This window comes from uncultured Polaribacter sp., from assembly GCF_947500975.1.
Taxonomy (GTDB): Bacteria; Bacteroidota; Bacteroidia; order Flavobacteriales; family Flavobacteriaceae; genus Polaribacter.
On the sequence record NZ_CANMUE010000001.1, the window covers coordinates 115,344 to 468,220 of the forward strand.

General features: G+C 28.0%; 315 protein-coding genes, 2 other RNA genes, 3 pseudogenes and 1 riboswitch (1 of these 321 only partly in view). Of the genes and pseudogenes, 166 read left to right on the forward strand and 154 right to left on the reverse strand.

What is annotated here, in order from left to right:
• The 7 genes in view from Q0733_RS00490 to Q0733_RS00520 are tightly spaced (at most 56 nt apart) and all read right to left on the reverse strand, a layout consistent with a single transcriptional unit that may run on beyond the window.
• Positions 1-574: the 5' portion of a UDP-3-O-(3-hydroxymyristoyl)glucosamine N-acyltransferase gene (locus Q0733_RS00490; RefSeq protein WP_298777626.1), read on the reverse strand. It extends 356 nt beyond the left edge of the window; the window shows 574 of its 930 coding nt (coding positions 1-574); its start codon is at positions 572-574; the stop codon falls past the left edge of the window.
• A 5-nt stretch (positions 575-579) separates the two neighbouring features.
• The gene (locus Q0733_RS00495; protein WP_298777628.1) at positions 580-1,161 is read right to left on the reverse strand and encodes a hypothetical protein; all 582 of its coding nucleotides are present in this window, start codon (positions 1,159-1,161) and stop codon (positions 580-582) included.
• 8 nt (positions 1,162-1,169) lie between these two features.
• Complete coding sequence (gene efp, locus Q0733_RS00500; protein WP_298777630.1) at positions 1,170-1,736, reverse strand: elongation factor P; 567 nt, start codon at positions 1,734-1,736, stop codon at positions 1,170-1,172.
• A gap of 56 nt (positions 1,737-1,792) precedes the next feature.
• Positions 1,793-2,578 (reverse strand): acyl-ACP--UDP-N-acetylglucosamine O-acyltransferase, encoded by a 786-nt coding sequence (gene lpxA / locus Q0733_RS00505; protein ID WP_298777632.1) that lies wholly within the window; start codon positions 2,576-2,578, stop codon positions 1,793-1,795.
• Between the two features lie 2 nt (positions 2,579-2,580).
• On the reverse strand, positions 2,581-3,972 hold the full coding sequence (locus tag Q0733_RS00510; RefSeq protein WP_298777634.1) for a bifunctional UDP-3-O-[3-hydroxymyristoyl] N-acetylglucosamine deacetylase/3-hydroxyacyl-ACP dehydratase: 1,392 nt from the start codon (positions 3,970-3,972) through the stop codon (positions 2,581-2,583).
• A 6-nt stretch (positions 3,973-3,978) separates the two neighbouring features.
• On the reverse strand, positions 3,979-5,007 hold the full coding sequence (gene lpxD, locus Q0733_RS00515) for a UDP-3-O-(3-hydroxymyristoyl)glucosamine N-acyltransferase (RefSeq protein ID WP_298777636.1): 1,029 nt from the start codon (positions 5,005-5,007) through the stop codon (positions 3,979-3,981).
• 45 nt (positions 5,008-5,052) lie between these two features.
• Positions 5,053-6,276, reverse strand: a complete 1,224-nt coding sequence (locus Q0733_RS00520) for an HD domain-containing protein (RefSeq protein ID WP_298777638.1) — start codon at positions 6,274-6,276, stop codon at positions 5,053-5,055.
• A 127-nt stretch (positions 6,277-6,403) separates the two neighbouring features.
• Here Q0733_RS00520 and Q0733_RS00525 point away from each other — a divergent pair, with 127 nt between their 5' ends.
• The 6 genes from Q0733_RS00525 (at position 6,404) to Q0733_RS00550 (ending at position 14,811) form a co-directional block, all read left to right on the forward strand.
• The gene (locus Q0733_RS00525) at positions 6,404-7,951 is read left to right on the forward strand and encodes a bifunctional response regulator/alkaline phosphatase family protein (protein ID WP_298777640.1); all 1,548 of its coding nucleotides are present in this window, start codon (positions 6,404-6,406) and stop codon (positions 7,949-7,951) included.
• A gap of 26 nt (positions 7,952-7,977) precedes the next feature.
• The gene (locus Q0733_RS00530; RefSeq protein WP_298777644.1) at positions 7,978-8,547 is read left to right on the forward strand and encodes a DUF1287 domain-containing protein; all 570 of its coding nucleotides are present in this window, start codon (positions 7,978-7,980) and stop codon (positions 8,545-8,547) included.
• Positions 8,548-8,569: 22 nt separating this feature from the next.
• Positions 8,570-8,980 carry a tRNA (adenosine(37)-N6)-threonylcarbamoyltransferase complex ATPase subunit type 1 TsaE gene (gene tsaE, locus Q0733_RS00535; protein WP_298777646.1) on the forward strand — a complete coding sequence of 137 codons (411 nt, stop codon included), beginning with the start codon at positions 8,570-8,572 and terminating at the stop codon, positions 8,978-8,980.
• 3 nt (positions 8,981-8,983) lie between these two features.
• Positions 8,984-10,180, forward strand: a complete 1,197-nt coding sequence (locus Q0733_RS00540; protein ID WP_298777648.1) for an alanine dehydrogenase — start codon at positions 8,984-8,986, stop codon at positions 10,178-10,180.
• A gap of 69 nt (positions 10,181-10,249) precedes the next feature.
• The gene (locus Q0733_RS00545) at positions 10,250-14,386 is read left to right on the forward strand and encodes a choice-of-anchor L domain-containing protein (protein ID WP_298777649.1); all 4,137 of its coding nucleotides are present in this window, start codon (positions 10,250-10,252) and stop codon (positions 14,384-14,386) included.
• A 56-nt stretch (positions 14,387-14,442) separates the two neighbouring features.
• Positions 14,443-14,811: a DUF4258 domain-containing protein gene (locus tag Q0733_RS00550; RefSeq protein WP_298777651.1), complete on the forward strand. Its 369-nt coding sequence runs from the start codon at positions 14,443-14,445 to the stop codon at positions 14,809-14,811.
• A gap of 116 nt (positions 14,812-14,927) precedes the next feature.
• On the opposite strand, the gene Q0733_RS00555 is transcribed toward Q0733_RS00550, so the two are convergent.
• The gene (locus Q0733_RS00555) at positions 14,928-15,593 is read right to left on the reverse strand and encodes an RNA methyltransferase (protein ID WP_298777653.1); all 666 of its coding nucleotides are present in this window, start codon (positions 15,591-15,593) and stop codon (positions 14,928-14,930) included.
• Between the two features lie 34 nt (positions 15,594-15,627).
• Between Q0733_RS00555 and Q0733_RS00560 the strand changes: the two genes are divergently transcribed.
• Positions 15,628-16,311, forward strand: a complete 684-nt coding sequence (locus tag Q0733_RS00560) for an NAD-dependent deacylase (RefSeq protein WP_298777655.1) — start codon at positions 15,628-15,630, stop codon at positions 16,309-16,311.
• A 35-nt stretch (positions 16,312-16,346) separates the two neighbouring features.
• Here Q0733_RS00560 and Q0733_RS00565 read toward each other — a convergent pair whose 3' ends face one another.
• The 9 genes from Q0733_RS00565 to rpsF all read right to left on the reverse strand — a co-directional run bounded on the left by Q0733_RS00565 (position 16,347) and on the right by rpsF (position 21,916).
• The gene (locus Q0733_RS00565; RefSeq protein ID WP_298777657.1) at positions 16,347-17,051 is read right to left on the reverse strand and encodes a LytTR family DNA-binding domain-containing protein; all 705 of its coding nucleotides are present in this window, start codon (positions 17,049-17,051) and stop codon (positions 16,347-16,349) included.
• A gap of 8 nt (positions 17,052-17,059) precedes the next feature.
• The gene (locus Q0733_RS00570) at positions 17,060-17,377 is read right to left on the reverse strand and encodes an Hpt domain-containing protein (protein ID WP_298777659.1); all 318 of its coding nucleotides are present in this window, start codon (positions 17,375-17,377) and stop codon (positions 17,060-17,062) included.
• The gene (locus Q0733_RS00575; protein ID WP_298777662.1) at positions 17,377-18,435 is read right to left on the reverse strand and encodes an ATP-binding protein; all 1,059 of its coding nucleotides are present in this window, start codon (positions 18,433-18,435) and stop codon (positions 17,377-17,379) included. Before Q0733_RS00575 ends, Q0733_RS00570 begins: the two co-directional genes overlap by 1 nt.
• Entirely contained in the window at positions 18,435-19,571 is a 1,137-nt protein-coding gene (locus tag Q0733_RS00580) for an FIST signal transduction protein (protein WP_298777664.1), read from the reverse strand. Before Q0733_RS00580 ends, Q0733_RS00575 begins: the two co-directional genes overlap by 1 nt.
• A gap of 143 nt (positions 19,572-19,714) precedes the next feature.
• The gene (locus Q0733_RS00585) at positions 19,715-20,128 is read right to left on the reverse strand and encodes a response regulator (protein ID WP_298777666.1); all 414 of its coding nucleotides are present in this window, start codon (positions 20,126-20,128) and stop codon (positions 19,715-19,717) included.
• A 154-nt stretch (positions 20,129-20,282) separates the two neighbouring features.
• Complete coding sequence (locus Q0733_RS00590) at positions 20,283-20,750, reverse strand: DUF6495 family protein (protein ID WP_298777668.1); 468 nt, start codon at positions 20,748-20,750, stop codon at positions 20,283-20,285.
• Between the two features lie 63 nt (positions 20,751-20,813).
• On the reverse strand, positions 20,814-21,260 hold the full coding sequence (rplI, locus tag Q0733_RS00595; RefSeq protein ID WP_298777670.1) for a 50S ribosomal protein L9: 447 nt from the start codon (positions 21,258-21,260) through the stop codon (positions 20,814-20,816).
• A gap of 14 nt (positions 21,261-21,274) precedes the next feature.
• Entirely contained in the window at positions 21,275-21,571 is a 297-nt protein-coding gene (gene rpsR / locus Q0733_RS00600; protein ID WP_105020220.1) for a 30S ribosomal protein S18, read from the reverse strand.
• Positions 21,572-21,574: 3 nt separating this feature from the next.
• Entirely contained in the window at positions 21,575-21,916 is a 342-nt protein-coding gene (rpsF, locus tag Q0733_RS00605) for a 30S ribosomal protein S6 (RefSeq protein ID WP_298777679.1), read from the reverse strand.
• A 445-nt stretch (positions 21,917-22,361) separates the two neighbouring features.
• Between rpsF and Q0733_RS13100 the strand changes: the two are divergent.
• Positions 22,362-22,754 (forward strand): annotated as a pseudogene (locus Q0733_RS13100) (sterol desaturase family protein).
• Between the two features lie 220 nt (positions 22,755-22,974).
• On the opposite strand, the gene ald reads toward Q0733_RS13100, so the two are convergent.
• From ald to Q0733_RS00635, 4 genes are all read right to left on the reverse strand, one after another.
• Positions 22,975-24,057: an alanine dehydrogenase gene (gene ald / locus Q0733_RS00620; RefSeq protein ID WP_298777685.1), complete on the reverse strand. Its 1,083-nt coding sequence runs from the start codon at positions 24,055-24,057 to the stop codon at positions 22,975-22,977.
• A gap of 217 nt (positions 24,058-24,274) precedes the next feature.
• A complete protein-coding gene (locus Q0733_RS00625) occupies positions 24,275-25,366 on the reverse strand; it encodes a hypothetical protein (protein ID WP_298777687.1) in 1,092 nt (363 codons plus the stop codon).
• Between the two features lie 116 nt (positions 25,367-25,482).
• On the reverse strand, positions 25,483-26,283 hold the full coding sequence (locus Q0733_RS00630; RefSeq protein WP_298777689.1) for a hypothetical protein: 801 nt from the start codon (positions 26,281-26,283) through the stop codon (positions 25,483-25,485).
• Positions 26,270-26,830, reverse strand: coding sequence for a sigma-70 family RNA polymerase sigma factor (locus Q0733_RS00635; RefSeq protein ID WP_298777691.1), 561 nt, complete (start codon positions 26,828-26,830; stop codon positions 26,270-26,272). Before Q0733_RS00635 ends, Q0733_RS00630 begins: the two co-directional genes overlap by 14 nt.
• Before the next feature lie 538 nt (positions 26,831-27,368).
• On the opposite strand from Q0733_RS00635, the gene Q0733_RS00640 reads away from it, so the two are divergent.
• Positions 27,369-28,766 (forward strand): aminotransferase class V-fold PLP-dependent enzyme, encoded by a 1,398-nt coding sequence (locus Q0733_RS00640; RefSeq protein WP_298777693.1) that lies wholly within the window; start codon positions 27,369-27,371, stop codon positions 28,764-28,766.
• Between the two features lie 173 nt (positions 28,767-28,939).
• Here Q0733_RS00640 and mqo read toward each other — a convergent pair whose 3' ends face one another.
• Complete coding sequence (mqo, locus tag Q0733_RS00645; RefSeq protein ID WP_298777696.1) at positions 28,940-30,412, reverse strand: malate dehydrogenase (quinone); 1,473 nt, start codon at positions 30,410-30,412, stop codon at positions 28,940-28,942.
• Positions 30,413-30,548: 136 nt separating this feature from the next.
• Positions 30,549-32,993 carry a primosomal protein N' gene (priA, locus tag Q0733_RS00650; protein WP_298778344.1) on the reverse strand — a complete coding sequence of 815 codons (2,445 nt, stop codon included), beginning with the start codon at positions 32,991-32,993 and terminating at the stop codon, positions 30,549-30,551.
• Between the two features lie 159 nt (positions 32,994-33,152).
• Here priA and Q0733_RS00655 point away from each other — a divergent pair, with 159 nt between their 5' ends.
• Positions 33,153-33,449: a hypothetical protein gene (locus Q0733_RS00655; protein ID WP_298777698.1), complete on the forward strand. Its 297-nt coding sequence runs from the start codon at positions 33,153-33,155 to the stop codon at positions 33,447-33,449.
• 32 nt (positions 33,450-33,481) lie between these two features.
• On the opposite strand, the gene Q0733_RS00660 is transcribed toward Q0733_RS00655, so the two are convergent.
• The gene (locus tag Q0733_RS00660; protein WP_298777701.1) at positions 33,482-34,651 is read right to left on the reverse strand and encodes a class I SAM-dependent RNA methyltransferase; all 1,170 of its coding nucleotides are present in this window, start codon (positions 34,649-34,651) and stop codon (positions 33,482-33,484) included.
• A gap of 202 nt (positions 34,652-34,853) precedes the next feature.
• Between Q0733_RS00660 and Q0733_RS00665 the strand changes: the two genes are divergently transcribed.
• Both Q0733_RS00665 and Q0733_RS00670 read left to right on the forward strand, forming a co-directional pair.
• Positions 34,854-35,579 (forward strand): methyltransferase domain-containing protein, encoded by a 726-nt coding sequence (locus Q0733_RS00665; protein WP_298777703.1) that lies wholly within the window; start codon positions 34,854-34,856, stop codon positions 35,577-35,579.
• On the forward strand, positions 35,576-36,253 hold the full coding sequence (locus tag Q0733_RS00670; protein WP_298777706.1) for a ZIP family metal transporter: 678 nt from the start codon (positions 35,576-35,578) through the stop codon (positions 36,251-36,253). Before Q0733_RS00665 ends, Q0733_RS00670 begins: the two co-directional genes overlap by 4 nt.
• A 4-nt stretch (positions 36,254-36,257) precedes the next feature.
• Here Q0733_RS00670 and Q0733_RS00675 read toward each other — a convergent pair whose 3' ends face one another.
• Positions 36,258-38,441 (reverse strand): ATP-dependent DNA helicase RecQ, encoded by a 2,184-nt coding sequence (locus tag Q0733_RS00675; protein ID WP_298777709.1) that lies wholly within the window; start codon positions 38,439-38,441, stop codon positions 36,258-36,260.
• A 138-nt stretch (positions 38,442-38,579) separates the two neighbouring features.
• Between Q0733_RS00675 and Q0733_RS00680 the strand changes: the two genes are divergently transcribed.
• From Q0733_RS00680 to lptB, 3 genes are all read left to right on the forward strand, one after another.
• Positions 38,580-39,548, forward strand: a complete 969-nt coding sequence (locus Q0733_RS00680) for an SIS domain-containing protein (protein WP_298777711.1) — start codon at positions 38,580-38,582, stop codon at positions 39,546-39,548.
• Positions 39,548-40,363, forward strand: coding sequence for a twin-arginine translocase subunit TatC (tatC, locus tag Q0733_RS00685; protein ID WP_298777713.1), 816 nt, complete (start codon positions 39,548-39,550; stop codon positions 40,361-40,363). Before Q0733_RS00680 ends, tatC begins: the two co-directional genes overlap by 1 nt.
• Before the next feature lie 111 nt (positions 40,364-40,474).
• On the forward strand, positions 40,475-41,212 hold the full coding sequence (gene lptB / locus Q0733_RS00690) for an LPS export ABC transporter ATP-binding protein (protein WP_298777714.1): 738 nt from the start codon (positions 40,475-40,477) through the stop codon (positions 41,210-41,212).
• Here lptB and Q0733_RS00695 read toward each other — a convergent pair.
• Positions 41,209-41,580, reverse strand: coding sequence for a glyoxalase (locus tag Q0733_RS00695; protein WP_298777716.1), 372 nt, complete (start codon positions 41,578-41,580; stop codon positions 41,209-41,211). The two genes, lptB and Q0733_RS00695, sit on opposite strands and share 4 nt — an antisense overlap.
• Positions 41,558-42,307: a CDP-alcohol phosphatidyltransferase family protein gene (locus Q0733_RS00700; protein ID WP_298777718.1), complete on the reverse strand. Its 750-nt coding sequence runs from the start codon at positions 42,305-42,307 to the stop codon at positions 41,558-41,560. Before Q0733_RS00700 ends, Q0733_RS00695 begins: the two co-directional genes overlap by 23 nt.
• A 95-nt stretch (positions 42,308-42,402) precedes the next feature.
• Between Q0733_RS00700 and Q0733_RS00705 the strand changes: the two genes are divergently transcribed.
• The 4 genes from Q0733_RS00705 (at position 42,403) to Q0733_RS00720 (ending at position 46,946) form a co-directional block, all read left to right on the forward strand.
• Positions 42,403-43,386 (forward strand): alpha/beta fold hydrolase, encoded by a 984-nt coding sequence (locus Q0733_RS00705; RefSeq protein ID WP_298777720.1) that lies wholly within the window; start codon positions 42,403-42,405, stop codon positions 43,384-43,386.
• Positions 43,387-43,456: 70 nt separating this feature from the next.
• Positions 43,457-44,527 carry a PorV/PorQ family protein gene (locus Q0733_RS00710; RefSeq protein ID WP_298777722.1) on the forward strand — a complete coding sequence of 357 codons (1,071 nt, stop codon included), beginning with the start codon at positions 43,457-43,459 and terminating at the stop codon, positions 44,525-44,527.
• Between the two features lie 5 nt (positions 44,528-44,532).
• On the forward strand, positions 44,533-45,702 hold the full coding sequence (locus Q0733_RS00715; protein WP_298777724.1) for a DUF4105 domain-containing protein: 1,170 nt from the start codon (positions 44,533-44,535) through the stop codon (positions 45,700-45,702).
• Between the two features lie 320 nt (positions 45,703-46,022).
• Entirely contained in the window at positions 46,023-46,946 is a 924-nt protein-coding gene (locus tag Q0733_RS00720; RefSeq protein ID WP_298777726.1) for a helix-turn-helix domain-containing GNAT family N-acetyltransferase, read from the forward strand.
• Positions 46,947-47,121: 175 nt separating this feature from the next.
• Here the strand turns inward: Q0733_RS00720 and Q0733_RS00725 are convergent, their stop codons facing one another.
• The 3 genes from Q0733_RS00725 to Q0733_RS00735 all read right to left on the reverse strand — a co-directional run bounded on the left by Q0733_RS00725 (position 47,122) and on the right by Q0733_RS00735 (position 48,789).
• Positions 47,122-47,775 carry a hypothetical protein gene (locus Q0733_RS00725; RefSeq protein WP_298777728.1) on the reverse strand — a complete coding sequence of 218 codons (654 nt, stop codon included), beginning with the start codon at positions 47,773-47,775 and terminating at the stop codon, positions 47,122-47,124.
• Positions 47,776-47,799: 24 nt separating this feature from the next.
• Entirely contained in the window at positions 47,800-48,213 is a 414-nt protein-coding gene (aroQ, locus tag Q0733_RS00730) for a type II 3-dehydroquinate dehydratase (RefSeq protein ID WP_298777730.1), read from the reverse strand.
• 75 nt (positions 48,214-48,288) lie between these two features.
• A complete protein-coding gene (locus tag Q0733_RS00735) occupies positions 48,289-48,789 on the reverse strand; it encodes an outer membrane beta-barrel protein (RefSeq protein WP_298777732.1) in 501 nt (166 codons plus the stop codon).
• 84 nt (positions 48,790-48,873) lie between these two features.
• Here Q0733_RS00735 and xerD point away from each other — a divergent pair, with 84 nt between their 5' ends.
• Positions 48,874-49,770, forward strand: coding sequence for a site-specific tyrosine recombinase XerD (gene xerD, locus Q0733_RS00740; protein WP_298777734.1), 897 nt, complete (start codon positions 48,874-48,876; stop codon positions 49,768-49,770).
• A 46-nt stretch (positions 49,771-49,816) separates the two neighbouring features.
• Here xerD and rny read toward each other — a convergent pair whose 3' ends face one another.
• From rny to Q0733_RS00755, 3 genes are all read right to left on the reverse strand, one after another.
• Positions 49,817-51,385: a ribonuclease Y gene (gene rny, locus Q0733_RS00745; protein WP_298777736.1), complete on the reverse strand. Its 1,569-nt coding sequence runs from the start codon at positions 51,383-51,385 to the stop codon at positions 49,817-49,819.
• Between the two features lie 230 nt (positions 51,386-51,615).
• The gene (locus tag Q0733_RS00750; RefSeq protein ID WP_298777739.1) at positions 51,616-51,906 is read right to left on the reverse strand and encodes a cell division protein ZapA; all 291 of its coding nucleotides are present in this window, start codon (positions 51,904-51,906) and stop codon (positions 51,616-51,618) included.
• Between the two features lie 13 nt (positions 51,907-51,919).
• Positions 51,920-52,210, reverse strand: a complete 291-nt coding sequence (locus Q0733_RS00755) for a hypothetical protein (RefSeq protein WP_298777740.1) — start codon at positions 52,208-52,210, stop codon at positions 51,920-51,922.
• 144 nt (positions 52,211-52,354) lie between these two features.
• Here Q0733_RS00755 and Q0733_RS00760 point away from each other — a divergent pair, with 144 nt between their 5' ends.
• On the forward strand, positions 52,355-54,064 hold the full coding sequence (locus tag Q0733_RS00760; RefSeq protein WP_298777742.1) for a M23 family metallopeptidase: 1,710 nt from the start codon (positions 52,355-52,357) through the stop codon (positions 54,062-54,064).
• 4 nt (positions 54,065-54,068) lie between these two features.
• Positions 54,069-56,516 (forward strand): carboxypeptidase-like regulatory domain-containing protein, encoded by a 2,448-nt coding sequence (locus Q0733_RS00765; protein WP_298777745.1) that lies wholly within the window; start codon positions 54,069-54,071, stop codon positions 56,514-56,516.
• 32 nt (positions 56,517-56,548) lie between these two features.
• Here Q0733_RS00765 and bcp read toward each other — a convergent pair whose 3' ends face one another.
• The gene (gene bcp, locus Q0733_RS00770) at positions 56,549-57,001 is read right to left on the reverse strand and encodes a thioredoxin-dependent thiol peroxidase (RefSeq protein WP_298777747.1); all 453 of its coding nucleotides are present in this window, start codon (positions 56,999-57,001) and stop codon (positions 56,549-56,551) included.
• Between the two features lie 218 nt (positions 57,002-57,219).
• Between bcp and Q0733_RS00775 the strand changes: the two genes are divergently transcribed.
• Both Q0733_RS00775 and nth read left to right on the forward strand, forming a co-directional pair.
• Positions 57,220-58,116: a M57 family metalloprotease gene (locus Q0733_RS00775; RefSeq protein WP_298777749.1), complete on the forward strand. Its 897-nt coding sequence runs from the start codon at positions 57,220-57,222 to the stop codon at positions 58,114-58,116.
• A 323-nt stretch (positions 58,117-58,439) separates the two neighbouring features.
• Positions 58,440-59,093 carry an endonuclease III gene (gene nth, locus Q0733_RS00780; RefSeq protein WP_298777752.1) on the forward strand — a complete coding sequence of 218 codons (654 nt, stop codon included), beginning with the start codon at positions 58,440-58,442 and terminating at the stop codon, positions 59,091-59,093.
• Positions 59,094-59,198: 105 nt separating this feature from the next.
• On the opposite strand, the gene Q0733_RS00785 is transcribed toward nth, so the two are convergent.
• Complete coding sequence (locus tag Q0733_RS00785; RefSeq protein ID WP_298778346.1) at positions 59,199-61,298, reverse strand: S9 family peptidase; 2,100 nt, start codon at positions 61,296-61,298, stop codon at positions 59,199-59,201.
• 137 nt (positions 61,299-61,435) lie between these two features.
• Between Q0733_RS00785 and Q0733_RS00790 the strand changes: the two genes are divergently transcribed.
• From Q0733_RS00790 to Q0733_RS00805, 4 genes are all read left to right on the forward strand, one after another.
• Positions 61,436-61,759 (forward strand): YbaB/EbfC family nucleoid-associated protein, encoded by a 324-nt coding sequence (locus Q0733_RS00790; protein ID WP_298777753.1) that lies wholly within the window; start codon positions 61,436-61,438, stop codon positions 61,757-61,759.
• Positions 61,760-61,787: 28 nt separating this feature from the next.
• Entirely contained in the window at positions 61,788-62,063 is a 276-nt protein-coding gene (locus Q0733_RS00795) for a DUF2752 domain-containing protein (protein WP_298778349.1), read from the forward strand.
• 13 nt (positions 62,064-62,076) lie between these two features.
• On the forward strand, positions 62,077-62,409 hold the full coding sequence (locus Q0733_RS00800; protein ID WP_298777756.1) for a CCC motif membrane protein: 333 nt from the start codon (positions 62,077-62,079) through the stop codon (positions 62,407-62,409).
• A gap of 150 nt (positions 62,410-62,559) precedes the next feature.
• Entirely contained in the window at positions 62,560-65,163 is a 2,604-nt protein-coding gene (locus Q0733_RS00805; protein ID WP_298777758.1) for an AsmA family protein, read from the forward strand.
• A gap of 66 nt (positions 65,164-65,229) precedes the next feature.
• Here the strand turns inward: Q0733_RS00805 and Q0733_RS00810 are convergent, their stop codons facing one another.
• Entirely contained in the window at positions 65,230-65,682 is a 453-nt protein-coding gene (locus tag Q0733_RS00810; RefSeq protein WP_298777761.1) for a DUF5362 family protein, read from the reverse strand.
• Positions 65,683-65,777: 95 nt separating this feature from the next.
• Entirely contained in the window at positions 65,778-67,022 is a 1,245-nt protein-coding gene (gene rocD, locus Q0733_RS00815; RefSeq protein ID WP_298777763.1) for an ornithine--oxo-acid transaminase, read from the reverse strand.
• A gap of 353 nt (positions 67,023-67,375) precedes the next feature.
• Here rocD and rlmD point away from each other — a divergent pair, with 353 nt between their 5' ends.
• From rlmD to Q0733_RS00875, 12 genes are all read left to right on the forward strand, one after another.
• Positions 67,376-68,830 (forward strand): 23S rRNA (uracil(1939)-C(5))-methyltransferase RlmD, encoded by a 1,455-nt coding sequence (gene rlmD / locus Q0733_RS00820; RefSeq protein ID WP_298778351.1) that lies wholly within the window; start codon positions 67,376-67,378, stop codon positions 68,828-68,830.
• Positions 68,831-68,914: 84 nt separating this feature from the next.
• The gene (locus tag Q0733_RS00825; RefSeq protein WP_298777765.1) at positions 68,915-69,205 is read left to right on the forward strand and encodes a 4a-hydroxytetrahydrobiopterin dehydratase; all 291 of its coding nucleotides are present in this window, start codon (positions 68,915-68,917) and stop codon (positions 69,203-69,205) included.
• 3 nt (positions 69,206-69,208) lie between these two features.
• Entirely contained in the window at positions 69,209-69,664 is a 456-nt protein-coding gene (locus Q0733_RS00830; RefSeq protein WP_298777767.1) for a DUF6452 family protein, read from the forward strand.
• Positions 69,645-70,364, forward strand: a complete 720-nt coding sequence (locus tag Q0733_RS00835; protein ID WP_298777770.1) for a DUF6048 family protein — start codon at positions 69,645-69,647, stop codon at positions 70,362-70,364. Before Q0733_RS00830 ends, Q0733_RS00835 begins: the two co-directional genes overlap by 20 nt.
• A gap of 54 nt (positions 70,365-70,418) precedes the next feature.
• The gene (locus Q0733_RS00840) at positions 70,419-71,366 is read left to right on the forward strand and encodes a 2-oxoglutarate and iron-dependent oxygenase domain-containing protein (RefSeq protein ID WP_298777772.1); all 948 of its coding nucleotides are present in this window, start codon (positions 70,419-70,421) and stop codon (positions 71,364-71,366) included.
• A gap of 1 nt (position 71,367) precedes the next feature.
• Positions 71,368-71,691: a translation initiation factor gene (locus Q0733_RS00845; protein WP_298777773.1), complete on the forward strand. Its 324-nt coding sequence runs from the start codon at positions 71,368-71,370 to the stop codon at positions 71,689-71,691.
• A gap of 50 nt (positions 71,692-71,741) precedes the next feature.
• Positions 71,742-72,683 (forward strand): DUF1835 domain-containing protein, encoded by a 942-nt coding sequence (locus tag Q0733_RS00850; protein ID WP_298777776.1) that lies wholly within the window; start codon positions 71,742-71,744, stop codon positions 72,681-72,683.
• Positions 72,684-73,553, forward strand: a complete 870-nt coding sequence (locus tag Q0733_RS00855; RefSeq protein WP_298777779.1) for a nucleoside phosphorylase — start codon at positions 72,684-72,686, stop codon at positions 73,551-73,553.
• Positions 73,554-74,408, forward strand: a complete 855-nt coding sequence (locus tag Q0733_RS00860) for a substrate-binding domain-containing protein (protein ID WP_298777781.1) — start codon at positions 73,554-73,556, stop codon at positions 74,406-74,408.
• 742 nt (positions 74,409-75,150) lie between these two features.
• Positions 75,151-76,038, forward strand: a complete 888-nt coding sequence (locus Q0733_RS00865; protein WP_298777784.1) for a hypothetical protein — start codon at positions 75,151-75,153, stop codon at positions 76,036-76,038.
• Positions 76,039-76,167: 129 nt separating this feature from the next.
• Positions 76,168-76,314: a hypothetical protein gene (locus Q0733_RS00870; protein WP_298777786.1), complete on the forward strand. Its 147-nt coding sequence runs from the start codon at positions 76,168-76,170 to the stop codon at positions 76,312-76,314.
• Between the two features lie 18 nt (positions 76,315-76,332).
• Positions 76,333-76,470 carry a hypothetical protein gene (locus Q0733_RS00875; protein ID WP_298777788.1) on the forward strand — a complete coding sequence of 46 codons (138 nt, stop codon included), beginning with the start codon at positions 76,333-76,335 and terminating at the stop codon, positions 76,468-76,470.
• Between the two features lie 161 nt (positions 76,471-76,631).
• Here Q0733_RS00875 and Q0733_RS00880 read toward each other — a convergent pair whose 3' ends face one another.
• Positions 76,632-77,294 carry a uracil-DNA glycosylase gene (locus Q0733_RS00880; RefSeq protein WP_298777790.1) on the reverse strand — a complete coding sequence of 221 codons (663 nt, stop codon included), beginning with the start codon at positions 77,292-77,294 and terminating at the stop codon, positions 76,632-76,634.
• Positions 77,295-77,331: 37 nt separating this feature from the next.
• Between Q0733_RS00880 and Q0733_RS00885 the strand changes: the two genes are divergently transcribed.
• The 3 genes from Q0733_RS00885 (at position 77,332) to Q0733_RS00895 (ending at position 81,223) form a co-directional block, all read left to right on the forward strand.
• Positions 77,332-79,539, forward strand: coding sequence for a DNA mismatch repair protein MutS (locus tag Q0733_RS00885; protein WP_298777792.1), 2,208 nt, complete (start codon positions 77,332-77,334; stop codon positions 79,537-79,539).
• Positions 79,540-79,552: 13 nt separating this feature from the next.
• Positions 79,553-80,731 (forward strand): nitrate/nitrite transporter, encoded by a 1,179-nt coding sequence (locus Q0733_RS00890; RefSeq protein ID WP_298777793.1) that lies wholly within the window; start codon positions 79,553-79,555, stop codon positions 80,729-80,731.
• Between the two features lie 147 nt (positions 80,732-80,878).
• Entirely contained in the window at positions 80,879-81,223 is a 345-nt protein-coding gene (locus tag Q0733_RS00895) for a hypothetical protein (RefSeq protein WP_298777794.1), read from the forward strand.
• A gap of 154 nt (positions 81,224-81,377) precedes the next feature.
• Here Q0733_RS00895 and Q0733_RS00900 read toward each other — a convergent pair.
• From Q0733_RS00900 to Q0733_RS00950, 11 genes and pseudogenes are all read right to left on the reverse strand, one after another.
• Positions 81,378-82,574: pseudogene (locus Q0733_RS00900) on the reverse strand (IS256 family transposase).
• Positions 82,575-82,740: 166 nt separating this feature from the next.
• Positions 82,741-83,637: an anti-sigma factor gene (locus Q0733_RS00905; protein ID WP_298777796.1), complete on the reverse strand. Its 897-nt coding sequence runs from the start codon at positions 83,635-83,637 to the stop codon at positions 82,741-82,743.
• A gap of 86 nt (positions 83,638-83,723) precedes the next feature.
• Positions 83,724-84,383 (reverse strand): Crp/Fnr family transcriptional regulator, encoded by a 660-nt coding sequence (locus tag Q0733_RS00910; protein WP_298777797.1) that lies wholly within the window; start codon positions 84,381-84,383, stop codon positions 83,724-83,726.
• Between the two features lie 197 nt (positions 84,384-84,580).
• A complete protein-coding gene (locus Q0733_RS00915) occupies positions 84,581-84,730 on the reverse strand; it encodes a hypothetical protein (protein ID WP_298777798.1) in 150 nt (49 codons plus the stop codon).
• Positions 84,731-84,795: 65 nt separating this feature from the next.
• Positions 84,796-87,573, reverse strand: coding sequence for a bifunctional aconitate hydratase 2/2-methylisocitrate dehydratase (locus Q0733_RS00920; RefSeq protein ID WP_298777801.1), 2,778 nt, complete (start codon positions 87,571-87,573; stop codon positions 84,796-84,798).
• A 230-nt stretch (positions 87,574-87,803) separates the two neighbouring features.
• An RNA gene (gene rnpB / locus Q0733_RS00925) (RNase P RNA component class A) lies at positions 87,804-88,108 on the reverse strand.
• An 82-nt stretch (positions 88,109-88,190) separates the two neighbouring features.
• Positions 88,191-89,312: a molecular chaperone DnaJ gene (gene dnaJ, locus Q0733_RS00930; protein ID WP_298777803.1), complete on the reverse strand. Its 1,122-nt coding sequence runs from the start codon at positions 89,310-89,312 to the stop codon at positions 88,191-88,193.
• A gap of 66 nt (positions 89,313-89,378) precedes the next feature.
• On the reverse strand, positions 89,379-89,927 hold the full coding sequence (locus Q0733_RS00935) for a nucleotide exchange factor GrpE (RefSeq protein WP_298777808.1): 549 nt from the start codon (positions 89,925-89,927) through the stop codon (positions 89,379-89,381).
• A 159-nt stretch (positions 89,928-90,086) separates the two neighbouring features.
• Positions 90,087-91,397: a UDP-N-acetylglucosamine 1-carboxyvinyltransferase gene (gene murA / locus Q0733_RS00940; protein WP_298777812.1), complete on the reverse strand. Its 1,311-nt coding sequence runs from the start codon at positions 91,395-91,397 to the stop codon at positions 90,087-90,089.
• 6 nt (positions 91,398-91,403) lie between these two features.
• Positions 91,404-92,054, reverse strand: a complete 651-nt coding sequence (locus tag Q0733_RS00945) for a DUF4290 domain-containing protein (RefSeq protein WP_298777814.1) — start codon at positions 92,052-92,054, stop codon at positions 91,404-91,406.
• A 137-nt stretch (positions 92,055-92,191) separates the two neighbouring features.
• Positions 92,192-94,513: an ATP-dependent helicase gene (locus Q0733_RS00950; RefSeq protein ID WP_298777817.1), complete on the reverse strand. Its 2,322-nt coding sequence runs from the start codon at positions 94,511-94,513 to the stop codon at positions 92,192-92,194.
• A gap of 271 nt (positions 94,514-94,784) precedes the next feature.
• Between Q0733_RS00950 and Q0733_RS00955 the strand changes: the two genes are divergently transcribed.
• From Q0733_RS00955 to Q0733_RS00965, 3 genes are read left to right on the forward strand one after another with little or no spacing between them, the layout of a single operon-like run.
• The gene (locus tag Q0733_RS00955) at positions 94,785-95,399 is read left to right on the forward strand and encodes a SatD family protein (protein WP_298777820.1); all 615 of its coding nucleotides are present in this window, start codon (positions 94,785-94,787) and stop codon (positions 95,397-95,399) included.
• 1 nt (position 95,400) lies between these two features.
• On the forward strand, positions 95,401-96,120 hold the full coding sequence (locus Q0733_RS00960) for a DUF3307 domain-containing protein (RefSeq protein WP_298777823.1): 720 nt from the start codon (positions 95,401-95,403) through the stop codon (positions 96,118-96,120).
• A gap of 1 nt (position 96,121) precedes the next feature.
• Positions 96,122-96,634, forward strand: a complete 513-nt coding sequence (locus Q0733_RS00965; protein ID WP_298777825.1) for a hypothetical protein — start codon at positions 96,122-96,124, stop codon at positions 96,632-96,634.
• 76 nt (positions 96,635-96,710) lie between these two features.
• On the opposite strand, the gene Q0733_RS00970 is transcribed toward Q0733_RS00965, so the two are convergent.
• Positions 96,711-98,657 carry a TonB-dependent siderophore receptor gene (locus Q0733_RS00970; RefSeq protein WP_298777827.1) on the reverse strand — a complete coding sequence of 649 codons (1,947 nt, stop codon included), beginning with the start codon at positions 98,655-98,657 and terminating at the stop codon, positions 96,711-96,713.
• Between the two features lie 78 nt (positions 98,658-98,735).
• A riboswitch (cobalamin riboswitch) is annotated at positions 98,736-98,933 on the reverse strand.
• 58 nt (positions 98,934-98,991) lie between these two features.
• Between Q0733_RS00970 and Q0733_RS00975 the strand changes: the two genes are divergently transcribed.
• Positions 98,992-100,131 carry an ABC transporter substrate-binding protein gene (locus Q0733_RS00975; protein WP_298777829.1) on the forward strand — a complete coding sequence of 380 codons (1,140 nt, stop codon included), beginning with the start codon at positions 98,992-98,994 and terminating at the stop codon, positions 100,129-100,131.
• A 257-nt stretch (positions 100,132-100,388) separates the two neighbouring features.
• Here the strand turns inward: Q0733_RS00975 and Q0733_RS00980 are convergent, their stop codons facing one another.
• From Q0733_RS00980 to Q0733_RS00995, 4 genes are all read right to left on the reverse strand, one after another.
• Positions 100,389-101,699 carry a LuxR C-terminal-related transcriptional regulator gene (locus Q0733_RS00980; protein WP_298777831.1) on the reverse strand — a complete coding sequence of 437 codons (1,311 nt, stop codon included), beginning with the start codon at positions 101,697-101,699 and terminating at the stop codon, positions 100,389-100,391.
• A gap of 78 nt (positions 101,700-101,777) precedes the next feature.
• On the reverse strand, positions 101,778-102,458 hold the full coding sequence (locus Q0733_RS00985; RefSeq protein WP_298777833.1) for an aspartate/glutamate racemase family protein: 681 nt from the start codon (positions 102,456-102,458) through the stop codon (positions 101,778-101,780).
• An 87-nt stretch (positions 102,459-102,545) separates the two neighbouring features.
• Entirely contained in the window at positions 102,546-105,257 is a 2,712-nt protein-coding gene (locus Q0733_RS00990; protein ID WP_298777835.1) for a DNA gyrase/topoisomerase IV subunit A, read from the reverse strand.
• Between the two features lie 3 nt (positions 105,258-105,260).
• On the reverse strand, positions 105,261-107,120 hold the full coding sequence (locus Q0733_RS00995; RefSeq protein WP_298777837.1) for a DNA topoisomerase IV subunit B: 1,860 nt from the start codon (positions 107,118-107,120) through the stop codon (positions 105,261-105,263).
• A gap of 224 nt (positions 107,121-107,344) precedes the next feature.
• Between Q0733_RS00995 and lysA the strand changes: the two genes are divergently transcribed.
• From lysA to Q0733_RS01030, 7 genes are all read left to right on the forward strand, one after another.
• Complete coding sequence (lysA, locus tag Q0733_RS01000; protein ID WP_298777839.1) at positions 107,345-108,586, forward strand: diaminopimelate decarboxylase; 1,242 nt, start codon at positions 107,345-107,347, stop codon at positions 108,584-108,586.
• Positions 108,587-108,681: 95 nt separating this feature from the next.
• Positions 108,682-109,296: a fumarylacetoacetate hydrolase family protein gene (locus tag Q0733_RS01005; protein ID WP_298777841.1), complete on the forward strand. Its 615-nt coding sequence runs from the start codon at positions 108,682-108,684 to the stop codon at positions 109,294-109,296.
• A gap of 12 nt (positions 109,297-109,308) precedes the next feature.
• Positions 109,309-109,824, forward strand: a complete 516-nt coding sequence (locus Q0733_RS01010; protein WP_298777843.1) for a GNAT family N-acetyltransferase — start codon at positions 109,309-109,311, stop codon at positions 109,822-109,824.
• A gap of 80 nt (positions 109,825-109,904) precedes the next feature.
• Entirely contained in the window at positions 109,905-112,028 is a 2,124-nt protein-coding gene (locus Q0733_RS01015) for a Tex family protein (protein WP_298777846.1), read from the forward strand.
• Positions 112,029-112,046: 18 nt separating this feature from the next.
• The gene (locus Q0733_RS01020) at positions 112,047-112,193 is read left to right on the forward strand and encodes a hypothetical protein (RefSeq protein WP_298777848.1); all 147 of its coding nucleotides are present in this window, start codon (positions 112,047-112,049) and stop codon (positions 112,191-112,193) included.
• Between the two features lie 6 nt (positions 112,194-112,199).
• Positions 112,200-114,575, forward strand: coding sequence for a restriction endonuclease (locus Q0733_RS01025; RefSeq protein ID WP_298777850.1), 2,376 nt, complete (start codon positions 112,200-112,202; stop codon positions 114,573-114,575).
• A gap of 59 nt (positions 114,576-114,634) precedes the next feature.
• Positions 114,635-117,052: a type IA DNA topoisomerase gene (locus tag Q0733_RS01030; RefSeq protein WP_298777853.1), complete on the forward strand. Its 2,418-nt coding sequence runs from the start codon at positions 114,635-114,637 to the stop codon at positions 117,050-117,052.
• Positions 117,053-117,116: 64 nt separating this feature from the next.
• Here the strand turns inward: Q0733_RS01030 and Q0733_RS01035 are convergent, their stop codons facing one another.
• The 3 genes from Q0733_RS01035 to Q0733_RS01045 form a co-directional block, all read right to left on the reverse strand.
• On the reverse strand, positions 117,117-117,905 hold the full coding sequence (locus Q0733_RS01035) for a PhzF family phenazine biosynthesis protein (protein ID WP_298777855.1): 789 nt from the start codon (positions 117,903-117,905) through the stop codon (positions 117,117-117,119).
• 133 nt (positions 117,906-118,038) lie between these two features.
• Positions 118,039-118,260 carry a VF530 family protein gene (locus tag Q0733_RS01040; RefSeq protein WP_298777857.1) on the reverse strand — a complete coding sequence of 74 codons (222 nt, stop codon included), beginning with the start codon at positions 118,258-118,260 and terminating at the stop codon, positions 118,039-118,041.
• Positions 118,261-119,886: an aminopeptidase P N-terminal domain-containing protein gene (locus Q0733_RS01045; RefSeq protein ID WP_298777859.1), complete on the reverse strand. Its 1,626-nt coding sequence runs from the start codon at positions 119,884-119,886 to the stop codon at positions 118,261-118,263.
• Positions 119,887-120,017: 131 nt separating this feature from the next.
• On the opposite strand from Q0733_RS01045, the gene gcvT reads away from it, so the two are divergent.
• Both gcvT and Q0733_RS01055 read left to right on the forward strand, forming a co-directional pair.
• On the forward strand, positions 120,018-121,103 hold the full coding sequence (gene gcvT, locus Q0733_RS01050) for a glycine cleavage system aminomethyltransferase GcvT (RefSeq protein WP_298777862.1): 1,086 nt from the start codon (positions 120,018-120,020) through the stop codon (positions 121,101-121,103).
• A 161-nt stretch (positions 121,104-121,264) separates the two neighbouring features.
• On the forward strand, positions 121,265-122,131 hold the full coding sequence (locus Q0733_RS01055) for a YkgJ family cysteine cluster protein (protein ID WP_298777865.1): 867 nt from the start codon (positions 121,265-121,267) through the stop codon (positions 122,129-122,131).
• 122 nt (positions 122,132-122,253) lie between these two features.
• On the opposite strand, the gene ychF is transcribed toward Q0733_RS01055, so the two are convergent.
• The gene (ychF, locus tag Q0733_RS01060) at positions 122,254-123,345 is read right to left on the reverse strand and encodes a redox-regulated ATPase YchF (RefSeq protein WP_298777868.1); all 1,092 of its coding nucleotides are present in this window, start codon (positions 123,343-123,345) and stop codon (positions 122,254-122,256) included.
• A gap of 154 nt (positions 123,346-123,499) precedes the next feature.
• Between ychF and Q0733_RS01065 the strand changes: the two genes are divergently transcribed.
• Positions 123,500-126,211, forward strand: a complete 2,712-nt coding sequence (locus Q0733_RS01065) for a TonB-dependent receptor (protein WP_298777872.1) — start codon at positions 123,500-123,502, stop codon at positions 126,209-126,211.
• A gap of 100 nt (positions 126,212-126,311) precedes the next feature.
• On the opposite strand, the gene Q0733_RS01070 is transcribed toward Q0733_RS01065, so the two are convergent.
• Entirely contained in the window at positions 126,312-126,659 is a 348-nt protein-coding gene (locus tag Q0733_RS01070; RefSeq protein ID WP_298777874.1) for a 4Fe-4S dicluster domain-containing protein, read from the reverse strand.
• A gap of 71 nt (positions 126,660-126,730) precedes the next feature.
• Here Q0733_RS01070 and Q0733_RS01075 point away from each other — a divergent pair, with 71 nt between their 5' ends.
• From Q0733_RS01075 to Q0733_RS01100, 6 genes are all read left to right on the forward strand, one after another.
• Positions 126,731-127,792: an acyl-CoA reductase gene (locus Q0733_RS01075; protein ID WP_298777876.1), complete on the forward strand. Its 1,062-nt coding sequence runs from the start codon at positions 126,731-126,733 to the stop codon at positions 127,790-127,792.
• A gap of 59 nt (positions 127,793-127,851) precedes the next feature.
• Positions 127,852-128,919 carry a 3-phosphoserine/phosphohydroxythreonine transaminase gene (serC, locus tag Q0733_RS01080; RefSeq protein ID WP_298777878.1) on the forward strand — a complete coding sequence of 356 codons (1,068 nt, stop codon included), beginning with the start codon at positions 127,852-127,854 and terminating at the stop codon, positions 128,917-128,919.
• A gap of 75 nt (positions 128,920-128,994) precedes the next feature.
• On the forward strand, positions 128,995-129,945 hold the full coding sequence (locus Q0733_RS01085; protein ID WP_298777879.1) for a D-2-hydroxyacid dehydrogenase: 951 nt from the start codon (positions 128,995-128,997) through the stop codon (positions 129,943-129,945).
• Positions 129,946-129,978: 33 nt separating this feature from the next.
• Positions 129,979-130,638, forward strand: coding sequence for a YggS family pyridoxal phosphate-dependent enzyme (locus Q0733_RS01090; RefSeq protein WP_298777882.1), 660 nt, complete (start codon positions 129,979-129,981; stop codon positions 130,636-130,638).
• A gap of 18 nt (positions 130,639-130,656) precedes the next feature.
• Positions 130,657-131,736, forward strand: coding sequence for an exonuclease domain-containing protein (locus Q0733_RS01095; RefSeq protein ID WP_298777886.1), 1,080 nt, complete (start codon positions 130,657-130,659; stop codon positions 131,734-131,736).
• A complete protein-coding gene (locus Q0733_RS01100; protein WP_298777888.1) occupies positions 131,737-133,689 on the forward strand; it encodes a hypothetical protein in 1,953 nt (650 codons plus the stop codon).
• A gap of 34 nt (positions 133,690-133,723) precedes the next feature.
• On the opposite strand, the gene Q0733_RS01105 is transcribed toward Q0733_RS01100, so the two are convergent.
• The 3 genes from Q0733_RS01105 to Q0733_RS01115 all read right to left on the reverse strand — a co-directional run bounded on the left by Q0733_RS01105 (position 133,724) and on the right by Q0733_RS01115 (position 143,011).
• Positions 133,724-136,006 carry a TonB-dependent receptor plug domain-containing protein gene (locus Q0733_RS01105; protein WP_298777890.1) on the reverse strand — a complete coding sequence of 761 codons (2,283 nt, stop codon included), beginning with the start codon at positions 136,004-136,006 and terminating at the stop codon, positions 133,724-133,726.
• An 864-nt stretch (positions 136,007-136,870) separates the two neighbouring features.
• Complete coding sequence (locus tag Q0733_RS01110; protein ID WP_298777893.1) at positions 136,871-139,588, reverse strand: S8 family serine peptidase; 2,718 nt, start codon at positions 139,586-139,588, stop codon at positions 136,871-136,873.
• A gap of 714 nt (positions 139,589-140,302) precedes the next feature.
• Complete coding sequence (locus Q0733_RS01115) at positions 140,303-143,011, reverse strand: S8 family serine peptidase (protein ID WP_298777896.1); 2,709 nt, start codon at positions 143,009-143,011, stop codon at positions 140,303-140,305.
• Positions 143,012-143,924: 913 nt separating this feature from the next.
• Between Q0733_RS01115 and Q0733_RS01120 the strand changes: the two genes are divergently transcribed.
• The 3 genes from Q0733_RS01120 to Q0733_RS01130 are packed head-to-tail and all read left to right on the forward strand — an operon-like array spanning position 143,925 to position 146,250.
• Entirely contained in the window at positions 143,925-144,752 is an 828-nt protein-coding gene (locus Q0733_RS01120) for an ion transporter (RefSeq protein ID WP_298777898.1), read from the forward strand.
• Complete coding sequence (miaA, locus tag Q0733_RS01125) at positions 144,749-145,672, forward strand: tRNA (adenosine(37)-N6)-dimethylallyltransferase MiaA (RefSeq protein ID WP_298777900.1); 924 nt, start codon at positions 144,749-144,751, stop codon at positions 145,670-145,672. Before Q0733_RS01120 ends, miaA begins: the two co-directional genes overlap by 4 nt.
• Before the next feature lie 59 nt (positions 145,673-145,731).
• Entirely contained in the window at positions 145,732-146,250 is a 519-nt protein-coding gene (locus Q0733_RS01130) for an OmpH family outer membrane protein (protein WP_298777902.1), read from the forward strand.
• Positions 146,251-146,411: 161 nt separating this feature from the next.
• Here the strand turns inward: Q0733_RS01130 and Q0733_RS01135 are convergent, their stop codons facing one another.
• The gene (locus tag Q0733_RS01135) at positions 146,412-146,636 is read right to left on the reverse strand and encodes a hypothetical protein (protein WP_298777905.1); all 225 of its coding nucleotides are present in this window, start codon (positions 146,634-146,636) and stop codon (positions 146,412-146,414) included.
• A 50-nt stretch (positions 146,637-146,686) separates the two neighbouring features.
• Positions 146,687-148,063, reverse strand: a complete 1,377-nt coding sequence (locus Q0733_RS01140; protein WP_298777907.1) for an MATE family efflux transporter — start codon at positions 148,061-148,063, stop codon at positions 146,687-146,689.
• A 180-nt stretch (positions 148,064-148,243) separates the two neighbouring features.
• Between Q0733_RS01140 and tpx the strand changes: the two genes are divergently transcribed.
• From tpx to ribB, 6 genes are all read left to right on the forward strand, one after another.
• Positions 148,244-148,741, forward strand: a complete 498-nt coding sequence (tpx, locus tag Q0733_RS01145) for a thiol peroxidase (RefSeq protein ID WP_298777909.1) — start codon at positions 148,244-148,246, stop codon at positions 148,739-148,741.
• A gap of 1 nt (position 148,742) precedes the next feature.
• Positions 148,743-149,123 carry a diacylglycerol kinase family protein gene (locus Q0733_RS01150; RefSeq protein WP_298777911.1) on the forward strand — a complete coding sequence of 127 codons (381 nt, stop codon included), beginning with the start codon at positions 148,743-148,745 and terminating at the stop codon, positions 149,121-149,123.
• A gap of 44 nt (positions 149,124-149,167) precedes the next feature.
• Complete coding sequence (locus Q0733_RS01155) at positions 149,168-151,624, forward strand: DNA translocase FtsK (RefSeq protein WP_298777913.1); 2,457 nt, start codon at positions 149,168-149,170, stop codon at positions 151,622-151,624.
• A 4-nt stretch (positions 151,625-151,628) separates the two neighbouring features.
• The gene (locus tag Q0733_RS01160; protein WP_298777915.1) at positions 151,629-152,285 is read left to right on the forward strand and encodes an outer membrane lipoprotein carrier protein LolA; all 657 of its coding nucleotides are present in this window, start codon (positions 151,629-151,631) and stop codon (positions 152,283-152,285) included.
• A gap of 64 nt (positions 152,286-152,349) precedes the next feature.
• The gene (locus Q0733_RS01165) at positions 152,350-153,789 is read left to right on the forward strand and encodes an LptF/LptG family permease (RefSeq protein WP_298777918.1); all 1,440 of its coding nucleotides are present in this window, start codon (positions 152,350-152,352) and stop codon (positions 153,787-153,789) included.
• Positions 153,790-153,792: 3 nt separating this feature from the next.
• Positions 153,793-154,938, forward strand: coding sequence for a 3,4-dihydroxy-2-butanone-4-phosphate synthase (gene ribB / locus Q0733_RS01170; protein WP_298777920.1), 1,146 nt, complete (start codon positions 153,793-153,795; stop codon positions 154,936-154,938).
• Positions 154,939-155,004: 66 nt separating this feature from the next.
• Here ribB and pepE read toward each other — a convergent pair whose 3' ends face one another.
• Positions 155,005-155,706, reverse strand: a complete 702-nt coding sequence (gene pepE, locus Q0733_RS01175; protein WP_298777922.1) for a dipeptidase PepE — start codon at positions 155,704-155,706, stop codon at positions 155,005-155,007.
• Positions 155,707-155,830: 124 nt separating this feature from the next.
• On the opposite strand from pepE, the gene Q0733_RS01180 reads away from it, so the two are divergent.
• The 5 genes from Q0733_RS01180 (at position 155,831) to Q0733_RS01200 (ending at position 162,535) form a co-directional block, all read left to right on the forward strand.
• Positions 155,831-156,625: a hypothetical protein gene (locus tag Q0733_RS01180; protein WP_298777924.1), complete on the forward strand. Its 795-nt coding sequence runs from the start codon at positions 155,831-155,833 to the stop codon at positions 156,623-156,625.
• A gap of 62 nt (positions 156,626-156,687) precedes the next feature.
• A complete protein-coding gene (locus Q0733_RS01185; RefSeq protein ID WP_298777926.1) occupies positions 156,688-157,491 on the forward strand; it encodes a hypothetical protein in 804 nt (267 codons plus the stop codon).
• A gap of 30 nt (positions 157,492-157,521) precedes the next feature.
• The gene (locus tag Q0733_RS01190) at positions 157,522-158,019 is read left to right on the forward strand and encodes a DUF6702 family protein (RefSeq protein WP_298777928.1); all 498 of its coding nucleotides are present in this window, start codon (positions 157,522-157,524) and stop codon (positions 158,017-158,019) included.
• A 28-nt stretch (positions 158,020-158,047) separates the two neighbouring features.
• Positions 158,048-160,177 carry a M1 family metallopeptidase gene (locus tag Q0733_RS01195; protein WP_298777931.1) on the forward strand — a complete coding sequence of 710 codons (2,130 nt, stop codon included), beginning with the start codon at positions 158,048-158,050 and terminating at the stop codon, positions 160,175-160,177.
• 144 nt (positions 160,178-160,321) lie between these two features.
• Positions 160,322-162,535: a M1 family metallopeptidase gene (locus Q0733_RS01200; RefSeq protein WP_298777933.1), complete on the forward strand. Its 2,214-nt coding sequence runs from the start codon at positions 160,322-160,324 to the stop codon at positions 162,533-162,535.
• Positions 162,536-162,604: 69 nt separating this feature from the next.
• Here the strand turns inward: Q0733_RS01200 and Q0733_RS01205 are convergent, their stop codons facing one another.
• Both Q0733_RS01205 and Q0733_RS01210 read right to left on the reverse strand, forming a co-directional pair.
• Positions 162,605-163,429 (reverse strand): 1-acyl-sn-glycerol-3-phosphate acyltransferase, encoded by an 825-nt coding sequence (locus tag Q0733_RS01205; protein WP_298777936.1) that lies wholly within the window; start codon positions 163,427-163,429, stop codon positions 162,605-162,607.
• Between the two features lie 52 nt (positions 163,430-163,481).
• Positions 163,482-164,108, reverse strand: coding sequence for a CoA pyrophosphatase (locus Q0733_RS01210; protein ID WP_298777939.1), 627 nt, complete (start codon positions 164,106-164,108; stop codon positions 163,482-163,484).
• Positions 164,109-164,202: 94 nt separating this feature from the next.
• On the opposite strand from Q0733_RS01210, the gene Q0733_RS01215 reads away from it, so the two are divergent.
• On the forward strand, positions 164,203-164,484 hold the full coding sequence (locus Q0733_RS01215) for a hypothetical protein (RefSeq protein ID WP_298777942.1): 282 nt from the start codon (positions 164,203-164,205) through the stop codon (positions 164,482-164,484).
• On the opposite strand, the gene Q0733_RS01220 is transcribed toward Q0733_RS01215, so the two are convergent.
• The 7 genes from Q0733_RS01220 to Q0733_RS01250 all read right to left on the reverse strand — a co-directional run bounded on the left by Q0733_RS01220 (position 164,481) and on the right by Q0733_RS01250 (position 170,066).
• Positions 164,481-164,792 carry a DUF6787 family protein gene (locus Q0733_RS01220; protein WP_298777944.1) on the reverse strand — a complete coding sequence of 104 codons (312 nt, stop codon included), beginning with the start codon at positions 164,790-164,792 and terminating at the stop codon, positions 164,481-164,483. The genes Q0733_RS01215 and Q0733_RS01220 overlap by 4 nt on opposite strands.
• A 4-nt stretch (positions 164,793-164,796) precedes the next feature.
• Entirely contained in the window at positions 164,797-165,651 is an 855-nt protein-coding gene (lgt, locus tag Q0733_RS01225; protein WP_298777946.1) for a prolipoprotein diacylglyceryl transferase, read from the reverse strand.
• Between the two features lie 91 nt (positions 165,652-165,742).
• Entirely contained in the window at positions 165,743-165,976 is a 234-nt protein-coding gene (gene yidD / locus Q0733_RS01230; RefSeq protein ID WP_298777948.1) for a membrane protein insertion efficiency factor YidD, read from the reverse strand.
• Between the two features lies 1 nt (position 165,977).
• Positions 165,978-167,456, reverse strand: a complete 1,479-nt coding sequence (gene cysS, locus Q0733_RS01235) for a cysteine--tRNA ligase (RefSeq protein ID WP_298777950.1) — start codon at positions 167,454-167,456, stop codon at positions 165,978-165,980.
• A gap of 112 nt (positions 167,457-167,568) precedes the next feature.
• Complete coding sequence (locus Q0733_RS01240; protein ID WP_298777952.1) at positions 167,569-168,981, reverse strand: hypothetical protein; 1,413 nt, start codon at positions 168,979-168,981, stop codon at positions 167,569-167,571.
• Positions 168,962-169,525, reverse strand: a complete 564-nt coding sequence (locus Q0733_RS01245; RefSeq protein ID WP_298777954.1) for a hypothetical protein — start codon at positions 169,523-169,525, stop codon at positions 168,962-168,964. Before Q0733_RS01245 ends, Q0733_RS01240 begins: the two co-directional genes overlap by 20 nt.
• Complete coding sequence (locus tag Q0733_RS01250; RefSeq protein ID WP_298777957.1) at positions 169,509-170,066, reverse strand: RNA polymerase sigma factor; 558 nt, start codon at positions 170,064-170,066, stop codon at positions 169,509-169,511. Before Q0733_RS01250 ends, Q0733_RS01245 begins: the two co-directional genes overlap by 17 nt.
• 93 nt (positions 170,067-170,159) lie before the next feature.
• On the opposite strand from Q0733_RS01250, the gene meaB reads away from it, so the two are divergent.
• Entirely contained in the window at positions 170,160-171,242 is a 1,083-nt protein-coding gene (meaB, locus tag Q0733_RS01255; RefSeq protein ID WP_298777959.1) for a methylmalonyl Co-A mutase-associated GTPase MeaB, read from the forward strand.
• 8 nt (positions 171,243-171,250) lie between these two features.
• Entirely contained in the window at positions 171,251-172,099 is an 849-nt protein-coding gene (locus tag Q0733_RS01260) for a Rieske (2Fe-2S) protein (protein ID WP_298777961.1), read from the forward strand.
• 45 nt (positions 172,100-172,144) lie between these two features.
• Here Q0733_RS01260 and recG read toward each other — a convergent pair whose 3' ends face one another.
• Positions 172,145-174,241, reverse strand: a complete 2,097-nt coding sequence (gene recG, locus Q0733_RS01265; protein ID WP_298777963.1) for an ATP-dependent DNA helicase RecG — start codon at positions 174,239-174,241, stop codon at positions 172,145-172,147.
• A gap of 76 nt (positions 174,242-174,317) precedes the next feature.
• Between recG and Q0733_RS01270 the strand changes: the two genes are divergently transcribed.
• From Q0733_RS01270 to Q0733_RS01295, 6 genes are all read left to right on the forward strand, one after another.
• Positions 174,318-175,529 carry an RsmB/NOP family class I SAM-dependent RNA methyltransferase gene (locus Q0733_RS01270; protein ID WP_298777965.1) on the forward strand — a complete coding sequence of 404 codons (1,212 nt, stop codon included), beginning with the start codon at positions 174,318-174,320 and terminating at the stop codon, positions 175,527-175,529.
• Positions 175,530-175,898: 369 nt separating this feature from the next.
• Positions 175,899-179,657, forward strand: a complete 3,759-nt coding sequence (purL, locus tag Q0733_RS01275) for a phosphoribosylformylglycinamidine synthase (RefSeq protein ID WP_298777967.1) — start codon at positions 175,899-175,901, stop codon at positions 179,655-179,657.
• 86 nt (positions 179,658-179,743) lie between these two features.
• Positions 179,744-180,955 (forward strand): threonine/serine exporter family protein, encoded by a 1,212-nt coding sequence (locus Q0733_RS01280; protein ID WP_298777969.1) that lies wholly within the window; start codon positions 179,744-179,746, stop codon positions 180,953-180,955.
• A 137-nt stretch (positions 180,956-181,092) separates the two neighbouring features.
• Positions 181,093-181,881 (forward strand): pentapeptide repeat-containing protein, encoded by a 789-nt coding sequence (locus tag Q0733_RS01285; RefSeq protein ID WP_298777971.1) that lies wholly within the window; start codon positions 181,093-181,095, stop codon positions 181,879-181,881.
• A 98-nt stretch (positions 181,882-181,979) separates the two neighbouring features.
• Complete coding sequence (locus tag Q0733_RS01290) at positions 181,980-183,743, forward strand: long-chain fatty acid--CoA ligase (RefSeq protein WP_298777974.1); 1,764 nt, start codon at positions 181,980-181,982, stop codon at positions 183,741-183,743.
• Positions 183,744-183,817: 74 nt separating this feature from the next.
• Entirely contained in the window at positions 183,818-185,596 is a 1,779-nt protein-coding gene (locus Q0733_RS01295) for a long-chain fatty acid--CoA ligase (RefSeq protein WP_298777977.1), read from the forward strand.
• A gap of 36 nt (positions 185,597-185,632) precedes the next feature.
• Here the strand turns inward: Q0733_RS01295 and holA are convergent, their stop codons facing one another.
• The gene (holA, locus tag Q0733_RS01300) at positions 185,633-186,634 is read right to left on the reverse strand and encodes a DNA polymerase III subunit delta (RefSeq protein WP_298777980.1); all 1,002 of its coding nucleotides are present in this window, start codon (positions 186,632-186,634) and stop codon (positions 185,633-185,635) included.
• Positions 186,635-186,651: 17 nt separating this feature from the next.
• Here holA and Q0733_RS01305 point away from each other — a divergent pair, with 17 nt between their 5' ends.
• Entirely contained in the window at positions 186,652-187,095 is a 444-nt protein-coding gene (locus Q0733_RS01305; RefSeq protein ID WP_298777983.1) for a type I restriction enzyme HsdR N-terminal domain-containing protein, read from the forward strand.
• Positions 187,096-187,163: 68 nt separating this feature from the next.
• Positions 187,164-188,162 (forward strand): glycosyltransferase family 2 protein, encoded by a 999-nt coding sequence (locus Q0733_RS01310; protein ID WP_298777985.1) that lies wholly within the window; start codon positions 187,164-187,166, stop codon positions 188,160-188,162.
• Between the two features lie 13 nt (positions 188,163-188,175).
• Here Q0733_RS01310 and Q0733_RS01315 read toward each other — a convergent pair whose 3' ends face one another.
• The 8 genes from Q0733_RS01315 to nusB form a co-directional block, all read right to left on the reverse strand.
• The gene (locus Q0733_RS01315; protein ID WP_298777987.1) at positions 188,176-188,796 is read right to left on the reverse strand and encodes an L-threonylcarbamoyladenylate synthase; all 621 of its coding nucleotides are present in this window, start codon (positions 188,794-188,796) and stop codon (positions 188,176-188,178) included.
• Between the two features lie 70 nt (positions 188,797-188,866).
• Positions 188,867-189,568: a response regulator transcription factor gene (locus Q0733_RS01320; RefSeq protein WP_298777990.1), complete on the reverse strand. Its 702-nt coding sequence runs from the start codon at positions 189,566-189,568 to the stop codon at positions 188,867-188,869.
• A gap of 24 nt (positions 189,569-189,592) precedes the next feature.
• Positions 189,593-191,149, reverse strand: a complete 1,557-nt coding sequence (locus Q0733_RS01325; RefSeq protein WP_298777991.1) for a sensor histidine kinase KdpD — start codon at positions 191,147-191,149, stop codon at positions 189,593-189,595.
• A 121-nt stretch (positions 191,150-191,270) separates the two neighbouring features.
• Positions 191,271-191,861, reverse strand: a complete 591-nt coding sequence (gene coaE, locus Q0733_RS01330; protein ID WP_298777993.1) for a dephospho-CoA kinase — start codon at positions 191,859-191,861, stop codon at positions 191,271-191,273.
• Between the two features lie 3 nt (positions 191,862-191,864).
• On the reverse strand, positions 191,865-192,803 hold the full coding sequence (locus Q0733_RS01335) for a hypothetical protein (RefSeq protein ID WP_298777995.1): 939 nt from the start codon (positions 192,801-192,803) through the stop codon (positions 191,865-191,867).
• Between the two features lie 99 nt (positions 192,804-192,902).
• On the reverse strand, positions 192,903-193,214 hold the full coding sequence (yajC, locus tag Q0733_RS01340; RefSeq protein ID WP_298777998.1) for a preprotein translocase subunit YajC: 312 nt from the start codon (positions 193,212-193,214) through the stop codon (positions 192,903-192,905).
• Positions 193,214-193,678, reverse strand: coding sequence for a DUF1573 domain-containing protein (locus Q0733_RS01345; RefSeq protein ID WP_298778000.1), 465 nt, complete (start codon positions 193,676-193,678; stop codon positions 193,214-193,216). Before Q0733_RS01345 ends, yajC begins: the two co-directional genes overlap by 1 nt.
• Positions 193,679-193,730: 52 nt before the next feature.
• Positions 193,731-194,669, reverse strand: coding sequence for a transcription antitermination factor NusB (nusB, locus tag Q0733_RS01350; RefSeq protein WP_298778003.1), 939 nt, complete (start codon positions 194,667-194,669; stop codon positions 193,731-193,733).
• 223 nt (positions 194,670-194,892) lie between these two features.
• Between nusB and Q0733_RS01355 the strand changes: the two genes are divergently transcribed.
• A complete protein-coding gene (locus Q0733_RS01355; RefSeq protein WP_298778004.1) occupies positions 194,893-196,647 on the forward strand; it encodes an ABC transporter ATP-binding protein in 1,755 nt (584 codons plus the stop codon).
• A gap of 78 nt (positions 196,648-196,725) precedes the next feature.
• Positions 196,726-197,094 carry a PUR family DNA/RNA-binding protein gene (locus Q0733_RS01360; protein WP_298778005.1) on the forward strand — a complete coding sequence of 123 codons (369 nt, stop codon included), beginning with the start codon at positions 196,726-196,728 and terminating at the stop codon, positions 197,092-197,094.
• Between the two features lie 61 nt (positions 197,095-197,155).
• On the opposite strand, the gene Q0733_RS01365 is transcribed toward Q0733_RS01360, so the two are convergent.
• The gene (locus tag Q0733_RS01365) at positions 197,156-198,214 is read right to left on the reverse strand and encodes a chorismate-binding protein (RefSeq protein ID WP_298778008.1); all 1,059 of its coding nucleotides are present in this window, start codon (positions 198,212-198,214) and stop codon (positions 197,156-197,158) included.
• A 3-nt stretch (positions 198,215-198,217) separates the two neighbouring features.
• Complete coding sequence (locus Q0733_RS01370) at positions 198,218-198,634, reverse strand: PaaI family thioesterase (protein ID WP_298778011.1); 417 nt, start codon at positions 198,632-198,634, stop codon at positions 198,218-198,220.
• Between the two features lie 71 nt (positions 198,635-198,705).
• Here Q0733_RS01370 and Q0733_RS01375 point away from each other — a divergent pair, with 71 nt between their 5' ends.
• The 6 genes from Q0733_RS01375 to Q0733_RS01400 all read left to right on the forward strand — a co-directional run bounded on the left by Q0733_RS01375 (position 198,706) and on the right by Q0733_RS01400 (position 208,505).
• Positions 198,706-199,206, forward strand: coding sequence for a hypothetical protein (locus Q0733_RS01375; RefSeq protein ID WP_298778014.1), 501 nt, complete (start codon positions 198,706-198,708; stop codon positions 199,204-199,206).
• Positions 199,207-199,424: 218 nt separating this feature from the next.
• A complete protein-coding gene (locus Q0733_RS01380) occupies positions 199,425-200,324 on the forward strand; it encodes an ABC transporter ATP-binding protein (protein ID WP_298778017.1) in 900 nt (299 codons plus the stop codon).
• 18 nt (positions 200,325-200,342) lie between these two features.
• A complete protein-coding gene (locus Q0733_RS01385) occupies positions 200,343-201,188 on the forward strand; it encodes an ABC transporter permease subunit (protein ID WP_298778020.1) in 846 nt (281 codons plus the stop codon).
• Between the two features lie 45 nt (positions 201,189-201,233).
• A complete protein-coding gene (locus Q0733_RS01390) occupies positions 201,234-205,658 on the forward strand; it encodes a T9SS type B sorting domain-containing protein (RefSeq protein WP_298778022.1) in 4,425 nt (1,474 codons plus the stop codon).
• A gap of 54 nt (positions 205,659-205,712) precedes the next feature.
• Positions 205,713-207,701 carry an excinuclease ABC subunit UvrB gene (gene uvrB / locus Q0733_RS01395; RefSeq protein WP_298778023.1) on the forward strand — a complete coding sequence of 663 codons (1,989 nt, stop codon included), beginning with the start codon at positions 205,713-205,715 and terminating at the stop codon, positions 207,699-207,701.
• 21 nt (positions 207,702-207,722) lie between these two features.
• On the forward strand, positions 207,723-208,505 hold the full coding sequence (locus tag Q0733_RS01400) for a hypothetical protein (RefSeq protein ID WP_298778025.1): 783 nt from the start codon (positions 207,723-207,725) through the stop codon (positions 208,503-208,505).
• A 34-nt stretch (positions 208,506-208,539) separates the two neighbouring features.
• Here Q0733_RS01400 and Q0733_RS01405 read toward each other — a convergent pair whose 3' ends face one another.
• The 3 genes from Q0733_RS01405 to sucC form a co-directional block, all read right to left on the reverse strand.
• Entirely contained in the window at positions 208,540-209,007 is a 468-nt protein-coding gene (locus Q0733_RS01405) for a hypothetical protein (protein ID WP_298778027.1), read from the reverse strand.
• A gap of 47 nt (positions 209,008-209,054) precedes the next feature.
• Entirely contained in the window at positions 209,055-209,618 is a 564-nt protein-coding gene (locus tag Q0733_RS01410; protein WP_298778029.1) for a hypothetical protein, read from the reverse strand.
• An 85-nt stretch (positions 209,619-209,703) separates the two neighbouring features.
• Positions 209,704-210,903, reverse strand: coding sequence for an ADP-forming succinate--CoA ligase subunit beta (gene sucC, locus Q0733_RS01415; protein ID WP_298778032.1), 1,200 nt, complete (start codon positions 210,901-210,903; stop codon positions 209,704-209,706).
• A gap of 336 nt (positions 210,904-211,239) precedes the next feature.
• On the opposite strand from sucC, the gene Q0733_RS01420 reads away from it, so the two are divergent.
• From Q0733_RS01420 to Q0733_RS01450, 7 genes are all read left to right on the forward strand, one after another.
• Positions 211,240-213,663: a DUF5916 domain-containing protein gene (locus Q0733_RS01420; protein ID WP_298778034.1), complete on the forward strand. Its 2,424-nt coding sequence runs from the start codon at positions 211,240-211,242 to the stop codon at positions 213,661-213,663.
• An 88-nt stretch (positions 213,664-213,751) separates the two neighbouring features.
• A complete protein-coding gene (locus tag Q0733_RS01425) occupies positions 213,752-214,411 on the forward strand; it encodes an ABC transporter ATP-binding protein (RefSeq protein WP_298778037.1) in 660 nt (219 codons plus the stop codon).
• A gap of 6 nt (positions 214,412-214,417) precedes the next feature.
• Positions 214,418-215,182: a TIGR02757 family protein gene (locus Q0733_RS01430; RefSeq protein WP_298778039.1), complete on the forward strand. Its 765-nt coding sequence runs from the start codon at positions 214,418-214,420 to the stop codon at positions 215,180-215,182.
• A gap of 76 nt (positions 215,183-215,258) precedes the next feature.
• Positions 215,259-217,211: a BatA domain-containing protein gene (locus Q0733_RS01435; protein WP_298778042.1), complete on the forward strand. Its 1,953-nt coding sequence runs from the start codon at positions 215,259-215,261 to the stop codon at positions 217,209-217,211.
• Entirely contained in the window at positions 217,208-218,464 is a 1,257-nt protein-coding gene (locus tag Q0733_RS01440) for a dihydroorotase family protein (RefSeq protein ID WP_298778044.1), read from the forward strand. The genes Q0733_RS01435 and Q0733_RS01440 overlap by 4 nt, the downstream gene beginning before the upstream one ends.
• Before the next feature lie 9 nt (positions 218,465-218,473).
• Positions 218,474-218,800: a hypothetical protein gene (locus Q0733_RS01445; RefSeq protein ID WP_298778047.1), complete on the forward strand. Its 327-nt coding sequence runs from the start codon at positions 218,474-218,476 to the stop codon at positions 218,798-218,800.
• A gap of 19 nt (positions 218,801-218,819) precedes the next feature.
• Positions 218,820-219,458, forward strand: coding sequence for an alpha/beta hydrolase (locus tag Q0733_RS01450; RefSeq protein WP_298778050.1), 639 nt, complete (start codon positions 218,820-218,822; stop codon positions 219,456-219,458).
• Positions 219,459-219,518: 60 nt separating this feature from the next.
• On the opposite strand, the gene Q0733_RS01455 is transcribed toward Q0733_RS01450, so the two are convergent.
• The 5 genes from Q0733_RS01455 to Q0733_RS01475 form a co-directional block, all read right to left on the reverse strand.
• Complete coding sequence (locus Q0733_RS01455; protein ID WP_298778053.1) at positions 219,519-221,042, reverse strand: ATP-binding protein; 1,524 nt, start codon at positions 221,040-221,042, stop codon at positions 219,519-219,521.
• A 3-nt stretch (positions 221,043-221,045) separates the two neighbouring features.
• Entirely contained in the window at positions 221,046-221,531 is a 486-nt protein-coding gene (locus Q0733_RS01460) for a Rab family GTPase (RefSeq protein WP_298778055.1), read from the reverse strand.
• Entirely contained in the window at positions 221,531-222,349 is an 819-nt protein-coding gene (locus tag Q0733_RS01465) for a cell envelope biogenesis protein OmpA (RefSeq protein WP_298778058.1), read from the reverse strand. The genes Q0733_RS01460 and Q0733_RS01465 overlap by 1 nt, the downstream gene beginning before the upstream one ends.
• Positions 222,350-222,706 carry a hypothetical protein gene (locus Q0733_RS01470; protein WP_298778060.1) on the reverse strand — a complete coding sequence of 119 codons (357 nt, stop codon included), beginning with the start codon at positions 222,704-222,706 and terminating at the stop codon, positions 222,350-222,352.
• Between the two features lie 103 nt (positions 222,707-222,809).
• Positions 222,810-223,586, reverse strand: coding sequence for an MBL fold metallo-hydrolase (locus Q0733_RS01475; protein ID WP_298778061.1), 777 nt, complete (start codon positions 223,584-223,586; stop codon positions 222,810-222,812).
• A 77-nt stretch (positions 223,587-223,663) separates the two neighbouring features.
• On the opposite strand from Q0733_RS01475, the gene Q0733_RS01480 reads away from it, so the two are divergent.
• The 4 genes from Q0733_RS01480 to Q0733_RS01495 all read left to right on the forward strand — a co-directional run bounded on the left by Q0733_RS01480 (position 223,664) and on the right by Q0733_RS01495 (position 226,759).
• On the forward strand, positions 223,664-225,112 hold the full coding sequence (locus Q0733_RS01480) for a TonB-dependent receptor (RefSeq protein ID WP_298778063.1): 1,449 nt from the start codon (positions 223,664-223,666) through the stop codon (positions 225,110-225,112).
• 62 nt (positions 225,113-225,174) lie between these two features.
• Positions 225,175-225,723: an RNA polymerase sigma factor gene (locus Q0733_RS01485; protein ID WP_298778065.1), complete on the forward strand. Its 549-nt coding sequence runs from the start codon at positions 225,175-225,177 to the stop codon at positions 225,721-225,723.
• A gap of 31 nt (positions 225,724-225,754) precedes the next feature.
• Positions 225,755-226,294, forward strand: coding sequence for a hypothetical protein (locus tag Q0733_RS01490; RefSeq protein ID WP_298778067.1), 540 nt, complete (start codon positions 225,755-225,757; stop codon positions 226,292-226,294).
• 12 nt (positions 226,295-226,306) lie between these two features.
• Positions 226,307-226,759, forward strand: a complete 453-nt coding sequence (locus Q0733_RS01495) for a sensor of ECF-type sigma factor (protein WP_298778069.1) — start codon at positions 226,307-226,309, stop codon at positions 226,757-226,759.
• Positions 226,760-226,799: 40 nt separating this feature from the next.
• Here Q0733_RS01495 and Q0733_RS01500 read toward each other — a convergent pair whose 3' ends face one another.
• From Q0733_RS01500 to idi, 7 genes are all read right to left on the reverse strand, one after another.
• The gene (locus tag Q0733_RS01500; RefSeq protein ID WP_298778074.1) at positions 226,800-226,997 is read right to left on the reverse strand and encodes a hypothetical protein; all 198 of its coding nucleotides are present in this window, start codon (positions 226,995-226,997) and stop codon (positions 226,800-226,802) included.
• A gap of 129 nt (positions 226,998-227,126) precedes the next feature.
• Entirely contained in the window at positions 227,127-227,387 is a 261-nt protein-coding gene (locus Q0733_RS01505) for a hypothetical protein (protein ID WP_298778077.1), read from the reverse strand.
• A gap of 37 nt (positions 227,388-227,424) precedes the next feature.
• A complete protein-coding gene (locus Q0733_RS01510; protein ID WP_298778079.1) occupies positions 227,425-228,120 on the reverse strand; it encodes an HAD family hydrolase in 696 nt (231 codons plus the stop codon).
• Positions 228,113-228,850: a 3-deoxy-manno-octulosonate cytidylyltransferase gene (kdsB, locus tag Q0733_RS01515; protein WP_298778080.1), complete on the reverse strand. Its 738-nt coding sequence runs from the start codon at positions 228,848-228,850 to the stop codon at positions 228,113-228,115. Before kdsB ends, Q0733_RS01510 begins: the two co-directional genes overlap by 8 nt.
• A gap of 4 nt (positions 228,851-228,854) precedes the next feature.
• A complete protein-coding gene (locus Q0733_RS01520; RefSeq protein WP_298778081.1) occupies positions 228,855-229,826 on the reverse strand; it encodes a type I phosphomannose isomerase catalytic subunit in 972 nt (323 codons plus the stop codon).
• Positions 229,827-229,986: 160 nt separating this feature from the next.
• Entirely contained in the window at positions 229,987-230,400 is a 414-nt protein-coding gene (locus tag Q0733_RS01525; protein WP_298778084.1) for a 6-carboxytetrahydropterin synthase, read from the reverse strand.
• Positions 230,393-230,911: an isopentenyl-diphosphate Delta-isomerase gene (gene idi, locus Q0733_RS01530; protein ID WP_298778086.1), complete on the reverse strand. Its 519-nt coding sequence runs from the start codon at positions 230,909-230,911 to the stop codon at positions 230,393-230,395. The genes Q0733_RS01525 and idi overlap by 8 nt, the downstream gene beginning before the upstream one ends.
• 123 nt (positions 230,912-231,034) lie before the next feature.
• Between idi and Q0733_RS01535 the strand changes: the two genes are divergently transcribed.
• The 6 genes from Q0733_RS01535 (at position 231,035) to Q0733_RS01560 (ending at position 239,661) form a co-directional block, all read left to right on the forward strand.
• On the forward strand, positions 231,035-231,733 hold the full coding sequence (locus Q0733_RS01535) for a peptidylprolyl isomerase (RefSeq protein ID WP_298778089.1): 699 nt from the start codon (positions 231,035-231,037) through the stop codon (positions 231,731-231,733).
• 128 nt (positions 231,734-231,861) lie between these two features.
• Positions 231,862-233,454 carry a peptide chain release factor 3 gene (locus tag Q0733_RS01540; protein WP_298778092.1) on the forward strand — a complete coding sequence of 531 codons (1,593 nt, stop codon included), beginning with the start codon at positions 231,862-231,864 and terminating at the stop codon, positions 233,452-233,454.
• Positions 233,455-233,459: 5 nt separating this feature from the next.
• Positions 233,460-235,025 (forward strand): hypothetical protein, encoded by a 1,566-nt coding sequence (locus Q0733_RS01545; RefSeq protein ID WP_298778094.1) that lies wholly within the window; start codon positions 233,460-233,462, stop codon positions 235,023-235,025.
• 117 nt (positions 235,026-235,142) lie between these two features.
• On the forward strand, positions 235,143-236,075 hold the full coding sequence (locus Q0733_RS01550) for a peptidylprolyl isomerase (protein WP_298778096.1): 933 nt from the start codon (positions 235,143-235,145) through the stop codon (positions 236,073-236,075).
• 192 nt (positions 236,076-236,267) lie between these two features.
• Positions 236,268-237,950, forward strand: a complete 1,683-nt coding sequence (locus Q0733_RS01555; protein WP_298778099.1) for a response regulator — start codon at positions 236,268-236,270, stop codon at positions 237,948-237,950.
• Between the two features lie 55 nt (positions 237,951-238,005).
• Positions 238,006-239,661: a response regulator gene (locus Q0733_RS01560; protein WP_298778101.1), complete on the forward strand. Its 1,656-nt coding sequence runs from the start codon at positions 238,006-238,008 to the stop codon at positions 239,659-239,661.
• A gap of 79 nt (positions 239,662-239,740) precedes the next feature.
• Here the strand turns inward: Q0733_RS01560 and leuB are convergent, their stop codons facing one another.
• The 4 genes from leuB to leuC form a co-directional block, all read right to left on the reverse strand.
• On the reverse strand, positions 239,741-240,796 hold the full coding sequence (leuB, locus tag Q0733_RS01565) for a 3-isopropylmalate dehydrogenase (RefSeq protein ID WP_298778103.1): 1,056 nt from the start codon (positions 240,794-240,796) through the stop codon (positions 239,741-239,743).
• A 230-nt stretch (positions 240,797-241,026) separates the two neighbouring features.
• Positions 241,027-242,547: an alpha-isopropylmalate synthase regulatory domain-containing protein gene (locus Q0733_RS01570; RefSeq protein ID WP_298778106.1), complete on the reverse strand. Its 1,521-nt coding sequence runs from the start codon at positions 242,545-242,547 to the stop codon at positions 241,027-241,029.
• A gap of 56 nt (positions 242,548-242,603) precedes the next feature.
• Positions 242,604-243,203, reverse strand: coding sequence for a 3-isopropylmalate dehydratase small subunit (leuD, locus tag Q0733_RS01575; RefSeq protein ID WP_298778110.1), 600 nt, complete (start codon positions 243,201-243,203; stop codon positions 242,604-242,606).
• Positions 243,204-243,282: 79 nt separating this feature from the next.
• On the reverse strand, positions 243,283-244,680 hold the full coding sequence (gene leuC, locus Q0733_RS01580) for a 3-isopropylmalate dehydratase large subunit (protein WP_298778112.1): 1,398 nt from the start codon (positions 244,678-244,680) through the stop codon (positions 243,283-243,285).
• Positions 244,681-245,120: 440 nt separating this feature from the next.
• Between leuC and Q0733_RS01585 the strand changes: the two genes are divergently transcribed.
• From Q0733_RS01585 to Q0733_RS01605, 5 genes are all read left to right on the forward strand, one after another.
• Entirely contained in the window at positions 245,121-245,801 is a 681-nt protein-coding gene (locus Q0733_RS01585) for a tetratricopeptide repeat protein (RefSeq protein ID WP_298778114.1), read from the forward strand.
• A 5-nt stretch (positions 245,802-245,806) separates the two neighbouring features.
• Positions 245,807-246,343, forward strand: coding sequence for a YfiT family bacillithiol transferase (locus tag Q0733_RS01590; protein WP_298778116.1), 537 nt, complete (start codon positions 245,807-245,809; stop codon positions 246,341-246,343).
• Between the two features lie 62 nt (positions 246,344-246,405).
• Positions 246,406-246,873: a DUF962 domain-containing protein gene (locus Q0733_RS01595; RefSeq protein WP_298778118.1), complete on the forward strand. Its 468-nt coding sequence runs from the start codon at positions 246,406-246,408 to the stop codon at positions 246,871-246,873.
• Positions 246,874-246,964: 91 nt separating this feature from the next.
• Positions 246,965-247,303 carry a tRNA-binding protein gene (locus tag Q0733_RS01600; RefSeq protein WP_298778120.1) on the forward strand — a complete coding sequence of 113 codons (339 nt, stop codon included), beginning with the start codon at positions 246,965-246,967 and terminating at the stop codon, positions 247,301-247,303.
• A 42-nt stretch (positions 247,304-247,345) separates the two neighbouring features.
• Positions 247,346-248,503, forward strand: a complete 1,158-nt coding sequence (locus tag Q0733_RS01605; protein WP_298778122.1) for a hypothetical protein — start codon at positions 247,346-247,348, stop codon at positions 248,501-248,503.
• A 2-nt stretch (positions 248,504-248,505) separates the two neighbouring features.
• Here the strand turns inward: Q0733_RS01605 and Q0733_RS01610 are convergent, their stop codons facing one another.
• Together Q0733_RS01610 and Q0733_RS01615 are read right to left on the reverse strand one after the other, a co-directional pair.
• Entirely contained in the window at positions 248,506-248,664 is a 159-nt protein-coding gene (locus Q0733_RS01610; protein ID WP_298778124.1) for a YqaE/Pmp3 family membrane protein, read from the reverse strand.
• A gap of 95 nt (positions 248,665-248,759) precedes the next feature.
• A complete protein-coding gene (locus Q0733_RS01615; protein WP_298778126.1) occupies positions 248,760-251,246 on the reverse strand; it encodes a M14 family zinc carboxypeptidase in 2,487 nt (828 codons plus the stop codon).
• A gap of 74 nt (positions 251,247-251,320) precedes the next feature.
• Here Q0733_RS01615 and Q0733_RS01620 point away from each other — a divergent pair, with 74 nt between their 5' ends.
• Both Q0733_RS01620 and Q0733_RS01625 read left to right on the forward strand, forming a co-directional pair.
• On the forward strand, positions 251,321-252,424 hold the full coding sequence (locus Q0733_RS01620; RefSeq protein ID WP_298778128.1) for a bestrophin family protein: 1,104 nt from the start codon (positions 251,321-251,323) through the stop codon (positions 252,422-252,424).
• A gap of 205 nt (positions 252,425-252,629) precedes the next feature.
• Positions 252,630-255,527, forward strand: a complete 2,898-nt coding sequence (locus tag Q0733_RS01625) for an FAD-binding and (Fe-S)-binding domain-containing protein (RefSeq protein ID WP_298778130.1) — start codon at positions 252,630-252,632, stop codon at positions 255,525-255,527.
• A 119-nt stretch (positions 255,528-255,646) separates the two neighbouring features.
• Here Q0733_RS01625 and Q0733_RS01630 read toward each other — a convergent pair whose 3' ends face one another.
• Together Q0733_RS01630 and Q0733_RS01635 are read right to left on the reverse strand one after the other, a co-directional pair.
• A complete protein-coding gene (locus tag Q0733_RS01630; protein WP_298778131.1) occupies positions 255,647-256,090 on the reverse strand; it encodes a hypothetical protein in 444 nt (147 codons plus the stop codon).
• Positions 256,091-256,143: 53 nt separating this feature from the next.
• Entirely contained in the window at positions 256,144-258,780 is a 2,637-nt protein-coding gene (locus Q0733_RS01635; RefSeq protein ID WP_298778134.1) for a valine--tRNA ligase, read from the reverse strand.
• 126 nt (positions 258,781-258,906) lie between these two features.
• Between Q0733_RS01635 and Q0733_RS01640 the strand changes: the two genes are divergently transcribed.
• Positions 258,907-259,311, forward strand: coding sequence for a DUF1573 domain-containing protein (locus Q0733_RS01640; protein ID WP_298778137.1), 405 nt, complete (start codon positions 258,907-258,909; stop codon positions 259,309-259,311).
• Positions 259,312-259,318: 7 nt separating this feature from the next.
• Here the strand turns inward: Q0733_RS01640 and Q0733_RS01645 are convergent, their stop codons facing one another.
• Positions 259,319-260,659, reverse strand: a complete 1,341-nt coding sequence (locus Q0733_RS01645) for an aspartyl protease family protein (protein ID WP_298778139.1) — start codon at positions 260,657-260,659, stop codon at positions 259,319-259,321.
• A 152-nt stretch (positions 260,660-260,811) separates the two neighbouring features.
• Here Q0733_RS01645 and Q0733_RS01650 point away from each other — a divergent pair, with 152 nt between their 5' ends.
• Both Q0733_RS01650 and murB read left to right on the forward strand, forming a co-directional pair.
• On the forward strand, positions 260,812-262,002 hold the full coding sequence (locus Q0733_RS01650; protein WP_298778141.1) for a pyridoxal phosphate-dependent aminotransferase: 1,191 nt from the start codon (positions 260,812-260,814) through the stop codon (positions 262,000-262,002).
• Entirely contained in the window at positions 262,003-263,013 is a 1,011-nt protein-coding gene (gene murB, locus Q0733_RS01655; RefSeq protein WP_298778142.1) for a UDP-N-acetylmuramate dehydrogenase, read from the forward strand.
• A 242-nt stretch (positions 263,014-263,255) separates the two neighbouring features.
• Here murB and Q0733_RS01660 read toward each other — a convergent pair whose 3' ends face one another.
• The 13 genes from Q0733_RS01660 to Q0733_RS01720 all read right to left on the reverse strand — a co-directional run bounded on the left by Q0733_RS01660 (position 263,256) and on the right by Q0733_RS01720 (position 272,941).
• Positions 263,256-263,960, reverse strand: coding sequence for a DUF2490 domain-containing protein (locus tag Q0733_RS01660; protein ID WP_298778145.1), 705 nt, complete (start codon positions 263,958-263,960; stop codon positions 263,256-263,258).
• A gap of 20 nt (positions 263,961-263,980) precedes the next feature.
• Positions 263,981-264,580, reverse strand: coding sequence for a DUF4956 domain-containing protein (locus tag Q0733_RS01665; protein ID WP_298778148.1), 600 nt, complete (start codon positions 264,578-264,580; stop codon positions 263,981-263,983).
• A gap of 2 nt (positions 264,581-264,582) precedes the next feature.
• Positions 264,583-265,332 carry a polyphosphate polymerase domain-containing protein gene (locus Q0733_RS01670; protein ID WP_298778150.1) on the reverse strand — a complete coding sequence of 250 codons (750 nt, stop codon included), beginning with the start codon at positions 265,330-265,332 and terminating at the stop codon, positions 264,583-264,585.
• A 142-nt stretch (positions 265,333-265,474) separates the two neighbouring features.
• Positions 265,475-266,170 carry an SCO family protein gene (locus tag Q0733_RS01675; protein ID WP_298778152.1) on the reverse strand — a complete coding sequence of 232 codons (696 nt, stop codon included), beginning with the start codon at positions 266,168-266,170 and terminating at the stop codon, positions 265,475-265,477.
• Positions 266,139-266,762: a hypothetical protein gene (locus Q0733_RS01680; RefSeq protein ID WP_298778154.1), complete on the reverse strand. Its 624-nt coding sequence runs from the start codon at positions 266,760-266,762 to the stop codon at positions 266,139-266,141. The genes Q0733_RS01675 and Q0733_RS01680 overlap by 32 nt, the downstream gene beginning before the upstream one ends.
• Positions 266,763-266,773: 11 nt before the next feature.
• Positions 266,774-267,559 carry a YHYH protein gene (locus tag Q0733_RS01685; RefSeq protein WP_298778156.1) on the reverse strand — a complete coding sequence of 262 codons (786 nt, stop codon included), beginning with the start codon at positions 267,557-267,559 and terminating at the stop codon, positions 266,774-266,776.
• A gap of 63 nt (positions 267,560-267,622) precedes the next feature.
• Positions 267,623-269,020 (reverse strand): CotH kinase family protein, encoded by a 1,398-nt coding sequence (locus Q0733_RS01690; RefSeq protein WP_298778158.1) that lies wholly within the window; start codon positions 269,018-269,020, stop codon positions 267,623-267,625.
• A 25-nt stretch (positions 269,021-269,045) separates the two neighbouring features.
• On the reverse strand, positions 269,046-269,318 hold the full coding sequence (locus tag Q0733_RS01695; RefSeq protein ID WP_298778160.1) for an EF-hand domain-containing protein: 273 nt from the start codon (positions 269,316-269,318) through the stop codon (positions 269,046-269,048).
• Positions 269,319-269,760: 442 nt separating this feature from the next.
• Positions 269,761-270,249 carry a hypothetical protein gene (locus tag Q0733_RS01700; protein ID WP_298778163.1) on the reverse strand — a complete coding sequence of 163 codons (489 nt, stop codon included), beginning with the start codon at positions 270,247-270,249 and terminating at the stop codon, positions 269,761-269,763.
• Positions 270,250-270,254: 5 nt separating this feature from the next.
• The gene (locus Q0733_RS01705; RefSeq protein WP_298778165.1) at positions 270,255-270,575 is read right to left on the reverse strand and encodes a hypothetical protein; all 321 of its coding nucleotides are present in this window, start codon (positions 270,573-270,575) and stop codon (positions 270,255-270,257) included.
• 71 nt (positions 270,576-270,646) lie between these two features.
• A complete protein-coding gene (locus tag Q0733_RS01710; RefSeq protein WP_298778168.1) occupies positions 270,647-271,228 on the reverse strand; it encodes an RNA polymerase sigma factor in 582 nt (193 codons plus the stop codon).
• 81 nt (positions 271,229-271,309) lie between these two features.
• Complete coding sequence (gene aqpZ, locus Q0733_RS01715) at positions 271,310-271,996, reverse strand: aquaporin Z (RefSeq protein WP_298778170.1); 687 nt, start codon at positions 271,994-271,996, stop codon at positions 271,310-271,312.
• 114 nt (positions 271,997-272,110) lie between these two features.
• Positions 272,111-272,941 (reverse strand): mechanosensitive ion channel domain-containing protein, encoded by an 831-nt coding sequence (locus Q0733_RS01720; RefSeq protein ID WP_298778172.1) that lies wholly within the window; start codon positions 272,939-272,941, stop codon positions 272,111-272,113.
• Between the two features lie 127 nt (positions 272,942-273,068).
• On the opposite strand from Q0733_RS01720, the gene Q0733_RS01725 reads away from it, so the two are divergent.
• From Q0733_RS01725 to lipA, 5 genes are all read left to right on the forward strand, one after another.
• Positions 273,069-273,272: a membrane or secreted protein gene (locus Q0733_RS01725; RefSeq protein ID WP_298778173.1), complete on the forward strand. Its 204-nt coding sequence runs from the start codon at positions 273,069-273,071 to the stop codon at positions 273,270-273,272.
• 13 nt (positions 273,273-273,285) lie between these two features.
• Positions 273,286-274,383 carry a glycosyltransferase gene (locus Q0733_RS01730; RefSeq protein WP_298778176.1) on the forward strand — a complete coding sequence of 366 codons (1,098 nt, stop codon included), beginning with the start codon at positions 273,286-273,288 and terminating at the stop codon, positions 274,381-274,383.
• Positions 274,380-274,943, forward strand: a complete 564-nt coding sequence (locus Q0733_RS01735; RefSeq protein ID WP_298778178.1) for a sigma-70 family RNA polymerase sigma factor — start codon at positions 274,380-274,382, stop codon at positions 274,941-274,943. Before Q0733_RS01730 ends, Q0733_RS01735 begins: the two co-directional genes overlap by 4 nt.
• Before the next feature lie 2 nt (positions 274,944-274,945).
• Positions 274,946-276,172, forward strand: a complete 1,227-nt coding sequence (locus Q0733_RS01740; RefSeq protein WP_298778181.1) for an Nramp family divalent metal transporter — start codon at positions 274,946-274,948, stop codon at positions 276,170-276,172.
• Positions 276,173-276,269: 97 nt separating this feature from the next.
• Positions 276,270-277,139 carry a lipoyl synthase gene (lipA, locus tag Q0733_RS01745; protein WP_298778182.1) on the forward strand — a complete coding sequence of 290 codons (870 nt, stop codon included), beginning with the start codon at positions 276,270-276,272 and terminating at the stop codon, positions 277,137-277,139.
• A 1,062-nt stretch (positions 277,140-278,201) separates the two neighbouring features.
• Here the strand turns inward: lipA and Q0733_RS01750 are convergent.
• Positions 278,202-279,437, reverse strand: coding sequence for an FtsX-like permease family protein (locus Q0733_RS01750; protein ID WP_298778184.1), 1,236 nt, complete (start codon positions 279,435-279,437; stop codon positions 278,202-278,204).
• Between the two features lie 4 nt (positions 279,438-279,441).
• Between Q0733_RS01750 and Q0733_RS01755 the strand changes: the two genes are divergently transcribed.
• Positions 279,442-280,713 (forward strand): DUF1343 domain-containing protein, encoded by a 1,272-nt coding sequence (locus Q0733_RS01755; RefSeq protein ID WP_298778186.1) that lies wholly within the window; start codon positions 279,442-279,444, stop codon positions 280,711-280,713.
• A 1-nt stretch (position 280,714) separates the two neighbouring features.
• On the opposite strand, the gene Q0733_RS01760 is transcribed toward Q0733_RS01755, so the two are convergent.
• Complete coding sequence (locus tag Q0733_RS01760; RefSeq protein ID WP_298778189.1) at positions 280,715-281,239, reverse strand: YkgJ family cysteine cluster protein; 525 nt, start codon at positions 281,237-281,239, stop codon at positions 280,715-280,717.
• Between the two features lie 76 nt (positions 281,240-281,315).
• Between Q0733_RS01760 and argS the strand changes: the two genes are divergently transcribed.
• Together argS and lpdA are read left to right on the forward strand one after the other, a co-directional pair.
• On the forward strand, positions 281,316-283,091 hold the full coding sequence (argS, locus tag Q0733_RS01765) for an arginine--tRNA ligase (protein WP_298778192.1): 1,776 nt from the start codon (positions 281,316-281,318) through the stop codon (positions 283,089-283,091).
• Positions 283,092-283,141: 50 nt separating this feature from the next.
• Positions 283,142-284,530, forward strand: coding sequence for a dihydrolipoyl dehydrogenase (gene lpdA / locus Q0733_RS01770; RefSeq protein ID WP_298778194.1), 1,389 nt, complete (start codon positions 283,142-283,144; stop codon positions 284,528-284,530).
• 84 nt (positions 284,531-284,614) lie between these two features.
• On the opposite strand, the gene Q0733_RS01775 is transcribed toward lpdA, so the two are convergent.
• The 5 genes from Q0733_RS01775 to Q0733_RS01795 form a co-directional block, all read right to left on the reverse strand.
• Positions 284,615-286,531, reverse strand: coding sequence for a DUF349 domain-containing protein (locus tag Q0733_RS01775; protein WP_298778197.1), 1,917 nt, complete (start codon positions 286,529-286,531; stop codon positions 284,615-284,617).
• A 112-nt stretch (positions 286,532-286,643) separates the two neighbouring features.
• Complete coding sequence (locus tag Q0733_RS01780; RefSeq protein ID WP_298778199.1) at positions 286,644-287,393, reverse strand: shikimate dehydrogenase; 750 nt, start codon at positions 287,391-287,393, stop codon at positions 286,644-286,646.
• Positions 287,371-288,381, reverse strand: coding sequence for a DUF368 domain-containing protein (locus tag Q0733_RS01785; protein WP_298778201.1), 1,011 nt, complete (start codon positions 288,379-288,381; stop codon positions 287,371-287,373). The genes Q0733_RS01780 and Q0733_RS01785 overlap by 23 nt, the downstream gene beginning before the upstream one ends.
• Positions 288,382-289,305, reverse strand: a complete 924-nt coding sequence (locus tag Q0733_RS01790; RefSeq protein ID WP_298778204.1) for a DUF368 domain-containing protein — start codon at positions 289,303-289,305, stop codon at positions 288,382-288,384.
• 100 nt (positions 289,306-289,405) lie between these two features.
• Positions 289,406-290,776: a tetratricopeptide repeat protein gene (locus tag Q0733_RS01795; RefSeq protein ID WP_298778207.1), complete on the reverse strand. Its 1,371-nt coding sequence runs from the start codon at positions 290,774-290,776 to the stop codon at positions 289,406-289,408.
• Positions 290,777-290,966: 190 nt separating this feature from the next.
• Here Q0733_RS01795 and pyrR point away from each other — a divergent pair, with 190 nt between their 5' ends.
• Genes pyrR through Q0733_RS01820 form a run of 5 tightly spaced genes read left to right on the forward strand, consistent with a single transcriptional unit; the run spans position 290,967 to position 294,022 of the window.
• Positions 290,967-291,506 carry a bifunctional pyr operon transcriptional regulator/uracil phosphoribosyltransferase PyrR gene (gene pyrR, locus Q0733_RS01800; protein WP_298778209.1) on the forward strand — a complete coding sequence of 180 codons (540 nt, stop codon included), beginning with the start codon at positions 290,967-290,969 and terminating at the stop codon, positions 291,504-291,506.
• A gap of 2 nt (positions 291,507-291,508) precedes the next feature.
• Positions 291,509-292,438 carry an aspartate carbamoyltransferase catalytic subunit gene (locus Q0733_RS01805; protein WP_298778211.1) on the forward strand — a complete coding sequence of 310 codons (930 nt, stop codon included), beginning with the start codon at positions 291,509-291,511 and terminating at the stop codon, positions 292,436-292,438.
• 3 nt (positions 292,439-292,441) lie between these two features.
• On the forward strand, positions 292,442-292,774 hold the full coding sequence (locus Q0733_RS01810; RefSeq protein ID WP_298778213.1) for a hypothetical protein: 333 nt from the start codon (positions 292,442-292,444) through the stop codon (positions 292,772-292,774).
• A gap of 13 nt (positions 292,775-292,787) precedes the next feature.
• Positions 292,788-293,108 (forward strand): T9SS type A sorting domain-containing protein, encoded by a 321-nt coding sequence (locus tag Q0733_RS01815; RefSeq protein ID WP_298778215.1) that lies wholly within the window; start codon positions 292,788-292,790, stop codon positions 293,106-293,108.
• Positions 293,105-294,022: a ribonuclease Z gene (locus tag Q0733_RS01820; RefSeq protein ID WP_298778217.1), complete on the forward strand. Its 918-nt coding sequence runs from the start codon at positions 293,105-293,107 to the stop codon at positions 294,020-294,022. The genes Q0733_RS01815 and Q0733_RS01820 overlap by 4 nt, the downstream gene beginning before the upstream one ends.
• On the opposite strand, the gene Q0733_RS01825 is transcribed toward Q0733_RS01820, so the two are convergent.
• Positions 294,009-294,371 (reverse strand): CoA-binding protein, encoded by a 363-nt coding sequence (locus Q0733_RS01825; protein WP_298778219.1) that lies wholly within the window; start codon positions 294,369-294,371, stop codon positions 294,009-294,011. The two genes, Q0733_RS01820 and Q0733_RS01825, sit on opposite strands and share 14 nt — an antisense overlap.
• 96 nt (positions 294,372-294,467) lie before the next feature.
• On the opposite strand from Q0733_RS01825, the gene Q0733_RS01830 reads away from it, so the two are divergent.
• The 3 genes and pseudogenes from Q0733_RS01830 (at position 294,468) to Q0733_RS13105 (ending at position 299,437) form a co-directional block, all read left to right on the forward strand.
• Positions 294,468-296,924, forward strand: a complete 2,457-nt coding sequence (locus tag Q0733_RS01830) for a TonB-dependent receptor (protein WP_298778222.1) — start codon at positions 294,468-294,470, stop codon at positions 296,922-296,924.
• Positions 296,925-297,355: 431 nt separating this feature from the next.
• Entirely contained in the window at positions 297,356-298,333 is a 978-nt protein-coding gene (locus tag Q0733_RS01835; protein WP_298778224.1) for an SMI1/KNR4 family protein, read from the forward strand.
• A 250-nt stretch (positions 298,334-298,583) separates the two neighbouring features.
• A pseudogene (locus Q0733_RS13105) lies at positions 298,584-299,437 on the forward strand (IS982 family transposase).
• Positions 299,438-299,585: 148 nt separating this feature from the next.
• Here the strand turns inward: Q0733_RS13105 and ftsY are convergent.
• The 8 genes from ftsY to Q0733_RS01880 all read right to left on the reverse strand — a co-directional run bounded on the left by ftsY (position 299,586) and on the right by Q0733_RS01880 (position 305,303).
• Positions 299,586-300,560 carry a signal recognition particle-docking protein FtsY gene (ftsY, locus tag Q0733_RS01845; RefSeq protein ID WP_298778226.1) on the reverse strand — a complete coding sequence of 325 codons (975 nt, stop codon included), beginning with the start codon at positions 300,558-300,560 and terminating at the stop codon, positions 299,586-299,588.
• Positions 300,561-300,818: 258 nt separating this feature from the next.
• Positions 300,819-300,971, reverse strand: coding sequence for a DUF4295 domain-containing protein (locus tag Q0733_RS01850; RefSeq protein WP_298778229.1), 153 nt, complete (start codon positions 300,969-300,971; stop codon positions 300,819-300,821).
• Positions 300,972-301,023: 52 nt separating this feature from the next.
• Complete coding sequence (gene rpmG, locus Q0733_RS01855) at positions 301,024-301,206, reverse strand: 50S ribosomal protein L33 (protein ID WP_298778231.1); 183 nt, start codon at positions 301,204-301,206, stop codon at positions 301,024-301,026.
• 24 nt (positions 301,207-301,230) lie between these two features.
• Positions 301,231-301,470, reverse strand: coding sequence for a 50S ribosomal protein L28 (rpmB, locus tag Q0733_RS01860; protein WP_298778233.1), 240 nt, complete (start codon positions 301,468-301,470; stop codon positions 301,231-301,233).
• Positions 301,471-301,550: 80 nt separating this feature from the next.
• Entirely contained in the window at positions 301,551-302,795 is a 1,245-nt protein-coding gene (locus Q0733_RS01865) for a competence/damage-inducible protein A (RefSeq protein ID WP_298778235.1), read from the reverse strand.
• A gap of 67 nt (positions 302,796-302,862) precedes the next feature.
• Entirely contained in the window at positions 302,863-303,471 is a 609-nt protein-coding gene (locus Q0733_RS01870) for a fumarylacetoacetate hydrolase family protein (protein ID WP_298778237.1), read from the reverse strand.
• Positions 303,472-303,528: 57 nt separating this feature from the next.
• Positions 303,529-304,398, reverse strand: a complete 870-nt coding sequence (gene purU / locus Q0733_RS01875; RefSeq protein ID WP_298778242.1) for a formyltetrahydrofolate deformylase — start codon at positions 304,396-304,398, stop codon at positions 303,529-303,531.
• Positions 304,399-304,463: 65 nt separating this feature from the next.
• Positions 304,464-305,303: a 1,4-dihydroxy-2-naphthoyl-CoA synthase gene (locus Q0733_RS01880; RefSeq protein WP_298778244.1), complete on the reverse strand. Its 840-nt coding sequence runs from the start codon at positions 305,301-305,303 to the stop codon at positions 304,464-304,466.
• A gap of 73 nt (positions 305,304-305,376) precedes the next feature.
• On the opposite strand from Q0733_RS01880, the gene Q0733_RS01885 reads away from it, so the two are divergent.
• Positions 305,377-306,534, forward strand: a complete 1,158-nt coding sequence (locus Q0733_RS01885) for an alpha/beta hydrolase-fold protein (protein WP_298778246.1) — start codon at positions 305,377-305,379, stop codon at positions 306,532-306,534.
• 36 nt (positions 306,535-306,570) lie between these two features.
• On the opposite strand, the gene Q0733_RS01890 is transcribed toward Q0733_RS01885, so the two are convergent.
• The 4 genes from Q0733_RS01890 to ffs form a co-directional block, all read right to left on the reverse strand.
• Positions 306,571-307,026 carry a DNA-binding protein gene (locus Q0733_RS01890; protein ID WP_298778249.1) on the reverse strand — a complete coding sequence of 152 codons (456 nt, stop codon included), beginning with the start codon at positions 307,024-307,026 and terminating at the stop codon, positions 306,571-306,573.
• The gene (gene menD, locus Q0733_RS01895) at positions 307,026-308,684 is read right to left on the reverse strand and encodes a 2-succinyl-5-enolpyruvyl-6-hydroxy-3-cyclohexene-1-carboxylic-acid synthase (protein ID WP_298778251.1); all 1,659 of its coding nucleotides are present in this window, start codon (positions 308,682-308,684) and stop codon (positions 307,026-307,028) included. Before menD ends, Q0733_RS01890 begins: the two co-directional genes overlap by 1 nt.
• Positions 308,685-308,780: 96 nt before the next feature.
• Positions 308,781-309,434: a fructose-6-phosphate aldolase gene (gene fsa, locus Q0733_RS01900; protein ID WP_298778254.1), complete on the reverse strand. Its 654-nt coding sequence runs from the start codon at positions 309,432-309,434 to the stop codon at positions 308,781-308,783.
• A gap of 260 nt (positions 309,435-309,694) precedes the next feature.
• An RNA gene (gene ffs / locus Q0733_RS01905) (signal recognition particle sRNA small type) lies at positions 309,695-309,793 on the reverse strand.
• Between the two features lie 174 nt (positions 309,794-309,967).
• On the opposite strand from ffs, the gene Q0733_RS01910 reads away from it, so the two are divergent.
• From Q0733_RS01910 to Q0733_RS01925, 4 genes are read left to right on the forward strand one after another with little or no spacing between them, the layout of a single operon-like run.
• A complete protein-coding gene (locus Q0733_RS01910; protein WP_298778257.1) occupies positions 309,968-310,486 on the forward strand; it encodes a DUF4199 domain-containing protein in 519 nt (172 codons plus the stop codon).
• A 36-nt stretch (positions 310,487-310,522) separates the two neighbouring features.
• The gene (locus Q0733_RS01915; protein ID WP_298778259.1) at positions 310,523-311,479 is read left to right on the forward strand and encodes a glycosyltransferase family 2 protein; all 957 of its coding nucleotides are present in this window, start codon (positions 310,523-310,525) and stop codon (positions 311,477-311,479) included.
• A 28-nt stretch (positions 311,480-311,507) separates the two neighbouring features.
• Positions 311,508-313,223 (forward strand): phospho-sugar mutase, encoded by a 1,716-nt coding sequence (locus Q0733_RS01920; protein WP_298778262.1) that lies wholly within the window; start codon positions 311,508-311,510, stop codon positions 313,221-313,223.
• Positions 313,223-315,052 (forward strand): ABC transporter ATP-binding protein, encoded by a 1,830-nt coding sequence (locus tag Q0733_RS01925; protein WP_298778265.1) that lies wholly within the window; start codon positions 313,223-313,225, stop codon positions 315,050-315,052. The genes Q0733_RS01920 and Q0733_RS01925 overlap by 1 nt, the downstream gene beginning before the upstream one ends.
• A 6-nt stretch (positions 315,053-315,058) precedes the next feature.
• Here Q0733_RS01925 and Q0733_RS01930 read toward each other — a convergent pair whose 3' ends face one another.
• Together Q0733_RS01930 and Q0733_RS01935 are read right to left on the reverse strand one after the other, a co-directional pair.
• Positions 315,059-315,856, reverse strand: coding sequence for a glycosyltransferase (locus Q0733_RS01930; protein ID WP_298778268.1), 798 nt, complete (start codon positions 315,854-315,856; stop codon positions 315,059-315,061).
• Between the two features lie 131 nt (positions 315,857-315,987).
• Positions 315,988-317,412 (reverse strand): HD domain-containing protein, encoded by a 1,425-nt coding sequence (locus Q0733_RS01935; RefSeq protein WP_298778270.1) that lies wholly within the window; start codon positions 317,410-317,412, stop codon positions 315,988-315,990.
• 570 nt (positions 317,413-317,982) lie between these two features.
• Here Q0733_RS01935 and Q0733_RS01940 point away from each other — a divergent pair.
• Positions 317,983-319,614 carry an LTA synthase family protein gene (locus tag Q0733_RS01940; protein ID WP_298778271.1) on the forward strand — a complete coding sequence of 544 codons (1,632 nt, stop codon included), beginning with the start codon at positions 317,983-317,985 and terminating at the stop codon, positions 319,612-319,614.
• 32 nt (positions 319,615-319,646) lie between these two features.
• Here the strand turns inward: Q0733_RS01940 and Q0733_RS01945 are convergent, their stop codons facing one another.
• The 3 genes from Q0733_RS01945 to Q0733_RS01955 are packed head-to-tail and all read right to left on the reverse strand — an operon-like array spanning position 319,647 to position 322,194.
• Positions 319,647-320,669, reverse strand: coding sequence for a Stealth CR1 domain-containing protein (locus tag Q0733_RS01945; protein ID WP_298778273.1), 1,023 nt, complete (start codon positions 320,667-320,669; stop codon positions 319,647-319,649).
• Positions 320,614-321,363, reverse strand: coding sequence for a glycosyltransferase family 2 protein (locus Q0733_RS01950; RefSeq protein WP_298778275.1), 750 nt, complete (start codon positions 321,361-321,363; stop codon positions 320,614-320,616). The genes Q0733_RS01945 and Q0733_RS01950 overlap by 56 nt, the downstream gene beginning before the upstream one ends.
• 15 nt (positions 321,364-321,378) lie before the next feature.
• Positions 321,379-322,194: a 2,3,4,5-tetrahydropyridine-2,6-dicarboxylate N-succinyltransferase gene (locus Q0733_RS01955; protein ID WP_298778276.1), complete on the reverse strand. Its 816-nt coding sequence runs from the start codon at positions 322,192-322,194 to the stop codon at positions 321,379-321,381.
• A gap of 173 nt (positions 322,195-322,367) precedes the next feature.
• Here Q0733_RS01955 and ruvX point away from each other — a divergent pair, with 173 nt between their 5' ends.
• From ruvX to mazG, 4 genes are all read left to right on the forward strand, one after another.
• A complete protein-coding gene (ruvX, locus tag Q0733_RS01960) occupies positions 322,368-322,778 on the forward strand; it encodes a Holliday junction resolvase RuvX (RefSeq protein WP_298778280.1) in 411 nt (136 codons plus the stop codon).
• Positions 322,779-322,829: 51 nt separating this feature from the next.
• The gene (gene def / locus Q0733_RS01965) at positions 322,830-323,417 is read left to right on the forward strand and encodes a peptide deformylase (protein ID WP_298778282.1); all 588 of its coding nucleotides are present in this window, start codon (positions 322,830-322,832) and stop codon (positions 323,415-323,417) included.
• Positions 323,418-323,447: 30 nt separating this feature from the next.
• Entirely contained in the window at positions 323,448-323,864 is a 417-nt protein-coding gene (locus Q0733_RS01970) for a DUF5606 domain-containing protein (protein WP_298778283.1), read from the forward strand.
• Between the two features lie 79 nt (positions 323,865-323,943).
• Positions 323,944-324,723 carry a nucleoside triphosphate pyrophosphohydrolase gene (mazG, locus tag Q0733_RS01975; RefSeq protein WP_298778284.1) on the forward strand — a complete coding sequence of 260 codons (780 nt, stop codon included), beginning with the start codon at positions 323,944-323,946 and terminating at the stop codon, positions 324,721-324,723.
• Positions 324,724-324,761: 38 nt separating this feature from the next.
• On the opposite strand, the gene Q0733_RS01980 is transcribed toward mazG, so the two are convergent.
• Both Q0733_RS01980 and Q0733_RS01985 read right to left on the reverse strand, forming a co-directional pair.
• Positions 324,762-326,645, reverse strand: a complete 1,884-nt coding sequence (locus Q0733_RS01980; protein WP_298778286.1) for a sodium:solute symporter — start codon at positions 326,643-326,645, stop codon at positions 324,762-324,764.
• Positions 326,646-327,018: 373 nt separating this feature from the next.
• Positions 327,019-329,538 (reverse strand): PIG-L family deacetylase, encoded by a 2,520-nt coding sequence (locus Q0733_RS01985; RefSeq protein ID WP_298778289.1) that lies wholly within the window; start codon positions 329,536-329,538, stop codon positions 327,019-327,021.
• A 178-nt stretch (positions 329,539-329,716) separates the two neighbouring features.
• Here Q0733_RS01985 and dnaN point away from each other — a divergent pair, with 178 nt between their 5' ends.
• The 5 genes from dnaN to Q0733_RS02010 all read left to right on the forward strand — a co-directional run bounded on the left by dnaN (position 329,717) and on the right by Q0733_RS02010 (position 334,550).
• On the forward strand, positions 329,717-330,835 hold the full coding sequence (dnaN, locus tag Q0733_RS01990) for a DNA polymerase III subunit beta (RefSeq protein WP_298778291.1): 1,119 nt from the start codon (positions 329,717-329,719) through the stop codon (positions 330,833-330,835).
• 89 nt (positions 330,836-330,924) lie between these two features.
• Positions 330,925-331,524, forward strand: a complete 600-nt coding sequence (locus Q0733_RS01995) for an acyl carrier protein phosphodiesterase (RefSeq protein ID WP_298778293.1) — start codon at positions 330,925-330,927, stop codon at positions 331,522-331,524.
• Positions 331,525-331,526: 2 nt separating this feature from the next.
• Positions 331,527-333,218, forward strand: coding sequence for a gamma-glutamyltransferase (ggt, locus tag Q0733_RS02000; RefSeq protein WP_298778295.1), 1,692 nt, complete (start codon positions 331,527-331,529; stop codon positions 333,216-333,218).
• A gap of 37 nt (positions 333,219-333,255) precedes the next feature.
• A complete protein-coding gene (locus Q0733_RS02005) occupies positions 333,256-333,672 on the forward strand; it encodes a VOC family protein (RefSeq protein ID WP_298778297.1) in 417 nt (138 codons plus the stop codon).
• Positions 333,672-334,550 carry an RluA family pseudouridine synthase gene (locus Q0733_RS02010; protein WP_298778300.1) on the forward strand — a complete coding sequence of 293 codons (879 nt, stop codon included), beginning with the start codon at positions 333,672-333,674 and terminating at the stop codon, positions 334,548-334,550. Before Q0733_RS02005 ends, Q0733_RS02010 begins: the two co-directional genes overlap by 1 nt.
• Before the next feature lie 8 nt (positions 334,551-334,558).
• On the opposite strand, the gene Q0733_RS02015 is transcribed toward Q0733_RS02010, so the two are convergent.
• Positions 334,559-336,046, reverse strand: a complete 1,488-nt coding sequence (locus Q0733_RS02015) for a PLP-dependent aminotransferase family protein (protein WP_298778302.1) — start codon at positions 336,044-336,046, stop codon at positions 334,559-334,561.
• A gap of 83 nt (positions 336,047-336,129) precedes the next feature.
• On the opposite strand from Q0733_RS02015, the gene Q0733_RS02020 reads away from it, so the two are divergent.
• The 11 genes from Q0733_RS02020 to Q0733_RS02070 all read left to right on the forward strand — a co-directional run bounded on the left by Q0733_RS02020 (position 336,130) and on the right by Q0733_RS02070 (position 347,753).
• Complete coding sequence (locus tag Q0733_RS02020; protein WP_298778305.1) at positions 336,130-336,648, forward strand: DinB family protein; 519 nt, start codon at positions 336,130-336,132, stop codon at positions 336,646-336,648.
• Positions 336,648-336,938, forward strand: a complete 291-nt coding sequence (locus Q0733_RS02025) for a DUF1272 domain-containing protein (RefSeq protein WP_298778307.1) — start codon at positions 336,648-336,650, stop codon at positions 336,936-336,938. Before Q0733_RS02020 ends, Q0733_RS02025 begins: the two co-directional genes overlap by 1 nt.
• A 2-nt stretch (positions 336,939-336,940) precedes the next feature.
• Complete coding sequence (locus tag Q0733_RS02030; RefSeq protein WP_298778310.1) at positions 336,941-337,456, forward strand: GNAT family N-acetyltransferase; 516 nt, start codon at positions 336,941-336,943, stop codon at positions 337,454-337,456.
• Between the two features lie 3 nt (positions 337,457-337,459).
• Positions 337,460-338,119, forward strand: a complete 660-nt coding sequence (locus Q0733_RS02035; RefSeq protein ID WP_298778312.1) for a pyridoxamine 5'-phosphate oxidase family protein — start codon at positions 337,460-337,462, stop codon at positions 338,117-338,119.
• Between the two features lie 49 nt (positions 338,120-338,168).
• The gene (locus Q0733_RS02040) at positions 338,169-338,861 is read left to right on the forward strand and encodes a hypothetical protein (protein WP_298778314.1); all 693 of its coding nucleotides are present in this window, start codon (positions 338,169-338,171) and stop codon (positions 338,859-338,861) included.
• Complete coding sequence (locus tag Q0733_RS02045; protein ID WP_298778317.1) at positions 338,861-339,943, forward strand: AI-2E family transporter; 1,083 nt, start codon at positions 338,861-338,863, stop codon at positions 339,941-339,943. The genes Q0733_RS02040 and Q0733_RS02045 overlap by 1 nt, the downstream gene beginning before the upstream one ends.
• A 6-nt stretch (positions 339,944-339,949) precedes the next feature.
• Complete coding sequence (locus Q0733_RS02050; RefSeq protein WP_298778321.1) at positions 339,950-341,125, forward strand: class I SAM-dependent methyltransferase; 1,176 nt, start codon at positions 339,950-339,952, stop codon at positions 341,123-341,125.
• A gap of 100 nt (positions 341,126-341,225) precedes the next feature.
• Entirely contained in the window at positions 341,226-342,032 is an 807-nt protein-coding gene (gene fdhD / locus Q0733_RS02055; protein WP_298778324.1) for a formate dehydrogenase accessory sulfurtransferase FdhD, read from the forward strand.
• Complete coding sequence (locus Q0733_RS02060; protein WP_298778325.1) at positions 342,025-344,316, forward strand: FdhF/YdeP family oxidoreductase; 2,292 nt, start codon at positions 342,025-342,027, stop codon at positions 344,314-344,316. Before fdhD ends, Q0733_RS02060 begins: the two co-directional genes overlap by 8 nt.
• Positions 344,317-345,858, forward strand: coding sequence for a hypothetical protein (locus Q0733_RS02065; RefSeq protein ID WP_298778328.1), 1,542 nt, complete (start codon positions 344,317-344,319; stop codon positions 345,856-345,858).
• A 95-nt stretch (positions 345,859-345,953) separates the two neighbouring features.
• A complete protein-coding gene (locus Q0733_RS02070; protein WP_298778330.1) occupies positions 345,954-347,753 on the forward strand; it encodes a sodium:solute symporter family protein in 1,800 nt (599 codons plus the stop codon).
• Positions 347,754-348,046: 293 nt separating this feature from the next.
• Here Q0733_RS02070 and rpsA read toward each other — a convergent pair whose 3' ends face one another.
• Entirely contained in the window at positions 348,047-349,888 is a 1,842-nt protein-coding gene (gene rpsA / locus Q0733_RS02075) for a 30S ribosomal protein S1 (protein ID WP_298778332.1), read from the reverse strand.
• A 245-nt stretch (positions 349,889-350,133) separates the two neighbouring features.
• On the opposite strand from rpsA, the gene Q0733_RS02080 reads away from it, so the two are divergent.
• Positions 350,134-350,763: a 7-carboxy-7-deazaguanine synthase QueE gene (locus Q0733_RS02080; protein ID WP_298778335.1), complete on the forward strand. Its 630-nt coding sequence runs from the start codon at positions 350,134-350,136 to the stop codon at positions 350,761-350,763.
• Positions 350,764-350,981: 218 nt separating this feature from the next.
• On the opposite strand, the gene cmk is transcribed toward Q0733_RS02080, so the two are convergent.
• Both cmk and porQ read right to left on the reverse strand, forming a co-directional pair.
• Positions 350,982-351,671: a (d)CMP kinase gene (gene cmk / locus Q0733_RS02085; RefSeq protein ID WP_298778337.1), complete on the reverse strand. Its 690-nt coding sequence runs from the start codon at positions 351,669-351,671 to the stop codon at positions 350,982-350,984.
• A 1-nt stretch (position 351,672) separates the two neighbouring features.
• Positions 351,673-352,689: a type IX secretion system protein PorQ gene (porQ, locus tag Q0733_RS02090; RefSeq protein ID WP_298778340.1), complete on the reverse strand. Its 1,017-nt coding sequence runs from the start codon at positions 352,687-352,689 to the stop codon at positions 351,673-351,675.
• Positions 352,690-352,877: the final 188 nt, after the last annotated feature.

Sequence of the window (352,877 nt, forward strand, 5' to 3'; positions counted from 1 at the left end):
ATGAAGCTCCCAAATCTACATTATCTTCTAAAACTACTCTACCTCCTGAAATTAATTTATCAAAACCGGTAGGTCTTTTTTTATAGTAAAATGCATCAGCTCCTAAAACTGTGTTTGCATGTATTGTAACATTATTACCTATTATACAATTATCATAAATAGTAACATTAGGGTGAATTAAACAATTCTTTCCTATCACTACATTATTTCCTATAAAAACATTGGGCTGAATAACAGTTCCTTCGCCAATTATTGCAGCATTAGAAATACTTTCTTTAGATGCAATAAAAGGATTAAAATGAAGTGTTAATTTATTAAAATCACGGAAAGGATCATCAGAAATTAATAATGATTTTCCAGGTGGACATTCTACTTTTTTATTTATTAAAATTGTAGTAGCTGCTGAATTTAATGCTTTATCATAATACTTTGGATGATCTACAAAAACAATATCTCCCTTTTTAACTACATGAATTTCATTGATTCCTGTTATTGGAAAATTTTCATCACCAATAAACTCACAACCAATTACTTGAGATATTTTTAATAAAGTTTGGGTATTTTTAAAATCCAATATTATTATATAAATTTAAATGATTTTTGAATCATTTTAAATGTGTTCTCGTATTTGTTAAACCTACTATCTAATGTCCAAGTCATAATCATAAACATTTTTTCATTTCCTTCAATAAAACCAATTAAATAACCAATATTTAATCCATCTATTTTACCATGTAATTCATAGTGTTTTGAAGAAATGTTTTTAATATTTATTTCTATATTTTTATGAGTAGCATTCTCTATTGATTCAATTAAACTTTTAATTTGATAATCTGAATAATTTTCTAATACAGACATTTCATCATTATAAATATCTAATTCTTTAAAAGTATCAACAAATTCTTGTTTACTTTCATCAATAACAATTGCATATGTTTCTTTATAAATATTTGCATATTCAAATGAAGCTTCATCGTGTAAAGTTTTCATTTCTTTCATATAATCAGGTGTACCTAACGAATATTCTTCATTAACCTTTATAGTCAAGAAATCTTCAACTTTTACTTCATCTTTTCCAAATGATGCTGTTGTGTCAATAATCTTTTTACAAGATATTGAAGTAAAAAGTATAAAAATATATAGAAAAACTTTTTTAAACATATTAAATATTACTCTTTAATACGTTCTTGATAATTACCTTTTGTGGTTTCTACTTTAATTTTATCACCCTCATTAATAAACAAAGGAACGTTTACAATAGCACCAGTTTCTACTGTTGCAGGTTTTGTTGCATTTGTTGCAGTATTACCTTTAACACCTGGTTCTGTATGAGTTACTTCTAAAATTACGCTTTGCGGCATTTCTACGGACAAAGGCATATCATCTTCAGAATTAATAATTATGGTTACAACTTCACCTTCTTTCATTAACCCTGGATTATCTAATGCATTTTTTTCTAATTGAATTTGAGAATAATCTTGTTGATTCATAAAGTGATACGTTAGTCCTTCATTATATAAATATTGAAACTTATGCGTTTCTACTCTAACATCATCAATCTTTCTACCAGCAGGAAAAGTATTATCTACTACTTTACCACTAGTTACACTTTTTAGTTTTGTTCTTACAAAAGCGGGACCTTTACCCGGTTTAACATGTAAAAATTCTATAATTTTATAAATATCATTATTATATCTAATACATAATCCGTTTCTAATATCTGAAGTAGTTGCCATTTCTATTTTTTCTTTATAAAACCTTAAAGGTCTTTTATGTTAAGTTATATTATTTTTTAATTAAAATTAAAATATCCTTTCATTATTCCTCTATGAGAATCTTTAATAAATTGGATAATTTCATCACGTTCAGGAGTTGCTTCCATTTCCGCTTCAATAATTTGAATTCCTTGAGTGTAATTATAGTTTTTTTGAAATAAAATTCTATAAATATTCTGAATTTCTCTTATTTTTTCTGTCGTGTATCCTCTTCTTCTTAATCCAACTGAATTAATACCAACATAGGATAAAGGTTCTCTTGCTGCTTTTACATATGGTGGTACATCTTTTCTTACTAAAGATCCACCAGTAACAAAAGCATGTTTTCCTACAGATGCAAATTGATGAACTGCAACCATACCTGCTAAAACAACATTATCTCCAATGGTTACATGACCTGCTAGGGTTGTATTGTTTGAAAAAATACAATTTTCACCAACATAACAATCATGAGCCACATGACAATAAGCCATTATTAAACAGTTATCACCAATTATAGTTTTCATTTTATCTTTGGTACCTCTATTAATCGTAACACATTCTCTTATAGTAACATTGTCACCAATTTCAACAGTAGATTCCTCATCATCAAATTTCAAATCTTGAGGAATTGCTGAAATTACTGAGCCTGGAAAAATTCTACAGTTTTTTCCAATTCTTGCTCCTTCCATTATAGTAACATTAGAACCGATCCAAGTTCCAGAACCAATAGTTACATTATTATTAATTGTTGTAAAAGGTTCTATTACAACATTTCTTGCAATTTTTGCCTGAGGATGAACATACGCTAAAGGTTGATTCATATTTATTTAATTTTTGAAATTTGCGCCATTAATTCAGCTTCAGCAACTAATTTTCCATTTGCATAAGCAAAAGCCTGCATATGGCAAATTCCTCTTCTAATTGGTGTAATTAATTCGCATTTAAAAATTAATGTATCCCCTGGTAAAACTTTTTGTTTAAACTTAACTTTATCCATTTTCATGAAATAAGTTAAATAATTTTCTGGATCAGAAACTGTACTTAAAACTAAAATACCACCACATTGTGCCATTGCTTCAACTTGTAAAACCCCTGGCATTACTGGCGAACCTGGAAAATGTCCAACAAAAAAATCTTCATTCATTGTTACATTTTTCATACCAACAACATGTTTATCAGAAAGTTCAATAACTCTATCTACTAATAAAAATGGTGGTCTATGTGGAAGAATATCCATAATTTGATGAATATCTAACAACGGTGGTAAATTTAAATCATATTGAGGTATATTGTTTCTTTTCTCAGCTTTAATAAGTTTTGCTAATTTATTAGCAAATTGAGTGTTTATTAAATGACCTGGCTTATTTGCAATTACCTTTCCTCTAATTCTTGTTCCAACTAAAGCTAAATCTCCAATAACATCTAATAATTTATGACGTGCAGCTTCATTTGCCCAATGTAAAGTTAAGTTGTCTAAAATTCCATTTGGTTTAACTGCAATATTTTCTTTATTAAAGGCTTTCTTTAATCTTTGCATCGTACTATCTGACAGTTCTTTATCAACATATACAATTGCATTGTTTAAGTCTCCTCCTTTAATTAAATCATTCTCAAGTAACATTTCAATTTCATGCAAAAAACTAAAAGTTCTTGCATCTGCAATTTCTTTTTTAAAGTCAGAAATTTTATTTAAAGTAGCATTTTGAGTCCCTAATATTTTAGTTCCAAAATCTACCATTGTAGTTACTTGGTATTCATCAGAAGGCATTAAAATTATTTCGCTTCCAGTAATATCGTCTTTATAAGAAATTATTTCTTTTACTATATATTCTTCAACATAAGCTTCTTGTTCTTTTATACCAGCTTTTTCCATCGCTTCTACAAAATACTTTGAAGAACCATCCATTATTGGTGGCTCAGAAGCATCAATTTCTATCAATAAATTATCAATTTCTAAACCAACTGCAGCTGCCAATACATGTTCAGAGGTTTGTATTTGAACTCCATTTTTTTCAATATTTGTTCCTCTCTGAGTGTTTACAACATATTCAGCTTTTGCTTCAATTGTAGGCCTACCTTCTAAATCTACTCTTACAAATGCAAAACCATGATTTATTGGCGCTGGTTTTAAGGTCATTGAAACTGTATTACCTGTATGTAAACCTACTCCTGATAAAGTAATTTCTGTTTCTATTGTTTTTTGTTTCTTACTCATTTCATTTTATTTTTGAGCATTCAACTCTTTTTCCATTTTATTAATTGAAGTAGCAATCTTTGGTAAATTTCTAAAATAAACATAAGATTTACTATAGTCATTATAATTCATTGCCGGTGTTCCTTGTACTTTTTCTCCGTCTTTTAGGTTTTTAGTAATCCCAGTTTGACCCTGAATTTTTACATTATTACCAACAATTAAGTGACCTGCAAAACCTACTTGCCCACCAATCATACAATTTTTCCCTATTTTGGTTGATCCTGCTATTCCTGTTTGTGCAGCAATTACAGTATTCATTCCTACTTCTACATTATGAGCGACCTGTATTTGATTATCTAGTTTTACACCTTTTCTAATTATTGTTGACCCTAAAGTTGCTCTATCTATAGTTGATCCAGCTCCAATATCTACATTACTCTCAATAATTACATTTCCAATTTGAGGTATTGCAGTATATTCTCCTTTTTCATTTGGAGCAAAACCAAATCCGTCTGAACCAATTATACAACCTGAATGTATTTTACATTGGTTACCAATTTCTGTTTCAGAATAAATTTTAACACCTGCAAAAATGGTACAATTATCACCAATAACAGTATTATCTCCAATATAACAATTAGGATAAATTTTAACATTATTACCAATTATTACATTTTCTCCAATATAACAGAAAGCGCCCAAATATTCATTAACTCCTATTTTTGCAGAATCTGATATAAAAAGCGGTGCTTCTCTACCTATTTTATTATTTTTTACTTCGTTATAAAATTCTAATAATTTTGAAAAAGATTTGTAAGCATCTTCAACTTTTATTAAAGTTGTTGAAATTTCTTTTTCTAACTTAAAACTACTATTTACTATAGCAATAGAAGCTTTAGTAGTATATAAAAAAGGGTTGTATTTAGGATTGGATAAAAAAGTTAAAGATCCTTTTTCTCCTTCTTCAATTTTAGATAATTTAGATACTTCTTCATTAGGGTTTCCTACAACTTCTCCTTCTAATATATCTGCTATTTGCTGTGCTGTAAATTTCATTAGTTGCAAAAGTATAAAAATTAAAGGTATTTGGCTAATATCATTTTACTTTGGATAACAAATAAAGTGTTTTACAACTGGTTTTGTGAGCGCCTGCAAGTTAAATTGATCAGAAGCTTTTGCAATATCTTTTAGTTTCCCTTTTTTATTTAATATTAAAATAGGTTTTTCAGAATTATAAGCCTGATTTTTAATTTTTTTTGTAAAAATAAAATATTGTATTTCTTTTTCTGAAATGTCAAATTTATTAGCAAATTTTTCCTGCTTTTTTAATATTTGTTCTTTTTCAAAAACATCTGTCTGAATTTCAACTTTTAAGAGTTTTCTATCTACAATCATTTTAGATAATAAAGACAACACTTTATCATTATGATTTACCCATTCTTTTATGGCTGATAAAATATCATAATCATCTAATTTAGAAAACATTTTTAATGTTTGTTCGGTAAAATTCTCAGAGTTAATTTGATTGTATAAAAAATATTTTAGAGATGTACTTGCAAATAACTCCTCTCCTTTTTCGGCTAATTCTTTTGCTCTTTTTAGTGCATTTACCAACATATGTTCGGCAACCAAACCTGTTTTATGTAAATAAACTTGCCAATACATTAACCTTCTAGCAATCAAAAATTTTTCAACAGAATAAATACCTTTTTGTTCAATTACTAATTCATCATCTTTAACATTCATCATAACAATTAATCTGTCTGATGAAATATTACCTTCAGTAACTCCTGTATAAAAGCTATCACGTTTTAAATAATCTAACCTATCTATATCTAACTGACTAGAAATTAATTGATATAAAAAATTACGATGATATTTTCCTTCAAAAATTTTAATAGCTAAAGATAGTTTTCCATCAAATTCATCATTTAATTTATGCATAAATTTCAATGAAATTTCTTCATGAGAAATTCCACTAACAATACTATGTTCTAATGCATGAGAAAATGCTCCATGACCAATATCGTGCAATAAAATTGCTACACATAAAGCTATTTCTTCATCTTTTGAAATTTCAACATCTTTAAATCGTAAAACTCTCACAGCTTTTTGCATTAAATGCATACAACCTATAGCATGATGAAAACGTGTGTGATTTGCTCCAGGATATACCAAATTAGAAAAACCCATTTGAGCAATTCTTCTTAATCGCTGAAAATAAGGATGTTCTATTATATCAAAAATTAAAGAATTTGGAATTTGAATAAATCCATAAATTGGATCATTTAAAATTTTAAGTTTGTTAGGTGTTTTTTGCTTCAAAAGATGAATTTTATCAATCAGACGCAAAATACGAACAATATTTTTTTTGGCAATATTTTATCATTTTAAACATTCAAAAAATATAACAAAACTGTACTTTTAACGTTATTAGACAAAACATATAACTATGAGCAGAATACAAATTCTTTGGGTTGATGATGAAATTGAGTTATTAAAACCCCACATTCTTTTTTTAGAGCGTAAAAATTACAAAGTAACCACTTGTACAAATGGTGCAGATGCTATTGATTTGGTTGATGAAAAAAATTTTGATATTGTTTTTTTAGATGAGAATATGCCTGGTTTAACTGGTTTGGATACACTTGCAGAAATCAAACAAAAACAGGCAAATTTACCTATAGTAATGATTACAAAAAGTGAAGAAGAATATATTATGGAAGAAGCAATTGGTTCTAAAATAGCCGATTATTTAATAAAACCTGTAAACCCAAGTCAAATTTTATTAAGTTTAAAAAAGAACTTAGACAATTCTCGTTTAGTTTCTGAAAAAACGACTTCTAATTATCAACAAGAATTTAGAAAAATTTCTATGGATTTATCGATGGTAAATTCTTATGAAGAGTGGATTGAACTTTATAAAAAATTAGTTCACTGGGAATTAGAACTAGAAAATATTAGTGACCCTGGAATGTTAGGTATTTTAGAAAGCCAAAAGGCTGAAGCAAATAATCAGTTTTTTAAGTTTATTAAAAAAAACTATGAAGACTTTTTAACCTCACATGACAAGCCTACTTTTTCTCACACATTATTTAAAGATTATGTAGCACCTCATTTAAATAAAGACCAAGGAGTTTTATGGATTATTATTGATAATTTACGTTATGACCAATACAGAATTTTAGAGCCTTTAATCAATAATTTTTATAAAAAAGATGTTGAGCATTCTTATTTTTCAATTTTACCAACAGCAACTCAATATGCTAGAAATGCAATTTTTTCTGGATTAATGCCTTCAGAAATGGAAAAACGTCATCCAAATTTTTGGAAAAACGATACAGATGAAGGTGGAATGAATCTATATGAAAACGAATTTTTATCTGCTCAAATCAAAAGGTTAAGCTTAGATATTAAACACGAATATTATAAAATTACCTCTCTTAAAAATGGAAAAGAATTAGCTGACAATTTTAACAGAACTAAACAAAACGATTTAACTGCTGTTGTTTACAATTTTGTTGATATGCTTTCTCATTCTAAAACAGAAATGGAAGTAATTAAGGAATTGGCTGGGGATGACAAGGCTTATAGAAGTCTGACACTGAGTTGGTTTAAAAATTCTCCTTTATTTGAAATTATTCAAAGAGCTCAAAAATTGGGACAAAAGTTAATTATCACTACAGACCATGGAACTATTAATTGTAAACATCCAACAAAAGTTATTGGAGATAAAAACATTAGTGCTAATTTACGATACAAAACAGGTAGAAGTCTTTCTTATGAAGAAAAAGATGTTTATGCTGTGAGAAACCCAAAAGATATTTTCTTACCAACAATAGCTATGAATAGCCCATTTATTTTTGCTAAAGAAGATCTGTTTTTTGCATACCCAAATAACTTTAATCACTTTGTAAAATATTATAAAAACACCTATCAACATGGAGGTATTTCTTTAGAAGAAGTAATTATTCCTTGCGTGGTTTATAGTCCAAAATAATAAATATTAAAGACACCCAGCATCTAATGAAGCATTTTTTACTACTTGGATTTTTATTTTTAAGTTTTGGTTCTTTTTCTCAAGAGGATAAACTATCTAATGCTGCTTTAGAATTAACAAAAGACAAAGTTATTTATGACCCAAGTTATTTTTCTATTGATTATCCAAATGGTGATATTCCTAAAGACAAAGGTGTTTGTACGGATGTTTTGATAAGAGCCTATCGAAAATTAGGGATAGATTTGCAAAAAGAAGTTCATTTAGATATGAAACAGAATTTTAATCTTTACCCAAAAAATTGGGGTTTAAAAAGAACTGATAAGAATATTGATCATAGAAGAGTTCCTAATTTAATGACTTTCTTTTCTAGAAAAGGGATAATAAAACAAATTACTAAAAATCCAATTGATTATATTCCAGGAGACATTATTTGTTGGAATTTAGGAGGAGCAATTACTCATACAGGTATTGTTGTAAATAAAAAATCTAAAGACAACAATCGTTATTTGATTGTACATAATATTGGAGCAGGACAAGTTTTAGAAGATTGTTTGTTTCGTTTTAAAATCATTGGACATTATAGATATAAAAACTAATTTCTTCACTATTTTTGTTTCTATGAACAAAAATTATTCTCTAGAAGATTTATCTAAAATTTCAAAAGAACTTATTTCATCCCTAAAAAACAAAACCTTATTGTTTTATGGACAAATGGGTGTTGGTAAAACAACTCTAATAAAAGAAACCTGTACACAATTAGGAGTTTTAGATAACATCTCCTCACCTACTTTTTCTTTGGTTAATGAATATCACACAGAAAATCAAGGTAAAGTCTTTCATTTTGATTTTTATAGAATTGAAGATGAAAACGAGGCTTTAGACATGGGAATTGAAGAATATTTTGAATCCGAAAATTGGTGCTTAATTGAATGGCCAGAAAATATTGAAAATTTACTACCTTTAGATGCTGTTGAAATTCATCTTACAATATTAGATGATAATAAACGTAACATTAATATAAAACAATAAAATATGAGTTCATTTTCTCCTTTTAGTAAAGAAGAGTTACTTCCTCAAGAAGAAATGTTGGAAATCAAAAAAAGAAAAGGAGAATTATTTATTGGTTTGCCTAAAGAAACATATTTAGGTGAAAAGCGTGTTTGTTTAACACCAGATGCGGTTTCAGCATTATGTGCTCATGGGCATAGAATTGTTTTAGAAACAGGTGCTGGAGATCATGCAAACTATACAGATAAAGAATACTCTGATGCAGGAGCAAAAATTTCTTATAATGTTGAAGAAGCTTTTAAATGCAATATTGTTTTAAAAGTTGCACCTCCAACAGAAGATGAAATCAAATATTTAAATCCCCAAACAACCTTAATTTCCTCTCTTCAATTAAAAACACAATCAAAAAGTTATTTTGAACATCTTACAAAAAAGAAAATAACAGCAGTTGCATTTGATTTTATAAAAGACGAGCATGATACATTCCCTATTGTAAAATCATTAAGCGAAATTGCTGGTACAGCTTCTGTATTAATTGCTGGAGAATTAATGAGTGGTGTAAATAAAGGAAATGGTTTATTATTTGGCAACATTGGTGGAGTACCTCCTACAAATGTTGTTATTTTTGGAGCAGGAACTGTTGGGGAATTTGCAGCCAGAAGCGCTATTGGTTTAGGTGCTAGAGTAAAGGTTTTTGACAACTCTATAACTAAACTTAGAAAACTACAGCATAATTTAAACTCACCTATTTACACATCTACTTTGCAACCAAAATCTGTAGCAAAAGCATTAATGCGTTGCGATGTTGCAATTGGTGCAATTAGAGGTAGAAACAGATCTCCAATTATAGCAACAGAAACTATGATTGAAAAAATGAAAGAAGGTGCTGTAATTGTAGATGTTAGTATTGATAGAGGTGGTTGTTTTGAAACCTCTAATGTTACAACCCATAAAACACCAACCTTTGTAAAACATGGTGTAATACACTATTGTGTACCAAATATACCTGCTAGATATGCAAGAACTGCATCAGTTTCTATTAGCAATATTTTTACTCCGTATTTATTAGATATTGCTGAAGAAGGTGGTTTTGAAAATGCAGCACGTTTTGATAAAAGCTTACGAAATGGTATGTATTTTTATCACGGAATTTTAACAAATAAAACGGTTGCAGATTGGTTTGAATTACCTTTTAGAGATATTAATTTATTAATATTATAAGTACTTTAAAATAAAATCTTTATCTTTATAGTATAATAATTTACTTTACACCCCAAAAAAATAATTCAAATGAACTTTGTTGTCCCCCCAACAAAAAAAGATTCTATTAATAAGTGTTATAAATTAATTTCACTCTTTTTATTGTTTTTTTATCTTACTATAAACACTACTAATTCGCAAACTGTTTTAGTAGATGACCTATCTTTTAATGCTAATAATTTGACAAACATCTTAGTCACAAGCAATTGTGTAATAACTTCTAATTATGATTTTAGCTCAAAAGAATCTGTAGCATATTTTAATAGTAATAATTCTAGTTTCCCTTTAAAGGAAGGTGTAATTTTAAGAAATGGTAAAGCTAAATTTACAGAAGGAGAGTATAAAGGCCAAAATTTATCAAGTAGTATAAATTCAAATTCAGATGTTGATTTAAAAGAAATTAGTGAGGTTTTTGGACAAACATCAACAATTACTGATGTTAGTTTTATAAGCTTCGATTTTATCTCACAATCTAATGAATTTGACTTTAATTTTGTTTTTGCCTCCAATGAATATGGTGAGTGGCAATGTGGTTATAGTGACATTGTAGGAATTATTTTAACAGATATTAGTACAAATGAAAAAATAAACTTAGCAGTTTTACCAGTAACTAACGATGTAATAACAGTAAAAAATATTAGAGACTCAGAATATAATAGTTCGTGCAACTCAGTAAACTCAAACTATTTTAGTAGATATAACACTATAGATACTTCTTCAACTAATATTAATATGAGAGGTTATACAAAGGTTTTAAATGCTTCTTCAAAAATTGAGGCTAATAAAAAATACAATTTAAAATTTGTGATTGGTGATTATGCAGACTCTAATTTTGATTCTGCTATTTTTATAGAGCCTGGAAATTTTAATATAGATTTTGATATTGGAGAAGATTTTAAAATGTGTGATAATGAACCCTTCACATTAGATACCAAAATTTCTGATAGTACAAATTTTATTTTTGAATGGTATAAAAATGATGTTAAAATTGAAAATGAAACATCATCAATATACAATGGTACCAAGTTAGGAACTTATAAAGTAATAGCAACAAATATTAATGGATGTATCATAACTGATGAAATAATAATCTCAGAATTAGAAATTAAAGTTCCCCCTGCGGATCTTTTTGAATGTGATAATGGAACAGAAGCAATATTTAATATAGGTATTTATGATTTAAATTATTTTAATTTAAATAATGAACGATATAGCCTTTCCTACTATAACTCAATAAATAATTTAAATTCAGATATTCCTATAGGTGTTAGTGATTTAGATAATTATTTAAGTACTGGTAATGAAACTATCTATATAAAAGTAAAAAGTAATTTAAATAATGAATTTTGTAATATTGTATTAGACTTTAAATTAAACATTGTTCAATTTCAGGCAAATAAACCTAATGATATTTTTGTTTGTGAATCATCTAATACAATTAATATCCCATACAATGTAAATAAACAAATTCTAGGTAGTTTAAATGAAGCTGATTACACTATTTCATTTTTTGAGAGTTTTGATAACGCACTAAATAATACCAATGCTATAACTGAAACTGAATCATATAATATAAGCTCACTTACCGCAAAGACTATTTATGCAAGAACTGTAAACAACTCAAATAGCAATTGTTATGATATCATAGATTTTAATATAAACGTAAATGAGTTACCTTTAGTAGATACAATTCAAAACGTTGTCGAATGTTCCAGTTACACTTTACCTCAAATTACAAACGGAAATTATTTTTCCATGCCATATGGTGGAGGAATTCAGTATTTTGCTGGTGATGTAATAACTGAAAATCAATCAATCTATATTTATAATATAAACGAAAATGGGTGTCAAAAACAAACACGATTTTCCATTACAATTATAGAAAACTATAAATTAAACAATATTTATTGTGATAACTTCACATCATTTAGACCTCTATATGGTAATTTTTACACCGCTCCTGGAGGTGAAAACGGTAGTGGTCAATTAATAGAACCAGGTACAGTTTTTACAGAAAATTTAACAATATATTATTACTCAACTATAGATACTGTTTTTTGTTCAGATGAACCAATGGACATAAATATAATTCCAAGTCCAGATGTAGATCAATTAAGTAACAAAGTAACTTGTTCTAGCTACAAATTACCGCCTTTAACAAATGGTAAATATTTTAAATTTAAAAATGGTATTGGTAGTGAAATAATTTCAGGAACAGAAATTACTGAATCTCAACAAATATATATTTATAATGAAAATAAAGGTTGCAGTAAAGAATCAACATTTGAAGTTTTTACAATTGATGTAAATGATTTTGTTGATGTAACTTCTTGTGGAAGTTATACACTACCAGATATAACTATTGGTGGTTATTTTACCGAATCAAACGGTATGGGAGAGTCCATTGAAGCTGGTACGATTATAACAGAATCCAAAAAAATTTTTTACTATGTAAAAACCGATGACGATGTAAATTGTACAAAAGATTTATCATTTCAAATTGATATTTTTCCAATACCTAAGGTAGATAAAATAGATGATGTTATTAGGTGTGTTAATGATCCTTATCAATTACCAGAACTTGTAGATGGTACATATTTTACTAAAACAAATGGTGAAGGGATCAACTTAAAACCTGGAGAATTAATAACTAACTCCACAACAATTTATATTTTTAATCAAAATGAAAACTGCTCCAATGAAACCAATTTTTCAATTGAAATAAGACAATTACCAAAAGCTGAAGTTTTTACAGACGTTTATACATGTGAACCTTTTGTTTTACCTGAACTAAATAACGGAAATTATTTTACTGAACCAAATGGTCAAGGTTTACAATTAAATTTTGGCGATCAAATAACAGAAACATCAACAATATACATTTATAGTGTTGATGAAAAATTAGAAGGATGCGTAAATGAAAATATTTTTTCAGTAATATTTTTAGGAGTAAGTGTTGATGAAATAGAAGATGTAAACTCTTGTGATTCATACATCTTACCTGAGCTATCAGTTGGCGAATACTATACTGAATCTAATGGAAAGGGAACAAAAATGAATGCAGGAGATGTAATAAATAATAATATTACACTTTATATTTATGCTGAAAATGGAAATAGATTTTTTTGTTCTGATGAAAAAACACTTTCGATTAATATTTCCAAAACGCCACAATTAAGTGGGTTTAACAATAAAGAAGCTTGTGGTTTTTTCCTTTTAGAAGATACAAACATTAACCCAGAAGTTAAATTAGAATATTATAGGAAACCTAATAAAGTAGATCTAATAGACTTAAATGAATACTATATCTCTGAAATTGGTACACACTTAATTTATGCTGTAACAAGTTCATTAAAAAATGAAAATTGTTATATTGAGGAGACTTTTACTTTAACAATAAACCCTTCATTAGATCTTAATATTGAAGATGTTTATTTATGTAAAAATGTTGATACTGAGCTCTTTTACAAACCAGTTGAAATAAAATCAGGTTTAGATCCAATTAAATATACAGCAAACTGGTATTATAATAAAGAGCTAGTTGGAACTGGAGTAAATTTTTATGCTACTATAGATGGGACCTACACAATAGAACCAATAGCACTAAATTCAGAAGAAGGAGATAGTAAAGATTGTTATTATAATATTGAAGAAGTAAATGTAATTTCATCGTCACCAAAAGCCAAAATAGTTTATTTAACTGATCCATTTTCTAACAAAACTTCTATAAGAGTTGATATCATAAATCAAAATTTTGGAGAATATGAATATCAATTAAATAAAGGAGATTTTCAAACAGATAATGTATTCACGGATATAGAAACTGGTATTCATTTAATTACTATTAAAGATACAAAAGACATATGCCCAAATATTGTAATTGAATTCACTGCACTAACTTATCCTAAATTTTTTACCCCCAATAATGATGGCAAAAATGATTTTTGGAATATTGATGATTTAAAAAAATATCCAGAAGCAATTATACAAGTATATAATAGAATGGGAGTTTTTATAACTCAATTTAAAGCTTCAGATTTAGGTTGGAACGGACTTAATAAAAATGGAGTAAATGCTATAGAAAACTCATATTGGTTTAGAGTCAATTTTATTTTTGAAGAGAAACCTGCAAAATTTGAAGCATATTTTTCCTTAAAAAGAAATTAGTTAATTTAATTTTTCATCTATAAAATTCAATTATTTTTGCAATTCAATATTTTACGATGTTATTAAAAAGAATAGGATATTTTTTAGTAGGTGTTTCAATTAGTTCTGTAGGAGTTTACTTTTTTTGGCAAAAGAAAAATGCAACTTTTGATTATGGAATGGATGCAAGAACTTTAAAAACTATTAGAATAAAAAAACGTTTTTTTTCTAAAAATGCTAAGAAAGTAATGCAAGAAAAAAATATTGATACAATAAAAATTTCAACAATATTATACAATGGTGATGTTAACTTTGGTAAAAGTACACCAAGAACAAAACCTTGTGCAAATTACTTTATTACAGGTAAAAGAGAATTAAAAAATGTGAGTTTACTTGTTAAACGTTGTGATTCTACTTCTACTATTGAAGAAATCATTGTTAATTAAACAAAAAAAATCTCAAGTTTTAAAATGACAATAATCATTCAAAACTAATTTTAAGTTCTTTATTTTACTTAACACTTAGTACTATTAATTAATATCAACTTTAATTTTTTATAACTTTAAGTCTTATAAAAATGTGCTTCAATTTTATCTACGTTTTTAATTGTCTTTTTTACCCAATTAAAATATAAAATTTCTTTTTCTTGTTTTGATAATTGCCAATTTTGATTAGATTTTTTAAGTTTTGTAGTAATATCTTGTAAAATTATAGCAGCAGCCACAGATATATTTAGACTCTCTGTAAAACCAACCATTGGTATTTTTAAAAACCCATCTGCATTTTCCATAACATAATCAGAAACTCCGTCTGCTTCTGCTCCAAAAACAAAGGCAGATTTTTTGGTGATATCAAAATCATGCAATAAACTTGAATTATGATGAGGTGTTGTTGCTATAATTTGATATCCTTTTTCTTTTAAATTGTCAAAACAAATTTTGGTATTATCACCATCAGATTTATATCGTTTAGATGTTATCCACTTTTGAGAACCTTTTGTTACATATTTAGAAACCCTATTTACATATTTATTTTCTATAACATGTAAATCTTGAATACCAAAAATATCGCAAGTTCTTACAACAGCACTTGCATTATGTGGTTGATAAATATCTTCTAAAACAACAGTAAAATGACGAGTTCTCTCTTCTAAAACTCTTTTAAAAAGGGCCTTTCTTTTATCGGTTAAATAACCTTCAAAATAGTTTAATAATTTTTCATCAATCATAAGTAACAAACTTAAAAATATTATTTTAGCTTTTATGAAAAAATTAGTTATTTTAACTGGCGCAGGAATTTCTGCTGAAAGTGGTATTAAAACTTTTAGAGATGCTGATGGACTTTGGGAAGGTCATGACATTATGCAAGTTGCCTCCCCTGAAGGTTTTGCTAAAAATCCACAATTGGTTTTAGATTTTTACAATCAACGTAGAAAGCAGTTATTAAAAGTAAATCCTAACAAGGCGCATTTTAATTTAGTCGATTTAGAAAAGTATTTTGATGTAGAGATTATTACTCAAAATGTAGATGATTTGCACGAAAGAGCTGGCAGTAAAAATGTAATGCATTTACACGGAGAGCTTTTAAAGGTTAGAAGTATAATAGATGAAACAGATGTACTTGAGTGGAAAAAAGATTTATTTTTAGGAGATTTGTGTTTTAAAAAAAGTCAATTAAGACCACATATTGTTTGGTTTGGTGAGATGGTGCCTTTGCTAGAAAAAGCAATTGAAATAACAAAAAAAGCCGATATTTTAGTAATTATTGGTACTTCTATGCAAGTATATCCTGCTGCAAGTTTAATTAATTATGTAAAACAAGAAATACCTATTTATTTTATTGATTTAAATCCTTCTATTTCAAACAATAATTTTACAAATCTTAAAATTATAAAAAACCCTGCTACTTTAGGTACAGAAAAATTAAAAGAATTACTGAATATTTAATTATTTTAAATAGCTAAATAAAATTTAAAATGATACTATAATAAATCTAACCTTTCCATTAATTCTGGCCTTTTAGAGCGACTAACAGGAACAACATCCTTTTCAATTAAAACACTATTATCCTCTATATCTATAATTTTTTTCAAATTAATTACGTAAGAACGATGAACTTTTAAGAATAAAGATTTTGGTAACTTTTCTTCTATCTTTTTTAAAGTAGAATGTACCACATAATTTTTTTCTTCTGTTTTAATATTGATATAATCTCCTTTAGCTTGGATAAGATAAATACTTTGTAAGTCGATTTTTATTAAACGTCTATCAATGTTAATATAAAAATCATTTTTTACAATCTCTTCATTACTTTGTTTGGCTATTGGTTTTGATATATTGAGTTTTTCTGCCTTTTTTATTGCTTTTTCAAAACGAGTAAACTCTATTGGCTTCAATAAATAATCCACAATAAAGTCATATTCAAAAGCTTCTATAGCAAATCTAGGATCAGATGTAGTACATATAATTTTAGGAGGATCTTTTAACGTTTTAATAAAATCAAAACCGCTAAAATTAGGCATATGAATATCTAAAAATATTAGATCTACATTGTTTTCATTTAAAAATTTTATTGCTTGTATTCCATCAGAAAACTCATCAATTATGTTTAATGACCCTATTTGATCACAAAGAGTTCTAATAATAACTCTTGCCATATTTTCATCATCAATAACAATACAATTCATAATAGCAATTAAATAGTTTCTAAATAATTTGTTATGATAATTAGAACTTTTTCAAACTCTTGTTGACCCTTTATTGATTTCTCTCTAAGGTTATGTTCAAAATCATTAGCTAATTTATAACTCTTTTCCAGCCCTAAAATACTAAATTTATGTTTAAGTCTATGAACATTTTCTTCAATTTTTTCAAAATTATTTTCTTTAACACTTTCGAAATAATCTTTTTTTTCTTGTGGAAATTCTGTTTTTATAACATCAATTAATGTTTTTTTAACAGATTCTTCACCTCTAGATAGTTGATCTATGTAAGATAAATTTGGTTTTGACATTACTTTTTTATTGTAAAGAAAAATGTAGTTTCTATTTTAGGTATAGATTCTAACCAAATTTCTCCATTAAAGGTTTCTACAATTTTTTTAACGATAGATAAACCAATTCCTGTTGATTTAAAATCGTCTTCTAATTTTTGAAATGCAATAAATATTTTATCAAAATACTTCTTTTCTATTCCATTTCCATTATCTTTTACAGAAAACTTCCAAAAATCATTTTGCTCTTCAAAATTAATTTCTACGATACCCTTTTCTTTGTTATTAAATTTTAAACCATTGTGTATTAAATTATAAAAAAGTAAACTTAATCTATGCTGATCTCCTTTAATTATTGGTAAAACTCCATTAACCTTTATTAATGTGTTCTTAGGATTATCTATTTTATCTATTAAATCTTTTATTAAAATATTTAAATCTAAATCGTATAATTTTTTTTCAATTTTACCAATTGTTGAGTATTCTAAAATACCATGAATCAAAGTATCCATTTTCTCTAAATTATTTTTAACTTGAGAAATAACTTCATTACCAGCTTCACCAATCACACTCTTATAATCATCTATAAACCAAGTTACTAATGTATCAATATTTTGGAGTGGTGATTTTAAATCGTGAGAAACCATATGAGCATAGTCATTTAATTCTTGATTTTGACTTTCTAAATCTGTTAGCAATTTATCTTTTAAATTATTTATTTTAATAATTTCTTTGGCTTGATTATCAATAAAATCTGCTAGTTTAAGTGGGTCTAATTCTTCTGATTTTTCATCAATAATATTTCTATTTTTATCAGCATCATAAATTTTTAAAGTATCAATTACACTCTTTAATTTATCGATTACTCTTTTTTGAGATTCTGTTTCTTCTTTTAATAATTTATTGGAAACAAAGAGTTCATCTGAACTAATAGTTGTTGCTCTATGAAGCATAGCAAACTGATCATCGTATGTTCTATATGATTTATCGATTGCTTCTAAAAATAATTCTAAATCTTTATTAGAATGATATTCTTTAGGTAGGTATTTTCTAATTTGTCTTTTTAAAAGAGAATTCATTATTCACTTATTAAAGTAATTGCCATTGTTTGATTGTGTAACTGACAGTTCATTTCTCCATCAAAAGGTGCTATTTCTCCGTAAGAATAAAAACCGCAAACTGTAGTATCTTTTCCAACTATTTCAACAACTTCCTCTACTTCTTCTTCTATTCTTTGGTCTAAAACTAATTTTCTACCAATACAACTAACTAAAATAGAGAGTTGTGGCTTATTTGTTCTTAAATCAATAGCATGTCTAGCTCCACTTTCCGCAGCACTAACAATATTATCTACATTAGTCATCATTAATTGTACAGTAGAGCCTTCTATGATATCACCAGCTAAAATCATTGAGTTATTTGCTTCATCAATATTTAAAATTGTCCTTACAATTGATTTCCTTTCATCTGTTGATTTTACTTTTAAAGGGTACAATAAAGCAGCTCCAGGTAATTCTTTTGATTTATCACCTAAATAAGTTTTATATAAATCTAATGCTGGTTTACCATCTAATTCAAACAACTCATTATTTTCAGACTTTGTTACAATTCTTTCTGGTCCAAAAGGTGTCCATCCGCCATTAGTACCAAATGTGACTTCTAATGAATCTCCATAAAAACCAACAGCAATAATTTCTGCTTCTTTAGGGTTTTCATTATAAGAAGCTAATGTTTTTTCAAACCTTGCGCCATCACCACATAGAGCTCCTGTAATTAAAATATTATCTTCAGTTGCAGAGTTCATTCCTTTAGTGAGTTGACTACCATTTACTATACTTCCTTCAGAAATTACAAAAACATATTTCAATCCTTCTGATGGTAATTGCTCTATTAACTTTTTTCCTGCAACTAAACTACATTTTTCTTTACTAATATCAAAAGTAGAAGTTTTTATTTGAAAACTACTTTTTTCAAATTCTACTGCTGTTATTATAATACAATCATCGTCTACAGAATCTGATGTAATATTCCCTGAAGTAGAACCAAATACGATATGTCCATCTTTAAATATTTCTCTTATTTCAGAGTAAATATTTTTATCTTCCAACATATATCTATTTCCGAACACTAAAACTAAAGGTTCTTTTAGTTCATTTTTTTCAGTAATATATTCAAATTTTTGGTTTTTTGTTTTTTTAAGCTGTACTGTTTGCATCTATAATTTTTTGGGGCGAAATAAAAATTCTGTGCTTTTTAATATTATATTTTCTAATTTAGAAATTATAATCTAAAAATAATTAGATTTTTTTGAAAAAAAAAATCGTGTTATAATTTATGACTATTTTAATAAAAACAGTGTTAAATTTTCTTTAATTCATTCATGCTCCAGTAAGATAAAACAGTTTCTATCTTTTTAACGTAGTCATCATATTTTAAAGGTTTTAAAATATAACCTGACATACCTGTTCTATAACATTCTAATAAATCTTTTTGATTGTTAGATGTTGTTAAAATAATTGTAGGTATATGCTTTAACTCATCATTAGCTTTTAAAATTCTAAGAAATTCAATACCATTTATCTTAGGCATATTTAAATCTAATAAAATAATATCTGGAATATTTGCTTTATTTTCTAAAATACTTAAAGCTTCTTCTCCATTCTTAGCTTCTTGAATAGTATGATTTAATTTTAATAATGAAATAGTTCTTTTCATCTTCATTATTTCAATCAAATTATCTTCTACTAATAAAATTTTTAAAACATTTTGCATTCTAAAATCTTGATACTATTTAATTTTAGGTGAAAAATAACATCATTATTATCATAATTTTTTATAAACAGGATAAAACGATAAAAGTATAAGTTAAAGTACAAAAAAGTATAGACGAATGGTTTTAAGAAAATTTATTTTTTTAGAAATAAATTTATACTATTAGATTGTGAAAAAACTCAAATATTTCTCCTTTAGAAATAGAACTTCCTTTTTCAATTAAGTCAAAAATATCTATATTTCTTTCTTTATCATAAGGCTTTGCCCCTTTAAAAATATCAATAGAATTATCCATTGGGTTATTCATTAACCACTCAAAACCTTCTTGAGTTAATAAATTTATATCCCAATCTATTTTAATAACAATTCTATGTATTTCATCTTTATCAAATTTAAATAAATTAACTGTTGTTTCAGAAAAATGTTCAACATAGTTTGTTTTAGTTAAAACATCTTCCCAAACAATATCAGAAAAAATATTTAACTCTTCTTCTGCAACGTTAGGTTTATCTTTTTTAATTCGATTCCATTCATTAACATCAATTTTTTGTGATGCTAAAAAAAGAGCAAATTCTTTATGTAAACTTTCTAATTGCTCTTTTGTAAGTTGTCTGTATTTCATATCCTAAAATTAAAAAAGCTCGTTATTTCTAACGAGCTTTTTATTTTACTTAAAAGTAAAGTATTATTCAGCAATTACCTCAAAAGTAATGTCTGCAACTACAGCTCTGTGTAAACGCACTGATGCTTGGTATTTACCTAATCTTTTAACAGAACCTCCAACAACTTTTATAAATTTCTTGTCTAATTCTGTTCCAGCTTTTGCTAATGCAGCAGCTAAATCTATGTTGTTTACAGAACCAAATAATTTGTCTCCTGATCCAACTTTAGAAGTTATTTTAATTTCATATCCTTTAATTGTATCTGCTAATACTGTAGCATCTTCAATTAATTTAGCTTCTTTGTAAGCACGTTGTTTTAAATTCTCTGCTAATACTTTCTTTGCAGAAGAAGTAGCTAAAACTGCTTGTCCTGTAGGAATTAAAAAGTTTCTACCATAACCGTTTTTCACAGATACAACATCATCTTTAAATCCTAAATTTTCTACGTCTTGTCTTAATATCAATTCCATGTTCTAGATCTTTATTATTTTAACATATCTCCAACGTAAGGCATTAACGCTAAATGACGCGCTCTTTTAATTGCTTGCGCAACTTTACGTTGATATTTTAATGATGTTCCTGTTAAACGTCTTGGTAAAATTTTACCTTGTTCATTTACTAAATACATTAAGAAATCTGCATCTTTATAATCAATATATTTGATACCTTTTTTCTTAAATCTACAGTATTTTGCTTCTTTTTTAGTGTCAATATCTAATGGTGTTAAATATCTAACATCAGCAGACTTACCTCCTTTTGCTTGTTGTTCTATTGTAGCCATTTCTTATTTTTTTGAAGATTTAACACGTTCTGTTCTAACTTTAGCCCAAGCTGCAGCATGTTTGTCTAGTTTTACAGAAAGATAACGCATAATACTATCATCTCTTCTAAACTCTAACTCAAATGCAGCGATTTCTTCACCGGCAATTTTGTACTCTAATAAGTGATAAAAACCACTTTTTTTCTTTTGAATTGGGTAAGCTAATTTTTTTAAGCCCCAATCTTCTTTTGAGATCATTTCAGCTCCTTTAGAAACTAAATAATCTTCGAACTTTTGTACTGTCTCCTTTATCTGAATATCAGATAAAACGGGATTCAAAATGAAAACAGTTTCGTAATGATTCATAAATTAAATATTTATTGTTTATTTTTAAGGCTGCAAATATACAAACTTTTTTGTTCTTATTTGCATCTTTTTTAATACAAAATTATCTTATTATTATAATATAAAAAACAAGCTAATTTTTAATATCGAATACCTGAAAATCCTAACTTAATTAATTAGCAATTCCTTTTTTTGAAATTACTGTTATTATTGAAATTGTTTTAGCAGTAAAAATAAAAATAGATAATTACGAATTTAAAGGGTCAGGCACTTCCATTATCATGAGATTAGGAAATGTTGTAATTGGTTTATTTACCAAAGGACTAATTTTAACTACTTATTATTTAATGTATAATTTTTATCATTTATTTGAAATCTCTTTTGTTTGCTAGGCTTGGATTCTAGTCCTATTTACAGAAGATTTTACTATTATTGGTTTCATAGAGTTAGTCATGAAAGTATTTTTTTGGGGGCAAGTCATCTAATACATCATTCATCTCTAAGGTATAATTTAAGTACAACAATAAGACAAACTTGGTCTGGTGGTTTTTATACATTTACATTTTGGTTACCATTAATTTTAATTGGGTTTCATCCAGTAATGGTTTTGGTACAAATGTCTATCAGTTTAATTTATTAATATTGGATTCATACAGAATTAATTGATAAAATGCCAAAGTGGTTTGAATATATTTTTAACACCCCTAATTATCATAGAATACAACATGCAAAAAAACCTCAGTATTTAGACAGAAATCATTCCAGTAATTTTATTATTTGGGATAGACTTTTTGACACTTTTAAGCAAGAAATAGAAAAACCAATATATGGTTTGGTAAAAAATATTTACACGTATTAATCCTAAAAAATTGTTTTTATTGAATAGTTAAATATGTTTTCTGACCTTTTTACATCAAAAACATCTATTATAAACAATTAAAACCTCCTGGTTGGAAACACGATGGAACAGGAGTTTTATCAAAAAAAATTAAGAAAAGTATGGACTAAAAATAAAAAGTAATAATTGCCACGAATTCACTTTTAAATTTATAACTGTGAATTCGTGACAAAGAATATTATTAATCAAAAATACCTTCTAATTCTTTATATACAATTCCTCCTTTTACAATATTTAATCCTTTTGCTAAAGATTCATCATTTGCACAGGCATTTTCCCATCCTAAATTAGCAAGTTTTAAAATATAAGAAAGTGTAACATTTGTTAATGCCATTGTAGAAGTATAAGGTACTGCACCTGGCATATTTGCTACACAATAATGCACTACATCATCTATAATATATGTTGGATCTTTATGTGTAGTTGCTTTTGTAGTTTCAAAACAGCCTCCTTGGTCTACAGCTACATCAACAACAACAGTTCCTGGGCGCATTTCTTTAAGCATATCTTTAGTTATTAATTTTGGAGCTTTACCTCCTTTTACTAAAACACCACCAATAATTAAATCATGCGTTTTTATATGCTGTCTAATACTATATTCACTAGAAAAGCCTGTTACTACATGATTTGGTAAAACATCATTTACATAACGTAAACGTTTCATATTAATATCTAAAATTGTAACGTGTGCACCTAAACCTGCAGCCATTTTTGCCGCTTGTACACCAACAACACCAGCACCTAAAACTAATACTTTACCAGGGGTAACACCAGGAACTCCACCTAATAAAATTCCACGTCCTTTAACTGGTTTTTCTAAATATTTTGCGCCTTGTTGAATAGACATTCGCCCAGCAACTTCAGACATTGGCGTTAATAATGGCAAAGTACCATCTTCATCTTCAACTGTTTCATATGCAATGCAAATTGCTTTACTTTTAATCATTGCTTTTGTAAGTGGCTCACTAGAAGCAAAATGGAAATATGTAAATACAATTTGATTTTCTTTAATTAAAGGGTACTCTAATGCTATTGGCTCTTTTACTTTAACAATCATATCACTTTGACTGTAAACATCTTCAATTGTTGGTAATATTGAAGCACCAACTCTAACATAATCTTTGTCAAAAAAACCACTTCCTTCTCCTGCTTTAGATTGAACATAAACAGTATGATTATTTTTTGTTAATGAAAAAACACCAGCAGGGGTCATACCCACTCTACTTTCATTATTTTTAATTTCTTTTGGAATCCCAATTTTCATTTTTGCTTAAATTTGATGTTTATAAGCGAGTAAATTTACTAGGTTTTACAATGAATTTAGAATAAAATTTATACTGTTTTAATTTTTATCAATCTTTAAAAAAAATTATAAAAAAATAACAAAATTCTCATCTTTAAAATTGAATTTTACACAATTAATAAAAGTCAACTTTTTAGGGTTGACTTTTGTTAAATTTCAATTATAATTTTAGATGTAATTAATTCAAATCTAATCGAACTCCTAGTGAAATGTTTCTAGTATCTGTGTTTTTAAATAATGGGTTTAAATCATATTTTACATAAAAACTGGCATCTCTGTAACCAATATAACTACTAAGTCCATAATTAAGAGTATTCATATTAAAGTTATTGTATTGCACTTCTTCTATTTCTACCCCATTTAAATCTGTATATTCTAAATATTGCCTTGTACCTAATTTAAAACCTATAAAACCTCCAACTCCAAAACGAACTGATCTGTTTGTTCTATCTTTTACAAAACCATTATCATATGTTTTATTTTTAGAGAAATCCCATTCTAAATGCACAGGGAAATTCATTTGCACATGACGTAATCTACTTTCTGTTAAAACTTCATCAATTCTTGTTTCTAAATTTGTTGTATTACCATCAAAAACATGTTGTTGATTATCTTTTAATCTTAAATTATTCCATAGAAAAGATACCCCATATTTAAAGTATAATTTTGAAGGTTCTTTTGTAAAACGTGTTTTCCATGTCCAACCTAATTCATAAAAATGAGATTGCCAAAACTTATATTTTGAGTTTTCTAAACTTGATAAATCATCATTATTAAGAACATTATTTAACCCCATTGCAAATACAAACTGAGAGGTTGTAACTCTATTACTTTTCTTTTTTCTTTTATCTTTTTCCTCTTCAGAACTTCCTTTGTTAATATTTAATCTAAATGTTTTATTACCTATTGTAAACGTATTTTCATCATCTTCAGTAGTAATCTCTTCATCAGCACTTGCAATTTTTCCATTGGTTTTGTCTTGCACTAAAATTTGTAAAAAAAGTTCTTGCTCTCCAACCAAATTCTCTATCTGTCTGGCGTGATAAGATGCAGCTGTTTTTTTCTGGTTTTCAGCATCTGATTTTGACACTTCTCCTTTTTCTAACTTTTTATCTATTGCTATAACTTTTAGCTTTAAAGAATCTTTTTGTTGCTTGGTAATTTCTTCAATTTTTTTTGATATTTTTCTTACTTCACTCTCAAAAGTTTTTACTTGAGATTGGGCAATAGTTGTACAAAACAACACTAATAATAGTAGTATTCTTTTCATTTTTATAGATTTTAAAGTTTTATTTATTTTATTTGTATTTATAAGAATTTTAAGACGAAGTAATCTATTTTTTTAAACTAAGATTACTTCAAATTTTGCAATGAGTTTTCAATTATTTAATCATTTCTACTTGCAATTACTGTAGCAATATCAGAGACTCTTCTTTTCAAAGTTTTCATGAAATTATTTTGAAAATCATCATCAATAATAGTGCGCTCTACTTCTGCTAAAATAGTTTCAGGATTTACCTTTAAATTCGATTTTTTGAGCTCACTTTTTATCGTATTTAAAACCTCAATTCTGTTTATATTATTTTTTGCATAATAGGTTTTTACTTCTTGTGGCGAATGTGTTACTGCGAATAACAGATCATCACTATTAATTTTAATTCTACTATTTGAGTTTTGCTGTAAAGCATTTTTTGATTTTTTTTCATCTAAAATCACATCTCTTTTAGCTACTTGTACAATTACTTTTTCTTTATTGTTAATTTCATCATTTTTTGCAATATTTACTTGTTTTTGCTTTGGATAAAATTCTTCTTTTATTAAAATAACAGTTGCATTATTTTTATCATTTTCTTCTACTTTATCAACTTTTACAATAGCTTCTTCTTTTGGAATTTCATTGATAAATTTATCTATACTTTTATCAATATTTTCAACATCTAATATTTCTTTTACAATTATGTTTTCTGGCATAATTTGATCATCATTCTTTGAGAAAATCTGAAATCCAACCATTATTAAAAGTAAAATACTTGCTGCTGCTCCTATATAAAAAAACCACCCTCTTTTCTTTTGCTTAGGTTGCTCATCTAGTTGAGCTGATAAACGCTCCCAAGCAGAAGCTGATGGTTGAAAAGTTCTGTTTTGCAACTTTTCTTTTATGTTATTATCTAAATTATTTTTTTGCATGTATTGTTTTGTTCATTTTATAATAATTCTCTTGCAATAATTTTCTTGCTTTAAACAATTGCGATTTTGATGTACTTTCAGAAACTCCTAATTTCTTTGCAATTTCTGAATGTTTATAACCTTCAATGGCGAATAAATTAAACACCATTTTGTAACCTTCTGGTAATTTATCAATCAGTTTTTGAATATCTTCTACAGAGGTGTTTTCTAAACTTTCTGTGGCAGAATCATTAAAAACATAATCTTCATCAGATAAATCTACAATGTTCTTTTTTCGCAAATAAGAGATGCACGTGTTCACCATAATTCTACGAATCCAACCTTCAAAACTACCCTCGTTTTTAAACTTGTCTAAGTTGATAAAAACTTTTAAAAAACCTTGCAACATTAAATCTTCTGCATGATGTAAATCTTTTACATACTGCCTGCAAACACCCAACATTTTAGGCGAATGCTGCTCAAACAATTGTTGTTGCGCTTCTCTATTATTGTGTATCGCTTTTTTAATGAGCGAAGTTTGGTTGTTATGCAATGATATAATTTTCAAGCCTCTTAGTTCGTTTTTAACTGCCTTACAAATATATAGACTACATAAGTTTTAAAAAGGTTGCTTGAGGGTAAAAAAAATGAAGTTTTTTATACCCACTCTTTATGGATTAACTTTTAGTTGGTATATTTATTAATATTATTTTTTTAGGTCTAAAAAAAGACAAATCGGAATTTATAGATTTGTTATATTTACATTAAGAATGTAAATAAAGCTTTATCAAATCAAGTTAGAGCTGACAACTTAAAATTGACTAAAAAAACCAGAAAATAATTTCCCTCCTCATTTAGAACTAGGTCATTTTGATTTTGGAGTTTGTCTCGTTTTTATTAAAAATAAAGCTAATTTATAACAATCACAATATCTAATATATGTCTCAATTACAAAAACCTGATCTTGTTACAGAGACAAGGTTAGGTAAATGAGTCTAATTTAAAAGAAATGAACAAAACATTAAAAAATACATTAATCAACTTAATAGCGAACTTTAAGTTTTATATATATAATTCGATAATTCTCTATTTATAAATTAATTAAAATGAAAAGCAAAATTCAACATAAAATGTTTCAAGAAATTAGAAACAAAGAAATATTTAAGCAATCACATCAGTATTCATTTGAATATTTAGAAAACATTTTTGACCGAAATGTTTACCCAACAGAAGAAGCTGTCAAAAACTTATCGATATTTAACGAAAAACTACCAACTGATTCTACTAATGCTAAAAGTGTTATAGAACAATTAAATAAATATGGAAGTCCAGCAACAACAGCAACATTAGGCGGGAGATATTTTGGATTTGTAACCGGAAGCGCTATCCCTGTTGGTTTGGCAGCCAAAAATTTAGGAACTTACTGGGATCAAGCACCAGCAATGAAAGTTTTATCACCAATAGGTAGTAAACTAGAATCGGTTGTTGAAAAATGGTTGGTGGATTTATTTAGTTTACCTCAAAATACATCCGCAGGGTTTGTAAGCGGAACATCAACAGCTAATTTATGTGGTTTGGCAGCTGCAAGATATCGCATTCTGCAAAGGAATAATTGGGATATAAATGAGAAAGGTCTTAGAAATTCACCCAAAATTAGAATTGTAACAGGAAAACAATCGCATTCAACAGTTCTAAAAGCAATAGGAATATTAGGCTTAGGAACAGAAAATATTGAATGGGTAAACGTAGACAATCAAGGCAGAATTATTCCTGATTTAATTCCTGAATTAGATGAAAATACAATTCTGATTTTACAAGCAGGTAATGTAAATAGTGGTGCATTTGATAACTTTGAAATTATTTGTAAGAAAGCAAATAAAGCTAATGCTTGGATTCATATTGATGGTGCATTCGGTTTGTGGGCTGAAGCAGTAAATGAATTAAAATATTTAACTAAAGGAATAGGAAATGCTACTTCTTGGGCTGTAGATGGACACAAAACATTAAACACGCCTTATGATTGTGGTATTATATTATGTTCTGACCAAGAGGCAATGACTTCTGCGCTTCATATGGCTGGAAGCTATATTATAGAAAGCACTGAAAGAGACGGAATGTTTTATACACCCGAAATGTCTCGAAGAGCTAGAATAATTGAATTATGGTCTATAATGAAGTATCTAGGGAAAAATGGAATTGATGAAATGATTCTAACGATGAATCGAAGAGCAAAACAATTTGCTGAAGAAATAGAAAAAATAGAAGGTTTTCACGTTGAAAATGACATTGTTTTTAATCAAGTAATTGTTAAATGTGATTCGGATAAAATTACCAAACAAGTATTAAGTAATATTCAAATGTTAAGAGAATGTTGGTTAGGTGGCTCAATGTGGTTAGGTAAAAAAGTTATGAGAGTGAGTATATGCTCTTGGGCAACTACTGAAAATGATATATCTAAATCTGTAAAATCATTTAAAAAAGCATTAAAATTAGCTAACAGATAAAGTGTATAAAAATAGCAGTTTAATTACTAAAATAAAAAAAGACTTTATAACAAATGTTAAGTTTATTTTGAATAAATGAATACTTAAAAATCTACCAATCTTCTTTTATAAAATATGAATATATATCCCTATAGAAAATAAAAAAATAAATTTAGACTGGTTTAAAAAAACTTTTACAACATTAATGTTTTTTTACTTTTAGTCAACTGTTCATCAAACAATTCTTTAGTAATTTCAGTTTTATAAAAAGGAACAATTTCTTTTAGTTTTTCTTTTCCATTTTTAGAATTTATCAATTCAGGAAATGCTTTTTCAATTACTTCTAACATAATTGAGGTTGCAGTAGAAGCTCCAGGAGAAGCACCTAACAAACAAGTTATACCACCATCTTTACTCGAAATAACTTCTGTACCAAATTGTAATTTTCCGCCTTCAAATTCATCCTTTTTAATAATTTGTACTCTTTGACCCGCTTTTACAACATCCCAATCTTTACTATCAGCATTTTTCATAAACTTACGTAAAGAAGCCATTCTGTCTTCTTTACTCATCATTACTTGTTCTACTAAATATTTAGTGAGTGGTAAATTGTGCCAAAAAGCACCTAACATAGAAGGGATATTATCAAATTTAATAGATTTAAACAAGTCTAAATTAGAACCTTCTTTTAAAAATTTAGGACTAAAACCTGCAAAAGGACCAAACATTAATTGACGTTTTCCGTCTATAAAACGCGTATCTAAATGCGGAGTTGACATTGGCGGATCTCCTAAACCAGCTTTACTATATACTTTTGCATTATGCTGTTTTATAATTTCTTCATTGTTACAAACTAACCATTCTCCACTTACAGGAAAACCTCCATATCCTTCTTTTTCTTCAATTTCAACTTTTTGCAATAAAAGTAAACTACCACCTCCTGCTCCAATAAATACATGTTCTGCTTCTAAATTATATTTCTCTTTGGTTTTTAAATTTTTAACTTCAACCGTCCAATCTAAATCTGTATCAGGGTCAATATCTTGTACCTCCATATGACAATGAACTGGTGTATTAAATTCGGTTTCTAAAATAGAAAAAAGCTTTTCAGTTAAAATACCATAATTCATTTCTGTACCTCTATCAATTCTAGAAGCGGCCATAATTTCTTCTTGGGTTCTATCATTTGCAATTAAAGGAAACCACTCTTTCATTTTACTGATATCTTTTGTAAACTCAATAGAATCAAACTTAAAATGATCTTTCATTTCATTGAATCTTCTTTCTAAATAATCTACATTTTCTTGCCCTAAAACCCAACTATGATGTTTTACTGATGTAATAAATTCATTCGGATTTTCTAGTAATCCTTTTTTTGTTAAATAAGACCAAAACTGTTTTGAAACTTCATATTGCGTACAAATATCAATTGCTTTTTTTATGGATACTTTTCCGTCCTCTTGCGGACAATAATTTAGTTCACACAAAGCAGAATGACCTGTACCAGCGTTATTCCAAGCAGCAGAACTTTCTTGTGCAACTTTATCTAAACGTTCTAAAATTAAAATATTTTTTTTAGGATCTAATAATTTGGTAATTAAAGCCAAAGTAGCACTCATAATTCCACCACCAACACATATTAAATCATATTCTTTTTTTGATTTCATAAATAAATTTTAGTTTGATAAATATATGTTTATTTTTTCTTCGAAAAAAGTTATGTTACAAAACTTCAATAAAAAATCGTAAAGAAAAACATAAGAGTAATTACTCAATTAGGAAAGATTAAAGTGAGCTAATTTGTTAATAAGCATCTACATCAATAATAAACCTAATAGGTCTAAAATCTTTAACAGCTTCAAATGTATTTTTAATTTTAAAAACCTGATTCTTAGTCATTTTTAAACTCTGTTTTGGTGGAATTTTAATTATCAAATTCTTAATATATTGATTTCTTATTCTTGATACTGCAGGTGCAGTAGGTCCTAAAACATGTTCTCCAAAAGAAGTATATAATGCTTTAAATAACCAATTAATTCCACTATCAACTTTGTTATAATCTTTGTGCTTTAAAGTAATTTTTATCAATCGATAATAAGGTGGATATTTATACTGCCAACGTTCTTGCAACTGCTCTTTATACATTTCTAAATAAGCTGTTGTTGAAACTTGTTGCAATATTTGATGATAAGAGTTATAGGTCTGAATTGCTACATTACCTTGTTTTTTACTTCTACCAGATCTACCAGAAACTTGTACCATCATTTGATAAGCACGTTCATGTGCTCTAAAATCTGGAAAATTTAACATACTATCTGCATTTAAAATACCAACCAAAGAAACATTATTAAAATCTAATCCTTTAGAGAGCATTTGTGTACCAACCAAAATGTCTATTTCTCTAGCTTCAAAAGCGCCAATGATTTTCTGATAACCAAATTTACCACGGGTAGTATCCAAATCCATTCTTCCTATTTTAAAATCTGGAAAAAGTTCTTTTAATTCCAACTCAATTTGCTCTGTTCCAAAACCTTTGGTATCTAGTGTATTACTTCCACAGGCTCCACAACTATTTGGCATAGCACGCTGATAATTACAATAGTGACATCGTAATTCATGCCTAAATTTATGGTAGGTTAAACTAACATCGCAATTAGGGCATTGAGGAGAAACCCCACAGGTTTTACACTCTACAACTGGCGAAAACCCTCTCCTATTTTGAAATAAAATAACTTGTTCTTTTAAATCTAAAGCCTCTTCAATTAACTTGAGCATTGTATCTGAGAAATGACCTTTCATTTCCTTTTTTCTATGCTTTTCTTTAACATCAATTAATTGAATTTTAGGCAGTTGCACATTTCCAAAACGTCTATTTAATTCAATAAAACCATACTTTTTTTGTTGTGCATTAAAATAACTTTCTAAAGATGGTGTAGCAGAACCTAGTAATATTTTTGCATTATGAAACTTTGCTAAAACAATAGCGGCATCACGTGCATTATATCTTGGTGAAGGCTCAAATTGTTTATAAGAAGTTTCGTGTTCTTCATCAACAATTATCAATCCTAGATTAGAAAATGGTAAAAATATTGAAGAACGAGCACCTAATATTATTTGTGCTTTTGGCTTGTTTTCAAGTACATTATTCCACACTTCTACTCTTTCATTCATAGAATATTTTGAGTGAAATACAGAAATTTTATTTCCAAAATATACTTGCAATCTCGTAATTATTTGTGTTGTTAAAGCTATTTCTGGCAATAAAAACAGCACTTGTTTCCCTGTATCTAAAATTTCTTGAATTAACTTTGTATATACTTCCGTTTTACCAGAACTTGTAATTCCGTGTAAAAGTGTTACATCTTTTTCTTTAAAAGATTCTTTGATATCACAAAATGCCTTTTCTTGAAATTCATTCAACTTTTTTAAATCATTTGTACCACCTTTAAAACTAATTCTATCAGTTTGAATATGATAAAACTCGAAAATATTTTTATCCACCAAAGATTTTAAAATTGAAGAAGAAACATTTACTTTTTTTTCTAAATCCTTTGCTTTAATTGGTTTTTTAGATGATGATAATTGAAAAAATCCTAAAACTGCTTCTCGTTGTTTTTTTGCTCTTGATAATTCTTCTAACAATTTATTTAAAGAATCATCACTTGAATAATCTGAATGCAAACGAACATACTTTACCAATTTTGGCTTGTATTGTTCATAAATTTCTTCCTTAATTGTAACTGCTGATTTTTTTATCAATTCGTTTACAATTGGCATTACTTTTTTCTTTCCTAAGATATCAACAACTTGATGAATTGTAAGCTGAGATTGATGTTGTAAAGCTTCGAAAATCAAAAACTCATCATCTGCTAAAATAGATTCTTCTGAGAATGTTTCATTTTTAAGAATAATAGTTTCACTTTCTAATAAAAAAGAAGAAGGTAATGAAGCTCTATAAACATCGCCTAAAGAACACATATAGTAATTTGCAGTCCATTGCCAATGTTGTAATTGCATCTCATTTACTAAAGGTACTTCATCTAAAATTTGATGAATTTCTTTTGCTTCATATAAAGTTGGTGACGTTTTATGAATATTAAAGACTAAACCCGTAAAAATTTTACTTTTACCAAAAGAAACAGCAACTCTCATTCCTTTTTTAAGAAAATTAAACTCCTCTTCTGTTACAGAATAAGTAAAGGTTTTAGGAATTGGAATGGGTAATATGAGGTCTATAAAATAAATAATTGTTTAACTTTAAAGTTCTAATATCAAAACTAAATAAAATATACTATATGTAAACATATTTATGTTATTAATACCTTAAAAGTATATTTACAAAAAACTAAAAATTAAAAGAATAATTATTAAATTAGTTGCTCATTATCTTATTAGATGATATAATAAATGAAAAATATTACACATCTTATAAATTACTATCTAACTACAAAAGAGGTATATTCTCTTGAACAAATTTTAAATGATTTAGTAATTTCTACCAATCAAGAAAATTATTTAGAAATAATTTCTAAATTAGAAGAACATCCATATTCTACTGAAGTAGAAACTAGTATTTATTTGACAGAAATTTCTAAAAAAAACTTAAAGGGCTTAAAAAGTATAATAAAAATCAAACAAAAAAATTACACAAACAAAACTGCTCTAGAGTATTTAGAAGAAGCATTGATAAATATAAAATCTTAATTTTCAGAATTAGTATCTGTTACAATTTCTTTTTATAAAGTCTCTTTTCTAGATTTTATTTTTCTTGTACCTTCATATAATTCGTATTTTACGTACTTACAGTTTAAATCACCATTTTTTAAATCGATTCTTCTAGAAGTTCGCAAACCAACATGTTTTAAAGCTTCAATATCTGAAGTAATAAACCAAGCTGTAGAACCCGGATAATTGTGTTTTAAAGTATCACCTATTTTCTTATAAAACTCTTTTGTATCAATATTTAAACGTTCTCCATATGGTGGATTAAATAAAATAGTAGTATTTCCAAAAACTTCTTTTGTTGAGTTAAAAAAGTTAACATGATGCACACCAATAAATTCATCTAAATTAGCATTCTCTATATTATCTTTTGCTTTTTGTACTGCTGATGGTGCTTTATCAAAGCCCATAATTTTATAATGAGAACTTCTAATTTTCTTTAATAAAGAATCTTGAATGGTAAAATATAAATCTTCATCATAATCTTTCCAGTTTTCGAAACCAAAATGTTTTCTGTTAATATTTGCAGGAATATTGTTTGCTATCATGGCTGCTTCAATTAAAATAGTACCAGAACCGCACATTGGGTCTATAAAATTTTCTTCGCCTGTATAACCAGACAACAAAATCATACCAGCCGCTAAAACTTCATTAATTGGTGCAATATTGGTAGCTGTTCTGTAACCACGCTTGTGCAAAGAGTCTCCAGAAGAATCTAGAGAAATTGTTAATAAATCTTTCTGAATATGAATGTGAATTTTTAAATCTGGATAATCTAAATCTACATTGGGTCTTTTGCCAAATTTATCTCTAAAATAATCTGCAATAGCATCTTTAGATTTTAAAGCAATATAATGTGAGTGATTGGTTAAGTTTTTAGAATTAGAAACAGCACCAATAGAAAAAGTACCATCAACATCTAAATATTTTTCCCATTTTATTTTTTTTACTGAATCATATAAATCTTCCTCATCATATATTTTAGTAACTTTTATTGGTTTTAGAATACGAATAGCTGTTCTTAAAGCAATATTTGCTTTGTACATAAAACCTGCATCTCCTTTAAAAGAAACACTTCTAACAGCTTCTGTTACATCTTTTGCTCCTAAATTTGTTAGCTCTTTTGCTAAAATGCTTTCTAAACCAAACATGGTAGTTGCCACCATTTTAAAATCGTCATTCATACTTGTAAAAATTGGCTACAAAAATACGTTTTAAAAATAGGTTTTATACTAATTAAGAAATTCATTTTAAGAAACGTAAGATTTGGTTACTTTTACAGACTCAATTATAAAAATTTTATAATTAGACTCTTGTTTTCGCAAGAACAACAATTTCAATGGTAACATTTAGAAAACTCTAAAGGAAGCTCTTTTTTGAGTATTTATGAAGAATAAAGATTGGTTTACAAATTGGTTCAACACATCGTATTATCATATTTTATATAAAGATAGAAATGATGAAGATGCTCAGTTATTTATGAAAAATATTACTGAGTTTTTAAAATTAGAAAAATCTACACATATTTTAGATCTACCTTGTGGAAAAGGACGTCATGCCGTTTTTTTAAATTCTTTAGGATATAAAGTTACTGGAGGAGATTTGGCAGAGAATAGTATTATTTATGCAAAGGATTTTGAGAACGATACCTTAAATTTTAAGGTGCACGATATGCGAGAACCTTTTAATAATAAATATGATTCAATTTTTAATTTGTTTACAAGTTTTGGTTATTTTGAAGATGATAAAGAAGATATCTTAATTTTAGAAAACATAAAAAACGGATTGAATAAAGGTGGTTATTTTGTATTCGATTTTTTAAATGCAGATTTAGTAAAAGCCAACTTGGTTGCCAAAGAAACTAAAATTGTTGATGATATTACTTTTAACATTACCAGAGAAATTACCAATGGTTTTATTATAAAAAATATTTCTTTTTTTGCTGATGGAAATAATCATAATTATACAGAAAGAGTAAAATATTTAGATGTACAAAAAATGAAATCTTATTTCGAAAAAGTTGGTTTTACAATTACAAATACCTTTGGAGATTATAATTTATCAAATTTTAATACTAAAACTTCTAACAGATTAATCTTAGTTGCAAAATGACATATATTATACTAGTTTTATCTGTACTCTTAGGTTCCTTATTGGTTTTTATTATTAAACCTAGTAATAAAATTGTACGTTTATTATTGGCTTTTAGCGGTGCTTATTTACTATCTGTAACAGTGTTACATTTGTTACCAGAAGTTTACACAATAAACTCTAATGACACTGTAGTTGGAATTTTTATTTTAATAGGTATTATTTTACAATCGGTTTTAGAGTCTTTTTCTAAAGGCGCTGAGCATGGTCATATTCATATTCATTCTGATGGAAAAAAATTTCCTACATTACTTTTTGTAAGTTTATGTTTACATGCTTTTTCTGAAGGGTTGCCAATACACAATGCTGATGATAATTTATTATGGGCAATTGTGGTACATAAAATACCAATTGCAATTGTATTAACCACATTTTTAATCAAAACAAAATACTCTAGTAAAATTGTTTTTGGTTTTCTATTTTTCTTTGGATTAATGAGTCCTTTAGGATTTTTAGTAGGAGATAAAATTCCTTTTTTCACAAACTATACTACTGAAATAACTGCTTTAATCATTGGTGTTTTCTTGCATATTTCAACTATTATTTTATTCGAAAGCTCTGAGAATCATAAATTTAATTTACAGAAGTTTATGGCAATTCTATTAGGTATTTTATTAACAATTTTTAGTTTATAAAATATTAATTACCAACTTCATTAATAAATTTAATTCTCATTAATCTTAATTCATCTTCATCATAATCACCATCAAACTCATCTAAAGCTTCCTGTATACTATCAGATTCCGCCTCCATAAAATACTCATGTATTTCTTCTTGTTGATCTTCGTCTAACAAGTCATCTAAAGCATAATCAATATTTAATTTTGTGCCAGAATAAATGATTGCTTCCATTTCTTTTATCAAATCATTCATGTCTTTACCTTTCGATTTTGCAATATCATCTAAAGGAAGTTTTCTATCTGTATTTTGAATGATATATAATTTTAATCCAGAATTAACACCTGTACTTTTTACAATTAAATCATCAGGTCTTAAAATATCATTTTCATCAACATAAGTAGAAATTAATTTTACAAAATCTTTACCAAATTTTCTAGCTTTACCTTCACCAACTCCGTGAACCTTAGACATTTCTTCTAAAGTTATAGGGTATTTTAAAGCCATATCATCTAAAGAAGGGTCTTGAAAAACTGCAAATGGAGGAACTCCTTGTTTTGTAGCTACTTTTTTACGTAAATCTTTTAATAATTTTACTAGTTTTTCATCTGCAGCACCACCTGAAGATTTAGCATTGGTGATGATAGAATTGTCATTTTCTTCTGAATAAGAATGATCTTCTGTCATCATAAAAGAAGTAGGATTTTGCATAAACTCCTCTCCTATTTTGGTTAATTTAATAACACCATACTGTTCTATTTCTTTTCTGATATAATTAACCACCAAAATTTGACGGATTAACGCCATCCAATAAAGTGCACTTTTATCTTTACCAATTCCAAAATGGGGTTGTAAATGTGTTTTATGCGATGTTAAAAGTGCATTTTCTTTACCAATAATGGTGTTTACAATTTCTTTAGATTTGTATTGTTGTAGCGTGTTTTTAATAACAGACAACAACTTTATAACATCTTCTTTAGCTTCATGTTTTTTCTTTGGATTTCTAGAATTATCATCCATATCAGCTCCTTCTCCATTTACATCATCAAATTCTTCACCAAAATAATGCAGCAAATATTTACGTCTATTCATAGAAGTTTCTGCATAACCCACAACTTCTTGTAACAAAGCATGCCCTATTTCTTGTTCCGCAACAGGTTTACTAGACATAAATTTTTCTAACTTCTCTATATCTTTATAGGCATAAAAGGCCAAACAATACCCTTCACCATCATCTCTACCGGCTCTTCCCGTTTCTTGATAATAACTTTCTAAACTCTTTGGAATATCATGATGAATTACAAAACGTACATCTGGTTTATCAATTCCCATTCCAAAAGCAATAGTTGCTACAACAACGTCACAATCTTCCATCAAAAACATATCTTGATGTTTTACTCTTGTTTTGGCATCTAAACCTGCATGATAAGGCACAGCTTTAATTCCGTTTACTTGTAAAACTTGAGCAACTTCTTCAACTTTTTTTCTACTTAAACAATAAATAATTCCAGATTTACCTTCCTGTTGTTTTACAAAACGGATAATATCTTTTTGAACATCTGCTGTTTTGGGTCTTACTTCATAAAATAAATTTGCTCTATTAAAAGATGCCTTAAATCTGTTTGCATCGGTAATACCAAGAGTTTTTATAATATCTTCTTGTACTTTTTCTGTAGCTGTTGCCGTTAAACAAATTACTGGCACATTATCAATTGCTCTAATAATATGTTTTAAATTTCTATATTCAGGTCTAAAATCATGCCCCCATTCAGAAATACAATGCGCTTCATCAATAGCTACAAAAGAAATTTTTTGAGTTCTTAAAAAAGCAACATACTCTTCTTTTATTAAAGATTCTGGCGCTACATACAAAAGTTTAGTAATTCCGTTAGTAATATCTGCTTTTACCTGAGCTACTTCTGTTTTATTCAACGACGAATTTAAAACATGTGCAACACCATTATGTTCAGATATACCCCTAATAGCATCAACTTGATTTTTCATTAAGGCAATTAAAGGAGATACAACAATTGCAGTTCCTTCAGCCATTAACGCTGGTAATTGGTAACATAAAGATTTTCCACCACCGGTTGGCATAATTACAAACGTGTTGTGATTGCCAACAATACTTTTTATAACTTCTTCTTGTAATCCTTTAAATTTATTAAATCCAAAAAACTTTTTAAGAGGACTATGTAAATCCATTCAATATAAATTTATGTTGAAAATTAAAAGACAAACCTTTAATTATATTATTTGTTGAAACTTATTTTTATAGTAAATTTGCCTTATTCATATATCTAAAGATATAACTTTTTTTTATTCTGATAAAATAGACAACACTTGAAAAATCAATCATCTATTATTGCCAATGCAAAAAAAACCATTTTAGCCGAAAGCAATGCTATAGCGAATTTAGCAAAATTAATTAATGTAGATTTTGAAAATGCTATTAAATGTATAATAAATTCTAATGGAAGGGTAATTGTAACAGGAATAGGAAAAAGTGCAAACATTGCCACTAAAATAGTTGCAACCCTTAATTCTACAGGTACACCAGCTATTTTTATGCATGCTGCAGATGCAATTCATGGGGATTTAGGAAATGTTTTAAAAGATGATATTGTAATTTGTATTTCTAAAAGTGGAAATACACCAGAAATTAAAGTACTAGTTCCATTTATTAAAAACTACGGAAATAAAATTATTGCAATTACAGGTAATGTAGATTCTTATTTAGGTAAAAATGCCGATTTTACTCTAAATACTTTTGTAGAAAAAGAAGCTTGCCCAAATAATTTAGCACCAACAACTAGCACAACAGCTCAATTAGTTATGGGTGATGCATTAGCTGTTTGTTTGTTAGAATTAAAAGGATTTACAAGTAACGATTTTGCTAAATATCATCCAGGAGGCGCATTAGGTAAACGTTTGTATTTACGCGTTTCTGACTTAATAAAGAATAATGACCTACCTCAGGTTTCTGAAAGTGAAACAATTGCAAAGGTAATTGTAGAAATTTCTGAAAAAAGATTAGGTGTTACTGCTGTTATAAAAAACAATAAAATTGTAGGTATAATTACAGATGGTGATATAAGAAGAATGTTAACTAAAACTACAAAAATAGACAGCTTTACCGCAAAAGACATTATGGGTAAAAACCCAAAAACGGTTCATAAAGATGATATGGCTATTGAAGCTTTAGACGCTTTAGAAAGCAATAGTATTACTCAAATTTTAGTTACTGATGACCATGGAAATTATTCAGGAGTAGTACATTTACATGATTTAATTAAAGAAGGTATTTTTTAATGGCAGAGCAACAAAAAGAAATGTCTTTTTTAGGACATTTAGAAGAATTAAGATGGCATTTAGTAAGAAGTGCAGCTGCAGTTTTTATCCTTTCAATTGTATTTTTTGTTTTTGCACAAGAGGTTTATGATCACTTTTTATTAGCTCATATTAAACCCGATTTTATAACTTATAAGGCATTTTGTAATTTTTTTAACCTATTTGGTATGGATAGTGCTTTTTGTCATATTAATTTTGCTGATAAAAAATTACAAAGTATAAAAGTAACATCACAATTAATGAACTCTATTTGGTCTTCATTAATACTGGGTGTAATTCTTTCTTTTCCATATTTATTATGGGAAATTTGGCGATTTATTTCTCCTGGTTTAACCAAAGAAGAAATCAAAAAATCTAGAGGATTTATCTTTATTGCTTCTTTTCTTTTTTTTATTGGAGTATTATTTAGTTTTTATGTAATTGCACCAATTTCTATTCAATTTTTATACAATTATCAAATTACAGATGCAATTCAAAATAGTTTTACACTAGAATCTCATATTGGATTGGTAACAAACATGTTATTAGGGGTTTCAGTTTTATTTGAATTACCTGTATTAATTTATTTTTTAACAAAAATTGGATTAATTACTCCAGAGTTTTTAAAGAAATATAGAAAACACGCTTTGGTTGTTGTTTTGGTTTTAGCAGCAATTATTACGCCTCCAGATGTTGCCAGTCAAATTATTGTTGCAATACCTGTTTTAATCCTTTATGAGATTAGTATTAAAGTATCAAGAAGAGTTTTAAAAAATCAAGAAAAACAAAATAATTAGTAAAATAGATTTATCAACATTAATTTATGAACTAATTAAGATTTAAAAATAATCTAATTAGTATTTTTACAATTCTCATTTTAAACACAAATAGTTTACACTTTTTAAAATATGATTTTAAGAGCAGACAACATTCAAAAAATATATGGTTCTAGAAAAGTTGTAAAAGGCATTTCTTTAGAAGTAAAACAAGGAGAAATTATAGGTCTTTTAGGACCAAATGGAGCTGGTAAAACAACTTCTTTTTATATGATTGTTGGCATGGTAAAACCAAATGAAGGTCATATTTATTTAAATGATGAAGAAATAACCAATGATGCCATGTATAAACGTGCACAAAAAGGAATCGGTTATTTGGCACAAGAAGCTTCTGTTTTTAGAAAATTATCTGTAGAAGATAACATAATGTCAGTTTTACAATTTACTGGTTTATCAAAAAAAGAGCAAAAAATTAAATTAGAGTCTTTAATAGAAGAATTTAATATTGGGCATGTACGTAAAAATAGAGGCGATTTACTTTCTGGTGGAGAAAGACGTAGAACCGAAATTGCTCGTTGTTTAGCTTCTGATCCTAATTTTATTTTATTAGATGAGCCTTTTGCTGGTGTAGATCCAATTGCTGTAGAAGATATTCAAAGTATTGTTGCTCAATTAAAAAATAAAAATATTGGTATCTTAATTACGGATCATGATGTACAAGCTACCCTAGCAATTACTGATAAAACCTATTTAATGTATGATGGCGGTATTTTAAAAGAAGGAACGCCCGAAGAATTAGCTGCTGATGAAATGGTAAGAAAAGTATATTTAGGTAAAGATTTTGAATTAAAGAAAAAGAAAATAATTTAATAAAAACAACCTATATGCCACAGAATTCCTGATGGATCATGTAAAAAAAATTCTTTACCCCAATCGTTTTCTACAATTTTTGATAATTTAACTTTTGGATACTTCTTAATTAATTGTTTTGTTTGTAATTTTGATAAATAATCTTCAATATTATCAACTTCTAAAAAAAGCATAGTATTTTCAACCCAATCTTTTACAAATGCTTTCTGTAAATAAAAACTCAATTTATCATTTACTTTAAAAACATTTAAGTTTTTTGATAAAATGGTTTCATTAAATCCTAAGTCTTTATAAAAATTACAAGATTCATTAAAATTTCTTGCCCCAATAAAAGGTCTTAAAGATTTAAACTGTTGCTTTTTTTCCATTATTAGAAATTATTGATAAAAAAACATAAATCATTATAATTAATGGTATAGATAAATAAATTAATGCAATTATCAATATTAAAGATAGCACTAAAAATAAATACTTTATGATATTATTTTTTAAAGAATAATCTTTAAATTTTAATGAAAACAAAGGCAGTTCTGCATTCATTAAATAAGTTAAAACTACAGTTATTGCAATTAAAAAATAGTGATTACTAATTAGATTAGTAGCAAATTCTATTTCAGAATGTTCTAAAATTAACGGTAAAGAAATTACAAACAAACTCATAGCTGGTGTAGGTAATCCAATAAAAGAATCTGATTGCCTTGTATCAATATTAAATTTTGCTAATCTGTAACATGCTCCTAAAGTTAATATTATCCCCAAAAAAGGCAATAATTCAATATTTAATTCTGAAAAAGAATTTATTTTTTCATCAAAAGAAGTAACAACATTATTCTTAGATAATAAATTAAACATTATTATACCTGGCACAACACCACTTGTAACCATGTCTGCTAAAGAATCTAATTGTTTTCCTAATTCTCCAGAAACATTTAATAAACGAGCTACAAAACCATCAAAAAAATCAAAAAAAATACCTATAACAACAAATAATGCAGCTAATTTAAAGTTTTCTTGAACGGCAAAAATTACAGCAATTGTGCCACAAAAAAGATTACCAAGGGTTAATAAATTAGGAATATGATTTTTGATATTCATTTATATTTATTTTAAAAAGCTAAAATAAGAAATACTATTTTGGTAGTTTTCAGAATCACTTATTTTTTGTCATATTTGTAGAAATTAGAATTAATATGCCAAATTTTAAATCAAATTTTTCACCTACAATCCCTTTTAGAAATTGTCACTTTAACACCATGTATAGGGCTCTTTTCATGAATGATACTGTAACTTATAATCGAAAAAGAGTTTTAACTTGGGATGATGATTTTGTAGATTTAGATTTTTCAACTATTGGTTCTAAAACTTTGGTTTTGTTAATTCATGGTTTAGAGGGCAGTTCGGAATCTAAATATATTATTGCAAATACGAACCACCTAAATAAAAAAGGAATGGATGTTGTTTGTTTTAATTTAAGAGGTTGTAGTGGAGAAGATAATTGGATTTTACAAACTTATCATAGTGGTAAAACAGAAGATTTGGACTTTGTTGTAAATCATCTTATAAAAAATTATGATTATGAAAACATTATAATTGTTGGCTTTAGTTTAGGGGGTAATTTAACTTTAAAATATTTAGGTGAAAAGAGTAAGAAAATATCTTCAAAAATAAAAGGAGCAATTGCTGTATCTGTTCCTATAGACATAGCCACTGCCGAAACTGAGATGGAAAAACTTAAAAATAAATTATATATGAAAGTTTTTTTTAAAACTATGAAAAATAAAATATTAGAAAAATCTTATAAGTTTCCAGAATATAAATTAGACAAAGACAAATTATTTAAAGCAACAAAATTTAAACATTTAGAACATTTATATACTGCACCAGTTTTTGGCTTTGAAAGTCCAGAAGATTATTGGGAAAAAGCAAGTTCAAAACCTTATTTATCTAAAATAAAAAAGCCTACATTATTAATAAATGCAAAAGATGATTCTTTTTTATCAAAAGAATGTTATCCATTTGAAATTGCTGATAAATCAGAATATTTTTTTTTAGAAACCCCAAAATACGGTGGTCATTGTGGATTCATGAGTTCATTTAAACAGCAAGAAAACAATTGGTTGGAGCTAAGAGTTGAACGTTTTATCAAGGAAAATATTCAAATTGAAATGACTTAAACAATATCTTAAAAAAACAACAGTTGTTTTAGTATGTTTTTAGATATTTGTTATCTATAATTTTAAACTTTTGAAATACAAATTAATCCTTATTTTCTGCACATTTTCATGGATAATAAATGGTCAAACATTTAGAAATTATTCTAATGAATTTTTATCTATTGGTGTAGATGCTGCTGCTTTAGGGATGAGTAAAACAGTGGTTGCAACCACAAATAATGTCAATTCAATTTACTGGAATCCTGCAGGTTTGGTTGGTATTGAAGATTACCAAGGTTCATTAATGCATGCATCTTATTTTGCAGGTATTGCCAATTATAATCACGCTGCTTTTGCCATGCCTATTGATAAAGAAAGTGCTATTGGTATTTCTGTAATTCGTTTTGGAGTAGATGATATTTTAAATACAACAGAATTAATTGACAGTCAAGGAAATATTGATTTTAATAGAATTAGTTTATTTTCTGCTGCTGATTATGCATTTAACTTTGCCTATGCTAGAAAACTCATTTTTAAAGATTTAACATTGGGTGTAAATGCTAAAATTGTTAGAAGAATTATTGGCGATTTTGCTTCTTCTTGGGGTTTTGGCTTTGATGCTGGTATTCAATTTAAAAGAAATAATTGGCAAATTGGTTTAATGATAAGAGATATTACTACCACTTTTAATAGTTGGAGTATAAATCAAGATGAATTTGATAAAATTAAAAATGCAATTCCTGGTGAAAATCAAGAATTACCAGAAACTACAGAAGTTACAAAACCAAAAATACAATTTGGAGTTGCAAAACAATGGAGAATTGGACGTTTTTTTAATTTACTTTCAGAATTCGATTTAAATATGCGTTTTGCAAAAACTAACGATATTTTTTCATCAGAAATTTTAAGCATTGATCCAGCAATAGGCTTTCAGGTAGATTATGACAATTTAGTTTTTGTAAGAGCAGGAGTAGGTAATTTTCAATACGTTCAACAATTTGATAATACCACTTCCCTATCAACACAACCCAATTTTGGTGTTGGTTTTAAATATAATGGCATTCAAATAGATTACGCTTTAACAAATATCGGAAGTGTTGGAAACGCAATGTATTCTAATATTTTTTCAATTACTTTTGATTATAGTTTTTTTAGAAATTAATATTGATGAGAAAAACAATTCTACTATTCTTATTTTTTTTTACATTTTTACAAAATGTAAAAGCTCAAATAAAACTTTCTGTATATTCAGAAATTAGTATTGTAACGGCAGGTCCGGGAACTGAGTTGTATGAAGCCTTTGGACATTCTGCAATTAGAGTTAAAGACCCTGTTTTAAATATTGATTTAATTTATAACTATGGAATGTTTGATTTTAACGCTCCTAATTTTGAAGCTAACTTTACCAAAGGAAAACTTTTATACAGTTTAAGTAGATATAAATTTAAATATTTTTTAGCAAGTTATAAAAAAGACAAGCGTTGGGTAAAACAGCAAGTTTTAAACCTAAATAAACAAGATAAACAAGCATTTTTCATGTATTTAGAAAACAATGCTGCACCAGAAAATGCTACCTATTATTATGACCCTTATTATAATAATTGTGCAACAAAACTAAGAGATATTGCAACAACTATTTTAGGTGATAAAATTGTTTTAAGTGATAAAGGCATTGAAAAAAATCAATCTTTTAGACAATTAATGAATAACGAAATTCATTGGAATACTTGGGGCAGTTTTGGTATTAATTTAGCTTTAGGTAGTAAATTAGATAAAAAAGCTGACTTTACAGAATATATGTATTTGCCTAAATATGGATTTACCATTTTTAAAAACAGTACTTTATTTATCAAAAATCAACCAGAAAAACTAATTAAAAAAGAAGAAACTCTTTTAGATTTTAAAGAGCTAGAACAAAAAATTAGTATGTTCAATCCGTTTTTAGTTTTTAGCACTTTCGCTTTGATTGGATTATTTTTCACTTTTTCTGACTACAAAAAAAACAAAATATCAAAATGGCTAGATTACATCACCCTTTTTACAACAGGAATTGTAGGTATTCTAATTATTTTTCTTTGGTTTTTTACCGATCACTCTACAACTCCAAACAACTTTAACTTTTTATGGGCTTTTGCGCCTAATCTAATTGTAGCTTTTTTAATGATAAAAAAACAACAACCTAATTGGTTTAATTATTACTTCAAATTTTTAGTCTTTTTACTTCTTGTCATTCCTATTCTTTGGATTTCAAAAGTTCAATTATTTCCAATTTCAGTAATTCCTTTGTTAATTTTTCTATTTGTTCGATATCTATTTTTATCAAAAAAACTGAATTAAGGATTTTTTTTTTTTTTGAATGAACTCTAAATTAATTACTGTTTTTGGTTGTTAAGGTACAAATGCGTTTAATAAAATTATTGACGGATTTAGAATGCAAAAAACAAATACTGTAAAACAAGAAATTAAAAAATAGCCATTTAAGATGCTACCAAGTATGCATTTAAAATTCCTTTTAAAGTGATGGTAACTTCTTACAAATCTATTAAAGTAATATTAGAAATGATGGAAATCATAAACTCTAAAATATAAATTTCTTCATAAATAATTTTAAAATAAAAATTATGCATATATTTACATAAGTGTTTATATAAATAATTATGGATAAATTTAAAGAGTTAGCATTTGGTTCTAGATTAAAAAGGTTAAGTGATTCTTTTATGCGTGATGGTAAAAGAGTATACAAAGACTTACATCTAGATTTTGAACCAACTTTAATGCCTGTATTTAAAACAATTTATGATGAAAAAGAGATCAGTATTGGAGAAATTGCAAAACAATTAGAAATCAGTCAACCAGCTGTAACTCAATTTGTAAATAATTTGTTGAAGAGAAAGTTATTAAAAGTTTTAGTTAACAAAAAAGATAAAAGAATAAAGAAAGTTGCACTAAATAATAAAGGATTTAAAACTATAGAAAAATTACAACCAATTTGGGTAATTTTTGAAGAACAACTCAAAGATATAACAACAAATAAAAATTTAAGTTTTTTGGAGCATCTTAGATTAATAGAAAAAAAACAAAAAAAATATTCAATTTATAATAGAGTTATGGATCGCCTAAAAAAGAACATAGAAATTATTTCTTATGAAGAAAAATATGCACACTATTTTTACAACCTAAATATTGAATGGTTAAAAAAATATTTTTATGTAGAAGATTATGATGAAAAGGTTTTAAGTAATCCTAAAAAATATGTTTTAGATCCTGGAGGTTTTATCTTTTTCGCAAAATATAATAATGAAATTGTTGGTGTAGTTTCACTAATTAACCAGAAAACATTTTTTGAACTGAGTAAAATGGCCGTTTCTCCAAAATATCAAGGATTAAAAATCGGTCAGAAATTAATGGATTATTCTATTGATTTTGCTAAAAAACAAGGCTGGAAAAGTATTACTTTATATTCTAGTAGAAAACTAATACCAGCAATTAACTTGTACAAAAAAATAGGGTTTAGAGAAATTCCTGTAGAAGAAAATTCTCATTATGAGCGCTCTGATATTAAAATGATTTTAGATTTATAATACACCCTAATGAAAATCAGTAAATCGTGTTTGTGTATTGAAAATTGCGTTGTTTTAAGCAATAAAGTTAGTAAATAAAACACAAACTAAGAAAAACCGCGAGGTTTTTCGCAAGTAAGCTTTTACCAGCAATTTTTTATACACTTTGATGCCATTAGTATTTTGTTTTCGTTTTTTAGAAATTCCAATTTATTATTGGTAGTTTACGTTTCTCATTAATATTCCAAAGTCCTAATTGAATCCCTTTTGTGTTATTACTTTTATTAAAAATTCCAATTTGTATTCCAATCATATTTTGTGAAACATTATTTTGAATTCCAATTTGAATTCCTTTCATATATTCTGAAATATTATTAACTATTGCAATTTGAATTCCATTATTATAACTTGATTTATTTAGGAATCCTCCAATTTGAATTCCATTTAATCTTTCCATTGCATTATATATTCCTGCAATTGCAACTCCATTAATTTCAGTTCCACTTTGTATAAATAAACCAAAAGTCAATCCATTATAGGAAACATTTCCAATCGTTCCGCTTGAAATGTTTAAACCATTTATTATCTCATCAGTTTCCTCATTAGTATCTACAATTCCATTTACTATAATTGCTCCAATTCCAAGTCCAGGGATTTCAAGTCTTATTCCATTTGTTCTTACAAATCTTTTTTTATTATTAAATTCTGGAAATGCTCCAAATGAAATTCCATTAATTGTAGTGTTCTGTGTGTGAAAAGTCCCAACTATATATCTTTTTTTTTCATTAAAATTCTGACTAAAAATTTTAATTGAAATAAAAAATAGAATAAGAATAACGTTTTTTTTCATATTAATGGCAACTATGCTTAAATATTATAGAAAACTTTTAATCGCTAATTCATAACCTTTTAATCCGAAGCCAAACAAAACGCCTTTTGCAGCAGCTGCTATATAACTATGATGTCTAAATTCTTCGCGAGCATGTACATTAGAAATATGTAGTTCTACAACTGGTGTATTAATTCCTTTTACAGCATCACCAATACCCACTGAAGTGTGTGTATAAGCAGCAGCATTTAAGATAACGCCATCATAATCAAAACCAACCTCATGTAATTTATCAATAATTTCTCCTTCAATATTGGATTGAAAATAAGATAATTCTACATTTTTAAATTTTAATTGCAAATCTTTAAAAAAATCTTCAAAGGTTTCAGAACCATAAATTTCTGGTTCTCTTTTACCTAAAAGATTTAAGTTTGGCCCATTTATAATAATAAGTTTCATATTGTAAATATATTAAATTTTGTGCATAAAAAAAGGAAGCAAAAACTGCTTCCTTTTAAAATAATGATTTATTTTTTATAATCCATACATAATACCAATTCCGAAATTAGAAACAGTTTCACCTTCTTTAGTCATGGCTGCAAAAGTAGCTTGTAACATTAAACTATCATTAATAGTATAACCAATCATAGGTCTGTAATAGAAAGCTCCTTCTAACTCTTCTGGGCTAATTGCAAAACCATACCCTAAATCAACTCCAAGAGTAAATTTATCTGAAGCTGCAAAACGTCCAGCAGCTGCTAATGGTAAAAAAGATGCATCTTCAGCATCAATTCCAGTTCCTAAAATATCGCTTTTTCCAAAATAATGAAGATAAGAAATAGAAGGTCCCACTTTAAATTCACTTGTAATGTCAAATAAATAATTTGCTTCTAAAGAAGCAGCAAAAGAAGTAGCATCACTTGCATCTCCAGTTGGTAACCCTAAATTTACACCTACATTAAATGCTCCTTCTTGCGCATTTAAATTTCCAAATCCTAATAATGCCATTACAGCAATAAATAATACTTTTTTCATAATTTTTGTATTTAATTTAATTTAAAATCAAAAATATATATATATTTTAAAATAAAGTTGATTATTTTGAATTATTTTTATCAGATGAAATGGAAAAACGCGATTAAAGATTATCAATTATACTTAAAAATAGAAAGAGGCTTGTCTCAAAACACTATTGATAGTTATTCTAGAGATTTAGAAAAACTAACACTTTTTCTTGTAGAAAATAAAATTAACTCTACCCCTATTTCTATTCATGAAGAAATAATTCAACAATTTATATATGATGTAGCAAAAAAAATTAACCCTAGAAGTCAAGCAAGAATAATTTCAGGTTTACGTAGTTTTTTTGACTATTTAGTTTTTGAAGATTACAGAGATTCTAATCCTACCGATTTATTAGAAGCACCTAAAATTGGAAGAAAATTACCAGACACATTATCTGAAGATGAAATTAACAAACTCATTTCTGCTGTAGATTTAAGTCATCCTCAAGGAGAAAGAAATAGAACAATTATTGAAACCATGTATAGTTGTGGTTTACGTGTTAGTGAATTAACAACTTTAAAAATATCTGATTTATTTTTTGACGAAGGGTTTATAAAAGTTACGGGTAAAGGAAATAAGGAACGTTATATACCTATTCATTTGAATGCTCAAAAATATATAACCATTTATATAAATGAAATTAGAAACCATATAAAACCCATTAAAGGTTTTGAAGATACTTTATTTTTAAACAGACGAGGAAAAGAGTTAACAAGACAAATGATTTTTACAATTTTAAAAGATTTGGCAACGAAAATTGATTTAAATAAAAAAATAAGTCCACACACTTTAAGGCATTCATTTGCAACTCATTTATTAAAAAATGGTGCAGATTTAAGAGCAATCCAACAAATGTTAGGTCATGAAAGTATAACAACTACAGAAGTTTATGTTCATTTAGATAAAAGTTATTTAAAAGAAGTTGTAGAAGCCTATCATCCTAGAAAATAAAAAATCCCACCAAAGTGGGATTTTAAAATTCATAAGTTGTAAAAGATTACTTAGCTACATTTACAGCTCTAGTTTCTCTAATTACAGTTACTTTTACCTGACCTGGATAAGTCATATCATTTTGTATCTTTTGAGAAATACTAAAAGATAACTCAGCAGCTTTAACATCATTTACTTTTGTACTTTCTACCATTACACGTAATTCACGCCCTGCTTGAATAGCATAAGCCTTTTGTACACCAGCAAAACCAAAAGCAATTGCTTCTAAATCTTTTAAACGTTGTATATAAGAATCTAAAACCTGCCTTCTTGCACCTGGTCTTGCACCTGAAATAGCATCACAAACTTGAACAATTGGAGATATTAAACTCTTCATTTCAATTTCATCATGGTGAGCCCCAATTGCGTTACAAACATCTGGTTTTTCTCCATATTTTTCAGCCCATTCCATTCCTAAAAGTGCATGAGGAAGTTCACTTTCAGCATCAGGTACTTTACCAATGTCATGTAATAAACCTGCACGTTTGGCAACCTTAGAATTTAACCCCATTTCTGCTGCCATAATTCCACAAAGGTTAGAAACTTCACGTGAATGTTGAAGAAGATTTTGTCCATAAGAAGAACGGTATTTCATTCGTCCAACAGCTTTAATTAATTCAGGATGTAACCCATGAATTCCTAAATCGATAACAGTTCTTTTACCTACTTCAATAATTTCTTGAGAAATTTGTTTTTCAGTTTTCTTTACAATTTCTTCAATTCTTGCAGGATGAATTCTACCATCGGTAACCAATTTATGCATTGATAATCGTGCAATTTCTCTACGAACAGGATCAAAACAAGAAAGGATAATTGCCTCTGGAGTATCATCAACTATAATTTCTACGCCTGTAGCTGCTTCTAAAGCTCTAATATTACGCCCTTCTCTACCAATAATTCTACCTTTTACATCATCAGATTCTAAGTTAAAAACAGATACACAATTTTCTACTGCTTGTTCTACTCCAACTCTTTGTATAGTACCTAAAACCACTTTTCTAGCTTCTTGTTCAGCTGTTAATTTTGCCTCTTCTATAGCAGTTTGTACAAAAGCCATTGCTTCAGTCTTAGCTTCGTCTTTTAAAGAAGTAATCAATTCTTTTTTAGCTTCATCTGCAGATAAGCCAGAAATTTGCTCAAGCATATCTACATGACGCTTATGCATTTTATCAAGCTCACTTTCTCTTTTATCTAAGAAATCTAATTTAAAGTCGTAATCTTTAACTTTTAATTCAATAGCTTTGTTCAGTTTTTTATTTTTATCTACTTCAGAAGCTACTTTAGACTCTCTATCTCTTATTCTTTTTTCAACATCTGATATTTTTTTCTCTCTGGATAAAATTACTTTCTCGTGTTCAGATTTAAGCTCAATAAATTTTTCTTTTGCTTGTAATATTTTTTCTTTCTTAATAGATTCAGCGTCTATTTTAGCCTCCTTTAAAATTGTAGCAGCTTCTTTCTTGGTACCGTCTATAACTTTCTTTCCTTTAGATTTTTCTAATGCTTTTGCAATTATAAAACCTACTACTACCCCTACTAAAACTCCTACAATAGCAGGAAGTATCATTTCATTCATAATTTAAATTTAATATATAAAAAAAGCCTACATTAGTGTGGTTTTTATAAACTCCATTATGGTATTTATAGGACTAACTAATTGATCAAGGATCCACCTGATTCTGAAACAAGTTCAGCATCTATGGCTTGCTTTTACAATTGAGACTCATCCTTCATAATAGATTAGTGTTGAGTTTATCAAACAAATTACTAACGTAGGCAGTGTGTTGTTAATGTATTTTAATGAACTTATTTTAAATGAGTATCTACTAAAGTAGTTAACTCATTTATTTTCTTTATTGCTTCTTTACTTGAGGAATCTTTTTCTAATGAATTAATTTCTAATTTTGATGCAAATTGCAACGCACACATAGATAAAACATCTTGTTTATCACTTACTGCATAATTTTGTTCATATCTAGAAATTAAATTATTTATTGCATTTGCCGCTTTACGCATACCTTCTTCTTCTTTTTCGTTATTAACGCTTAAAGGGTAAGTTCTACCAGCAATTACAATATTAATTTTTAGTTTTTCCACAATTTAAAGAACTTTATTCTTGTAACTGAATAATACACTTGTCAATTTCTCTAATAAGTGAATTAATTTTCAGTTTTGTATCTTTTGTATCTATATTACTGCCTTCAATAGTTTTTGCAATTTTTAATAAATCATATTCTTTTTTTTGATTTACTAATTGTTGCTCTTTTTCTAAAAGTTTATGCTGTAAATTAGTTGCATTTTGAAGTAAAATTTCATTTTCATTTTTCAAAAATTCATAATTAGAAAGAAGATTGTTTAATTTTTTCTCTAATATTTGAACCGCTTCTAATGTATTACTCATATTTTTTAGAACAAACTATCTCAACAAAGTTAACATTCTGTTTTAAATTTTACAACATTTTATTACTTTATTAATAATTTACTGATAATTAAGAGGTTATAAAAAGGATGATTTTTATTATTTTTACCAAAAATTACTTGCCTTTTGAAACAATTTACAATTACATTTATTTTAATTACTTCTTTATTTTGCAATGCTCAGAAAAAATATCCACAAAATTATTTTAGAAAACCTTTAAATATACCAATAATTTTATCTGGTTCTTTTGGTGAGTTAAGAAGCAATCATTTTCACTCTGGATTAGATATTAAAACTCAAGGAAAAGAAGGCTTAAGCATCTACTCTTCTGCCGATGGTTATGTTTCTAGAATTGTTGTTAAACAGTATGGTTTTGGTAAAGCAATATATATTACCCATCCAAATGGTTATACAACCGTGTATGGGCATTTAAGTAAATTTAATAAAGAGATTGAAGCGTATGTAAAATCTATTCAATATAAAAAAGAAAATTATACAACAGGTAATCTTTATTTTAAAGAGGATAAATTTCCTGTAAATAAAGGAGATGTCATTGCTTTTTCAGGAGATACTGGCGGTTCTGGAGGACCACATTTACATTATGAAATTAGAAGTACAAAAAATGAGACTAATAGAATTTTTAATCCTTTATTATTTGGATTAAAAGTAGAAGATACCACACAACCTGCAATTCAATCATTAAAAGTATATGCTTTAGATCATAATTCGAGAATTAATAAACAAAAAAAGAGTTTTATAATTCCTCTTAAAAAAAATAAAGAAGGAACTTTTCTAGCAGAAAGAATAACTGCAAATGGCAATATTGGTTTTGCTGTAAATGTTTTTGATCGATTTAACAAAGCTCCAAACAAAAATGGAATTTATAGTTTAGAAATGTTAGTAAATGGTAAAAGAACTTATTATCATGATGTAGAAACTTTTACATTTTCTGAAAGCAAATTCATCAACTTACATATTGATTATGAACACTATAAAACTTATAGAAAAAAATATCAGAAAACACATAAAGTTGCTGCAAACAAACTTTCTACATATAATGATTTGGTAAATGATGGAAGAATAAATGTAAAAAAAGGATTGAATTATTATGTAGAAATTATTGCAAGAGATTTTGCTGGAAATGCAAGTAGAATTAAAATTTCTGTTTCTGGAAAAGAAAACAATTCGATTTTTGATGCTCAAAAAGATACTACTGCATATAAAATTTTAGCTAATAAGTTTAATAAGTTTACACAAAATGATGTTACAATTGCTTTTCCAAAAAACACGTTTTATAAAGACGTTTATTTAGACTTTAAAGTTAAAAACGGAATTGCAAAAATTCATAAACCTATAATTCCTTTAGATAAAAAATTTACACTAACGTTTAACGTTTCTAAATATACCGAAAAAGAAAAAAAACAGCTCTATATTGCCAATGTTGAAAATAAAAAATATCCAAGATATCAACTAACAACAAAAAAAGATAGTACATTTTATACCACAACAAAAACCTTAGGTAAATATAGTTTATTGTCTGATAATAAAAAACCTACAATAAAAATATTATATTTTAAAGACAAACAAGACATATCTAAGTTAAAAACCTTAAAAGTTAAAATTGATGATATAGGTTCTGGTATTAAAAACTTCAGAGCAACTATAGATGGCGAATGGATTTTAATGGAATATAATCATAAAAAAAAGATACTTACTTATAATTTTAGTGATAAAAAATTGGTTGGTAACAAACATATCTTTAATCTTGTAGTATCTGATAATGTTGGAAATACCAAAGAGGTTACTACAACGTTCTTTAAGAAAGAAATAAACTAATTTTGTGAAAAAAATACTCTTCTATTTACTTCTAATCCCTAGCTTTATAGTTGCTCAAAAAACAACTATAATTAAAGGGACCATAAAAAACAACAAACAATTACCTGTAGAGAAAGTTTCTATAAAGTTTGGCAAAACTGGAACTATTAGCGATAAAAAAGGTAATTATCAGTTAAGAATTCCTGTTGATAAAGAAATTACTTTAATTTATAGTCATGTATCCTACAAAACAGTAACTAAAAAATTAACTGCAAAAAACAGAAATGGATTACGCTACTCTCCTATTCTATCACTAGAAACTGAAAAAATAGAAGAAGTTATTATAAAAAACAATAAAAAAAATGCACAAGGAATAAAGTCTATTGATGTAAAATTAGCTAAAAATATTATTGGCCCAAATGCAGGTGTTGAAAACGTTTTAATGACTTTACCAGGCGTTAGTAATAATAATGAATTAAGTACTCAGTATAACGTTAGAGGTGGTAATTTTGATGAAAACTTAGTGTATGTAAATGGAATTGAAGTATATAGACCTTTTTTAATTAGATCTGGTCAGCAAGAAGGATTGAGTTTTATCAACTCTAATATGGTACAAAACATTAATTTTTCTGCAGGAGGTTTTCAGGCTAAATACGGAGATAAACTATCATCTGTTTTAGACATTACTTACAAAAAACCAAAAGAAACTGCTGCTAGTGTTGATTTTAGCTTATTAGGTGCAAGTGCAACTCTTGAAAAACAATTTTTAAACAAAAAATTAAGCACAATTACTGGTATTAGATACAGAGACAATAGCTTATTTGTGAATAGCAAACAAATTGAAACTAATTTTAAACCAAAATTTACAGATTTTCAAACCTATTTATCTTATAATTTTTCTAAAAAATTTACATTAAACTTTTTAGGTAATTTTTCTTTAAACAACTACAATTATCAACCAGTTTCTAGAACAACACGTTTTGGAACTGTTACTGAACCTTTAGAATTAACTGTTTTTTATACTGGTGAAGAACAAGATAGTTATTTAACAATGTTTGGAGCCTTATCTGCAGATTTTAAAGTGAATGAAAATTTTACTCTAACAACAACTGCATCAAGATACAATACTCAAGAAGAAGAACATTTTGATATTTCTGCACAATACAGTTTAGGAGAAGTTGATGCCAATATTGGTTCAGAAAATTTTGGAGAAGTTCAATTTTCGCAAGGAATTGGATCACAATTAAACCATGCTCGTAACGATTTAGATGCTTTAATTACTAATTTACAAGTTAGAGGAAGTATAAAAAAAGACAACAAACAATTAGATTTTGGTGTTAAATATCAGAAAGAAAATATTAAAGACAGAATTAGAGAATGGGAAGTTATAGACTCTTTAGGTTTTTCAATTAGACCTCCAAATAGCGAAACTAATAATCAACCTTATGAGCCTTTTACTGCCGAAATAACACCGTATCAAAATATTAGAAAAGATAATACTGTTGATATCAATAAAATATCGGGATTTATACAGTTTAACCAACGTTCTTTTTGGAACGATCATGAAGTTTGGTACAACATAGGTGTTAGAGCTCATAATTGGTCTGTTACTGGAAACGGAATTTCATCAAAAAATCAATTTATATTTAGTCCTAGAGCGCAATTTGCAATCAAACCCGATTGGGAAAAAGACATGTTGTTTAGAATTTCTGGTGGTTGGTACTCTCAACCTCCATCATATAGAGAATTAAGAGATTTTAATGGTGATTTAAACGTAGATCTTAAGGCTCAAAAATCAATTCATATAGTTTCAGGTATGGATTATAGTTTTAATATGTGGAACAGACCTTTTAAATTAACTACAGAACTTTATTACAAAGATTTAACTGATGTAAATTCTTATTCAATAGATAATGTTAGAATACGTTACAGAGCAGATAACCTAACTGTAGCTTATGCTTATGGATTAGATATTAGATTAAACGGTGAGTTTGTTCCCGGAAGTGAAAGTTGGGTAAGTTTAGGATATTTAAAAACCGAAGAAAACATTGACAACAGAGGATATATTGCAAGACCATCTGACCAAAGAATTAAATTTGGAATTTTATTTCAGGATTATGTTCCAGATTTGCCAAACTTAAAAGCATATTTAAATTTAGTTTATAATACTGGGGTTCCTGGTGGTTCTCCTTCTTATTCTGATGTGTATAATTTTCAAAATCGATTACGAGATTATAAACGTGCAGATTTAGGTCTTTCTTATGTTTTTACAGATGCAAACAAACAATATAGTTCTGGTTGGTTATCAAAATTTAAAGAATTAACTGCAGGTTTAGAGCTTTTTAATATGTTTGATATTCAGAACTCTATTACAAATACTTGGGTTAGAGACGCCTATTCTAAAACTCAATATGGAATTCCTAATTACATGACAGGTAGAGTTTTAAACTTTAAAGTTGGAATGAAATTTTAATAAAAAAGAGATGTAAATTTTACATTTTTTTTCTATTTTAATATTTGAGCAGTATGTGCTTTTGTTTTTACTTTTAAAATAATATCCTCTATGATTCCGTTTTCATCAATTACAAAAGTAGTTCTGTGAATTCCGTCATACTCACGCCCCATAAACTTCTTTGGCCCCCAAACATTAAAAGCCTCAATAACTACTTTATCTTCATCTGCCAAAAGAGAAAAAGGTAACTGATGTTTATCAATCCAATTTTGTTGCCTCTTTGCAGAATCTGCACTAACACCTATAATATCATAACCTTTAGCTAAAAATGTTTGATAATTATCTCTTAAATCACATGCTTCAGCTGTGCAACCAGGCGTACTTGCTTTAGGGTAAAAGAAAACAACTAACTTTTTTCCTGCATAATCTGCTAATTTAATAGTATTTCCTTTTTCGTCTTTAGCTTCAAATTTTGGAGCCTTATCTCCTATTTTTAATGATGTCATTTTTTTATAATTTTAGAACTTAAAAATACAAAGTTAATATAGTCTATTTAAAGTTAATCATAAAAACGTTTATGTTGCAAACATAATTCATATAATAATAAAGTATTAAAAGATTAACAGAATAAAAATGTCTTTGAAATAAAATTATTGAATTCTTTTGTTTTTAACATTATTACTATATATTTGTCAAATACTTAACAATTAATCCCAATAAAAAAATGAAAAAATTCAAATTATTAACATTAGTAATGACAATTATACTAATGCAATCTTGTGAAAACAATGATGATCTAACTCTTAATGAAGAGAACTCTATTATTCCTAAAGAGATAGTAAATAAACTAATAGATTCAAATTTAATAATCTCTGATGATGATATTAGTTTAAATAACTTTACCACTCCTACAGGAGAAATCGTTAATGAATATTTAATTAACGGAGACATTGGTATATCTATTAACCAGGTAATGGATTTAAATGACTCCAATAATTTAAGCGCAAAGCATAGTAGTTCTAAGTATTTAGTGTCCACAAATAAACAAACTATTTATATAACAGCTTTAATTAATAGTTCTAATTATGGTTTAAGCTCTACAGCTAGAACAGCAACAAAATATACTGTAACTAATTTTAACAGGCTTGATTTAGAATTTAACTTTGTGTATAATGAGAGAGAATTAGGCGATCTTGCCAATAGTGATATTGTTGTTTACCAAGACAGATCTCTTACTCAAGATTCATCTGTTAGAGGATTGGCAGGTTTCCCTTATAGTAATGGGAATCCTTATAAATGGGCACGAATAAATACAACCGCAAATAATAAATCTAATACAACTTATAATCGAAATTTATTAGAAGGTTTAATCACACATGAAATAGGTCACTGTATGGGCTTAAGACATACTGATTGGGAAAATAAAGGTTCTTGTCGTTTAAATATAAAAGAAACTGGAACAGCAAATCATATTTCTGGAACACCAAGTGCAGTATATGGTAGCCGAAATTTTGATTATGAATCAATAATGCAAGCTTGCTTCCCTGTAAAATCAGGTACCAAAGCAGGAGAATTTAGTGCTTATGACAAAGTAGCCCTAAGAAGTTTATATCAAGAATAATGTTTTAATACATATAAATATAGATAAAAATAAAGGTAGTAATTTAAAGTTACTACCTTTATTTTTTTGGTAAATTAGCAAAGTAAAAATCATTTTCCAAAGAAATAATAAGCCCCTCTAAAAATATTTATTTCAATTACACATTTTACATATAAATTGGATAAACAAAGTTAAATTACATTATAAAGTTGTTTTTGAATAAATTTAGCACTTAAAAACACAATTTCACATATTATCTCATCAAAATTAATCATAAGAATAAACTTAAAATTAAGTGATTATACTTTCTGCTTTTTAACTTTGCAATTTTTAGAAAATATTTTATGACCAAACAAGAAAAAGTACAATTTGTAATAGATACACTTCAAGAATTCTATCCAGAAATTCCAATTCCGTTAGATCATAAAGATCCTTATACGCTATTAATTGCTGTATTATTATCTGCACAATGTACAGATGTTAGGGTAAATAAAATTACACCTTTGTTGTTTTCTAAAGCGGATAATCCTTTTGATATGGTTAAAATGACTGTAGAAGAAATTAAAGAAATTATTAGACCATGTGGATTATCTCCAATGAAAAGCAAAGGAATTTATGGTTTGTCTAAAATTTTAATTGAAAAATACAATGGAGAAGTTCCTGAATCTTTTGAAGGCTTAGAAGAATTACCTGCAGTAGGTCATAAAACTGCAAGTGTAGTTATGAGCCAGGCTTTTGGAGTACCTGCTTTTCCTGTTGACACACATATTCATAGATTAATGTGGCGTTGGAATTTAACCAATGGTAAAAATGTAGCTCAAACTGAAAAAGACGCAAAACGATTGTTTCCAAGAGAATTATGGAATGATTTACATTTACAAATTATTTGGTATGGAAGAGAATATTCGCCAGCACGTGGTTGGGATTTAGATAAAGACATCATTACAAAAACAATTGGCAGAAAAACTGTTTTAGATGAATATTATAAATCTAAATAAAACATAATTTTATTTTTCCTTTCATAAATAATAAAACCAAGTCCTTTTTAGAATTTGGTTTTATTATATCACTTATAAATATTTTTTTACCCTAAATTGATTTTACTATTTGTCTAATCTATTTTCTAAAGCTAATAAAAAAGTATATTCTTTTGCAGTTTCTTTTAAGGCATTAAAACGTCCAGAAGCTCCACCATGACCAGCTTCCATATTAGTATTTAACAATAATAAATTATTATCTGTTTTTAATTCTCTAAGTTTTGCAACCCATTTTGCTGGTTCCCAATATTGTACTTGAGAATCATGATAACCAGTTGTAACTAACATGTTTGGATATTCTTTTTCAGTTACTTGATCATAAGGTGAATAAGATTTTATGTAATCATAATATTCTTTTTCATTCGGATTACCCCATTCATCATATTCTCCAGTAGTTAAAGGAATACTATCATCTAACATTGTAGAAATTACATCAACAAAAGGAACTGCAGAAATAATACCATTGTACAATTCTGAGTTCATATTAATAATTGCTCCCATTAATAATCCTCCAGCAGAACCTCCCATTGCATATAAATGCTTGGCAGATGTATAATTATTATCTATTAAATATTTTGAGCAATCTATAAAATCTGTAAATGTATTTTTCTTATTCAACATTTTTCCGTCTTCATACCAATCACGCCCTAAATACTCACTACCTCTAACATGTGCAATTGCATAAACAAACCCCCTATCTAATAAACTTAAACGAGTTGTAGAAAATCCATCAGAAATTGTAGATCCATAGGATCCATAAGCATATTGTAACAATGGTGTGTTTTCATTTAAACTTGTATTTTTATGATACACCAAAGAAATGGCTACTTTTTTCCCATCTCTAGCGGTTGCCCAAACACGTTTACTGCTATAGTTTTCTTTGTTAAACGTACCTCCTAAAACTACTTGTTCTTTTTTAACATCTTTAGTTTTATCTTTCATATTAAAATCGATGACAGAACTTGGTGTGGTAAAAGAGTTATACCCATATCTAATAATATCTGTATCAAACTCTGGATTTCCATAAACCCCAGCAGAGTATGTTTCTTCATTAAAAGGTAAGTAGTAATCTTCTTTTTTATCCCAACGTTTTATACGAATTTTGTTCAATCCATCATTTCTTTCTTCTAAAACTAAATAGTCTTTAAAAATTGAAAAATCTTCTAATAAAGTGTCATCTCTATGAGGTATAACATCTGTCCAGTTTTCTTTAAAAGTTTTAGAAACTGGTGTTTTCATTAATTTAAAATTTGTTGCTTTATCTTTATTTGTTAGTAAATAAAAATGATCTTTATAATGTGCAACATTATATTCTAAACCTTTTTCTCTTGGCTGAATTATAGTAAACTCCCCAGTTGGATTATCTGCACTTAAAAATTGAGATTCTGTAGAAAGAGTGCTATAAGAACCAATAATAATATATTCTTTAGATTTTGATTTTGTTACATAGCAACCAAAAGTGTCATCTTTTTCATGATAAACTTCTACATCTTCAGAACTATGTGTTCCAAGAATGTGTCTAAAAATTTTTTCACTTCTTAAAGTCTCTGGATTTTTTTTGGTATAAAAAATAGTTTTATTATCATTTGCCCAAACTGATCCACCTGTTGTATTTTCTATTTTATCATTATAAATTTCACCCGTTTCAAGATTTTTAATTCTTAAAAAATATTGTCTTCTACTTACAGTGTCAGTTGCAAAAATGGCTAATTTATTATCAGGTGAAATACTTAAACCGCCTAATTGAAAATAATCATAACCTTTGGCCATTTCATTAACATTCACTATTATTTCTTCATCAGCATCTAAACTTCCTTTTTTACGACTATAGATAGGATATTGCATACCAATTTCATAACGTGTTATATAAAAATAACCATTACTTTTATAAGGTACAGAAGCATCATCTTCTTTTATTCTACCTTTCATTTCCTGAAAAAGATCTTCTTGAAAGCTTTTTGTATATGCTGTAACTCTATCATAATAAGTATTTTCAGCCTCTAAATAATCAACAACCTTTTGGGTTTGTTCATCTTTAATTTCAGCATTTTTTTGCTCATCTGAAAGACGCATCCAAAAATAATTATCAATTCTAACATCACCATGTTTTTCTAATTTTGTAGGTTGCTTCTCGGCTATTGGAAACTTTGCATCAATACTCTTCATTTCTTTTGAATTATTTTTACAAGAGACTGTAAAAATAAGACTTAATATTAACGAAACTCTAATTAATTTCTCCATTTTTAGTTTGTTTTAAATACATTGTTAATTTACTAAATTTGCTGATAATAAAAAATAAAATTATGTTTGGAGATATATCTGGAATGATGAGTAAAATAAAAGAAGCTCAGAAAAAAGTTGAAGAAACAAAAACAAGATTAAACTCTGTTTTAGTTGATGAAGCCTCTAATGACAATAAATTAAAAATTACTTTAACAGCAAATAGAACCATAAAAGCAATTTCTATTGATGAGTCTTTACTTTCTGATGCAGAAGAATTAGAAGATTATTTAATTATCACCTTAAATAAAGCGATAGAAAAAGCAAGTAAAATTAATGAATATGAAATGGCTATTGCTGCAAAAAGTGGTATGCCAAATATTCCTGGAATGGATTTGTTTAAATAAATTGTTTTTTTTGAAATTAGAAGATTACATGTTACCCTGCTTAAACAAAAAACTATTTGGTATAGATTGTTTAGGCTGTGGCTTTCAAAGAGCCGTAGTACATTTAATAAAAGGTAATTTTTCTGAAGCTTTTAACACTTACCCTGCAATTTATACATTGGTTTTACTGTTACTTTTTTTTCTAATAAATATAAAAATGAAATTTAAAAATGGAAAAAAAATAATTATTACTTTAGCCTTTATAAACCTTTTGATAATAATGATCAGTTATTTTATTAAAATGAAACCATTATTTATCAACTAATAAAAAAATTAAAATGGAAAGACAAAAATTACCAAATGCAACAACATCATTAGTTTTAGGAATTTTATCATTAGTAACCTGCATCTGTTATGGTGTTTTTGGTTTACCCTTAGGTATCATTGCATTTGTTTTAGGTAATAATGCTATGAAAGTGTACAACGAAAATCCTGATAATTATATTAGTTCTGGAAATGCTTCTGCTGGAAGAATAATTGGAATTATTGGCACGGTTATTAACTTAATCTTTATTCTAACTATTGTTTATGTTTTATATAAAATTGGGTTTGACGCTTTAAAAGATCCAGAATTAATGCAACAAAGAGTCAACGAGATTTTTGGGGCTTAATTAATTTATCAACTTTATAATTAAATGCAATTCAATATTTTGAGTTGCATTTTTTTGTGCTAAATATTAGATATTTAACGTTATATAAACATAAAAATCAATAAGGGTTATTGTATTTTTGCAACAACAAAAAATTGAAAATATTTCATCATGAATAAGAAAAAATCACCTTTAAAAAAAATATTAAAATGGCTATCTATTATAGTTTTAGTTTTAATTATCATATTAGTTTCAATACCTTATTTATTCAAAGATAAAATTGTAGAAATGGTGTCTAAGACCATTAATAACAATATAAATGCAACTGTTACTTTTAAAGATACAGATTTAAGTTTACTTAAAAACTTTCCATCTGCAAGTTTAACTATAAAAGATTTATCTGTAGCTAATAAAGCTCCATTTTTAGGTGATACTTTATTAGTAGCAAAAGAGTTAAGCTTAAGTATGAAAATTACTGAACTCTTTAAAAAAGCAGATGAAGTTTTAGAATTAAAAAGTATTTCTACCAAAGACGCACAAGTAAATATTATTTTAAATAAAGATAATATTGGAAATTATGATATTGCTATAGAACAAGATAATACAATTGAAAATCAAGAAACTAATAGTTCTTTTTCTTTTAACATTAATGAATATGAAGTAGAAAACATGAATTTTATGTATTTGGATAAAAGTTCAAATATGAAATTCGAATTAAAAGACATTCAACATTCAGGAAAAGGAAATTTTGCAAAAGAAGTTTTAGATTTAGATACAAAAACAACAGCAAACATATCATTAGATTTAGAAAATGTAAATTACATAAATAATGTTGCAATTACCTTAAATGCACTTATTGGCCTTGATTTAAAAAACTCAAAATATACTTTTAAACAAAATACTGCTTATATAAATCAATTACCCTTAGAATTTGATGGTTTTCTTCAATTAATTAAAGAAACTCAAGTTTATGACATAAGTTTTAAAACACCAACTTCAAGTTTTAAAAACCTTTTAGCTTTGTTACCAAAACAATATTCGGGTAATTTATCAAGCATAAAAACCGAAGGTAATTTTGATTTAAATGGTGTTATAAAAGGTACCTTATCAGAAAAAACAATACCTGCTTTTAACATTTCAATCGGGTCAAAAAATGCTATGTTTAAATATGATGATTTACCAAAAGCTGTACAAAATATAAACATTAATACTAAAGTAATTAATAAAACAGGTAACTTAAAAGATACTTATATTAACTTAAATCATTTAACTTTTAAAATAGATGATGATGTATTTGCTGCCAATGGAAACATTGCTAATATTACTACAAATCCTAAAATAAATATAGCTGCTAAAGGAACTATAAATTTAGCTAATATTGGTAAAGTTTACCCAGCCCCTATTGAAAAAGAATTAGCTGGAATTTTAAATGCAGATATCACAACAAGTTTTGATATGAATGCTATAGAAAAGGGCAATTATCAATATATAAAAAATGCAGGAGAAATATCTGTAAGTGATTTTAAATATGAGAGAAAAGATGTTGCAAATCCATTTTTAATTGATAAAACATCAATCACGTTTAATTCTAATTCGATAAAACTAAATGAGTTTAATGCCAAAACTGGTGATTCTGATATTGCAATTAATGGAAACTTAGATAATTTCTATGGTTTTCTTTTTAAAAATCAAGAATTAAAAGGGAATTTTAATTTAAGTTCTAATAATTTTAAAGTAGCTGATTTTTTATCTAAAGACGACGTTGAAACAGATTCTAAAACAGAAAATACTACTTTGAAAATTCCAGCTTTTTTAGATTGTAAATTTATTGCCAATGCAAAAAATGTAACTTATGATAATCTAATTTTAACTAATGTTTCTGGAGTCTTAATTGTTAAAGATGAAACAGTAAATCTACAAAATGTAAAGTCAAATATTTTTGGCGGAAATATTGGTTTTAACGGTAATGTTTCTACAAAAGAAACTACTTCTAAATTTGCCATGAATTTAAACTTAAAAGAACTAAAAATAGCAGATTCTTTTAGCACCTTAGACATGTTAAAATCAATTGCGCCAATAGCAGAAACAATTGAAGGTAAAATAAATTCTACAATAAACATTTCTGGAAATTTAAATGATGATATGACTCCTAATTTAAATACGATTACTGGTGATTTATTTGGAAAGTTATTAAACCCAAACCTTAATGGAAGTAACTCTAAAGTTTTAAGTTTATTAGGAGACAAAGTTTCTTTTTTAGACGCTAGTAAGTTAAATTTAGATGGAATTAACGCATATATGTCTTTTGAAAACGGTGAGGTAACCGTAAAACCAATTCCATTAAAATATAATGATATTGCTATAGAAATTGGTGGCAAACATAATTTTGACACTACAATGAGTTACGATATTGTATTTGATGTGCCTGTTAAGTATTTAGGAACTGAAGTTACAAGTATATTGTCTAAGTTATCACCAAAGGAAGCAGCAGAAATAAAAAGTATTCCTGTAAAAACAAATTTGTCTGGTAGTTTTACAAGTCCAAAGTTTACTTCAAACATGAAAGAAGCAACCAATAAACTAGTTACCGATTTAATTGAAAAACAAAAACAAAGTTTAATTAATAAAGGAAAAGACAAATTAACAGATATTGTTACTGGAGGAAAAAAAGATTCAACAAATGTTATCAATAAAATTATATCTACTGATAAAGTAAAAAATGTTTTAGGAAGCCTTTTTGGAAAAAAGAAAAAAGATACAGTTAAAAAAAATTAATAAATGATTTATCAATAAAAAAAGGAAATTAAAATTAGCTTCCTTTTTTATGAATAATATCTAATATTAAATTAATGAACCAGCAAATAAAGACGTTACAAATAAAAGCGTATATAATGAAAGGATAATAATTGTAAAAACACCTATAAATTTATAGTGCGATTTTAACATCTCAAAAGCATCTGCTAAACCGTCATCACTTTTTGATGCTAAAGCAACTTTCATTTTTCTAGAAAATTTAAATAAATATAAAACTGGAAAAATGTAAATAATTGCCATTACAATATAAAAAATACTCATAAACATTCCAATATTAAAGGGTAATGCTTGTTGCTTACCCACCATATCTAAAATTGGAGCATAAATTGTACCCATTAAAATACCTATTAATACCATAAGTGCAATTCCAACAAACCCAATAATAGAAAAAAAGAAAGTCCATTTAGAAATTTCTTTTAAAAAAGTTTTCGATCTAGAATTTAACGTTAATTGTTCTAATTGTGTAATAGGATTTACCATTTGTGTTTAATATTAAAATTCGTTATTAAAAAAAGAAGCCACTAATTTACAAATTTTAATTTGTGAATTAATGGCTAAATATAATGTGATAAAATTTATTTTTTAAACTCAGAAATTATTTTCTTAATAATAAAAATACAGTCTCTTAATTCTGCTTCTGTCATTACTAATGGTGGTGCAAAACGTATAATGTTACCATGAGTGGGTTTTGCTAACAAACCATTATCTCTTAATTTTATACAAATATCCCAAGCTGTAGAACTATCTTCTGTATCATTTATCAAAATTGCATTTAATAAACCTTTTCCTCTAACAGATTTTACTAATTCATTTTCTTTAACAAAATCACTTAATTCATTTCTAAAAATTTGTCCTAAAGCTTCAGCATTTTCAGCTAAATTTTCTTCTGCAACAACCTCTAAAGCTGCTATTGCAACAGCTGCTGCAATTGGGTTTCCACCAAAAGTAGAACCATGATTACCCGGTTTTATAACATTCATAATACTATCATTTGCCAAAACTGCAGAAACAGGATATGCTCCTCCACTTAAAGCTTTACCCAAAATTAAAATATCAGGTTTTACATTATCATGATCAACTGCTAACATTTTTCCGGTTCTAGCAATTCCGGTTTGTACTTCATCAGCAATAAATAAAACATTATGCTTTTCACATAAAGCTTTTGCTGCTGATAAATATCCTTCAGATGGTACATACACTCCTGCTTCACCTTGAATAGGTTCAACTAAAAATGCTGCAATATTTTTATTATCATCTAAAACTTTTTCTAAAGCTTTTAAGTTATTGTATTCAATTTTAATAAATCCATTTGTATAAGGTCCAAAATTTTTACGAGCCACAGGGTCATTAGAAAAAGAAATAATAGTAGTTGTTCTACCATGAAAATTATTTTCACAAACAACAATTTCAGCTTTATTTTCATCAATTCCTTTTACTTCATATGCCCATTTTCTTGCTAATTTTAAAGCAGTTTCAACAGCTTCAGCACCAGTATTCATTGGTAATAATTTGTCAAAACCAAAAAGTTCTGTAGCAAATTTTTCATATTTTCCAAGCATATCATTATAAAAAGCTCTTGAAGTTAAGCTTAATGTTTTTGCTTGATTTGTCATTGCATCTACAATTTTAGGATGACAATGCCCTTGATTTACAGCAGAATATGCTGATAAAAAATCATAATACTTTTTACCTTCTACATCCCAAACATACACCCCTTCTCCTCTACTCAAAACCACTGGAAGCGGATGATAATTGTGAGCACCATGTTTGTTTTCTAATTCGATTACTTCTTGCGAAGTCATTTTGTTTAAAACAGTCATTTTTTAACCTTTTAAATGTTTATAATAAATAACCATTCCTGTTCTACCTTTATCCTTTCAGCGAGAGCCGAAAATTCAGCGTGGGAAAGAAATCATCCCCGAAGTTTTACAAAAGTAATAAATATATTCATCAATTAAAATATATTTGGAGTTCTCAATAAGAACTCATTTTAATAATTTCTCATTTAAATGAAATGTTATTATTTTGAAAATCGAAGACACAAAATAAATCTGAAAAAAGTAAAAGTTTTATTTTTTTTCTAACTTCATAAATTATAAAGCAATTATAAAATTGTTTTTAAGTGATTAAAGCCATCATTTTTCCTAATTTTGCAAATCAAAAATCAAAGAAAATGCCACGTAGAGAACGTAATAAATTTGTAAAAAAGAATCAAGTTTTAGAATTAAAAATCGAAGATTATGCCTTTGGTGGTAAAGGAATTGCAAGAATACACTCTGAAGAAGGTAGTTTTGTGGTATTTGTACCTAATACCTTGCCTGGGCAATTGGTAAAAGCTCAAATAAAAAAATCTAGTAAAAAATACGCAGAAGCGAAGTTAATTGATGTTTTAGAACCTTCGGATGATGAAATTGAAGTTCCATATCAAGATATTCCTGGTGCTCCGTACATTCAACTACCAATCAATTTACAGCATAAATATAAAAAAGAAAGCACTTTATCTTTATTTAGAAGAATTGGTAAAGTAGAAAATATCGAAGATTTATTTGATGAATTTATAGCCTCACCAAACGTATTTCACTATAGAAATAAAATGGAGTACGGCTTTTCTGCAATTGGTTATGACAGAGTTAATAAAACCGATAAGGATGAGTTTACTTTAGGTTTTAAAAGACGTGGTGTTTGGTGGATGGGAGACAATTTAGAAAAAGATTCTGGTTTGTTTGACAAACAAATGGAAGACAATCTAAAAAATATAAGACAATATTGTATTGAAACTGATTTAGAGCCTTGGCATGGACCAAAAAAAGAAGGTTTTTTTAGGTATTTTGTAGTAAGAAAATCATTTAAAACAGATGAATTATTGTGTAATTTAGTAACCACTTCTGCTAATTTAGATAAGTTTGATTTACAAAAATTTGCTTCTTTCTTAAAAGGCATTTTTGGAGAACGTTTGGCTGGTTTATTACATACTATAAATGATGAAACGGGAGACAGAACAATTGCAACTTCGGGTAGTTTAGAGTTGGTTTACGGTAAAGAGAAAATTGTAGAAGAACTCTTAGGTTTAAACTTTGAAATTAGTATGAAAAGCTTTTTTCAAACCAATCCAAAATGTGCAGAAAAATTATATTCTAAAGTAGTAGAATATGTTTTAGAAGATAAATCTAAAGTAGACAATAATGTTGTAATGGATTTATTTTGTGGTACAGGAACCATTGGGCAAATTGTTGCTTCTAAAAGTGAGAACGCAAAAATTGTTGGTGTAGATATTGTAGCTTCTGCCATTAAAGATGCACAAAAAAATGCCAAAAGAAATAACATTGAAGGCTTAAAGTTTTATGCTGCAGATGTTGGTAAATTCTTAGCTGCGCATCCAGAATATCAAGATAAAATTAAGACCATTATTTTAGACCCTGCCAGAGCAGGAATTGCACCAAAAACATTACAAAAAATAATCAATTTAAATGCTGATAGAATGGTATATGTTTCTTGTAATCCTGCAACACAAGCTAGAGATACAGAGCTACTAAGAGAAGCTGGTTATCAAATTAAAAAAATAAGTTTGGTAGATCAATTTCCTCATACAAGTCATATAGAAACTGTGGTTTTGTTTGAAAAATGTTAAATCAAATCATAATTTATTTAGATTTAAACAATATTTACTTTAATCATTATATATTAGTCAAAGAAATTAAATAATCTTTTTCTTATGAAAAAACTTACAGAATTTGAAATCAATAAAAAACTAGAAGACCTTACAGATTGGGAATTTTATGACGATGCATTACATACAGATTTTGAGTTTGATAACTTTAAAGATTGTATGTCTGCAATGAATAGAATTGCTTTTGAATGTGAAGCATTAAATCATCATCCAGAATGGACAAATATTTATAACACCTTAGACATTTCTTTATCAACCCATGATGCGCAAGGTGTAACAGAATTAGATTTTAAATTAGCCGAAGCAATTAACAAAATTGTAGAAGTAGAAGAATAAAGTATGAAAAAAATAATCACAATTCTTTTTTTATCAATCATCATTATTTCTGCTTGTGAAAAAGATGATTTTTGTTTACAATATCCAGTTACACCTAATTTAGTTTTACGTTTTTATGACGCAGATGATAGAGAAACTACTAAAGAAGTTACTGATTTTTACATATGGGCAGAAGGCAAAGACAGTATTTATGCTAATATTAGTACAGATTCATTGGCAATTCCTTTAAATAGTTTAGCAACAGAAACAGTTTACAATTTTTCAACTGGAGATGTTGTAAATCAATTTACTATAAACTATACTACTGAAGACGAATATGTTTCTCGTTCTTGTGGTTTTAAAGTTATTTTTAACGATGTAACTTTTACATCAGATAATACTTGGATTACAGATTTTACACCAGAAACTTTAACAACTATAGACAATCAAGATGAAGCTCATGTACAAATATTTCATTAGTTTTTTATTCCTGTTTTTTATTATTGATGGGTTTTCTCAAAAGCAAAAAAAAGACACGCTAATTAATTCAAAAAAAGATACAATTATTTATAAAACTTCTTATGGAGTTCGATTAGGAGTAGATATAAGTAAACCAGTTTTGGGTATTTTTAATAGTAGCTATAGTGGGTTTGAAGTTGTTGGAGATTATAGAATATCTAAAAACTTTTATGCTGCTGCAGAAATTGGTTTTGAAGAAGAAACTACAAAAGAAGATTATACAAACTCAACATCAAAAGGAAGTTATATTAAATTAGGTTTTAACTACAATGCTTATGAAAATTGGTTAGACATGAATAACGAGATTTTTCTTGGTTATAGATATGGATTTAGCCTTTTTGAACAAACCTTAAATAGTTATACTCCTAATATTATTGACCCAGACAAAACCACTTATTTTACTACGAATGAAATAACAACACCAATAACAGCAACAAGTTTAAATGCTCATTGGTCTGAATTTGTATTAGGTTTTAAAGTAGAAACATTTAAAAACTTCTATATTTCTGCAAGTGTTTCTTATAAAGTTTTAATGGGCATAAAAGATCCTGAAAATTTTAAAACCCTCTACTCTCCCGGTTTTAATAGAGTTTTTGAAAGCAATACAGGATTTGGGTTTAACTACACATTAAGTTATTTAATTCCATTTACTAAAAAATAATGTAGCTAATTGCCATTTTTTTTTAACTTTAACACTTTTACTAAATTTAAAAAAATGAATAAGATACCAAGCGTAAATTTGTCAGATTTTTTATCAGAAGATAAAAGTCAAAAACAAAAATTTATTGACGAAATTGGTCACGCATACGAAAACATAGGTTTTGTTGCTTTAAAAGGTCATTTTTTAGATGATAAATTAGTTGATGATTTATATTCTGAAATTAAAAAGTTTTTTAGTTTACCAGAAGAAATAAAAGAAAAATATGAGATTCCTGGAATTGGAGGACAAAGAGGTTATGTTTCTTTTGGAAAAGAATCTGCAAAAGGGAAAAAAGAAGGAGATTTAAAAGAGTTTTGGCATTTTGGTCAATATGTAGATGATAACTCTAAATATGCAAATGAATATCCTAAAAATGTTAATGTAGAAGAATTACCAAAATTTAATGAAGTAGGTAAACAAACCTATAAAATGCTAGAAAAAACAGCCAAATATGTATTACGATCTTTGGCCTTACATTTAGATTTAGAAGAAACCTATTTTGATAACTATATCAAAAACGGAAATAGTATTTTAAGACCTATTCATTATCCGCCTATTAAAACAGAACCAAAAGGTGCTGAAAGAGCTGCTGCCCATGGAGATATCAATTTAATTACTCTTTTAATGGGGGCTCAAGGAAAAGGGTTACAAGTTCAAAATCATAAAGGAGATTGGATTGACGCTGTTGCAGAACCTGATGAATTAATGATAAATGTTGGAGATATGTTATCACGTCACAGTAATAATAAATTAAAATCTACGATTCATAGAGTAACAAATCCGCCAAAAGAAATGTGGGGAACCTCACGTTATTCTATTCCATTTTTTATGCATCCAATTTCTGATATGAAACTAGACGTATTAGAAAATTGTATTGATGAAAATAACCCAAAACAGTTTGATAATATTACAGCTGGTGAGTTTTTAGATGAACGATTAAAAGAATTAGGTTTAAAAAAATAAAATGGACTTCAGAGATCAATTAAAAAATTTATTTCCAGAACATAAAGAATCAGTAGAACCTGTAAAAGAAAAATCTAATATTTGGTTACAAGATGATCCAATAATTTGTAAGTACGAAAAAAGAAAAGGGAAACCAATTACTATTTTGGAAGGCTATTCTGGAGCTACATCAGACTTTAAAATTTTAGCAAAAGAAATAAAAACTAAATTATCTGTTGGTGGTAGTTTTAAAGACGATAAAATTATTATTCAAGGTGATTTTAGAGATAAAATTATGGCAATGTTAAAAGAAAAAGGATTTAATGTAAAAAGAGTTGGTGGCTAGTTATCAACACTTAAAAATAAAAAATTAAAATAAACGTTTGTTATTTTAATATGGCGAGGATATTACACATTACAAATGGAGATAGTACAACCAACTATCTTAACAAACTAAAGTTTTCCGGCGATTTTATTACTTGGAGAGAAATGCTTTGTGAAGGTAAAACTACCACAGATGTAGGTAGTGAAACCTTTTGGAAAAACAGATTTTATTTTTTTAAAACCTCTTACAATATAAGCAAACAAAAATTTATAGATTACACTTTAAAGGAATACAGAAATCTATGTAACCAAAAATCAAATGATGAAATTGTTTTATGGTTTGAACATGATTTGTTTTGCCAAATTAACATGTTAGCTGTAATTAGTTGGTTAAAGCGTTTCAGAAAAGGATATCACATTTCTTTAGTTTGTAGTGGAAATATAAAGGGCTCAGAAAGAAGAGTAGGTTTATCTGAATTAGATAACAATCAAATAAATGAGCACTTTAAAAACAGAGTTACTCTAACACAAGATGATATTGAATATGGAGATTATATATGGCAACTGTATTGTTCAAATACTCCACTTCGTTTAGAAACTGTCTATAATTTTAATCAAATATCGTCTTTTAAATATTTAGCAACTGCCATTGAAGCACATTTAAAAAGATTTCCTTCAATAAAAAATGGTTTAAGTTCAGTTGAAAATAACATTTTACAAACGGTAGAAAAACAACAACCAAAATCAAAGAATAAGCTAATAACAGAACTTTTAAAAACTGAAGAAGTTTATGGTTTTGGAGACCTACAATATGAAAATAAAATAAATAAACTTTCAAAATTATTTTCTTCATTTAATCCTATAAAATTAAATAAAATAGGAAAACAAGTCATAGAAAATCAAGTTAATTTTTATGGCCAATTAAGAAATGATAATTCATATCTTGGTGGTTCTAAAAAATATAGTTTTTTATATAATGATGATTCTAAAAAACTATTACAAATAACCTCTTAAATGCCAATAAAACAGTCTGAACTAATCTTAAATTCTGATGGAAGTATTTATCATTTGAATTTAAAACCAGAACATATTGCTACAACAATTATTTTTGTAGGTGATCAAGATAGAGTTGATAAAGTTACTGACTACTTTGATTCTATTGAATTTACAACTCAAAAGCGTGAATTTAAAACAACAACAGGTTTTTATAAAAACACTAGAATTTCAGTTATTTCTACGGGTATTGGACCAGATAATATAGACATCGTTTTAAATGAATTAGACGCTTTAGTAAATATCGATTTTGAAACTAGAAAAATAAAAGATAAATTAACAAAACTTAATATTATAAGAATTGGCACCTCAGGTTCTTTACAAAAAGACATCCCTGTAGATAATTTTTTATTGAGTTCTCATGCTTTAGACATTAATGGCATGCTTCATTCTTATAAAGTTGATACAATTTCACATCCAGAAATAGAAGATGCATTTGTAAAGCATACTAATTGGTGCTCTAAAAAAAGTTACCCTTTGATAATTTCTAATTCTGATAACTTATCAAACAAAATAGCTTCAGATAAAGTTTATCAAGGAATTACTGTAACTGCTGGAGGATTTTATGGCCCACAAGGTAGAGTTTTACGTTTAGCAATTCAAGATAAAGATTTAAATAAAAAAATTGATAGTTTTAATTTTAACGGAAATAAAATTACCAATTTAGAAATGGAAACTTCTGCTATATATGGTTTATCAAAACTTTTAGGACACAATGCAGTATCTATGAACGCCATAATTGCCAATAGAGCAAATGGTACTTTTAGTAAAAACCCTAAGAAAGTTGTAGCAGATTTAATTAAATATACATTAAAAAAATTAGTTAATTAAATGACAAATTTAAAAGTTGGAGGAGTTCCAGAGCATTTTAATTACCCTTGGTATCTTACACTAAAAAATAAAGAATATTCAAAACACAATATAAATCTTCGTTGGCAAGATTACCCTGGTGGAACAGGACAAATGTGCAAAGCATTAAGAGATGGATCAGTAGATATTGCCATTGTATTAACAGAAGGAATTATTAAAGATATTGCTGCAGGAAATCCATCTAAAATTGTACAAACATTTGTAAAAACCCCCTTAATTTGGGGAATTCATGTAGGCGCAAAATCAAAATTTAAGAAAATTGAAGATTTAAAACATGCAACAATTGCTATAAGTAGATTTGGTTCAGGATCACATTTAATGGCAATTGTAAATGCCTACAACCAAGGTTGGAATGTAAAAAACTTAAAATTTAAAGTAATTGACAATTTACAAGGTGGTATTGATGCACTTACAAACGGCGAAGCAGATTATTTTATGTGGGAACATTTTACCACAAAACCTTTAGTTGACAATGGTACATTTAGAAGAATTGACGATTGCCCTACTCCATGGCCATGTTTTGTTGTTGCTGTTAGAAACGAAGTTTTAGAAAATAATTTTAATGAAGTAAAAAAAGTTTTAGACATTATAAACACAGAAACTAAAGACTTTAAAAGCATAAATAATATTGATAAAATTCTTGCTGAAAGATACGTGCAGCAACTAGAAGACATTCAAGAATGGCTAAAAATTACCGAATGGAATGACGGAAAACCAATAACAAAAAATATAGTAACACGAATTCAAAATAAAATGATTGCTTTTAACGTTATTGATGAGAAGAAAAATTCAGGTAAATTCATAAAAAATATGTAATTCTGAGTTTTTTAGTGCTTACGTATTTAATTCATTAAAATACCACTTTAACTTTTCTACAAAAAAAAACAATTTTAACTAAACATTTTTATATTGATTAAGTTCCAAACTAAGTAAATAAACATACTGAATACAAATCTTTATCAATCTATAAGTTTGATTTAAATATTATAATACCCAAATTAAAACATTATCAATTTAACTTACAAAACAAGAGGAAGTGTGTATTTTATTATGTACTTCCTATTCAAGAAAAGGTAAATACTAATAGATTTAAATAAAGTTTAATATGAAGGTTTTTTTTTAAACAAATTGACACTTATAAATAACAAATTATAATACCTTCTTTAATTTTATATATTTTTCTACCTAAAAATCTATTTTATTAATATCTAATATGCTGCTTGAAAAACTATTTCATAAATAAAACAAGTATTATTTAATCTTTACTCTAACTATATCTGACATTATTAATATTTTTTTTTATAATTATAAAAAAATAAATATGTAATTGATTTCTTTTAATAAACTATAAATTAATAATAATAATTTAATAATTAATTAATATTTATATCTGATTATATTAATTTTTACTAAAATTAAAAACATAATTATTCATGTGTTTTTAGTTAAATATTTAAACATATCGTATTTTTTTTTTAAAAATATTGAAATATTAATAATTATATACTATATTTGAAACAGTAAATTAATAATTTTCCCTTTTTAAAATTCTTTAACAATGAAAAAATTTAAAATTTTATTTTTATTCCTATTAACAGTTTTTTTACAAAATTGTGACAACACAGACGAGTCTATTGATGCATTAGAAGATCCTACCACTCTTTCACCAAGTGAAGTCATTAGTGAAGGTGCAAATGCAACCCCTTATCAATTTGATTCAGATTGGGGGGCTAACTCTTATTGGGCCAGTACTATTGTAAGTACCTATTGGACTAACATATTAAAAGGACATCACGCAAATGCTGCAAGTACTTTTGGTATTAGTGAACCTAGATTATATTTAATAGGAGGTTCAGGTTCAAATAATGCTAAATCTTATCATGCTGGTTATGTACTATGGGGTGAACAGTTTTTAGATTTAGCTAACAACTATGGCACAACTGCCGTGGCTTATATAGCAGCTCATGAAGTTGGACACCAAGTACAATTTCAAAATAATTACCCTTCAAAAAGATACCAAACTAATACAATTGAATTACAAGCAGATTGCTTTGCAGGATATTATGTAAGACGTAAAGTAACAGCTAATTCAACTAATCATAGTAGAGCTGCTAACTTTGCTTATTCTATTGGTGAGAATATTACAAATGGTACACACGGTAGTAAAGGTCAAAGAAGAGCATCAACAAGAATTGGTCTATATTTAGGTAAGTGGAATTTAACTAATGCTCAAATAGATTACTATTTTGATAGATATTATGCTAACTTAATATATCCTGGTACATTCAATAACTATTATGGTAAGGATAGTCAATTAACAAAAGTAGAAAAAGAAATTTTTGATTTCTTTTCAACTAAAACAGAAGAACTTAGTCGTATTTATAACGAAGAAATGTCTGACGAAGAATACTTCAAAGATTTAAAACTTGATCCAATACAGTCTTAAACAAATAATTTAAACAAATAACTAAATAATATAAATTATTAATTTACTTTAAAAGCACTTCAAAAAAGAAGTGCTTTTTTATTTTTTATATTATCTTTCCTAAATTAATTGAAAAAAAAATTAGTATTTATGAATTTATATAAAATTTCTAAATGGAAAAACGGAAAACCAATAACAAAAAATATAGTAACACGAATTCAAAATAAAATGATTGCTTTTAACGTTATTGATGAGAAGAAAAATTCAGGTAAATTCATAAAAAATATGTACATTTAGATCATAAAATTAAAAATAATGAAAAAAGCAGTATTTATTGCAGTTTGTATATTAGGGATTATTTGTTTTTCATCATGTAGAAGCACTTCACAATCTTGTGGATTAGCAGATACTACAACCATCCAAACAACATTAAAACAAGTGGATTTAGTATAAATAAATTTGTTTCTTAATTTCAAATTCAATGAATCCGCTAATAAGCGGATTTTTTTTTGAAGCTATTTCCTGCTTTCATTACTCGCTTTTTTTCATTCTTCAAAAAGAGCTCAAACAAGCCATTCAATCAGGGCTAAACCAACTTATAAGCTTATCTATTTTCACCAATTAACTTCTTTTTTATGAATCGATTTCAAAAACGTATTTGTTTTAGAAAAATGCTTACTTCCAAACCAACCTCTCCAAGCACCTAAAGGAGATGGATGTGGAGCTGTAAAAATTATATGTCTATTTGTATCTATAAATTTAGATTTACTCTCAGCAAATTTTCCCCATAATAAAAAAACAACATTCTCTTTTTTATCAGAAATCAATTTAATTACAGCATCAGTTAAAACTTCCCAACCTTGCTTTTGATGACTTCCGGCCTCATGTGCTCTAACAGTTAAAGTTGCATTTAATAATAAAACACCTTGTTTTGCCCATTTTTCTAAATTTCCACTCTCTGGATAATCGCTACCTAAATCTTCAGATATCTCTTTAAAAATATTTTTTAATGAAGGTGGATGCTTAATTCCATCCTTTACAGAAAAACACAAACCATTTGCTTGATCTAAATTATGATAAGGGTCTTGCCCAATAATAACCACATTTAAATCATCAAAAGAACAAAAATTAAAGGCAGCAAAAATAGCAGACTCTTTAGGATAACATTCATGATTCTTATATTCTATATCTACAAAATCAATTAGTTTTTTAAAATATGGTTTTACAAATTCATTTTGTAAAATATTTTTCCAGCTATCAGCAATATTTACCTGCATAGTTTAGTATTTTTGTAGAGATTTCAAAGATAGTATTTTGACTAAAAACATATCAGAAAAAACATTACAAGATTTAGAGTTTTCAACAGTTTTACAACAAATTTCAGAATTTTGTATTTCTGGTTTGGGTAAAGAAAATGTACTTGAAATAAAACCAATTTCTAACAAAAAAAAGTTATTTAATGAGCTAAATTTAGTAAACGAATATCTTTCTTCTTTTCAGAGTGAAAACAGAATTCCTAATCATAGTTTTGATGATATTACAGAAAGTGTAAAACGTTTAGCTATTGAAAATAGTTTTATAGAAACACAAGCTTTTTTAAAAATTGCTACAACCTCTATAACAGTAAATGAATTAATTAAATTTTTTAAAAAATTTAAAATTCAGTTTCCTACTTTCTTTGAATTATCACAGCAAATTGAATTTACCACTTTTGTAGATGATGAAATTAAAAAAATAATTGATATTTCTGGAGAAGTTAAAAACAATGCATCACCAATTTTAAAACAAATTAGAAAAGATATTAATCTAGTACGAGGTAAAATTGGTGCCAGCTTTACATCTGCTTTAACAAAAGCAATTACATCTGGCTATTTAGATGATATTAAGGAAACTGTTGTAGATAATCAAAGAGTTTTAGCTGTTACTGCAATGCATAGAAGAAAAGTTGCTGGTAGTTTATTAGGAGCTTCTAAATCTGGTAATATTGTATATATTGCACCGCAAGCAACACTTTCTTATAGTAGAGAATATCAAAATTTAATTTTTGAAGAAAAGCAAGAAATTGTAAAAATTCTTAGAATTCTATCAGAAAAAATTAGACCATCTGTTTATTTGCTAAAAGAATACCTTACTTTTTTAATACATATAGATGCCATTGGAGCAAAAGCAAAATATGCGAATGAGATGAATGCTATTTTACCAAAAATATCTATGGATAAAAAGGTATTTTTTAAAAATGCATATCACCCTATTTTATGGAAAAAAAATAAAGAACAGAACTTAAACACAGTTTCTCAAACTTTAGAATTAAACGAAAAACAACAAATTATAGTTATTTCTGGCCCTAACGCTGGCGGTAAAAGTATTACTTTAAAAACCATTGGTTTATTGCAAGTTATGTTGCAAAGTGGTCTTTTAATCCCTGTTGATGAACGCAGTCAAACCTATATTTTTGATACGATTTTAACGGATATTGGAGACAACCAATCAATTGAAAATCAACTAAGTACTTATAGTTACCGTCTGAAAAATATGCGCTATTTTTTACGTAAGTGTAATGAAAATACCTTGTTTTTAATTGATGAATTTGGTACAGGTTCTGACCCTGAACTTGGAGGCGCTTTAGCTGAAATTTTCTTAGAAGAGTTTTATTATAAAAAAGCTTTCGGAATTATAACAACCCACTACTCTAATTTAAAAGTTTTAGCAAACGAATTAGAGAACGTTACAAATGCTAACATGCAATTTGATGAACGTTCTTTAGAACCATTATACAGATTGTTTATTGGGCAAGCGGGTAGTTCTTTTACTTTTGAAGTGGCTCAAAAAAACGGAATACCTTTCAGTTTAATTAACAAAGCAAAAAAACGAGTTGAAACTGAAAAAGTACGTTTAGATAAAACAATTTCTAAACTACAAAAAGAAAGAAATCGTTTACAAAAAAACTCAGATAATCTAGAAAAACAAAAAACTAAGGGACAAGAGCATCTAGATAATTTACAAGCTAAAGAACAACGCATTCAAGATAAGTTAGCTGGTTTTCAAGATTTATATGATAACAACCAAAAAATGCTTTCTTTAGGTAGAAGAACAAATGAACTTTTAAATAAATACTTTCAAACCAATAATAAAAAAGAGTTAAATGCTAATTTTAATAAATGGGTGGCTGATGAGAAAGTAAAACACTTAAAGAAAAGTCCTACTAAACCAAAAACAAAAGCTCAAAAACAAAAAGCTAAGGTTGTAGAAAAGAAAATGCAAGAAGTAATTAAAAAAGTAGAAAAAGAGGTTTTACAAAAAGTGGTTGAAGTTAGAAAAGAAAAGAAAATTGAAGCTATAAAAATTGCCAAAGAAAAATCTGAATATATTTTTAAATTAAATGATAGAGTAAGAATAATAGATTCTAATTCTGTTGGTACAATTGATAAAATTGATAAAAAAAGTGTAACTATTAACTATGGAATTTTTACAACCAAAACTTCTCCAGAGAAAATAGAACTGGTAGAAAAAGGAAAAAAGTAACTTTTATAAAAAAATGACTAGTAAAAAACACATTTTACCAATTATTGTTATCTCTCAATTTTGTTGTACAACCTTATGGTTTGCTAGTAATGGTATAATTACTGAACTTATTGAAAACTTTCACTTAAAAAACAATGCTTTAGGTCATTTAACCACTGCTGTTCAGTTTGGTTTTATTTTAGGAACATTAATTTTTGCAATATTTATGATTGCCGATAGGTTTTCTCCTTCAAAAGTATTTGCTGTAAGTGCTTTTTTAGGAGCTATTTTTAATATTTTACTAGTGTTGACAAATAATAGTTTAGAAAGTTTAATATTATTTAGATTTCTTACTGGCTTTTTTCTTGCTGGAATCTATCCTGTTGGAATGAAAATTGCTACAGACTACTATGAAAAAGGCCTAGGTAAATCACTTGGTTTTTTAGTTGGTGCATTAGTAATTGGTACCGCTTTTCCTCATTTAATGAAGGACATGTTACATCTTATTAGTTGGAAATATGTAATCTACACTACATCTACACTTGCGATTCTTGGTGGTGTTTTAATGTTTCTTTTAGTTACCGATGGCCCTTTTAGAAAATTTTCTAAAAATATAGATTTATCTACATGTTTTAAAATATTTAAAAATAAAGAATTAAGAACTGCTTCTTTTGGATACTTTGGGCACATGTGGGAACTGTATGCCTTTTGGACTTTTGTTCCTGTAATTTTAAAAACTTATGTTAATTTACACAAAAATGTGACTTTTAATATTCCTCTTTTATCGTTTTGTATTATTGCTTTAGGTGGTGTTTCTTGTGTTTTTAGTGGTTATTTTGGTGAACGTTTTCAAGTAAAAAGAACTGCATATATTGCCTTACTTTTATCTGGTATTTGTTGTTTAATATCACCCATAATGTTTTCTGTAAATAATGAATTCTTATTTATCTTCTTTCTTATTTTTTGGGGTGTTATGGTTATTGCAGATTCTCCTTTATTTTCTACACTGGTTTCTAAAAGTGTACCATTAGAAACAAGAGGTACAGCACTTACAATTGTTAATTGTATTGGTTTTTCTATCACTATTATAAGTATTCAACTAATAAGCAATTTATTAGAAATTACAAATTCTAGTCTTATTTATATGATTTTAGCCTTAGGTCCAATCTTAGGTTCATTCTTTTTAACTAAAAAAAGAGCTCTTAAAAGTTAAGAATTAGTACTACTATTTAATACAATATTTTGTTTTCTTAATTTCAGTTAAAGTGTGTTAAAAATATATTAAAGTGTGTTTTTATCTGAAACGTTTTTTAAAATAAGCCGTCTTTATCATATACACATTTAACTTAAAACATTTATTATGAGAAATTTAAAATCTATTATCGCAATTTTAGCAATTAGTTTATCAACAGTATTTTCTATAAACGCTACAGAAAAAAAACCTACGAAAATAACAAAAGAATTAAGATCTGAAATTATTTCTTTAATTGGAAAAAATATTCCTTTAGTTTTAAAAAGCACTTCATCAGCAGAAATTTCATTTATGGTTAATAATAAAAATGAGCTAATAGTTTTTTCAGTTGATTCAAAAGAAAAAGAATTTAACTCTTACATTAAAACTAAATTAAATTACAAAAAAGTAAATGTTAAGGGAACAAAAAAAGGAGAAATTTATAGAATGCCTGTAAAAATTAATATAAAATAAAACAACTGGTTGGTTAGTTGGTGCCCAATATTAATTTAGTATTATGTTGGGCATTTTTTTTAAATACTAAAAGCAAGAATAAAAATATTTATTCTTGCTTTTTTAGACACTTTCCCACAAAGTGTGTAAGTTAAAAATTACAGGATTAGATTTTTCATAATTTAATCCTGTTTTCAAATATAGCCAAAAATTGGTTTAAAATAATGCCCCAATTTCTAATGGGCATCGTCCATTTTTTTGTAGATTCTCTTAAAGCTAAAAATACAGATTTAATTACTGCGTCATCTGTAGGGTAAGAGAGTTTGTTTTTAGTGTATTTTCTAATTTTCCCATTTAGGTTTTCTATTAAATTAGTGGTGTAAATAATCGTTCTAATTTCTAGTGGAAAATCGAAGAAAACAGTGAGTTCATCCCAATTATTTTCCCAAGATTTAATAGCATAAGAATATTTAGAGTTCCATGTTTTTTTAAAATCTTTTAGAGCAGCTTTAGCAGCTTCTTTTGTTGGAGCTGTATAGATTTGCTTCATATCTTTTGTAAAAGCTTTTTTATCCTTCCAAACCACATATCTACAAGAATTTCTAATTTGATGCACTACACATATTTGAGTGGTCGAATTTGGAAAAACGGTTTTAATGGTATCTGTGAATCCGTTTAAATTATCAGTAGCAGTAATTAATATATCTTGTGTTCCTCTGGCTTTTATATCGGTTAAAACAGTCATCCAAAAAGAGGAAGATTCGTTTTTGCCTAACCAAAGTCCTAAAACTTCTTTTTTTCCATCAACTCTTAATCCAACAGCAATGTAAATGGTTTTGTTTATGACTTTGGAATTTTCTCTTACTTTAAAAACAATTCCGTCCATCCATACAATGAGATAGCAGGCTTCTAAAGGCCTATTTTTCCAAGCAATAATATCAGAAGTAACTTTATCTGTGATTCTAGAAATTGTTGAACTAGAGATGTTATAGTTATATAATTATCGTATTTGTTCTTCAATATCTGTGGTACTCATTCCTTTGGCATACAAAGAGATAATGATATTTTCAACACCATCTGCTGTACTCTCTCGCTTTTTAATTAGCATTGGATTGAATGTAGAATCTCTATCTCTTGGAACTTGAATTTGTGTTTCTCCTAAATGAGTCTTTATGGTCTTGGTTCCATAACCATTTCGTGAATTAGGATTGTTACTCTTTTGATGCTTATCGTACTCTAAATGAGCATCTAATTCACCTTCTAAAATTTTTTCTACTCCTCGCTTATGGAGTTGTTCTATAAAACTGGTAAGTTCTGAACCTGTTTTAAATTGTTTTAAAAAATCATCGTTTAATAAATCTTCTGGTTTCATAATAAAAGTGTGTTTATAAATTTAGTGATTATTTAATCGTAAAGTTATTTCCGTAATTTTTCCTCATGGAGCAATTTTAAGATTGCCCTAGAAAAATTACAGAATAACTGTACTTACACACTTTTTGGTTTAGTACCCTTTTTTAATTTTTATAAAGAGATAACATCTATCTAGTAACACTACCTGTTAATTCTGCTAGGGGTCCTGCGCCCATTGTAATAACTGTATGATTCATTGCTTCAGATGGTACAACATGTGCTAAAGGCTTTAATGTAAAAGGTGCATCACTATTATCTGGGCTAGGTTCTACAGAAATTACAATTGTTGCTCCTTTTAAATCTGTTGGAAAATCTACGCCAGCAGCCGAACCTATTAAATAATCTTCACCCGGAAAAGCTGGCCCATCACCTTCTGTTCCTTTATAAGGAGAAGTTGCTGCATTATCATCTGCTTCTTCTGGACTTGTAAAAGTTCCTGTACTTACAGGCGTTCCATCTAAAACTACCCAACCTTCATATTTCCATCCATCTGTTAAAGTTGGTAAACCTAATCCAGCTACAGCTCCTGCTGTATCAGAATTATCTAAAAACCAAACTCCACTTTCTTCATTTGTATCATCACTATCAGTTGGCGTTGCTAATATATATTTACCCCAAGATTCTCCTAAAGTATTAATTGTACTCGTTTCTGATACAACTATATTATCTGAACTTAATGTTGCAGAAGTTCCTGAAAATGCTCCTGATAAAATTTTTGTTGATGCTGGCGCTGGATCAGAATCTACTGCTGGTTCTATAGATAATACAAAATCTGTTGCTGAGTTTAAAGCATTAATATCAACTGAATATGTTTGAGGAAATACTACACTAGAAAAAGTACCTGTACTTACTGGTGCCCCATCAACAATTAACCATCCTTCGTATACAAATTCTGAACCTAATTCTTCTAAACCTGTTAAATCTATTGTTAAATTACTTGTTGTTGGTAAATTTTCACTGTCATTACATGAAGCAAAAAAAACAATTGTTGCACATAAATATGCTAATTTTAAAACTTTTTTCATCTTATTGTTGTTTATTATTATTTAACTACAAATTTAGATTGATAAAATATAACTAAATGTTAGCTAGCGAACACTTAAGATTTATTTTAAAGTAATCTTATTTCTTTTCTATTAAAATTGATAATATTTTCTTCTTTTAATTCGTTCATTAATACATTTAGGTTAGATCTAGATGTACCAATTAAAGAGGCTATGTCTTTTTGAGTATAAGGATGTTTAATTACTTTATCTCCAGTTTTTTCACAATCATAACCATACTCTTCACATAATTCTTTCATAAACTCTAAAAAACGTGTTCTAGTATCCTTAAATAGAATTAATTGCAACCTTCTTTCTAATTTTTTAAAACGTAAGCCTAAAAATTTATATATTTTTAAACTAAATGTTTTATTATCTCTCATTAAATCGTGTAATACATTAACTCCAATAGGACAGATAGATGTTGAATTGTCTAAGGATTGCGCAAATTCATTTCTCTTTTCTTCTCCTAAAATTGCTTTTTCTCCAAATAATTCGCCTTTAGAAAGAATAGCTTTCACAACTTCAGTACCATCCTCAGTATAGTAACCCAACTTTATTTTTCCTTTTTCTATTAAGAAAACTTTATTGGCTGCATCTTCTTCAAAGTATATATAATCACTTTTATTATATGAATCAAAAGCATGGCATTTTTTATAGTTTTTAAATTTATGTGGACATAAAAGGTTAAATAGATTTACATTATCAAAAAACCATAAATTTTTCATGATTAATAAAATTTAAACGATTATTACTTAAGTCTAAAATTTTAAATAATACTTACAAAAATAACTACTGAAATTCATCAGAAGTTAATATAAAATTATAAAGTTTATGAAGCATTTTTCTTTTTAATTAAATTTAAAGCAGAGCATTCATTATACCAATCAATCTTACTTTTATTATATATCAGATTTTCGCTAAATTAATCTTTAATACCATCTGTATGAACCGCTTCTATAATTAAAGTTTCACCTAGTGAAAACTCTATTAAATCTAAGAAATTAAAAATATCATCTGCTTTAATTAAATTATAATTTGCTTGATTAACAAAACATTTAAAAATTAAAATCAACTTTAATAAAAACAAAAAAACCCAAGTAAAAACTTGGGCTTTAGAATTATAATTTCAAACAAATATTAGCTTACTAACTTCTTTGTAGAAGGTTTGAATTTAGTTAATACAATACCTTTAACGGCAGCTTGATATTCTTCTATTGTTGGAGTTCTACCCAATATTGTAGACAATACTACAACTGGTGTAGAAGATAATAAAGATTCTCCTTTTTTCTCATCTGTATCTCTTACTACACGACCTTGGAATAAACGAGTAGAAGTTGCCATAACAGTATCTCCAGCTTCAGCTTTTTCTTGGTTACCCATACATAAATTACAACCTGGACGCTCTAAATATAACATGTTCTCATATTTAGTACGTGCTAAACCTTTTGGTGCGTTATCATCAAATTCGAAACCAGAATATTTAACTAATATTTCCCAATCTCCTTCTTCTTTTAACTCATCAACAATATTGTATGTTGGTGGTGCAACAACTAAAGGAGCTTTAAACTCTACTTTACCATGTTGCTCTTCAATGTTCTTTAACATTTGAGCTAAGATCTGCATATCTCCTTTATGGATCATACAAGAACCTATAAACCCTAAATCTACTTTCTTTGTTCCTCCGTAGAAAGATAATGGTTGTATATTATCATGTGTGTAACGCTTAGATACATCTTCATTATTTACATCTGGATCAGCAATCATAGGCTCAACAATCTTATCTAAATCAATAACAACATCTGCATAATACTTCGCATCTGCATCTGGTTTTAACGCCGATTTAGTTCCTGTTTTAATTTCTATGATACGACTATTAGCTTTATCAACTAATCCTTTAAGATCTTGCTTTGGGTTATCCATCCCTTTATCAATCATAATTTGAATACGATCTCTAGAGATTTCTAATGACTCTATTAAAGTTTCATCTTCAGAAATACAGATAGATGCTTTTGCTTTCATTTCAGCAGTCCAATCTGTAAATGTAAATGCTTGATCAGAAGTTAAAGTACCAATATGTACTTCAATAATTTTTCCTTGGAAAACATTTTCTCCATCAAATTGATTTAACATTTGTTCTTGAGTAGCATGAACCACATCACGGAAATCCATATATGGTTTCATTTCACCTTTAAAAGTAACCTTTACAGATTCTGGAATAGGCATCGTAGCTTCACCTGTTGCTAATGCTAAGGCGACAGTACCTGAATCGGCTCCAAAGGCAACTCCTTTTGCCATACGTGTATGCGAATCTCCACCTATAATTACATCCCAATCATCTACAGCTAAATCATTTAATACTTTATGAATTACATCTGTCATTGCATGATATTTTCCTTTAGGGTCACGTGCAGTAACTAATCCAAAGTCATTCATAAATTTCATTAATCTTGGAATGTTAGCTTTTGACTTATCATCCCATACAGACGCTGTATGACATCCTGATTGGTATCCACAATCAACAATTGGAGAAATTACTGTAGCAGCCATCATCTCTAATTCTTGAGAAGTCATTAATCCTGTAGTATCTTGAGAACCTACAATATTTACTTCTACTCTAACGTTAGAACCCGCATGTAAAATTTTACCAGGAGTTGTTCCTACTGCATTTCTATTAAAAATTTTCTCAACAGCAGTTAACCCCTGCCCTTCTATAGAAACTTCTTTTGAAGCTGCATATACTTGAGGAACATCTATTTCTAAAACTTTACAAGCAAATGTTTGTAATTTTTTACCAAAAACAACAGCATAAGAACCTCCAGCTTTAATAAACTCCATTTTTGGCGGTGTTAAAGCTGTAGAAATATCTTTTAACTCTTTGTCTCCTTTATATAATTTCTTTGTTTTTGTATTTATAGTAAGAATTGTACCCGTAGCTACAGAATACTCTTCTTTTAAGATTGCTTCTCCATCTTCATCAACAATCGTGTTACCGTCAGCATCTTTTTGCTTTACCCAGTTTTTTAAGTCGATACCAATACCACCCGTTACACCAACAGTTGTTAAGAAAATTGGTGCAATACCATTAGTACCGGCAATAACTGGTGCATAGTTAATAAATGGTACATATGGACTAAAAGGAACTCCTGTCCATAAAGCAACGTTATTTACACCGGACATTCTTGAAGAACCAACTCCCATTGTTCCTTTATCAGCAATTAACATAACACGCTTATCTGGGTGTTTTTCTTTTAAAGCCAATAATTCTTGTTGCATTTCTTTATTATGCTCAAACATAGACTGTCCATGCAACTCTCTATCGGAACGAGAATGAGCATCAGCTCCAGGAGATAATAAATCTGTAGAAATATCACCTACTCCTGCTACAAATGTTACAATTTCTATTTCTTCATCTACTTCTGGTAACTTTGTAAAGAACTCTGCTTTAGAATAGCTTTCTAATAATTCTTTGGCGATAGCATTACCAGCTTTAAATGCGTTTTCTAATTTTTCTGTATCAGCCTCATATAAAAATACTTGTGTTTTTAACACTTTAGCTGCTTCAATTGCAATAGTTTCATCATTTCCTAAAGCTAAATCTAACAATACTTCAATTGAAGGCCCACCTTTCATATGAGATAATTGCTCAAAAGCAAAAGTTGGAGTAATTTCTTTTACAACCGTTTCACCTAAAATGATTTCTTTTAAAAACTTTGCCTTAACAACAGCAGCACTAGTAGTACCTGGTAAAATGTTATAAATAAAGAAGTTAAGAGATTCTTCTCTATATTCGTTATCTATATCTTTAATTTGTTCAATTAAAGCACTTGTTAATTCAGCTCCATCAATTGGTTGTGGATGAAGACCATTTTCTTTTCGTTCTTCAATCTGCTTGATGTAATCTTTATAAGTATTCATAAAGGAAATTTTTATTACTGTTAAGTTTTTTGATTATTGCTAAAAGTAAAAAACAAAAAATATTTATTTTTATTAACTTTTGTTCTACAAAACTACATTTTTAATATCAATTTTAAAAGATAAATAATAGATTGGAGCAATTATTAAATAAATAAAAGTTATTTAGAAAAATACTGAAAAAAAAACAACAAAAAGGAACGTTTTAGAAGTTTTTATGAATATATCATAAATAAAAAAGCAGACTAATAAGCCGAATTCTGTAACTTAAAAAGTTCTTATCATTTATCTAGTTCTAAAATTACTCTTAGAATCTATCTGCCTACCCTTTAGAATCGAGCGAGTAGCCCTCAAACTCTAATTTACATGGCATTGCACCTCATAGAGTTTACCTGGTTTCACTACAGCCTAACTGTACATTCTTTCTGTTGCACTGGTCCTCAACTTACGCTGGACGGATGTTATCCGCTATGATTACTCTATGGTGTCCGGACTTTCCTACTTATTAAAAAATAAGTCGATAAGATAAGTCTGCTTTTAATTTTGCAAAAGTAAATCTTTATAAATAAAAAACCACTCAAATATAAATTTGAGTGGCAATATTTTTATAAAAAATATATTTAAGAAAACATATCTTTAACCTTTTCAAAAAAAGATTTATCTGAAGTATTCGGATTTGGCGAAAAATTATCATCCTCTGACATTTTCTCAAAAAATGCTTTTTGCTCTTTATTTAATTCTTGTGGTGTCCAAACATTAATATGGATTAAAAAATCTCCTGTTCCATAACGTTCTATACTTGGTAAACCTTTTCCTTTTAAACGTAAAATTTTACCTGATTGAGTACCAGCATCTATCTTAATTTTTACTTTACCTGTTACAGTTTCGACTTCTTTATTTGTTCCTAAAACTGCTTCAGAAAAATTAATATACAAGTCATAATGAATATTTGTACCTTCTCTTTTTAAAGTTTCATGTTGAATTTCTTCAATTAAAACTAGTAAATCTCCTGAAATTGAATTTTTACCTGGAGCATCATTTCCTTTACCTCCTACTTTTAATTGAACACCTTCAGTTACACCTGCAGGAATATTAATTGGCACAGTTTCTTCTTTTACAATTAAACCTTGCGCATCTGCTCCATTTGGTTTAGAACTAATAATTTCTCCTGCTCCAGAACAAGTACCACAAGTAGTTGCCGTTTGCATTCTACCTAAAATTGTATTTGTTACTCGCATTTGCTGACCAGAACCATTACAAGTTGTACAGGTTTTATATCTTACACCATCTGCTTGAACTTTTCTACGAACTTTTACTTTCTTCTCTACTCCTTTGGCTATTTCTTCTAAAGTTAATTTTACGCGAATACGCATATTACTTCCTTTTACTCTTGCTTGTCTTTGACCACCGCCACCAAAGCCGCCTCCAAAACCACCGCCAAAAATATCTCCAAATTGACTAAAGATATCATCCATGTTCATTCCGCCGCCGCCAAAACCACCGCCACCTTGTGGACCATCAAAAGCAGCATGACCATATTGATCATAACGTGCTTTTTTATTTTCGTCACCTAAAACCTCATATGCTTCAGCCGCTTTTTTAAAGTTTTCTTCAGCAGTTTTATCATCTGGATTTTTATCTGGATGATATTTAATTGCCATTTTTCTATACCCTTTTTTTATTTCAGCTTGTGAAGCAGATTTAGAAATGCCTAAAGTTTCGTAATAATCTTGTTTTGCCATTTTATTTCATTTGCAGTATTCAACTAGCAATTAAAACAGTTATTAATTGCTTACTGATTTACTTAATTATTGTCCGATTACCACTTTTGGGTAACGAATAATTTTATCTCCTAATTTGTATCCTTTTTCTACACAGTCAATTACTTTTCCTTTTAAATCTTCTGATGGAGCAGGAATTTGTGTTATTGCTTCATGTATTTCTGCATCAAAAGTATCTCCTGTATTTGTTTCAATTTTAGACAATCCTTTTTGCTCTAAAGTGTTGTAAAATTTCTGATAAATTAACAATACACCTTTTCTTAATTCTTCTGCTTCTTTGTCTTCTTCAATATGTGTCAAAGCGCGTTCAAAATCATCTACAACTGGCAGTAAAGATGTCATTAATTCTTGCCCTGCAGTTTTAAACAACTCAATTCTTTCTCTTGTTGTTCTTTTTTTATAGTTTTCGAACTCAGCAAATAAACGTAAAAACTTATCTTTTTCAGCCTGAATTAATTCTTCTGATGTTGGTTCTTCTTTTACAACTTCTACTTCAACTTCTTGATTTTCTTCAACTTGAGAAGTTTCTTGCTCTTTTATAATTTCTTCTTCTTTTATATCTTCTTTCTTACTCATTTCTTTGTAATCGTTAAATTGTGTACAATTTATTTGCAAAAATGTTGCCAACAAAAAAATAGTGTCAAACTGACACTATTTTTATATTTTATCAAGAAACCAAATGACAAAAAATTTATCTTCAATTTGTCTAATTTTCTTTAAATAAACTAATTTTTCTTATTCTACAATTCTTTCAATATGAGCTCCGATAGATTTTAATCTTGCTTCAATATCCTCATAACCTCTATCAATTTGCTCAATATTATTAATAATACTTGTTCCGTCTGCAGATAAAGCTGCAATTAATAATGAAATTCCTGCTCTAATATCTGGTGATGTCATTTTTGTTGCCTTTAATGGCGTTTTAAAGTCTTGTCCGATAACAGTAGCTCTATGAGGATCACACAAAATTACTTTTGCTCCCATATCAATTAATTTATCAACAAAAAATAAGCGACTTTCAAACATTTTTTGATGTATTAAAACTGTACCTTTTGCTTGAGTTGCTATTACTAAAATAATACTTAATAAATCTGGTGTAAAACCTGGCCAAGGTGCATCTGCAACTGTTAAAACAGAACCATCAATATAGTTTTGAATTTCATAAGATTCTTGTTCAGGAATATAAATATCATCTCCTCTTCTCTCGAACTGAATTCCTAATTTTTTAAATACGTTTGGAATTTGACCAAGGTTGTCATAACTAACATCTTTTATGGTTAATTCTGAACGTGTCATTACCGCAACACCAATCCAAGAGCCAATTTCAATCATATCTGGTAAAACTCTATGCGTACAACCACCAAGTGATTTTACACCTTCTATAATTAATAAATTAGATCCAACTCCAGATATATTTGCCCCCATTGAATTCAACATTTTACATAATTGCTGAATATATGGTTCGCAAGCAGCATTATAAATTTTTGTAGTTCCGGTTGCTAAAACTGATGCCATTAAAATATTTGCTGTACCTGTTACAGAAGCTTCATCTAACAACATTTCTACACCAAATAACTCATCTGCCTCTACTCCATAAAAGTGCTCTTCTTTATTATATCTAAACTTTGCACCAAGCCTTATAAACCCCTCAAAATGAGTGTCTAATCTTCTTCTACCTATTTTATCTCCTCCAGGTCTTGGAATATAGCCTCTTCCAAAACGAGCTAAAAGCGGCCCAACAATCATTATCGACCCACGTAATGAACTTCCGTCTTTTTTAAAATCATCTGATTCTAAATAATTTAGGTTTAAATCATCAGCCTGAAATGAGTAAGAATTTTTACTCAATTTTTCTATTTTAACTCCTAATTTTCCAAGAATAAAAATTAATTTATTTACATCAATAATATCAGGAACATTATTAACTATTACTTTTTCAGGAGTTAATAATACTGCACACAAAATTTGTAATACTTCATTTTTTGCTCCTTGTGGAGTTATTGTTCCATTTAACTTATGCCCTCCTTCTATTTTAAATGATGCCATTGACTTTTATCTTTTTCTATTTTTGTGTTGATTATTATGCTGCGATTTTTTATAATTTTTGCTATTGTTCTGGCCTTGAGAACTTCTTTTTCTTAAAAGATTTTTACTTTCAGAAAGCGCTTCTTCAGAATCTCTTAAATCTATTTTTCCATCAGAAAGATCATATAAATGTTTAAAAATTACTGCATCATCTACCGTATCTTTATTCCAATTTAAATAGCATTTTTTCATATGATTAGCTATTGTAAAAACTAATGCTTCTTTTTTATCACCTTCATCCCAACTTAAAGCAATATCTATCATGGTTTGAATATTGTTACCATAATAACGATATCTTGATGCTGATTTTGGGTATGCCAAAGGCTCTGGTTTTTCTTGCAATTCTTCTTTAGATGGCTGCGGATAAGGAGACTCTACATCTAACTTAAATTCCGACATAATATATAATTGATCCCACAATTTATGTTTAAAGTCTGGAACATCACGTAAATGTGGCTGTAAATTACCCATTACATCTACAATTGCTTTTGCCATTTTATCACGTTCTTCTTTTGTTTCAAGAGCAATACAATGATCTACTAATTTTTGAATATGTCTACCATATTCTGGTATAATCATTAATGTTCTTTCTGAATTGTATTCTAAATCGAATGTCATTTATTATATTTTAGTGAAGTATTCTTGAAAGTTTTAAGTATCAAGAATTAAACTATTTTCTTTGTAGTTATTTAACGTTGCAAAATAAATAATTATTACCAATAATGAATTATGAAACTTATTTAATTTTAAACGTTTTATCCAATCACTTTTAATTTAGCAAACTGAAGCAATAACTTTTTCTTACCAACAGTACCAAATTTAATTTCAGCTTTTTTATTGGGTCCATTCCCTTCTAAAGCAAGTACTTCTCCTCTACCAAATCTATTATGTTCTACAATATTACCAACTACAATATGCCCATCAAATAAATTGGTTTTTGAGGTTGCTTGAGAAACTTTTTTTAAGTTTTTAGGAATTATAATTTCTTTTTTCTTTGCTAAATCTCTCTCTATTTTTTTACGCTGAATTGGTTTTTGAAAACGAATTTTTTTGGGAGCATCACTAAAAATACTCTTGTCTAAAAAATTATTTACAGAAGGTTCTGGTTTTTTAGGTGTAATATAAAATAAATATTGATCATCTATTTCTTCTAAAAACCTACTTGGCTCAGCATCAACCAATTTACCCCATCTATAACGTGTTTGTGCGTAACTTAAATAGGCTACTTTTTCTGCTCTTGTAAGCGCAACATAAAATAGTCTACGTTCTTCTTCTAGCTCACTTCTGGTATTCATACTCATGGCAGAAGGGAATAAATTTTCTTCTAAACCAACAATATAAACGTAAGGATATTCTAACCCTTTAGATTGATGAATGGTCATTAAAGACACACTTGGTTTATCATCATCTTTTTTTGCATCAAAATCTGTAGCCAAAGCAACGTCTTCTAAAAATGTGGTTAATGATGCGTCTTCTCCTTCCTCAATTTTATCAGTAATAAAATCTTTAATTCCGTTCAACAATTCTTGTACATTTTCAACTTTACTTACCGCTTCTGGTGTTCCGTCTTTTTCTAAATCTTTAATTAATTGTGTTTGTTTCACCACAATTTCAGCAATTTCAAATGCATTTTTTGTTTGACTTTCTATTTGTAAACGTAAAATCATGTTTGAAAAATTCTGTAACTTATTTTTAGTTCCAGAATTTATTTTTAAATCGATTTTATCAATATATTTTATAATTTCAAAAATTGATTTTTTATAATGATTTGCAGCTATTGTTAACTTATCAATGGTTGTTGCTCCAATCCCTCTTGCTGGATAATTGATAATTCTTTTTAAAGCTTCTTCATCATTTGGATTGATTAAAATGCGTAAATAAGACAATATGTCTTTAATTTCTTTTCGTTGATAAAAGGAAATTCCTCCATAAATTTTATAATCAATTCCTTTTTTTCTTAAAGCATCTTCTATGGCTCTAGATTGAGAATTTGTTCTATATAAAATACAAAAATTATCAGAATCTAATTGATGATTCATCTGATTTTCCCAAATAGATTGTGCCACAAAACGCCCTTCTTCTCCATCTGAAATGGTACGCATGACGTTTATAGAATCTCCAGAATCGTTTGATGTCCAAACCTCTTTATCTAATTTGGTTTTATTTCTTGCAATAACAGAATTTGCAGCGTTTACAATATTTTTTGTTGAACGGTAATTCTGCTCTAATTTAAAGGTTTTTACATCAGGATAATCTTTCTGAAAATTTAAAATATTCTGAATATTTGCACCTCTAAAACTATAAATACTTTGAGAATCATCACCAACCACACAAATATTTCCAAATTTATCAGCCAAAGCGCGAACAATAATATATTGTGAATGATTTGTATCTTGATACTCATCTACCATAATATATTTAAAACGATCTTGGTATTTTGCCAAAGACTCTGGAAAACGAGCCAATAACTCATTTGTGCGCAACAACAAATCATCAAAATCCATGGCGCCAGATTTAAAACATCTGTCTACATACTCTTTATAAATATCACCTACTTTTGGTCTGCTTGCATGTAAGTCTGCCTCTTGTAAATCAGAGCTATTAAAATAGGCTCTTACTGTAATTAAACTATTTTTAAAAGATGAAATTCTACCTAAAATCTGCTTAGGCTTATATCTTTCTTTATCTAAATTCATTTCTTTAATAATTGCTGTAATTAAACGAACTGAATCTTGTGTATCGTAAATTGTAAAGTTTGATGGAAACCCTAATTTGTCTGCTTCTGAGCGCAAAATCCTTGCAAAAACTGAGTGAAATGTTCCCATCCACAGGTTTTTAGCTTCACTTGCACCTACAACTCCAGCAATTCTTGCTTTCATTTCTCTTGCAGCTTTGTTGGTAAAAGTTAAGGAAAGAATATTAAAAGCATCTACACCTTGTTGCATTAAATGTGCAATTCTATAGGTTAATACTCGTGTTTTTCCAGAGCCAGCACCTGCAATAATAATCATTGGCCCGTCTTTTTGAAGAACTGCTGCTTTTTGGGCCTCGTTTAAAGAATTTAAATAAGTATTCAATAGATTTTTTGTTGAAAGAATTTAAAGTGTGAAATTACTTAAACTACTTCATTTTTTACGTACAGATTTATATTTTTTATTCACAGAGTTATTAATGATATCACAAAATTTTAAAATCAACTAATACAAAATCATTTTTATTTATCTGCTCTCAGACAGATAAAATTAAATATCTGTCTATAGGCAGATAAATTAAATTATCTGTCCATAGACAGATAATTTTGATTATTTAATGAATAAATGATATATTTGTAATTAAATACAATTATTAATGACAAGTATTTTAACTGGCGATATTATAAACTCTAGAAAAAGCAAAGATGATTTATGGCTAAAAGCGCTAAAAGAAACATTAACATATTTTGGAGAATCTCCAAAATATTGGCAAATTTATAGAGGAGATAGTTTTCAATTAGAAATAAAAGATTGCCAAAACGCTTTCTTATCAGCTCTGAAGATAAAATCAATTATAAAAATGATAGATGGTGTTGATGTTAGAATTGGAATTGGAATTGGCAAAAAAGAATTTGATACTGACAAAATTACAGAATCTAATGGAGAAGCATTTATAAACTCTGGCTTTGCTTTTGATAATTACTTAAAAAAACAAAATTTAGCCATTAAAAGTCCTTGGCAAGAAATTGATAAAGAACTAAATATTGCTTTTGATTTAGCTTTACTAACCATGGATAATTGGACCGTAAATTCTGCTGAAGTTTTTAAAACATCTTTAGAAAATGAAACAGCTACACAAAAAGAAATTGCTGCTATTCTAGGTATTACACAAGGCAGAGTTAGTGAACGTCAAAAAAGAGCTGGTTTTGAACAAGTTATGAAGCTAGACAAGCATTTCAGAGAATTAATACAACTAAGAAAAGGACTATAAAATGTTATTATTTCTAAAATTTTTATTGGCACATGTTTTAGGAGATTTTGTTTTTCAATCAGAAAAATGGGTAAAAGACAAAGAACAAAAAAAAATTAAATCTCCTAAATTATACATACATATTGGCATTCACACTATTCTTCTCTTACTATTTATAAAATTTAATATTCAGCAATATTGGTTAGGTTTAATCATCATAACAACCTCTCATTATATAATTGATGTTTTAAAACTTACCTATCAAAAGAAAAAAAATAAAAGAAGCTGGTTTTTTATAGACCAAGTTTTGCATGTTTTAATGTTAGTTTTTACATCAATATTATATACCAAATCTAGCTTTTCTTTTGATACTTTTTTTACAGATAAAACTTTATTACTAATCATTTCAATTCTTCTAATTACAAGTGTTTCTCCAATTATTATAAAAGTTTTTATTACACAATGGAATCCTGAAAGTAAAAAAGAAAATGATGATTCTTTAGCTAAAGCAGGACGCTATATTGGTATTTTAGAACGTCTTTTTGTATTTGTTTTTGTTATTACTAATCATTGGGAAGCTATTGGTTTTTTATTAGCAGCAAAATCAGTTTTTAGATTTGGAGATTTAACAGAGTCTAAAGACAGAAAATTAACAGAATACATTTTAATTGGAACTTTATTAAGTTTTGGTTTGGCTATTTTAATTGGTATTTTATATTTACAACTCTCTAACCTACTTTAAAATGGAAGATAAAATCTTAGAAAGCATTGCATATATTTTACCTGCTGCAGTAACTGGTTTTGTTGCTTATTACATGTTTAACGGTTTTTTAAAACAGCAAAACTCAGAGAGAAAAATAGAACTTTTAGCTCAAAAAAAGAAAGATTCTTTACCTATAAAATTACAAGCTTATGAACGTATGTTGTTGTTTTGCGAGCGTATAAACCCTGTGAAAATGTTAATGAGAATTCCACCAATTTCTACAGATACAAAAGATTATTTAGATTTATTAATTGCAAATATAAATCAAGAGTTTGAGCATAATTTAGTACAGCAAATTTATATATCAGAAGATAGTTGGACAGCTATTTACGCTTCTAAAAATGCTGTAACTAATAAATTAAACCAAATAGCAGAAAAAGCTACTTCTGCCAATAATTTAAGAGAAGAAGTTTTAATTGAATATTCTAAAAAATTACCACCCACAGAAACTGCTATTGACGTTATTAAAAACGAAGTAAGAAAATTGTTATAATAAAAAAAACTCCGTTTGTAGAATTATTCTACAAACGGAGTTTTCTTCTTTTTCATTTTTTAGCATTCTTCCCTTACTAAAATTGTAATCTTACTCCTACTTTATAGTTTCTACCTCTTGTAGAATACCCAAATACATCATCATAATCTTCATTTAAAATATTAGTTACAGCAGCAAAAAATGTAACTGTATCTCCTAATACTTTATAATTTGTCATGAAATCTAATACTTGGTAGTTTTCTAGAATAACATCTTCTCCAGCAGTTCCAAAAGAACCATATCTATCAAAAATTGTTCTTTTACCAACGTTTCTATAAGTAAAATTAAAAAACGCATTATCAAAAGGTGTAATATCTAAACCTGCTACAAATTTATTTTTTGGAATGTAATCGTTAAAATCTTCAGTTTGATCTCTATCTACATAAGTAAAAGAAGCGTTAAGAGTTAAAAATGATGTTGGTATAACTTTAGTACTTAATTCAAATCCATTTGCATCTGAAGAACCATTACCATATTTATAGGTAGAATTATCATAAATAATAGCATCTGTTTCTTTTCTATTAAAATAAACAGCTTCAAACTGAACCCAGTCTTTATAATTTAAATCAAAACCTGCTTCAAAAGTTTCATTAGATTCTGGGTTTAAATCAATATTTCCAGAAAAACCATCATATAACTGGTATAAACTTGGTGCAATAAATGCTGTACTGTAAGAAGTTAATAATTTTATAGAAACATCATCATTCTTTAAAACTGAATATGCTAAGTTACCATCATAAACAAAATGATTTCCATATACATTGTGAATATTTAAACGTCCACCAATATTTACACTTAAACCATAATTAGAAACATAAACCACACTTGCATAAGGATCTACCGTATTAAAGTTAGCAATTCCTTTTTCTATACCACCAAAAGGTGTTACAGTATTATTACTATGTATTTGGTAATTTACACCAGTAATTAATTGAAGTTGATTAAAAAATTCATACTTATTAACCAAATCTACATTTACACTTCTACCTACAAACTCATAAGTATCTAAAGTACTAGAGAAAGAATTAAATTGTTTTAAATCTCTTTCTACAACATTTGCTGAAGCTAATAAATAAATCTGTCCTTTATTATACGTATATGTTGGTTTAAAACCTACTCTAAATTGCTCTTGACTTCCAGTATTTAGGTCATTATCAGAAAATGCACCCGCATCAAAATCATAATTAAATTCATCGTAATTTAAAAATGTCTCAATATTTAACTTGTCATTTACTTTGTAACCTAATTTTAATAATCCGTTTTTAGAATAAAAGGCATCATTATTAAAAGTAGTATTTGTTTTACTTTTTGCAGATGACATACCGTCTAAACCAGTTAAACTAAAAGAACCTAAAAAGTTAAGTTTTCCCAAAGTACCATTTAATGTTACATTTTGGTTTGTATCAGATAAACTACCTTCAGAAGAACTTGCATTATTATTTGTACCAACACTAGTTTCAAAAGAACCAGAAAACTTGTCTTCAGAAGCTTTTTTTAATGTAATACTAATAACAGCTGTTGCCGCACCAGAACCATATAAAGTTGAAGAAGCTCCTTTTAAAATCTCTATATTTTCAATTTGACTTACTGATAATAAACGTAAATCGAATTCTTGATTTATTGCAGATTGATCTGTTACAGGAACACCATCTATTAAAACCAAAACTTGCCTACTTCTACCACCTCTAACATTAATACTTCTAGGCTCTGAAGGGTTTGCGTTAACCCCTTTAATATCTATACCTGCAACAGTATTTAATATTTCAATAACTGTTTTACCTGCATTTTGCTGTAATTCTTTTTGTGTAATTACATGAATCACTTTACCCGAATTCTCTTTTTTTGATTTAAATTTTGTTGCAGTTACTACAACTTCTTTTAACGTTTCTACTTTTTCTTTTTGCGTTTCTTTTTTTTGTGCAAAAAGATTTGTGCTAACAATACTACATGCCAAAACACCAACAATTACTAATTGTTTTTTCATTTTTTAATAAATTTAATTTACAATAAATCAGGAAAAATAAGTACGTGTTTTTAGTACCAAAACTTTTATCCCGAAAGTTTTTATCTCATGATTATTGGCAGGTCTCCTGACTTGCGTCTTGTAACAAACCTTCCCATTAACAAAAACAGTGGTTAAAGAATTAGTTACAAGCTTTATAGCTTACAGTTGCGGGAACAGTTCTGGATTTTAACCAGATTCCCTTTTAATTTGATGCAAAATGATTTTTACATCAAAACCTAAAATCGATGCAAATGTAGTTTAAAAATTGTTCTTGATACAATTCTTTTGTAATCTTGTATAAATTATTTTTTAAATGAAAAAACTCAAGCTTAGTTCTTCTTATATAATGCTGTTTTTATTATTTTTTTCTTGTAAAAAAGAAATAACAAAAACCATAGAAACCAATAAAATTGAAAGTAGAATTAAATACGCTAAAGGTTTTGACATTATTGAAAAAAATGGTTTAAAAAAGTTAATTATAAAATCTGCTTATCAAAATTCTTATGATGTTTTTGAATATGATATTCAGAAAAAAATGCAAAATACAATTGTTGATTATACAAAAGAAACAATTGAAATTCCAATCAAGAAAATTGTTGTTACCTCAACAACTCATATTCCAATGATTGAATTATTAAATGAAGAAACTACTATTATTGGTTTTCCTTTTTCAAAATATGTATCTTCAGAAAAAACAAGAATATTGATTGATAATGGAAAAATTACAGAAATAGGAAAAGAGAATTCTTTAAATACTGAGATTCTATTGGATTTACAACCAGAATTAGTAGTTGGTTATAGTGTTTCATCTGCTGATAAATCTTTAACCACCATTAAAAAAGCAGGAATTTCTGTAATTTATAATGGAGATTGGCTAGAAGAGACTCCTTTAGGTAGAGCTGAATGGATTAAATTTTTTGGTGTTTTATTTGATAAAGAACAACAAGCTGATAGTATTTTTAAAATGATTGAAACTAATTATTTACAGGCCAAAAAAATCGCTTTAAAATCTAATAGAAAGCCAAGTATTTTATCTGGAGCAATTATGAGTAAAGATATTTGGAGTTTACCAGCTGGAGATAGCTTTGTTGCGCAATTTTTAAAAGATGCTAATTTGGATTATTTATGGAAAAACTCTAGTGGTAAAGGAAGTTTATCGCTTAGTTTTGAAAGCGTTTTTGATAAAGGTGCAAATGCTGATTATTGGATAGCTCCAGGTTATTTTTCATCTAAAGAGCAATTATTAAACAGTAACCAATTATACTCAAAATTTAAGGCTTTTAAAACAAATAAAATTTATACCCCTACAACAAAAAAAGGTAAAACTGGTGGCGTACTTTATTATGAGTTAGCAACTACAAGACCAGATTTGGTATTAAAAGATATTATTAAAATTACAAATACAGATTTATTACCTAATTATAACTTTACTTTTTTTGAAAAGATGAAATAAATTAGAGTTTATCTTATTTTTTGAGACTTGTACTTTTTAAATTTATATAACTTATAAATCACAAAAAATAAATGACAAAAAAATAACTCTAGAAAAAAATCTAGAGTTATATGAGTTGAGGGTATATAAAAAATTCATAACAATTTTTTTACAGTTACAAATTTAACAACAATAACAGTTTATTGAAGCTTTTTAAGGGGTAGTTTTCAGGTAGTTACTGGGTGGTTACCGAGTAGTTATAGGCAGTTAGCAACAAATTACGTTAAGTTTAACACTTCTTTTCTACTTTTTATATTTAATTTTTCATAAATATTTTTAACATGAAATTTTACAGTATTAATAGAAATATTTAATTCATCTGCAATTTCTTTATTACTTTTCCCTAAAACTAATAAGTCAAAAATTTCTCTTTCTCGATGACTTAAATCATATAAAGAAGGTTTATTTTTTTCTTTCGTATTTACGGAATGTTCGTTTACTTGTTTAGAAAAATTAACAATCTCACTCCTCATAAAATTATTTTCATGTTTTAAGGTATTCATTCTATATAAAACTGCAATAGACAAAATAATCATTTCAAAAAATGCACCAATTTTAATTGTTGTTGCATTCACATTCATTATAGATACCCCCCAATATTTTAAGACGTAAAAGTCGATTCCAGAAAACAATATAATAACATAGGCAAAAACTATCATTTTTATATATACATTTTTCTTAAACATGAAAACTGCAAATAGCCAATAAGTAAAAAACAAGGTAAATATTAAAATATTTAAAAGCAATAAATAAAGATATTCTCCTTGAAATAAGTAAAGAACTCCTAATACAACAACAGCAAATTCAATGACATAACTATACTTTTTAAATTTTGGAAAATATTGATTTAAAAACAAATAACTTTTAGCAAACTTAGAAGAAAAATAAGCTAAAAAAATGTAGTTTGCAATCAATAAGATATTACTAATTTTTGGACTTATATTATAAAAATTAAGCATACCATCCATATTAAAAATACCAAAACTAATATTTACTAAAAATAAAGCATAGTATAAAAAGGCATTATCCTTAAACAAAACATAATAAAATAAATTGTACAGAATAACAAGTAAAGTAAATCCATAATAAAAACCATTGATAAGCAGTTGATTTTTTTCTTTTAAAATTGATTCTTCTTCAACATTTAGCTCAACAGGAATATAGCCTTCTTGGCTTGGATTTATTTTAATATAAGTATCATGATCTCTAAAAAAAGAATAACTCAAATAACGTTCATTATTAAGTTTTTTTATTAATATTTTATTATAATAAGCTTCAGCAGAGTTGATTTTTGCTTGTGTAATTCTAAAAATGTATTTAGAATTTGTTTCTATTGCTGGTATTTTAAACCAATAATAATTATCAAAATATTTATCGGAAATTTCCTTTTCTAAAAGCTGAAAATTTGCTTTTTCTATATTGTCAATAGTAAAACTATGATTAGAATCTTTAAAAAAATAAATTTCTGTTTGCGAAAAAACAGAAAATTGGAATAGAAATGTTATTACTATAAAAAACTTAAACTTCATAATTAATTTTTTATTAAAATATTTATTACTAAATATAATTAGCAAATCAATATTAAAAAAGGGGCGTTATTATTTATATTATAAATTAAAAGCAGTTGTTGCGTGAATTGTTGTAGTATCAAAAACAGGCACAGTAACATCTTCTTGATGAATTAATAATGGAATTTCTGTACAACCTAAAATAATACCTTCAGCACCATTTTCTATTTGTTTATTTATAATATTAATATATTTTTCTTTAGATAAAGGATTTAACTCTCCTTTAGATAGTTCATTATAAATAATACTATGAATTTCGTTTCTATCTTTTTCATCAGGAATAATAGTTTCTATACCAAATGAAGTTAAGATTTCTTTAAAAAAATCTTTTTCCATTGTATATTTTGTACCTAATAAAGAAACTTTTTTTAATCCTTTTTGGGTAATTGCTTTTGCCGTTGCTTCTGCAATATGTATTACAGGTATATTAACCACTTTTCTAACTGCGTCTATACACAAATGCATTGTATTTGCGCAAATTAAAATACAAGTTGCCCCACCAGCTTCTAAACTTTTACCAGCTTCTGCCATTAATTGGTCTAACTTTTTCCAATTTCCCTCAGATTGTAAATTAGAAACCTGACCAAAGTCAAAAGAATTCATAATTATTTTTGCAGAATGTGAACCACCTAATTTTTCATTATTTAATTGATTTAAAATCCTATAATATAATATGGTAGATTCTGGAGTTATACCTCCTATAAGTCCTATTTTATTCATTTAATTATATTTTTTTATGAATCATTTACCTTCAGATATAAAAATATCAAAAAGACTTCAAAAACTTTACAATAAAGTAGCCTTTATCTAAAACAACTTCTGCTGAGTATCATCATCAGTTTTATCCTTCTTTTTCTGAATTGCTCTCTTTAAAAGTGCTTGTTTTTTATCTTCTTTTTCAGTAGTATCTAATACAACTGGTTTTTCTACTGCCGGAACCTCTAAAGGCAATTTCTCTTCAACAACCTCTTTTTCATTAATTTGCACTTCATCTACCATTACATCTTCTGGTTCCTCAAAAGGCAAAGATTCTAATAAGTTAACTTGTTTAATTTTTTCTGTAGTTAACTGATTACCTAAAGCTTTTATTCCTTTTACGGCAATAAACTCTTCTAAATTTACTTCTTCGTTTTCTAAACTTCGTTTAGAATAAACAACCTCTACAATTGGTCTATAATCTGTAGCAACAATTTCTAATTGAGATTTTGGATGTTCTGTTATAAAAATTTCTTCTTTATCTGTGTTTTCAATTAAAAAACGTTTAATGTAATAACGCTCTTTTTCACCATCAAAATAAATAGCAGAAATTGGTTTTTCTGAAACCCATTTTTCTAGTACAATCATATCATCTTCAAAATGCATTGCCAAATTAGGTTTTACTGCTTTTACCTTACCACTTTGGTTTATAATTAATAATTTGTCTTCTGCTTTAAACTCACCTAACAACTCACCTCTTTCATCAACATTTAAACGTTGTACCGCATCATCAAACCAAATTCTACGAGGCTTTAAAGTAGAAACACCCTCAGATTTAAAATCGACACTTTTTACAGAATATTTTGTAATTGTATTACCACGAACAGCTCTACCTTTAATGGCTAAATCTGCAAAATCTATATCCCATTTTAATTTTTTTACACTACCAACGGCTCTTAAATTAACAGTTACAACCTCTGCTTCTCCATTTAAATTTGCAGAAAAATATAGCACTTTAGAACTTTTATTTCCATTTGCTAAATTGTACTCTTTATCTCGTGTTACAGATGTTACATTAAAACGTTTCATATAACTTGCCCCTCTTGCGCCATCTCTGTACATAAAATTATACACCGTTCGTTTGTCTTTCTTTTTAAAAACTGCCACATGTATAATATCTTTCCCTACAAAAGTTTTAGTATCTACTTTTGTCACCATCATTCCACCATCTCTTCTAAAGACAATAATATCATCAATATCAGAACAATCTGTTACAAACTCATCTCTTTTTAAAGATGTACCAATAAAACCTTCTTCTCTATTTACATACAATTTTGCATTGTTCATAGCTACTTTTGAGGCAACAATATCATCAAAAATTCTAATTTCAGTTTTACGCTCTTTTCCTTTACCGTATTTGTCTTTTAAGTTTTTAAAATAGTCAATTGCAAAATCAATCAAATTATCTAAATGATGTTTTACACCTGCAATTTTATCTTCTAAACTTTCTATAAATTGTTTAGCTTTATCAATATCGAATTTTGATATTTTTTTAATTCTAATTTCTGTTAAACGAACAATATCTTCTTCAGTTACGGCACGTTTTAAATGTTTAATATGTGGTTTTAAACCTAAATCAATTGCTTTTATAACACCATCCCAAGTTTCTTCTTCCTCAATATCTCTATAAATTCTATTTTCTATAAAAATTCTTTCTAAAGATGAAAAATGCCATTGTTCTTCTAACTCGTTTAACTGAATTTCTAATTCTTTTTTTAACAACTCTACAGTTAAATCTGTTGAGTGTTTTAGCATTTGTGAAACACCAACAAAAACAGGTTTATTTTCTTCAATTGTACACGCTAAAGGTGAAATTGATGTTTCACAATTGGTAAATGCATACAAAGCATCTATACTTTTATCTGGTGATACATTTGGCGGTAAATGCACTAAAATTTCTACTTCCGCAGCTGTATTATCTTCAATTTTTTTAATCTTGATTTTTCCCTTTTCATTGGCTTTTAAAATACTATCAATTAATGAAGATGTGGTTGTAGAAAACGGAATTTCAGTAATAACCAACGTTTTTTTATCTAATTGAGAAATTTTTGCTCTTACACGAACTTTACCTCCACGTTTTCCATCATTATAGTGGGTAAAATCTGCAATTCCGCCTGTTAAAAAATCTGGAACAATTTTAAAACTTCTCCCTTTTAAATATTTAATGGATGCATCAATAAGTTCAATAAAATTATGTGGTAATATTTTTGTTGATAAACCAACTGCAATTCCTTCTGCTCCTTGTGCTAATAAAAGCGGAAATTTTACAGGTAAATCAATAGGTTCTTTTCTACGTCCATCATAAGACATTTTCCAATCCGTAGTTTTAGGATTAAAAACAACTTCTAAGGCAAATTTAGACAAACGTGCTTCAATATATCTTGATGCTGCAGCTCTATCTCCTGTTAAGATATTACCCCAGTTTCCTTGCATATCAATTAACAATTCCTTTTGACCAATTTGCACCATTGCATCAGCAATAGAAGCATCTCCATGTGGGTGATATTGCATGGTATGCCCCACAATATTGGCTACTTTATTGTAACGGCCATCGTCTAAATCTTTCATAGAATGCATAATTCTACGCTGTACAGGTTTTAAACCATCTTCTAAAGACGGAACTGCTCTTTCTAAAATTACATACGAAGCGTAATCTAGAAACCACTCTTTGTACATTCCTGTAACTTTAGTAATGGTTTCTTCTTGAGGAGTTTCTCCCTCAATATTTAATTCTTCTTCGTGATCGTTTATTTCTTCACTCATATTCTACACTTCCTCTTCTATAGTATCCAACTCAACTTTTAAATTCTCAATGATAAACTTCTGTCTATCTGGTGTGTTTTTACCCATATAAAATTGTAACATTTGCTCTATAGACATTTCTTTATCTAACATTACAGGATCCAATCTAATGTCATCACCAATAAAATGAACAAACTCATTTGGCGAAATTTCACCTAAACCTTTAAATCGAGTAATTTCTGGCTTGCCTCTTAAATTTTTAATAGCATCTCTTTTTTCTTCTTCAGAATAACAATAAAAAGTTTGCTTTTTATCGCGCACTCTAAATAAAGGAGTTTCTAAAATGTATAGATGTCCTTCTTTTATTAATTCTGGAAAAAACTGTAAGAAAAAAGTAATTAATAACAATCTGATGTGCATTCCATCTACATCGGCATCTGTTGCAATTACAATATTATTGTAACGCAAATCTTCTAAACCATCTTCTATATTTAAGGCAGCTTGTAATAAATTGAATTCTTCATTTTCGTACACAATTTTTTTACTTAAACCGAAAGAGTTTAAGGGCTTTCCTTTCAAACTAAAAACCGCTTGTGTATTTACATTTCTAGATTTTGTAATAGACCCAGAAGCTGAATCTCCCTCAGTAATAAACAAAGTGGTTTCTAAATAATTTTGCTTTTTAATGTCTCCTAAATGAATTCTACAATCACGTAATTTTTTATTGTGTAAGCTCGATTTTTTTGCTCTATCTCTTGCTAATTTTCTAATACCAGAAAGTTCTTTACGCTCCTTTTCTGCTTGCATAATTTTCTTCTGTAACTTTTCGGCTACTTCTGTATTTCTATGCAAAAAATTATCCAACTTTGTTTTTACAAAATCGTTTATGTAAGTTCTAACTGTAGGTAAATCTCCTCCCATTTCTGTAGAACCTAATTTTGTTTTTGTTTGGCTTTCAAAAACAGGTTCCATTACTTTTATTGCAATTGCAGAAATAATAGATTTACGTACATCTGAAGCTTCAAAGCTTTTACTGTAAAATTCACGAATGGTTTTTACAATCGCTTCTCTAAATGCGGATTGATGTGTACCTCCTTGCGTGGTATGTTGTCCGTTTACAAAAGAATGATATTCTTCTGAATATTGGGTTTTGCTATGTGTTATTGCAACTTCTATATCATCTCCTTTTAAATGAATTATTGGATACAACATATCTTCTTTATTATTGTTGTCTTCCAATAAATCTTTTAATCCATTTTCAGAAAAATATTTTTCACCATTAAAAATGATAGTTAAACCCGGATTTAAATACACATAGTTTTTGAGCATTTTTGCTACATACTCATTTCTAAACTTGTATTTTTTAAAAATAGTTTCATCTGGAATAAAAGAAACTTTTGTTCCCTTTCTTCTAGAAGTTTCCTCTAAAAACTCTTGATTTTCTAAATTTCCTTGGCTAAATTCTGCAGATGCAGATTTTCCTTCTCGGGTAGATTCAACTCTAAAAAACGACGAAAGTGCATTTACTGCTTTTGTACCAACACCATTTAATCCTACAGATTTTTTAAACGCTTTAGAGTCATATTTACCACCAGTATTCATTTTAGAAACTACGTCTACGACTTTACCTAAAGGAATTCCACGACCATAATCTCTTACGGTAACCTTACTACCATGAATAGAAATTTCAATGGTTTTACCTGCTCCCATCACATATTCATCAATAGAATTGTCCAATACTTCTTTAACCAAAATGTAAATTCCATCATCAGCAGAAGAACCATCACCTAACTTTCCAATATACATTCCTGGGCGCATTCTAATGTGTTCTTTCCAATCTAAAGATCTAATATTATCTTCTGTATATTTTGTTTCTTTACTCATGTAATCACTTATGGTTATTAAGTTTGCAGTACTTGCTAAATTAACCTTTAACAAGATGAAATAAAATGGCTTTGCTAATAAGTTATCAACAGGATTTCAACTAAAATTTAAAGTCGAAATCAATTAGAAAATCACAAAAAAAAACATTTTGTTGTATTTTTAAACAAATGATTTTTCAATACTGAATTTAACTACTTTTACAGTCTAAATAAATATTAAATATTGTGGATAGATTACAACTTTTAGAATTATCAAAAAAATATGGAAGCCCTTTGTATGTATATGATACAGAAAAAATAGCTTCTCAATATAATAGATTAACAAATGCTTTTAGTGCTGTTAAAAATTTAAAGTTGAATTATGCTGTAAAAGCACTTTCTAACATTAATATTCTTCAGTTTTTCGAAAACTTAGGTGCTGGTTTAGATACAGTTTCTATACAAGAAGTGCAGTTAAGTTTGTCTACTGGAATTGATCCTAAAAAAATAATTTACACACCAAATGGCGTTTCTTTACAAGAGATAGAAGAAGTTGCAAAATTAGGTGTTCAAATAAATATTGATAACCTTTCTATTTTAGAATTATTTGGTCAAAAACATCCAGAAATCCCTGTTTGTGTTCGTATCAACCCGCATATTATGGCTGGTGGAAATTCTAAAATTTCTGTAGGTCATATCGATTCTAAATTTGGTATTTCTATTCATCAAGTTCCACACATAAAACGTGTTGTAGAAAATACGGGTATGAATATTAACGGAATTCACATGCATACAGGGTCTGATATTTTAGATATTGACACTTTTTTACGTGCTTCAGAAATTTTATTTGATGTAGCAAAACAATTTAAGAATATTGATTTTATCGACTTTGGAAGTGGCTTTAAAGTACCTTATAAAGAAGGAGATATATCTACAGATATTGAACAATTAGGATTACAATTATCAGAAAGATTTAATAATTTTTGTACTGAATATGGTAAAGATATTACTTTAATGTTTGAACCTGGTAAATTTTTAGTTTCAGAAGCTGGTGTTTTTCTTGCAAAAGTAAATGTAGTAAAACAAACTACATCAACTGTTTTTGCGCATGTAGATTCTGGTTTTAACCATTTAGTTAGACCAATGATGTACGATTCTTATCATCATATTACAAATATTTCAAATCCTGAAGGAAGAGATCGTTATTACTCTGTTGTTGGGTATATTTGTGAAACTGATACTTTTGGGTCTAACAGAAGAATTGCAGAAATTTCTGAAGAGGATGTATTGTGTTTTCATAACGCAGGTGCTTATTGTTTTTCTATGGCATCTAACTATAACTCTAGATATTTACCTGCAGAAGTTATGTTGGTAGACGGTAAGGATTATTTAATTAGAAAAAGACAAACTTTACAAGATATTTTACAAAATCAAGAAATTGTAAATATCAAAAAAAAGACAAAAACTAAAGAAGTAGTTACTGCTTAGATTTGTAATATAAATAAAATTATTATCCACTAAAACTATTATTTTTTAGTGGATATTTTTTTACATTTACTTTTAAAATAAAAACAAATTTAAAAATGAAAATTTTAGGAATAGGTAGCAATTACGTTACCGATTTAAAAGATATTGAAGAAAAAAAGAAAGGTAAAAAATTCATCTTTTCTAAACCAGAATCTAGCTTAGCAGTAAACTGTAATGTTGAATACCCAAGCAATATTACAAACGAATTAATTTACGAAGTTGAATTAGTTGTTAAAATAGGAAAAGAAGGTAAAAACATTAAAAAGGAAGATGCAAATTCTTACATTTCAGAAATTGCAATTGGTATAGATTATACTGCAAAAGATATTTTAACTAATGCTAGAGAAACAAAACATCCTTGGGAATTTGCTAAAGGATTTGATGGTGCTGCACCAATTTCTAGTTTTAAATCTATTGATAATTACCCTAATTTAGCTGATATTAATTTCGATTTAAAAATTAATGGAGTTGAAAAACAAAAAAGTAATACAGCATTTATGGTTAACGATTTTGCTGATATTATTGTTTTTATTTCTGAATATATGACCTTACAACCTGGCGACTTAATTTTTACAGGAACACCAGCTTTAGGTAAAGGTGAAATTTTTAAAGGAGATCATTTACAATGTTCAATTAATGATGAATTGCTATTAGATTTTAAAATGATTTAATTTTTCTTGTTGATGAAAATTAGACATTCACTTATTAAAGATATTCCAAGAATTGTAGAAATAATTGAGGATGCAAAAGAACTTTTAGCTTCTTTAAAAATTGATCAATGGCAAAATGGATATCCTAATGCAGAACAAGTTGAACAAGATATTTTAAATGGTGAAAGTTATGTTGTTATCAATAATAAAAACCAAATTACGGCAACATCTATGTTTACTATAAATTCTGAACCCACATACAAAGTTATCGATGGTTCTTGGATTATTGATGAATCTAAAGTGTATGGTGTAATTCACAGATTGGCAATTGCTAAAGAATACAGAAAACAAGGTATTGCGCAATTTATTTTCACACAATTTCATCAGCAATTAAAAAGCAAAAATATACAAAGTTTAAAGATTGACACTCATCAAGACAATCTTGGTATGCAATCTTTCATTAAAAAATTGGGTTATAAATATTGTGGAATCATTTACACAAGTTATAATGCTAAAAGATTGGCTTTCGAAAAAGTAATTTCTGAATAAATCAATATTACAAGTATATTTACAACCTCATAAATTCTATTTTATGAGGTTTATTTTTTCTGATAAAATTCAAATAAAAAATGCAGTTACTTCAATATATAATTCAACAAACACAACTTTCTACAAAATCTATAGAGAATACCATTTTATTATTAAATGAAGATGCTACAATTCCTTTTATAAGTAGATATAGAAAGGAAATTACAGGTAATTTAGATGAAGTTCAAATTGGAGAAATTGTAAAATTTAAAGAACTTTTTAAAGCTTTAGAAAAACGCAAAAAAGCAATTTTAAAAGCTCTTGAAGAACAAAATGTTTTAACTGATGAATTAACTCAAAAAGTAACCAATTCTAGAGATTTAACCTCTTTAGAAGACTTGTATTTGCCTTTTAAGAAAAAGCGAAAAACCAAAGCAGAAACAGCACGTTTACAAGGTTTAGAACCCTTGGCAAAAATGATTATGAGCCAGCGTGTAAATGATTTAGAATACACCGCATCAAAATATACATCCAACAAAGTTGAAACTGTTGATGATGCTTTAGAAGGTGCTCGTTTTATCATTGCTGAATGGATAAATGAACGTACAGATATTAGGAATAATATTAGACGAGAACTGGAGCGCTATTCAACTATTTCATCAAAAGTTATTAAAACCAAAATTGATGATGAAAAAGCACAAAAATTTAAAGATTATTTTGATTGGAATGAATCTTTAAGTAGAATTCCTTCACACAGATTATTAGCCATTTTAAGAGCAGAAAATGAAGGCTTTATCTGTGTTAAAATTGAAATTGACAAAGAAAGAGCACTTCAAAAAATGGAAGATAGAATTATCCGTTCTCAAAACGAATGTGCAACACAAATTCAGTTAGCAATCAAAGACGCATATAAACGTTTGTTATTTCCATCCCTATCAAATGAAGCGCTATCAATTGCAAAACAAAAAGCAGATGAAAATGCAATTTTAGTTTTTGCCAAAAACCTGAAACAATTATTATTAGGTGCTCCTTTGGGTGAAAAAAGAGTGTTAGCAATAGATCCTGGTTTTAGGTCTGGTTGTAAAGTGGTTTGTTTAAATGAACAAGGAGATTTGCTACATAATGAGAATATTTATCCTCATGAACCTCAAAAACAAACCATTGAAGCAATTAAAAAAATTAGCTCTTTAGCTGATGCTTATAAAATTGAAGCCATTGCAATTGGAAACGGAACAGCATCTAGAGAAACAGAGCAACTAGTTAAAAAAAATCAGTTTAAAAATAAAATTGAAGTTTTTGTTGTGAGTGAAGCTGGCGCTTCTATATATTCTGCTTCTAAAATTGCTAGAGATGAGTTCCCTAATTATGATGTTACGGTTCGTGGTTCTGTTTCAATTGGTAGACGTTTACAAGATCCTTTGGCAGAATTAGTTAAAATTGATGCAAAATCAATTGGCGTTGGGCAATATCAACACGATGTAGATCAAACAAGTCTAAAAAAATCTTTAGAAACAACTGTAGAAAGTTGTGTAAATACTGTGGGGGTAAATATTAATACTGCAAGTGAGTCTTTATTAAGTTATGTGTCCGGAATTGGACCAAAAATTGCAGAAAACATTGTAAATCATAGAAACGAAAATGGTTCGTTTTCGTCAAGAACTGCTATAAAAAAAGTACCAAGATTAGGCGGAAAAGCTTTTGAACAAGCTGCAGGTTTTTTAAGAATTAAAAATGCTAAAAACCCATTAGATGATTCTGGTGTGCATCCAGAAAGCTATGCTTTGGTTGATAAAATAGCTAAAGACTATAACATAAAAGTTGTTGATTTAATTGGAAATAAAGAAATACTTAAAAAGATAAACTTAAAAAATTATATTTCTGAAACTATTGGGTTGCCAACTTTAGAAGATATTATAAAAGAGTTAGAAAAACCAGGAGTTGACCCAAGAGAAAAAGCAAAAGCATTTTCTTTTGATCAAAAAATAAAGTCAATAAACGATTTAAGAACTGGGCAATTATTACCCGGAATTGTAAATAACATTACAAATTTTGGATGCTTTGTAGATGTTGGCATTAAAGAAAGTGGCTTAATTCACGTTTCTAATTTATCAGATATTTTTGTAAAAGATGTAAACGCAATTGTTGCATTAAATCAGCAAATAATTGCAAAAGTTTTAGAGGTTGATGTAGTTAGAAAACGAATTCAATTGGCTTTGGTGAAGTAAATTTCTTATCTTTATAGAATGAAGAAGTATAAAGAAAAAAAGGATTTTTGGGATGAATTAACTCAATATAAAAAAGAAGAAATTGAACAAGGGATTAGAGATGTTGAAGAAGGTAGAAGTATTTCTTGGGGTGATTTTAAGAAAAAGTTAGAAAATTATAAATAGATAATTATGTATGATTTTTCAACTCTAAATTCATTTGAATTTGAAAAACTTGCTTGTGATTTATTAAATTCGCAGTCTAAAAACTCCAAAAATAGATTTCAAGTTTTTAAAGAGGGAAAGGATAAAGGAATTGATTTATTCTATGAGAGCTCTTATAATGATAATATTATTGTACAAGTAAAGCATTACATAAAAACTTCATTTTCTGGTTTAAAATACAATTTAAAAAATGAAGAACTACCTAAAGTCAGATTATTAAATCCAGAATCTTATTTTGTTGTTACCTCTACAGAATTAAGTCTTAAAGATAAATTAGAAATAAAAGATATTTTTAAACCTTTTATCAAATCTACGGATGATATTTATGGTCGAGAAGATTTAAATGCTTTATTAAGAGAAAATAAAGGCATTGAAGATTCACATTATAAATTATGGTTTTCGTCAACAGCAGCTTTAAGAAATATTCAAAAATATAAATTTGAAGGAAGAAGAAAACAATTTACAATAAATGTTTTAAAAAAGAAATTAAGATTGTTTGTACCAACATTTTCGTATTTCCATTCGTTAAACAAACTAAAAGAAAATAAATTTGTTATTATTACAGGTGAACCTGGAGTTGGGAAAACAACAATTTCTGATATGGTTATATATGACTTTATTAGAAGAGACTATGACATAAATATAATTTATGATTCAATTAGTGAAATTGAGGAATCTATTAATTTTGATAAAAGTAAACAGATTTTTTATTTTGATGATTTTCTTGGTCATACGCAAGCTGAAATTTCAAAATCAAAAGCTGCTGAAAATTACCTTCTAAAAATCATCAATTTAATTGAAGGAAATGAAAATAAATTTTTAATTCTTAACACAAGGAAATTTATTTTATCTTCTTTTCTCGAAGAATCTGAAAGATTAAATAAAACTGATATTTTAAGAAAAGAATCAAAAATAGAAGTTAAAGAATATAGTTATGGTGTTAAGAGAAGAATATTAGATCTCCACATTTTAGAATCTAATTTAGATATAAGCAATCTAAATATATTAAAAAATTATGCTACATATATTTGTTTACATCAAAATTTCTCACCAAGAATTATAGAATTCTTTACTTCTAATTTAAATAAAAATTTTAATCCTAATGAATTTGAAAAATTTATTGTTGAAAACTTAAATAATCCTAAAGAAATTTGGAAACACGCATATTTGAAACAAATTTCGGATTACGATAGATTTTTATTGAACACACTTTATTCTTCAAATGGAAATATTAAAAAAGATGAACTGGAAGTTCTATATAATTCAAGATTAAATTATGAAGTAAAAAATAATAACTACAAAAAACCAATTGATTCATTTAATAAATCATTAAGAATACTAAACGAAGGATTTTTATCTATAAATAATTTTTCAAATTATATAGAAATCTCTTTTATTAACCCTTCTCTTCAAGATTATCTCAACTACTTTATTGAAGATAATAGTTCCGAAAAAGAAAGAATTATAAAATCTGCTCATAATATCGAACAATGGCTATGGATTTTTTTTAAATATAATAAGTTTGAAAAACTTAATCCAAACTATTCCAAATTCTTTTTAGATAATAATAAAGAATATCATAAAAATGAAGAATCAATTTTTCTAAGTGCAATTTTTATTTATTTTTATATTGATAGTGAAAATCCAATTATATCTAAACTTCTAAAATCTATAACGGATTGGGAATTCATATTTGAAAGAAATAGTTATACTTTTTATCTTTTAGATCATTTTATGAAAGTTTCAAAAAGTAATGTCAAAATTAATAAAACCATTACTAGTTTAGATAATTCCCTTTTCTTGAATTATATTAACGATTATGAAACTCTTTATGATATAATAGACAGAACACAATTGTTAGAAAATCATTATGACTTTTCATTAAAAAAGTATATAAGAGAAAACATCGATAACATTGTTTATAGAGATTCTATTAAATATTTTTTAAAAAATCTTGAATCTTTATTTAAAGATTTATATGATGAAGAGTTTGAATATTTAATAAGGTTAAAAGAAAAAGAATCTTTTGAAGATTCAATTTTTCATTTAAAGAAAAATTACATTTTCATTCAAAAAAATATATTTGAAGATTTTTTCTTTAGTTTTTCTTCAATTGAAAATAGAGATTGGGATGAAATAATTAAAAATAATATAATTGAAGGTGTCACAGAAATCCCAAAAAAAATTAATGAAGATGAAGTAAATAGAATGTATGAAAATGAATATTTTAGTGAAGTTTATGATAATTATGAATATGATTTAGAAAGTTATTACAATGATAAAAAAACAATTATCAAACATAACCCAATAATATTTGATGAACCTGATGACTTACCTTTTTAATAAATTTGGCTAAAATCTTCTCAATTATTTCCTTATTTTCGACTTCACAAAAATAATCAATGAAAGTCTGTATTGCCGAGAAACCAAGTGTAGCAAGAGAAATTGCTAATATTCTAGGAGCCAAAACAAAACGTGATGGTTTCTATGAAGGAAATGGCTATGCAGTAACCTATACTTTTGGGCATTTATGCACACTTTTAGAACCTAAAGATTACAAACCGCATTGGAAAAGTTGGGATTTGAACAATTTACCAATGCTGCCAGAACGTTTTGATACAAAAGTTACTGGAGATTCTGGAATTAAAAAACAGTTTAATATTGTAAAATCTTTATTCGAAAAAGCAGATGTTGTTATCAATTGTGGGGATGCAGGAACTGAAGGAGAATTGATTCAAAGATGGGTCATAAATCAATGTAATTATAAAGGAAAAGTACTACGTTTATGGATTTCTTCTTTAACAGAAGAAGCCATAAAAGAAGGATTCAATAATTTAGAATCTTCAGAAAAATATGACAACTTGTATTATGCAGGTTATTCTAGAGCTATCGGAGATTGGTTATTAGGTTTAAATGCAACACGTTTATACACCATAAAATTTGGAGGTTACAAACAAGTTTTATCGGTTGGTAGAGTACAAACTCCTACCCTAGCTATGTTGGTAAATCGTTATTTTGAAATCAAAAATTTTAAACCAGAACCTTATTGGGAACTACAAACAACCTATAGAAATACACTTTTTAATTACGAAGATGGACGTTTTACCAAACAAGAAGATGGACAAGTTTTAGCTAATAAAGTTGCAGAAGCTGATTTTGAAATTGTTTCTGTTACCAAAAAGAAAGGAAAAGAATACGCACCAAAACTATTTGATTTAACAGGATTACAGGTGTATTGCAATAATAAATTCGGATTTTCAGCGGATGAAACCTTAAAAATGGTTCAGAAATTATATGAAATGAAAGTAGTTACCTACCCAAGAGTTGATACTACTTTTTTACCAAATGATGTATATCCTAAAATACATGGAATATTATCGAAACTAACAAATTATTCTGAGCTAACGCAACCACTTTTAGGACAAAAAATAAAGAAAACAAAACGTGTTTTTGATGATAAAAAAGTAACCGATCACCATGCAATAATTCCAACAGGAATTCAAGGTAACCTACAATACAATCAACAGCAAGTTTATGATATTATTACCAAAAGATTTATTGGGGTTTTTTATCCAGATTCTGATGTTTCAAATACTTCTGTAATTGGTAAAGCTGCAGACGTTCCATTTAAAACTACTGGAAAAGAAATCATTAATAAAGGCTGGAGAGTTGTTTTTGAGGATAAAAATGTCATTGCGAATGAAATGAAGCAATCTGAAAATGATAAAGAGATTACTTCGTCGAAAACTCCTCGTAATGACAAGGATGTTTTACCCTCTTTTGTAAAAGGAGAAAAAGGAAAACATGAACCTTCCTTTTTAGAAAAAGAAACAAAACCACCTAGAAATTTTACAGAAGCTAGTTTATTAAGAGCAATGGAAACTGCTGGAAAACAAGTAGATGATGATGAAATGCGAGAACTAATGAAAGAAAACGGCATTGGAAGACCATCAACCAGAGCAAGTATTATTGAAACTTTATTTAGAAGAAAATATATTGAACGTAAAAAGAAATTAGTTTTACCAACACAAACAGGAATCGATTTAATTAATATTATTGATAATGAATTATTAAAATCTGCAGAACTTACAGGACGTTGGGAAAAACGTTTAAAAGAAATTGAACGTGGAGAATTTAATGCAGGAACTTTCATCAACAATATGAAAAAAATGGTTGATGAATTGGTGTATGAAGTGCGGTCCAACAAAACTAAAAAAAGAATTTCTTCAAACGCTATTACTAACGAAGTGAAGCAATCCGTCAATTCAAAATCTAAAACAAAATCTAAAAAACAAGTACTTGGTAAAACCTGTCCAAAATGTAAAAAAGGAAAACTTCTAAAAGGTTCTTCTGCTTTTGGATGTTCTGAATATAAAAATAATTGCGATTTAAAAATTCCGTTTGAAATTTATGGTAAAAAGGTTTCTGAAAATCAGATTATAAGGTTGATTGATAAAGGCTGTACAACCAATTTAAAAGGTTTTAAAAGTGATATTGGTTCTGTAGAAGGTTTAATTAGGTTTGATGACAATTTTAATTTAAAACTAGAACCAAAAAAACAAGCTATCATTGCGAACAAAATAAAGCAATCTACTAGTAATAATGAGATTACTTCGTCGAATACTCCTCGTAATGACAGCGATAAAATTACTTGCCCAAAATGTAAAAAAGGAACTATTTTAAAAGGTAAAACAGCTTATGGCTGTTCTGCTTATAAAACTGGCTGCAATTTTGTTTTTACGTTTGAGAACATCAAAAAAATGGCTAACGGAAAACCTTTGACAAAAGAACTGGTTTTAGAAATTATGAATAGTCAATAAAACGTGTTTGTTTGATTATACATGGTTTAAGTACTAAAATCAGCAATTAATTTGGCCGTAATTTTTATTCTGTCCATAAGTTTCCAATTGAATATGTTTTTGCTTTTCCACTTATAATTACTCTATCTTTTTTGTTTTGGCAATGCAGTTTACCAATTCTATCTGAAATTTGTACTGCATCTAATTCATTTTTTTTAAGTCTTGATGACCAAAAAGGAATTAATGAACAATGTGCTGAACCAGTAACAGGATCTTCTAATATTGATGCTTGTGGTGTAAAAAATCTCGACACAAAATCACAATTCTCACCTTTAGATGTAACAATTACTCCGCCAGGATCAAGATTTATTTTGTCAAATATTTGTTTATCAACTTTAATTTTTTCGATTTCCTGTTCTGTATCATACACCAATAAATAATCTCTTGATTTATAAACTTCTCTCGGTTGTATATTTAAAGATTTTTTAATCGTTTCTGGTAGTTCTGAAGTAATAGGCATTCGTGATGGAAAGTCCAAATAGTATAAATCATTTTCCATTAAAACAATCAAATCACCACTTAAAGTTTCAAATATAAGTTTATCTTTAGGGTAATTTAAAATTGACTTCAAGCAATGAGCTGTTGCAAGTGTTGCATGACCGCACAAGTCCATTTCAATTTCTGATGTAAACCATCGTAAATGTATTTTGTCTCCTTTATCTACAAAAAATGCAGTTTCAGCAACCGCATTTTCTTTTGTAATTTTTAACAATAAATCATCAGGTAACCAGTATTTTAAAGGAACAACACATGCTGGATTGCCACCAAACATTTTATCTGTAAAAGCATCTATTTGATATAGTTCAAGTTTCATTTGTGTTCATTTTTTTTATAGTTTTTAAAATGGTTTTTGCGAGGAACGAAGCAATCTATTTCAAACTATTAGATTACCACAGTTTACAAAAAAGTAAACTTGCATTGACAAGTAAAATGATATCATAAAAAAATTAATCTAACATATTTTTCTCATAAAATCGTTCTACTTTTTCTCTAGCCCAAGGTGTAGTTCTTAAAAATTTTAAACTCGATTTATAAGTGGGTTTATTTCTAAATGCATTAATATTTAAAATATCTCCCAATTCTTCCCAACCATATTCTAAAAATAATTCTTCTAAAATTGTTGCCAACTTTATGCCATGCATTGGGTTATTTTTTTGTGTTCCGCTCATTTAATCGTCTAAATTTGGTAAAACAAAATCATCTAAAACAGATTTTTTTGCCATCATTTTTTCAATATCAGCTGTAGTTCTTGGAGCTTCAGCAGATAAATTAATTGGTGTTGTTTTAGTAACAAGAATACAATCTTCAATTCTAATACCAATTCCCCAATATTTTTTATCACATGGACTTCCATCTGGAATATAAATACCAGGCTCCATTGTTACAATCATATTTTCTTCGAAATTTCCATAATTTCCTGGATCATGCACATCTAAACCAATGTGGTGTGAAGTTCCATGAGGAAAATAATTATGCCTAGCATCAATAGATTTTATAATACCTAGATTAAATAAACCTTTATTAATAATAGCTCTGGCTGCTTGATTTGGTGCACTCATTTTTTCACCAACTTTATATAATGCGATTCCAGCTTCTTGAGCTTCATAAACCAAATCGTAAATCTCTTTTTGTTCTTTTGTAAACTTACCATTTGCAGGAATTGTACGAGTTACATCAGCAGTAAAACCTCTATACTCAGCACCTAAATCCATCAAAACCATATCATTATCAACTCTAGTTCTGTTATTTTCTATATAATGTAAAATACAACCATTGTTACCTGCACCAACAATTGAAGGATACCCTTCATATTCTGCACCATATTTTTTATATACAAATTCATGAATTCCTTGCAATTCAGTTTCTGACATGTGAGGCTTCATTGCTTTCATTACTTCTATTTGACCAATGGCAGAAATTCTTACAGCTTTTGTTAACAATTTAACTTCTTCAGCGGTTTTAATTTCTCGCATATCTGTTAAACTAGATGATAAAAACTGAACATCAATATTAGTCTTTGGTTGTAAAGCAAGGGTAATTTTTTGTTGAAATTCTTTTTTTATATCATCATTTGCAGCAGATTTATAACCATTAATCAAAGCGTCTTCTTTTAGATCTGGAAAACGAGGCGATAATCTATCAATAATACTAATTACGTTTGCGCTACTTTCAATTGGAGTTTCTGCAATATTATTATATATGTATTCCTTGGCTCTTGATAAATAAAGGCTTGGATCATAACCCGCATTTGTTTTAAATGCTTTTACTAAATCAAAAACATCTGCAGAGTCACTTAAATCTCTATAATCATCTTTAAATTTTTCAATAAAAACTTTATCAAACTTTTTAAAATTAATGTTTACTTCTAAAAATTCATCAGCATTCATTGCCTTTTCAAAGCCTAATTCTGTTTTTGCCCCTTCAACACCTAAACGGATTCCTGTCCATTGTTCTGCAGCAGGATCTTTTTTTTGAACATATAAAATTTCATTATAAGTATTTCCATCAGCATCAGTTTGATCTTCAGAAAATAATACTAAAACTCCATTTGGCTCTCTATAACCTGTTAAATAATAAAAATTTGGATCTTGATGAAAAACATAATCTACATCATTTGCTCTATTTCTAAGCGGATTTGAAAACACAACAGACACTGAATTTTTTGGCATTTTAGAACGTAAAACACTACGTCTTTCTTTATGAAACTCTTTAGGTAAAAAGTCTGTTGGTGCTTGAGAAAATGAATTGAAAGAAATTGTAAAGATTACAATAAATAATAATTTAAAAAATTTCATGATTTAGCTTTATAAATTGTTTCATCAAATATAATATTATTTCTTTTTTGATTCATAATATTTATAGGAATTAAGTAATTGTTTATTGCGAATTTTTCAATAATTTAGCACTAAATTAAAGAAATCTATAAATGAAAAACATAGCATTACATAAAATTCATGAAGCTCTTGGAGCAAAGATGGTTGGTTTTGCAGGTTATAATATGCCTGTACAATACGAAGGTGTAACAGCAGAACACCTTACTGTTAGAGAATCTGTTGGCGTTTTTGACGTAAGTCATATGGGAGAATTTTTGGTTGATGGAGAAAACGCTTTAGCATTGATACAAAAAGTTACTTCTAATGACGCTTCAAAACTTGCAATTGGAGATGCACAATACAGTTGCTTTCCTAATGAAGATAACGGAATTGTAGATGATTTAATATGCTACAGAATTAAAGAAAACACTTATTTACTAGTAGTAAATGCTTCTAATATTGAAAAAGATTGGAATTGGATTACTAAATATAATGAAGAGTTTGGTGCAAATTTAAAAGACATCTCTGAAGATTATTCTTTGCTAGCAATTCAAGGACCAAAAGCTGTTGAAGCTATGCAGTCTTTATCTTCTTTAGATTTAGCAGATATTCCTTTTTACAAATTCAAAGTTGGTGATTTTGCTGGTATTGAACATGTAATTATTTCTGCAACTGGTTATACTGGATCTGGAGGATTTGAAATTTATTGTAAAAACACAGAAGTTGAACAAATTTGGAATAAAGTATTTGAAGCTGGAGCAGATTATGGCATTAAACCAATTGGTTTGGCGGCAAGAGATACTTTACGTTTAGAAATGGGGTATTGTTTATATGGTAATGATATTGATGATACAACTTCACCAATTGAAGCAGGTTTAAGTTGGATTACAAAATTTACCAAAGACTTTGTAAATGCTGATGCTTTAGCAAAGCAAAAAGAACAAAAACCAGAAAGAAAATTGATTGCTTTTGAGTTGGATGAAAGAGGTATTCCTAGACAAGGCTATGATATTGTTGATGGTAATGGAAATATTATTGGTAACGTAACATCAGGAACTATGAGCCCTTGTTTAAGCAAAGGAATAGGAATGGGATATGTACCAACAATTTTTGCGAAATCTGGTACTCAAATTCATATTCAAGTTCGTAAAAAAGCAATACCAGCAACTATAGTAAAATTACCTTTTTATAAAGGGTAATTTTTAAAAATATTTTTTTTTATAAACCTCACTTTTTGTGAGGTTTTTTTTTGATTTAGTTTTTGAGCATTATCATCTTGAGTTTTTAAATTTAAAAATATAACTTCGCTTTTTGTGCTGAAATTAATTCAGCAACCACTTTTTAAATCGTAAAAAAATCAATGCTAACAACAAAACTCAATTCTAAAAGTATATTACCGCTAACATGTACACGTTCCGGAACCTGTTGTTTTGGCAAAGCTGTTATGCTAAATCCTTGGGAATTATTATGTTTTAGCAGAGAGAAAAAAAATACACCAAAAGAATTTAGAGACCTTTACACTGATTTTGGTGGTATTCAATTACGATTTGATGGGAAACAAGACAATAAAGGTCAAAATGCATGCAGTCAATATGTAGATAATTTTGGTTGTAGTGTTCATTTGGGTCGACCTTTAGCCTGTCGTTTATATCCTTTAGGACGTCAAATTCAATTTGAAAAAGTCCATTATATTTATGAGGGTAATCAATTTCCTTGTTTAAACGATTGCTCTAAAGTTTTAGAATTACCTAAATTGAGTGTTGAAGAATATTTGAGTGGACAAGAAGTAGATTTGTTTGAAAAAGCACAAGATGAATATTTAATTGTGATGCAAAACTTAGCTGATATTGCTTTTGAATTATTACTAGATTCCGGACTTTCAGAATCTGGAGATACAAAAACACTTGCTGCTTGGAGACAAATAGGAAACCTATCTCATGAATTGTCAGCAGAAAAAATTGGGCTGGAATGGTTAAACAATTTAATGATACCTAAAATAACTATTGATATTGAAAACCCTGTTTCTTTTATTCATAAACACAACGAACTATTATTGTTAAAAGCGCAAGAAGAATTTGGTACTATACAAAATTTACAAGGATTACATGAAGCTTCAGTTTTAATGATTAGTGTAGCTTTACACTTATCTAGAGGTTTAGGTGCAGACACCAAAGGCATATCTGAACATTGGATAGATATTGCTAAAAATAATGGAGCTAAAGAATAATTATTGAAAAAAATGAGGACTAACTTTTATATATAATTGGTTAGATTTTAAATCAATAAGAAAAATCAAAAATCCCAATGAAAACTTCATTAGGATTTTTGATAATTTATATTTTAGAGTAATTACACATTAAATCTAAAGTGCATAACATCACCATCTTTAACAACGTACTCTTTACCTTCTACCCTCATTTTACCAGCTTCTTTTACTTTAGATTCACTACCATAAGTAACATAATCTTCATAAGCAATAGTTTCTGCTCTAATAAAACCTTTTTCAAAATCAGTATGAATTACACCAGCTGCCTGAGGTGCAGTTGCTCCAATAGGAATTGTCCAAGCTCTTACTTCTTTTACACCTGCAGTAAAATAAGTTTGTAAGTTTAATAATTTATATGCTGAACGAATTAAACGTGATACACCTGCTTCTTCAAGGCCTATATCAGCCAAAAACATTTGTCTTTCTTCATAATCATCTAACTCAGTAATATCTGCTTCTGTACCAACTGCTAACACAATAACTTCTGCATTCTCGTCTTTTACAGCTTCTCTTATTTTTTCTACATAATCGTTACCTGAAACTGCTGAATTTTCATCAACATTACAAACATATAAAACTGGTTTTGAAGTAATGAATTGTAAAGGCTGTACAAATTCTAATTCTTTTTCAGAAAAATCTAAAGCTCTAACTGAGGTTCCTTTTAATAAAGTTTCTTCCACTTTTAGTAAAACAACCAATTCAGCTTGTGCTTCTTTGTTCCCTGTTTTTGCAGTTCTTTTTACTCTTTCAAGTCTTTTTTGTACCGTCTCTAAATCTTTTAATTGCAACTCAATATCAATTGTTTCTTTGTCTCTAACAGGATCAATAGAGTTATCAACATGTATCACATTATCATTATCAAAACAACGCACAACATGTAAAAGTGCATCTGTTTCTCTAATATTTGCTAAAAACTGATTTCCTAAACCTTCTCCTTTACTTGCTCCTTTTACAAGTCCTGCAATATCTACAATCTCCACTGTAGCTGGTAAAACTCTTTCAGGGTTTACCAATTCTTCTAATTTCTCAATTCTTGTATCTGGTACATTAACAACTCCTAAATTAGGTTCAATTGTACAAAAAGGAAAGTTGGCACTTTGCGCTTTTGCATTTGATAAACAATTAAATAAAGTTGATTTTCCTACGTTTGGTAATCCTACAATTCCAGCTTTCATTTATTTTATTTTTTGCAGTTGCAAATGTAATGTTTTTGTAAAATTTATATAGATAACATTAAAATATTATTCTTTTTTTTATTTATTAAGTTAATGTCTTCATAAATATATGTCTTATTTTTGCACAAATTTCAATTAATTTAAATATTTATTTATGAAAAAAATTATTTTATTATTTGGGTTTATTTTATCTTTTACAGGTATATTTTCTCAAAACAAAATTTCTGGTGTAATTACAGATTCATCAAAAACACCTATTCCTAATGTTAGTATTTTAGAAAAAGGTACTTCAAATGGAACAGTAACTGACTTTGATGGTAAATTTGATCTAACCGTAAAAGACAACGCCATTTTAGAAGTAAGCTATACAGGTTACGAAACTCAAAATGTATCTGTAAATGGTCGTACTACTATTAATATTGAATTAAAAGAGGGGCTACAACTAGATGAAATAATTATAGTAGGTTCTAGAAATTCAAAAAGAACTGCAGTAGATACTGCTGTTCCAGTAGACATTATTGATGTGCAAGAATTAGCTACAAAAAATGGTAAAGTAGAAGTAAATGATATTTTACAATTTGCTGCACCTTCTTTTAACGCAACAAAGCAATCTGGATCAGATGGAGCAGATCACATTGTACCAGCTTCATTAAGAGGTTTAGGGCCAGACCAAACTTTGGTTTTAATCAATGGTAAGAGAAGACACCAATCCTCTCTTGTAAATATTTTCGGTACAAGAGGTAGAGGTAATTCTGGTACAGATTTAAATGCTATACCGGCATCTGCTATAAAAAGAATTGAAGTTTTAAGAGATGGAGCTTCTGCACAATATGGTTCTGATGCAATTGCTGGGGTAATTAATATTGTTTTAAATGATAATACAGACGGTATTTCTGCTGGTATTACTTATGGTGCTTATAGTACTGCTGTTGGTAGTGATTTTGCGCAACAAATTTTTGACACTCAAGGTGGCTGGGAACCAGAACTTTATAATGTAGAAGGTGAAAATAGATTGGATGGTAAAAATAAAAATTTTGATGGAGAAACCGTTAAAATTGATTTAAACTATGGTGCTAAAATTAATGATTTAGGTGGTTTTATAAACTTCACTACTGAGTTTTTATCAAAAAGCAACACTTTAAGACCAGGCTTTTCTTGGCGTCAAGGTTATGGAAGCGCAGGTATAGATGGTTTTAATTTTATGGTTAACTCTATAGTTCCTATATCTGACAAAACTGAAGTTTATGCTTTTGGAGGAAGAAACTACAGAGATACTAATGCATATGCTTTTTCTAGAAGTAGTTTCGATGATGGTGATAACAGATCTGTACCAAGTATTTATCCTAATGGGTTTACACCTAGAATTACCTCTATTATTGTCGATAATTCAGTATCAGCTGGTTTAAAACATACTTTAGATAATGGATGGAGTGTAGATTTTAACAATACATTTGGTATGAATAAGTTTCACTATTTTATTAAAGACTCAAACAATGCTTCTTTAGGAGATGCTTCTCCTACTGATTTTGATGCTGGTGGTCATAGTTTATCACAAAACACAACAGGAATCGACTTTAGTAAATATTATGAAGATTATGCTGAAGGTATCAACTTTGCTTTTGGTGTAGAATACAGAACAGAAAACTTTAAAATCTTTGCTGGTGAAGAAGCTTCTTACGGACTATATGATACTAATGGAGTAATTATCACAAACCCTGCTCTACAAACTGTAGCAACAGATTCTAATGGAGATGTTTTATCAGGTGGTTCACAGGGTTTTCCTGGTTATAGTCCAGATAACGAAGTAGATAGAAGCAGAACTAATTTAGGTATGTATTTTGATACTGAAATTAACTTAAGCGAATCATTTTTAGTAAGTGCTGCTTTACGATATGAAGATTATAGCGATTTTGGTAATACATTCAATTATAAATTAGCCTCTAGATTTAAAGTAAATAATAATTTATCTTTTAGAGGTTCTGTTTCTTCAGGTTTTAGAGCTCCCTCATTAGCTCAAATTTATTACAACTTAAAGTTTACAAATATTGTTGCTGGTACATCTGTACCTTCTTTACTTTCTGCAAACAATAGTACTGTAACAAAAGCATTTGGAATTGGAGATTTACAAGAAGAAAAAGCAATTAATACAAGTATTGGTTTTACTTATAAAAAAAATGGCTTCACAGCAACTATAGACGCATATTCTATTTCTGTTGATGATAGAATTATTTTAACTGATAACTTTACTGACCAAAGTATATTAGGTCCTTTAAATGTAGATGCAGCCCAATTTTTTGCAAATGGAGTTGACACAAAAACTAAGGGTGTAGACATCGTTTTAAACTATAAAACAACTTTAGGCGATGGTCATAAAATTAATGTTGGTATAATTGGTAATTTAAATGATTTAGAAATTAAAGAAATTCATAATGGAGATTTAAATCCATTTACATTTTTTAGCGGATTTTCTCAAGCTTACCTAGAAGCTGCTGCTCCAGATTATAAATTTGGTTTAAACTTAGGATACTCTAAAAACAAATTCAATGCAAATGTTACCTTAACAAAGTTTAGCCAGGTTCAGTTACAAGATTTTCAATGGGTAGATACACCTCCAACTACTCAAGCAGAAGCTGACGCGTTATATGCAGTTGCTACAGATACCTATAACTCTTTAATAACAACAGATTTAAGTTTAGGATATAAAATATCTGATAAAGTGAATATCACTTTAGGTGCAAATAACCTTTTTAATATATACCCTACTCCTCAATTTGATGGTTGGACAGATCAAGGAGGATTTGCAGATTCTGTGCAAATGGGTTCAGATGGTGCTTATTACTTTACTAGAATTAATTTCAGTTTATAATTAATTTGTAAAAAATAATTCATAAAAAAACGCCAAAGTAATAATTTTACTTTGGCGTTTTTTGTGTATAAATTGTTTCTTTTAAAAAACTAAGGTTTTTTTATTGGTGCATAAAGCTTTGCTTTGCTAACAACTCCTCTTCAGTTTCTACATTGTCATCATCAGGTACACAACAATCAACAGGGCAAACAGCAGCACATTGAGGCTCATCATGAAAACCTTTACACTCTGTACATTTATCTACAACAATGTAATAAATTTCATCAGAAACTGGCTCTTGATCTTCATCTGCATTTACACTCTTACCATTTGGTAAAACTACATTTCCGGATAAATCAGTACCATCTTTATATTTCCATTCATCTGCACCTTCATAAATTGCAGTATTAGGACATTCTGGTTCACATGCCCCACAATTTATACATTCATCTGTTATTATAATTGCCATCGTTTTTTCTTTGAGTTTATGTAACTTTGCAGTTGCAAAAATAAAGCCAAAAAAATTTACATCCAAAATAAATGAGTAGTATTAAAAACAGAATTTTAGCTTTTTCAAAATTAAGTGATTTTTTAAGTCAGTTTTCTACTGCTGGTATTACAAAAAAAGAAAATATAGCACACAATGATTTATTTTTTGATGGTTTTAAACATCAATTAAAAATTGCCGAAGAAAATAACTCTTGGTTTACAAAAGAAAACTTATTACTCTCAATTAAAAATTGGTCTAACGCCTTAACTGAAAACAACTTAACTCATTGGGTTACTTCTGAAAACCTTAAAGAAGTTTCATCAAAAACAGTTGCAATTGTTATGGCTGGAAATTTACCTTTAGTTGGGTTTCATGATTTTTTATCAGTATTAATTTCGGGTCATTCAGTTATAGTAAAACAATCTTCTGGAGATAAACATTTACTACCCTATTTAGCTAAATATTTAGAGTATGTTGAACATTTTTTTAAAGGAAAAATTACTTTTACTGAGCAAAAATTAGAAAATTTTGACGCAGTAATTGCAACTGGAAGCAATAATACGGCTCGTTATTTTGAGTTTTATTTTAAAAACAAACCAAATATTATTAGAAAAAGTAGAAATTCTGTAGCAGTACTAACAGGAAAAGAAACTGAAAAACAAATGCAAAATTTAGCAGATGATGTATTTACCTATTTTGGTTTAGGGTGTAGATCTGTTTCAAAAATTTATGTGCCAAAAGGTTATAATTTTGATTCATTTTTTAACGGTATGTACACAAAAAAAGACATAATTAACAACGCAAAATATGCTAATAATTACGATTATAACAAAGCTGTGTATTTAATGAGTGAGTTCGATTTATTAGAAAACGGTTTTCTCATGATTAAAGAAGATGAAAGCTACTCCTCTCCTATTGCAACCGTTTTTTATGAATACTATGATAATTTAATTGATTTAAAAATTAAATTACACGAAGATAAAGATAAAATACAATGTATTGTAGGTAAAAATATTGTAGAAAATGAAATTGACTTTGGGCAAACTCAAAATCCAAAATTATGGGATTATGCTGATGGAGTTAACATTCTAGAGTTTTTAACCAACATTTAAATAAATTAACTTAAAAACTAGATATTTGTTTATTCAACAAAATCATAAAGACTATAATAATGAAAAAGCATAACTTTAGCGCAGGACCTTGTATTTTACCAGAAAGTGTCATTAAAAAAGCCTCTGAAGCTATAATCAATTTTAATAATGATAATTTATCGCTCATAGAAATTTCACACAGAAGTAAACCTTTTGTTGATGTTATAGAAAAAGCACAAAACCTAGCTTTAGAATTATTAGGTTTGCAAAACCAAGGCTATAAAGCCTTGTATTTACAAGGTGGAGCAAGCACTCAATTTTTAATGACTGCATACAATTTATTACACAAAAAAGCAGCGTATTTAAATACTGGAACTTGGTCAGATAAATCTATTAAAGAAGCAAAATTATTTGGTGAAGTTGTAGAAGTTGCCTCTTCTAAAGATAAAAATTTCAGCTATATTCCTAAAGGGTATTCAATTCCTATTGACGCTGATTATTTTCATTGCACAAGTAACAATACCATTTTTGGAACTCAAATGAAAGAATTTCCATCTTTTAATGGTGTTAATGTTTGTGATATGAGTTCTGATATTTTTTCTCGTCAATTAGATTTTTCTAAATTCGATTTAATATATGCAGGAGCTCAAAAAAATATGGGACCAGCAGGTGCAACCTTGGTTGTTATTAAAGAAGAAATATTAGGTAAAGTAGAACGTGCAATTCCGTCAATGCTAAGCTACAAAGTACATTTAGATAAAGACAGTATGTTTAATACACCTGCTGTTTTTGCTGTTTATGTATCTATGTTAACTTTAGAATGGTTAAAAGGTTTAGGAGGAATTTCTTTTATAGAAAAAGTAAATCAACAAAAAGCAGATTTACTATATAATGAAATTGACAGAAACCCATTATTTAAAGGTTTTGTAGCTAAAGAAGATAGAAGTAATATGAATGCTACTTTTAATTTAGTAGACGAATCTTTAAAAAGTACTTTTGACAATCTTTGGAAAGAAGCTGGCATAAATGGTTTAAATGGTCATAGAAGTGTTGGTGGTTATAGAGCAAGTATGTACAATGCTTTACCTTTATATAGTGTTCAAGCTTTGGTTGATGTAATGCAAGATTTAGAAAGAAAACAGAAATAAAAATATTTAGTACAAAAGAATCAAAAAAAGTTAAGGCTTAACTAATTTGGTTCTTTATAGCTTAAAAAATATAAAATGAAAATATTAGCAAACGATGGAATTTCACAAGATGGAATTGATATTTTAGAAAGTAATGGTTTTGAAGTTATTTCAACAAAAGTAGCACAAAATCAACTTGAAAATTATATTAACGAACATAATATTGATGTAATTTTAGTAAGAAATTCAACTCAAGTTAGGCAAGAATTAATGGATGCATGTCCAAGTATAAAACTAATTGGAAGTGCTGACATTGATATGGATAATATTGATATTCAATATGCAGAGGATAATGGTTTGCATGTAATTAATACCCCTTCTGCAACTTCTAACTCTGTTGCTGAACTAGTTTTTGCACATTTATTTGGAATGGTTAGATTTCTTCACTCATCAAACAGAGAAATGCCATTAGAAGGAGATTCTCGTTTTAAAGAATTAAAAAAAGCGTATTCTCAAGGAATAGAATTAAGAGGTAAAACCCTTGGTATTATTGGTTTTGGCAAAGTTGGTAAAGAAGTTGCAAAAATTGGTTTAGGGCTAGGAATGAATATTATTGCAACTGACAACTTAGTAAAAAATGCTACGATTACTGTAGATTTTTTTAATGGTCAAAAAATTGCTATTAATATTGATACAGTTTCTAAAAATGAACTTTTAAAAGAAGCCGATTTTATTACTTTACATGTTACTGCTCAAGAAGATTATATAATTAGTGCTAATGATATTGAAAAAATGAAAGATGGAGTTGGTATTATAAATGCTGCTAAAGGAGGAATTTTAAATGAAGTAGATTTAGTAAAAGCAATTGAAAGCGGAAAAGTGCAATTTGCTGGTTTAGATGTTTTTGAAACAGAACCAGAACCTGCGGTACAATTACTAATGAATCCAGAAATTTCATTAACTCCCCATATTGGTGCAGCTACAAAAGAAGCTCAAGTTAGAATTGGTGTAGAATTAGCAAATCAGATTATAGAATTATTAGGATAATTCTTACACAAAATTTGCTTAAAAAAAAAAGTAATGATTGCTAAAAATTTACAACACATAAAATCTACTTTACCCAAAAACGTAACTTTAGTTGCCGTTTCTAAAACAAAACCAATAGCAGATATACAAGAAGCTTATAATGCTAATCAGCGAATTTTTGGTGAAAACAAAGTACAAGAAATGGTTGAAAAATATGATGCTTTACCTAAAGACATTAAATGGCACATGATTGGACATTTACAAAGAAATAAGGTAAAATATATGGCTCATTTTGTAGATTTAATTCACGGTGTAGATAGCTTTAAAACTTTAAAAGAAATTAATAAACAAGCTGAAAAACATAACAGAATTATTAAATGTTTATTACAGGTTAGAATTGCTAAAGAAGAAACAAAGTTTGGTTTTACTTTTGAAGAAATAACTTCTATTTTATCATCAAAAGAAATAATTGAATTAAAGAATATTGCAATTGTTGGTTTTATGGGGATGGCTACTTTTACTGATGATAAACAACAACTAATAACTGAATTTTCATCTTTAAATAACTTTTTTAAAATACAGCAAAGTCATCATCAAAAACTATCAGTTCTATCAATGGGAATGAGTGGTGATTATAACGTTGCTATTGAAAACGGAAGTACGATGATTAGAGTTGGTAGTTTTATTTTTGGTAATCGTAATTATAATATATAATTTTATAAAAAAAAGAATTTGTATACAATTTTAGATATAGAAACTACAGGTGGAAAATTTAATGAAGAAGGAATTACTGAAATTGCAATCTACAAATTTGATGGCTATAATATTATAGATCAGTTTATTTCTTTAGTAAATCCTGAAATACCAATTCAAGAATTTGTTGTAAAACTTACTGGCATAAATAATAAAATGCTAAAAAATGCTCCCAAGTTTTACGAAATTGCAAAACGAATTATAGAAATTACAAAAGACTCTATTTTAGTAGCACATAATAGTGCATTTGATTACAGAATTTTAAGAACTGAATTTAAAAGGTTAGGCTTCAATTTTGAAAGAAATACACTTTGTACTGTAGAATTAAGTAAGCAATTAATAGAAGACCAACCATCTTATAGCCTAGGAAAACTTACAAAATCCTTAGGAATACCAATTACAGATAGGCATAGAGCCAATGGAGATGCTTTAGCAACTATTAAATTATTTAAACTTTTATTAGAAAAAGATACAGATAAATATATCATTCAAAATTCAATAAAATACTTTGATAGAAGGTTAGAAAAAGAAAAATTAAATAATCTAATTAATTCAATTCCGCCAATATTAGGTGTGTTTTATATTCATGATACAAATGGAAAAGTAATTTATATTGGTAAAGGGAAAAACATTAGAAATGAACTAAATAACTTATTTTTAAAAGTTACAAAAAGAGCATTAAAAATACAAGAAAGAGCTATCTCAGTTTCATATGATAAAACAGGAAACGAGTTATTTACTCGTTTAAAATACTTTTTAGAATTAGAGAATTTATCTCCAAAATTAAATATTAGAAAGAAGTTTAAATTAAAAAACGAAGATTTTAATAGCGATAATTTTATCGTACATCATAAAGGAAGAGAAGTTGAAGAAAATGCTATTATACTTATTGAAAACAATGAAGTTTTTGGTTATGGTTATACAAACTTATCAATTCAAGAAAATCAAATTGACATTTTAAAAACTGTAATAACAACAATTGAACATAAAAAAATTGCAAAAACAATTATTAAAAATTATTTAAAAAACAATAAAGTTCTAAAAATAGTTAGATTTTAAATGAAAAGAAAAATAGTATTAACAATTATACTTTTTTGTGGATTATTAATGCACTCACAAAAAGAAAAATCTACTCACTTAGGTTTAACAACTATAGAAGAACTTAAAATGAATGTTTATGAAAAAGATACCACTGCTAATGCTGTAGTTTTATATGAACATGCAAATCTATACATTGATAAAGAAAATGATTATAATACACGAATTGATTATTATTATAGAATTAAAATATTAGACAAAACTGCATTTAATTTAGCAAACATTGTTGTAAATCTTTACAAGAAAAAAAGAGCAGTTGATTTTAGAGGAATTACATACAATCTAAAAGAAGGTAATTTTATACAAAAAACCTCTTTATTACAAAAAAACATTTTTACCACAAAAGAGAATGAAAAATGGACTTCTACAAAATTTACACTTCCTAATATAAAAGAAGGTAGCGTAATTGAATATACTTACAGCGTTATAAATCCTTATTTAGGTATTCCTGATTGGGAGTTTCAATCTGATATACCTAAAATAAAAAGTGAATTTAACGCAGCTGTATTAGGAAATTATAAATATAAAATTAGAATTGTTGGTTTTCAAAAATTAGATAAAAATAATCCAACAATTAAAAAAGACTGTGTATATATTGATGGCCTAGGTTATGGTGATTGTGCAATTTTTTCTTATGGTATGAATAATATTCCTGCCTTTAAAGAAGAAAATTATATGCTTAGTAAAAAAAACTACATGTCTAGACTTGTATTTGATTTAGAATCCTATCATAGTCCAACTGGTGAGATTATAAAATATACTACAACTTGGAAAGAGGCTGATAAAAAATTAAAAAAACTTTTTTTAAATAATCAAACAACAAAGAAAAATTACTTTAAAAGAAGAATACCTGAAAGCATTTTAAGTATCAAAAACAATTTAGAAAAAGCAAAAAAAGTATATTCTTTTATACAAAACCATTATACTTGGAACAATGAATATTGGAACAGTGATGATGAACAAGTTAAAGATGCTTATAATAACAAAACTGGATCAGCTAGTGAAATCAATTTATCTTTATATAATAGCTTAAGAGCAGCAAAAATTGAAGCAAGTTTGATTATTTTATCAACAAGGAATAACGGAATTCCTACGGATCTTTACCCAGTAATTAATGATTTTAATTATGTAATTGTAAAAGCATTAATTAATAATAAACCTTATTATTTAGACGCAACAAATAAATATTTTCCTTTTGGTGAAGTACCAGAAAGGTGTTTAAATGGCAGAGCTAGAGAAATTAATTTTAAAGAAAAAAATGATTGGATTATTTTAAAACCAAAAACAAAAGCAACTAAAACTAGTAGCGTTAAGTTAGAATTAACGGAAAACGGGGAATTAATTGGAGATTTAACGGTTAGAAGTAACGGTTTTTTTGCTTATAAAATTAGAGAAAAATTAAATAATCTAAGTGAGGATGCTTATATTGAAACTATAAATGACAATAATTCTTTTTTTGAAATAGATGATTATAAAGTTTTTGATAAAGAAGAAACTGATAAACCTTTAAAAGAAGTTTATACTGTTACAATCCCTTCAAATAAAAATTTAAGTGATAAAATCAGGTTAAATCCTTTCTTTTTTGAAAGAATAGACGAAAACCCCTTTAAGCTAGATGAAAGACTTTATCCTGTTGATTTTGGATATGCAAGAAAAAATAATTACTTATTAAAATTACAAATTCCAGATAACTACAAAGTAACTTTATTACCAAAAGATGTTGCTTTTTCTTTACCAAATAAAGGAGGTTCTTTTATTATGAAAACTGAGAAAAAAGAAAACGTAATCTCAATGCATGTACGAATGAGCATAAATAAAAGAAAATATACCTCTGAAGAATACTACAACCTTAAAGAATTCTACAATCAAATTGTAATTACTGAAAACTCTTATATCATATTAGAAAAAAAGTAATTTAATATTAAAAAATACCCCAACATTTTTTTTACTACCGATTTAAATTTGATGCTAAAAATAGTTTTCTAATTTTATATAACATTATTAAAATTGATATGTGATGGTTGCTTTTGCAAAAAAAGGGTGTTCCTGGTGTAAAATGTATTTCTTCTACTGAATTTAATTCATTTTGTAATCTACTTTCTGTTGCAAATTGTGTTTCGTTCCAAGAAACATCAAAAATGTTTTCTACAGAAATACCAAAAACAACATCCTTCAATGTATAATTAATATTTAAATCGCTTACTAAATAACCTTCTGCAACAATAGTATTATATTGATTTGCAGGTCTATCCGCTAAATATCTATAACGAAATCCCCCTGAAAAATTTCCTAAATCAGAAAAAGATAATCCCCCAGAAATTGTAAAACTTGGAGCTAAAGGAATATAATTTTCACCTACAATGTTTTCTATACTTCTTGCCCTTGTAAGTGTAGCATCTGTATCAAAAAAAATATTATCAGAAAACTGATATCTTAATCCTAAATCTAATCCAAAACGTTCAGATTTCCCTGATGGTTCTACAATACCCGCATCACCAACATATACAAACTCTTCTTCAGAAAACAAGTACCAAGCTGTTGTATTTAAGACTAAATTCTTGGTTGGCTTCCATATACTTCCAAAATCTAAACCGTAAGCTCTTGGCAAAATTTTATTGGCATTTTGCTGTAAAACAACTCTTGCATCGTTGGAATGAAATCCAATTCCTGATTTTAAAAACCATTGTAAATCACCATTCTGGGTGTACAAAAAGTTCAACTTCGGATTTACAATTGCTTTTGTTTCTGATAAAGTTTCAAAAGTTGAACTTAAATTATCAGTATATAAAAACTTAAAATAATCTAAACGTAGAGCTGGTGAAATTTTAAATTTTCCTATTTTAAACTCTGAATTAAAAAAGGTATACAAATTGATTTGTTTTACATCACCAAACTGAATTATTTCTAATAATTCTAATCTATTTTTAGTTCTTGACAACTGATTATCAGCAATTAAATCGTAACGAAAGCCAATTCCTTTTGTATATTTAGCTTCAACATTTTTATACTTTTTAGTATTGATAATTTTTGCGTTTATTCCAAAAATATCTCTATCTTCAAACTGTCTTATTTGATCTCCATTTATTGCGTCTTCTAAAAAGAAAGTGAAATTAGAAAACAATTCAAAATCATATTTTGAATAAAAAACATTTGCTTTAAAAATAGATTCATCAATTAAAGTTTTGTTTAACTGAACATTCAAATTTGTTCTTGAAGTATAGCCCCCTTCGGTATCATCAATTGCTCCAAAACGAGTAATATTACCATTTTCTACTTCTCTAACAGGTATTTGTCCTGATGCATCCCAACTACTTGTAAAATGTGAAGCAGTAAATGTTAATCTATCTTTTCCATTTAAAAAAGTATTGTACTTTGCAAATACATTTAATCTATTAAAATTTTGAGGAGACTCAAAAGCGCCATCAGTTTCTATATATTCAACAGCAACATATGCATCGTCAAGTTTACTATTATCTAAAAGGTTAAATATACCAACCGCTCTTAAAGAATTAAAATCTCCATAACCAACTGAAATCAAATTTTTATTGATATTAGTTTTTGTTGAATAATTTACATAACCTGCAGTATTAAAATCACCTTGATTTACATAAAAAGGTCCTTTACCAAAATCAATTTTATTGATAGTTTCCGGTATTACAAAATGTAAATCTGAATATCCTTGACCATGTGCATGAGAAACCATGTTTATTGGCATACCATCTACAGAAAGTGTAATATCTGTTCCATGATCTATATCAAAACCTCTTAAAAAAATTTGCTCAGCCTTTCCTCCTCCTGCATGTTGCCCAATAAATAAACCTGGTACTTTTCTTAAAATTTCTTGAGAGTTATTTACAGGGTTTAATTGTAAATCTACTCTTGCAATCGTTTGCAATACATTTATTTCTTTATGTAAAACCAGTTCTTCTAATTGAAATACTTTGGTTTCAAGAGTAATTATTATACCATTATCTAAATGCTCTTTTGTTAATTTTATGGTCTTTTTTTCAAACCCTAAAATACTAACTTCAATTATATTGTTTACTGCTATTTTTTGTAGTGTAAAATGCCCATTTTCATTTGTATGAGTATTAGAATCTTTACTTATACTTACTATGTAAACATTAACCAAAGGTTCATTAAATTGATCTAAAACTCGTCCTTTTAAATCTTGCCCAAAAGTATTGATACCGAAAGTAAAAATAAAAAGCAATATGATTTTATGTTTCATCTTTTTACAATTTTTGCAAACTTAAATATTTTTTCATTTTATTTTCTGTTAAAAGAACATAAATTACAAATACTTATTTTTTTAATCTTTATTATTTCTAAATAGCTGTAAGGCAAAGCATTACATAAATAATTAATACGCACCAAAGTTACACCTCTTTACTTGTTTGTATTTTCCTGAAAAAGGTTGACTAAAAATTAAACAATTAATTATAGTCACTTATGAAAACACAAAAAGAGCCCTGGCGAAAAAAAACCTATGAAAAAGTAACTTTAGAGCTTAAATTATTCGTCGTTGACCAAATATTCAGCGGTCAGATTTCCAATAATCAAGTTTCAAAAAAATACTGAAATGAGTAAAAACGATGAAATAAAAAAGTTAAAAAAAAGATTGAAGAACTTGAGTTCTAAAAAGACTTTTAACAGGTTATTATCGCTGATATGAAACTCATTACAGGAGTGATATCTTAAAAAAAGTCATTACCCAAAACATTAGTAAAAGAGATAGAGTTAAAAAAGAAAAAAGTTTACAAGACTATGGTTTAAAACAAACAATTAAAACACTAACTAAATTAGCAAAGAAGATAGTCAAAAAAACTGTCAATATTTATAATAACCTTCAACCACATTTTAGCCTTTATTAAAAAAACACATTATATCAATTAAAAGCGTAAAATAAATTAAAACTATATGACTGAAGTACTAACAACTATAATGTAAAAACTTGTTTTTACACACTTTAAAACCTAAATTATAATACTAATACACCTTAACAACCAAACTTACAGCAATACTTTTTAACCAAAAAGAGGCTACCCTTTACAGATAGCCTCTTTTTTAATAATAAATCTTTTGATTTTTTAGATTAATTTTTTAGTATTTTATGTGCTTTACTTTCAAATTCATTTGAAACTTTAAGTATATATATACCTGATTTTAAATTAGACACGTCTATTTTATCAACTCCTGTACCACTGTATACAACTTGACCATTTACATTTAATAATATTAAGTTGGTTTTTGAGGTAATATTAGTTAACCTCAATATATTCACCACAGGATTTGGGTAAATTTTTATATCGGCTAAATTAGGTTCTGTAATTTCACTTGCACTAGCAGTTATTGTGCTAGTTGTAGTTACATCATCTATTGTAGCGTCTTGACTGGCAGAGTTCGTTCCTGTAGTACAACCACTTATTTCAACATCATCAATATATACCCAATCAGAGTTTCCAGAAGCGTCACATCTAAATCTAAATTTGGTGGTTGCTGAAAAATCTCCAGTTATTTCAACAGAATCAGAATAGAACGTATTGTTTACAAATTCATCTGTAAGATTCCACTCTTCAAGCGTAGTAAAAGTGGCACCACCATCATCAGAGATTTGTAACCAAAAATCTTCATTGGCATTATCCATACTTCTTGTATAATAAGAAAAACTTATATTGATCTCTTCAAATGAAGAAAGATTTAAATTATCTGTAGTCATTACAGAGGTTTCAGTATTATCTCTCAACCTAATTGAATAAGATCCATTTGAATATGGTGCATGTTTCACATTTCTTCTTGCATCAGATCCGCCATCGTTCCAAATACCCCAACCAGACTCAAAATCATCAGAAGCTATAACAACATTGCTACACCCTACAGGAGTATTGGTACCTGTAGTTACAGATAAATCATCAATAGCAATATCACTCCTCCATCCACTTCCTGTGGTACCTACAATTCTTATTTTAACGGTGTTTCCTATGTAGTCGTTTAAATTTACATTTATAGTATTCCATTGGTTACCTTGATCTCCTGTGTTGCTCCATAATTGAGACCAACTTTGACCTTCATTACTTGAAACTTGAACAACTAGTGTTCCTATGTTATCTCCATACATGTGGTTTTTAAACGAAAAAGTTGCTGAAGATTTATTAGAAAAGTTAAAGCAAGGGCTTTCTAATATTGCGGTAGCATTACTCCCTATTTCTCCAGTACTACCATTAGTAGAAGCTTCTAAGAAGTGGTAATATGATCCTTCGTCAGCAGATGTTGGTCCAGTATTTGCAGATGGTGTACTTCCAGAAGTTCTAGACCAATCTCCATCATCTGTAGATACTTGGGTCCAGCCAGTACCAGATTCAAAACCTTGGTTGTAAGGATAGCTGCTTATTGTAGTGCTACAACCTGTAGGTGTAGGTGTAGGTGTAGGTTCTGTAGTGCCTCCAGCAGCTCTTAAAGCTGCTGCTGCATCTAACCTTCCAAAACCAGTTTCATCATCATAACCACTACTTCCTATATCTACAGCAGTATTTCTCATGATAGTTCTAATTTGATCAACAGAAAGAGAAGGATTTAGTGATTTAATTAGTGAACCTATACCCGCTGCATTAGGGCATGCGGCTGATGTACCTCCATACCCAAGAAAATATTCGTCTAAACTATAGCCATTAGAACCTACAATATCTGTGGTAGCAATTCTGATTCCTGGAGCAAGAAAATCCATACTATCTTGTCCTCCACCATAACTGGACCCCCAATTAGTGTCACCTTCGCAAGAAGTTGGTGATGTTCTAGTATTACAAGGGCTAAGAGCTCCAACGGCGATTACTGTAGAGTAGGATGCTGGGTAACGAAGCGTTGTGTTATTGTTATTACCTCTTGATGCAAATATTAATACATCAGAATCATAAGCGTATTTAACTGCATCCTGTAAATGAGTAGAATTACCAGTTCCTAAGCTCATAGAAATAACATCAGCACCATTGTTTACGGCCCAAGAGATAGCTCCAGGAATATTACCTGCGCCACTTAGATCATCATAAAATACTTTTATAGGCATAATCTTAGCGCCCCAATTTACACCAGCAATACCAATGCCATTATTTCCTTGAGCAGCAATCAATCCAGCGCAAGCTGTTCCGTGTCCATTCACATCAGAAGGGTCGTCGTCGTTATAAGCAAAGTCATAACCAGGAACCATTCTGCCTCTGAATTCAGGGTGTGTTGCGTCTACTCCTGTATCTATAACAGCTACAGTTATTGAGTTATTTTCACCTGTGTGTATGTCCCAAGCTGCCTCTAAATTCATGTCAGAACCTGCTATACCAACTCGGCTACCATCAGATTTTATTATTGTATTTCCGATATTGTTTGCACCCCATTGTTTATCGTATAAAGGGTCGTTTGGAGCTATATCTAGTTCAGCAATATAGCTAAACTCTACCAATTCAACATTGTCAAGACTTTGATATTCTTTCATGATAGATTCAATATTAGAGTTTTCTGGAATGTTAACTGTAATATATCTATCTAAATTGTTTGCTTTGGCTTTTTTAGGGTATTTAAAATTTTGTTTAAAAGTGTGTTTTACTTCAGAAGCTTTGACTTTCTGACTGACTTTATCAAACTGTTCAAGTCCAATTAATTCTTTTGCTGATCGTTTTGAACTTAAATTTATTGTTTTACTAGCAATCGCTTCAGGTTTTAGTAAAACAATAATTTCATTTGTTTTGTAATTCTTTTCGGGGCTGGTTTGGGAAAAACCCAAAATACTTACGAGGAAAGTTAGTAATAGTAAATAATTTTTTTTCATGATTAGTTTAAGTTTTAATTAATATTAGTTGCATAATTATAAATATTTTATGATAAAATAAAACAATACATTAGAATTTTTACTAAAATTATTAGTAATAATAATTCAAAGAGTTAATTTAATATAAAAAATATAATATCTTTTTTTAATAGTTTCTTTAATATAGGTTGTATTAGACGAGAATCATGTTTTTTTTATTTATAGTAAGCTAATGTTTTTGTTTTAGTAAATAGTTTTGATAGTAAAAATTAAAATGATCTGCAGTTTTTTTTCGATCTTATATAGAATTAAAATAGTAATTATATAGATAAATTTGGGTTAGATGGTTATCATATGAATACTATTGATTGGTAAGTTTAATGAAGAATATAATTAAATATTTGAAAAAACTACGGAAAGCATTCCAAATAAAACACCTTTAATAATAATTGTATTTTGTGTTATTTTTATTAGAATCTTATTAGTAACTAAGAGAGTAATTTTTCCTTTTGTTAGTTTGTGTTTTTTATCACTTCTTTAGAAAACATATTCTTGTAGATTGGCTTTAGAGTTAATGTGTTGTTGTTTGTTAAATGTTAAAATTCCAATCAATTATTTAGTTGTTCTATTAATTTTTAAGTGTAATAATTTACACTACTAGTATATTTTTAAATCAAAAGAGGCTACCTGTACAGATAGCCTCTTTTTTAATAATAAATCTTTTGATTTTTTAGATTAATTTTTTAGTATTTTATGTGCTTTACTTTCAAATTCATTTGAAACTTTAAGTATATATATACCTGATTTTAAATTAGACACATCTATTTTATCAACTCCTGTACCACTGTATACAACTTGACCATTTACATTTAATAATATTAAGTTGGTTTTTGAGGTAATATTAGTTAACCTCAATATATTCACCACAGGATTTGGGTAAATTTTTATATCGGCTAAATTAGGTTCTGTAATTTCACTTGCTGTAGCAGTTATTGTGCTAGTTGTAGTTACATCATCTATTGTAGCGTCTTGACTGGCAGAGTTCGTTCCTGTAGTACAACCACTTATTTCAACATCATCAATATATACCCAATCAGAGTTTCCAGAAGCGTCACATCTAAATCTAAATTTGGTGGTTGCTGAAAAATCTCCAGTTATTTCAACAGAAAATGAATAGAACGTATTGTTTACAAATTCATCTGTAAGATTCCACTCTTCAAGCGTAGTAAAAGTAGCACCACCATCATCAGAGATTTGTAACCAAAAATCTTCATTGGCATTATCCATACTTCTTGTATAATAAGAGAAACTAACATTGATCTCTTCAAATGAAGAAAGATTTAAATTATCTGTAGTCATTACAGAGGTTTCAGTATTATCTCTCAACCTAATTGAATAAGATCCATTTGAATATGGTGCATCTTTCACATTTCTTCTTGCATCAGATCCGCCATCGTTCCAAATACCCCAACCAGACTCAAAATCATCAGAAGCTATAACAACATTGCTACACCCTACAGGAGTATTGGTACCTGTAGTTACAGATAAATCATCAATAGCAATATCACTCCTCCATCCACTTCCTGTGGTACCTACAATTCTTATTTTAACGGTGTTTCCTATGTAGTCGTTTAAATTTACATTTATAGTATTCCATTGGTTACCTTGATCTCCTGTGTTGCTCCATAATTGAGACCAACTTTGACCTTCATTACTTGAAACTTGAACAACTAGTGTTCCTATGTTATCTCCATACATGTGGTTTTTAAACGAAAAAGTTGCTGAAGATTTATTAGAAAGGTTAAAGCAAGGGCTTTCTAATATTGCGGTAGCATTACTCCCTATTTCTCCAGTGCTATCATTAGTAGAAGCTTCTAAAAAGTGGTAATATGATCCTTCAGCAGCTTCTGTTGGCCCTGTACTTGCCGATGGTGTACTTCCAGAAGTTCTAGACCAATCTCCATCGTCTGTAGATACTTGGGTCCAGCCAGTACCAGATTCAAAACCTTGGTTGTAAGGATAGCTGCTTATTGTAGTGCCACATGCTGTAGGTGTAGGTTCTGTAGTGCCTCCAACAGCTCTTAAGGCTGCTGCTGCATCTAATCTTCCAAAACCAGTTTCATCATCATAACCACTGCTTCCTATATCTACAGCAGTATTTCTCATAATAGTTCTAATTTCATCAATCGAAAGAGAGGGATCCATTGATTTCATTAATGATGCTATACCTGCTGCATAAGGAGTTGCAGCTGATGTACCATTATAATTAAATTTATATTGAGCTAAATCATTATCTTTTTGTAGGTAGGTTGTGTAGATTTTGACTCCAGGTGCTAGAAAATCCATAGCATCTGGCCCTCCACCATAATTAGACCCCCACCATTCTTCGCCATCACAAGAGGTTGGTGATTTTCTAGTATTACAAGGGCTAAGAGCTCCAACAGCGATTGTTCTAGGATTTGAGGCTGGATATCTAGCTTCCGTACTATTTTGATTACCTCTTGCTGCAAAAGCTGGTACATTAGCTTCATAAGCATATTCGATTGCATTTTTTGTTAGAGTTGATTGTATAGATGAACTTAAACTCATAGAAATAACATCAGCACCATTATCTACAGCAAACATTATACCATTAGCAGTAGAACCAGTCTTTCCTTTACCGTCATCACCTAGTACTTTAATGGGCATAATTTTAGCCCCCCAATTTACACCAGCTATACCAATACCATTATTACCATCAGCAGCAGCGATTCCAGCACATTGTGTTCCGTGCCCATGAAAATCAGTAGTATCGGTGTTACCTTCTATATAATTGTAGCCTTCAACCATTCTATCACTGAATTCAGGATGTGTTCCTTCTACTCCAGTATCTAAAATAGCTATAATTACAGGATTGTTGGTTTTTCCTGTATGAATGTCCCAAGCTTCCTCTAAGTTTAAATCAGCACCTGGAGTACCTACAGTAGTACCTTCATCTATTAATCTTGCGTTTCCAGTGTTATTTGCAGCCCATTGTCTATAATATAAAGGATCGTTTGGAGCTATTTCAGCTTTGGTAATGTAGTTAGGTTCTACTAGCTCAACATTATCAAGGCTTTGATATTCTTTCATAATAGATTCAATATCAGAATTCTCTGATATTTTAATTGTTACAAATCTATCAAGCCCAAGTTTTTTAGCTTTTTTAGGGTATTTAAAACTTTGTTTTAAAGTGTAATTAACTTCAGTAGCTTTGACTTTTTGACTGACTTTATCAAACTGTTCAAGTCCAATTAATTCTTTTGCTGATCGTTTTGAACTTAAATTTATTGTTTTATTAGCAAACGCTTCAGGTTTTAGTAAAACAATAATTTCATTTGTTTTGTAATTCTTTTCGGGGCTGGTTTGGGAAAAACCCAAAATACTTACGAGGAAAGTTAGTAATAGTAAATAATTTTTTTTCATGATTAGTTTAAGTTTTAATTAATATTAGTTGCATAATTATAAATATTTTATGACATAATGAAACAATACATTAAAATTTTAATAAATTAATTAAACAATAATATCCTTAATAGTTAATTTGGTTATAAAAATTTAAAATTGCACTTTTTCATATTAAAAAAATAACAACATTTTATTTATATGATTCATCCAAAAAAAACATTACTTAATTATAAACATAATACACAAAAAAACAACGTAATTAAAGAATATTCAGAACCTTTTAAACTCAAAACTTTAGAAGAACTTAGATGAGAAAAGCTAAACAAATCACCACTTAAAAAACTCTTCGAAATTAACCCAACTACTATTAAGCAGTGGATTAAAAAATACAACCAGAGAGGCCCTATATGTACTAGAATCAAAGAAGAAACTAAAATAGTAAAAAAAAAACGTAAATCGTTACCTAAAAAAGATGTAGCTAAACTTTAAAAAAACATTTACGCTAAGAGTTTACAAATACAAAAACAGTATTAAAGACCTAACTTGATATCGTACTTAAACAACAAAAACTCAAAAAAAAACATAATAAGTTTGACTATAGAAAATCATTGTTACAAAAATACTTTGGATGAATGTGTGAATGGAATATTGAAAAACGAATTTTAACCTCTTGTTATTTTAAATAATGCTAACTTTAATGTTGTTAAAATAAAATTGTTCATAAAATTTATTTTTTAATGATATCTTTTTTCTAATTAATATGCACCCGATAAATAAACATTTATTACACTAAGTAAAAAATATGATTTTAGAAAAAATAAAAAACTTTATTTTTTTTCATATATCCCTATAAATAAAGAGAAAAACAGTAGAAAAAAAATTATAAACTCGGTAAATATTTGTAGTATTGTATTAGAAATTTAATTTTAACGTGGAAAATTCACCTAAAAAACATTCTTGGAAACAACGGCTTCATGAAATTATTTATGAGGCAGATACTAAAGAAGGTAAACTTTTTGATGTAATCCTTTTAATTGCTATTATAGCAAGTATTATTTTAGTGATGTTAGAAAGTATTGAGAGTTTTGATAATAAATATCATACTTTTTTAAACATTTCTGAATGGATAATAACAATACTTTTTTCTATAGAATATATTTTAAGAATAATATCTATAAAAAAACCTTTAAAATATATTTTAAGTTTTTATGGTGTTATAGATCTACTTTCAACAATACCAAAATACCTATCATTTGTTTTTGTTGGCTCACATCATTTTGCTGCTTTAAGAGCACTAAGATTACTAAGGGTTTTCAGAATTTTAAAATTAGTAAGATATATTGGCGCTTCCAATAAATTAATATTAGCCTTAAAAGCAAGTAGAGCTAAAATTGCAGTATTTTTATTTTTTGTAATTATTGTTTGTATCATTTTAGGGACCATAATGTACATGGTAGAAGGTGAAGAAAATGGTTTTACAAATATTCCAAAAAGTATTTATTGGGCAATCGTTACGTTAACTACTGTTGGTTTTGGAGACATTATTCCGCAAACTCCATTAGGGCAATTAATTGCTAGTATTATTATGATTTTAGGTTATGGTATAATTGCAATTCCAACTGGTATTGTAAGTTCAGAAATTGCAAATACCAATTCTAAAACAGATACAAATACACAGTCTTGTCCAAATTGTTTAAAAGAAAATCACAAAGAAAAAGCAGAATTCTGTTATAATTGTGGTGCTACTTTAAATCCATGATAAAAGAAAATCAGAATATTTTAATAACCATTGTTGGTCCTACAGCAATTGGTAAAACGGCATTAAGTATTAAACTTGCTAATCATTTTAAAGCTGATATTATTTCTTGTGATTCAAGACAGTTTTATAAAGAAATGGCTATTGGAACTGCTGTGCCAGATGCAGATGAATTAGCAGCTGCTCAACATCATTTTATTCAAAATAGAAGTATTCATGAAGATTATAACGTTGGACAATTTGAAAGAGATGCATTAGCTAAATTAGATAAATTATTTAAAAAAAACGCTATACAAATTATGGTTGGAGGTTCTGGTTTGTATGTAGATGCAGTTTTAAAAGGTTTAGATTATTTTCCAGAAGTTGATGTTAAAATTAGAGAACAATTAATTAAAGAATTAGAAGAAAAAGGATTAGAGTATCTTCAAGAAAAATTAAAAGAATTAGACATAGAAACCTACAAAACAATTGCAATAGACAACCACAAAAGAGTAACTAGAGCCTTAGAAATTTGTATTGGAACGGGCATTCCCTACTCTACTTTTAAAAATAAACCAAAAACTCCTAGAAATTTTAAATCTATAAAAATTGGATTAAATGCTGATAGAGAAATTATTTACAATAGAATTAATAAACGTGTAGATTTAATGATTAAAAATGGTTTATTAGAAGAGGCCAAAAAGCTACATTCACATAAAAAATTAAATGCCCTACAAACTGTTGGTTATAGAGAGTTGTTTTCTTTCTTTGAGAACACTTTTACAAAAGAATTTGCAATTTCTGAAATCAAAAAAAACACTAGACGTTTTGCAAAAAGACAACTTACTTGGTTTAAAAAAGATACAGAGACTCTTTGGTTTGATTATCAAACAGATATTAATCAAATTATAATACAAATTTCTGATAAAATTAACGTAAATTAACAAATGTTAATTTTTGTAAATCAATCGCTTTTTTATCTTTGTAAAACTAAAACAAAAACATGAAATCAAAAATTACAATTCTTTTTATTACTTTTATCAGCACTATTTCAATTGCACAAACTAAGGTTGGTACTATTAATAACGATTATATTATTAATTTAATGCCTGAGGCAAAAACTGTTATTGAAAGAACTCAAAAATATGGCGCAAAATTAGACTCTTCTTTTTCAATTAAAATGAGTGAATTTCAAGCAAAAGTTGATGACTTTAAAAAGAAAGAAAAAGAAATGGGACCTTTACTTAAAAAAACAACCATTCAAGAGTTAACAGCCATGGAAAAAGATATACAACAATATCAAGAAAATGGTAACAAGTTAATGCAATTAAAACAAAATGAATTAATGAGACCATTATATAAAATGCTTAATGATGCTATTAGTTCTGTTGTAAAAGAAAATGGATATACACAAATACTTACAACTACCGGAAACGATTTTGCTTATATTGATGAAAAGTATGACATTACAAAACTAGTAATGACTAAATTAAACATTAAAGAACCAGCAGTAAAAAATTAATTTCTGTAAATACTACAAAAAAACCTCACTAAACGTGAGGTTTTTTTGTTTAAGAAATATGGAAGTTTTTTATGTGTAAAATTTACTTAAAAACACGAATTTTAAACTATTAAATCATATTTTATAATCATTTTCTTACATAAAAAAACATCTTATTTTACTTACTCATATTGTTTCATTTCTTCATCATAAAACTCACCTGCTTTATCCATTAAATCAGCCAATTCCGTAGCAATATCTTCTTCACTTTCTCCTGTTAAATCTTCAAACCATTCAATTTCATCATCTTTTAAATTAATCATAAAACGAGGAAATTCTGTGTGCAATACAAAAACATCTTTAGGAAAATTACTGTTATCTGCTAATAAAAACTTAGGTAAATTCATTTTGTTATTTTTTACAATAGGCTTCTACCTATTTTATTTTTTTATAATTATTATTGTTTTTCTCTAATCAGTTTTAAAGTTAATGAATTAAACCTGATAAATAATAAAACTGATGCTGTTGTTAAACCGGCAAGTAAACCTAACCAAATTCCAAAACTACCATACATATCTTCTTTTCCTAAAAAATAAGATACAGGAAAACCTACAACCCAATAAGAAATAAATGTTAATACAGTAGGAATTTTAACGTCTTGTAAGCCACGTAAAGCCCCTAATACCATTACCTGAATACTATCAGAAATTTGGAAAAACGCAGCTGCTAATAATAAATTTGAAGCAATAGAAACTACCTCAATATTATCTGTATAATTTTCAGTATCATTTAAGTCAACATAAATATTGGGTAGTATTTTATGAAAAATAAAAAATAAAGCTGCAAATATTGTGGCTAAAATTAATCCAAATAAAAATATTGAAAATGCTATTCTCCTTAATTCTTTAAAGCTTTGTAATCCTTTTTGATTTCCAACCCTTATCATAGACGCCACGCTTAATCCCATTGCAACCATAAATGTCATAGAAGATAGGTTTAAAGCTATTTGATTTGCTGCTTGAGGATTTTTACCCAACAAACCACTTAACCAAATTGCTGCCGTAAAAATAGCCACTTCAAAAAACATTTGCATCGAACTTAAAGACCCTAAATTAATGATCTTTTTTATCATTAAAACATCTAAATCAAAAAATTTAATGCTAGTTACAATTCTTTTAGATCGCTCTTTATTTTTTAACAATAACCATAAATAAATGACCATAATTATTCTAGAAATTAAGGTACCATAAGCGGCTCCAACTATACCCATTTCTGGAAAACCAAATTTTCCAAAAATTAAAATATAGTTTAAAATAACATTTACAATATTTGCTATTAAAGTTGCATACATTGGATATTTTGTCATAGACATACCATCACTAAACTGTTTAATTGCCTGAAAAATTACTAATGGAATTAAAGAAAAAGCAACCAAATCTAAATAAGGAATTGCTAATTCTACAACTTCTTCAGGCTGTTTCATTAAATACATTAAAGGTTTAGCAGCAAAAACCATTAAAAATAATAAAATACCCAAAGTTGAACATAAAAACAAACCGTTTTTATACGTAGATCTTGCTTGTTTTAAATTATCTGACGAATCTGCTTCAGCAATTAAAGGTGTTATTGCAGTAGAAAAACCAATACCAATAGACATCGCAATAAACATAAAACTATTCCCTAAAGAAACTGCTGCCAACTCTGCAGTTCCTAATTGTCCAACCATAATATTATCAATAAAACTAACAAAAGTATGCCCAAGCATACCTAACATTACGGGTGCTGCTAATTGCCAATTATATTTAAATTCTGATGTATATTGAGTAAGATTCACTTATCTAATTTAAAGCGACAAAAGTACAAATTAAGAATAGTAAAAAGCAGATTTCCTTTAACTTTAAAAATACTTTATTTACACAAAACAAAGTTTATTTTAAACTTAATAAAACTCTTTATTTTAGTATTTAGTTTTCTTTTTTTAGTTATTTTTGAATTTAAAATAAATTTAAAGAAAATGGCAAATATCACCCTAAAAGGAAATGCAATAAATACAATTGGTTCTTTACCACAAAATGGAGAAACAGCTCCTAATTTTACCTTAACAGCAGTAGATTTATCGCAAAAAAAATTATCAGATTTTACTGGTAAAAAAGTGATTTTAAATATTTTTCCTAGTGTAGATACTGGAACTTGCGCAACTTCTGTTAGAGAATTTAACAAAAAAGCTTCTTCATTAGAAAATACAGTTGTATTATGTATATCAAAAGATTTACCTTTTGCTCAAGCACGTTTTTGCGGTGCAGAAGGCATTGAAAATGTGGTAATGTTATCTGACTTTACAACGGGTAGTTTTGGAAAAGAATATCAATTAGAAATTACTGATGGGCCATTAGCGCACCTACACTCTAGAGCAATTGTTGTTATAAATGAAGATGGCAAAGTTGCATATACTGAACAAGTTTCTGAAATTGTTGATGAACCAAATTATGAGGCTGCTTTAAAAGCTATATAAAATGAAAAATCCAAATGATGGTTATTTAAGAGGTAGATTTAAAAGTATAAAATTTGCTCTTAAAGGAATGTGGATTTTAATGACTACTGAAGACAGTATTAAAGCACAAATGTTTTTTGGATTAATTGCTACAATTTTAGGATTCTATTTTAACATTTCTAACTCTGAATGGGCATTACAAACATTGGTAATTGGTTTAGTTTTAGTAGCTGAAGCTGCAAATACTGCTATTGAAGAAATTGCAGATTTTATTCATCCAGATTATCATGAAAAAATAGGTTTAATTAAAGATATAGCAGCAGGAATACCCAGTTTTGCTGCATTTACATCTTTAATAATTGCTAGTATTATTTATGTTCCTAAGATTGCAGTGTTATTTTAAGCAAATATGTATATTTACTTTTTTAAAAAGTATTCAAAATTTTAATGGCAAAAAAGATAATAAGCACCAATAAAACCTCAGATAAAAGCGAAAACAAAACTAATGTTTTTAGTTTTTTTAAAACTAGACAAGCAAAAACAATATTAGGAACTTTTTTAATATTGTTTTCTGTTTTTTTATGTATTGCTTTTCTTTCCTTTTTCTTTAGTTGGCAAGAAGACCAAAGTATACTTACCAAATTAACTGTTAAAACTGTAAAAAGTGAAAATTTATTAGGTAAAATTGGCGCAAGTTTAAGTAATTTTTTTATCTATAAAGGCTTTGGAATTGGCGCTTTTTTAATTTCGTTTCAAATACTTTTAACTGGAACTTATATTCTACTTCAAAAAAAACTATCTAAAATTATAGTTTCGTGGAACTGGAATTTACTTGCCATTTTATGGATATCAATTTCATTTGGTTTTCTTCACAAAAAATATGCATTATTATCAGGGATAATAGGTTTTGAAGTAAATGATTTTTTACAAGCATTTATAGGAAAAACTGGTTTAGTAATTCTTCTCATATTTTTACTTATAACCTATTTAGTTATACGTTATAAAGTTACTTTTGATACTTTTATAGAAAAAATAAAACAAAAAAGAATAAAAAGAAGAGAACAACTCTTAGAAGGTGAAGAACTTTCTGTTACTGAAAAAGCAGTTGCAAGTGCTGAAAATAAAGACGTTGATGAAAAACCTAAATCGATAACTTTAGATCAAAAAGAAAAATCTGAATTTGAATTATCTTTAGAAAATTTACAACCTACTATATCAAAACATTCTGATGTTAACAAAAAAGATGAAATTTCTTTAAAAGTTGAGCAAACACTTGAACCTGAATTAAAAGTTGAACAAGTTACTAAAGTTGAAGATATTGTTGAAATTGATGTTGAAAAAGTTGAAGAAGAAGAACATGCAACAGAAAATTTATCCGATAAAATTTTAAAAGATTTTGGTGAGTTTGACCCTACTCTAGAATTATCAAACTTTAAGTTTCCTACTTTTAATTTATTAAAACAATACAATGAAAGTATTTCTGTTGATCCTAATGAATTAGAACAAAATAAAGACAGAATTGTAGAAACGCTTAAAAATTATAAAATTGGTATTGCTGAAATAAAAGCAACTGTTGGACCAACAATTACTTTATATGAAATTGTGCCAGAAGCTGGAATTAGAATTTCTAAAATTAAAAATTTAGAAGATGATATTGCTCTTTCTTTATCAGCTCTAGGAATTAGAATTATTGCACCAATACCTGGTAAAGGTACTATTGGTATAGAGGTACCTAATAAAAAATCTACTATTGTTTCTATGCATTCTGCAATTTCATCAAAGAAATTTCAAGAATCTCAAATGGAATTGCCAATTGCTTTAGGTAAAACAATTTCTAATGAAACTTTTGTAGTTGATTTAGCAAAAATGCCCCACTTATTAATGGCAGGTGCAACCGGACAAGGAAAATCTGTTGGATTAAATGCAGTTTTAACATCACTTTTATATAAAAAACATCCAGCAGAAGTTAAGTTTGTTTTGGTAGATCCTAAAAAAGTAGAATTAACTTTATTTAATAAAATTGAACGTCATTATTTAGCAAAATTACCAGATGCTGAAGATGCTATAATTACAGATACTACAAAAGTAGTTCATACTTTAAATTCTTTATGTATAGAAATGGACAACAGATATGATTTGTTGAAAAATGCTATGGTTAGAAACATAAAAGAATATAATACAAAGTTTAAACAACGTAAATTAAACCCTAATGATGGGCATCAATTTTTACCTTATATTGTTTTGGTTATTGATGAATTTGCCGATTTAATTATGACTGCAGGTAAAGAAGTGGAAACACCTATAGCACGTTTAGCACAACTTGCAAGAGCAATAGGTATTCATTTAATTGTAGCAACACAAAGACCTTCTGTAAATGTAATTACAGGTATTATTAAGGCTAATTTTCCTGCAAGAATTGCATTTAGAGTAACATCTAAAATTGATTCGAGAACAATTTTAGATGCTGGTGGAGCAGATCAATTAATTGGACGTGGAGATTTATTATACACAAATGGAAATGAAATAAACAGAATTCAATGTGCGTTTGTGGATACACCAGAAGTAGAAAAAATTACTGATTTTATTGGATCTCAAAAAGCATATACAGATGCACATTTACTACCAGAATATGTAGATGATGAAAGTGGCACAAGTATTGATATTGATATATCAGATAGAGACAAATTATTTAAAGATGCTGCAGAAATTATTGTAGTAGCACAACAAGGTTCTGCATCTTTATTACAAAGAAAATTAAAATTAGGTTATAATAGAGCCGGTAGATTAATAGATCAACTAGAAGCTGCAGGTATAGTTGGCGGATTTGAAGGTAGCAAAGCAAGACAAGTATTAGTTACAGATTTAGTTGCTTTAGAACAATTATTAGAAAACGAAAAGAAATAATAAAATGAAAAAATTAACAATCTTATTTTTAGGTTTATTTATATCAACAATTACTTTTTCTCAAAGTTCAGAAAAAGCAAAATCTTTATTAGATGAAGTTTCAAGTAAAATGGGAGCTTATAAAAATATGTATATTGGTTTTAGCCAAACATTAAGTAATATTGAAGCTGGCATAAAAGAAGGCGATGAGCCACCTATTAGAGGGGAAATAAATTTGCAAGGAGAAAAATATAGTTTAAACTATTTAGGAAATAAATTTATTTACGATGGCAATAAACTATATGTTATTAATAACGATGAAAAAGAAATTTCTATAACAGATGGAGATTTAGAAGGCGATGATGGTTTTATTTATCCTTCAAAATTATTAACTTTTTATAAAGAAGGATATAATTTTGAAATGGGAAAATTGAAGAACTTAAATGGTAGAAAAATTCAATTTATAACATTAAATCCCATTAATAGTGAAACCGATATTGTTAAAGTTGAATTAGCGATTGATGCAAAAACAAAACATATTTACAAGTTGATTCAAACTGGTTCAAATGGTTCAAAAACTACTTTTACCATAACAACTTTTAAGAGTAATGAAGTTTTATCGGAAAACTTTTTTAAATTTGATAAGCAAAAATACTTAAGCCAAAATTACTCAATAGATTAAAAATATTCAATTAACATGAAATTAATAGCATCTTTATAATTAAGATGCTATTTTTGTTTTCAATATGAAAATTTTAGATAAATACATCTTAAAAAGTTTCTTAAAACCCTTTATAGCTACTTTTCTAATAGTACTATTTGTTTTGGTTATGCAGGGTTTATGGCAAGCTTTTGAAAATATAGCTGGTAAAGGTATTAGCCTTATTTTTATTTTAAAATTTTTATTTTACACTACTTTGATGATCATTCCTCAAGCACTTCCAATAGGAGTGTTATTATCATCAATAATGGCTTTAGGAAATTTAGGCGAAAACTACGAGTTTGCCGCTGCAAAATCTGCAGGAGTATCATTACAAAGGTTAATAAGACCAATTGGAATTTTAGCAATTCTACTAAGCGGAATAAATTTTCTTTTTTTAAATAATATTTATCCTTATGCTGTATATGAACAAGTAAATTTAAAAAATAATATAAAGAAAAAACAACCAGCAATGGCTCTAATTCCTGGAAGTTTTAATGCTGATATGCCTGGTTATCAAATTAAATTTGATGAAAAATATGGTGAGAATGACAATCTTTTAAAGAAAGTTTTAATTTACGATTTAACCAGTAGAAAAGGAAATCAAAAGGTTATTACAGCTGAAAGTGGTAAAATTGTTTCGGAAGAAGGTAGTAGATACATGACCTTAATTTTATATAATGGAAATTATTATGAAGAGCATGTAAAATCTGCAAGAACATTAGCCAAGAAAAAAAGAATGGCAGCATCAAATGCTACTTTTAAAGAATATGAATTTAATATTGATATTGGTGGTTTAGGTTCAGAAATTGACACTACAAAAACAAAAGGATATCCAATGATGTATACTTTAAAAGAAATTGGAGACACAATTCCTAAGTTAAAAACGGCTTATGATGAAAAACTAAGTATAAGAGCTAATAATATTTTTTTTAGTACTTCTGCCAAAACTTTATATGAATATTCAGATTCTTTAAAATTAAAAAATTTAGATAAAAATATTTTAGAGAACTTTGAATTGGATGAAAAAATATCCATTTTAAATGCGGCAGCTACTAAAACTGGTAGAACATTAACAACATTAAAAAATAATAGTACTTCTATAAAATGGAAAAGGAAAATATTAAACTTTTATGATACCGAATATTATAATAGAGTTGCTTTTTCTTTATCCTGTATTATCCTCTTTTTTATTGGAGCTCCTTTAGGTTCTATTATAAGAAAAGGAGGTTTTGGTTTGCCAATGATTTTAGCAATTGCAGTTTATGTACTCTATTTCTTTGCTAATACTTTTGGTAAAAACCTAGCAGAAGAAAGCACAATAAGCTCATTTTTAGGCTCTTGGATTTCTGCAATTATTATGACACCAGTGGCTATTTTATTAACAAGAAGAGCAACAAAAGATAAAGGAATTTTTAATTTTAATTCTTTTATACAGCCAGTTACAAATTTATTCAAAAAATTAATGCCCAAAAAAAGGCAGTAAGATATGACATCAATTTCTACAAAAAAACAATCACAATTAAACACAATAGAAGAAGCTATAAATGATATCAGAAATGGTAAAGTAATTATTGTTGTTGATGATGAAAATCGTGAAAATGAAGGCGATTTTTTAGCTGCCGCTGAAAAAGTAACTCCAGAAATGATCAATTTTATGGCAACCCATGGCCGTGGATTAATTTGTGCGCCATTAACAGAAAACCGTTGTAAAGAATTAGAATTAGGAATGATGGTTAACAACAACACAGATCCTATGGAAACTGCTTTTACAGTATCTGTAGATTTACGTGGTAAGGGTGTTACTACTGGTATTTCTGCATCTGATAGAGCTTTAACAATTAACGCTTTAATTGATAGTGAAACTAAACCTTTTGATTTGGCTAGACCAGGCCATATTTTTCCTTTAAAAGCGAAAGAAGGTGGAGTTTTAAGAAGAACTGGACATACTGAAGCTGCCATAGATTTTGCACGTTTAGCTGGTTTACAACCCGCTGGTGTAATTGTAGAAATTATGAATGATGATGGTACAATGGCTCGTTTACCACAACTTTTAAAAGTTGCTGAAAAATTCGATATAAAAATTGTTTCTATTGAAGATTTGGTTGCGTACAGAATGGAACATGATTCTTTAATAGAAAAGAAAGAAGATTTTGACTTAGATACTCGTTTTGGAACTTTTAGATTAAGAGCTTATCAACAAACAACAAATAATCAAGTACATATTGCTTTAACAAAAGGTTCTTGGACGCAAGATGAAGCTATTTTGACAAGAATAAACTCTACATTAGTAAATAATGATATTTTAGGAACTTTAACAAATAATGCTGACAAGAAACTAGATCAAATGTTTCAAGTGATAAATGAAAATGGTAAAGGAGCCATTTTATTTATCAATCAACAAAATCAATCTAAAAATTTATTAAGTAGATTGTCTGTTTTAAAAGAACAACAAGAAAAAGGAATTTTAAAAGCGCCACCAATAACAATGGATCAAAGAGATTTTGGAATTGGTGCTCAAATTTTACATGATTTAAACATTAGTAAATTAAACTTAATTACAAATACACAACAAACTAAAAGAGTTGGTATGATTGGTTATGGCTTAGAAATAGTAGATTATGTTACTTATTAATTGTTTTTAGTTTTTAGTTTTTAGTTTTTAGTAAAATGAAAACTTTACTATTTATAAACTTTGAAACTAAACAACTACTTCTCTCCCACTTTCTAGTTCTACAGCTATTTTATTTTGCTGAAATAATCTTGCAGATAGGTTTCCTTGCAATGTAATTTTATCACCTGCAACTTCTAACCAACTTCCTTCACGCAAACCTAAAACAGGAGTTTCATTAAAAACATGAAACTCTTTTATTCTGGTTTCTCGAGTTTCACCTTTATGAGTTGAACCAATTATAGGATCTAAATAATGAGCATTTATATTAAAAGGAATACTACCCAAAGTTTTAAAACTTGGCGGATACACAATTGGCATATCATTGGTATTCATCATATTAACTCCGCAAATATTACTACCTGCACTTGTGCCAAGATAATGCGTTCCGTTTTCTAAAGCTCGTTTTAAATCATCTAAAATATCATTTTTATATAATTGATTTACCAGTTCAAAAGTATTTCCTCCCCCAGTAAAAATAGCTTCGGCATTTTGTATAGCTTCTTTTGGGTTATCAAATTCATGAATTCCTTTTACATCAATATTAATTGATGCAAAAGCTTTTCTTGCAATTGAAGTATAATCATCATAAGATATTCCGCTTGCTCTAGCATAAGGAATAAATAAAATTGTTTTCATGCTAGAAAAAAATGTAGATAATGTTGGTAATAAATATTCTAAATAAACACTTCCGTGTATAGTAGATGTACTTGCAATAATTAGTCTTTTCATAATTCAAAAATAACTGATTTTTTACAAATAGGTTTTCATAAACTTATCATAAAAAAACTGTTTAACATAAATTTACAATTGTGTTAATATAGTTTTAAGAGCAACATCACTTTTCTTTGTGAACATGAAAAAACAACTAATTTTCTTCTTACTTTTTACTATACTTTCCTACAGTCAAGAAAAAAGAAAAATAATAAATGGTAAAGTAAAATCTGAAATAGGTTTTATTAGTGATATTCATATTTTAAATTTAAATACAAAAGTTGGTACAATAACAAATGATTCAGGGTGGTTTGAAATACCAGTTGTTAAAGGTGATAGTTTACAGTTTTCTCATATTAATTATAAAGAAAATACAATTATAATTACTAAAAAGATAATTTCTAAAAATATAATTGAAGTAGAACTAGAAGATAAAACATATCATTTAGAAGAAATTACTTATCAAAAACCAAAAACTATTTTTGAAACTTACAATGAGGTTAAAAGATATGAAGGTCCAAAAGTTAATGCAAAAAAATTAAGTTTGCCATACGCCAATACAAAAATAAAAAAAGATGAGGCTATTTTTAAATTTAGATCTGGCGGAGTTGTAAGTTTAGATAATTTATTAAATTCTTTAAATGGCAACAAAAAAAGAAACAAACATTTGGTTAAGTTAATAAATGAAGATGCTTTATTATCAAAAATAAGAAAACAATTTACAGATGACTTTTTTATTACTGATTTAAAAATTAAAAAAGAAAATATTAATACTTTTTTAAATTATTGTAAATGTAAAAATATTATTTATTTATTTAAAAAAGAAGAAAATATAAAACTCACCAAAGTATTAATTGCTGAAAGTAAAGGGTTTTCTCAAAAACCTGAATCCTACAATTTATTCATTACGAAAAAAAATGATTTAACAAAATTTTAGAATCATACTTTAAAGTAAGTATTAATAAAAAGTCGAAATTTGTGTGGAATGAAATTTATTTTATGCTAAAAAAAATACTTTTTATCTTTTTAACATTCATTTTTTTTAGCTCTTTTAGTCAAGAGAGAAAAAAATTAATTATTGGTAAAGTGTCAGATTCACTTTCCATTATTAAGAATGCAAATATCATAAACCTTAAAACAAAACAAGGAACTTTTTCTAATGATGATGGATTATTTAGAATTTTTGTATCAAAAGGTGATACATTAAACGTTTCTTCAGTTCAACATATTTCTAAGCAAATAATTATTTCAAAAAAAATAATTGAACAAAAAACAATTACCATTTCATTAAAATCAAACACATATGTTTTAGATGAATTTGAATTAAAAAGGCATAATTTAAGAGGAAGTTTAAGTATTGACACAAAATTTGTACCAACAAATAAAAAAGACTCTTTATTAAGAAATGTAATGGATTTCTCTAAAATAGACATGAATATTGTAGAAGCAGATGATTACATAGACAAAAGAGTAAGGCCACAAATTGTTTCTACAGACCCAAATTCTAAATTTGTTGGTGCAGGTGCAGCAATAAGCCTTCCATTTAAACACTCTGCACGTTTATGGGCATTACGTAAAGATTTAGCTTATAAAAAATCTTTTCCGTATAAAATTTTATCTGAATTAGGTGGCATTTTTTTTTTTGATGAACTAAAAATTCCTGTAGATAAATATTTTCATTTTTTAGAATATTGCAACCCTTTAGGAATTGAAAATTTACATAAAAAAGGAAAACTATTAGATGTCATAAAAATTTTACAAACTGAAAGCACATCTTACCTTAAAATCATAAAAAAAGAGTAATTTGGCTCAATAATTGTTTTTTATCCCAATATGAAAATAAAAAAAATATATCTACTACTTTTACTCATCCCTTTAATCTCTTTTACAGTTCATAAGTATTATTTGAGTTTAACTCAAATAAAATATAAAAGTGAAGCAAAATCTGTACAAATAATAACCAATGTTTTTATGGATGATATTGAAGAGGCATTAAATCAAAAATATTTTATCGACTTACAGATTTCTACAAAAAAAGAACTAGAAAATAATGACGTTTATTTTGAGAAATATTTAAAAGAAAACCTCTTTTTTAAAATTGATAATGTTCCAAGAGAATTCACATATTTAGGTAAAGAATATGAAGACGACTTAATATATTTTTATTTAGAAATAGAAAATGTAGAATCAGTTAATGATATAGAAATTACCAATAAAATATTAATCAATCATTTTCCTAAACAACAAAATTTAGTAAAATCTAAAGTAGGGAAAAAGAATAAAAGCTTTTTATTAACTAAAGAAAAATTTATAACAACTTTAAAACATTAACACAAACAATCTTTTAAATATTTTAAACATGAAAAAAATAGGACTACTAGTTTTCTCTATGGTTTTTATAGCTACTGCATCTTTTGCACAAAGCAAAACAAAACAAGGCCATACAAATCAAAATAAATTTAGACAATTAAAACAAGAACTACCTACACCTAATGCCCGAAGAACAGCTTCTGGAGCACCTGGTAAAGATTATACTCAACAAAAAGTTGATTATGTAATGGATATTGTTTTAGATGATGATAAAGCCAAAATTACAGGGTCAGAAACTATTACATATAAAAATAATTCTTCTGATAATTTAGAATATTTATGGGTTCAACTAGATCAAAATATGAGAGCTGCAGATTCTAAAACTCCAGATATTCAGCCAAATAAAATTTCTAAAAAGTTAAGTAAAAATAGATTTAACAGAAGCTTTCCGGAACAAGCTTTTGATGGTGGTTTTAATATTACAAGTGTAACTAATACAGATGGTAGTAAATTATCTCATACCATTAATCAAACTATGATGCGTATTAATTTACCTAAACCATTAGCTTCTGGAGCAACATTTAAATTTAATATAGAATGGTGGTATAACATTAATAATCATAGAACTCAAGGTGGTAGATCTGGTTACGAACATTTTACAGAAAACGGAAATAACAATTATGTAATTGCACAATTTTATCCAAGAATGTGTGTATATGATAATGTAGAAGGTTGGCAAAATGATCAATTTTGGGGAAGAAGTGAGTTTGCTTTAGAATTTGGAGATTTTAATGTAAATATAACTGTACCTGCAGATCATATGTTAGGTGCTACAGGAGTTTTACAAAACGAAAAAGAAGTTTTATCAAAAAAAGAACTTAAAAGACTAGCAACGGCAAGAAAAACGTATGATAACCCTGTTATTATTAGAACTCAAGAAGAAGCTACCAAAATTGAAAAAAGTCGTTCTAAGAAATCAAAAACATGGAAATTTATTGCTAAAAACGTAAGAGATTATGCTTTTGCTACATCAAGAAAATTTATATGGGATGCAATGGCCGTAGATATTAACGGTAAAAATGTAATGGCTTATTCTTTATACTCTAAAGAAGCAAATCCTTTATATGGAGATCATTCTACAAGAGCTGTTGCTCAAACCTTAAAAACATATTCTAAATACACTTTTGATTACCCTTATCACAAAGCAATTTCTGTTGATGGGCAAATGGGAATGGAATATCCTCAAATTTGTTTTAATCCAGGTAGACCAGATTTGCCAGATGGTGGTTATTCTGATAGAGTAAAATACAGAATGATAAAAGTTACAATTCATGAAGTTGGTCATAATTACTTTCCAATGATTGTAAATTCTGATGAAAGACAATGGACTTGGATGGATGAAGGTTTAAACTCTTATATGGAAATGTTAGCAGAATTAGATTATGATAAAGACTTTCCAATAACAAGAGGATATCCAAAAAATATAGTTAGATATATGGCAGGAGACCAATCTTTAATAGCACCTATAATGTCTAAAGGAGATCATGTTTATCAATTTGGAAATAATGCTTACGGTAAACCAGCAACTGCATTATGGATTTTAAGAGAAACCATAATGGGTAAAGAGTTATTTGATCATGCTTTTAAAACTTATTCTCAAAGATGGATGTTTAAACACCCAACACCAGCAGATTTTTTTAGAACTATGGAAGATGCTTCTGGTATGGACTTAGATTGGTTTTGGAGAGGATGGTTTTACACAACAGATGTTACCGATATTGGTATAAAAAATGTTAAAAAGTTTACAGCATCTAAAAATAATGATGGTTCTGTAAATTTTAAAGAGAACACTACAGAAGGACTAGGTTTTGGAACAAAAAAGGATAATGATTCTAAATATTATTATGAAATAACTTACAATAAACCAGGTGGATTAGTAATGCCAATTATTGTTGAATTTAGTTATAAAGATGGTACAAAAGAACGAAAAATGTATCCAGCAGAAATATGGAGATTTAATGACGATGAAATTACTAAAGTTTTTTCTTCAACAAAAGAAATAGAAAGCATTACATTAGATCCAGACTTAGAAACAGCAGATGTAGATACCTCTAACAACAGTTGGCCGCAAGAAAAAGCTGATAAGTTTGATAAATTCAAAAATAAAATTAAAAACTAAAAAATTTTATTATTTAACTTTTAAAAAGCAACATGAAATTCATGTTGCTTTTTTTAATGATAAACATTTGTTAAAATTTTAACAATCTTTAACATTATCAATCAGATATTATTAATTTAGTGCGCATTTAAATTCAAATCAATTATGAGAAAAATTATTTTATTTGTTTTTTCTTTATTCTTTGTAACTAGTGTATCATTTGCACAAAAAGAAAAAAAAGAAGAAAAGAAGACACAAAAAGGACACACAGACCAGAACAAATTCAGACAGATGAAAGATGTTATGGCAACACCAAATGATCAACACAATGCTGCTGGTGCCCCTGGTCATCAATACAGTCAACAAAAAGTTGATTATTTGATGGACATTCGTTTAGAAGAAAGTACCAACAAAATTTATGGTGATGAAAAAATAACGTACCATAATAACTCTAAAGATCATTTAGAATATTTATGGGTACAATTAGATCAAAACATGAGAGCAGATGATTCTCAAACTCCTTTAGCAAAATCAAATGGCGCTTCTGCATTTTTAACTCCTAATAAATTTAAGAGTACTTATATGAAAGAAGGAAAAGGTTTTGGTTTTAATATTGAAAAAGTTGAAAGTAACGGTGCTCCATTATCTCATACAATCAATAAAACAATGATGCGCATTAATTTGCCAAATGCTTTAGCTCCTGGTGAAATCTTTAATTTTAGAATTAAATGGAATTATAAAATTAATGACATTAATAAAGATGGTGGACGTTCTGGTTTAGAAACTTTTCCTGACGGGAACAACAACTATACAATTGCACAGTTTTATCCAAGATTAGCTGTTTACAATAATGTAGAAGGATGGCAAAATATGCAGTTCTGGGGACGTAGTGAATTTGCTTTAGAATTTGGAGATTTTGAAGTAAACCTAACTGTACCAGAAGATCATATTGTTGAAGCTACTGGTTCTTTACAAAATGAAAAAGAAGTGCTAACAAAAGAACAACGTAAGCGTTTTGAAAAAGCTAGAAAATCATTTGATAATCCAGTTATGATCGTTACTCAAGCTGAGGCTGAAAAAACAGAAAAAGGTCGTGCAACAGGTACAAAAACTTGGAAATTTAAAGCTAAAAATGTAAGAGATTATGCTTTTGCAACATCAAGAAAATACATTTGGGATGCAATGGCTGTAAATGTTAATGGAAATACTATAATGGCAACTTCATTATATCCAAAAGAAGGAAATCCTTTATGGGAAGAGCATTCTACAAGAGCAATTGCCACTACTTTAATTGAATATTCTAAATTAACTTTCGATTATCCTTATCCTAAAGCAGTTTCTGTACATTCTGAAAGACAAGGAATGGAATATCCAATGATTTGTTTCAATTTTGGTCGTCCTAATGCAGATGGAACTTATTCTGACAGAACTAAAAAAGGAATGATAGGGGTAATTATTCATGAAGTGGGACACAACTTTTTTCCAATGATAGTAAATTCTGATGAAAGACAATGGACTTGGATGGATGAAGGTTTAAACTCTTTTGTTGAAATTTTAGCCGAAGATGTTTATGATGCTGAATTATTTGCTTCTAATCCTGCAAAAGACATTACAAGATATATGGGAGGAAATCAAGATAATATTTCTCCAATAATGTCTCAAGGAGATTATGTTAAACAATTTGGACCAAACGCTTATTCTAAACCAGCAGCTGGTTTATATATTTTAAGAAAAACAATTATGGGACCAGAGTTATTTGATCATGCATTTAGAACGTATTCTAAACGTTGGATGTTTAAACACCCAACTCCTGAGGATTTCTTTAGATCTATGCAAGATGCATCTGGTATGGACTTAGATTGGTTTTTTAGAGGTTGGTTTTACACAACTGATGTTACAGATATAGGAATAAAAGAAGTAAAACCTTTGTATTTAACAGATAAGCAAGGTGAAAGAATAAAAAATATTATTAAAACTAATCCTAGAGCAAAAACTTATTTAGAAGGTTTAGGAGATTTAGTTTATATCACAGACAAAAAAGAAGATGCTAAACCTAGCGCTATGGATAAATATGTAAACGGAAAAGAAGTTCCTGCATATATCTATTCAGTTGAGTTTGAAAAGCCTGGAGGGTTAGTTATGCCATTAATAGTTGAATTAACTTATGCAGATGGTACAACAGAAAAACAAACTTTTCCTGCACAAATTTGGATGAAAGATGATACTACTGCAAAAAGAGTTTTTGCTTCTACTCAAGAAATCACAAAAATTACAGTAGACCCAGAGTTTGAAACTGCAGATGTTGATACATCTAATAATAGTTGGCCAAAACCTGAAACAGATAAATTTGATAAATTTAAAGAAAAAGTAAAAGAGTAATTTCTTTTTCTATTAGTATAAAAAAACCTCGAAAATTCGAGGTTTTTTTATACTATAAATTTTATATTTTTACTTAGTTGAATTCCAAAACTCTCTTTTTTTATTAAGAGCTTCTTCAGATTTAATATATTCTTCTGCTTCACTAGGAGAAAGAACTTTTAAAAATGATGGATGTTGTTCAATAGCAAATTCAATTTTAGTAACGATATCAGCAATTTCTTCATTTTCATAATCGATTTCTAATGGTTCTTTAATTACCATAGATTGCAAAACATTTTTCCTTTTAATACTTAAGCCTTTTTTATCAAAAGAACGCCTAAAACCATCAATTACAACTGGTACAACTACTGGTTTAAATGTTTTTATAATATGGGCAGTTCCTCTTCTAATAGGTTTGAAAGGAGTTGTAGTTCCTTGTGGGAAAGTAACAACCCAACCATCATTTATGGCTTTACCAATATTTGAAATATCAGAATTTTTAACTTGTCTATTTACATCCTTACCTTTGCTTCTCCATGTTCTATCAATAGAAACAGAACCTGCATAAGCAAATAGTTTTGGTAAAATTCCAGAACGCATTGTTTCACCAGCAGCAACAAAATAAAAATTTAATTTTGGTTGCCATATATATCCAATGTTTTTAATAGAATCATCTCTACCTTTTAATGATGCATTAAAAACATGAAACATTGCAGCAACATCTGCAAAGTAAGTTTGATGATTAGAAATAAATAATACATTTCTTTCAGGTAAATCTCTTAATATTTGAGAACCTTCTATTTGAAGGTTATTAAACTTACGATATCTACCGTGTGAAATAACACCAAACAAACGAATGATCCATTTTTTTATGAATAAATAATGTCCAAAAGGATTCCTTTTAAATAAAGGCATTTAGTTATTTTTATAGTTGAACTGCAAAATTACAAAACAAATTAAAAAGAAACTATTTTAATAGTTCCCTTATTTCTGATAACATCATAGCAGTTGCTCCCCAAACAATGTGCTCTTTAAACTTAAAACATGGTACATCTGTTTTATCCATGTATGAAGTTTTCATAGAAACCATTGCTAAACTAGTATCATTTAGTAATTCAGATAATTTAGTTTCTATAGCAATATCTACTTCGTTATTCAGTTTTAAAACTGGCGTTTGATCAATAAAACCTATAAAAGGCGTAACTAAAAAATTACTTGGCGGAATATAAACATCTGTTAGTTCTCTAATTATTTTTATTAGACTAGCTTCTACTCCAACTTCTTCTTCCGTTTCTCTTAAAGCAGTTTGTTTAAGGTCTAAATCAGAATTTTCTGATTTTCCACCAGGAAAACTAATTTGTGCAGAATGCGTGCCTTTGTAGCTTGCCCTTTTTGTTAATAAAAAACAAGTTTCATCATTTTTATTAGGATAAAATAACACTAAAACAGCGGCTTCTCTGGGATTATTTGCCATTATTTTATCAGCATCATATTTTAACCGAAGTTTAGGCGCCATTTTAAACTGCGCATCTAAACCTCCTAACTGCTGTTTTTTAAAAAAATTAATTTTTTGAATAAAGTCTTTAAAATTCATTTTTGAATAGTTACTTTTAACAAACATATGATTTTCTATACTAAAACTTTATTCTTTGGCAAGAATTTTGATTTTGTAGAAAGTAAATAAAATTATGAATAAAAAATATGTAAAATTAGGAATTAGTATTCTTCTAGACCTTTTAGGCTTTTTTACAATCATTCCTATTGATATAGTTTGGGCTCCAATATCTGGTTATATTATGACCAAAATGTATAAAGGAAATGAAGGTAAAATTGCAGGTGTTGTTAGTTTTTTAGAAGAAATTATTCCATTTTCTGATGTAATTCCTACTTTTACTATTATGTGGTTTTATACCTATGTATTTAGTAAAAAGGATAAACATGATAAGAAATCTACAACTATTAAAGTTTAGCTCTTTTCTTTAAATAAAAACCCTAAACCTATCCTACTTAAAAACTTTTTTTCGAAAGCCCAAAAGAATTTAAATTGCCCAAATAACCAGCCTACTATTGGTAAAGTTACTTGATAAATTGGAAAAATAATTAAAATTCTTAATGGCCAATATATCCATCCAGAAAGTGATTCTGGATATAATCCTAAAAAATTACATACAGGTTTTGCAACCCAAGCAGCAAAAGAACCATTAATTGCAAAAGCTATAAAGATTGCAATAACAGACCAATTATTTTCTATTCCCCAACGTTGTTTTAATTTTTCCATTATTTTACTCCGATTTTGATGTTTTTCTAAACATTAACCAAATACCTATTAAAACTAAAGGAATACTTAAAACTTGACCTGTATTTAAAGAGTTAAAAACCCAATCTTCTCTGCCATCAACTTGTGCTTCTTTTAAAAATTCTATGAAAAAACGTAAAGACCAAAGTACAGCCATAAACAAACCGAATAAAAACCCAGTTTGGTGTTTTTTATTGGTTTTCCAATATAAAAACCACATTATAAAAAACAAAATTAAATAACTAAATGCTTCAAATAATTGAGTTGGATACCTTGCAAAATCTTCACCATTATTTATAAAGATAACTCCAAAATCGCTTTTAGTAGGCTTACCAACAATTTCAGAATTCATAAAATTTCCTGTTCTTATAAAAAAACCGGCTAAAGCAACCATAATTGCTAATCTATCTAAAATAAACAACCAAGGCTTTTGTAAATGTTTTTTTGCATAAAAATACATTGCCAAAATAATTGATATTGCTGCTCCATGACTCGCAAAACCCGTATAACCAGTAAATTTCCAACCATCAATAAAACCAAATAAAGTGTCCTTTTCGCTTTCTTTTATTGGCAAAAATATTTCTATTATATGGTTTTGGTAATAATCCCAACTATAAAAGAACACATCTCCAAAACGCATTCCAATTAGCATAGATGCAAATGTGTACATAAATAATGTATCTAATTTTTCTTCAGGAATTTTATCTTCAATATATATTTTTTTCATTAAATATAGTCCCAACAAAAAAGCTAAAACAAACATTAAACTATACCAACGTACTATAAAAAAGCCTAAATCTATTCCTAATGAAGGATCCCACTCTATTGCTAAAAAACTCATATTTTATATCTTATTTTTTGTCATTTAAAATAATGAAGCAATCTCTTTTTTAAAACAGATTGTTTCGTCATTTTTTCTCATAATGACGTTTTTACTCTTTTTTTTCCGGAACTGGATCATAACCACTACCACCCCAAGGATGACAACTAAATATTCTCTTTAATGATAACCATCCACCTGTAAATAAACCATGTTTTTGCAAAGCTTCAATTGTGTAATGAGAACAAGTTGGGCTAAATCTACAAGTTGCTGGTGTAAATGGTGATATTGCAGTTTGATAAAAACGAACTAACAATATAAATGGATATGAAACTATTTTTTTCAATTTAATTCATTGAAAAAGTTGTGCCTTCTTTCCCGTCTTTTAATTGAATACCTAATTCAATTAATTCATCTCTAATTTGATCTGACAATGCCCAGTCTTTATTTTCTCTTGCTTCCTTTCTTAATTTAATTAACAACTCTACTACTCCATTTATTTTTTCTGAATTGTCTTGCGAATTTTCATTTATCAAACCTAAAACATCAAAAACAAAAGCGTTTATTGTTGCTTTAAATTCTGATAAATCTTCAGAAGTTAAACTCGCTTTTTGCTCTTTTATTAAGTTAATCACTTTTACAGCTTCAAATAAATGTGCAATTAAAATTGGTGTATTTAAATCATCATTCATTGCAGCATAACAATCTTTTTTCCAATTTTGAACATCAAATGTAGATGTTTTACTAGCTTCAATTTTATCTAAGAAGTTAAACGCTTCCATTAATTTAGCATGTCCTTTTTCTGAAGCTTCTAATGCTTCTCCTGAAAAATCTAAAATACTTCTATAATTGGCTTGCATATTAAAGAAACGAACAACACTTGCAGAAAATGCTTTTGGTAAAATTGTATTTTCTCCTGTTAAAATTTCGTTTGGTAAAATGTAGTTTCCTGTAGATTTTGCCATTCTTTGACCATTTAAAGAAAGCATATTGGTATGCATCCAATAATTTACAGGTGTAACACCACTACATGTTTTAGATTGTGCAATTTCACATTCATGATGAGGAAATTTTAAATCCATTCCACCTCCATGTATGTCAAAACTTTCGCCTAAATATTTTGTACTCATTACAGAACATTCTAAATGCCAACCAGGAAAACCATCACTCCAAGGAGAAGGCCAACGCATAATATGACGTTCATCTGCTTTTTTCCAAAGTGCAAAATCTTGTGGATTTTTCTTGTCTGATTGTCCGTCTAAAGTTCTTGTGTTATGTATTAAGTCTTCAACTTTTCTTCCAGAAAGAATTCCGTAATTTTCTTTTTTATTGTATTCGTGTACATCAAAATACACAGAACCATTTACTTCATAAGCAAAACCTTTTTCTATGATTTCTTTAATCATTTCTATTTGTTCAACAATATGACCTGTAGCTGTGGGCTCTATACTTGGTGGTAAAAAGTTGTAGTTTTTTAGTACTTCATGAAAATCTACAGTGTAACGTTGTACAACTTCCATTGGCTCAATTTGTTCTAAACGAGCTTTCTTGGCAATTTTATCTTCACCTTGTTCAGCATCGTTTTCTAAATGACCAGCATCTGTAATATTACGTACATAACGTACTTTATATCCCAAATGTAACAAATACCTGTACATAACATCAAAAAACATAAAAGTTCTTACATTCCCTAAATGTGCATTGCTATACACAGTTGGCCCACAAACATACATACCTACATATCCGTCTGTTATGGGTTTAAAATCCTCTTTCTGTTTGGTTAGAGAATTGTATATTTTAAGTTGATTTTCTTTGTATAATTCCATTAAAAAAGTAACTATTTACAGAGGCTAAATATAGGTACTTTAAAGAGAATAGCGAAATGGAATTTGTTAGAAGTTTGGTAAAAGATAAAAGTAGTTTTTTTATCAATAATTATTATTCTTTTAATGAAATTTGACTGTATTTACCTTCAATTATAAAGGTATCATCTTTAGTTTTTATAATATAATTACCATTGATGTCTTTTTTATTTGGATTTAAAATATCAAATTTTAAAGCTGCTTTATTTGAAAAAAGTGGAGATTTATCTCCAATATTGATAATCAAATCTTTTTTAACACCTGTTGTATTAACAAAAGCTTCTGTATAATCTAACATTAAGTTAAATGTTTGATAATTGGGTACAATATTTTGAATTGTTAACTCGCCAAATTTATTAGATAATTTTACATTTTCATTAATATTTATAATTTTTACTCCAGAAGAATTGTTAGTCATTTTCGTATTTGTAACTGATGCTATTTTAGCATCAGTTACATTGTTTAAAAATAATGTACATCCATTTAAATCGTTTATAGAAACTTTAGAATAATCTATTGTTAATTTTCCTCCATTTAAAAAACCAGCATTAAAACCACCATATTTTACATTACCAGAAGCAACTGTATTAGGCAATTTTACTTTACAATGACGTGTATTTAAATTAAAAGTAGCATTTTTGGGCACTCTTATTTCTAACCTTTTTGTTATTTTTATTTTCTTACCATTTATAATTATGTTGTTTGATTCTGAATTGTAATTCAACTTCATTTCCATAATATGTTTCTTGGCCTTTGCTAACTCTCTTTTTATTTTTTCTTTATCTATTTTTTTTATTCCTATTTTAGCTTTGGCAAGTTCTTTTTTCATTTTATCTCTAGAGAGTAAAAAGCTTTTTCTTGATTTAATTCTTTCAGACTTCATTTTCTCTCTAAGCTCTTTGTACTTTTTTGTTTTCTTAAAAGCTTCCCATTCTTTTTTAGATTTGATATCTATTTGATTCTCGCCATCATTCCATTGAAAAGAATATTTACTATTTTTTTCAATATTTTCATCAAAATCATCTAAATCTTCAAAAATATTTTCAAAATCGAAATCAAAATCCATTTCTGGTATTACAATTGTTTCTATATCTGGTAATTGAATATCATGAATTTGAATATCTGGAAAAGAAAAATCATTGTCATTAAAAAAAACAAAATCGTTTTTAAAATGGAAAGAATTATTCCCGTTAGAAGTTATTTTCACCTTCGTTTTATTGCCTAAAGCTTCAAAACTCCAGCTTTTAAAATACTTTTCTGCATCTTCTTTTGACACCCCTTCTACTTCTATAAAAGTATTTACTTCTACTTCATTTTTACTCCAAGTAGTAACATTAATATCAGTATTAGATGCGTTAATTTCTACTGCTACATCTTTATTTACCTTAAAACTTTCGGTAAATTTCTTATCGTACTTTTGGGCCGTTAATGTTCCTATAAAACATAACATTAAAAGCGAACATATATTTTTATATAATTTGAATTTCATTCTGTTTATTATTTAAATTTTTAATTTGTTTTAATTGCTTTTTCAAGCGTTTTAACAGCTGTAAGCGTAATTGCAAATTACTAATCAATGCATCTATGGTTGCATCATTAACACCTTTTGTATTGAGCTCTTTGGTTAATGATTTGTATTCTTTAGTGAGTTCTGCTATTTTTAATAAATAACCATCTACTATATCTTTATTTTCATCAGTCATTTCTAATTGACTAATTTCTATGTTAATACTATTTTTATAATATTTTTCTATAGTTTGAAATTCTGGTGAAATACTTCCTAAGCTTATTTCTTTTGATGTTGTTTTAGAATCTTCTTCTATAATAGTATTTGTTGGATAAAATTTGACTCCTAAACTAATTAATAATATTATTGAAGCAGCTATAGATAACCATTTAAAGTTTTTATTTTTAGTATTTTGAGGTTGAATTTCTTTTTGCAATAAATCTTCAAATTTATTTACATGATTAGATGATAATTCAACACTTTCATCTTTATAATTTTTCAACAATTCTTTAATATCCTTCTGCATAACTCGTATTTTTTAATTTTTCTTTTAATAATCTTTTTCCTCTTAACAAATGTGTCCTGGACGTTGTTTCTGTAATCTTTAAAATTTCTGATATTTCTTGATGATCATAACCTTCTAGTAAGTACAAGCTTAACACCAATCTATATTTTTCTTTTAAATTATTAATAATATTTACAATACCATCTATACTAATTTCTGTATCAACTTTCCAATCATCATTATTTGTTTTTGTTAAAATTTCATCATTTATAGAAACCAATTCTAGTTTATTTTTCTTTAATTGATCTATACTTTGATTTATTACAATGCGTTTTAACCATGCACCAAAAGCAACTTCATTTTTATATTTATCAATATTTTTAAAAGCTTTAATAAAAGCATCTTGCATTACATCTTCCGCAATAAACCTATCTTTTACATACCTAAAAGCTATTACGAGCATTGATTTACAATACAAATTATACAATTGCATTTGTGCTTTGCTATTGTTCTTTTTACATTGATCAATAATAGATTGATGTAATTGTTTGGTTGATCTCATTGAAACTTTCTTACTCTAAAGACGATACATTTTTCTTTACGTTGCAAAATTTATAACTTAATTATCTTTAAATTTACATAATAACTTACTATAATGAACAAAAAACCTTCTGCATTACATGAAAAAAAAGGTGTTTCTAAACCAGAAACAACCAGTAAAATGAGTGCCGAAAAAATTAAAATCAATAGGGCAAAACAAAATTCTGTTGATGAATTTGTTTCCAAAATTCTAGAAGGAAATATTACTTTTTTAAGTAGAGCAATTACGTTGGTTGAAAGTACAAATGCAAAACATCAACAAAAGGCAAATGCCATTTTAGAACGTTGTTTATCATATGCAAACAACTCTGTTAGAATAGGAATTACTGGAGTACCTGGAGTTGGTAAAAGTACATTTATTGAAACTTTTGGAAAACACCTAACTGCTCAAAATAAAAAAGTTGCAATTTTAGCCGTAGATCCAAGTAGTTCAGTTAATAAAGGTTCTATTTTAGGTGATAAAACAAGAATGGAGCAATTAGTTATCGATAAAAATGCTTATATTAGACCTTCCCCATCTGGAACTTCTCTAGGAGGAGTTTCTCAAAAAACAAGAGAAAGTATTATTCTTTGTGAAGCTGCTGGTTTTGATACAATTATTATTGAAACTGTTGGTGTAGGTCAATCCGAAACAATGGTGCATTCTATGGTTGATTTCTTTCTACTTTTAAAATTAGCAGGTGCAGGTGATGAATTACAAGGTATAAAACGAGGAATAATAGAAATGGCAGATGCAATTGTTATTAACAAAGCTGATGGTGAAAACGAGAAAAATGCAAAAATTGCTAAAGTTGAATTTAACAGAGCATTACATTTATATTCAATAAAAGAAAGTAATTGGCAACCAAAAGTTTTAACTGCAAGTGCTTTAAATAAAATAGGAATTAAAGAAATAGACACCATGATTACTGATTATATTTCTTTAACCAAAAAAAATAAATATTTTAATTATAAGCGAAATGAGCAAAATACATTTTGGCTTTTATCAACCATTAATAAACAATTAGAAGATAATTTTTACCAGCATCCAATTATTAAAAAATTGTTATCGCAAGAAATTAAAAATTTAGAAGATGGAAAAACAACTCCTTTTAGTGCCGCTAAAAAATTGTTACACCATTTTACAAACACAAAATAAATAAATAAATGGCTTTATTAACATTTTTATCAGATTTATCAAGGCAATTTCTTCCGTCATTTAGTAATAAAACTTCTTTAGTTACAACTTATACAAGAGAATTACCTATAAACTTGGAAAGAATGTACGAAAACGCACTAGATTATGAACATTTACCTTTTTTACATAGTTCTACATTTTCTAAATTAGAAATTTTAGATGCTGGTGATTGGGGATGGAAAGCGAAAGCATGCCTACAACCAAAATCGGTTTTCAATAAAATGACTCTTGAGTTAAAACTAGATACTGAAAAAAATAGATGGGTTACAAAAACACTTTCTGGGTTAGGAAAAGGAACAGAAGTTTGGACGCACGCTATACCAATAAGTGAAAATAAAATTAAAGTAATCGTAGATTTTTATGTTCCTAAATTACCGTTTTTTTTACGAAAAAAATACACAGAACTATATTCTGATTTATATGCACAATTATATGATGAAGATCTATGGATGATGTCTGACAGACAAAAAGAATTGGATAAATTAAAAAAAACAGATAATTTAATAAATGAAGAAAATAAAATATTAGGTACATTAGAAGAAATAAAACCTCAACTTCCTTATAACTTTGAATTTAATAATAAAAATTATAGATTAATAGAATTAAACAATAATTTAATTGCACATTCAACTATTTGCCCACATATGCTTGGACCTTTAAATGATGCTGATTTAAATAACGGAATTTTAGAATGTCCTTGGCACGGTTATAAATTTGATATAAACACAAGAAAATGCATTAGTGGTCAAAAATGTAGAATGGCACCTGCGCCAAAAATTATAATTGAGAATAAAATTATATCAGCAATAAAAAACTAATTACAGATAAAGCTTTTAAAATATTATTAGAAAAAAACTAATAAATTAACTAATATTACTCCAAATTTTAGAGTCTTTAGAGAGTTCTACAAAGGTATTTTTAATATTCAAATTTTCTGGTTTTGATAAACTAGAATCTTCTTGTAGCACAGCAATAGAGGTATTTCTGGCAGCAACTAAAATTTTAGAATCTTTTACAACATCAGCAATATTTAAATTTAAAACACCACTTTGTTGTGTTCCCATTAAATTTCCTGGACCACGTAATTTTAAATCTACTTCTGCAATTTTAAATCCGTCTGTAGTTTCTACCATTGTTTTTAAACGTGTTTTTGCTTCGGCAGATAATTTAAAACTAGACAATAAAATACAATAACTTTGGTCAGCTCCTCTACCAACTCTTCCTCGTAATTGATGCAATTGAGATAATCCAAAACGCTCTGAACTCTCAATAATCATTACACTTGCATTGGGTACATTTACACCAACTTCAATTACAGTAGTTGCTACCATAATTTGAGTTTCTCCATTTACAAAACGTTGCATTTCAAATTCTTTATCTGCAGGTTTCATTTTTCCATGCACAATACTAATCTGATATTTAGGACTTGGAAACTCACGAGAAACACTTTCGTAACCATCCATTAAATCTTTATAATCCATCGCTTCAGATTCTTGAATTAACGGATATACAATATATACCTGTCTACCTTTTTCAATTTCATCTCTCATAAATTTAAAAACAGAAAGACGGTTACTATCAAATCTATGAACCGTTTTTATCTCTTTCCTTCCCGGAGGTAATTCATCAATCACCGAAATATCTAAATCGCCATAAACAGACATTGCCAATGTTCTTGGAATTGGTGTTGCTGTCATTACTAAAATATGTGGAGGCATCTTATTTTTCATCCATAATTTAGAACGTTGAGCAACTCCAAATCTATGTTGTTCATCTATAATAGCGATTCCTAAATTGTTAAATTTTACTTTATCTTCTAACAAAGCATGAGTTCCTATCAATATGTGTAAAGTTCCGTCTTCTAAATTTTGATGAATTTCTCTTCGCTTTTTAGTTTTAACAGAACCTGTTAAAATATCAACATTTAAATTCATGTCTTTTACCAATTCAGAAATAGCATTAAAGTGTTGACTTGCTAGAATTTCTGTTGGCGCCATTATTGTGGCCTGAAAACCGTTATCAATAGCCAACAGCATTGTTAAAAAAGCAACAATAGTTTTACCTGACCCAACATCACCTTGCAGCAATCTATTCATGTGGGCTCCAGTTGCTACATCTTTTCTAACTTCTTTTATTACTCTTTTTTGAGCATTTGTTAACTGAAAAGGCAAATGATTTTGATAAAAGTCTGTAAAATTCTCTCCAACATTTTCAAATACAAAGCCTTTTATTTTTGTTTTGTTGATGAGTTTTTTTCTAATTAATTGCAACTGAATAAAAAATAACTCCTCAAATTTTAAACGGTATTCTGCTTTGGTTAAATTTTCTTGACTTTTAGGAAAATGTACATTTAACAAAGCATCTCTTTTAGGCATTAACTTATAATCATCAATAATTTCTTCCGATAAACTTTCTTGAATTTGATCATAAACCTGTTGCAATAAATATTGAATATAAGTTCTCATCAACTTATTTGAAACACCAGAATTTGTTAATTTTTCTGTTGATGGATATACAGGCTGCATTTTATTTTGCAACTTTTTTTTGTATTCTGTTACCAATTCCATTTCTGGATGAGGAATACTAAAATTTCCATTATAATGATTCAACTTACCATAAACTACGTAAGGTTCGCTAACTTTAAGTGAATCTTTAATCCATTTTTGTCCTTTAAACCAAACCAGTTCCATAGTACCTGTAGCGTCTTGAAAAGTAGCTACTAACCTACTTCCTCTTTTTTGTGCAACCGATTTTACTCTGGTAATTTTACCAACAATTTGTACTTCTGATGAATTTGGTTGTAAATCTTTAATTTGATAAAACTGAGTTTTATCAATATATCTAAATGGAAAAAAATTGAGTAAATCATTACAAGTTTTAATACCCAATTCTGTGTACAAAAGCGTTGCTCTTTGTACACTAACTCCTTTTATATACGTTATTGGGTAATTTAAATTCAAACTCAAAATATATGAATAACGAAAATACAAAAACCCTTTTATTTGACGTACCTTTGCACCCGATTATATTTATAAAATGAGATTACATAGAAACTTAACATTTGCTGTTATAGATAGCATTAGAGATATATTTAATGAAGGTGTTTATGCAGACAAAGCTGTAGAAAAAGCACTAAAAAGAGATAAACGTTGGGGCGCAAGAGATCGTAAATTTGTTGCGGAAACAATTTATGACATTGTTCGTTGGAACAGGTTATATGCAGAAATTGCTGAAGTAAAAGTTCCTTTTGATAGAGATAACATTTGGCGTTTATTTTCTGTTTGGTGTATTTTAAGAGGAATTGCTTTGCCAGATTGGAACCAAATTGGCGATGTACCTGAAAGAAGAATTAAAGGACGTTTTGCAGAATTATCTAGAACTAGAAAATATAGAGAATCTATTCCTGATTGGATGGATGAAATTTGTGTTGAAGAATTAGGTGAAGAAGTTTGGACCAAAGAAATTGCTGCTTTAAATAAACAAGCTAAAGTTATTTTAAGAACTAACACTTTAAATATTTCTAGAGAAGTTCTCCAGAAAAAATTAAGAACTGAAAATGTAATTACAGAGTTTGTGCCTAATCATCCAGATGCTTTAGTATTACCAGAAAGAGCAAACGTATTTAGAACAGAAGCTTTTCATAACGGTTTTTTTGAAGTACAAGATGCATCTTCACAATTAGTAGCTGCATATTTAGATGTAAAACCAGGAATGAGGGTTGTTGATACTTGTGCTGGCGCTGGTGGTAAAACCTTACATTTATCAGCATTAATGGAAAATAAAGGGCAAATTATTGCTATGGATATTTACGAAAGCAAACTTCGTAAATTAAAAGTAAGAGCCAAGAGAAATAAAGCACATAATATAGATTTACGTGTTATTGACTCTACAAAACCGATTAAAAAATTACATGGTAAAGCTGACAGAGTTTTAATTGATGCTCCTTGTTCTGGTTTAGGTGTAATCCGTAGAAACCCAGATTCTAAATGGAAATTACAACCAGAATTTATTGATAATATTAAAAAAGTACAACAACAAGTTTTACAAGATTATTCTAAAATGGTTAAACCTGGCGGAAAAATGGTCTATGCAACTTGTTCTGTTTTACCTTCAGAAAATCAAGATCAAGTTCACAAATTCTTAACATCAGAATCAGGAAAAGATTTTATCTTTGTAAAAGAAAATATTGTATTAGCTCATAAATCTGGTTTTGACGGATTTTATATGGCACTTTTAGAAAAAAAATAAATACATATATTTTATTGTTGATTCTCGAATTTTAATTATAGAGAATATGTTTCTCCTAAATCTCTTACAACTCTATTTTAGATACCAATATACTTTTCAACAACAAAAACAAACTATTTAGGAGCATAAAAGATCTAGAAAATCAGCTTTAAATAAGAAAAGTATAGGTAAAATAGTGTAGGAATTCTGATGATATTATAATAAAAACTAGTACATACAAAAATTAAAAATGCGACTCATTCGAGTCGTTTTTTTTTGGTTCATAAATAAGTGAATAACTAAGATAAGTTCTCTAAAATAATTCATCAAAATTAAGATGAAAAAAAGTAAATTTGCATTTTTACAACAACACGCAAACACAACACTATAATGATTCATTTCTTTGGAAATATAAACAGTAAAGTATTCGCTGTTCAAACAACAAAAGAATTAGACAAAACAACAATTTCTAAACTGACTTGGCTTTTTGCCGATCAGCCAAAAATAGAGCAAGCATCAATCGATGCTTTTTTTGTTGGACCAAGAGCAGCAATGATTACTCCTTGGAGTACAAATGCTGTAGAAATTACTCAAAATATGGGGATTTCTAGCATTATTAGAATTGAAGAATTTACTGCAGTTTCAAAAGATTTTTCTGATTTTGACCCAATGATTTCTGAAAAATTTAATGGTTTAACGCAAGCATCTTTTACTATTGATATTCAGCCTGAACCAATTTTAAATATTGATGATATTGCTGCTTATAACAACCTAGAAGGCTTATCTTTAAGTGATGAAGAAGTAGAATACTTAGAAGGTATTTCCACAAAAATCGGAAGAAAATTAACAGATTCTGAAGTATTTGGATTTAGCCAAGTAAACTCAGAACACTGTAGACATAAAATATTTAACGGAACTTTTGTAATTGATGGAGAAGAAATGCCTACTTCATTATTCAAGTTAATCAAAGAAACTTCTAAACAGTTTCCAAACGATATTGTTTCTGCTTATAAAGACAATGTAGCTTTTGTAAAAGGCCCTAAAGTGGAACAATTTGCTCCTAAATCAGCAGACAAACCAGATTTTTACGAATCAAAAGAATTTGAATCTGTAATTTCGTTAAAAGCAGAAACACACAATTTTCCTACTACAGTAGAGCCATTTAATGGTGCTGCAACGGGTTCTGGAGGGGAAATTAGAGATAGACTTGCAGGAGGGAAAGGTTCTTTACCTTTAGCAGGAACAGCTGTTTATATGACTTCTTATTCTCGTTTAGAAGCTTCTATAGACTCTGTAAAGAACACAAGATATTGGGAAAATAAATTTGAAGCAAGAGATTGGTTATACCAAACTCCTATGGATATTTTAATTAAAGCATCTAACGGAGCTTCAGATTTTGGAAACAAATTTGGACAACCATTAATCACCGGTTCTGTATTAACTTTTGAACACGAAGAAAATTCTTCTTCAAGTGAATCTAAACCTAGAAAACTAGGGTATGATAAAGTAATCATGCAAGCTGGAGGAATTGGTTACGGAAAAGCAAAACAAGCTTTAAAAGATACACCAAAAGAAGGTGATAAAATTGTAATTCTTGGTGGTGAAAATTACAGAATTGGAATGGGTGGAGCCGCAGTTTCATCTGCAGATACTGGAGAATTTGCATCAGGAATTGAGTTAAACGCAGTACAACGTTCTAATCCTGAAATGCAAAAACGAGCTGCAAATGCCGTTCGTGGTATGGTAGAAAGCGAAGAAAATTTTATTGTTTCTATTCACGATCATGGTGCTGGAGGGCATTTAAATTGTTTATCTGAATTAGTAGAAGATACAGGTGGTAAAATCAATTTAGATAAATTACCTGTTGGTGATCCTACTCTATCTGCAAAAGAAATTATTGGTAACGAATCTCAAGAAAGAATGGGATTAGTAATTGCTGAAAAACATATAGAAAATTTACAGAAAATTGCAGAACGTGAGCGTTCTCCTATTTACACTGTTGGTGAGGTTACTGGCGATCATCGCTTTACTTTTGAATCTAAAAATAAAGGTGACAAACCAATGGATTTAGCTTTAGAAGACATGTTTGGTTCATCTCCTAAAACTATTTTAACAGATAAAACAGTAAAAAGAAACTATAAGAATTCTAGATATAAAGTTAAGAATTTAAATAACTATTTAACGCAAGTATTACAATTAGAAGCTGTAGCTTGTAAAGATTGGTTAACAAATAAAGTAGACCGTTGTGTTGGTGGTAAAGTTGCCAAACAACAATGTGTTGGTCCATTACAACTGCCATTAAATAACGTTGGCGTAATGGCATTAGATTATAAAGGAAAAGAAGGTGTTGCCACTTCAATAGGACACTCTCCTATTTCTGGATTAATTGATTCTGCTGCAGGAAGTAGAAATGCAATTACAGAATCGTTAACCAACATTATTTGGGCTCCTTTAAAAGATAATTTAGATTCAATTTCATTATCAGCTAACTGGATGTGGCCTTGTAAAAATGAAGGTGAAGACGCTCGTTTATACAAAGCAGTAAAAGCGGTTTCTGAATTTTCTATTGATTTAGGAATCAATGTACCAACCGGAAAAGATTCTTTATCTATGAAGCAAAAATATGCTGATGATGAAGTAATTGCACCAGGAACAGTTATTATTTCTGCAGCAGCAAACTGTAATGAAATTAGCAAAGTTGTTGAACCTGTTTTAAAAATTGATGGAGGTAATATCTATTATATTAATATCTCTCAAGATGAATTTAAATTAGGAGGAAGCTCTTTTCACCAAGTTTTAAATACCATTGGAAATCAAGCTCCAGATATAAAAGATTCGGCATTTGTAAAGAATACTTTTAACACAATTCAAAACTTAATTAAAGCTGATAAAATTAATGCAGGACACGATGTTGCTTCTGGTGGTTTAATCACAACTTTATTAGAAATGTGTTTTGCTGATGTTAATTTAGGTGCAGATTTTAATATTTCTTCTTTAAATGAAGAAGACTCCATTAAAGTTTTATTTTCAGAAAACTCAGGAATTGTTTTTCAAGCAGATGCTTCTATAGAAACAATTTTATCAGAAAATAACATTGAGTTTTTCAATATAGGTACCGCAAACAATTCAGGGAAAGTAAATATTAAAAATAACGAAGATACTTTCTATTTTGATGTAAATGAAATGAGAGATGTTTGGTATAAAACTTCTTTCTTATTAGATCAAAAACAAACAGCTAATAATTTAGCTCAAGATCGTTTTGACAACTATAAAAAACAACCTTTAACGTATAAATTTCCAAAGAATTTTACAGGTAAACTAGAAGATGTCATTGCAAGTGGAACGAAGCAATCTGCTAATAATAAAGAGATTACTTCGTCAAAAACTCCTCGTAATGACGGAAATCGCCCAAAAGCTGCAATTATTCGTGAAAAAGGTTCTAACTCTGAGCGTGAAATGGCAAATGCAATGTATTTAGCTGGTTTTGACGTAAAAGATGTACACATGACAGATTTAATTTCTGGTCGTGAAACTCTAGAAAATATTCAATTTATAGGTGCAGTTGGAGGATTCTCTAACTCAGATGTTTTAGGTTCGGCAAAAGGTTGGGCTGGTGCATTTTTATATAACGAAAAAGCAAACAAAGCTTTAAAGAACTTCTTTAAAAGAGAAGATACTTTATCTGTTGGTATTTGTAACGGAGCACAATTATGGATGGAATTAGACTTAATTAATCCTGATCATAAAGTACATGGTAAATTAGTTCATAATGATTCTCAAAAACATGAAAGTTCATTTACTTCTGTAAAAATTCAAGAAAACAATTCTGTAATGTTATCTAGTTTAGCTGGAACAGAATTAGGTGTTTGGATTTCTCATGGAGAAGGAAAATTTAACTTACCAGAAGCTGAAGAAAACTATAATATTGTAGCAAAATATGGTTATGAAGGTTACCCGAATAACCCAAATGGATCTGATTTTAATACCGCTATGCTGTGTGATAAATCTGGGCGTCACTTAGTTACAATGCCACATATAGAGCGTTCAACTTTTCAATGGAATTGGGCTAATTACCCTGCTGGAAGAAAAGACGAAGTTTCTCCTTGGTTAGAAGCTTTTGTGAATGCTAAAAACTGGTTGACTAAATAATTTAGAAAAAATATTTTTAAGGGCTTTTTTTAAAGCCCTTTTTTTGTTTTAAAAACTAATTTAACAGACTTTTAAAATAAGTAAGAATGAAAGTACCAGAAAAATATCAATTTATAGTTGCCTTAGGAAAAGCATTACATGTTTATGGTATACCTTCATATAAAATTCAAGCTTATTTAACAGATGTAGCAAAAAATCAAGGTATAACTGGTAGCTTTATGGATTCTCCAACATGGATAAACTACGTTTTTTATGAAGGTGAACATTCTTATAGTTATGTTGAGTGTGTACTTCCAGGTTCTTTAAATTTAGGTGCTTTTTCTAGAATTGCTGAATTAACAAATAAAGTTATTGATTCTAAAATTGACAATAAAACAATAAACAAAGAACTAAACAGTATACATGCTAAAACTAAGAACATAAATCATCTTCATTTAACTTTAGCTTATGCTTTTTCTGCGGGTTCTTTTAGCATATTAATTGGTACTAATTTAGTTTCTTTTGCTTTTTCATTATTACTAGGAGCATTCGTTTACCTTTTAGTATATTTAACAACCAAATCAAAATATTTAGAAAACATATTTGAATCTTTAAGTGCTTTAATTGTAACAATAATTAGTTGTTTATTAGCATTAGTTTTTCCAAACTTAAATTTAGGTTTAACCATATTAGCTTCTATAATTATTTTTATTCCAGGATTAGCAATTACAACTGCTTTAGAAGAAATAACTTCTAAAAGTTTAGTTTCTGGTGGTGCAAAATTATTTGATGCTATTCTTTTATTATTTAAACAATTTTTTGGCGTTTTACTTGGTTTAGCAATAATGACTTCTTTAACTGATATAGATTTAACACATCATGTATCTGAAATGCCAAAATGGACCATATTTTTTGCCATTCCTATTTTATCAATTACTATTCTACCCATATTTCAGGTTAGAAAAAAAGATATGTTTTTTGGTGTACTTACAGGTGTTATTGCTTTTCTTATGACTGTTTTGTTTTCTGGTTACGGAGTATTAGTTAGCACTTTTATTGGAACTTTAGTAGTTGTTGGGGTTAGTCGTTTGTTTGGTATAATATCTAAAACTCCAAAAACAGTTTTTTTAATTCAGGGTATTGTGATGTTGGTTCCAGGTAGTAAATCTTTTATGGGATTAAGTAGTTCCTTTTTTAACCCTACCACCCCAACTTATTCTGAAAACTTATTTATACAAGTAGCTTATATTCTTATGGGAATTATTGGAGGTCTTCTTTTTGCAGGTACTTTTAGAGAAAAAAGTATTAAAACACAATAAAATATACCAGTTAAGAGTTTATCTAAACACTAAAAATTACATTTAAACTATTTTGTAGCTTTTCACTTTTTATACAAACTGTCACATTTTAAATTAACAATTGTCTTTACTTTAAACAAAATATAAAAACTCAAAAAATGAAACAAAAAAACACTCTATTAATAGCACTTCTTTTCTTAGTAACAACAACATATACTCAAAAAACAATTAAAGCCTCAAGTATTTTAAGCGACATAAAATCAGGTAAGTCTATTATGTATCAAAATGTAACTATTGTTGGTACTTTAGATTTTACTGATATGGATATTGCTCTACAAAAATTACCAAAAAAGAAGAAAAATAGTTGGTGGAGTAATGGTAATTCATCAAATTTAATTGAAAAACAGATAGACACAAAAATATCATTTACAAACTGTACCTTTAAAGATAATGTTTTAGCATATATACCTGACGATGAAAGTGGATATACTTTTATTGCAAATTTTGAAGACGATACTACTTTTAAGAACTGTAATTTTGAAAGTAAAGCTATGTTTAAATATTCAACTTTTGAAAAAAATTCTGACTTTTCTGGTACTACTTTTGATGATGATAGTACTTTTAAGTATGCTAAATTTGAAAGAAACATTAGCTTCACTAATACTAAATTTAGTGAAATAGCTACTTTTAAATATGCTAAATTTAATGAAAATGTAAGCTTTGAAAATTCAGTTTTTGAAGATTCAGCTATCTTTAAATATACAAAATTTAATAATGGGGTATCTTTCAGAAATACTAATTTTGAAGAAGACTTAAATATTAAATACATGAATGTTGATGGAGACTTTAATATTTCAAATATGAAAGTTGCTTATGATATAGACTCTAAATACACTAAAATTAATGGTAAAGGTTTTAGCAAATATTTATTAAGTAATAGAAATTAATTTCAAAAAAGAATAAACTAAAAAAGGTTGATAATTTTTATCAGCCTTTTTTTTATTTAAACAATTTAGTAACTTGTCAGAAATTAAGCTATTATTTTATGGATTTAACAATAACTAGAGTTTTTGACATTGCAGATTATCAATTAAAAAATTTTCCTCATAAAAAAGTTTTCAACTATAAAGAAAAAGATTCTTGGAAAAGTATTTCTACTCAAGAATATATTTCTGATGTTCAAAAAGTAAGTAGCTCTCTATTATCACTTGGTATAAAACCAAATGATAAGATTGCTGTTATAACAGCAAACAACAACCCAAATTGGTATATTTTAGATACTGGTATTTTGCAAATTGGTGCTCAAAATGTACCATTATATGCAACATTATCAGAAAAAGATTATAAATATATTTTAAATCATTCTGATGCAAAATATTGCTTTGTTTCTAATAATGATCTATATCAAAAAATTAAAGCTGTTGCAGACAAAACTCAGTTAAAAAATATTTTTTCTTTAGAGGAAATTGATTCAGATTATAGCTGGAATTCTTTTTTAAGAATTGGAGAAAAAGAAGATTACCAATTTAAAATACAAGAATTAAAAGATAATGTAAAACCTGAAGATTTAGCTACAATAATTTATACTTCAGGAACAACAGGAACTCCAAAAGGAGTTATGCTATCTCATAAAAATATTGTTTTTACAGTTTTTAAAACTGTTAAAGCTATCGATTTTAAAAAAGGAAACAGTAAAGTTGTTAGCTACTTACCTGTTTGTCACATATTTGAAAGAAGCGCATCTTACTTAAACCAATATTTAGGTATTGAAGTCTATTTTGCTGAAAGTATTGAAAAAATAGGTGAAACTATTAAAGAAGTTAAGCCTAGTTTTTTAGCTATTGTTCCTAGATTGCTAGAGAAAATATTCGATAAAATTGTAGAAAAAGGCAGCAATTTAAAAGGCTTAAAAAAGCAATTATTTTTTTGGTCTTTATCATTAGCAGAAAAATACGAGCCTTATAATAAAAATGGCTTTTGGTATCAAAAGAAATTAAACATAGCTCGTAAATTGGTTTTTTCTAAATGGCAAGAAGCTTTTGGCGGAGAATTACAATTTATGATTTCTGGAAGTGCTCCGTTACAGCCAAGATTGATAAGAATTTTTATGGCAGCAAGAATCAATGTTTTTGAGGGATATGGAATGACCGAATCATCACCAGCCGGTACTATAAACGATTTAAGAAATAATGGATTAAAAATAGGAACAGTTGGTAAACCTTTAGATGAAATAGAAATTAAAATTGCAGAAGATGGAGAGATTTTAATAAAAGGAGATAATGTTATGATGGGGTATTACAAAAATGATGAAATGACTCAAAAAACAATTATCGATAATTTTCTACATACAGGAGATATTGGTCAAATTGATTCAGAAGGTTTCTTAAAAATTACAGATCGAAAAAAGGAAATTTTCAAAACATCAGGAGGTAAATATATTGCTCCTGCTGCTTTAGAAAGTGAGTTTAAGCAATCTCGTTTTATAGAACAGATAATGGTAATTGGCGAAGGAGAAAAAATGCCAGCTGCACTTATTCAAGTAAATTTTGACTTTATTAAAGATTGGGCAAAACTGCATAAATTCGAGGTGAAAGACGTTACAAGTGATGAAAGACTAATAAAAAGAATTCAAGAAGAAATTGATTTATACAATCAAAAATTTGGGAAGTGGGAACAAATTAAAAAGTTTGAAATTACACCCGAAGAATGGACAATTGAGGCTGGGCACTTAACTCCCACCATGAAAATGAAAAGAAAAGTAATTAAAGAAAAACATAAAAAACTATATCAAAAAATATATAATTCTTAAAATTTCATATACTTATATATCCATTTGTTAAATTAAGGTAATTTTACTATTTTGCATATTACAAAATAGACAATATGCAAACAAAAATTACTAGATTATTTGATTTCCCTTACTACCAATTAGAAAAATATAATCTACAAAAATCATTTTCAACAAAATACAATGGAAAATGGGAGTCAATTTCTACACAAGAATATGTTGATAAGTCTAACCAATTTAGTAGAGGTTTGTTAAAATTAGGTATACAACCTAATGATAAAATTGCAATTATTTCTACAACAAATAGAACCGAATGGAATATTTGTGATATTGGGTCTTTACAAACAGGAGCTCAAACAGTTCCTATTTATCCTACAATTGGTAAAGACGATTATGAATATGTTTTAAATCATTCAGAAGCTACTTATTGTTTTGTTTCTGACATCACAATTATAAAAAAATTAAACCAAATTAAAGGAAACACAAAACTTAAAGACATTTTTACTTTTGATAATATTGATGGTGAAAAAAGTTGGAATGAAGTTTTAGAATTAGGAAAAGACAAAACTAATCAAGAAGAAGTTGAAGCCAGAAAAAAAGCTGTAAAACCAGAAGATTTAGCAACATTAATTTACACATCTGGAACTACAGGTAAACCTAAAGGTGTAATGTTATCGCATGGTAATATTGTTTCAAATGTCTTAACTAGTGAAGAAAGTGTTCCTCTAGAATTAGGTAAAGATAAAGCGTTAAGCTTCTTACCTGTTTGTCATGTCTTTGAAAGGATGATTTTGTATTTATATCAACTTTGTGGTACAGAAATTTATTTTGCTGAGTCTCTAGAAAAGTTGACCGAAAACGCTCAAGAAATTAAGCCTAATGTAATGACAGCTGTACCTCGTTTATATGAAAAGATTTTTGATAAAATTATATTAAAAGGTGAAGAATTATCTGGTATTAAAAAGAAATTATTTTTCTGGGCTGTAAATTTAGGATTAAAATACGAACCTTATGGTGCCAATGGTTGGTGGTATGAAAAAAAATTGGGTTTGGCACGTAAACTTATTTTCTCAAAATGGCAAGCTGCTTTAGGAGGAGAACTAAAAATAATGGTTTCTGGTGCTTCAGCTTTACAACCAAGGTTAACAAGAGTTTTTGCAGCAGCAGGAATGCCAATTATGGAAGGATATGGACTAACAGAAACATCTCCAGTAACATCTGTAAATTGTATAGAACTTAATGGTGAAAAATGCTTTAGAGTAGGTACTGTTGGTAAAGTTATTAGAGATGTAGAAGTGAAAATTGCAAAAAATGGAGAAATACTTGTAAAAGGTCCTAATGTGATGCAGGGGTATTATAAAGACCCTGAAAAAACAGCAACTGTAATTAAAAACGGCTATTTTCATACAGGCGATAAAGGAGAAATTGATGCTGATGGTTTTTTAAAAATTACAGGTAGAACAAAAGAAATGTTTAAAACCTCTGGTGGTAAATATATTGTACCTACTTTATTAGAAGGAGAATTAAAACAATCTTTATTTATTGAACAGGTAATGGTTATTGGTGAAAATCAAAAAATGCCTGCAGCAATTATTCAACCTAATTTTGAATACTTAAAAGATTGGGCAAAAGAAAAGAAAATAAATTTTACAACTAATCAAGAATTAATTAAAAACGAAAAAGTAATTTATAAAATAAATAAAGCTGTTCAAAAATGTAATACTAATTTTGGTAAATGGGAACAAATAAAAGTTTTTAAATTAACACCTGATGAGTGGTCTATTGATGGTGGCCATTTAACACCAACAATGAAAATGAGAAGAGAAGTTATTCTTAAACTCTATAAAAATTTATATGATGAAATTTACAATTAACTAAAAAAACTCCCAATTAATTGGGAGTTTTTTTAGTTAATGTAATATTTTAAATAATAACTCTTTTAAAATATCTATTTGAGATTGATTTGCTCCAACACCTTTACTCTTAACATCGGCATCTCTTAAAAAAGCGATTACTTGCGCAACTTTTCTCATTGGATAATTTCTAGCAGCTAAATAGTATTCATCTATAAAATAAGTACTAACACCCAAAGATTTAGCTACAGAGCTTTTAGATTTATCTTTTAAGCCATGAAACAATAACAATTGAGTAAAAAAACTATTCAGCAAAGAAATAGTCATTACTGTTGGGTTATTTTTAGGGTTTTCAGAAAAATAATTAATAATCCTATTAGCTTTTACAGAGTTCTTCTCTCCTACTGCTTTACGCAATTCAAAATTATTAAAGTCTTTAGAAATACCTATATTTTCCTCAATATGAATATCATTAATAATAGTTTCTTTAGGAAGAATTATCATTAATTTGTTTAATTCATTTGATATCTTACTTAAATCAGTACCTAAAAACTCCACTAACATTTGAGATGCTTTTGGCTCAATTTGGTAACCTTTACCACTTAAAACTCTTCGAATCCAATCAGAAACTTGGTTTTCATACATTTTTTTACTTTCGTAAATCAAACCCGATTTTGCAATTGCTTTAAGGAGTTTTTTACGTTTATCTAGTTTTTTATATTTATAGTTAAATACTAAAACTGTTGTTGCTTGAGGGTTTTCTGCATATGAAACTAGTTTTTCAATATTTCTACTTAAGTCTTGTGCTTCTTTTACAATAATAACCTGATATTCAGCCATCATTGGATAACGTTTAGCAGCAGAAACAATATCCTCTATAGATACATCTCTTCCGTACATAATTTGCTGATTAAAACCTTTTTCAGCCTCATCTAAAACGTTTTTTTCAATAAAATTAGAAATCTCATCAATATAATAAGGTTCATCACCCATTAAAAAATAAATAGGCTTTAGGTTTCCTTTTTTAATATCTGAAACAATAGTTCTTATTTCGTTCATTTTATTACTTTTGATTGATGCAAAGACTCAATCTACCAACTTATAATTTTAAGCTCAAAAATAGCGAAAATAAGACGCTTATTTTTGATAAATTAAGAAAAAAATACTTGGTATTAACGCCAGAAGAATGGGTACGTCAGCATTATGTTTCTTTTTTAATTGATAAAAAAAAATATCCGCCAACATTAATTGCTTTGGAAAAGCAGTTAACAATTAATAATAGAAAAAAAAGAACTGATATTTTAGTTTTTAATTCTGATGGTAAGCATGAAATTATTGTTGAATGTAAAGCTCCTTCAATAAAAATAACACAAGATACTTTTGATCAAATTGCACGTTATAATTTAAAACTAAAGGCAAACTATTTAATTGTAACTAATGGTTTAGAACACTTTTATTGTAAATTAGATGTAGAAAACGAAACATATATTTTTTTGAAAGATATACCTGATTACAAATAATCTCATCCAACATTTTAATTAAGAAAACTTTAATTGAAAACTAGTTTTTAAAATGTAAATTCGCAAACTTGAAAACAGCAATTGTTATATTAAACTGGAATGGAAAAAAATTGTTAGAGCAATTTTTACCTTCAATTGTAAATTTTAGCTCAAATAAAGCTGAAATTTATGTGGCTGATAATGCTTCAAAAGATACTTCCATTTCTTATATTAAAGCTAATTTCCCTACAGTAAAAACTGTTACAAATACAGAAAATGGTGGTTATGCAAAAGGATATAATGATGCTTTACAAAATATTGATGCTGATATTTATTGTTTGATAAATTCAGATGTTGAAGTTACTCAAAATTGGCTAACTCCTATTCTAGATGTTTTTAAAAATGACCCAAATACAGCTATCGTTCAACCTAAAATTTTAGATTATAAAGAAAAATCAAAGTTTGAATATGCGGGTGCAGGTGGTGGTTTTATAGATTTATTTGGCTATCCTTATTGCAGAGGTCGTGTTTTTAATCACTTAGAAAAAGATAAAAATCAGTATAATGATACTGAAGATATATTTTGGGCTTCTGGAGCTTGTTTATTTATTAGAAGTAATGTGTATCATGAACTGCAAGGTTTTGATGAAGATTACTTTGCTCATCAAGAAGAAATAGATTTGTGTTGGAGAACTCAAAATATAGGTTACAAAATTAAATTTGTTGGTACATCAACAGTTTACCATGTTGGTGGGGCAACCTTACAAGAAACAAACCCTCATAAAACGTATTTAAACTTTAGGAATAGTTTATTAAACGTAGTTAAAAATGTTCCAAAAAAATGGTTTTTAATTGTTGTCTTTTCTCGTTTAATTTTAGATGGAATTGCTGGAATAAAATTTATATTAGAATTTAGACCTATTCATACTTGGGCAATAATAAAAGCTCATTTTAGTTTTTATAAAAACTTTCTTAAGTTTTTAAAAAAGAGAAAAGCACTTCAAAAAAAACAAAATTATAATCTACATACTAGTATCGTTTGGCAATATTTTGTTTTAGGGAGAAAAAAATTTAAAGATTTAAAATAGTACAAATTTAAGGCTAGAGTATATCTAAACTTCCTTTTCCTTCTCTAATCACTTCTGGTTCAGAAGTTGTTAAATCTATAACGGTAGAGGCATAATTATCTCCATAACCTCCATCAATTACAACATCTACCAAATTACTCCATTTTTCAAAAATCAATTCAGGATCTGTAGTATACTCTAAAATATCATCATCATCTCGTATAGATGTTGAAACAATTGGGTTTCCTAAATTTTCAACTATTGCTCTTATAATATTATTATCAGGAATTCTAATTCCTACTGTTTTTCTTTTTTTAAATGCTTTAGGTAAATTATTACTACCAGGTAAAATAAAAGTATAAGGACCAGGTAATGCTCTTTTTAAAAGTTTAAAAGTTGGACTATCTATTTGTTTTACATAGTCTGAAAGATGACTTAAATCGTTGCAAATAAAAGAAAAATTAGCTTTTTCTAACTTAACTCCTTTCATTTTAGCAATTTTTTCTACTGCTTTTGTGTTGGTAATATCGCAACCCAAACCATAAACTGTATCTGTTGGATAAATAATCAATCCTCCATTTTTGAGGATTTTAACCACCTTATCAATCTCTTTTTGATTTGGGTTTTCTTCGTAAATTTTTACAAATTCTGACATAAAAATAAAAATACAAAAAAACTCAACAAGAAAATCTAGTTGAGTTTAAAATCTTTTAAGAAGTTTTCTTTTAAGTTTTATCTACTAATCTAAATCCTTCTCCATGAATATTTAAAATCTCAACATTTTCATCAACTTTTAAATATTTTCTAAGTTTAGCGATATATACGTCCATACTTCTAGAAGTAAAATAATTATCATCTCTCCAAATTTTAGTTAAAGCTAACTCACGAGGCATTAAATCATTTTTATGAATAGCTAACATGCGTAATAATTTACTCTCTTTTGGAGATAATTTTACAGGTTCATTATTTTCTCCAATAGATAAATGACGTAATTTAGAGTTGAAGAAAAATGACCCAATTGTAAATTCAAATTGCTCAGATTCTGTTGTTTTATCAGAATCTTTACGTTGTAAAATTACTTTAATTTTATGTAATAAAACTTCTGAATCAAAAGGCTTGTTTAAATAATCATCCGCACCAACTGAATATCCTTTTAAAACATCTTCTTTTAACGTTTTTGCAGTTAAGAAAATAATTGGTACTTCTTTATTAGTAGATCTTATATCCTGCGCTAATGAAAAACCATCTTTTCTTGGCATCATAACATCTAAAATACATAAATCATAATCACTGTTTTTAAACATTATTAAACCTTCAATACCATCTTTAGCATGAGTAACATTATAATCATTTAGTGCTAAATAATCTTTTAAAACTGTTCCAAAATTTGGATCATCTTCAACTAATAAAATCTTTTTACTTCCCATTTTTTCTTTTTTATTTTTTTATTTTTATATTATTGGTAATTTTACTGTAAATATGCTTCCTCTTCCTTTTTCACTCTCAACAAAAACTGTTCCATGATGTTTTTCTATAATCTCTTTTACATATGCTAAACCTAAACCATGGCCTTTTACATCATGTATGTTTCCTTTTTGTTCTCTGTAAAATTTATCAAAAACATTTTTTTGTACTCCTTTATTCATACCAATTCCTTCATCCTTTATTTTAAAAATAAAAAACTTATTGGTACTTTCTGTATATACATCAATTTTAGGACTTACTTCTGAGTATTTTATTGCATTTTCTAATATATTTACAACAACATTTGTTAAATGAAATTGGTTACCAGAAATCTCATCAGTAATTGCCTCAAAATGAGTATCTACAGTTCCTTTTTTATCAATTATTAAAAGGCTAATATGATTAATTGCATCATCAATTAAATCATGCATATCAATAGTTTCCTTACTTATATCAAGTTGATTTTTCTCAAGCCTAGAAATTCGTAAAACATTTTCTACCTGTGTATGCATTCTCTTATTTTCATCACGAATCATTTTTATATAACGCATTACTTTATCGCTATCATTAATAATTTTAGGATTTTTAATAGAATCTAATGCCAAATTAATAGTTGCAATTGGAGTTTTAAACTCATGTGTCATATTATTAATAAAATCAGTTTTAATTTCTGATATTTTTTTTTGTTTTATTAATTGATATAATGAACTTGAAAATGCAATAATTATAATAAATATAAAAAATAAAGACAATAATAGTATACCTGATATACCAGATAGAATATGCTCATTCTTTGTAGGGAATGTTAAATATAAAATGTATTCTTTGTTATTATCTGTATCATAAAATAAAGGATAATCATAGCTCTCTTTTTTATTAATTGTATAATAGCCAGACTTTAATTTTGTTGCTAAGCCATCAATATTATAAACGCCATATTTAAAATCTAAATCAATATTTCTTTTATTTAATTCATCCTTTATTGTTGCGTTTAACTCCCTGTTACTTACTCTTTGATTGATTGGTACTTTACTCAGAAATTCTTTTGTAATTTTAGAAAATTGATCATCTTGAAATGTTTTCATTTCCCCAGTAAATGAAGTTCGCTTTTCATCCAAAGGTTTAAAAATATTATCAGTACTTTTTAAAAATCTAGATTGAAAAAAATCTCTTTTACCTGTAACTCTAGTGAAAATTATTTTTTCATTATCTAAAAATTCTAAAGGAAGTTCAAAATTTTCTTCTAAAATAGTTGCGCCAAAGGTAATTTTACTATTATTTGTGGTATCTATTTGTTGAAAAAGATAATTTTTAATTTGAGCATTATTTGCAAGTGCTTGGTTTTCTAATAACTCCTGAATTTTAATTTCTATTTGCCTTTCTTCATTATCATTTATCCTTTCAGCAACACTACCCAATGATTTTTGAACCTCATTTTTAAATTGTTCTTTCTTACTTTCTAAGGCATTATTAATCCAATAGACCTGTACAGCAATAATTCCAATTAAGGAAATACTCATCAATACTACAATAAGAATAAACATTTTTTTCCCCACAGATCAAATTTAAGCTATTAAAAAATCTGAAAAACATTTTTTAACTTTGATTAACAAAAATAATTCAATTTTAAGAGTAATTTAACAATAACACTGAAAACATTTAAATTTAGCGCACCTTTTGTGTTAAAATATTATGAATATTAATTACTTGAAGTTTAGTTACAGATAGATCATTATTAAGAATTAAATAATTAGACTGCAACTTTTTTTTATCGTCAGACCATTGATTTTTTACTCTTTCTAAAACTTGTTTTTTAGATGATGAGTCTCTATCTATAACACGTTTTATTCTATCTTTTAAATTTGAAGTAACTGTAATAATGTAATTACAAATCTCATTACTTTTACTTTCAAAAAGAATAGCATTTTCATAAATAATGTATTTTTTATTTGAATTATTATCTACAAACTCTTTAAAATGTCTTTTTACTGCGGGATGAACAATTGCATTTAATTTAGACAATTTAGTTTTGTCTTTAAAAACAATTTCAGATATATATTGTCTATTTAACTCATCGTTTAAAAACGAATTAACCCCAAATTCATTAATTAGTTTTTCTTTTATTTCTAATGAGGTACTCATTAATTTTTTAGCTTCTAAATCCGCAATATAAATAGCAACATTATTAAACTCAGCAAAAAAATTTGCAACTGTAGTTTTACCACTACCTATACCACCAGTTAAGCCAACAATCATTTTTTATTTTTGAATTAAGAAATCTATTTTAGCAGGTAAAACTCTGTAACTTTTTAAAAAATCTGGTTTTTCTACAATTTTAGGTATTAAATAACCTAAGTTATTTTTTTCTGAAATAGCATAATCACATTCAATTTTAAATGAAAAAGCATTCACTTTATTAAAGTTAGACAAAGCCACAACAAAAACAACCTCCACTTCTTTAGCAAGACTTGTAAGGCTGACTTCTTTTGGTAAATTTTTAATTTCAAAAGGTACTTTAAAACTTCCTTCTGTAAACTTTTCTACCTTACCAAAAACTTTAATATCAGAAATATCAATTTTTAATTTATCCGCATTTTTAGGTTTTATAACCTCTAAAGTGTTATTAAAATCAGATCTTACATCATTTAAAACTAAACTATTTGTATTAAGAAACTTAATATTATTTATTTGATTTTCGGGTCCAGAAATAATTACAGAATCAGGGTCAATAAGAATATCATTTATAAGGTCATAACCTATATGATAATTAATATCAAAATTAGGTTTTAAAGGTACTTTTTTTGATGCTAATACACCTAAATTTAGATAAATAGTATCTTGTAATATTTCTTGTAATACAATTTTAGAAGTTAATTGTTTTTGAATGTTATTTACTTGATATTTTGGAAGAAAATAAAATTTAGAAATACTTTTTCTTTGTAAGTTAGAAGCATTTAATTGAATCTTAATAGGGTTTATTTTTGCTCCTACTAATTTAAAACCACTTGCTTTTACACTTATACCTATTTCTTTTAAAGGTACTTCTTGTAACAACTTATTCTGTTCAATTTTAACATACTCAACAGGAAAATTAATAACTGTTGTGTATTCTTTAGAAAAAGTAATTAATAACCATATAAATATGGAAGCAATTAAAAAACCTATAAATGTTTTCGAAATTTTTTTTGTGGGTTTCACCTAAAATTTATTTTATTGCAATCTACAGAAAAGCCTGTAAAAAAAAAAGTGAGCAATTTCTATAAAAGAAAAGCTCACTTTTAAATATTGTAACTAATACTACTTTTTTGCAGCTGGTAAATATTTTTTGCTTAATTCCATTGATATTGCAGAACGTTCAAACTTAATTTTTCCTGCTCCTGTTTCAATAGTTAAAGTATTATCTGCAGTGTGTATTTCTGATATTTTACCATGTATACCACTAGATGTTACTACTTTAGTTCCTTTTTTAATTTCAGCTTGAAAGGATTTTTCTTTCTTTTGCTTTTTTATTTGTGGTCTTAACATAAAAAAATATAAAACCAAAATCATTGCTAAAAAAGGAAGCATACTCATTAAGCTACCTGATGCTTGTAAAAAAATATTTACCATTATTTTGGTGCTTTTGGAGTAACCATACCTTTAAGTGTCAAAATTTCTCTTCCACTTTCAGTGTTTGTAATTAAAGTAATATTTTTTTGTTGTCTGTTACGTTTACCATTAGTGTTAAATTTAACTTTAACATCTTCTGTTTGACCTGGTTTAATAGGTGCTTTTGGCCAAACTGGTACAGTACAACCACATGTAGTTTTAGCATCAGTAATAACTAAATCTGTTTTTCCTGAATTTGTAACTTTAAAAGTTGTTTCAACAATTTCACCTTCATTTACAGTTCCAAAATCGTATTCTTTTGCATTAAAACTAATAGATGCTGCTCCTTTTTTAATTTCTAGATCTCTAGATTTAGCACTATCTAAGTTTTCTTTACTAATTTTTGCTTTAGCATTACCATCAGCACAAGAAACAAAAGAGGCTGCAGAAATTAAGAAAGCAAATAAAATTGTTATTTTTCTCATAATTATAAATATTTGTGTAAAAATAATAAAATAATTTCTTTAATCAAGTAGTTTATAATAATCCTCTACCGATTTTAACAATTTTTTTATCTGTTATAAATTCTTTAGATATTTTATCTAAAACACCGTTTATAAAATAACTGCTTTTTTGAGTAGAATAATCTTTAGAAATTTCAATATATTCATTTATGGTTACTTTGGTTGGTATTGATGGAAAGTTAAGAAATTCAGCAATTGCCATTTTAATCAAAATCATATCAATATCTGCAATTCTATCTGTTTCCCAATTTGGTGTTTTAGCTTCTATTTCTTTTTCAAACGCGGCATTATTTAAAATCGTTTTTGTAAATAATTTTGAAACAAATTTCTCATCATCAGTATCTTTATATAAATCACCCAGAACAAAATTTGTATGATTTTTTTGTTTACTTAAAGATTTTGCAACCCATGTATTTACAAAAGGAATATCATCTACCCAAGAAATCATTTTATCTTCAAAATAATCAGCTAACTTTTCATTTGGCGCAATAATTTCTTTGAAAAAATCTATTACAAATAACCTGTCTTTTTTAAATGAAATCTCATCAGAACCTATATAATTCTTATAAATATCACTTTGTAAAAGTTCATCTAAAATTATTTTTACATACTCTTGATCTTCTTCCCAATTATTAAGATTATTAACCTCTACATAACTTTCTATACTTATACTATTTGTTATAGATTGTATAATTGAGTTTTGAATAAATTTAGTATTTGGCTTTAAATCTTCTTGAGTGGCAAGGATTTTCTTTTTAGACAATGCTATTCTTTTGGCTGCAAGTTTTTGAACTTCAACTAGCAATAATAAGTTTAAAACATATAAATCATACATTTTAAGAATACTGTGCTTTAAAAACTTTTCTTCTCTTATTATATCATCATTTTTAGATTGTAATATTGCATAGACAGACTGCATTACTTTAACTCTAATATGTCTTCTGTTAATCATCTTTAAAGAACTTTTTTATATAAAAACGCAAGAATATTTCTTACAAGCTGCAAAAATAGTGTAATTTTTATTTTTTCTCTTATCATTTTTTAATTCTTTTTTGGGATATTTTTATGATTTGAAAACCATAAAACATTTTATAGAATTGGCTATTAAAATGTATCTTCGTTATTTCAAACTTTAAAGAAGAAACCTTCTTTTATTCTATTAAACTCTTATTTTATTGAAAGCTTTAAAATACTTAAATAAATATTTTTCTAAATACAAGTGGCGAATTATAATTGGATTGATAATCACAATATTATCAAAACTATTAGCTTTAAAAATTCCAAAAATAATTGGTAATTCTTTAAATATTGTTGAAGATTATCAAAAAGGGATCGTTACTGATTTAAGTATTGTTAAACATCAACTTTTAATAAATGTTTTAATTATAGTTGGAGTTGCTCTTTTAGGTGGCTTTTTCACTTTTTTAATGAGACAAACAATTATTGTTACTTCTAGGTTGATTGAATTTGATTTAAAAAATGAAATTTATCAACAATATCAAAAACTATCATTAAACTTCTACAAGCAAAATAGAACTGGAGATTTAATGAATAGAATAAGTGAAGATGTATCTAAAGTACGAATGTATGTTGGACCTGCAATTATGTATACAATGAATATGATTGTTCTTTTTGCTGTTGGTTTTACTCAAATGGTAAATGTAGATTTAACCTTAACACTCTACACTTTAATTCCTTTTCCTGTTTTATCAATTTCAATTTTTATTTTAAGTAAAGTAATACATAAAAGAAGTACAATTGTACAACAATACCTATCTAAACTAACCACTTTTAATCAAGAATTTTTCTCAGGAATTAGCGTAGTTAAATCCTATGGTATTGAAACTTTAATAATTAAAAATTTTGATGAAATTTCTAACGCTAGTAAAGACAAAAATATAAGTTTGCACAAAGCAAATGCTTTATTTTTTCCGTTAATGATATTACTTATTGGTATAAGTAACTTGTTGGTTATTTATGTTGGAGGAAATCAATATATTAACGGTGAAATTAAAATAGGAACTGTTTTAGAATTCATGTTATATGTTAATATTTTAACTTGGCCAGTAGCAGTAGTTGGTTGGGTAACTTCAATGATACAACAAGCTGAAGCTTCACAGGCAAGAATAAATGAGTTTTTACAACAAGTTCCAGAAATTAAAAACTTTAATTTAGAGAAAACAAATATTGAAGGTAAAGTTACTTTTAAAGACGTTACTTTAATTTATAAAGACACAGAAATTACAGCTTTAAAGAAAATTAATTTTACTGTAGAAAAAGGTGAAACTTTAGCCATTTTAGGAAAAACTGGTTCGGGTAAATCTACTATAATAGAACTAATTTCTAGATTATATGACACAACAAGTGGAGAGATTTTAATTGATGACAAACCTTTAAAAGAAGCAAATTTAAATGATGTTAGAAGTCAAATTGGTTTTGTTCCTCAAGATCCATTTTTATTTTCTGATACAATTGGTAATAACATTAAATTTGGAAAAGAAGAAGCTACTGAAGATGAAATTATAGAAGCAGCAAAAAATGCTGTTGTTCATAATAATATTATCGATTTTAAAAACGGCTATAAAACTATTCTTGGTGAACGTGGCGTAACACTTTCTGGCGGTCAAAAACAACGTGTTTCAATTGCTAGAGCAATTATAAAAAAACCTAAAATTTTAATTTTTGACGATTGTTTATCAGCAGTAGATACAGAAACTGAAGAAAAAATATTAGCAAATTTAGAAAAAGTATCAAAAAATAAAACAACATTTATTATAAGTCATCGAGTTTCATCAGCAAAAAATGCAGATAAAATTATTGTATTAGATGATGGGAATATCATTCAACAAGGAACTCACAATCAATTAATAACAGAAAATGGTTATTACAAAGATTTATATGAACAACAACTTTTAGAAAAAGAAAGTTAATGTTTAACATTGCTAACAGAAATATTTTATTAGATTTGTTTCATAGAAAATTTTATTTTAAACTATTATTAAAAAATTATGGCAGAGAGAATTGAACAGGAAGAAATTTTTTCACAGGTTTTAAGAGCTGGAAGAAGAACCTATTTTTTTGATGTAAGAGCTACTAAAGCAGATGATTATTATTTAACGGTTACTGAAAGTAAAAAGTTTACACATGATGATGGAACTTTTCATTATCAAAAACATAAAATTTACCTTTATAAGGAAGATTTTTCTGATTTTCATGAAATGCTTAAAAAAGCTACAGATTACATCATTACAGAAAAAGGTGATGAAGTAATTAGTGAACGTCATCAAAAAGATTTTAAGAAAGAAGAAATAGTAGAAACAGAATTTGAAGAAAAATCAGCACAAAATTTTACTGATGTTTCTTTTGATGATATATAAGGTTTTTACATTAAAATATATTTATTATTAAAAACTACAGACAATTTGTTTGTAGTTTTTTTTATAGAACTATTTTCATAACTTTACTTTTAGCTAAGGTTTCCTCCCACTCTTTTTCAGAATTACTTTCTTTTGTAATACCACCACCTATAAATATTTGAGCAGTATTATTATCAACTTTCATACAGCGTAGATTTACAAACAAGCTTGACTTAATACTTTTAGAAGCCACATCATTAAAATTAATTTCTCCCAAAAAACCAGTATAAAAACTTCTATTATAATTTTCATTTTTTAAAATAAACTCCTTAGCTTCGTTTCTGGGTAAACCACAAACTGCAGGTGTTGGATGCAAAGCTCTTATTAAAGTTTTTAAAGATGCTTTTTCTTGTAAAGCCCCATTAATCTTAGTTCTTAAATGCAATAAATTTCCAGCTTTTACAGTTTCTGTTTTATCAACTTTTAAGTTTAAAGAAATCTCTTTTAATTGAGTTTCTATAAAATTAGTAACCAATTGTTGCTCTTCTAATTCTTTGCTTTTCCAAATAACATTATCTAAACCTTGATTAATTTGAGTACCCGCTAAAGACATCGTTTTAAATTTAGAGTTTTCAATATTTAAAAGCGTTTCTGGTGTTGCTCCAAACCACAATCCTACTTTGGGATGATACCAAACATACACAAAAGCATTTGGGTAATTTTGTAATAATTTTTGATAGATTAATGAAATATCTACAGAAGATAGTTTTACAATCTCGCTTCTAGAAATAACTACTTTTTTAAAATCATTTTTTTTGATTTTTTCAATTGCTTTTTCAACAATATTAATATGATTTTCTTTTGATAAAATATCGTCTCCAAAAACATTTTTTGATAAAGAAATCTCGTCTAAATTTATTCCTTCTTCAAAATAGTCTGCTTTATTTTTAAAAAAAATAATACTTTTTTGATTGCTATCAAATGGCGAAAACACAAAGCCTGGCTCAGAAAAATCACTTGTAAAAAAAAGAGAATCATCCTTTAAAAAAAGACCAGAAGCAATGTTAGAATTTGGTTTTCTATAAATTACAAAAGGTAATTTTTTGCGATAAAAGTTTTCTAATGTATGTAATATATTCAATTTCTATTTTTTATCTAAAATAATATTCGTCAGTTTACAAATAGAAATTAAATTATTGTCTTCATCAACAATTCTAACTTCCCATAAATGTGTTGTTCTACCTTTATGAATTGGCTTAGCAATTCCAAAAACAAACCCTTTTTTCACGCTTTTTAAATGATTGATACTTAACTCAATTCCTTTAATAATTTTGGTTTTAGCATCTACAAAAAGTGCTGAAGCACAGCTACCAACAGTTTCTGCTAAAGCCGCCGTTGCCCCTCCGTGTAAAATTCCAAAAGGTTGATAAACTCTTGTATTTACTGGCATTTTTGCAATTAAAAAATCTTCGCCAACATCGGTAAACTCTATTTCTAAAGTTTCCATCAGGGTATTTTTATTGATATTATTTAAAATATCTAATTTTTTTATTTTATCCATAAACAAGATTTAAAAAAGTAAAAATACGCATAAATTATTGTACTTTTGTTGCCATATTTTGATTGAATTTTATGTACAAAATAAGAATAATTTTAGACGCTAAAGAAGATGTTTTAAGAACTATTTTAGTTGATAACTCTATTAATCTTGAAGATTTGCACACCACAATTGCCAAATCTTTTGGTTTTGCTGGTTTAGAAATGGCTTCTTTTTTTAGAACTGATGATGAATGGAATCAAGGTGAAGAAATTCCTTTATTTAATATGTCTGAAGCTGGTGAAGGTATTTCTATGCAAACTTGTATTTTAAAAGAAACTTTACCCGAAGAAAACAACAAACTTATTTATGTCTATGATTTCTTAAATATGTGGACGTTTTATGTAGATGTCGTTGAAATTTCATCAGAAGTAAAAGATGATTTACCAGCAATTATTTTATCTGTAGGAGAAATACCTGAAGAAGTTCCTGAAAAAGAATTTGTTGCAGAAAAATTAAATGATGGATTTGGTGATGAAGGTGATATTGATGATGAATTTGGGCATTTTGATGATTTTGATTTTAATGAATATTAAAAATAAGTGTTAAAAAAATGTAGTTTAATTCTTGATTATTACTTGAAGCAAACATTTACCTAAATTTGGAAAATATTTTTTTTTGAAAGCATAAAACGTAACTAAAAAATAAATCAAATTTTGTTTACCCTTTAATGCTATTTTTATTCTTCCCACTTTTTCAGTAACAAAATTGTAAATTAGTCGTCTAAATATAATAACCGACTAAAACAATTTCTTTGGAAACTATCTTATCTCTTAAAAATCTCGATAAAAAATACGGCAAAGTTCATGCAGTAAACAATCTTTCTTTTGATATCCAAAAAGGAAATGTTTATGGAATTTTAGGTCCCAATGGTAGTGGAAAATCTACTACTTTAGGTATTATATTAAACGTTGTTAACAGAACTTCTGGTGAATTTTCTTGGTTTAATGGTAACTTAACTACACATGAAGCTCTTAAAAAAGTAGGGGCAATTATTGAACGCCCTAACTTTTATCCTTACATGACTGCTACTCAAAATTTAGCTTTGATTTGTAAAATAAAAGGAATATCAACAGAAAAAATTGATGAGAAGTTAACTACTGTAAATCTTTTTGAAAGAAGAAATAGTAAGTTTAGAACATTTTCTTTAGGAATGAAACAACGTTTAGCTATTGCTTCTGCCTTGTTAAATGACCCAGAAATTTTAATTTTAGATGAACCTACAAATGGTTTAGATCCTCAAGGAATTCATGAGATAAGACAAATTATAAAAAAAATTGCAGCAACCGGAACTACTATTCTATTAGCTTCTCATCTTTTAGATGAAGTAGAAAAAGTATGTAGTCATGTAGTTGTTATACGAAAAGGAATAAAATTATACAGTGGTAGAGTTGATGAATTAACTGCATCAAATGGTTTATTAGAACTAAAGATTGATGAAAAAGAAGATGAATTAATTAAAATTTTAGATAATCATGAAGCAATTGGTAAAATCACGAAAGATCATGAGACACTTATTGCAACTTTAAATAGCAATATTTCATCATCTGAAATCAATCAATATTTATTTGATAATGGTTTTGTTTTATCACATTTAGTAAAACGTAAACCAAGCTTAGAGCAACAATTTTTAGATTTAACTAACAATAACTAATCAACTAAAAACCAAGTCATGTTAAGACTACTTACTATAGAGTTTCATAAATTAAAATACAATAAAGCTAGTAAAGTTTTATCTATAATTTATTTTGGATTACTTACTTCTATTGCTTTAATTGCTGCAATAAAATTTGAATTCGGAAATTTTAAACTGCATTTAGCAGATGCAGGAATTTTCAATTTCCCATACATTTGGCACTTTAACACTTATGTGGCTGCAATTTTAAAATTCTTTTTATTGTTAGTTATAGTATCCATGATGTCTAACGAATATAGTTACAAAACTTTAAAACAAAACTTAATTGATGGTTTAAGTAAAAAAGAGTTTATACTTTCTAAATTTTATACAGTAATCACTTTTGCGTTAGTTTCTACCATTTTTGTATTTTTTGTTTCTTTAGTTTTAGGCTTAATTTATTCCGATTACAATGAATTGGCTATTATTACATCTGACCTAGAATATTTAGTCGCTTTTTTTATAAAACTAGTTGGTTTTTTCTCTTTTGGATTATTTTTAGGGATTTTAGTAAAACGTTCTGCTTTTGCAATAGGTGCTATGTTTGTTTGGCTTATTATAGAAAGTATTTTTAAAGCTTATTTATTTTGGCAATTTAGAGGAGTAAATAACACTAGCGAAAAAGTAGATGCAATCATGCAATTTTTACCTTTAGAATCGATGACAAACCTAATAAAAGAACCTTTTTCTAGACTTGGTGCAGTAAGATCTGCCGCAAATACTATGGGTGAGATTTTTACTAAAAGTTATTCCGTTGATTTTACAACTATTTTAATTGTATCATTTTGGACATTTATTTTCATCTTATTATCATATAAGCTTATACAAAAAAGGGATTTATAATACTTTTTAAATATATTTGGAGTTATATTAAATAAACATATCCAAATGAAAAAAAAAGTTCTTTTTTTTATTCTTTTTATATCTATTAATACTTTTGCTCAAAAAGAAGCTAATTATTGGTTTTTTGGAGAAAGTGCTGGTTTAAACTTTAGCACTAATCCCCCAACACAAATTACAGGTTCTTTATTTACTGATGAAGGCTCTGCTTCTATTTCTGATGCAGATGGAGTATTACAATTCTATACAGATGGTCAATCTGTTTTTAACAGAAACGGAACCTCTATGACAAACGGTACAAATCTATTAGGTGATTCTTCAAGCACTCAATCTGCCATAATAGTTCCTAAACCAAAAGACTCTAACATTTATTATGTTTTTACAGTTGGAAACCAACAAAATGGAAATCAAGGAAATGGAGTTCATTATTCTGAAATTGACATGAGTTTACAAGGAGGTTTGGGTGAAGTAATAGTTAAAAACATTCAACTTACAAGCGCTTCTGACTCAAGAGAAAAAATAACATCTGTTCAAGGCGAAGATTGTGATACCTTTTGGGTAGTAACAGCCGATTCTAATAATTTTTATGCATATAAAGTAACTGAAAATGGTTTAAGTAATGCAGCTGTAGTTAGCAGCCATTCTTTTTATCAGTCATTAAGAGGTTATTTAAAACTATCTCCAGATGGAGATCACCTTGTTAGCGCTAATCAAGAAGGCGATTCTTATATATATGAGTTCGATAATAGCACAGGAACCATTAGTAATGAAAGAATTTTTACCAGAATTGATAATGCTTATGGTGTTGAATTTTCTAGAGATAGTAAAAAATTATATATATCATCTGGTGTTCATAGTCAGGTAACAAATGCTGGTAGAAACCCTCCTGATTTTGCTAGTATTATTCAAATTAATTTAGATTCTGATAATAATAACGTAATTGATGATATTAATTCTATAAATAATAGTTTTACAACAATATACTCAACTAATAATGGATATAGAGGAGCTTTACAACTAGCTTCAAATGGTAAAATTTATTATGCTAGAAGTAGACAAAACTTTTTAGGAGTCATCGATTCACCAGAATTAGATGACATTGAAGCTAACTTTATTGAAAACGGCATCAGCTTAGGAAGCGGAGTGAGCACTGAAGGCCTACCTCCTTTTATCCAATCTTTTTTCTTAGAAGTAGATATTACTGATGATGATACAACACTTCAAGTAAATAACGAAAACTTAGAACTTTGTACTGGACAAAGTAAAACAATAACTCCTGAACTAGTAACTGGTACAACCGTAAATTATGAATGGACTTTTAATAATGGAGTAACAACAACCGTAATACCTTCAAGTGCTCCTGATTATAAATTAGAGTTAGAGGAAGTTACTCTTGATGAAACTGGTACTTACGATTTAAAAATTACCTTAGACGATGATTGCAATAATACAATAGAATTTAATGCAACATTTAACTTAGTTGTTTATGAAACCGCTAGTGCTACCACTCCTGAAGACATCATATTTTGTGATAACGATAGAGATGGTTTTAACACCTTTGATTTTGAAACATTAATAAATGATGAGATTTTAAATGGATTAGATTCAAATAATTTTGAAATAGTTTATTTTAAAACTTTAGTTGATGCAACTTCAGGTAATACCCCTTTACCAAACCCTTATACAAACTCAATAGCTTTTACGTCTGAAACTATTTATGCACGTGTACAAAATATAAATGCGCCACACCTTTGTTATGACATAACAAGCTTTAATCTTTCCATTACTGATTTACCAATACCAACGCAACCTGAACCATATAGAATGTGTGATGATATAGAAAGTAGTAGTGATACCGACGGAATTGTTAATACTTTTATTTTAAACAATAAAGATGTTGAGATTTTAGGCAATCTATCCTCATCTCAATATGATATAAGTTATCATACAACTCAATCAGGAGCTGAAACAAATGATATTTCTACAATCATCAACAAAAACACTAACTACAGTGTAACTAATTCACAAACCGTTTATATAAGAATAGAAAATATAGACAATACAGATTGTTACGATGCAACTACAACTTTAGATTTAATTGTAGACCCTTTACCTATCTTAAAACCAAGTCCAGAGTTAAATCAATGTATAGAAGTTAACGATACAAACACAACAGTTAATTTAACTTTAGCTCAACAAAATATTTCTGACACTGCAAATGTTACTTTTGAGTATTACGAAAATATAGATGGTACTAATTTAATAACTAATATCACTTCTTATCCAGTTGTTGTTAATATTCCCAAAATTGTTTATGTAAAAGTAATTTCTGAATTTAATTGTGCTAGAGATTTAATTCCATTAACTATAAACGTAGGACAAACTGTAAAAAACGGATATAATGTAATACAGCCTCCTGTTTGTGATGATTTTTTAGATGCAGATGGAAATGATACTGTTAACAATTCTGACACAGACAATATTACCAACTTTTCTTTAGATATAAACGCTATTGAAACAGGTATAAATCCGCCTGTTAATACTGAAGTATTTTTCTATGAAAATGAGACTGACAGAGATAATTCTTTAAATGAAATAGATATTACAAACTATAGAAATGATATTAATAAAATTAATATTACTCAAAACTCTGAAGGAATTCAGTTTCCTATCTATTACAAAATTTTAAGTACTATTAATAACGATTGTCAAGGTTTGGGAGAGTTTTATTTACAAATTAACTCTACACCTTCTGCAACCATTACTCCAGAATTAGAGCTTTGTGATGATGCTAATGATGGTGATGCTACTAATGGTATTGTTCAATCTTTTGATTTAGAATCACAAAATACAACTATTTTAAATGGTCAAAGTTCAACTAATTTTACCGTAACTTATCATCTTACAGCTTCTGAAGCTAACACAGGTAACAACCCTCTTTCTTCACCTTTCACAAATACACTTAGAGATTTACAAACCATTTATGTTAGAGTTACCAACAATACAACTGGTTGTTTTAATGACCACACTACATTTAACTTAATCGTAAACCCAATTCCAGTTGCTAATTTTGTGGAAGATCTTGAAATTTGCGACGATAATTCCGATGGTTCAGCAAGAAATGGTTTTTCACAATCTATAGACCTTGAATCTAAAACTAATGATATTTTAGGAACTCAAGATCCAGATATTCATACAGTAACTTATCATCGTACTCTTGCAGATGCTCAAATAGGCAATAACCCATTAATCTCTCCATACTCTAACATTGAGGCTTATAGAGAAACCATTTTTATTCGTGTTTATAAAACAACAACCATGTGTTCTAATGGAATTTCTAATTTTGATGTTATTATAAACCCAGAACCAACATATGATGTTCCAACAAATTTAGCATACTGTGATGATGATTTTGATAATGATGACACAAACGGAATTATTCAAAATATAGATTTAGATAGTAAAATTTCAGAAATTTTGGGAACTAACCAAAGCCCAAATGATTTTAATGTAACTTTCCATTCATCTCAAGCAGATGCTACATCTGGTGATTCTCCAATTATTTCACCCTATGAAAACTCTAACCCAACAGAAACTATTTATGTTCGTATTCAAAATAACAGAACACTTTGTATAAATGATGATGCTAATTTTAACATTATTGTTAACCCATTACCTAGTTTTACAGTTACAACTCCACAAATTGTATGTTTAAATGATTTACCATTAAATATATTTATTGAAAACACTTTGGATTCATACACTTATGAATGGACTGATATAAATAATAATATTTTAAGTACAAATGACAACATAGATGTAACAACAGGAGGTAATTACACTATAACAGCAACCACTACTGATGGAACAAATTGTTCTAAATCGGAAGTTATTGTTATTGAGGAGTCCAATCCAGCTATTTTAGAAAGTAGTTTTATTAATATTATTGACGAATCAAACAATATTGGGGCAGAAGATAGATTATCAGTTTTTATTGATACATTAAATAACAACTTAGGTATTGGTGATTATCAATATGCAATTTTAAATACCGATAATAATACTAGAATACCTTCAATTGGTTTTCAAGATGAGCCTCTTTTTGAAAACCTAGAAGGTGGTATATATCAAGTAATTGTTAATGATAAAAATGGGTGTACACCAGACACGACACTTTTAATATCTGTAATTCAGTTTCCAAAATTCTTTACTCCTAACGGAGATGGCGTTAATGATACTTGGGTTGTAAAAGGAGCCAATCAAACATTTTACCCAAATAGCAGTATAAACATTTTTAATAGATTTGGAAAAATTGTAGCACAAGTTGAAATTGATGGGCAAGGTTGGGATGGCACCTATAAAGGCAAAGTTTTACCTTCAAATGATTATTGGTATAATATCGTTTTAACACCTTTAGACACAACCAAACCTACAATTTATAAAAAAGGACATTTTTCTTTATTAAGAAAATAAAAAGCAATTTTCAAATTTTAATTGTTTATTAAAAACTATCCATATTTTTACAAAATGGAATTTAAGTTAGTATCAGAATTTTCACCAACTGGAGATCAACCAGAAGCAATAAAACAACTTTCTGAGGGGGTTTTATCTGGTGAAAAATTTCAAACATTATTAGGCGTAACTGGTTCTGGAAAAACTTTTTCTGTTGCAAACGTTGTTAAAAATGTAAAAAAACCAACTTTAGTTTTAGCCCATAATAAAACCTTAGCAGCACAATTATACTCAGAGTTTAAGCAGTTTTTTCCAGAAAATGCTGTTGAGTATTTTGTATCTTATTATGATTACTATCAACCTGAAGCATATATTCCAGTAACAGGAACATACATCGAAAAAGACTTATCCATAAACGATGATATTGAACGCTTACGTTTAAGCACCACTTCCTCCTTGCTTTCCGGCAGAAGAGATGTAATTGTTATTGCCTCTGTTTCATGTTTATATGGAATTGGAAATCCAACTGAATTCAAGAAAAATGTAATTCCTATTCATGTAGATCAACAAATTTCTAGAACAAATTTTTTACATCAATTAGTAACCAGTTTATACTCTAGAACAGAAACCGAAATAAAAAGTGGAACTTTTAAAGTAAAGGGTGATGTTGTTACAATTTATCCGTCTTATGGAGATAATGGCTATAGAATTCATTTTTTTGGTGATGAAATTGAAGAAATAGAATCTTTTGATTTAGAAAATAATACCGTTTTAGAAAACTTTAAAGAATTAACTATCTATCCTGCAAATCTATTTGTAACCTCTCCTGATGTTTTACAAAATGCTATTCATATGATACAAAAAGACATGATGAAACAGGTAGATTACTTTAAAGAAATTGGCAAACATTTAGAAGCTAAACGATTAAAAGAACGTACAGAATTTGATCTTGAAATGATTCGAGAATTGGGTTATTGTTCTGGTATTGAAAACTATTCTCGCTATTTAGATGGTAGAGACCCTGGCACAAGACCATTCTGCTTATTAGATTATTTTCCAGATGATTATTTAATGGTTATTGATGAAAGCCATGTAACTGTACCTCAAACACACGCTATGTACGGTGGAGATAGAAGTAGAAAAGAAAATTTGGTAGAATACGGTTTTAGATTACCGGCTGCAATGGACAATCGTCCTTTAAAGTTTGATGAATTTGAGGCCATTCAAAATCAAACTATTTTTGTTTCTGCAACTCCTGCAGATTATGAACTACAAAAAACAGAAGGTATATTTGTTGAGCAAGTAATTAGACCAACAGGCTTGTTAGATCCCATTATAGAAATACGACCTAGTTTAAATCAAATCGATGATTTAATTGAAGAAATACAAGTTAGAGTTGAAAAAGATGAAAGAACTTTAGTTACAACTTTAACGAAAAGAATGGCTGAAGAACTTACAAAATATCTAACAAGAGTCGATATTCGTTGTAGATATATTCATTCTGATGTTGATACTCTAGAACGTGTAGAAATTATGCAAGATTTGCGTAAAGGTTTGTTTGATGTTTTGATTGGAGTTAATCTTTTGCGTGAAGGCTTAGATTTGCCTGAAGTTTCTTTAGTAGCAATTTTAGATGCTGATAAAGAAGGTTTTTTAAGAAGTCATAGGTCCATTACACAAACAGTTGGTAGAGCTGCAAGAAATGTTAATGGATTAGCTATTTTATATGCTGATAAAATGACCAATAGCATGCAAAAAACTATTGATGAAACAGACAGAAGACGTATAAAACAAATAGCTTATAACACTGCAAATAATATTACCCCTACCCAAATTAATAAAAAAATTGATGACACTTTATCTAAGAGTGCTGTTTCTAGCTATCATTATGACAACGCTAAACAAGTAGCTGCTGAGCAAGACTTACAATATTTACCAAAATCAGATATTGAACAAAGAATACGCGATAAACGTAAACAAATGGAAGCTGCTGCAAAATCTTTAGATTTTATTGTAGCTGCAAAACTTCGTGATGAAATTAAGGTTTTGAAAGATAATTTGTAAATTTATTGAAAATTTAAGCTCGTGAAAAAGGTATTATTTATATTAATTATTCTCTTTGGGAATAATTTAGTTTCTCAAAATAAAAAAATCATATATGTTGATGAAAATTATAAAAAGGTTGGATTTTTAAAATTCAAGAAAAAAGAAAGTTCAATGCTTTTTGATTTAATTATTGCCGAAAATGATACTGTTATTATAAAAAAACTTAGGTATAAAGAATTTTTTGGAAAACTAGATCATATCACAAAAAAACAATTATCACTTATATTTAACAGCAAATACAATATAGACACTACTAAAACTTGGTTAATTCATAATGTAGATTCAGTTCCAGATATTAAAAGAATGCCAAAAAAATCTGGAATAGAATTTCTAGATTCATTACAAAATCCGACAGGTATTTTTTGGACTAAAAAGGAGTTAAAAACAAACTCTAAAGAAATGCCTTATAAAAGACATAGACATGTTTCCAACTTCGAAGATTATTTAAATAAAATCAATGTCGAAAAAAAATCAATCAAAAAAAATATAGAATTACTTCATTTTTATTCTAAAAACAATGGTTTTCCAATTAAAACATTAAATGAATATGATTATTTTGAAGATTATAATTCTTTAATTAGAAAGTTATTTACAGATGGCACAAAAGCATATAAAGTAATTATTTTATTTACAGATGGAAGTTTCTACGCATCAAATGTATATAATTGTATTAAATTAGAAAATAAGTTAACAACTAAAAAATACTTTAATCGTAAAAAAAAGAAATGGTATAAAAAAATAAACAAACTTAATAAAGATTAATATTTTCAATCAAAATCAACTTTAGATAAATAATCTAACTTTTAATGTTTTTAAACATTTTCAATTTAATAACACTATCAATTAGAACACCCGCTTTATTTTGATAATCTAGTTCCTTTTTATCGGACCAATTATCTCTTACTTTTTGAGTAGTTTTATTATTATTCAGGTATTTTAATTGCTTCTGAAGTTTTTTAATTTTTTCATCAACAGATAACCTTTCGTTTTCAGTATACCCTAATTTAACAAGACCTTTTTCTAATTTATCAACTTGTTTTAAATAAGATTTTTCTTTAACACTTGTCCATTTACCAATAATTTTCAATTTACCCCTTTGTTCTTTTAAAGATATAATTCTATTTTTTATTTTTTTTATTAAAATTGTTTTATCCTGATCTAATTTAAATTCAAAATTATTCTCATATTCTAAAGAATAAGTTGAAAACACAGATAAAATCATTAATAATAAAACAAAGAAAAGTCTGTTATTTTTTTTTCTCATAATAATATTATATTCTTTAATATAATCAAAAAGTAAGCCATAAAAAATTAATCAACATTTCCCCAAGGAGCACTTGGAGTTTTAATTTCTTTAGTTAAATCAAATTTAACCGAAAATAATCTTTCAGTTCCAATTCTTCTTAAATTATAAGTAAAACTAGTTTCATCAATTGTAACCCACCATACATTATTAGAAGCATAAGAAATCAAATTTGAAGTTTCTTGATCTGCTGGAAAAAATTGAATATTTTTTAAACCTGTATTTGGGTTTGAACCACCGTACTGTGTAATTTTATCTTCAGATCCATCTTTATGTCTGTGATCGTGTTTTAACGTGATTAAATTTTCTTTATTAATTGTAAAAACCCAAGTTCTAGATTTATCTTCACCCACAAAAAAAGGAATTCTAATGGTTTTTTCTTTACAAGTACAAACGTGCATCACTAGTTTTTCTCCACTAAAACCATCTCCTTTTTTACCTCCTGCAACAATTTCTCCTTCGTAAGATTTTCCACAATGTTCTTTTAAAGTATCCCAAAATACAACTGAATTTGGAGTTTCTTGAGCAATTATAGTTAATGGAAAAAGAAATAAAAATAAAAATTTTCTCATAATTAAATTATTTATAAATATCAATCAATATAAACAAAAAAAGCCTCACAAATTGTGAGGCTTTAAATTATATTATAAGATAAGCTTATGAAGCTTCTAAAACTTCTTGAACTTTATCAGCAGCTTCTTGAAATTCTGTTGCAGAAATAATTTCCATTCCAGAGTTATCAATTAATTCTTTTGCTTCTTTAGCATTTGTACCTTGTAATCTACAGATAATTGGTACATTTATTTTGTCTCCCATACTTTTGTAGGCATCAACAACACCTTGCGCAACTCTATCACAACGTACAATTCCACCAAAAATATTAACTAAAATCGCTTTAACAGCAGGATCTTTTAAAATAATTCCAAAAGCAGTTTCTACTCTTTGTGCATCAGCAGTACCACCAACATCTAAAAAGTTTGCAGGTTCTCCTCCAGATTCTTTAATTAAATCCATAGTTCCCATTGCTAAACCAGCTCCATTTACCATACAACCAACATTTCCATCTAAATCTACATAGTTTAAACCTGCAGCTTTTGCTTCAACTTCAATTGGGTTTTCTTCTCTTAAATCACGCATTTCTGCATAATCTTTATGACGAAATAAAGCATTTTCATCTAAAGTTACTTTGGCGTCAACTGCCATAATTTTGCTGTCAGATGTTTTTAAAACCGGATTTATTTCAAACATTGATGAATCTGATTTTATATAAGCTGTATATAATGAAGAAACAAATTTTACCATTTCTTTTAAAGCTGCTCCAGACAAACCTAAATTAAAGGCAATTTTTCTAGCTTGAAAAGGCATTAAGCCTAATAAAGGGTCAATTTCTTCGGTAAAAATTAAATGCGGAGTTTCTTCTGCAACAGTTTCAATATCCATTCCACCTTCTGTAGAATACATAATCATATTTTTACCTGTAGCTCTGTTTAATAAAACAGACATATAATATTCATCTGGCTCAGAATCACCAGGGTAATATACATCTTCACAAATTAAAACTTGATTTACTTTTTTACCTTCAGCTGAAGTTTGAGGTGTAATTAGCATCATTCCAATAATATCATTAGATATGCTTTCTACTTCTTCTAAGTTTTTTGCTAACTTAACCCCTCCTCCTTTTCCACGACCACCTGCGTGAACTTGAGCTTTAATTACATGCCAACCTGTTCCTGTTTCTTCAGTTAATTTTTTTGCTGCAGAAACTGCTTCAGCAGGGCTACTTGCAACAATTCCGCGTTGAATTCTAACGCCAAAACTGTTTAAAATCTCTTTTCCTTGATATTCGTGTAAATTCATTTTATAAGTCTATTTTAATGCAAACAAAAGTACAAATTCAAAGTATAAAATTTATATTTTTTTTACAAAAAATTATTCATCAATAATCATACTGCATTCTTAACGATAATTTCATCCTTTTAAAAGCCTTAAAGTAGAAGTAAGTAAATAGATTTTAAGATTTAATTAACATTCATAAGTGTAACACATAATTTTGTACAAGGTCTTTAGTGTTAATTAACATGATTTTAAGAGGGTAATAAATTAATGATAAATAAATTTAACATCTTATTAAAACTTAAACAACCAACTTATATGTTTAATAAAAGCTCATTTTTACTAATAGTAATATTTTTTGTGTCCCAACTTAATGCTCAAAATAAAAAAGAGAGAAAAACAATAAAAACTACAAGAATTAATAATGTACCAAAAATTGATGGAATTTTAGATGATGAAGCATGGAAAAACATTGCAATTTGTAAAGACTTTGTGATTTTTAGACCCGCAAACGGCGATCCAGTTTCTGCAGAATATCAAACAACAGTAAAAGTTATTTATGATGATGATGCTATATATATTTCTGCTCAAATGAATGATCCTGATCCAGAAGGAATACCAAAAGAATTTGCCGTAAGAGACAATTTTAGTCAAGCAGATTTCTTTTTAGTTACTATAAACCCTAATGATGACGGGCAAAATCCGTTTGAATTTATTGTACAAAGTACAGGAAATCAGGCTGACGCTAAAGTATCTAATGGAAATGAAGATTTTGACTGGAGTGCTGTTTGGGAAAGTGCCGTTTCTACAGATGAAAAAGGTTGGAATGTGGAAATGAAAATACCTTACAGGGCTTTACGTTTTGCAAATGAACCTATACAATCTTGGGGATTTAATTTTCACAGAAGACTAGAAAAATTAAACGAACAACATACTTGGACACATATAGACAATACTGTTGGACGATGGACTCAATATGATGGTTTAATTGAAGACTTTAAAGACATAAAACCTCCAACAAGATTAAATTTATATCCATATTCATCTGCAACCACAACCTCTTTTGAAGGAGAAACTGATTTTGATTGGAGTTTAGGTATGGACATTAAATATGGTTTAACTGATAATTTTACTTTGGATGCAACTTTAATTCCAGATTTTAGCCAGGTTGGTTTTGATGCCGTAGTATTAAACCTTGGTCCTTTTGAACAACAATTTACAGAACAAAGACAGTTTTTTACAGAAGGAACGGAGTTATTTAACAAAGGAAGACTTTTTTACTCTAGAAGAATTGGAGCAGGTCCTATAGATCAATTTGATGTATACAATTCTATTTCTGATGATGAAGAAATAATCGATTATCCTGAAAAAGTAACCATGTTAAATGCTATTAAAGTTTCTGGAAGAACAAAAAAAGGTTTAGGTATTGGTTTTTTTAACGCTATTACAGGAAAAACAGAAGCCACAATAAAAAACACCACAACTGGAGATATAAGAAAAGAAGTAACAAGTCCTTTTTCTAATTATAATATTATGGTATTAGATCAACAATTTAATCAAAATTCAACAGTATCATTAATAAATACAAATGTAACAAGAGATGGTAGATTTAGGGATGCAAATGTTACAGCAATAAATTGGCATTTAGAAACAAAAAACAGTAAATATAATGCAGATGGATCTGTAAAAATGAGTAATATTTCTGATGATGTAAATAATCCAAATACAGGTTATGCATTTGACAACAGCTTCGGCTACAACTCTGGACACTGGTTTTGGGAATTAGGCTATAATTTTAAAACTAAAGATTACAATCCTAATGATTTAGGAATTCTTTTCAGCAACAACGATCAAACTATTTATGGAAATGTAGGCTGGAGAACGATACAACCTACAAAACATTTTAATAGTTATCGTTTTAATTTCTACAATAACGCACAATTTCAGCATCATTCTGGCATTTACACAGGTTATCGTGCTGGTTTTGGAGCAAGTGCACAAACCAGAAGCAGGTTTACTTTTGGTGGAAACTTAAACTATCAAACAAAAAATAAAGACTTTTTTGAACCAAGACAAAGCAATATTAGTAATCTTTATTTTTATCAACCAGAAAGAAAAAGTATTAGCGGTTGGATTTCTACCAACTCCCAGAAAAAACTAGAAATAAACGCAAGTACCTATTATTCTAATTTTACTAATAACCCAAAGGCTGGTTATGGTTTTAGTTTTGCGCCACGTTATAGATTCAGTAACAAATTTTCTTTAAGATATAGAATGGGTTATAACAAAACTAATAATGACATTGGTTATGTAGCTGAAGAAGATAGTAGTATAGATGGTGATGCTGTTTATTTTGGTATTAGAGACAGAAAAAATTATACCATTAATTTATCTGGTACATATAATTTTAACACCAATACCTCAATTTCTATTTTATCCAGATATTACTGGGGTACAGCAACATATGAAAATCAATTTTATGAACTTACTGAAGATGGTAATTTAACAAATAGCGATTACAATAATGATTCAACAACTGATGATTATATTAATAACAACCAAAATTATACTACTTTAAATACTGATGTTAATTTTACATGGCAATTTGCACCCGGTAGTCAGCTAATTGCTTTTTATAGAAACTCAATTTATCTTTATGATACGCAATCTAATTCAGGTTTTTATGATAATTTAGATAACTTATATCAAGAATCTCAAAGCCATACTTTTTCTGTTAGACTTGTATATTTTATTGATTACAATAAATTAAAAAATATTTTTTAAAAAAACCTCCAATCTTTAAATAAAACGGATGTGCTTTACAAAAGTATATCCGTTTTTTTTATACATTAGTTGTCTAGAAATAATTTTTATGATTATCACAAAAAATATCCATAAATATTATGGTGAAGTAGAAGTATTAAAAGGCCTTAATTTACACATTAAAAAAGGTGAAATTGTAGCTATAGTTGGTCCTTCTGGAGCAGGTAAAACTACATTATTACAAATACTTGGCACGCTAGACAAACCAAATAAAGAAAAGGATTTTGATTTATCTATTAATGACATTTCATTAAAAAACCTTTCAGACAAAGAGTTATCTCAATTTAGAAATAACCATATTGGTTTTATTTTCCAATTTCATCAATTATTACCAGAGTTTACAGCTTTAGAAAACGTTTGTATTCCTGCTTATATTGGTAAGAAATCAAAAAAAGAAGCAGAAACTAGGGCAAAAGAATTATTAAATTTCTTAGGGTTATCTCACAGAATGCATCACAAACCCAATGAACTTTCTGGCGGAGAGCAACAAAGAGTTGCCGTTGCAAGAGCGTTGATAAATAATCCTTCTGTTATTTTAGCTGATGAACCTACAGGAAATTTAGATTCTGAATCTGCAAAAAACTTACACGAACTTTTCTTTAAACTTCGTGATGAATTTGGACAGACATTTGTATTAGTAACTCATAATGAAGAACTTGCCAATATGACAGACAGAAAATTAACTATGATTGATGGTAAGATTATCTAATTTTTGATGAATAAAAAAGAGCTCAAAGAATTTTTAGATGAAAAAGTTATTCTTTATAACAATCCCAAGTTTATAGAATCAGACCCTATTCAAATTCCTCATCAGTTTTCTAAAAAAGAAGATATAGAAATAGCCGCTTTTTTAACAGCAACTATTTCTTGGGGGAATAGAAAAATGATTATAAAAAATGCTTTTAAAATGATGGAGCTACTAGATAATTCTCCTCATGATTTTATTACCAACCATCAAGAAAATGATTTAAATTCGATAACAAATTTTGTTCACAGAACATTTAATTCAATAGATTTACTTCAATTTATTAAATCTTTACATCACATTTATAAAAATTATGATGGTTTAGAAAAAGCATTACTGATAAAAGATAGTTCTAAAAATTATCAAACTGCAATTCATGATTTTAAAAAAGCTTTTTTTGAAATAGAACATCAACAGAGAACTCAAAAACATGTTTCTGATCCGTTAAAAAATTCTGCTGCAAAGCGTATAAACATGTTTTTAAGGTGGATGGTTAGAAATGACAACAAAGGTGTAGATTTTGGCATTTGGCACTCTCACAAGCCAGCTAACTTATCTTGCCCTTTAGATGTTCATTCTGGTAATGTTGCAAGAAAATTAAATCTGCTTTCTATAAAACAAAATGATTGGAAAGCACTTTTTGAATTAGATACTAATTTAAGAAAACTAGATAAAAACGACCCAGTAAAATATGATTTTGCATTGTTTGGATTAGGAGTTTTTGAAAAGTTTTAAATAGAAGTTAACAACAGTTTTTACATTGCTTTTTTTGTGATAAATTAGTCCTTCAAATTATTGAATTAGAAATTAAATGCAGTTTAAAAATCCAGAAGTTTTATATTTTTTAGCACTACTTATTATACCTATTTTAGTGCATCTTTTTCAGTTACAAAAATTTGTAAAAGTACCATTTACAAATGTTGCTTTTTTACAAAAAATAATTCAAGAAAATCGAAAAAGTTCACGCATTAAAAAGTGGTTAATTTTAGCAACAAGAATGTTTTTATTTTTTGCGATACTTTTTGCATTTTCACAACCTTATTTCAGTAACAAAAAAGACAATAAAAAACAGCATACTTTTATTTACTTAGACAATTCTTTAAGCACAAACACAAAAGGAGAAAAAGGTGATTTGTTACAAATAGCAGCTCAAGAAATTATTCAGAATGCTTCTAAAAAAGATGAATATTCTTTACAAACAAATTCCAATTTTCATGAAAAAATTAGTTATAATGAATTAAAAAAAGAGCTTTTAAAAATTAAAAAAACATCAAAAAAATTAGAATTAAGCACACTTTTATTAAAAATAAAGAGCAAAAACACAAACAAAACAAATACTTTAAGTAAAAATATATTAATATCTGATTTCCAGAACAAAAACAATCGTAAGTTTACAAATGTAACACCGTCTTTTTCTGCTATAAAATTAAAATCAAGCACAAAAAACAATATCTCTATTGATAGTGTTTTTTTGGATAATAGTATTTCTGACAATACAGGAATAAATATTATTATTAAAAACCAAGGCGAAGAGAAAAAAAACATTTCTATCGGTATTTTTAACAATGAAGAACTAATAAGTAAACAATCCTTCTCTATTGATAAAGACACTCAAAAAACAATTCCTTTTACAATACAAAAGCAAACCTCTTTTTTAGGCAAAATAAAGGTGTCTTATAGCGATACTTTTTTATTTGATAATGATTTTTACTTCAATATAAATTCAATTAAAAAGATCAATATTTTATGCATTGGAAACAAGGCTAAATTCTTATCAAAAATTTACAATAAAGAAGAGTTTAATTTTACACAAACATCTGTTCAAAATGTAAATTACAATTCAATCTTAAAACAACAATTAATTATCTTAAACGAATTAGAATCACTTCCAGAAACTTTATCAAAAAGTATTTTAGATTTCACTAATAAAGGAGGAAACATTGTGATAATTCAGAGTGAAAATTCTTCAACAGATTCTTACAACTCATTCTTTAATAAAATTGGAAATATTAAAATTGATCCAATTATTAAAGACACTTTAAAAATTACAAACATCAACTACAACCATCCATTATTTAAAAATGTTTTCTCAAAAAAAGTTAATAATTTTCAATACCCAATTGTACAAAGCCACTACACTCTTTCGGCAAAAAATAAAAGCAATATTGTAACTTTCGAAAATAACTCTTCTTTCATTTCTCAAATAAAAACGACCTCTAATAGTAATTTATATTTTATTGCAAGCTCTTTACACAGAAATTCAAGCAACTTCCTTAATTCACCTTTAATTGTACCTGTTTTTTACAATTTTGGAAAACTAAGCTTTCAACATTCTAAATTATATTATTATTTAGACCAAGAAAATAAGATTGATATTGAGACAAAATTAGATAAAGATGAAATTTTAAATCTATCAAACTCATCATTTTCATTTATACCTATTCAACAAACGCATCAAAATAAAGTTAGCATTACTACCAAAGAAAACCCAATAGAAGCTGGTTTTTATCACATCATAAAAGAAAAAGACACATTACAAACAATTGCTTTTAACCACCCAAAAGAAGAAAGTTTATTGCAATACCTAGACTTAAATGAATTAAAAAATCAACATAAAAACATGACTATTTCTAATTCTATAAAAGATGTTTTTACAGAAATTAACAATAAAAATGAAGTTCATTGGCTTTGGAAATGGTTTTTAGGCTTGGCAATTGTATCTTTGCTTTTAGAAATTTTGATTTTAAAATTCTACAAACCATGATTACGCTTCTAAAATCTGCAACTATAATAGATGCATCAAGTCCTTATCATAATAAAAAAAAGGATATTTTAATTACAAATGGGGTTCTTACCGAAATTAAAGATTCAATCAATAAAAAAGAAGATTACACAGTAATTGAGTTAGATAATTTGCATATTTCTTGCGGTTGGTTTGACACAAGTGTTTCTTTGGGAGAACCTGGTTTTGAAGAACGTGAAACTATTAAAAATGGACTACTAGTAGCTGCCAAAAGTGGTTTTACATCAATTGCTGTTAATGCAAACACAAATCCTATTATCGATAATAAATCTGCAGTAGAGTTTTTAATTAATAAAGCTTCAAATACAGCAACAAAAATATATCCTATAGCAGCATTATCTAAAGGAAGTAAAGGAGTTGATATTGCTGAATTATACGACATGCAGCAATCTGGAGCAATTGCTTTTGGAGACTACAACAAACCCATTGAGAATGATAATTTGATGAAAATTGCGCTTTTATACGCACAAAATTTTAATGGTTTGGTTTTAAGCTTCCCAAAAAACAACTCAATTGCCGGTGAAGGAATTGCTAATGAAGGGATTAATAGTACAAAGTTAGGATTAAAAGGAAGCCCTGCTTTAGCAGAACATATTCAAATTAGCAGAGATTTATTTTTACTAGAATACTCTGGTGGAAAATTACATATTCCAACGATTTCTACAGCTAAATCAGTTGATTTAATTAAAGAAGCTAAGAAGAAAGGATTGCAAGTAACTTGCAGTGTTTCTGTTCATCATTTAACTTTAACAGATGATGAATTACATGGTTTTGACAGTAACTTTAAAACAAATCCACCTCTAAGAACAAAAGAAGACATTAAAGCTTTACAAAAAAGTATAAAAAATGGTGTGATTGATATGATTACATCTGATCACAACCCTATTGATATTGAACATAAAAAAGTAGAGTTTAGTCAAGCTAAATATGGGGTTATTGGACTAGAAAACGCCTTTATTACTGTTAATTCAATCTTAAATTTAGAAGATTTTATTGATTGTTTTACTACAAAGCCTAAATCTATTTTTGGCATAGAAAACACATCCATTAAAGAAGGAAATATTGTAGATATTACATTATTTAATCCTGAAAAATCTTCAATTTTTACAAAAGAAAACATTTTATCAACTTCAAAAAATAGTCCTTTTATCAATAAAAAGACAAAAGGGAAAGTATATGGCATTTTTGCCAACAACCAACTAATTCTAAATTAAAAAACACAAATGGAAAACCAAACGGTAAACGAAGGAAAAACAGCTGCAATTATTGCTTACATTACTATTTTAGGAACAATCATTGCCTTTTTTATGAACAACAACAAAAAAAATTCTTTTACCAGTTTCCATATTAGACAAATGATTGGCATATTCCTTTTATCAATGGCAAACAAGTATATTATTTTTGATTTTTTAGGAACTACAATTGGTCTTGTAACCTTCGCCCTTATAATTGTACTTTGGTTTATAGGTTTTGTTGGAGTTTTAAAAGGTGAAGAAAAATTAGTTCCAGTAATTGGAGAACAATTTCAAAACTGGTTTAAAGGAATTTAATCTTTTTTTTTTAGAATTTATGAGTTTACATTATATTGTTAGAGAACCTAAAGAAGCAATTAAAAATCCGCCTTTATTAATTTTATTACACGGCTACGGAAGTAATGAAAAAGATTTATTTTCTTTTGCAGAAGAATTACCAGATAATTTATTAATTGTAAGTGCGCAAGCTCCAAACTCTATGGGCTTTGGTTCTTATGCTTGGTACTCTATTAATTTTGATGATGTAAACGGTAAATTTTCTGATTTAAAAGAAGCTAAAGAGTCTATAGACAAAATAGCTGTTTTTATTGATGAAATAAAGAATAAATACCAAACAAATCCTGATAAAACGTTTTTGCTAGGATTTAGTCAAGGCGCAATTTTAAGCTATTCTTTAAGCTTATTTTACCCTAACAAAATTGAACATGTTATTGCTTTAAGCGGTTATGTAAATACGGATTTACTACCTCAAACAATATCTAAAGAAATAACAACAGATTATTACAGTTCTCACGGAACTGTAGACCAAGTTTTACCTGTTGAATGGGCAAGAAAAGGAAAACTATTTATAGAGAATTTAGGTTTAAAAATTACACACTCAGAATACCCTGTTGGACACGGAGTGGCACCTCAAAATTTTTACAGTTTTAAAGCTTGGATAGAAGGACGGTTATAAAAAATTGTTTTTCTTCTTAACTTAGTTAGATAAAAAAAAGACATCCATTTATAGTAAAACTTACAAGTGAGATTTTAAAATTTCTTTAAGTTGAACAGCCGTAAAAGGTTTAGGAATCACTTCCGAAAAACCAAGGTTTTTATAAGACTCTACGTCCTCTTTAGAGTTATTTGCTGTTAAAGCCAAAAAAGGAATTCCAGAATTTGAACTCTTCATTTCTTCTTTCCGTTTAATTAATTCATCTCCTTTTAAATTAGGCATATTTATATCCAACAAAACAATATCAAAAGAGTCTTTATTCATAGCTAAAATTGCCTCTTCTCCATCTTTTACAAATGTACCTATTACTCCTTCTTTTTTTAAAATATGGGAAACTATAGAAAGGTTCAAATAATTATCATCCGCAACTAAAATCTTTTTTCCTTTTAATGAAACGTTTTCTTTATTTTGTTTACTAAGTGAATTATTCGCTTCAGTTTCTGGCACAATTTTAAAAAGTACATCAACCGTAATTGTTGTTCCATATTTTAATAAACTATCAACTTTTATTTTACCATACATTTGATTTACCAGTCTCTTTACAATGGATAAACCTAAACCAACACCTTTATGAACCCTACTGTCACTTAATTTATTTTGTTGATATTCATCAAAAATTTTGGTAGCTTGCTCTTCTGTCATTCCTCTTCCGGTATCTTTTACTTTAAAAGATAAAAGCGCAGTTTTATCATCCGAAGAAATTAGATTTACACTTGTAGTAACAGAACCATTAGGAGTAAACTTTATGGCATTATTAATTAAGTTTGTTAATATTTGAATCAATCTAACATCATCACCATAAATTAACTTTGGTAAATTCTTATGATTATTAAAAATTAATTTAACATCTAAATCTTTATGATTGCTTTTGTAATTATTTTCAACTTGATTTAAAACTTCAACTATATTAATTGGTTCATTTGATAAAACCAGCTTCCCTGCTTCTACTCTAGATAAGTCTAAAATATCATCAACAATTACTTTTAAATTTTTGCCAGAAATAGTTAAGTACTTTAAATATTCTTTTACTGTTAAAGAAGTATTTTCTTTATTAATAAGATCTGTATAACCTAAAATTACATTTAAAGGATTTCTAACCTCATGACTCATCATCGCTAAAAAACGAGATTTCTCTTCATTTGCCTTATCAGCTATAGCACGTAATTTTATTAATTCTTCATTTTTTTTTGCCAACTCCTGCTTTAAAAAAAATAAATCATTTCTACCTTGATTTAACTTATCAACAACTTTATAAATTTTAGTTTGATTATAAATTATAACAGTTATTTGCTTGTCTGACTTATATAAATCTAAATCTACATTATACTCCTGATTATTAGACACAACAACCATCCCTTCAATAGAAAAAACCTCATTTGTAGTTAATGCATCTAAAGTTCCTATTAAAAAATTACAAACCTGATAGATAGACTCCCCAATTAAAAATTCTTTTTTAATGAAATTACCAGAATTAACACCAACAATTATCCCATTAAAATCCGTTAGGATTTCAATAAAAACATTATCAATTTTAGGAGAAATCATAAATTATAACAAAGATTGTTGTGTTAATAAAACAAATGCCTCTTCTACATTATTATTTTCTTTCGCACTAGTAATTAAATCTATGGGTACTTCTAGGTTATTTTTTATTTCTTCAATTTTCTCTACAGAAACCAAATCTTTTTTATTTCCAACAACTGTAAATTTTGAAAGTCCAGAAAGCTCTTTTACTGAGTTTAATTGACTTTTTAAATTCAAATAAGTTTCCTCCCTACTTAAATCAAAAACATACATAGCTGCGCTTGCTCCTAAAAAATATGATTTGGGTATTTTTTCATTCCCATCTACACCTGCAACATCCCAAATAAGTAATTTTACTTCTTGCCCCGTAAAACTTACAATTTTAGAACTAACACGCACACCAATTGTACTTATATAATCTTCAGAAAACTCGTTCAGAACAAATCTTTTTATTAATGAGGTTTTACCAACACCAAAGTTACCAACAAGTAAAACTTTTTTTGCTATCATTAGGGGATTAAATCGGTTTTTATAAGTACTTCTTCAATTAATACATTTAACTTAATTTCGTCTTTTAAATAAGTTCTATCTCTTAAAATAACTTCAGCTAAGTTATTTAAATTTTCAGTTAATTCTTCTTTAAACTCTGTATTTACAACCCCTGAAGTTGCCGTTGCAATATAAATTGATTTAAAATTTTGAATAGATAATTGAAAGGTTTCAAATTTAATATCTTCTAAATCCTGACCTTCTTTAGAAAAAGCATCTTCAACAAAAGACTTAATAGCTGTTAACATGCCAGAAACCATATCTTTATCTGCAATATTACCTCTAGAATAATTCCCAATTAATAGCCCTGAATTTTCTTCAATAACAAAAACTTCTTCAATAATAGGTTCAAAAACTTCCTGCAAAACATCATCAGCATCCGTTTTTTTACCTTTAAACAAACGTTTTATAATCTGTTTTACCGAAAATTTATCATGTATCGTTTTATTTATACTTTCCGTAAGTTTGGAAATTTCTGAAATAATAAATTTCTTAACTAATTTACCCATAATTGGATAAAGTGCTTCTATTACTTCATCTTGAGAATTTCTAATTTGGGTTTTAATTGTTTCAGTAATAGTGCTTCCAAAATATTCTGGAAAATTATCTTTTAAATCTTCAATTTTATCATCAATAATAGGTGTAACTTTAGCGTTAAATTTTTCACGCTCTAAAATTTCTTCCTTTAGATCATTAAAATTTTCCCTATCATCCTTTAAAAGAAGTTCTCTTAGTACATCAAAACGATTGTCTTTATTATCTACAGCCGCTTTTCCCATTTATTCTTGCAACATCAATGCAATTTTCTCTAAAGCTTTTCCTAATTTTTTCCTATCAACCTTTTCATCATCTAAATCAGCCAATCTTTTATCTAAATCATCATTTAAATCTTGAAATTTATGATCAATTAAACTTTCTAAATCAGCTAATTTGTTTTCGATATTTGTTACAGATTCTGATAAGTTTTTCCTAGATTCATCTTGTAAAGATTTAATTTTATCGTAAACATCAGCAAATTCAGTATCATATTGTTGAATATTTTCACCAAATATTAAATCTCTTACTGCTGCAATTCTGCTATCTACAACTTGGCCATCTTTATTGGGGGTTGTATTCTGTTCTGATTTTTTTGACATGAATATAGTTTTAGTCAGTTATATTAACAATTATATGTTTACTTTTTAACTTAAAAAAGTAGGTATATAAACAAATATACACTAAAAAATAAATTATAAAAATCTAAACATAAATTTTTAAACCGTCAAAGGCTAAAAATACATTTTCTGGAAGTTGTTTAGATACTTCTGAATGGAAACCTAAATTATGGCTTATGTGAGTAAAATAAGTTTTTTTAGGTTTAATTTCTTGAACGAAATCTAGAGCTTCTTGTAAATTAAAATGAGTAGGATGCTTATCAATTCTTAGTGCATTTACAATTAAAACATCTAAATTATTTAACTTTTCTTTTTCTTTTTTAGAAACACTTTTGACATCTGTTAAGTAGGCAAAATTTTGAATTCTAAATGCAGTAATAGGTAATTTACCATGTAAAACTTCTACTGGTATTATTTTTAAATTTTCAATATAAAAAGGTTTTTTATCTATTATGTTTGGCAAAACACTTGGAGCACCTGGGTATCTATTTTCTTTATTAAAAATGTACTGAAACCTTTGCTCTAAACTATTTAAGGTTTGTTTATTTAAATAAATAGGCATTGCTCCAATTTGGTAACAATATGGTCTTAAATCATCCAGTCCGGCTGTATGATCTGCATGTTCGTGTGTAAATAACACTCCATTTATTTGCTGCACTTTTTCTCGCAACATTTGTTGTCTAAAATCAGGCCCGCAATCTATAACATAGGTAAATTCATCCCAAGAAATTAAAATTGAAGAACGCAAACGCTTGTCTTTTTCATCATTTGATAAACAAACAGCATCATTGCTAGCTATCATAGGTATTCCTTGTGAAGTTCCTGTTCCTAAAAAAGTAATACTAAATTTCTTGTAATCCATTTAAACAAAAATAAGATAAAAATTGACTGATAGCACACTTATTTATTACATTTGTTTAGACAAAAACATAACCATATATGGCAATTTCTTTAAAAGGAGATCAGGAAATAAGTAGTGTACCAACTACTAAAAGCAAAGCTTTAAGAATTAATTTAAACACAGATATCTATGGTACTTTTGCCGAAATTGGCGCGGGTCAAGAAACTGCTCGTAATTTTTTTAGATCTGGTGCTGCTTCTGGTACTATAGCTAAAGCAATGAGTGCTTATGATAAAGATTTTTCTGACGCTATTTATGGAATTGAGGAAGACAAACGCTATGTAACTCAACCACGTTTACAAAGAATGTTACGTCATGAAATTGATTTAATTGAAGACCGTTTAAGCAGACAAAAACATCCAGATAAATTATTTTTTAGCTACGCAAACACAGTTACTACTATAGATTTTGCAAGAAAATTTAAAGGTCATGGCTGGGTAGGTATTCGTTTTCAGTTAGATCCTTTAGAAGACTATAATGAAATTATTTTACACTTGCGTTTTAAAGAAACAGATGCTCGTTTACAGCAAGAAACTTTAGGAATCTTAGGGGTAAATCTAATTTATGGTGCTTTTTACCTGAATGATAATCCAAAAGAATTAGTAAAATCTTTTTATGACAACTTAGGAAGCCATCAACTAGAAATAGATATGATTAACTTTTCTGGTCCACGTTTTATGTATGTAGACAATAGATTAATGAGTTTACAACTACTTAAAAACGGAATGACCAATGCTGTTATGTTTGGCCCAGATGGAAACAACTTACTACCTGCACAAGTTCTTTACAAAAAAAATATTTTAGCTTTACGTGGAAGTTTTAGACCTGTTACTAAAGTAAATATGGACATGTTTGAACAGTCTAAAAAAATGTTTTTAGCTGAAAGCAAAGTAGATGAAGCTAAAACACAAATTATTTTTGAAATAACTTTAAGTAATTTATCTGCCGAAGGCAAAATAAATGAAAGAGACTTTTTAGATAGGGCAGAATTATTGTGTTCTCTTGGACAAAATGTAATGATTACAAGTTTTCAACAATACTTTAAATTAGTTGAATACTTTAGCGAATTTACAAAAGAAAGAATGGCTTTAGCAATGGGGGTTTATAACCTTATTCAAATTTTTGATGAAAAATATTATAGAGATTTAAGTGGTGGTATTTTAGAAGCTTTTGGTAAATTATTTTACAGAGATTTAAAAGTTTACATGTACCCTTATCACGATCAAGAATCTGATGAATATATTAACAGCGAAACACTAAAAGTGCACCCTAGAATGAAAGAACTTTACAAGCATTTTAAAAATAATGGGAAACTTTTAGATATTAAAGGATTTGATAAAGACAGTTTAGATATCTTTTCTAGAAAAGTTTTAAAAATGATTAGGGATAATAAAGAAGGATGGGAAGAAATGTTGCCAGAAGGAATCGCAGAAACAATTAAACAGAAAAGGTTATTTGGTTATTCTAGATCAAGAGTAAGAAAATAATTTTTAATCCCTTTTTAAATTAAACCTTTTACATATTTTTCTGTCTTAGAAAAAAAACTTATTTGATTGAAGAAAGTACTTTAGTAGCAGAACTACAAAATACAAACACAAAAGAAAAAGCGTTTCGTGTATTGATTAACCAATACAAAGAGCGTTTGTATTGGCATATTCGAAAAATTGTAATTTCTCATGATGATACAGATGATGTTTTACAAAATACTTTTATTAAAATATTTAAAAATATAGACAAATTTAACCAAGAAAGTAAATTGTATTCTTGGATGTATAGAATTGCAACAAATGAATCTATTACGTTTATAAACAAAAGAGCTAAAGAAAGAAATATTGATATTTCAGAAATACATTCTCACTTAGTTTCCTCTTTAGAAAGTGATAGTTTTTTTTCTGGTGATGAAATTCAGCTAATTTTACAAAAAGCAATTGCTACATTACCAACAAAACAACAACTTGTTTTTAATATGAAGTATTTTGATGATTTAAAATATGATGAAATCTCAAAAATATTAGAAACATCAATTGGAGCATTAAAATCATCTTACTTTCATGCAGTCAAGAAAATAGAAAAATATATAAAATCAAAAACAAATTAAACCTTTTGTAAAAAAAGAGGTCTAAATAATAATGGAGAACGAACTTAAAAGTAGTATTGATTATATCAATAAAAAAACCACCAAAGAAACTGGTTTTTCTATTCCTTCAAATTATTTAAATAATTTAGAAGATACTATACTATTAAAAATCTCTGAAGAAAATTTAAGTAATAATTCTGGTTTTAAAACTCCACAAAATTATTTTGACACATTAGAACATGCTATTTTATCTAAAGTTATTACATCTAAAAAAGAACCGAAAGTAATTTCTTTTAAAGAGAGAGTTTTTAAAATAATTCCTTTTGCTGCCGCTGCTTCAATAGTACTATTTATTAGTTTAAACTCTTTTATTTTTAACACCAATGATAAATTAACATTTGATTCTTTAAATGATACAGATATTGAATATTGGTTAGAAAATAATAACATTAATACAATGGATATATCTGAAATTATTGCAGTAGATATTCTAAAAGAAAATGATTTTTCTATGGCAAATATTTCTGATGAAAATATTGAAGAATATATTAATTCAATTGACGACATTATTATAATAGATGAGATTGATTAAAAAACATTTATAATGAAAACAAAAACAACACTTTTATTAATTTTATTTTTTTGTAGCACCTATTTATTTGCACAAAGAAACAAAGAAAGCAGTAAAAAAATTATGGCCTTAAAAGTTTCTCACCTTACAGAAACTCTTAATTTAACAACTGAGGAAGCTCAAAAATTTTGGCCAATTTATAATGAACATGAATCTATTTCTAATAAATTTATTAGAAATAAATTTCTAGAAATTAAAAATGAAATTAAAAAGGCAGGTGACTTAGATAAGTTAAATGAAGAAAGAGCCGTTATTCTTTTTGAAAGAATTCAGTCTTTAGAAAAGCAAAAATTTGAAGAAAACCAAAAATATATTGCTAATCTAAAACAAATTTTACCCATAAAAAAAATATTAAAACTTAAGATAGCTGAAAGAGAATTTGGTAGAAAATTAATGAGAAAATATCGCCAAAAAAGAAAAGAATAAAATATTGAGCATTAAAAAAGGAAGCTTTTAGCTTCCCTTTTTAGTTTATTAAACTACTCATTGAAGAGTATAATTCAGGTTTATTAGAGGTAAATTCTCTTAGCCAAATGGTTAATTCTTTAATCTCATAAGGCAATAATCTATTTAAAGCTTTTTCTAATTCTTTACAAAATAAATCAGAATTAAAGCTTACTTTTTTTAGTACAGTTTTAGTGTACTCAAACATTGCTCTAGCCATTTATTAATAATTTATTATAACATTTAAACGTTAACTAAATCGTTTTAGTATATATAACAAATTTAATAAAAAAACCAACACCTGTTATTGATGTTGGTCTTAAAAAATTGTTTAATTTTTGTTAAAAAATTATAACCCGTTAATTTTTTCAACTAAAGCTTTAGCTTTTGTTTCTAATTCTTGATTTAACGATTTAAAATGAGCTTTCTTATTCTCAACATTTTTAGTATTAATTTGAGCAATTAATCCATCAAAAGTATTAATAGCTTCATCAATAATTTCATCTCCTTTTTTTTGCTCATTTTTTAAAACAGAGACATCAATTGCATATTCAATTACATCTCCTAAAACATAATTAATATCTTTTTTTAAGTTTTTTATACTTGCCATAATTTATATTAAATTTATTACTGCAAAAGTAATCTTTTTATTGCAAAAAAGGTAACACTTGCTGGATATTTGATACTGTTGTATATTTTATTTTAGATTGATTTTCTTTTGATACTTCTTCATGAGCCCAAGTTGTATGAAAAGGGACATGAATTGCCTTAGCTCCTATTTTTATAAGAGGTAAAACATCAGACTTAAGAGAGTTTCCTATCATTAATAATTCTGATGGACGGATATCTAAATGTTTTACCAACTTTAGATAGTCATTTTCCTTTTTATCGCTCATCACTTCTATATGATGAAAATATTTAAGCAAACCTGATTTTTCTAATTTACGCTCTTGATCTAACAAATCGCCTTTTGTAGCAACAATTAGTTTATATCTACCTTGTAAGGATTTTAGCACATCTTCTACTCCATCAATCAATTCTATTGACTTTTGCAACATTTCTTTACCAATGCTTAAAATTTGCTGGATTTTTTGTTGAGAAATTTGATAATTAGAAAGTTCTAACGCGCATTCAATCATTGATAAAACAAAACCTTTTACACCATAACCGTAAATTTCTAGATTTTTAATTTCTGTTTTAAAAAGCTCTTGGTCTATTTTATTTTTAGTTTCATAATCAGCAAGTAATTTTGCGAATTTATTTTCAGCATCTCTAAAATAGGTTTCATTTACCCATAAAGTATCATCTGCATCAAAGGCAATTACTTTGCACTTTTTATACATTACTATTCAACAATTTAATTGCTTTTTCTAAATCTTCAGGAGTATCAATCCCTACAGCTTCAATATCTGTTTCTACCATTTTAATTTTCTTACCAATTTCTTGATATCTAATAGCTTCAATTTTTTCTGCAGCTTCTAAAGGTGTAATTGGCGTGTGATAAAAATCGATTAAAGCTTGTTTTCTAAATGCATAAACTCCTTTATGTTTATAATACTTTACCTCAATTTCTTTGTCTCTATAAAAAGGAATTACACTTCTAGAAAAATAAATAGCCATGTTATTTACATCAGTAATAACCTTTACATTATTAGGGTTTTCAATATCTTCTTTATTGGTAATTTGTACTTTTAAAGACGCTAAATCCACTTCTTCATTAGTATCTTTTTTAAAAACATCTACTAATTTTGTGAGCGAAACTGTATCAATAAAAGGTTCATCACCTTGAACATTAATAACAATATCAGCATCAATATTTTCTACGGCTTCAGCAATTCTATCAGAACCACATTCGTGTTCTTTTTTACTCATTATAGCCTTACCTCCTACATTTTCTATCACACTAAAAATTACATCAGAATCTGTAACAATATAAACATCGTCAAATAAATTGGTCTGCAAAGCTGCTTTATAAGTCCTTAAAATAACAGGCTCACCACCTAAATCTTTCATTAATTTACCTGGAAAACGCGATGCACTATAACGTGCAGGAATCATAGCAATTACCCTCATATATTTATTTTATATAAACCTCTAAAAGTTCTGATTTTATAATTGAGGAAATTTTAACGTTTTTAATACTAGCTGGTATTAAAATAGTTTCTCCTGTTTTTAAAACTTCTATTTGTTTTTCATATTGAAAACTTACCTCACCATCAACACACATGTAAATTACAAAACTATCTTTTTCATTATGATTTACCTCAACATCACCTAAAACAGCTAAAACATTAGTTGTAAAATATGGACAAGAAACAATTTGAGAAGCAATATTTTCTTTTTTAGAATATGTTGTCTGATAAGAGTCTTTAATTGAATAATCAATAGCGTCTAATGCTTCTTCAGTGTGTAAATCCCTAAATGTTCCATCAGGATTTGATCTATCCCAATCATAAATTCTGTAAGTAATATCTGAAGTTTGTTGAATTTCAGCTAACATAACTCCTGCTCCAATTGCATGTACTCTTCCTGTCGGAATAAAATAAACATCACCTTTATTTACTTCATCTACATTTAAGATATCTAATAATGATTTATTTTCTAAATGTTTTAAATATTCTACTGATGTTACCTCTTTTTTAAAACCAACAATAAGATTAGCTTTTTTATCGGCTTGCATTACATACCACATTTCTGTTTTACCAAAAGAATTATGGCGTTTTTTTGCTAAATCATCATGAGGGTGTAATTGAATACTTAATGCCTCTTTAGCATCAATAAATTTAATTAATAACGGGAATTTATCACCAAAACGGTCATAAATTTTATCACCTACTAAATCACCTTTAAATTCTGAAATAAGTTCTTTTAAATTCTTTCCTTTTAAACTTCCATTTAGGACGATAGAAGGTTCATTTTTAACATCAGAAATCTCCCAACTTTCACCAACATTTTTTTTATCAGAATCCTTATTTAAAAGTTTGTTTAATTTTTCTCCTCCCCAAATTTTATCTTTTAAAATTGGTTCAAACCTTAATAGTTGATTCATATTTTTAAATAATATTTTAAAATCAAATTTACAGTAATTATATCATTTTCAATTGAAAAAAAGAATACCAAATTTTTATTATTACAATTTACTCTTAATAAAAATAAATTATTAAGAGATGTATTAAAGAAGCAAGGTTATTCTAATTATCAACAACTTTTTATTCACCTGAATAACTCACAAAATTTCTTTGAGTTTCATACAAAGTAATTTTTAAATCTAAATGATTTGGAATGTGTTTTTGCAATTTGTTATAAATAACTACTGATATATTTTCTGCTGTAGGATTCAAATTTTGAAATTCTTCAACTTCAATGTTTAAGTTTTTATGATCTAGACAATCTTCAATTTCTGTTTTAATTAGATCTCTTAAAATACCTAAATCAAACACAAAACCAGTTTCTTGGTTAATTTCTCCTGTTAAAGATACAATCAACTCATAATTATGCCCATGATAATTAGGATTGCTACATTTACCAAAAACTTCATAATTTCTAGCATCAGACCAATCTTTTCTAAACAACCTGTGAGCCGCATTAAAATGTGCTTTTCTATGAACGGTAACTTTAGACATTTGTTAGTTTTTCGTAAGATTCTTTAAATATAATTTTAAACCACTCTGTATATTCATTCGGTTTTTTCTCTATATCAGATTTTACATCAGTAAGAAGCATCCATTTATAATCTTCAACTTCTTCTTTATTGATGTTTGGTTCTTCTTCAAAATAACCAACCAAAACATGATCTAACTCATGCTCAGTTAAACCATTATCAAAAGGTGCTTTGTAAATAAAAGAAAATACTTCTTTAATTTCAGTTACAAACCCCATTTCTTCTTGTAATCTTCTTTTTCCTGCTTCAATATTAGTTTCACCTTCTCTTTGATGAGAACAACAAGTATTTGTCCACAATAAGGGAGAATGGTATTTATGCGCCGCTCTTTGTTGCAACATTAATTCTCCTTTTTTATTAAAAATAAAAACAGAAAAAGCTCTATGTAAAACAGCTTTTTCATGCGCTTCCATTTTAGCCATTGTACCAATTTGATTGTCGTTTTTATCAACTAAAATCACTTGTTCTTCCATATTTGCAAATATAATGTAATCAAATAGTAATAAAACTTAAAATTGTAATAAAACCATCAGATTTTTCTATTGTTTTATTTTGATGATTTATATTTGAAAATCCTTAAAAACAAGATTAAAAAAGTGAAAGTTCTCTTAAAAATAACATTTATTATCATTATTATTTTCTTTTATCAATGTGATAAAGATAAAAAAATAAGAAAAAACTCTGTAGATATAAAAAAGAAGGAAACACAAAAAAATAAAAAAGAAAAAGAAATAATAAAACGTTGGGATAGCTTAAATAGCAAAAATGTTGAAGCTTTTTTTACAGCGTATGGTCAACAAAATAAAGAAACAAAAATTATTATTAAAACCAAATTTGGGAATATAAAACTGCGTTTATATGAAGATGTACCTATACACAGAGCAAATTTTATTTTTTTAACCAAAATAAAATATTTTAATACCACAGAAATTTATAGAGTTGCTAAAAACTTTGTAATACAAGGCGGAAACTCTGATGAAACCTATACAACAAAACAAAGAAGGTTGTATGGCAATTATAGAATAAAACCTGAATTTAAAAGTAATAGAAAGCATAAATATGGTGCTTTAGCAGCAGCCAGATCTTGGACAAATAATCCAAATAAACTATCTAATCCGTTTGAGTTTTATATGGTGCATAATAGAAACGGCGCACATCATTTAAATAAAGAACATACTGTTTTTGGTGAAGTTATTTCTGGTTTTGACACCATGGATAAAATCTCTAAAGTTAAAGTTGGTAAAGATGAATGGCCAACAGAGGATATTAGAATGACAATTGAAATTGTTGAATAAGTACTTATTTTTTAATGAAAAAATCTTAAAATAAAAAAAGATACAACTATATTTTATATGGTTATCCCTTTAAAAACAGTATAATAAATTATAGAATAAAACCTATCTTTGCACCTCAAAATTTTTAGATGAGTTTTTTAAAAGAAATAGCACGTAGAAGAACATTTGGAATCATTTCTCACCCCGATGCAGGTAAAACTACATTAACTGAAAAGTTGTTATTATTTGGTGGTGCAATCCAGGAAGCTGGAGCTGTAAAAAACAATAAAATTAAGAAAGGAGCAACTTCCGATTTTATGGAAATTGAACGCCAAAGAGGTATTTCTGTTGCTACTTCAGTCTTAGCTTTTATATATAAAGACAAAAAAATAAATATATTAGATACTCCTGGTCACAAAGATTTTGCTGAAGATACTTTTAGAACCTTAACAGCTGTAGATAGCGTTATTGTTGTTATTGATGTTGCAAAAGGTGTAGAACCTCAAACTGAAAAATTAGTGGAAGTTTGTAGAATGAGGAGTATACCCATGTTGGTTTTTATCAATAAATTGGATAGAGAAGGAAAAGATGCTTTTGATTTATTAGACGAAGTTGAACAAAAATTAGGTTTAACAGTAACCCCAATGAGTTTCCCTATTGGAATGGGCTATGATTTTAAAGGAATTTACAACATTTGGGAAAAGAAATTAAATTTATTCTCTGGGGATAATAAAACTTCTATTTCTGAAGGTATTGAGTTTGATGATTTATCAAACCCTGAACTAGATACTATTGTTGGAGAAACTGCTGCAGAAACTTTACGTGAAGAAATTGAATTGATAAGTGAAGTCTACCCAGAGTTTGACAGAGATTCTTACCTGAGTGGCTCACTACAGCCTGTGTTTTTTGGTTCTGCTTTAAATAATTTTGGTGTAAAAGAATTACTAGATGCATTTATTGAAATTGCACCTTCTCCACAGCCTAAAAAAGCTGAAGAACGTTTAGTTGATTCTAAAGAAGAAAAACTAACGGGTTTTGTATTTAAAATTCATGCAAATATGGATCCTAAACACAGAGATAGATTAGCATTTATTAAAATTGTTTCTGGTACTTTTAAAAGAAACTCTCCTTATTTACATGTAAGAAATGGTAAAAAGGTAAAATTTTCTAGCCCAAATGCATTTTTCGCAGAAAAAAAAGAAATTGTAGATATATCTTATCCTGGTGATATTGTTGGTATACACGATACTGGAAATTTTAAAATTGGAGATACTCTAACGGAAGGAGAAAAATTGAATTTTAAAGGAATTCCTAGTTTTTCACCCGAACATTTTAGATATGTAAATAATGCTGATCCAATGAAATCTAAACAATTATACAAAGGTTTAGATCAATTAATGGATGAAGGTGTTGCGCAACTATTTACTTTAGATATGAATGGAAGAAGAGTTATTGGTACAGTTGGAGCCTTACAATATGAAGTTATACAATATCGTTTAGAACATGAATATGGCGCAAAATGCACCTATGAAAACTTAAATGTTTATAAAGCTTGCTGGGTAGAACCTGAAGATATTAAAAACGATGAGTTTAAAGATTTTAAACGCGTTAAACAACGTTATTTAGCTAAAGATAAACAAGGTCAATTAGTGTTTTTAGCAGATTCTGAATTTACAATTCAAATGACTCAAAGTAAATATCCTTCAGTAAAATTGCATTTTACAAGTGAATTTAAAAATTAGAAATCGTGAAAAAAGTACTTCTTTTAACCTTTACAATAATTAGTTATTTTCAAGCATATTCCCAAACCTATAATTTATCCGATTTAAAACCCAAAGAGCTACATAATAACATCAGGTTAAATTACATTTTAGTTCATCAACCTGACGAATTGGTAAGCTATAATTTGCAGCCAACAATGGGATTTGTTGGTTTAAACTATAATATTCCTTTAACAGACTGGTTGTATACAGGTGCTGGTTTTCATACTGCAATTACTGGAGATCAAGGTGGTTTATTTACTTTAGGGGTGAATTTAGGGGTAAATCTGCCTATTTATAAAAATTTATATTTCGATGCTAATGTTCACTTTGGTGGTGGAGGCGGATATCGTTCACTTGTAAATGGTGGTGGGATTTTATATCCTAATGCAGGTTTACAATACAAAAAAAATGGCTATTCTTTTGGAGTTCAATATGGGTATGTAAACTTTTTTACTGGAATTCAAAAAAATGACAATGTTTCTTTCTTTATTGAAATACCAACTTTATTAAGAACCAGTTCGTATGCAAACGCACAAAAAGCATTTACAGTAAATAATAAATCAAAAGATGAGTTTTGGAAAAAACCTGCTGTAAAAAGTGTTCAACAAATAACTTTTGATTATTTCTTTCCTATTGGAGATTCAAGATCAGATGCAAGTACAACTCCACAATATTACCCTTTAACAAATACACTTTCTATTCTAGGTTTTGAATATCAACGTTATTTAACGGAAGATACTTTTGTTTACGCACATGTAGATGCCATGTATGCCGGATTAACAGCTGGTTTTATGGATTTGTTTTTTGGAATTGGAAAAAACTTTGTAGAAACTAGATATGTAAATTTCTTTGCTAAAATGGGGATTGGAGCTGCTGGTGGAAGAATTTATCCTGAAAATGGTTTAACAATTTATCCTAATGCTGGTTTTGATGTAAAAGTTACAGACAATTTTGGTGTAAGTGCACATGGCGGATATCATAGATCGGTTGGTGGTACTTTTGAAGCTTATACAGCTGGTTTTAGCTTAAAATATTATGGTTTGAGTGGTGGAATAAAAGACCCTTTTTCTAAGGAAGAAATTACAGAAATTAAAACACAAGGAATTCAATTAGGGGTGCAAAATCAAACTTATTTTGATGTGGCAAAATTCGGAATTCCATATAGCAATTTACAATTAATAGGATTAAAAGTTCAATATGATTTAAACCACCGTTTTTATTTAGCTGGTGAAGCCTCATTTGCTTACGAAGGCGAATCTGGAGGGTATGCTCATGGAATTTTTGGATTAGGATTAAAAAGTAATAAGTTTTTTAATGATAAATTTTCTGCATTTTTAGAAACAAGTGCAGGCGTTGCAGGTGGTGGAAGAGTAGATTCTGGTGAAGGTATTTTGGTTAGACCAACTGTGGGAATTAATTATCATGTTAGTAACGATTTATCTTTCAACCTAGCTGGAGGACAAATGTGGTCTCCATTTGGTAATGTAAATTCAACAAACATAAACATAGGTTTATCTTATGGTTTATCCATTTTAAATGCAAAAAAATAATTTGTTCTGAACTTGTTTTCAGAAACTAAATAAATGTCAGTTCGAGCGCAGTCGAAAACTATTAAATTTTTAAAATATCTCGACTGCGCTCGAGAAAAAAATAAAAAAACGATTAAAATGAATAACGGAATCTACGCAAAATTCACTACATCAAAAGGTGATATTTTAGTACAATTAGAACAAGAAAAAACGCCTGGAACTGTTGGAAACTTTGTAGCTTTGGCAGAAGGTAATTTAGAAAACTCTGCGAAAAATCAAGGAACTCCATATTATGATGGTTTAAAGTTTCACAGAGTAATACCAGATTTTATGATTCAAGGTGGTTGTCCACTAGGAACAGGAACAGGGAATCCTGGTTATAAATTTGATGATGAATTTCATCCAGATTTAAAACATGACGCACCAGGTAAATTAGCAATGGCTAATTCTGGACCAGCAACAAACGGAAGTCAATTTTACATTACACATGTTCCAACACCTTGGTTAGATGGTAAACATACAGTTTTTGGGTCAGTTGTAGAGGGACAAGATATTGTTGATGCAATTGCACAAGGAGATGAATTGACATCAGTAAAAATTATTAGAGTTGGTGCAGATGCAGAAGCTTTTAACGCAGTTGAAGCTTTTAGAACTTTTGAAGGGGCAAGAGAAAAAAGAGAAGCTGAAGTAAAAGCAAAACAAAAAGAATTATTAGATTCTGTTGCTGCTGGTTATGATGAAACTGCAAGCGGTTTACGTTATCAAATATTACAAAAAGGAACAGGAAAACAAGCAACAAAAGGTGCTGGTGTTTCTGTACATTATAAAGGACAATTATTAGACGGAACTGTTTTTGATTCATCATACAAAAGAAAGCAACCAATTGATTTTAATGTAGGTGTTGGTCAAGTAATTGCAGGTTGGGATGAAGGAATTCAATTATTAAAAGTTGGAGATAAAGCACGTTTTGTAATACCTTCTGATTTAGCCTACGGTTCTGCTGGAGCTGGAGGAGTAATACCACCAGATGCCACTCTTATTTTTGATGTTGAATTAATGGCAGTATCATAACACTTTACTAAACATACTTAAATACCCTTTAGCTTAAAAGGGTATTTAAGTATTATAAAAAAAATGCTTTTATTTGTAGATTATTATTCCAATTAATAATTGCAATAATAGATTTACTTTATTTTGAAAAATAAAAATCTACTTCCAGATATTTATTTTTTTTGAAAAAGATTTATGAAATTGAAATAAACAATGTCTGAAGCAAAAACAGTAACTACTTCTGAAAGACTTAAAAAATTAATTTTCACTATCAGCTTATCTACAGGTGGTTTAGCATTGATGTGCTCGGTGATTGGTTTTATTTTAGGTTTAGATGCATTTGCTTATTATCACTTATCAACTATATTAATTTACTTTTATTGTGCATATTTATCTAAAAATGGAAATATACTACACGCAAGAATAATCTTTTTTATTCTTTTAAATATTGGTATTACAGCTACCGCTTCATTTGCTGGAAGGGCTGGTAGTGTCGAGTTTATGTTTATTTATTCTTTAGCAATTCCGTTTTCGATGTTTTCATTTCGAACAGAAAAATTGTATGTCTATTTATTTTCTAATCTTTCTGGTGCACTATGGATTATACTAGCTATAACAAATTTTAAATTATTTACTGACACCCCTATAGATCCAATAATTGCCTCAACTTATATTTACCCAATTTCTATAATAACTTGTTTTGTAATGGTTATCATACAACTTAACTATTTTTCTAAACTTGGAGTAAAATATTATTCAAAAATTTATAAAAAAAAGCAGGAAGCACTAGAAGCATCAATAGCTAAATCAAATTTTTTGAGCATAATGAGTCATGAAATTCGAACACCACTAAATGCTATTATCGGACTTTCACACATTTTAAGAGGCAATAAACCTAGAAAAGATCAAATTGAAAATATAGAAGCTTTAAATTACTCAAGTAAAACTTTACTAAGTTTATTAAATAACGTCTTAGACTTTAGTAAAATGCAGTCTACTGTAATTGAATTAGATAATATTCCTACAAATATTTCTACAGATATAAAGCAGTTAAAAAAAGTTTATGAAGTTTCTTCTAATAGAAAAAATATTAAATTAAATTTAGAAATCGAAGAAGATTTACCTTGGGTTTGGCTTGATGTTGTTAGGTTTAATCAAGTACTAAACAATTTAATTTCTAATGCAATTAAATTTACAAACATTGGTTATGTAACCTTAATAATTAAAAAAGTAAAACAAATAGAAGATGAAATTACTTTACATATTGAAGTAAAAGATACAGGTATAGGAATACCAAAAAATAAACAATCTTTAATTTGGAATGCTTTTACCCAAGCTTCAACTAAAACTAATAGAATTTATGGAGGAACTGGATTAGGACTACCTATAGTAAAAAGTATTTTAGAAGCTATGAATTCTAAAATTAAAGTTACGAGTACAATAGGTAAAGGAAGTAATTTTCAATTTAATTTAAAATTAAAAATAGCTAAACAAAAAATAACTATTAATAAAGACAAAGAAGAGAGTAATTTAAAAAATAAAAAAGTTTTATTGGTTGATGACAATCTTATAAATATAATGGTTGGTAAACAAATTCTAGAAAAAGAAAACCTAATAGTTGAAACAGCAAACGATGGCTTAACTGCCTTAAATAAAGTAAAAGAACAAAATTTTGATATTATTTTAATGGATATTCAAATGCCAGTTATGGATGGATATACTGCTTCAAAAGAAATAAGAAAAATAAATACTTTAATTCCTATTTTAGCACTTTCTGCTAATGTTTTTATGGAAATAAAAGATCAAATTAAAGAATGTGGAATGGATGGTTTCATAAGTAAACCTTTTACACCAGAAGACTTATTAGATCAAATTAAAAAATTTACAAAAAAATAATTTGGAAAAAATAAAACAAAATAAAATTAAAAAATTTTCAAGGAGAAGAAAAAAAATGATTTATTCTACTTCTATTATATGTTTTATTGGTACTTTTTTGAGTTTTATTATTGCAACTGCTATAGGAAGTTCAATATTAAATAAGTTTTTACTTTTATTCTCTATAATATTTTTAATATCCAGCATTCTTACAAAAAAAGGATTCCCAAAAACAAGCAGAATCATATTAATTATTTTTTTTAATTTACTATTTACTTTTTTATCTTTTTACATAGGGAAACCTGCAAGTATTGAATTTTTTTTAATATTTGCTGTTGGACTTCCTTTTTCATTTTATTCTTACATAAGAGAGAAACCATATATAATATTCTTTTGTGCTTTTTCTTTTCTTTGTTGGTTATTACTCTATCTCACAAATTTTCAATTTAATCTTGACATAAAGCTAATTTCTCCAACCAAAACTAGAAATATTATATATCATATTTCAATTACTATAACTCTTCTTTTAGTTGTATTTAAGTTAATTTTTTACTCCTATACTAACGCAATAATAAATTCATTTGCACATGCAACAAAGAAAAAAGCAATTGAAGCATCCAATGCAAAGTCTAATTTTTTAAGTACAGTTAGTCATGAAATTAGAACTCCTTTAAATGCCGTTATTGGACTGTCTCATATTTTAAGAGACAACAATCCAAGGCAAGATCAAATTGAAAATATACAAGCATTAAGTTATTCTGGAAAAATTTTATTAAACTTATTAAATAATGTACTAGATTTCAGTAAAATGCAATCTACAAATATTGATCTAGATTCAATTCCTACAAATTTACCTGTTGCAATCAAACAAATAGAAAAAATTCATGAAGCATCTTGTTTAAGTAAAGACATCAAAATGAATTTAGAAATTGATAATGATATACCTATTGTTTGGTTAGATATTGTACGTTTTAATCAAGTGATTAATAATTTGATCTCAAATTCTATAAAATTCACAAAAAAAGGAAGCGTAACATTACGGGTTAAAAAAGTAAATCAAACCACAGAAACTGTTGATTTATTAACAGAAGTTATAGATACAGGAGTAGGAATTCCTATTGAAAAACAAGAAATAATATGGGAAGCATTTACACAAGCTTCTAGCGAAACAAATAGATTATATGGTGGTACAGGTTTAGGTTTACCGATTGTAAAAAACATTGTAAAAGCAATGGGATCTAATATTAAAATTGATAGTGAAATTGGTAAAGGATGTCGTTTTTACTTTCAATTAACCCTAAAGCTATCATCAAATAAAGAATTACTCAAAACAAATCAAAAAAAAGAGTTTAATTTTAAAGGGAAAAGTGTTTTATTAATTGAAGACAACCAAATAAATGTTATGGTTGGTAAACAAATTTTAGAAAAAGTAAATTTTAAAGTTGAAGTTGCTAATAACGGGCTTGAAGCAATAGACATGGTCAAAGAAAAACATTTTGACATTCTTTTAATGGATATTCAAATGCCTATAATGGATGGCTATACAGCTTCAAAAGAGATTAGAAAATTTAATAAATATATACCAATACTTGCATTGTCAGCTTCAGTATTTGTAGATGTAAAAGACAAAATGGAAGAAAGCGGAATGAATGGTTTTATATTTAAACCATTTGACCCTGAAGACTTAATGAATCAAATTGAACTTGCTCTTAAAGACAAACTAAAACCATAATTTCTAAATAAAATTTTACACAAAAAAACGCTCAAAATAGAGCGTTTTTTTTAAATATATTTAAAGTAAAATCTAGTTATTAGATATTTTCAGCCAACCAATCACCAACTTCTTTTGTTCCGTAAGATTTACCACCATCAGCTAAATCTTCAGTTACAATTCCTTTATTTAAAGCATTGTTTACAGCATCTCTAATTGCTTTTCCTTCTGCTTGTAAACCAAAGTTTTCAAACATCATCGCAGCAGATAAAACTGTTGCCATTGGGTTAGCAATATTTAATCCTGTTGCTTGAGGATAAGAACCGTGTATTGGCTCAAATAAGCCAATATTAGACCCTAAAGATGCACTTGGCATTAATCCCATAGAACCAGAAATTACAGAAGCTTCATCCGTTAAAATATCTCCAAATAAGTTTTCAGTAATTAACACATCATAACTATTCGGCCATTGAACCAATCGCATAGCAACTGCATCTACAAATTCATAAGCAACCTCAACTTCTGGATAATCTTTTTCCATAGCTTGTACAGTTTCTCTCCATAAACGTGATGTTTCTAACACGTTTGCTTTATCAACACAACATAATTTCTTACCGCGTGTCATTGCCAATTCAAAACCTTTTTTTGCTAGTCTCTGCACTTCAGCTCTTGTGTATACACAATTATCAAATGCTGTTTCACCTTCATCTCTTCTACCTTTTTCTCCAAAATAAATTCCTCCAGTTAATTCACGTAAAAAAACCAAATCTGTTCCTTCTATACGTTCTCTTTTTAAAGGTGATTTATCTAATAAAGAAGGGAATGTAAATGTTGGCCTTACATTTGCAAACAAGCCTAATTTTTTACGCATTTTTAATAAACCTTGCTCTGGACGAACTTTTGCAGAAGGATCATTATCAAAACGTGGATGCCCAATTGCTCCAAACAAAACTGCATCCGAAGAAGCACAAATTTCGTGTGTTTCATCTGGATAAGGTTCTCCAACAGCATCAATTGCTGCTGCTCCTGTTAAAGCAGGTCTCCAATTAATTTCGTGATTGAACTTTTTTGCAATTGCATCAGATACTTTTACTGCTTGGTCTATAACTTCTGGACCAATACCATCTCCTGCTAATAATGCTATATTTAATTTCATTGATTGTTATTTTAATTCGTCATTATAAGTTTACAAAGCAATCTGTTTGTTTAATAAAAGAGATTCCTTTAGTCATATATTATTCGGAATGACAAATAGTTATTTTATTTTTATAATTTTAATATATTCTCAATTCAGTTTTCTAAAAAAAATCAAAAATCATTTGAACCCACAAACTCTTCATCGCAAAATTTCTAATTGAAAATTGCAACTGAATATTGCCTATTGAATCAAATAATATTGAGCATTTTTTCTGTAGCTTTAATTGCAGATACTGTTTGATCTGAATCTAAACCACGTGTAATAAACTCTTTTTCAACTAATTCCCAAGTAATAATTGTTTCACATAATGCATCAGAATTACTTCCTGGAGGAATTCTTACAGCATAATCAATTAACTTTGGTAACTCTTTTTTACTGTGTATTTTATATAACTTTTTTAATGCATTCATAAAAGCATCAAACTGTCCATCTCCTTGTGCATGCGCTTCATATTGAATTCCTTCAACTTTTAATTGCAAAGTTGTTGATGGTTTCATTCCTTTTGCATGACCCAAAACATAGTTTTCTACAACAACACATTTTTCAATGGTGTCAGAATCTAAAACATCAGAAATTATGTAAGGTAAATCTTCTTGAGAAACGACTTCTTTTTTATCACCTAATTCAATAATTCTTTGAGTAACTTTTTTAAGTTCTTCATCATTTAAACTTAAACCTAAATCTTGTAAATTCTTTTGAATATTAGCCTTTCCAGATGTTTTTCCTAGTGCATATTTACGTTTTCTACCAAAACGCTCAGGCATCAAATCATTAAAATAAAGATTATTTTTATTGTCTCCATCCGCATGAATTCCTGCAGTTTGTGTAAAAACATTTGCACCAACAACTGGCTTATTTACAGGAATTCTAAAGCCTGAAAAAGTTTCTACCAACTTACTTACTTTATTTAATGCAGTTTCATTTACAGAAATTTCAATCTCTTTTAAAAAATCATTTATAACAGCAATTACACTTGCCATTGGTGCATTTCCAGCACGTTCTCCCATTCCATTTATAGTTAAATGTAAGCCGTTTACACCTGCTTTTATAGCTTCCATAACGTTGGCAACACCTAGGTCATAATCATTATGACCGTGAAAATCTATATGTGTATTTGGATATTTTTGATGAACTTCTTCAATAAAATTATAAGTTTCTATTGGTGTTAAAACACCTAAAGTGTCTGGTAATAAAATACGTTCAATATTTTGAGTAGTTAAAAAATCTAGATATTCAAAAACATACTCTTTAGAGTTTCGCATTCCATTAGACCAATCTTCTAAATATACATTGGTTTTGATATTATTTTTGGCGGCTAATTCAATGTTAGCTTTAATATCTGAAAAATGTTCAGCAGGTGTTTTTTTAAGTTGATGAGTTAGATGATTTAAAGAACCTTTGGTTAATAAATTCTGAACTTTTGCTCCAGATGACAACATCCAATCAATAGATTTTCCTCCATCAACAAAAGTTAATACCTCAATTTTTTCTAATAGATTATTTTCTGAAGCCCAATTAGTAATTTTTTGGACAGCTTCTAATTCTCCTTTAGAAACTCTTGCAGATGCAATTTCTAAGCGATCAACCTTTAATTCTTCTAAAAGTAATTTTGCTATTGTTAGTTTTTCAGAAACTGAAAACGACACTCCTGATGTTTGTTCTCCATCACGTAATGTCGTATCCATTATTTCAATCTTTCTACTTGCCATTTATCTAACTTAAGAGATTGTTCACTTCTTTTTTTCTCGTTCTTAATGAAAAAAGTTTAAAAAGGTCTAGTTTCAGCAAATGCAGAAATTTCGTTTTCAATGTTTTTTAAGTAATCAATATCATCAAAACCATTTAACATATTGTCTTTTTTATAGCTATTGATTTCAAAAGATTCAGACTCACCAGTTGCAACTAAAGTAACAGTTTGATTTGGTAAATCAACTTTGATTTCTGTTTTTGGATCAGCCAAAATTGCTGCAAATAAAGTGTCTGCAAAATCTGGAGAAACTTGCACAGGCAACACCCCAACATTTAAACAATTTCCTTTAAAAATATCTGCAAAAGCAGAAGAAATTACGCAACGTAATCCAAAATCATACACAGACCAAGCTGCATGTTCTCTTGAAGAACCTGAACCAAAATTTCTACCTCCTACTAATATTTTAGAACCTGCATAAATTTCTTTGTTTAAAGGAAAATCTGCTTTTGGTGTTCCGTCTTGATTGTATCTCCAATCACGAAAAAAGTTTTTATCAAAATCTACACGCTTAGTTGCTTTTAAAAAACGAGCAGGTATAATTTGATCTGTATCTACATTTTCTATTGGTAATGGATATGCAGTACTTGTTAATACATTAAATTTATCGTAAGCCATTGTTTATTGCTTTATGCCTAAGCTATAGCTTTAGGCGTATAATTGTTTTTAAGCTTGTAGCATAAAAAGCTTTAAGCTATTATTTTAATAATGTTCTTGGATCAGTAACAACTCCTTGAACTGCAGAAGCTGCAGCTACTAAAGGACTTGCTAATAATGTTCTTGATCCTGGTCCTTGTCTCCCTTCAAAGTTTCTATTAGATGTTGAAACTGATAATTTTCCAGAAGGAATTTTATCATCATTCATTGCCAAACAAGCAGAACAACCTGGTTCTCTTAAAACAAAACCAGCATCTGTTATTATTTTATCTAACCCTTCTGCATTAATTTGATCTACTACTTTATGAGATCCTGGCACTAACCAAGCAGTTACATTGTCTGCTTTTTTACGCCCTTCAACAATAGAACAAAAAGCTCTAAAATCTTCAATTCTACCATTTGTACAAGAACCTAAGAAAACAAAATCTATTTCTTTACCAATCATAGAATCGCCTTCATTAAAAGACATATATCCTAATGATTTTTTATAGGTTTCTACTCCGCCTTCTACATTTTCAGCATTTGGAATCGATTTAGTAACACCAATTCCCATTCCTGGATTTGTTCCATAAGTAATCATTGGTTCAATATCTGAAGCTTCGTAATTAAACTCAACATCAAACTCAGCTCCTTCATCAGTAGATAAAGTTTCCCAATATTTCATGGCTTTATCCCAATCTGCTCCTTTAGGTGTTTGAGAACGACCTTTAATATATTCAAATGTTTTAGCATCTGGAGCAATCATACCTCCTCTTGCACCCATTTCTATAGACAAATTACAAACTGTCATTCGCCCTTCCATAGTCATATCTTCAAAAACGTCACCTGCATATTCTACAAAATAACCTGTTGCCCCTGAAGTTGTTTGCTTAGAAATAATATACAAAGCAACATCTTTTGGAGTAACTCCCAAACCTAATTTTCCATTTACGTTAATACGCATTTTTTTAGGTTTTGGTTGCATAATACATTGTGTAGACAATACCATTTCTACTTCTGATGTACCAATACCAAAGGCAATTGCACCAAAAGCACCATGAGTTGATGTATGAGAATCTCCACAAACAATAGTTGCTCCAGGTAATGTAATTCCATTTTCTGGACCAACAACGTGTACAATTCCGTTATTTTTATCACCTAAACCCCAGTGAGAAATTCCATGTTTAGCAGAATTTCTTTCTAAAGCATCTAATTGATTTGCAGACAATGCATCTGCTACTGGTAAATGTTGATTTATAGTTGGTGTATTATGATCTGCCGTAGCAAATGTACGCTCAGGATATACAACACTGTTTCCTCTACTTTCTAATCCTAAGAAAGCTACAGGACTTGTAACTTCGTGGATAAAATGACGGTCTATAAAAAACACATCTGGCCCGTCTTTTACACTACGTACCACGTGCGAATCCCATACTTTGTCAAATAATGTTTTTGCCATTTTTCTTGATATTTATTGATATTATTAGGTATCAGCTACCAAAAATAAGAATTATTTAGGTTTTATTGGTGTTTAAACGTTATAATAAATGATACCTAACTATTAAAAAAACACCTAAACATTTAACAAACAGTATTTTAAATTGTTTTAAAATACGATGTCTATTTAACAAGAAGGATATTATATTTTTTATAAAATGAGTTTGCTATCATTTTTAACAACTTTAATACAACAAACCTCTTTTTTTGTTCGAAAAAAAGAAACAAAAATTTAAACTGATTATATTTTTCTTAAACTCTAATTCTTATGCAAAACACAAAAACTTTTTTAAACTAAACTCTTTTAAAAATTATAGTAACTAATTTAATTAGATGTTAAAAACTGTAACAAAAACTATAAATTAGTCGTCTAAAAGTTACAAATTTTTTAACTTACTAAACATGAAAAACTATTTATTCTCAATTTTAATCATCTTAATTTTTGCAGGTTGTACTTCGCAAAAAAATTCTGAAGAATTTATAAATGCAACTTCTGGACGATATTTATTTAATGCCAATGAAGTTTTAGAGATCTATTTTAAAGAGCAAGTTTTACACGCAAAATGGCGTGGCAATGATAATATAGCGTTGTTAAAAGTAAATGACAGTTCTTTTTACATGAAGGAGTTAAATGAAAAAATGTTGTTTGTAAGCAAACCAGAAATGCATATAGAATTAGCTCCTAAAACAGAACATGATGGAGTTATTTATCATTTTAAAAAACTTACTAAAGGAGAGAAAACTGCCAGTGAATATTTTAAAGACAAGGAGTATAACAATGCGTTAATTGCCTTTAAAAAAATTCAAGAAAAAGATTCTTTAAATCCAGAAATAAAAGAAAGAAGAATTAATAGATTAGGCTATAATTACATTAGAAATAAAGAGATTGATGCTGCTATAGAAATTTTTAAAATAAACATAGCTTTATATCCTAATAGCTCAAATGTTTATGATAGTATGGGTGATGCGTTTTTATCAAAAAAAGATACAGCAGCAGCAATAACCTATTACAAGAAAGCAATAAGCATAAACCCTGAAAACTCGAGTGCAAAAAAAGCTTATAAAAAACTTACTTCCAAATAAAAATTATGACAATAGAAGAATTAAAATACCCAATTGGTCAAGCAAATATCCCTGAAAAAATCACCCAAAAAAACATTGAAGAATGGATTTCTATATTGGAAAAATTTCCGCAAGAATTGGAATTCTTAACAAGAGATTTATCTGATAACCAATTAGACACTCCATACAGAAAAGATGGTTGGTCTATAAGGCAAGTTGTACACCATTGTTATGATAGTCACATGAACTCTTACATCCGTTTTAAATGGACTTTAACTGAAGACAAACCAATTATAAAAGCCTATTATGAAGAAAAATGGGCAGATTTGTTTGACACTAAAGAAGCACCAATTTCTTTGTCTATTGATGGTTTAAAAGCATTACATGCCAAATGGGTATATCTTTTAAAAGGATTAAAAAATGAAGATTTAGAACACTACTTTATTCATCCAGAGAGCAAAGCACAAGTTACTTTAAAAGAAAATATTGGTATTTATGCATGGCATTGCAATCATCATTTTGCTCACATAGAGCAATTAATGATTCGAGAAAATTGGAAATAACAAACATTGTCTGTTTTAGTATTAAAAAAATACTCATATCTTTAAATTCTAAAATTAAAGTCATGAAAACAGCTCAAGAATATTTTGATGAATATGCTGTAAGCCATCAAAATGAAACAAATAAAGCCATCCATTATATCTGTGTACCCTTAATTTTCTTCAGCATTATTGGCCTACTAATGAATATACCAACAACTTTTTTAGAAAACACATTGGGCTTATATAATCCGTTATTAGAAAACTGGGCTGCCATTATTGGAATCGTAATTTCTGTTTTTTATTTAAAACTAGGGTTTTGGTATTTCTTAGAAATGTTGTTTGTTATTTTACTTTGTATTATTGGTAACTTTTGGCTTGGTAATAACTTTCATTTATTTTATGCGTCTATTATCATTTTTGTTTTAGCTTGGATTGGTCAGTTCTATGGTCATAAAGTTGAAGGTGCAAAACCATCATTTTTAAAAGATCTAGAATTTTTGTTGATTGGTCCTTTATGGGTAATTCAAAAATTAGGCAAAAAGAAAAAATAGTACTAATTAGTTATTGCGAATAATTATAAAACAAACTATCTATTTTAAAAAAAACTTAGCCATATTTTGTGATAATGATTAAAAAAAGAAAATGAAAAAAGAAATTACATTCGAAGATTTTTTAAAGGTTGATATTAGAATAGGAACTATTATTGAGGTCAATGATTTTCCGAAAGCTAGAAAACCCGCTTATCAACTTACCGTAGATTTTGGAGATTTAGGTATTAAAAAATCAAGTGCACAAATAACAGATTTATACACAAAAGAAGAATTACTTAATAAACAAGTTTCTGCAATTGTTAATTTTAAACCAAGACAAATTGCAAATTTTATGAGTGAAATCTTAGTAATTGGCGTTTATAATACTAATGGAAATGTAGTTTTACTTCAAGCTTCTAAAGCTATTAAGAATGGAGAACAGGTTTCATAAACTTGGTATTGTATTTGATAGTTTATATCAAAAAAAACAGACATGAAATTTTTTACCTTTTTACTCCTTTTCATTTCTTTAACAAGCTATAGTCAATATAAAACAATTACAATTCTTGATTCACTATCCAAAAAACCTATTGATTTAGTGCATATTACTTATTCTAATTCTTCTACTGGAAATATTAGTAATTCAGATGGAAAAGTAAAAGTAAACCTACAAAAAGATTCTATTTTTATTAGTCATATAAACTACAAAAACAGCTCTTATACGGCAAAAAAAATACTTAATAGAGATACTCTTTATATTCAATCGAAATTGAACACTTTAGATGAAATAGTAATGTACAATTATGATTTAAAGGAAAAGCTAAAAGAGATTTTAGAAAATTATAAGAAATATTATTATACGGGTCAGTTAACAAATACAGTAACTTATAAAGAAAATTTTGAAGTAAATGATACATTGGTGAGATTATTTCAAGCTCAATATAAATGGTGGACAAAACATAATTTTCTGGACTTTAAGAACGATATAAAAAAACAGAATAAATTATCTTTAGAAAAGGTAGATTTTTCTAAAATAGCTTCAATTGAAAATGATGAAAGAAATGGAGGTTTTATGCAAAGTATTCCATTAATTAAATTCTCTAATTTAAATTTTAATTTAGTTCTCCTAGTCAATGGAACAAAAGATGTTTTTATTAATTCTATTAATAAAAACAAACAGACAACAGACATCAATTTTGATGCTGATTATTTTGAAGGTGATAATAATCTCTTTAATTATAAAAACTGTGTAATTTCTTTTGATAACAAATCTAAAGGGATAAAATATGTACTTTTAAATATGGTTTATAAGAATAATAGAAAAAAAGGTTTATCAAGAAAAGCTAAAATTCCTTATACCTCTGAAACAAAACACCATAAAATTGAAATGTTCTTCAAAAAATTTAAAAAGAAACATTCTTTAAGTTATTTTACATCTGAATTAGATGGGGATTTTACAATTAATAATATTAGAAATAAGTATTTTGGCACACAAAAATTTTTAATTACTAACACTGAAAAAGGTAAGAAAAACAAAAAGTTACAAGGAATAAATTTAGATTTACCACTTTATGATTACATCCCTTTAAATAAAGACAAGGAAATAGAAATTTTGCTTACAACAAAAGAAGAAAACTTTATTAAGAAATAATCTTAACTATTAGGATTATTTAAAATTACTAAAGCCCCAATTACACCAGGAATCCAGCCACAAAGCGTTAATAAAAAAATAATAAAGAAAGAACCACAACCTTTATCTAAAACAGAAAGTGGTGGAAAAATAATAGCAAATAAAACTCTAAAAAAACTCATTTATATAATTAGTTGGTTACATAAAAAAGACGTTTTACAATAGAATTTGTTACAAAATTAATTCCAATACATTAAGCTTTACTAAAAACTAAAACCTACATTTTATCGCCAAAGAAAACAGCATTCATTAATAATTTATTGGTACCAAACCAAAAAGCCCTAAAATTAGTATTATCAGTAAAAATAATAACCCTACCCCTACCGAGTCTTTGTACTTTAAAAGGAACAGTATTTTTAATCACTTTTGAATTCTCTTTAGAAATATATCCACTTAATAATGGATTTGAAGTATATTGAATTGGGTTGTTATAACTCTTTTTATCTGCCTTAATAAACATCGTAGAATTTCTAAATAAAGCTATTTTATCATTCTTATATCCAAAATTAATTGGGTGAGAACGATCTACTTTTGCCTCAAAAATTGCACCACCAATATATTGTGCTCCAGATTGTAAAGAACGTTCTTCAAAAGAGACATCTTTTATTGTATCGATTTTAGAACTTTCAAAGTTTAAACTAATCATTTTATTACTGGCCAACCACCTTGCTGTGTTTTTATAACCAATAATAATTCCTCCATTTTTTACCCAAGTTTTCAATTTTTCTACAGCAGATTTATCTAATCTACTACTCGGAATTACAATGTGTGAGTATTTTGCAATATTAATTCTATTAAAATCACGCGTATCTAAACGTGTTATATGCATATCAAAACGTTGATCAAACAAATGCCATATTTCTCCAGAATCATAACTTGTAATTCCATCACCAACTATCATAGCAACTTTTGGTTTTTTTATAGCACTAAAATTATTGCTTCCTAAATCAATACCATCATTTAAACCTGTGTTTACACCATTTATTTTTACATGACTTTCTGTTGCTGTTTTTTCTAAGAATTGATACAACTCAACAGCATTTAACTTTTGATTTTGAACAGGAATAAAAACAGTTCCGTAATCATAAGAAATACCACCGTTTTTAAAATTCTTCATAGAAACTTTAGCACGCAAACCTTTTTGTAAAATAGCGTTCAAAGCCTTAGGAGTGTAATATTCATTCCATGGCATTAAATATCCATAATCACTTTTAAAAGAAACACTTCCTGCATTCATTTTTAAATCAACAATTTCATTTCCAGCTTTAGCCAACGAAACGTTTTCTGTATAATCAACTCCAAAAGCATGATTAAATGTCCACGCAGAAACATCATAAAACAAACTATCTTTAAAGGTTTTACGTACATCAAACATTGCTTTTACCAAACGTTGATTTTTCTGATTCATAGGCACTACATAACTGTATCCTTTTTTGAAATTTTTTCCATTAGATGAAAAATCATCTTTTACTTCATGAATTTTTATTTTGTGTCTTTTTAAAACTTCTGCTAAATGAAAACTTTTTGCAGCATCTTTTTCATCACCAAAAACAATAGCTTTTTTCTCTCCAGAATTTCTAGATTCTTTATAAAAATCTTGTTGATATTGTAAGATTTTAGTTCTCATTTTATTAGCAGCTTCTAAAGTAGATAAAGCCGCAGTAAATTGATTTCTTATTGTAAACGGAAAAGTTAAAATTCCGTTTACAGTTTCTTGTGCATGCCCTCTAGAACTAGCTTGTTCAAACAAAATACCAATACTACCATTAATGTCCGGAAAAGTTGAACCTTTACCATAATAAAAGTCATCAAAACTCTCTTCAGAATAATACAAAGAACCTATTTTATCTAACGCTTTTGCATGGTAAGTTGCAATTTCTTTGGTTAAATCTTGATTCATTTTTGGTGTTAACGGGTTAGTTCTACTAGGAATTCCTGGTTGAAAAAAGAAGCTAGAATTACTTCCCATTTCATGATGATCTGTTAAAATATTTGGCAACCATTTATGAAAACTTTCAATTCTAGCCTTACTTTCTGGTAATTGAACTGGCAGCCAATCTCTATTCATATCAAACTGATAATGATTAGTTCTTCCTCTTGGCCAAATCTCAGAATATTCTCTATCATTTGGATCTGGATTAATATTTTTACTTCTGTTTGTATTTGCCCAATAAGCAAAACGTTGCAATCCATCAGGATTAAAAGAAGGGTCAAAAAGAATAACCGTATTATTTAATAAATCATCAATTCCTTGTGCTGCTGCTAAATAATAAGCAACTGCCAAGGCAGCGTTAGAACCACTTGCCTCATTTCCATGAATAGAAAAACCTTGATAAACAACTATTGGATTATTAGTAACATCAACTAAATTATTAGTAGCATCTATATGTTTTTTCCTAATTACTTCTATATTTTTATGATTTTCTGGCGATGTAATTGTCAATAAAATTAAAGGTCTATCTTCATAAGTTTTACCTCTATTTTCAATAGAAATTCTATTGGAAGCAGCAGCTAAAGCTTTCATATACTCCACTAACTTATCATGTGTAATATGCCACTCTCCTACTTCATGACCAATTACTGATTTTGGCGTTGGTATTTTTTGATCATAAGTTACATCTTTAGGAAGATAATAAGATAAATCTACTTTTTGAGCGGAAAATGAGGCAGATATAAACAATATTAAAAACAGAAACTTTTTCATTTGTGATTTGAATTTAGTTATTCCAAATATATGAATTCAAAAAGTTTATATTTGATACTTTAACAATATTTTTTATGTATACTAAAAGATTTTTTCCTGTAAAAGGAGTCATAAAATGGACAAGAAGACACATTTTACTTTTTTTATTAATAGCCACAATACCAGTATTTTTATTTGATATTGCTGGCTTAAAATGGCTACATGTACCTTGGTTACCTTTAGGAGTTTTAGGAACTGCAATTTCATTTTTAATTAGTTTTAAAAATAACGCTTCTTATGATAGGTTATGGGAAGCACGTAAAATTTGGGGAGGAATTGTAAACACCTCTAGATCTTGGACCATTATGGTCAAAGATTTTATAGACAATACGCATGCTAAAAATCCAAAATCAGATAAAGAGTTACAAAACATAAAAAAAGAAATAGTTCATAGACATATTGCATGGTTAACAGCCTTACGCTATCAATTACGTGCAGAAAAACCATGGGAATCTCATATTAAAAATGATAAGGGAAATAATGAATTTAGAGAAGCTCATTATTTAGTTTGTGAAGATGTAAATGAAATAGAAACTGCTATTAAACCTTATATTTCAGATGATGAATACAAAGAGGTTTTTGCTAAAGGAAATAAACCCTCACAAATACTAGGTATACAATCGCGTAAACTAAAAGAATTGATGAATGAAGGGTTGATAGAAGATTTTCGTCATATGGAAATGATGAATGTTCTTGTAGAGTTTTACACCTTACAAGGTAAAAGCGAACGCATTAAAAATTTTCCGTACCCTAGACAATATGCAACAATAAACTATGTATTTGTTTGGATTTTTATTATTCTTTTACCTTTCGGAATTATGAGTGGTTTTGAAGGGATTGGAGAACATATTTTAGAAGATTTAGCAAAACACGCTTCACATTCTTCTTTTACTCATAAATTACAAGAAGCTATTGCAAACCATTTTGTGTGGTTTTCTATTCCTTTTAGCGCTTTATTATCTTGGGTTTTTCATACCATGGAAAAAATTGGAGAAAACACAGAAAATCCTTTTGAAGGTGGACCAAATGATGTGCCAATTACAGATTTAAGTAGAGGAATTGAAATAGATATAAGACAACTAATTGATGATACTGATATACCAGAGCCATATACTTGGAGAAATGATATTGTAATGTAACAATAATCTTATTTATTTTTTTTTACATAAACTGAACATAACAATATAAAGCAAAACTATATTTACAACAACCATTAAAGAAAAATCAACAATATTATAATTCTATTTTTATCAAATTAACAAAAATTCAGAAACTCTGTAACGATTCTGTTTTAATGATAATTTTATTCAGATATTTGTAAATTAGATACTTTTACATTTTTTGATGATTGATAATTCTACTTTAAAAAACTTACACAACTCACTTTCTGGTGATGTTCTTTTTGATGATTTACATAAAACTTTATACGCAACGGATGCTTCTGTTTACAGAAAAATTCCGTTAGCGGTTGCTTTTCCAAAAGATGAAAAAGACATTCAAGTTTTAATTAATTTTGCAATAAAAAATAGTATCACTTTAATACCAAGAACAGCTGGTACATCACTTGCAGGTCAGTGCGTTGGAGACGGAATTGTAGTAGATGTTTCTAAACATTTTACAAACATCCTTACTTTTGATGAACAAGCAAAAGTTATTAAATTAGAACCAGGAATTATTAGAGATGATTTAAACCGATTTCTAAAACCTTATGGATTATTTTTTGGGCCAAACACATCAACATCAAATAGATGTATGATTGGTGGAATGGTTGGTAATAACTCATCCGGAAGCACCTCAATAAAATATGGAGTTACACGTGACAAAGTATTGCAAATTGACACTATTTTAAGCGACGGAAGCAAGGCTATTTTTAAAGAAATAACATCTGCAGAATTCTTAAAAAAAACAAAAGAAAACACTCTAGAAGGTAAAATCTATCAATCTATTTTTGAAGAACTTTCTTCTGTAGAAAATCAGCAAGAAATTAAAGAACAGTTTCCAAAAGAAAAAATTCATAGAAGATGTACAGGATATGCTGTAGATGAATTCTTAAAATCCGATTTATTTGGAGGAACATTACCAACTATTAACGTTGCAAAATTCTTATCAGGAAGCGAAGGTACATTGGCATTTTCTACGTCAATCACGCTACAATTAGATGATATAGCTCCAACAGAAAGCATAATGGTTTGTACTCATTTTAAGAGTATTAATGAAAGTTTAAAAGCCACTATTATTGCAATGAATCACAATTTGTACAATTGTGAATTAATGGATAAAACTATTTTAGATTGTACAAAAAACAATCGTGAATTGGCAAAAAACAGGTTCTTTTTAAAAGGAGATCCCGAAGCAGTTTTAATGTTAGAAGTATCTGCAAATACCATTGAAGAAGCAGAAATATTAGCAGATAATTTAATTACTGATTTAGAAAAAAACAACTTCGGATATCATCATCCAAAGGTTTATGGAGCGGATCTTGCTAAGGTGCATTATTTACGTAAAGCAGGTTTAGGAGCATTGGCAAATATTATTGGTGATAAAAAAGCAGTTGCCTGTATAGAAGATACTGCAGTTGCATTAGAAGACTTGCCAAATTATATTGAAGAGTTTACCAAAATTATGGACAAATATCAGCAAAACGCGGTGTATTATGCACATGCAGGTGCTGGAGAGTTACATTTACGCCCAATTTTAAATTTAAAAAAGAAAGAAGATGTTGTTTTATTTAGAAAAATTACAACTGAAACAGCTAAACTTGTAAAGAAATATAAAGGTTCTTTTTCTGGAGAACATGGAGACGGAATTGTACGCGCAGAGTTTATTCCTTTAATGATTGGCGATAAAAATTATCAATTATTAAGAAGGATAAAAAAATCATTTGACCCTAACAATATTTTTAACCAAGGAAAAATTACAGATGCCTTTTCTATGGATAAAAGCCTTCGTTATGAAGTTGATAGAAATGAACCTGTAATAAAAACAATACAAGATTTTTCTGATAATGAAGGAATTTTAAAACTCGCTGAAAAATGCAATGGTTCTGGAGATTGTAGAAAATCTGCTGAAGCTGGCGGTACAATGTGCCCAAGTTATAGAGCCACAAAAAACGAAAAAGATACAACACGTGCTAGAGCAAACACCTTGCGTGAATTTTTAACAAATTCTGATGAATCTAATAAATTTAATCATAAAGAATTAAAACAGGTTTTTGATTTATGCTTAAGCTGTAAAGCTTGCGCTTCTGAATGCCCAAGTAATGTTGATGTTGCTGCTTTAAAAGCAGAATTTTTATATCAATATCAAGAAACAAATGGGTATACTTTTAGAAGTAAATTATTTGCAAATAATGCCAAATACAATAAATTAGGAAGTAAAATTCCAGCAATTACAAACCTTTTAACAAATACTGGTTTGGCTAAAAAAATAATGGGAGTAGCGCAAGAAAGAAGCGTTCCTAAACTTTCTAGTCAAACATTAGATGCTTGGTTAAGAAAACATCAACCTAAAAAAACAGATAAAAAAGTATATTTATTTAATGATGAGTTTACTAATTTTTATGATACTGAAGTTGGTAAAGATGCCGTTTTTCTATTAGAAAAATTAGGATATACGGTCTTATCTGTAGATCATTTAGAAAGTGCTAGAAGCTATCTTTCTAAGGGTTTTTTAAAAGAAGCTAAAGAAATTTGTAATAAAAACATAACAATTTTTAAAGATTTAATTACTAATAAAACACCTTTAATTGGTGTTGAACCTTCAGCAATTTTAACCTTTAGAGACGAATATTTACGTTTATCTGATGATAAACAATCTGCAGAAAAAATTGCTAAAAATACATTTACTTTTGAAGAGTTTTTAGCCAAAGAACTAGAAAACAAGAATATAGGCACTAAGTTATTTACAAAAGAATCTAAGGTTATAAAAATTCATGGACATTGTCATCAAAAAGCATTATCTAGCACACACGCTTCTTTTTCTATTTTAAACATTCCTAAAAACTACAATGTTAGCATTTTAAATACTGGTTGTTGTGGTATGGCTGGTTCTTTTGGTTATGAAAAAGAACATTATAAAGTAAGTATGCAAGTTGGTGAGGATACTCTTTTCCCTAAAGTAAGAAATTGTAGTTCTGATACAGAAATTGCTGCAGCTGGAACCAGTTGTAGACATCAAATTTTTGATGGTACAAAACGAGTTGCTAAACACCCTATTACTATTTTAAAAGAAGCCCTACTCTAAAATATACCCCTTCAAATTAAAAATTTGAAGGGGTGTTATATCACTTCTGAATTAAGGCTTGTTGCGTTTGGTGGTTTAGCGTAAAGTTAGCAATAAGATTTATACTTTGTTTTAATTAGTTATTTTTCGTCTAATTTTAAATAGTAAAGTTTTGCGGCTTCTTGAATTTCAGAATCTAAACTATCGTCAAATGCGTATGAATATAATACCCATTTATCGTTTGGTTTATAAAATTTAAAAATGAATCGAATTGGTTGTCTATCATATTTTATCATATACGAATATAATTCAAAGCTTTCTGAGAATTTTTTCTTTGTAATGATTTCATACCCATAATATTTCCCCATATAACTTTCCGTAAAACCATTTACAGTTCCCACTATTTTATCAATGTCATCTTTTATTCTTTCGGTCCATTTATTAGTTGCATATAATTCTTTCACAGCTTTTCCAGCATCTTTTTCATAAGTGGTAAAAAAGGTATTAATTAAATCTTGTGGACTTGATTGAGCTAAAACGTTTCCTGATATTGAAATAAATAAGACAAATAATATTTTTTTCATAATTTTCTTTTTTTTAAAAGGATTTTAGTAATTACATACAACAATAAATATTCTTATTGTAAACTTGCCAAACTACTTTTAATAGTTTCAATTTTTGCAATTGTATCAGACTCTTTTTTACGCTCTAATTCTAACACTTTTTCTGGAGCATTATTTACAAAACGTACGTTAGATAGTTTTTTATTGATTCCAACCAAGAAACCTTCTGCTCTTGTAAGTTCTGCTTCCAATTTCTTAATTTCAGCTTCTACATCAATATTTTCAATAGAAATCGGCACAAAATATTCATTAGATTTTACTCTAAATGAAGCGCCTTCTACTTTTTCTGAAACGTAGTTTATGCTAGCTGTATTTGTTAATTTCTGAATCACAAGATCAAATGTTTTAGTGCTTTTATCATTATCAATTACAAATAATTCTACAGCATCTTTAAAAGAAATGTTTTTGTCTTTTCTAATCGTTCTAATTCCAGATACAACATTTGCTGCAAACTCAAAATCAGAAATAATTGCAGTATTAAATTCTTTTTGCTCAGGATATTTTGCAATAATCAAAGCTTCTTCAGGAGCTCTATCTGTAACGTATTGCCAAATTTCTTCAGATAAAAATGGCATAAATGGATGTAAAACTTTTAAGTTATTTTCTAAAACTTCAATAATAGCATCAAATGTCTTTTTATCAATTGGTTGTTGATAAGCAGGCTTAACTATTTCTAATAACCACGAAGAAAAATCATCATTAATTAGTTTATAAATTGCCATTAAAACATCTGATAAACGGTATTTAGAGAAATGATCTTCTATTTCTGCCAACGTTTTTTGAAACTTAGCTTCATACCATTCTAAACCAATTTTAGAAGTTTCTGGTTGCGGTAAAGTTTCATCAACTTCCCAACCTTTTATCAAACGGAAAGCATTCCAAATTTTGTTTGCAAATCCTTTTCCTTGCTGACATAAATCTTCATCAAACATTAAATCGTTACCAGCTGCAGAACTTAGTAAAAGTCCAACTCTTACACCATCAGCACCATACTCTTTAATTAACTTTAAAGCATCAGGAGAGTTTCCTAATTGTTTAGACATTTTTCTTCTTTGTTTGTCTCTAACTAAACCTGTTAAATAAACATTTTCGAAAGGTTTTTCATCTTTATATTCATACCCTGCAACAATCATTCTTGCAACCCAAAAGAATAAAATATCTGGACCAGTAACTAAATCGTTTGTTGGATAATAATATTTAATTTCTTTGTTTTCTGGGTTTCTAATTCCATCAAAAACAGACATTGGCCATAACCAAGAAGAAAACCAAGTATCTAAAGCATCTTCATCTTGAGTTAAGTCGTTAGTTGTTAATTGTTGGTTATTAGTTTTCTTTTTCGCAAGCTCTAGAGCTGCTTCAATATTCTCTGCTACTATAAAATCTTCTTTTCCGTCTCCATAGAAATATGCAGGAATTTGTTGTCCCCACCAAAGTTGACGAGAAATATTCCAATCACGAACATTTTCCATCCAATGACGATATGTGTTTTCAAATTTCTTTGGATATAAATTGATATCAGTATCATCACCTAAAACCGCTTTAATTGCAGGTTTCGCCAATTCTTCCATCTTTAAAAACCATTGATCTGATAATCTTGGTTCTATAACTGCTTTAGTTCTTTCTGATGTACCAACTTTATTGGTATGCACTTCAGTTTTTATTAAAATTCCTTTTTCTTCTAACTCTTTAACAACTTCTTTACGAACTACAAAACGGTCTTTTCCTTGATAATGTAAACCAAAAGAATTTAAAGAAGCGTCATCATTAAAAATATCAATTACTTCTAATTTGTGCTTATCTCCTAAATTTTTATCATTTTCATCGTGTGCAGGTGTAACTTTTAAACAACCTGTACCAAACTCTATATCTACATATTCATCTTCAATAATAGGAATAACTCTATTACATAAAGGTACAATGGCTTTTTTACCTTTTAAATGAGTAAAGCGGTCATCATTAGGATTGATACAAATTGCAGTATCTCCAAAAATAGTTTCTGGTCTTGTAGTTGCAATAGTTAACCTATCATCAGAACCTTCAATTTTATATTCTAAATAATACAAGTTCCCTTGTCTTTCTTCATGAATTACTTCTTCATCAGAAAGTGTTGTTTTTGCTTCAGGGTCCCAGTTTACCATTCTGTAACCTCTGTAAATTAAACCTTTGTTGTATAAATCAACAAAAACTTTAATTACAGATTCAGACATTTCTGGATCCATTGTAAAGGCCGTTCTTTCCCAATCGCAAGAAGCTCCTAACTTTTTTAATTGTTCTAAAATGATTCCTCCATATTCATTTTTCCAATCAAAAGCATGTTGTAAAAATTCCTCACGTGTTAAATCACTTTTAGAAATTCCTTGTTCTTTTAACTTAGCAACAACTTTTGCTTCTGTAGCTATAGACGCGTGATCTGTACCAGGAACCCAACAAGCATTTTTACCTAATAAACGTGCACGCCTAATTAATACATCTTGAATTGTATTATTTAACATATGCCCCATGTGTAAAACTCCTGTTACGTTTGGTGGCGGGATTACAATTGTGTAAGGCTCTCTTTCATCTGGTGTTGAATGAAAGTAGTTATTTTTCATCCAATATTCATACCATTTATCTTCTACTTTACTTGCATCATATTTAGATGGAATATTCATACTTTGGAATAATTTTTGATATATAGTTGACAAAAATACAACTATCTGTTAGCAACAAAAAAAAACTGTTAACTTTTTAATTTAAAAAAAAAGTTTAATTTTACATTATTAAATCTCATTCATACAATGAAAACTTATTTTACTTTATTACTAATTTTTACTCTTTCTTTATCTTTTAATGCTCAAGAATTTAAATTTGAAAAAGAAACTATAGATTATGGAAAAATCGCAAAAGGTTCAGAACGTGAAAGAACATTTGTTTTTACTAATATTGGAGATCAACCATTAATTATAAAAAACATTAAATCTAGTTGTGGATGTACAATTCCTGAAAAACCTAAAGAACCAGTTATGCCTGGTGCAGAAGGAAAAATTAAGGTTTCTTATAATACTAACAGGCTTGGTGGATTTTCTAAATCTATTACCATTTTTTCAAATGCTAAAAGTGAAAGGAAAATTATAAAAATTAAAGGCTTTGTTGATAAAGGTATTTCTTTAGAAAAAGAAAAAAGTTTACTATCTGAAAATTAAAAATATATTATATTTTTTGTTCTAAACGAAATTCAAACTTTAAAGTTTCTTCATTTCTCTTAACTGTAATTCTAACTTTTTTATTTACTTTTTCTTGAAATTTATTGATAATATCTGATAACTTGAATTGATGTGCTGGTTTATTATTTATTTTTAATATAAAATCACCTTTTTTAATTCCTACCTTATCCGCAGGAGAGTTTTTAACAACATTTCTAATCATAAATAAAGGTTTAAATTCATAGGAATAACGGGTAATTAAATTGATAGAGTTTCTTTGATTGTTTTGATTTTTAAAGGTATTTGCATGAACTTTTTCATCAATTTCTTTTACAAGTTGTTTCCCATAATACATAACATCCAAGCCACTCATATTATAATTAAACTCATCTTTAAATGAAGCATTCTTTTTAAGAACCATTTTTTTATTTGGATAATCTATCCAAACTTTAAACCTTTTTAAAACATTGCCACCAATGCTACCATTTCTAGATTTAAAGTGTCTTGCATTATGTGTAGAAACTGAATCTAAAAAAGAAACTGTTGGCTTTTTAATTTCAAATGAACCTAGTTTAATTTTTGGAATTCTACTTCTATTGCCATAAATAGTACCGCTTAAACCTTCGCCAAGAATATCTTTAAAAAAGCGAATTGGAGTTTGTATGTTTTTTTTTGTTCCTTCAAATAACCATATTGCATCACTTCCTCCAGAATCTACCAACAATTTTACATCGGTTAACTTACTTCCAATAGTATCAAGTTGAACTTTTGCATCTATATATGGCTTTTTCCTAAAAAAAGATAAAGGAAAAGTTTCGCACTTATTACAATTTTTATAATTGTATAATTTTGGATTATAAAAGTCGATTACTTTCGATCTATAATTTATTTTAACAATAAAATTCTTTAATAAATTATAACCAATAATACCATGAATGGTTACTCCCATTTTAGCTGAAAAATCAAAATAATCATTAAGCACCACATAAACTGTTTCATTATACCCCTTCATTTTTTTTAAAGACAACTTGTTATTTTTTGATACCAATGCATTAACAGCAACACCTTCTCCTAAACCTTGCAAAGCAACTTTCTTTACACTATTTAAACCTATACTATCATTTTGAGAGATATTAAAAAGTATGGTTTTATTAACACCAGTATCTAAAATAAAAGAAAGTTTTTTATTATTAATTTCTAAAGGAATAATTATTAAGTTATTAATTAACTTAAAACTTACTCTTTGTCGTTTTTGGTTTTCATTTAAAAACCGAAAACCATCTTGCCCATTAACTGTTAGTTGAGAATTAAAAATGAAGATTATAAAAAATAAAAGTACTTTTTTCAATGAAAAATGTTAAAATGAAAAAGTAAGATACAAACTTTAAGATGTTCTTTTATTTTTTTTAGCAAAAGTTTAACCTTTTAAAGATTCCAAAATAGAAGTGAGAAATAAAATATATTTCGCAAATTTGCATACACATTAAATCAAAAAATATTATGCCTTTAATATCTAAAAAAGGAATTCAAATGCCAGAATCTCCTATCAGGAAATTGGTACCATTTGCAGAAGATGCTAAAAAAAGAGGTGTTAATGTTTTTCATTTAAATATTGGGCAACCAGATATTAAAACACCACAAATTGCTTTAGACGCAGTAAAAAACAACACAATTAAAACATTATCTTACGCTCGTTCTGAAGGTTCTGAAGAATACAGAATAAAATTGGCAAACTACTATAGAAACAAAAGTATGCATGTTTCTGCAAATAATATAATTGCAACAACTGGCGGGTCTGAAGCTTTGCTTTTTACAATTGGAAGTATTACAGATCCTGGTGATGAAATAATTATACCAGAGCCTTTTTATGCAAATTATAACGGTTTTTCAACAGCATCTGGGGTAACTGTAGTTCCTGTAATTTCTAAAATTGAAGATAATTTTGAGCTTCCGAAAATTGAAGAGTTTGAAAAACTAATTACAAAAAAAACAAAAGCAATTTTAATTTGTAATCCAGGAAATCCTACAGGATATTTATATTCAAAAGAAGAAATAGAAAAGCTAAAACAAATTGTTTTAAAGCATGATTTATTTTTAATTGCTGATGAAGTTTACAGAGAATTCACTTATGATGGTTTAGAACATCATTCAATAATGTCTTTTGATGGCTTAGAGGAAAACGCTATAATTATTGATTCTGTATCAAAAAGATACAGTATGTGTGGAGCTAGAATTGGTTGCATCGTTTCTAAAAATAATACTTTTATTAAAACTGCTATAAAATTTGCACAAGCAAGACTAAGTCCACCAACATATGCATTACTAGCAAGTGAAGCTGCTTTAGACACCCCGCAAAGCTATTTTGATGAAGTTATTGATGAATATGTAGAAAGAAGAGATACTTTGATTAACGAGTTGCAAAAAATTGAGGGTATAAAAGTTGCCAAACCAAAAGGAGCTTTTTACTGTATTGCTGAGTTACCCGTTAATGATTCTGATGATTTTGCTCAATGGTTGTTGGAAAAATTTAACCATAATAATGAAACTGTTATGGTTGCACCTGCAAGTGGATTTTATTCTACTCCAGGAGAAGGTAAAAATCAAGTTAGAATTGCTTATGTATTGAACAAAAAGAATTTAATTAAATCTGTAGAAATTTTAGCAGAAGCCTTAAAAAAATATAAAAATTAGTTGAAAATTTCACAAAACATATCGCTTAAAAATTATAATACTTTTGGTATAAATGTAACTGCAAAACGTTTTATTTCTATTGATTCTGTTTATGAATTACAACAACTTTTAAAAGTTGAAAAAGATATTTTTTTAATTTCTGGTGGAAGTAATATGTTACTAACAAAAGATATTGAAAATTTAGTAGTACATATTAATATCAAAGGAATTTCTATTGATAAAGAAAACAATAACGATGTTTATTTAACCGTAAATGCTGGTGAAAATTGGCACGAATTTGTACTTTGGTGTGTAGAAAACAATTATGGCGGAATTGAAAATCTATCATTGATTCCTGGCAATGTTGGTACATGTCCAATACAAAACATTGGCGCTTACGGAATTGAAGTAAAAGACACAATTACAAAAGTAGAAGCGATAGAAATTAAGACTGGAAAATTGGTTCAATTTTCTAATCAAGAATGTGATTTTGGTTACCGAAACTCAATTTTTAAGAATGATAAAAAAGGAAAATATATTATTTGTTCTGTAAGCTTTCATTTAACAAAATCAAACCATAATTTAAATAGTTCTTATGGTGCAATCGAAACAGAATTAGCTTCCAATAAAATTACAAATCCTACTTTAAAAGATATTTCTGATGCAGTAATTGCTATCAGAAAATCTAAATTACCCGATCCTAAAGAAATTGGAAATAGTGGTAGTTTTTTTAAAAACCCAGTAATTTCAAGAACTCAGTTTTTAAAACTTCAAAAAAAACACCCTAATATTCCAAGTTATATAGTTTCAAGTACTGAAACTAAAGTACCTGCTGGATGGTTAATAGAACAAGCTGGATTTAAAGGGAAACGATTTGGAGAATATGGCGTTCATGAAAAACAGGCTTTAGTTCTTGTAAATTATGGTAAAGCTACAGGAAAAGAAATTTATGAGTTAGCTAAAAAAATTCAAGACACAATCTTTAAAAAATTTGAAATTCCTTTAGAAATAGAGGTAAATATTATTCAATAAAAAAGACTTCAAACCTAAGTAAGAAGTCCTTTCATCGAATTAACCCAATTCAATTTTAATCTTTAGATGTTTTAAAAAATAAAAACTTGCGGTAAAAGTTTATTTATTTTAATAATTTTAAAATTTCTTAAAAAAAGAAGTCCTGTATATAAATATACAAGACTTCCTAAAACTTAAAATAATTATCCCAACAATTATTTTATCTTTAGATGTATTAAAAAATAAAAACTTGCGGTAAAAGTTTATTTATTTTTAAAACGATATATATATTTTAATCCTACTATATTTTTAGTGTCAGGTAAATCAACATTTAACTCTTTTTCTATTCTGTAAAAAGCACCTATTTTTCCAAAATCTTTTAAATTATAATCAGTTCCAAGAGTTAATCTATATTTATTAAATCCATTATCTTTTCCTTCTTGAAACCTATTAAAAATTTCTGCAGAAAACTTTGGATCTAATTTCCAATTATTAATATCATATTCTATTGAGGTTTTAAAACGAAGGTTTTGATTCACAAAATCACCTTCAGCATAAGAAACTCCTATTTCATTTTTATTTTGATAACGCAGCCTATATCCTAATTTAAAATTTTTAATTTGGTGTTTATAGCTTGCATCAATATTAAACCTAAAGTAATTATCATACCCTTGTACATTACCTGTATTATCATTTTCGCTAATATAACGTAGACCTGCTCCAATTTTAAAACCTTTAAATAATTTATAAGCACCACTTAACTCTGTAAAGTATTCATCAACAACAGAAATATTTTCTTTGAAACGTAATTGCCCTGCAAAACCAAAACTTAACTTATTGTTTAATTTATAATCTACACCAACTGTATTCCAAGAAGCCCAATCTGTATCTCCTTCTGTTTGAGCATAATTTATTGTGGTAAAAAGTACTAAAATTACAAGTAATATTTTTTTGATTGTATTTTTCATAATGTTTGTTATTAGGTATATTATTTATTGTAATAATAGATAGTAAGAACTGCGGTATCTCTTAAAAAATCTATATTACCAATTTTAATATTATTTATTACTAAACCTGTTCTTTCTTCTAAATCTTCTTTTAATAAGTTATAATTTTGAGGTTTTATATTGTCTACATTTTCATAAACAATTTCTTTTGAAATTTCATGTTTTAAATGCCATACTTTTTCAATAATAGCTATAGATAATACAATTATACTATTTGCTATTATTATTTCTGTTAAACTCATTTTTCTGTTAGCTAAAGAGTTCATTACAGATACACCTATTACAACAAATAAATAGGTCATTTCTTTAATATTTATAGCATCGGTTCTATATCTAATAATACCAAAAATTGCAAAAAGACCAAGTGCCATACCAATATCTAACTCAAACTTTTTAAGGGTAAAACATAAGAAAAAAACAATAAAACTAATCATGTAAAAAGTAAAAAGATAATCTTTACGTTTTGTTTTTGAGTAATACAGCCATCTTATAATTAGTGTTAAAAAGGTTAGGTTTATTAAAAAACGAAATGACATTTTATAAAAGTCGTCATCAAAAAGTGGTATGTTTAAAAATTCCATAATTATGCTATTGTTTTATTTATTCTTATTAATTTTTTCTTGAAAATATTATATTTTAAATCTTTGTAAAGACTAATCATACCAATACAATATTTACTAATACTGTAAGGGTGTTGTTTAATTGATTTTAAAGCTTTTACTATTTTAGATTTTCTATTAAAGCGTTCTTGTTTTACCTCTACAACTACTAGGTTTTCATAGCTTTTTTTAATTTCATTTATTTTGTATGTTAAATTTAAATCTATTGTTACTCTTTCTTTGTTTTTTAAATTTACCAGTGTAATTCTATTAAAACCATTCCATAAACTTGGCTCTAAATCATATTGTGTATTTGTAGTATTTAAAATAAATTCTTTTGAAGATTTTGATAAATCTATTTCAAAATCATTTACAGGAATTCTTGTTTTATTCGTTTCTCCTTTACCATTTTTTTGTTTAATCTCTAAAAAACATAAATCAGATTCTATATATTTTCTTTGCCTTATTTTTGTTCTATTATTTTTTCCGTTATGATGATCATTGTAAAATTTATTTTCTGAAGTATCAAAATATAATGATGAATAACTCATGATTCTGTCAGTATTAATTTCTAATACATTATAATCATTTTTAATATTCTTTAGAATTAAGTTCAGTTCACTTTTGTTAATTACAAATTTTGTATCCGTCCTTTTCATTAACGCAACACTATTCATTTCTTTTAAAGAAATAGGTAAAAAATCTTTAATTAATATTTGAATATCATTTAACATTTTATATAAATTTGTTTTAACTTCTTTATTTTTTTAGATCATTATATTCTATAAAACTTATGATTAAAGCTTTAAATAGAAGAAAAAAACGCCTTATCTTTTTACAGATAAAGCATTTTATTTGTAATAACCCCCACAATTATTACAATTCTTTTTGTAGAGATTTTATATCTGTTATTAACTGAGCTATAGAAGCTCGGTTTAACCCATTATAAATACCTCTTATATGTTTTTTCTTATCTATTAATAAAAAGTTTTCTGTGTGTAAAAAATCATCAATACTTTTTTCTTCTCCTAAATCATTTTCAACAAAATAATAATCTCTTCCTAAATTATAAATTTGTTTTTTATCTCCTGTTACTAAATGCCATTTTTTATCAATAACACCATTATTTTCAGCATAATTTTTAAGAACTTCAACATTATCAACAGAAGGCATTACAGAATGTGATAGCAACAAAATTTCTGAATCATTTTTAAATTCTTCTTGAATTTTAAACATATTACTTGTCATTTTTGGACAAATACCTTTACATGTTGCAAAAAAGAAATCTGTAATAAATATTTTATTTTCAAATGTTTTTTCTGAAATAGAATCTCCTAATTGATTTATTAAATTAAAATCTGGAATTTTATGAAACTTTTTTTCTTCTTTAGAACCAGGTTTTAGCCAGTTAGGAGTAAAAGTTTCATCTTTATAATAAGGTAAATACTCTACCCTACTAGTTTCAGCTATTTTAATATTTTCTTTTTTAATTTGTTTTTTACAACTAAAAGTAATTACAAATAAAAAAAAGAATAAAATTCTATATATTTTTTTTCCTAATAATAACTTCATCTTCAAGTTTAAAACATGAGTTTGCTCTTCTCATACCAAAAATACGTCCATTTTTAGCCTCATAATTAACATATAATTTTCCGTTTGCTAACCAAGCTTTTTGAAAACCTTGTTCTTTACCATCAACAAGATTTCTTAACTTAGATAATTGCCCATCTGAAAACCATTTCTTTTGTACTCCTTGTATTACGCCATTCTCATAAAAAGATTGACTGGCTAAAGTGCCATTTTCCCACCAAGTTTTATACTCGCTATTTAAACGGTTATTTTTATAATAAGATTCTACTTGAAGTTTTCCATTTTTAGTCCAACGCTTAGCAATACCTTCTCTTCTACCATTATAAAAACCCCATTTTTCTTCTAAAACACCATTTGAGTAATATTTTAAAGAATAACCATTAAAAGGTTTTCCTTTATAATACCACTTACCTTTATTACTATTAAGAACCAATGCTTTTTTTAGTACCTCAACATCATCAACAACTATAAACCTATCTTCTACAACTATCTTACCTATAGTATTTTTAGATATGTTTTTTTTACAACCAGTTATTGAAAAAGTAATAAATATTAAAAGAAAAATTGCTCTCATTGTTTAATATTTTAGTATCCTTGAAATGGCCCAGCAAAAAGTACAATCGCAGGTTGGTATGCATAATTGGCAGCTGGGTATTCTTCATTAATAATATGGTAATGATAAATTTCTTCACTTTCATATTGTGTTGTAGAAGTATGCCCTCCAGAAGCATCTAAATCTGTTGGAGTATCTCCGGTTGAGTTACATTTTCTTCCATAAAGAAAAACACCATCCATTAATATACCCACCAAACTTTCATCATCGCTAGTAATAGGTGTAGGTTCTAAGTGATAATGATATACACCTGGACCTTTATGAGCTCCAGCCCAATCTAAACTACCAGCTGCACTATCTAGATCTCCGCTTCCTTCTTGGTCATTAAAAATAGCTGCTCCACTAACGGCTATCCCTATTGTATTTAACTCTGTTGCAACAGCAGCACCTGTTAAGTTGGGTGTCGAGTCAACTATAAAACTAGACGCTTCACCTGTACCTCCACCAATATATGTATTCTGAGTTGTTTTTGTAACACCTTCGCTAGTTTCATCAATATAAAGAGGGTTATCAGTTTCCCAGTAAATTGATGTATGATTTGGATAGCCTGTTGTTTCAATTAAAATTTCAGTTCCGTCATCAGATAAAGTTACAGTAACTGCATCTGAAAACTGGTCAAAAGCACTACTTAATTCTGTAATACCCTCCTCTGTTTCAACTTCAACTTCTGTTTCAATTTCATCATCTGAACTACAAGAAACAATACCAAAAAATAAGATTGATAAAAAAAATATGCTCTTAAAAAATTGATTTTTCATAATGTTGATTTGTTTTAATTATTAATGTATTGTTTAGATACTAGATCTAAAAAACTTGCGGTTTTAGTCTAAATAACTTTCTACAGCGTTTTTTCTAGAAGTAACGTGTGCGTTTAATTCGCTAATTGCAGATTGAAAGTCTAAAGTATTATCTAAAAAAGTATAGCCAGATAATTCTGAAGTAGCATAAGATTCTATTAAAGAAGCGTAACTTGTATATAACGATTGAATTGTAGTTTCATTAAATGCGCCATCAATTACTTCTTGAACATACGTGTCATACTTTTCTTTATACACTTCATCTTGATAAAGGTAACCGATTAATGGCCATTCAGAAGCGTTTAATCCTGAAAAATCTAAATTATAAGAACCTCCTTGTTTACCTGTTTGTAAAGCTTCATTATTATCCCAAGGAATCCAAGTTAGTTTACTCGTGTCTGGATTATTGTATAAAAAATAATTATGCGTCATTCTTCCATAAGTATCCCAATTTTGAATAACTGTATTTACTGCTAAATACTTTAAAAATACATCTGTATCAAAAACTGTTTCTAAATTTGCTCTCCAAGTTGCAGCATCTGTTGTTCTTGTAGCATCATGAATTATAGATAACAGATTAGAAACGTCTGTAAAATCCGCCTCATCTTCGTTTGTTTTTTTAACATACTCATCTTCATCAAAAGTGCTGATAGCAAAGGAAGCAGCATCTCCATCTGGTTTGTATAAATTACCATCATCACTTGAAAATTGAGTTTCTATAACAGTATCATCCACTTCTTCAACTAAAGTGTACAACCCAAAATATATTGGCCCATTTCCATAATCTACATATAAAGTATAAAAAGCTGCATGAGAAGATGCTAAACCTGCGTTTCTAAAAACATCTGTAGCTACTTTTTCTCTTAAAAAGGATTTATCATCAAAATTATTTTTAAGGCTAAATTTTTTAAATCCATAAAAACGTTGATTATCTATTTGAGGGTATTCGTCTTCATATTCATCAAAATCCATCTTAAAAGATAATTTTAAATTTCCTTCAGCCCAAGTTCTTGCTAAACTAGAATTTCCTTTAAATCGTAAACCAACTCTATACCATTGTTTTCCTTCATAAAAAACTTCTCCAGGTACAAATATAGGATCATCATCATCATCAGAGAAACTCCCATTTCCATTCCCGAAAGTTCCGTATAAAGATGTCATGTCATCTAACATATTTTGCCAACGCTCTTCAGTTATCACAAAATCTAATCTTTTTACAGTATTGTCTTCAAATACTTCATCAAAATCAGGTTCTGCATCCTTACTGTGTGTATCTGTTGTCCAATCTGTAGCTGTAAAATCTGTATCATCGATAACAACTACTTCTTCCTCTTCTACTGTTTCTGTACTATCATCTTTTGAACATGAAAATAATGATAGAGAAACAAGTAAAAAAAATAATATTTTTTTTAAATAATTCATAAAAGTTAATTTTAATTGATTTTTTTTAGTTTTCTCTTCTTTTTGGTTTAGGAGCATTTTTTAATTCTTTTTGAGAAATAAATCCATCTTCGTTGGTATCAATCTCATTAAAATCTTTTTTTAATGGCCCTTTTGCTTCTTTAAAAGAAATTTTTCCATCTTTATTTGTATCTAAATCTTTTAATATTTGTTTTACAGACGGTGGCCCATCAGGGCGCTTATTATCATTATTTTCTTGTCCCAACACCACAATTGATGTTAAAACTGTAAAACTGATTGTTAATATTGATTTTATCATTTTTTATTCTTTTTAACTGTTATATATTTTGATGTAGTTAATTTAAATAACCTCTGCATGTTAACTTTACGTTAACATAAAAAAGCCTTGTAAAAAAATGACAGGACTATCAGAAACTTTCCTTCAAAACTTCCTTATAATTTTATTCATTTTTTATTTTCCTCAAATAATATAGGGTTTTCTGTATGGTTAGGTAAATCTGTTGTTTTAAAAAAATATTGTAACCCAATTTACAATACCAAATATTACCTCCAAACTATAAAACCTTATAAAACCAGCCTAATTCTGTAACAGCCTTTTCTTCTATCAAAGAAAATTACAAGACGTCATTAAAAAAAATTGATGATTTTGTAATATTTAATTCTGTATGTAATTAAATAAATCAACCTTGTTTTTTTATTTAGACCCTTTAAATTATAAATAGTTTATTTTTTTTTTAAAATTATCTTGGAGGTGGTGGCATACCTCTTTCTCTATGTGGATGATTTTTTTGGCCATGCCTTGGAGGCCCATGTTTACCTCCCTTTAAAGCTTGTTTTATTATAAGATCAAACTTTACTTGTTGCTCTTTTGTGCAAATTTTTCTTATTGAACTAAAAAAACGAAATATTTCTAAATCTTTTTTAGCTTCTAATGCTCCAATAATTTTACTTATAGAGTCTAAGTTTTTAGAAGTATTTGAAAAAGAACTAAAAAGTAAATCTCTTTGTTTTCTAATATCATCATCTAAGCCCATCATTGTCTCTTTATGAGGTTGATCTAAATATCTAAACTTAACATTTTGATCATCAGAAAAATTAAGTTCTTTAGTAATAAATTTTCTATGTGAAACTTTAGTTTTTATACGTGATTTATTAATCAACATAAAAATTAAAACACCATTTAATAAAACTAAAACAACTAATAATATTGGAAGTAATTTTGATTTCATATTTGTTATTTTAAAAGAGAATCATTTTTAGATCGTAAAGAGTATTCTTGTGCAAAAATATCTAAATCAGAAGTAGATGTGTTTTCAGTGATAGAAAATGCATAAAAAATAGCTCCAATATTTAACAATAAAACAATACTTAGTGTTGCTAACTGAAAATTAGGTGTAAACCAACTAAATTTAATCGGTTTTACCACTTCAATATCAGTATTTATTTTTTGTAAAACTTTATGTTTGAAAAAATGATTTACTTTAACTTTTTCGATTTTATCTAATACATTAAAAGTATCATCAACCTGATTATTAATATGTTGTTTATTTTCCATTTTACTTTATTCTAAAATAACTGATAATTATTAAGATGCTATTAATTATAAAAACTTGTACATTTTTTTCATTAATAATTTTCTTTTTTATAAAATTTTTCTAATTTTTTCTGTAATCCTTTTTTTGCTCTGAACATAACAGATTCTACTGATGCTAAACTTTTACCTGTAATTTCAACTATTTCCTGATAACTTTTACCGTCAATTTTAGCCAATGTAAAAATTACCCTTTGTGTTTCAGGTAAAGTATTAATTGCCTTAAAAATAGTTGCTGCTTTTTCTTTATTCTCTAATAAAATTCCTGGATGAGAAAACTCTGTAAAATAACTTGTTTTATCAATAGGTATTTCATTTCCAAAAATAGTTTGCATAAAAGCAGAACGTTTTTTAGTATTTTTTTTTCTAATAAACTCTAAACATTTATTGGTTGTAATTTTATAAATCCAAGTGGATAATTTAGAGTCTCCTTTAAATTTAGAAATTGATTTATAAACCTCTAAAAAAACTTCTTGTGCAATATCTTCTGCATCTTCTTTATTAGGAACAAAAGAAATACAAGTACTAAAAACTTTTTGCTGATAAGCATCTAAAAGCTTAGCAAAAGAATTTTGATTTCCTTTAATTAATTGTTCAATAAATTGTTGTTCTTCCAAAGTTTTATAAAAAAGTAAACATACAAAAAAACCAGATATTCATAAACGAATATCTGGTTTTCAATTTCATTTTAAATAAAACTACTCCTTATCAAACAAAACTTTATATATTAAACCTGCAACAATTGCACCAGCTATTGGAGCCACCCAAAACAACCAAGATTGCGTTAAATAACTACCACCAGCAAATATAGCCTGACTCATAGAACGAGCTGGATTAACAGATGTATTAGTTATAGGAATACTAATTAAATGAATTAAAGTTAAACCCAAACCTATTGCTATTGGTGCAAAACCTTTTGGGGCTCTTTCATTTGTGCTTCCTAAAATAATTAACAAGAAAAACATAGTTAATAAAAACTCAGCAACAAAAGCTGACTGCATGCTATATCCATCAGGAGACAACTCTGCATAACCATTAGCAGCAAAACTACCTATAGTTTCAAAACCAGATTTTCCAGAAAAAATAAGATATAAGGCTGATGCAGCTAAAATTGCACCAACTAGTTGAGAAACAATGTAAGGTATTAATTCTTTAGCAGAAAACTTACCTCCAGCCCATAGACCAAATGAAACTGCTGGGTTAAAATGCCCACCAGAAATATGACCTACAGCATAAGCCATTGTTAAAACTGTTAAACCAAAAGCAAGAGAAACCCCTACAAAACCAATTCCTAATTCAGGGTAACCAGCAGCAAAAATTGCACTACCACAACCACCAAAAACAAGCCAAAATGTTCCGAAAAGTTCGGCAAAGTATTTTTTCATAATATCAATATTTAATTAATAATTTTTTTCTAAAGTTACTGTTTTTATTTTTTAAATAAAAAATGCAGCTAATTTTGAAAATTTGCTGCATTTACTATAAAATTAAATTTATTATTATTTTATCATCGTAACAACCCTTTGTGGTAAAGGTGCTTCGTAATTTGCAGCACCTAAAGCTTCAACAATTTTTTGTCTAGTATCCCAATAAACATCCCAATAATTTTCACAGTTAGCATATGGCATTGCTAATAGCTCTACTCCATTTGCCCCTAAATTATTAACAGCAACTCTTGGTAAAAAACCTTCTTTACTTAACACATTTTTATCACTTGATAATACATCTGAAACAATTTGCTTTGCTTTAGCTATATCTGCACCATATCTAATACCAAAAGGCATATCGATACGTAAATTTCCAATCTTTGTTAAATTTGTAATCTTATTTGCTGTAACAGCTGAATTAGGTATAATTTCTGTTTCATTTTGAAAAGTTTCTATAACAGTTACAAAAACAGATATCTCTTTTACAAAACCAAAAGCATCATTGGTTTTAATTAAATCTCCAACTTTAAAAGGTCTAAATATCAACAACATAACTCCTGAAGCAATATGCCCCAAAGAACCATTAAATGCTGCTCCAATTGCTAAACCAACCCCTGCTAGCAAGGCTGCAAAAGAAGCCATCGGAAAACCTACAATACCTGCTATAGAAATAATTAATAATAATTTTAATATAAACCCTAGAGCAGTTAATAAAAATGGTTGTAAAGTTTCATCTATACTTCTTTTTTCGAAAATTTTAGAAATTGCATTCATCAATATTCTTATCACCCAAAGACCAATAATAAGTGCAGCTATTGCTCCAATTAATTGTAATCCCCAATTTCCTAATCCTGATGAAATTGTATTGTAAAAACTCTTTAACGCTTCTGTAATTGTATCCATATTTATTTTTTTTAATTAGTTGTTTTTTTGACACTAAAAAAAACAATAAGTCACCAATAAATATTTTTTATAAGAATAATTAACATCAGAATTAGAATATGTATATTTGTATTATAATTTATTTACAATGAAATTATTTCTTCTTACTTTAGGTTTATTATCACTTGCAGTTGCAGGAATTGCTATAAAAATTTGGGTAAAAAAAGATGGTAAATTTGCAGGTACTTGTGCTAGTCAAAACCCAATGTTAAATAAAGATGGAGACGCTTGCGGTTTTTGCGGAAAAACCCCTGATCAGTTTGACAACTGTGCTGAACCACAACATAATTAACATCTTATTTTAAATGATTTTACTTGTATTTTTCTACGCTTTTGTAGTTTTTACATGGATTCAAATCATTTATTATTTGATCTTTTCTTCCATTTTTAAGAAAAATAACACAACAAAAAAAACACTTAACAACAATCCTATTTCTATTATTATTTTTGCAAAAAATAATGGGGAAAACCTGGAGAGATTTATTCCTTTTATAATAAATCAAGACTATCCAAAATTTGAAGTTATTTTAATTAATAATGCTTCAAATGATAATACAGATGAAATTGTAGCTTCTTTAAAAGAAAAATATTCCAAAATTAGAATTATTGATGTTGAAAATAATGAGGCCTTTTGGGGAAGTAAAAAATATGCTTTGACTTTAGGAATAAAAGTTGCAAAACACGACCTTTTACTTTTTACTGAAGCTAATTGCAAACCCGTTTCAAAAAGTTGGATTAAGGAAATGAATAATCATTTTACACAAAAGAAAAGCATAGTTATTGGTTATCATAAATTTAAAAAAGAAAATTCGCTTTTAAATATATTGGCTAGATACAAGAACTTACTTACTTCTATTAAATATTTAAGTGCTATAAAAATGGGATTTCCATATAAGGCAGCAAAACAAAATTTTGGTTATGAAAAATCTGAGTTTTTTAATGTAAATGGTTTTATAAATCATATAAATTTAAAAGATGGCGAAGATGATTTATTTATACAAGATGCAGCAAAAAAAGAAAATACTACTTTTTGTATAAGTAAAAATAGTTTTACTGAATCTAAATCTCCAAGCACTTTTATAAACTGGTTTCAACAAATTAAAATAGATAATAGTACTCAAAAACATTATAAATTTGGTCATCAATTTTATTTAAAAATTTTCTTATTTACAAAATCTTTCACTTACATATTATCAACTGTATTATTTTTCTTTTATCCTTGGAAAATAATTTTAGCAATTTTATCAATATATTTTATTGTTCAATTTTTAGTGATTGGCTTTTTAACAAAAAAACTAAATGAACCACAAGTTACTTTCTTCTTACCAATCTTAGAAATTGGTTTACTTATTTTTCATTTTAGTATATTTATCACTAATTTGATTTCAAAACGAAATAATTGAAAATAGACAATAAAAATATTGAATTGTATATATTAGAAGCTAAAACAGGAAGTCAATCTGCTTTTCGCTTTCTATTAAATACTTTTTGGGCTGATGTTTATAATTTTCAATTAAAACGTACAAAAAGCGAAAATGATGCTGAAGATATTACCATTCAAACCTTTTCTAAAGCATTTGATAAAATACATAGTTTTGATGAAAACTACATATTTAAAACATGGTTGATTACCATATCTAAAAATGTTCATATTGATATTCTTCGTAAAAAAAAGATATCAATTACTACAGAAACCACCAATGAACAAGAGAGTAAAGTATATTTAGTTGTGGATGATAACCCAACTCCGGAAGATAAAATTATTAGACAACAAAATTTAGAAAAATTATTAAGAGACATCAAAAAATTAAAGCCTAAATATAAAGAAATCATACATCTACGTTATTTTCAAGAGTTGAGTTACAAAGAAATTTCTGAACATATTAACGAACCAATGAATAACGTAAAAGTAAAGTTATTACGAGCAAAAAAATTATTGGCAGAGATTATTAAGGAATCTTAAAAATGAACAAAAAAACAATATTACAATCTTTAGGACCTGGCTTATTATTTGCTGGAGCTGCTATTGGAGTTTCGCATTTAGTACAATCTACAAGAGCGGGTGCTGAATTTGGTTTTGGTTTATTATGGGCTTTATTATTAGTTAATCTTTTTAAATATCCTTTTTTTCAATTTGGACCAAGATATGCAGCTGCAACCGGAGAAACTCTATTAGATGGTTATCAAAAATTAGGTAAAGGGGTTTTAGTAGCCTATTTTATTTTAAATTTTGCAACTATGTTTACTATTCAAGCAGCTGTAACAGTAGTTACTGCTGGCTTGGCATCACAACTATTTGGCATTACTAATGATTTGGTTTTGTGGTCATCCATTTTAATGCTTATAAGTTTAATTATTCTATTACTTGGTAAATATAAATTGCTAGACAATTTAATGAAATACATTATCGCTATATTAACTACAAGTACAATTGTAGCTGTTAGTGTTGCATTATTTAGCACAAAAGATGCCTTTGATGTTACTCAAATATTACCATCCGGAACTGTAGAAATCACTTTTTTAATTGCTTTTTTAGGCTGGATGCCTGCTCCTTTAGATGTTTCTATTTGGCACTCTATTTGGAGTATCGAAAAAAATAAAAATAGTTTTCAAAAATTAAACCCTAAAGATGCCATTTTCGACTTTAACATTGGCTACATAAGCACTTTATTTTTAGGAATTTGCTTTGTTCTTTTAGGAGCTTTAGTAATGTATAAATCTGGAGAAAACTTCTCTAATAAAGGAGGTGTTTTTGCATCACAATTAATTAAACTATATACTAAAAACCTTGGTGATTTTTCATATATATTTATTGCCATTGCTGCTTTTACCACTATGTTTAGTACTACAATTACAACCTTAGATGCTTCACCAAGAGCTATGGCAAAAACTACAAATTTGCTATTTGCTAAACAAACAAAACTAAATTATTGGTTTTGGATTATTTTTCTTTTTGTTGGTACTTTTATAATTCTAAAATTCTTTTTAGCTAATATGGGACTTTTGGTTAAAATTGCAACCATTTTATCGTTTATAACAGCTCCATTCTATGCCATTTTAAATTATATTTTAATCACAGGAACAAACACACCAAAAGAACATCAACCAAAACTATTTTTAAAGACTTTAAGTATTATTGGAATTCTATTTCTAGTGGGGTTTAGTATTTGGTATATATTTATTATATTTTAATTGGTTTTTTCATTAAAAAACCAATAAAATTCTTCTTATTCTAAACAATATTATTTCTTATTTTTCTTTGTAAATTTGCAATTCAATTTATATGAATATGGCAACAGAATCTGTAATACTTCCTGAAAGAGTAAAAAAACCTAAATGGCTTCGTGTTAAATTACCTGTAGGTAAAAAATATACTGAACTTAGAGGATTAGTAGATAAATATAAATTGAATACAATTTGTACTAGTGGAAGTTGCCCTAATATGGGAGAATGTTGGGGAGAAGGAACTGCTACATTTATGATACTTGGAAACACTTGTACACGTTCTTGTGGGTTTTGTGGTGTAAAAACTGGTAGACCCGATACTGTAGAATGGGATGAGCCTGAGAAAGTTGCACGTTCAATTAAAATAATGGGGATTAAACATGCGGTTATAACATCAGTAGATAGAGATGATTTAAAAGATGGAGGATCCATTATTTGGGCAGAAACTGTTGATGCAATTAGAAGAGCAAACCCAACAACAACTTTAGAAACTTTAATTCCAGATTTTCAAGGAGATAGAAAACTAATTGACAGGATTATTGAAGTACACCCAGAAGTAGTGTCTCATAATATGGAAACAGTTAGAAGATTAACTCGTGAAGTAAGGATACAAGCAAAATACGATAGAAGCTTAGGTGTTTTAAAGTATTTAAAAGAACAAGGAATGCGTACCAAATCTGGTATAATGCTTGGCTTAGGAGAAACTGAAGAGGAAGTAATACAAACCATGAAAGATGTAAGAAATGTTGGTTTAGATGTAATTACAATTGGTCAATACCTTCAACCTTCAAAAAAACATTTACCTGTAAAAGAATTTATTACTCCTGAGCAATTTAAAAAATATGAAAATTTAGGTTTAGAGATGGGTTTTATGTATGTAGAAAGTGGTGCTTTAGTGCGTTCTTCTTACAAAGCGCATAAACATGCACAATAATTGTTAAATATTTACAAAAATAAAATTCAAATATTTTTTGGCACAAAAATTGTTTATTAATAATTAAGAGACTTTGTAAACCTCTTTTTGTAAATTATTTGAATTAGTTGATAAAAAAACCATCTCATTTGAGATGGTTTTATATTTTATAGTGCCCTATAGTGTTATAAAAAAATCGTTTTAAAACTAATTTAAAACGATTTTTTAATTCAAAATATACAAATTCCCCAGTTTATATAACATTTTGTTTAATTTCTTTTAACACTACAAATTAACAAGTTTTTTATTTTTACAACTTAGAATAAAAGTTGAAATGCATTTTAAAATAGATGAATGTAAGTTATTGTTAGTTAATCTTGTTCTTTCTATAAATAATTGGAAGAAAATTTTTTATAAAAATTAGAACAAAAGAAAAGCGTTTAAAATTTCTTTTAAACGCTTTGAATAAAATTTATAAATCCCCCAACTCATAAATTAATTACTGCAAATATAGAACTTTTATAAACTTTAAAAAACACATCTGTCGATAAAATTATATTTAATTTCGACGAATAACAAGTTACTTGCGTTTGTTTACATTTTAACAAAAAAATAAAAAGCTGTTAAAGATTAATCTCTAACAGCTTTAATATAATGATTTATAAATCCCCCAATCTATAAATCATAATAAAAATAAAAAACAAATAGATTTTTGACAAAAATTTTCGATGAATTACTTCATTTATTCGTTGAACCTTAATGAAAAATAGTTGAAAAAATATAAATATTTAATCTATTAGAAAACACTTATAATATCATAATTTATATAATTGGCAGCTCCTTATTTCTTAATCAACAAAAACAGCTTTACATTCTTTAATAATCAATTTAAAAATAAATTTTAATTTTACTGTTTATTTAACAATCGAAATGGCTTTCTCATAATTTCTTTAATACCTTTATCAGCTTTAAATGATAAAACAGAATCATGAATCTATCAAACAAAACTACTTCTGTATTTTCATAGGTAACTTCTGTAATATTTCCACCTAGTTTTAAATCTTAATAAGATAAAAAAATTAATTAAGCAAATTTAATAGACTTTGAAGGATTAATTTTTGTGATGATATATGAAGGGATAATCAACATTAAAAAGCACAAAACTAATGTACCTATATTTAATAATAAAATAGCTGTAAAAGAAATATAAACAGGCATTATCGACACATAATAAGTTTCTGGGTTTAAAGTAATTATTTTAAAAAAATATTGAATCCCAATAATTGACAAACCAATAATATTACCCCAAAAAAGACCTTTTAAAATCAGGTAAGACGCATTGTATAAAAACACTTTTCTAATACTAGCATTAGTACTTCCTAGAGCTTTTAAAATCCCAATCATTTGTACTCTTTCTAATATTAAAACAAGTAATGCTGTAATCATATTTATACCAGCAACCACTATCATGATAATAATAATAAACCAAACATTATTATCAAAAAGTTTAATCCAATCAAATACATTTGGGTAACTATCAACAATAGTTTTCTTATTCAAGGTCAATCCTATTTCACTATAAATCTCTCTTCCTTTTTCTTCTATACTGTCAAAATCATCTAGTAAAACTTCAAAACCTCCAACTTCATTTTCTGTCCATTTATTTAATTTCTGAACTTCTCTAATATCACCAATCATCATACTATTGTCAAATTCAGCCAAACCTGTATTATAAATACCTACAATTACATACTTTTTATTAGAAGGTAATTTACTCTCTGTAGTTTTTATAAAAGTTGCTAAAATGGTGTCATTTAATTTTAACTGTAATCGGTTTACAATTGTTTGAGATAATAATACATCTCTAACTCTTTGTTGATTAAAATCTGGTATAGTACCTTCAACCAAATAATCTTTAAAAAAGCCCCAATCATAATCTGTAGAAACCCCTTTAAAAACAATACCTTCAAAACTATTTTCTGTTCTTAAAATGCCTGCTTTATTAGCAAAAACTTGCACATTTTTAATACCATCTATATCATTAAACTTTGGATAAAAATCTTGCTCTTTTTTTACTGGTGTTGTAGAAACATCCGAATTATTAAAATCGTAGTTAACAATCTGAATATGACCTTTAAAACCAGCCATTTTATCTCGAATTTTATATTGCAAACCAGCCGCAGTTGCAACAGAAATCAACATAATTATAATACCTAACGCAATTGCAGTGATTGCAATTTTTATTATTGGTGATGAAATGCTATTTTTATACTTTTTGCCAGCAATAATACGTTTTGCAATAAATAACTCGTAATTCAAATTGATGAAATATTTTATACCTTTCAAAAGTACATATTTATTCTTATTTTTATTAATGAATTTTCATCTGATTTCATGCGCTCAAAAGTCGAAAATTCAGAATTCAAAAGTGAATACTCCCAAAAAAAATGAACGTTTAAAAATTACACCAGGAGCAGATAGAACCGATAAATATCTAAAATTTTTAAAAGGGAAAAATGTAGCTATAGTTGCCAACCAAACTTCTGTTTTGTCAGTTTTTAAAAGTGTAGATGTAGCTGATAATCATATAGATTCTAAAAACGCTACACAGCATTTAGTTGATTTTTTACATGATTATAATGATATTTCTGTAAAAAAAGTTTTTTCACCTGAACATGGTTTTCGAGGAAAAGCAGATGCAGGTGCTCTTGTAGAAGATGGTGTAGATTCAAAAACTGGGCTACCCATTTTATCACTTCATGGAAAAAACAAAAAACCAACAGCCAAACAATTAGAAAATATTGATGTTGTTGTTTTTGATATTCAAGATGTTGGGGTTCGTTTTTACACCTACATTTCAACTTTACATTATGTTATGGAAGCTTGTGCAGAAGCTGGAATTCCTGTAATTATTTTAGACAGACCAAACCCAAATGCCCATTATATTGATGGCCCTGTTTTAGAGCCAAAACATTCTAGCTTTTTGGGTAAACATCCAGTTCCTGTAGTTTATGGAATGACTATCGGCGAATACGGACAAATGATTAATGGCGAAAAATGGTTGAAAAACGATGTCAAATGCGATTTAAAAGTGATTTCTTTAGAAAATTACGATCATCAATCTAAATATAGTTTATCCATAAAACCATCACCAAATTTACCCAATGATAAAAGTATAAACCTATATCCTAGTTTAGGCTTTTTTGAAGGAACAACTATAAATGCTGGACGTGGAACTGAATTTCAGTTTCAAAGATATGGAGCGCCAGATTTTAAAAAAACTAACTTCTCTTACACTCCAAAAGCCAACGAAGGCGCAAAATACCCAAAACATAAAGGAAAAATGTGCAACGGAATTGATTTAAGTACAACTAAATATTTATCAAAAATTAACGTAACCTTTTTAATTGATGCTTATAAAAGAACATCTAAAAAGGAAACATTTTTTGGAAAAACGTTTACAATTCATGCAGGTACAAAAAAACTACAAAAACAAATTGAACAAGGCTCATCTGCAGAAGAAATTAGAGAAACTTGGAAAAAAGGTTTAGAAGATTTTCATGTAATCAGAAAAAAATATTTGATATATAAATAAACTATCTTCTGGTTTTCTTCTCATTATATTTATAAGGAACTTTCTTTTTTAATGCCTCAACAATATTGTATGTTGCCGGACAAACAAATGTGTTATTAACAGTTAACTCAGTAATTTGTATAAATTTTTTACGGTTTGTATGCGGATATTCTGAGCAAGCTTTTGGTCTTACATCATAAATAAAACAAGTATTGTCAGATTCATCAAAAAAAGAACATGGTGCTGTTTTTAATACCATAAAATCATCCTGATCTCTTTCTAAATAAGTATCTACAAAATCAGCAGCTTTCATTTTTAAATGCTTAGAAATACGCTCAATATCTTTAGCTATAAAAATAGGACTTGTAGTTTTACAGCAATTTCCACAATCTAAACAATCTGTTTTTGCAAATTCTTTTTCATGCAAATCTTGCATAATATAATCTAAGTTTTTAGGAGTTCTTTTTCTTAAATTTACAAAATATTTTAAGTTTTCTTTTTTAGCTTCTTCAGCTAATTTTGGTAGTTGTTCCAAACGTTTTTCCATGTCTGAAAATTACAATTAATTCTACAAAATTTACACTAAATTTTCGTAAATTTGCAGCTTAATTTTTTAAGCGCAAATGAATATTCAAAACCTCATAGAGATCAAAGTAAAAGAAGCTTTTTTAGCTTTGTACCAAATTGAAATTCCAACTATAGAATTCCAAGCAACTCGTAAAGAGTTTGAAGGTGATATTACTGTAGTTGTTTTTCCTATGTTGCGTTATAAAAAAGGGAATCCTGTTCAAATTGGTGAAGACTTAGGGAAATATATTGTTGAAAATGTTGTTGAAATTACAAAGTACAATGTTGTAAAAGGTTTTTTAAACTTAGTTGTTAATGATATTTTTTACCTTAATTTCTTTAACTCAATTTATTCTGATTCAAATTTTGGTTTTGTTACTACAAAGTCAGATGAAAAGGCAGTGATGATTGAATATTCTTCTCCAAATACAAACAAACCTTTACATTTAGGACATGTCCGTAATAATTTATTAGGTTTTTCAGTTTCTGAGATTATAAAAGCAGCTGGTAAAAAAGTTTATAAAACCCAAATTATAAACGATAGAGGAATTCATATTTGTAAATCGATGTTAGCATGGCAAAAATTTGGCAACAACGAAACTCCAGAATCTTCTGGTTTAAAAGGAGATAAATTGGTTGGAAATTACTATGTAAAATTTGACCAAGAATATAAAAAAGAAATTTCGAAATTAATTTCTGAAGGAAAAACAGAAGAAGAAGCCAAAAAAGAAGCACCTCTTCTACTTGAAGCACAACAAATGCTTTTAAAATGGGAATCTGGAGATGAACAAGTTATTTCTCTTTGGAAAACTATGAATTCTTGGGTTTATAGTGGTTTTGATATTACCTACAAAAATATGGGTGTTAATTTTGACACTCTTTATTATGAAAGCGATACCTATTTATTGGGAAAAGATGTTGTTGAGCAGGGTATAGAAAAAGGTGTTTTTTACAAAAAAGAAGACGGATCTGTTTGGATAGACTTAACAGATGAAGGCTTAGATGAAAAAATTGTTTTACGTTCAGACGGAACAGCAGTTTACATGACACAAGATATTGGAACTGCTATACAACGTGTAAAAGATTTTGAAGATGTTGGCGGCATGGTTTATACGGTTGGTAATGAGCAAGATTATCATTTTCAAGTGTTGTTTTTAATTCTTAAAAAACTAGGTTTTGATTGGGCAAAACAATTACATCATTTAAGTTACGGAATGGTAGATTTACCTTCTGGAAAAATGAAATCTAGAGAAGGAACTGTTGTAGATGCTGATGATTTAATGGCTGAAATGACTTCTACTGCAAAAGAAATTTCAGAAGAACTTGGTAAATTAGATGGTTATTCTAATCAAGAAAAAGAAGAATTACACAAAACAATTGGATTAGGCGCTTTAAAGTATTTTATCTTAAAAGTAGACCCTAAAAAAAGAATTTTATTTGACCCAAAATCCTCTGTAGATTTTCAAGGCAACACAGGTCCTTTTATTCAATATACATATGCTAGAATTAAATCTATAATTAGAAAGGCAAATTTTGATTACTCAAACCCTGTTTCTATAGATTTACACGAAAAAGAAAAAGAGTTATTAAAACAACTAGAATTATTTCCTGAAACTGTACAACAAGCTGCAGCTAATTTTTCGCCGGCAGTTATTGCAAATTACACATACGATTTGGTAAAAGAATTTAATTCCTTTTATCAAAATGTATCAATATTAGGAGAAGAAAATCAAGATAAAAAAACATTTAGAGTTCAACTAGCTAAAAAAGTTGCTGATACAATAAAACTTTCATTTTCATTGTTAGGAATTCAAGTTCCAGAGAGAATGTAAAAAAATAAAATATTAAATTTGCTTAACAAACAACTATAAAAAGTACTATTATGAAATACGACATCATTATTATCGGAAGTGGACCAGGAGGATATGTAACAGGAATTAGAGCATCACAATTAGGCTTTAAAGTTGCAATCGTTGAAAAAGAAAACTTAGGTGGTATTTGCTTAAATTGGGGATGTATACCTACAAAAGCATTATTAAAATCTGCACAGGTTTATGATTATTTAAAACATGTTGATGAATATGGTTTAAAAGCAGAAGCAATTGATAAAGATTTTGATGCAGTTATTAAACGTAGTCGTGGTGTTGCTGATGGAATGAGCAAAGGTGTTGCTTTTTTAATGAAGAAAAACAAAATCGATATTATTGATGGTTTTGGAAAAATAAAAACTGGTAAAAAAGTTGATGTTACTGCTGCAGACGGAACTGTAACAGAATATAGTGCAGATAATATAATTATAGCAACAGGTGCTCGTTCTCGTGAGTTACCAAACTTACCTCAAGACGGTAAAAAAGTAATTGGTTATAGACAAGCTATGAGTTTACCAAATCAACCAAAATCTATGATAGTTGTTGGTTCTGGAGCAATTGGTGTTGAGTTTGCTCATTTCTATAATTCTATGGGAACAGATGTAACAATTGTAGAATACATGCCAAATTTAGTACCAGTTGAAGATATTGATGTTTCAAAACAATTTGAACGTTCAATTAAAAAAGCAGGAATTAAAGTGATGACAAATTCATCTGTAGAATCTGTTAACACTTCTGGTGATGGGGTTGTAGCAACTGTAAAAACTAAAAAAGGAGAACAAACTTTAGAAGCTGATATTTTATTATCTGCTGTTGGAATTAAATCTAATATTGAAAACATTGGTTTAGAAGATGTTGGAATTATTGTTGATAGAGATAAAATTTTAGTAAATGATTTTTATCAAACTAACATTCCAGGTTATTATGCAATCGGTGATGTTGTACCTGGACAAGCTTTAGCACACGTTGCCTCTGCAGAAGGAATTACTTGTGTAGAAAAATTAGCTGGTTTACATACAGAACCAATAGATTATGGTAATGTTCCTGGTTGTACATATGCTACTCCAGAGATCGCATCAGTTGGTTTAACTGAAGCAAAAGCAAAAGAAGCTGGATATGAATTAAAAGTTGGTAAGTTTCCTTTCTCTGCCTCAGGAAAAGCAAAAGCTGCTGGAACACCTGATGGATTTGTAAAAGTTATTTTTGATGCAAAATATGGTGAGTGGTTAGGTTGCCATATGATTGGTGCTGGAGTTACAGATATGATTGCTGAAGCTGTATTAGGTAGAAAACTTGAAACAACAGGTCATGAAGTACTAAAAACAATACACCCACATCCAACAATGAGTGAGGCTGTAATGGAAGCAGTAGCTGATGCTTATGATGAAGTAATTCACTTGTAAAATATAAAAGTTTTTTTTAACTTTTTTGAATAAAAAAAACTCGAAGCAGAAGCTTCGAGTTTTTTATTAACTTATATTTTTATTTTAGAAATCTAGTTTTTTAATATAACTTAATTTTTCTTTCCAAATTAATAGGTCTTCTTTATACTCTTCTACCCTATTTTTCACATTAATTACTAAAGGATTATCATCAGTCGCATTTGAAAAGAAACCTAAATTATTTTCTAACTGCTGAATTTCTTTTACAATTTCATCAATCTTTTTTCTAATAAAAAATTGTTCAGACTCTAACTTTCTTGCATCCTTATCCTCAGCATAACCATCAACAACATTCATAAACTTTAACATTGAAATTTCATTTTTATCCAATGATAATGTGTCTAATATTTTATCTACCTGCTTATTAAATTTACCATCTAAATGACGTGCATTTCTAGGCAATCTTCCTAAGTTTTTCCACTTATTAATTACTTCTAAAACAGCTTCTTTACTAGAATTCTCTTCAACTTTTAATTCTTCTAAAAATTGTTTTTTTGCATTTACTATTTCTTGCTGCTCTATACTAACAGCATTTTTTTGTTCATTAAGTTTATCAAAATAATGATTACAGGCTCCTTTAAAACGTTTCCAAATGTCATCAGAAAATTTACGAGGAACATGACCTATTTCTTTCCAATCAGATTGAATTTTTTTCATGGTACTTGTTGCCAATTCCCAATCTTTACTATCCTTTAATGATTCTGCAATTTCAATTAATTTATTTTTCTTCTCTAAGTTTTCTTGCTGAATCTTTTTTTCTTGTTTGTAAAAAATATTTTTAGAGGCATTAAATTTCTTTGTAGCGTTTTTAAATTTTTGCCAAACTTCTTCACTTTTAGAATAAGGTAATTTTCCAGAACTAAAATATTGCTGTCTTAAATTATCTATTATTTTAATGCTATTCTGCCAATCTTTATGTGTACGATTCTTAGAAGTATCAAATTCATCAATTTGCTTAATAATTTGATGCTTTTCATCTATAACTTCCTGAAATTTAGAACGTAATTCTTTGTAGTGCTCATGTCTTTTATTATGAACCTTTCTAGTTACATCTTTAAATTTTTGCCAAACCTCTTCTCTCATTTCACGAGAAACAGGGCCAATTTCTTCTTTCCAAATTTTGTGTAAATCTTGTAATTCTTTTGAAGCATAATTAATATCTGGCTCATCAATTAAAGCTTCAGCTCTTAAAATAATTTTTAGTTTTTCATCTAAATTATGTTTAAAATCTAAATCTCTAAAATCGTTACTTAAATGTAATAAATCATAAAAACGCTCTACATGATGATGATAAATTTTCCAGGTATCATTATAACGAGTTTTAGAAACAGGGCCAATTGTTCTCCAAGAATCTTGTATTTCTTTGAAGTTTTTATACATAGTAGTACTATCTGCCTCTTCAATTAGTTTTTTTAAATTTTCAATTACAACTAATCTTTTTTGCAAATTTTCATTTAATTTATTCTCTAACTCTTTATAATAAGCATCTCTACTCTTTTTATAATCAGACAATAAACTATTATACTCAGATTTAATTGGACTAGAAAAATGAAAATCTATTGAATTACCACCTTCAGCTAGAAAAACTTCTTTTTTCTCATTAATTAAAGCACCAAACTTTACATTAAATGCATTTTTAATTGCATCAACTTGAGCTTTAATTTTTTGAACTGGATTATTTGCTATTGTATTTTTAAGTTCCTTTGCTAACTCTTCTAAACTAAATTTAGAATAATCTATAACTTCTTTTTCCTCTTCATTAAACTCTTCTTTTTCAGCATTTTCAGCAACAGAATTTTCAATTTCAATTAAAACTTCATCATTTTCATCTGATTCTTCTTTATTTGAAACCTTTATTTGCTCCAAATTTTCAATTAAATCTTGATTTTCTGAAATATAATTAATTTCTTCAGTTGTAATTACATCCTTATTTTTTAAGGCTTCATCATTATTTTCTAACATATTTACAATGTTTAAGGTCTTTTATTTAATACAAAAACTAATAATTTATAAAGATACAGACAACTTATATACTTTACAAGCAATCAATTTATTATAAGTAAAATTAAATAAATTACATATTCCAAATTCTCCAAGATTCTTCTGCTTGTAACTCTAACATTTCGTATCCATTTTTAATAGTTGCTCCATTTTCTTTTCCTTTTGATAAAAAAGTAGAAATTTCTGGATTGTAAATTAAATCGAATAATAGATGTTTATTAGTTATGAATTCATAGGGTATATTTGGGCATTTTTCTATATCAGGAGATGTTCCTAACGGAGTACAATTTATAATAACGGTATATTTTTTTAAACTTTTTTCTGAAAGACTTTCATAGGAAATTTGTTTTTTTGAAGAAGGTTTTCTTGATACAAATTTAAACTTTATCTTATTTTTTTTTAATGCAAATGCTATTGCCTTTGATGCACCTCCTGTACCCAAAATTAAAGCCTTTTTGTGATGTTTTTTTAAGAAAGGTTTTATTGAGTTTTCAAACCCCACTACATCTGTATTAAATCCTTTTAATTTTCCTTTTTTTGTAAATTTAATGGTATTTACTGCACCAATTTTTTTAGCAGTTTTATCAAAAGTATCTAAATATTGCATTACATCTTCTTTATAAGGAATTGTAATATTGATACCTTTAATGTTTTTATCTTTTAAAACTGCCGGAAAATCTTCTATTTGCTGAAGATCAAAATTTACATATTCATTTTTATTAAGACCTAGATCTTTAAACTTTTCTGTAAAATATCCTCTTGAAAAAGAGTAAGAAATATTTTTACCTAATAAACCAAATTTATTTTCTTTTTTTTCCTCCATAATAATCTAATACAACAATTAATGCAAATCCAATAATAATCCAAAAAACAGCAATATAAGTTTCTAAACTTGTAAAATCTGGAATAAATCTCTGAAAATTTTCAACAATTTTATTTCCTTTTTGGTCTAAAAGAAAATTACCATTTTCTTGTAAATAAATAGTTTTTTTCCAAGGCCAAACAATACCTAAAGATCCTGTAATAAAACCAATAATAATAGCAGTAACAATTTCTTTCCATCTTTTTAAGACATATCCTAAAATATGAGAAATTGAAATCAAACCAAATAATGAACCCGTAGAAAAAACAGTTATAATTTTTAAATACCTTACTTTTATTGGATCAGATAATACTTGAAAATTTCCTGAAAACAAATTTGTAATAACATTTAATAAAACATTTACAGAATCTACTAAAAGTAAAACATAATTACCTAATAAAATTAGAATGAAAGACCCTGAAAGCCCAGGTAGAGTCATTCCTGTTACACCAATAACCCCGCATACAAACACAAACCAAAGTGCATCATTTTCTTTTGCAGGTGTTAAAAAACTGATTCCTATTCCAATTAAAATTCCAATTATTAATGAGATGGTATTTTTTGTATTCCAATCTCCAAAATCTTTACCAATATGATTTATAGATCCTATTATCATTCCAAAAAACCAACTCCATACATAAAGTTCATAATGTTGTAAAAAATAATCTAAAACTAATGAAATACTGAAGTAACTAAAAATGCTACCACCCATTATTAAAATTAGAAACTGGGTGTTTGTATATTTATAGAACTCCTTAAACTCTCCTTTTATTAATAATTTTAAAGCTTTAAAGTTTATTCTTTTAAAAGAGTAAATTAATTCTTCATAAAAACCTAAAACAAAAGACACGGTACCTCCAGAAACACCAGGAACTTTATTGGCAACTCCCATGGCTAATCCTTTTAAAAAAAAGGTAAGTTTTTGAAGTAGGGATCTTTCTTTGTGCATTTATTTTTTTTGTACTGCTAACTTTTCCATTAATAAAATAAGAGCAAAACCTATAATTGCAAAAATAATAGCCATTGTTAGTTCAGATTCTCCATTGTAAGAAAAAGGCGAAATACTTTGTTCTAACAAAGGTTTTGTTTCTCCATGACTATTTATATAAGTAGAAACTGTTTTTTTCCAAGGCCAAACTTTATTTAATGAACCTAACATTAAACCTGTTAATACCACCAACATTTCTTGCTTAAAATTAGCAAAAAGCCATTTTAAAAGTTTAGAAAATGACAGTAAACCTACAACAACACCAACACCAATTGCTGAAATTATTTTAAGATCTCTATTGGTTATTGCCGTCATTACAATTGGATAAATTCCTATTAATAATAAAATATATGAACCCGAAATACCTGGTAATATCATTGCGCAAGAAGCAATGGCACCAGCAAAAACTAAAAATAAATAGTTAATTTCTGATGTATTTGTTGCTGGTATTATAGTAATTACATAACCAAAAACAACACCAATAATTCCTAAAATTATAATTTTAAAATCCCACTTTTCAACTTGTTTACCTATATAAATTATACTTGCCAATACCAAACCAAAAAAGAAAGACCACAATAAGATTGGTTGGTTCTCTAATAAATATTTAATAGCTTTTGCCAAAGAAACAACACTTATAAAAACTCCAATAAAAAGTGATAATAGAAAATTCCCATTTACTTGTTTCCAAGCAGCCTTAAAACCTTTATTTTTTAAAGTTTTAAACATACTTAAATTTACATTGCTAATTGAGCCTAACAACTCTTCATAAATACCAGAAATAAAAGCAATTGTTCCTCCAGAAACTCCCGGCACTACATCTGCTGCACCCATTGCCATTCCTTTAAAGCCAATTACTAGATAATCTTTAATTGTTCTTCTCATTCTTAAGTTTCATTTTTAAAAAAACGAAGATAAAATAATTTAAAAGAATTTTTAGTTTGTATTTTGATTTAAAACTTTCAAAAATTTAAGGTTAAAAAACCTATTCTAAAGCCTTTTTATAATCAATTAAAAGTTTTTGGATTTTTGAATTTTCATAAACCGTTGGATACAACTCGCTTAAAACAATATGATAATCATAATCTAATTTTAAGCCATTTATAAGATGTGAAATTGCATATTTTTCTTTATTTAAAATAAAAAACAAACCTGTAAACCTATATTCTATTTCTGCTAAATTTCCGTAAGTTTTTTGGGCTTTAAATAAAACATTTATTGCATCATTAAATTCGCCTAAAAAAGATAAAACATCAATTAAACCAATGTAAACTTCTAAAGCATTATCATTTAAAAGTAAGCAATTTTCAAAACCAGAAACTGCTTCTTCAAAGAAATTAAGTTTAAGTTTTATTTCTGAATATCGTCTCCAATATTTAGAATTATCTTCATCAATTTTTAAAGCCTTAGAAATATAGTATGATGCTTTTTGATAATTTTCTTGCTCATAAAACAAGTTTGTTAATAAAATCCAACCTCTATCTAACAACGGATCTTCATGAACAGCTTTTTTATAATAAGAAACTGCGGCATCCATTTTATTTATTTTCTGGTAGCATTCTCCAATTCTAACATAAGCAAACGCAGTTGGATCATCCAAATCTAAAGTTATAAGATAGTTATCTATTGCTTCTTGATATCTTTTTAACTCTTCTAAAGTTTTTGCTTTTTCTAAATAACCACCAATAAAAGATTCATCTATTAAAACCGCATAATCAAAAGCTTCTAGTGCTTGTGTAAACATTTGTAAAATAAAATACTGCCTACCTAATTGGTGCCAAGCAACTTCACAATAAGGATTTTTATCAATATAATTATTTAAATATACAATTGCTTCTTCATGTTTTTTCTCCATGTCAAAACAATACACAATATTATATAGCGCTGAATAGTCTTCTATATCTTCTTCTACACAGTTCTTAAAATTGAAACAAGCATTTTCAAAATCGTCTAAATACAAATATTCCATACCTAATAAAGACCAAACATCTACTTTATCATCAGTTAAAGAAAGTGCTTTTTTAAGGTTGATAATTGCTTCTGTATGTAATCCTTTTTTGGAATTTATTGCTGCTTTTTGAATAAAAACTTCATCATTTGTTGGTTCTAACCGCTCAATTCTTTTTAACAACAAAATAGCTTTATTCAACTCATTTTCAAATATATAAATTTCTACTTGAAGTAATCTTAGCTCAACAGATTCTGGGTGTTGCTCCAAACCAAGTTTTACTGCTTTTTTAGCCAAAGCATGTTTACCAACATCTAAATAATGAACAATTATTTCTTCAAACTCAACCAAATCAAAAAAATAAACATTGTTTGTTTTGAGCATTGATTCAAACTTTAATAGAGACATAACTAATAGATTTGAATTATAAATTAAAAGTAACATAAGTCTAAGAAACCTTGTTAAAAAGTGCTTTTTGTTTTCAACAATTTAATTAACAACAGTTATATGTATTTTGCTCTTTTAAATTTTGCTTATACATTTATTTGCAGTAATTTTGATTTTCAATAGCTATCAACTAAAATTTGATAGAATTCTTATGAGCAGAAAAACATTACTTAACTCTAAAGATATTGAAATCATTCTGCATAGATTGGCTTGTCAGCTAATTGAAAATCACAATAGTTTTACAAATACAGTTTTAATTGGTTTACAACCAAGAGGTTCTTATTTAGCTAAAAGATTGTCCAATTTACTAAAAGAAGAATACAATATTACTGACTTACAATTAGGTCTTTTAGACATTACTTTTTATAGAGATGATTTTAGACGAAAAGAAACACCTTTAGCAGCTGAAGCCACAGAAATAGATTTTTTAATTGAAGGTAAAAAAGTAGTAATAATTGATGATGTTTTATATTCTGGAAGAAGCGTTAGGGCCGCATTAACCGCAATTCAATCTTTTGGAAGACCAAAAAATATTGAACTTTTAGTACTAATTGATAGACGATTTAGTAGGCATTTACCAATTCAACCAAACTATAGAGGAAGGCAAGTTGATGCTATAAATGAAGAAAAAGTGTTAGTAACTTGGTCAGAAACACATAATAAAGACGCAGTTTATATAGAACAAAAATAACTATGGATCAACTAAGTGTAGAACATTTATTAGGCATAAAATATCTAAACATAAATGATATTGACCTTATTTTTAAAACTGCAGATCATTTTAAGGAAGTCATAAACAGACCAATTAAAAAAGTACCTTCTCTTAGAGATATTACCATTGCTAATTTATTTTTTGAAAACAGCACAAGAACAAAACTTTCTTTTGAGCTAGCTGAAAAAAGACTTTCTGCTGATGTAATTAATTTTTCTGCAAGTCAATCATCAGTAAAAAAAGGAGAAACTTTAATTGATACCGTAAACAACATTTTATCTATGAAAGTAGATATTGTTGTTATGAGACACGGAAATGTTGGTGCTGGTGTTTTTTTATCAAAACATGTAAATGCTAAAATTATAAATGCTGGAGACGGAACTCATGAACACCCAACTCAAGCTTTATTAGATTCTTATTCAATCAGAGAAAAACTAGGATCAGTAAAAGGTAAAAAAATTGTTATTGTTGGTGATATTTTACATTCTAGAGTTGCGTTATCTAATATATACGCATTACAATTACAAGGTGCAAAAGTAAAGGTTTGTGGGCCTACAACCCTAATACCAAAATACATTACAAGTTTAGGTGTAGAAGTAGAAACCAACTTAAAAAAAGCCTTAGAATGGTGTGATGTTGCCAATGTTTTACGTGTACAACATGAAAGAATGGATATTAAATATTTTCCTTCAACAAGAGAATACACACAACTTTTTGGCATTAATAAAGAAATTTTAGATAATCTTGGCAAGAAAATTGTAATAATGCACCCAGGGCCAATAAACCGTGGTGTAGAAATTACCAGCGATGTTGCAGACTCTAATCAATCTATCATTTTAAATCAAGTTGAAAATGGTGTTGCAATTAGAATGGCAGTAATTTATTTATTAGCCCAACAAATTAAAAGGTAATCTATGTTAATTACAAAAAAAGAAAACTATATACTTATTACTTCTGACGAGAATTCATTCTCTGAGTTTTATAAATCATTTTCTGAACAAGAAAAAGAACTAGAAAAAGAACATTTAATTTTAAACTTTTCTAATAAAATTAACATTTCAAGTAAAGATTTTTTATTATTTTTGAAGTATGCTCAATTAAAAAAAGAAAGTGGCACATCATTTGTTATAATATCTTCATCTGGGAATGTAGATGATTTTCCAGAAAATTTTAATATTGTTCCTACTTTAATTGAAGCTGAAGATATAATAGAAATGGAAGCGATCGAAAGAGAGTTAGGCTTTTAAACCCTCAAAAAACATGATAAAAAAAATACTTTTTATTTTATTTTTAAGTGTAATAACTGTAAGCTTTTCTCAAGAAAAAACTCTTGAGGGATTATCTGCAGCGCCAAATCCGTTTACAAATTTCACTAACATCAGTTATACAACAAATTCGGCTTCAAAAATTACTTTAAGTGTAAAGAATGTTTTAGGAAAAAATGTTTTTAATAAAGTTTACGCTTCAAAAAATGGAAAAAATACAATTCCATTTTATAAAGATAATTTATCGTCTGGTGTTTATATTTATAGTATAAAAAGTGATGATAAAATTGTTTCAAAACGTCTTGTTATTAAATGAGTTTAAAGCTAACTATTTTAGGCTGTCATTCTGCTACACCACGTGTTAACGCTTTTCCAACTTCACAATATTTAGAGATTAACAATCGTCATTTTTTAATAGATTGTGGCGAGGGAACTCAGCGTCTAATGAGAAAGTATAAAGTGGGTTTTTCTAAAATAAATCATATATTTATTTCACATTTACACGGAGATCATTTTTATGGCTTAATAGGCTTATTATCTACTTATGGTATTTTAAGCAGAGAAAAAGAATTACACATTTACGGCCCCAAAGGTATTAAAGAGGTTACTCTATTACAATTAAAAATTTCTCAATCTCACGCTAAATTTCCTATGATTTTTCATGAGTTATCATCTAAAGAAAGTGAACTAATTTTTGAAGATGATAAAGTTTCTGTAAGAACAATACCACTAAGTCATAGAGTATATACAAATGGATATTTATTTACAGAGAAAGAAAAACCACGTAAATTAAATATGATAAATATTGGTGGTTATGAAGAAATTGGTAGAGCTGATTTTTTAAATATAAAAGCAGGTAAAGATGTTGTTTTATCAAATGGTAAAATTATTTCAAACAAAGAATTAACAATTGCCCCTAAAAAGAGCTTATCTTATGCTTTTTGTAGTGATACTAAATACAAGCCAGATATTGTTCCAATAATTGAAAATACTGATTTGTTATATCATGAAGCAACTTTTTTATCTGATAAAGAAGATTTAGCAAAAAAAACAAAACATTCTACAGCTGAACAAGCTGCTAAAATTGCAAAAAAAGCCAATGTAAATCAACTAATAATAGGTCATTATTCTGGTAGATACTCAAATCTATCTTTATTTAAAGAAGAAGCTCAACTTACTTTTAAAAATACTGATATTGCTGAAACTGGAAAAATTTTTAGTATTGATTAGTTGATAATAAAACCAAAGTACAGGCAATCTCTGCTATTATATTTTTTTCTTGTAATAATTTTATAAACTCCAAATTCTCTGTTCCTGGATTAAAAATTACCCTTCTTGGCTTTAAGCTAATTATATAATTATAATACTCTATTTGCCTTTTCGGATTTAAATACAAAGTAACCGTATCTATATTTTTATAAGGCATTTTCTCATCATCAATGAAAACATTTCCAACCTTCCCTTTTCTTAATCCTATTGCAACTGTATCTAATTCTTTATCAATCAAACTTTTGATAGCAATATTAGAGTATCTATTAGAATTTAAAGATGCTCCTATTACTAATGTTACATTTTTCATACTGTTAATATTTCGTTAAATACTGTTAATTATGGTAACAAATATATCAATTGATACGTCTATTTAGGAATTAATCAAGAAAAACAAACACCTGAAATGAAAAAATTATTACTATTATTTATGTTAATTGCCTCTGTAAATTCTTTTGCGCAATTACCAAAAAACAAACTACCTAAACCAGGTACAGTATCTGGTAAAGTAATCGACAAAAACTCTAAAGAACCTTTACCTTATGTAAATATTGTTATATATGATATGGCAAAAAAAATTATTACTGGTGGTATTACTGATGATAATGGAACTTTTATAATTAAAGACATTCCTAAAGGAAAAAGTATTACTGAAGTTCAATTTATAGGTTTTGAAACTTTTTCTAAAGAAATTGAAGTTACAGATAAAAATAAAAACATCAAACTGGGTACTATATCATTAAAAGAAAATAACACTTCTTTAGATGAAATAGTAGTAAGGGCAGAAACCTCTACTGTTGTTCAAAAAGTTGATAGAAAAGTTATTAATGTTGGTAAAGATTTAACTTCTGCAGGAACTACTGCTTCTGAGTTATTAAACAATGTACAATCTGTAAGTGTAGACAGCCAAACAGGGGCTTTAAGTTTACGAGGTAATGATAATGTACGTGTTTTAGTAGATGGAAAACCAACCAATATTTCTACTGCTGAATTGTTAAAACAGATTCCTTCTACCTCAATAAAAAGTATAGAATTAATTACAAATCCTTCAGCAAAATACAACCCAGAAGGAATGAGTGGTATCATCAATATTATACTTAATAAAAATGCAAATATGGGTTTTAATGGCTCTATAAATGCAGGTTTAACTGCTGGTCATTATGTTCGTTCAAACTTTTCTACTAACATGAACTATAAAACCGGAAAAGTAAATTTCTTTGCAAACTATGGCTATAATGGTGGAGATAACTTTAATTATGGATTTGTTGATAGACCTGAGTCTAACATTTTACAAAACTTTCAATTTATAAATGTCAATCAATCTCATTTATTAAAAGTGGGTGCAGATGTATATATAAACGATAAAAACACACTATCTTTTTACACAACACAAAATAAATTTACAGGTGGCGGAAATGGTAGTACTTTAATTACTCAAAATGATGTTCTAACCTCAAATGCAGCAAACATTCAAGACCAAAAAAGTAATACAGGCACATACAATGTAAACTATAAAATAGACTTTAAAAAAGAAGGTCATAATTTAGAATTTGAAGCTACATATTCTAATACTAACAACCCAGAAGATGCTACAAACAGTGATTCATATAGTAATTCATCAGACACTAACTACAAAGTTTTTAATTACTATAATGACATAGAAAACGAAAGAAACAATACTTTAATTAATATTGATTATACAAACCCTGTTTCAGAAAAAGGAAAATTAGAATTAGGTTTAGAGTATAGAACCAACAATACAGCAAACATAAACCTTACAGATCAAGAAGGCGAAGTTATAGATGTTGATGGTAATGTAACAGGTTATGACCGTATAGGAAATTCATCTTTTGATTATGATAGAAAAATTTATTCTGGTTATATAAATTATGGTCATAAATTTGGAAAAGTAACCATGCAATTAGGCGCAAGATTAGAACAGTATGAAATTGAAGGTACTTTTAATTTAGAGAACTCTGATAAAGAAACAATTACTGATGATATTTTTTCTATCTACCCATCTGCTTTTTTTACTTTTAATCCTTCAGAAAAAAACCAATGGCAATTTAGCTATAGTAGACGTGTAGATAGACCAGGAATTGGACAAGTTAATCCAATTAGAGAATGGAGTACACCATTAATTACATCTGTGGGTAACCCAGAATTAGATCCACAGTTTACCAATTCTTTCGAAGTAAATTATACCCGTAAAATAAAAAACGGATCATTAACTTTTGGCACTTTTTATAGAAAAATTAATGATAATATTTCTCGTGTAACCTACGCAGATCCTTTAGATGTTGAAGGTGTTAGACAAATACTATCTTTTACAAATTTTGAAAGCACAGATGCCTACGGATTAGAAGTATCTTCTAATTATAAAGTAAATAAATGGTGGAGAATTAATACAAGTATGGATTTTTATTCTCAAACTCAACAAGGTATTGTAGATTTAACAAACGATAATGCACAACAAATAGAAGTACAAAACAATGTTTTTAATGCAAGAATTAGCAATAGCTTTAAAGCAACTAAAAACTTAAGTTTACAGTTATTTGCAATGTATAGAGGTCCTTCTGAAGATATACAATGGTCTGTTGAAAATATGTGGATGGTAAATACTGGCGCTAGTTTAAATGTTTTAAAAGGTAAAGGAACTATTAATTTTAGAGTAAATGATATTTTTAGTGGAATGAAGTTTGCCTTTAACTCTACTTCTCCTTACGCTCAAAATGGTAGATTTAACTGGGAAAGCAGAACTGCATTTTTAGGCTTTAATTATAGATTTGGAAGCGGAAAAAACAAAGCTAAAAGAAGAAGGCAAAGAGATGATAACGAAAAACAAAATAGTGGCGGATTCTAGTAAAAACAAATGATTACTTAATTTACTTCACTCAAAAAATTACATATAATAAGCCTCAAATTTTGCAATGCAGAATTTGAGGTTTTTTTTATAAACACTAAAATTTTCTTTTTTTTTCTAAACTAAAAAAAGATAACTTAGCTAACTTATGATAAAAGTTATTAAGACAGAGTCATATCGGTTTTAAAATTAAGTCTAATTAAAACTACTCGTAATGAAATATTGTCTATTTGTTACTTTAATTATAATAACTAATTGCGCAAGTAAAATGAACAAACATTCTATACCCTACAATAAACAATTAAAAAAAAATAGAGCTTTCAGATATCACATTCAATATTATACCACTAGCAGAAATTCCAGAACCATACTTTAAAGATTACTCTCATCATCAGAGTGAAACAGCAAGAAATTACAAGTCATATGACAAAATGGGTTTTAGAGAAATTATATTAGAAAACATATCAAATCAATTAAAAAATAAAGTTTTAAAACTATTTATCATTACACCGAAAGATACAGAACTTCCTTATGATGCTTTTGCTTATTTAACCAATAAAGAAATAATTGCACTACATTTTGAGAACAAAGGAAATTTTAAATTATGGATGGATATAATCTTTAAGAAACAATATCAAAAACTTGAAAAGAACAGCGTAAATGGTCAATTTGAAAAACAACCAGAACTCAATCAAAACCCACAATTTATGCTTGTTTTAGGAAAAGGAGAATTTTCTCAAAAACGAGTAAACTCAGGAATGCTAATAGATGAAAAACCTTATAAGAATACTGGAGCATATTTATACAAGAATGCACCCAAACAATATAATCAAGCTAAAATTGCCAAAGAAAAGCAGAACTATATTAAAAAATATATAAATACTTATGTTGAAAATCTTGACACAATTCAATTACAGAAACTATTTAACAAATTTATTAGTACAAGAAAAATAAAACCAAACCCACCTAAAAACAATCAAAAGATTTATAATGAGTTTGAATCTTTAGCAAACTATAAATTTCCAGAAGAATTGAGAATATTACTCAACAATCATAATGGAATTGAAAACACAGGATTTTTAACTGCTGAAGAAATATTAAACGAGTGGAAAAATTGGAAGATGATTTATGATGATGTTAATTGGATGTTGATAGACTTAACTGGAAATAATCATCCAGACGGAAGAAAAACCATAGGTATTTATACCAACCCATATTGGATTCCATTTTTAAGTACAGGTGGTGGTAATTTTATCGCTATAGATTATGCTCCAGGAAGTAAAGGAAAATCTGGACAAATTATTGCTTTTGGTACAGATGAAACTAAAATTCGGTTTATAGATAAAAGTATGGTTAGTTTTCTAGAATATCTCATAGATGGAAAAGATGTTTTTAATAATGGGTTTTAAAAATAACTATAAAATTGTAAATTTAGCTAAGTTTTAAACTGAAAGTAAACATTTTTTAATCCCTAACTAATTCTTACAATCACATTAACTTAGCAACACGTGAGCTAAATGTAAAATAGATGATTTATTCGTATGAAAAAAGCAGAACATTTAGTGAATTAAAGTGCTAAATTTCAATTCATTAACAAACTATCTACTTATGGTTTCTGATGATTAAATTATAGAAATTTTCTGTTCTTTCGATGATTTCATGAAAGAATTTAACTCAATTCTAGATAAAAACAGTATCTCTGATGATTCAACCACAAAAAAACGTAATAGATAATTCAAAATGAGTAAAAGTGAGATAATGACTATTATGGTTATTTTTCATTTAAAATCACATCCTAATCTAAAGCACTTTTATCTTTATCTATGTATCTAAACATATGGATGATTACTTCCCTGATTTAGTTTCTTATAATCGTTTTGTTGAATTACAAAAATCAGTAATTCAACCTTTAGCTGTTTATTTAAAGCTTTGTGGTTTAGGCAAATGTTCTGGCATTTCTTTTATCGATTCTACAGCTCTTAAAGTATGTCATAACAAAAGAGAAAAACAGAACAAAGTTTTTCAAGGAATTGTTGAGAAAAGTTATGGAACATTAGGTTGGTTTTACGGCTTTAAAATACATTTAGTTAGTAATGACAAGGGGCAAATTATAGATTTTTTGCTTACTAAAGCAAATGTAGATGATAGATATCCACTTAAAAATAAAAGCTTTCACGATAAAATATTTGGAAAAATATATGGTGATAAGGGATATTGGGTAAAGATTTATTTGATAAATTATTTATTGGCGATATCCATTTAGTAACCAAACTAAGAAAGAATATGAAGAAAAAAGTGCTCGATTTTATGGATAAAATTTATCTTAGAAAAAGAGCAGTTATAGAGTCTGTGAACGATGTACTAAAAATACTTGTCAAATAGAACATTCTAGACATCGATCATTTGATAACTTTTTAGGGAATTTAATCGCAGGTTTAACAGCTTATTCTTTTCTTGATAAGAAACCTAGTATTAAAATTCAAACATTTTTACCTAATACAAACACAAGTTAATTCGAACTCACGTTATGATAATAAAGGAGAGCGTATATGTGATATAATACATTATGAAGAAAAATAAAGTTGTCTATAAATTTAACTCATAAAAAAACTCCTTTTCTAAGTTTAGAAAAGGAGTTTTAAATTTTATAATTATAGATTCTCACTTAAAAAAAGAATCTACAAACTCAGTTTTATTAAACACTTGTAAATCATCTATACCTTCTCCTACTCCAATATATTTTACTGGTATTTGAAATTGATCTGAAATACCAATTACAACTCCACCTTTTGCTGTACCATCTAATTTAGTAACAGCCAAAGAAGTAACTTCTGTTGCCAATGTAAACTGTTTAGCTTGCTCAAATGCATTTTGTCCAGTAGAACCATCTAAAACTAATAAAACATCATGTGGGGAATTATCTACTACTTTTTGCATCACTCGTTTAATTTTTGTTAACTCGTTCATTAAATTAACTTTATTATGCAAACGACCAGCAGTATCAATAATTACAACATCTGCACCTTGTGTTACTGCAGAAGTTAAAGTATCAAAAGCTACGGAAGCTGGATCAGAACCCATTTCTTGACGTACAATTGGCACACCAGTTCTGTCTGCCCAAACTTGTAATTGATCTATAGCCGCAGCTCTAAATGTATCTGCCGCACCTAAAACTACTTTTAACCCTTGTTTTTTAAACTGACTTGCTAACTTACCTATTGTAGTTGTTTTACCTACTCCATTAACACCAACAACCATTAAAACATAAGGCATTTTATTGCCATTTTTATTTTTAGGTATATCCGGAATTGAAAATTCTGTTTCATTACCAAGATTTGTTTCTGATAACAAACCTGCAATTTCTTCTCGAAGAATTTTGTTTAACTCATCTGTACCAACATATTTATCTTTTGCAACACGCTCTTCAATTCTAGTAATAATTTTAAGTGTTGTATTTACACCAACATCAGACGCAACTAAAACCTCTTCTAAATTATCTAAAACATCATCATCTACCTTTGATTTTCCTGCTACTGCTTTTGACAACTTTCCAAAGAAACTCTCTTTGGTCTTTTCTAAACCTTTATCTAAGGTTTCTTTTTTTTCTTTTGAAAATATCTTTTTAAAAAAACTCATTTTTATTTTTTATCCTATACAATAGTACATTAAAAAACGTGCCATTAGTTGGGGTTGGTCAAATTGTCATTAAAGTTGCTATCGTAAACTATTGAAGCTTTCTTAGAGCTTTAAAAAATATCGATTGTAAAAGCACAACTTTTTCCTTATATTTTTTTGTAGATAAAAGGAATGCTCAAAAATACGCAATTATAAAGCACAAAAAAAACTACTTTCTAAAATTAGAAAGTAGTTTTAATATATTTTATATTTTTTAACTTATTTCTTTGCTAAAAAATCATTCACTGCAGAAGGGTCCATAATAGATTCTACAAATGTATAAGCCCCAGATTTTGGAGACTTTACCATTTTTATAGCTTTAGTTAATCTTTTTGAAGATGTCTGTAACGATGCAACTGTTTTCTTTGCCATGATATAGTATTTTTAATCTATGTACTCTATTCTGAGTTCTAGATAGTTTAAATTATTTAATTTCTTTGTGAACAGTCATTTTCTTTAAGATAGGATTGAATTTTTTAATTTCCATTCTATCTGGAGTGTTCTTTTTGTTCTTAGTTGTAATGTATCTAGAAGTACCTCTTTGACCTGATGCTTTATGCTCTGTACATTCTAAAATTACCTGAACTCTGTTTCCTTTTTTTGCCATCTCTGTATAATTTTATAGCTTGGATTATTTTGTTAAAAAACCGTTAGCTCTTGCTTCTTTTATTACTGCAGAAATTCCTTTTCTGTTAATATTTTTTAAAGCAGAAGCAGATATTTTTAAAGTAATCCACTTATCTTCTTCTGGAATATAAAAACGCTTTGTCATTAAATTAGCGTCAAACCTTCTTTTGGTTCTATTCATGGCATGAGAAACATTGTTTCCTACCATTGCTTTTTTTCCTGTTAATTCACAAACTCTAGACATCTTCTTACAGTTTTTATAGTATTATCTCTAAACGAGGTGCAAATCTACAAATAATTCTAATTGTGAACAAAACAATTTTACTAATTTTTTAATATTTCTTTTTGTAAAATTTCTAAAGATTTATTTACTGTTTTATCAATTACCCTTCCTCTTGGTTTTCCAAAATTAAATTCTTCTACAATTATCTCTTTATCTGTTGCAATAGCAATAAAAACAACACCTACACTTTTATCCGTTTCATCCGTTGTTGGCCCAGCATTGCCTGTAACTGCTACCGCATAGTTTGTTTGTAATTTTTCTTTGGCATTTTTTGCCATTTCTACAGCTACTTCTTTACTAACAACTGTATATTTTTTTATCACTTCAGAAGAAACATTTAATAAATTAATTTTTACTTCTTTAGAATATGCAACAATACTTCCTTTAAAATAATTGGATGAACCAGGAATTGAAACTAAAGCTGAAGCAATTTTCCCTCCAGTTACACTTTCTGCAGTACAAACTGTTTTACCTTTTTCTGCCAACAACTGTCCTACTCTTTTTTCAATGGTTCCTCCATCATCAATTCCAGTTATAATATCAGGAATTATTTTATATAATTTTACAATTTGTTCTTGTAAACTATCTTCAATCAGTTTTTTATTTTCGCCTTTGGCGGATAAACGTAAACGAACTTTACCATAATTTGGTAAATAAGCTAGTTTTATAAATGATGGTAAATTATTTTCGAAACCTTCAATTCTCTCTGCTAAAGAACTTTCACCCAAACCATACGTTAAAATAGTTTTATGAATAATAAATGGCAACTTAAATTCTTGTTGAATTTTAGGTAATACTTTCTCAGTCATTATGCCTTTCATTTCATTGGGCACCCCTGGTAAGGAAACAAAAACAGTATTATTTTCATTAAACCACATTCCTGGAGCAGTACCAAAATTGTTTTTTAAATAAGTGGCTTTAGTGGGTATCATCCCTTGTAAACGATTTAATTCACCAAAAGGAATCTTATATTTTGCAAACAATTCTTTAATATGATTTACAACATCTTTATTCAATGTTAAAGTGTCATTAAAAAACTCTGCAATAGTATGTTTTGTAATATCGTCTTTTGTAGGCCCTAATCCTCCAGTAATAATAACGATATCCACTCTTTCTTGAGCTTCTTTAAAAGCGTTTAAAATATGTTGCTTATCATCTTGAATAGAAGAAATTTGATATACAGAAACTCCAATTTTATTCAACTCAGTTCCTATCCATTGAGAATTTGTGTCTACGATTTGACCAATTAAAATCTCATCTCCTATAGTTATTATTTCTGCTTTCATTTTTTATAAAGTTGCTAAATTTCAGAATTCAAAATCAAATTTTGAAACCTTGAAGCTAATTAATATACTATTTCACTCTAATTTTAAAAGCTTCTTTACCTTCAATAACTCCTTTTAAAACATCATTTTCAACAACTTTTCCAACTCCTGAAGGAGTTCCTGTAAAAATAACATCTCCTTTTTTTAAGGTAAAATATTGAGAAACATAAGAAATTAATTCATCAGTTTTCCAAAGCATAGCATTTGTATTTCCATCTTGAACAACCTCATCGTTCTTATATAATTGAAACTTTAAATTCTCTAAATCGAATTGTTCTTTTGGGTAAAACTCACCAATAAATGCACTTCCGTCAAACGCTTTTGCTTTTTCCCAAGGCAACCCTTTTTCTTTGCATTTTGCTTGTACATCTCTTGCTGTAAAATCGATTCCTAATCCAATTTCATCATAATATTTATGAGCAAACTTAGCATCTATATGCTTACCTACTTTATTTATTTTTACTAAAACCTCTACCTCATAATGTACATCATCAGAAAAAGGCGGAATAAAAAATGGATTTTTTCTTGGTAAAATAGCAGAATCTGGTTTTAGAAAAACAACAGGGTTTTCTGGTCTTTCGTTTGCTAATTCTTTTATGTGTTTTGCGTAATTGCGCCCAATGCAAATTATTTTCATATTCAATTAAGAATTGTTAATTACATATTTAAGATAGTAGATTCCATATAATTTATTCTACTCTCCAGCTTCTGGAAAAACAATCGCTTTATTTCCTGAAACAATTATTTGATTTTGCAAATGACTTTTTACCGCTCTTGCCAATACCAACCTTTCAATATCGGCACCAATTCTTTTTAACGTTTTTAGTGTACTTTCATGTGTAACTGGCTCTACGTCTTGCTCTATAATTGGCCCTTCATCTAAATCTTCTGTTGCGTAATGAGCAGTTGCTCCAATTAATTTTACACCTCTGTCGTAAGCTCTTTTATACGGGTTTGCACCTTGAAAAGCTGGTAAAAAAGAATGATGAATATTTATAATCTTATCTGGATAATGATTGATAAAATTTGATGACAAAATTTGCATATACCTTGCCATAATAATTAAATCTATTTCATTAGCATCTAACAAATTAATAACTTGAGATTCCTGTTCTTGCTTTGTACTTTTAGTTACAGGTAAGTAATGATAAGGAATTCCAAACATATCTGCTATAGGTCTTAACTTATCATGGTTACTAATAATCATTTTAATATTACATACTAAGCTTCCTTCTCTATGGCGCTCTAATAAATCATATAAGTTATGACTTGTATGAGATACCATAATGGCTACGTTTTGTTTTTTATCGCCGTAATTAACAGACCATTTAAACTGTAAAGGTTCTGCTAATTCCATAAAGTTTTCCTCTAACTCTTTTTTAGAGATTTCTGTTCCATCTGCGTTCAAACGAATTCTCATAAAATATTTGTCTTCAATTGAATTTACATATTGCTGACAACTTAAAATATTGAATCCTTTTTCAAAAAAAAAGCTGGTAATTTTTGCTACCAAACCTTTTTGATCTGGACATTTTATTAAAAAAGTTACTACTTGTGATTTCATTCTAATTAATTTTTAATTACAAATACTGATAATTCGTAATTTTTAATTTTATATATAGTAATTGATTATGGTATCCATTTTTTAGGAAAATTTGGTTTTCTTTTTTCAAGAAAAGCATCTCTTCCTTCTTTTGCTTCATCTGTCATATATGCCAACCTTGTTGCTTCTCCTGCAAAAACTTGCTGACCAACCATACCATCATCAGTTAAATTCATTGCAAATTTTAACATTTTTATAGATGTTGGACTTTTTTCTAAAATTTCTTGCGCCCATTGGTAAGCAGTACTTTCTAATTCTTCATGAGGGATTACAGCATTTACCATTCCCATTTCATAAGCCTCTTGAGCATTATAATTTCTTCCTAAAAAGAAGATTTCACGTGCTTTTTTCTGACCTACCATTTTTGCTAAATACGCAGAACCATAACCACCGTCAAAAGAAGTTACATCTGCATCTGTTTGCTTAAAAATTGCGTGTTCTTTTGACGCTAAAGTTAAATCGCAAACTACGTGTAAACTATGTCCGCCACCAACTGCCCAACCAGGAACTACACAAATAACGGCTTTTGGCATAAACCGAATTAACCTTTGAACCTCTAAAATATTTAGTCTATGATAACCATCGTCTCCAACATAACCTTGATGCCCTCTTGCTTTTTGATCTCCACCAGAACAAAAAGAATAAATTCCGTCTTTTGTACTTGGTCCTTCTGCAGAAAGTAAAACAACTCCAATATTTACATCTTCGCCAGCATCATAAAAAGCGTCATACAATTCTTTGGTTGTTTTTGGACGAAAAGCATTTCTAACATTTGGTCTGTTAAAAGCTATTCTTGCAATTCCATTGCATTTTTTATATGTAATATCTTCATATTCTTTGGCTGTTTTCCATTCTGGTTGTATCATATTTTTGTATTTTAGTCGTTCTTATTATTACAAATCAAAATGTAATAGTCTACAAAAATAAACAATCTAACTTATGATAAAGAAAACGCTGACATTAATATTTACTCTTTTTTGTTTCATTGGTTTTTCTCAAAAAATCATTAATAAAAAATTAGAATCAGATATTTTAGAAACCGACAGAAATATAAAAATCTATATTCCTGAGGGATATGAAAAAGATAGCATTAAAAATTATCCTATTTCTATTGTATTAGACGAAGAATATTTGTTTGATGTATATGTTGGAAACTCGGTATTATTTGCAAAAAAAGACAAAGCACCTAAACAAATTATTGTTGGTGTATCTATGGAAAAAACAAAAGGAAAAGACATTTCTTTTGATGTAAACTCAGGCGGATTAACCACTAGTTCCAAAAATTTTTATAGTTTTTTAATAGATGAAGTATTGTTCTATATGGAAAGTAATTATAGAACATCTCCTTTTATTACTATGGTTGCTCAAGGATATTCTGCTAATTTAATTACTCATTTTTTACAAGAACCTTCTGCTTTTATCAATTCTTACATTTGTATAAACCCTAGTTTTTCTGATTATATAGGCCAACAACTACAATCGTATAATTTACCTAGATTAGAAAAAGAAGACAATACTTTTTACTATTATCTTAACAACTCTAGTTCTTTATCTCCCCAAAAACAAACTAAAATAGACCAAGTTCAATCAGGTTTATCTGCTTTAAAAATTAAAAACGTGAATATTGTTGCAGATAAATTGACTACATCTAGTTCAATTTCTGCCATTGGTGAAGCGATTCCGAGAGCATTAACTAAAATATTTGAAATCTACTCCGCAATTTCTAAAGAGGAATATGAAAAAAATATAAAAGATTTAAATCCTTTGGATGCCATTACCTATTTAGAAAATAAATATTTAGAAATCGAATTTCTATTTGGAAGCGATTTAGGTATTAGAGAAAAAGATATTTATGCTATTGAAAAAATTATTATCGAAAAAGAAAACGGTGATCGTTTACGTGATTTTGGCAAAATGATTCTAAAATTATTTCCTGCCTCTCATTTAGGCGATTATTATATTGGTAAATATTACGAAACAGGAAACATGTATAAAAAAGCCCTAAAACATTATAAAATAGGTTATGGCAAAATGGATCCATCAGACCCAAATGTTGATGCTTTTTATGAAAACATTTTAAGAATTGGAGGTCAATAAACCACTTAACTAAAATAAAAATCCTCTACTTTACTACTACTCTTTTATCAATTCTATTCTATCTTCTTTAATGGCAATTAGTTTTTGTTTGTATAAATTTCCAACAGCTTTTTTAAATGCTTTTTTGCTCATTTTCATATGAAAACGAATAGAATCTGGAGAGCTTTTATCAGTTAACAAAATAAAACCTTCTCTACTATCTTTTAATTTTTGAAGCACTTTTTCCACATCAGAACCTATTACGTTTCTAAAACCTTGGGGTCTTAAAGAAACATCTATTTTACCATCTTCTCTAATATTTTTGATATAACCAGTAACTTCCATGTTTTCTTCTAAATCCTCAAAAACCTCACTTCTAAATAACAAGCCATCAAACTCGTCATTAATTAAAACGGTATAACCTAAATTTGTTTCTGTTTCAATAATCAATTGCACTTTATCTCCTTCTACTAAATTCATTTCTCTTTCTTGAGAATCTTCTTGTAAATCCATTATTGTATATATTTAAAATAATCTTTTAATAATAAGTAATTTTCTTCACTTGGTGTAAAAATTTCTAACATTTTTGGTTTTTCAGATACTTCAAAAAATGCACTCAATTGATCATTTACAGTTTCTGTTGAAAATGCTTTTTGATACTCAAAACTATGCATTTTACACAAATATTCAGCGGTTAAACAATGCGGAGTTTCAAAGTATTTTAAAGCATTTGTTGATGATGGTCCAGGAATGATTTTAAAAATTCCACCACCTGAATTATTGATTAAGATAATTCTAAAATTATTAGGAATATTCTTATTCCACAAAGCATTAGAGTCATAGAAGAAACTTAAATCTCCAGTAATAAAAACTGTTTGATTTTTAGTAGCAAAAGCAGCGCCAATTGCAGTACTTGTACTACCATCAATACCGCTTGTTCCTCTATTACAAAAAACACGTAATGAATCTTTTATACTAAATAACTGCGCATATCTAATTATTGAACTATTACTAATTTGTAATTGACAATAATTAGGAATACTCTCTAAAACTTGTTCAAAAACTTTAAAGTCTGAATGTTCTAATTTTGATAAATACTCCTTGTGTTTTGTTCTTTTTTTATCACGAACCTGCAACCATTTCGATTGGTAAGTGCTTTCTTTTTTTGTGATGATTTTATTAAATTTTAAAAAGAAATCTACAGGTTTGGTTTGTATAAATTCCGACAAACAAAAAAATGTGTTTGTCGCTTTTTTCTCATCAATATTCCAGTGATGTTTTGGTTGATATGCTCTTAAAAATTGTTTTATTTTTTTAGAAACAATCATACCTCCAAAAGTTATAAGTACATCTGGTTGCAAATCTTTAAATTGAGTTTCATTCAAAGAAAAAATTAACTGATCTATCGAGTTAATGGCTTTTTTATGATGTAGATTTGATGTAGTTTCTGTTAAAATTAATACAGAATCATCTTCTGCATATAAATCTATTAAATTGTGTAATTCCTCATCAGGATAATTTACACCTACTAAAATCATTTTCTTTTCTGCAACACTCCAAATTTTAGATAATTCATCATAATTAATATGAAAATTATCTAAAGAACTCATAGAAATATTAGGAAAATGAAATTCTTGCAACTCATCTACAGTTTTATACAAAGGTTCATCAAAAGGAACATTTATATGAACGGGACCTTTTTTAGAAGTTGCCAATTGCAATGCTTCTCCAATTAATTGTGAATTTCTGGTTTTAAATTTTTCGTTTTCAACCAAATTTGCTGAAAACAAAATATGATTTTCAAACACATTTTCTTGACGAATAGTTTGTCCATCACCAATATCAATTAAGTGTTTTGGTCTATCGGCAGAAATTATTACCAAAGGAATATTACTATAAAAAGCTTCTGCAATTGCAGGATAATAATTTAACAAAGCAGAACCAGAGGTACACAAAACAGCTACAGGTTTTTGGGTTTGCTGTGCAATACCTAAAGCAAAAAAAGCAGCACTTCTTTCATCTACAATACTTAAAGTTTTGATTTCTGGATGATTAGAAAAACCAATTGTTAAAGGTGCATTTCTAGAACCAGGAGAAATTACAACTGTATCAATAAAAAATTGATGACAAGCTGAAATTACAAGCTGCGCTAAGGGTTTCTTTGGATACATTTAGTATAATTGCAAAGTCTAAAAATTATAAAGTCGTAAAGTTAAAAACATCAATTTAAGGCTTTGTAACTTTACGACTTTATAATTTTTACTCTTTTAATTCCCATTTTGATAATCTGCTAAAAACTTAGCCAAACCACTATCTGTTAATGGATGTCTTAACAAACCTTCAATAGCACTTAAAGGACCGGTCATAACATCAGAGCCTAGTTTTGCACAATCAATAATATGCATTGTATGGCGTACAGAAGCTGCTAAAATCTGAGTTCCAAAACAATAATTGTTATAGATTTGACGAATCTCTGCAATTAAGTTTAAACCATCTGTAGAAATATCATCTAATCTACCAATAAAAGGCGACACATAAGTTGCTCCTGCTTTTGCAGCCAATAATGCTTGACCTGCCGAAAACACTAACGTAACGTTTGTTTTAATCCCTTTTGAAGAAAAATATTTACATGCCTTAACACCATCTTTTATCATTGGTAATTTTACCACAATTTGCGGATTTAAAGCCGCTAAAGCTTCACCTTCTCTCACCATTCCTTCAAAATCTGTAGAAATTACTTCTGCAGAAACATCTCCATCTACCAACTCACAAATTGCTTTGTAGTGGTTTATAATATTTGCCTCCCCAGTTATTCCTTCTTTTGCCATTAAAGATGGGTTTGTAGTAACTCCGTCTAAAATACCTAAAGCTTGCGCTTCTTTAATTTGCTCTAAATTTGCTGTATCTATAAAAAATTTCATTTGTAAATATTTACGTGTTATATTTTATTTTTAGGGCATTCCCCAAGGGTCGGGCTTTTTGTACTCGCTTTTTGTTCATTCTTCACAAAAGAGCTCAAACAAATGCTACAATCCCTAATGCAAAGATAGTTACTCCTTATTATTATTGGGTAATAACAATAACTATTTATTGACCATTTATAAACAATTGAGTATTAATAATTTTAAGAAGAAAAGTAATATTTATAGAGGCTTAATAAAACGAAACTTTAGGGCACAAAAAATGGCAAGCTATCTACATCACACTGCTACAACCTAATACCCTTGCTGCGTTCCCACCCTGGGGGATTCAAAGGGAGCTAGTTGTGTAGGACTTGCCGCTGCAAATTTACAATAGATTTTTATTCTAGCAATTAAAAAAAGAATTATTTTTTTGTAACAAATTCAATAAGTTGAATACTAATGAATTGTTTAGATAGATTACAAACTTTATAAAAAAGAAAAACTATCTAAATGAAATGAATATATTTGTATAACTAACTAAAATAAAAAAAATGGAAAATCAAGCAAATAGCAAAAGTATTATTTTAAATTATGGATTATATTATGGATTAGTATCAGTAATATTAAGTTTAATAATGTATGCATTAGGAATGCACTTAGAGCAAAATATTGTACAGATGCTTTTGGGTTTTGCTATTATGATAGCTTTTATAATTTTAGCTTCAAAAAAGTTTAAAAATGATAATGGAGGTTTTATGTCTTGGGGTCAAGGTGTAAAAATTGGAATGGGAATAATTCTAATTGGAATAATCATATCAGCATTATATACATATCTTTTTACTTCTTTTATAGAACCAGACTTTAAAAATCAAATAATCGAAAAATCTATAGTTCAATGGGAAGATGCTGGTATGTCATCTGATCAAATAGAAATGTCTCTAAAAATGACAGAAGATTATTTTTATCTTTCTTTATTTGGAGGTATGGTAATTGGAGGTCTAGTTTTAGGTTTTATATTCTCTGCAATTACTTCTGCAATTATAAAACATACTGAAGAAGAAACTTACTAGAAACCTAAAAGTTAATTAAACTTTATTACAAAAAACATGAATATTTCGGTAGTAATACCACTTCTTAACGAAGAAGAATCTTTACAAGAATTACACGATTGGATTGCAAAAGTTATGCAATCCAATCGTTATTTATATGAAATTATTTTTATTGATGATGGTAGTACAGATGCTTCTTGGAATGTTATCCAAAAATTATCAGAACAAAATAATTCGGTAAAAGGAATTCGTTTTCAAAAAAACTACGGTAAATCTCAAGCTTTAGATGCTGGTTTTGAATTAGCGCAAGGTAAGGTTGTAATAACTATGGATGCTGACTTACAAGACAATCCAGATGAAATACCTGAGTTATATAACTTAATTATAAATGAAAATTTCGATTTAATTTCTGGATGGAAAAAGAAACGTTTTGATAATGTAATTACCAAAAACATACCCTCAAAATTATTTAATACAGCTGCCAGAAAAACATCAGGTTTAAAATTACATGATTTTAACTGTGGCTTAAAAGCCTATAAAAATGAAGTAATAAAAGCCGTAAAAGTTAGTGGAGAAATGCACAGATACATTCCTGTTTTAGCAAAAAACGAAGGTTTTAATAAAATTGGAGAAAAAGTAGTACAACATCAAGCTAGAAAATATGGAGAAACCAAATTTGGGATGGATCGTTTTATTAATGGTTTTTTAGATTTAATTACCATTTCATTTCTTTCTAAATTTGGTAAAAGACCAATGCACATATTTGGTCTTTGGGGTACTTTTATGTTCATATTTGGAACAACTTTAGCTTTCTATATTGGCGTTACAAAAATTTACAAATTATATAACGGCATAAAAACGATTTTGGTAACAGATAACCCTTGGTTTTACATAGCCTTAACCTCAATGGTTTTAGGAACCCTGTTATTTGTTGCAGGTTTTATTGGAGAACTTGTAATTAGAACCAAAAAAGAAGAAAAACACTATAAAGTAAAGGAAAAACTCAATTTCTAAACATTATCTTTACATTTTATTTTTTACTATGGACAATATTTTAAACAAAGCAAAACAATGGTTAACCCCAACCTTTGATATTGAAACTCAAACAGAAGTTAAAGCTTTAATTGATTCAAAATCTGATGATTTAGCAGACAGATTCTATAAAGATATGGAGTTTGGAACTGGTGGTATGCGTGGAGTAATGGGCGCAGGGACTAACAGAATTAACAAATATACACTTGGTAGGGCTACACAAGGTTTATCAAATTACTTAATAAAAAACATACAAACAGAACAAATAAAAGTTGTTATCGCTTACGATTGTAGACACAATAGTAAAAAATTTGCAAAAGTAGTTGCTGATGTTTTTTCAGCAAACAACATAAAAGTATTTTTATTTGAAGACTTGCGTGCAACTCCAGAATTATCTTTTGCTGTAAAACACCTAAGCTGTGATGCCGGTATTGTTTTAACGGCCTCCCATAATCCACCAGAATATAATGGTTACAAAGTTTATTGGGCTGATGGCGGACAAATTGTACCTCCACATGACAGTGGCATTATTGGTAATGTAAATTCGTTAGATTTTTCTGAAATTAAGTTTGATGCAAATGATAATTTAATTGAAATTATTGGTAAAGATGTTGATGAGGCTTTTATTGAAGCTTCTGTAAAAAACGGTTCTTTATCTGAGAAAATTGATAGAGAAAATTTAAAAATTGTATTCACTTCTTTACACGGAACTTCAATTGTTTCTGTACCTGATGCGTTAGCAAAAGCGGGTTATACTGATGTTCATATTGTTGAAGAGCAAAGAGTACCTAATGGTAATTTTCCAACTGTTAAATCTCCAAATCCAGAAGAGCCAGAAGCCTTAGAAATGGCTACTAATTTAGCTAACAAAATTGGCGCTGATATTGTTATTGGCACCGATCCAGATTGTGATCGATTAGGTGTGGCTATCAGAGATTTAGACGGCAATATGAAGTTGATGAATGGAAACCAAACCATGGTTGTAATGACAGGTTTTTTATTAAAAAAATGGAAAGAAGAAGGCAAATTAAATGGAAAACAATTTGTAGGTTCTACAATTGTTTCTTCGGAGTTGGTAAATGATGTTGCTGCAAATTATAGTGTTGAAACTAAAGTTGGCTTAACTGGCTTTAAATGGATAGCTAAAATGGTTAGGGACTCTCCGGAACTAGATTTTATTGGTGGTGGTGAAGAAAGTTTTGGTTATATGGTTGGTGATTTTGTAAGAGATAAAGATGCTGTTACCGCCACTCTTTTAGCTTGTGAAGTTGCTGCATTTGCAAAACAAAACGGTAGTTCTTTTTATGAAGAATTATTAGATATTTATGTAAATAATAAATTTTATAAAGAACATTTAATTTCTATCACTAAAAAAGGAATGGATGGTGCTGCAGAAATACAACAAATGTTGAGTGACATGCGTAACAATCCATTAACAGAAATTGATGAAGAAAAAATTGAATCACTTTCGGATTACCAAGCATCAACTAAGAAAAATTTAATTACTGGTAAGGTTACCAATATAGATTTACCTAAATCTAATGTTTTAATTTATCAAACAGCAAAAGGTACAAGAATAGCTGCAAGACCTAGTGGAACTGAACCTAAAATTAAATTCTATTTTAGTGTAAATTCTTCTTTAGATTCAAAAGAAAATGCAGAAAAAGTAGAAGCTGAATTAGATGTTAAAATTCAAAGAATTATTAAAGAAATGAAATTGAATTAATGGGATATTTTAAAGACATTTTAAAATACGAGAAAAAGTATAGAAAGTTTACAGTATTAAATATTGTCTTTAATATTTTCTACGCTATTTTTAATGTTTTATCTGTTTTAGCTTTTATTCCTGTTTTAGGAATTCTTTTTGAGAGGGAACAAAAAGTTTCTATAAAGCCTGTTTATGAAGGAATTGGAAATGCTGGAGACTTTATAAAAAACAATTTCTATTATTTTATTTCTCAGAAAATTGATAATGATGGTAATATAAAAACACTGGTTTTTATTTGTTTATTAGCATTGTCATTATTTTTTCTAAAAAACTTTTTTAGATATTTAGCTTCTTATGTAATTACTTTTTTAAGAACAGGTATTGTCAAAGATTTACGCGATAATTTGTATAGTAAAATCGTAGAATTACCTCTTTCGTATTTTACAGAAAAACGAAAAGGAGACATTATTGCACGTATGACTTCTGATGTACAAGAAGTAGAAAATTCAATTTTAAGTTCTGTACAAGTTATTGTTAGAGAACCTTTAACTGTAATTATTTCGATCTCTATAATGCTCTATATGAGTTTACAATTAACGCTCTTTGTTTTTATTTTACTACCTGTTTCTGGTTTTATTATTTCCTCAATTAGTAAAAAATTAAAATCTAAATCAAAAAAGGCACAAAAGGAAACTGGTAATTTTCTTTCTTTTATAGAAGAAACATTATCTGGTTTAAGAATTATAAAAGGTTTTAATGCAGAAAAAGTTATTGAAGATAAATTTATAACATCAACCCAAAATTTTAAGAAACTTACAACTAGTGTTTTTCACAGACAAACATTGGCCTCACCAATGAGTGAATTTTTAGGTTCTGCAACAATTATTGCCATTCTTTGGTATGGAGGTTCTGAAGTTTTATCTAACACTAGCGCTTTACAACCTGATGAATTCTTTGGGTATATTGTGTTGTTTTACACAGTTTTAAATCCTATTAAATTAATTACCACAACATTTTACAACATTCAAAAAGGAGAAGCCTCAGCAGAAAGAATCATGTCTGTCTTAAATACAGAAAACAGCATAAAAGACAAACCAAACGCAACAATTAAAGAAGATTTTAATAATCAAATTGAATTCAGAAATATTTCATTTAAATATAAGGATGAATTTGTTTTAGAGAATTTTTCTTTAACGATTAACAAAGGGGAAACTGTTGCATTAGTTGGGCAATCTGGAAGTGGAAAATCTACATTAGCAAACCTAATAACTCGTTTTTATGATGTTAATAAAGGGGAGGTAATCATCGATGAAAATAACATTAAAGACATTACTAAAAAATCTTTACGTGATTTAATGGGAATCGTTTCGCAAGATTCAATTCTATTTAATGATGCAATTGCGAACAACATTAAATTAGGAACGCAAAATGCAACAGATGAAGCTATTTTAGAAGCTGCAAAAATTGCAAATGCAGATGAGTTTATTCAGAACTTGCCAAATAAATACAATACAAATATTGGTGATAGTGGAAACATACTTTCTGGCGGACAAAAACAACGTTTATCTATTGCTAGAGCTGTTTTAAAAAATCCGCCGATAATGATTTTAGATGAAGCAACTTCTGCTTTAGACACTGAATCTGAACAATTGGTGCAAGTTGCTTTAGAAAAAATGATGCAAAATAGAACTTCGTTAGTTATTGCTCACAGATTATCTACTATTCAAAAAGCTGATAAGATTGTTGTTATGAAAAAGGGTAAAATTGTTGAACAAGGAAAACATGACGAATTACTTGCCAAAAAAGGCGAATATTTTAAATTGGTTTCTATGCAGAGTTTGAGTTAAGTTTTATTAATTGATTTTTTTTAATCCATTTAAACAGAAAAAATCATTTTTCTCTATTTTCTTTTTTAAAACATTTTTATTAAATTTCAAATCTTCTTGAGAATATTTACCTTTATGATAAAGGTGATATACTATTGCTTTATTTTTTACGGACTTTTCTTTTATTTTTATACATTTAAGTCTCCATTCCACATCATTATCCTCTCCAACAGCTGCTCTAACATAATCTTCATCAAAACCATTTATCATTAATAAAGTCTTTTTTGATATACCCCAATTACAACCTATCAACCATTTTTTATTACTCTTATAAGATAAATTAAAATATGGGCTGTAAAAACCATTTTTTTTCTTCTCGCTTTTAGAAAATAAAATATTTAAAAAATTTAATGTTTTTAAATTAAGAGTCATTTTTAAATGTGTGGTAATTTTTTCAGAAAGCATTACTCTTCGTCCTTTTAATACTGCTTGTTCTTCAAAATTATTTAAATAAGATTTTATAAAATGTTTATGAGGTACACAATCTCCATCAATAAAAATCAAAAAAGTACCATTAGCAACTTTTACAGATTTGTTTAACATTTTATTTTTCCTAAAACCTAAATCCTCATTTTGATGTGTATGTTTTATTATAAAAGTATAGCTGTTTTTAGCTTCTTTTAAAAAAACAAATGTTTCTTCGTTATAATCATCCTCTGAAACAATAACTTCAAATTTTTTTACACTTTGGTTTTCTAAAGCCAAAAAAATTAGCTTGAGATTTTCTAAATTTTTGTAATATGAAATAATTACGGAAAACTTCATTCTATTTACTATTAAAAAAATATTTATAAAAAGCTAATTTAGTAATTATGTGTTTGAAGGAAAACCCTTAATATTTGCTTTGACAAATTACAAAAAAACACATTTTTTAATTAAAATATAGGCTTATAAAATTAGATAACTACACTTAACCCAAGTCCCTGCCCCTTTTCAATCATAAAATCATAAGAAGCTTGGTGTTCATTAGGTATTTTTCCATCTAAAATAGCTTCTTTTATTGCTTCTTTTATTTGACCAATTTCTCTACAAGGCTTTAAGTTAAAAGCTTTCATAATTTCCTCTCCAGTAACTGGTGGTTGAAAATTACGCACTTTATCTCGTTCTTCAACTTCTTTTATTTTAGAACGAACAACTTCAAAATTTTGATGATATCTTTTAAACTTCTTTGGATTTTTAGTAGTAATATCTGCCTCACATAAAGTCATTAAGGAATTAATATCATCACCAGCATCAAAAACTAAACGTCTTACAGCAGAATCTGTAACATCCGAAGCTAAAACAATTGGTCGTGAACTTAAGAGTACCATTTTTTGAACAAACTTCATCTTATTATTCAAAGGCATTTTTAATCGCTTAAATAATTTATATACCATTTTAGAACCTACAAATTCATGAGCATGAAAAGTCCATCCAACTTTTTTACTGAACTTTTTGGTTGGTGCTTTTCCAATATCATGCAGTAAAGCAGCCCAACGCAACCAAAGATCATTTGTGTTTTCGCAAATATTATCTACAACCTCTAAAGAATGGTAAAAATTATCTTTATGTTTTTGCCCTTCAACTTCCTCTACTCCTTTTAATGCAACTAACTCAGGTAAAATTTGCTTTAATAAGCCTGTTTTTTCTAATAATAAAAAACCTATTGATGGTTTTATTGATGATAAAACTTTATTCAATTCATCAATAATCCTTTCTCTTGTAATTATTTTTAATCTGTCTGAATTTTTAGAAATCGCATCCAAAGATGTTTTTTCAATCTTAAAATTTAATTGAGTTGCAAAACGAATTGCACGCATCATTCTCAAAGGATCATCAGAATAAGTAATATCTGGGTTTAAGGGCGTTCTTATAATCTTATCTTTTAAGTCTTTAATTCCATTAAAAGGATCTAAAAGCGTTCCAAAATCATCTTGGTTCAAACTTAAAGCAAGTGCATTTATAGTAAAATCTCTCCTATTTTGGTCATCTTGCAATGTACCTTCCACAACCTCAGGGTTCCTACTATCCTCTGTATAAGATTCTTTCCTTGCGCCAACAAATTCTATCTCAATATCTTTATAACGTAACATTGCTGTTCCGTAAGTTTTAAAAACTTGAACCTTAGGTTTATTAGCTAATAAACTAGCAACTTTTTCTGCTAATTCAATTCCACTTCCAACTGCAACAACATCTATATCTTTTGCTGTACCTCTTTTTAAAAAAAAATCACGCACAAAACCACCAATTACATAACTTTTAATTTGTAATTGCTGAGATGCGGTTGAGATTGTACTAAATATTTCTGACGAAATTGCTTCTTGATGGAATTGATTTTGCATTTATTTTAAACTCTTAAGACCCAAATGATATTTTCATCATTATTTATAATAGTTGATGATTTAGTGTTTAATCTATTTTGTGGTAAATTTACTATATAATAAACACCTTGCAAAATTGGATTCATTATTTATTAAAATGAATAATAACATTTTAATAAATAGTAAAAATAGTACCTTTGATTTTTTTATACTAAAAGTATGTTTTTAAAAATTCCGAATTATATAAAATACATTTTTATAAATGTATTTTCTCTTTTTGTTTTCGTTCTTTTTTTTAGATTTTTTTTCTATCTTTTTTTTGCTAATTTAGATACTGCAGATTTTAAAGAAACAGAAAAGGCTATTTTATTAGGTATTCGTTTTGACTTGAGATTATCTATCCTTAGTTTTTCTCCTCTAGCTATATTAGTTTTAATTACAAACTATAATTTTTTTGAAAATATTATTTATAAAAAAATAGCGAATTTTTATTTAGTTTTAACATACTTAATCCTTACTGTTTTTTACTTATTTGATTTTGGTTATTATGAATATTTAATTATTCGGTTAGATGCTTCTTCTCTACGTTTCTTGAGTAATTTAAAAACATCAACTCAGGTTTTAATTGAGAGTTATCCTATTTACAAAGGTCTTTTTAGTTTAATTATTTTATCTTTCATTATTTATAAATTTTCTAGTTTCTTATATAGATCATTATCAAAAACAAATCAAAAAATAACAAAAAAATTAAAAGCAGTTTTTTTTACATTTACGTTTCTTTTTTTATCTTTTGGTATTTATAATAGTGTTACACATTATCCTTTAAGGTGGAGTGAAGCTTTTTTCTCAAAAAACAATTCAGTGAATCAATTTGCTTTAAATCCTGTTTTATATTTTTTTGACAGTTTTGCTTTTAGAAGTGAAGGTTTAGATACAGAAAAGTTCCAAACTTATTATCCGGTAATTGCAAAACATTTAAATCTATCCTTAGACACAATAAATTTTGAACAGAAAGTAATTTTTAAAGAACCATATAAAGAAAAACCTAATCTGATTTTTGTAATGTTAGAGTCAACAGGAACAGCATCTATGAGTTTCTACGGTAATCCATTAAATAGTACTCCAAAAATGGACTCGATAATTAAAAAAAGTTTAAGTTTTTCAAAATTTTACGTTCATAAACCTGGAACCGCTGGAAGTGTTTTTGCTAGCATTACAGGATTACCAGATATTGAAGATGTTAAAACAGCTTCAAGAAATCCTTTGATTATTGACCAACGTATTATTTTTGATCAAATCAAAGGATATGAAAAATCGTATTTTATTGGAGGTTCTGCTAATTGGGCTAATATAAGAGGTGTTTTTCAATCAAACATAAAAGGATTAAAAATTTATGAAGAAGGTCTTTTTGAAGAAGAAAACAGAGCAGATGTTTGGGGAATTGATGATTACGACTTATTTAAAGAAGCAGATAAAAAATTAAAAAAATTACATGATGAAGGAAAACCATTTGTTACTTACATACAAACAGCAACAAATCATATGCCTTTTACAGTACCAGATAAAAAAGAAAGCTACACACCTATTTTAAAAGATGATATTAACGAAAAAACATTACTTTCAGGAGGGTTTAGATCTTTAGGCCAACTTAACGCAATCCGTTATTTAGATTTTAATATTGCCCGTTTTTTAGAAAGAACTAAAGAGTCTGGCTATTACGAAAATTCTATTTTTGTGTTTTTTGGAGATCATAGAGGAGGAATGAAAAAATTAAATTTCTTAAAAGATAATGAAAATGATTTAGGGATTCAAGTACATCATGTTCCATTTTTTATTAATGCTCCAAAATACATAAAACCTCAAATTATAGATAAGTATGCTAAATTAATTGATATTTTTCCTACTGCAACAAGTTTAGCAAAAATTGATTATACAAACTACACTTTAGGAAGGAACCTATTAGACACTACCATAATAAATACTGCAGCTTTTGTTTACATTCAAAACAAAGGGGAAAAAGCTGTTGGCCTAATAAAAGATGGACATTACTATGAAAAAACAAATATCTCCCAAAAAGCAAGTTTGTTTAATTTAAAATCAAAAATAATTAAAGATATCAAACTAGATAAACCAAATATTACAAAGCAAATGGACAGTCTTTTATCTGCATATTATCATACAACTAAGTATTTATATTTTAACAATAAGAAAGTATCTAAATAGCAATTTTTTATTGATTTATAATTTCCATTTAATCAATTGTATTTATTAGAAAGCCATTTTTTTATGAAACTTAATTTTTCTTCAGAGCACTGGTCTAAACTTTGCAAGCATAAAAAAAGTTTATTTTTGTCTTTTTCTGATCTTTTAAGTTTACTTTTTATCCACCAAAAAGGTTTGTTATAATTTTGAAAATAAACTAATTGATAATCACCTTTTAAAACAACAGTCTTATTTTTTATTTCTATATGATTTGCCAAAGTCTGAAATAAAAACTGATTACCATTTCTTAATTTATATTTTATATTATTAACTCTAATCGTCTCGTTTTTGTTGAAAAAAATCTCTAAAGTAGATTTTCTTATAGGTTGCCCAGTATGATGAAATTTAAAATATTTTTTAAAACCACTTAGTTTTGCCCCATTTTGTTGTGCAATTTTATGTCCATTTTTTTTTGCCCCATATTTACCTTGAAAAAAATACCTGATTTTTTTTATAAAAATATCTTCACTAAATTTTTTCCACTTTCCTCTTAGTATAGGGTATCCATCAATAAAAAAATCATTTACATTGGTTTCTTTTAATAACATAATATCATCATTAAAGTAAATAAAATGCTCTGCTAAATTAGGTATTTTAGAAAGCTGAGTTTCTATAGATCTACTATTAAAAGTAGGTAAATATTGGTTATAACCTTCAAAAATAGTTTTATGATCGACAATAAAAACACTTGAAAACTCTTTTCCCGATTTTTCATTACCTTTTAAGAAGTCAGGAACCTGATTATCAGTAACTATATAAATATTTCTAACGAATTTAGCATATTTTAAAATAGATTTTACAGTAAACTCAATTTCATTCACTTGTCCAAATCTCATTTTAATAGATTTTTTATCAAATGAAGTAGTATTGTTCTTTAAATAATTTTCAATTTTCTTTTTGTGTACAGGATCGTTTCCATTCACCCAAGTAATTACAGCATCTACAACAATATTCTCCATCTTAACTAATCTTTTTATTGAGTAACCACAACTTAACGTACCTTGTAAAAACTCCATAAGCTTGTGTTTTTGCAACCAAAAACCCAGTAAAACCATCTAAAAACCCAAGACGAATTACATAATGTATAAAAAACCTAACAACAGGTTTTATTATTATATGATAAATATTTACTTTTTTCTTTTTTTCATGTAATTGCTTAGCTCTTAGAGCAGCATAATGATTTAATTTTGAAATATAATGATCGTAATTTCTATATGAAAAATGATCAATTTTACCTTTAAAAAAACCTAGTTCACCATTTGTTTTTATGGTTTCATGAACAACTCCTTGATATTTACATTCTGTTTTTAAAAACAAACGAACTACTTTATCTCTTTGCCAACCAGAATAGTTAATTTTTTTTCCAGCAAAATAAAAAGTTCTTCTAACATAAAACCCTACACAACCATTAGGGTTTTTAACAGCTTCTAAAATTTCTTTTTCTACTTCTGACGTTACACGTTCATCGGCATCTAAAATGTAAATCCAATCATGTTTGGCTTTTTGAATAGCAAAGTTTTTTTGAGAAGAAAAATCATCAAACTTTCGCTTGATGATTTTTACATTTAATTTCTCTGCTATTTCTAGTGTTTTATCTGTACTATAAGAATCTATAACAATAATTTCATCTGCAAAACCCACTGATTTTATAGCTTCTTCTATATGAATTTCTTCATTTAAAGTAGGAATAATTGCAGTAATTTTTGTCATAGCTTTTTTTAAATCTTAAACAGCAACATCGTATTCACGAAGCGCATCGTTTAAAGAGGTTTTTTTGTTTGTACTCTCTTTTCTTTTTCCAATAATTAACGCACATGGTACATTGTATTCACCTGCAGCAAACTTTTTAGTATAACTTCCTGGTATTACTACAGAACGAGGTGGAACAGCACCTTTTGTTTCCACTGGTACATCACCAGTAACATCAATAATTTTAGTACTCATAGTTAACACAACATTAGCTCCTAAAACAGCTTCTTTACCTACCCTAACACCTTCTACAACAATACATCTAGAACCAATAAAAGCACCATCTTCTATAATAACAGGGGCGGCTTGTAAAGGCTCTAAAACACCACCAATACCTACACCTCCTGAAAGATGAACGTTTTTACCAATTTGTGCACAAGAACCTACAGTTGCCCAAGTATCAATCATAGTCCCTTCATCTACATAGGCACCAATATTTACGTAACTTGGCATTAAAATAGTACCCGCAGAAAGATAAGAACCTTGACGAGCGGAAGCTCCAGGAACCACACGAACTCCCTGTGCTTCATAGTCTGTTTTTAAAGGCATTTTATCATGATATTCAAAAATACCAGCTTCTAATGTTTGCATTTTTTGTATTGGAAAATATAAAACTACCGCTTTTTTTACCCATTCGTTTACTTGCCAACCATCTGTAGTAGGTTCTGCAACTCTTAACTCTCCTTTATCTAATAAATCAATAACTTTTCTAATCGTATTAATCGTGTTCTCTTCTTTTAATAACTCACGATTATTCCAAGCTGACTCTATGATTTCTCTAATTTCTTCCATGATAATAATTTAGTTTTTGCAAATATAAATTGAATATAAAAAACCAAGGCGAATATATGTTTTTTTAAACAGATATCCATCCTTTGTTAAAAATACAAAGACTACAATGCTTTAATTTATTAAAATTTAATTATTTAAAGTATAAACTTTATTTTTGTATAAAAATATTTATTTTGGGGAGAATTTTAGCCATTGACTTTGGAAAAAAAAGAACAGGAATAGCAATTACAGACGAACTACAAATTATAGCATCTGGATTAACTACTGTTTTTACCGAAGACTTAATAACTTTTTTAAAAGACTATGTTTTGAAAGAAAAAGTTGAGCTTTTTTTAGTTGGAAAGCCAAAACAGATGGATTATTCTGATAGTGAAAGTGAAGCTTTAATTATTCCTTTTTTAAAAGAATTATCAAAAAAAATACCGCAAATACCTGTACAAAGAGTTGATGAGCGGTTTACATCTAAAATGGCATTTCAAACTATGATTGATGGTGGATTAAAAAAAAATCAACGAAAAAACAAAGCTTTAATTGATGAAATTAGCGCAACTATAATTTTACAATCGTATTTATACAGTAAATAATTTTATACGCTAACCAAACTTTGTATTATTGCATTCGTAAAAAATTAAAAAATGATTTTACCAATTGTTGCTTATGGAGATCCTGTTTTAAGAAAAATAGGAAAAGAGATAGATAAGGATTATCCTAATTTATCAGAATTAATTACTAACATGAAAGAAACAATGTACAATGCCTCTGGTGTTGGGTTGGCTGCGCCTCAGATTGGTAAAGCAATTCGTTTGTTTTTAATTGATGCTTCTCCTTTTGCTGAAGATGAAGATTTATCTGAAAAAGATAGAGAAGCTTTAAAAACATTTAACCATGTTTTTATAAATGCTAAGATAATTAAAGAAGAAGGTGAAGAATGGACTTTTAATGAAGGGTGTTTAAGTATTCCTGATGTTAGAGAAGATGTAAAACGTCAACCCAAAATTACAATTGAATATCAAGATGAAAACTTTAAAAAGCACACAAAAGTTTTAGATGGCTTAGCTGCAAGGGTTTTTCAACATGAATATGACCATATTGAAGGGGTATTATTTACAGACAAACTTTCATCACTTAAAAAACGATTGATTAAAAAGAAATTGGAAAATATTTCTAAAGGGAAAATAAATGCAGATTATAGAATGCGTTACCCAAAACTAAAAAATAAATAAAATCTTTAAAATAAGATAAAAAACATATACATGGAATTTAATAAAATTATTTCTGTTTCTGGTAAACCAGGGTTATACCAAGTAATGTCTCAATCTAAAAACGCTATAATTGTAGAAGCTTTAGCAGATCAAAAACGATTGGCAATTAACTCTACACAAAATGTAAGTTTATTAGAAAACATTGCGATATATACTTATGAAGAAGACATTCCTTTATTAACTATTTTCAAAACAATGTTTGAAAAAACGGAAGGAAAAGAAGCAATATCTCACAAAGAAAGTGGAAAAAAATTAACTGCTTTTTTTGCTGAAGTACTACCAAATTATGATGATGAAAGAGTGTACACATCAAATATTAAGAAAGTAATACAATGGTTTAACATTTTAGTTACTGCAGGTATGGATTTTTCTAAAACTGAAGCTTCTCAAGAAGAAACTGAAAGTTAATAATACCATTTTAAATAGCTGTTTTCTTACTCAACTTTGTGAATCTAAAATATTACACTAGTAAATCTGGTTATAAAAAATGAACTCTAGAAAACAACAATTAGCAGCATTTAATAGATTATTAGACATCATGGATGACCTCCGTGAAAAATGTCCTTGGGATAAAAAACAAACTCTTGAAAGTTTGCGTCATTTAACCATTGAAGAAACATATGAACTAGCAGACGCCATTCTTGATAATGACTTGCAAGAAATAAAAAAAGAGTTAGGTGATGTTTTATTGCACATCGTTTTTTATGCAAAAATAGGAAGCGAAAAAAATGCTTTTGATATTGCTGATGTTGCAAATTCTATATCTGATAAATTAATTGACAGGCATCCTCATATTTATGGTGATGTAGTAGTCGAAAATGAAGCAGATGTAAAACGAAACTGGGAACAATTAAAACTAAAAGAAGGTAAAGAATCTGTTTTAGAAGGTGTACCCAAAAGTTTGCCCGCTGTTGTAAAAGCTAGTAGAATTCAAGAAAAAGTTGCTGGAGTTGGCTTTGACTGGGAAAAACCAGAACAGGTTTGGGAAAAAGTACAAGAAGAACTTACTGAACTAAATGAAGAAATTAAAGCTGATAATAAAGAAAATACAGAAAAAGAATTTGGCGACGTGTTATTTTCAATGATTAATTATGCACGTTTTATTGATGTAAACCCTGAGAACGCTTTAGAAAAAACGAATAAGAAATTTATTAATCGTTTTCAATATTTAGAAAAAGAAGCAAAAAAAGAAGGCAAACAAATTACTGATATGTCTTTAACAGAAATGGATGTCTATTGGGAAAAATCAAAAGAGTTTTTTAAATAAATATTTTTTATAAAAAAAACGCTACTCATTTTTAAACTTTATTTTTCATTCAAACTTGTTTTATCAAAATTGAAATACCCTAAAAAGAAGAATAAAACAATTAAGGAAACAACGTGAACAATATTTAAAGAAACATCGTTTAAAATATCGTAAGTAATTTTAAAAATAGTTAAAGAAGTAACAATTAAAATAATTTTACTTTGCTTATTTATCGCCTTAAACACGAACGATAATGAGAAAAATAGCACCAAAATACAGCCAATAAAATTCAACCATAAATAACTAATTATGGGTTCTAAACCTTGTTGCTCTAAACTATAAATACCAAAATAATAGATAGAGCATATTAATATTTGTGTAATTAATGCTGATCTAAAAACAGCAGTTCCATTTACTTTTTTAAAGAAAAATGCCAATAAGAAAATACCTAAAACGTTTCCATAAAAAATAGAGCCAATAATATTAACTAATTGAATTAAATTATCAAATAAATTAGCTATACAAGCCACTAAAATTGCAATTAAACCCCAAAGTAAAGTAAACCATTTTGAAGCTTTTACAAAATGTGCTTCGCTCTTTTCTTCTTTTACATTTCGTTTGTATAAATCCATTGCCGTGGTACTTGCCAAGGCATTTAGTTCTGATGCTGTAGATGACATTGCTGCAGATAAAATAACAGCTAATAAAAGCCCAATTAATCCACGTGGTAAATTGTTTAAAATAAAATGAATAAACACATAGTCTTTATCATTAGATTCTATTTTATCAAGCGTATTTTCTTCGTCAATTTTATCAATAATAACTTTTGATTTAGCTTTTAAAGCCAAATCTCTTTCATTTAATTCTTGAATTTGTTGTTTTTCTTTCGCTTGAAAACCATCAGAAAATAATGCTTTTTTTGTATTTTCAATCTCTATATGTTCAGCTTCTAACTCCTGATATTCAGCAACATATTTTGATTTCTGAACCTGTTCATTTGCACCTGGATTAAAATTTAATGGTGACGGATTAAATTGATAAAACACAAAAACCATTACACCAATTAACAATATAAAGAACTGCATTGGCACTTTTAACAACCCGTTAAAAATCAAGCCCAACTGACTTTCTCTTACCGATTTGCCAGACAAGTAACGCTGAACCTGACTTTGATCTGTTCCAAAATAAGACAGCATTAAAAATGTTCCACCTAAAATCCCTGTCCAAACTGTGTATCTATTGCTCAAATCAAAAGAAAAATCCAACACCTCCATTTTATCACTTGCACCAGCAATTTCAAGTGCATTTGTAAAGGTTATGTTTGCAGGAAGCTGGCTCATAATCATAAAAAAAGCAATTAGCATTCCTATAAAAATGATAATCATTTGCTGCTTTTGAGTTACGTTTACCGCTTTTGTACCTCCAGAAACCGTATAAATAATTACTAAAAAACCAATGATAATATTTAGCGTTAACAAATCCCAACCTAAAACTGCCGATAAAATAATTGCAGGTGCAAAAATGGTAATTCCTGCAGCCAAACCTCTTTGAATTAAGAATAAAATTGCCGCTAAACTTCTGGTCTTTAAATCAAACCTACCCTCTAGAAACTCATATGCTGTATATACTTTTAACTTGTGATAAATAGGGATAAACACCACGCAAATGATTACCATTGCAATTGGCAACCCAAAGTAAAATTGCACAAAGCCCATTCCGCTATGAAATGCTTGCCCCGGCGTTGATAAAAACGTAATTGCACTTGCCTGCGTAGCCATTACAGACAGCCCAATAGTCCACCATTTACTATCGCTCCCTCCTTTTATATAATCTGTTACGTTGGTATTTTTTCTAGTTACATACGTTCCATAAGCAACAATAAATATTAAGGTTACTGATAAAATAATCCAATCTATTGCGTGTAATTTACTTTCTATTTCCATAAACTAAACTGTAAAATATTTTTTAATAAAATAAAATGCTATCAAGTAAATTACATTAGCTATCAAAACCAAAGTATATTCTTTTTTCCAAGTGTATTTTTCTTTCATTCTATGTTTTTTTTTGTAGCTATTTCCTGCTTTTCACTATATCTTTTTATGTTGTTATAATTGCTAAGCCTGTTTTTATAAATTTTAGCAAGTTCATCATTAAAAGACAGATTGCTTCGTTCCTCGCAATTACGCTTATTTATTTTGAGCATAAAAAGGATGTCGTTTCAATCAGGGCTAAACTTATTTGCCAACTTTTATGATTATCTAAATCTAAACGAACTTATTATAGATTCCTGTTTTACAGAAAGTTACAAAACAGACCTTACTTTTTAAGTATTTGTTTAACCTCTATTTTTTCTTTGCCTACAGACAACATATTTGCAAACAATTTATACGCCCCAGAAACTCCTGCTGGCAATTCTCTAAAAAAACTTAAACCTGTGTATATATAATTTCCTTTACCATATTTTGCAATTAATAGGCTTCCTTTTTTTGCTGATTCACCTTTATCATTCATAGATAAAATTGGAGTAAACTCTTTCCCCCAAGAATCAGGAAAATACAAACCACGTTCTTGTACCCAATATTTAAAATCATTTTGCGTAATTTTATTTGGGAAGTTTAACAACTCATGGTTTTTTTCTAAAATTCTAACTTCAGCAAATTCGTCTGTAACTCTATCTCTAGAAAGGTTTAATGCATAAGGTGCAGCAACATCTACTCTTCTGTTGGTATTGTATTGTACAATCATATTACCGCCATTTTCAACATAATTAAGCAAGAATTTTTGTTTAAATTTTAACTCTTTTACTACATTGTAAGCTCTAATTCCTAAAACAATAGCATCATATTTTTGAAGGGTTTTATCATCAATCTCAGTTGGATTTATCTCTACAACCGTATAACCAATTTGTCGTAAACTTTCTGGAACAGCATCTCCTGCACCTTTTATATAACCAATATAATTACCTGATTTTTTTATATCTAAACGAACAATTTTAGCCTCAGAATTTAATAAAACCGATTGTTTTGGAATGTGATTGTAATTGATTTCAACCAATTGTTTTTTATAGTTTTTTCCATTGGAAACAGCTACCACTTTTAACTTTCCTTCAGATTGATTTTTAGGAGGAGAAACTAAAAACTCAACAGTTTGTTTGTCATTTTTTTGTTTGATATTAAATGAGGTTTTTTGGGGAGTAACTTCCCAACCTGTTGGCACTTTTAGACTCACATCTCCAGTCACATTATTTGCACCAGCTCTTACCTCTACTACAACTTTCTGTTGAGAATCATCAGAAAAAATAATTACTTTATCTTTTAACTTTGTAGTAATTAGTGGTAAAATTTCAAAAGGTTCATAAATTTCACCTTTATCTCTTTCTGCATATCTTCTTACTACATTTTTTGTAATAGTAATTGGCACATTATCAATTAATAAATCAAAATCAATTTTTGCAGGTCTTGGCGTTTCAGGATTTCCAATTAAATTCTGATTATCAACCATGTACATTCCTAAAGAAGCTTGTTTTTTTAACCAATAAGGATCAGAAAAGGCATTCACTTTTAACGTTATCGTCTCTTTAAAATTTATTTTTTTATTAGATAATAATTCAATTTCTTTTTTAACTTTTTTTGCATCAATTGTTGATGTTATTGAAATTAAATCTATGTTTACATCACTCCTATTTAAAACCTCAAAATCAACATCAACCTTAGAATTTGGCGTTCCAGAAGCACTAATTGCAGAAGCTTCTAAATATAAACCCGCGCAAGCTTCTATGATTTCTTTAATTTGCTTTTCTTTAATTTTTCTCCAATGCTTATCTTCTAGTTTTTGAATTTTTAAATAGGCTTCCATAAGTTTAGGCAAATGCTTAGACGGGTTTACAAAATCGTAATTCTCTTCTAAATCATATAAAATAGCACCAATTTCCCCTCCATCTTTAATCCGATTCCAAGTAGTATTTATACCTGAAAAAACATCATTTTTATCTTTCAAAGGATTACCTTTTAAAAACTCTACATACTCCGCTTGTTCCCCTCTTGTAGTTAACCTGCCAAAACCTTGACATAAATGTTGGCTACTTGCTATTGAAGCTAACTCATTGTTTGATAATCCTTTTAATGGATAATACACGCCAATATCAAACTTTGTAAAATCTTTTGCTATCTTTTTAAATTCTGCTTCTCTACCTCTATAAAACCAAGAAGAAGTATTGTGAAACAACCGTTTAGGCTGCCAAGTTTCAGTATATTTTAATTGCTCAGAAAATTTAGATTTATCATTTACCAAGTCAAAAGCCTCTACGCTTAACATGGCAGAACTTGTATGGTGCCCATGAGTTGTACCAGGTGTTCTATGATTAAACCTATTAATAATTACATCTGGTTTAAAAGTTCTAATTGCCCAAACAACATCACTTAAAACTTTTTCTTTGTCCCAAATTTGTAGCGTTTCATCGGGGTGTTTAGAGTATCCAAAATCGTTTGCTCTTGTAAAAAACTGTTCACCTCCGTCAACTCTTCTTGCAGCCAATAATTCTTGTGTTCTAATTACCCCTAACAGCTCTCTAATTTCCGAGCCAATTAAATTCTGCCCCCCATCACCTCTTGTTAAAGATAAATAGCCGGTTCTTGCTTTTACATTATTTGCTAAATAAGCAATTAAACGCGTGTTTTCGTCATCTGGATGTGCAGCAATGTATAAAGCAGTACCTAAAAAATTTAGTTTTTGAATTTTTTCGTAAATCTGATTTGAGTTTAATTTACTGGGTTTTTGAGCCGATATTGATAATGAAATCAATAAAAAAGAAAGCGCTAAAAAAGTTTTTTTTTTCATTGGGTTAGTTTGATGAATATAACAAAAATAGTTTTTTTTATTTCCTAAAACACATCAATTAACATAATTATAACGTTTTAAATTTCATTAACAAAATGAGTATAACCTGTTGATAAATTAATTTTTAAAGTCACTTATTTAGAATATATTTGTAAAACAAATTAAGAAAAGAAATTACATGAAATTTATTGTATCAAGTTCACAATTATTAAAACAATTACAAGTTTTAGGTGGCGTTATAAATAGTAACAACACTTTACCAATTTTAGACAATTTTTTATTTGAAATTTCTAAAAACCAATTGAAAGTTTCTGCATCAGATTTAGAAACAACAATGAGTTCTGTAGTTGATATAGAAAGTGACAGTACTGGTTCTATTGCAGTTTCAGCACGTTTATTATTAGATACATTAAAAACTTTTCCTGACCAACCGTTAACCTTTAAAACTGAAGGAGACAATACTATTGAAATCAGCTCTAATCAAGGAAAATATGATATGGCTTATTTTGGTGGAGATGAATTTCCAAAAGCAGTTTCTTTACCTTCTCCAAGTAAAACAATAGTTCCTGGTCATATTTTAGGTACAGCAATTTCTAAAACAATTTTTGCTGCTGGTAATGATGATTTAAGACCAGTAATGAGTGGAGTATTTTTTCAGTTCAGTTCTCAAAGCTTAACTTTTGTAGCTACTGATGCTCATAAATTAGTAAAGTATTCTAGAACAGATGTTACTGCAGATCAAACAGCAGAATTTATAATGCCAAAAAAGCCTTTAAACTTATTAAAAGGGATTTTAGGTGGTTCAGATAGTGAAGTTACAATTGAATATAATGATGCAAACGCAAAATTTACATTTGAAAATGTAGTTTTAGTTTGTAGATTAATTGATGGAAAATACCCTAATTACGAGGCTGTAATTCCAAAAGAAAACCCAAATAAATTAACCGTTGATAGAGCTTCTTTTTTAAACTCTGTAAGACGTGTTTCTATTTTCTCTAGTAAAACTACACATCAAATTCGTTTAAAAATGGCAGGAACAGAATTAAATATTTCTGCTGAAGATTTAGATTTTGCAAATAAAGCTGACGAACGATTAAGTTGTGATTATCAAGGCGATGACATGCAAATTGGTTTCAACTCACGTTTTTTAAGCGAAATGTTAAACAACCTAAGTTCTAGTGAAGTTCTAATTGAAATGAGTTTACCAAATAGAGCTGGTATTTTAACTCCTATTGATGGTACAGATGAAGGCGAACAACTTACAATGTTAGTAATGCCAGTGATGTTGAATAGTTAAGAAATATCCTTATCTATTTTTAGGTAAAAAACTATAATATTTAAAACCACAATCTAATTGATTGTGGTTTTTTGTTTACATTTACTTTCATGAATTTCCTAGCACATTTATACTTATCACAAAACAACACTAATATTATGATTGGTAATTTTATTGCAGATCATATTAAAGGAAATAATTATGAAGGTTTTTCAAAAGAAATTCAGCAAGGTATTTTTTTACATAGAGAAATTGATACATTTACAGATACTCATAAAATTGTTAGAAAAAGCAAAAGACGATTACACGAACGTTACAAACACTATGATGGTGTAATTATAGATATTTTTTACGATTATTATTTAGCTAAAAATTGGAGTAATTATTCAGCAATTCCGTTAGATGTATATACAAATTCTATCAATCAAATGTTTGGTAATATCTCATCTGAGTTACCTGTAAAATCTCAACAATTTATTAAGTATATGATTGAATATAACATCCTTTTCAATTATCAATTTAAAAATGGAATTGAGCGTGTTTTAACAGGAATGAACAACAGAACAAAAGGTAAATCTCAAATGAATTTAGCTATTGAAGACTTAATTGAATTAGAACATGAGTTTCAAGAAGATTTTACAATCTTCTTTGATGATTTACAAGAGTTTTGCAACTTAAAATTAAAAGAAATAAGCCAACCAAATTTATAATTATGAAACAAATATTTTCACTTCTTGTAATTTCAATTGCATTATTTAATTGTAAAACTACAACAAAGAAAGAAAAAATTACAGGTTTAATTACTGAAAAAGCAATGGTTGTTTCTGCACGTGAAGAAGCTTCTAAAATTGGCGTAGACATTCTAAAAAAAGGAGGTAATGCCTTTGATGCAATGGTTGCAACAGAGTTAGCATTAGCAGTTGCTTATCCTTATGCAGGTAATATTGGTGGTGGTGGTTTTATGGTTTATCGTAAAAATGATGGAGAAATTGGTGCTTTAGATTATAGAGAAAAAGCTCCTTTAGCTGCTGAAAAAGATATGTATTTAGATGATAATGGTAATGTTATTAAAGGAAAAAGTACTATCGGAGCAATGGCTGTTGGTATTCCTGGCACTGTTGCCGGAGTTTTTGCTGCTCATAAAAAATTTGGTACACTTTCTATTCAAGAAATTTTACAACCCGTTATAGAATTGGCTAATAAAGGTGTTATTGTTACAAAGAAACAAGAGGCTCGAATTAAAAAATATCAACCTGCATTTAAAAAAGCAAACAAGTCTTTAATTATTTTAGATAGTGTTTGGAAAGAAAATGATATTATTAAATACAATGCTTTAGCAGCAACATTAGAAAGGATTTCTAAAAACGGGAGGGATGAATTTTACAAAGGTGAAACCGCAGAACGTTTAGTGAAATTTATGCAAGCAAATGGCGGAATTATGACGCTTGAAGATTTAGCAAAATACGAAGTAAAATGGCGTAAACCAATCACATTTAATTATGATGATTTAAAAATAATTTCTATGTCTCCACCTTCTAGTGGAGGAATTTGCTTAGCACAAATAATGAATGGAATTGAGTCTTATGATTTAGATAAATTTGGTCATAACTCTACAAAAGCAATTCAAGTTATTACAGAAGCCGAAAGACGTGCTTATGCGGATAGAAGTTTCTTTTTAGGAGATCCAGATTTTGTAAATATCCCGTTAGAAACTTTAATTTCTAAAGAGTATACTAATGGAAGAATGGATAATTTTTCTTTTGAAAAAGCTACAAAATCAGAAGATGTTGCACATGGAACTGTAGAAATGATTGAAAGCGATGAAACAACCCATTATGCTATTGTAGATCAATTTGGAAATGCTGTTTCGGTTACCACTACTTTAAATGGCGCGTATGGTTCTAAAATGTATTGCTCAGATTTAGGTTTCTTCCTAAATAACGAAATGGACGATTTTTCTAGCAAACCTGGTGTACCAAATATGTTTGGTTTAATTGGGGCAAAGGCAAATGAAATTGCACCTCAAAAAAGAATGTTAAGCTCTATGACACCCACTATTGTAGAAAAAGATGGTAAACTTTGGATGGTGGTAGGAACTCCAGGTGGCTCAACAATTATAACCTCTGTATTGCAAACTATTTTAAACGTGCACGAGTTTGGTTTTGGTATGCAAGAGGCTGTGAATCAGCCTCGTTTTCATCATCAATGGTTACCAGATGTAATTATGATGGAACCTAACAAATTTGATAAAAAAACAATAACTGAACTTGAAAAAGTAGGTTATAAAATTAATCAGAAAGATGCTCCTGTTATTGGTAAAGTAGAAGGTATTTTGGTTTTACAAAATGGAAAACTAGAAGGCGGTGCAGATCCTAGAGGCGACGATAAAGCTTTAGGGTATTAATAAGAAGTAAACATAATAACAACTTTGAAACTTAAAAATGATACAACCATTCCATTTAGCAATACCCGTTCAAAATTTAGAAAAATGTAGAACTTTTTATAGAGATGTTTTAAATTGTAAAGAAGGACGTTCTACTGAAAATTGGGTAGATTTTAATTTCTTTGGGCATCAATTAGTAATTCATCAAAAAGATGGATTTAACCCTGAAAGAATTTCAAATCCTGTTGATGGGCATGATGTACCTGTTCCACATTTTGGTGTGGTTTTAACTTGGGATGTTTGGCAAGATTTATCAAAAAGATTAATTGCTGTTAACACAAAATTCATCATTGAACCTTGTATCCGTTTTGAAGGAAAAGTTGGTGAACAAGCAACCATGTTTTTTAACGACCCAGAAAATAATGCATTAGAATTTAAAGCTTTTAAAGATATTGGACAATTGTTTGCCAAATAATGCAATTATCAGAAACTCATATTGCTAAAATATTAGAAAACCCGATTCGGTTTCAAGAATATGCTGTTGGAATTTTTAACACAACTCCCACAAAATCAGCCATAAAAAAAGCAATCAAAAAAGAGCTTATTTATATTGATGGAATTCTAGCCACAACTTCCAAATATATTTCTGGTGGAGAAAAAATAGATTTATATCAATCAGAAAAATCATCAACTTTTAAAAGATTAAAATTAGATTTAGAAGTCTTATTTGAAGATGATTATTTAGCAATTATTTATAAACCAGCTGGAATTTTAGTCAGCGGAAATAAATTTGTAACGATTGCTAATGGCCTTTCTCAAAACTTACAAAAAAGTAATCAAATTGATACGGTTAAACCACAACCAATTCACAGGCTAGATTATGCAACAAGTGGTGTTTTAGTAATTGGAAAAACAAGTTCAGCTATTTTAAAACTGGGTAAATTATTTGAGAATAAACAAATCGAAAAAATATATTACGCCGTTACTATTGGTAAAATGAACACAACAGGAAGTATTGATTTTACTATTGATGAAAAAAAATCGCATACAGCATATGAAGTCTTACAATCAGAAACATCTGAACGATTTAAGTATTTAAACTTGGTAAAATTAAAACCAAAAACAGGAAGAAAACATCAGCTAAGAAAGCATTTATCTGCCATTGGAAATCAAATTTTAGGTGATAAAGAATATGGAAATTCTACTTTATTTTTAAACGGAAAAGGTTTGTATTTACATGCTTCAACTCTTAAATTTATTCATCCGTTTACAAAAGAAAATATTTCAATTACTAAAGAATTACCAAGAAAATTTTCTAAGATCTTTGAGTTTAACAATCAAAATAAAGAATAAAGAGAAATTTAAAAATTATCATTTCTTATTTCTTTCATCGTTTTAAACAACCTGTTCATCAACTCGTAAATTTCTTTTTCATCATAAGCAGCAAACCCGATTCTTATACTATTATGGCCAATTTTGGCATTATCATAACGTTGCCAATCACCTATATTAAGTTTGTTTATTTTTGCAATTTCTGTAACTTTTTTCCAAGAATATTTCTTATTTAACTTTACCCAAACAGCCATTCCACCTTTTGGGATTTCAAATTGAAAAACATCAGAAAAATTATCAATCAAAAGCTTACAAAATAAATCTCTTCTTTGTTTGTAAATTTTCATTACTTTTTTAATATGCCTGTCTAAATCGCCATTTTTAATAAACTCTTCAAAGGTTAATTCAAGTAACGCATCACCTTGCCTATCAATAAATCTTCGCTGATTTGCTGCTTCATTTACAAATTCTTTTGAAGCAATTAAATAGCCAACTCTAAAAACTGGTGCAACAGTTTTGCAAACAGAACCAATATAAATTACGTTTCCGTTAGTATCATGACTTGCCAAAGGTAAAATTGGCGAATATTGATAATTAAAATCGTAGTCATAATCATCTTCTATAATGGCAAAATTATAAGTTTTAGACAGGTTTAACAGATGAATTCTTCTTTCTGCAGACAACGTTACCGTTGTTGGATGATGGTGATGAGAAGTCACATAAACAGCCTTTATTTGCTGTTCCTTGCAAATAGTTTCAATCTTACTAATTACCAAACCATTTTCATCAACAGGAACTCTTAAAAGTTTAGCCTCTTGCTGTAAAAAACTTGTATCCGCAGATGTATAATTTGTTTCGCCAACAATAATAACATCCTCTTTTTGCAATAATAATTTTGCAGATAAATGAATGCCCATTTGGCTACCTCTAGTAATTAAAATATTACTGATTGTTGTATTTAATCCGCGTGTTTTGTTTAAATATTCAGAAAGTGTTTTTCGTAGTTTTTCATTTCCAAAAAGTGATCCATAAGACATTTCTTTATAAATAAGTTTTCTACCTGAAATTCGTCTATAAATCCTTGCTAGATCTATTATTGGTGTTAATCTAACATCAGAAACTCCATCGTTTAAAGACATAAAACCTTCTTGCAATTTTGGTGATTTACGTTCTAACTTTTTATCCGTATAAAATTGAAATCCAGCAGAATTACTCTTAAACTCATCATCTAAAACTTGTTTTTCTTTTTGATATAACTCTGGCAAATCGGCATGTACAAAAGTTCCCTTTTTAGAAATGCTTTCCACCCATCCTTGTGCTAATAATTCATCATAACAGGCAACAACAGTTTTTCTGTGTACTTCTAATAAACTTGCTAAAGTTCTACTTCCTGGTAATTTTGTACTTGGCAAAAGTTTTTTATCTTTTATTAATATAATAAATTGATTTGCTAGTTGTAAGTACAAGGCTTGTTTGCTATTTCTATCAAACTGAATTATGGTTTTATAAGGAATCATAAACTGGACTATTATTTATTTTTAATCTGGATGATTATAACAGTCCATAAAAATACTATTTTTGAACTATAAAATGATAAAAAATGCAAAAACAGGAATTAACATCAAAAGAATATAATTCATACTATAAAAGATATATAGAATTAGTACCTGAAACTACAGATTTAAAAACTGGTTTAGAAGATGATAAAAAAATGGTTAATGACTTCTTTTCATCAATACCTGAAGAAAAGCTAATTTTTAGTTACGCCCTTAAAAAATGGACTGTAAAAGAAATTTTACAACATATAATAGATACCGAGCGTATTTTTACTCATCGTTTATTTAGTATCTCAAGACAAGACAAAACACCTTTACCTAGTTATGAACAAGATGATTATATAGATCCTTCTGAAGCAAATAATAAAACTTTAGAAGAATTATTACACGAATTTACAGTAACTCGTTTATACACTACAAATATTATCAACAGTATTTCTGATGAAAATTTAAGTAATATGGGCATAGTTAGCAATTCTCCAATGTCAGCAAGAGCATGTGCTTTTTTACTTTTAGGACACAGTATTTGGCATATAAAAATCATTAAAGAAAGGTATTTATAATGTTAGAAATTAGACCTAATTGCGAGCATTGTAATAAAGATTTACCAAATACATCAACAGAAGCAATGATTTGCTCTTTTGAATGTACTTATTGCAAAACTTGTGCTTTAGAAGTTTTTGATAATGTTTGCCCAAGTTGTATTGGCAATTTTGTTGAACGCCCAATTCGTCCACTAAAAATGATTGTAAAATACCCTGCATCAACAAAAATAATTTTTAAACCTAAAAATTTAGAAATTTCGAAAATGAATTCAGAACAATATAAAAACATAACCCCGCAAAAAAGATAAAGATGATTACAATTAGAAAAGCTACAACAGCAGACGCTACGCATATTGCTTTATTAGGGAGAATTACCTACACAGAATCTCACGGAAATTATATTAAAGAAAAGGAAGATTTATTAAAATTTTATGAGGAATATTATTCAGTTTCTAGAATAAGAGAAGAAATAAATGATGTAGAAAATATATTTTGGATTGTTTTTTCTGATGAATTACCTATTGGTTTTGCAAAACTTTCTTTAAATATAAGTTACACAAAAACATCCGAAATAAACTCTTGTAAACTACAAAGATTATATGTATTAAATGATTTTATTGGATTTAAAATAGGGTCTCAATTACAAGAAATCATTTTAAAAGAGGCTAAGGATTTAAACTTTAAAAACATCTGGCTAACAGCTTATTACAAAAATAAAAAAGGAATTAAATTTTATAAAAGATACGGTTTCAAAGAAATTGGAAGTATCGACTTTATTGTAGGAAAAAGTAATTATCCAAATTTAGTATTCTCTAAAAAATTATAAAAAATGAAAGAATATCAAAAATCAAAATTAAACAGAGTAAAAAGAGGTGCAAACAGAGCAACTTATAATATTGAAAAAATAAATACCATTTTAGATGCTGGTTGTATTGGTTATGTTGCATACAATTATAACGGAACAGCAATTACAATTCCGATGGCTTATGGCAGAATGGATAACAAAATCATTTTGCATGGCTCCAACGCAAATAGAATGCTTACTTCACTTTTAGATCAAGAACAAATGAGTATGACAGTAATGCATTTAGATGCCTTGGTTTTAGCACGTTCTGGTTTTCATCATTCTGTAAATTATAGATCTGCAACCATATTTGGCAAAGCTAAAAAAATTGAAGACCCTATAGCTAAAAATGATGCTCTTTTCTGTTTTATGGAACATATGATGAAAGGTCGTTGGGATGGAGTTCGTAAAATGACAAAAGAAGAATTTGACAGAACTTTAACTATAGAAATGACCATAGAAACTGCTTCTGCAAAAGTGAGAGATACTGGTGTTTCAGATGAACCAGAAGATTATGATTTAGATGTTTGGGCAGGCTTGGTACCTATAAAACAGGTTGCAGAATACCCAATTCCTGATAAAGGAAAACCCGAAAACATGAAAATACCTAAACATGTTTTAGAATATTATGAGCAAAACAAATAATGAATGCGTAAAAAATGATAAATTAGCTTCTTAATTTATCATTTTTTTTATGAAAACGTTTTTCAAAATAATAGGAAGTATTTTAGTACTGATTATAGTTAGTGGAGCCATATATTTTTTTACAAATAATGAAGCTTTACCTGAAGGCAAAAAAGGAAAAGAAGCTGATGATTTGGCAGTAAAAATGTTTACCGCCATTAATTATAAAGCCTTTGAAAGTACTAAAATTTTAGAATGGTCCTTTAGAAATAAACATCATTACAAATGGAATAAACAAGAAAATATTGTTCATATATCTTGGAATGAATACAAGGTGACTTTAAATACAAAGCAATACGAAAAATCTGAAGTTTATATTGATGGGAAAATTTCTGAGAACAAAGAATTAATACAAAAAGCTAAAGATTTTTTTAACAATGATTCTTTTTGGTTAGTAGCTCATTATAAAATTTTTGATTCTGGAACAGAAAGAAGTATTGTAAAACACAATGATAAAGAGGCTTTATTAATTACCTATACTTCTGGAGGAACAACTCCTGGTGATTCTTATTTGTGGATTTTGGATGACAACTACTTTCCTACTTCTTATAAAATGTGGACGAGTATTATTCCTATTGGCGGCGTATCTGCAACTTGGAATGATCTAAAAAAAACAGAGTCTGGTATTTTTCTTCCAACAAAACATAAACTTTCTCTTTTTGGAATGGAAATTCCAATGGGAGATGTAAAAAGCTATAATTAATGAACTCAAAAATCATTGCAAACGGAATTTTAAGAGCACTAACTATTATACTTAGTTTAGTTTTACTATTATTCTTTTTATTTAAAATACAATCAGTAATTGTTTATATACTAATTGCCGCAATTTTATCTTTAATTGCAAGACCAATTATTCTTTTTTTAAGAAGAAAATTAAAGTTTCCTAACACATTATCAGTAGTTACAACAATGCTATTAATGTTAGGACTTTTATCTGGTTTAATTGGCATGTTTATTCCTTTAATTATTAAACAAAGTGAAAGTTTATCACTATTACATGTAGATGAGCTTCAAAGTAATATTCAAAATATATTTAACCAAATAACTGCTTATTTTTCATCAAAAGGTATTGACGTTTTAAGTGAATTAAAAAACCTAAACTTTGCTTCTGAATTTAAACAAATACCAAATTTATTAAACTCTTTTTTAAGTGCAATTGGTTCCTTAAGTGTTGGGTTATTTTCTGTACTATTTATTTCTTTTTTCTTTATGAAAGATAGTAAACTTTTAAAAAATGGAGTTATGACAATTATTCCAAATAAAACAGAAAATCGTTTTTCAAAATCATTAGAAATTATAAATGATTTACTTTCTAGGTACTTTATTGGTTTAATATTTCAAATCACCATTTTATTTATCATTTACACAATTATTTTATTAGTTTTTGATATTGATAATGCAATTGTTATTGCCTTTTTATGTGCATTATTAAACTTAATCCCTTATGTAGGACCAATGATTGGTGCTGTAATTATGTTTATTTTATCAATGACAAGTAATATTGGTTTAGATTTTCAAACAGAAATTTTACCAACTTCTTTATGGATTATGTTCTGGTATTTAATTGCTCAATTGGTAGATAATTTTGCAAGTCAGCCACTAATATTTTCAAAAACAACAAAATCTCATCCTTTAGAAATTTTTTTAATTATTATAATTGGCGGGTTACTTTTTGGTATTACTGGAATGATAACTGCAGTACCATGTTACACTGCTTTAAAAGTAATTTTAAAAGAATTTTTATCAGAAAATAAAATTGTAAAATCATTAACTAAAGATATTTAATTTCTTTTGAATCTTACTATTCTACATGCTGATGTTCAGAAATTTATAGATGATAATTTAAAAACAGATATTACAAAACTGATTTTAAAAGGAAGTCCATTTAAAAATATTTCTGTACAAGAATTAGCCAATCAAATTTCTGCTAAACAAAAAGCAAAACACAAATTACCAACATGGTTTGCTACAAAAAACATCTATTTTCCGTCAAAAATTAGTATAGAACAAACATCATCAGAAATTACTTCAGATTATAAATCAACTTTAGTTTCTGGAAACACAATTATTGATATTACAGGTGGTTTTGGGGTTGATTGTTTATATTTTTCTAAGCAATTTAAAAAAGTAATTTATTGTGAAATAAATGATGAACTGTCAACAATTGTAAAATATAATTATCAACAATTAAAGTGTAATAATATTGCAACACTTTCTGGCAACGGAATTGATTTTCTTAAAAAATCAGATACTTTTTTTGATTGTATTTACATAGATCCATCAAGAAGAAATGACCTAAAAGGTAAAGTTTTTTTATTAAAAGACTGCTTACCAAATGTACCAGAAAATATTCATTTTTTATTCACCAAAACAAACCAAATATTACTTAAAAATTCGCCAATATTAGATATTACAAGTACAATAAATGAGCTTAAATTTGTCAAAGAGATTCATATCATTGCTGTTAATAATGAAGTAAAAGAGTTGTTGTTTTTATTAGAAAAAAACTACAAAAACAATATCAATATTAAAACAATCAATATTGATAAAAAAGGAAATCAAACTTTTAACTTTGAGTTTCAAGAAAATGTACAATCTACATATTCGAAACCTCTCTCCTATTTATACGAACCAAATGCTGCTATTCTAAAATCTGGAGCATTTCATCACATATCAGAAAAATTAAATATTTATAAATTACAACAACATTCACATTTATATACTTCAGATCTTTTAATTGATTTTCCAGGAAGGCGTTTTAAAATTATCAATGTAATTTCTTACAAAAAGAAAAATATTCAAAAATTATTACCTCAAAAGAAAGCAAACATTACAACAAGAAACTTTCCGAAAACTGTTGCACAAATTAGAAAAGAAACAAAAATAAAAGACGGTGGAAATCTTTTTTTATTTTTCACTACAAATATTGAGAATGAACATATTGTTATCATTTGCGAAAAAGGCTAAATAAAACTAACATTTATTTTAAATTATCTTTTAATTTAAAATGGTGTCGATTTTAATAGGAACCTTTTTTATACAATCACTTTTCATTAAGTTTGTATCTATGCAAACTCAAAAATATGAAGCCTTAAAAATTGCACAACTAAAACAAGAAGTAATTACAGATAATTTAGTTGTAGAAAGCGCTTTACAAATAAACATTAATCAAGAGCCTTATACAGTTGTTATGAGAACTCCAAATAACGATTTAGAATTAATAAGAGGGTTGCTTTTTGCGGAAGATATTTATAAAAAAAATGAACAGCTGAAATTTGAAATAATTGAACAAGAAAACAAAATTAACAAAATAATAAATGCTACAATCTCTAAAGGTCATCTAGGAAAAGGGTATTTAAATAAACGAACATTATTATCAGTTTCGTCTTGTGGTATTTGTGGTAAACAAGAATTAAAAGATTTAAAAGTAGATGAAAAAAAACTGAATAAATCATTTTCTTTTTCAATAACAATTATAAAAAAAATGTTGCAGAAGATGAATAATTTTCAACAGGTATTTGAAATTACAGGTGGTAGTCATGCAGCAGCAATTTTTGATAAAAAACAGAATTTATTATCTATAAAAGAAGATCTTGGAAGACATAATGCCGTAGATAAAGTTGTAGGCGATTTATTAATAAAAAACAAACTACAATCTGCAAATTATTTATTGGTTAGTGGTCGTGTTTCATATGAAATAGTAACCAAAGCATTTATTGCAAAAATTCCAGTAATCATTGCAATTTCGGCATGTTCATCACTAGCTGTAGATTTTGCAAAAGAGTTTGGCATTTGTTTAATTGGTTTTACAAGAAATGAAAAAATGACCATCTATTCTAATCCAAATTATATTACTAAATTAGAGCATGCATAAAAAAACAGACGCACAACCTCCAGAAAAACTAACAGGAATTCAAACTATTGACATTCCAAAATCTGCAGTTGGTGCAAAAGCTATAAAATCTGCATTAGCACATATTAATGATGAAGTTGGTATTATAAAAGGAATTGGGTTATTAAAAAGCTTAAACCAAAAAAATGGTTTTGATTGCCCAGGTTGCGCTTGGCCAGATCCTGATGCAAAACGTGCTTTTTTAGCTGAATATTGTGAAAATGGAGCTAAAGCAGTTGCTGAAGAAGCTACAAAAAATAAAGTTTCTCCTTTATTTTTTGCAACGCATTCGGTCAAAGAATTATCTAAATTATCAGATTATGAAATTGGTAAAAGTGGACGAATTACCCATCCAATGTATTTGCCGGAAGGTAAAGATAATTATGAAGAAATTTCTTGGAATAATGCGTTTAAAATTATTGGCAATGAGTTAAATGCTTTAGATTCTCCTGATGAAGCTATTTTTTATACTTCAGGAAGAACCAGTAATGAAGCTGCTTTTTTATATCAATTATTTGTGCGTCAGTTTGGTACTAATAATTTACCAGATTGCTCTAACATGTGCCATGAATCTAGTGGCGCAGCACTTTCTGAAACTTTAGGAATTGGCAAAGGCTCTGTTACTTTAGATGATTTCAACCACACAGATTTGGTAATTGTTATTGGTCAAAACCCAGGAACAAACCATCCAAGGATGTTAACTGCTTTAAGTGAAACTAAAAAGAAAGGTGGCAAAATTATTACCATAAACCCATTACCCGAAGTTGGTTTACTTAATTATAAAGATCCACAAAATCCTTTAAAATGGATTGGTTCTGGACAAAATTTAACAGATCTATTTCTACAAATAAAAATTAATGGTGATGTAGCTTTGCTAAAAGTTATCTTAAAATTGATGAAAGAAAAAGAAGATGCTGAGCCATATTCAGTTTTTAATCATCAATTTATTGAAGAAAAAACAGCAGGTTTAGACATTCTTTTAAAAGATTTAGATAACTATTCAATAAATGAATTACTACCTCAAACGGGTTTAACTTTAGCCCAAATAAAAGAAGCTACAAACCTAATTATCAACAATGAAAAAATAATTTTTTGTTGGGCAATGGGTTTAACACAACATAAAAATGGGGTTGATAATATTAGAGAAATCGTAAATATTTTATTATTAAAAGGAAGTATTGGAAAACAAGGTGCAGGAACTTGCCCTGTTCGCGGACATTCTAATGTTCAAGGAGATAGAACAATGGGAATTTGGGAAAAACCACTTGCTTCTTTTTTAGATAATTTAGAAAAAGAATTCAGTTTTAAAGCGCCAAGAAAACACGGTTTTGATGTTGTTGATGCCATTGAAGCAATGCATCAAAAAAAGGCAAAAGTATTTTTTGGAATGGGTGGTAATTTTATTTCTGCAACTCCAGATACAGAATTTACTGCGGAAGCTTTACAGAATTGTAATTTAACCGTTCAGGTTTCAACTAAATTAAATAGAAGCCATTTGATTCATGGAAAAAAAGCATTGATTTTACCTTGTTTAGGTCGTTCTGAAAAAGATTTTCAAGCTTCTGGAGAGCAATTTATTTCTGTTGAAAACTCTATGGGAATTGTTCATCAATCTCATGGTCATTTAGAACCTTGTTCAGAAAAATTATTAAGCGAACCTGCAATAGTAGCTGGTTTAGCAAATGTTACTTTAAAAAATTCAACCACAAATTGGAGTAAACTAATTTCAAATTACGACTTAATTCGTAATAAAATTGAAGCAACCATTCCGGGTTTTCAAAATTTTAATAAACGAGTTAGAGTTAAAGGAGGTTTTTACCTACCTAACAATGCTAGAGAAAATAATTTTGAACCTACTAAAACTGGTAAAGCAAATTTCAGTATCAACAAACCATCAGAAATTAAATTGAAAAAAAATCATTTTTTGATGATGACTATAAGAACTCATGATCAATACAACACTACTATTTATGGCTTAAATGATAGGTATAGAGGAGTTTTAAATGAACGTAGAGTGATTTTTATGAATCAAGAAGATATGAATTATTTAGGTATAAAAAAGTTAGATTTAGTAGATTTAATAAGTCATTTTAATGATGAAAAAAGAGAAGCAAAAGGTTTTTTAGCAGTTCCTTATAATATACCTAAACAATGCACAGCAACTTATTTTCCTGAAGCAAACGTACTCGTACCAATAAAAAGCAAAGCTGATATTAGTAATACACCAACATCCAAAACAGTAATTATTACCATTCATAAAAGATAAATGAAAAAGTATATTTTAATATTTACAATCACGGTTATTAGCCAGTTCTCACTTGCTCAAAACGACATTATCCCTGAAATAAAAACTCAAAAAGGTTTTGCCAAAATTAATTTTCTTTCGATTAATATGCCAGAAACCTCAATTGTAAATGAAGCAAATATGGGGTTTACAGGAATTCATTATAATTTAATGCTAAATGACTGGGCCTATGCTGGTGTAGGTATCTACGGTGCTGTTAGCGGAGAAAGAGGTGGTTTTTTTACTTTGGGTATAAATGCTGGTATAAAAAAACACATAACCGATCGTTTTTATACAGACGCTGGTTTTCACTTTGGTGGTGGTGGTGGTGCATCAGCACCAGATGGTGGTGGCGCATTTATTTTACCTCATTTTAATTTAGGCTATGATTTTAATACTTTTTCAATAAATTCAGGTTGGAGTTATGTTGATTTTTTTGATGGTGGAGAAATTAAAGGACATCAATTAAATATTGGTATAGAAATTCCTTTAGATTATGATCATGCAAATTATAATTCATCAGAAAGTGAGTATGATTTTGATGAATTAAAAAAGTCTGATTGGAATATACCTACCAAAAGAAATTCTTTAATGTTTCATGCAAATAACTTAAAAATTAAAGGAAATACGCAACAATCAAGTGGTGTAAAATATAATGGAGAAACCATACGATTAGCAGGTTTTGAATTTGCCTCTTACCTAACAGAAAATTGGTTTGCTTTTGTAAAGGTTGATGGTGCTTACGATGGTATAAAAGCGGGTTATATGGATGTTTTTTTAGGTGGCGGATATCACTATGCTTTTAACAAAAACAGGACTAACATTATAGCCAAATTTGGTGTTGGAGCTGGCGGTGGTGGCGGAATTGACACAAAAGGAGGTTTTTTAATTTATCCTGATATATCTATTGAGCAAAAATTATTTAACGATCTTTTTATCGCAATTAATACAGGTTATGTAATGTCTACAAATTCAGATGTTTTTACTTCTTCTTATGGTATAGGACTTAAATATTATGTTGAAAGAAGTGGCATTATTTCAAACAAAAATATATTTTCAAAAGGAATATTTAAAGGGCTAAATGTAATTGTAAAACAAGATGTTTATATAAATGCAGACAGAGATGCTATCTCAGCTGAAAATATGCATCAAATATCTTTACAAGTAAATTTAGATATAAATAAAAACCTATATGTAGCTGGTCAAACATCATTTGCTAATTTTGGAAATGCCGGAGCTTATGCAGAAGGTATTGTAGGTTTAGGTGCAAAAACAAATCCGATTTTAAATGATAAAGCAACCCTTTTTGTACAAACTTTAGCTGGTGCTGCTGGAGGTGGCGGCATTAGTACTGGCGAAGGTTTGATTGTAAAACCTAGCGCAGGTTTAAATTATCAAATAAATAATAATCTTGGTATTAGAAGTGCTGTTGGATTTGTAAAAGCAAAAGGAGGTAATTTAAGTAGTCCCTTTGTGAATTTTGGTATTAACTATCATTTAGCATTTCTAAAAATGAATAAATGATGTACTTATAATATCTCTTAATATCTTAAAGCATTATCCAAGAGATTTACATTGGTAAATAAAAAATTATATTGCAATTAATAAACAACTAACTTATGATTAATTTAAGCACACTAGATTATATTTTAATTTTCACTTTTTTTGCGATAACACTTTCCATTGGAATTTATGTTTCTAAAAAATCTGGGAAAAATTCTACTGAGTTTTTTCTTTCTGGTAGAACCATGCCTTGGTGGTTATTAGGAATATCTATGGTTGCCACAACTTTTTCTACAGATACACCAAATTTTGTAACAGATATTGTTAGAAAAGATGGAGTATCTTCTAATTGGATGTGGTGGGCTTTTTTAATTACTGGTTTATTAACTGTTTTTGTGTATGCAAAACTATGGAGAAAATCAAATGTAAAAACTGATATCGAATTTTATGAATTACGATATGGAGGAAAACCTGCAAAGTTTTTAAGAGCTTTTAGAGCACTTTACCTGGGATTACTTTTTAACGTATTTGCAATGGCTGGTGTAACTTTAGCCGCAATAAAAATTGGAAGTATTATGTTAGGTTTACAACCTTGGGAAACTATTATTTATGCAGGTTCTGTAACTGTAATATTTAGCGCCCTTGGTGGTTTTAAAGGGGTTGTTTACACAGATTTTTTATTGTTTTTTGTTGCGATGTCTGGTGCTATAGGGGCAGCATATTACTTGGTTAATTTACCTGAAGTTGGAGGAATTGACGCTTTAATATCACATAAAAACGTAGTTAACAAATTATCAATTTTACCTGATTTTAATAATACAGAAGCTGTTATTACTTTATTAATAATTCCTTTATCTGTACAATGGTGGAGCTCATGGTATCCTGGCGCAGAACCAGGTGGTGGAGGTTATATTGCTCAAAGAATGCTAGCTGCAAAAGATGAAAACCATGCAATTGGGGCTACTTTTTTCTTTAATATTATGCATTATGCTTTACGTCCATGGCCTTGGATTTTAGTGGCATTGGCTTCATTAATTATCTATCCAGACATTGCAAGTATTCAAGAAGCTTTTCCTAATATTTCTCAAGATAAACTTGGGCATGATTTAGCCTATTCAGCAATGCTAACAAAACTACCAAGTGGTTTATTGGGGTTAGTTTTAGCATCATTAATAGCAGCTTATATGTCAACAATTTCTACACATTTAAATTGGGGATCATCCTATATTGTAAATGATTTTTATAAACAGCAGATAAATAAAAGTGCATCAGAAAAAGAATTAGTTTCTGTTGGAAGAGTTTCAACAGTTATACTAATGATTTTAAGTGCATTATTCGCTTTATACTTGCAAAATGCAAAACAACTTTTTGATATTATTATAATGTTTGGAGCAGGAACTGGATTAATATTTATTTTAAGATGGTTTTGGTGGCGTATAAATGCTTGGAGTGAAATTTCAGCAATGATCGTTTCTGGTATTATTTCTTTAGTGTTTTCTTCACAAACAATAAGTAATAGTTTTTTTGGAACCGAAGGATATATGCCAAGTTGGGCCAAATTTCCAATGGTTGTTTTATTAACAACAATTATATGGATTGTAGTTACTTATTTAACAAAACCAGAAAGTAATGAGGTACTTGAAAATTTCTATTTAAAAACTGAGCCAGGTGGGCCAGGTTGGAAAAAAATTATAAACTCAGTAAAACTAAAATCTAAAAAAGATACTGCTTGGAATGTGCCTTCAGGTATATTAGCAATGCTTTTGGGTTGTATATTAATTTATAGCTGCATGTTTGCAACTGGATATTGGATTTATGGAGAAACTCAATTAGCTATAATTATTTCATTTATAGCCTTAATAGCTATGATTTTTCTAATAAAAACTTGGAAAAAAATAAAAGGTACATTTTTCTAAAAAAATGTTTTATAGTTCTCTTTAATATATAATCATACTCCATAAAACTAAGGTTGAAATAAATTTTATTTGTAAATGTTATAACCTTTTATAAAATGTAGGTTATAACGTTTAGAATAAAATCTTTTATAATGCTATAAAAGAGCTTTCATCTTTTGTAAATATTTTAATTACAAAGTTAACATAAATTGTTTGTAAAATTTGTCCATAAAAAAAGCCTTTGCAAATTGCAAAGGCTTTTAAAATTTATAGATACCTACAATGGTGTAGGATTCACAACTAATTAGAAATTATTATTTCTTTTTTGCTGCATTTTCCATTTTCTTTTTTAAATCTGCAAGACCACCAATATCACCTAAGGTAGTTTTTTCTGCATCTGCTGCTTTTTGAACTGCTGCTTTTACATTTTTCTTTTCTTGCTCTTTAAAGATAGACGTATGAGAAACTACTACTCTTCTGTATTCTTTAGAGAATTCTAAAACTACAAATTTAAGTGTTTCACCTTTACCCAATTTAGTACCATCTTCTTTTTCTAAGAATCTACTTGGTGCAAAACCTTCTACTCCATCAGCAAAAGTTACAACTGCTCCTTTATCATTCTTATCTTTAACAACACCTTCATGAACAGAACCTATTGTGTAAGTTTCTTCATGAGCATCCCAAGGATTTTCTTGTGTTTGTTTATGTCCTAAATTAAGTTTTCTGTTATCAACATCTAATTCTAAAACCTGAACTTCTAGTTTGTCACCTACAGTCACAAAATCTGAAGGATGTTTCACTTTCTTAGTCCAAGATAAATCAGAAATATAAACTAAACCATCAATTCCTTCTTCTAACTCTACAAACACACCAAAGTTTGTGTAATTTCTTACAGTACCAGTATGTGTAGAACCTACTGGGAATTTAGTTGTAATATCTGTCCAAGGATCCGGGTGTAATTGTTTGATACCTAAAGACATTTTACGGTCTTCTCTATCTAAAGTTAAAACTTGCGCTTCAACTTTATCACCAACTTTTACGAAATCTTGTGCAGAACGTAAATGAGTTGACCAAGACATTTCAGAAACGTGAATCAATCCTTCTACTCCTTGTTCTACTTCAACAAACGCACCATAATCAGCAATTACAACTACTTCACCTGTTACTTTATCACCAATTTTTAAATCAGTATTTAAAGCTTCCCAAGGATGAGCAGATAATTGTTTTAATCCTAATTGAATTCTAGATTTGTTATCATCAAAATCTAAAATTACAACGTTTAATTTTTGATCTAATTCTACAACCTCATTTGGATGGTTGATTCTAGACCAAGATAAATCAGTAATATGTACTAATCCATCAACACCACCTAAATCAACAAAGACACCATAAGAAGTAATATTTTTAACAATACCTTCTAATACTTGTCCTTTTTCTAATTGACCAATAATTTCTTTTTTCTGTAATTCAATATCAGCTTCAATAAGAGCTTTATGAGATACAACAACGTTTTTAAATTCGTGGTTGATTTTCACAACTTTGAATTCCATTGTTTTCTCTACATATTGATCGTAATCTCTAATTGGCTTAACATCAATTTGAGAACCTGGTAAGAATGCTTCGATTCCGAAAACATCTACAATCATACCACCTCTTGTTCTACATTTAACAAAACCATTAACTACTTCTCCAGTTTCATGAGCATTGTTAACACGCTCCCAAGCTTTAATTACTCTTGCTTTTTTGTGAGATAATACTAATTGACCAGAAGAATCTTCTCTTTTATCAACCAATACTTCTACTTTATCTCCTTCAGCTAAACCTTGGTTGTAACGAAATTCGTTTAAAGAAATAACTCCTTCAGATTTAGAGTTGATATCGATGATTGCATCTCTATCAGTAATTCTGATTACAGTTCCTTCAATTACATCACGTTCGTTTACAAAACCTACAGTTCCTTCTAACGCTTTTTCAAAAGCTTCTAATTTTGCTTCATCAACAGCTTCAATACCTTGTTCGTATTTGTGCCAGTTAAAATCTGCTAAAAATTGTTCAGTATTTACAGTTTCTTCAACTGTTTCAACTACAGGAGTTGCAGTTTCTTGTACTTCAGCAGCAACTACTTGCTCTTCAGTGTTTTTTGTTTCTTCAGACATGTGTCTAAAATAATTTTGTATCTTATTGTTATCCAGATTTTTAACGATAAAAACGCAAAGAGTTGTTTTTATAAATTGTTTTATTTAATTCCTTTTATAAATCTGTTATCGTAAAAAGGAGTGCAAATTTACAAAATTTTGTTGATTATTAAGTATTTAGAATTAAATTATTATTCTTTTTATTCTTGATAATCAAAAAACTACCTTTGCATTTTTTAAAACCTTTTTGGTTGATATTAATGTAGATGGATAAAGAAACAAAAGATTTAGTAGACAAAGGGATAATGCTTCCACTTATGGAAGAATTTTATACAATTCAAGGTGAAGGTTCGCATACAGGAACCGCTGCTTATTTTATAAGAGTTGGTGGTTGCGATGTAGGTTGTCATTGGTGTGATGTAAAAGAAAGTTGGAATGCAGATTTACATCCACCTACTTTAGCAAACACAATTGTGCAAAATGTAAAAAAATACGCTAATACTGTTGTTATTACTGGTGGTGAACCTTTAATGTGGTCAATGGATTTTATAACTAATTTACTTCAAAAAGAGAATATCAAAACACATATAGAAACCTCAGGTGCTTATTCTTTTTCTGGTAAATGGGATTGGTTTTGTCTTTCACCTAAGAAAACAAAATTACCTTTAGCCGAAGTATACCCACATGCAGATGAATTAAAAATGATTATTCATAATAGATCAGATTTTGATTTTGCTGAAGAACAAGCTGCAAAAGTTGGTGAAAAATGTCAACTTTTTTTACAACCTGAATGGAGTAAAAAAGAAAAAATGACAGAAGAAATTGTAGATTATGTAATGAAAAATCCTAAGTGGAAAATTTCTTTACAAACTCATAAATATCTAAATATACCTTAAAACATAATATTTTCAACTTTAAAATGATAAACGATTCTGTTTATCTTTATTTGAAGCTATTTCCTGTTTTCCACTATATCTTTTTTATGCGAAATTTATTTCAGCATCTTATATTTAGTGAAAAACAATATGATTATTTTAAAATTTATTGAATAAAGTTGGCATAAAAAAGGATGCCGTTTCAACCAGGGCTAAACTAGTTTATTCATTTTTAGCCTCTAAGAAAATTTTCTATCTACTAAAGCACAAATTCTATCAAACTGTTCTGTAATTCCCATATCTGAATTATCAAATTCAATTGCATCATCAGCTTTAATTAATGGAGAATCTTTTCTAGTAGAATCTATCCTATCTCGCTCTTGTACATTAAAAAGAATTTCATCAAAACTAACATTATCTCCTCTGTCTAACAATTCTTTATACCTTCTTGTAGCTCTTTTATCTGCAGAAGCCGTCATAAATAATTTTAAATCAGCCTTAGGAAAAACTACTGTTCCTATATCTCTACCATCCATAACAACTCCACCATTCACTCCCATTTTCTGTTGCTCAGCAACTAACTTTTTTCTAACTTCAGATATAGCAGCAACTTTACTTACCAATTGTGATACTTCTAAAGTTCTTATTTCATTTTCAACATTAACTCCATTCAAAAACATTTCTGCAAAACCAAATTCTTTATTAAAGTTAAAAGACAAAGTAATATTTTCTAGATTATTAACAAGCTCTTCAATATTTAAAAAAGCTTTACTTACAAAATTATTATTTTTTGCAAATAATGTAACGGCTCTATACATAGCACCAGAATCTACATAAATGTAATTATACTTGTTAGCTATTAATTTAGCAATAGTACTTTTTCCTGTTGAAGAAAAACCATCAATTGCAATAGTAATTTTATTATTCATATCAATATTTATCTAAATTAATTTGTAAACTAAATGTACTTGCATTTGTTGCAGAATGAAATTTAGAATACGCATAATTGAATTTAATTTTATTAACTTTTAACCCAAAGCCAAAAGAAATACCTCCAAAAGTTCTTACATTTTGTAATTTTAATTCTGAAGATCTTCTAAAGTTATAACCTAATCTTAAATTAATAGCACTTTCAGGAAATAATTCAGCACCAATAACTATATGCCTCATAGCATTCTCAAAAAAACTAATACTTTCGTTAATTATATTACCTTCAAAATCTATAGTTTGTTCAGAAGGGTTTGCAACTGAAATATTCCATTGTTGCAAATTATCAATAGTTAAATGCCATTTTAAAGGAACATATTTTAATTGATAAGAAGCTCCTAAAGACACTTTAAAAGGAAATTCTTCACTGATTCCATTAAAAGTTTTAATTTGTGTTCCTATATTTCTAACAACTATAGTCAAAGAAAAAGGTTTATATGGGCTATAATATATTAAAGAAAAATCAGCAGCAACTCCTATAGAAGTGTAACTACTTATGTTAGAATTAATTAATTTTAAATTGGATCCAAAATAAAAATTAGTCCAAGGTAAGTTAAGAGCATAACCAATAGAAATTGCAATATCATTTGCATTAAAATTTCCAGTTTCATTCCCTTGATCATCAGCACCAATTAAACTTCCATAATCCAAATACTTTATACTTCCATGAATAGTACCAAATCTTCTGGATATCAATTTTGAATATGCTATACTTCCTACATTAATTCCAGCTAAATAACTTGAATAATTTGCAGAAAATTGATTATCTAAATCAACATTTATCACGGCTGGATTCCAAATTGGTTGATTTACATCATCAATCAAAGTCAAAACTTCGCCTCCAAGAGCAACTTGTCTTGCAGAAGTAGATAAGTTTAAAAATTGATAAACCTGTTCTCCACCAACTTGAGCAATTATACTAGTTGAAAAAAACAGAATTAGTAATAAAAAACGAATCAATTTCATAAAGAAAACAAAGAAACAAAGTATAAAACAAATAACGAAAATAATTTATAATATTTCATTTTTAAATTATAAATAATAGATTACTTATAATTCTATTATTTAATAAAACATCAAATAATTATATTTTAGATTTATTGTATAAAAAAACCTCAATTCAAGAAGAATTGAGGTTTATAAATCTT

Excerpts from the sequence above, each read along its gene's own strand:
- Q0733_RS01955 (WP_298778276.1), bottom strand. The coding sequence starts at position 322,194 with ATGGAAGAAATTAGAGAAATCATAGAGTCAGCTTGGAATAATCGTGAG.
- Q0733_RS01405 (WP_298778027.1), bottom strand. The coding sequence starts at position 209,007 with ATGAGAAAAAAAAATAACAGACTTTTCTTTGTTTTATTATTAATGATT.
- Q0733_RS01670 (WP_298778150.1), bottom strand. The coding sequence starts at position 265,332 with ATGTTAAATGATATTCAAATATTAATTAAAGATTTTTTACCTATTTCT.
- Q0733_RS00590 (WP_298777668.1), bottom strand. The coding sequence starts at position 20,750 with ATGAAATACAGACAACTTACAAAAGAGCAATTAGAAAGTTTACATAAA.
- Q0733_RS01795 (WP_298778207.1), bottom strand. The coding sequence starts at position 290,776 with ATGTCTCTATTAAAGTTTGAATCAATGCTCAAAACAAACAATGTTTAT.
- fdhD (WP_298778324.1), top strand. The coding sequence starts at position 341,226 with ATGCAAACTCAAAAATATGAAGCCTTAAAAATTGCACAACTAAAACAA.
- Q0733_RS02010 (WP_298778300.1), top strand. The coding sequence starts at position 333,672 with ATGCAATTATCAGAAACTCATATTGCTAAAATATTAGAAAACCCGATT.
- Q0733_RS01195 (WP_298777931.1), top strand. The coding sequence starts at position 158,048 with ATGAAAAAAATAGGACTACTAGTTTTCTCTATGGTTTTTATAGCTACT.
- Q0733_RS00880 (WP_298777790.1), bottom strand. The coding sequence starts at position 77,294 with ATGCAGGTAAATATTGCTGATAGCTGGAAAAATATTTTACAAAATGAA.
- Q0733_RS00560 (WP_298777655.1), top strand. The coding sequence starts at position 15,628 with ATGAAAAAATTAGTTATTTTAACTGGCGCAGGAATTTCTGCTGAAAGT.
- Q0733_RS00980 (WP_298777831.1), bottom strand. The coding sequence starts at position 101,699 with ATGAAGTTTAAGTTTTTTATAGTAATAACATTTCTATTCCAATTTTCT.
- lptB (WP_298777714.1), top strand. The coding sequence starts at position 40,475 with ATGATTTTAAGAGCAGACAACATTCAAAAAATATATGGTTCTAGAAAA.
- Q0733_RS01760 (WP_298778189.1), bottom strand. The coding sequence starts at position 281,239 with ATGGAAAAACGTTTGGAACAACTACCAAAATTAGCTGAAGAAGCTAAA.
- Q0733_RS01150 (WP_298777911.1), top strand. The coding sequence starts at position 148,743 with ATGAAAAATCCAAATGATGGTTATTTAAGAGGTAGATTTAAAAGTATA.
- Q0733_RS00795 (WP_298778349.1), top strand. The coding sequence starts at position 61,788 with ATGTTACCCTGCTTAAACAAAAAACTATTTGGTATAGATTGTTTAGGC.
- lipA (WP_298778182.1), top strand. The coding sequence starts at position 276,270 with ATGGCAACAGAATCTGTAATACTTCCTGAAAGAGTAAAAAAACCTAAA.
- Q0733_RS00905 (WP_298777796.1), bottom strand. The coding sequence starts at position 83,637 with ATGAAAAAAGTTTTAAAATTAGCATATTTATGTGCAACAATTGTTTTT.
- kdsB (WP_298778080.1), bottom strand. The coding sequence starts at position 228,850 with ATGAGGGTAATTGCTATGATTCCTGCACGTTATAGTGCATCGCGTTTT.
- Q0733_RS00630 (WP_298777689.1), bottom strand. The coding sequence starts at position 26,283 with ATGCAAAAAAATAATTTAGATAATAACATAAAAGAAAAGTTGCAAAAC.
- pyrR (WP_298778209.1), top strand. The coding sequence starts at position 290,967 with ATGAGCAGAAAAACATTACTTAACTCTAAAGATATTGAAATCATTCTG.
- Q0733_RS01780 (WP_298778199.1), bottom strand. The coding sequence starts at position 287,393 with ATGGAGGAAAAAAAAGAAAATAAATTTGGTTTATTAGGTAAAAATATT.
- Q0733_RS01665 (WP_298778148.1), bottom strand. The coding sequence starts at position 264,580 with ATGGAATTTTTAAACATACCACTTTTTGATGACGACTTTTATAAAATG.
- Q0733_RS00580 (WP_298777664.1), bottom strand. The coding sequence starts at position 19,571 with ATGCAAACAGTACAGCTTAAAAAAACAAAAAACCAAAAATTTGAATAT.
- Q0733_RS02040 (WP_298778314.1), top strand. The coding sequence starts at position 338,169 with ATGAAAACGTTTTTCAAAATAATAGGAAGTATTTTAGTACTGATTATA.
- Q0733_RS01100 (WP_298777888.1), top strand. The coding sequence starts at position 131,737 with ATGAAAAGAAAAATAGTATTAACAATTATACTTTTTTGTGGATTATTA.
- Q0733_RS00825 (WP_298777765.1), top strand. The coding sequence starts at position 68,915 with ATGAAAAAACTTACAGAATTTGAAATCAATAAAAAACTAGAAGACCTT.
- Q0733_RS00970 (WP_298777827.1), bottom strand. The coding sequence starts at position 98,657 with ATGAAAAAACAATTAGTAATTGTTGGTGTTTTGGCATGTAGTATTGTT.
- dnaN (WP_298778291.1), top strand. The coding sequence starts at position 329,717 with ATGAAATTTATTGTATCAAGTTCACAATTATTAAAACAATTACAAGTT.
- fsa (WP_298778254.1), bottom strand. The coding sequence starts at position 309,434 with ATGAAATTTTTTATAGATACAGCAAATTTAGAGCAAATTAAAGAAGCG.
- Q0733_RS01280 (WP_298777969.1), top strand. The coding sequence starts at position 179,744 with ATGAAAGTACCAGAAAAATATCAATTTATAGTTGCCTTAGGAAAAGCA.
- Q0733_RS01215 (WP_298777942.1), top strand. The coding sequence starts at position 164,203 with ATGAATAAAAAATATGTAAAATTAGGAATTAGTATTCTTCTAGACCTT.
- Q0733_RS01115 (WP_298777896.1), bottom strand. The coding sequence starts at position 143,011 with ATGAAAAAAAATTATTTACTATTACTAACTTTCCTCGTAAGTATTTTG.
- Q0733_RS01910 (WP_298778257.1), top strand. The coding sequence starts at position 309,968 with ATGGAAAATCAAGCAAATAGCAAAAGTATTATTTTAAATTATGGATTA.
- Q0733_RS01870 (WP_298778237.1), bottom strand. The coding sequence starts at position 303,471 with ATGAAAATAATTTGCATTGGGCGCAATTACGCAAAACACATAAAAGAA.
- Q0733_RS01700 (WP_298778163.1), bottom strand. The coding sequence starts at position 270,249 with ATGAAATCAAAATTACTTCCAATATTATTAGTTGTTTTAGTTTTATTA.
- Q0733_RS01935 (WP_298778270.1), bottom strand. The coding sequence starts at position 317,412 with ATGCAAAATCAATTCCATCAAGAAGCAATTTCGTCAGAAATATTTAGT.
- Q0733_RS00955 (WP_298777820.1), top strand. The coding sequence starts at position 94,785 with ATGACAAGTATTTTAACTGGCGATATTATAAACTCTAGAAAAAGCAAA.
- ychF (WP_298777868.1), bottom strand. The coding sequence starts at position 123,345 with ATGAAAGCTGGAATTGTAGGATTACCAAACGTAGGAAAATCAACTTTA.
- Q0733_RS00935 (WP_298777808.1), bottom strand. The coding sequence starts at position 89,927 with ATGAGTAAGAAAGAAGATATAAAAGAAGAAGAAATTATAAAAGAGCAA.
- Q0733_RS01105 (WP_298777890.1), bottom strand. The coding sequence starts at position 136,006 with ATGAAACATAAAATCATATTGCTTTTTATTTTTACTTTCGGTATCAAT.
- Q0733_RS01085 (WP_298777879.1), top strand. The coding sequence starts at position 128,995 with ATGAAAATATTAGCAAACGATGGAATTTCACAAGATGGAATTGATATT.
- Q0733_RS00775 (WP_298777749.1), top strand. The coding sequence starts at position 57,220 with ATGAAAAAATTCAAATTATTAACATTAGTAATGACAATTATACTAATG.
- Q0733_RS01345 (WP_298778000.1), bottom strand. The coding sequence starts at position 193,678 with ATGAGAAAAATAACAATTTTATTTGCTTTCTTAATTTCTGCAGCCTCT.
- Q0733_RS00965 (WP_298777825.1), top strand. The coding sequence starts at position 96,122 with ATGGAAGATAAAATCTTAGAAAGCATTGCATATATTTTACCTGCTGCA.
- Q0733_RS01435 (WP_298778042.1), top strand. The coding sequence starts at position 215,259 with ATGCAGTTTAAAAATCCAGAAGTTTTATATTTTTTAGCACTACTTATT.
- Q0733_RS01480 (WP_298778063.1), top strand. The coding sequence starts at position 223,664 with ATGGCAATTTCTTTAAAAGGAGATCAGGAAATAAGTAGTGTACCAACT.
- Q0733_RS01835 (WP_298778224.1), top strand. The coding sequence starts at position 297,356 with ATGGGTTTTAGAGAAATTATATTAGAAAACATATCAAATCAATTAAAA.
- Q0733_RS00755 (WP_298777740.1), bottom strand. The coding sequence starts at position 52,210 with ATGAGTAATACATTAGAAGCGGTTCAAATATTAGAGAAAAAATTAAAC.
- bcp (WP_298777747.1), bottom strand. The coding sequence starts at position 57,001 with ATGACATCATTAAAAATAGGAGATAAGGCTCCAAAATTTGAAGCTAAA.
- cysS (WP_298777950.1), bottom strand. The coding sequence starts at position 167,456 with ATGGAATTATACAAAGAAAATCAACTTAAAATATACAATTCTCTAACC.
- yajC (WP_298777998.1), bottom strand. The coding sequence starts at position 193,214 with ATGGTAAATATTTTTTTACAAGCATCAGGTAGCTTAATGAGTATGCTT.
- Q0733_RS01630 (WP_298778131.1), bottom strand. The coding sequence starts at position 256,090 with ATGAAAAAAATATTATTTGTCTTATTTATTTCAATATCAGGAAACGTT.
- Q0733_RS01285 (WP_298777971.1), top strand. The coding sequence starts at position 181,093 with ATGAAACAAAAAAACACTCTATTAATAGCACTTCTTTTCTTAGTAACA.
- Q0733_RS01155 (WP_298777913.1), top strand. The coding sequence starts at position 149,168 with ATGGCAAAAAAGATAATAAGCACCAATAAAACCTCAGATAAAAGCGAA.
- Q0733_RS01450 (WP_298778050.1), top strand. The coding sequence starts at position 218,820 with ATGAGTTTACATTATATTGTTAGAGAACCTAAAGAAGCAATTAAAAAT.
- holA (WP_298777980.1), bottom strand. The coding sequence starts at position 186,634 with ATGAACGAAATAAGAACTATTGTTTCAGATATTAAAAAAGGAAACCTA.
- Q0733_RS01250 (WP_298777957.1), bottom strand. The coding sequence starts at position 170,066 with ATGAGATCAACCAAACAATTACATCAATCTATTATTGATCAATGTAAA.
- Q0733_RS01425 (WP_298778037.1), top strand. The coding sequence starts at position 213,752 with ATGATTATCACAAAAAATATCCATAAATATTATGGTGAAGTAGAAGTA.
- Q0733_RS01595 (WP_298778118.1), top strand. The coding sequence starts at position 246,406 with ATGAAAACAGCTCAAGAATATTTTGATGAATATGCTGTAAGCCATCAA.
- Q0733_RS01725 (WP_298778173.1), top strand. The coding sequence starts at position 273,069 with ATGAAATTATTTCTTCTTACTTTAGGTTTATTATCACTTGCAGTTGCA.
- Q0733_RS00510 (WP_298777634.1), bottom strand. The coding sequence starts at position 3,972 with ATGAGTAAGAAACAAAAAACAATAGAAACAGAAATTACTTTATCAGGA.
- Q0733_RS00575 (WP_298777662.1), bottom strand. The coding sequence starts at position 18,435 with ATGAATTCTCTTTTAAAAAGACAAATTAGAAAATACCTACCTAAAGAA.
- menD (WP_298778251.1), bottom strand. The coding sequence starts at position 308,684 with ATGTATCCAAAGAAACCCTTAGCGCAGCTTGTAATTTCAGCTTGTCAT.
- Q0733_RS01270 (WP_298777965.1), top strand. The coding sequence starts at position 174,318 with ATGAGATTACATAGAAACTTAACATTTGCTGTTATAGATAGCATTAGA.
- Q0733_RS01805 (WP_298778211.1), top strand. The coding sequence starts at position 291,509 with ATGGATCAACTAAGTGTAGAACATTTATTAGGCATAAAATATCTAAAC.
- Q0733_RS00700 (WP_298777718.1), bottom strand. The coding sequence starts at position 42,307 with ATGAATATCAAAAATCATATTCCTAATTTATTAACCCTTGGTAATCTT.
- Q0733_RS01790 (WP_298778204.1), bottom strand. The coding sequence starts at position 289,305 with ATGAGAAGAACAATTAAAGATTATCTAGTAATTGGCTTTAAAGGAATG.
- Q0733_RS01625 (WP_298778130.1), top strand. The coding sequence starts at position 252,630 with ATGATTGATAATTCTACTTTAAAAAACTTACACAACTCACTTTCTGGT.
- Q0733_RS01430 (WP_298778039.1), top strand. The coding sequence starts at position 214,418 with ATGAATAAAAAAGAGCTCAAAGAATTTTTAGATGAAAAAGTTATTCTT.
- Q0733_RS01510 (WP_298778079.1), bottom strand. The coding sequence starts at position 228,120 with ATGTATAAAAAGTGCAAAGTAATTGCCTTTGATGCAGATGATACTTTA.
- ribB (WP_298777920.1), top strand. The coding sequence starts at position 153,793 with ATGACATCAATTTCTACAAAAAAACAATCACAATTAAACACAATAGAA.
- Q0733_RS02005 (WP_298778297.1), top strand. The coding sequence starts at position 333,256 with ATGATACAACCATTCCATTTAGCAATACCCGTTCAAAATTTAGAAAAA.
- Q0733_RS01500 (WP_298778074.1), bottom strand. The coding sequence starts at position 226,997 with ATGGCTAGAGCAATGTTTGAGTACACTAAAACTGTACTAAAAAAAGTA.
- Q0733_RS01245 (WP_298777954.1), bottom strand. The coding sequence starts at position 169,525 with ATGCAGAAGGATATTAAAGAATTGTTGAAAAATTATAAAGATGAAAGT.
- Q0733_RS01570 (WP_298778106.1), bottom strand. The coding sequence starts at position 242,547 with ATGGCAAGTAGAAAGATTGAAATAATGGATACGACATTACGTGATGGA.
- Q0733_RS00840 (WP_298777772.1), top strand. The coding sequence starts at position 70,419 with ATGAATAAGATACCAAGCGTAAATTTGTCAGATTTTTTATCAGAAGAT.
- Q0733_RS01090 (WP_298777882.1), top strand. The coding sequence starts at position 129,979 with ATGATTGCTAAAAATTTACAACACATAAAATCTACTTTACCCAAAAAC.
- Q0733_RS01520 (WP_298778081.1), bottom strand. The coding sequence starts at position 229,826 with ATGAATCAACTATTAAGGTTTGAACCAATTTTAAAAGATAAAATTTGG.
- Q0733_RS01205 (WP_298777936.1), bottom strand. The coding sequence starts at position 163,429 with ATGCCTTTATTTAAAAGGAATCCTTTTGGACATTATTTATTCATAAAA.
- Q0733_RS01475 (WP_298778061.1), bottom strand. The coding sequence starts at position 223,586 with ATGGATTACAAGAAATTTAGTATTACTTTTTTAGGAACAGGAACTTCA.
- tpx (WP_298777909.1), top strand. The coding sequence starts at position 148,244 with ATGGCAAATATCACCCTAAAAGGAAATGCAATAAATACAATTGGTTCT.
- Q0733_RS01290 (WP_298777974.1), top strand. The coding sequence starts at position 181,980 with ATGGATTTAACAATAACTAGAGTTTTTGACATTGCAGATTATCAATTA.
- Q0733_RS01135 (WP_298777905.1), bottom strand. The coding sequence starts at position 146,636 with ATGAATTTACCTAAGTTTTTATTAGCAGATAACAGTAATTTTCCTAAA.
- rpmG (WP_298778231.1), bottom strand. The coding sequence starts at position 301,206 with ATGGCAAAAAAAGGAAACAGAGTTCAGGTAATTTTAGAATGTACAGAG.
- Q0733_RS00960 (WP_298777823.1), top strand. The coding sequence starts at position 95,401 with ATGTTATTATTTCTAAAATTTTTATTGGCACATGTTTTAGGAGATTTT.
- Q0733_RS00985 (WP_298777833.1), bottom strand. The coding sequence starts at position 102,458 with ATGAATAAAATAGGACTTATAGGAGGTATAACTCCAGAATCTACCATA.
- Q0733_RS01560 (WP_298778101.1), top strand. The coding sequence starts at position 238,006 with ATGATTTATTCTACTTCTATTATATGTTTTATTGGTACTTTTTTGAGT.
- Q0733_RS01885 (WP_298778246.1), top strand. The coding sequence starts at position 305,377 with ATGATAAAGAAAACGCTGACATTAATATTTACTCTTTTTTGTTTCATT.
- Q0733_RS00670 (WP_298777706.1), top strand. The coding sequence starts at position 35,576 with ATGACATATATTATACTAGTTTTATCTGTACTCTTAGGTTCCTTATTG.
- Q0733_RS00845 (WP_298777773.1), top strand. The coding sequence starts at position 71,368 with ATGGACTTCAGAGATCAATTAAAAAATTTATTTCCAGAACATAAAGAA.
- Q0733_RS00785 (WP_298778346.1), bottom strand. The coding sequence starts at position 61,298 with ATGAAGAGTATTGATGCAAAGTTTCCAATAGCCGAGAAGCAACCTACA.
- Q0733_RS01445 (WP_298778047.1), top strand. The coding sequence starts at position 218,474 with ATGGAAAACCAAACGGTAAACGAAGGAAAAACAGCTGCAATTATTGCT.
- Q0733_RS00660 (WP_298777701.1), bottom strand. The coding sequence starts at position 34,651 with ATGAATGACGATTTTAAAATGGTGGCAACTACCATGTTTGGTTTAGAA.
- ftsY (WP_298778226.1), bottom strand. The coding sequence starts at position 300,560 with ATGAGTTTTTTTAAAAAGATATTTTCAAAAGAAAAAAAAGAAACCTTA.
- xerD (WP_298777734.1), top strand. The coding sequence starts at position 48,874 with ATGAAATGGAAAAACGCGATTAAAGATTATCAATTATACTTAAAAATA.
- Q0733_RS00995 (WP_298777837.1), bottom strand. The coding sequence starts at position 107,120 with ATGAGTAAAGAAACAAAATATACAGAAGATAATATTAGATCTTTAGAT.
- Q0733_RS01650 (WP_298778141.1), top strand. The coding sequence starts at position 260,812 with ATGCCTTTAATATCTAAAAAAGGAATTCAAATGCCAGAATCTCCTATC.
- Q0733_RS00990 (WP_298777835.1), bottom strand. The coding sequence starts at position 105,257 with ATGAGTGAAGAAATAAACGATCACGAAGAAGAATTAAATATTGAGGGA.
- Q0733_RS01540 (WP_298778092.1), top strand. The coding sequence starts at position 231,862 with ATGAGTTTTTTAAAAGAAATAGCACGTAGAAGAACATTTGGAATCATT.
- tatC (WP_298777713.1), top strand. The coding sequence starts at position 39,548 with ATGGCAGAGCAACAAAAAGAAATGTCTTTTTTAGGACATTTAGAAGAA.
- leuB (WP_298778103.1), bottom strand. The coding sequence starts at position 240,796 with ATGAAATTAAATATAGCATTATTAGCAGGAGATGGTATTGGTCCAGAA.
- Q0733_RS01035 (WP_298777855.1), bottom strand. The coding sequence starts at position 117,905 with ATGAAACTTGAACTATATCAAATAGATGCTTTTACAGATAAAATGTTT.
- Q0733_RS00725 (WP_298777728.1), bottom strand. The coding sequence starts at position 47,775 with ATGAAAAAAAACGTTATTCTTATTCTATTTTTTATTTCAATTAAAATT.
- Q0733_RS01685 (WP_298778156.1), bottom strand. The coding sequence starts at position 267,559 with ATGAAAAATCAATTTTTTAAGAGCATATTTTTTTTATCAATCTTATTT.
- Q0733_RS00570 (WP_298777659.1), bottom strand. The coding sequence starts at position 17,377 with ATGTCAAAACCAAATTTATCTTACATAGATCAACTATCTAGAGGTGAA.
- Q0733_RS00565 (WP_298777657.1), bottom strand. The coding sequence starts at position 17,051 with ATGAATTGTATTGTTATTGATGATGAAAATATGGCAAGAGTTATTATT.
- Q0733_RS00875 (WP_298777788.1), top strand. The coding sequence starts at position 76,333 with ATGAAAAAAGCAGTATTTATTGCAGTTTGTATATTAGGGATTATTTGT.
- Q0733_RS02015 (WP_298778302.1), bottom strand. The coding sequence starts at position 336,046 with ATGATTCCTTATAAAACCATAATTCAGTTTGATAGAAATAGCAAACAA.
- Q0733_RS01025 (WP_298777850.1), top strand. The coding sequence starts at position 112,200 with ATGTATGATTTTTCAACTCTAAATTCATTTGAATTTGAAAAACTTGCT.
- pepE (WP_298777922.1), bottom strand. The coding sequence starts at position 155,706 with ATGAAAAGACTAATTATTGCAAGTACATCTACTATACACGGAAGTGTT.
- Q0733_RS01695 (WP_298778160.1), bottom strand. The coding sequence starts at position 269,318 with ATGATAAAATCAATATTAACAATCAGTTTTACAGTTTTAACATCAATT.
- Q0733_RS00835 (WP_298777770.1), top strand. The coding sequence starts at position 69,645 with ATGTACAAATATTTCATTAGTTTTTTATTCCTGTTTTTTATTATTGAT.
- Q0733_RS01525 (WP_298778084.1), bottom strand. The coding sequence starts at position 230,400 with ATGTCTAAAGTTACCGTTCATAGAAAAGCACATTTTAATGCGGCTCAC.
- Q0733_RS01220 (WP_298777944.1), bottom strand. The coding sequence starts at position 164,792 with ATGGAAAAATTAAAACAACGTTGGGGAATAGAAAATAATTGGTCTGTT.
- Q0733_RS01820 (WP_298778217.1), top strand. The coding sequence starts at position 293,105 with ATGAGTTTAAAGCTAACTATTTTAGGCTGTCATTCTGCTACACCACGT.
- Q0733_RS00830 (WP_298777767.1), top strand. The coding sequence starts at position 69,209 with ATGAAAAAAATAATCACAATTCTTTTTTTATCAATCATCATTATTTCT.
- purU (WP_298778242.1), bottom strand. The coding sequence starts at position 304,398 with ATGAAATCACAAGTAGTAACTTTTTTAATAAAATGTCCAGATCAAAAA.
- mqo (WP_298777696.1), bottom strand. The coding sequence starts at position 30,412 with ATGAAATCAAAAAAAGAATATGATTTAATATGTGTTGGTGGTGGAATT.
- efp (WP_298777630.1), bottom strand. The coding sequence starts at position 1,736 with ATGGCAACTACTTCAGATATTAGAAACGGATTATGTATTAGATATAAT.
- Q0733_RS01890 (WP_298778249.1), bottom strand. The coding sequence starts at position 307,026 with ATGGATTTACAAGAAGATTCTCAAGAAAGAGAAATGAATTTAGTAGAA.
- Q0733_RS00805 (WP_298777758.1), top strand. The coding sequence starts at position 62,560 with ATGAATAAGAAAAAATCACCTTTAAAAAAAATATTAAAATGGCTATCT.
- Q0733_RS01130 (WP_298777902.1), top strand. The coding sequence starts at position 145,732 with ATGAAATCAAAAATTACAATTCTTTTTATTACTTTTATCAGCACTATT.
- Q0733_RS01010 (WP_298777843.1), top strand. The coding sequence starts at position 109,309 with ATGAAAATTAGACATTCACTTATTAAAGATATTCCAAGAATTGTAGAA.
- Q0733_RS01775 (WP_298778197.1), bottom strand. The coding sequence starts at position 286,531 with ATGTTAGAAAATAATGATGAAGCCTTAAAAAATAAGGATGTAATTACA.
- Q0733_RS00665 (WP_298777703.1), top strand. The coding sequence starts at position 34,854 with ATGAAGAATAAAGATTGGTTTACAAATTGGTTCAACACATCGTATTAT.
- Q0733_RS01075 (WP_298777876.1), top strand. The coding sequence starts at position 126,731 with ATGAGTAGTATTAAAAACAGAATTTTAGCTTTTTCAAAATTAAGTGAT.
- Q0733_RS01015 (WP_298777846.1), top strand. The coding sequence starts at position 109,905 with ATGCAGTTACTTCAATATATAATTCAACAAACACAACTTTCTACAAAA.
- Q0733_RS01320 (WP_298777990.1), bottom strand. The coding sequence starts at position 189,568 with ATGGGAAGTAAAAAGATTTTATTAGTTGAAGATGATCCAAATTTTGGA.
- Q0733_RS01040 (WP_298777857.1), bottom strand. The coding sequence starts at position 118,260 with ATGAGCGGAACACAAAAAAATAACCCAATGCATGGCATAAAGTTGGCA.
- Q0733_RS01390 (WP_298778022.1), top strand. The coding sequence starts at position 201,234 with ATGAAAAAAAAAGTTCTTTTTTTTATTCTTTTTATATCTATTAATACT.
- coaE (WP_298777993.1), bottom strand. The coding sequence starts at position 191,861 with ATGATTGTTGGCTTAACTGGTGGTATAGGTAGTGGTAAAACTACAGTT.
- Q0733_RS00715 (WP_298777724.1), top strand. The coding sequence starts at position 44,533 with ATGAGAAAAACAATTCTACTATTCTTATTTTTTTTTACATTTTTACAA.
- Q0733_RS01605 (WP_298778122.1), top strand. The coding sequence starts at position 247,346 with ATGAAATTTTTTACCTTTTTACTCCTTTTCATTTCTTTAACAAGCTAT.
- Q0733_RS01020 (WP_298777848.1), top strand. The coding sequence starts at position 112,047 with ATGAAGAAGTATAAAGAAAAAAAGGATTTTTGGGATGAATTAACTCAA.
- Q0733_RS01305 (WP_298777983.1), top strand. The coding sequence starts at position 186,652 with ATGCAAAGACTCAATCTACCAACTTATAATTTTAAGCTCAAAAATAGC.
- Q0733_RS00855 (WP_298777779.1), top strand. The coding sequence starts at position 72,684 with ATGCCAATAAAACAGTCTGAACTAATCTTAAATTCTGATGGAAGTATT.
- tsaE (WP_298777646.1), top strand. The coding sequence starts at position 8,570 with ATGAACAAAAATTATTCTCTAGAAGATTTATCTAAAATTTCAAAAGAA.
- Q0733_RS01640 (WP_298778137.1), top strand. The coding sequence starts at position 258,907 with ATGAAAACTTATTTTACTTTATTACTAATTTTTACTCTTTCTTTATCT.
- Q0733_RS01410 (WP_298778029.1), bottom strand. The coding sequence starts at position 209,618 with ATGAGAAAATTTTTATTTTTATTTCTTTTTCCATTAACTATAATTGCT.
- Q0733_RS00545 (WP_298777649.1), top strand. The coding sequence starts at position 10,250 with ATGAACTTTGTTGTCCCCCCAACAAAAAAAGATTCTATTAATAAGTGT.
- Q0733_RS01740 (WP_298778181.1), top strand. The coding sequence starts at position 274,946 with ATGAACAAAAAAACAATATTACAATCTTTAGGACCTGGCTTATTATTT.
- murA (WP_298777812.1), bottom strand. The coding sequence starts at position 91,397 with ATGGCATCATTTAAAATAGAAGGAGGGCATAAGTTAAATGGAACAATA.
- Q0733_RS01730 (WP_298778176.1), top strand. The coding sequence starts at position 273,286 with ATGATTTTACTTGTATTTTTCTACGCTTTTGTAGTTTTTACATGGATT.
- Q0733_RS01460 (WP_298778055.1), bottom strand. The coding sequence starts at position 221,531 with ATGATAGCAAAAAAAGTTTTACTTGTTGGTAACTTTGGTGTTGGTAAA.
- def (WP_298778282.1), top strand. The coding sequence starts at position 322,830 with ATGATTTTACCAATTGTTGCTTATGGAGATCCTGTTTTAAGAAAAATA.
- Q0733_RS00890 (WP_298777793.1), top strand. The coding sequence starts at position 79,553 with ATGACTAGTAAAAAACACATTTTACCAATTATTGTTATCTCTCAATTT.
- Q0733_RS01925 (WP_298778265.1), top strand. The coding sequence starts at position 313,223 with ATGGGATATTTTAAAGACATTTTAAAATACGAGAAAAAGTATAGAAAG.
- argS (WP_298778192.1), top strand. The coding sequence starts at position 281,316 with ATGAATATTCAAAACCTCATAGAGATCAAAGTAAAAGAAGCTTTTTTA.
- ald (WP_298777685.1), bottom strand. The coding sequence starts at position 24,057 with ATGAAAATTGGGATTCCAAAAGAAATTAAAAATAATGAAAGTAGAGTG.
- Q0733_RS00675 (WP_298777709.1), bottom strand. The coding sequence starts at position 38,441 with ATGGATTTACATAGTCCTCTTAAAAAGTTTTTTGGATTTAATAAATTT.
- Q0733_RS01825 (WP_298778219.1), bottom strand. The coding sequence starts at position 294,371 with ATGAAAAATGTAACATTAGTAATAGGAGCATCTTTAAATTCTAATAGA.
- Q0733_RS01585 (WP_298778114.1), top strand. The coding sequence starts at position 245,121 with ATGAAAAACTATTTATTCTCAATTTTAATCATCTTAATTTTTGCAGGT.
- Q0733_RS00525 (WP_298777640.1), top strand. The coding sequence starts at position 6,404 with ATGAGCAGAATACAAATTCTTTGGGTTGATGATGAAATTGAGTTATTA.
- ggt (WP_298778295.1), top strand. The coding sequence starts at position 331,527 with ATGAAACAAATATTTTCACTTCTTGTAATTTCAATTGCATTATTTAAT.
- uvrB (WP_298778023.1), top strand. The coding sequence starts at position 205,713 with ATGGAATTTAAGTTAGTATCAGAATTTTCACCAACTGGAGATCAACCA.
- Q0733_RS00790 (WP_298777753.1), top strand. The coding sequence starts at position 61,436 with ATGTTTGGAGATATATCTGGAATGATGAGTAAAATAAAAGAAGCTCAG.
- Q0733_RS00625 (WP_298777687.1), bottom strand. The coding sequence starts at position 25,366 with ATGAAAAGAATACTACTATTATTAGTGTTGTTTTGTACAACTATTGCC.
- Q0733_RS01920 (WP_298778262.1), top strand. The coding sequence starts at position 311,508 with ATGGACAATATTTTAAACAAAGCAAAACAATGGTTAACCCCAACCTTT.
- Q0733_RS01370 (WP_298778011.1), bottom strand. The coding sequence starts at position 198,634 with ATGGATAAAATAAAAAAATTAGATATTTTAAATAATATCAATAAAAAT.
- dnaJ (WP_298777803.1), bottom strand. The coding sequence starts at position 89,312 with ATGGCAAAACAAGATTATTACGAAACTTTAGGCATTTCTAAATCTGCT.
- Q0733_RS01045 (WP_298777859.1), bottom strand. The coding sequence starts at position 119,886 with ATGAAATTTTTTAAATTATTATTTATTGTAATCTTTACAATTTCTTTC.
- Q0733_RS01240 (WP_298777952.1), bottom strand. The coding sequence starts at position 168,981 with ATGAAATTCAAATTATATAAAAATATATGTTCGCTTTTAATGTTATGT.
- Q0733_RS01680 (WP_298778154.1), bottom strand. The coding sequence starts at position 266,762 with ATGAGAGCAATTTTTCTTTTAATATTTATTACTTTTTCAATAACTGGT.
- Q0733_RS01180 (WP_298777924.1), top strand. The coding sequence starts at position 155,831 with ATGAAAAAACAACTAATTTTCTTCTTACTTTTTACTATACTTTCCTAC.
- Q0733_RS01160 (WP_298777915.1), top strand. The coding sequence starts at position 151,629 with ATGAAAAAATTAACAATCTTATTTTTAGGTTTATTTATATCAACAATT.
- Q0733_RS00530 (WP_298777644.1), top strand. The coding sequence starts at position 7,978 with ATGAAGCATTTTTTACTACTTGGATTTTTATTTTTAAGTTTTGGTTCT.
- Q0733_RS02025 (WP_298778307.1), top strand. The coding sequence starts at position 336,648 with ATGTTAGAAATTAGACCTAATTGCGAGCATTGTAATAAAGATTTACCA.
- Q0733_RS01815 (WP_298778215.1), top strand. The coding sequence starts at position 292,788 with ATGATAAAAAAAATACTTTTTATTTTATTTTTAAGTGTAATAACTGTA.
- Q0733_RS01325 (WP_298777991.1), bottom strand. The coding sequence starts at position 191,149 with ATGTTTATTCTTATTGTAGTATTGATGAGTATTTCCTTAATTGGAATT.
- Q0733_RS00550 (WP_298777651.1), top strand. The coding sequence starts at position 14,443 with ATGTTATTAAAAAGAATAGGATATTTTTTAGTAGGTGTTTCAATTAGT.
- miaA (WP_298777900.1), top strand. The coding sequence starts at position 144,749 with ATGATAAAAGAAAATCAGAATATTTTAATAACCATTGTTGGTCCTACA.
- Q0733_RS01995 (WP_298778293.1), top strand. The coding sequence starts at position 330,925 with ATGAATTTCCTAGCACATTTATACTTATCACAAAACAACACTAATATT.
- Q0733_RS00655 (WP_298777698.1), top strand. The coding sequence starts at position 33,153 with ATGAAAAATATTACACATCTTATAAATTACTATCTAACTACAAAAGAG.
- Q0733_RS01810 (WP_298778213.1), top strand. The coding sequence starts at position 292,442 with ATGTTAATTACAAAAAAAGAAAACTATATACTTATTACTTCTGACGAG.
- Q0733_RS01055 (WP_298777865.1), top strand. The coding sequence starts at position 121,265 with ATGCTAACAACAAAACTCAATTCTAAAAGTATATTACCGCTAACATGT.
- idi (WP_298778086.1), bottom strand. The coding sequence starts at position 230,911 with ATGGAAGAACAAGTGATTTTAGTTGATAAAAACGACAATCAAATTGGT.
- rpsR (WP_105020220.1), bottom strand. The coding sequence starts at position 21,571 with ATGGCTACAATAGAACAACAAGCAAAAGGAGGTAAGTCTGCTGATGTT.
- Q0733_RS00910 (WP_298777797.1), bottom strand. The coding sequence starts at position 84,383 with ATGAAAAATTTATGGTTTTTTGATAATGTAAATCTATTTAACCTTTTA.
- Q0733_RS01465 (WP_298778058.1), bottom strand. The coding sequence starts at position 222,349 with ATGGGAAAAGCGGCTGTAGATAATAAAGACAATCGTTTTGATGTACTA.
- Q0733_RS00860 (WP_298777781.1), top strand. The coding sequence starts at position 73,554 with ATGACAAATTTAAAAGTTGGAGGAGTTCCAGAGCATTTTAATTACCCT.
- Q0733_RS01985 (WP_298778289.1), bottom strand. The coding sequence starts at position 329,538 with ATGAAAAAAAAAACTTTTTTAGCGCTTTCTTTTTTATTGATTTCATTA.
- rny (WP_298777736.1), bottom strand. The coding sequence starts at position 51,385 with ATGAATGAAATGATACTTCCTGCTATTGTAGGAGTTTTAGTAGGGGTA.
- leuD (WP_298778110.1), bottom strand. The coding sequence starts at position 243,203 with ATGGCTTACGATAAATTTAATGTATTAACAAGTACTGCATATCCATTA.
- Q0733_RS00800 (WP_298777756.1), top strand. The coding sequence starts at position 62,077 with ATGGAAAGACAAAAATTACCAAATGCAACAACATCATTAGTTTTAGGA.
- Q0733_RS01590 (WP_298778116.1), top strand. The coding sequence starts at position 245,807 with ATGACAATAGAAGAATTAAAATACCCAATTGGTCAAGCAAATATCCCT.
- Q0733_RS02045 (WP_298778317.1), top strand. The coding sequence starts at position 338,861 with ATGAACTCAAAAATCATTGCAAACGGAATTTTAAGAGCACTAACTATT.
- Q0733_RS01360 (WP_298778005.1), top strand. The coding sequence starts at position 196,726 with ATGGCAGAGAGAATTGAACAGGAAGAAATTTTTTCACAGGTTTTAAGA.
- sucC (WP_298778032.1), bottom strand. The coding sequence starts at position 210,903 with ATGAATTTACACGAATATCAAGGAAAAGAGATTTTAAACAGTTTTGGC.
- Q0733_RS01165 (WP_298777918.1), top strand. The coding sequence starts at position 152,350 with ATGAAAATTTTAGATAAATACATCTTAAAAAGTTTCTTAAAACCCTTT.
- Q0733_RS00735 (WP_298777732.1), bottom strand. The coding sequence starts at position 48,789 with ATGAAAAAAGTATTATTTATTGCTGTAATGGCATTATTAGGATTTGGA.
- Q0733_RS01470 (WP_298778060.1), bottom strand. The coding sequence starts at position 222,706 with ATGTCAAAAAAATCAGAACAGAATACAACCCCCAATAAAGATGGCCAA.
- rpsA (WP_298778332.1), bottom strand. The coding sequence starts at position 349,888 with ATGTCTGAAGAAACAAAAAACACTGAAGAGCAAGTAGTTGCTGCTGAA.
- purL (WP_298777967.1), top strand. The coding sequence starts at position 175,899 with ATGATTCATTTCTTTGGAAATATAAACAGTAAAGTATTCGCTGTTCAA.
- Q0733_RS00850 (WP_298777776.1), top strand. The coding sequence starts at position 71,742 with ATGGCGAGGATATTACACATTACAAATGGAGATAGTACAACCAACTAT.
- Q0733_RS01065 (WP_298777872.1), top strand. The coding sequence starts at position 123,500 with ATGAAAAAAATTATTTTATTATTTGGGTTTATTTTATCTTTTACAGGT.
- Q0733_RS00495 (WP_298777628.1), bottom strand. The coding sequence starts at position 1,161 with ATGTTTAAAAAAGTTTTTCTATATATTTTTATACTTTTTACTTCAATA.
- Q0733_RS00695 (WP_298777716.1), bottom strand. The coding sequence starts at position 41,580 with ATGGAAAAAAAGCAACAGTTTAAATCTTTAAGACCTTTTATTGGGGCA.
- Q0733_RS01190 (WP_298777928.1), top strand. The coding sequence starts at position 157,522 with ATGAAAATAAAAAAAATATATCTACTACTTTTACTCATCCCTTTAATC.
- Q0733_RS02080 (WP_298778335.1), top strand. The coding sequence starts at position 350,134 with ATGGATAAAGAAACAAAAGATTTAGTAGACAAAGGGATAATGCTTCCA.
- Q0733_RS00640 (WP_298777693.1), top strand. The coding sequence starts at position 27,369 with ATGAAAAGCAAAATTCAACATAAAATGTTTCAAGAAATTAGAAACAAA.
- Q0733_RS01600 (WP_298778120.1), top strand. The coding sequence starts at position 246,965 with ATGAAAAAAGAAATTACATTCGAAGATTTTTTAAAGGTTGATATTAGA.
- Q0733_RS02065 (WP_298778328.1), top strand. The coding sequence starts at position 344,317 with ATGAAAAAGTATATTTTAATATTTACAATCACGGTTATTAGCCAGTTC.
- Q0733_RS01830 (WP_298778222.1), top strand. The coding sequence starts at position 294,468 with ATGAAAAAATTATTACTATTATTTATGTTAATTGCCTCTGTAAATTCT.
- Q0733_RS01495 (WP_298778069.1), top strand. The coding sequence starts at position 226,307 with ATGAAAACAAAAACAACACTTTTATTAATTTTATTTTTTTGTAGCACC.
- Q0733_RS00920 (WP_298777801.1), bottom strand. The coding sequence starts at position 87,573 with ATGAATACTTATAAAGATTACATCAAGCAGATTGAAGAACGAAAAGAA.
- Q0733_RS02035 (WP_298778312.1), top strand. The coding sequence starts at position 337,460 with ATGAAAGAATATCAAAAATCAAAATTAAACAGAGTAAAAAGAGGTGCA.
- Q0733_RS01490 (WP_298778067.1), top strand. The coding sequence starts at position 225,755 with ATGGAGAACGAACTTAAAAGTAGTATTGATTATATCAATAAAAAAACC.
- Q0733_RS01385 (WP_298778020.1), top strand. The coding sequence starts at position 200,343 with ATGTTAAGACTACTTACTATAGAGTTTCATAAATTAAAATACAATAAA.
- Q0733_RS00810 (WP_298777761.1), bottom strand. The coding sequence starts at position 65,682 with ATGGTAAATCCTATTACACAATTAGAACAATTAACGTTAAATTCTAGA.
- Q0733_RS01210 (WP_298777939.1), bottom strand. The coding sequence starts at position 164,108 with ATGAATTTTAAAGACTTTATTCAAAAAATTAATTTTTTTAAAAAACAG.
- rplI (WP_298777670.1), bottom strand. The coding sequence starts at position 21,260 with ATGGAATTGATATTAAGACAAGACGTAGAAAATTTAGGATTTAAAGAT.
- Q0733_RS01930 (WP_298778268.1), bottom strand. The coding sequence starts at position 315,856 with ATGAAGTTTTCCGTAATTATTTCATATTACAAAAATTTAGAAAATCTC.
- Q0733_RS01295 (WP_298777977.1), top strand. The coding sequence starts at position 183,818 with ATGCAAACAAAAATTACTAGATTATTTGATTTCCCTTACTACCAATTA.
- Q0733_RS01865 (WP_298778235.1), bottom strand. The coding sequence starts at position 302,795 with ATGAAAGCAGAAATAATAACTATAGGAGATGAGATTTTAATTGGTCAA.
- Q0733_RS01610 (WP_298778124.1), bottom strand. The coding sequence starts at position 248,664 with ATGAGTTTTTTTAGAGTTTTATTTGCTATTATTTTTCCACCACTTTCT.
- nusB (WP_298778003.1), bottom strand. The coding sequence starts at position 194,669 with ATGATTAACAGAAGACATATTAGAGTTAAAGTAATGCAGTCTGTCTAT.
- leuC (WP_298778112.1), bottom strand. The coding sequence starts at position 244,680 with ATGGCAAAAACATTATTTGACAAAGTATGGGATTCGCACGTGGTACGT.
- serC (WP_298777878.1), top strand. The coding sequence starts at position 127,852 with ATGAAAAAGCATAACTTTAGCGCAGGACCTTGTATTTTACCAGAAAGT.
- Q0733_RS00870 (WP_298777786.1), top strand. The coding sequence starts at position 76,168 with ATGAATTTATATAAAATTTCTAAATGGAAAAACGGAAAACCAATAACA.
- Q0733_RS01110 (WP_298777893.1), bottom strand. The coding sequence starts at position 139,588 with ATGAAAAAAAATTATTTACTATTACTAACTTTCCTCGTAAGTATTTTG.
- Q0733_RS01620 (WP_298778128.1), top strand. The coding sequence starts at position 251,321 with ATGTATACTAAAAGATTTTTTCCTGTAAAAGGAGTCATAAAATGGACA.
- rpmB (WP_298778233.1), bottom strand. The coding sequence starts at position 301,470 with ATGTCTAGAGTTTGTGAATTAACAGGAAAAAAAGCAATGGTAGGAAAC.
- Q0733_RS00705 (WP_298777720.1), top strand. The coding sequence starts at position 42,403 with ATGCCAAATTTTAAATCAAATTTTTCACCTACAATCCCTTTTAGAAAT.
- cmk (WP_298778337.1), bottom strand. The coding sequence starts at position 351,671 with ATGAATAATAAAATTACTATTGCAATTGATGGTTTTTCTTCAACAGGA.
- Q0733_RS01505 (WP_298778077.1), bottom strand. The coding sequence starts at position 227,387 with ATGGCAAGTATAAAAAACTTAAAAAAAGATATTAATTATGTTTTAGGA.
- Q0733_RS01755 (WP_298778186.1), top strand. The coding sequence starts at position 279,442 with ATGAAATATTTTATACCTTTCAAAAGTACATATTTATTCTTATTTTTA.
- Q0733_RS02060 (WP_298778325.1), top strand. The coding sequence starts at position 342,025 with ATGCATAAAAAAACAGACGCACAACCTCCAGAAAAACTAACAGGAATT.
- Q0733_RS01375 (WP_298778014.1), top strand. The coding sequence starts at position 198,706 with ATGTACAAAATAAGAATAATTTTAGACGCTAAAGAAGATGTTTTAAGA.
- Q0733_RS00865 (WP_298777784.1), top strand. The coding sequence starts at position 75,151 with ATGAAAAAATTTAAAATTTTATTTTTATTCCTATTAACAGTTTTTTTA.
- Q0733_RS00945 (WP_298777814.1), bottom strand. The coding sequence starts at position 92,054 with ATGACATTCGATTTAGAATACAATTCAGAAAGAACATTAATGATTATA.
- Q0733_RS01880 (WP_298778244.1), bottom strand. The coding sequence starts at position 305,303 with ATGATACAACCAGAATGGAAAACAGCCAAAGAATATGAAGATATTACA.
- Q0733_RS00895 (WP_298777794.1), top strand. The coding sequence starts at position 80,879 with ATGAGAAATTTAAAATCTATTATCGCAATTTTAGCAATTAGTTTATCA.
- Q0733_RS00585 (WP_298777666.1), bottom strand. The coding sequence starts at position 20,128 with ATGCAAAATGTTTTAAAAATTTTATTAGTAGAAGATAATTTGATTGAA.
- Q0733_RS01970 (WP_298778283.1), top strand. The coding sequence starts at position 323,448 with ATGGAATTTAATAAAATTATTTCTGTTTCTGGTAAACCAGGGTTATAC.
- Q0733_RS00555 (WP_298777653.1), bottom strand. The coding sequence starts at position 15,593 with ATGATTGATGAAAAATTATTAAACTATTTTGAAGGTTATTTAACCGAT.
- Q0733_RS02030 (WP_298778310.1), top strand. The coding sequence starts at position 336,941 with ATGATTACAATTAGAAAAGCTACAACAGCAGACGCTACGCATATTGCT.
- aroQ (WP_298777730.1), bottom strand. The coding sequence starts at position 48,213 with ATGAAACTTATTATTATAAATGGGCCAAACTTAAATCTTTTAGGTAAA.
- lpxA (WP_298777632.1), bottom strand. The coding sequence starts at position 2,578 with ATGAATCAACCTTTAGCGTATGTTCATCCTCAGGCAAAAATTGCAAGA.
- Q0733_RS02020 (WP_298778305.1), top strand. The coding sequence starts at position 336,130 with ATGCAAAAACAGGAATTAACATCAAAAGAATATAATTCATACTATAAA.
- lpdA (WP_298778194.1), top strand. The coding sequence starts at position 283,142 with ATGAAATACGACATCATTATTATCGGAAGTGGACCAGGAGGATATGTA.
- Q0733_RS00975 (WP_298777829.1), top strand. The coding sequence starts at position 98,992 with ATGAAAAAACTCAAGCTTAGTTCTTCTTATATAATGCTGTTTTTATTA.
- Q0733_RS01915 (WP_298778259.1), top strand. The coding sequence starts at position 310,523 with ATGAATATTTCGGTAGTAATACCACTTCTTAACGAAGAAGAATCTTTA.
- meaB (WP_298777959.1), top strand. The coding sequence starts at position 170,160 with ATGAACAAAAAACCTTCTGCATTACATGAAAAAAAAGGTGTTTCTAAA.
- Q0733_RS01185 (WP_298777926.1), top strand. The coding sequence starts at position 156,688 with ATGCTAAAAAAAATACTTTTTATCTTTTTAACATTCATTTTTTTTAGC.
- Q0733_RS01675 (WP_298778152.1), bottom strand. The coding sequence starts at position 266,170 with ATGAAGTTATTATTAGGAAAAAAAATATATAGAATTTTATTCTTTTTT.
- Q0733_RS01950 (WP_298778275.1), bottom strand. The coding sequence starts at position 321,363 with ATGACAAAAATTACTGCAATTATTCCTACTTTAAATGAAGAAATTCAT.
- Q0733_RS01440 (WP_298778044.1), top strand. The coding sequence starts at position 217,208 with ATGATTACGCTTCTAAAATCTGCAACTATAATAGATGCATCAAGTCCT.
- Q0733_RS01005 (WP_298777841.1), top strand. The coding sequence starts at position 108,682 with ATGAAAATTTTAGGAATAGGTAGCAATTACGTTACCGATTTAAAAGAT.
- Q0733_RS01635 (WP_298778134.1), bottom strand. The coding sequence starts at position 258,780 with ATGAATATTCCATCTAAATATGATGCAAGTAAAGTAGAAGATAAATGG.
- Q0733_RS01070 (WP_298777874.1), bottom strand. The coding sequence starts at position 126,659 with ATGGCAATTATAATAACAGATGAATGTATAAATTGTGGGGCATGTGAA.
- Q0733_RS01945 (WP_298778273.1), bottom strand. The coding sequence starts at position 320,669 with ATGGAGTTTTTACAAGGTACGTTAAGTTGTGGTTACTCAATAAAAAGA.
- Q0733_RS00540 (WP_298777648.1), top strand. The coding sequence starts at position 8,984 with ATGAGTTCATTTTCTCCTTTTAGTAAAGAAGAGTTACTTCCTCAAGAA.
- rlmD (WP_298778351.1), top strand. The coding sequence starts at position 67,376 with ATGCCACGTAGAGAACGTAATAAATTTGTAAAAAAGAATCAAGTTTTA.
- Q0733_RS01615 (WP_298778126.1), bottom strand. The coding sequence starts at position 251,246 with ATGAAAAAGTTTCTGTTTTTAATATTGTTTATATCTGCCTCATTTTCC.
- Q0733_RS01555 (WP_298778099.1), top strand. The coding sequence starts at position 236,268 with ATGTCTGAAGCAAAAACAGTAACTACTTCTGAAAGACTTAAAAAATTA.
- Q0733_RS01660 (WP_298778145.1), bottom strand. The coding sequence starts at position 263,960 with ATGAAAAATACAATCAAAAAAATATTACTTGTAATTTTAGTACTTTTT.
- Q0733_RS01260 (WP_298777961.1), top strand. The coding sequence starts at position 171,251 with ATGGCTTTATTAACATTTTTATCAGATTTATCAAGGCAATTTCTTCCG.
- rocD (WP_298777763.1), bottom strand. The coding sequence starts at position 67,022 with ATGACTGTTTTAAACAAAATGACTTCGCAAGAAGTAATCGAATTAGAA.
- lpxD (WP_298777636.1), bottom strand. The coding sequence starts at position 5,007 with ATGAAATTTACAGCACAGCAAATAGCAGATATATTAGAAGGAGAAGTT.
- Q0733_RS01690 (WP_298778158.1), bottom strand. The coding sequence starts at position 269,020 with ATGAATTATTTAAAAAAAATATTATTTTTTTTACTTGTTTCTCTATCA.
- Q0733_RS01850 (WP_298778229.1), bottom strand. The coding sequence starts at position 300,971 with ATGGCAAAGAAAACAGTTGCATCGTTACAGACATCTTCAAAAAGATTA.
- Q0733_RS00720 (WP_298777726.1), top strand. The coding sequence starts at position 46,023 with ATGGATAAATTTAAAGAGTTAGCATTTGGTTCTAGATTAAAAAGGTTA.
- aqpZ (WP_298778170.1), bottom strand. The coding sequence starts at position 271,996 with ATGAAAAAATACTTTGCCGAACTTTTCGGAACATTTTGGCTTGTTTTT.
- Q0733_RS01550 (WP_298778096.1), top strand. The coding sequence starts at position 235,143 with ATGAATAACGGAATCTACGCAAAATTCACTACATCAAAAGGTGATATT.
- gcvT (WP_298777862.1), top strand. The coding sequence starts at position 120,018 with ATGAAAAACATAGCATTACATAAAATTCATGAAGCTCTTGGAGCAAAG.
- rpsF (WP_298777679.1), bottom strand. The coding sequence starts at position 21,916 with ATGAATCATTACGAAACTGTTTTCATTTTGAATCCCGTTTTATCTGAT.
- Q0733_RS02070 (WP_298778330.1), top strand. The coding sequence starts at position 345,954 with ATGATTAATTTAAGCACACTAGATTATATTTTAATTTTCACTTTTTTT.
- Q0733_RS01705 (WP_298778165.1), bottom strand. The coding sequence starts at position 270,575 with ATGGAAAATAAACAACATATTAATAATCAGGTTGATGATACTTTTAAT.
- Q0733_RS01455 (WP_298778053.1), bottom strand. The coding sequence starts at position 221,042 with ATGATTTCTCCTAAAATTGATAATGTTTTTATTGAAATCCTAACGGAT.
- Q0733_RS01720 (WP_298778172.1), bottom strand. The coding sequence starts at position 272,941 with ATGGATACAATTACAGAAGCGTTAAAGAGTTTTTACAATACAATTTCA.
- Q0733_RS01980 (WP_298778286.1), bottom strand. The coding sequence starts at position 326,645 with ATGGAAATAGAAAGTAAATTACACGCAATAGATTGGATTATTTTATCA.
- lgt (WP_298777946.1), bottom strand. The coding sequence starts at position 165,651 with ATGAGTTTTTTAGCAATAGAGTGGGATCCTTCATTAGGAATAGATTTA.
- Q0733_RS01315 (WP_298777987.1), bottom strand. The coding sequence starts at position 188,796 with ATGTCAGAATTTGTAAAAATTTACGAAGAAAACCCAAATCAAAAAGAG.
- Q0733_RS01785 (WP_298778201.1), bottom strand. The coding sequence starts at position 288,381 with ATGCACAAAGAAAGATCCCTACTTCAAAAACTTACCTTTTTTTTAAAA.
- Q0733_RS01200 (WP_298777933.1), top strand. The coding sequence starts at position 160,322 with ATGAGAAAAATTATTTTATTTGTTTTTTCTTTATTCTTTGTAACTAGT.
- mazG (WP_298778284.1), top strand. The coding sequence starts at position 323,944 with ATGAACTCTAGAAAACAACAATTAGCAGCATTTAATAGATTATTAGAC.
- Q0733_RS01030 (WP_298777853.1), top strand. The coding sequence starts at position 114,635 with ATGAAAGTCTGTATTGCCGAGAAACCAAGTGTAGCAAGAGAAATTGCT.
- nth (WP_298777752.1), top strand. The coding sequence starts at position 58,440 with ATGACCAAACAAGAAAAAGTACAATTTGTAATAGATACACTTCAAGAA.